At 69.6% G+C, this 461,373-nt stretch carries 377 protein-coding genes, 1 tRNA gene, 1 other RNA gene, 8 pseudogenes and 2 riboswitches (1 of these 389 only partly in view); of the genes and pseudogenes, 197 read left to right on the forward strand and 190 right to left on the reverse strand.

Annotation, left to right across the window (positions count from 1 at the left end):
- Positions 1–94: 94 nt before the first annotated feature.
- A complete protein-coding gene (locus OG588_RS12815; protein ID WP_405947382.1) occupies positions 95–634 on the reverse strand; it encodes an SAV_6107 family HEPN domain-containing protein in 540 nt (179 codons plus the stop codon).
- A 180-nt stretch (positions 635–814) separates the two neighbouring features.
- Between OG588_RS12815 and OG588_RS12820 the strand changes: the two genes are divergently transcribed.
- From OG588_RS12820 to OG588_RS12840, 5 genes are all read left to right on the forward strand, one after another.
- Complete coding sequence (locus tag OG588_RS12820; protein ID WP_405947383.1) at positions 815–1,507, forward strand: ATP-binding cassette domain-containing protein; 693 nt, start codon at positions 815–817, stop codon at positions 1,505–1,507.
- Positions 1,479–3,563: a YhgE/Pip family protein gene (locus OG588_RS12825; RefSeq protein WP_405947384.1), complete on the forward strand. Its 2,085-nt coding sequence runs from the start codon at positions 1,479–1,481 to the stop codon at positions 3,561–3,563. The genes OG588_RS12820 and OG588_RS12825 overlap by 29 nt, the downstream gene beginning before the upstream one ends.
- Positions 3,564–3,625: 62 nt before the next feature.
- On the forward strand, positions 3,626–4,255 hold the full coding sequence (locus OG588_RS12830) for a TetR/AcrR family transcriptional regulator (RefSeq protein WP_398849189.1): 630 nt from the start codon (positions 3,626–3,628) through the stop codon (positions 4,253–4,255).
- 379 nt (positions 4,256–4,634) lie between these two features.
- The gene (locus OG588_RS12835; protein ID WP_405947385.1) at positions 4,635–5,273 is read left to right on the forward strand and encodes a DUF4126 domain-containing protein; all 639 of its coding nucleotides are present in this window, start codon (positions 4,635–4,637) and stop codon (positions 5,271–5,273) included.
- Between the two features lie 45 nt (positions 5,274–5,318).
- Entirely contained in the window at positions 5,319–6,830 is a 1,512-nt protein-coding gene (locus OG588_RS12840) for a phytoene desaturase family protein (RefSeq protein WP_405947386.1), read from the forward strand.
- 31 nt (positions 6,831–6,861) lie between these two features.
- Here OG588_RS12840 and OG588_RS12845 read toward each other — a convergent pair whose 3' ends face one another.
- The 6 genes from OG588_RS12845 to OG588_RS12870 form a co-directional block, all read right to left on the reverse strand.
- Positions 6,862–7,869, reverse strand: coding sequence for a hypothetical protein (locus OG588_RS12845; protein WP_405947387.1), 1,008 nt, complete (start codon positions 7,867–7,869; stop codon positions 6,862–6,864).
- Between the two features lie 56 nt (positions 7,870–7,925).
- Positions 7,926–8,849, reverse strand: a complete 924-nt coding sequence (gene metF / locus OG588_RS12850) for a methylenetetrahydrofolate reductase [NAD(P)H] (RefSeq protein WP_405947388.1) — start codon at positions 8,847–8,849, stop codon at positions 7,926–7,928.
- 111 nt (positions 8,850–8,960) lie between these two features.
- Positions 8,961–9,620, reverse strand: a complete 660-nt coding sequence (gene thiE, locus OG588_RS12855; protein ID WP_405947389.1) for a thiamine phosphate synthase — start codon at positions 9,618–9,620, stop codon at positions 8,961–8,963.
- Positions 9,621–9,738: 118 nt separating this feature from the next.
- Positions 9,739–10,110 carry an Rv2175c family DNA-binding protein gene (locus OG588_RS12860; protein WP_405947390.1) on the reverse strand — a complete coding sequence of 124 codons (372 nt, stop codon included), beginning with the start codon at positions 10,108–10,110 and terminating at the stop codon, positions 9,739–9,741.
- A gap of 64 nt (positions 10,111–10,174) precedes the next feature.
- The gene (locus OG588_RS12865) at positions 10,175–11,404 is read right to left on the reverse strand and encodes an NAD(P)/FAD-dependent oxidoreductase (protein ID WP_405947391.1); all 1,230 of its coding nucleotides are present in this window, start codon (positions 11,402–11,404) and stop codon (positions 10,175–10,177) included.
- A gap of 44 nt (positions 11,405–11,448) precedes the next feature.
- Complete coding sequence (locus OG588_RS12870) at positions 11,449–11,787, reverse strand: hypothetical protein (protein WP_405947392.1); 339 nt, start codon at positions 11,785–11,787, stop codon at positions 11,449–11,451.
- Between the two features lie 52 nt (positions 11,788–11,839).
- Positions 11,840–11,951: riboswitch (TPP riboswitch) on the forward strand.
- On the opposite strand from OG588_RS12870, the gene thiO reads away from it, so the two are divergent.
- From thiO to OG588_RS12895, 5 genes are all read left to right on the forward strand, one after another.
- Positions 11,949–13,112, forward strand: coding sequence for a glycine oxidase ThiO (thiO, locus tag OG588_RS12875; RefSeq protein ID WP_405947393.1), 1,164 nt, complete (start codon positions 11,949–11,951; stop codon positions 13,110–13,112). (Overlaps the previous riboswitch by 3 nt.)
- Positions 13,109–13,309, forward strand: a complete 201-nt coding sequence (thiS, locus tag OG588_RS12880; RefSeq protein ID WP_019062350.1) for a sulfur carrier protein ThiS — start codon at positions 13,109–13,111, stop codon at positions 13,307–13,309. Before thiO ends, thiS begins: the two co-directional genes overlap by 4 nt.
- 3 nt (positions 13,310–13,312) lie before the next feature.
- Complete coding sequence (locus tag OG588_RS12885) at positions 13,313–14,107, forward strand: thiazole synthase (protein ID WP_405947394.1); 795 nt, start codon at positions 13,313–13,315, stop codon at positions 14,105–14,107.
- 200 nt (positions 14,108–14,307) lie between these two features.
- Positions 14,308–16,242 carry a Stk1 family PASTA domain-containing Ser/Thr kinase gene (gene pknB / locus OG588_RS12890; protein WP_405947395.1) on the forward strand — a complete coding sequence of 645 codons (1,935 nt, stop codon included), beginning with the start codon at positions 14,308–14,310 and terminating at the stop codon, positions 16,240–16,242.
- Between the two features lie 100 nt (positions 16,243–16,342).
- Positions 16,343–17,203: a deoxyribonuclease IV gene (locus tag OG588_RS12895; protein ID WP_405953109.1), complete on the forward strand. Its 861-nt coding sequence runs from the start codon at positions 16,343–16,345 to the stop codon at positions 17,201–17,203.
- Between the two features lie 11 nt (positions 17,204–17,214).
- Here OG588_RS12895 and OG588_RS12900 read toward each other — a convergent pair whose 3' ends face one another.
- On the reverse strand, positions 17,215–17,829 hold the full coding sequence (locus OG588_RS12900) for a sulfite oxidase-like oxidoreductase (protein WP_405947396.1): 615 nt from the start codon (positions 17,827–17,829) through the stop codon (positions 17,215–17,217).
- A gap of 159 nt (positions 17,830–17,988) precedes the next feature.
- Here OG588_RS12900 and bfr point away from each other — a divergent pair, with 159 nt between their 5' ends.
- Positions 17,989–18,465, forward strand: coding sequence for a bacterioferritin (bfr, locus tag OG588_RS12905; protein WP_019062355.1), 477 nt, complete (start codon positions 17,989–17,991; stop codon positions 18,463–18,465).
- Here bfr and OG588_RS12910 read toward each other — a convergent pair.
- Entirely contained in the window at positions 18,462–18,740 is a 279-nt protein-coding gene (locus OG588_RS12910) for a bacterioferritin-associated ferredoxin (protein ID WP_405947397.1), read from the reverse strand. The two genes, bfr and OG588_RS12910, sit on opposite strands and share 4 nt — an antisense overlap.
- Positions 18,741–18,892: 152 nt before the next feature.
- Entirely contained in the window at positions 18,893–20,245 is a 1,353-nt protein-coding gene (locus OG588_RS12915) for a class II 3-deoxy-7-phosphoheptulonate synthase (RefSeq protein WP_019062357.1), read from the reverse strand.
- 95 nt (positions 20,246–20,340) lie between these two features.
- Here OG588_RS12915 and OG588_RS12920 point away from each other — a divergent pair, with 95 nt between their 5' ends.
- Together OG588_RS12920 and OG588_RS12925 are read left to right on the forward strand one after the other, a co-directional pair.
- Positions 20,341–20,397, forward strand: coding sequence for a trp operon leader peptide (locus tag OG588_RS12920; RefSeq protein WP_073735655.1), 57 nt, complete (start codon positions 20,341–20,343; stop codon positions 20,395–20,397).
- A 96-nt stretch (positions 20,398–20,493) separates the two neighbouring features.
- Positions 20,494–22,374, forward strand: a complete 1,881-nt coding sequence (locus OG588_RS12925) for an anthranilate synthase family protein (RefSeq protein WP_405947398.1) — start codon at positions 20,494–20,496, stop codon at positions 22,372–22,374.
- 34 nt (positions 22,375–22,408) lie between these two features.
- Here the strand turns inward: OG588_RS12925 and OG588_RS12930 are convergent, their stop codons facing one another.
- The 4 genes from OG588_RS12930 to OG588_RS12945 all read right to left on the reverse strand — a co-directional run bounded on the left by OG588_RS12930 (position 22,409) and on the right by OG588_RS12945 (position 26,250).
- Positions 22,409–23,437: a 6-phosphofructokinase gene (locus OG588_RS12930; protein WP_405947399.1), complete on the reverse strand. Its 1,029-nt coding sequence runs from the start codon at positions 23,435–23,437 to the stop codon at positions 22,409–22,411.
- Between the two features lie 120 nt (positions 23,438–23,557).
- On the reverse strand, positions 23,558–24,235 hold the full coding sequence (locus OG588_RS12935; protein ID WP_405947400.1) for a response regulator: 678 nt from the start codon (positions 24,233–24,235) through the stop codon (positions 23,558–23,560).
- On the reverse strand, positions 24,232–25,452 hold the full coding sequence (gene macS, locus OG588_RS12940; RefSeq protein ID WP_366092062.1) for a MacS family sensor histidine kinase: 1,221 nt from the start codon (positions 25,450–25,452) through the stop codon (positions 24,232–24,234). The genes OG588_RS12935 and macS overlap by 4 nt, the downstream gene beginning before the upstream one ends.
- Before the next feature lie 39 nt (positions 25,453–25,491).
- Complete coding sequence (locus OG588_RS12945) at positions 25,492–26,250, reverse strand: lysophospholipid acyltransferase family protein (RefSeq protein WP_405953110.1); 759 nt, start codon at positions 26,248–26,250, stop codon at positions 25,492–25,494.
- Positions 26,251–26,442: 192 nt separating this feature from the next.
- Between OG588_RS12945 and OG588_RS12950 the strand changes: the two genes are divergently transcribed.
- Positions 26,443–27,255 carry an alpha/beta hydrolase gene (locus tag OG588_RS12950; RefSeq protein WP_405953111.1) on the forward strand — a complete coding sequence of 271 codons (813 nt, stop codon included), beginning with the start codon at positions 26,443–26,445 and terminating at the stop codon, positions 27,253–27,255.
- Positions 27,248–27,874: a hypothetical protein gene (locus OG588_RS12955; RefSeq protein WP_405947401.1), complete on the forward strand. Its 627-nt coding sequence runs from the start codon at positions 27,248–27,250 to the stop codon at positions 27,872–27,874. The genes OG588_RS12950 and OG588_RS12955 overlap by 8 nt, the downstream gene beginning before the upstream one ends.
- On the opposite strand, the gene OG588_RS12960 is transcribed toward OG588_RS12955, so the two are convergent.
- The 6 genes from OG588_RS12960 to OG588_RS12985 form a co-directional block, all read right to left on the reverse strand.
- Positions 27,871–28,617 carry an endonuclease/exonuclease/phosphatase family protein gene (locus OG588_RS12960; RefSeq protein ID WP_405947402.1) on the reverse strand — a complete coding sequence of 249 codons (747 nt, stop codon included), beginning with the start codon at positions 28,615–28,617 and terminating at the stop codon, positions 27,871–27,873. The two genes, OG588_RS12955 and OG588_RS12960, sit on opposite strands and share 4 nt — an antisense overlap.
- Positions 28,618–28,758: 141 nt before the next feature.
- Entirely contained in the window at positions 28,759–29,712 is a 954-nt protein-coding gene (locus OG588_RS12965) for an ROK family glucokinase (protein ID WP_393042656.1), read from the reverse strand.
- Between the two features lie 54 nt (positions 29,713–29,766).
- Complete coding sequence (locus tag OG588_RS12970; protein ID WP_019062367.1) at positions 29,767–30,252, reverse strand: DUF5304 domain-containing protein; 486 nt, start codon at positions 30,250–30,252, stop codon at positions 29,767–29,769.
- A 90-nt stretch (positions 30,253–30,342) separates the two neighbouring features.
- Entirely contained in the window at positions 30,343–31,512 is a 1,170-nt protein-coding gene (locus OG588_RS12975; RefSeq protein ID WP_405947403.1) for an ArsA family ATPase, read from the reverse strand.
- A gap of 224 nt (positions 31,513–31,736) precedes the next feature.
- Positions 31,737–32,201: an SRPBCC family protein gene (locus OG588_RS12980; protein WP_405947404.1), complete on the reverse strand. Its 465-nt coding sequence runs from the start codon at positions 32,199–32,201 to the stop codon at positions 31,737–31,739.
- Positions 32,202–32,348: 147 nt separating this feature from the next.
- A complete protein-coding gene (locus OG588_RS12985) occupies positions 32,349–33,104 on the reverse strand; it encodes a metallophosphoesterase (RefSeq protein ID WP_405953112.1) in 756 nt (251 codons plus the stop codon).
- Between the two features lie 338 nt (positions 33,105–33,442).
- Here OG588_RS12985 and OG588_RS12990 point away from each other — a divergent pair, with 338 nt between their 5' ends.
- Complete coding sequence (locus OG588_RS12990; RefSeq protein WP_405947405.1) at positions 33,443–35,239, forward strand: AMP-dependent synthetase/ligase; 1,797 nt, start codon at positions 33,443–33,445, stop codon at positions 35,237–35,239.
- Between the two features lie 28 nt (positions 35,240–35,267).
- Here the strand turns inward: OG588_RS12990 and OG588_RS12995 are convergent, their stop codons facing one another.
- Positions 35,268–36,848, reverse strand: a complete 1,581-nt coding sequence (locus OG588_RS12995) for a GMC oxidoreductase (RefSeq protein ID WP_405953113.1) — start codon at positions 36,846–36,848, stop codon at positions 35,268–35,270.
- Positions 36,849–37,474: 626 nt separating this feature from the next.
- A complete protein-coding gene (locus OG588_RS13000; protein ID WP_405947406.1) occupies positions 37,475–38,617 on the reverse strand; it encodes a glycosyltransferase family 4 protein in 1,143 nt (380 codons plus the stop codon).
- A 141-nt stretch (positions 38,618–38,758) separates the two neighbouring features.
- On the opposite strand from OG588_RS13000, the gene OG588_RS13005 reads away from it, so the two are divergent.
- Positions 38,759–39,994 (forward strand): glycosyltransferase 87 family protein, encoded by a 1,236-nt coding sequence (locus OG588_RS13005; RefSeq protein ID WP_405953114.1) that lies wholly within the window; start codon positions 38,759–38,761, stop codon positions 39,992–39,994.
- Between the two features lie 149 nt (positions 39,995–40,143).
- On the opposite strand, the gene OG588_RS13010 is transcribed toward OG588_RS13005, so the two are convergent.
- Positions 40,144–41,457 carry an MATE family efflux transporter gene (locus OG588_RS13010; RefSeq protein ID WP_405947407.1) on the reverse strand — a complete coding sequence of 438 codons (1,314 nt, stop codon included), beginning with the start codon at positions 41,455–41,457 and terminating at the stop codon, positions 40,144–40,146.
- Between the two features lie 94 nt (positions 41,458–41,551).
- Between OG588_RS13010 and OG588_RS13015 the strand changes: the two genes are divergently transcribed.
- Positions 41,552–42,082 carry a PadR family transcriptional regulator gene (locus OG588_RS13015; RefSeq protein ID WP_405947408.1) on the forward strand — a complete coding sequence of 177 codons (531 nt, stop codon included), beginning with the start codon at positions 41,552–41,554 and terminating at the stop codon, positions 42,080–42,082.
- Positions 42,083–42,121: 39 nt separating this feature from the next.
- On the opposite strand, the gene OG588_RS13020 is transcribed toward OG588_RS13015, so the two are convergent.
- The 5 genes from OG588_RS13020 to OG588_RS13040 all read right to left on the reverse strand — a co-directional run bounded on the left by OG588_RS13020 (position 42,122) and on the right by OG588_RS13040 (position 47,471).
- Positions 42,122–43,312 carry a hypothetical protein gene (locus tag OG588_RS13020; protein WP_405947409.1) on the reverse strand — a complete coding sequence of 397 codons (1,191 nt, stop codon included), beginning with the start codon at positions 43,310–43,312 and terminating at the stop codon, positions 42,122–42,124.
- A gap of 30 nt (positions 43,313–43,342) precedes the next feature.
- Positions 43,343–44,365, reverse strand: coding sequence for an NlpC/P60 family protein (locus OG588_RS13025; RefSeq protein ID WP_405947410.1), 1,023 nt, complete (start codon positions 44,363–44,365; stop codon positions 43,343–43,345).
- 242 nt (positions 44,366–44,607) lie between these two features.
- A complete protein-coding gene (locus OG588_RS13030) occupies positions 44,608–45,642 on the reverse strand; it encodes an NlpC/P60 family protein (protein WP_405947411.1) in 1,035 nt (344 codons plus the stop codon).
- Positions 45,643–45,852: 210 nt separating this feature from the next.
- Positions 45,853–47,196 (reverse strand): NYN domain-containing protein, encoded by a 1,344-nt coding sequence (locus OG588_RS13035; RefSeq protein WP_266878176.1) that lies wholly within the window; start codon positions 47,194–47,196, stop codon positions 45,853–45,855.
- Positions 47,197–47,231: 35 nt separating this feature from the next.
- Entirely contained in the window at positions 47,232–47,471 is a 240-nt protein-coding gene (locus OG588_RS13040) for a hypothetical protein (RefSeq protein WP_019062381.1), read from the reverse strand.
- 161 nt (positions 47,472–47,632) lie between these two features.
- Between OG588_RS13040 and OG588_RS13045 the strand changes: the two genes are divergently transcribed.
- A complete protein-coding gene (locus OG588_RS13045; RefSeq protein ID WP_405947412.1) occupies positions 47,633–48,418 on the forward strand; it encodes a rhomboid family intramembrane serine protease in 786 nt (261 codons plus the stop codon).
- Positions 48,415–48,696 (forward strand): Lrp/AsnC family transcriptional regulator, encoded by a 282-nt coding sequence (locus tag OG588_RS13050; RefSeq protein ID WP_019062383.1) that lies wholly within the window; start codon positions 48,415–48,417, stop codon positions 48,694–48,696. The genes OG588_RS13045 and OG588_RS13050 overlap by 4 nt, the downstream gene beginning before the upstream one ends.
- Here the strand turns inward: OG588_RS13050 and OG588_RS13055 are convergent.
- The 7 genes from OG588_RS13055 to OG588_RS13085 form a co-directional block, all read right to left on the reverse strand.
- The gene (locus tag OG588_RS13055) at positions 48,693–49,412 is read right to left on the reverse strand and encodes a hypothetical protein (RefSeq protein ID WP_405947413.1); all 720 of its coding nucleotides are present in this window, start codon (positions 49,410–49,412) and stop codon (positions 48,693–48,695) included. The genes OG588_RS13050 and OG588_RS13055 overlap by 4 nt on opposite strands.
- Positions 49,413–49,422: 10 nt before the next feature.
- Positions 49,423–50,784, reverse strand: a complete 1,362-nt coding sequence (locus OG588_RS13060) for an aminotransferase class V-fold PLP-dependent enzyme (RefSeq protein ID WP_405947414.1) — start codon at positions 50,782–50,784, stop codon at positions 49,423–49,425.
- A gap of 165 nt (positions 50,785–50,949) precedes the next feature.
- Positions 50,950–51,066, reverse strand: a riboswitch (SAM riboswitch).
- Between the two features lie 79 nt (positions 51,067–51,145).
- Positions 51,146–52,210 carry an anthranilate phosphoribosyltransferase gene (gene trpD / locus OG588_RS13065; protein WP_405947415.1) on the reverse strand — a complete coding sequence of 355 codons (1,065 nt, stop codon included), beginning with the start codon at positions 52,208–52,210 and terminating at the stop codon, positions 51,146–51,148.
- A 136-nt stretch (positions 52,211–52,346) separates the two neighbouring features.
- The gene (locus OG588_RS13070) at positions 52,347–53,996 is read right to left on the reverse strand and encodes a cytochrome bc complex cytochrome b subunit (protein ID WP_405947416.1); all 1,650 of its coding nucleotides are present in this window, start codon (positions 53,994–53,996) and stop codon (positions 52,347–52,349) included.
- A complete protein-coding gene (locus tag OG588_RS13075; protein ID WP_405947417.1) occupies positions 53,993–55,048 on the reverse strand; it encodes a Rieske 2Fe-2S domain-containing protein in 1,056 nt (351 codons plus the stop codon). Before OG588_RS13075 ends, OG588_RS13070 begins: the two co-directional genes overlap by 4 nt.
- Complete coding sequence (locus tag OG588_RS13080; protein ID WP_405947418.1) at positions 55,045–55,854, reverse strand: c-type cytochrome; 810 nt, start codon at positions 55,852–55,854, stop codon at positions 55,045–55,047. The genes OG588_RS13075 and OG588_RS13080 overlap by 4 nt, the downstream gene beginning before the upstream one ends.
- Positions 55,855–55,934: 80 nt before the next feature.
- Positions 55,935–56,555, reverse strand: a complete 621-nt coding sequence (locus OG588_RS13085) for a heme-copper oxidase subunit III (RefSeq protein WP_019067823.1) — start codon at positions 56,553–56,555, stop codon at positions 55,935–55,937.
- Between the two features lie 157 nt (positions 56,556–56,712).
- On the opposite strand from OG588_RS13085, the gene OG588_RS13090 reads away from it, so the two are divergent.
- Positions 56,713–57,114, forward strand: coding sequence for a hypothetical protein (locus OG588_RS13090; protein WP_405947419.1), 402 nt, complete (start codon positions 56,713–56,715; stop codon positions 57,112–57,114).
- A 77-nt stretch (positions 57,115–57,191) separates the two neighbouring features.
- On the opposite strand, the gene OG588_RS13095 is transcribed toward OG588_RS13090, so the two are convergent.
- The 4 genes from OG588_RS13095 to coxB all read right to left on the reverse strand — a co-directional run bounded on the left by OG588_RS13095 (position 57,192) and on the right by coxB (position 61,767).
- Complete coding sequence (locus OG588_RS13095; RefSeq protein WP_405947420.1) at positions 57,192–58,550, reverse strand: Ig-like domain-containing protein; 1,359 nt, start codon at positions 58,548–58,550, stop codon at positions 57,192–57,194.
- A gap of 129 nt (positions 58,551–58,679) precedes the next feature.
- On the reverse strand, positions 58,680–59,078 hold the full coding sequence (locus OG588_RS13100) for a cytochrome c oxidase subunit 4 (protein ID WP_019062392.1): 399 nt from the start codon (positions 59,076–59,078) through the stop codon (positions 58,680–58,682).
- On the reverse strand, positions 59,075–60,811 hold the full coding sequence (gene ctaD / locus OG588_RS13105; RefSeq protein ID WP_266878190.1) for a cytochrome c oxidase subunit I: 1,737 nt from the start codon (positions 60,809–60,811) through the stop codon (positions 59,075–59,077). Before ctaD ends, OG588_RS13100 begins: the two co-directional genes overlap by 4 nt.
- Positions 60,808–61,767: a cytochrome c oxidase subunit II gene (gene coxB / locus OG588_RS13110; RefSeq protein ID WP_393042637.1), complete on the reverse strand. Its 960-nt coding sequence runs from the start codon at positions 61,765–61,767 to the stop codon at positions 60,808–60,810. The genes ctaD and coxB overlap by 4 nt, the downstream gene beginning before the upstream one ends.
- A 287-nt stretch (positions 61,768–62,054) precedes the next feature.
- Between coxB and OG588_RS13115 the strand changes: the two genes are divergently transcribed.
- Positions 62,055–63,422, forward strand: coding sequence for a cysteine desulfurase/sulfurtransferase TusA family protein (locus OG588_RS13115; RefSeq protein ID WP_405947421.1), 1,368 nt, complete (start codon positions 62,055–62,057; stop codon positions 63,420–63,422).
- A gap of 62 nt (positions 63,423–63,484) precedes the next feature.
- Here OG588_RS13115 and OG588_RS13120 read toward each other — a convergent pair whose 3' ends face one another.
- Complete coding sequence (locus tag OG588_RS13120; RefSeq protein ID WP_366092084.1) at positions 63,485–64,459, reverse strand: carbohydrate kinase family protein; 975 nt, start codon at positions 64,457–64,459, stop codon at positions 63,485–63,487.
- Positions 64,460–64,590: 131 nt separating this feature from the next.
- Here OG588_RS13120 and OG588_RS13125 point away from each other — a divergent pair, with 131 nt between their 5' ends.
- A complete protein-coding gene (locus tag OG588_RS13125) occupies positions 64,591–64,824 on the forward strand; it encodes a hypothetical protein (protein WP_405947422.1) in 234 nt (77 codons plus the stop codon).
- Between the two features lie 168 nt (positions 64,825–64,992).
- The gene (locus OG588_RS13130; RefSeq protein ID WP_405947423.1) at positions 64,993–66,831 is read left to right on the forward strand and encodes a hypothetical protein; all 1,839 of its coding nucleotides are present in this window, start codon (positions 64,993–64,995) and stop codon (positions 66,829–66,831) included.
- 98 nt (positions 66,832–66,929) lie between these two features.
- Here the strand turns inward: OG588_RS13130 and OG588_RS13135 are convergent, their stop codons facing one another.
- Positions 66,930–67,286 carry an iron-sulfur cluster assembly accessory protein gene (locus OG588_RS13135; protein WP_019065032.1) on the reverse strand — a complete coding sequence of 119 codons (357 nt, stop codon included), beginning with the start codon at positions 67,284–67,286 and terminating at the stop codon, positions 66,930–66,932.
- A gap of 311 nt (positions 67,287–67,597) precedes the next feature.
- On the opposite strand from OG588_RS13135, the gene nadA reads away from it, so the two are divergent.
- Positions 67,598–68,782 carry a quinolinate synthase NadA gene (gene nadA / locus OG588_RS13140; RefSeq protein WP_405947424.1) on the forward strand — a complete coding sequence of 395 codons (1,185 nt, stop codon included), beginning with the start codon at positions 67,598–67,600 and terminating at the stop codon, positions 68,780–68,782.
- Between the two features lie 18 nt (positions 68,783–68,800).
- Here nadA and OG588_RS13145 read toward each other — a convergent pair whose 3' ends face one another.
- The 4 genes from OG588_RS13145 to OG588_RS13160 form a co-directional block, all read right to left on the reverse strand.
- The gene (locus OG588_RS13145) at positions 68,801–69,487 is read right to left on the reverse strand and encodes a response regulator (protein ID WP_405947425.1); all 687 of its coding nucleotides are present in this window, start codon (positions 69,485–69,487) and stop codon (positions 68,801–68,803) included.
- Complete coding sequence (locus tag OG588_RS13150) at positions 69,484–70,704, reverse strand: sensor histidine kinase (protein WP_405947426.1); 1,221 nt, start codon at positions 70,702–70,704, stop codon at positions 69,484–69,486. The genes OG588_RS13145 and OG588_RS13150 overlap by 4 nt, the downstream gene beginning before the upstream one ends.
- Positions 70,705–70,973: 269 nt before the next feature.
- Positions 70,974–71,252 carry a PspA-associated protein PspAA gene (locus OG588_RS13155; RefSeq protein ID WP_365988090.1) on the reverse strand — a complete coding sequence of 93 codons (279 nt, stop codon included), beginning with the start codon at positions 71,250–71,252 and terminating at the stop codon, positions 70,974–70,976.
- 22 nt (positions 71,253–71,274) lie between these two features.
- Positions 71,275–72,069 (reverse strand): PspA/IM30 family protein, encoded by a 795-nt coding sequence (locus OG588_RS13160; RefSeq protein ID WP_026151695.1) that lies wholly within the window; start codon positions 72,067–72,069, stop codon positions 71,275–71,277.
- A 179-nt stretch (positions 72,070–72,248) separates the two neighbouring features.
- Between OG588_RS13160 and OG588_RS13165 the strand changes: the two genes are divergently transcribed.
- The 3 genes from OG588_RS13165 (at position 72,249) to OG588_RS13175 (ending at position 74,911) form a co-directional block, all read left to right on the forward strand.
- The gene (locus OG588_RS13165; RefSeq protein WP_366092090.1) at positions 72,249–72,950 is read left to right on the forward strand and encodes a DUF3043 domain-containing protein; all 702 of its coding nucleotides are present in this window, start codon (positions 72,249–72,251) and stop codon (positions 72,948–72,950) included.
- A gap of 83 nt (positions 72,951–73,033) precedes the next feature.
- Positions 73,034–73,735: a methyltransferase domain-containing protein gene (locus OG588_RS13170; RefSeq protein ID WP_366092091.1), complete on the forward strand. Its 702-nt coding sequence runs from the start codon at positions 73,034–73,036 to the stop codon at positions 73,733–73,735.
- Between the two features lie 105 nt (positions 73,736–73,840).
- Positions 73,841–74,911: a S1C family serine protease gene (locus tag OG588_RS13175; protein WP_405947427.1), complete on the forward strand. Its 1,071-nt coding sequence runs from the start codon at positions 73,841–73,843 to the stop codon at positions 74,909–74,911.
- 81 nt (positions 74,912–74,992) lie between these two features.
- Here the strand turns inward: OG588_RS13175 and OG588_RS13180 are convergent, their stop codons facing one another.
- A complete protein-coding gene (locus OG588_RS13180; protein ID WP_019065041.1) occupies positions 74,993–75,205 on the reverse strand; it encodes a hypothetical protein in 213 nt (70 codons plus the stop codon).
- Between the two features lie 181 nt (positions 75,206–75,386).
- Here OG588_RS13180 and OG588_RS13185 point away from each other — a divergent pair, with 181 nt between their 5' ends.
- Entirely contained in the window at positions 75,387–76,589 is a 1,203-nt protein-coding gene (locus OG588_RS13185; RefSeq protein WP_405947428.1) for a bifunctional adenosylcobinamide kinase/adenosylcobinamide-phosphate guanylyltransferase, read from the forward strand.
- On the opposite strand, the gene OG588_RS13190 is transcribed toward OG588_RS13185, so the two are convergent.
- Entirely contained in the window at positions 76,586–77,119 is a 534-nt protein-coding gene (locus OG588_RS13190; RefSeq protein WP_405947429.1) for a methyltransferase domain-containing protein, read from the reverse strand. The two genes, OG588_RS13185 and OG588_RS13190, sit on opposite strands and share 4 nt — an antisense overlap.
- 151 nt (positions 77,120–77,270) lie before the next feature.
- On the opposite strand from OG588_RS13190, the pseudogene cobT reads away from it, so the two are divergent.
- The 3 genes and pseudogenes from cobT to OG588_RS13205 form a co-directional block, all read left to right on the forward strand.
- Positions 77,271–78,350 (forward strand): annotated as a pseudogene (gene cobT, locus OG588_RS13195) (nicotinate-nucleotide--dimethylbenzimidazole phosphoribosyltransferase); the annotation flags it as partial.
- 746 nt (positions 78,351–79,096) lie between these two features.
- Entirely contained in the window at positions 79,097–80,863 is a 1,767-nt protein-coding gene (locus OG588_RS13200) for a phosphatidylglycerol lysyltransferase domain-containing protein (RefSeq protein ID WP_405947430.1), read from the forward strand.
- Complete coding sequence (locus OG588_RS13205) at positions 80,860–81,546, forward strand: hypothetical protein (protein ID WP_405947431.1); 687 nt, start codon at positions 80,860–80,862, stop codon at positions 81,544–81,546. The genes OG588_RS13200 and OG588_RS13205 overlap by 4 nt, the downstream gene beginning before the upstream one ends.
- Positions 81,547–81,654: 108 nt before the next feature.
- Here OG588_RS13205 and OG588_RS13210 read toward each other — a convergent pair whose 3' ends face one another.
- Positions 81,655–82,422: a hypothetical protein gene (locus OG588_RS13210; RefSeq protein ID WP_405947432.1), complete on the reverse strand. Its 768-nt coding sequence runs from the start codon at positions 82,420–82,422 to the stop codon at positions 81,655–81,657.
- Positions 82,423–82,482: 60 nt separating this feature from the next.
- Between OG588_RS13210 and OG588_RS13215 the strand changes: the two genes are divergently transcribed.
- Positions 82,483–83,268, forward strand: coding sequence for an adenosylcobinamide-GDP ribazoletransferase (locus OG588_RS13215; RefSeq protein WP_405947433.1), 786 nt, complete (start codon positions 82,483–82,485; stop codon positions 83,266–83,268).
- A gap of 68 nt (positions 83,269–83,336) precedes the next feature.
- On the opposite strand, the gene OG588_RS13220 is transcribed toward OG588_RS13215, so the two are convergent.
- The 5 genes from OG588_RS13220 to OG588_RS13240 form a co-directional block, all read right to left on the reverse strand.
- Positions 83,337–84,134 carry an endo alpha-1,4 polygalactosaminidase gene (locus OG588_RS13220; RefSeq protein ID WP_405947434.1) on the reverse strand — a complete coding sequence of 266 codons (798 nt, stop codon included), beginning with the start codon at positions 84,132–84,134 and terminating at the stop codon, positions 83,337–83,339.
- Complete coding sequence (locus tag OG588_RS13225) at positions 84,131–84,781, reverse strand: spherulation-specific family 4 protein (protein WP_405947435.1); 651 nt, start codon at positions 84,779–84,781, stop codon at positions 84,131–84,133. The genes OG588_RS13220 and OG588_RS13225 overlap by 4 nt, the downstream gene beginning before the upstream one ends.
- A complete protein-coding gene (locus tag OG588_RS13230) occupies positions 84,778–86,271 on the reverse strand; it encodes a hypothetical protein (RefSeq protein WP_405947436.1) in 1,494 nt (497 codons plus the stop codon). The genes OG588_RS13225 and OG588_RS13230 overlap by 4 nt, the downstream gene beginning before the upstream one ends.
- The gene (gene pelF, locus OG588_RS13235; protein ID WP_405947437.1) at positions 86,268–87,794 is read right to left on the reverse strand and encodes a GT4 family glycosyltransferase PelF; all 1,527 of its coding nucleotides are present in this window, start codon (positions 87,792–87,794) and stop codon (positions 86,268–86,270) included. Before pelF ends, OG588_RS13230 begins: the two co-directional genes overlap by 4 nt.
- A gap of 105 nt (positions 87,795–87,899) precedes the next feature.
- Complete coding sequence (locus OG588_RS13240; RefSeq protein ID WP_405947438.1) at positions 87,900–89,927, reverse strand: hypothetical protein; 2,028 nt, start codon at positions 89,925–89,927, stop codon at positions 87,900–87,902.
- 332 nt (positions 89,928–90,259) lie between these two features.
- Between OG588_RS13240 and OG588_RS13245 the strand changes: the two genes are divergently transcribed.
- From OG588_RS13245 to OG588_RS13295, 11 genes are all read left to right on the forward strand, one after another.
- Positions 90,260–91,777, forward strand: coding sequence for a leucyl aminopeptidase (locus OG588_RS13245; RefSeq protein ID WP_033284176.1), 1,518 nt, complete (start codon positions 90,260–90,262; stop codon positions 91,775–91,777).
- Positions 91,778–92,080: 303 nt separating this feature from the next.
- A complete protein-coding gene (gene lpdA, locus OG588_RS13250) occupies positions 92,081–93,469 on the forward strand; it encodes a dihydrolipoyl dehydrogenase (protein ID WP_405947439.1) in 1,389 nt (462 codons plus the stop codon).
- Positions 93,470–93,526: 57 nt separating this feature from the next.
- On the forward strand, positions 93,527–95,350 hold the full coding sequence (gene sucB / locus OG588_RS13255) for a 2-oxoglutarate dehydrogenase, E2 component, dihydrolipoamide succinyltransferase (protein WP_405947440.1): 1,824 nt from the start codon (positions 93,527–93,529) through the stop codon (positions 95,348–95,350).
- Positions 95,351–95,884: 534 nt separating this feature from the next.
- On the forward strand, positions 95,885–96,508 hold the full coding sequence (locus OG588_RS13260) for a GntR family transcriptional regulator (RefSeq protein WP_019075869.1): 624 nt from the start codon (positions 95,885–95,887) through the stop codon (positions 96,506–96,508).
- A gap of 299 nt (positions 96,509–96,807) precedes the next feature.
- The gene (gene aceE / locus OG588_RS13265) at positions 96,808–99,510 is read left to right on the forward strand and encodes a pyruvate dehydrogenase (acetyl-transferring), homodimeric type (protein ID WP_405947441.1); all 2,703 of its coding nucleotides are present in this window, start codon (positions 96,808–96,810) and stop codon (positions 99,508–99,510) included.
- Positions 99,511–99,761: 251 nt separating this feature from the next.
- Complete coding sequence (locus OG588_RS13270; protein ID WP_405947442.1) at positions 99,762–100,745, forward strand: helix-turn-helix transcriptional regulator; 984 nt, start codon at positions 99,762–99,764, stop codon at positions 100,743–100,745.
- A gap of 78 nt (positions 100,746–100,823) precedes the next feature.
- The gene (locus tag OG588_RS13275) at positions 100,824–101,345 is read left to right on the forward strand and encodes a DUF4240 domain-containing protein (RefSeq protein ID WP_405953115.1); all 522 of its coding nucleotides are present in this window, start codon (positions 100,824–100,826) and stop codon (positions 101,343–101,345) included.
- Positions 101,346–101,358: 13 nt separating this feature from the next.
- Positions 101,359–101,955, forward strand: coding sequence for a carboxymuconolactone decarboxylase family protein (locus OG588_RS13280; protein ID WP_405947443.1), 597 nt, complete (start codon positions 101,359–101,361; stop codon positions 101,953–101,955).
- A gap of 71 nt (positions 101,956–102,026) precedes the next feature.
- Positions 102,027–102,800, forward strand: a complete 774-nt coding sequence (locus OG588_RS13285) for a maleylpyruvate isomerase N-terminal domain-containing protein (protein ID WP_405947444.1) — start codon at positions 102,027–102,029, stop codon at positions 102,798–102,800.
- 298 nt (positions 102,801–103,098) lie between these two features.
- Positions 103,099–103,578 carry a hypothetical protein gene (locus OG588_RS13290; RefSeq protein ID WP_405947445.1) on the forward strand — a complete coding sequence of 160 codons (480 nt, stop codon included), beginning with the start codon at positions 103,099–103,101 and terminating at the stop codon, positions 103,576–103,578.
- A 54-nt stretch (positions 103,579–103,632) separates the two neighbouring features.
- The gene (locus OG588_RS13295) at positions 103,633–104,454 is read left to right on the forward strand and encodes a S1 RNA-binding domain-containing protein (protein WP_405947446.1); all 822 of its coding nucleotides are present in this window, start codon (positions 103,633–103,635) and stop codon (positions 104,452–104,454) included.
- A gap of 46 nt (positions 104,455–104,500) precedes the next feature.
- Here the strand turns inward: OG588_RS13295 and OG588_RS13300 are convergent, their stop codons facing one another.
- The gene (locus OG588_RS13300) at positions 104,501–104,731 is read right to left on the reverse strand and encodes a hypothetical protein (RefSeq protein WP_405947447.1); all 231 of its coding nucleotides are present in this window, start codon (positions 104,729–104,731) and stop codon (positions 104,501–104,503) included.
- Between the two features lie 129 nt (positions 104,732–104,860).
- On the opposite strand from OG588_RS13300, the gene OG588_RS13305 reads away from it, so the two are divergent.
- Positions 104,861–105,196, forward strand: a complete 336-nt coding sequence (locus OG588_RS13305; RefSeq protein WP_405947448.1) for a hypothetical protein — start codon at positions 104,861–104,863, stop codon at positions 105,194–105,196.
- On the opposite strand, the gene OG588_RS13310 is transcribed toward OG588_RS13305, so the two are convergent.
- From OG588_RS13310 to OG588_RS13320, 3 genes are all read right to left on the reverse strand, one after another.
- Entirely contained in the window at positions 105,139–106,080 is a 942-nt protein-coding gene (locus OG588_RS13310; RefSeq protein WP_405947449.1) for a hypothetical protein, read from the reverse strand. The genes OG588_RS13305 and OG588_RS13310 overlap by 58 nt on opposite strands.
- Positions 106,081–106,351: 271 nt before the next feature.
- A complete protein-coding gene (locus tag OG588_RS13315) occupies positions 106,352–106,663 on the reverse strand; it encodes a DUF397 domain-containing protein (RefSeq protein WP_405947450.1) in 312 nt (103 codons plus the stop codon).
- Positions 106,660–107,442 carry a helix-turn-helix domain-containing protein gene (locus tag OG588_RS13320; RefSeq protein ID WP_405947451.1) on the reverse strand — a complete coding sequence of 261 codons (783 nt, stop codon included), beginning with the start codon at positions 107,440–107,442 and terminating at the stop codon, positions 106,660–106,662. Before OG588_RS13320 ends, OG588_RS13315 begins: the two co-directional genes overlap by 4 nt.
- Before the next feature lie 113 nt (positions 107,443–107,555).
- Here OG588_RS13320 and OG588_RS13325 point away from each other — a divergent pair, with 113 nt between their 5' ends.
- Both OG588_RS13325 and OG588_RS13330 read left to right on the forward strand, forming a co-directional pair.
- A complete protein-coding gene (locus OG588_RS13325; RefSeq protein WP_405947452.1) occupies positions 107,556–107,963 on the forward strand; it encodes an ATP-binding protein in 408 nt (135 codons plus the stop codon).
- Positions 107,964–108,018: 55 nt separating this feature from the next.
- Entirely contained in the window at positions 108,019–109,149 is a 1,131-nt protein-coding gene (locus OG588_RS13330) for a lipid II:glycine glycyltransferase FemX (RefSeq protein WP_405947453.1), read from the forward strand.
- Position 109,150: 1 nt separating this feature from the next.
- On the opposite strand, the pseudogene OG588_RS13335 reads toward OG588_RS13330, so the two are convergent.
- Positions 109,151–109,297, reverse strand: a pseudogene (locus OG588_RS13335) (cobyrinic acid a,c-diamide synthase); the annotation flags it as partial.
- Positions 109,272–110,093, reverse strand: coding sequence for a peptidoglycan recognition protein (locus OG588_RS13340; protein WP_405947454.1), 822 nt, complete (start codon positions 110,091–110,093; stop codon positions 109,272–109,274). The gene OG588_RS13340 and the pseudogene OG588_RS13335, both read right to left, overlap by 26 nt.
- A 188-nt stretch (positions 110,094–110,281) precedes the next feature.
- On the opposite strand from OG588_RS13340, the gene OG588_RS13345 reads away from it, so the two are divergent.
- Positions 110,282–111,466: a MarP family serine protease gene (locus tag OG588_RS13345; RefSeq protein ID WP_405947455.1), complete on the forward strand. Its 1,185-nt coding sequence runs from the start codon at positions 110,282–110,284 to the stop codon at positions 111,464–111,466.
- Between the two features lie 10 nt (positions 111,467–111,476).
- Here OG588_RS13345 and OG588_RS13350 read toward each other — a convergent pair whose 3' ends face one another.
- On the reverse strand, positions 111,477–111,965 hold the full coding sequence (locus tag OG588_RS13350) for a GNAT family N-acetyltransferase (RefSeq protein WP_405947456.1): 489 nt from the start codon (positions 111,963–111,965) through the stop codon (positions 111,477–111,479).
- Positions 111,966–112,038: 73 nt separating this feature from the next.
- On the opposite strand from OG588_RS13350, the gene OG588_RS13355 reads away from it, so the two are divergent.
- Complete coding sequence (locus OG588_RS13355) at positions 112,039–112,935, forward strand: TIGR01777 family oxidoreductase (protein WP_405947457.1); 897 nt, start codon at positions 112,039–112,041, stop codon at positions 112,933–112,935.
- Between the two features lie 245 nt (positions 112,936–113,180).
- Complete coding sequence (locus OG588_RS13360) at positions 113,181–114,887, forward strand: FAD-dependent oxidoreductase (protein ID WP_405947458.1); 1,707 nt, start codon at positions 113,181–113,183, stop codon at positions 114,885–114,887.
- A gap of 77 nt (positions 114,888–114,964) precedes the next feature.
- On the opposite strand, the gene OG588_RS13365 is transcribed toward OG588_RS13360, so the two are convergent.
- A complete protein-coding gene (locus OG588_RS13365) occupies positions 114,965–116,404 on the reverse strand; it encodes a regulator (RefSeq protein ID WP_405947459.1) in 1,440 nt (479 codons plus the stop codon).
- A gap of 283 nt (positions 116,405–116,687) precedes the next feature.
- Between OG588_RS13365 and lipB the strand changes: the two genes are divergently transcribed.
- The 4 genes from lipB (at position 116,688) to OG588_RS13385 (ending at position 119,775) form a co-directional block, all read left to right on the forward strand.
- On the forward strand, positions 116,688–117,485 hold the full coding sequence (lipB, locus tag OG588_RS13370; RefSeq protein ID WP_405947460.1) for a lipoyl(octanoyl) transferase LipB: 798 nt from the start codon (positions 116,688–116,690) through the stop codon (positions 117,483–117,485).
- Positions 117,486–117,590: 105 nt separating this feature from the next.
- On the forward strand, positions 117,591–118,556 hold the full coding sequence (lipA, locus tag OG588_RS13375) for a lipoyl synthase (RefSeq protein WP_020684297.1): 966 nt from the start codon (positions 117,591–117,593) through the stop codon (positions 118,554–118,556).
- A 253-nt stretch (positions 118,557–118,809) separates the two neighbouring features.
- Entirely contained in the window at positions 118,810–119,010 is a 201-nt protein-coding gene (locus OG588_RS13380; RefSeq protein WP_019064487.1) for a hypothetical protein, read from the forward strand.
- Positions 119,011–119,070: 60 nt separating this feature from the next.
- The gene (locus OG588_RS13385) at positions 119,071–119,775 is read left to right on the forward strand and encodes a DUF4191 domain-containing protein (protein WP_405947461.1); all 705 of its coding nucleotides are present in this window, start codon (positions 119,071–119,073) and stop codon (positions 119,773–119,775) included.
- Positions 119,776–119,860: 85 nt separating this feature from the next.
- Here OG588_RS13385 and OG588_RS13390 read toward each other — a convergent pair whose 3' ends face one another.
- The 3 genes from OG588_RS13390 to OG588_RS13400 form a co-directional block, all read right to left on the reverse strand.
- Positions 119,861–120,376, reverse strand: a complete 516-nt coding sequence (locus OG588_RS13390; RefSeq protein WP_405947462.1) for a flavin reductase family protein — start codon at positions 120,374–120,376, stop codon at positions 119,861–119,863.
- 389 nt (positions 120,377–120,765) lie between these two features.
- Positions 120,766–121,941, reverse strand: a complete 1,176-nt coding sequence (locus tag OG588_RS13395; RefSeq protein WP_405947463.1) for an acyl-CoA dehydrogenase family protein — start codon at positions 121,939–121,941, stop codon at positions 120,766–120,768.
- 203 nt (positions 121,942–122,144) lie between these two features.
- The gene (locus tag OG588_RS13400; protein WP_405947464.1) at positions 122,145–122,615 is read right to left on the reverse strand and encodes an RDD family protein; all 471 of its coding nucleotides are present in this window, start codon (positions 122,613–122,615) and stop codon (positions 122,145–122,147) included.
- Between the two features lie 198 nt (positions 122,616–122,813).
- On the opposite strand from OG588_RS13400, the gene glnA (OG588_RS13405) reads away from it, so the two are divergent.
- From glnA (OG588_RS13405) to OG588_RS13425, 5 genes are all read left to right on the forward strand, one after another.
- Positions 122,814–124,223, forward strand: coding sequence for a type I glutamate--ammonia ligase (glnA, locus tag OG588_RS13405; protein WP_019064482.1), 1,410 nt, complete (start codon positions 122,814–122,816; stop codon positions 124,221–124,223).
- 157 nt (positions 124,224–124,380) lie between these two features.
- Positions 124,381–124,638 (forward strand): hypothetical protein, encoded by a 258-nt coding sequence (locus OG588_RS13410; RefSeq protein WP_405947465.1) that lies wholly within the window; start codon positions 124,381–124,383, stop codon positions 124,636–124,638.
- Between the two features lie 2 nt (positions 124,639–124,640).
- Positions 124,641–125,963 (forward strand): hypothetical protein, encoded by a 1,323-nt coding sequence (locus OG588_RS13415; RefSeq protein ID WP_405947466.1) that lies wholly within the window; start codon positions 124,641–124,643, stop codon positions 125,961–125,963.
- Between the two features lie 164 nt (positions 125,964–126,127).
- Positions 126,128–127,051 (forward strand): zinc metalloprotease HtpX, encoded by a 924-nt coding sequence (htpX, locus tag OG588_RS13420; protein ID WP_405947467.1) that lies wholly within the window; start codon positions 126,128–126,130, stop codon positions 127,049–127,051.
- Positions 127,052–127,053: 2 nt separating this feature from the next.
- Complete coding sequence (locus OG588_RS13425) at positions 127,054–127,638, forward strand: PspA-associated protein PspAB (protein ID WP_019064478.1); 585 nt, start codon at positions 127,054–127,056, stop codon at positions 127,636–127,638.
- Between the two features lie 34 nt (positions 127,639–127,672).
- Here the strand turns inward: OG588_RS13425 and OG588_RS13430 are convergent, their stop codons facing one another.
- Together OG588_RS13430 and OG588_RS13435 are read right to left on the reverse strand one after the other, a co-directional pair.
- Entirely contained in the window at positions 127,673–127,978 is a 306-nt protein-coding gene (locus OG588_RS13430) for a hypothetical protein (protein WP_405947468.1), read from the reverse strand.
- Positions 127,979–128,228: 250 nt separating this feature from the next.
- Positions 128,229–129,569 (reverse strand): DUF2252 domain-containing protein, encoded by a 1,341-nt coding sequence (locus OG588_RS13435; RefSeq protein ID WP_365988678.1) that lies wholly within the window; start codon positions 129,567–129,569, stop codon positions 128,229–128,231.
- Between the two features lie 154 nt (positions 129,570–129,723).
- Between OG588_RS13435 and OG588_RS13440 the strand changes: the two genes are divergently transcribed.
- Entirely contained in the window at positions 129,724–130,908 is a 1,185-nt protein-coding gene (locus OG588_RS13440; protein ID WP_405947469.1) for a winged helix DNA-binding domain-containing protein, read from the forward strand.
- Between the two features lie 100 nt (positions 130,909–131,008).
- Here OG588_RS13440 and OG588_RS13445 read toward each other — a convergent pair whose 3' ends face one another.
- Positions 131,009–131,323, reverse strand: coding sequence for a hypothetical protein (locus OG588_RS13445; protein WP_026151613.1), 315 nt, complete (start codon positions 131,321–131,323; stop codon positions 131,009–131,011).
- A 165-nt stretch (positions 131,324–131,488) separates the two neighbouring features.
- Between OG588_RS13445 and OG588_RS13450 the strand changes: the two genes are divergently transcribed.
- The gene (locus OG588_RS13450; RefSeq protein WP_405947470.1) at positions 131,489–131,869 is read left to right on the forward strand and encodes an arsenate reductase family protein; all 381 of its coding nucleotides are present in this window, start codon (positions 131,489–131,491) and stop codon (positions 131,867–131,869) included.
- 326 nt (positions 131,870–132,195) lie between these two features.
- On the forward strand, positions 132,196–132,900 hold the full coding sequence (locus OG588_RS13455) for a hypothetical protein (protein ID WP_405947471.1): 705 nt from the start codon (positions 132,196–132,198) through the stop codon (positions 132,898–132,900).
- Here OG588_RS13455 and OG588_RS13460 read toward each other — a convergent pair.
- A pseudogene (locus tag OG588_RS13460) lies at positions 132,866–133,619 on the reverse strand (alpha/beta fold hydrolase); the annotation flags it as partial. The gene OG588_RS13455 and the pseudogene OG588_RS13460 overlap by 35 nt on opposite strands.
- A 275-nt stretch (positions 133,620–133,894) precedes the next feature.
- Here OG588_RS13460 and glnII point away from each other — a divergent pair.
- The 7 genes from glnII to OG588_RS13495 all read left to right on the forward strand — a co-directional run bounded on the left by glnII (position 133,895) and on the right by OG588_RS13495 (position 141,713).
- Positions 133,895–134,923 (forward strand): glutamine synthetase, encoded by a 1,029-nt coding sequence (glnII, locus tag OG588_RS13465; RefSeq protein WP_019064469.1) that lies wholly within the window; start codon positions 133,895–133,897, stop codon positions 134,921–134,923.
- 83 nt (positions 134,924–135,006) lie between these two features.
- Positions 135,007–135,930, forward strand: a complete 924-nt coding sequence (locus tag OG588_RS13470; protein ID WP_405947472.1) for a DUF6891 domain-containing protein — start codon at positions 135,007–135,009, stop codon at positions 135,928–135,930.
- 294 nt (positions 135,931–136,224) lie between these two features.
- The gene (locus OG588_RS13475; protein ID WP_405947473.1) at positions 136,225–136,806 is read left to right on the forward strand and encodes a winged helix-turn-helix domain-containing protein; all 582 of its coding nucleotides are present in this window, start codon (positions 136,225–136,227) and stop codon (positions 136,804–136,806) included.
- A gap of 99 nt (positions 136,807–136,905) precedes the next feature.
- A complete protein-coding gene (locus OG588_RS13480; protein WP_405947474.1) occupies positions 136,906–137,928 on the forward strand; it encodes an NAD-dependent epimerase/dehydratase family protein in 1,023 nt (340 codons plus the stop codon).
- Positions 137,929–138,069: 141 nt separating this feature from the next.
- The gene (locus OG588_RS13485; protein ID WP_405947475.1) at positions 138,070–139,338 is read left to right on the forward strand and encodes a sensor histidine kinase; all 1,269 of its coding nucleotides are present in this window, start codon (positions 138,070–138,072) and stop codon (positions 139,336–139,338) included.
- Positions 139,323–139,976 (forward strand): response regulator, encoded by a 654-nt coding sequence (locus OG588_RS13490; RefSeq protein ID WP_405947476.1) that lies wholly within the window; start codon positions 139,323–139,325, stop codon positions 139,974–139,976. The genes OG588_RS13485 and OG588_RS13490 overlap by 16 nt, the downstream gene beginning before the upstream one ends.
- Before the next feature lie 183 nt (positions 139,977–140,159).
- Positions 140,160–141,713 carry a DUF1996 domain-containing protein gene (locus OG588_RS13495; RefSeq protein WP_405947477.1) on the forward strand — a complete coding sequence of 518 codons (1,554 nt, stop codon included), beginning with the start codon at positions 140,160–140,162 and terminating at the stop codon, positions 141,711–141,713.
- 84 nt (positions 141,714–141,797) lie between these two features.
- Here the strand turns inward: OG588_RS13495 and OG588_RS13500 are convergent, their stop codons facing one another.
- Positions 141,798–142,199: a hypothetical protein gene (locus OG588_RS13500; protein ID WP_405947478.1), complete on the reverse strand. Its 402-nt coding sequence runs from the start codon at positions 142,197–142,199 to the stop codon at positions 141,798–141,800.
- Between the two features lie 139 nt (positions 142,200–142,338).
- Here OG588_RS13500 and OG588_RS13505 point away from each other — a divergent pair, with 139 nt between their 5' ends.
- The 5 genes from OG588_RS13505 (at position 142,339) to OG588_RS13525 (ending at position 147,710) form a co-directional block, all read left to right on the forward strand.
- Positions 142,339–142,860 carry a tetratricopeptide repeat protein gene (locus OG588_RS13505; protein ID WP_405947479.1) on the forward strand — a complete coding sequence of 174 codons (522 nt, stop codon included), beginning with the start codon at positions 142,339–142,341 and terminating at the stop codon, positions 142,858–142,860.
- A gap of 61 nt (positions 142,861–142,921) precedes the next feature.
- Entirely contained in the window at positions 142,922–144,847 is a 1,926-nt protein-coding gene (locus OG588_RS13510; RefSeq protein WP_405947480.1) for a hypothetical protein, read from the forward strand.
- Positions 144,848–145,056: 209 nt separating this feature from the next.
- Positions 145,057–145,923 carry a metal-dependent hydrolase gene (locus OG588_RS13515; protein ID WP_043259039.1) on the forward strand — a complete coding sequence of 289 codons (867 nt, stop codon included), beginning with the start codon at positions 145,057–145,059 and terminating at the stop codon, positions 145,921–145,923.
- The gene (locus tag OG588_RS13520; protein WP_405947481.1) at positions 145,923–146,951 is read left to right on the forward strand and encodes a PDR/VanB family oxidoreductase; all 1,029 of its coding nucleotides are present in this window, start codon (positions 145,923–145,925) and stop codon (positions 146,949–146,951) included. Before OG588_RS13515 ends, OG588_RS13520 begins: the two co-directional genes overlap by 1 nt.
- Before the next feature lie 69 nt (positions 146,952–147,020).
- Complete coding sequence (locus OG588_RS13525; protein ID WP_405947482.1) at positions 147,021–147,710, forward strand: TetR/AcrR family transcriptional regulator; 690 nt, start codon at positions 147,021–147,023, stop codon at positions 147,708–147,710.
- 18 nt (positions 147,711–147,728) lie between these two features.
- Here OG588_RS13525 and OG588_RS13530 read toward each other — a convergent pair whose 3' ends face one another.
- The 3 genes from OG588_RS13530 to pulA all read right to left on the reverse strand — a co-directional run bounded on the left by OG588_RS13530 (position 147,729) and on the right by pulA (position 155,218).
- Positions 147,729–148,085 (reverse strand): 5-carboxymethyl-2-hydroxymuconate Delta-isomerase, encoded by a 357-nt coding sequence (locus tag OG588_RS13530; RefSeq protein ID WP_019064456.1) that lies wholly within the window; start codon positions 148,083–148,085, stop codon positions 147,729–147,731.
- A 31-nt stretch (positions 148,086–148,116) separates the two neighbouring features.
- Complete coding sequence (locus tag OG588_RS13535; protein ID WP_405947483.1) at positions 148,117–149,736, reverse strand: SpoIIE family protein phosphatase; 1,620 nt, start codon at positions 149,734–149,736, stop codon at positions 148,117–148,119.
- A gap of 76 nt (positions 149,737–149,812) precedes the next feature.
- Positions 149,813–155,218, reverse strand: coding sequence for a pullulanase-type alpha-1,6-glucosidase (pulA, locus tag OG588_RS13540; RefSeq protein ID WP_405947484.1), 5,406 nt, complete (start codon positions 155,216–155,218; stop codon positions 149,813–149,815).
- A gap of 452 nt (positions 155,219–155,670) precedes the next feature.
- Here pulA and OG588_RS13545 point away from each other — a divergent pair, with 452 nt between their 5' ends.
- The 5 genes from OG588_RS13545 to OG588_RS13565 all read left to right on the forward strand — a co-directional run bounded on the left by OG588_RS13545 (position 155,671) and on the right by OG588_RS13565 (position 160,136).
- Complete coding sequence (locus OG588_RS13545; RefSeq protein WP_405947485.1) at positions 155,671–156,552, forward strand: hypothetical protein; 882 nt, start codon at positions 155,671–155,673, stop codon at positions 156,550–156,552.
- An 82-nt stretch (positions 156,553–156,634) separates the two neighbouring features.
- Complete coding sequence (locus tag OG588_RS13550) at positions 156,635–157,489, forward strand: hypothetical protein (protein ID WP_405947486.1); 855 nt, start codon at positions 156,635–156,637, stop codon at positions 157,487–157,489.
- Positions 157,490–157,752: 263 nt separating this feature from the next.
- Positions 157,753–158,244, forward strand: a complete 492-nt coding sequence (locus OG588_RS13555) for a hypothetical protein (RefSeq protein WP_405947487.1) — start codon at positions 157,753–157,755, stop codon at positions 158,242–158,244.
- Positions 158,245–158,333: 89 nt separating this feature from the next.
- The gene (locus OG588_RS13560) at positions 158,334–159,374 is read left to right on the forward strand and encodes an NAD(P)/FAD-dependent oxidoreductase (RefSeq protein WP_405947488.1); all 1,041 of its coding nucleotides are present in this window, start codon (positions 158,334–158,336) and stop codon (positions 159,372–159,374) included.
- 153 nt (positions 159,375–159,527) lie between these two features.
- On the forward strand, positions 159,528–160,136 hold the full coding sequence (locus tag OG588_RS13565) for a DUF4232 domain-containing protein (RefSeq protein WP_405947489.1): 609 nt from the start codon (positions 159,528–159,530) through the stop codon (positions 160,134–160,136).
- A gap of 552 nt (positions 160,137–160,688) precedes the next feature.
- Here OG588_RS13565 and OG588_RS13570 read toward each other — a convergent pair.
- Positions 160,689–161,078 (reverse strand): hypothetical protein, encoded by a 390-nt coding sequence (locus OG588_RS13570; RefSeq protein ID WP_405947490.1) that lies wholly within the window; start codon positions 161,076–161,078, stop codon positions 160,689–160,691.
- 190 nt (positions 161,079–161,268) lie between these two features.
- On the opposite strand from OG588_RS13570, the gene OG588_RS13575 reads away from it, so the two are divergent.
- Positions 161,269–162,495, forward strand: coding sequence for a helix-turn-helix transcriptional regulator (locus OG588_RS13575; protein ID WP_405947491.1), 1,227 nt, complete (start codon positions 161,269–161,271; stop codon positions 162,493–162,495).
- On the opposite strand, the gene OG588_RS13580 is transcribed toward OG588_RS13575, so the two are convergent.
- The 6 genes from OG588_RS13580 to OG588_RS13605 all read right to left on the reverse strand — a co-directional run bounded on the left by OG588_RS13580 (position 162,476) and on the right by OG588_RS13605 (position 169,945).
- On the reverse strand, positions 162,476–163,138 hold the full coding sequence (locus tag OG588_RS13580) for an HAD family hydrolase (protein ID WP_405947492.1): 663 nt from the start codon (positions 163,136–163,138) through the stop codon (positions 162,476–162,478). The genes OG588_RS13575 and OG588_RS13580 overlap by 20 nt on opposite strands.
- Positions 163,139–163,177: 39 nt before the next feature.
- Positions 163,178–164,554 carry an alpha-amylase family protein gene (locus OG588_RS13585; protein ID WP_405947493.1) on the reverse strand — a complete coding sequence of 459 codons (1,377 nt, stop codon included), beginning with the start codon at positions 164,552–164,554 and terminating at the stop codon, positions 163,178–163,180.
- Between the two features lie 151 nt (positions 164,555–164,705).
- Positions 164,706–166,451: a glycoside hydrolase family 13 protein gene (locus OG588_RS13590; RefSeq protein ID WP_405953116.1), complete on the reverse strand. Its 1,746-nt coding sequence runs from the start codon at positions 166,449–166,451 to the stop codon at positions 164,706–164,708.
- Positions 166,452–166,626: 175 nt separating this feature from the next.
- Positions 166,627–167,493 carry a sugar ABC transporter permease gene (locus tag OG588_RS13595; RefSeq protein WP_405947494.1) on the reverse strand — a complete coding sequence of 289 codons (867 nt, stop codon included), beginning with the start codon at positions 167,491–167,493 and terminating at the stop codon, positions 166,627–166,629.
- Positions 167,494–167,506: 13 nt separating this feature from the next.
- Positions 167,507–168,511, reverse strand: coding sequence for a carbohydrate ABC transporter permease (locus tag OG588_RS13600; protein ID WP_019064832.1), 1,005 nt, complete (start codon positions 168,509–168,511; stop codon positions 167,507–167,509).
- A 159-nt stretch (positions 168,512–168,670) separates the two neighbouring features.
- Entirely contained in the window at positions 168,671–169,945 is a 1,275-nt protein-coding gene (locus tag OG588_RS13605) for an extracellular solute-binding protein (protein ID WP_405947495.1), read from the reverse strand.
- Positions 169,946–170,307: 362 nt separating this feature from the next.
- Between OG588_RS13605 and OG588_RS13610 the strand changes: the two genes are divergently transcribed.
- Both OG588_RS13610 and OG588_RS13615 read left to right on the forward strand, forming a co-directional pair.
- Positions 170,308–171,342, forward strand: coding sequence for a LacI family DNA-binding transcriptional regulator (locus tag OG588_RS13610; RefSeq protein WP_405947496.1), 1,035 nt, complete (start codon positions 170,308–170,310; stop codon positions 171,340–171,342).
- A gap of 153 nt (positions 171,343–171,495) precedes the next feature.
- Positions 171,496–172,365: a phosphatase PAP2 family protein gene (locus OG588_RS13615; RefSeq protein WP_405947497.1), complete on the forward strand. Its 870-nt coding sequence runs from the start codon at positions 171,496–171,498 to the stop codon at positions 172,363–172,365.
- Between the two features lie 272 nt (positions 172,366–172,637).
- On the opposite strand, the gene OG588_RS13620 is transcribed toward OG588_RS13615, so the two are convergent.
- Positions 172,638–173,537, reverse strand: coding sequence for a LysR family transcriptional regulator (locus tag OG588_RS13620; protein ID WP_405947498.1), 900 nt, complete (start codon positions 173,535–173,537; stop codon positions 172,638–172,640).
- 72 nt (positions 173,538–173,609) lie between these two features.
- Between OG588_RS13620 and OG588_RS13625 the strand changes: the two genes are divergently transcribed.
- Entirely contained in the window at positions 173,610–174,488 is an 879-nt protein-coding gene (locus tag OG588_RS13625) for a DMT family transporter (RefSeq protein ID WP_405947499.1), read from the forward strand.
- Between the two features lie 52 nt (positions 174,489–174,540).
- On the opposite strand, the gene OG588_RS13630 is transcribed toward OG588_RS13625, so the two are convergent.
- Together OG588_RS13630 and OG588_RS13635 are read right to left on the reverse strand one after the other, a co-directional pair.
- Positions 174,541–175,065 (reverse strand): AAA family ATPase, encoded by a 525-nt coding sequence (locus OG588_RS13630; protein ID WP_405947500.1) that lies wholly within the window; start codon positions 175,063–175,065, stop codon positions 174,541–174,543.
- Positions 175,066–175,279: 214 nt separating this feature from the next.
- Positions 175,280–175,645: a hypothetical protein gene (locus tag OG588_RS13635; RefSeq protein ID WP_405947501.1), complete on the reverse strand. Its 366-nt coding sequence runs from the start codon at positions 175,643–175,645 to the stop codon at positions 175,280–175,282.
- Positions 175,646–176,196: 551 nt separating this feature from the next.
- Between OG588_RS13635 and OG588_RS13640 the strand changes: the two genes are divergently transcribed.
- Positions 176,197–176,493 carry a hypothetical protein gene (locus OG588_RS13640; protein WP_405947502.1) on the forward strand — a complete coding sequence of 99 codons (297 nt, stop codon included), beginning with the start codon at positions 176,197–176,199 and terminating at the stop codon, positions 176,491–176,493.
- A gap of 51 nt (positions 176,494–176,544) precedes the next feature.
- Here the strand turns inward: OG588_RS13640 and OG588_RS13645 are convergent, their stop codons facing one another.
- Both OG588_RS13645 and OG588_RS13650 read right to left on the reverse strand, forming a co-directional pair.
- Entirely contained in the window at positions 176,545–179,544 is a 3,000-nt protein-coding gene (locus tag OG588_RS13645) for a bifunctional [glutamine synthetase] adenylyltransferase/[glutamine synthetase]-adenylyl-L-tyrosine phosphorylase (RefSeq protein WP_405947503.1), read from the reverse strand.
- A gap of 84 nt (positions 179,545–179,628) precedes the next feature.
- Positions 179,629–180,507 (reverse strand): hypothetical protein, encoded by an 879-nt coding sequence (locus tag OG588_RS13650; protein ID WP_405947504.1) that lies wholly within the window; start codon positions 180,505–180,507, stop codon positions 179,629–179,631.
- A gap of 160 nt (positions 180,508–180,667) precedes the next feature.
- On the opposite strand from OG588_RS13650, the gene OG588_RS13655 reads away from it, so the two are divergent.
- The 7 genes from OG588_RS13655 to OG588_RS13685 all read left to right on the forward strand — a co-directional run bounded on the left by OG588_RS13655 (position 180,668) and on the right by OG588_RS13685 (position 187,263).
- Positions 180,668–181,435, forward strand: coding sequence for a LuxR C-terminal-related transcriptional regulator (locus OG588_RS13655; RefSeq protein ID WP_405947505.1), 768 nt, complete (start codon positions 180,668–180,670; stop codon positions 181,433–181,435).
- Between the two features lie 195 nt (positions 181,436–181,630).
- The gene (locus OG588_RS13660; protein WP_405947506.1) at positions 181,631–182,071 is read left to right on the forward strand and encodes a VOC family protein; all 441 of its coding nucleotides are present in this window, start codon (positions 181,631–181,633) and stop codon (positions 182,069–182,071) included.
- A gap of 219 nt (positions 182,072–182,290) precedes the next feature.
- Complete coding sequence (locus OG588_RS13665; protein ID WP_405947507.1) at positions 182,291–183,166, forward strand: alkaline phosphatase family protein; 876 nt, start codon at positions 182,291–182,293, stop codon at positions 183,164–183,166.
- 1 nt (position 183,167) lies between these two features.
- Positions 183,168–184,610, forward strand: coding sequence for an MFS transporter (locus OG588_RS13670; protein ID WP_405947508.1), 1,443 nt, complete (start codon positions 183,168–183,170; stop codon positions 184,608–184,610).
- Positions 184,607–185,626 carry a TolB family protein gene (locus OG588_RS13675; protein WP_405947509.1) on the forward strand — a complete coding sequence of 340 codons (1,020 nt, stop codon included), beginning with the start codon at positions 184,607–184,609 and terminating at the stop codon, positions 185,624–185,626. The genes OG588_RS13670 and OG588_RS13675 overlap by 4 nt, the downstream gene beginning before the upstream one ends.
- 171 nt (positions 185,627–185,797) lie before the next feature.
- Positions 185,798–186,490 carry a hypothetical protein gene (locus OG588_RS13680; RefSeq protein ID WP_405947510.1) on the forward strand — a complete coding sequence of 231 codons (693 nt, stop codon included), beginning with the start codon at positions 185,798–185,800 and terminating at the stop codon, positions 186,488–186,490.
- A gap of 137 nt (positions 186,491–186,627) precedes the next feature.
- Positions 186,628–187,263 (forward strand): hypothetical protein, encoded by a 636-nt coding sequence (locus OG588_RS13685; RefSeq protein ID WP_405947511.1) that lies wholly within the window; start codon positions 186,628–186,630, stop codon positions 187,261–187,263.
- An 11-nt stretch (positions 187,264–187,274) separates the two neighbouring features.
- Here the strand turns inward: OG588_RS13685 and OG588_RS13690 are convergent.
- The 3 genes and pseudogenes from OG588_RS13690 to OG588_RS13700 form a co-directional block, all read right to left on the reverse strand.
- A pseudogene (locus OG588_RS13690) lies at positions 187,275–187,361 on the reverse strand (glutamine synthetase); the annotation flags it as partial.
- 259 nt (positions 187,362–187,620) lie between these two features.
- Positions 187,621–188,112: a hypothetical protein gene (locus tag OG588_RS13695; protein WP_405947512.1), complete on the reverse strand. Its 492-nt coding sequence runs from the start codon at positions 188,110–188,112 to the stop codon at positions 187,621–187,623.
- A gap of 284 nt (positions 188,113–188,396) precedes the next feature.
- Positions 188,397–189,356, reverse strand: a complete 960-nt coding sequence (locus OG588_RS13700; RefSeq protein WP_405947513.1) for a helix-turn-helix domain-containing protein — start codon at positions 189,354–189,356, stop codon at positions 188,397–188,399.
- A 246-nt stretch (positions 189,357–189,602) separates the two neighbouring features.
- Between OG588_RS13700 and OG588_RS13705 the strand changes: the two genes are divergently transcribed.
- The 4 genes from OG588_RS13705 (at position 189,603) to OG588_RS13720 (ending at position 192,238) form a co-directional block, all read left to right on the forward strand.
- On the forward strand, positions 189,603–190,448 hold the full coding sequence (locus tag OG588_RS13705) for an SDR family oxidoreductase (RefSeq protein WP_405947514.1): 846 nt from the start codon (positions 189,603–189,605) through the stop codon (positions 190,446–190,448).
- A 180-nt stretch (positions 190,449–190,628) separates the two neighbouring features.
- The gene (locus OG588_RS13710; protein ID WP_405947515.1) at positions 190,629–191,609 is read left to right on the forward strand and encodes an aldo/keto reductase; all 981 of its coding nucleotides are present in this window, start codon (positions 190,629–190,631) and stop codon (positions 191,607–191,609) included.
- A 91-nt stretch (positions 191,610–191,700) separates the two neighbouring features.
- Complete coding sequence (locus tag OG588_RS13715) at positions 191,701–191,946, forward strand: NAD(P)H-dependent oxidoreductase (RefSeq protein WP_405947516.1); 246 nt, start codon at positions 191,701–191,703, stop codon at positions 191,944–191,946.
- A 37-nt stretch (positions 191,947–191,983) separates the two neighbouring features.
- Positions 191,984–192,238 (forward strand): hypothetical protein, encoded by a 255-nt coding sequence (locus tag OG588_RS13720; protein WP_366098538.1) that lies wholly within the window; start codon positions 191,984–191,986, stop codon positions 192,236–192,238.
- Positions 192,239–192,361: 123 nt separating this feature from the next.
- Here OG588_RS13720 and OG588_RS13725 read toward each other — a convergent pair whose 3' ends face one another.
- From OG588_RS13725 to OG588_RS13735, 3 genes are all read right to left on the reverse strand, one after another.
- Positions 192,362–192,802: an SRPBCC family protein gene (locus OG588_RS13725; protein ID WP_405947517.1), complete on the reverse strand. Its 441-nt coding sequence runs from the start codon at positions 192,800–192,802 to the stop codon at positions 192,362–192,364.
- Between the two features lie 112 nt (positions 192,803–192,914).
- Complete coding sequence (locus OG588_RS13730) at positions 192,915–193,535, reverse strand: TetR-like C-terminal domain-containing protein (RefSeq protein ID WP_366098540.1); 621 nt, start codon at positions 193,533–193,535, stop codon at positions 192,915–192,917.
- Positions 193,528–194,364, reverse strand: a complete 837-nt coding sequence (locus tag OG588_RS13735; protein WP_405947518.1) for an alpha/beta fold hydrolase — start codon at positions 194,362–194,364, stop codon at positions 193,528–193,530. The genes OG588_RS13730 and OG588_RS13735 overlap by 8 nt, the downstream gene beginning before the upstream one ends.
- A 183-nt stretch (positions 194,365–194,547) precedes the next feature.
- Here OG588_RS13735 and OG588_RS13740 point away from each other — a divergent pair, with 183 nt between their 5' ends.
- The 7 genes from OG588_RS13740 (at position 194,548) to OG588_RS13770 (ending at position 202,146) form a co-directional block, all read left to right on the forward strand.
- Positions 194,548–195,498 (forward strand): tyrosine-type recombinase/integrase, encoded by a 951-nt coding sequence (locus OG588_RS13740; RefSeq protein ID WP_405947519.1) that lies wholly within the window; start codon positions 194,548–194,550, stop codon positions 195,496–195,498.
- A 160-nt stretch (positions 195,499–195,658) separates the two neighbouring features.
- Entirely contained in the window at positions 195,659–196,486 is an 828-nt protein-coding gene (locus OG588_RS13745; protein ID WP_405947520.1) for an oxidoreductase, read from the forward strand.
- A gap of 121 nt (positions 196,487–196,607) precedes the next feature.
- Positions 196,608–197,690, forward strand: coding sequence for an SMP-30/gluconolactonase/LRE family protein (locus OG588_RS13750; protein ID WP_405947521.1), 1,083 nt, complete (start codon positions 196,608–196,610; stop codon positions 197,688–197,690).
- Positions 197,691–197,730: 40 nt separating this feature from the next.
- Positions 197,731–198,324, forward strand: coding sequence for a TetR/AcrR family transcriptional regulator (locus tag OG588_RS13755; RefSeq protein WP_366098548.1), 594 nt, complete (start codon positions 197,731–197,733; stop codon positions 198,322–198,324).
- Positions 198,325–198,824: 500 nt separating this feature from the next.
- Positions 198,825–199,742: an alpha/beta hydrolase gene (locus tag OG588_RS13760; RefSeq protein WP_405947522.1), complete on the forward strand. Its 918-nt coding sequence runs from the start codon at positions 198,825–198,827 to the stop codon at positions 199,740–199,742.
- Between the two features lie 317 nt (positions 199,743–200,059).
- Positions 200,060–200,632: a TetR/AcrR family transcriptional regulator gene (locus OG588_RS13765; RefSeq protein WP_405947523.1), complete on the forward strand. Its 573-nt coding sequence runs from the start codon at positions 200,060–200,062 to the stop codon at positions 200,630–200,632.
- 509 nt (positions 200,633–201,141) lie between these two features.
- On the forward strand, positions 201,142–202,146 hold the full coding sequence (locus OG588_RS13770; RefSeq protein WP_366098552.1) for an NADP-dependent oxidoreductase: 1,005 nt from the start codon (positions 201,142–201,144) through the stop codon (positions 202,144–202,146).
- A 669-nt stretch (positions 202,147–202,815) separates the two neighbouring features.
- Here OG588_RS13770 and OG588_RS13775 read toward each other — a convergent pair.
- Positions 202,816–203,400, reverse strand: a complete 585-nt coding sequence (locus OG588_RS13775; RefSeq protein WP_405947524.1) for a hypothetical protein — start codon at positions 203,398–203,400, stop codon at positions 202,816–202,818.
- A gap of 37 nt (positions 203,401–203,437) precedes the next feature.
- On the opposite strand from OG588_RS13775, the gene OG588_RS13780 reads away from it, so the two are divergent.
- From OG588_RS13780 to OG588_RS13790, 3 genes are all read left to right on the forward strand, one after another.
- A tRNA-Ser gene (locus tag OG588_RS13780) sits at positions 203,438–203,519 on the forward strand.
- 144 nt (positions 203,520–203,663) lie between these two features.
- Positions 203,664–204,080, forward strand: a complete 417-nt coding sequence (locus OG588_RS13785) for a hypothetical protein (RefSeq protein WP_405947525.1) — start codon at positions 203,664–203,666, stop codon at positions 204,078–204,080.
- Between the two features lie 314 nt (positions 204,081–204,394).
- The gene (locus OG588_RS13790; protein WP_405947526.1) at positions 204,395–204,970 is read left to right on the forward strand and encodes a hypothetical protein; all 576 of its coding nucleotides are present in this window, start codon (positions 204,395–204,397) and stop codon (positions 204,968–204,970) included.
- Between the two features lie 633 nt (positions 204,971–205,603).
- Here OG588_RS13790 and glnA (OG588_RS13795) read toward each other — a convergent pair.
- On the reverse strand, positions 205,604–206,965 hold the full coding sequence (gene glnA, locus OG588_RS13795; protein WP_019064820.1) for a type I glutamate--ammonia ligase: 1,362 nt from the start codon (positions 206,963–206,965) through the stop codon (positions 205,604–205,606).
- 361 nt (positions 206,966–207,326) lie between these two features.
- Here glnA (OG588_RS13795) and OG588_RS13800 point away from each other — a divergent pair, with 361 nt between their 5' ends.
- The 5 genes from OG588_RS13800 to OG588_RS13820 all read left to right on the forward strand — a co-directional run bounded on the left by OG588_RS13800 (position 207,327) and on the right by OG588_RS13820 (position 213,213).
- On the forward strand, positions 207,327–207,998 hold the full coding sequence (locus tag OG588_RS13800) for a DUF3105 domain-containing protein (RefSeq protein WP_405947527.1): 672 nt from the start codon (positions 207,327–207,329) through the stop codon (positions 207,996–207,998).
- Positions 207,995–208,624 carry a DUF305 domain-containing protein gene (locus OG588_RS13805; protein WP_405947528.1) on the forward strand — a complete coding sequence of 210 codons (630 nt, stop codon included), beginning with the start codon at positions 207,995–207,997 and terminating at the stop codon, positions 208,622–208,624. The genes OG588_RS13800 and OG588_RS13805 overlap by 4 nt, the downstream gene beginning before the upstream one ends.
- 227 nt (positions 208,625–208,851) lie before the next feature.
- Positions 208,852–210,804 (forward strand): protease pro-enzyme activation domain-containing protein, encoded by a 1,953-nt coding sequence (locus tag OG588_RS13810; protein ID WP_405947529.1) that lies wholly within the window; start codon positions 208,852–208,854, stop codon positions 210,802–210,804.
- A 112-nt stretch (positions 210,805–210,916) separates the two neighbouring features.
- A complete protein-coding gene (locus OG588_RS13815; RefSeq protein ID WP_405947530.1) occupies positions 210,917–212,953 on the forward strand; it encodes an NAD(+) synthase in 2,037 nt (678 codons plus the stop codon).
- 29 nt (positions 212,954–212,982) lie between these two features.
- Entirely contained in the window at positions 212,983–213,213 is a 231-nt protein-coding gene (locus tag OG588_RS13820) for a hypothetical protein (RefSeq protein ID WP_405947531.1), read from the forward strand.
- Positions 213,214–213,373: 160 nt separating this feature from the next.
- Here the strand turns inward: OG588_RS13820 and OG588_RS13825 are convergent.
- From OG588_RS13825 to OG588_RS13835, 3 genes and pseudogenes are all read right to left on the reverse strand, one after another.
- A pseudogene (locus OG588_RS13825) lies at positions 213,374–213,709 on the reverse strand (protein kinase); the annotation flags it as partial.
- A 37-nt stretch (positions 213,710–213,746) separates the two neighbouring features.
- A protein-coding gene (locus OG588_RS13830; RefSeq protein ID WP_405947532.1) for an IS3 family transposase occupies positions 213,747–214,909 on the reverse strand; the annotation gives its coding sequence in 2 pieces (ribosomal slippage) (positions 213,747–214,622 and positions 214,625–214,909; 1,161 coding nt in all).
- A 267-nt stretch (positions 214,910–215,176) separates the two neighbouring features.
- Positions 215,177–215,419, reverse strand: a complete 243-nt coding sequence (locus OG588_RS13835; RefSeq protein WP_405947533.1) for a hypothetical protein — start codon at positions 215,417–215,419, stop codon at positions 215,177–215,179.
- A 113-nt stretch (positions 215,420–215,532) separates the two neighbouring features.
- Here OG588_RS13835 and OG588_RS13840 point away from each other — a divergent pair.
- Positions 215,533–216,874: pseudogene (locus OG588_RS13840) on the forward strand (hypothetical protein).
- On the opposite strand, the gene OG588_RS13845 reads toward OG588_RS13840, so the two are convergent.
- Positions 216,852–217,385 carry an NUDIX hydrolase gene (locus OG588_RS13845; protein ID WP_266859130.1) on the reverse strand — a complete coding sequence of 178 codons (534 nt, stop codon included), beginning with the start codon at positions 217,383–217,385 and terminating at the stop codon, positions 216,852–216,854. The pseudogene OG588_RS13840 and the gene OG588_RS13845 overlap by 23 nt on opposite strands.
- Positions 217,386–219,115: 1,730 nt before the next feature.
- Here OG588_RS13845 and OG588_RS13850 point away from each other — a divergent pair.
- Positions 219,116–219,385 carry a hypothetical protein gene (locus OG588_RS13850; protein ID WP_405947534.1) on the forward strand — a complete coding sequence of 90 codons (270 nt, stop codon included), beginning with the start codon at positions 219,116–219,118 and terminating at the stop codon, positions 219,383–219,385.
- A 617-nt stretch (positions 219,386–220,002) separates the two neighbouring features.
- On the opposite strand, the gene OG588_RS13855 is transcribed toward OG588_RS13850, so the two are convergent.
- From OG588_RS13855 to OG588_RS13870, 4 genes are all read right to left on the reverse strand, one after another.
- Positions 220,003–221,217 carry an MFS transporter gene (locus OG588_RS13855; protein ID WP_405947535.1) on the reverse strand — a complete coding sequence of 405 codons (1,215 nt, stop codon included), beginning with the start codon at positions 221,215–221,217 and terminating at the stop codon, positions 220,003–220,005.
- A 98-nt stretch (positions 221,218–221,315) separates the two neighbouring features.
- Entirely contained in the window at positions 221,316–222,368 is a 1,053-nt protein-coding gene (locus OG588_RS13860) for an endonuclease/exonuclease/phosphatase family protein (RefSeq protein ID WP_405947536.1), read from the reverse strand.
- 189 nt (positions 222,369–222,557) lie between these two features.
- Positions 222,558–223,241 carry a TetR/AcrR family transcriptional regulator gene (locus OG588_RS13865; protein ID WP_405947537.1) on the reverse strand — a complete coding sequence of 228 codons (684 nt, stop codon included), beginning with the start codon at positions 223,239–223,241 and terminating at the stop codon, positions 222,558–222,560.
- Positions 223,242–223,297: 56 nt separating this feature from the next.
- The gene (locus OG588_RS13870; RefSeq protein ID WP_405947538.1) at positions 223,298–224,887 is read right to left on the reverse strand and encodes an MFS transporter; all 1,590 of its coding nucleotides are present in this window, start codon (positions 224,885–224,887) and stop codon (positions 223,298–223,300) included.
- 231 nt (positions 224,888–225,118) lie between these two features.
- On the opposite strand from OG588_RS13870, the gene panB reads away from it, so the two are divergent.
- The 3 genes from panB to OG588_RS13885 all read left to right on the forward strand — a co-directional run bounded on the left by panB (position 225,119) and on the right by OG588_RS13885 (position 228,285).
- Complete coding sequence (panB, locus tag OG588_RS13875; RefSeq protein WP_405947539.1) at positions 225,119–225,994, forward strand: 3-methyl-2-oxobutanoate hydroxymethyltransferase; 876 nt, start codon at positions 225,119–225,121, stop codon at positions 225,992–225,994.
- A gap of 450 nt (positions 225,995–226,444) precedes the next feature.
- Complete coding sequence (locus OG588_RS13880) at positions 226,445–227,464, forward strand: ATP-binding cassette domain-containing protein (RefSeq protein ID WP_405947540.1); 1,020 nt, start codon at positions 226,445–226,447, stop codon at positions 227,462–227,464.
- Positions 227,461–228,285 carry an ABC transporter permease gene (locus OG588_RS13885; RefSeq protein ID WP_366092211.1) on the forward strand — a complete coding sequence of 275 codons (825 nt, stop codon included), beginning with the start codon at positions 227,461–227,463 and terminating at the stop codon, positions 228,283–228,285. The genes OG588_RS13880 and OG588_RS13885 overlap by 4 nt, the downstream gene beginning before the upstream one ends.
- 39 nt (positions 228,286–228,324) lie before the next feature.
- Here the strand turns inward: OG588_RS13885 and OG588_RS13890 are convergent, their stop codons facing one another.
- Positions 228,325–231,606, reverse strand: a complete 3,282-nt coding sequence (locus tag OG588_RS13890) for a BTAD domain-containing putative transcriptional regulator (protein ID WP_405953117.1) — start codon at positions 231,604–231,606, stop codon at positions 228,325–228,327.
- A gap of 279 nt (positions 231,607–231,885) precedes the next feature.
- Between OG588_RS13890 and OG588_RS13895 the strand changes: the two genes are divergently transcribed.
- Entirely contained in the window at positions 231,886–232,686 is an 801-nt protein-coding gene (locus OG588_RS13895) for a site-2 protease family protein (RefSeq protein WP_393042510.1), read from the forward strand.
- Here the strand turns inward: OG588_RS13895 and OG588_RS13900 are convergent.
- The 3 genes from OG588_RS13900 to OG588_RS13910 form a co-directional block, all read right to left on the reverse strand.
- Positions 232,676–232,858 carry a hypothetical protein gene (locus OG588_RS13900; RefSeq protein WP_019064800.1) on the reverse strand — a complete coding sequence of 61 codons (183 nt, stop codon included), beginning with the start codon at positions 232,856–232,858 and terminating at the stop codon, positions 232,676–232,678. The two genes, OG588_RS13895 and OG588_RS13900, sit on opposite strands and share 11 nt — an antisense overlap.
- Before the next feature lie 71 nt (positions 232,859–232,929).
- Positions 232,930–233,646, reverse strand: a complete 717-nt coding sequence (gene npdG / locus OG588_RS13905; protein WP_266878435.1) for an NADPH-dependent F420 reductase — start codon at positions 233,644–233,646, stop codon at positions 232,930–232,932.
- A 37-nt stretch (positions 233,647–233,683) separates the two neighbouring features.
- Positions 233,684–234,766, reverse strand: coding sequence for an exo-alpha-sialidase (locus tag OG588_RS13910; protein WP_405947541.1), 1,083 nt, complete (start codon positions 234,764–234,766; stop codon positions 233,684–233,686).
- A 123-nt stretch (positions 234,767–234,889) separates the two neighbouring features.
- On the opposite strand from OG588_RS13910, the gene OG588_RS13915 reads away from it, so the two are divergent.
- Together OG588_RS13915 and OG588_RS13920 are read left to right on the forward strand one after the other, a co-directional pair.
- On the forward strand, positions 234,890–235,492 hold the full coding sequence (locus tag OG588_RS13915) for a hypothetical protein (RefSeq protein WP_405947542.1): 603 nt from the start codon (positions 234,890–234,892) through the stop codon (positions 235,490–235,492).
- 415 nt (positions 235,493–235,907) lie between these two features.
- On the forward strand, positions 235,908–237,251 hold the full coding sequence (locus OG588_RS13920; protein WP_405947543.1) for an MFS transporter: 1,344 nt from the start codon (positions 235,908–235,910) through the stop codon (positions 237,249–237,251).
- A gap of 36 nt (positions 237,252–237,287) precedes the next feature.
- On the opposite strand, the gene OG588_RS13925 is transcribed toward OG588_RS13920, so the two are convergent.
- A complete protein-coding gene (locus OG588_RS13925) occupies positions 237,288–237,515 on the reverse strand; it encodes a hypothetical protein (protein WP_405947544.1) in 228 nt (75 codons plus the stop codon).
- Between the two features lie 58 nt (positions 237,516–237,573).
- On the opposite strand from OG588_RS13925, the gene map reads away from it, so the two are divergent.
- Both map and OG588_RS13935 read left to right on the forward strand, forming a co-directional pair.
- Positions 237,574–238,431 (forward strand): type I methionyl aminopeptidase, encoded by an 858-nt coding sequence (gene map / locus OG588_RS13930; protein WP_043686979.1) that lies wholly within the window; start codon positions 237,574–237,576, stop codon positions 238,429–238,431.
- Positions 238,432–238,586: 155 nt separating this feature from the next.
- Positions 238,587–239,234 (forward strand): heme oxygenase (biliverdin-producing), encoded by a 648-nt coding sequence (locus tag OG588_RS13935; protein ID WP_405947545.1) that lies wholly within the window; start codon positions 238,587–238,589, stop codon positions 239,232–239,234.
- A gap of 5 nt (positions 239,235–239,239) precedes the next feature.
- On the opposite strand, the gene OG588_RS13940 is transcribed toward OG588_RS13935, so the two are convergent.
- From OG588_RS13940 to OG588_RS13955, 4 genes are read right to left on the reverse strand one after another with little or no spacing between them, the layout of a single operon-like run.
- The gene (locus tag OG588_RS13940) at positions 239,240–239,884 is read right to left on the reverse strand and encodes a PhzF family phenazine biosynthesis protein (RefSeq protein ID WP_405947546.1); all 645 of its coding nucleotides are present in this window, start codon (positions 239,882–239,884) and stop codon (positions 239,240–239,242) included.
- The gene (locus tag OG588_RS13945) at positions 239,877–240,788 is read right to left on the reverse strand and encodes a hypothetical protein (protein ID WP_405947547.1); all 912 of its coding nucleotides are present in this window, start codon (positions 240,786–240,788) and stop codon (positions 239,877–239,879) included. Before OG588_RS13945 ends, OG588_RS13940 begins: the two co-directional genes overlap by 8 nt.
- A gap of 11 nt (positions 240,789–240,799) precedes the next feature.
- Positions 240,800–242,305 (reverse strand): HtaA domain-containing protein, encoded by a 1,506-nt coding sequence (locus OG588_RS13950; protein WP_405947548.1) that lies wholly within the window; start codon positions 242,303–242,305, stop codon positions 240,800–240,802.
- Between the two features lie 60 nt (positions 242,306–242,365).
- Positions 242,366–243,814, reverse strand: a complete 1,449-nt coding sequence (locus OG588_RS13955; RefSeq protein ID WP_405947549.1) for an HtaA domain-containing protein — start codon at positions 243,812–243,814, stop codon at positions 242,366–242,368.
- A 99-nt stretch (positions 243,815–243,913) separates the two neighbouring features.
- Here OG588_RS13955 and OG588_RS13960 point away from each other — a divergent pair, with 99 nt between their 5' ends.
- The 7 genes from OG588_RS13960 to OG588_RS13990 all read left to right on the forward strand — a co-directional run bounded on the left by OG588_RS13960 (position 243,914) and on the right by OG588_RS13990 (position 251,463).
- Positions 243,914–244,942 carry a hemin ABC transporter substrate-binding protein gene (locus tag OG588_RS13960; RefSeq protein ID WP_405947550.1) on the forward strand — a complete coding sequence of 343 codons (1,029 nt, stop codon included), beginning with the start codon at positions 243,914–243,916 and terminating at the stop codon, positions 244,940–244,942.
- Positions 244,939–246,024 (forward strand): FecCD family ABC transporter permease, encoded by a 1,086-nt coding sequence (locus tag OG588_RS13965; protein WP_405947551.1) that lies wholly within the window; start codon positions 244,939–244,941, stop codon positions 246,022–246,024. Before OG588_RS13960 ends, OG588_RS13965 begins: the two co-directional genes overlap by 4 nt.
- Positions 246,025–246,226: 202 nt before the next feature.
- Entirely contained in the window at positions 246,227–247,045 is an 819-nt protein-coding gene (locus OG588_RS13970) for a heme ABC transporter ATP-binding protein (protein WP_405947552.1), read from the forward strand.
- A gap of 162 nt (positions 247,046–247,207) precedes the next feature.
- The gene (gene efeO / locus OG588_RS13975; protein ID WP_405947553.1) at positions 247,208–248,344 is read left to right on the forward strand and encodes an iron uptake system protein EfeO; all 1,137 of its coding nucleotides are present in this window, start codon (positions 247,208–247,210) and stop codon (positions 248,342–248,344) included.
- 7 nt (positions 248,345–248,351) lie between these two features.
- Positions 248,352–249,638 (forward strand): iron uptake transporter deferrochelatase/peroxidase subunit, encoded by a 1,287-nt coding sequence (gene efeB / locus OG588_RS13980; protein ID WP_405947554.1) that lies wholly within the window; start codon positions 248,352–248,354, stop codon positions 249,636–249,638.
- A 3-nt stretch (positions 249,639–249,641) separates the two neighbouring features.
- Complete coding sequence (gene efeU / locus OG588_RS13985) at positions 249,642–250,514, forward strand: iron uptake transporter permease EfeU (protein ID WP_405947555.1); 873 nt, start codon at positions 249,642–249,644, stop codon at positions 250,512–250,514.
- Entirely contained in the window at positions 250,474–251,463 is a 990-nt protein-coding gene (locus OG588_RS13990) for a hypothetical protein (protein WP_405947556.1), read from the forward strand. Before efeU ends, OG588_RS13990 begins: the two co-directional genes overlap by 41 nt.
- Before the next feature lie 10 nt (positions 251,464–251,473).
- Here OG588_RS13990 and OG588_RS13995 read toward each other — a convergent pair whose 3' ends face one another.
- From OG588_RS13995 to OG588_RS14010, 4 genes are all read right to left on the reverse strand, one after another.
- Positions 251,474–252,211 carry a bifunctional DNA primase/polymerase gene (locus tag OG588_RS13995; protein ID WP_366491215.1) on the reverse strand — a complete coding sequence of 246 codons (738 nt, stop codon included), beginning with the start codon at positions 252,209–252,211 and terminating at the stop codon, positions 251,474–251,476.
- Positions 252,212–252,402: 191 nt separating this feature from the next.
- A complete protein-coding gene (locus OG588_RS14000) occupies positions 252,403–253,389 on the reverse strand; it encodes a small ribosomal subunit Rsm22 family protein (protein WP_405947557.1) in 987 nt (328 codons plus the stop codon).
- A 153-nt stretch (positions 253,390–253,542) separates the two neighbouring features.
- Positions 253,543–254,715, reverse strand: coding sequence for a serine hydrolase domain-containing protein (locus tag OG588_RS14005; RefSeq protein WP_405947558.1), 1,173 nt, complete (start codon positions 254,713–254,715; stop codon positions 253,543–253,545).
- Positions 254,667–255,956 carry a multidrug effflux MFS transporter gene (locus tag OG588_RS14010; protein ID WP_405947559.1) on the reverse strand — a complete coding sequence of 430 codons (1,290 nt, stop codon included), beginning with the start codon at positions 255,954–255,956 and terminating at the stop codon, positions 254,667–254,669. The genes OG588_RS14005 and OG588_RS14010 overlap by 49 nt, the downstream gene beginning before the upstream one ends.
- A gap of 87 nt (positions 255,957–256,043) precedes the next feature.
- On the opposite strand from OG588_RS14010, the gene OG588_RS14015 reads away from it, so the two are divergent.
- Together OG588_RS14015 and OG588_RS14020 are read left to right on the forward strand one after the other, a co-directional pair.
- The gene (locus OG588_RS14015) at positions 256,044–257,042 is read left to right on the forward strand and encodes a Gfo/Idh/MocA family protein (RefSeq protein WP_405947560.1); all 999 of its coding nucleotides are present in this window, start codon (positions 256,044–256,046) and stop codon (positions 257,040–257,042) included.
- A gap of 16 nt (positions 257,043–257,058) precedes the next feature.
- Entirely contained in the window at positions 257,059–257,820 is a 762-nt protein-coding gene (locus OG588_RS14020) for an SDR family oxidoreductase (RefSeq protein WP_405947561.1), read from the forward strand.
- Between the two features lie 243 nt (positions 257,821–258,063).
- On the opposite strand, the gene OG588_RS14025 is transcribed toward OG588_RS14020, so the two are convergent.
- Positions 258,064–259,260: a D-alanyl-D-alanine carboxypeptidase family protein gene (locus OG588_RS14025; protein WP_405947562.1), complete on the reverse strand. Its 1,197-nt coding sequence runs from the start codon at positions 259,258–259,260 to the stop codon at positions 258,064–258,066.
- A gap of 274 nt (positions 259,261–259,534) precedes the next feature.
- Between OG588_RS14025 and OG588_RS14030 the strand changes: the two genes are divergently transcribed.
- Both OG588_RS14030 and OG588_RS14035 read left to right on the forward strand, forming a co-directional pair.
- Positions 259,535–261,022: an ABC transporter permease gene (locus OG588_RS14030; protein ID WP_405947563.1), complete on the forward strand. Its 1,488-nt coding sequence runs from the start codon at positions 259,535–259,537 to the stop codon at positions 261,020–261,022.
- A 151-nt stretch (positions 261,023–261,173) separates the two neighbouring features.
- Positions 261,174–261,908, forward strand: coding sequence for an ABC transporter ATP-binding protein (locus tag OG588_RS14035; protein ID WP_266878493.1), 735 nt, complete (start codon positions 261,174–261,176; stop codon positions 261,906–261,908).
- A 138-nt stretch (positions 261,909–262,046) separates the two neighbouring features.
- On the opposite strand, the gene OG588_RS14040 is transcribed toward OG588_RS14035, so the two are convergent.
- Positions 262,047–263,042 (reverse strand): aldo/keto reductase, encoded by a 996-nt coding sequence (locus OG588_RS14040; RefSeq protein WP_405947564.1) that lies wholly within the window; start codon positions 263,040–263,042, stop codon positions 262,047–262,049.
- A 102-nt stretch (positions 263,043–263,144) separates the two neighbouring features.
- Entirely contained in the window at positions 263,145–263,471 is a 327-nt protein-coding gene (locus OG588_RS14045) for a hypothetical protein (protein WP_026151585.1), read from the reverse strand.
- 122 nt (positions 263,472–263,593) lie between these two features.
- Between OG588_RS14045 and OG588_RS14050 the strand changes: the two genes are divergently transcribed.
- The 5 genes from OG588_RS14050 to OG588_RS14070 all read left to right on the forward strand — a co-directional run bounded on the left by OG588_RS14050 (position 263,594) and on the right by OG588_RS14070 (position 267,799).
- A complete protein-coding gene (locus OG588_RS14050; RefSeq protein WP_405947565.1) occupies positions 263,594–264,139 on the forward strand; it encodes a DoxX family protein in 546 nt (181 codons plus the stop codon).
- Positions 264,140–264,198: 59 nt separating this feature from the next.
- The gene (locus OG588_RS14055) at positions 264,199–264,591 is read left to right on the forward strand and encodes a MazG-like family protein (protein WP_366092240.1); all 393 of its coding nucleotides are present in this window, start codon (positions 264,199–264,201) and stop codon (positions 264,589–264,591) included.
- Positions 264,592–264,628: 37 nt separating this feature from the next.
- Positions 264,629–266,056 (forward strand): hypothetical protein, encoded by a 1,428-nt coding sequence (locus tag OG588_RS14060; RefSeq protein WP_405947566.1) that lies wholly within the window; start codon positions 264,629–264,631, stop codon positions 266,054–266,056.
- Between the two features lie 89 nt (positions 266,057–266,145).
- Entirely contained in the window at positions 266,146–267,051 is a 906-nt protein-coding gene (locus OG588_RS14065) for an NAD(P)-dependent oxidoreductase (protein ID WP_405947567.1), read from the forward strand.
- Positions 267,052–267,166: 115 nt separating this feature from the next.
- Positions 267,167–267,799 carry a DUF4232 domain-containing protein gene (locus tag OG588_RS14070; protein ID WP_405947568.1) on the forward strand — a complete coding sequence of 211 codons (633 nt, stop codon included), beginning with the start codon at positions 267,167–267,169 and terminating at the stop codon, positions 267,797–267,799.
- Positions 267,800–267,826: 27 nt separating this feature from the next.
- Here OG588_RS14070 and OG588_RS14075 read toward each other — a convergent pair whose 3' ends face one another.
- Positions 267,827–268,045 carry a hypothetical protein gene (locus OG588_RS14075; protein WP_405947569.1) on the reverse strand — a complete coding sequence of 73 codons (219 nt, stop codon included), beginning with the start codon at positions 268,043–268,045 and terminating at the stop codon, positions 267,827–267,829.
- 71 nt (positions 268,046–268,116) lie between these two features.
- Between OG588_RS14075 and OG588_RS14080 the strand changes: the two genes are divergently transcribed.
- On the forward strand, positions 268,117–269,259 hold the full coding sequence (locus OG588_RS14080) for an EcsC family protein (RefSeq protein WP_405947570.1): 1,143 nt from the start codon (positions 268,117–268,119) through the stop codon (positions 269,257–269,259).
- Between the two features lie 51 nt (positions 269,260–269,310).
- On the opposite strand, the gene OG588_RS14085 is transcribed toward OG588_RS14080, so the two are convergent.
- Both OG588_RS14085 and OG588_RS14090 read right to left on the reverse strand, forming a co-directional pair.
- Positions 269,311–269,499 (reverse strand): DUF397 domain-containing protein, encoded by a 189-nt coding sequence (locus OG588_RS14085; RefSeq protein WP_405947571.1) that lies wholly within the window; start codon positions 269,497–269,499, stop codon positions 269,311–269,313.
- The gene (locus OG588_RS14090) at positions 269,496–270,350 is read right to left on the reverse strand and encodes a Scr1 family TA system antitoxin-like transcriptional regulator (protein ID WP_405947572.1); all 855 of its coding nucleotides are present in this window, start codon (positions 270,348–270,350) and stop codon (positions 269,496–269,498) included. Before OG588_RS14090 ends, OG588_RS14085 begins: the two co-directional genes overlap by 4 nt.
- 724 nt (positions 270,351–271,074) lie before the next feature.
- On the opposite strand from OG588_RS14090, the gene OG588_RS14095 reads away from it, so the two are divergent.
- Entirely contained in the window at positions 271,075–272,367 is a 1,293-nt protein-coding gene (locus tag OG588_RS14095; RefSeq protein ID WP_405947573.1) for a PIN-like domain-containing protein, read from the forward strand.
- 41 nt (positions 272,368–272,408) lie between these two features.
- On the opposite strand, the gene OG588_RS14100 is transcribed toward OG588_RS14095, so the two are convergent.
- The 10 genes from OG588_RS14100 to OG588_RS14145 form a co-directional block, all read right to left on the reverse strand.
- Positions 272,409–272,954: a hypothetical protein gene (locus OG588_RS14100; RefSeq protein WP_405947574.1), complete on the reverse strand. Its 546-nt coding sequence runs from the start codon at positions 272,952–272,954 to the stop codon at positions 272,409–272,411.
- Complete coding sequence (locus OG588_RS14105) at positions 272,951–274,096, reverse strand: ImmA/IrrE family metallo-endopeptidase (RefSeq protein ID WP_405947575.1); 1,146 nt, start codon at positions 274,094–274,096, stop codon at positions 272,951–272,953. The genes OG588_RS14100 and OG588_RS14105 overlap by 4 nt, the downstream gene beginning before the upstream one ends.
- A gap of 106 nt (positions 274,097–274,202) precedes the next feature.
- Entirely contained in the window at positions 274,203–275,309 is a 1,107-nt protein-coding gene (locus tag OG588_RS14110) for a DUF2786 domain-containing protein (protein WP_405947576.1), read from the reverse strand.
- A 166-nt stretch (positions 275,310–275,475) separates the two neighbouring features.
- Positions 275,476–276,816: a TIGR02679 family protein gene (locus OG588_RS14115; RefSeq protein ID WP_405947577.1), complete on the reverse strand. Its 1,341-nt coding sequence runs from the start codon at positions 276,814–276,816 to the stop codon at positions 275,476–275,478.
- The gene (locus OG588_RS14120) at positions 276,813–281,018 is read right to left on the reverse strand and encodes a TIGR02680 family protein (protein ID WP_405947578.1); all 4,206 of its coding nucleotides are present in this window, start codon (positions 281,016–281,018) and stop codon (positions 276,813–276,815) included. The genes OG588_RS14115 and OG588_RS14120 overlap by 4 nt, the downstream gene beginning before the upstream one ends.
- Positions 281,015–282,379: a TIGR02678 family protein gene (locus OG588_RS14125; RefSeq protein ID WP_405947579.1), complete on the reverse strand. Its 1,365-nt coding sequence runs from the start codon at positions 282,377–282,379 to the stop codon at positions 281,015–281,017. Before OG588_RS14125 ends, OG588_RS14120 begins: the two co-directional genes overlap by 4 nt.
- Positions 282,379–284,085, reverse strand: a complete 1,707-nt coding sequence (locus tag OG588_RS14130) for a TIGR02677 family protein (protein WP_366092265.1) — start codon at positions 284,083–284,085, stop codon at positions 282,379–282,381. Before OG588_RS14130 ends, OG588_RS14125 begins: the two co-directional genes overlap by 1 nt.
- 149 nt (positions 284,086–284,234) lie before the next feature.
- The gene (locus OG588_RS14135) at positions 284,235–286,259 is read right to left on the reverse strand and encodes a helix-turn-helix transcriptional regulator (protein ID WP_366092266.1); all 2,025 of its coding nucleotides are present in this window, start codon (positions 286,257–286,259) and stop codon (positions 284,235–284,237) included.
- A gap of 139 nt (positions 286,260–286,398) precedes the next feature.
- Positions 286,399–286,854 (reverse strand): hypothetical protein, encoded by a 456-nt coding sequence (locus tag OG588_RS14140; RefSeq protein WP_366092267.1) that lies wholly within the window; start codon positions 286,852–286,854, stop codon positions 286,399–286,401.
- Between the two features lie 149 nt (positions 286,855–287,003).
- Positions 287,004–287,891 carry a hypothetical protein gene (locus OG588_RS14145; protein WP_366092268.1) on the reverse strand — a complete coding sequence of 296 codons (888 nt, stop codon included), beginning with the start codon at positions 287,889–287,891 and terminating at the stop codon, positions 287,004–287,006.
- 431 nt (positions 287,892–288,322) lie between these two features.
- On the opposite strand from OG588_RS14145, the gene OG588_RS14150 reads away from it, so the two are divergent.
- From OG588_RS14150 to OG588_RS14165, 4 genes are all read left to right on the forward strand, one after another.
- Entirely contained in the window at positions 288,323–291,409 is a 3,087-nt protein-coding gene (locus OG588_RS14150) for an AfsR/SARP family transcriptional regulator (RefSeq protein WP_405947580.1), read from the forward strand.
- Between the two features lie 91 nt (positions 291,410–291,500).
- The gene (locus OG588_RS14155) at positions 291,501–292,211 is read left to right on the forward strand and encodes a M15 family metallopeptidase (protein ID WP_405947581.1); all 711 of its coding nucleotides are present in this window, start codon (positions 291,501–291,503) and stop codon (positions 292,209–292,211) included.
- 109 nt (positions 292,212–292,320) lie between these two features.
- Positions 292,321–292,857 (forward strand): RNA polymerase sigma factor, encoded by a 537-nt coding sequence (locus OG588_RS14160; protein WP_405947582.1) that lies wholly within the window; start codon positions 292,321–292,323, stop codon positions 292,855–292,857.
- Between the two features lie 118 nt (positions 292,858–292,975).
- A complete protein-coding gene (locus OG588_RS14165) occupies positions 292,976–294,112 on the forward strand; it encodes a C40 family peptidase (RefSeq protein WP_405947583.1) in 1,137 nt (378 codons plus the stop codon).
- Positions 294,113–294,216: 104 nt separating this feature from the next.
- On the opposite strand, the gene OG588_RS14170 is transcribed toward OG588_RS14165, so the two are convergent.
- Positions 294,217–294,756 (reverse strand): hypothetical protein, encoded by a 540-nt coding sequence (locus OG588_RS14170; RefSeq protein ID WP_405947584.1) that lies wholly within the window; start codon positions 294,754–294,756, stop codon positions 294,217–294,219.
- 146 nt (positions 294,757–294,902) lie between these two features.
- A pseudogene (locus tag OG588_RS14175) lies at positions 294,903–295,523 on the reverse strand (SAM-dependent methyltransferase); the annotation flags it as partial.
- Between the two features lie 671 nt (positions 295,524–296,194).
- On the opposite strand from OG588_RS14175, the gene OG588_RS14180 reads away from it, so the two are divergent.
- Positions 296,195–296,875, forward strand: a complete 681-nt coding sequence (locus OG588_RS14180) for an LmbU family transcriptional regulator (RefSeq protein WP_405947585.1) — start codon at positions 296,195–296,197, stop codon at positions 296,873–296,875.
- 137 nt (positions 296,876–297,012) lie between these two features.
- Here OG588_RS14180 and OG588_RS14185 read toward each other — a convergent pair whose 3' ends face one another.
- The 4 genes from OG588_RS14185 to OG588_RS14200 all read right to left on the reverse strand — a co-directional run bounded on the left by OG588_RS14185 (position 297,013) and on the right by OG588_RS14200 (position 301,215).
- Positions 297,013–297,657, reverse strand: coding sequence for an FMN-binding negative transcriptional regulator (locus tag OG588_RS14185; RefSeq protein ID WP_405947586.1), 645 nt, complete (start codon positions 297,655–297,657; stop codon positions 297,013–297,015).
- Between the two features lie 72 nt (positions 297,658–297,729).
- Positions 297,730–299,076, reverse strand: coding sequence for a crotonyl-CoA carboxylase/reductase (gene ccrA, locus OG588_RS14190; RefSeq protein ID WP_405947587.1), 1,347 nt, complete (start codon positions 299,074–299,076; stop codon positions 297,730–297,732).
- Positions 299,077–299,086: 10 nt separating this feature from the next.
- Positions 299,087–299,635, reverse strand: a complete 549-nt coding sequence (locus OG588_RS14195; RefSeq protein WP_405947588.1) for a hypothetical protein — start codon at positions 299,633–299,635, stop codon at positions 299,087–299,089.
- Entirely contained in the window at positions 299,632–301,215 is a 1,584-nt protein-coding gene (locus tag OG588_RS14200) for an acyl-CoA carboxylase subunit beta (protein WP_405947589.1), read from the reverse strand. Before OG588_RS14200 ends, OG588_RS14195 begins: the two co-directional genes overlap by 4 nt.
- Positions 301,216–301,543: 328 nt before the next feature.
- Here OG588_RS14200 and OG588_RS14205 point away from each other — a divergent pair, with 328 nt between their 5' ends.
- From OG588_RS14205 to OG588_RS14220, 4 genes are all read left to right on the forward strand, one after another.
- Positions 301,544–302,074, forward strand: a complete 531-nt coding sequence (locus OG588_RS14205; RefSeq protein ID WP_405947590.1) for a hypothetical protein — start codon at positions 301,544–301,546, stop codon at positions 302,072–302,074.
- Positions 302,075–302,148: 74 nt separating this feature from the next.
- Complete coding sequence (locus OG588_RS14210) at positions 302,149–303,012, forward strand: DUF4097 family beta strand repeat-containing protein (protein ID WP_405947591.1); 864 nt, start codon at positions 302,149–302,151, stop codon at positions 303,010–303,012.
- A gap of 42 nt (positions 303,013–303,054) precedes the next feature.
- Entirely contained in the window at positions 303,055–304,008 is a 954-nt protein-coding gene (locus OG588_RS14215) for an ATP-binding cassette domain-containing protein (RefSeq protein WP_405947592.1), read from the forward strand.
- Entirely contained in the window at positions 304,005–304,793 is a 789-nt protein-coding gene (locus OG588_RS14220) for an ABC transporter permease (protein ID WP_405947593.1), read from the forward strand. The genes OG588_RS14215 and OG588_RS14220 overlap by 4 nt, the downstream gene beginning before the upstream one ends.
- A gap of 95 nt (positions 304,794–304,888) precedes the next feature.
- Here the strand turns inward: OG588_RS14220 and OG588_RS14225 are convergent, their stop codons facing one another.
- On the reverse strand, positions 304,889–306,250 hold the full coding sequence (locus OG588_RS14225) for an aspartate aminotransferase family protein (protein ID WP_405947594.1): 1,362 nt from the start codon (positions 306,248–306,250) through the stop codon (positions 304,889–304,891).
- Positions 306,251–306,424: 174 nt separating this feature from the next.
- Entirely contained in the window at positions 306,425–307,648 is a 1,224-nt protein-coding gene (locus OG588_RS14230; RefSeq protein ID WP_405947595.1) for a cytochrome P450, read from the reverse strand.
- A 409-nt stretch (positions 307,649–308,057) separates the two neighbouring features.
- Between OG588_RS14230 and OG588_RS14235 the strand changes: the two genes are divergently transcribed.
- The 5 genes from OG588_RS14235 to OG588_RS14255 are packed head-to-tail and all read left to right on the forward strand — an operon-like array spanning position 308,058 to position 312,440.
- The gene (locus tag OG588_RS14235; RefSeq protein ID WP_405947596.1) at positions 308,058–308,333 is read left to right on the forward strand and encodes a phosphopantetheine-binding protein; all 276 of its coding nucleotides are present in this window, start codon (positions 308,058–308,060) and stop codon (positions 308,331–308,333) included.
- A 21-nt stretch (positions 308,334–308,354) separates the two neighbouring features.
- On the forward strand, positions 308,355–309,320 hold the full coding sequence (locus OG588_RS14240; protein ID WP_405947597.1) for a chlorinating enzyme: 966 nt from the start codon (positions 308,355–308,357) through the stop codon (positions 309,318–309,320).
- A 55-nt stretch (positions 309,321–309,375) separates the two neighbouring features.
- Positions 309,376–310,035: a thioesterase II family protein gene (locus OG588_RS14245; RefSeq protein WP_405947598.1), complete on the forward strand. Its 660-nt coding sequence runs from the start codon at positions 309,376–309,378 to the stop codon at positions 310,033–310,035.
- Between the two features lie 48 nt (positions 310,036–310,083).
- The gene (locus tag OG588_RS14250) at positions 310,084–311,400 is read left to right on the forward strand and encodes a cation:proton antiporter (RefSeq protein ID WP_405947599.1); all 1,317 of its coding nucleotides are present in this window, start codon (positions 310,084–310,086) and stop codon (positions 311,398–311,400) included.
- Between the two features lie 53 nt (positions 311,401–311,453).
- Positions 311,454–312,440, forward strand: a complete 987-nt coding sequence (locus OG588_RS14255; RefSeq protein ID WP_405947600.1) for a trypsin-like serine peptidase — start codon at positions 311,454–311,456, stop codon at positions 312,438–312,440.
- Positions 312,441–313,846: 1,406 nt separating this feature from the next.
- Here the strand turns inward: OG588_RS14255 and OG588_RS14260 are convergent.
- The 6 genes from OG588_RS14260 to OG588_RS14285 form a co-directional block, all read right to left on the reverse strand.
- Complete coding sequence (locus tag OG588_RS14260) at positions 313,847–314,293, reverse strand: hypothetical protein (protein WP_405947601.1); 447 nt, start codon at positions 314,291–314,293, stop codon at positions 313,847–313,849.
- A 139-nt stretch (positions 314,294–314,432) separates the two neighbouring features.
- Positions 314,433–329,162 (reverse strand): amino acid adenylation domain-containing protein, encoded by a 14,730-nt coding sequence (locus OG588_RS14265; RefSeq protein ID WP_405947602.1) that lies wholly within the window; start codon positions 329,160–329,162, stop codon positions 314,433–314,435.
- Positions 329,159–344,620: an amino acid adenylation domain-containing protein gene (locus OG588_RS14270; protein ID WP_405947603.1), complete on the reverse strand. Its 15,462-nt coding sequence runs from the start codon at positions 344,618–344,620 to the stop codon at positions 329,159–329,161. The genes OG588_RS14265 and OG588_RS14270 overlap by 4 nt, the downstream gene beginning before the upstream one ends.
- Positions 344,617–363,165, reverse strand: coding sequence for an amino acid adenylation domain-containing protein (locus OG588_RS14275; RefSeq protein ID WP_405947604.1), 18,549 nt, complete (start codon positions 363,163–363,165; stop codon positions 344,617–344,619). The genes OG588_RS14270 and OG588_RS14275 overlap by 4 nt, the downstream gene beginning before the upstream one ends.
- A gap of 138 nt (positions 363,166–363,303) precedes the next feature.
- Positions 363,304–364,755, reverse strand: coding sequence for an aldehyde dehydrogenase family protein (locus OG588_RS14280; RefSeq protein ID WP_405947605.1), 1,452 nt, complete (start codon positions 364,753–364,755; stop codon positions 363,304–363,306).
- A gap of 334 nt (positions 364,756–365,089) precedes the next feature.
- Entirely contained in the window at positions 365,090–368,239 is a 3,150-nt protein-coding gene (locus OG588_RS14285; protein WP_405947606.1) for a non-ribosomal peptide synthetase, read from the reverse strand.
- A gap of 305 nt (positions 368,240–368,544) precedes the next feature.
- On the opposite strand from OG588_RS14285, the gene OG588_RS14290 reads away from it, so the two are divergent.
- From OG588_RS14290 to OG588_RS14310, 5 genes are all read left to right on the forward strand, one after another.
- Complete coding sequence (locus tag OG588_RS14290) at positions 368,545–368,742, forward strand: ferredoxin (protein WP_405947607.1); 198 nt, start codon at positions 368,545–368,547, stop codon at positions 368,740–368,742.
- 69 nt (positions 368,743–368,811) lie between these two features.
- Positions 368,812–370,389, forward strand: a complete 1,578-nt coding sequence (locus OG588_RS14295; RefSeq protein WP_405947608.1) for an amino acid adenylation domain-containing protein — start codon at positions 368,812–368,814, stop codon at positions 370,387–370,389.
- Positions 370,386–370,658: a phosphopantetheine-binding protein gene (locus OG588_RS14300; RefSeq protein ID WP_405947609.1), complete on the forward strand. Its 273-nt coding sequence runs from the start codon at positions 370,386–370,388 to the stop codon at positions 370,656–370,658. The genes OG588_RS14295 and OG588_RS14300 overlap by 4 nt, the downstream gene beginning before the upstream one ends.
- Before the next feature lie 5 nt (positions 370,659–370,663).
- On the forward strand, positions 370,664–371,620 hold the full coding sequence (locus OG588_RS14305) for a chlorinating enzyme (protein WP_405947610.1): 957 nt from the start codon (positions 370,664–370,666) through the stop codon (positions 371,618–371,620).
- Between the two features lie 85 nt (positions 371,621–371,705).
- Positions 371,706–372,422, forward strand: coding sequence for a thioesterase II family protein (locus tag OG588_RS14310; RefSeq protein WP_405947611.1), 717 nt, complete (start codon positions 371,706–371,708; stop codon positions 372,420–372,422).
- 68 nt (positions 372,423–372,490) lie between these two features.
- Here the strand turns inward: OG588_RS14310 and ileS are convergent, their stop codons facing one another.
- The 5 genes from ileS to argC all read right to left on the reverse strand — a co-directional run bounded on the left by ileS (position 372,491) and on the right by argC (position 380,026).
- The gene (gene ileS / locus OG588_RS14315) at positions 372,491–375,619 is read right to left on the reverse strand and encodes an isoleucine--tRNA ligase (RefSeq protein WP_405947612.1); all 3,129 of its coding nucleotides are present in this window, start codon (positions 375,617–375,619) and stop codon (positions 372,491–372,493) included.
- A 159-nt stretch (positions 375,620–375,778) separates the two neighbouring features.
- On the reverse strand, positions 375,779–376,978 hold the full coding sequence (locus tag OG588_RS14320) for an acetylornithine transaminase (RefSeq protein ID WP_405947613.1): 1,200 nt from the start codon (positions 376,976–376,978) through the stop codon (positions 375,779–375,781).
- Complete coding sequence (gene argB / locus OG588_RS14325; RefSeq protein ID WP_405947614.1) at positions 376,975–377,853, reverse strand: acetylglutamate kinase; 879 nt, start codon at positions 377,851–377,853, stop codon at positions 376,975–376,977. Before argB ends, OG588_RS14320 begins: the two co-directional genes overlap by 4 nt.
- Positions 377,850–379,001 carry a bifunctional glutamate N-acetyltransferase/amino-acid acetyltransferase ArgJ gene (gene argJ, locus OG588_RS14330; protein WP_405947615.1) on the reverse strand — a complete coding sequence of 384 codons (1,152 nt, stop codon included), beginning with the start codon at positions 378,999–379,001 and terminating at the stop codon, positions 377,850–377,852. Before argJ ends, argB begins: the two co-directional genes overlap by 4 nt.
- Positions 378,998–380,026, reverse strand: a complete 1,029-nt coding sequence (argC, locus tag OG588_RS14335; protein WP_405947616.1) for an N-acetyl-gamma-glutamyl-phosphate reductase — start codon at positions 380,024–380,026, stop codon at positions 378,998–379,000. The genes argJ and argC overlap by 4 nt, the downstream gene beginning before the upstream one ends.
- Positions 380,027–380,337: 311 nt before the next feature.
- On the opposite strand from argC, the gene OG588_RS14340 reads away from it, so the two are divergent.
- On the forward strand, positions 380,338–380,574 hold the full coding sequence (locus tag OG588_RS14340) for an MbtH family protein (protein ID WP_405947617.1): 237 nt from the start codon (positions 380,338–380,340) through the stop codon (positions 380,572–380,574).
- Between the two features lie 68 nt (positions 380,575–380,642).
- On the opposite strand, the gene OG588_RS14345 is transcribed toward OG588_RS14340, so the two are convergent.
- Positions 380,643–381,986: a lysine N(6)-hydroxylase/L-ornithine N(5)-oxygenase family protein gene (locus tag OG588_RS14345; protein WP_405947618.1), complete on the reverse strand. Its 1,344-nt coding sequence runs from the start codon at positions 381,984–381,986 to the stop codon at positions 380,643–380,645.
- 360 nt (positions 381,987–382,346) lie between these two features.
- Here OG588_RS14345 and OG588_RS14350 point away from each other — a divergent pair, with 360 nt between their 5' ends.
- A complete protein-coding gene (locus OG588_RS14350; RefSeq protein WP_405947619.1) occupies positions 382,347–383,168 on the forward strand; it encodes a thioesterase II family protein in 822 nt (273 codons plus the stop codon).
- A 164-nt stretch (positions 383,169–383,332) separates the two neighbouring features.
- On the opposite strand, the gene OG588_RS14355 is transcribed toward OG588_RS14350, so the two are convergent.
- Positions 383,333–384,409 (reverse strand): IS701 family transposase, encoded by a 1,077-nt coding sequence (locus OG588_RS14355; protein ID WP_405947620.1) that lies wholly within the window; start codon positions 384,407–384,409, stop codon positions 383,333–383,335.
- Positions 384,410–384,759: 350 nt separating this feature from the next.
- On the opposite strand from OG588_RS14355, the gene OG588_RS14360 reads away from it, so the two are divergent.
- On the forward strand, positions 384,760–385,359 hold the full coding sequence (locus OG588_RS14360; protein WP_405947621.1) for a TetR family transcriptional regulator: 600 nt from the start codon (positions 384,760–384,762) through the stop codon (positions 385,357–385,359).
- Positions 385,360–385,385: 26 nt separating this feature from the next.
- Here OG588_RS14360 and OG588_RS14365 read toward each other — a convergent pair whose 3' ends face one another.
- A complete protein-coding gene (locus OG588_RS14365; protein ID WP_405947622.1) occupies positions 385,386–386,333 on the reverse strand; it encodes an NAD-dependent epimerase/dehydratase family protein in 948 nt (315 codons plus the stop codon).
- 5 nt (positions 386,334–386,338) lie between these two features.
- The gene (locus OG588_RS14370; RefSeq protein ID WP_405947623.1) at positions 386,339–386,968 is read right to left on the reverse strand and encodes a ScbR family autoregulator-binding transcription factor; all 630 of its coding nucleotides are present in this window, start codon (positions 386,966–386,968) and stop codon (positions 386,339–386,341) included.
- A gap of 160 nt (positions 386,969–387,128) precedes the next feature.
- On the opposite strand from OG588_RS14370, the gene OG588_RS14375 reads away from it, so the two are divergent.
- Positions 387,129–388,013, forward strand: a complete 885-nt coding sequence (locus tag OG588_RS14375) for a ScbA/BarX family gamma-butyrolactone biosynthesis protein (protein WP_405947624.1) — start codon at positions 387,129–387,131, stop codon at positions 388,011–388,013.
- Positions 388,014–388,469: 456 nt separating this feature from the next.
- Entirely contained in the window at positions 388,470–388,820 is a 351-nt protein-coding gene (locus tag OG588_RS14380) for a hypothetical protein (RefSeq protein ID WP_405947625.1), read from the forward strand.
- 8 nt (positions 388,821–388,828) lie between these two features.
- On the opposite strand, the gene OG588_RS14385 is transcribed toward OG588_RS14380, so the two are convergent.
- The 5 genes and pseudogenes from OG588_RS14385 to OG588_RS14405 all read right to left on the reverse strand — a co-directional run bounded on the left by OG588_RS14385 (position 388,829) and on the right by OG588_RS14405 (position 392,112).
- Complete coding sequence (locus OG588_RS14385) at positions 388,829–389,143, reverse strand: DUF2637 domain-containing protein (RefSeq protein WP_405947626.1); 315 nt, start codon at positions 389,141–389,143, stop codon at positions 388,829–388,831.
- 100 nt (positions 389,144–389,243) lie between these two features.
- An RNA gene (gene rnpB, locus OG588_RS14390) (RNase P RNA component class A) lies at positions 389,244–389,655 on the reverse strand.
- A 124-nt stretch (positions 389,656–389,779) separates the two neighbouring features.
- A pseudogene (locus OG588_RS14395) lies at positions 389,780–390,562 on the reverse strand (DMT family transporter); the annotation flags it as partial.
- Between the two features lie 19 nt (positions 390,563–390,581).
- Positions 390,582–391,415, reverse strand: coding sequence for an AraC family transcriptional regulator (locus OG588_RS14400; protein WP_398851370.1), 834 nt, complete (start codon positions 391,413–391,415; stop codon positions 390,582–390,584).
- 49 nt (positions 391,416–391,464) lie between these two features.
- The gene (locus OG588_RS14405) at positions 391,465–392,112 is read right to left on the reverse strand and encodes a TetR/AcrR family transcriptional regulator (protein WP_405947627.1); all 648 of its coding nucleotides are present in this window, start codon (positions 392,110–392,112) and stop codon (positions 391,465–391,467) included.
- Between the two features lie 46 nt (positions 392,113–392,158).
- On the opposite strand from OG588_RS14405, the gene OG588_RS14410 reads away from it, so the two are divergent.
- A complete protein-coding gene (locus tag OG588_RS14410) occupies positions 392,159–393,808 on the forward strand; it encodes an FAD-dependent monooxygenase (RefSeq protein ID WP_405947628.1) in 1,650 nt (549 codons plus the stop codon).
- A 34-nt stretch (positions 393,809–393,842) separates the two neighbouring features.
- Positions 393,843–394,403 (forward strand): hypothetical protein, encoded by a 561-nt coding sequence (locus OG588_RS14415; protein ID WP_405947629.1) that lies wholly within the window; start codon positions 393,843–393,845, stop codon positions 394,401–394,403.
- Here the strand turns inward: OG588_RS14415 and OG588_RS14420 are convergent.
- Positions 394,354–395,802 carry an RNB domain-containing ribonuclease gene (locus OG588_RS14420; protein ID WP_405947630.1) on the reverse strand — a complete coding sequence of 483 codons (1,449 nt, stop codon included), beginning with the start codon at positions 395,800–395,802 and terminating at the stop codon, positions 394,354–394,356. The genes OG588_RS14415 and OG588_RS14420 overlap by 50 nt on opposite strands.
- A gap of 119 nt (positions 395,803–395,921) precedes the next feature.
- Here OG588_RS14420 and yaaA point away from each other — a divergent pair, with 119 nt between their 5' ends.
- On the forward strand, positions 395,922–396,704 hold the full coding sequence (yaaA, locus tag OG588_RS14425) for a peroxide stress protein YaaA (protein ID WP_405947631.1): 783 nt from the start codon (positions 395,922–395,924) through the stop codon (positions 396,702–396,704).
- Between the two features lie 108 nt (positions 396,705–396,812).
- A complete protein-coding gene (locus OG588_RS14430; RefSeq protein ID WP_405947632.1) occupies positions 396,813–397,454 on the forward strand; it encodes a bifunctional 4-hydroxy-2-oxoglutarate aldolase/2-dehydro-3-deoxy-phosphogluconate aldolase in 642 nt (213 codons plus the stop codon).
- 13 nt (positions 397,455–397,467) lie between these two features.
- Here OG588_RS14430 and OG588_RS14435 read toward each other — a convergent pair whose 3' ends face one another.
- The 3 genes from OG588_RS14435 to OG588_RS14445 are packed head-to-tail and all read right to left on the reverse strand — an operon-like array spanning position 397,468 to position 400,559.
- Positions 397,468–398,907, reverse strand: a complete 1,440-nt coding sequence (locus OG588_RS14435; protein ID WP_405947633.1) for a bifunctional RNase H/acid phosphatase — start codon at positions 398,905–398,907, stop codon at positions 397,468–397,470.
- Between the two features lie 12 nt (positions 398,908–398,919).
- Complete coding sequence (locus OG588_RS14440; protein ID WP_078623235.1) at positions 398,920–399,663, reverse strand: zinc ribbon domain-containing protein; 744 nt, start codon at positions 399,661–399,663, stop codon at positions 398,920–398,922.
- On the reverse strand, positions 399,660–400,559 hold the full coding sequence (locus tag OG588_RS14445; RefSeq protein WP_366092297.1) for a Nif3-like dinuclear metal center hexameric protein: 900 nt from the start codon (positions 400,557–400,559) through the stop codon (positions 399,660–399,662). Before OG588_RS14445 ends, OG588_RS14440 begins: the two co-directional genes overlap by 4 nt.
- Positions 400,560–400,757: 198 nt before the next feature.
- Here OG588_RS14445 and OG588_RS14450 point away from each other — a divergent pair, with 198 nt between their 5' ends.
- Positions 400,758–402,113, forward strand: a complete 1,356-nt coding sequence (locus tag OG588_RS14450; RefSeq protein ID WP_405947634.1) for a hypothetical protein — start codon at positions 400,758–400,760, stop codon at positions 402,111–402,113.
- Between the two features lie 125 nt (positions 402,114–402,238).
- On the forward strand, positions 402,239–402,406 hold the full coding sequence (locus OG588_RS14455) for a hypothetical protein (RefSeq protein ID WP_020684291.1): 168 nt from the start codon (positions 402,239–402,241) through the stop codon (positions 402,404–402,406).
- 72 nt (positions 402,407–402,478) lie between these two features.
- Here OG588_RS14455 and OG588_RS14460 read toward each other — a convergent pair whose 3' ends face one another.
- From OG588_RS14460 to OG588_RS14470, 3 genes are read right to left on the reverse strand one after another with little or no spacing between them, the layout of a single operon-like run.
- The gene (locus OG588_RS14460; protein WP_405947635.1) at positions 402,479–403,429 is read right to left on the reverse strand and encodes a 3-oxoacyl-ACP reductase; all 951 of its coding nucleotides are present in this window, start codon (positions 403,427–403,429) and stop codon (positions 402,479–402,481) included.
- A 56-nt stretch (positions 403,430–403,485) separates the two neighbouring features.
- Positions 403,486–404,562, reverse strand: a complete 1,077-nt coding sequence (locus OG588_RS14465; protein WP_366092301.1) for a Zn-dependent alcohol dehydrogenase — start codon at positions 404,560–404,562, stop codon at positions 403,486–403,488.
- Between the two features lie 39 nt (positions 404,563–404,601).
- Positions 404,602–405,501, reverse strand: a complete 900-nt coding sequence (locus tag OG588_RS14470) for a MaoC/PaaZ C-terminal domain-containing protein (protein ID WP_405947636.1) — start codon at positions 405,499–405,501, stop codon at positions 404,602–404,604.
- Between the two features lie 369 nt (positions 405,502–405,870).
- Between OG588_RS14470 and OG588_RS14475 the strand changes: the two genes are divergently transcribed.
- Genes OG588_RS14475 through OG588_RS14490 form a run of 4 tightly spaced genes read left to right on the forward strand, consistent with a single transcriptional unit; the run spans position 405,871 to position 408,933 of the window.
- Positions 405,871–406,764, forward strand: coding sequence for an ABC transporter ATP-binding protein (locus OG588_RS14475; RefSeq protein WP_405953118.1), 894 nt, complete (start codon positions 405,871–405,873; stop codon positions 406,762–406,764).
- On the forward strand, positions 406,764–406,907 hold the full coding sequence (locus OG588_RS14480) for a hypothetical protein (protein ID WP_405947637.1): 144 nt from the start codon (positions 406,764–406,766) through the stop codon (positions 406,905–406,907). Before OG588_RS14475 ends, OG588_RS14480 begins: the two co-directional genes overlap by 1 nt.
- On the forward strand, positions 406,904–407,620 hold the full coding sequence (locus tag OG588_RS14485) for an ABC transporter permease (protein WP_405947638.1): 717 nt from the start codon (positions 406,904–406,906) through the stop codon (positions 407,618–407,620). The genes OG588_RS14480 and OG588_RS14485 overlap by 4 nt, the downstream gene beginning before the upstream one ends.
- A 17-nt stretch (positions 407,621–407,637) precedes the next feature.
- Complete coding sequence (locus OG588_RS14490) at positions 407,638–408,933, forward strand: sensor histidine kinase (protein ID WP_405947639.1); 1,296 nt, start codon at positions 407,638–407,640, stop codon at positions 408,931–408,933.
- On the opposite strand, the gene OG588_RS14495 is transcribed toward OG588_RS14490, so the two are convergent.
- On the reverse strand, positions 408,911–410,473 hold the full coding sequence (locus tag OG588_RS14495; RefSeq protein WP_405947640.1) for an alpha-L-arabinofuranosidase B: 1,563 nt from the start codon (positions 410,471–410,473) through the stop codon (positions 408,911–408,913). The genes OG588_RS14490 and OG588_RS14495 overlap by 23 nt on opposite strands.
- 385 nt (positions 410,474–410,858) lie before the next feature.
- On the opposite strand from OG588_RS14495, the gene OG588_RS14500 reads away from it, so the two are divergent.
- Positions 410,859–411,491: a response regulator transcription factor gene (locus OG588_RS14500; protein ID WP_019064381.1), complete on the forward strand. Its 633-nt coding sequence runs from the start codon at positions 410,859–410,861 to the stop codon at positions 411,489–411,491.
- Positions 411,492–411,508: 17 nt separating this feature from the next.
- Here OG588_RS14500 and OG588_RS14505 read toward each other — a convergent pair whose 3' ends face one another.
- The 5 genes from OG588_RS14505 to OG588_RS14525 form a co-directional block, all read right to left on the reverse strand.
- Positions 411,509–412,348, reverse strand: coding sequence for a class I SAM-dependent methyltransferase (locus OG588_RS14505; protein ID WP_405947641.1), 840 nt, complete (start codon positions 412,346–412,348; stop codon positions 411,509–411,511).
- Positions 412,349–412,661: 313 nt separating this feature from the next.
- On the reverse strand, positions 412,662–413,465 hold the full coding sequence (locus OG588_RS14510) for a hypothetical protein (RefSeq protein WP_405947642.1): 804 nt from the start codon (positions 413,463–413,465) through the stop codon (positions 412,662–412,664).
- 29 nt (positions 413,466–413,494) lie between these two features.
- Positions 413,495–414,043: a SigE family RNA polymerase sigma factor gene (locus OG588_RS14515; protein WP_405947643.1), complete on the reverse strand. Its 549-nt coding sequence runs from the start codon at positions 414,041–414,043 to the stop codon at positions 413,495–413,497.
- Positions 414,044–414,094: 51 nt separating this feature from the next.
- Complete coding sequence (locus OG588_RS14520) at positions 414,095–415,612, reverse strand: MFS transporter (RefSeq protein ID WP_405947644.1); 1,518 nt, start codon at positions 415,610–415,612, stop codon at positions 414,095–414,097.
- Between the two features lie 64 nt (positions 415,613–415,676).
- Complete coding sequence (locus OG588_RS14525) at positions 415,677–416,906, reverse strand: lipid-transfer protein (protein WP_405947645.1); 1,230 nt, start codon at positions 416,904–416,906, stop codon at positions 415,677–415,679.
- A gap of 203 nt (positions 416,907–417,109) precedes the next feature.
- Here OG588_RS14525 and OG588_RS14530 point away from each other — a divergent pair, with 203 nt between their 5' ends.
- Together OG588_RS14530 and OG588_RS14535 are read left to right on the forward strand one after the other, a co-directional pair.
- Positions 417,110–418,843, forward strand: coding sequence for an MFS transporter (locus tag OG588_RS14530; RefSeq protein ID WP_405947646.1), 1,734 nt, complete (start codon positions 417,110–417,112; stop codon positions 418,841–418,843).
- 110 nt (positions 418,844–418,953) lie between these two features.
- A complete protein-coding gene (locus OG588_RS14535) occupies positions 418,954–419,604 on the forward strand; it encodes a class I SAM-dependent methyltransferase (protein ID WP_405947647.1) in 651 nt (216 codons plus the stop codon).
- Between the two features lie 2 nt (positions 419,605–419,606).
- Here OG588_RS14535 and OG588_RS14540 read toward each other — a convergent pair whose 3' ends face one another.
- Positions 419,607–420,584, reverse strand: coding sequence for an alpha/beta fold hydrolase (locus OG588_RS14540; protein WP_405947648.1), 978 nt, complete (start codon positions 420,582–420,584; stop codon positions 419,607–419,609).
- 113 nt (positions 420,585–420,697) lie between these two features.
- Here OG588_RS14540 and OG588_RS14545 point away from each other — a divergent pair, with 113 nt between their 5' ends.
- The 3 genes from OG588_RS14545 to OG588_RS14555 all read left to right on the forward strand — a co-directional run bounded on the left by OG588_RS14545 (position 420,698) and on the right by OG588_RS14555 (position 423,591).
- Positions 420,698–421,606 (forward strand): N-acetylmuramoyl-L-alanine amidase, encoded by a 909-nt coding sequence (locus tag OG588_RS14545; protein ID WP_405947649.1) that lies wholly within the window; start codon positions 420,698–420,700, stop codon positions 421,604–421,606.
- An 86-nt stretch (positions 421,607–421,692) separates the two neighbouring features.
- Entirely contained in the window at positions 421,693–422,466 is a 774-nt protein-coding gene (locus OG588_RS14550; protein ID WP_405947650.1) for a hypothetical protein, read from the forward strand.
- Positions 422,467–422,586: 120 nt separating this feature from the next.
- Positions 422,587–423,591, forward strand: a complete 1,005-nt coding sequence (locus OG588_RS14555) for an LLM class F420-dependent oxidoreductase (RefSeq protein ID WP_405947651.1) — start codon at positions 422,587–422,589, stop codon at positions 423,589–423,591.
- A gap of 32 nt (positions 423,592–423,623) precedes the next feature.
- Here the strand turns inward: OG588_RS14555 and OG588_RS14560 are convergent, their stop codons facing one another.
- Positions 423,624–424,199: a hypothetical protein gene (locus OG588_RS14560; protein WP_266855818.1), complete on the reverse strand. Its 576-nt coding sequence runs from the start codon at positions 424,197–424,199 to the stop codon at positions 423,624–423,626.
- A gap of 128 nt (positions 424,200–424,327) precedes the next feature.
- Here OG588_RS14560 and OG588_RS14565 point away from each other — a divergent pair, with 128 nt between their 5' ends.
- The gene (locus OG588_RS14565) at positions 424,328–424,615 is read left to right on the forward strand and encodes a hypothetical protein (protein WP_019060428.1); all 288 of its coding nucleotides are present in this window, start codon (positions 424,328–424,330) and stop codon (positions 424,613–424,615) included.
- Between the two features lie 114 nt (positions 424,616–424,729).
- Here OG588_RS14565 and OG588_RS14570 read toward each other — a convergent pair whose 3' ends face one another.
- Genes OG588_RS14570 through OG588_RS14580 form a run of 3 tightly spaced genes read right to left on the reverse strand, consistent with a single transcriptional unit; the run spans position 424,730 to position 427,931 of the window.
- The gene (locus OG588_RS14570) at positions 424,730–425,797 is read right to left on the reverse strand and encodes a prenyltransferase/squalene oxidase repeat-containing protein (RefSeq protein WP_405947652.1); all 1,068 of its coding nucleotides are present in this window, start codon (positions 425,795–425,797) and stop codon (positions 424,730–424,732) included.
- On the reverse strand, positions 425,794–426,528 hold the full coding sequence (locus OG588_RS14575; RefSeq protein WP_266855823.1) for a class I SAM-dependent methyltransferase: 735 nt from the start codon (positions 426,526–426,528) through the stop codon (positions 425,794–425,796). The genes OG588_RS14570 and OG588_RS14575 overlap by 4 nt, the downstream gene beginning before the upstream one ends.
- Positions 426,522–427,931, reverse strand: a complete 1,410-nt coding sequence (locus OG588_RS14580) for a glycosyltransferase family 4 protein (RefSeq protein WP_405947653.1) — start codon at positions 427,929–427,931, stop codon at positions 426,522–426,524. The genes OG588_RS14575 and OG588_RS14580 overlap by 7 nt, the downstream gene beginning before the upstream one ends.
- 222 nt (positions 427,932–428,153) lie before the next feature.
- Between OG588_RS14580 and OG588_RS14585 the strand changes: the two genes are divergently transcribed.
- On the forward strand, positions 428,154–428,786 hold the full coding sequence (locus OG588_RS14585) for a TetR family transcriptional regulator (RefSeq protein ID WP_026150934.1): 633 nt from the start codon (positions 428,154–428,156) through the stop codon (positions 428,784–428,786).
- Between the two features lie 7 nt (positions 428,787–428,793).
- On the forward strand, positions 428,794–429,417 hold the full coding sequence (locus OG588_RS14590; protein WP_405947654.1) for a maltokinase N-terminal cap-like domain-containing protein: 624 nt from the start codon (positions 428,794–428,796) through the stop codon (positions 429,415–429,417).
- A gap of 10 nt (positions 429,418–429,427) precedes the next feature.
- Here OG588_RS14590 and OG588_RS14595 read toward each other — a convergent pair whose 3' ends face one another.
- Both OG588_RS14595 and OG588_RS14600 read right to left on the reverse strand, forming a co-directional pair.
- On the reverse strand, positions 429,428–430,246 hold the full coding sequence (locus OG588_RS14595; protein WP_405947655.1) for a hypothetical protein: 819 nt from the start codon (positions 430,244–430,246) through the stop codon (positions 429,428–429,430).
- Positions 430,247–430,278: 32 nt separating this feature from the next.
- Positions 430,279–430,653, reverse strand: a complete 375-nt coding sequence (locus OG588_RS14600; RefSeq protein ID WP_405947656.1) for a peptidase inhibitor family I36 protein — start codon at positions 430,651–430,653, stop codon at positions 430,279–430,281.
- A gap of 235 nt (positions 430,654–430,888) precedes the next feature.
- Here OG588_RS14600 and OG588_RS14605 point away from each other — a divergent pair, with 235 nt between their 5' ends.
- Positions 430,889–433,153 (forward strand): BTAD domain-containing putative transcriptional regulator, encoded by a 2,265-nt coding sequence (locus OG588_RS14605; protein ID WP_405947657.1) that lies wholly within the window; start codon positions 430,889–430,891, stop codon positions 433,151–433,153.
- Positions 433,090–434,229, forward strand: coding sequence for a tetratricopeptide repeat protein (locus OG588_RS14610; protein WP_405947658.1), 1,140 nt, complete (start codon positions 433,090–433,092; stop codon positions 434,227–434,229). Before OG588_RS14605 ends, OG588_RS14610 begins: the two co-directional genes overlap by 64 nt.
- A gap of 11 nt (positions 434,230–434,240) precedes the next feature.
- On the opposite strand, the gene OG588_RS14615 is transcribed toward OG588_RS14610, so the two are convergent.
- Positions 434,241–434,474 carry a ferredoxin gene (locus OG588_RS14615; protein WP_317776063.1) on the reverse strand — a complete coding sequence of 78 codons (234 nt, stop codon included), beginning with the start codon at positions 434,472–434,474 and terminating at the stop codon, positions 434,241–434,243.
- Positions 434,475–434,481: 7 nt separating this feature from the next.
- Positions 434,482–435,939 (reverse strand): aldehyde dehydrogenase, encoded by a 1,458-nt coding sequence (locus OG588_RS14620; RefSeq protein WP_405947659.1) that lies wholly within the window; start codon positions 435,937–435,939, stop codon positions 434,482–434,484.
- A 125-nt stretch (positions 435,940–436,064) separates the two neighbouring features.
- On the opposite strand from OG588_RS14620, the gene OG588_RS14625 reads away from it, so the two are divergent.
- A complete protein-coding gene (locus tag OG588_RS14625) occupies positions 436,065–437,090 on the forward strand; it encodes an MBL fold metallo-hydrolase (protein WP_405953119.1) in 1,026 nt (341 codons plus the stop codon).
- Position 437,091: 1 nt separating this feature from the next.
- On the opposite strand, the gene OG588_RS14630 is transcribed toward OG588_RS14625, so the two are convergent.
- Entirely contained in the window at positions 437,092–437,655 is a 564-nt protein-coding gene (locus tag OG588_RS14630; protein ID WP_405947660.1) for a DinB family protein, read from the reverse strand.
- Positions 437,656–437,784: 129 nt separating this feature from the next.
- Here OG588_RS14630 and OG588_RS14635 point away from each other — a divergent pair, with 129 nt between their 5' ends.
- Positions 437,785–438,255, forward strand: coding sequence for a nuclear transport factor 2 family protein (locus tag OG588_RS14635; RefSeq protein WP_405947661.1), 471 nt, complete (start codon positions 437,785–437,787; stop codon positions 438,253–438,255).
- Here OG588_RS14635 and OG588_RS14640 read toward each other — a convergent pair.
- Entirely contained in the window at positions 438,225–440,387 is a 2,163-nt protein-coding gene (locus OG588_RS14640) for an ATP-binding protein (RefSeq protein ID WP_405947662.1), read from the reverse strand. The two genes, OG588_RS14635 and OG588_RS14640, sit on opposite strands and share 31 nt — an antisense overlap.
- Before the next feature lie 211 nt (positions 440,388–440,598).
- Here OG588_RS14640 and OG588_RS14645 point away from each other — a divergent pair, with 211 nt between their 5' ends.
- The gene (locus OG588_RS14645) at positions 440,599–441,702 is read left to right on the forward strand and encodes a PP2C family protein-serine/threonine phosphatase (protein WP_405953120.1); all 1,104 of its coding nucleotides are present in this window, start codon (positions 440,599–440,601) and stop codon (positions 441,700–441,702) included.
- A 16-nt stretch (positions 441,703–441,718) separates the two neighbouring features.
- On the opposite strand, the gene OG588_RS14650 is transcribed toward OG588_RS14645, so the two are convergent.
- Positions 441,719–442,444 (reverse strand): alpha/beta fold hydrolase, encoded by a 726-nt coding sequence (locus tag OG588_RS14650; protein ID WP_405947663.1) that lies wholly within the window; start codon positions 442,442–442,444, stop codon positions 441,719–441,721.
- 182 nt (positions 442,445–442,626) lie between these two features.
- On the opposite strand from OG588_RS14650, the gene OG588_RS14655 reads away from it, so the two are divergent.
- From OG588_RS14655 to OG588_RS14670, 4 genes are all read left to right on the forward strand, one after another.
- Entirely contained in the window at positions 442,627–443,493 is an 867-nt protein-coding gene (locus tag OG588_RS14655) for a helix-turn-helix domain-containing protein (protein ID WP_405947664.1), read from the forward strand.
- A 339-nt stretch (positions 443,494–443,832) separates the two neighbouring features.
- The gene (locus OG588_RS14660) at positions 443,833–444,249 is read left to right on the forward strand and encodes a transglycosylase SLT domain-containing protein (protein ID WP_019060410.1); all 417 of its coding nucleotides are present in this window, start codon (positions 443,833–443,835) and stop codon (positions 444,247–444,249) included.
- A gap of 71 nt (positions 444,250–444,320) precedes the next feature.
- A complete protein-coding gene (locus OG588_RS14665; RefSeq protein ID WP_405947665.1) occupies positions 444,321–445,013 on the forward strand; it encodes a YoaK family protein in 693 nt (230 codons plus the stop codon).
- A 67-nt stretch (positions 445,014–445,080) separates the two neighbouring features.
- Positions 445,081–445,665 (forward strand): TerD family protein, encoded by a 585-nt coding sequence (locus OG588_RS14670; RefSeq protein WP_393042322.1) that lies wholly within the window; start codon positions 445,081–445,083, stop codon positions 445,663–445,665.
- A gap of 111 nt (positions 445,666–445,776) precedes the next feature.
- Here OG588_RS14670 and OG588_RS14675 read toward each other — a convergent pair whose 3' ends face one another.
- Complete coding sequence (locus OG588_RS14675) at positions 445,777–447,012, reverse strand: cytochrome P450 (RefSeq protein ID WP_405947666.1); 1,236 nt, start codon at positions 447,010–447,012, stop codon at positions 445,777–445,779.
- Positions 447,013–447,243: 231 nt separating this feature from the next.
- Between OG588_RS14675 and OG588_RS14680 the strand changes: the two genes are divergently transcribed.
- Positions 447,244–448,413 carry a steroid 3-ketoacyl-CoA thiolase gene (locus OG588_RS14680; protein ID WP_393042318.1) on the forward strand — a complete coding sequence of 390 codons (1,170 nt, stop codon included), beginning with the start codon at positions 447,244–447,246 and terminating at the stop codon, positions 448,411–448,413.
- Here OG588_RS14680 and OG588_RS14685 read toward each other — a convergent pair.
- Positions 448,397–449,296 carry a LysR family transcriptional regulator gene (locus tag OG588_RS14685; protein WP_405947667.1) on the reverse strand — a complete coding sequence of 300 codons (900 nt, stop codon included), beginning with the start codon at positions 449,294–449,296 and terminating at the stop codon, positions 448,397–448,399. The two genes, OG588_RS14680 and OG588_RS14685, sit on opposite strands and share 17 nt — an antisense overlap.
- A gap of 155 nt (positions 449,297–449,451) precedes the next feature.
- Here OG588_RS14685 and OG588_RS14690 point away from each other — a divergent pair, with 155 nt between their 5' ends.
- Positions 449,452–450,339 (forward strand): SDR family oxidoreductase, encoded by an 888-nt coding sequence (locus OG588_RS14690; protein ID WP_405947668.1) that lies wholly within the window; start codon positions 449,452–449,454, stop codon positions 450,337–450,339.
- 4 nt (positions 450,340–450,343) lie between these two features.
- Here the strand turns inward: OG588_RS14690 and OG588_RS14695 are convergent, their stop codons facing one another.
- Positions 450,344–452,407, reverse strand: a complete 2,064-nt coding sequence (locus OG588_RS14695) for a bifunctional glycosyltransferase 87/phosphatase PAP2 family protein (RefSeq protein WP_405947669.1) — start codon at positions 452,405–452,407, stop codon at positions 450,344–450,346.
- Positions 452,408–452,669: 262 nt separating this feature from the next.
- Between OG588_RS14695 and OG588_RS14700 the strand changes: the two genes are divergently transcribed.
- Positions 452,670–453,350, forward strand: coding sequence for an O-methyltransferase (locus tag OG588_RS14700; protein ID WP_405947670.1), 681 nt, complete (start codon positions 452,670–452,672; stop codon positions 453,348–453,350).
- A 34-nt stretch (positions 453,351–453,384) separates the two neighbouring features.
- On the opposite strand, the gene OG588_RS14705 is transcribed toward OG588_RS14700, so the two are convergent.
- Positions 453,385–453,777, reverse strand: coding sequence for a hypothetical protein (locus OG588_RS14705; protein WP_019060401.1), 393 nt, complete (start codon positions 453,775–453,777; stop codon positions 453,385–453,387).
- Positions 453,778–453,860: 83 nt separating this feature from the next.
- Here OG588_RS14705 and OG588_RS14710 point away from each other — a divergent pair, with 83 nt between their 5' ends.
- On the forward strand, positions 453,861–454,319 hold the full coding sequence (locus OG588_RS14710) for a DUF1992 domain-containing protein (protein WP_405947671.1): 459 nt from the start codon (positions 453,861–453,863) through the stop codon (positions 454,317–454,319).
- On the opposite strand, the gene OG588_RS14715 is transcribed toward OG588_RS14710, so the two are convergent.
- Together OG588_RS14715 and OG588_RS14720 are read right to left on the reverse strand one after the other, a co-directional pair.
- Positions 454,308–455,138 (reverse strand): hypothetical protein, encoded by an 831-nt coding sequence (locus OG588_RS14715; protein ID WP_405947672.1) that lies wholly within the window; start codon positions 455,136–455,138, stop codon positions 454,308–454,310. The two genes, OG588_RS14710 and OG588_RS14715, sit on opposite strands and share 12 nt — an antisense overlap.
- A gap of 5 nt (positions 455,139–455,143) precedes the next feature.
- Entirely contained in the window at positions 455,144–455,791 is a 648-nt protein-coding gene (locus tag OG588_RS14720; protein ID WP_405947673.1) for a hypothetical protein, read from the reverse strand.
- A 177-nt stretch (positions 455,792–455,968) separates the two neighbouring features.
- Between OG588_RS14720 and OG588_RS14725 the strand changes: the two genes are divergently transcribed.
- Positions 455,969–456,598: a dihydrofolate reductase family protein gene (locus tag OG588_RS14725; RefSeq protein WP_405947674.1), complete on the forward strand. Its 630-nt coding sequence runs from the start codon at positions 455,969–455,971 to the stop codon at positions 456,596–456,598.
- Positions 456,599–456,608: 10 nt separating this feature from the next.
- The gene (locus OG588_RS14730; RefSeq protein WP_405947675.1) at positions 456,609–457,100 is read left to right on the forward strand and encodes a GNAT family N-acetyltransferase; all 492 of its coding nucleotides are present in this window, start codon (positions 456,609–456,611) and stop codon (positions 457,098–457,100) included.
- Between the two features lie 291 nt (positions 457,101–457,391).
- On the opposite strand, the gene OG588_RS14735 is transcribed toward OG588_RS14730, so the two are convergent.
- Positions 457,392–459,473 (reverse strand): DHA2 family efflux MFS transporter permease subunit, encoded by a 2,082-nt coding sequence (locus tag OG588_RS14735; protein ID WP_405947676.1) that lies wholly within the window; start codon positions 459,471–459,473, stop codon positions 457,392–457,394.
- 157 nt (positions 459,474–459,630) lie between these two features.
- Between OG588_RS14735 and OG588_RS14740 the strand changes: the two genes are divergently transcribed.
- The gene (locus OG588_RS14740) at positions 459,631–460,680 is read left to right on the forward strand and encodes a peptidoglycan-binding protein (RefSeq protein ID WP_405947677.1); all 1,050 of its coding nucleotides are present in this window, start codon (positions 459,631–459,633) and stop codon (positions 460,678–460,680) included.
- Positions 460,681–461,082: 402 nt separating this feature from the next.
- Here OG588_RS14740 and OG588_RS14745 read toward each other — a convergent pair whose 3' ends face one another.
- Positions 461,083–461,373 carry the 3' portion of an HAD family hydrolase gene (locus tag OG588_RS14745; RefSeq protein ID WP_405947678.1) on the reverse strand. It continues 369 nt past the right edge of the window, so only the last 291 of its 660 coding nucleotides appear in the window; its start codon lies beyond the right edge, outside the window; the stop codon is at positions 461,083–461,085.

Consider the following 461,373-nt stretch of genomic DNA (forward strand, 5'->3'; position numbering starts at 1 on the left):
CGGTGATGAACCTGCGGGCCGGTGGGGGCTGGTCGCGCCGTTCCTCGCGCCCCTTTGGGGCGCTGTGCCTCGGCGGAGTTCGCCCAGGCGCCGCTCATCCTGCTCGGTCCCCCGGCCGCTCAGGGTCCTGGCGTGGCTGGGGCAGGACCGGCTGGAGGACGAGCATCCGCTCGACCAGGCGCAGGAACATCGCCACGTCGCGTATGAGGTCGTCGGCGTCCCGGCGGGTCGCCGCGCCCTGGATGCCCGCCTCGGCCCGCGCGCGGCGCCGGGCGCCGGAGGCGAACAGGGCGCTCCACTCGGTGAGTTCGGGCGCGATCTCGGGGAGCACTTCCCAGGCGCTGCGGATACGGCCGCGACGCCGGGTCGTGGGCTCCGGCTGGACCCGCGCGGCGAGTACCGCGGCGGCGGTGCGCAGGGCGGCCAAGTGGGCTGTGGCATAGCGCTCGTTCGACGTTTCGAGGACTGCTGCCTCGTCCAGTCCCGCACGGGCCTGGGCTAGGAGATCCAGAGCGGCGGGCGGGGCCGTGGCCCGGCGGAGCACGGGGTGCACGTCGCTCGCCGGGCCGGTCAGTGAGGGGGCAGGGCCGGCGGCGCGGCGCCGGCGGGCGGCGGCTGCGGACGGGTGGGCCATGACGAACCTCCTGTCGTCGTGTGACGGCACGCCCAGTCAGGTAGTGCCGTATGTGCCCATCGTGAGGTATGGCACTGACAATCCGTTCTGACCTGCGCTTTTGCTTCGATCGAAGGTTCGGGTTACTTTTTGCACTGACCAGTCAGTTCAAAAGAACCCGGCAACAGGGGATGGGGAACCGTGGGTGGGGTCGGTGTCACCGCCGAGGACTTCGGGGTCAAGGGGCCGCGCGGCTGGGCGTTCCGGGGGATCTCCCTGGACGCCGGGCCCGGCTCACTGATCGCCGTCGAGGGGCCGTCCGGGTCCGGGCGTACGAGCCTGCTGCTCGCGCTCACCGGGCGGATGAAGGCGTCCGAAGGGACCGCCTCCGTGGGCGAGTTCACGCTGCCGAAGCAGTCGGCGGCGGTACGCCGGGTCAGTGCCCTGGCGAATGTCGCCGGGGTCACCGACCTCGAACCGGCGCTGACCGTGGGCGAGCATCTGCGCGAACGGGCGCTGCTGCAACGGCGGTTCGGGGATTCCGTGCGCGGGCTGCTGCGCCCCCGGTCCGAGCGGGCCGTCGAGGCGGGGCTGCGCATCGAGCGGGCGCTGACCGCGGCCGGCCTCGACCGCGAGGCGCTGCCCAAGGGGTCCCGGACCGCGGTACGGGACCTGGAACGACCGCAGGAGGTGCGGCTGTCCATCGCGCTGGCGCTCGTCGGGCGGCCCGCGCTGCTCGGTGTGGACGATGTCGACCTCAAGCTCTCGGATGCCGAACGGGCGGAGATCTGGGGCCTGTTGAGGTCCCTCGCCGATTCCGGAACGACTGTCGTAGCGGTGTCCACCGAGGGGACGGAGAAGGCCGATGCACGCGCCACGACTGGCCGCGCTTGAGCTCAGGCGCTTCGGCAGGGGGAAGCTGCCGCGCGCCGCGCTCGTCGCCCTCCTGCTGCTGCCGCTGCTGTACGGCGCCCTGTACCTGTGGTCCTTCTGGGATCCGTACGGCCGCCTGGACCGCATCCCCGTGGCGCTCGTCAACGACGACAAGGGAGCCACCGCCGACGGGAAGAAGCTCACCGCGGGCGCGAGCATCACCGAGGGGCTGCGGGACAGCAAGACGTTCGACTGGCACGAGGTGAGCGCGGCCACCGCGCGGAAGGGCGTCGAGGACGGCACGTACTACCTGTCGTTGACGATGCCGGCCGACTTCAGTACGCGGATCGCCTCCAGTGCGGGCGACTCCCCGGAGACGGGCGCGCTCCAGGTGCGGACGAACGACGCGAACAACTACATCGTCGGGCAGATCTCCCGGACGGTGTTCAGCGAGGTGCGGACGGCCGCGTCCACCAAGGCCTCGCGCAGTTTCCTGGACCGGATCTTCGTCTCGTTCTCCGACATCCACGGCCAGACCGTGAAGGCGGCCGACGGCGCCGACAAGCTGAAGGGCGGCATCGGGACGGCCGAGGAGGGCTCCAAGGATCTCGCCGACGGTCTGAAGGACGCCAAGAAGGGCAGCGGCAAGCTCTCCAAGGGCCTCAAGAAGCTCGACACGGGCGCGGGTGACCTGGCGGACGGATCGGCGCAGGTCGCGGCCGGGACGCAGACCCTCGCGGACACGGTCGACGGGGTCGCCGACAAGGTGGGGCCCTTCCTGAAGGACAACGAGAAGACCATCGGGGACACAGCCCAGTTGGTCGCCGACTCGACCAAGACCATCCGCGCCAACCTGGGCACCCTGGTGAAGACGGCTCCGGTCGCCGCCAAGGGCGCACACGCGGCCTCGGACACCCTGGACGAGGTCTACAAGGCGCGTTGCCAAAGTGTCGTGCTGAAGGATGACGCCTGCCCCGACCTGAAGAAGGCCGCTACGGCCGCCTCGGACGTCGCGAAGGTCGCCGACGACGTGAACAGCCTGGTCGCCGACCAGAACGGCGACCTGAAGAAGCTCGACGCCAACCTCGGCACGCTCCAGACACAGGCCCAGGCGCTCGCCGACCGCGCCCCACACCTCTCCGAGGACCTCGACGACGCGGTGGCCAGGATCGACAGGCTGAACGCCGGCGCCGGGAAGGTCGCCGCGGGCGCCAAGACCCTGCACACCGGACTCGGCACGGCCAAGACCGGTGCCGCCGACCTGGACACCGGCGTCGGCAAGCTGAAGACAGGTGCCGTGGACCTCAACGGCGGCCTGTACAAGCTCGTCGACGGCTCCGGGAAGCTCGCCGGCGGTCTGCACGACGGAGCGGCGCAGATCCCGGACTACGACAAGCAGGACCGCGACCAACGCACCGGCGTCATGGCCGACCCGGTCCAACTCGCCTCCCAGGACCTGCACAAGGCGCCCAACTACGGCACCGGATTCGCCCCGTACTTCATCCCGCTGTCCCTGTGGGTGGGCGCGATGGTGGCCTACATGCTGATCGCGCCCATGAACCGGCGCGCACTCGCCGCCGGTGCCTCTGCCTGGCGGATCGCGCTCGCGGGGTGGCTGCCGGTGGTCGCGGTCGGGGTGCTCCAGACGGTGGCCCTGATGGCCGTACTGCACTGGGCGATCGGCCTGGAGATGGCGCGGGCGGCCGGCACGATCGGCTTCCTGTTCCTGGTGACCGCGTGCTTCGCGGCCATCGTGCAGTGGCTGAACGCACGCTTCGGGGCGGCCGGCCGGATCCTCGTACTCGCCCTGCTGATGCTCCAGTTGACGTCGGCGGGCGGCACCTATCCCGTGCAGACCAGCCCGGGCTTCTTCAATGCGATCCACCCCTTCTTGCCGATGAGTTACGTCGTCGAGGCGCTACGGAGGCTCATCACCGGCGGTGGCCTCGGACCCGTGTGGCACGCGTGCGTGGTGCTCGTCGCCTTCACCGCGGGGGCGCTCGCGCTGACCGCGCTGTCGGCCCGCCGCCGCCAGGTGTGGACGCTGGACCGGCTGCACCCGGAGCTGAGCCTGTGACCGCGCCCAGGACCCGGGCACCCGTGCCCGCGGCGGAAGCCGGGCCTGTGACAATCAGGCCCATGGAAAGCAGCAGCACCCCGTCGGGCGGCAGCACACGCCGCGAGGCCACCCGGCAGAAGCTCTACGAGGCGGCCGTCACGCTCATCGCCGAACAGGGCTTCTCCGCCACCACGGTGGACGAGATCGCCGAGCGCGCCGGAGTGGCGAAGGGCACCGTCTACTACAACTTCGCCAGCAAGTCCGTCCTCTTCGAGGAGCTGCTGCGGCACGGCGTGGGCCTCCTCACCGCCTCCCTCAGAGAGGCCGCCGAGCAGACGGAGCGGGACGGCGGCAGCAAGGTCGACGCCCTGGACGCGATGATCCGCGCGGGCCTCGGCTTCATCGCCCGCTACCCGTCCTTCACCCAGCTGTACGTGGCCGAGCTGTATCGCACCAACCGAGCCTGGCAGTCCACGCTCATGGTGGTGCGGCAGCAGGTGAACGCGGCCATCGAGGACGTGCTGCACGCGGGCGTGGCGGGCGGCGAGTTCAGCCCTGAGATCGATGTCCGGCTGACCGCGGCGGCGCTGGTCGGGATGGTCCTGGTGGCCGCCCTGGACTGGCAGTCGTTCCAGCCGGAGCGCTCCCTGGACGACGTCCACTCGGCGCTGTCCCGGCTGCTCCAGGGCCGGGTGAGCGGAGACCGCTGACGGCAGCACACGAAACAGCGCACACGCAGAAGCGCCGGTCCGTTGTGGCCGCGTCCCCCGCGGGCCACCTCGAACCGGCGCTCCCTTGTGCTCCCCCGTACGTTCCCCCTGTCGGAACCCCCGTCGGTCAGTCCAGGGTTCCCCCGTGCCTCGCTTCCGCCGAAGGTTCGGCGGAAGGAGCGGCCAAGGGCGCGGGCCCCGTTCCGCCGCCCCGTGTCGGCGGTTCCGGAGCCGCGCCCCTTTCCGTGCCCCTACTCTCTCGTTCGCGCAGGTCGCACCCCATCCGCGCGCGTACTCATCTCACTCCCTAGGTACGGATACTCAGCCGTACGCACTCAGGCCCAGGACGCCGTGTTGCCGAGTGGTTACTATCGCCTCCGTGTCCGTACTCCCCCTGGTCTTCACCAGCGGCTGGGCCAGCGGCATCAACGCGTACGCGGTGGTGCTGCTGCTCGGGATCTTCGGCGCGACCGGAGTGACCGACGCGGTCCCCGAGTCGCTGCAACGCCCTGAGGTCCTCGTCACAGCGGGCGTCCTGTTCCTCTGCGAGGCGGTCGCCGACAAGATCCCCTACGTCGACTCGGTGTGGGACTCCGTGCACACGGTGATCCGGCCGGCCGCCGGGGCGTGGGTCGGGGCGGTGCTCGCCGGGCACAGCGGTTCGATGAACGATGTGGTGGCGGGCCTGATCGGCGGTTCGTCGGCGCTGGCCAGCCATACCGTCAAGGCCGGGACGCGAATGGCGATCAACACCTCGCCGGAGCCGTTCAGCAACGTGATCATGAGCTTCGCGGAGGATCTCGGGGTCGGCGGGATCGTCTCGTTCGCGATGTTCCATCCCCAGGCGGCGGCGATCATCGCGGCCGTGCTGCTGGTGGCCGGGCTCACGGTCCTGTTCTTCCTGATCTCGCGGATCCGGCGCTTCCTGCGCCGCCGGGCCCAGCGCCGGGAGGAGAAACGGCTCGCCGCGCAGGTGGGACACCCGCCCGGCCGGCCACCGGACCCGCCACCGTGGTGACCGCCCGCGACCGGACTGTCAGTGGCGGCCGATAAAGTCGCAGGCATGGCACGGATTGCGGTGATCGGCGCCGGCATGGGCGCGATGGCGGCCGCTGCCCGGCTGGCCGTCGCGGGCCACCGGGTGGCGGTGTACGAGCGTACGGAGACGTACGGCGGTGCGGTGCGCCGCTTCGAGCGGGACGGGTTCTCCTTCGACACCGGCCCCGGACTGCTGCCCGTGCCCGCGGTCCACCGCGACCTGTTCATCAAGACCGGCAAGGAGCCGCTGGAGGACCTGGTCGAGCTGGTCCAGGTCGACCCCTCCTCCCGGCACGTCTTCGCGGACGGCACCGAGGTCTCGTTGCCGAACGCCTCCCGCGCGGGCGTCGTCACGGCCCTGGACGAGGCCCTGGGCGGCGGCGCGGGCCAGCGCTGGGGTGACTTCCTGATCCGGGCCCGCGAGGCCTGGGACCGCACCCGCAGGCCCCTCCTGGAGGAGCCCCTGTGGCCCAACTGGTCGGTGCTGGCCGACCAGGAGCCGTATCCGGCGGTCCCGCACAAGAAGCTGCTGCGCACGCGCAGGGCGAGCACCCTCGCCGAGATCGGCGCCTGGGAGCTGCGCGACGAGCGCCTGACGGCCCTCCTGGAGAGCCACGCGCTCGCGTACGGCCTCCACCCCCGGACCGCTCCGGCGAGCGCGGCCGTGCTGCCGTACATGGAGCACGCCTTCGGCACCTGGTATGTGCGGGGCGGCATGCGGGAGTTGGCGCGCGCGGTGTACGAGCGGTGTGTGGCCCGGCGGGTCGAGTTCGTCTTCGGGGCCGAGGTCACCCGGGTCCTGGAGAAGGACGGGCGGGCGGCCGGGGTGGAGCTCGCCGACGGGACGGTGGTCGACGCGGACCATGTCGTGGCGGACGTCGACCCCGCGCGGCTACGGGCCCTGACGGACCGTCCGCTGGACGAGGACGGCGATGTGCGGGCCGATACGGACTCGCCCCGGCCGGTGCGGTTCACGCTCCTGCTGGCCCTGCGCGGCCCGCGTGAGGACGGAGCCGTTCACCGGACGGTGGTCCACGCCCCGGACCGCGAGGCCGAGTTGGACCTCCTGACCTCCCCCGGCGGCGACGAGCCCCGCTGCCCCACGGTGACGGTGCTGCGGCCCGATGACCCGGCGCTCACGCCCGCCGGCGAGCACGAGTCGGTGGTGGTGTCCGCCGTGCTGTCGAGCGAGGCGGGTTGGGAGGAGGAGCGCACGGTCCGGAGCCACACCGACTTCCTCCTCGGAGCCGCCGAGTCCGCCGTACCCGGGCTGCGGGAGCGCCTGTTGTGGCACGAGGTGCGTACGCCTGGCGACACGGAGGGCGAGACGGGTGCCCGCTCCGGAGCCGTGCCCGCGCCCTCGCTCGCCGCCGGGCGGGGCCGTTTCCTGCACCCGGCGAACACCACGCGCGTGCCCGGGCTCTACCGGGTCGGCGGCTGGTCGCACCCCGGCGGCGGGCTTGCGCACGCCGGGATGTCGGGGGCGCTGGTCGCCGGACTGATCGTGGAGGGACCCCAGTTCAGAGGGTCCCAGTAAGCAGGTCTCAGCGGGAGGGTCTCAGGAGGCTTCAGAAACGGTACTGCTCGTCGTAGCCGGGGCCCGACTGCGGCTGCTGCTGCGGCTGTTGCTGGCCGTCGCCCTGGTACGGGTACTGCTGCTCCGGTGGCATCTCGCCGCCGTAGGTCTCGTCGTTGCGCTGCTGCGGGACCCAGACCCCGCCGGCCGGGGTCTCGCCGCCGTAGCCGGCGTTGCCGTACTGGTCCTGCGTGTAGCCCTGTTGGGGATACTGCTGCTGGCCGTCGTAGCCCGTGTCGTAGCCGGTGCCGCCGTAGGTCTGCGTGCCGATGTACGGGTCCGAGTACGCGGCGTACTGCTGCTGGCCGGTCGTGTCGTAGCCGTACTGCTGCTGGTCGTAGCCCGTGTAGGTGTTGTCGTAGCCGTACTGCTGCTGGTCGGCCGCCGCGTAGGCCTGGTCCTGGGGCTGGCCCGCGGCCGCCGCGGCGTACGCCTGGTCGGTGCCCTCGTAGTTGGGGTCCGTGGCGTTCGCGTACGCGGTGGCGCTGTACACGCCGTAGGAACCGGTGTCGTCCGGGAGGGGCTGCGGCTCGTAGACCGAGGCGGTCTCGGCGGCCGTGGGGGCGACGGGGCGGTTCGGGGTGAACACGTCGTCGCGGTCGTAGTCGTCGTCCTGGCCGAAGGCGGCCTTGTTCTGGCCGTACTCCTGGAAGCCGGTCTCCGCGCCCTCGGGGCCGGAGGCGTCCAGGTTCGGGTCCTGCTCGTCCGGCTCGCCGCGGCGGCGCTTGAGGCCGCCCGCGCCCGGCCGGCCGGAGACCGCCCAGCCGGCTTCGAAGCCGCGGCGGAACGACAGCGTGACGTAGGTCTGGCCGACGGCGAAGGCCACCGCTCCCAGGCCGATCACGACGACGGAAGGAATCAGCACCCCGAGCACGACACCCAGGAACCCGACGAAAGCGAGCAGCCGCCAGCGCAGGCGTGCCTTGTACTGCAGCAGCACCTCACCGAGCAACCACAGTGCGACGACGCCGAACGCGATGTAGAGGACCGTCCAGCCCATGTACGCCCCTCTCCCAGTGGCCGCTACGCAGTGTGTCGTATTCCGGAGCGACCGGTCTAGGCCCGCGGTGGGTGGTGCAGGCCCAAGTTCTCGTAGATTTCAAGTGACGCCGTGGAGCTGTTGAGCGTGATGAAGTGAAGTCCGGGGACTCCCTCGGCCAGCAGCCGGGCGCAGAACTCGGTGGCGAACTCGATTCCGATCGAGCGTACAGCGGCCGGATCGTCTTTGGCTGTGAGGATTCGCTCTTTCAGGGCGGCCGGGATGTCGGCGTTGCTGAGCTGCGGCAACCGCTCCAGCATCCGCACGCTGGTCACCGGCATGACCTCGGGGATGACCGGGGTCGCGCAGCCCGCGGCCTCGACGCGGTCGCGCAACCGCAGGTACGACTCGGGTTCGAAGAACATTTGCGTGATCGCGTAGTCGGCGCCGGCCCGGCACTTGTCGACGAAGTGCGCGACGTCCGTGTCCCAGTCCGGGGAGCGCGGGTGCATCGCCGGGAAGGCGGCGACGCCGACGCAGAAATCGCCCGACTCCTTGATGAGCCGGACCAGTTCGGCCGCGTACGTCAGCCCCTGGGGATGTGCCACCCAGTCGGCCATGGGGTCGCCGGGCGGGTCGCCGCGCACCGCGAGGATGTTGCGGATCCCGGCGTCGGCGTACTGGCCGATGATGTTGCGCAGTTCGGCGACGGAGTGGTCGACCGCGGTGAGGTGGGCGACCGGGGTGAGCGTCGTGTCGGCGACGATCTGCTCGGTCTCCTTGACGGTGCCCGCGCGGGTCGAGCCGCCGGCACCGTAGGTCACGGAGACGAAGTCGGGGGCGACCGCCTCGACCCTCCGCAGCGCACTCCACAGGTTCCGCTCGCCTTTGGGGGTTTTCGGCGCGGAGAACTCGAACGAGTACGTCTCCTTGCCGGTCGCGAGCATGTCGCGCACGGTCCGTGCGCGATCAGTCCTGGTCGATGCGGTCCCGAAAGCCATACCCGCAGGTTAGTCAGGGGGCGGCGGTCACCCAACCGGAAGTGGGAATTTGCCCGGTTTGTCGCCCTCTTGTCCACCCATCGGACAACAGCGCGACTTCCCGGCCGCCCGTCAGAGCCCGCGCAGCCGCTTCGCGAACTCCGCCGCCGCCGCGCCCGGGTCGTCGGCCTCCGTGATCGCCCGTACGACGACGACGCGGCGGGCGCCCGCTTCGAGGACCTCGTCGAGGTTGCCGAGGTCGATGCCGCCGATGGCGAACCAGGGGCGGTCGGTGCCCAGGGCGGCCGTGTACCGGACCAGATCGAGGCCGGGGGCGTGGCGGCCGGGCTTGGTGGGGGTGGGCCAGCACGGGCCCGTGCAGAAGTAGTCCACGCCCTCCTGGACGGCGGCCGCCGCCGCTTCGGACTCGGCGTGCGTGGAGCGGCCGATCAGGACGTCCTCGCCGAGGATCGCGCGGGCCGCGGGGACCGGGAGGTCGCCCTGGCCCAGGTGCAGCACGTCGGCGCCGGCGGCGTGGGCTACATCCGCGCGGTCGTTGACCGCGAGGAGCCTCCCGTGCCGGGCGCAGGCGTCGGCGAACACCTGGAGGTGCTCCAGCTCCTCGGCGGCCTCCATGCCCTTGTCGCGCAGCTGCACGATGTCGACCCCGCCGGCCAGGACCGCGTCCAGGAACTCCGGGAGGTCGCCCTGGCGCCGGCGGGCGTCCGTGCAGAGGTAGACCCGGGCGTCGGAGAGTTCCGCGCGGGCGGCGGCTGCGGCGGTGTCGGGCATGGGTGTGTCCCCCGTTGTCCTGCTGGTCGGGTGGTGGTGTCGGGCACGGGCCGCGGGCGGGGCCTGTCCAGGCAGGCCCTCGCGTCGCCGCGGCCCGTGCACCGGTCGGCCGTACGGGTCAGACGGCGAGCGCCTGGGCGCGACGCTTCACCTCCGTGCCGCGGTTCTCGCTCAGGGCCTGCGCGGGGGTGCCGGGCAGGCTGGGGTCGGGGGTGAAGAGCCACTCCAGCATCTCTTCGTCGGAGAAGCCGTCGTCCCGCAGGAGCGTCAGGGTCCCTGTCAGGCCCTTGACGACCTTCTGCTCGGCCCCGTCGATGAAGGCGGCGGGGACGTGCAGCGCGCGGTTCTCACCACGGCGTACGGCGATGACTTGGCCGTCCTTGACCAGCTGCCGCACGCGTGTCACCTCGATATCGAGCATTTCTGCGATGTCGGGCAGCGTGAGCCAGGCGGGGACGAGAGCATCGATCTTTGCGTCAATCTCGGTCACGTAAACAGCGTGCCATCCCGGACTGACAGTCGGAAGTCGGGCCGGTCCGACCCGGGGGGACGAACTAGGCGATAGCCGCCTTCATCGGTAGAGAAGCGTCGGCCAGCAGCGCGGGATCCATGGGCGTGGCCGACTCGATCAGCCGGCGGCCCTGGGCCAGGTCACGGGGGCGGCCGACCGCCAGGAGGGCCACCAGACGGTCCCCGCGCAGCCAGCAGACGCTCCACGCCGGGGTGGCCGGGTCGCCCCGCCACAGGGTGGTGTCGGCGGACGCGTGGTGACCGGCGTACTGGACGAACCGGCCGAACTGCTCCGACCAGAAGTACGGCACCGGGTCGTAGACCGCCGGGGTCTCCCCCACGATGTTCGCGGCGACCGTGCGCGGCCCCTGGAGGGCGTTGTCCCAGTGGTGGACCAGAAGGCGCTCGCCATACCTTCCCGAAGGGAAGGAGGCGCAGTCGCCGACCGCGTACACGTCCGGCACCGAGGTGCGCAGCCCGTCGTCGGCGAGGACCTCGCGGTGTGCGCCCAGTTCGATGCCGGAGCCGGTCAGCCAGGCGGTGGCGGGGCGGGCGCCGATGCCGACCACGACGGCACCCGCGGGCAGCCGTGAGCCGTCGTCGAGGACCACCTCGCCGGGCTCGATGTGCTTCACGCGTGCGTGCGTCCGCAGTGTGGCTCCGGCCGCGGCGTACCAGGCGGCCATCGGCGCGGCCACCTCGGCGGGCAGCGCGCCCGCGAGCGGCCGGTCGGCGGCTTCCACGACGGTCACCGCGCAGCCCGCCTCGCGCGCGGCCGTGGCGAACTCGGCGCCGATCCAGCCCGCGCCGACCACCACGATGTCGTGCTGCCGCGCGAGCACCGGCCGCAGCCGCTCGGCGTCGTCCAGCGTGCGCAGCAGATGCACCCCGGGGATGCCGTCGGCGCCCGGCAGCCGGATCGGTTCGGCACCGGTGGCGAGCACGAGGACGTCGTAGGGCACCGGGCCCTCGGCGGTGTCCAGTTCGTGGTCGGCGGGGCGCACGCCCACCACCTCGCGCCCCAGCTGCACCTCGATGCCGAGCGCCTCGAAGTCGACGTCGAAGGCGGAGCCCTCGGCCTTGCCGAGCAGGACGGCCTTGGACAGCGGGGGCCGGTCGTACGGCTGATGGGGTTCCGCGCCGATCAGGGTGACGGTGCCGGTGAAGCCCTGCTCCCGCAGCGCGACCGCGGTCTGCACCCCGGCCATGCCCGCGCCGACGACGACCACGCGCCGCCCTGTCACCGTGCCCTGGTCCCGCGTCTGCTCGCTCACTCGATCACCATAGACACCTGACAATTTGTCAGGCAGTGGGCGCGTCAGGTGACCTGTTCCACAATGCTGGTCCCGTTTCCCGGCTGGGACTCCCACTCCCAGGTCTCATCCAGGCGCATGCGACCGTCGGGCAACTCGACCACTTCGGACACGCAGTGCCCGCTGGACGTCGTCCCGTCCGTCTTCAACTGCACGTACCGGAAGTCCAATCGGTCCCCCGCGCGCGTGCCGACGAGTTGCCCGCGCACGACATCGCCGCCCGCGTACTCGGCCCAGATCTCGCCGTCCTTCTCGTGGTACGCGAACCGGGTTCGGGTGCCGACCTGACCCGGTGCCTGGTCCGCGACGGGGGCGAACACGAGACCGTCGAGCGAGCGGGTCATGGACGGAGGCTCCCTTACTGGGACATGGGGTACGGGCTAGGGTGGCCAACGTACAAGCACTCGCGGGAGTCCGGACGCACCGGGCTGAGAGGGAGGCTGGCGGCCTCCGACCGTACGAACCTGATCCGGGTCATGCCGGCGAAGGGAGGGGCTGGACGCCCATGCCTACACGTACGTCAGACGTCCTCGTCGTCGGGGGCGGAATCATCGGCCTGGTCACGGCCTGGCGCGCGGCCCAACGCGGCTTCTCCACGGCCGTGTTGGACCCCGAGCCGGGCGGCGGCGCTGCCCAGGTGGCCGCCGGGATGCTGGCCGCCGTCACCGAACTCCACTACGGCGAACAGACCCTGCTCGCGCTCAACCTCGCCTCGGCGCACCGCTACCCGGACTTCGCGGCCGAGCTGACCGACCTCACCGGCCTCGACCTCGGCTACCGCCGTTGCGGAACGCTCGCCGTCGCCCTGGACGCCGACGACCGCGCCCATCTGCGCGAACTGCACGCCCTGCAGCACCAGTCGGGGCTCGACTCCGAGTGGCTGTCGGGGCGCGAGTGCCGGCGCCTGGAGCCGATGCTCGCGCCGGGTGTCCGCGGGGGGCTCAGGGTCGACGGGGACCACCAGGTCGACCCGAGGCGGCTGGCGGGCGCGCTGGTGGCCGCCTGCGAGCGGGCCGGGGTCGTCCTCCACCGGACGTGGGCCGAGCGGCTCACGGTCGAGCGGGACCGCGCCACGGGGGTCGTCACGCGCGAGGGCGAGGTGCTGGGCGCGGGCCAGGTCGTCCTCGCGTGCGGCAGCCTCAGCGGGCAGCTGAAGGGGGTCCCGGACGACGTCCTGCCGCCCGTACGACCCGTGAAGGGCCAGGTGCTGCGGCTGACCGTGCCGGAGCGTTACGCGCCGTTCCTGAACCGGACCGTGCGGGCCATGGTGCGCGGCAGCCACGTCTACCTGGTGCCACGCGAGAACGGCGAGCTCGTCGTCGGCGCGACCAGCGAGGAACTGGGCTGGGACACGACCGTGACGGCCGGCGGTGTCTACGAACTCCTCCGCGACGCCCACGAGTTGGTCCCCGGGATCACCGAACTCCCGCTCACCGAGACCCGGGCCGGACTGCGCCCCGGGTCCCCCGACAACGCGCCGCTGCTCGGCCCGACCGCACTGCCGGGACTGCTGCTGGCCACCGGGCACTACCGCAACGGCGTGCTGCTCACCCCGGTCACCGGCGATGCCCTGGCGCACGCGCTCAGCACCGGTGAACTCCCGGACGAGGCGCGCCCGTTCACGCCGAAGCGGTTCGGCGCCGGAGCACTCGTGGAGCAGTCCGCATGAACGTCTCCGTCAACGGGGAGCCCCGGGAGATCGCTCCCGGCACGGCTCTCGACACCCTGGTGCGTGCCCTGACCCCGGCCCCCTCCGGAGTGGCCGCCGCCCTCAACGAAACCGTCGTCCCGCGCGCGGAGTGGCCGTCGACGTCCCTCTCCGAGGGAGACCGCGTCGAGGTCCTCACCGCCGTCCAAGGAGGCTGACCCATGGCCGACGACCCCTTCGTCCTCGGTGGTACGTCCTTCACGTCCCGGCTGATCATGGGCACCGGTGGTGCGCCCAGCCTCGACGTCCTGGAGCGCGCGCTGGTGGCCTCCGGGACGGAACTCACGACGGTCGCGATGCGGCGCGTCAACGCTTCCGTGCACGGCTCTGTGCTGTCCGTCCTGGAACGGCTCGGTATCCGGGTGCTGCCCAACACCGCGGGCTGCTTCACGGCGGGCGAGGCGGTGCTGACGGCGCGGCTGGCACGGGAGGCCCTGGGGACCTCACTGGTCAAACTTGAAGTGATCGCGGACGAGCGCACGTTGCTGCCCGATCCGATCGAGCTGCTCGACGCCGCCGAGACCCTGGTCGACGACGGGTTCACCGTGCTGCCGTACACGAACGACGATCCTGTGCTGGCACGAAAGCTGGAGGACGTCGGGTGTGCGGCGATCATGCCGCTCGGGTCGCCGATCGGGTCCGGGCTCGGGATTCGCAACCCGCACAACTTCCAGCTGATCACCGAGCACGCGCGCGTGCCGGTGATTCTGGACGCGGGGGCCGGTACGGCGTCCGACGCGGCGTTCGCGATGGAGCTGGGGTGTGCCGGTGTGATGCTTGCCTCAGCGGTGACGCGGGCGCAGGAACCGGTGTTGATGGCGTCGGCGATGCGCAGCGCGGTGGAGGCGGGGAGGTTGGCGTTCCGGGCGGGGCGTATCCCCCGTAGGCACTTCGCCGAAGCGTCCTCTCCTGCGGAGGGTCTGGCGGTACTGGATCCTGAGCGGCCCGCTTTCTAGGCACCCTGCGCCGCACTTCCGTTTTGTCTCCCACCCGCGCACCACCCGTTTCCAGTCGGCCAAGAGGTGGCCCGACCTGTGGGGCTGCCTCGCCGTCGGCGGCCGACCGCTCGTGGGATCCGTCACAGGTCGGCTGCAGTACCGCCTCGAAACCGGGCGAAAAGGCCGTGCTTTCAGCCTTGGCTCGTACACTCACCTGCGTGGATACGACCCTTCATGACCCTCTCGTCGGGCAGTTGCTCGACGGCCGCTATCGCGTCGACGCGCGGATCGCCGTCGGCGGGATGGCCACGGTCTACCGGGCCGTGGACACCCGCCTGGACCGGGTTCTCGCGCTCAAGGTGATGCACCCGACGCTGGCGGCCGACGCCCACTTCGTGGACCGGTTCATCCGCGAGGCGAAGTCCGTGGCGCGGCTGGCGCATCCGAACGTGGTGCAGGTCTTCGACCAGGGCGCCGACCGGTCGTACGTCTATCTGGCCATGGAGTACGTCGCCGGCTGCACCCTGCGGGACGTGCTGCGCGAGCGCGGGGCGCTGCAGCCGCGGGCCGCCCTGGACATCATGGAGCCGGTGCTGGCCGCGCTGGGCGCCGCGCACCGGGCCGGGTTCGTGCACCGGGACATGAAGCCGGAGAACGTGCTCATAGGGGACGACGGCCGGGTCAAGGTCGCCGACTTCGGGCTGGTCAGGTCCGTGGACACGGTCACCAGCACCACCGGGTCCGTGCTCGGCACGGTGTCGTATCTCGCGCCGGAGCAGATCGAGGGCACCACCGCCGACCCCCGGGTCGACGTGTACGCGTGCGGTGTCGTCCTGTACGAGATGCTCACCGGCCAGAAGCCGCACGACGGGGACTCCGCGGCGATCGTGCTCTACAAGCACCTGCACGAGGACGTCCCGCCGCCCTCGGCGCTCGTGCCGGGGCTGGCGTACGAGCTGGACGAGCTGGTCGCCACCGCCACCGCGCGGACCCCGGACCTGCGGCCGTACGACGCGGTCGCGCTGTTCGGGATGGTCCGCGAGGCGCGGTCGAGGCTGAGTACCGAGCAGTTGGACGCGGTGCCGCCGCAGGCGCTGACCTCGGAGTATCCCAACGCCGAGAACCGTACGAGTGTGATCCCGCGCTCGCTGACCGTGCCGCGTCCGCTGCCGGTCAACGAGGACGACGAGCCCGGCGCCCCGTTCAACCGGACGAGCCGGTTCGAGAGCGGGCCGCCGCTGCCGCCCCGGCGGCGCGAGGCGCGGCGGCCCCGGCGCGGGTTGCTGGCGATCGTCGCCGCCCTGCTGTTGATCGTCGGGGTCGGGGCGGGCGTCTGGTACATCAACTCGGGCCAGTTCACCAAGGTCCCGCCGCTGCTGGCGAAGACCGAGGCACAGGCGAAGGAGCGGCTGAAGGACGCCGGTCTCGACGTCAAGAAGGTCGACCACGCGTACAGCGACACCGTGAAGCGCGGCACCGTCATCAGCACCGACCCGGTGTCCGGCGCCCGCATCCGGGACAACGACTCGGTGGCCCTGACCATCTCGGACGGCCCGGAGACCGTGAAGGTCCCCGACCTGACGGGCACCCGCCTGGCCAAGGCGCAGACCCTGCTGAAGCAGGACGGGCTGGCGGCCGGCATGGTCACCAGGGAGTTCAGCGACGACGTCGCCAAGGGCCTCGTGATCAGCACGGACCCGGAGGCGGGCACCGAGCGCCACGCGGGCTCGGCGATCGCCATGACCGTCAGCAAGGGCAGCGCGGTCGACGTGCCCGACGTGACCGGCGAGGACCTGGACGACGCGAAGTCGGACCTCCAGGAGGCCGGTCTCAAGGTCACGGTGTCGGACACCCAGATCACCTCGGAGTACGACGCGGGCCAGGTCGCCCAGCAGACCCCGGCCGGCGACAGCCAGGCCGCCGAGGGCGACACTGTGACGCTGACGGTGTCCAAGGGCCGGGAGATGGTCGAGGTCCCGAGCGTGGTCGGCGCGAGCGTCGACGCCGCGACGAAGCTCCTTGAGCAGTCCGGCTTCGAGGTCAAGGAGGACCGGGGCATCCTGGGCCTGTTCGGCGACACCGTGAAGAGCCAGTCCGTGGACGCGGGCGAGCAGGCTCCCAAGGGGTCGACGATCACGATCACCATCCGGTGACGGGGGCGGCACGCGCGCGTGACACCCTGGACGGGTGAGCAGCGAGCCCCCTTCCAGCACCCCCGGATCCCTTTCCAGCGCCCCCGAGTTCCCCTCCCGCATCCCTTCCCGCAACCCGGTCGGCGGCCATGTCCCGGTCGCCGGCGGTCTCCACTCCGTGGGGCTGTCCTACGCCCGTGAGCTGGCCGCCGAGACCGTGCAGGTCTTCGTCGCCAACCCGCGCGGCTGGGCCACACCGGTCGGGAACCCGCGCCAGGACGAGGAGTTCCGCGCGGTCTGCGAGGCCGAGTCGATCCCGGCGTACGTGCACGCCCCGTACCTGATCAACTTCGGCTCGCACACCGAGGCCACGGTGGAGAAGTCGGTGGAATCTCTCCGGCACTCACTGCGGCGCGGGCGGGAGATCGGCGCGCTCGGTGTCGTCGTGCACACCGGGAGCGCGACGGGCGGGCGGGAGCGGGCCGTGGCGCTGGCCCAGGTGCGGGAGCATCTGCTGCCGCTGCTGGACGAGTTGACCCACGACGACGACCCGTTCCTGCTGCTGGAGTCGACGGCCGGGCAGGGTTCCTCGCTCTGTTCGCGGACCTGGGACTTCGGGCCGTACTTCGAGGCGCTGGACGCCCATCCGAAGCTGGGCGTGTGCCTGGACACCTGCCACATCTTCGCCGCGGGGCACGACCTGACCGGCCCGAGCGGTATGCACCAGACGCTCGACCTGCTGGTGGACACGGTCGGCGAGGGACGGCTGAGACTGATCCACGCCAACGACTCCAAGGACGTCGTCGGCGCCCACAAGGACCGGCACGAGAACATCGGCTCCGGCCATATCGGCGAGGACCCGTTCCGCGCCCTGATGACCCACCCGGCGACCGCGGGCGTACCGCTGATCATCGAGACGCCCGGCGGCAGGGAAGGGCACGCGGCGGACGTGGAGCGGCTGAAGAAGCTCAGGGACGCGTAGCCCTCAGGGACTCACAGCTCGGGACCCTCGCCGGGCCCTTCCTGGTACGAATACCGCTGCTCCTGCCAGGGGTCCCCGACGTTGTGATACCCGCGTTCCTCCCAGAACCCCCGCCGGTCCGCCGTCATGTACTCGACGCCCCGGACCCACTTCGGGCCCTTCCAGGCGTACAGGTGGGGGACGACCAGGCGGAGCGGGAAGCCGTGTTCCGCGGTGAGGAGTTCGCCGTCCTTGTGGGTGGCGAAGATGGTGCCGTCGGCGGCGAAGTCGGCGAGGCGGAGGTTGGCGCTGAAGCCGTACTCCGCCCAGACCATGACATGGGTGACGGCGGGTGACGGCGGGGCGGTCTCCAGGATCGTGCGGGCGGGGATGCCGCCCCATTCGGCGCCGAGCATGCTGAACTTCGTGACGCAGTGCAGATCGGCCACGACCGAGTCGTAGGGCAAGGCAGTGAACTCGTCGTGGTTCCAGCAGTGCTTGTCGCCGTCGGCGGTGGCGCCGAAGACCCTGAACTCCCAGCGTTCGGGGCGGAACTTGGGCACCGGGCCGTAGTGCGTGACCGGCCAGCCGCGCTGGAGCCGCTGGCCCGGTGGCAGCTCGGACTGTTCGACCCCTCTCTGACCCATGACTCCATCCTGACAGACCGGGGGCGGTGCACATGACCGGCTCTGGGCGGATTCGGGCAACTCCTACTAAGCGTGCACTTACTGGACGACGTCTTCGCGCCGGTGCAATCATGCGGCGCAACCCGCCAGTTACCCCCGTTTTTGGAAGGAGCCTCTGCGATGCAGGGCGACCCCGAGGTCCTTGAATTCCTGAACGAGCAGCTCACCGGTGAGCTGACCGCGATCAACCAGTACTGGCTGCACTACCGCATCCAGGACAACAATGGTTGGACCAAGCTCGCCAAGTACACGCGTGAAGAGTCCATCGACGAGATGAAGCACGCGGACAAGATCACCGAGCGCATCCTGATGCTCGACGGTCTGCCGAACTACCAGCGGCTGTTCCACGTCCGGGTCGGCCAGACGGTCACCGAGATGTTCCAGGCGGACCGGCAGGTCGAGGTCGAGGCGATCGACCGCCTCAAGCGCGGGATCGAGGTGATGCGCACGAAGGGCGACATCACGTCGGCCAACATCTTCGAGGACATCCTTGAGGACGAGGAGCACCACATCGACTACCTCGACACGCAGCTCCAGCTGATCGAGCAGCTCGGCGAGGCGCTCTACATCGCGCAGCAGATCGAGCAGCCCAGCTAGGCAGCGTCTTCGAGTCCGGCCATCTCGCCCAGCTCGGCCAATTCGCTCAGCCCGGCCATCTCGGCGAGCATCGGCTTGCCCTGGTCGGACAGCTCGCGGCGCGGGCAGGCGCCCCGGCCCAGCAGGGCCTGGATACGGCGTACGCACGACCCGCAGTCGGTGCCCGCCTTGCAGGCCGACGCTATCTGCCGGGGGGTGCAGGCACCGCCTTCCGCGTGCTTCGCGACCTGCGCCTCGGTCACACCGAAGCAGTTGCAGACATACACGCGGGTCACCTCCCGGGCGGGATCGAAGGTCGTCGCGCCATCCCGATAATCGGTGAGGCTAACCTAACCTTACCCGCCGCGCAGGAGCTGTAAAAGTGCCGTGGGGCGGGGATCGTATGTGATCCCCGCCCCACGGCACACTGCTGTAACAGGTGAAACGGTTACTGGTCCCTGTACATCTCGGCGACGAGGAAGGCCAGGTCAAGCGACTGGCTGCGGTTGAGGCGCGGGTCGCAGGCCGTCTCGTAGCGCTGGTGCAGATCGTCGACGAAGATCTCGTCGCCGCCGCCCACGCACTCGGTGACATCGTCGCCCGTGAGCTCGACGTGGATGCCGCCCGGGTGGGTGCCGAGGCCCTTGTGGACCTCGAAGAAGCCTTTCACCTCGTCGAGCACGTCGTCGAAGCGGCGGGTCTTGTGGCCGGAGGCCGCCTCGTACGTGTTGCCGTGCATCGGGTCGGTGATCCACGCCACGGTCGCGCCGGACGCGGTGACCTTCTCGACCAGCTCGGGCAGCTTGTCGCGGACCTTGTCCGCGCCCATCCGCACGATGAAGGTGAGGCGGCCGGGCTCGCGGTCCGGGTCGAGGCGCTCGATGTACTGGAGCGCGTCCTCGGCGGTCGTCGTCGGGCCGAGCTTGATGCCGATCGGGTTGCGGATCCGGGAGGCGAACTCGATGTGCGCGCCGTCCAGTTGACGGGTGCGCTCGCCGATCCACACCATGTGCGCGGAGACGTCGTAGAGCCTGCCGGTGCGGGAGTCGACCCGGGTCAGGGCCGACTCGTAGTCCAGCAGCAGCGCCTCGTGCGAGGAGTAGAACTCGACGGTCTTGAACTCCTCCGGGTCCGTCCCGCAGGCCCGCATGAAGTTCAGCGCGCTGTCGATCTCGCGCGCGAGCTGCTCGTAGCGCTGGCCGGACGGGGACGACTTCACGAAGTCCTGGTTCCAGGCGTGCACCTGGCGCAGGTCGGCGTAACCGCCGGTGGTGAAGGCGCGGACCAGGTTGAGCGTGGAGGCGGACGCGTTGTACATCCGCTTCAGGCGCTCGGGGTCCGGGATGCGGGACTTCTCGTCGAAGGCGAAGCCGTTGACCGAGTCGCCGCGGTACGTCGGCAGGGTCACGCCGTCACGGGTCTCGGTGCCCTTGGAGCGCGGCTTGGAGTACTGGCCGGCGATACGGCCGACCTTCACCACCGGCACCGAGGCGGCGTACGTCAGCACGGCGCCCATCTGGAGCAGGGTCTTCAGCTTGTTGCGGATGTGGTCGGCGGACACCGCGTCGAAGGCCTCGGCGCAGTCGCCGCCTTGGAGGAGGAACGCCTCTCCCTTGGCGACGGCCGCCAACCGGGCGCGCAGCTGGTCGCACTCGCCCGCGAAGACGAGCGGCGGATACGACTCGAGGTCCGCGATCACTGCGCGCAGAGCCTCGGTGTCGGGGTACTCGGGCTGCTGCGCCGCGGGCAGGTCTCGCCAGGTGTTGCCAGCGCTGGCGCTGGTCTTAGCGTTCACGGTCACGCCCTCAACATTACGGTGTCGTGTCGAGCTATTTTCGCGCGGCTCGACAGGTGAGACATCCTCACGCTCCGTGCGCGTGGGGTATGGTGCCCTCCATGTTCGCGCATTCGACCCGTAACTGGTGGTGGACCGCTCATCCGGCGGCCCACTGACTGCGCGTACTCCCAGTACTCCGCGAAGGCCGCCCGAGGGGCGGCCTTCGGTGTGTCCGGGGTCCGTTCCTCTCCACGAGAAGGAACCAAGGACCCATGTATCTGGACGACCTGCTCCGCGATCCCCGCCCGTTCGCCCTGCTGCGCCGTCGCACCCCGGGCCACGACCACGACGTGATCGAGGTCATGCTCGGCCCGGTCGCCTCCTACGACCGCCTCGCCGACCTCCCGGCCGAGGGCCTGGCCCTGATCCCCTACCGCCAGATCCGCGAACGCGGCTTCGACGTCCGTGACGACGGCACCCCGCTGACCTTCCTCACCCCCGAGGAGTCGTACGAGATCCCACTCGCCGACGCCCTGGAACAGCTGCCCACGCACGAGGTCCGGGTCGAGGGCGGTGGCTTCGACGTCGACGACGAGGCCTACGGCGAGATCGTCGGGCGCGTGCTGCGGGAGGAGATCGGGCGGGGCGAGGGCGCCAACTTCGTCATCCGGCGGACGTACGAGGGCGAGATCCCGGGGTACGGCAGGGCCGAGGCGCTGGCGTTGTTCCGGCGGCTGCTGGTGGGTGAGCGAGGCGCGTACTGGACGTTCGTCGTGCACACGGGCGAGCGGACGCTCGTGGGCGCGAGCCCCGAAGTGCACGTCCGGATGTCCGGCGGGACCGTCGTGATGAACCCGATCAGCGGGACGTACCGCTATCCCGCCGAAGGGCCGACACCCGAACACCTCCTCACCTTCCTCGCGGACGGCAAGGAGATCGAGGAGCTGTCGATGGTCGTCGACGAGGAGCTCAAGATGATGTGCACGGTCGGCGACATGGGCGGGGTCGTCGTCGGGCCGCGGCTGAAGGAGATGGCCCATCTCGCGCACACCGAGTACGAGTTGCGCGGCCGTTCCTCGCTGGACGTGCGCGAGGTCCTGAAGGAGACGATGTTCGCGGCGACCGTCACCGGGTCGCCGGTGCAGAACGCCTGCCGGGTCATCGAACGGCACGAGGTCGGCGGGCGCGGCTACTACGCCGGTGCGCTGGCGCTGCTCGGCCGCGACTCCGGCGGTGCCCAGACCCTCGACTCCCCCATCCTCATCCGCACCGCCGACATCGACCCGGCCGGCCGGCTGCGGGTGCCGGTCGGCGCCACCCTGGTCCGCGGTTCGAACCCGGCGAGCGAGGTCGCGGAGACCCACGCGAAGGCGGCGGGGGTCCTGGCGGCTCTCGGCGTACGACCGTCCCGGCCGCGTGACGAGAGCACACGCCCCCGGCTGGCCGACGACCCGCGCGTGCGGGCCGCGCTCGACGGGCGCCGGTCCTCGCTCGCCCCGTTCTGGCTGCGGATGCAGGAGCGGTCCGAGGAACTGACCGGGCACGCGCTGGTCGTCGACGGGGAGGACACCTTCACGGCGATGCTGGCGCATGTGCTGCGGTCGAGCGGCCTTGAGGTGACCGTGCGTCGGTACGACGAGGAGGGGCTGCGGGAGGCGGTGCTCACGCACGAGGGCCCGGTGGTGCTGGGACCGGGGCCGGGCGACCCCTCCGACGCGGCCGACCCGAAGATGCGGTTCCTGCGGGCGCTGACCGCCGAGGTCGTCCGGGCGAACCGGCACGGTGTCCTCGGCGTGTGCCTCGGGCACGAGTTGATCGCGGCGGAGCTGGGGCTGGGGATCGTACGGAAGGAGGTTCCGTACCAGGGGGCGCAGACGGCGATCGATCTGTTCGGGCGGGCGGAGACCGTCGGCTTCTACAACAGCTTCGTGGCGCGGTGCGACGACGAGGCCGCCGCTGAACTGGCCGCCCGTGGTGTGGAGTTGAGCCGGAGCGCGAGTGGGGAGGTGCACGCACTGCGGGGGCCTGGCTTCGCGGGCGTCCAGTTCCACCCGGAGTCCGTGCTGACACTCAACGGGGCCGCTGTCGTACGGGAGTTGGTGGGGCAGTTGCGCGGGACGGGTGTGAGGTCGGTCGAGCGCCGGACGGGCTGAGATGCCCGGCCGACGCCCGGAGTGCGGCCACGGCTCAGCCGAAGAACACCCCGACCTCCTCGTACAACTTCGGGTCGACCGTCTTCAGTTGGGCCGTGGCCTCCGCGATCGGTACGCGGACGATGTCCGTGCCGCGCAGGGCGACCATCTTGCCGAAGTCGCCGTCGCGGACGGCCTCGATGGCGTGCAGGCCGAAGCGGGTGGCGAGCCAGCGGTCGAAGGCGCTGGGTGTGCCGCCGCGCTGGATGTGGCCGAGGACGGTGGTGCGGGCCTCCTTGCCGGTGCGCCTCTCCAGCTCCTTGGCCAGCCACTCCCCCACCCCGGACAGCCGGACGTGCCCGAAGGAGTCGAGGGTCCCGTCCTTCAGCACGACATCGCCGTCCTTCGGCATGGCCCCCTCCGCGACGACCACGATCGGGGCGTACGACGCCTTGAAACGGGAGGTGATCCAGGCGCACACCTGGTCGACGTCGAAACGCTGCTCGGGGATGAGGATGACGTTCGCGCCGCCCGCGAGGCCGGAGTGGATGGCGATCCAGCCGGTGTGCCGGCCCATCACCTCGCAGACCAGGATGCGCATGTGCGACTCGGCGGTGGTGTGCAGCCGGTCGATGGCCTCGGTGGCGATGCCGACGGCGGTGTCGAAGCCGAAGGTGTAGTCGGTGGCGGACAGGTCGTTGTCGATGGTCTTCGGTACGCCGACGCAGGGCACCCCGCTCTCGTCCCACAGTCGCGCGGCCACCCCGAGGGTGTCCTCGCCGCCGATCACGATGAGCGCGTCGACCTCCTGCGCGGCGAGGTTGGCCTTGATCCGGCTGATGCCGTTCTCCAGCTTCAGCGGGTTGGTGCGGGAGGAGCCGAGGATGGTGCCGCCGCGGGGCAGGATGCCGCGCACCGCGGGGATGTCGAGCCGGACGGTGTCGCCTTCGAGTGGGCCTCGCCAGCCGTCCCGGTAGCCGACGAAGTCGTAGCCGTACTCCTGTACGCCCTTGCGGACGATGCCCCGGATGACGGCGTTGAGTCCGGGGCAGTCGCCGCCTCCGGTCAGTACTCCGACGCGCATGGAAATATCCCTTCGCCGCGGTTTCCTGTGAGAGCCACGCTAATGGTGATCCAGGTCACAGAGGGATGGGCGGGAAGGTCAATTCGGCTGAATTATGCGGGAGTTGATCTACCGGGCCGGCTACGCGTCGTCGAGGCCGCGCTCTATCGCGTACCGGACCAGCTCCACCCGGTTGTGCAACTGGAGCTTGCCCAGGGTGTTTTGGACGTGGTTCTGGACCGTGCGGTGCGAGATGACCAGGCGTTCGGCGATCTGCTTGTAGCTCAGGCCCTTGGCGACCAGGCGCAGTACCTCGGTCTCCCTGTCGGTGAGTTGGGGCGCCTTGGGCTCGTCGCTGCCCGAGGACGGTGCCGGGTCGGAGGCCAGGCGGCGGTACTCACCGAGGACCAGTCCGGCGAGGCCGGGGGTGAACACCGGGTCGCCCACCGCCGTGCGCCGCACCGCGTCCAACAGCTCTTCCGTGGAAGCCGACTTGAGCAGATAGCCGGTCGCGCCGGACTTCACCGCTTCCAGTACGTCGGCGTGCTCGCCGCTCGCGGAGAGGACCAGGACGCGCAACGCCGGGTTGGCGCCCACCAGTTCCTTGCAGACCTGGACGCCGGGCAGCTGCGGCAGGTTCAGGTCCAGGACGAGGACGTCCGGAGCGACGGCCTTGGCCCGGCGTACCGCCTGCTCGCCGTCACTGGCGGTGGCGACCACGTCGAAGCCGGACTCGGCCAGGTCGCGGGCGACCGCGTCGCGCCACATCGGGTGGTCGTCGACCACCATGACCCTGATCGGGCCCCGCTGCTCACTCATCGTGTTCCCGCCTTCCCCCGCGCTTTCGGTACTTTCAACTCAACTTCCGTGCCCTGCCCGGGAATCGAGACCAGCTCCGCGCTGCCCCCGAGATCCCGCAACCGCCCCCGGATCGACAGCGCGACCCCGAGCCGCCCCTCCCCCTCGGCCTGCGCGAGCCGCCCCTCGGGGATCCCGGGCCCGTCGTCCCGCACGGTCACCACGACCTCCCGGGGTTCGTCCTCGACCAGGATCCACGCCCGCGCGTCCTCACCGGCATGCCTGCGCACATTGTCCAGGGCGGCACCGACAGCGGCGGCCAACTCCTTCGCGGCGGGCGCGGGCAACGGCACCGGAGCCCCCGGCTCGGCGAAACTCACCTTGGCGGCGGCATACGGCGCGAGCAACGCCCGCAGATCGACCGGCCCGTCGTCGGCTTCGTCCACTTCCACTTCTACGGCTCTCACGACCGCGCCCTCCGCCGCGTCCAGCGAGACCCGGGACACGGGCACCAGGGCGCCGGAGACCAGGGTGCGCAGCGCGATCTCCTGCTCGCCCGCCATCCGGCCCAGCTCGCCCGCCTCGCCGCCGAGCACGGCACCGCGCCGCTGCACCATCGCCAGCACCTGGAGGACACCGTCGTGGATGTCCCGGGCGAGCCGCTCCCGTTCCCGGGTGGTGGCCTCGATCTCCAGGGCGCGGGCAAGGGTGCGCTCGGAGGCGCGGGCGACCTCCACGACGTAGCCGATGGCGATGGAGGCGACCCAGACGAGGACCACGTTGTGGACGGTGTCGCGGGCCGGGGAACCGCGCTCGATCAGGTTGGCGGCGGCGACCGGTGTGGAGGCGAACGCGGCCCAGCGCCAGCCGCCCTTGATGGCGTAGGCGAGGACCGAACCGGCGGTCCATATCGACGGCAGGGTGGGGCCGCCGCCCGAGATGTGGTGGTCGTCGGCCGCGAGCGGGGTGAGGACGATGCCGGTCAGCGCGATCGCGAGGTCGACGGCGAGGAAGCGCTTGGTGCAGGCGACCGCGCTCTGTACCCGGGGCAGGGTGGCGAGCGTCCAGACGAACAGGACGACGTAGAAGGCGATGGCGATGCCCGGGCGGTCGAACTCGTCGTAGGCGGAGGCGAAGAGCCCGATCGCGTACAGCATGGTCAGCACGCGGTAGCCGCTCAGGGCACGCCACAGCGGCTGTTCCACGGACATTCTGACGACGCGCACCTGCTTGGCCACGTTTCCCCCACCCCCGACACGGACCGCCCCACCCAAGACCTAGGGGCTGGTCCGCTCCTTCTCCGTCTGTGCGAGTGCGGCCTTGGCCGCCTTCTCGGCTGTCTTCTCCGCTTCCTTGTCGGCCTTCGCCGCGTCCGCGATCTGCCGCTTGGCGGCGGTCGCGTAGATGTCGACGTACTCCTGGCCGGAGAGCTTCATGATCTCGTACATGACCTCGTCGGTCACCGCGCGGAGGACGAAACGGTCGTGCTCCATACCGTTGTACCGGCTGAAGTCGAGCGGCTTGCCGATCCGGATGCCGGGCCGCATCAGCTTCGGCATCACCTTCCCCGGCGGCTGGATCTTCTCCGTGTCGATCATCGCGACCGGGATCACCGGGGCGCCGGTGGCGAGCGCCACGCGCGCGAGGCCGCCGGGCTTGCCGCGGTAGAGGCGGCCGTCCGGGGAGCGCGTGCCCTCCGGATAGATACCGAACAGCTCACCGCGCTCCAGGACGTCGATCCCGGCCTTGATCGCGGCCTCGCCCGCCCCACGCGCACCGGAGCGGTCCACCGGAAGCTGGCCGGCGCCCTTGAAGAACGCGGCCGTCAGCTTGCCCTTCACCCCGGGAGTCGTGAAGTACTCGGCCTTCGCGATGAAGGTCACCTTGCGGTCCAGGACCGCGGGCAGGAAGAACGAGTCCGAGAACGAGAGGTGGTTGCTCGCCAGGATGGCGGCACCCTCGTCCGGAATGTTCTCCATGCCCTCCACCCAGGGTCGGAAGGCGACCTTCAGCGGTCCCCCGATGGCGACCTTCATCGTGCCGTACAACAACCGAGTGCCTCCCGTTTCCGTCGATCAGACCTTAACCCGGAGCACTGTCAAAGGACCCGACGACCCTGGTCGGTGTCAGTGCGGTCGCGTACGGTTAACCGCACCTGGACTTGTTCAGACCCCTCTCATGAACACGCGTCTCACCACCACGCCCTTCTCATGAACAGGAGACCGAAGGTGCCGGTCCTCCCCGGAGCCGAGCCGTACCGCCACGAGGGCGGGGAGGTCGGAGTGCTCCTCTGCCACGGCTTCACCGGTTCCCCGCAGTCGCTGCGCCCCTGGGCGGAGCATCTGGCCGAGCGCGGCCTCACCGTGTCGCTGCCGCTGCTGCCCGGGCACGGCACCCGCTGGGAGGACATGCAGCTCACCGGCTGGCAGGACTGGTACGCAGAGGTGGACCGCGAACTGCGCGCCCTGCGCGAGCGCTGCTCACAGATCTTCGTCGCGGGCCTGTCCATGGGCGGCGCGCTGGCGCTGCGGCTGGCCGCGAAGCACGGCGACGAGATCAGCGGTGTCGTGGTCGTCAACCCCGGTATCAAGGTGCACGGCCTCGCGGCGTACGCCCTTCCGGTGGCCCGCCACCTGGTGCGTACGGCGCCCGGTATCGCGAGCGACATCGCGAAGGAAGGCAGCGAGGAGGTCGGGTACGACAAGGTGCCGCTGCACTCCGCGCACTCCCTGCGTCATTTCTTCCGGCTGGCCGACCGCGAGCTGCCGCAGGTCACCCAGCCGCTCCTGCTGCTGCACAGCGCCCAGGACCATGTGGTTCCGCCGGCCGACTCGGCTCGTGTCCTCAGTCGGGTTTCCTCGACCGACGTGACGGAGATCCTGCTGGAACAGAGCTACCACGTCGCGACGTTGGACCACGACGCGGACCGGATTTTCGAGGAGAGCTTCACGTTCATCGGCCGGCTCGCACCCAGTGCCGGCAAGCAGGTGTCCGACACGGGCCGGGTGAGCGAGCAGGAAGGGACGGCGACAGGTGGCTGAGCACGACTCCGACCGCGAGGGCCTCGAACCGGACGAGCAGGGCGTCCCGTTCGACGAGGAGGCCGCGTGGGCCGCGATCGTCGCCGGGTACGGCGAGGAGCCCAAGGATCCGCCGGGCGCCAAGCCGTTCAAGTCGATCGAGGATCTCGCGCTGCTCGATCCCGAGAAGAACGACGAGCAGCCGAAGGCCAAGGATCCGGACAAGGGCGACAAGGCCAAGGAAAAAGGCGCGGCCAAGGACAAGGGCGCCGAGGAACCGCCGGCGCCCGCGAAGCCGTTGGGCAGTTCGGTGTCCTTCGCGCCCGGGGTCGGCGGTCCCCGTGACTACACCTCGCCGGACTCCTCCGAGGAGGACTTCGACGAGGACGACGAAGGCCACTTCGTACCGCCGGAGCCGCCGCCGCTGCCGGACGCCGACACGACCGCCAAGTTCGCCTGGCTCGGGGTGATCGGCGGGCCGATCCTGTTGCTGCTGGCGGTGCTGCTCAGCTGGGACATGACCTGGTGGCTGGCGACCATCGGGATCGGCGGGTTCCTGGGCGGGTTCGGCACGTTGGTGATGCGGATGCGGACGGACGAGGAGGACGGGGACGATCCCGGACGCGGGGCCGTCGTCTAGCTTGCGGGGATTCTGAGGGCGGCCAGGACCGGGAAGTGGTCCGTGGCCGCCCTCAAGTCCGGCTCCGTGACTCCTGGTTGGGCCGAGGGCACCCCGCAGCCCAGTACCTCGATGCCCCGCGTCGCGAAGATCGCGTCGATGCGCTGGAAGGGGTTGCCGGGGGTCCAGGTGTTCTCGTCGCCCCAGGGGGCGGTGGCCCAGCAGTCCTGGAGTTCCTTGGCCAGTCGCTCGAAAGTCCGGCCGTCGGGGCGGTCGTTGAGGTCGCCGCCCGCGATCACGTGGTCCACGCCCATTCCGGCCAGCCGGTCCAGCAGCATGCCGCCCTGTTCGTAGCGCTCGTCCTGGCGGAGGCTGAGGTGACAGCTGAGGACTCCCAGGCGGGCTCCTCCGAACCGTACGACCGCGGTGGCGAAGCCGCGTCGGTGTTGGCCGGGGGTCAGGGGCAGGAGTACGTCCTCCGTGCGCTCGACCGTTGCCCGGAGTGAGCACAACAGCGCCGGGCCCGCTGCGGTGCCTCCGCCGGAGAGGACCACCAGGCCTGAGGCCAAGGCGAGGCGGGCCAGCTTCTTGCGCCAGCGGAAGAAGAGGGGGGCCTCTTGGATCAGGACGAGGTCCGGAGCGCAGGCCCTGATGACGCGGGCCAGGGCGGCTGTGTCGTCGCGCATCGAGCGGATGTTGTAGCTCAGGACGCGGATGACTGCCGAACCGTCGGGTTCGGTGCGGGAGTTGGGGAGCGGCGCCATGTGGATCAATCTACGCCTGAGAGATCGGGGCGCGAGGTACGTGGGCGACTGCCGGTCGTGCGTGGCTGGTCGCGCAGTTCCCCGCGCCCCTAAAAGCAAAAAGCAGGGCGCGGGGAACTGGCGTCACTCAAGCAGTGAGGTCTACATGATCGGGTCCGGCTCCCTCGCCAGGTCCGCCGCGCCCACCATGCCCGCCTTGTTGCCCAGTTGGGCCGCGATCACGTCGGCGACCGGGCGCCAGTTGCCGCCCACCAGCCAGCGTTTGTAGGACTTGCGGATGGGGTCGAGGACCAGTTCGCCCTCGTCGGAGAGGCCGCCGCCGACGATGAAGGCGGAGGGGTCGAAGAGGGAGGCGAGGTCGGCGAGGCCGGCGCCGGCCCAGCGGGCCAGTTCGCGGTAGGAGTCGACGGCGACCGGGTCGCCCTGCCGGGCGGCCATGGAGATGTGCTTGCCCTCGATGCCCTCGGGGGTGCCGTCGCCGAGGGAGAGGAGCACCTCCGCGGCCTCGGGGGTGGCGTTCGCGCGCTGCTTGGCGTAGCGCACGAGGGCGCGGCCCGACGCGTACTGCTCCCAGCAGCCCTGTGAGCCGCAGCCGCACAGCAGGCCGTCCGGCACCATGCGGATGTGGCCGAACTCGGCGGCCACCCCGAAGTGTCCGCGGCGCAGCTTGTTGCCGATGATGATGCCGCCGCCGAGGCCGGTGCCGAGCGTGATGCAGATGACGTTGCGGTGGCCCTTGCCGGCGCCGAACTTGTACTCGCCCCAGGCCGCGGCGTTCGCGTCGTTCTCCACGACGACGGGGAGGCCCACGCGGGCCTCGACCTTCTCCTTCAGCGGCTCCTGGCGCCAGTCGATGTTCGGCGCGAAGTAGACCGTGGAGCGCTGGCGGTTGACGTATCCGGCGGCACCGATGCCCACGCCGACGATCTCGTGCCCGGCGCGTGCTCCGTCGACCGCGGCGGCGATGGCGTCCACGATGCCCTCGGCCGTGCCCGGGGTCGGCACCTTGTGGGTCGAGAGGATGTTGCCTTCCTCGTCGACAACCCCGGCCGCGATCTTGGTGCCGCCGATATCGACGCCGATGGTGAGTCCCATGAATCCCTCAGTTTCGGTCGAGCCCCGCTACGGCCCACCGTACCCGAGGGGCTTCTAGTCCAGGTCGATGCGCTCCCCCGGACCAGGGTCCTCGCCCCGGTCACGGCGGTCCTTCAACTCGGTGTCCCGGGCCGTCCAGCGTTGTTCCTGTGCCTGGACCGCTGAGCGGTACGCGGCGAGAAGTTCGTTTCCGGCCGCCGCGAGGTGGTCGAAGACGTCCGGGTTGCGTTCGATGACGGGCTCGACGGCTGCCTTGGCCTGCTGGACGACCTGCTTCACCACCTGCTGGGCGGCCGGTCCCGCGACCTGGCCGAGCAGCGGGGACTGAAGGCCGGACAGCTTGTCCGCGACGGTGTCGACGAGCTTGCGCAGTTCCTCGGCGGCCGAGCCCGGGGGCGGGCCGTACTGGGTGCGGCGGCGGGCCTTCTCCGCCGCGAGATCTTCGGCGGCCGCCGTCGCCCAGGCGTCGGCGTCGGTCGCCCGCACCTCGTCGAGCGCCTCTTCCTTGCCGGCCTCGGACGGGGGGAGCTCTTCGCTCATGACGGACTCCTGACTACGGTTCGTCTCTACGACGTTACCCGAATGGGCGTACGTGGTTCATCGTCTCCGCGTCCACAAATACCGACACGGTCACCTTCCCTGCGGCCACAGGTCCGGGTCGGGCGCGAACCGGATGCGCAGTTCGCCCTCGCGCAGGGCCGCGCCGGCCACGGTGCAGCGGCGCAGGGCCGAGGGCAGCGGCACGATACGGCGGAACCGGCCGACGGTGACGACGAGTTCGTCGCCCCGGCGGACCAGGTCCAGTTCGTCCCGTATCGCGCCGGGCAGGGCAATGCTCCAGACCAGGACGCCGTCCTCGGCGAGCCGGTCGGTGACGGGCCACTCCACCGTGGAACCCGCCGCGTTGACACCGGGCACCGCGAGCGCGGCGAGGTCGTCGGTGCCGCGCGGGTCGTGGCCGAGGTGCGGGACGTGCCGGACGTCGTACGTCCCCTGCCACTCGTCCAGGGTCTTGCGCTGCTGAGCGTTGAGGCCGGCCAGCCAGGTGTCCTCCACGGACTCGGGCAGCACCCGGTTGGCGACCAGCGCGTCGGGGCGCAGGCCGCGCAAGGCGAGCGCGAGGCCGGCCTCGCGAACGGCGTCGGCGCCGGCCGGTCCGGGCTCGGCGACCAGTCGTACGGAGGTGTGGCGGTCGGCGAGAACCGCTTCCACGGCGGCCAGTTCGACGTCCCAGCGGCCGGCCGTGTCGTAGAGCCACTCCGAGGGCATCGGGACGCCGGCGAGGCGGCCGAGGACCGGGCGAAGGGCGCGGGCCGCTTGCCGCTCGGCCGGGAGGAGGCGGCGTAGGTAGCGGCGGAGTTCTTCGGGGAGGGCGAGGAGGGCGAGCGCGTGGGGGGTGGGCGGGAGGTCCACGACGAGGAGGTCGTAGGCCTCGGACAGGGCCGCGTCCCTGAGGGCTCGGAGGAGGGCCAGTTCCTCGGCGCCGGGGAGGGGGGTCACCTCTTCCGCGTCCAGGCGGGCCGCGCCGAGGAGTTCGAGGGCGGTGGAGGCGCGGTCCTGGAAGGCGGTGAGGTCTGCGCGGAAGGACTCCGTGGCGTCGGGGCGCCATGCCGTGAGGTTCTCGGCGGCTTCGACGGGGGCCGCTCCCGTGACCACGCCCAGGGCGGCGCCGAGGGTGTCGCCGCGGTCGGCACCGAGGAGGAGGGTGCGGGTGCCGGTGCCTGCGGCGGCTTGTGCGGTGGCTGCGGCGATGGTGCTGCGGCCGCTGCCGCCTGGGCCGGTGATCAGGAGGGTGCGCATATGAGTGAACGGTAGTCGCTCGGTGGGGGTTGAGCGCCGTTGCCGGGGGCTCCGCCCCCGGACCCCCGTCGGCCCTGAAGGGGCCTCGTCCTCAAACGCCGGACGGGCTGAACAATGCCGGCCCTCGTTCGAAAGGCACCGGACGGGGTGGATGGTGCCGGCCCGTCTCAGAAACCCGCCGCAAGGACCGAGAGGGAATGCCCGCCGGCGCCGAAAAGGGCCGCCTACTTCTCGCCCGTCTCCACCGGCGGCTCCCCCGACTCCACCCGCTTCTTCAACCCCGCCAACGCCCGGTCGATGATGACCTTCTCGGCCTTGCGCTTGATCATGCCCAGCATCGGGATCTTGACGTCCACCGTGAGGAGGTAGGTGACCTCCGTGGCGCCCGCGCCCGAAGGCTTGAGGAGGTAGGAGCCGTCCAGGGAGCGCAGCATCTGGGACTTGACGAGGGTCCAGGAGACCTCGTTGTCGCCGGTCCAGGTGTACGCGAGGACCTGATCGTCCTTGATCGCGCCGGCGTCCATGACGAGCCGGACCTGTTCGGCGCGGCCCCGCTCGTCGGTCTTGAGGACGTCCGCCTCCTTCACCTCACCGGTCCAGTCCGGGTAGCGGGCGAAGTCGGCGATCACTTCCATCACTTCGGTCGGTGCCGCCTCGATCGTGATGCTCGAACTGGTGTGTTCCGCCATCGCTGTGGCTCCTCCAGATGCGGACCGGCAGGGCGTCGTCGTCGTGCGCTTGTGCGTGCAGCGTGAAGGCTACCTCCCCGCCAACCCCCTTACCGCACCCCCTACCTGCGGACATCAGGAGGAGGTCGGGAGGAAGTCAGGAGGAGGTCACCACTCCAGTACCCATGGCTTGCCGCTGCCCGCGAAGTGCCCCACGTTCACGCACTCGGTCGCGCCGATCCGCATCCGGCGCACCAGCGGCTGGTGGACGTGGCCGAACAGTGAATAGCGGGGTCTGGTGCGGCGGATGGCGTCCAGGAGGGCGCGGCTGCCGCGTTCGAAGCGGCGCGCGACGGTGTCGTAGACCAGCTCGGGGACCTCGGGTGGGATGTGGGTGCAGAGGACGTCGACCTCGCCCACCGCCTCGATCTTCGCGGCGTACTCCTCGTCGCTGATCTCGTACGGGGTGCGCATGGGGGTGCGGAGGCCGCCGCCGACGAAGCCGAACGTCCAGCCGCCGATCTCCACGCGTTCGCCGTCGAGCACGGTCGTTCCGGGGGCGGCGTACTCGGGCCACAGGGTCGGTATGTCGACGTTGCCGTAGGTGGCGTACGTCGGGGTGGGGAAGGCGGCGAACATCTCGGCGTACTGTTTGCGGACCGCCTTCTCGATCAGGGCCGCGCGGTCCCCGCCGGCGCCGGCCCACAGGTGGGCGCCCAGTTCACGGGCCTCCTCGAAGCGGCGGGCGGTGCGCAGCTCGACCAGGCGGTCGGCGTTCTCCTCGCCGAAGAGTTCGGGGAAGATCCCGCGCGCGTGGTCGGCGTAGTCGAGGAAGAGGACCAGGTCGCCCAGGCAGATCAGGGCGTCGGCACCCTCGGCGGATCTGGCCAGGTCACGGGCGTTGCCGTGCACGTCGCTGACCACATGGATGCGCGTCCCGGAGTTTCCGGCGGGTGTGAGTGCCATGACGATCAAGCGTAGGCGTGTGCGGCAAACGTGAACAGTGGCGGCGGACCTTGCGGTTACTGGCCAGTTAAGAAAGGCGTGGACTACTGTGCGCGAGGAAACACCAATCTGTGTGACGCAGCGAACATCTCGCCGGGACCCCCTGTCGTAGAAGCCATACCGGCGGGTAACGTCCGGGCAGTCCAGTCGTGCTCAGGATTTCAACCACCGGTTCCTGACGCACCTGCCCGAGTCTTGGACCGGACCGTCGCATCACACAACGTCGTGGCGCCGGCGCCCTATGAGGAGCAGCAGTCTTGCGCGAGTTCAGCCTTCCGGCTTTGTACGAGGTCCCTGCGGACGGCAACCTGACCGACATCGTCCGCAGAAACGCCGCGCAGCACCCAGATGTCGCCGTGATCGCCCGCAAGGCGAACGGCGGCTGGCAGGACGTGACCGCGACGGTCTTCCTCGCCGAGGTGCACGCCGCCGCCAAGGGGCTCATCGCCTCCGGTGTCCAGCCCGGCGACCGGGTCGGGCTGATGTCCCGCACGCGGTACGAGTGGACGCTGCTCGACTTCGCGATCTGGTGCGCGGGCGGGATCACCGTGCCGGTGTACGAGACCAGCTCGCCGGAGCAGGTGCAGTGGATCCTGAGCGACTCGGGGGCCACCGCCCTCATCGTGGAGCAGGACGGGCACGCCGCCGCCGTCGAGTCGGTGCGCGCGCAGCTGCCCGCGCTCAAGCACGTCTGGCAGATCGACGCCGGCGCGATCGACGAGCTGGACCGCGCGGGCAAGGACGTCACCGACGCGACCGTCGAGGAGCGCAGCTCGCAGGCGAAGGCCGACGACCCGGCGACCATCGTCTACACGAGCGGCACCACCGGCCGGCCCAAGGGCTGTGTGCTCACCCACCGCAGCTTCTTCGCCGAGTGCGGCAACATCGTCGAGCGGCTGCGCCCGCTGTTCCGCACCGGCGAGTGCTCGGTGCTGCTGTTCCTGCCGCTCGCGCACGTCTTCGGGCGGCTGGTGCAGATCGCGCCGATGATGGCGCCGATCAAGCTGGGCCTGGTCCCGGACATCAAGAACCTCACCGACGAACTCGCCTCGTTCCGGCCGACGTTGATCCTCGGCGTGCCGCGTGTCTTCGAGAAGGTCTACAACTCGGCGCGGGCCAAGGCGCAGGCGGACGGCAAGGGCAAGATCTTCGACAAGGCGGCCGACACCGCGATCCTGTACAGCCGCGCGCTGGACACCCCGGCGGGTCCGTCCCTCGGCCTGAAGATCAAGTACAAGACCTTCGACAAGCTCGTCTACAGCAAGCTGCGCGCGGTGCTCGGCGGCAAGGGCGAGTACGCGATCTCCGGCGGCGCCCCGCTGGGCGAGCGCCTGGGTCACTTCTTCCGCGGCATCGGCTTCACGGTGCTTGAGGGCTACGGGCTGACCGAGTCCTGTGCCGCCACCGCCTTCAACCCCTGGGACCGGACGAAGATCGGCACGGTCGGGCAGCCGCTGCCCGGCTCGGTCGTGCGCATCGCGGACGACGGCGAGGTGCTGCTGCACGGCGAGCACCTGTTCAAGGGCTACTGGAACAACGAGGCCGCTACGGCCGAGGCGCTGGCCGACGGCTGGTTCCACACCGGCGACATCGGCACCCTCGACGAGGACGGCTACCTCAGGATCACCGGTCGCAAGAAGGAGATCATCGTCACCGCGGGCGGCAAGAACGTCGCCCCGGCCGTGATCGAGGACCGCATCCGCGCACACGCGCTGGTCGCGGAGTGCATGGTCGTCGGCGACGGGCGGCCCTTCGTGGGCGCGCTGATCACGGTCGACGACGAGTTCCTGGGCCGCTGGGCCGCCGAGCACGGCAAGCCCGCGGGTGCCACCGCGGCGTCGCTGCGAGACGACCCGGATCTCTTGCAGGCGATCCAGGACGCGGTCGACGACGGCAACGCCGCGGTGTCGAAGGCGGAATCGGTGCGGAAGTTCCGCATTCTGTCCTCCCAGTTCACGGAGGAGTCGGGCCACCTGACGCCGTCCCTGAAGCTCAAGCGCAATGTGGTGGCGAAGGACTACGCGGACGAGATTGAGGCCATCTACCAGAAGTAGACGGGTAGTTGGGGCATCGGTTGACGGTTCAGAAGTCCTCGGCGAGGACCCGTTCCAGTGTGCGCTCGGCGAGCGCGGTGATGGTGACGAACGGGTTCACGCCGATGTTGCCCGGCACCAGTGAGCCGTCCGTGACGTACAGCTTCGAATACCCCTTCACCCGGCCGTAGTTGTCGGTCGCGCTGCCCAACACGCAGCCGCCCAGCGGGTGGTAGCAGAAGTCGTCCGCGAACACCTTGCTGGTCGAGCCGAACAGGTCGTACCGGTAGAGCGTCGCGTTGGCCGAGTTGATCCGGTCGAACAGCTTCTTGGCCATCGCGACCGAGACCGCGCTCTGGGCCGCGGTCCAGCCCAGCTTCACCGTGCCGCTCGCCGAGTCGTAGGTGAACGAGGCACGTTGGGGGTTCTTGGTGATCGCCAGATAGAGGCTCACCCAGGTCTCGAACCCGATGGGCAGCGGGGCGATCTCCGCGAAGACCGGGTTGTCGGTGTTGGCCCAGTCGTCGATGCCCATGACCGGCATGGTCGACTGGTTGGCGCCGGTGGTGTCCCAGATCTGGTTGGCGCGGCCCACCATGGTGTTGCCGTTGGGCCCCCAGCCCGCCCCGACCGAGGAGTTGAGCGCGGGCAGGGTGCCCGTGTCCCGGGCGCGGACGAGGAGTTCGGTGGTGCCGAGGCTGCCGCCGCCGAGGAACAGATAGGTGCAGCTGTACTGCTTGGTCTCGACGACCGTGCCGGTGTCGTCGATCCGGTCGACGGTCAGGACGTACGACCCGTCGCTCGCCCGCGTGACGGCCTTCACCTTCTCCATGGTGTGGATGGTGACCTTGCCGGTGCCGAGCGCCGAGGCGAGGTAGGTCTTGTCGAGGCTCTTCTTGCCGTAGTTGTTGCCGTAGATGACCTCCTGGGCGAGCGCGGACTTGGTGGCGGTGCCCGCCGCCTCCTTCTGCATGTAGCCGAAGTCGTAGACGTTGGGCACGAAGGTGGTCTTCAGGCCGGTGTTGGTGGCGGCCTTCCGTGAGGTGCGGGTGAACTGGTACCACTCCGTCGACTCGAACCAGGTCGGGTCGACGGTGTTGACGCCGAGCATCGTGCGGGCCCGCGGGAAGTACGTGCCGTACATCGAGGTGGCGTCCACGGTGGGGAACTGCTCGGCGAAGTACGACTGGAGCGGGGTGACCGCCATGCCGCCGTTGACCAGGGAACCTCCGCCGACACCGCGTCCGACGTACACGGACATGCTGTCGTAGTGCACGCGGTCCAGGGCCCCCGGGTACGCGGTGATGTCCTTGTTGACGACGTCCAGCCACATGAAGGTGGCGAGCGGTGCCTCGGTGCGGGTCTTGAACCACATGGAGCGCTTGTCCGGGGCGGCGGTGGAGCAGAAGACCTTGCCGTCCGCGCCCGGGGTGTTCCAGAGCCTGCCCATCTCCAGGACGAGGGTGGTGATGCCGGCCTGGCCGAGGCGGAGGGCGGCGACCGCACCGCCGTAGCCGGAGCCGACGACGATCGCGGGGGCGGTTTCGACGGCGGCGGGTTCGACGGCCTGCGCGGACTGCAGGCCGATACGGGTGAGACCGGCGGTGGCGGCGGTCTGGAGGGCGATCATGCCCAGGATTTGACGTCTCGTCAGCTGATGCTGCGTCAGTTTTGCTGTCATGCGCGCAGCATGTGCGGATTATTCGGTTCCGCCAAGGGGCTGCGGCGGTTTTGGGGCGGCATCGGGGGTGCGGGGTGGGGTGGTCGGGCGGGTGCGGGTTAGGGGGCTTGGGGCGCCATCCGGGGTGCCAAGTGAGCTATTCGGGCGAGTGCGGGCGCGTGGGGGCTGGTCGCGCCGTTCCCCGCGCCCCTAAAAACAGCGGGGTTGCGCCGAGAGGCCGTGCTCTCCTCGGGGCGCCGTCCGGGGTGCCAGTTGATCGATTCGGGCGGGTGCGGGTTGTGTGTAGCTGGGCGCGCCGTTCCCCGCGCCCCTAAAAACAGCGGGGTTGCGCCGAGAGGCCGTGCTCTCCTCGGGGCGCCGTCCGGGGTGCCAGTTGATCGATTCGGGCGGATGCGGGTTGTGCGTGGCTGGGCGCGCCGTTCCCCGCGCCCCTAGGGGCAGCGGGGTTGCCCGGGGCGCGGATCGATGCGGCCCTGGGTGAACCCCCCGTCTTCAGGGGCGCGGGGAACTGCGCGACCAGCCCCCACGCACCCGCACCCGCCCGACCACCTCACCCGGCACCCCGGATGGCGCCCCTACAACAACCCCCGCAACTTCTCCGCGAGGAGGTCCCAGCGCCAGCGCTCCTCGACCCACCGCCGACCCCGCTCCCCCATGTTCTGCCGCAACTCCGGGTCCGCGAGCAGCGCGACGATCCGGTCGGCGACCTCCTCCGGGGAACCGCCCCGCACGACCCACCCGGTCTCACCGTCGAGCACGGCGTCGGGCGCCCCGCCGGAGTCACCGGCGACCACGGGCAGCCCGGTGGCGGACGCCTCCAGGTAGACGATGCCGAGGCCTTCGACGTCGAGGCCGCCGCGCCGGGTGCGGCAGGGCATCGCGAAGACGTCGCCGGCGCCGTAGTGCGCGGGGAGTTCGGCCCAGGGCACGGCGCCCGTGAAGCGCACGGAGTCGGTGACCCCGGTCTCGCGCGCGAGCCGCCGCAGCTCCTTCTCGTACGGCCCGCCGCCCACGATCAGCAGCACGGCGTCGGGCTGCCGGGCCAGGATGCGCGGCATGGCGAGGATCAGCGTGTCCTGCCCCTTGCGCGGCACGAGCCGTGAGACACACACGACGACGGGCCGGTCGGTGAGCCCGAGCCGCTCCCGCACCTCGGCACCACCGGAACCGGGATGGAACACCTTCTCGTCGACGCCGGGCGGCAGTTGGACCATCCGCGCCGCCGCCTCCGGACTGACCGCACGGGCGATCCGCGACCGCGTGTACTCCCCGAGGTAGGTGATCGTGTCCGTCGACTCCCCGATCCTGCCCAGGAGTTGACGCGCGGCGGGCAGTTGCGCCCACCCGGCCTCGTGGCCGTGGGTCGTGGCCACCAGCCGTTCGGCGCCCGCCTTCCGCAGCGCCGGCGCCATCAGCCCGAGCGGCGCCGCCGCCCCGAACCACACCGCCGTACACCCGTGTTCCCGCAGCAGCCCGACGGCCCTGCGGGTCGCGGCGGGCGTCGGCAGCAGCATGGTCGTGGCGTCCCGTACGACGGTGAAGGGCTGCTCGGCGTCGAAGGCGGCCGTCGCCTCGGCGCCCTCCCGGCCGCGCTTCCAGGTGGAGGCGTAGACGACGAGCCGCTCGGGCTCCAGGCGCAGCGCCATGTTGTGCAGAAAAGCCTGGATGCCACCGGGCCGGGGCGGAAAGTCATTGGTCACGATCAGGGTCTTGCGCACGCGGCAGACCCTACCGGCCCTACCGGACGAGCCCGCACAGCCCGGCACGGCCGCGCTTCATGGCCATCGCACAGCAGATCGGGAGAACATGTGCCCCACATCGGCAGGCAGGGCACGGCACAGCACGGAACAGGGGCTCAGGTGGAGATCGCGGGCGCGGGACGGCGGCTGGCGCCGCTGCTGGGAACCTGGGGCCTGACCAGAGTCGTCCTCCTGCTGTTCGTCTTCAAGGTGCTCGTGTTCCCGGGCCCGGACGTCACCAGCGACGTGTCGGTGATCTACCAGGGCTGGTACGAGACGCTCCGCCACGGCGGCTTCCCGCTGGACGACGTCACCTGGCAGTACCCGCCCGCCGCCGCCCTGCCGATCCTCTCCCCCGCCCTGCTGGGCTTCCTGGACTACGCGTCGGCGTTCTTCGTCCTGGCCTTCCTGGCCGACCTGACCGTCCTGGCCCTGCTCCTCTACACGGGCCTGCGCCCCGGCCGCACCCTCCGCGGCGCCTGGGTCTGGATCGCGGGCGTCCCACTCCTCGGCCCGACCGTGTACGCGCGCTACGACGTGATGGTGACCGCGGTCGCCGTGGCCGCGCTGCTCGCGGGCTCCCGGCATCCGCGCGTGATGGGGGCGCTGGCGGGCTTCGGAGCACTCCTCAAGGTCTGGCCGGCACTGCTCCTCCTCGGCGCCGTCAAGCGCCGCGCATGGGGAGCGGCAGCGGTGACGGTCGCGGCGATCGCTGCCCTGTTCGCGGTGTCGATGCCGGGCGCGTTCGCCTTCCTGACCTTCCAGCGCGAGCGGGGCACGGAGGTGGAGTCGCTCGGCTCGCTCGTCTTCCACGTGGCCCGCCACTTCGGCTGGCAGGGCCAAGTGCTCCTGAACTACGGCTCGGTGGAGTTCGTCGGCCCCTACGTCAACTGGGTCAGCACGGCAGCCCTGGGCCTCACCGCGCTGGCCTTCGGCTGGCTCATGCTCTGGCGCCTGATGGCGGCCCGCTTCCTGCCCCACACCCTCGCGGACGCGGCCTTCGTGGCGGTCCTGATGTTCACGGTCACCAGCCGGGTCATCAGCCCCCAGTACGTCGTCTGGCTGATCGGCCTCGCGTCCGTCTGCTCCTGCTTCCGCGCCAGCCGCATGCGCCTCCCGGTCGGCCTGGTCCTGGCGGCGGCCTTCGTCACGGTCCTGGAATTCCCGATCTGGTTCGCCCACGTGGTCGCCGGCGACGCCCTGGGCATCACCCTGCTGCTGGTACGCAACGGCCTCCTGGTGGCCGCGGCGATCACCGGCGCACGGGAGTTGTGGCAAGCGTCGGTGACGTGGGCGGACGTGCCGCCGCTGCCGAGTCAGGCGACGCGGTCGAAGGCGCCTTCGACGTCCTCCTGAACCGCGCGTGCCCGCACCCCCCGACCGCGCCCACCGCATCCCGCACACCCCTCATGAGCACCGACTCCCCCAACAGCCCATACGCCGAACGGAGTTGGGCCACTGCGGCGAGGCTCGGTCACCCTGGCGGACGTACCGCCTCTCCCCACTCAGGCGACCCGCTCGAAAGCACCCTCGACCTCCTCCTGACACCGCGCACGCCGAAAGAGCACCGCAACGACCCCGCACTGCACCCCCATCGCGAGCGCCAACGCCAGGCACACCCCGGGCAGACCGAGCCCCGACAGGCCGTACGCCAACGGGAGTTGGACCGTCGTGCCGAGCAGCGTCACGCGGAGCAGTGCCGGTGCTCCGCCGCTGCCCTCGAAGACTCCGCCGAGGGCGATGAAGCAGGCCATCAGCAGGAGGTAGGGGCCGACGCAGCGGAGGAACAGGACGCCCTCGTGGGCGACTTGGGGGCCGGCGCCGAAGGCGGCCATGATCCAGGGGGCGGTGCCGGCGAGCAGGACGGCCGCCGTCGCGCCCACCGCGCCGGACACCAGCAGCGCCTCCCGGCCGACCGCGCGCCGCTCGTCCCGGCCCGCGCCGCGCAGTTGCGAGGTGTGGATGGCGGCGGCCTGGCGCACGGCGTAGAAGGCCATCGTCGCGACGTACAGGACCTTGTAGGCGATGGCGTACGCGGCCACCGCCGTCACCCCGAGCCGCGCCACGATCGCGACCAGCAGCAGCGTTCCGGTCTGCCGGACGGTGAAGTCGGCGGACATGGGCAGGCCGGTCGTGACGGTGCGGCGCAACGCGGCGGGGAGTGACTCGGCGGGGGCAACCTCCGTACGCAGCAAGGGATTTCGGCGCAGCGCCCGCAGCCCCACCCCCAACGCGACCACCCGGCACAGCACGGTGGAGACGGCGGCGCCCCGGACGCCGTAGAGGTGGATGAGGAACGGGTCGCAGGCCAGGATCAGGCCGTTGGCCAGGAGGGCCAGGCGCAGTGGGGTGCGGGTGTCGCCCGTGCCCTTGAGGATGCCGTCGACGAGTTGCTGGGCGTAGAAGACCGCGACACCCGGGAGGGAGATGGTGAAGTAGGCGACCGCCAGCGGGAGTTCGGGGCCCGCGGCGCCGAGGAGCAGGCGGGCCAATGGTTCCCGGAGCAGGAAGCCGGACGCGACGACCACCGGGGTGACCAGCGCGCACAGGGCCCAGCCGCCGCGGACCGCGGAGCGCAGCGCGGCCGGGTCGCTGGCGCCTCTCGCGTGGGCGACCAGCACCGTCGTACCGGAGGCGAAGACCAGGGCGACACCCAGGAGCACGTTCTCGGTGTTGGTCGCGACGGCCACGGCGGCGACGGCCGGGCCGCCGAGCCGGGAGACCCAGACGGTGTTGATGATCCCGGCGGCGACGGAGGCGAGGAGCGAGAGATAGACGGGGTGGGCGAGCGAGACGAGCTGCTTGCGGTGACTGTTCACGGCGATCGGATCCCCCTCGACGCGAGCTGAATACCTCTAATCGAGGTAGCTCGGTTAGAGGTATCATGGCCGCATCGAGCACGCAAGGAGAAACATGCTGGAGCTGTCGATCCTCGGCTTCCTGGCCGAACAGCCGCTGCACGGCTACGAGTTGAAGGAGCGCATCAAGGCACTGAGCGGCCATGTCCGCCCGGTCAGCGACGGCGCGCTCTACCCGGCGATCACCCGCCTGGTCACCGCCGGCAAACTCGACCAGCACACGGAGGAGGGCACGAGCGCGGCCCCGCGCCGGGTCCTGTCCCTCACCGAGAAGGGTCGCGAGGACCTCCTGGAGCGGCTCGGACACCCCAAGCCGGCCGAGATCACCGACCATGTCCGCTTCAACACGGTCCTGGCCTTCCTACGGCACCTGCCCGACCCCCACGAGCAGTCCGCCGTGCTGCGCCGCCGCCTGGACTTCCTCCAGACCCCGGCGAGTTTCTTCTACCGGGACGGCGAGCCCGTACGGGCGGAGGAGACCCAGGACCTGTTCCGGCAGGGCATGTTGCGGGTCGCGCGGGCCACGGGCGCGGCCGAGCGGGAGTGGCTGACCGAGGCCATCTCCCAACTGGACCAGCCGAGTTGAACCGGCGACCGGATCAGCCAGGATGAACCAGCTGCCGGATCAGGTGAGTTGAGCCCGAAGATAGTCCCGCCACTGCTCCGTGAACTCCTCCAGCGTCACCCCGAGAACGCTCTTCATCGCGCCCTCCACCGCCCCCGCCCGCTTCTGATGCGAGCCAACCGCCCTGTAGAACTTGCCCAGTTGGTCGACTCCCCACCGGTCCTGGATCATCCGGCAGGCCATCCACCCACCCTCGTACGCCCGCGCGAGCTCCGTCGCCTCGCTGCTGAAGCCGAAGTCCTTGTCGGTGGGTAGCCCGGTCGGGAGGTCGCCGTCCTGGACCGCGCGGGAGAGTTCCGGGGCGGCCTGGGTCGGGGTGCGGCCGGTGCCCCGGTAGCCGATCCAGTCGGCGTAGCCCTCCGAGAGCCACAGGGGGGTGGCGGCGGTGGTGTGGGCCCGGGTGGCCACGTGGGTCGTCTCGTGGGTCAGGACCACCTGCTTGCCCACCGAGCCCAACACCGCGTACGCGTCCGGGTTGACGATGATCCGGTCCGCCGGCGCGCTGCCCGAACCGCCCGCCTCCCCCGTCGTCACCGCGGCGATGCCCCGGTAGGAGGCCGCGGGTGAGCCCAGGAGCCCCGCCATGCCGTCCAGGGAGCCGGGGACGAGCACGACGACGTGCCGGGTCCAGTCCGTGCCCCAGGCGGCCGACACGGCCGGTACGGCGTGGTCCGCGAGGGCGCGGAAGTCGCGCAGGCTGTCGACGGACCGGCCGACCCCCATCACCAGGCTGTGCGCGCCCTTGACGACGCTCACCTTCCCCTGGTCCCACAGCTGTTGGCCGGACTTCTTCGCGGGCTTGTCGGAGGCGACGTACCACTGCCCGTCGGCGGTGAGGCGGAGGGTGAGCGCGCGGCCGACCGTGACGGGTGCGGTGTCGTAGCCCTTGACGCGGTAGCTCAGCTGGGCGTCGGCGGTCGCGGTGGCGCCGGTGCGGTGCAGCGAGGTGAGCCGGTAGGACCAGGACGCCAGCGGTACGGCGCTCAGGTTCTCGTACGCGGTGCGCGCGCCGGTCCGCGCGTACGCCGCCCCGTCGTGGTGCAGGACGGCCGCGGACTGCCGGTCGAGGAGGCTCTGGACCGCCGCCTTCGCGCTGTTCGCCGCCGGCTGTCCGCCGCACCCCACCAGCGAGCCGAGCAGCAGACACAGCGCGAGCACTCCGGAGCGCGACGCCCGCCTACGACCAGTCACTTCCCGATCGTACGACCCTTTCGCGCCGGTTCAGACCCTCGTGACCGACGAGATCGGCATCATGCCGACCGGGTCGTAGCGCACCGGCGCACCGGGGTAGGGGGCGTGGATGACCTGGCCGTTGCCGACGTACATGCCGACATGGCTGGCGTCGGAGCGGTAGGTGACCAGGTCGCCGGGCTGGGCCTGGGAGAGCGGGATCTGGTGGCCGGCGTAGCGCTGTTCCTGCGAGGTGCGCGGGAGGTGCACCCCCGCGTGGGCGTACGACCACTGCATGAGGCCGGAGCAGTCGAAGCCGCCGGGGCCGGTGGCGCCCCAGACGTACGGCTTGCCGAGGGCGGACTGGGCGGCGGCCACGGCGGCAGCGGCGCGGCCCGAGGAGGGGACGCCGGCGCCGAGGTCGGGGATGTCCACGCGGGAGGAGCGGGAGGCCCGGTCGAAGGAGGCGCGGTCGGCGAGCGGCATCCGGTTGAGCAGTTGCCTGGCCTTCGCCAGCTTCCGCTCGACGGTCTTCTTGTGGGTGGCGACGGCCTTGCGGCTGCGCTCCAGTTCGGCGAGGTGTCCGGAGGCCTCGGTGCGCTCCTGGGCGAGTTCGCGCATGGCCTCCTGGAGGTCCTTGAGCTGGCCCGCCTGCTGGGTGGTGATGCGGTCGAGGACGGAGGCCTTGTCGAGGTAGTCGGCCGGGTCGTCGGAGAACAGCAGCGCGACGGTGGGGTCGATGCCCCCGGAGCGGTACTGGGCGCCGGCGAGTGAACCCAGCGCGTCCCGCATGGTGTTGATGCGCTGCTGCTGCCGGGCGATCCGGTCCTGGGCGTCGCTCACCTGCCGGTGCAGCTCCCCGGCGTTCTCGTCGGCCTTGTCGTAGGCCTGGGTCGCCTGCTCGGCCTCCTGATAGAGCCGGTCCACCTCGGCCCGGGAGTCGTCGTGCGGCGCGGCGACGGCGGAAGTGGCCGGCATGGCGCCGAGGGCGGCTGCGGCGGCGGACAGGACACAGACCGCGGCGCTGGCGCCTCGGTCGAACCCGGACGGTGCAAGGCGACGACGGGATCCCACGGGAAGCCGCACTTCCTTCCGCTGGCGGACACGGACCGCTCCCCCGGTGCGGGGAAACGCGCCAGACAGTAGCTCTGTGAAGGGGTGCGGGCCAAAGACCGGCGCGGGCACACAACGTGACGCCCCGCCTATGACGCAGGTCATCGGCGGGGCGTGGAGTCAGCCTGGTGTGTCGTAATTCGCCCGTTCGGGCGGTGCGCAAGGGCCGGAGAACGACCGGAGAGGAACCGGACGAGCCCGGATCAGATCCGGACGCCGAACTGGAAGGGCATGTTGCCGATCGACTCGTAGCGCACGACGGCACCGGTGTGCGGGGCGTGCAGCACCTGGCCGTTGCCGGCGTAGAGGCCGACGTGGTGCCGGTCGCCGTAGAAGATGACCAGGTCGCCGACCTTCAGGTCGCTCTCGCTGGAGATGATCGTGCCCGCGCTGGCCTGGGCCTCGGACGTGCGGGGTATGGAGACACCCGCCTGCGCGTAGGCCCACGAGGTGAGGCCGGAGCAGTCGAAGGAGGACGGTCCGGAGGCGCCGTAGACGTACGGCGAGCCGATCACGGACTGGGCGGCGGCGAAGGCGGCGGCGGCACGGCTGGAGGCGGAGCCGGTGCTGCCGAGGTTCACGCGTGAGCTGGAGCGGTTGGCGGCCTGCGCCTGCTGCGCGTCGAGGGCCGCCTTCTCCTTGGCGGTAAGGGTGTTGAGCAGTTTCTGGGCCGCGGCCAGCTTGCTCTTGACCTCGTCCTTCTTCTTCTTGAGCTCGGTGCGGGTGGCGGAGAGGTCCTTGAGCTTGCTGCTCGCCTCCGCGCGCTCCTGGGCGAGTTCGCGCTGCTTGCCCTGGATCTTCGTGAGCGCCTCGACCTGCTGGGCGCTCAACTGGTCCATCGTGGACGCCTTGTCGAGATAGGTGTCCGGGTCCGAGGACAGGAACAGCTGGATCGACGGGTCGATGCCGCCGGTGCGGTACTGGGCGCTCGCCATCGTGCCGAGGCCGTCCCGGAGCTTGTTGAGCTCCTCCTGGCCGCGGGCGACGTTGTCCTGGATGGTGGAGATCTCCTTCTGGAGCTTCTCCTGCTTCTCCTGGGCCCCGTCGAGCTTCTCGGTGGCCTGCTCGGCCTGCTCGTAGAGGGCGTCGACCTTCGACTTGACCTCGTCCTTGCTGGGCTTCTCGCTCGGCGCGGCATTGGCGGCCTGAGCGCTGAAGGCAACGGCGGCAGCGGCTGCGGTGGTCAGCACAGTGACGCGCGTGCGGCTCGGCTGCTTCGGTCGACGATGGGACGCCACGGAGTCGAGCTCCTTCTATTGAGTGATCACCCGTTCGGAGGTTCGAGGCCTGACCCTAGTGACGTTCCTGTGATCAGTTCAAATCCTCACACGAAAAAATGCCGTCACTCAAAGCATTCTTTGCACATAACCAACATGCAGTGATGGTCGATTGACGCTACGTTGCGTGACGGTTCGGTCAATTCCGGCATTAAACCTGTACGTTGACCTTCACGACAGTCGCTTGAGGAGTACCGCAGAAGCGACGGGCCGGGCGCCCGCCTTCGCGATGCCGTCGGCCACCTCGCGGTCGGTCGACGCAACGATGACGGGCCTCCCCGGCGGCTCGGCGCGCACCAGCTGGCGGATCAACTCGTCGGCGGTGACGCCCGGTTTGGAGAACAGCACCCGCACTCCGCGCGGCGGCGCGAGCAGCACGGGCGCGGCCAGCTCGGCCCCGTCGAAGACACAGGTGACCTCGGCGCCGGTCTGCGCGGCGAGCTGCGAGAGCTGCCCGAGCAGCCTCAACCGCTGCTTCTCCAGGGGCATTTGGGGATAGCCGGTCTTGGTGACGTTGTAGCCGTCGACGACCAGGTGGGCCTGCGGCAGCGCGAGCAACTGGTCGAGGATCGCGGGGTCGTTCTCCGACAGCGCCCGCGCGGCGATGTCCTTCGGCGTCATCCGTCCCGGTTCGACCGCGTCGACGGTCTCGGCGGGCCGTACGGAAACAGGCGGCAGGGCCAGCTCTCTCCGCAGCCCCTGGGCCGACTCCAGCACGGTGTCGAGCAGCAGCCGTACCCGCATGTCCTCGACGCTGCGCCCCTCACGGGCGGCCTTGCGGGTGGCCTCAAGGGCCGCCTCCGCCTCACCCAGCCGGGCCTTGAGGCGGCGGCTCTCGCTCTCGGCGGCGGACACCTGGGTCTGCGCCTCGGCGCGCGCGGTGTCCGTCTCGGCGCGCAGCTTGCGCAGGGCGGCCTCGCCGCGCTTGACGTCGCTGTGGGCGGCACGCAGCTTGCGGTGCAGCGAGTCCGCTTCCTTCTTCGCCGCGTCCAGCTCGGTGCGCAGCCGCTCGGTGTCGGCCCGGGTCGCGTCCCGCGCCTGCGCCAACTCCTCGCGCAGCCGCTCCAGTTCGGCCCGGCTCTCCTCGTCCGCGCGCTCGGCGTCGGCGCGCAGCGCCTCCTCGCCGGCGGCGGTCACGAGCTTCACCCAGCCGGTGGGGCGCAGAACATAGGCCGCGGCCGCCACGTCGAGCGGATCCGCGGCCGGGGGCGGCGAGCCGGAGTCGAGAGCGCCGGCGAGCTCCGACTGGGCCTCCCTGAGCTTCTCCCCGATCCGCTGCCGGAACAGCGGATCGGTCTCCAGCGCGGCGGCCATGGCATTGCCCGCGAACTTGGCGCGCCGGTTGGGGGCGAAGCGGGCGTACTGTCGTAGCTGCGCGGGCAGTTCGGCGACAGTGAGGCCACCGAAGCTGTCCGACACGATCTGTACGACTCGTCTCCGCACGCCGTCGGGCAGCGGGCGGTCGAGCACCTCGGCGGCGCCGTCGCCCGGCCCCCCGCCTGAGTTCTCCACCATCCCTCACACCCCAATGCCTGTGCGGGGCCACTCCCTCAGGAGCCGGCGCCCGGCCTGTCCACGAGTTCCACCTGATCCACGGCGTTGCACCAGCGGCAGCGCACCGACTCGATGGTCTCACTGACCACCTCGCGCTCCTCCACGTTCGGCTCTCCGGCCAGGTCCAGGTGGAGGTACTCCACGACCTTCGACGAGCGCGTCACGTCGAAGCGCGTGAGGTTGCCGCAGAGGGTGCAGCGCCACCGTGTGGAGGCAGTCGGCAGGGGAACCGTCATCGTGGCTGTCCGCTTCCTTCTTGTTCCAGTTTCCGTGATCGCCGGTTTCCCCGGCGAGTGTGGCTCGTAACCCTACGGCCTGGCGGGTACTCGCCGCTCGGCCGTCCACAGCGGCGAGGCACTCTGTGCTGCTACGCCCCGTTACGTCATGCTCTGTAACCATGATCAGCAACTGGGGCCCGGCCCTCGTCAGGACGTTCCGCGGCACGTCGGCGCCCATGACGTACACCCTCATCGGCCTGTGCTGCCTGATCTTCGTCCTCGGCCCGGCCTCGGGTTTCGTCCCGTCCTACGGCACCGGGGACGCGCTGCTCGCCGCACAGCGGGCGTACTTCCACCGCTGGGGCGTGGTCCCGGCCGACCTGTTCGCGAGCCCCGCCCGCGAGGCCCTGACCCCGGTCACGGCCCTCTTCATCCACGGCAGCTGGGTCCATCTCCTCGGCAACATGCTCTTCCTCTACGTCTTCGGAACGATGACCGAGGAGCGTCTTGGCCGGGTCGAGTTCACCCTGTTCTACCTGGTCTGCGGCTACCTGGCGCTGCTGGGCTACGCGGTGGCCAACGCCGACTCCGCTCAGTCCCTGGTCGGCGCGTCCGGGGCGATCTCGGCGGTCCTCGGGGCGTTCCTGTACTTGTTCCCCCGGGCGCGCGTGACGAGCCTCCTCCCCTTCCTCTTCTTCCTGCCGCTGCGCTTCCCCGCGTGGGTCGTGCTGCCGTTCTGGGTGGCCCTTCAGTGGCTGGCGGCGGGCCAGGCAGCGCAGGGGCCCGGTGTGGCGTACCTCGCCCACCTGGTGGGCTTCACGCTGGGGTTCGGCTACGCGTGGGTGAGATTCAGGAAAAAGAAGGGCCCGAAGGGCGGCCTTGGAAGGGCGGTGGCGGGAGACGGGCGGGCGACTAGAGTTGGGCCCGCCCCAGTAACGGTCCCCGAGGGAGAGAACCAGCCGTGATCACCGCGATCGTCCTCATCAAGACCAGCGTGGACCGGATTCCCGAGATCGCCGAGTCGATCGCCGCGCTCGAATCCGTGAGCGAGGTCTTCTCCGTCACCGGGACGTATGACTTGATCGCGATGGTGCGGGTGCGGCAGCACGAGGATCTGGCCGAGGTGATTCCTGGGCGGATCAGCAAGATCCCCGGGGTGGAGGGGACGGATACGCACGTGGCGTTTCGGACTTACTCGCAGCATGACCTTGAGGCTGCGTTCGCTATTGGGCTGGACTCCTAGCGGGCGCGCAGCCGCTTCCACAGGGCGACCAGCGCACCCCAGTCCACGACCTCCCAGGCCGTTACCTCGGTGCGGTGCGGGTTGCCGTCTGTGTCCTTGCCCAGCAGCACAAGCCGGACGTCTCGTGGCCGCAGCCACCATGACGACGGCACGGGAAAGTCCGGCAGGTCGACGGCGGGATACGGCTCCCGCATCTCGGCCCAGCGGTACACCAGCAGCCCGCCCGGCACGAACACCCCGTGCGCGTCCGCCGTGAGCGGGCCGAAGGTGACCTGCCGGCCCTTCTCGATCCGGTCGAGCATCGCCGGTGCCTGAGCCTCGGCCACCCGCTTCCGGACGTGCTCGGCGGCGGACCGGATCCGCAGGTTCTCGAAGGGCTCGACGACCATCGGCCCCAGCTCGGTCCGCCGCTCGTCGAGCAGGAAGCCCTGTTCCGTCCCGTCGCCGAACCGCAGCAGGTGTCGATGGGCCAAGGTGTACCAAGCCCTGTCGTTCTGCTCGTTGCTGGTGACGATCACGTCGACGGTGGAGCGCCAGCGCGTCACGTCCGCCCAGCGACGGACCCGCACACCGGACCCGAGGACAAGTCCCTCCTCGTACAGGTGGACCCGCTTCCCGCCGAGGAGCCGCGGCGCACGCCGTACAACCGCCTCGCCCAGCGGCTCGCCCAGGCCTTCGGCCGCCGCCGCTCCGCTCACCCCAGGTGGTATCCCCACCCCTGGATGGTCACACGGCCGGCACGCAACGGCCGTCCTGCGTACGGTAGTTCCACTTCGCGCCGTCAGTCACGAGCTCCCGTACCGCCGTCACGAACCGCTCGACGTGCTCGTCCGGGGTGCCCGCGCCGAAGCTCACGCGGATCGCGTTCAGGGACTTCTCGCCCGGTGCGGCCTCCGGGGCGCCGCACTCACCCTGGGTCTGGGGGTCGGTGCCCAGGAGGGTGCGGAGCAAGGGGTGGGCGCAGAAGAGGCCGTCGCGGACGCCGATGCCGTACTCGGCGGAGAGGGCGGCGGCGAAATGGGAGCTGTTCCAGCCGTCGACGACGAAGGAGATCACGCCGACGCGCGGGGCGTCGTCGCCGAACAGCGACAGCACCTTGACCTCCGGGACCTCGGCCAGGCCCGCCCGTACCTTCTCGATCAGGTGCTGCTCGCGGGCGACCAGCGTGTCGAAGCCCGCCTCCGTCAGCGCCTTGCAGGCCGACGCGATGGAGTAGGCGCCGATGACGTTCGGGGAGCCGGCCTCGTGGCGGGCGGCGCTGTCGTGCCACTCCACGTCCACTCCCCCGTCCTCGCGCCGGGAGACCTTGCGGCTGGCGCCGCCGCCCGCGAGGTAGGGGTCGGCCGCCTGGAGCCAGTCGGCACGGCCGGCCAGGACGCCCGAGCCGAACGGGGCGTACAGCTTGTGGCCGGAGAAGGCGATCCAGTCGACGTCGAGGTCCTGGACGGACACCGGGTGGTGCGGGGCGAGTTGGGCGGCGTCCAGGACGATACGGGCGCCGTGGGCGTGCGCGGCGGCGGCCAGTTCACGGACCGGCCACAGCTCGCCGGTGACGTTCGAGGCGCCGGTGACGCAGACCAGGGCCGGGCCCTGCGGGTCACGGGCGGCGAGGGCCCGCTCCAAGGTCTCGACGGCCTGGGCCGGGGTGCGCGGGGCGTTGAGGTAGGTGACCCGGGCGTCCTTCCAGGGGAGCAGGGACGCGTGATGCTCGGTCTCGAAGACGAAGACCTGGCAGTCGGCGGGGAGCGCCGCGGCGAGGAGATTCAGGGAGTCCGTGGTCGAGCGGGTGAAGATCAGCTGGTCGTCGGGGCGGCAGTCCAGGAACTCCTCGACCGTCCTGCGGGCGTTCTCGAACAGGTCGGTGGAGAGCTGCGAGAGGTAGCCGGCGCCACGGTGCACGCTGCCGTAGTACGGGGCGTAGGCCGCCACGTCGTCCCAGACGCGCTGGAGGGCGGGGGCGCTGGCCGCGTAGTCGAGCGCCGCGTAGGTGACTTCGCCGCCCGTGACGAGCGGGACGGTGACATCCCGGCCGAGAACGGACAGCGGGGCACAAATGGTCCGGGCGGCGGCAACGGTGGAGACAGACATGGCGAACTCCCGTAAGAGGCAGGCGAATTCACTGCGCGAGCGGACATGGCTTCGGCGCAGGAAAGGGTGAAAAGGGGATGTGCGGAGTGGGGGCTTCGCGCCCTATCGCATTCGCTTGCTCACAGAGGGCTCCCTCGAGACCAGGACCCCTGGTGTCTTTCGAGGGGCCCGCGCTTGCCGCAGACCTCGCTGCCTACGGCCTGGTCTTCACCCGGGGCACCCCGCCACGGACGGAGGGTTGCCGGACAGTCGGCCGGGGCCTCATGACTGTCACTCATGACCTGGTCAGAAAACTTACGCGAGGTGATCGTCGTCCCGCAACCCGTGTCCGGATCGCGGGACGACAGCCACCTCGGACTCGCTACGCGTTACTGACCGCCGCCCAGCGCTCCAGCGTGCGCTTCGCGGCCCCCGAGTCGATCGACTCGGCCGCCTTCACCATCCCGGCCCTGATCCGGTCCGCCAGCGGCCCGTCCCCGGCCTCAAGGGCCACCAGCGCCGCCGCCGAGTTCAGGAGTACGGCGTCCCGCACCGGGCCCGTCTCGCCGTCCAGGAGGCGCCGGGCGACGTCGGCGTTGTACTCGGGGTCGGCGCCGCGCAGGGCCTCCACGGGGACCAGTTCGAGGCCTACGTCCCGCGGGTCGAAGGACTCCTCGGTGACCTTGCCGTCGCGGACGATCCACACCCGGGAAGTCGCCGTGGTCGTCAGCTCGTCGAGGCCGTCGTCGCCGCGGAACACCAGGGAGGAGTTCCCTCGCTCGGCGAAGACGCCCGCGATGATGGGCGCCATCCGCGGGTCCGCGACCCCGACCGCCTGCGCCCGCACCTTGGCGGGGTTGGTCAGCGGGCCCAGTGCGTTGAACACCGTACGGATGCCCAACTGGCCGCGCGCTGCGCCCGCGTGACGCAGCGCCGGGTGGAACTTGACCGCGAAGCAGAACGTGATCCCGGCCTCCTCGGCGACCTCGGCCACCCGCTTCGGGGTGAGCTCCAGGTTGACGCCGAGACGCTCCAGGACGTCGGAGGCGCCGGACGCGGAGGACGCGGCCCGGTTGCCGTGCTTGACGACCTTCGCGCCCGTGCCGGCGATCACGATCGAGGACATCGTGGAGATGTTCACCGTCTTGGCGCCGTCGCCGCCGGTGCCGACGATGTCCACCGTCTTCCCGGACACCTCGATCACGTTCGCGTGCTCGTACATCGCGCGCACGAGACCCGTGATCTCCTCGACGGTCTCGCCCTTGGCCCGCAACGCCACCACGAACCCGGCGATCTGCGCGTCCGTCGCCTCACCGCGCATGATCTGGTCCATCGCCCAGAACGTGGCGTCGGCGTCCTGGTCCTGGCCGTACAGCAGGGAGTTCAGTACCTCGGGCCAGGAACGGGCCGCCGCGGTGTCGCCTCCAGCGGGGGTCACAGCGCTCATACGGCCGCTCCTGAGTGTCGTAGAAACATGGTTGGAAATATGCGGTCCCCACCCTATCCAGCGCGGGACACGGCGAAGGGCCCCGTCCGGTGTTCGGACGGGGCCCTTCGACTGTGGCGTGGCGACGCCTCAGCGATCAGTGGTGGCCGTGGCCGCTCGTGATCTCCTTGTACTCCTCGACGGTGGGCTTGGGGATCTGGGACTCCTCGCCGTAGTACGCCTCGCTCAGCTTGGCGCGCAGCTTCTGGGAGCCCTTCACCTTGCGCTCGACACCGTTCGCGTCGACCGTCGCGCCGATCGCGGCCGGCTCGTACTGCTCGTGCGCGGTGAGCGTGTGCAGTGCGTCCTGGCTGAGCGGCTCGTGGATCTCGACGAACTCACCGTGCGGCAGGCGCTTGATGATGCCGGACTCGCGGCCGTGCAGCACCTTGTCCCGGTCGCGGCGCTGAAGGCCGAGGCAGACCCGCTTGGTGGCGATGAAGACCAGCACCGGCACCACGAAGAAGCCGACGCGCACCGCCCAGGTGATCGAGTTGATCGACAGGTGGAAGTGCGTGGCCCAGATGTCGTTGCCGCCACCGACGAGCAGGACGAAGTACCACGAGATCCACGCGGCACCGAAGGCCGTACGGGTCGGGACGTTGCGCGGGCGGTCCAGGATGTGGTGCTCGCGCTTGTCGCCGGTGACCCAGGACTCGATGAACGGGTAGACCGCGATCGCGACCAGGACCAGCGGGAAGATGATCAGCGGGATGAACACGCCCAGGACGAGCGTGTGGCCCCAGAAGTTGATCTCCCAGCCCGGCATGAAGCGGATCAGGCCCTCGGAGAAGCCCATGTACCAGTCGGGCTGGGCGCCCGTGGACACCATGTCCGGACGGTACGGACCCATGGCCCAGATCGGGTTGATCGAGGCGATCGCCGCGACGGCCGCGATGACACCGAAGACCAGGAAGAAGAAGCCTCCGGCCTTGGCCATGTAGACCGGCAGCAGCGGCATGCCGACGACGTTGTTGTTCGTCTTTCCGGGGCCCGCGAACTGCGTGTGCTTGTGGTAGAAGACCAGGATCAGGTGGCCGACCACCAGGCCGAGCATGATGCCCGGCAGCAGCAGGATGTGGATCGAGTAGAACCGCGCGACGAAGTCGCCGCCCGGGAACTCTCCGCCGAAGAGGAAGAACGACAGGTACGTGCCGACGATCGGCACGGACAGGACCGCGCCCTCCATGAAGCGGACACCGGTGCCGGAGAGCAGGTCGTCCGGGAGCGAGTAACCGGTGAAGCCGGTGAACATGCCCAGGACGAACAGCAGGAAGCCGAACAGCCAGTTGACCTCACGCGGCTTGCGGAACGCACCCGTGAAGAACACGCGCATCATGTGCACGAACATGGCGGCGAGGAAGATCAGCGCCGCCCAGTGGTGGATCTGCCGGATCAGCAGACCGCCGCGCACATCGAAGGAGATGTGCATCGTCGAGTTGAACGCCTCCGACATCAGCTGTCCCTGGAGCGGGACATAGCTGCCGTGGTACGTCACCTCGTTCATCGACGGGTGGAAGAACAGCGTCAGATACACACCCGTGAGGATGATGATGATGAAGCTGTAGAGGCAGACCTCACCCAACATGAACGACCAGTGGTCGGGGAAGATCTTGCGCATGTTGGACTTGGCCAGGGAGTAGATCCCGAGGCGTCCGTCCGCCCAGTCGGCGATCTTCTCGCCGGCCGGTGCTTTGTCGCGCCGCTCGCCCGCCGCGGCCGATGTGTGCGTCTCGTTGGTGCTCATCCGCGCTCCCAGAATGCAGGACCGACGGGCTCCTCGAAGTCGCCGAGCGCCTGGAGGTAGCCCTCGTCGCTCACGCCGATGCGCAGCTGCGGCAGGGCGTGACCGGCCGGGCCGAAGATCACTCGGGCACCGTCGGAGAGGTCGAAGGTGGACTGGTGGCACGGGCACAGCACGTGGTGCGTCTGCTGCTCGTACAGGGAGATCGGGCAACCCACGTGGGTGCAGATCTTCGAGAAGGCCACGATGCCCTCGTGCGCCCACTCCAGCTCGCGCTTGTCCTTGATGTTGTCCGGCTGGAGCCGGACGATCATCAGCGCCGCCTTGGCGATCTCGGTCTGGAACTCCTCGTCGGTCTCCTCCAGGCCCTCGGGCTTGGCGAAGGTGAGCGAGCCGACGGCCACGTCCGAGGGACGCAGCGGCAGGTTCGTGTTCATGTTGACGAGCAGCTTGCCCTTGGACCAGATGGTGTGGCGGAGCTTCGTCCCCGGCAGCGGGCCGAGGTCGCGCAGCAGCATGACGCCGGAGAGCGGGAACAGGGCCAGCGCGCCGAACATCGTGTTGCGGATCAGCTTGCGACGGCCGAGCGCCGACTCCTTGGCACCCTCCTTGAAGTCGGCCAGAACCTTGGCCTTGACCTCGGGGGGCGCCTCGATCGCGTGCCGCTCGTCGGCGACCTCCACGTCGGACATCAGGGTGCGGGCCCAGTGGACCGCGCCCGCGCCGATGGTGAAGAGCGCTCCACCGAGGGTCAGACCCAGCGCGAAGTTGAGCGCGTTGATGTGACCGATCGGGAAGACGAAGATCGCCTTGTCGTGCGGGATCGCCACGTACGAGGCGATGAAGCCGACCGTGAGGAGCATCGACAGCGTGAACAGGAAGGCCACGACGCGCTCGGACCGCTTGGCGGCCCGCTCGTCGATGTCCTGGACACGGTGCTCATGCGGCGGCAGTCCCGGGTCGGCGAACGGGTCCTGCTCGTCCGCGACCGACACCGCGCCGTGCGCGTCCTGCTCAGCGGGCAGGTTCTCTTCTGGAATGTCTTGGCTACTCATGACTTCTTGGCCTTTGCGGTCCGAGCGGCGACCCAGACGGCTACCGCGATCAGCGCGCCCAGACCGAAGATCCAGGCGAAGAGACCCTCACTGACCGGACCGAGACCGCCCAGCTCAAGGCCGCCGGGGCTCTCGGTGTCGTCACCGTTGACCGCGTTGAGGTACGCGATGATGTCCTTCTTGTTCTTCGACGACAGCGTGGTGTCGGGGAAGGAAGGCATGTTCTGCGGGCCGGTCTGCATGGCCTCGTAGATGTGCTTCGGGGCAACGCCCTCAAGGTCCGGCGCGAACTTGCCGTGCGTCAGCGCGCCGCCCTTGCCGGTGAAGTTGTGGCACTGGGCGCAGTTGGTGCGGAACAGCTCGCCACCCTTGGCGATGTCCGAACCGGCGGGCCCGTACTCGTTCTTCGTCGGGATGACCGGACCGGCGCCCAGCGAGGCGATGTACGCCGCGAGCTGGTCGATCTCGGCCTGGGAGTAGATGACCTTCTTGGCCGGGATCTGAGCGCCCGGCTGCTGGGCCGGCATCCGGCCGGTGCCGACCTGGAAGTCGACCGCCGCGGCGCCGACACCCACGAGGCTCGGCCCGTCGGAGGAGCCCTGACCGCCGGTGCCGTGGCAGCTGGCGCAACCGACGGCGAAGAGCTTCTTGCCCTCGTCGATGGAGAGGGACTGAGCCGACTCGTCGGCCTGCGCCTTGCTCGCGGGCGCGAGCAGGCTGAACGCCCCTCCGGCTGCCGCCAGCGCGAGGAGGAGTACGACGACCGCCGCCAGCGGATGGCGTCGTCGTGTGGAGAGCTTTTTCACGGATTACCCCGGTGTCAGGATCTTCTGCGTCGATGCTTCTGGAAAGTGCGCTTCTTGGCTGCGCGCGGGATCGGGCCCGACTACTTGATCAAGTAGATCGTGGCGAAGAGGCCGATCCAGACGACATCGACGAAGTGCCAGTAGTAGGACACGACGATGGCCGCGGTCGCCTGTTCGTGGGTGAACCTCTTTGCCGCGTAGGTGCGTCCGAGGACGAACAGGAAGGCGATGAGGCCGCCCGTCACGTGCATGCCGTGGAAGCCGGTGGTCAGGTAGAACACCGAGCCGTACGGGTCGGAGGACAGCGACAGGCCGTCCTTCTTCACCAGCTCCGTGTACTCGAAGATCTGACCGCCGATGAAGATCGCACCCATCACGAACGTGATGATGAACCAGCCCCTGAGCTTCTTCACGTCCCCGCGCTCGGCGGCGAAGACGCCGAGCTGGCAGGTGAGGGAGGAGAGCACCAGGATCGTGGTGTTGGTCGCGGAGAACGGAAGGTTGAGATGGCTCGCCATCTCCTTCCAGTGATCCGGACCGGTCACCGATCGCAGGGTGAAGTACATCGCGAAGAGGGCCGCGAAGAACATCAGCTCGGAACTCAGCCAGATGATGGTTCCGACGCTGGTGAGGTTCGGTCGGTTGACCGACGGGTGCGCGTGCCCGGTTTCTACTGTCGTTGCTGTCGCCACGACCGACATTATGTCGGTCGCTTATCCCGCCCTCACTCCGGGGGGTGCCGTTCGGAGTGTCCGCAGCGTGTGTACTGCCCGTATGGCCCATCGCAGGGGTGTTCCAACAGGTGTTGACGGGGTGTTCAGAGGAGTAGCATCCGCGCAACGGACCTTGGGAGGAAGAATGCAGGCGACCGCCACGGTGCTGGTCTACAGCGATGACTCCAACACCCGCGAGCAGGTGCGGTTGGCCACCGGCAAGCGGCCGGCTCCGGACGCGCCGTTGGTCGAGTTCCTGGAGTGCGCCACGCCCGCGGCGGTTCTGAAGGAACTGGACCGGGGTGGGATCGATGTCTGTGTGTTCGACGGGGAGTCCTCGCCGATGGGGGGCATGGGGTTGTGCCGCCAGGTGAAGGACGAGGTCTTCAACTGCCCGCCGGTGCTGGTGCTCATCGGGCGGCCTCAGGACGCGTGGCTCGCCACCTGGAGCCGTGCGGAGGCCGCGGTGACCCTTCCGGTGGATCCCGTTGAGTTCGCGGCCTCTCTTGCCTCTCTGTTGCGTGAGAAGCGGGCCTTGAGCGCCTAGTGGGGTGGGGCGCTGGGTTCTTGGCGACTGCGGGCCGTATGTGGCTGGTCGCGCAGTTCCCCGCGCCCCTACGTGGGTCACGCTGACTCTGGGCGCAAACGTGCCGCGTCTTCCGGCCTGGGACCATCCGGTGTTCCGCCTACCAGTGCGCTGCCGCCCCGCCACTTCTTCCAGCCGAGGTTCCAGTCGCCGAAGCCGTTGCCGAAGGGTTCCATCTCGTCGCCGTTGGAGTTGACGACCTTGACGACGTCACCCTCGTGGACCGTGTCGAAGAACCACTCGGCGTTGCTGGTGCTCATGCCGGTGCAGCCGTGGCTGACGTTCTCGGAGCCCTGGGAGCCCACCGACCAGGGAGCGGCGTGGACGTACTCGCCGCTCCAGGTGACGCGGGTCGCGTAGTAGACGGGGAGGTCGTACGAGTCCGAGGAGCCCTCGGAGATGCCGACGGTGGTACCGCGCATCCGTACGAAGTACTCCTTGCCCAGTACGACCTTGACGCCGTTTCGGGTCTCGAAGCCGGGCTTGCCGGTGGTGACGGGGATCTGGTTGATCTCCTCGCCGTTCTTGTAGACCGTCATCTCGTGGGACGAGGCGTCCGTCACAGCGACGATCTTGTCGCCCGTGGTGAGCTTGAGGCCCTTTGAACTGCCGCCCCACAGACGGTCGCTGATCTTCACGCCGTCGAGGTCGCTGCGGACCTGGATGGTGGCGTGGGCGGGCCAGTACTCCTTGGGGCGGTAGTGGAGTTCCTTGTCGTCCACCCAGTGCCAGGCGCCCTCGACGGCGGGCACGGAGTCCACCCTGAGGGCGCGTTCCACGATGGCCCGCTGCGCCTTGTCCTTGACGGGCATGTTCAGTTGGGCGGTGACCGGCTGGCCGACGCCGTACGCGCCCGCGTCCGGGCCGAACTTCACCGTCAGGCTCTTCTTGGCGGTCGGCTTGCTGGTGTCGAAGGTGAGGACCTTGCGGCCGGGGGCGCCGTCCTCGTCCTCCGTGCTCACCCGGACCGTGTAGTGGGCGCTGGCGGCCAGCGGGGAGGTGCTGTGCCAGCGAGTGCCGTCGGCGGCGAGTTCGCCCGTGACGTAGCGTCCCGTGGCGTCCATGGCGGTGACGTCCGTGATGCGCCCGTCGTCACCGGATGCGGTGACCTCCAGGGGCTTGTCCGGGTCGACCTTCTTGCCGTTGCCCGACGGGCCGTTGAAGGAGATCTGCCCCGCCGCGTCGTACGGCTTGGCCGACAGCGGGTTGCCGCCGTCGGACCCGCAGGCGGTGACGCCCGCACCGAGGGAGATCACCAGCAGGGTGCAGCTGACGACGGTGCGGGTGCGCGGGCGCGCCGGTGTCGAGAGGGTGAGCGCTCGGAGGCCCGAAGGGCTGAGCACGGTCGCCCTCTCGACACCGGCTTTTGCGCCCCGAAAGAACACTTTGTGGCTCATGAAGCGAGGCTATGAAGCTTCGTCAGTCCCGGCGCGGTGAGTAACCCGGACGAGGGACCGGCGTTGCGGCAAAAGCACGAGCCCGGACCTCCTGACGGAGTGTCCGGGCTCGTGCGGGCTCAGCGCGTGCTACTGGGTGCGGTCTTCACCGCGGTAGTACTCGAAGACCCAGCCGTACAGGCCGATCATGATGATCGGGGCGGAGAAGTACAGCAGCCACCAGCCGATCGCGATCGACAGGAAGGCCAGTGCGCCACCGACACCGAGGGCGAGGGGCTGCCAGCTGTGCGGGCTGAAGAAGCCCACCTCGCCGGCCTCGTCCGCGACGTCGGCCTCCTTGTTGTCCTGCGCGAGCGTGTCGATCCGCCGGGCCGTGAAGCCCAGGTAGAAGCCGACCATGATGCACAGGCCGAAGGCCATGAAGAGGGCCGTGGTACCGGCCGCCTCCTTGGACCAGACGCCGTAGACGATCGCCATGACCAGCACGAAGACGGCCAGCCACATGAACATCCTGCCCTGGACCTTCACTTGCCCGCCTCCTTGCCGCCGACGAGGGCCTTGTCAGCGTGATGCGCGTTCTCGAGCTGGTCGAGAGCGGCGATCTCCGGGTGGTGCAGGTCGAACGCCGGGGATTCGCTGCGGATACGCGGCAGGGTGAGGAAGTTGTGCCGCGGGGGCGGGCACGAGGTCGCCCACTCCAGCGAACGGCCGTAGCCCCACGGGTCGTCGACCTCGACCTTCTTGCCGTACTTGGCCGTCTTCCACACGTTGTAGAGGAACGGCAGGATCGACAGGCCGAGCAGGAAGGAGCTGATCGTCGAGATCGTGTTCAGGGCGGTGAAGCCGTCCTGCGCCAGATAGTCGGCGTAACGACGCGGCATGCCCTCGGCGCCCAGCCAGTGCTGGACGAGGAAGGTGCCGTGGAAGCCGATGAACAGCGTCCAGAAGGTGATCTTGCCGAGGCGCTCGTCGAGCATCTTGCCGGTCATCTTCGGCCACCAGAAGTGGAAGCCGGAGAACATCGCGAACACGACGGTGCCGAAGACCACGTAGTGGAAGTGGGCGACGACGAAGTACGAGTCCGAGACGTGGAAGTCCATCGGCGGCGAGGCCAGGATGACACCGGTCAGACCACCGAAGGTGAAGGTGATGAGGAAGCCGGTGGCCCAGAGCATCGGGGTCTCGAAGGACAGGGACCCCTTCCACATCGTTCCGATCCAGTTGAAGAACTTCACGCCTGTTGGCACGGCGATGAGGAACGTCATGAAGGAGAAGAACGGCAGGAGGACTCCGCCGGTGACGTACATGTGGTGGGCCCACACGGTCACGGAGAGGCCGGCGATGGAGATCGTCGCGGCGACCAGTCCCATGTAGCCGAACATCGGCTTGCGGGAGAAGACCGGGATGACCTCGGAGATGATGCCGAAGAACGGCAGCGCGATGATGTACACCTCTGGATGGCCGAAGAACCAGAAGAGGTGTTGCCACAGCAGCGCACCGCCGTTTGCGGCGTCGAAGACATGTGCCCCGAATTTCCGATCCGCCTCCAGCGCGAAGAGCGCGGCGGCGAGGACCGGGAAGGCCAGCAGAACGAGCACGGCGGTCAGCAGCACGTTCCACACGAAGATCGGCATGCGGAACATCGTCATGCCCGGTGCGCGCATGCAGATGATCGTGGTGATGAAGTTGACCGCACCGAGGATCGTGCCGAAGCCGGAGAAGGCCAGACCCATGATCCACATATCGGCGCCGATGCCCGGCGAGCGGACCGCGTCCGACAGCGGGCTGTAGGCGAACCAGCCGAAGTCGGCCGCGCCCTGCGGGGTGAGGAAGCCACCCACCGCGATGGTCGAGCCGAACAGGTAGAGCCAGTAGGCGAACATGTTCAGCCGCGGGAACGCCACGTCGGGCGCGCCGATCTGCAGCGGCATGATCCAGTTCGTGAAACCGGCGAACAGCGGCGTCGCGAACATCAGCAGCATGATCGTGCCGTGCATCGTGAACGCCTGGTTGAACTGCTCGTTCGACATGATCTGCAGACCCGGCCGAGCCAGCTCGGCGCGCATCAGCAGCGCCATGACGCCGCCGATCAGGAAGAACGCGAACGACGTGACCAGATACAGCGTGCCGATCGTCTTGTGGTCGGTGGTGGTGAGCCACTTGATCACGACGTTGCCGGGTTGCTTGCGCCTTACCGGCAGCTCATCCGCGTAGTGGGACTCTGCTGCCGGGGCACCCTGGGGTTCGTTGAGGATGCTCACAGGTTGTTCGTCTCCCGGTTCTTCTCGTGGCTCGTCTGCGCGATACCAGCGGGGATGTAACCGGTCTGCCCCTTCTTGACGAGGTCCTTGAGGTGCTGCTGGTAACGCTCCGGCGAGACGACCTTCACGTTGAACAGCATCCGGGAGTGGTCGACGCCGCAGAGCTCGGCGCACTTGCCGAGGTAGGTGCCCTCCTTGTTGGGAGTCACCTGGAAGGCGTTGGTGTGACCCGGGACGACGTCCATCTTCATCAGGAACGGCACCACCCAGAAGTCGTGGATGACGTCACGTGAGGTGAGGACGAAGCGGACCGTCTCGCCCTTGGGGAGCCAGAGGGTCGGCCCCGGGTTGCCGGTCTGCGGATTCTTCGTGGCGGGCGTACCGACGTCGTAGACTCCGCCGGCGTTCGCCGGGAACTCCTTCTTGAACCGGTCCGGAATGGCGGCCAGGTTCTTGTCGGTCGTCGCGTCACCACTGACACCGTCGACGTTCTCGATGTAGTTGAAGCCCCAACTCCACTGGAAACCCACGACGTTGATCGTCACGTCGGGCTTCTTGTCGAGGCTCAGGAGCTTCGTCTCGTCGCGGGCCGTGAAGTAGAACAGCACCGAGACGATGATGAGCGGAACAACCGTGTACAGCGCCTCGATGGGCATGTTGTACCGGGTCTGCGGGGGGATCTCGACCTTGGTGCGGCTGCGCCTGTGGAACACGACGCTCCACATGATCAGGGCCCACACCAGGACGCCGACGGCGAGCGCGGCAGCCCAGGATCCCTGCCACAGGGAGAGGATCCGCGGACCCTCTTCCGTGGTCGGGGTGGGGAAACCAAGGCGAGGAAAGTCCTTGGATGTGCAACCGGTCGCGGTCGCCAGGACCAGGCCCGCAGTCATTGCCTGCAGCAGCTTCCGCCGCATCGGGCGCCGCGGCGAGCGGTCGGAGCCGTTGGGACTCACGTAGCGCCTTCCCGAGAGTCTCGCCCGCGCGGATTGGCTGCGGCCTGCCTTCACGCGGGTCGGTCGCCGCCCTGCGTCGGGCAGGGGTTTGGATGTTTATGCGGACCAAACCCTAGCCGACGCCCTCCGGGGGTTCGCGGGGAGGGTGGCATACGCGCCGGGGGTTACTCCGGGCGCCTAATAGCTCGGGGGTTGAGGTGGTTTGGGCGGGTGCGGGGTGCGTTGTGGCTTGTCGCGCAGTTCCCCGCGCCCCTAACGAAAGCCCAGGTCCGCTTTACCGTTGCTGTGTGTCCTACTTTGATGCTGCCTCTTCCGCTCCTCTCCATCCTGTCGCGCGGCAGGCGCTGTTGGCGTCTCTGGACGAGGGGTGGGCGGATCCTGCTCGGTTGTATCGGGAGGGGCGGCGGGCACGGATGTTGTTGGATGCCGCGCGGGAAGCGGCTGCCGAAGCCGTCGGGTGCCGACCCGATGAATTGGTGTTCACCTCCTCCGGGACCCGGGCCGTACACACGGGGATCGCGGGGGCGTTGGCGGGGCGGCGGCGCGTCGGGCGTCACCTGATCGTGTCAGCGGTTGAACACTCTTCCGTGCTCCATTCGGCCGAGGCGCTGGTCGCGGAGGGCGGTTCGTCCACCGAGGTGCCGGTGGACCGTACCGGTGCGGTGAGCGTGGCGGCCTACGCCGATTCCCTCCGCTCGGACACCGCGCTGGCGTGTCTCCAGTCGGCCAACCACGAGGTGGGGACCGTGCAGCCGGTCGCCGAGGTGGCCGAGGCTTGCCGGGCGGTCGGGGTGCCGTTGCTGGTCGACGCGGCGCAGTCGCTGGGGTGGGGTCAGGTCGAGGGCGCGTGGTCGCTGCTCACGGCCAGCGCGCACAAGTGGGGCGGACCGGCCGGGGTCGGGCTGCTCGTCGTACGGAAAGGCGTGCGGTTCGCGGCCCAAGGGCCCGTCGACGAACGGGAGTCGGGTCGGGCGCCCGGCTTCGAGAACATCCCCGCCGTCGTGGCCGCGGCGGCCTCCCTCCGCGCGGTCCGCGCGGAGGCGGCCCAGGAGGCGCTACGGCTACGGGAGTTGACGGAGCGGATCCGGGCGCGGGTGCCGAAGCTGGTGCCGGGGGTGGATGTGGTCGGCGATCCGGTGCAGCGGCTGCCCGGGATCGTCACCTTCTCCTGTCTCTATGTCGATGGAGAGACCCTCCTCCACGAACTGGACCGCGCCGGTTTCTCCGTCTCGTCCGGCTCGTCCTGCACGAGCAGCACGCTGACGCCGAGCCATGTGCTCAAGGCGATGGGGGTGCTGAGTGAGGGAAATGTGCGGGTGTCGTTGCCACGGGGGGCGACGGAGGAGGACGTCGAGCGATTCCTCGCCGTGTTGCCCGGGGCGGTGGCGGGGGTACGGGAGAAGTTGGGAGCGCAGACGCCGGTGACTGTCGTAGAAGAGGAGTCGCTGGTCGTGGACGCCCTCGGGAAGCGCTGCCCGATCCCGGTGATCGAGCTGGCGAAGGTCATCGGCGATGTGCCGATCGGCGGCACGGTCAGAGTCCTGTCCGACGACGAGGCGGCGCGGCTGGACATCCCGGCGTGGTGCGAGATGCGGGGCCAGGAGTACGTGGGCGAGGAGGAAGGCCCGGCGTACGTGATCCGCCGGGCAACCTGAGCGCGCCCCTAAGGGGCGCGGGGAACTGCGCGACCAGCCCCCACGCACCCGCAGCCAACAACTCAGCCCAGATGCCCCCGCACCTCAGCCGCAGCATCATGCCCATAAGCCTTGGTGAACCGGTCCATGAAGTGAACCCGCCGCAACTGGTACTCCTGCGTGCCCACCGTCTCGATGACGAGAGTCGCCAGCATGCAACCGACCTGCGCCGCCCGCTCCAGCGAAACCCCCCACGCCAGCCCCGAGAGGAACCCCGCCCGGAACGCGTCGCCGACCCCCGTGGGATCGGCCTTGCGCTCCTCCTCCGCGCAGCCGACCTCGATCGGGTCCATACCGACCTTCTCGATACGAACGCCACGCGAGCCGAGCGTGGTGACGCGGTGGCCGACCTTGGCCAGGATCTCCTCGTCGCTCCAGCCCGTCTTGGACTCGATGAGCCCCTTCTCGTACTCGTTCGAGAAGAGGTACGCCGAGCCCTCCAGCAGGATGCGGATGTTGTCGCCGTCCATGCGCGCGATCTGCTGGGAGAAGTCCGCGGCGAACGGGATGGAACGGGTACGGCACTCCTCCGTGTGGCGGAGCATCGCCTCCGGGTCGTCCGCGCCGATCAGGACCAGGTCGAGGCCGCCCACGCGGTCGGCGACGGTCTTCAGCTCGATCTGCCGGGCCTCGCTCATGGCGCCGGTGTAGAAGGAGCCGATCTGGTTGTGGTCGGAGTCTGTGGTGCACACGAAACGCGCGGTGTGCAGCGTCTCCGAGATACGGACCGAGTCCGTGTCGACGCCGTGCCGGTCGAGCCAGTCGCGATACTCGGCGAAGTCGGAGCCCGCGGCGCCGACCAGGATCGGCTTGGTGCCGAGCTGGCCCATGCCGAAGGCGATGTTGGCGCCGACGCCTCCACGGCGTACGTCGAGGTTGTCGACCAGGAAGGAGAGCGACACCGTGTGCAACTGGTCCGCGACCAGCTGGTCGGCGAAGCGGCCGGGGAAGGTCATGAGGTGGTCGGTGGCGATGGAGCCGGTGACTGCGATGCGCACGGCGAGGACTCTCCTGAGGGAGGCTGCGTTGACAGTTCACGCTACCCGGTCCGCGCGGCGGCTCTGAAGCGGCCAAAACTACCCGATAGTAGATCTTTCTTCGCGAGGTAAAGCGTGCCTACGGTGCCGCTATGACGAACCTCAAGGTCGACGGCTCCCTTCCGGTCCGCGTTCCGGTCCACCTCGAAAGTGAAGGTGAGACGGATCTGGCGGCGCTGCGCGGCGACTGCGTGCGGATGGCTCCCCACTGGACGGTCCCCGACCGGATCGTTGCCCTTCCGGTGTCTCCGTCGCTCATTCACGGCGTGTCGGTGCCGTCGAAGTCCGCCCGGCTGCTGGACGGCATGTCGGAGTACGGCAACTGAGCTGAGTCATTCAGCAGGATCGGCGCGCTCGGTGGAACCGCGCGCTCCCCCGCTGCGTCCCATCGCTGTCCCCCGTAAAGGGGATGCGGGATACGACCCTTTCGCCCGGCGCTTTGACAGGGCCGGGTCAGGGTCAAGGGACAGTTGCGCAGCCGAAGGAGCGATGCGGTGAACACCGAGCGACCCGACAACGACGACACGACCGGCACGTCCGGTGACGTGCGGGGCGTGGGGGACGCCGCGAAGGGCTCCACGAAGGGGCCCGAGGTCGACGACACCGGGGTCGACACCGACACCGAGGTCGCCGGGGCCGGCAAGGACATGGCCGGCGAAGACATGGCTGATGGTGAGGCGTCCGGCGCCGAGACCGACCGTAGCGAAGAGGCCATTCCCACGGCGTCCGGCGCGGAGGCGGACCGGTCGGAAGTCACCGACCCCGCAGCCCCCGAGGCCGCCCACCCGGAGCGGCCCGTCACCACCACCGACACCGAGCTGCCTCGGCACGACCACTCCCCCTCCCCCGAGACCGATGACGACAGGCGCCCCGCGCGATCCCGGTCGCCGCTCGTCATCGCCTCCGTCGCCGCCGCCGTGCTGCTCATCGGGGGTGGCGGGGCGTATCTCGCGTCGTCCTCGTCCGGGTCCGGGGGGTCGGGGGAAGGGACGGGGTCCGCGGCGTCCGGCGCCGACGGGACTCCGCCGCCGCTCGCGCTCGACGGGTACTCCTCGGGCGGTACGAGTGGCATCGCGTCCGGGGAGCCGAATCCGTACGGCCAGACCTACAAGGCCGTCGGCAGCTTGCCCGGTGGGCCCGGTTCCGCCGCCGTCTACTCGCCGGAGGGTGAGGTCGGCAAGGACGACGTGGCCAGGCTCGCCAAGGCGCTCGGGGTCACCGGGAGGCCGATGGCCGAGGGGCAGTACTGGAAGGTGGGCGGGCAGGACGGGAGCGGGCCGAGCCTGGAGGTGAACAAGGCGGCGCCGGGCATGTGGACGTTCAGCCGCTACGCACCCGGCACCGACGACTGCACCGGCACCTCCAACTGCCGGAAGGACCCCGCGGCTCCCGCGAGCGACCCGGTGAGCGAGGCCGTCGCGAAGAAGGCCGCCGCCCCGATCCTCAAGGCCGTGGGACAGGACGACGCGAAGGTCGACGCGAGCCAACTCATGGGCGCACAGCGGGTGGTGAACGCCGAGCCGGTGATCGGGGGGCTGCCGACCCATGGGTGGACCACCGGGCTGACCGTCAGTGCCCAGGGTGAAGTGGTCGGCGGGAGTGGGCAGTTGGCGGCACCTATGAAGGGTGACGTCTATCCCGTGCTGAGCGCGCAGAAGACGCTGGACCTGATGAACGCGGCGCCGGGGACCGATCACCGTATGGGCATCGGCGGTTGCGCCAGTCCCGTACCGCTGAAGGACCGGCTGGAGGCGCCCTGCGGGCAGTCCACCGACGCCGCCTCCGCCTCCGCCACGCCCGCGCAGGCCTCGGCCGCCGTCGAGCACGCGGTGTTCGGGCTCGCCGTGCAGTCCGTGGACGGGAAGCAGGCGCTGGTGCCGTCCTGGCTGTTCGAGGTGCGGCAGTCGGGCGCGCAGGACAGTTTCACGGTGACGTATCCCGCGATCGACCCGAAGTATCTGGCCGCGGCCAACACGCCTACTCCTACGGCGAGTTCGACCGCCACCGCGAAGCCGCACGACGTCAAGGCGGACGGCTGGTCGGCCGACGGGAAGAGTCTCACCGTGGCCTTCACCGGCGGGGTGTGCGCCGACTACAAGGCGTCGGCCGTGGAGAGTTCGGGCGAGGTGACGGTCACGGTGACCGCGACTCCCTGGCCGGACAAGATCTGCGTCATGATCGCCAAGGTCTACCACCAGACCGTGCAGTTGAAGGCGCCGGTCGGTGACCGGAAGGTCGTGGGGCCGGACGGCGAGACGATCCCCGCAGAGAAGGCGGGGAAGGGCGCACAGCCGACGGCAGGGGCGGGCGTGGGACCCTCGCTGGCCCAGTAGCCGGCACTCCCGGGCACCGGAAAAGCCCGAAGGCGGCGGCCCTGTCGGAGGGGGCCGTCGCCTTCGTTCTGCTCGATTGCCCAACAGGGCAAGCGGGTTTAGCTGAACGAGTCGCCGCAGGCGCAGGAGCCCGTCGCGTTCGGGTTATCGATCGTGAAGCCCTGCTTCTCGATGGTGTCGACGAAGTCGATGGAGGCGCCGCCCAGGTACGGGGCGCTCATGCGGTCGGTGACGACCTTGACGCCGCCGAAGTCCTTGACGACATCGCCGTCGAGGGAGCGCTCGTCGAAGAAGAGCTGGTAACGCAGGCCGGAGCAGCCGCCAGGCTGGACGGCGACACGCAGAGCCAGATCCTCACGGCCTTCCTGGTCGAGCAGGGCCTTGACCTTCGCCGCGGCGGCGTCGGACAGAAGGATGCCGTCGGTGACGGTGCTGGTCTCGTCCGATACGGACATCTACATCTCTCCCGGGTTGTACGGAGACTGCTTGCCGACGATTTCAACCGCCGGGGCCGTGGATTCATTCCGGGCCATGCCCGGTGTCTTTCCGTCGGCACCTCTTTCCATGCTCGCACACCCCCGCAAGGTCCCTCGCTGTGTGCGTACGCGGGGGCGTAGGCGGCTGCCCACCGGGATTGATGTCACATCGACGTTATGGACATCGTCAAACTGACGTGAAGCAGTTATGATAGATAACGTCAATTCGACGAAAAGGGCCGTCCTCCCATCGGGACGGCCCAGCCCGCAGAACAGAAAGGGTGCGTGTCGTGACCACCGCCCAGACCCAGGAGCTCGACGTACAGCCGACGCCCCTCGCCCTGCTGCTCCTCGGCCGGGAGGCCGACCCGAAGAGCGAGCGTGGCGTGGAGTGTCCCGGTGACCTGCCCTCGCCGTCCGACCCGGACCTGGTCGAGCGGGCCCGCGCGGCCAAGGAGAAGCTCGGCGACAAGGTCTTCGTGCTCGGCCACCACTACCAGCGCGACGAGGTCATCCAGTTCGCCGACGTCACGGGCGACTCCTTCAAGCTGGCCCGGGACGCGGCCGCGCGCCCGGAGGCCGAGTACATCGTGTTCTGCGGTGTGCACTTCATGGCGGAGTCCGCCGACATCCTGACCGGCGACGACCAGAAGGTAGTCCTCCCCGATCTCGCGGCCGGCTGCTCGATGGCCGACATGGCCACCGCCGAGCAGGTCGCCGAGTGCTGGGACGTGCTGACCGAGGCCGGGATATCCGAGCAGGTCGTGCCCGTGTCGTACATGAACTCGTCCGCCGACATCAAGGCGTTCACGGGCAAGCACGGCGGCACGATCTGCACCTCCTCGAACGCCGAGCGCGCCCTGGAGTGGGCCTTCGAGCAGGGCGAGCAGGTGCTGTTCCTCCCCGACCAGCACCTCGGGCGCAACACGGCGGTCCGCGACCTGGGGATGAGCCTGGAGGACTGCGTCCTCTACAACCCGCACAAGCCCAACGGGGGCCTCACCGCCCAGCAGTTGAGGGCCGCGAAGATGATCCTGTGGCGCGGCCACTGCTCGGTGCACGGCCGCTTCTCGCTGGAGTCGGTGGAGGACGTACGGGCCCGGATCCCCGGCGTCAACGTCCTCGTCCACCCCGAGTGCAAGAACGAGGTCGTGAGCGCGGCGGACTACGTCGGCTCAACCGAGTACATCATCAAGGCACTTGAGGCGGCCCCAGCCGGTTCCAAGTGGGCCATCGGCACCGAGCTGAATCTCGTACGACGGCTCGCGAACCGTTTCGCGCCCGAGGGCAAGGAGATCGTCTTCCTCGACAAGACGGTCTGCTTCTGCTCGACCATGAACCGCATCGACCTCCCCCACCTGGTCTGGACCCTGGAGTCCCTCGCCGAGGGCAACCTGGTCAACCGCATCGAGGTGGACAAGGAGACGGAGGCGTTCGCCAAGCTGGCGCTGGAGCGGATGCTGGCGCTGCCGTAAGCCCGTACGTCCGGAGTGCTACTCCACCCGTGGCCGGACCAGACCCGACTCGTAGGCGATGACGACGAGTTGGGCCCGGTCGCGGGCGCCCAGTTTGGACATGGCCCTGTTGACGTGGGTCTTCACCGTCAGGGGGCTGACCTCCAGGCGTTCGGCGATCTCGTCGTTCGAGAGGCCGCCGGCGACCTGGACGAGGACCTCGCGTTCGCGCACGGTGAGGGCGTCGAGGCGTTCGGCGCGGGCGGGGTCGCGATCGTCGTCCAGGTCGCCGCCCTGAGCGAGGAAACGGGCGATCAGGCCCTTGGTCGCCACCGGCGACAGCAGGGCCTCTCCGGCCGCCGCGACCCTGATCGCGCTCAGGAGTTCGTCCGGCTCCGAGCCCTTGCCGAGGAAGCCGGACGCGCCCGCGCGCAGGGACTGCACCACGTAGTCGTCGACCTCGAAGGTCGTCAGTATGACCACGCGGACGTGGGCGAGGGACGGGTCGGCGCTGATCATGCGGGTCGCGGCGAGGCCGTCCGTGCCGGGCATCCGGATGTCCATCAGCACGACGTCGGCCCGCTCCTCCTTCGCCAGCAGTACGGCCTGTGCGCCGTCCGAGGCCTCTCCTACGACCTCCATGTCGGGCTCCGAGTCGACGAGTACGCGGAAGGCGCTGCGCAGCAGGGCCTGGTCGTCGGCGAGCAGGACACGGATCGTCGTCATACGGGGTCCCCCGAGGCGCGTGGGCGGGTCTTGACCGGCAGGATCGCATGGACGCGGAAGCCGCCTCCGTAGCGGGGACCGGTGGTGAGGGTGCCGCGCAGGGCGGTGACGCGCTCGCGCATGCCGAGCAGGCCGTGGCCGCCGCCGGAGTCGGGGTCGTGGTCCTCGCCGGAGCCGTTGTCGAGGACGGTGACCTCCACGTTCGGGCCCACCCGGACGACACTCACCTCGGCCTTCGCCTCCGTACCGGCGTGTTTCTGCACGTTGGTGAGGGCTTCCTGGATGACGCGGTAGGCGGCCAGGTCCACGGCGGCGGGGAGGGTGGTGCCGTTGTCCGCGCGGGCGACCTCGACCTGGAGGCCGGCGTTGCGGAAGGTGCCCGCGAGTTCTTCGAGGCGGTCGAGGCCCGGGGCCGGTTCGGTGGGGGCCTCGGGGTCGCCGGACTGGCGCAACAGGCCGACGGTGGCCCGGAGTTCGTTGAGCGCGGAGCGGCTCGCCTCGCGTACGTGGGCGAGGGCCTCCTTGGCCTGGTCGGGGCGCTTGTCCATGACGTGCGCGGCGACTCCGGCCTGCACATTGACCAGGGCGATGTGGTGCGCGACCACGTCGTGCAGGTCGCGGGCGATGCGGAGGCGCTCCTCGGCGACCCTTCGGCGGGCCTCCTCCTCGCGGGTGCGTTCGGCCCGTTCGGCGCGCTCGCGTATGGCGTGCACGAATTCCTTACGGCTGCGTACGGCGTCGCCGGCGGCGGCCGCCATGCCGGTCCAGGCGAAGATGCCGAGGTTCTCCTGGGCGTACCACGGGAGGGGGCCGCCGAGCATCGCCGCGCCGGTCAGCACGGTCATCGTGAGCAGGGCGACGCGCCAGGTGGTGGAGCGGTCGGTGGTGACGGCGACGGTGAACAGCGCGACCACCGCGCACATCGCGACCGGGGCGCGGGGGTCGCTGGTGACGCTCTCGATGAGGGAGGCGGTGGCGGTGACGGCGAGCACCAGCATGGGGGCGCGGCGGCGCTTGATCAGCGCGGCGGCGCCGACCGCCATGAGGATCAGGCTGAGGGGGTCGGGGGTGCGGATGCCCCAGCTGACGCCGTGCCCTCCGTGCGGGTCCACGAACGATCCGGCGACCATGCACACGAGCACCGCGGCGGCGAGGACCGTGTCCAGCGCGGAGGGGTGGGCCTCCAGGTGACGGCGCGCGCGGTCGAGGGTGCTCATTCTGGCAACGGTACGGCGTCCCTGCCGGGGGCGGAACGGGGGTCAGCTGTACGTTCCTTGTGCCTGTGCCGGGTGTTGGTGTGGGCGTCACCGGGGGCTGCGCCCCCGGACCCCCGCTTCGGCCTGAACGGCCTCGTCCTCAAACGCCGGACGGGCTGAAATTGCGGGCCTGCGCTGAAAAGGGGCCGCTCGTCCACAGGTGCCGGACCGGCCGGATTGTGCCGGCCCGCGCTCAAGAAAGTGCCGCCCCTCCCCGCACCGCCCCGGAACTATCCCGGGATCAAGCCGTCGTCGCTCAGCAGGTCCCGGACTTCCTCCAGGGTCGCGTCCTCGGCCGGGAGGATCAGTTCTGATGGTTCCAGGGAGTCGTCCGGCAAGGGATCTCCCAGCTCTCGGACCTTCGCCAGGAGGGCCTGGAGGGTTTGGCGGAAGGCTGGGACGTCGCCGTTCTGGACCTCCGTCAGGAGGATGTTGTCCAACTTGTTCAGCTCGGTGAGGTGGCTGTCGGCCAGCCTCACCTGCCCCTCCCCCATGATCCGTACGATCATGTCGCCCTCCTCAGGCGTGGGCCTACTGCTTGTCGAAACGCGGGGTGTCCTGTGGCTGCTGGGGCTGCGCCTTGTCGGTGCCGCCTTCGATCGCCTGCTGCGGAGTGGACGAACCGCCGGCCAGCTCCGCCTTCATGCGCTGGAGTTCCAGCTCTACATCCGTACCACCGGACAGGCGTTCCAGCTCGGCCTGGATGTCGTCCTTGGCCATGCCGGTCGGGTCGTCCAGGGCACCGGAGGCGAGGAGCTCGTCGATCGCGCCGGCGCGGGCCTGGAGCTGCTGGGTCTTGTCCTCGGCCCGCTGGATCGCCAGGCCCACGTCGCCCATCTCCTCGGAGATGCCGCTGAAGGCCTCGCCGATCCGGGTCTGCGCCTGGGCCGCCGTGTACGTGGCCTTGATGGTCTCCTTCTTCGTACGGAAGGCGTCCACCTTGGCCTGGAGGCGCTGGGCCGCGAGGGTGAGCTTCTCCTCCTCGCCCTGGAGCGTCGTGTGCTGCGTCTCCAGGTCCGTCACCTGCTGCTGGAGCGCGGCCCGGCGCGAGAGCGCCTCGCGGGCCAGGTCCTCGCGGCCGAGGGCGAGCGCCTTGCGGCCCTGGTCCTCCAGCTTCGAGGACTGCGACTGCAGCTGGTTGAGCTGGAGCTCCAGACGCTTGCGGGAGGTGGCGACGTCGGCCACTCCCCGGCGCACCTTCTGAAGCAGCTCCAGCTGCTTCTGGTACGAGTAATCGAGGGTTTCGCGCGGGTCCTCGGCCCGGTCAAGGGCCTTGTTCGCCTTCGCGCGGAAGATCATCCCCATACGCTTCATGACACCGCTCATGGGCTTCGCGCGCCCCCTTCTGACGGACTCCAGCTACAGCGATTACAACAGGACCAACAGTACGGGCCCTGCATCCATTACCGCACTGTTCGGGGACGGATGCGCTCATCCCCAAGGACGACTGACCGCGGTCCTGATCCAGCCTGAGGAGTAGGTGCTCCCCTGGCAGGACCCCGCTCATGACGTCCTTCTCTGTCCCCCTACAGACGAGCGGTGTTGCCGGATCGTTCCCCACAGGGCTGGGGTCCAACCCCATTCACCCCTTACCCTTGGGTTTTGTGTTCCGTAGCCGCGCCAAGGAAGAGAAGGCAGCGCCCACCGACAAGGTGTCGCTGACCGACTCCAAGATGCCCCGAGACCCTCAGGCCCCGAAGGGTCGGCCCACGCCCAAGCGCAGCGAGTCACAGACTCAGCGCCGCAGCGTCGCCAACACTTCGACGTCGCGCAAGGACGCCTCCAAGCGCCAGCGCGACGAGCGGCGTGCGCAGATGGACAGGCAGCGCCAGGCCCTGTCCGGCCGCGGCAACGAGCGGGATCTGCCCCTCCGTGACAGGGGCCCGATCCGCAAGTTCGGGCGGGACTACATCGACTCGCGCATCAACATCGCCGAGTTCTTCCTGCCGCTGGCCGTGGTGATCCTCGTGCTCAGCGTGGTGCAGATGCCCGCGCTGCAGAACATCGCGCTGCTGCTGTGGCTCGTGGTGATCGTGCTGATCGTGGTCGACTCCTTCTGGAGCGTCTTCCGGCTGCGCAAGCTGCTCGCCGAGCGCTTCCCGGGCCAGAACACGAAGGGCACCGTCTGGTACTCCATGATGCGCTCCCTCCAGATGCGTCGACTCCGGCTGCCGAAGCCGCAGGTCAAGCGCGGAGAGCGGCCCTGAGCACGGATTCCTTCACCGGGGGCGCGGCGGACGCCTGGCTGAGCAGGCTGGGCGGGCTGCGGAATGTCGTACGACAGGAGCTGGTGGCCCGGCAGCTCGACGAGCAGATAGCCGGCCGGTATCCCGTCGGACAGCGGCTGCGGGTGCTCGACGTCGGCATGGGCCAGGGCACGCAGGCGCTGCGGCTGGCCCGGGCCGGGCACCAGGTGACCGGGCTCGAACAGGAACCGAAGATGGTCGCCGCGGCCCGCGAAGCCTTGTCCCGTGAGCCCGAGGGCATCCGGGAGCGGGTCCGGATCATCGAGGGCGACGGCCGGGACACCGGCGTGCACTTCCTGCCGGGCAGTTTCGATGTCGTTCTGTGTCATGGCGTACTGATGTACGTGTCCGAGCCCGATCCGCTGCTCGCGGGGCTGGCGCGGATGCTGGCGCCGGGCGGGCTGCTGTCGCTGCTCGTGCGGAACGCCGACGCGCTGGCGATGCGGCCCGGGTTGTCCTGGGACTGGGCGGGCGCGCTGGGCGCGTTCGACTCGGCCGCGTACCGCAACCGGCTCGGCGTCGACGCGCGGGCGGACCGGCTGGGCACTCTGACGGCGACGCTGGCGGGGATCGGGGCGCCGCTGCAGTCCTGGTACGGCGTGCGGGTCTTCACCGACACGGCTCCGGAAGGGGCCGAGATCCCGGCGGACGTCGAGCCGCTGCTGGCCGCCGAGGAGCGGGCCGGGCGGACGGATCCGTACCGGGCGGTGGCCGCGTTGCTGCATCTGTGCGGTGTGCGGGGCTGAGGGCGCGGCCCTCCCCCTGGTCCCCGTGTTCCTCGTAGTCCCCCTAGGGGCCCGTTCGGGTCAGCAGTGCAAGCCAGACATTCACCCCAACGAGACACTCGGCGTATGGACTCTCCCCGTGCCCGCGCCCTTCGCCCCATGGTTCTCCTCGCCTGTTCGCTCGCGCTGGTCGCCGGGTGTGCGGGTGCCGGGTCCTCGTCGAAGAAGGGCACCTCGACCGCGCAGGCCGCGCAGGCCGCCGTACCGATGTCGAGTGACGACCTGCAGAGCGACTACCTGAAGGTGATCAAGGAGGTCCTGCCGTCGGTCGTGCAGATCCAGGCCAGCAGTGATCTGGGGTCGGGGGTCGTGTACGACGACCAGGGGCACATCGTCACCAACGCGCACGTGGTCGGGGACGAGAAGACCTTCAAGGTGACCACCGCGAACAGCGAGGACGTGCTCACCGCCAAGCTCGTCTACTCGTATCCCGAGCAGGACCTGGCCGTCGTCAAGCTGGACAAGGTGCCGGACGGGCTGAAGGCGGCCACCTTCGCCGACTCCGCCAAGGTCGAGGTGGGGCAGATCGTCCTCGCCATGGGCTCGCCGCTCGGACTGTCGTCCAGCGTGACGCAGGGCATCGTGTCGGCGACCGGACGGACCGTCAGCGAGGGCAGCAGCGGGGGCGGTACGGGCGCGACCATCGCCAACATGGTGCAGACCTCGGCCGCGATCAACCCCGGCAACAGCGGGGGTGCGCTGGTGAATCTGAACGGGCAGGTCATCGGTATCCCGACCCTCGCCGCGACCGATCCGAACCTCGGGGGCGGTGCCGCGCCCGGTATCGGGTTCGCGATCCCGTCCTCGATGGTCAAGACGGTCGCCGACCAGATCGTCAAGGACGGCAAGGTCACCGACTCGGGGCGGGCGGCCCTCGGCATCACCGGACGTACGGTCGTCGACGACAGTTACCGGGCCGCCGGGGTCGCCGTGGTCGAGGTGAAGGACGGCGGGGGCGCCGACAAGGCCGGTATCCGGGCGGGCGACATCATCACGAAGCTCGGTGACACGGGGATCACCACGATCACCTCGCTGTCGGAGGCCCTCGCCGCCGACAAGCCGGGGCAGCGGACGGCGGTGACGTACACGCGGAACGGGGCGTCGAAGAAGGTCGATGTGACGCTGGGCGAGCAGTAGACCGGCCCGGATCGCCTCGGGAACGAGGTGGGGGCGGCCGGTGTTTCTCCGGTCGCCCCCACCTCTTTGGCCTACGACGGGTTACGCGTTCTCGGCGTGCAGGCTCATCGGACCGTAGATCTGTGTGCCGTCCTCGAAGAGGAACACCTGGTCCGCGCCGCCCGCGACGAGTTCCTTCCAGATCTCGCCGAGCCAGGACTCCGCGTCGCCCTGTGTGGTGAACTCCTCCGGCGTGACCGCGGGTTCGACCTCGGTCCCGTCGGACTTCTCGAACCGCCAGATCCATGCCGCCATGTACGCCTCCCGAGGCTTAGCGTATGCAGACCTGCAGCGTATGCGCTCTGCTGGGTTAGTTGTGATCATGTTGCGGAAGTTTGTCGTCTGCCGGCCGGTGGGGGCTTGTCGCGCAGTTCCCCGCGCCCCTTAGGGGGTCCAGGGCGCGCATGTCTCCCAGTGACCGGTGAAAATCGAACCTGTGGAACTGACTCTTCTCGGCACCGGTGCCCCCGCTGGACTCCCGCGGCCTGACTGTCCCTGCGCGGCATGTGCCGTTTCGCTGGGGGTTGATGCTCGGGCGGCCACCGCTGTTCTCGTGGACGGGACGCTGCTGCTCGATCTGACGCCCGGAGCCGCCTTCGCCGCAGCCCGGGCCGGGCATTCGCTCGGTGGGGTGCGGCAGGTGTTGTTGTCGCATCCGCATGACGGGCCCGCGGTGGAGGTGCCGGCGGGGCTGCCGCAGCCGGGGCGGGTGCCGGACGGGCGGGAGCTGGCGTTGTTGACGGGGCATCGGGTGCGGGCGGTGGCGATGGACGCGCCCGGTACCGGGTACGCCGTCACGGGGCCCGATGGGCAGCGGGTGCTGTATCTGCCGCCGGGGGGTGCGCCGGCCGGGCTTGAGGAGGGGGCCGTTCCGTCGTACGACATGGTGCTCGCGGATGTTGTGGGGCGGCCGGATGCTCTTGCCAAGCTGCGGGCCGTCGGGGCGATGGGGCCCGCTACCGACGTCATCGCCGTCCATCTCGATCACGATGTGGCGCCGGGGGCCGAGTTGGCGCGGCGGCTGGCCGCCGTGGGGGCGCGGGCCGTGCCGGACGGGACGACCTTGACCGTGGGGGTGTACGAGGACGTGCCCGATGTGCCGCGGCGGACGCTGGTGCTGGGCGGGGCGCGGTCCGGGAAGTCCGTGGAGGCGGAGCGGCGGTTGGAAGCCTTCCCGGACGTGCTGTATGTCGCTACGGGCGGCTCGCGCAACGGGGACACCGAGTGGGCCTCCCGCGTCTCCACGCACCGGGAGCGGCGGCCGGGGTCGTGGCGTACGGCGGAGACCTGCGACCTGGTGCCGTTGCTCGCGGAGGACGGGCCGCCGTTGCTCATCGACTGTCTGTCGCTGTGGCTGACCGACGCCATGGACTCCGTGGGGGCGTGGGACGACACGGAGTGGGGGGACGGCGGGGAGCGGAAACTCCGGGAGCGGGTACGGGAGTTGACCGCTGCCGTGCGTTCGACCCGGCGGACCCTTGTTGCCGTGTCCAACGAAGTCGGCTCGGGGATCGTGCCGGCGACCGCGTCCGGGCGCCGGTACCGGGACGAGCTGGGGCGGTTGAACGCCGCGATCGCCGGTGAGTGCGAGCACGTGTTGCTGGTGGTCGCCGGGCAGGCGCTCGCCTTGCGGGGCTAGGGCTGCTGTTTTCTGCGGGCGATGACGCGTTGCGGGGGCGGGAAGCGGTCCGGGACGCGGCGGGCTTCCGTGACGAACTCGCAGTCGTGGGGCTCCAGTTGGGTGCGCAGGTCGTCCGGGCGGCCTTCCAGGAGGAGGAGGCCGCCGGGGCGCAGGACCGTGAGGGCGGCGCGGAGTTCGGCCTCGGCGTCGGGGGCGGGCGAGCGGTCGCGGAGGAGGGTGACGACGTCGTAGCGGGACTGGAGGGCGGTGGTGATGTGCGGGTCCGTGAGGTGGCCGGCGTAGGCCTCCTCGATGCGTTCGGCGGCGCGGGCGCGGACGACTCGGGGGGTGGGGTCGACGCCGTCGAAGGAGGTGTACGGGAAGAGGGCCTTCGCCGTGTCCGGGAAGTGGGCGTCGCCCGTGCCGACGTCGAGCCAGCTCTCCGGTTCGGGGAGGAGCCGCAGGATCGCGCGGGCCAGCGCGCGGTGGCGGCGGTGCGCGTCGAGGGTGCTGACGCGCGTGCTGACGCGGGTGCGCAGGCTGTTCATGGGCGGCTCCCGGAGACGTACGGCAAAACGGTGCAAAACGATACGTACGGGATCTAGATCTTGAGGGCAAGGACGTCCGGGGCGCGTGGTGCCCCTGTGGCGTGGCCATGTGGCGCTGTCGCGTTCGATCGCTGCCGGTACTGTTCGGCGAATGAGCTCGCTTAATCTCGACGACTTCACCGATCTGATCGAGCGCCCCGACGGCGGTGTGCGCCGTGACGCGGAGGCCCGCCGCGAACGTCAGATCGTGCCGCCCGGGTCGCTGGGGCGGCTCGACGACCTGGGTGAGTGGCTGGCGGCGGCGCAGGGCGCCGTGCCGGTGCGGCCGGTCGAACGGCCGCGTGTGGTGTTGTTCGCGGGCGACCACGGGATCGCCGCACTCGGTGTGTCGGCCCGACCGGCGGGCAGCGCCGGGGAGTTGGTGCGGTCGGTGCTGGAGGGCGGCAGCCCGGCGGCGGTGCTCGCGCGGCGGCTCGGGGTCCCGGTGCGGATCGTGGACATGGCCCTGGACTGCGACCCCGGCTCGCTGCCGGACGCGGTCGTGAAGCATCGCGTCCGGCGGGGCAGCGGGCGCATCGACATCGAGGACGCGCTGACCCTGGAGGAGGCGGAGGCCGCGTTCAACGCCGGTGTCGCCGTCGCGAACGAGGAGGCCGACTCCGGTACGGATCTGGTGGTCCTCGGCGATGTGAGCGTCGGCGGGACGACGCCGGCCTCCGTGCTGATCGCCGCGCTGTGCGGCACCGATGCCTCCGTGGTCACCGGGCGCGGCGGGCTCGCGATCGACGACCTGGCGTGGATGCGCAAGTGCGCGGCGATCCGGGACGCGCTGCGGCGGGCCCGGCCGGTGCTGGGCGACCAGTTGCAGCTCCTCGCGACGGTGGGCGGGGCCGACCTCGCCGCGATGACCGGGTTCCTGCTGCAGAGCGCCGTACGGAAGCTGCCGGTGATCCTGGACGGGGTCGTGGCCGCCGCGTGCGCGCTGGTCGGCCAGCGGGTCGCGTTCCGGGCACCGGACTGGTGGCTCGCCGGCCAGAACAGCGGCGAGCCCGGCCAGGCGAAGGCGCTGGACCGGATGGCCCTGGAGCCCCTCCTCGACCACGGCGTGACGGTGGGAGAAGGCGCGGGCGCGCTGCTCGCGCTGCCGCTGGTGCAGGCCGCGGCGGCGCTTGCGGCCGAACTCCCGCTGAAGCGGGACGAGTTGGCGGAATCGGAAGAGCTGGAGGCGCCTTCCCCTTCCGTGGAGCCGGTTGCGGCCGTGGAGACCGTCGCGGCGGTGGAGCCTGCGTCTGCTGCAGAGCCCGCAGCCGCCGTGGAGCCTGGAGCTGCCGCAGAGCCCGCAGCCGCTGCAGAACCCGAGAGTGCCGCGCGGACTGAGAGGGCTGCAGAGCCGGCGAGCGCCGCGAGGTCGGAACAGGCCGCGCGGCCGGAGGCGGCTGTGGGGCCGGAGGCCGCCGTGGCGCCTGAAACCGCCGTAAGTCCGGAAGCCGCCGTGGGCCCGGAGAAGGCCGACACCCCGGAAGCAGCCGCAGGCCCGAAGGAAACCCACGAGGCGACGCCCTCCGAAGAGTCCGTGACCGCCGCGGAGCCGGAGAAGCCCGCGCAGCCGGAATAGGTCGGGAGCGACCACAGGGTCGGAGAAGGCAGGCCGACGACCCGGCCGAGGCCGAGAAGCGGCCGGGGCGAACAAGTCGGCCGCCACGCAGAGGCCGACCCACCGACTTCGGCCGGCCCCCGTGCGGAAGCCGTCCGGCGTCCGGACCCTGGCCGGCGTGCGGACCCTGGCCGGCGTGCGGATCCTGGCCGACGCACGGATCCTGGCCGACGCACGGCAGTCGAGCGAGACGTCGGTCCCGGAATACGGGAGTCGGCCGGGGCCGGGAAGTCCGAGGAGTGGCCGGGGCGTGATCGGGGCGTGATCGTTGCGGCGGCGGATAAGAACCGTTCGTCGCGACAACGCCCATATGATCCTCCTTCATGGGAGATGTCCGGGTCGGGCCCGTTCAGGAACGTCATAGCTCAGGCGCCTCGCGGCGGGCCGCGGCCTTCGCCGTCTGGTATCTGCGGGCCGTCGCGTTCATCAACTTCCTCAGCGCGGCGTGGGTTTCGCTGGGGCAGGACGTACGACGGCACAACCAGGAGAACTTCTTCACGCCGTACCTGCTGACGGCAGGGTTCGCGTCCGGGGTGTTCACGGCGTTCCTCGCCATCACCATGCGGCGCCGCAAACGCGCCGCGTGGATCCTGAACCTGGTGGTCAGCGGGCTGTTTCTCGCGCTGTTCGGGTTCGCCATGTCGTTCCAGGAGATCCGCCGGTACCCGCAGAACTGGATCTCCCTGGTGCTGACCGCGGCCTTCGTCGGCGCACTCCTCGTGGGGCGGCGGGAGTTCTACGCGAAGGGTGACCGGTCCAACCCCCGGCTCGCCGCCGTCGTCGCCGTCGGCGGCACCCTGGCCGCCTCACTGCTCGCCGCGCTGCTGGTGACGGTCACCAACCAGGCGCACGACGCGTCCCGTTCGACCTTCGTGGAGCGCTGGCGCTACGGCGCGTTCCGGCTGGTGTCCATCGCCGCGCCGGAGAATCGCTTCCCCGGCATCTGGACCCCGAACTGGGTCAACGTCGTCATCAACGTCCTCAGTACGGTCCTGGTCCTCGCCGTGTTCTACGCCGCGTTCCGCTCCCGGCGCGCCGTCGACCCGCTCACCGAGGACGACGAGAAGAAGCTCCGCGCGCTCCTTGAACGGCAGGGCGAGCGGGACTCCCTCGGGTACTTCGCGCTGCGCCGGGAGAAGAGCGTGGTGTGGTCGCCGACCGGCAAGGCGGCCGTCGCGTACCGGGTCGTGGGCGGGGTGTCGCTGGCCTCCGGCGATCCGATCGGCGACCCGGAGGCGTGGCCGGGCGCGATCGAGCCGTGGCTGGCGGAAGCGCGGGTTCACGGATGGATTCCGGCCGTGATGGGGGCGAGCGAGGAGGCCGGCACCGTGTATGCGCGGCACGGGCTCGACGCCCTCGAACTCGGGGACGAGGCCCTCGTGGAGGTCGCCGAGTTCACCCTCGAAGGGCGTGCCATGCGGACCGTACGGCAGGCCTACAACCGGGTGAAGCGGGCCGGGTACACCGTGCGGATCCGGCGCCACGAGGACATCCCGGCCGAGGAGATGTCGTACCTGCTGAAGCGCGCGGACGACTGGCGCGACGGGGCCACCGAACGCGGGTTCAGCATGGCGCTCGGACGGCTCGGGGACCCCGATGACGGGCGGTGCGTGATGCTCGAATGCACCGACGGGGAGGGCGAGTTGAGGGCGGTGCTGTCCTTCGTTCCGTGGGGCCCGCACGGGCTGTCCCTGGACCTGATGCGCCGGGACCGCGACTCCGACAACGGGCTGATGGAGTTCATGGTGATCGAACTCCTCCGCCGTGCCCAGGAAATCGGAATCACCCAGGTTTCGCTCAACTTCGCCATGTTCCGCTCGGTCTTCGAAAGGGGGGCGCGGATCGGGGCCGGGCCGGTGCTGCGGCTGTGGAGGTCACTCCTCAGCTTCTTCTCGCGCTGGTGGCAGATTGAGTCGCTGTACCGCGCCAACGCCAAGTACCGGCCCATCTGGGAACCCCGGTTCCTGCTCTTCGAGAAGAGCGCGGACCTGCTGCGCATCGGCCTCGCGGCGGCGCGCGCGGAAGGGTTCCTGGAGGCACCGGGCCTGCCGAAGTGGCTGCACCGCAAGCACCTGGAGACGCACAGATGAACCGCCTCGCCCGCTGGGCCCGCGCCGAATGGGGACTGCTCTACGTCACCGTGCGCGAGCCGCTGCTGAAGCAGCGCCGGCGGGCGATTCCGATGACGATCGGCGCGGTGCTGCTGACGGCGGTCCTGCAATTCGTGCAGAACCAGTCGTGGGGCTACCAGTTCGTGCAGGACACGGGCGCGGTACGGGCGATTGACCCCCTGTGGCTGGCCCTCCTCCGCACCCCGCTCTCCCTCTTCGTCCCGGCGCTGGACCTCCCCGTGTGGGGCGCGCTGGCGCAGATCCTGTTCGTGTTCGGCATCGCGGAGATCTGCCTCGGCCGCTGGCGCACGCTCGTCATCGCCTACGCCGCGACCCTCGCCGGGACCTTGTACGCGCGCCTCGGCATCTGGCTCGGCTTCGACAACCCGTTCGGGTTGCCCAGCACGGACCGGCTGGTCGTGGACACGGGTCCCTCGGCCGCGGTGGTCGGCCTCGCGGTGTTCGTCGCGTGGCGCTACGGCGCGTATGCGACGGCGCTGGCGGTGACCGGGGCGATGGCGATCGAGGTGATGCTGAAGGGCAACCTCGCGGGCAAGGAGCATCTGGCGGCGATCATCGCGGTGGGGTTGCTTTGTCTGGCGTCAGCGGTACGGCATCGGCGGGGCGGCTTCGGGCCGGTGTCGGGTACGCGGTCACGATGAGGCCAGCCCGACTGCGCCGGGCACCCTTCTCGCCAAAAGTGTGACGGTTTCGCGGAAAGTGACACACTTTCCGCGAGAAGGGTCCCTCCCCCGACGATGCGCCCCTCCTCACCGCCGCCCAGGAATCCGTACCGGCTCCGGATCCGGCTTGCCCCCGATCCAGTCCTGGAAAGCGCGGCGGGGCCCCGCCCAGCGGCGGTCGTGGTGGTAGGCGCGGAGGGTCGAACGGGCTCGGGCCCGGTGGCGGCGCTTGCGGTAGAAGCGCTTGGCCCAGGGGGAACCCGGGCGGGCCAGGCGGATCGCGCCCACGACGGCGACCAGCGGGACCAGGACGCCGAAGACCGCCGTGCGGGCCTTGCCCTTGCTCAGGGCGATGAGCGCGAAGAGGAAGTTGACCCCGACGCTGACGATCACGCCGGCGCGGTCGTGGAGTTCGGCGGCGGTGAGGTCGTTGACGCCGAAGGGTGAGAAACCGGCGAGGACGAAGCCGACCAGGGCCGCCGTGAGCACCACCGCCTCGACGCTCTTGCGGCCGGCCTCGGTCCAGTACACGTCGTCGAGGTAGAGGATCAGCGCGAACTCGTCCAGTACCAGGCCCGCGCCGATCCCGAAGACGATCGCGAACAGGGCCGATCCGACGCCGTAGCGTGTGCTGGCCACCGCGCCGAAGCCGCCGAGCACGGTGAGGACCACGCCCGGGACGACGTGGTGGATGTGCACGTCGCCCGCCTTGATGTTGCCGAAGGGGCCCTTGCCCGCGCGGATCAGGCGGGTGATGACCCGGGTGATGACGAACGTCAGGACGAAGGCGGTGAGCGCGAGGAGCAGGGGGAGTTTGCCCGGCTCGACGATGTTGCGGTGCAGCCAATGTCCCATATGGGCACTTTAGCCACGGCCGCCGTGAGCGCCCTCCTGACCGCCGGGTAATCTGCGCCGGTGTCCAAGACCTCGTCCCTTGACGGCTTCCGCTTCGCGTTCGGCACGCTGACTGTTCTCCCGGTCAGGGTGACCCGCTGGGACCGGGAGGCCGCGCGCCGCGGAATGATGGCGGCCCCGACTGTCGGAGTGGTTGTCGGTGGGTGTGCGGCGGGGCTCGGGCTGCTGCTTCTGTATCTGGGGGCGGGGCCCCTGCTCGCCGCCGTCGGGAGCGTTGCCGTGCCTGCCGTTCTCACGCGGGGGCTGCATCTGGACGGGCTTGCGGACACCGCCGATGGGCTGGGGAGCGGGAAGCCGGCGGAGGATGCACTGCGGATCATGAAGCAGTCGGACATCGGGCCGTTCGGGGTGCTGGCTCTTGTCTTCGTGCTGCTGGCCCAGGTGGCTGCGCTCGCTCAGCTCTACGGCGACTCGTGGGGCCGGGGTGCGGCTGCGGCCATTGTCTCCGGGATCGTGGCTCGGCTGGCGCTGACGTGGGCTGCGCGGGTGGGGGTGCCTGCGGCTCGGCCGGAGGGGTTGGGGGCGGCGGTCGCGGGGGTGGTTCCGGTGGGGGGTGCGGTGGCTGTGACCGTGTCCAACGGCGTGATATCGGCGGCGTTTGGGCCGTTCTTCGGCGGGCGTGGGTATGTGCACGTGGTTGTCGCCGTCGTTGTGGCTCTGGTCGTTGCCGAGCTTCTTCTGTGGCACTGTCGGCGGCGGTTTGGTGGGGTCACCGGGGACGTGTTTGGGGGGCTTGCGGAGACTGCCGGTACGACTGCGCTCGTGGTGCTTGCGCTGGGTGGGTAGGTGCGGGTGCGTGGGGGCTGGTCGCGCAGTTCCCCGCGCCCCTTAGGTGGGCTGCTCTCAGGCCCTGTTCAACAGGACCGGCGCCACGCGCCCAACTCGTACTTCTTCTCCAGGGAACTCAGCTTCAGGCGGCGGGAGTCGGAGCAGAAGCGGCTCGTCGGGAGGTCGTACTCGACGTGGAACACCGCCTTGTTGGCCTTGATGAAAGGCTTCAGGGTGTCGCACTCGTCGTACTGGGCGCACTGTTCGTTGACCGCGAAGTCGAAGTCGGTTACCAGGGCGGGAATTTGGGCGAGGTCGTTCTTCAGGCCGACCGACATGCCCCGGGCGTGGGCCAGCTTGGCGATGAGGCGGTTGTAGCGGAGTTGGTCGGCGGCCTTGAGGGGGAAGCCGGTGTCGTTCTGGTAGCCGTCCATGTTGTCGGGCTCCACGGCGTCGAAGCCCTTCTCGCGGCACATGTCGAGGCGGGCCGCCATCAGGGATTCGAGGACGTCCGTGCGGCGGATGTCCAGCCAGCGTTCGCCCTTCCAGCCGTTGCCCTTGCCCAGCACCGACTTGGGGAACTTCTTGGCGTCCGGGCGGAAGTCCTCCCAGGCGCCGGTGGAGAGGTAGCAGATGACCTTGCGGCCCTTGTCGTGCAGCGCGGTCACCGTCGCCTTGGAGTGGTCGAAGCCGTCGATGTCGTAGACCGGGACGTCGATGGATGTGTCCAGGCGGCCGCTCAGCTGCCACTGCCAGGCCACTCCCGGGCGGGGCTGCCAGCGCTTCCCGGTGGTCTGTGTGGGGGTCGGCTTGTCGTCGGGGGTGGCGGTGCAGCCCGCGAGGAGCAGGAGGAGGAGCGCGAGCAGGGGGGTGAGGCGGATCATGGAACGGGCTCCAGGGTGTGGGGCAAGGTACCCCACGGATGATCTCCCACACCCGGTACCGCGCAGTGCACCGAGGCTCCCCGGGCGCGGGCCGCTGCTTCGAAGTCGACCTCGGGCGGGACGCCGTAGACGAGGTGGCCGAGGTGGGTTCCCTTGGTGCCGGGCCAGGGTTGGGGCGGTAGTTGGCGGTACGTCGTCCAGGGGCCCTCGAAGGTGATCAGGACGTCGGCTATGCGGGCGTACGACGGGTGGGGTGTCGTGCCGTGGTTCAGCACGAGCGTGCCGCAGCCGGTGGCCCAGGCTGCGCTCGCCAGGCGTTGGTAGTGCCTGAAGTCCTTTTGTGCGGTGGGGACTTGGTCGAAGAAGGCGCCGTTCGTGCCGTACCAGTCGTGGTAGCGGGTGAGGTCCTGGGCTATGTCTGCGTACGGGCGGCTGCCGTACGCCGTGTCCGTGTAGCCGAGCAACCGGACGTCTGTTGCCCGGAGTTGGGCCGCCAGATCGGCGAAGGCGGGGTCGGGGGCCTCGCCCGGGCCGCTGGCCGGGTTGAGGATCACGCCGTAGAGGCGGGGGGCCGCCGCCAGGATCGCGGCCCACTCGGCGGGGCGGACGGTCGGGTGTTCGTAGTAGGGGACGAGTAGTTGGCTCATCTGTGTGCCGTGACTCTGCTCAACAGGGCGCCGACCAGGACCACTTGGACCGTCGCCGCCGTGCCGTACACGTACACGGCGATCCAGTGCGGGTCGGCGGCGTGGGTGAGCAGGGCCACTGTCTGGGCCGCGGCTGCCGCGCAGCAGGTCGTTGCCGCGGCGAGGACCGCGCCGAAGGACTGGAGGAGCAGGCCTGTCCACAGGACCATGCCGAGGAGGAGCGGGCCGGTGAGGCTGACGGCGTTGATGTGGGGGGTGTGTGGCCAGAGGGCGGTGGCGAGGAGGGTGAGGGTGAGCAGGGCGGCGAGGTAGGCGGTCAGGCACAGGGTGAGGGTGAGGGCCGTTGTGCGCCAGAAGGCTTTGGGGGTGCGGCTGTTCCGTATGCCGGTGAGGCTGCCGCTGCGGAAGCGGTAGAGGAGCCACTCGGCTGGGCCCATGCTCAGGGTCAGGGCGACTGCGGCGACCGCGCTGCCGCTCAGGGCGGCGTAGAGGACGAGGGCGCCGCTGCCCAGGCCGAACAATGCGAAGGGGAGGGAGCTTGTCAGTCGGGGGGACATTGTTGATTTTTGGCTGCGGGTGCGTGGGGGCTGGTCGCGCCCACGCGGCGGTAGCCGCAAATCAAATACAGCCCCGCGCCCTTTAAGGGCGATCCCGTCAGGCCTTACTTCAAGTAGAGCGAGTGTCACTACCGCCAAAAGCGAGCCCAGGAGCAGGACCAGCCGCGCTGCATCTGGTACCTCGTGGACCATCGCCACCACCGCGACCGCCGTCATCGGCAACAGCGTTGCCAGCAAAGCCCGTTCGCGGCCCATGACCAAAAGGACGGTTGCCGCGCCCAGGTAGACGGACTGGCCCGCGGCGAAGATCACGGCTGTCGGGTGGGTGGTGCCCGCGACCGCCAGGGCGACCGCGGCGCCCAGGAGTGCGCCCAGGGGTGCCCCGACGAGGAGGCTGTGGCGGGCCGCCGGTTTGTCGCCCAACCCCAGCCAGGAGTACGCGCGGTGGGCCAGGCCCTGGTTCCAGGTCCAGCCGACCAGGGCGCCGGAGAGGAGGGGGAGGGTGCCTGCCGGGAGGCCGAAGGACTCGGGGTGGCCCGCGAGCAACGGTGCCCCCAGGACGTAGCCGAAGCCCGGGAGGGCGAAGACGACGCCTCGCAACAGGCAGCCGAGCAGGCCTATTTGCCAGGGGTCGTGGGCGGGGCCGTCGGGCTCCGGGAAGCGGCGGCCGACGCGTTCGTACAACTCCTCCGCCAGGGCGAAGGAGTTCTTGACGCCGTACCGCTCGCGTATCTGGTCGTCCGACATGCCGTCGGATTCGAGGAGCGCGGCGATCTCGTCGGGGTGCACGGCCGCGGCGACGAACTCGTCGAGGCGTTCGGCCAGTTCGTCGATCGGGTCGGGCTCCGCCCAGCTCGGTGAGCGGCGTTGCTTGGGGACGCCGGGGACGGTGTCCGAACTCGCCCCCGGCGGCAGCCAGATGGAACCGGTCACCAGTCGGTACCGTCCGTCGCGACGGCCTTGTACCACGGATCGCGCAGTTCGGCGGTCCAGTCGGCGACGGTCTCGACCGTGGGCTCGTACACCTCGGGGCGGCCCGCGAGCTCTTGGTAAATAGTCCGGAAATTGTCCACGGATCGACGCAACGTGAAGCGCTCGATAACCCTCTGCCGGGACAACTCGCCCAATTTCAGGCGGCGTTCGTCGTCGCGGAGGAGGGTGAGGACGGCGGCGGCCATCTTCTCCGGCTCACGCGGCGGGACGACGAGGCCGGTGTCGCCGACAGCCTCGCTGACTCCGCCGACGTCGGTCGAGACGGTCGTACGGCCGCAGGACATGGCCTCGATGATGGAGAAGGGGAAGCCTTCGGAGATCGAGGAGAGCATGACGACGTGTCCGGCCGCGTACGCGCGCCAGACCTCGGTGATGCGGCCCTCGAAGGTGACCCCGTCGGTGACGCCCAACTCGGCGGCGAGCTTTTCGAGTTTGGTGCGGTAGGCCTCGCCGCCGGCCGGTACCGGGCCGAACAACCGCAGCCTGGTTTCGGGCATTTCGGCGCGCACGGAGGCATACGCGCGTAGAAGTGTTTCGAGGTCCTTGATGGGGTCCACGCGGCCGCACCAGGAGAGGGTGGGGATCTCCGGTTCGGGCCCTGCGTGCGGGAAGGCGGCCGGGTCGACGCCGTTGTAGACCGTGCGGATCTTGTCGGCGTCGGCGCCGCCGCGCTCCTCCCAGCGGCGGTTGTACTGGTTGCACGGGGTGATCAGGTCGGCGGCCTTGTACCCGTGGGAGTTCAGCTCGCGGTAGAAGCCGAGCATGAACGCCTTCACGGGCCAGCGCTGGCCGTCGCGGCGGTAGCCGAGGTAGCGCTCGCGCAGGTAGATGCCGTGCTCGGTGAGGAGGAAGGGCACTCCGTCGAGCTTCTTGGCGGCGAGTGCGGGCAGGGTCGCGAGGCCGCTGCTGACGGCGTGGGCGACACAGTCCTCGGGGATACGGACGCCGAGCGGGCGAAGTGCGTGCTCCAGCAGGTCCGTTGCGGTGAGCGCGTCGTGAACTGTGGGGCGGGCGGCGGCCGTTGCCAGGTGCGGCATCGTCCATATCCACATCAGCGAGCGCAGCGCCGTCTCGGTGCGCAGGGCCGCCGGCAGGCGTCCTTGGCGGGCGAGTTGGGCCAGGTCGTAGAGGCTCTCGCCGAAGTCGCAGTGGGCCTCGGGGTCGAGGAAGGAGAGCAGGAACCGCTCGTAGGAGTCGACGAAGCGGCGGCGGGCGGCGCCGTACAGGCCGTGGTTGCGGCGGCCGGGGCGCGGGCCCCAGGTCGGGACGGAGGTGTGGCGGTAGGCGTTGGACGGCAGCTCCCAGGTCACGGGTTCGCGACCGCTGCCGGTGAGCGACAGGATGTGGAAGTCCACCTCCGGCATGCCCTTGACGAGTTGGTCGCACCAGGTGCTGACCCCGCCGTGGACGTGCGGATAGGTGCCTTCGGTGAGCATGGTGACATGACGGCCGGTACGCATCATGCGAGTTCCCCCCTGCGGAACTGTGGACGGCTCTGGCGCACACCCCGGCCGGTCGGTGGTGGCCGGGGTGCGCGCGATGGCTGGCTGCGCTGCGCTGTCGTGGGGTCAGGCGGGCAGGTTCAGCGTGAGAGCGGTCTGCGTAAGCTCCGGCGTGGTCCAGGCCGAGCGCTCTCCCGCGTACGGCGTCCCGAACGCGGCTGTGCCCAGAGGTAGTTGCTTGGTGGTCCCTTCGGGTGCTGTCAACGGGATCTGGATCCCTGTGGGGGCGTTGACGGTGACGGTGGTGCCGATCCGGTACGCCTCGACGTCGCCGTTCGTGACGGCGGTCTGCCAGGCGGCGCGGTTCTGGAGTTCGGTGCCGATCGCGCTCTCCCGCAGGTTCTCCAGCGGGGTGTTGTCGGCGAACAGCGCCTGGTAGTCGGCGAGCACCTGGTCCAGGACCGGGTAGAGGACGCGGTCCTCGGCCAGGTTGGACTGGTGCGCGTAGTGCGGGAGCGGGTCGTTGCTGATGGCGTGGCCGAGGTCGGTGGCCGCCTCCTGCGGGACGATGTAGTCGTCGTAGCCGGTGGCGGTGTCCAACGGGGCTGCCAGGCAAGTGGAGTTGGGGTTGTTCTCGCAGGCGCCGCTGCCGCCGTCGGCCGTGGAGGTGTAGATCCAGTTGTACTCGTCGGCCATCTCGGCCTTGGTGCCCGTGTTGTAGTACACGTTCATCGGGTAGCGGGGCACGGTGAGCGCGTCGCCGACGGCCCGCTGGTCGCTCTCGCGGGAGTGGTCGGAGCCCGTCCAGGTGATGCCGTTGTCGGCGAGGGCGCCGGCCAGGTTCGGGTTGTCGTCGGGCTGCTGCGGCAGCGTCTTGAGACCCGAGTGCTCACCGGTGACCAGCTCGTCCCGCTCGACCGGAAGGCCGTTCGCCAGAGCCCAGTTGTAGTTGTTGCCGATCTCTGCGGAGATGTCCGCCTGGCTCATGTACTGGGTCGAGCCGTCCGCGTTCTTCGCGCAGCTCCAGGGCACGGTCGTCAAGTCCTGGACGCAGCCGAGGAATTCGTGCGTGTACGTGTGGTTGATCCAGCGGAAGTCGGCCTTGTCGGCGAGGAGTTGGTCGGTGAGGGCGTCCGTGCCGCCGTTCTCGCTCTTCCAGTCCTCGCCCAGGCCCGCGTTGAAGGCCAGGTCGAAGGTGAAGCCGTGGTCCTGCTCCCACTGGGCCGCGTACGCCGCGTCGGCCTCGGTCATCCGGATCGGCGTGGCCGTCGAGCCCTCGCCCGCCGCGCAGTCGTAGTCGCCGGGCGTGCAGTTGAGCTCGGTGTCCCAGCGGTCGTCGGGCGCGAAGACGTCGTCGACATGCACCGAAAAATAGTTGCGCGCCTGACCCAGGTGCACGCCCTGAGTCAGCCATTCGACGATGCCGCGCGCCAACACCCGGAACTGCTCCTGGTATTGGTTGTACGCGAAGGTCAGCACCAGTTCGCGGCGCCCGTCGTGCGCGTACTCGCCGACCAGGCTGCCGCGCCCGGTGCCGCCCGGTACGGCGGTGTCGACGTAGCTCGTGAAACCGGTCCTGGGCGTGGCCACGAAGCCGTAACTCTCCTGCACGGACGAGGAGTTGTCCTCGAACGTGAGCGGTCCGTCGAGATAGCCGAAATAGCCCGCCTTGCCGTCGGCGGTGACATCTGCCTCATGCCCGTCGAGTGCCCCGGAGTAGGCGGCGTAGTCGAGACCGACCTCCGGGTGCGCCCAGGTGTAGGCGTCGACCTGCGGGATGCCGTACGTCGTCTCGTAGGCGTTCAGCGCGGTCTGTTCCGCCGAACTCGTCCCGAACGGCGCCTCGTTGGGCAGGACGACACCCTGGTACTTGGCGCGAGGTGTGCCGTCGACCGTGTCGCTGAGGAAGGCCGCGTCGATCGTGGGGCGGCCCGAGTCGTTCAGGTTCACAGTCGTGTACGGAATGCCCTCGCTCTTCAGCTGGGCGGCGATGGCCTCGACGGGACTGTCCCCGTTGTCCACCACCAGTACCTTGAGATCGATGCGCGGCTCGTCGGCGGCCGATGCGCCGGGTGCCTCCAGGCCCAGCACCAGCAGCCCTGCGGCCGCCAGTACGGCGGCCCCGGTTCTCCATCCGCGCGTTCCGTGCGCCATGTCGCCCCTCCCCCAAGCGATCCTCCCTGTGGTCGTCTCGCGGAGGATCCATGGAAATCATGCAAATCGATGAGCATGTCGCCCACATGAACCTCACGAGTGTGTCGCAGGACATCCAGGGTGAGGATCGAGAAGTGGCCACTCCGCTTCCGGTAGGTGAACCCCCCGCGGGAATGAGCCATCGAGCACACGCGCGTACGCTCGTCCTGGGCGCTCAGCTGCCCCCTATGCCCACCACCGCCGCAGGTCGGAAATAGGGTCGGCTGTCGGGCCCGGTCGACCCACCCCGTTCGGCCACGGAAACTTCACATCGGAAGCGAGAATTCACCACTGTGACTGCTCTCACTCTCAGCACCGCCGCGGCGCCCGGCCTGCGGGCCGACGCGATCGTGATCGGTGTCGGCAAGGGCGGCAAGGGCCCGGTCGTCGCACCGGGCGCCGACGCCGTGGACAAGGCGTACGACGGCAGGCTCGCCGGCGTCCTGGAGACCCTGGGCGCCTCCGGTGCCGAGGGCGAGATCACGAAGCTGCCCGCACCGGCCGGCTTCAAGGCACCGCTCGTGCTCGCGGTGGGACTCGGCGCGGAGCCCGAGGAGGGCGAGGAGTACGGCGCCGAGGCGCTGCGCCGGGCCGCCGGTGTCGCCGCCCGCGCGCTCACCGGCGCCAAGAAGGCCGCCTTCGCGCTCCCCCTCGCCGACGCCGCCGACGCCGGTGCGATCGCCGAGGGCGCGCTGCTCGGCGCGTACTCCTTCGACGCGTACAAGGGCGGCGCCAAGGACGCGAAGGGCAAGGCCCCGCTCGGCGAGGTCGCCCTGCTCGGCGGCAAGCCGCGCGACAAGGAGTACAAGGCGGCCGTAGAGCGTGCTCTGGCGGTCACCGAGGAGCTCAACCGCGCCCGCGACCTGATCAACACCCCGCCGAACGACCTCGACCCCGAGGCCTTCGCGGCCGTCGCGCAGACCGCGGCGAAGGAGCACGGCATCAAGGTCGAGGTGCTCGACGAGAAGGCCCTGGAGAAGGGCGGCTACGGCGGCATCCTCGGCGTCGGCGCCGGTTCCGCGGCCGGTCCGCGCCTGGTGAAGCTGTCGTACACGCACGCCGACGCGACCAAGCACCTCGCGTTCGTCGGCAAGGGGATCACGTACGACTCGGGCGGTATCTCGCTCAAGCCGGCCGGGCACAACGAGACGATGAAGTGCGACATGAGCGGTGCGGCCGCGGTGTTCGCGGCCGTCGTCGCCGCCGCGCGGCTGGGCCTCGCCGTCAATGTCACCGGCTGGCTGGCGCTCGCCGAGAACATGCCGTCCGGCTCCGCGACGCGTCCCGGTGACGTGCTGCGGATGTACAGCGGCAAGACCGTCGAGGTGCTCAACACGGACGCGGAGGGGCGGCTTGTCCTCGCGGACGCGCTGTGGGCCGCGTCTGCGGAGAAGCCGGACGCGATCGTGGACGTGGCGACGCTGACCGGGGCGATGGTTCTGGCTCTCGGGAGCCGGACGTTCGGTGTGATGGCGAACGACGACGCGTTCCGCTCCGCGATCGTGGATGCGGCGGAGGAAGTCGGCGAGCCGTCGTGGCCGATGCCGTTGCCTGAGCACCTGCGTAAGGGGATGGACTCTCCCACCGCCGACATCGCGAACATGGGTGAGCGGATGGGTGGCGGGCTCGTCGCCGGGCTGTTCCTGCGGGAGTTCGTGGGTGAGGGGATCACCTGGGCGCACGTCGACATCGCGGGGCCCGCGTTCAACGAGGGCGGGCCGTTCGGTTACACCCCCAAGGGTGGGACCGGGTCTGCGGTGCGGACGTTGGTGCGGCTGGCCGAGCTGACTGCGGCCGGGGATCTGGGCTGACGTTCTGCGCCTCATAGCTCGATGCCTTAGGGGCGTGGGCGACCGCGGACCGGCTGTGGCCGGTCGCGCAGTTCCCCGCGCCCCTGAGGGTCGCACCTAGGTGTCTCAGTAATTCAACGTCTCTCATGTGAGCGTGTGGCGTCTCACACCCGGGCCCGGCGTCTCGTTGGGCCCCGACAAGTGCGAAGATGGGCTCGGCAGGACAGGGCCCCCACCACAGGGCCGATGAAAGAGCGGCCGGACACCAGCCGCCGCGCGGTCACTGAAGACCGGCGTACGGCGCACATGCATGGAGGACGTGACGTGGCGAACGACGCCAGCACCGTTTTCGACCTAGTGATCCTCGGCGGTGGTAGTGGCGGGTACGCCGCGGCCCTGCGCGGGGCCCAGCTGGGTCTGGACGTCGCTCTGATCGAGAAGGACAAGGTCGGCGGCACCTGCCTGCACCGAGGATGCATCCCCACCAAGGCCCTGCTCCACGCGGGCGAGATCGCCGACCAGGCCCGCGAGAGCGAGCAGTTCGGTGTCAAGGCCACCTTCGAGGGCATCGACGTACCGGCTGTCCACAAGTACAAGGACGGCGTGGTCTCGGGCCTGTACAAGGGTCTTCAGGGTCTGATCGCATCCCGCAAGGTGCACTACATCGAGGGTGAGGGGCGGCTCTCCTCCCCCACCTCCGTCGAGGTCAACGGCCAGCGCATCCAGGGCCGCCACGTCCTGCTGGCGACCGGCTCCGTGCCGAAGTCGCTGCCGGGCCTGGAGATCGACGGCAACCGGATCATCTCCTCGGACCACGCCCTCGTCCTGGACCGCGTCCCGCAGTCCGCGATCATCCTGGGCGGCGGTGTCATCGGCGTGGAGTTCGCCTCCGCGTGGAAGTCCTTCGGCGCCGACGTGACGATCATCGAGGGCCTGAAGCACCTCGCTCCTCTTGAGGACGAGAACTCCTCCAAGCTTCTTGAGCGCGCATTCCGCAAGCGCGGCATCAAGTTCAACCTGGGCACCTTCTTCTCGAAGGCCGAGTACACCGAGAACGGTGTCAAGGTCACCCTCGCCGACGGCAAGGAGTTCGAGGCCGAGCTGCTGCTCGTCGCGGTGGGCCGCGGCCCGGTCTCCGCCGGTCTCGGCTACGAGGAGCAGGGCGTCGCGATCGACCGCGGCTACGTCACGGTCGACGAGTACATGCGGACGAACGTCCCGACCATCTCCGCCGTCGGCGACCTCGTCCCGACGCTCCAGCTCGCGCACGTCGGCTTCGCCGAGGGCATCCTGGTGGCGGAGCGTCTGGCCGGTCTGAAGACCGTTCCGATCGACTACGACGGTGTCCCCCGGGTGACGTACTGCCACCCCGAGGTCGCCTCCGTGGGCATCACCGAGGCCAAGGCCAAGGAGATCTACGGCGCGGACAAGGTCGTCGCTCTGAAGTACAACCTCGCGGGCAACGGCAAGAGCAAGATCCTCAACACCTCGGGCGAGATCAAGCTCGTCCAGGTGAAGGACGGTGCCGTGGTCGGCGTCCACATGGTCGGCGACCGCATGGGCGAGCAGGTCGGCGAAGCCCAGCTGATCTACAACTGGGAAGCGCTGCCCGCCGAGGTCGCCCAGCTGATCCACGCCCACCCGACGCAGAACGAGGCGCTCGGCGAGGCCCACCTGGCACTGGCGGGCAAGCCTCTCCACTCCCACGACTGACCCCCTCGGTCGGACGACGACACAGACTTCCGCAATTCGTAAGGAGCAACCGAAACCATGGCGGTTTCCGTAACCCTTCCGGCGCTCGGTGAAAGCGTCACCGAGGGCACTGTCACCCGCTGGCTGAAGGCCGAGGGCGAGCGAGTAGAGGCCGACGAGCCGCTGCTCGAGGTATCGACCGACAAAGTCGACACCGAGATCCCCTCCCCCGTCGCCGGTGTGCTGGCCTCCATCAAGGTGGCCGAGGACGAGACCGTCGAGGTCGGCGCAGAGCTGGCCGTGATCGACGACGGCACCGGCGCTCCCGCCGCCGCCCCGGCCCCGGCCGCAGAGCCCGAGGCGGCTCCGGCCCCCGCTGCCGCTCCGGCCCCGGTCGCCGAGGCCCCCGCGGCTGCGGCGCCCGCCCCCGCCGAGGCGCCCGCCGCCCCGGCAGCCGGCGCCTCCGGTACCGACGTCGTGCTGCCCGCACTGGGCGAGTCGGTCACCGAGGGCACCGTCACCCGCTGGCTGAAGGCGGTCGGCGAAGAGGTCGCCGAGGACGAACCCCTCCTGGAGGTCTCGACCGACAAGGTCGACACCGAGATCCCCTCCCCGGTCGCCGGCGTCCTGCTGGAGATCCTGGTCGGCGAGGACGAGACCGCCGAGGTCGGCGCCAAGCTCGCCGTCGTCGGCGCCCCGGGTGCCGCTCCGGCGGCTGCCCCGGCTCCGGCCGCCCCGGCGCCCGCCCCGGCGGCTGCCGCTCCGGCTCCGGCCCCCGCGCCGGTGGCCCCCGCGGCTCCGGTCGCGCCGCCCGCCCCGGCTCCGGCGCCCGCTCCGGTCGCCGCTGCTCCGGTGGCCGCTCCGGCTCCGGTCGCCCCCGCCGCCCCGGCCCCCGCGCCGGTCGCTGCTCCGGCTCCGGTCGCCCCGGCCGCTCCGGCGCCCGCCGCCGCACAGGCCACGGACGACGGCGCGTACGTCACCCCGCTGGTGCGCAAGCTCGCCTCCGAGAACGGCGTGGACCTGTCCACCGTCAAGGGCACCGGCGTCGGCGGCCGTATCCGCAAGCAGGACGTCATCGCCGCCGCCGAGGCCGCGAAGGCCGCTGCAGCCGCTCCGGCTCCCGCAGCCACCACCGCTGCTCCGGCCGCCGCGAAGAAGACGCCGACCCTGGAGGCCTCTCCCCTCCGCGGCCAGACCGTCAAGATGCCCCGCATCCGCAAGGTCATCGGCGACAACATGGTCAAGGCGCTGCACGAGCAGGCGCAGCTGTCCTCGGTCGTCGAGGTCGACATCACGCGCCTGATGAAGCTCCGCGGCCAGGCGAAGGACTCCTTCGCGGCCCGCGAGGGCGTCAAGCTCTCCCCGATGCCGTTCTTCGTGAAGGCGGCGGCCCAGGCGCTGAAGGCCCACCCGGCCATCAACGCCCGGATCAACGTCGAAGAGGGCACGATCACCTACTTCGACACCGAGAACGTCGGTATCGCGGTGGACTCCGAGAAGGGCCTGATGACCCCGGTCATCAAGCACGCGGGCGACCTGAACATCGCCGGTATCGCCAAGGCCACCGCCGAGCTCGCGGGCAAGGTCCGGGCGAACAAGATCACCCCGGACGAGCTGTCCGGCGCGACCTTCACGATCTCCAACACCGGTTCGCGCGGCGCCCTGTTCGACACGATCATCGTGCCCCCGAACCAGGTCGCGATCCTCGGCATCGGTGCCACGGTCAAGCGCCCGGCGGTCATCGAGACCGAGGAGGGCACGGTCATCGGCGTCCGCGACATGACGTACCTGACCCTCTCCTACGACCACCGCCTGGTGGACGGCGCGGATGCCGCCCGCTACTTGACGGCGGTCAAGGCGATCCTGGAGGCGGGCGAGTTCGAGGTCGAGCTCGGCCTGTAGCCGACTCACCGGCCGCCTGGCCTGTTGTTCGTACGGTGCCCCCGTTCCGGAATCTTCCGGGCGGGGGCACCGCGCGTTTCCCGGACGCGCGGCAGGTCGTATGCCGCTCGGCATCCCGGCGTACGATCCCGTCGTGTGCCGGTGCCGCAGCCGGTGCCGCCGCCGGGCCGGGCGCACAGCCGACCCCGGTCGACCCGGCCCAACTCCCGGGCGCCGTCCGGTCTCACGAAGACTCGGGCGCCGCCGGGGCGGGGTGTCGGCGATGATCCGTAGCCGCGCGGTGTCCGTCCGGCCGCACGCCGGAGTGAGCGCCGGTCGACAACCGGTCACCCTCGCCGCCATCAACCCGGGACCACGGCCCCACTTCGAACTCCCCAGTTCATCGCGCCCCCCCGACGCCCCGAAGGGCACCCGCGCACTCCGCCCACCAGCGTGTAAGTCTCGTCTCACCTGCATGAAAGCGCCCCCGTGCGCCCCTCCCGAGCGGGCGTGCGGCCTTATTGTCTAAACGTCAAACGCCCTTAAGGAGCTCTCATGACCGCGCCCGTCGTCCACTCGCTGCGCGAACAGATCCGCGAGCACATCGTGGAGGGGATCGTGAGCGGGCGCTGGAAGCCGGGCGAGCGGATCGTGGAGCGGCGGATCGCGACCGAGCTGGAGGTCAGCCAGACGCCGGTGCGGGAGGCGCTGCGCGAGCTGGAGTCGTTGCGGCTGATCGAGTCCGCGCCGAACAAGGGCGTACGGGTACGGAATCTGACCGCGGCCGACCTGGAGGAGAGCTACCCGGTGCGGGCCGGTCTTGAGGCGATCGCGGCCGAGCTGGCGGCCGAGAAGCTGGCCGAGGACTGCTCGGCGCTCGAACCGCATGTCGCCGCGCTGTACGAGGCGGACCGCGCCGCGGACGGGACCGGACAGGTGCGGCACACCGTCGGCTTCCACCGTGAGCTGGTCCGGGCCGCCGGCAACTCCGTACTGCTGCACACCTGGGAGGGCCTCGGCATCGAGGTGTTCACGGCGCTCTCGATCCGTTGGCTCGGGACCGTGCAGCAGTCGTACGCGGAGGAGCACGAGGAGTTGGTGGCCGCGTTCCGGCGCCGGGATCCGCGGATCGCGGAGCTGGTGAAGGCGCACGTTCTGGGCTGCGCCCCGCGTCCGTGACGCACCCGAGCACAGCCATGCTCACCTGCGAAAACTCCCCGGAAATCAGCCAAAAACACGGCACCCGGTGCCCTCGCAAAAGGCACGCCGTGCCGACTTTCTCGTAATCAAGATATTTTGCCCGGGAACCTTTGATCGATCATCGATCAGGGAGTTACAGTCACCGACGGGCCACGCGGCGGAAGCCGCACCGTGTCACAGCACAAGGGCCCGCCGCCCTGTCCTGCCAAAGACCAAGGGCACCCCCGAAATCCCCTTGCCGATGAGGGAACCCCCCTTCGACCGAGGAAGGCGGCGTTATGACCGACCCCTACGCCATCCAGCCGAGCGAGCTCGACCAGCTCCCGGACCGCGACCCCGAGGAGACCGCCGAATGGCAGGCCTCCCTGGACGCCGTCACGAAGGCTGCGGGCCCGCACCGTGCCGCGTACCTGATGCGCCGCACGCTGGAGCGCGCGGAGGGCAACGGCCTCGCGCTGCCCAAGCTGCTTGAGACGGACTACGTCAACACCATCCCGACCGCCGCCGAGCCGTCCGCACCCGGAGACGAGGCGCTGGAGCGCCGGATCACCGCGTGGAACCGCTGGAACGCGGCGGCGATGGTGACCCGCGGTGCGAAACACGGCGTCGGCGGCCACATCGCGACCTTCGCGTCCGCGGCCTGGCTGTACGAGACCGGCTTCAACCACTTCTTCAAGGGCAAGGAGGCCGACGGGTCGGGCGACCAGCTCTACATCCAGGGCCACGCCTCCCCCGGCATCTACGCCCGCGCCTTCCTCGACGGCCGCCTCACCGAGGCGCACCTCGACAACTTCCGCCAGGAGGCGGGCGGCAACGGCCTCCCGTCGTACCCGCACCCGCGGCGCCTGCCCTGGCTGTGGGAGTTCCCGACCGTTTCCATGGGCCTCGGTCCGCTGTCGGCGATCTACCAGGCCCGCTTCAACCGTTACCTCACCGCGCGCGGCATCAAGGACGTCTCCGAGTCGCACGTCTGGGCGTTCCTCGGCGACGGCGAGATGGACGAGCCCGAGTCGACGGCGGCCCTCGCACTGGCGAGCCGTGAGGGTCTGGACAATCTCACCTTCGTCATCAACTGCAACCTCCAGCGCCTCGACGGCCCGGTCCGCGCGAACTTCAAGATCGTGCAGGAGCTGGAGGCCCAGTTCCGCGGCGCCGGCTGGAACGTCATCAAGTCGCTGTGGGGCAACGCCTGGGACGAGCTGTTCCGGCTCGACACCACGGGCGCGCTGGTACGCCGCCTGCGCGAGGTACCGGACGCCCAGGTGCAGACGTACCAGACGCGTGGCGCCGCCTACATCCGCGAGGACTTCTTCGGCAAGGACCCGGCGCTCGTCGAGCTCGCGAAGCTGCTGAGCGACGACAAGATCCTCGAGTGTTTCCACCTCTCGCGCGGTGGTCACGAGGCGAGCAAGGTCTACGCCGCGTACAAGGCGGCCGTAGAGCACAAGGGCGGCCCGACGGTCATCCTGGCGCAGACGGTCAAGGGCCACACGCTCGGCGAGGGCTTCGCGTCGAAGAACGCCAACCACCAGATGAAGAAGCTCTCGACGGACGAGTTCAAGCAGATGCGTGACCTGCTCGAACTCCCCATCAAGGACAGCGACTTCATCGACGGAGTCGTTCCTTACGGCCACCCCGGCGCCGACTCCCCCGAGGTCCGTTACCTCCAGGAGCGCCGCGCGGCCCTCGGCGGCCCGGCCCCCGCTCGCCGCACGCACGCGATCGCTCCGCTGCCCTCCGCCGCCGACAAGACGTTCGCGTCCTTCGACAAGGGCTCGGGCAGCCAGAACGTCGCTACGACGATGGCGTTCGTACGGCTCGTCAAGGACCTGGTCCGCGACAAGGAGACCGGCAAGCGCTGGGTGCCGATCGTCCCCGACGAGGCGCGCACGTTCGGCATGGAGTCGCTCTTCCCGTCCCTCGGGATCTACTCCCCCAAGGGCCAGACGTACGAGCCCGTCGACCGCGACCAGCTCATGTACTACAAGGAAGCCAAGAACGGCCAGATCCTCAACGAGGGGATCACCGAGGCCGGTTCGATGGCGGACTTCATCGCCGCGTCGACGTCGTACGCGACGCACGGCGAAGCGATGATCCCCTTCTACATCTTCTACTCGATGTTCGGCTGGCAGCGCACGGCCGACCAGATGTGGCAGCTCGGCGACCAGCTCGGCCGCGGTTTCCTCGTCGGCGCGACGGCCGGCCGTACGACGCTGACGGGCGAGGGCCTTCAGCACGCCGACGGCCACTCCCCCGTGATCGCGGCGACGAACCCGGCCGCGCTGTCGTACGACCCGGCGTTCGCGTACGAGGTCGCGGCGATCGTCAAGGACGGCATCCGCCGCATGTACGGCGAGGCGGCCCCGGGCGAGGACTCGAACGTCTTCTACTACCTCACCGTCTACAACGAGCCGATCCCCCAGCCCGCCAAGCCGGCCGGCCTCGGCATCGACGAGGGCATCGTCAAGGGCCTGTACCGCTTCAACACGGCGGAATCGGCGGGACTTTCGCCGGCTGCCAACGCGGCGCGGATCCAGCTCCTGGGCTCCGGTACGGCGATCCACTGGGCGCTGAAGGCGCAGCGGCTGCTCGCGGAGGAGTGGGGTGTGGCGGCTGATGTGTGGTCTGCCACGTCCTGGACCGAGTTGCGGCGGGACGCGCTGGACGCGGACGCGGCGCTGCTGCGGGGCGAGGAGCGAATTCCGTACGTGCGGCAGGCGCTGCAGGGTGCCGAGGGTCCGGTGCTCGCGGTCTCCGACTACATGCGCCAGGTTCCCGACCAGATCGCGCAGTGGGTCGAGCAGGACTACTCGTCGCTGGGCGCTGACGGGTTCGGGCTGTCGGACACGCGGGATGCGGCGCGTCGGTACTTCGGCGTGGACGCGGAGTCGATCGTCGTGGCGGCGCTGGCGCAGTTGGCGCGGCGTGGGGAAGTGAAGGCTACGGCGGTTAAGGAGGCGCGGGAGCGCTACGGCTTGTAGGGGAGTTCTTCGCCCCCGCCGCCCCTACCCGTCCCATCCTTCTGGGGCTCCGCCCCAGACCCCGCCAGGAGGCTCTGCCCCCTGGACCCCCGCTCCTCAAACGCCGGAGAGGCTGAATTTCAGCCTCTCCGGCGTTTGAGGACGAGGCCGTTCAGGCCGAAGCGGGGGGTCGGGGGCTGGCCCCCGGGACCGGAGCCCCTGGGGATGGGACGGGTAGGGGCGGCGGGGGCGAGATCCCTCATCATGAAGGCATGCGCGCTGCCCGCCTGATCAAAATGGTGCTGCTGCTCCAGTCCCGCGCCTCCATGACCGCCGCCGAACTGGCACAGGAGCTGGAAGTCTCCGAGCGGACCATCACCCGGGACGCGCAGGCACTGTCCGAGGCGGGCGTCCCTGTGTACGCGGATCGAGGGCGGGCCGGCGGGTATCGGCTGGTCGGCGGGTACCGGACCCGGCTCACCGGGCTGGCCCGTGGCGAGGCCGAGGCGCTCTTCCTGAGCGGGGTGCCGGGGGCGTTGCGCGAGATGGGGTTGGAGGACGCCGCGTCGGCTGCGCGGTTGAAGGTGTCCGCAGCCTTGATGCCCTCCCTGTCGGATGCCTCGCGGGCGGCGGCCCAGCGGTTCCACCTCGACGCCCCCGGCTGGTTCACCGAGCCCAAGACACCCGAACTGCTCCCCGCCGCAGCGGACGCGGTGTGGGACGACCGGAGGATGGTCGCGCGGTACCGGCGCGACGACTCCGACGTCGAACGGGAACTGGAGCCGTACGGACTCGTCCTCAAGGCGGGGGTCTGGTACCTGTGCGCGCGGGTCACCGCCACCCTCGATTCCTATCGGGTGTACCGCATCGACCGGTTCACGGCGGTGGAGCCGAGCGCCGAACGCTTCGTACGGGACCCGGATTTCGACCTTCCGGCGTTCTGGGAGGAACGGGCGGAGCAGTTCGCGCGGTCGATCCTGCGGGCGGAGGTCGTGGTGCGGCTGTCGCCGGACGGTGCGCGGAGGCTGCCGTACGCCGTCGATCCGGCCGCCGCGAGGGAGGCGCTGGAGGTCGCGGGCGACCCGGAGAACGACGACGAGTGGGTGACGTTGACCCTGCCGGTGGAGTCCGAGGAGGTGGCCCACAGCCAGCTCGCGGGGCTCGGCCCGGACGTGGAGGTGCTGGCACCGGAGAGTCTGCGGGCACGCTTCACGGACGACGCGCTACGGCTGGCCGCGCTGTATCGCCGCCCATAACGATCTGCCCCGCTCCAGGTGACAATCCGCTGCACTCCGCGTGCGCGCACCCCCTCCAGGCCCGATGCTTGACCCGTGATGGACGAGACGGAGTTCTGGGAGTTGGTGGACGCCACCCGCGAGGCCGCCGAGGGCGACCCCGAGGAGCAGGCCGACCTGCTCGTCGACCGGCTTCTGCTGTTGGACCCGGAGCTGGTCCTGGACTTCGCCCGGCATTTCGAGGCCCGTTACAACCGCGCGTACACGTGGGACCTCTGGGGTGCCGCGTGGGTGCTGCTGGACGGCGCGAGCGACGACGCGTTCGACTTCTTCCGGTGCTGGCTGATCGGTCAGGGCCGTGAGGTGTACGAGGGTGCCGTGCACGACCCCGACTCGCTGGCCGAGCTCATCGACGACTTCGACGACGAGATCGACGGCGACGGTGAGGAACTGGGGTACGCGGCGGACGAGGCGTACGAGCAGTTGACCGGTACCGTCGCCCCCGACCTGGGGATTCCGCCGGCGCCCGCCGAGCCGCTCGGGGCGCCGCTCAATCTGGAGAACGAGGCCGTGCTCGCGGAACGTTTCCCGAAGCTGCGGGAGAGGTTCCGGCAGGAGTGAGAGGGGTACGGCGATGAGTGCCCACCCCTCGACCGAGTCGATGGGCTCGATCGACCGGATCCCGGATCCCAGTGAGGTCACCGTGGCTCGAATACCGTACCCGGAGCGTTCCGCCAAGGCCGTGGACGCGCTTCCCACCCCGTTGAACGCGTTCCGCATGTTCTCCCACGCCCCGGATCTGACGGGTCCGGCGATCGACCTTGGCATGGGCGTGCTCGGGTCGTCGATACCGGTGCGGTTGCGCGAGCTGGTGGTGATGTCGGTGGCGGCACGCACCGACTGCGCCTACGGGATCGTCCAGCACCGCCCGATAGCGCTCCACGCGGGGGTCACCACCGACCAGTTGGCGGCGGTCGTCGAACTCCGGCCCGAGGAGGGCGAGTTCGACGAGGTCGAGTCGGCGCTGCTGACGGCGACGGAGGAGCTGATGACCCAACACACGCTCACGGACACCACGTTGGGCACCCTGCGCAAACACCTGACCGACCGTCAGGTGGTCGAGCTGATCACGACGGTCGGGTACTACACGATGCTGGCCGGTCTCCTGAACGGGCTGGGCGTGGACATCGATCCGGCGGGCGAGAAGTACCTGGGCATGGGCCGCCAGTAGGGGCGGACACAGGCGCGTTCGTCCGACAAATTCGCTACCCGGCGGCCGGAGCACCGTGATACACAACCGTCGTGCACAACATCTTGGAGTTTCCCGAGGTCCTGCGGCTGATCGAAGACCGCTCGGCCGCGTTCCGCGCTGCGATAGCGTCCGCCCCCGACCTCGACGTCCAGGTCCCGACCTGCCCGGACTGGACGCTGCGCGAACTGGCGCAGCACCTCGGTGACGGCCGCCGCCGCCAGGCCGCCATCGTCGCGGCGGGACCGGGCGCCGAGCCCCCGGCGAGGACGGACCCGAAGGGCGCCCCGACCGCACCCCGTGACCACGAGGCCCTGGACGCCTGGCTCGCCGAGTCGACCGAGCTCATGCTCGACGCGCTGCGCGAGGCCGGCCCGGACCGCGGCTGCTGGACCTGGTGGGGCCGCTCGCAGGCCCCGGAGACCAGCGGAGCCGTGGCCCGGCACCAGATTCAGGAGATCGCCGTCCACACCTACGACGCCCAGCTCACCCAGGGCGCCGCACAGCCGCTGTCGACGGACGTCGCGGTCGAGGGCGTAGACGAGTTCCTGACGACCGTCTCGGCGACGACCGTCCCTTGGCCGTTCAAGCCGGCGACCATCGACCTGCACACGACCGAGGGCCGCTCCTGGCGCCTGACCCTGAACACCGACGGCGTCCACTGCGACGACCTCGCCGCCGACGCGGAGCCGGGCGACATGGCGATGCGAGGCGCAGCGAGCGAACTGGTCCTCTACTTCTACGCGCGCGTCCCGCTCGACGGCCTGGAGACCACCGGCGACACCGAGCCGATGGAGCAGCTCGCGGACTGGGACCCGAACGCGTAGAGCGCGCACTTGTGACGCAACTGTCGGTGGTGTGCGCGCTCCTGCGTGCACCACCGGGCCCGGGGTTGCGGACATCGCGCGGCTACGGGCAGGCTGCGGGCCCGGTCGCGACCAGATATGACGAACGCGCCCCTCCCGCATCTGTGACGTCGCGTCAACTCCTGTGTCACAAGGGCGTCTTGATGCGACTCCGTTCGGAACTTCCGTCTGACCGCGGGTCTCCTATGGGACAACAACGCCCGTTCACCCCGGGCGAGTTGACGGACAAGTGCCGCCCACAGTCACCCCCGGAGGGGTCATGTTCCCGATCGTTCGCCCGCGTTCGATGGTTCTGCTCGGTGCCGCCCTCGTCGTCGTACTGACCGGCGCGGCGGTCGGCACCATGCTGCTGGTCGGAGAACAGGCCGAGGGCAGGGAACTCAACGACCCGGACCCGACGGCCGTCAGCACGGTCACCGTCTGCTCGGACGTGAAGGTCCACGCCTGGGTCACGATGAACGTCGGGACGGTCGCCAAGCCCGACGACAAGCTCGTCGACTACGACGTCGACGCCACCCGGCACGACCACGACCCCTTCGGCCGCACCCTGGCCAAGGGCTGCAACAGCGCCGCCGGAGCCTTCGGCTCCCGGATGCAGTTCAAGGCCCCCGGCCTGAACAAGGGCCGCCCCCTCTATGTGACCGCTCCGGCCGACCGCCGACACGTCCTGGTCCTCCGCCTCACCCAGCACGCGGACGGCACGGTCACCAGCACACAGCAACTGGTCGCCGCCCGCTGACGACTGCGGCTGGATCAGGGTCGGCGCACGGCTCCCCATGAGAGGCTGGACGGCATGGGGGCAGCGCCGGACGATCAGGCTTCTCGGGACTTCCTGGCCGGGATCCACGTCGGCGACCTGTGCAGCGGGACGGTCGCAGAGGTCACGCGGTCGCACGGGGCGGCGGTGACCCTGGACGGGTTCCCCGCACGCCCGCTGGGGATCGTCTCGCAGGCAGACGTTTCCTGGCTCTGGCATGACGCCACGGCCCTGGAGGTCGGCCGGCGGATCACCGCCGAAGTGACGGCCGTCGACCCGGACGGGGGCCGGGTCCGGCTGGCGATGACCGCCACCGGGAACCCGGAGCTCTGGGCGTTCCTGGCATCGCGTCGGCGCGGTGAGATTCTCTCCGGGACGGTCGCGGCGATCGAGCGGTTCGGTGTGTTCGTGTCGCTGGACGACGGCCCTGACCACCCGGTCTTCCCCGGCGTCGGGTTCATCACGGTCGCCGAACTGTCGTGGCGGCATGTCGAGGCGATGTCGGACGTCGTGCACGTCGGACAGCACATCTCATGCGAGTTCCTCCAGTTCGACGACTGGAACGGAGAGGCGAGGCTGTCCCTGAAGGCGATGCAGCCGGACCCTTTCGCAGCGTTCGTCGAAGGGCTCGCGGTGGGCCAGAGGCTGCACGGACAGGTCACCAAGTTGGTCCCGTTCGGTGCCTTCGTCCGGGTCGCCGACAGCGTTGAGGGACTGGTTCATCTCCGAGAACTCGCCCCAATGCCTGTGGAGACTCCGGAGGACGTGGTCCAGGTCGGCGACGAGGTCACGGTCGTCGTCACCGAAATCGACCGACAGCGGCGCAGGTTGGCTCTCTCCCGACGCCAGGCCTCATAGAGGCGAGGCCTCGGCCCGAACCCGGTGAGCCCACACCGTCACAGCACTAGGCGGCGGTCCGGCGGCGGGTCGTGTCCGTCGAGATGTAGGCCTGCGTCTGGTCGGCCCGTACCGCGTGGTGCATCGGGGCCGCGTTGGCCTGGTCGAGCGCGGAGGCCGTGACGGCGGCCGGGCCGAGGATCACAGTCGCGACCGCGCAGACCACCGCCCAGGGGCCGCGGGCGGACTTGGCCCAACCGGCCGACTTCTCCGTGGTGTTGGAGTGACTGCTGTTCATTTTCCCCACCTCCAGTCAGTGCGTGTGCATGACGATAGGGAGCTTGTCTCGGGGGACTCGGTGAGTTGCCTGCGAGAAACCTGTGAGCGCCGGTCGGGGCCGATCGGGGGGTCGGATATCTTCACCGGCATGGAGCCGTTCGCGTGCGACCACAAGGTCTTCGAGCATGACCGCGTCCATCTGCGGGTCGATCACGGGATCTTCGAGCTGTTCCGGCGGAATCGCATCATCAGCTCGTACCGGGCCCCGTTGAGCTGGCTGAAGGTACGGGCCGAGGCGCGCAGGAACGGCTTGACCCGGCTGCACTTCGGCAACGTCGAGGAGCTCGACGAACCGATCTACGCGAGCACGACGAGTTCCAGGCACGGGCTCGTCACCGTCGAGATCCAGACCACCGACGAGCCGCTCTACCGCGCGTTCTTCACGGAACTGGCCCACCTGTCCGACCGCCCCATCGCCTCATGACACACCCCTGACAGCGCGGCCCTCACCAACGCGATCCCGTTGAGTGACACGGGAGTTGGAGCCGGTACGGATGGTGCCGGGACCAGTCCGGCGCAGCTGCGGCAGATGCCCGTACGCACACCTCGCGGCAACGGGTCGCGGCACTCCCCGCACTCGGCCAGCGTCTCAACCCGCTTGCGTGGAGCGGTGATTGCCGGAGTCCGGGCTTCCAGGCGGTACTGGACAAGGGCGGCCGCGGATCGCACGGGGTGGGGCAGGTCGGTGGTGAGGGCCTGGTACAGGTCGGCCTCCGTCGCCCCGAGCGCCTGCCAGCGGGCGACGTGGGGCACGAGCCGTTCGATCTCACTGGCGCCGAGGCGCAGGGCGGGGGTTCGGTCGCCGAGCCGGGCAAGGAAGTTCGCGGCGCCGGTCTCCAACTCACCTGGCGGCACTGGCTGGTTGGGGGTGTTTTCCTCGGTGTTCTCGCCCAAGGGGTATGCGCCGACGGCCTGGTCCGCCCCGCCCCCGACCGGCGGGTCCTGGTCACTCGGATCAGGATCGGAAGAGGGGCGTACGGTCCCGAACGCGGCGGCGATCTCCTCCGGGACGGTCAACGCCACGTTGGATACGAGCACTTGGGTGGACCACTGGCCGGTCTCGGGGTTCTGGCTGCGCCGGGTGTGGAGGTAGCCCTCTTCTTCCAGTTGCCGCCGGGCCTTGCGAACGGCGAGGCGGCCTTCCGGCATCTTCTCGCCGAGGGACTGCACGGTTTCCCTCGAACCCTCGGGGAGGGAGAGCGCCCACTGGAGGAGTCGAACGGCGGTCCCGTTGAGGCGGGGGTGCCGGATGATCTCATTGGGGGTCTGGGAGAAGAAGCGGGCAGGCGGGATAGCATGCTGGAGCATTGCGGTGGACCTGTTTTCCACTCGTCGGTGTAGGCCCTCAGGTTGGTGTTGGCGCACCGCTGAGGGCCGCTCCGTGTCGACACACGGAGGGTGAGAACGTGATTACTGTAGCGCCGACTTTGCAGCCAAGTTTACGAAACTCGACCATTCGTCCAGCGAGAACGCCCCTTGCCGAACCCCGCCAGAGGGGACCCTCCCCGCGAAAGTGTGACAGTTCGGCGCAGAGTGTCACACTTCTGGGGGGTACCTCCTGGAGGTGGGGGTCCGCGGACTACGCCCCGGCGGCGAAGCCCACGAACGCCGTCCACTCACCCAGCGGAAACGCCAGCGTGGAACCGGACTTGGCCTTCGAGTCACGGATGTGGACCGTGGGTTGGGCTGGTTCGAGGGCTACTTCGAGGCATTCGCCGCCGGCGTCACCGCTGTACGACGACTTCCGCCACTCCAGGGCGACTTCGAGGCAGTCACCGCCCGCGTCACCGCTGTACGACGACTTCCGCCATTCCAGGGCGACTTCGAGGCATTGCCCGCCGGCGTCCCCGCTGTAGCTGAACTTGAACCACGTCAGATCTGCGGTGCTCATAGCTCGCCCACCAACCCCTCGATCAGCTTCGCGGACTCCCCCGGCGGGAGCGCCTGAGACCGGATCATGCCAAACCGCTGGAACATCGCGCTGACTTCTTCGCGATCTTCGATCACCAGACCCCCGGCCTGACCTTCAACGTACGCGACCCATTCCCGCTTGGGCGTCTCCAGCAGCGTCCACCCACCGTTGAACCCGGCGTGCGCCTCAACGTCCGTCGGCATCACCTGAATCGAGATGTTCCGCTTCTCCCCGAGTTCCAGCAACCGCTCCAACTGCCCCTTGAGGACCGCTCGTCCACCGATCGGCCGCCTCAACACCCACTCCTCGATGACCAGCGCCAGCGACACGGGCGGCACGCGGGTGAGCAGCGACTGCCGTGCCAACCGGGCCTGCACACGGTGCTCGATCGTCTCGTCGTCCAACACCGGCACTCGCGCGCTCAGCACGGCCCGCGCGTAATCCTCCGTCTGCACAAGCCCCTTGATGACATGGGTGTCGTAGGACCAGAGACTGACCGCCTCCGCCTCCCGCTCCACATAGTCGTCGAACCACGACGGATACCGCCGCCGCTCCAGATGCTCCGCCGCCGCATCGATCGCAACCCGCGCGTGCAAGAACTCCCCTGCCCGTGCGATGAACTGCAGGCTCGGCATCCGCTCGCCGCGCTCCACCATCGCCACCTGCGACGCCGAGTACCCCACATGCGCCCCGAACTGCTCCCGCGTACTCCCTTGCGCTTCCCGCAGCGCACGCGACACCGCGCCGAACATCTTCATGCTCGACGACCCCTCGACACCGTCCTGCACAGCCAACCCCCTTGCCCGCACACTCCCTTGTGTGCCTCCGAAAGTCCTGTTCAGGCTAGCCACATATAACCCACCGTGAGCGCATGCACACACAATCGCCCCCAGAAGTCGTGCTCCAACTCCTCGCGGAACCAGAGGGGTTCGCCGCCGCACGCCAAGTCGTCCGGGAGCAGCTCACCGCCTGGGGGTACCCCGAGTTCGCCGACGCCGCAACGCTCTGCGTGACCGAGATGCTCGCCAACGTCCACCGCCACGTGAAGTCCCCGGAGTGCAAACTGCACCTCCGCGTGCTCCCAGAAGGCGGGGTTCGGGTGGCCGTCGCCGATCGTTCGCCCGAACTGCCCGTCTGGTACACCGAACCCGACTGGGATACGGAGAGCGGACGGGGCATTTTCCTGATCGCGTCCGTGGCCGGCCAGTGGGGTGTCACGCCCAGACAGGGCCGACGCGGCAAACAGGTGTGGGCGGAGTTCACAGCCGTGAAGTCTTGACCCGCCCGGTGAGCCCCGGCTTACGGTGGCCGCCGCCGAACAGGAGCCCGCGCCCATGACCAGCCCGTACGTGAAGGGGATCACCCGCGAGGAACACCTCGCCCATCTCCGGCTGCACCCGGACGCGAGCCATCTCCAGATCCCCGAGTGGGCGGACGTGAAGCCCGACTGGACGGCGGAGAGCGTGGGTTGGTTCGAGGGCGAGGCGATGATCGCCGTAGCACTCGTCCTGTATCGGGCGTTCCCCGGCACCGGTCGTTTCCTCGCCTACCTCCCCGACGGGCCGGCCATCGACTGGCACAGCCAGCGCCCGGAACGGTACCTGGATCCCCTGATCGCGCACCTGGAGAAGGAGGGCGCGTTCTCGGTCCGCATCGGCCCGCCGCTCGTCGTCCGGCACTGGGACGCGGCCACCGTCGCGGCGGGCGTCGCCGACCCCTCCGTACGGCATCTGCGCGACCTGCCCACGGACGGCATCGACGGCTACGCGCTGGACGCGGCGGAGCGGCTCAAGCGCCTCGGGTGGCGGCGCTGCAAGGAGGAGGACGGGAGCGGGTTCGGACTCGGACAGCCTCGCTACGGCTGCCAAATCCCGTTGGCCGGGCGGTCGGTGAACGAATTGCGGGCCGCGCTCTCCCCCAACTGGTTGCGGTCGCTGCAGACGGCTGAAGGCGGCGGGGTCGGGGTCTTCTGGGGTTCGGCCGACGATCTGCCCGCGTTCCACCGCCTGTACCGGGCGACGGCTGAGCGCGACGGCTTCAAGCCCCGCCCCCTGGACTACTTCCGGCGCATGTGGCAGGCGTTGAACGCCGAGGAGTCGGACCGGCTGCGGATCTACCTCGCCGAGTACGACGACGAGGTCCTGTCCTCCGCCCTGATGATCAGCACCGGCCCCCGCGTCTGGCACTCCTACCCCGCCTCCGGCCGCCGCGGCCGCGAACTCCGCCCCAGCAGCCTCCTGTTGTGGCGCATGCTCTGCGAGGCCCTGGACTCCGGCGCGGACACCTACGACCTCCGCTCCATCACCCCGTCCCTGATCGCCGAGGACCGCCTCGTCGGCCGCCTCCTCTTCAAGACGGGAGCGGGCGGCCGAGCAGTGGAGTACCTGGGTGAGTGGGAACGCCCGGTGGGAACCCAAGGGAAGGTCCTGCAACGGGCGTTGGGGGTCTATCTCGCCCGCAGGTAGACCCCCTAGGGGCGCGGGGAACTGCGCGACCAGCCCCCACGCACCCGCACCCAACATCCGACCGAGCGGGGTCCGGGGGCGCAGCCCCCGGGGATGGGACGGGTAGGGGCGGCGGGGGCGATTCAACGCCCTTGCAACCGCGCCGCCACCTCCCGAACCTCCGGAAGCCGAGCCAACAACGCCGCCCCCGGACAACTCGTCATGTACCCGTCCTTGTGCCCCGCCAGCGCAGGCAGCACCGCCGTCGCACCGCTGGCGTACCGGCTGAGGCTGTTGCTGGACACCAGCCGCGCCTTCGCCCGCGGGTCCACATCCGCGAGCCCCAACTTCCACGCAGCCAGCGCAGCGATCGCATCGGTCATCGCCTTCGGCACCGCCATCCCCGCCGTGAACGTCCCGATCGCCGCGATCCCCGCCGTACGGTGATTGAACCCCTGCGTGTGCGCCCCGGTGACCGCCCGGTCGACACCCCCCGCGCGCCCCTCGTAGATCGTCCCGCAGTGGTCGACGAGGAAGTTGTAGCCGATGTCGTCCCAGTCCCGGACCCCGGTCTGGCCGGCGTACAGGTACCGGATGATGCGGGGCGCGTCCGCGCAGTCGTAGCCGTTCGGCGAGTCCGTGTGGTGGACGAAGACGGCGACGACCTTGTCGTCGTAGCGCGGCGGCGGCTGCGCGTGCCGGGAGAGGGCGTCGAGCCAGGCCGAGCGCGGGACGATGTGCGGCTTGGGCGCGCCGTGCTGGAGGGTCGCCGGGCGGGCCGCGACCGGTCGGCGTACGGCTGTCGTGGCGTGGTGGCCGATGCCGTTCGCGCACAGGGCGAGCACCAGGACGGCGGCGAGGCCGGGCAGGCAGGCCAGCAGAACGACCGCCGCGCGGGGTATGCGGAGTATTCGGGCCCGCCGCCGTCGTCTTCGTGCACCCGGCGTTCTTCTCAGGACACGCATGGTGACACTCTCGGCCGGATTCGGTCCGTCCGCGATGTGTGCTGTGCCACCCGGTGGAACCATCGTCCTGGTCCGGCACGTTTCTGGGGGTACACGCACGCGTGGAGGGTTGACGGAGGCCACGCGCGCGTGACTGATCAGTGGGCCCGTTCCTCGCGTACTAAGGGTTCCGAGAGAAAGGCGGCTCCGTGGACCTGCTCGACCTGCTGTTGTTGCTGGTGATCCTCGCCTACGCGGCGTCGGGGTACCGGCGCGGCCTCGTCGCCGGATGTGTGTCGCTCGCCGGGTTCGTGGGCGGTGCGGTCATCGGCGTATGGGTGCTGCCGTGGGTGATGGACCTGGTGACTCCGGGGACGACGACGGCGACGGTGACCGCCGTGCTCACCGTGCTCACCCCGTCGGTGGTGGGGCACGAACTGGCGGGGCGGCTCGCGCTCAAGCTGCGCAAGGAGCTGGACCAGGGGCCGCTGCGGGTGGCCGACGGGATCGGCGGGGCCGCGGCGAACTCGGTGGCGGTGATGATCGTCGCGTGGGTGGCCGCGAGCGTGCTGGGCGCGTCCTCGTCCGCGACGGTCACGACGGCGATCCAGGACTCGACGCTGCTGGGCAGCGTGCAGAAGTTGATGCCGGAGACGACACCGACGTGGTTCTCGCGGGCCACCTCCGCGCTCACCGAGGCGGGCTTCCCGCAGGTCTTCAACCCGTTCGAGAACGAGTCGACGGCCGAGGTCGCCAAGCCCACCGGCGACAGCGTCACGGCCGCCGCGACGAACGCCTCCAAGCGGAGCACGGTCAAGATCGAGGGCTCCTCGGGCACCCAGGGCCGCGAAGGCAGCGGCTTCGTGTACGCCCCGCAGCACGTGATGACCAACGCGCACGTGGTGGCCGGCATCGACGACCCGACCGTCCGCATCGGCGGGGTCGGGCGGTCGTACGAGGCACGGGTGGTCCTCTTCGACCCGCAGAAGGACGTCGCCGTGCTGTACGTGCCGGGGCTGTCCGCGCCCGTGCTGAGCTTCGACGACAGCGCGGCGCGCGGCGACTCGGCCGTGGTGGCCGGCTATCCGCAGGACGGCGACCTGAACCTCCAGGCCGCGACCGTCGCCAACCGCGTGAACGCGACCGGCCAGAACATCTACAACGACGGGACGGTCACCCGCGAGATCTACTCGATCCGCTCCACGGTCCGCCCCGGCAACTCCGGCGGCCCCCTCCTGACCACCGGCGGCAAGGTCTACGGCGTCGTCTTCGCCCGCTCCACCTCGGACGACGAGACGGGGTACGTGCTGACGGCCGACGAGGTCTCCGGGGACGCACAGCGCGCGGCGACCGCCACCGCCGAGGTGGACACGGGCGACCTGGTCACCTCGTAGGCACAACAGGTCACAGCGCTCGGCCCATGAAGACGTCGTCGACGTACTTCCCGTCGAGCAGGAACTCCTCGGGCAGTACGCCCTCGACGACGAACCCCTCGGCCTCGTAGAGCCGCCGCGCCGGGGCGTTGTGCCCGAGCACGCGCAGCGTGAGCCGGCGTGCGCCCCGGCGCCGGGCCTCCGCCACGACCGCCCGGACCAGCGCCCGGCCGACCCCCTTGCCGCGCGCATCGTCGGCGACGGCGAGCCCCTGGATCTGCCGGACGTGCGCGTTGCAGGCGAGCTCCGTGGGGGCGCCCAGCCGGATGTAGCCGACGATCCGGCGGTCGAGCTCGGCGACCAGATGATCACCGGGCGCGTGCCGGGCGTCGAAGAAGGAGCCGTACGGCGGCTGCGGCAGCGGCATGACCGCGTGCAGGGTGGACCAGGTGGCGCGGTCCAGTGCGCCGAGTTCCTCGTCGTCGTCGGGCAGGGCGATGCGTATGTTCGGCTCGGACATGTGGGCCAGGGTACGGCGGGGTCGGCGCCGTCCTCATGGGGGTTTTACGGATCAACGAGGCAGGATGGACGTCATGGAACGCTCGCGAATCGCGGTGACCGGCGCCTCCGGTCTCATCGGCAGCGCACTGGTCCGGTCCCTGACCGCGGACGGGCACGAGGTGGTGCGCCTGGTGCGGCGCGGCGCCCGGGGCGCGGGCGAGGTGTGCTGGGACCCCGAGGGGCAGTACGTGGACGCGGCCGGCCTCGACGGCTGCGACGCCGTGGTCAACCTCGCCGGTGCCGGGGTCGGCGACCACCGCTGGACGGACGCCTACAAGAAGACGGTCCGCGACAGCCGCGTGCTCGGCACGGCGGCCCTCGCGGAGGCCGTCGCCACGCTGGACCGGCCGCCGCGCGTGTGGGTGAACGGCAGCGCGATCGGCTTCTACGGAGAGACGGGCGACCGTGCCGTGGATGAATCGGCACCCCCTGGGGACGGCTTCCTCCCCGCGCTGTGCACGGAGTGGGAGGAGGCGACGGCGCCCGTGCAGGAGGCGGGCGTGCGGACGGTGTTCGCGCGGACCGGGCTGGTCGTGGCGCGCGAGGGCGGGGCGTGGGCCAAGCTGTTCCCCCTCTACAAGGCGGGACTTGGGGGACGGTTCGGGAACGGACGGCAGTACTGGTCGTTCGTCGCGCTGCACGACGAGGTGGCGGCGATCCGGCATCTCATCGACACGGACGGGCTGTCCGGCCCCTTCAACCTCACCGCGCCGAACCCGGTGCCGAACCGTGAGATCGCGGCGGCGATGGGCCGCGTGCTGCACCGCCCGAACCTCTTCACGGTGCCGGCGCCCGCGCTGAAGCTGGTGCTCGGTGAGATGTCGGGTGATGTGCTGGGGAGTCAACGGGTGCTGCCGAAGCGGCTGTTGGAGTCGGGGTTCACGTTCGCGTTCCCGGAGATCGAGGGAGCGATCCGGGCCGCGCTGTAAAGGGCGGGCGAGGGCCGGGCACAGTACGAGCGAGGGCCGGGCGAAGGACAGGCGCGCGGCGATGACCGTTTGACGCCTGCCGATGACACTCGGCGACCGTATGCGACCGCTGTGCGACCGTGCCCTGCGTATGCGCGACTCCCCTTGACCGATCACGGCCCTAACCTCGACCCGAACTCGGGTATCCCTGAAGGCTGTTGGGGGCATGACGTCTCCACCGGCCGCTCAACGTCGAGGAGGGGCACGTGTTTGAGCCCGCGTACCAGGCGGACGTAGTCGTCGTGGGAGCCGGGGTCGCCGGACTCGCTGCGGCGCATCGGCTGATCAGCGCAGGAGTAACGACCGCGGTCCTGGAGGCCGCCCCTTACGTGGGGGGCCGTATGTCGACCGAGAAGGTCGACGGGTTCCGGCTCGACCGGATCGGACAGTTCCTGTCCACCTCGTACCCCGAACTACGCCTGACCCCGGGCCTCGACGCCCTGGTGCTGCGCCCCTTCGCACCGGGGGTCCTCCTCCACAGCGACGGCCGCCACCACCACGCGGGCACCCCGGCGCCCGGAGGGAGCGCAAGGGGCGCACTCCACGCGGTACGCGCCCTGGCGAGCGCCCCCAGGTCGGGGGCGGTACGGAGGGGCTCCTTGTGGGGCGGGCCGGTGGCAAGGGGACGCGGGGGTGCCTCCTGGGCCGCGGCGGCGCCAGAAGCCAGGGCGACACTTGGGGACCGTACGGAAGGTGCTTCCGGGTACGGGGCCGAACCCGACCAGGCCGCGACCCGGGACACGCTCAGGGGCCGGGCGGGTTCTTCCTGGGGCGGTCCGGCGCTCAGGGACCGAGCAGGCTCCACCTGGGGCGGTGCCGCGCCCAAGGACCGAACAGGCCCCTCCTGGGGCGCGCTGACGCCCCGGAACCGGGCGGACTCCTCCTGGGGCGGACCCGCGCTCAAGGAGCGCTCGGTGGACGCGCGAAGGTCCTCGACCGTACCCAGGCCCCGCTCCGGCGCCCCGCTCGGCGGCCCCGTCGACCAGGCCCGCCTCGGGACCGCGCTGACGCGCCTCGCGGGCACGCCGGTCGAACGCCTCCTGTCCCGGCCCGAGTTGGCCGCAGGGCAGGCACTCGCGGCTCGCGGGGTCCCCGCACGCACCGTCGACGGGTTCCTCCGTCCCCTGCTCGCCGCGCTGCTCTGCGACCCGGAGTTGACCACCTCCAGCCGGTGCGCGGATCTCGCGCTGCGCGCCTTCGCGAGCGGTCGGTTGTGTGTGCCGGAGGGCGGCGCGGAGATGCTGCCCGAGGTGCTCGCCGCGGCGCTGCCGCCGGGCACCGTGCACACCGGCGTGCGCGTGACGGCCGTATCGACGACATCGGTGACCACGGCCGAGCACGGCGAGATCCGCTGCCGGGCCGTGCTCGTCGCGACGGACGCGCGCGCGGCGGCCGAACTCCTGCCCGGCCTGCGCGTACCCGACTTCCACCCGGTGACGGTGGTCCACCACACGACCGACGCCCCGCCCACGACCGGAGCCGCCCTGCTCCTCGACTCCGACCGCGGCGGCCCGGTCGCGCACACGGCGATCGTCAGCGAGGTAGACCCCAGCCGCGCCCCCGCCGGCCGCGCCCTCGTCTCCTCGACGGTCCTGGGCCCTCCCCCGCCGGACATCGACACCGCCGTACGCATACACCTGTCCCGCCTCTACGGCACCTCGACCACCCGCTGGGAGACCCTCACCGTCCACCACACCCCCACGGCGGTCCCGGTCATGCGCCCACCGCACGATCTACGGCGCCCCGTACGCCTGTTGGCCGGCCTGTACGTGTGCGGCGACCACCGGGACACGAGCACGGTGCAGGGGGCTCTGCATTCGGGTCACCGGGCGTCGTCGGCGATCCTGGCGGACCTGGGCGCGGCGGCGTCGATGCACCGAACAGACCCGATCCCGACAACACAGGCGGCCTGAGATCTTTTAGGGGCGCGGGGAACTGCGCGACCAGCCACGACGGCGCCGCGCAGTCCCCACTCACAGCAACCCATGTCTCACCCGAACGCGGCGACCTTGTCGCGATACCCCCGCACCGGCGCCGCGTCCTTGTACGGCTCAAGCCGCCGCTCGAAGTCCCGCACATACTCGACCGCCCGAACCGACCGCATCTCCACGGCCTGCCCCGCCGCCTCCGCCCCCAACGCACACGCCTGGTCAAGCTCCCCGAGCCCGAGCCGCGCTGAGGCAAGAACAACCCGGCAGAACAACCGACTTCGGGCAAACGCGGGCGCCCGCAACTGCAACGACCGCTCCGCATGCTGCGCGGCCGCCCGGAACTGCTGCAGATCCCGATGCGCGTGTCCGAACTCGTCGGCAAGCTGCGCCTCGTCGAAGAACCGCGCCCAGTAAGGCACTTCGTCCCCCGCCCGCGCCGCCTCAAGGGCGCGTTCGGCCCGCACGAGCGCGGAGGTGCACGCCCGCACCTCCCCGAGCACCCCGTGCGCCCGCGCCTCCACGGAGTGCAGCAACGCCTGCACGACGGGCGGCGCACTGGTCCCGACCCCCTGCTGCGCCACCCGCGCGAGCTGGACGGCCTCCCGCCCGTGCCCGAGATAGACGGCCTGCCGACTCATGGTCATGAGCACGTACGAGCCGTAGGCCCGGTCCCCGGCGGCCTGCGAGAGCCGGAGCGCCTGCACGAAGTACCGCTGCGCGAGCCCGTGCGCGGCGATGTCGTACGACGTCCAGCCCGCGAGCCGGGTGAGGTCGGCCGCCGCCGCGAACAGGCGCCGGCCGGTCTGTTCGCCGTAGGTGCCGCGCAACATCGGCTCGGTCTCGTGCTCCAGATAGCGCACGAGGGCCTGCCGGGCGTGGCCGCCGCCGTAGGCGTTGTCGAGGGTGCGGAAGAGTTCGCCGACCGAGCGGAGCGCGGAGATGTCGCCGCCGGTGACCTTCTGGCCCGGCCCGCGCTCGGCGGCCTGGCCGCGCTGGCGGGGGACGGCGGGGCGGCCCTGCAGGGGCACCCGGTTCGCGGGTTCGGCGCGGCCGACCCGGTCGTCGGCGCGGCCGATCAGCCAGTCCCGGCTGGGCACCACGAGCCCGGCCGGGGTGAAGGCGATCTTGCGCAGCTCGGCGTGGCTGCCGGAGTCCTTGCGCCACAGCCCGCTGACGATGTCGACGGCCTCCTCGGGGGTCGCGGCGAACTCGAGCCCGGCGTACACCGGCGCGCACGCGTCGAGCCCGAGGTCCTGCGCGGTGAGCCGGCGCCCGAGTCGCCGGGTGAAGACCTCGGCGATGAGGGCGGGCGTGGTGCCTCTGGGCTGCTGGCCGCGCAGCCACCGGGTGACGGATGTCTTGTCGTATCTGAGATCGAGTCCGTGCTCCAGACCGAGCTGGTCCACGCGACGGGCGAGACCTGCGTTGGAGAACCCCGCTTCTGCGATGAGCGCGGCGAGCTGACGGTTGGGAGTGCGCTGCGCGGGTCGTTCCGTCATCTGCGGTGCGGTCTCCTGCCTTTCGGGCCTCACAGCGGCCGGTGCGGTCGCTGCCTGCCCGGATTGCCTGTGAGCAGCCCTTTTGGCCTCGTGAACGGCGCGAATGTAGCGGAGCGTAAGCATCCCGTCGCACATTCCGACGTGCATTCATCCGATCGTGTGAGGATTGGTCGTAGGGCTGACGGTTCCGACCGCCCGGTGGGCTGTCAGTGATCGGTCGTACAGTGGCGTAGGCATGTTTCGTGCCTTACGACTCATAGGTGCTGCTGAGGAGGCGCTTGCCGTGGGTGAGTTGCGGTTCGTCCGGATGGGCTTCGGCGCGGAGGCCGTCGAGTACCAGGAGGCGTGGGACGAGCAGCGCCGGGTGCACGCGGCCCGCTTCGCGGACGAGGTCCCCGACACCGTGCTGCTCCTGGAGCACCCGCCGGTCTACACGGCGGGCCGCCGCACGCAGGACAACGAGCGCCCGCTGGACGGCACTCCGGTGATCGACGTCGACCGCGGCGGCAAGATCACCTGGCACGGCCCCGGCCAGCTGGTCGGCTACCCGATCCAGCAGCTGCCCCGCCCGGTGGACGTCGTCGCGCACGTACGACGCCTGGAGGAGGCGCTGATCCAGGTGTGCGCGGAGTTCGGCGTGGAGACCAGCCGGGTCGAGGGGCGCAGCGGAGTGTGGGTGCTCGGAGATCCCGTCGAGCAGCGGCCGTCGATCGGCGGGCTGTCCCTCGATTTCGATCCCCGGCTCCAGGACGAGGAGTTCGACCCCCGGATGAACGGCCCGGAGTACGCGCCGTCCAACGCCGGTCAGCGCCGCGAGGACCGCAAGATCGCCGCGATCGGCATCCGCGTCGCCAAGGGCGTCACGATGCACGGCTTCGCGCTGAACGTGAACCCGGACAACCGCTGGTTCGACCGGATCATCCCGTGCGGGATCCGCGACGCGGGCGTCGCGTCGCTGGCGGCGGAGTTGGGCCGGGACCTGACGATCGCCGAGGTGCTGCCGGTGGTGGAACGCCACCTGAAGGACGTACTGGAGCACGCCGATCTGAAGCCGCGGGAGATCGAGAAGGCGACCGCCTGACCCGGGAATGTGACTTTCCGCTCTGCGGTTGGCCTCAAGGCGGGGGCCAGAAATCACGGGCGTACCCTGGTGTACGCCGAAGAATCGAAGCTACAGGGAGCCGATGTGTCCGCAGTCACCCCAGACGGACGCAAGATGCTGCGCCTGGAGGTCCGGAACGCCCAGACCCCCATCGAGCGCAAGCCCGAGTGGATCAAGACCCGGGCGAAAATGGGTCCCGAGTACACGAAGATGCAGGCGCTCGTGAAGAGCGAAGGCCTGCACACGGTCTGCCAGGAAGCCGGCTGCCCCAACATCTACGAGTGCTGGGAGGACCGCGAGGCGACCTTCCTCATCGGCGGCGACCAGTGCACCCGGCGCTGCGACTTCTGCCAGATCGACACCGGCAAGCCCGAGGCCCTGGACCGCGACGAACCGCGCCGGGTCGGCGAGTCCGTCGTCACCATGGACCTGAACTACGCCACGATCACCGGCGTCGCCCGCGACGACCTGGAGGACGGCGGCGCCTGGCTGTACGCCGAGACGGTCCGCCAGATCCACCAGCAGACGGAGTCCCGCGAGGCCGGCCGCACCAAGGTCGAACTCCTCGCCCCCGACTTCAACGCGGTCCCGGAGCAGCTCGCCGAGGTCTTCTCGTCCCGCCCCGAGGTCTTCGCGCACAACGTCGAGACGGTCCCGCGCATCTTCAAGCGCATCCGCCCCGGCTTCCGCTACGACCGCTCGCTCAAGGTCATCACCGAGGCCCGCGACTACGGCCTGGTCACCAAGTCGAACCTGATCCTCGGCATGGGCGAGACCCGCGAGGAGGTCAGCGAGGCGCTGCGCCAACTGCACGAGGCGGGCTGCGAGTTGGTCACCATCACGCAGTACCTGCGGCCGTCCGTGCGGCACCACCCGGTGGAGCGCTGGGTGAAGCCGCACGAGTTCGTGGAGCTGAAGGAGGAGGCCGACCAGATCGGCTTCTCCGGCGTCATGTCCGGCCCGCTGGTGCGCTCTTCGTACCGCGCCGGGCGCCTGTACCAGATGGCGATCGAGAAGCGAGGCGCGTACGTGGCCTCGCAGGCGGTGTGATCCTGACCTGCCCGCACCCTGTGTGAATTCGCGCACAAGTGACTACCGGCTGGTAACACCCTTCATAGACGCGGTCCTGACCGTCCTCGCAGTTGAGGGCGTCCATCAGGGCCGCGTCAGCGTTTCGGCCCAGCGCATCAAGGCTTCATTGGCGTTTGACCGGTCGGTCACGCCCTGGTAACACCAAACAGTGACACTGCATTTACAGCACGTAGACCCATACCCAGAGCCGTTCCGAGGGGGGACCTCCACGATGCAGGCCGCGCCCGTCCGTGCCACCGCCATCCCGTCCGTCACCGACGCCCTGCGCGCGGTCGAGTCGCTGCTGCTGAGCAGCGGCCAGCGCACCGCCCGCCGCAACGCGTGGACCTCCGTCCTGGAGGACCGCCGCCGCGCCAAGGACCGGGTCGAGGCGCAGCTCGTCATCGAGCAGGCCCTCACCTCGCACTCCTGATCCCCCGTCCTGCGGGCACCGCCGTCGTCGGCGCTCCCGCGGGCACGTAGACTTCCTCGCATGGCGAGGAAGGACACGACAGCGGAAAACGCTGCGAACCCCGGGCGACTCAAGCAGATCGCTCTGACGTACAAGATGACGCGCAAGGCCGACAAGACGATCGGTCTTGTACTCGCGGCTGTCGGAATTGCCACCTTCGGTGTCTTTCTCGCGATCGGCTTCTTGCTCGGTCACCCCATCTATCTGGGCATTCTCGGCCTGCTGCTCGCCTTCCTCGCGGCGGCGATCGTCTTCGGACGACGCGCCGAGCGCGCCGCCTTCGGGCAGATGGAGGGCCAGCCGGGCGCGGCCGCCGCGGTACTGGACAACGTCGGCCGGGGCTGGACGACGACTCCGGCGGTGGCGATGAACCGCAGCCAGGACGTGGTGCACCGCGCGGTCGGCAAGGCCGGCATCGTGCTGGTCGCCGAGGGCAACCCGAACCGGGTGAAGTCCCTGCTGGCCGCCGAGAAGAAGAAGATGAACCGCATCGTCGCGGACGTCCCGGTGCACGACGTGATGGTCGGCACGGGCGAGGGCCAGATCCCGCTCAAGAAGGTCCGCACGACGATGCTGAAGCTGCCGCGCGTACTGACCGGCCCCCAGGTCACGGCGACGAACGACCGCCTCCGGGCAATGGGCGACCTGATGAGCAACATGCCGCTCCCCAAGGGCCCGATGCCGAAGGGCATGAAACTCCCGAAGGGCGGCGGCAAGGCCCGCTGAGCCCACGTACACCGCTTGCACGGCTTCTACGACGATGGGGCGCCCGGATCTGATCCGGGCGCCCCATCGTCGTAAGCGATCTCCCTCAGGCCAAGGTCCTGAACGCCCGGTCGTAATACACCATCGGGGACCCCTCCCCCAGCCGCACACCCGTCACCCGGCCGATCAGGACCGTATGGTCCCCGGCCGGGTGTCGTGCGTGCGGGGTGCAGTCCAGTTCGGACAGGGCACGGTCGACCGTCGGGAGGCCGCCGGGGCTGGTGCACAGGCCGCCGGACGCGAACTTGTCGGTGCCCTTGGTGGCGAAGCGCAGGGCGAGCGGGCGGTGGTCTGGGGCCAGCACGCTCACGGCGAAGCGGTCGCAGTGGCCGAACGACTGTGCCGAGTCCGCCGAGTTCGCCAGGCAGACCAGGACCATCGGCGGCTCCAGCGAGACCGAGCAGAAGGAGCTGGCCGTGAATCCGCGGGGGGTTCCGTCCGCACCGCACGTGGTCACCACCACGACACCCGAGGGGAAGCGGGCCATCGCCGCCCGGAAATCCTCGGGCGGCACCGCCTGCCGTGCTGCTTCCAGTACTTCGACTTCCTGACGCTCCGGCATGACGGTGCACCACCTGTCGGGCCTCGCGGAGGCCACCGCGGGTTCAGCAGCCTCGGGGCAGCCTCGGACGCGGCTCACCGACAGTGATCGGAACCGTCACCCGGGTCCAGATCGACTATGCGGGCACCGCCCCGCACCGGCAACCGGGGCTGAGTCCGGGACCGGGATCAGCCCACCGCCAACCGCGGCGGATCGGCGCACCGGCAACCGGGGCCGGGGCCTAGGCCAGGACCGGGGCCGGGGGCAGGGCAGGGTCGGGGCCGGGGGCAGGGCCGGGGGCAGGGTCGGGGCCGGGATCGGGGCCAGCACCAGCACCAGCACCAGCACCAGCACCAAGGTCGGGATCGGGGCCCAGCCGGTCCAGCGCCAGCGCCAGGTCCACGGCAGGTTCAGCGCACAGCGCCCGCCCGCTGTTCCTCGCCGGACAGCGCCCAGGCACCGTAGGCCGCGCCCGTCGTCTCGAAGGAGAGGGCGACGTGTGAGGCGGCGCTGTTCACGTCGCGCCAGAAGCGCTGCACCGGGTCGGACGAGGACTGGCCGGACGTGCCGCTCGCGCGGAAGACCCGGTCGACCGCCGAGACCAGGAGTTCCACCGCGAGCGCGAGGTCCCGGGCGCCCCGGACCGCCGCCTCGCCCTCCGGCGGGCACTCTTGCGTGCCGTCGGCGATCGCCGCCGTACGCAGGATGAGCAGTTCGGCGGCGTCCACCTCGGCGGCCGAGCGGGCCAGCGCGACCTGGGTCGAGGGCTTCTCGCCCACGGCCTGGCCGCGGCGGTCGACGCGCGCACCGGTCCGCGCGATCCAGGCCCGCAGTGCGCCCCGGGCCGCGCCGATCAGCGGGGCGGCGAACGGCAGGGCGTTCACGGCATGCATGGGGACGAGGTGGCAGCGGGCGTCCGAGGCGGGCGCCCGGCCCGCGTGCACCACCGACCGCGCCAGGGTGCGGTGTTCGGGCACGAAGGCGTCGGCGAGGACCAGGGTGTCGCTGCCCGTGCCGCGCATCCCTACGGTGAACCAGCTGTCCTCGATCGAGAAGTCCGCCCGCGGTACGGCGAAGAACCGCACCTCGGGCCGCGCCCCGGGGTCCACCGGGCCCTCGGCGGGGACCGCCGCGCAGGCCAGCGCCCAGTCGGCGAAGTGAACCCCGCTGATGTACTTCCACTCACCGCTCAGCCGCCAGCCGCCGGCCACGGGTTCCGCCTTGCCGGACGGCATGAGCGCGCCGGCCAGCAGGATGTCCGGCCCTTCCGCCCAGATCTCCGCCTGGCCCTCGGCGGGGAGAAACGCCGCGTACCGCCCGGCGTACGCGGCGAGCGAGGCCGCCCAGGCCGCCGAGGTGCAGCCCTCCCCCACCAGGCCGACGGCGGAGGTCAGTTCGGTGAAACCACCGGCCGCGCCGCCGTGGGCCACCGGCACGAAGTGCCGTGCGAACCCGGCGTCCAGCACCGCACGCACCACCTCCGGCGAGAGCCGCCGCGCGGTCTCCGCCTCGTCCGTGTGCCGGGCCGCGATCTCGGCGACCCCCGGCGCACGGGTCACGATCGTCGACTTGTCGCCTGCTGGCATCCTGCCCACCACTTCCGTCGGGAACGGCGCCAGTGTCCCGGCCCCGGCCCGCCCGTTCCCGGACCCCGGGCCGCGACAGCCCCACCGTCACCCACCCGGCACGCCAAAGGGGGCGCCCGGAGACCACGCGGCGGTAGCCGCATATGCACAAGGTCCGGGCGCCCCCTCTGTCGCAGGGCTGCGGCTCTGTCGTAGGACTGCCGCTAGATCCGGACCTCCACCGTGCGCGCGAACCGGTCGTGCAGCCCGCGCCCGTCCCGGTCCCAGATCAGGGCCGGGATCGCGATGCACAGGAGGGCGGTGCGGAGCAGGGTGCGCAGGGGGTTGGGGCGGCCGGTGTCGAGGGCGTACACGCGGAGGCCGAAGAGGCGCTTGCCCGGGGTGAAGCCGATCGTGCCGACGGTGAGGGCGCTGAGGACGAAGAAGACGAGGAGCGCCCAGTTGCCGGTCGCGCCCGGCCTGTAGCCGTGGGTGAGCAGGCCGTATGCGATCAACAGGCACAGGGCCCAGTCGACGGCGAGGGCGCCGAGGCGGCGGCCGGGGCGGGCGATCGAGCCGGGGCCGTCCTCGGGCAGACCGAGCTGCTCGCCGCGGTATCCGAAGTCGACACCTGCTCGCTCCGCGGCCTCGCGGGGCCCGGAGAGCCATGAGCCGATTGCATCCCTGTTGTCCACCCGACCACGGTACTGCCCGCGTTCTGCCATGCGGACAGGAGGGGCCAGCGGGCCCAAGACCGGTTAACTTGGGCGAAACAAATGGGTCACGCTGGAGAAATCCCCCGTCCCTAAGGTCGGGTCCAGCGTGTGCCACCGCACTGGCCGCACGAACGAACTACCACCCCGGCACGGACGGTCGGGAGTAGGAGGAGCTGGATGTTCCAGAACGCCGACGAGGCCAAGAAGTTCATCGCGGACGAGGACGTCAAGTTCGTCGACGTCCGATTCTGCGATCTGCCGGGTGTGATGCAGCACTTCACACTGCCGGCGACGGCCTTCGACCCGGACGAGGAACTCGCCTTCGACGGCTCCTCGATCCGCGGCTTCCAAGCCATCCACGAGTCCGACATGGCGCTCCGCGCCGACCTGTCGACCGCGCGCGTGGACCCCTTCCGCCGTGACAAGACGGTCAACATCAACTTCTTCATCCACGACCCGATCACGGGCGAGCAGTACTCCCGTGACCCGCGCAACGTGGCGAAGAAGGCGGAGGCGTACCTCGCCTCCACCGGTATCGCCGACACCGCGTACTTCGGTCCCGAGGCCGAGTTCTACGTCTTCGACAGCGTGCGCTTCGAGACCAAGGCGAACGAGAGCTTCTACCACATCGACTCCGAGGCGGGCGCCTGGAACACCGGTGCGGTCGAGGACAACCGCGGTTACAAGGTCCGCTACAAGGGCGGTTACTTCCCGACCCCGCCGGTCGACCACTTCGCCGACCTGCGTGCGGAGATCTCCCTGGAGCTGGCCGCGTCCGGCCTCCAGGTCGAGCGCCAGCACCACGAGGTGGGCACCGCCGGCCAGGCCGAGATCAACTACAAGTTCAACACGCTGCTCGCCGCGGCCGACGACCTCCAGCTCTTCAAGTACATCGTGAAGAACGTGGCCTGGCGCAACGGCAAGACCGCGACCTTCATGCCGAAGCCGATCTTCGGTGACAACGGCTCGGGCATGCACGTCCACTCGTCGCTGTGGGCGGGCGGCACCCCGCTCTTCTACGACGAGGCCGGCTACGCGGGTCTGTCGGACCTCGCCCGCTACTACATCGGCGGCATCCTCAAGCACGCCCCGTCGCTGCTCGCGTTCACCAACCCGACGGTGAACTCGTACCACCGCCTGGTGCCGGGCTTCGAGGCGCCGGTCAACCTGGTGTACTCGCAGCGCAACCGCTCCGCCGCGATGCGTATCCCGATCACGGGCTCCAACCCGAAGGCCAAGCGCGTCGAGTTCCGCGCGCCCGACTCCTCCGGCAACCCGTACCTCGCCTTCTCCGCCCTGCTCCTGGCGGGCCTGGACGGCATCAAGAACAAGATCGAGCCGGCCGAGCCGATCGACAAGGACCTCTACGAGCTGGCCCCCGAGGAGCACGCGGGTGTCGCCCAGGTCCCGACCTCCCTCCCGGCCGTCCTCGACCGCCTCGAGGCCGACCACGAGTTCCTGCTCGCGGGCGACGTCTTCACGCCCGACCTGATCGAGACGTGGATCGACTTCAAGCGCACGAACGAGATCGCACCACTGCAGCTGCGTCCGCACCCGCACGAGTTCGAGCTCTACTTCGACGTGTGATCGAACCGGCCCAGTGCCCTCGGCGCCCCCGTCTCTCCTCGGAGAGGCGGGGGCGCTGTCGTCTGCCCGGAACCCACTCGCCCGGAACTCGCTTCACAGACCGGGTACAGCCAGGGATCATCGTCACTGACACGGTTGTTCGAGAAAGGTAACGGGGATGGCGCAACAGGGCGACGAGGAGCGGGAGTTCGACCTCAAGTGGGCCGACGGGGCCGAGCACAAGGAGCCGTCCGCTCGGGCTCGGATGCTTGCCGCGCGGTGGAAGGAGAATCCGCCGGAGCCGGTGCCGTTCCGGGGTGAGCCCGAGGGGGTGGGGCCTCGGCGGTCTTCGTGGATATCGACGGTGGTCGTGCTGGGGAGTGTCGCCGCGGTCATCGTGGTGTTGGGGTACGTCAAGTTCCGGGCGCCGTACTAGAGATGGACGAGAAGACGGACGGTCGGGATCCCCTGGCCTGGCTTCGGCTGGACGAGATGCTGCGGTGCGAACCGTATGCGCCTGCCTGGCTCGCCGACCCTGAACTCGCGGTCGCGCTGTGCCACCGCGACGGCCGGATCCGGGAGGCCGCGCTCCAACAGGCCGTCGGACACCCGGCGTTGCTGCCGTTGGTTGTCGTCCGGTGTGCCGACTGGGTCGGGCAAGTGCGGGAGCGGGCGCGGGAGTTGCTCCGTGCGTCCCTCGACGTGGAGACCGGTGTCGCGCTCGCGCCGCTGATTCTGCTCTTCGGGCGGCGGGGGCGGGGTGCCTTCGCCATCGAGCTGGTCGGCGGAGTGCTGCGGCCGGCGTCCCGTGAGCAGCTCGCGCCCCTCTTCGTCCACCCCGACCGTGCCGTACGCCGCTTCGTCCATCGCCTCGCCGTCGAGGAGGGGCTCCTCTCCCCCGGCGAACTCGCCCGCGCCGCCGCCCGGGACACCGATGCCGTCGTACAGAACCTGTGCGCGGAGGCCGCATTGGCCGCCGTGGCGAAGGGCGGGGAGAGCGAGGAGTACGAGCGGGTGCTCGGGCCGTTGCTCAGGGCGCGGAATCCGCGGGCCCGGGCGGCCGGGGTCACCGCGTTGCGGGCGGCGGGGCTGGCGGAGCGAGCCGAGGGGTTTCTCGCCGATCGGTCCGGTGTCGTGCGGGCCTGTGCGCGGTATGTCGTGCGGCAGGGTGGGGGTGATCCGTTGGCGTTGTACCGAGCGTGGTGCCTTGCGGCGGAACCCGCGCCGGGGGCCGTGATCGGGCTCGCCGAGTGTGGTGGGCGGGGTGATGCCGAGGTGTTGTGGGGGTTCGTCGGGCATCCGGCCGCCGCGGTGCGGGCGCGGGCCGTGGGTGGGTTGCGGCTGCTGGACGTCGTGGACGTACGGCGGATGCTGCCGTTGCTCGACGATCCGGCGCCCGGGGTCGTGCGGGAGGCGACGCTCGCGCTGTTGCCCTCGGCCGGGCTGGTGCCGGACGGGTGGCTCATGGAACGGCTCGGGGGCGGGTGGCCCCGGGCGTGGCCCCGGCACGTACGCGTCGGCGCGTTCCGGCTGTTGGACGCGCGGGGCGGGATCGTACGGCTGCGGGCCGCCGTGACCGTGCTCGACGATCCGGACGAGAAGGTGCGGGCCTGGGGTGCGCAGGTGCTGCAGCGGTGGCATCTGGAGGAGGGGATGACGCCCGGGGATCCCGAGGTGGGGGAGCTGCTCGGGCGGGCTCGGCATCTGTTCAGTGAGTACGTGCTGACGCGGCAGCTGTGGGAGGCCGGGCTCCCCGGCTGACCTGCGTCCTCGCCTTCGCCTTCGCACTCCCGCTCGCGCTCATCGGATTCTCAGGTGTTCCGCCGACCTTTTGCTCCGCCTAGGGCCGATCGGGACCACTTCATGGGAAGGGCCGGGTGCACACTGGGCGGTGGGACGAGTGCCTGACTGCGGGGTGATGGCAGATGCAGAGCCGCTTCCGGAGCGACCGGCGGTTGACCATACGTATGGGTCTGACGCTGTTCCTGCTCGGGCTGTTGTACGTGGCGTTCGTGGCCGCGCTGATCGTGTTGCTGAAGTCCTGGGTACTGGTCGTGGTGCTGGCCGGCGGGCTGCTCGTCGCGCAGTACTGGTTCTCCGACCGGATCGCGCTGTACGCGATGCACGGGCGGATCGTGGAGCGGGAGGAGTATCCCGAGCTGCACGGTGTGATCGACCGGCTGTGCGCCGTCGCCGATATGCCGAAACCTGTCGTCGCCGTGTCGGACATCGACATGCCCAACGCCTTCGCCACCGGGCGGAACGCCGACCACGCCGTCGTCTGCGTGACCACCGGTCTGCTACGGCGGCTGGAGCCCGCCGAGTTGGAGGGTGTGCTCGCGCACGAGCTGTCGCACGTGGCCCACAAGGACGTCGCCGTGATCACGGTGGCGTCGTTCCTCGGGGTGCTCGCCGGGCTGATGGTCCGGTTCGCGTTCTACTCGCAGATCTTCCGGGGACGGAAGGACCAGAACACACTGGCCGTGTTCGCGGGGATCATGGGGATCTCGGCCGCCGTGTACGCGATCAGCTTCCTGCTGATCCGGGCGCTGTCCCGGTACCGGGAGCTGGCGGCGGACCGGGCGGCGGCGCTGCTCACCGGCAAGCCCTCGGCGCTGGCGTCCGCGCTCACCAAGGTCGACGGCGACATCGCCCGCATCCCGACCAAGGACCTGCGGACCGCGCAGGCCTTCAACGCCTTCTACTTCAGCCCGGCGACCGGCGCCGAGCCCGGTATCGCGCGGTTCTTCTCGACCCACCCGAGCCTGGAGCAGCGGCTCGACCAACTGGGGCGGATCTCCGCCGAGTTGGGTGAGGCGGCGGTACCCGGGATCGGGAAGGCGGACTGAGGATGGGGCTGCTGGACATCCTGCTCGGCCGTACGAAACCGGTCGCTCCCGATCTCGACCAGCTGTTCGCGCTGCCCTCGGCGGCGGTGACGCTGGAGGCGGCGGCCGGGTTCCGGGCGACCGGGCGCGGTGCGGTGTGCTTCGCGACGGTGGAGGGCGGGGCGTTCGAGCAGACGCACCGGGAGGTGCAGGCGCTGCTGGACGCGGACGCCGAACGCACCGGTCCGCCCGTGGAGTTGACCCAGGATGCCTACGGCTACTCGTGGCTGGTCTCGCGCCGGACACCGGATCAGTTGTCGGCGCTGGTGAACGATCTGCACGCGGTGAACAGCGCGATGGAGGTCAACGGCTTCGGGCCTCAACTGCTGTGCTCGCTGGCCGGGTTCGAGGACGACGGGGGGCGGCGGCTCGCGCTCGTCTATCTGTACAAGCGCGGGTCGTTCTTCCCGTTCGCGCCGCTGGCCGGTGACGGTCAGCGGCGCGACAGCTCGCTGGAACTGCAGGTCAAGTCGATGCTCGGCAACGACCTGCGGATCGAGCAGGACCTGAGCCGGTGGTTCCCGGTGTGGGGCGCCCCCGGGTTGTGACGGGCGCCCCGGTCTCCTACCTGCGCTTCTTCTCCTACTTGGTCTTCTCGCGCGCCTGCCGGCGGGACTCCAGGGGGCGCTCGCGCTGGTAACGGCGCTCCCACTTGGCCTGCTTGTCACGGCGGTCGCGGTACGCGCGGTAGCTCGACGGGGTGCTTCCCGAGGAGGAACCGCCGGACGACGTGGATGACGTGGACGAGGTCGATGAGGTGGACGACGTCGAGTCCCTGCCGTACTGAACGTAGAGGAAGAGCACGGCGACGGCGGCGAGCCACCAGACGTGGTTTCCGAATCCCAGGACGACCAGGACGACGGTCCCGGATATGACGATGGTGCCCATGACGGGCCTCCGTGGGCGTGGGTGTGGTGTCTGAGCGGTGTGGACGTGTCCCGACAAGGCGCTGGGGTGGGCGGCCGACCGTCGGTGGGTTGGGTGCGACAGAGACTAGCGCCGACTCCGCAGGGTGACGCCGGCCCTGCGTGAAACGGTGGTGACCTGCTCCGCAATGCGTCTCCAGCGTAGGGAGTCGGTCACTCGGTGTGCATCTTCTTTTTCGTCGGCGCGCTGTACGCACGGGATCGTGCCGGTGTCAGATGCCCGGTGCCGCCGTGATCACGCCCGCCGCGACGGCCGCGCCCAGGGCCGCGTGGTCGGCGGTCGTCTGGCCGGCGTAGGACAGGGCGAAGTCCGCCACGGCGCGTTCGAAGGTGTCGGTGTTGCCCAGGTAGGCGGCGATGGCGACGCGGTCGCCGGAGCGGGCGTGGGCGCGGGCCAGGGCGTTGCCGCAGAGGCGGGCGTAGGCCGTGAGGGCCCCCGGGCCCATGCCGACGACGTCCGCGGAGCCCTTCATGTCGCGGAGTTGGCGCCAGTAGAAGGCGCGGCCCTGCGGTCCCGTCATCCAGCCGAGGAAGATGTCGCTGGCCGCCTGGAGCAGGCGCTGGCCCGCTACGACACGGTGGCCGGGGTGGACGTACGGGCCGTTCGGCAGGTGCTCCTCCAGTACGGACTTCCGCGCCTCCTTGATCTGGAGGAACAGCGGGTCGTCCTGGTCGCGCCCGGCGAGCAGCACGATGAAGCAGCGGGTGCCCACACTGCCGACGCCGACGACCTTGCGGGCCGCGTCGACGAAGCGGTAGCGGTCCAGGAGCAGACGGCGCTCCTCGGAGAGCGTGGAGCGGTAGTCGCTGAAGATCTTGCGCAGGGAGGCCATGTCGGCGGCGCCGGCCGGTTCCAGCAGGGGCGGGTCGTGGACGATACGGCGGCGGCCGTCGACGGTCTCGGTCAGTTTGCCCACGGCGTGCAGGCTGGTGCGGCGGCGGGCCCGGGTGAGGCTGGACTCGACCCGGCGGCGGTGGCGGGCCGAACGGACCAGCGGCAGCAGGCTGTCGGCGTCGATCCGCTCGTACCAGACGGCGAGTTCGCCCTTGCGGGCCAGGCCGCGAAGAGCCGTACGGTACGCGGCTGTCGCCTCCAGCGCGGCGCGGTGGGCCTTGGTGTCGCTGTGGCCGTTCTCGCGGGCGGCGACGGCCACGCTCGCGGCGAGACGCTTGACGTCCCACTCGAAGGGGCCCGGGAACGTCTCGTCGAAGTCGTTGAGGTCGAAGAGCAGGGCGCGTTCCGGGGAGGCGTAGAGGCCGAAGTTGAGGAGGTGCGCGTCGCCGCAGAGCTGGACGGTGAGGCCGGTGTGCGGTTGGGACGCCAGGTCCGTCGCCATCACGGCGGCGGAGCCGCGCAGGAAGGCGAAGGGGGAGGCGGCCATGCGGCCGTACCGGATGGGGAGGAGTTCGGGGAGTCTGTCCCGGCCCTGTCGTTCGAGTACGGCGACGGGGTCGGGGCGGTCCACGGCGGGGATCCAGCCGGCGTGGGCGGAACGGGCCACGCGTTTGCGCGCGGCGCGGCCCCGCTCCGCTCGGTCGGCCGGTGTCGTCATGTGCCGTGTCTTTGCATGCCGCCGCCTCCTGATGTCCCACCGCCTGTTGCTACGCAGTGAAACCGGGTGGGCGTGGGGGGTGCATTCCGGGGGCGGCGATCGGGTGAACGTCTACTGTCGGTCGAGAAGTGGACGTCTTCGAGCCGAGGCGGATATGACCAGCACTCCCCGTCACATCACCACCCCCGAGCGCCGTGCCCGCCTCGCCCTCCGCCACCGCCTCGCCCCCGGCACCCGCGCCGCGACCCCCGAAGCCGTCGCCGCCTCCCTCGTCGCCCTGCACGGCACGGACCCCGCGACGGTGTACCTCGCCGTGGGTGCCCGCCTCGCCGACTCCTCCACCACCGTCCCGGAGACCGCCCGCGCCCTGTACGAGGACCGCACCCTGCTCCGTATGCACGGCATGCGGCACACGGTGTTCGTGTTCCCCGCCGAGCTGACCGCGGTCGTGCACGCCTCGACGGGACTTGCCGTCGCCGCGCGTGAACGGGCCGCGCTGCTCAAGGACATGGCGAAGGCGGGGGCGCCGGACGCGGCCTGGCTGAAGGAGGTCGAGGGCTCGCTGCTGACCGCGCTGGCGCGGCGCGGTCAGGCGACGGCGGCCGAACTCGCCGTGGACGAACCGAGGTTGAGGGAACAGTTCGTGTACGCGGCCGGGAAGAACTACGAGGGCGTGCACACCGTCTCGACCCGGCTGCTGAAGGTGCTGGGCGTCGAGGGGAAGGTCGTACGCGGTCGTCCGCTCGGCGGCTGGACGTCGAGCCAGCTCCGCTGGGCGGTGGCCCCGGAACACCCCGAACTGGACGTCGTGGAGGCCCAGTCGACCTTGCTGCGCCACTGGCTCGCGGCGTGCGGCCCGGCCACCGAGGCCGACCTGAAGTGGTGGACGGGGTGGCGGGTGACCGACGTCCGCCGCGCGCTGACGACGATCGGCGCGGAGCCGGTGGCCCTGGACGAGGGGCCGGGTTACGTCGCCGCCGGCGACCTCGCTCCCCTGGCCGGCCCCGCCGAGCCCTGGGCGGCCCTGCTGCCGGCCCTCGATCCGACGGCGATGGGGTGGCAGGGGCGGGACTGGTACCTGGCAGCGGAGTTGCGCCCCGCGCTGTTCGACGGGAGCGGCAATGTGGGGCCGACGGTGTGGTGGGACGGCCGTGTGGTGGGGGGTTGGGCGCAGCGGCCCGACGGGGAGATCGTGTGGCGGATCCTCGACCGGGAGGGTGTCGGCCGGGAGGCGGAGACCGCGATCGGGGCGGCGGCGGAACGGTTGCGGGGGTGGGTGGGGACGACGCGGGTGACGCCGAGGTTCCGGACGCCTGTGGAGCGGGAGTTGGCGGGGTAGGGGGTGACGCGAGCATCGACGCCGGGCGCCCCGAAAACACGTCCGCGCATCGACGCCGGGCGCCCAAAAAACACAGGGCACCCGGCGCCACAGCTCAAGCTCAGCGCGCGTACCGCATCAGTGCCCGCACCATGTGACACGTCGTGTCCGACGGCGCGTGGACACCGATGAGTTCCGCGGTGCTCCGGATCGTCTCGTTGCGGGCCTGGTTCGGGACGTAGACGCCCGAGTCGAGCAGGGCGATGGCCAGCCGCATCGCCTTGAGGCGGCGGTTGTGCGTGACGTACCAGTCCCGCGGGCGCCCGGGCGGCAGCGGGCGCTTCTCCACGGGCACGTAGGGCAGGTCGAGTTGGACGGAACGCTTCGCGGTGGACTGGGTCGGCAGCGGCTTCGGCTTCAGTGCGGCAGCGGGCACGGACATCCTCCTGTCGCGGTCAGGGCGCCGTCCGGACCTCCCGGCGACACCCTCGAACACTGCTTCTATTCTACCGCCCCCCACTGACAATCGCCCCTGGCCACAAGGCCTTTCGGGGTCGCTGTGACGCAGGTGGAAGACGGGTTTTCGCGTACCGTGAGTGGCATGGAGATCTGGATCAACCCGGCCTGTTCCAAGTGCCGCAGCGCCGTGAATCTGCTCGACGCCGAAGGGGCCGAGTACACCGTCCGCCGCTATCTGGAGGACGTGCCGAGCGAGGGCGAGATCAGGGACGTACTGGCGCGGCTCGGGCTCGAACCGTGGGACATCGCGCGCACGCAGGAGGCCGTGGCGAAGGAGCTGAGGCTCAAGGAGTGGGCGCGGGACGCGAGTTCGCGGGAGCGGTGGGTGTCCGCGCTCGCCGCGCACCCCAAGCTGATCCAGCGGCCGATCATCACCGCGGAGGACGGCACCGCGGTGGTCGCCCGCAGTGACGAGGCCGTACGGGACGCGGTGTCGCGGCGGTCGGGGCCGGGGTCCGAGTAGATCAAGTGGCGCGTCCCGACTCCGGCCCGGTGAACGCCGGACAACCCGGCACTGCGGGTGGTCGCGAACGTCGACGGCAACCAGGTGTACGCCACGATGAACGGGCCGAACGAGTTCGTGATGACCGCCAACCTCGGTTCCTGGGAACGGACTTCGAAGCCGCGCTCCTGGCCGGCCGGGACCGGGCCGCGCACTGAACCGGCCGCACGCCGAGCCCAACCCCCTTGTGACGCAGGTCACTTATGTGACTCCTGTGTCCACTGAGTTACATCGTTCGGCATCCCGTACATAGCGGCGTACGCTCCCCTACCCCACAGGAGACGCGCATGTCGCGCAGGAGAACTGCCAGTACGAAGAAGAAGCTGGCGCTGCTGGTCACCGCCGCGGCGGTCGCGGGCGGCGGGGCCTTCGCTCTGGCCACCACGTCGAACGCGTCGCAGTCGACCGCACAGAACGCCAAGACGCTGTCGTCGGCCGCGGACTCGACGGTCTGCCAGGGGCTCGCCACCGCGCTCGGCAACAACCAGAAGTTCATCGACGGTCAACGCGCCGCGCCCGACGCCCAGTCGAACGCGCGGATCGCCAACCGCGAAGCGGTCATCGCGCAGATCAAGGTGCAGCAGAAGGCGTCGGGTTGTGCGGTTGGGGAGTCGGCTCAGGACTCCCAGGCCGCGCCGCCGGCGCAGTCGGCGCCCGCGGGTTCCCCCGCCACCTCGACCGCGACCACGCCGGCCGCGACCCCTCCGGCGGCGGGCAACAACGCCGGCGGCAACGCCGCCGCGGGCAGCCAGGTGTGCACCGGCTCGACCGTCACGCTCTCCGGCGAGGCCGGTGCGCCCGCCGCGTCGAGCAACCAGTTCCCGGCGGGTACGACGCTGAAGGTCACCAACTTGGACAACAACAAGTCCACGACGGTGAAGGTGACTTCGGTCTCCGGCAGCTGTGTCCTGCTGAACAACGCCGCATTCGAACAGGTCCGTGAGCCCGGCAAGTTCCTCATCCGCCGTGCTCTGATCCAGAAGGTGGGGTGACGCTCAGGATCCGAGAAAAACCGGTGAGGTGACGGCCCAGTCGCTCCGGCGCGGTACGCGGCAGCGTGTGGTGCGAGATGTCCGGGAGGATGTCCGTCCCGACGCGCGGCAGCAGACCGCCCGCCCGGGCCGCCACCAGGTGTGTGTCATAGGTCCTGCTGCTTCCGGCCAGAAGCAGCAGGACCGACGCGTTCAGCCCGCGCAGCGCCTCGGGCGCCGGGCGGGGACCGGTCACCGGCTTCGCGGACGGGAACCCCGCGCCCGCCTCCTGGAGGCGGAGCCAGTCGGGGTCCGGCGGCACTCCCCCGGTCTCCCACTCCAGCAACGCGCGGACGCGGCGCGGAGTGGGCCGTAGCAGCATCGGCAGTGCGTGCGGCAGATACGCCGTCTCGAACCCGGCGAAGCACTGGGTCGGGTCGAGGAGGACCAGACGGCGTACCCGGGCAGGCGCGCGCAGTGCGTGGTGCAGCGCGATCCAGCCGCCGTACGAATGGCCGCCGAGGTCCACGACCGACGCCCCGAGCCCGTCGAGCACCGCGTCCGGCCAGGCCGTCAGATCGGCCTCCGTGCGCGGCCGCCGGCCGACCACCGGAACGCCGCGGCCCGGGGCGCCGATCAGGTCCATGACGTAGAGGCGGTGGGTGCGGGCGCCCGTCGGCGGGCCCGCACACATTGACGTACGTCTCCCCGAACGGCGTCGGGACGGTCACCGCCTCCCGGTCGCGGTCAAGGGCTAACCCCATCGCATACGAGCCGGACAGGAACTCCCGTCTGCGACTGCGAACAGCGGGTTCACAGCGGTCTCCCGGTGTGCGGTGCGCAGCGCACGTGAATCGCGACACAGCGCCACCAGGTAACACGGGGTTCACGCTCGGGCAATGATCGGGAAATCGCATATTGACAGGCTGCCGGGCATGAATCGCGGCGCTCCAGTGCCGCTGCGCCGCAGCACCCGCAAGTGCGCCTAAAGACCCACCCCCGAAGGATGTGGCCCGTGACCTTCAAGGCTGAGTACATCTGGATCGACGGCACCCAGCCGACGGCCAAGCTCCGTTCCAAGACGAAGATTCTGGCCGACGACGCCAAGGGTGCGGAGCTCCCGATCTGGGGCTTCGACGGGTCGTCCACGAACCAGGCCGAGGGGCACTCCTCGGACCGCGTGCTCAAGCCGGTCGCCAGCTTCCCGGACCCGATCCGCGGCGGCGACGACATCCTCGTCATGTGTGAGGTCCTCGAGATCGACATGACGCCGCACGAGTCCAACACGCGTGCCGCGCTCGCCGAGGTCTCGGCCAAGTTCGCCGCTCAGGAGCCGATCTTCGGCATCGAGCAGGAGTACACCTTCTTCGACGGCGCCCGTCCGCTGGGCTTCCCCGAGGGCGGCTTCCCGGCCCCCCAGGGCGGCTACTACTGCGGTGTCGGCGCCGACGAGATCTTCGGCCGCGAGATCGTCGAGGCCCACCTGGACAACTGCCTCAAGGCCGGTCTCGCGATCTCCGGCATCAACGCCGAGGTCATGCCCGGCCAGTGGGAGTTCCAGGTCGGCCCGGTCTCCCCGCTGGAGGTCTCCGACCACCTGTGGATCGCCCGCTGGCTGCTCTACCGCACCGCCGAGGACTTCGGCATCTCCGCGACCCTCGACCCCAAGCCGGTCAAGGGCGACTGGAACGGCGCGGGCGCGCACACCAACTTCTCCACCAAGGCCATGCGCGAGGGCTACGACGCGATCATCACCGCGTGCGAGTCCCTCGGTGAGGGCTCCAAGCCCCTCGACCACGTCAAGCACTACGGCGCCGGCATCGACGACCGTCTGACGGGCCTGCACGAGACCGCCCCGTGGAACGAGTACTCCTACGGCGTCTCCAACCGCGGTGCCTCGGTCCGTATCCCGTGGCAGGTCGAGAAGGACGGCAAGGGCTACATCGAGGACCGCCGTCCGAACGCCAACGTGGACCCGTACCTCGTGACGCGCCTGATCGTCGACACGTGCTGCTCCGCCCTGGAGAAGGCCGGCCAGGTCTGATCCGCCCCTGCTTACACGAGAGGCGTCCACCGTCCTGGTGGGCGCCTCTCCGCGTTGTCAGTGGCGCGTGCCATCGTGGGGGCATGGAGATCGACGGGGGTCTCGACATCAAGGTCGAGACGGAGAACTGGCAGACGCACACGCGCATTTCGGCGCTACGGCTGCGGGAGCTGGTGGCGCGGATCGGGGGCGCCGGCGACCGTTTCCTGATCGTGCAGCGGATACCGGACCTCCCGGACGTGTTCGCGCAGGTGTGGCACGAGGAGGGCGGGGACTTCCGGCTGGAACACCGGCTGAGCGAGGCCGAGTTCTACGGTACGAACCTGGACGGCCCGGACCGGGTGGCGGATCTCCTGACCGCCTGGGCACGGCAGGCGGACTCCGGCTGGGACGCGGGCGTCGACTGGGAGCCGGTCGACCTGGGGCCCCGGGAGGAGGTGCCCGAACTGCCTTACGAGGTGCGGGAGAAGGTCGAGGAGCGGGTCCGGACGCGGCTGCGCTGCGGCTACGACAGCCGCAAGGTGCTGACCGAGATCGCCGAGGACTATCTCGTCGACGGTGACGAGCGGCCGGTGTCGCGCGCACAGGCCTCGCGACTGGTCGACCGGCTGTGGCTGGAGCGGTTGGCCGAGCAGGCGCTCTGGGAGGGCGTCAGCGACCCGGACCGGATGACCCGCGCCTTCGAGGCGCTGGACACGAGCGGCATCACCGCCCGGGAGAACTTCGCCTGCTGCCGGGGCTGCGGCCTCGCGGAGATAGGCGCGGAGCAGGAGGACGCCCGCGGTTTCGTCTTCTTCCACCAGCAGGTCACGGAGCAGGCCGCCGAAGGGTACGGACTCGCTCTGCACTACGGCGGGTTCGACGGCTCGGCCGAGACCACCGCGGCCGTCGGGCACGAGGTGCTGGCCGCGCTCCGCAGCGCCGGACTGTCCGCCGACTGGGACGGCGATCCGGACAAGGCGATCGACGTCAAGCCGCTGACCTGGCACAAACGACTGGTGGGATGAGGGGCCGGGCGTCGACTTCACGCCAAGGAAGCGTCCAAGCTGTGAGAGGAGGGTCCTGTCACGGGCGTGTTTCTGCTTCAATGGGCTCATGGCCAGCTACCAGAAGTGCAGCGCGACGGGTCGCCGTGACCTGGAGCCCTTCTGGCCTTCCCGTCAGCATCATGACTTCGACCGGGTGTGTTGTCGCGCGATGAACGCGCCGGCCCTCTAAAGCCGTAACACCTTCGGCCTTTGGCCCGCGCGACTCGATGTACGTCCCTCGACGAACCTCTCGCGCGAAAGAGCTGACCTCTCATGGCTATCATCCGTTCCCTCCCCGCTCTTCCCTCCTCCCCCGCCCCGCTCGACACCCCCGTGCCGACCGCTCCACGGCACCATCTGCGTGCCGTGGACCCGGACGAGGTGATCGACGTGGCGGAGTTCCTGCCGCCGGGCGCCACCTGGCTGCCCGCGCCCCCGCACACGCTGCCCACGCTGCCGGGGCAGCCGCCGATGGTCGGGTACCTCGTCCTCATCCCGGCCGACAGCCCGCACCTCACCCGGGCCGGCCTCCCGGTCACGCCCCTCCCCGACGAGACGGCCGAACCGCTCGTCCGCATCGACACCGTGCAGCGCACCGCCCAGCTGAACGGCGCGGAACTCGACCTGACGTACCTGGAGTTCGAGCTCCTCGCCCATCTCGTCGCGCACCCCAACCGGGTGCACACGCGCGACCAGTTGGTCACCACGGTGTGGGGCTACGGGCATGTGGGCGACGGCCGTACCGTCGACGTCCACATCGCCCGACTGCGCCGCAAGCTGGGCGTCGACCACCGCAAGGCGATCCAGACGGTGCGTCGGGTCGGGTACAAGTACACGCCGCCGACCGCCCGTTGATCATCGGCGGTTCGATGGCTCGATGGTTCGGTGGTCCGGTGATCTGCTGATGGCAGATCGGCGTTCCGTTCCGTGGGCCGCGCGGGCAGAGTCGTCGGTATGAGACTTCTGGTGCTGGGTGGTACGGAGTTCGCGGGACGGGCCGTCGTGGAGGCCGCCCTCGGCCGGGGCTGGGAAGTGACCGTCCTCAACCGGGGCCGACATGCTGTGCCTTTCCGGGGGACACCCCCCGGACCTCCGGGCCCGGCCGGGGTACGGGCGTTGCGAGGTGACCGCACCGCGCCCGGTGGGCTCGCCGCTCTGGCCTCGGGCGAGTGGGATGCCGTGGTCGACACCTGGTCGGCGGCGCCGCGTCCGGTGCACGACGCTGCGCGGCTGCTGGCCGACCGGGTGGGCCGGTACGTGTATGTGTCGAGCTGCTCTGTGTACGCGTGGGCGCCGCCCGCGGGGTACGGGGAAGACGCGCCGCTCGTCGAGGGTGCCGAGGCCGACGCCGACAAGACCGACTATGCGCGCGACAAGCTGGGCGGGGAGCTTGCCGCACTGGGGGCGTTCGGGGCGGAGCGGTCGGTGTTCGCTCGGGCCGGGTTGATCCTCGGGCCGTACGAGAACATCGGGCGGTTGCCGTGGTGGTTGGGGCGGGTTGCTCGGGGTGGGCCGGTGCTGGCGCCCGGGCCTCGGGATCTGGCGCTTCAGTATGTGGATGTGCGGGATCTCGCGGAGTGGTTGCTCGGGTCTGTGGAGCGGGAGTTGAGCGGGGCGTTCAATCTGATCTCGGCGCAGGGGCACGCGACGATGGGGTCGTTCTTGGACGCGTGTGTGGGGGTTACCGGCGGGGCGGCCGAGTTGCGGTGGACCGCGCCGGAGGATGTGCTCGCGGCTGGAATCGAGCCCTGGACTCAGTTGCCGGTGTGGATTCCGCCGGGGAGTGAGGGGTACGACGCGTTGCACAGTGCGGATGTCTCTCGGGCGCTGGGTACGGGGCTGACGTGTCGGTCCGTCGAGGAGACCGTGGCTGACACGTGGGAGTGGTTGCGGAGCGTGCCGGAGTATGCGGGGCGGGCGGGGGTGGGGCTTGACCCTGCTGTGGAGGCGAAGGTGCTGGGCACTCCGTTGGGATAGCGGTTCGTTTGTCTGCGAGCCGGTGGGGGCTGGGCGCGCAGTTCCCCGCGCCCCTGGAAACAACCGGTGTTGCCAGCGACACCCCCGCTACGGTGGGCGGGCCCCGTGACCTGGGCCTGCCTGTTCCGTGAGACTGGGGCCATGGACACGAAGAGCGAGAGTGGGCGGGCCCGGGGCGTTCTCGTGGCGGGGGTGCGTAGCCTTGTGCTCGCTCTCATCTCGCTCTACGGGTCGCTCGTTCTCCTCGTCCTCACCGTCGTGTCCCTCGTGCTTGTTCCGCTCGGCGTCGGGCTGGTCACGACCTCCTGGGTCCTCACCGGGGTGCGAGCGCACGCGGATCGGCGGCGGCTGTTCGCCTCGCAGTGGTGCGGGGTTCGGATTCCGCCGGCTTACCGGCCGGTGCCGCCAGGTGCGCGGCCCTGGACGCGCACCCTCCACCTCCTCCGTGACCCCGCCACCTGGCGGGATCTGCGCTGGCTGCCCGTCGACATGGTCGCCGGGTTCGTCACCGCGCTGGTGCCCGCGGCCCTGGTGTTCTATCCGCTGGAGGGGTTCGCGTTGGCGTTCGGGTTGTGGCGGGTGTTCACGGACGGGACGTATGTCGGGTGGTGGTACGGGTTCGTGCCGGTGAGTGGGCAGGGCAGTGCGCTGCTCGCGGGGCTGCTGGGCGTCGGGATTCTCGTCGCTTCCTACTTCCTCACCCCGGCCCTCCTCCGCGTCCACTTTCTGCTGACGCGTTCCCTGCTCACCCCGGGGCAGGGCGAACTCGCGGAGCGGGTGCGGGTGTTGACCGAGACGCGGCGGGATGCCGTGGACGGGTCGGCCGCCGAGTTGCGGCGGATCGAGCGCGATCTGCATGACGGTGCGCAGGCCCGGCTGGTGGCCATGGGGATGGATCTCGGCACCATCGAGGCGCTGTTGGAGAAGAACCCCGCCAAGGCCCGGGAACTGCTCGCCCGCGCCCGGCAGTCCTCGGCCGAGGCCCTCGACGAACTGCGGGATCTCGTGCGCGGTATTCATCCTCCAGTGCTGGCGGAGCGTGGACTCGGCGATGCCGTACGGGCGTTGGCGTTGCGGATGCCGGTGCCGACCGAGGTGAGCGCGGAGCTCGGGGGTGGGCGGGCCGACGCGCCCGTCGAGTCGGCCGCGTACTTCGCCGTCAGCGAGGTGCTCACCAATGCCGTGAAGCATTCCGGTGCCGATCGGATCTGGGTCGATATGCGGTATGCGGAGGGGGCGTTGCGGGTCTCCGTCACCGACAACGGTGGGGGTGGCGCGGTGGTCGGGGCGGGGTCGGGGCTCTCCGGGGTCGAGCGGCGGCTGGGTACATTCGACGGCGTCCTGGCCGTCAGCAGTCCCGCGGGCGGTCCCACCATGGTGACCATGGAGATCCCGTGCGAGTTGTCCTAGCCGAAGACCTGTTCCTGCTGCGGGACGGGCTGGTGCGGCTGTTGGAGGCCTACGACTTCGAGATCGTCGCGGCGGTGGAGAGCGGGCCCGAACTCACCAAGGCGCTGACCGAGTCGGCGCCCGACGTCGCCGTGGTCGACGTACGGCTGCCGCCCACGCACACCGACGAGGGGTTGCAGTGCGCGTTGCGGGCGCGACGGGAGCGGCCGGGGCTGCCGGTGCTGGTGCTGTCGCAGCACGTGGAGCAGTTGTACGCGCGGGAGTTGCTCGCCGACGGGACCGGCGGGGTGGGCTATCTGCTGAAGGACCGGGTGTTCGACGCGGAGCAGTTCGTGGATGCCGTGCGGAGGGTGGCGGGGGGTGGGACGGTGATGGATCCGCAGGTCATCCAGCAGTTGCTGGCGCGGCGGGCCGCCGACGACCGGCCGCTGGGGCGGTTGACGCCCCGGGAGATCGAGGTGCTCGAACTGATGGCGCAGGGGCGGTCGAACGCGGCGATCGCGGGGCAACTCGTCGTCACGGAACGGGCGATCGGGAAACACACGTCCAATATTTTCGCCAAACTGGGACTGGAAGTCTCGGACGATGACAATCGCCGCGTGCTGGCGGTATTGGCCTATTTGGACCAGGGACGCTGAGCACTACCTGTGAGCCGATCACAACTGCTGGTGTTTAAAGGGCAGTTGAGAGGGGACTTACCCAAGAATCTCTCATCAGTTTCTGAGACGGCTGAACACTCCTGGGACCCCCTGCGTATCAAAGGGCGCCGCTTCACTCCTGTCGGGCGCCTCGCTGCCCCGCAAGGAAGTCAGAGGAGTTCCATGGGACGCAATGATCGTAAACGCCGTACGCCGCTGGCCACCAAGGCCATTGCCGCATCGGCTGCCCTAGCGCTCGGTGGGGGCGGGCTGCTCTGGGCACAGATGAACGCTTCGGCGCACGAGTCCACCTCGTCGGGGCAGAACCAGACCAAGGCCGCGGCAGCCGCGGCACAGGTCGCCACGATCGCCTGCCCGGACGTCGGCCAGCAGCTGACGAACGTGCCGCAGAAGGCTCGTCAGGGTGTCGCCACCGAGCTGGCGAACCTGGACAAGCAGATCACCGAGGCCTACGCCCGGCTCGCCTCGACGCGTCAGGCCCAGGCGAATGACGCGAGCTTCGTGCAGAACGCGATCGTCGGCCCCCTCAAGGAGAAGCGGGCCGCGACGATCGACCGCATTCGCATCGACATCCAGCGAGTGGGCGGCACCGTCAACGCGACCGCGCTGAAGCAGCTCGCCGCCTGTACGACGCAGAACGCCACCAACACCACCACGGCGGGCGGCGGCAAGAACAACGGCGGGGGCAAGAACAACAACGGCGGCCAGAACAACGGCGGTCAGAACACCGCGGCGCCGAGCGCGAGTGCCAGCGCCTCCGCGGCGCCCCCCGCCAACAACGGTGGCCAGGCCGGCAACGGCCCGACGGCCGCCGACTTCGTGGACATCACGAAGGTGGCGAACAACGTGCTGGCGAAGCCGCAGAACAGCGGCCAGGCTTCGACCGGTTCGTTCACCACCAAGTGCGGTGTCAACGCGAACAAGAACCACAACACCGACAACGTCATCGTGGCGCCCGGCGTGACCAACGGCGCGCACCACGAGCACGACTACGTCGGCAACCAGAAGGTCAACGCGTTCTCCACGAACGACTCGCTGCTGGCCGCCCCCTCCAGCTGCCAGAACCAGAGTGACCTCTCGTCGTACTACTGGCCGGTCGTGCGTGTGCAGGACGGCTCGCAGGAGTTCGACGCCAACGCGGACGGCGGTGGCAAGGAAGGCAACGTCGGCAAGATCCTGACCGCGCAGTCGGCGCAGATCAAGTACGTCGGTTCGCCGGCCAGCAAGGTCGTCGCGATGCCGCAGTTCCTGCGCATCATCACCGGTGACGCCAAGACCCTCACCAACGGTCTGGCGAACGCCAACGCGCACTGGAGCTGCACCGGCTTCGAGGACAAGGTCCAGCTGACGGAGCAGTACCCGATCTGCCCGCAGGGCAGCAACGTGGTCCGCACCTTCGCGTTCCAGAGCTGCTGGGACGGCGTCAACATCGACAGCGCCAACCACCGTACGCACGTGGCCTTCGCGGACCCGGCGAGCGGTGTCTGCGGGAACGGCTTCAAGGCCATCCCGCAGCTGACGATGCGCCTCGTCTACAAGATCACGCCCCCCACCCTCCAGGCGGACGGCACCGTGAAGAACGCCTACGCGGTGGACGGATTCCCGGAGCAGCTGCACAAGCCGTCGACCGACCACGACGACTTCATCAGCGTCACCAAGAACAACCTGGCGGCGAAGATCGCCAACTGCGTCAACTCCGGCAAGAAGTGCCAGTGAGCGCAGTTAGCCGGTAGAACCCGGTAGTACGAAGCGGGCGGTGGGATTCTCCCACCGCCCGCTTTCGTGTGTCCGTACGGGAGTTCAGCTGGTGTGCTTCGAGTGGTCGACGCCGATCTCCTCGTTGCCGCCGAGCGTGGTCTGCAGCTTCTTGACGATCTTGTCGGTGCCCACGGCGACCCACTTGCGGCCGACGAGGTAGAAACCGCCGTAGTCCTTCGCGTCGTTGATCCACTCGCGCTGGCCGCGGTCGGTGGCGAAGGTCGCGAGGACGAACTTGCCGTAGCTCATCTTGCAGATGGCCTGACGGAGTTCGTCGGCGTCGGTCTGGATGTCGGGCGTGCACTTCACCTTGGCGGCCAGGCTCTCCAGGCTGCCACTGGCCTCCGTCGGCACGGTCGCGGCCTTGGTGTCGGCGCCACAGCCCGCCAGCGCCAGCGCCGCCGTGGCGCCGGCCACCGCGAGCATCGGTCGGGTCAACCTCATCTGTCGTTCCTCCGGTCGTCCGGTCAGCAGCATGCCGCAGTCGGCCCCGGCGAGGGGCCTTCTCATCCGATACGGCTCCGGAGCGCCCCACGCTCAAATCCATGGTCCCCGGCTGGACGCGTGTGCGAGGGTGACGCCCATGGATCAACATGTGGATCAAGGCTGGGAAGACCGCGTGACCGCCGCCTGGGCGACCTTCGACGACTATCCGGAGGCGAGGGCGGCCGACTTCCGTGCCCTGATCGACGCGCTCGTCGCCGAACTCCCGGACGGCAGCCCGCTGGGCCCCTTCGAGCAGGCCTGCGCCTGGGACTCGACCGGGCACTCGGACCGGGCCGTTCCGCTGTACCGGGAGGCACTCACGCTCGGACTGAGCGAGACGAGTGGCTACAAGGGGCGCCGGGCGAAGATCCAACTCTCCAGTTCGCTGCGGAACATCGGGCAGGCGGAGGAGGGCGTCAAGCTGCTCACGTCCGAACTCGACGCACCCTCGGACGAGTTGGACGACGCGGTCCGCGCGTGCCTCGCCCTGTGTCTGTCCAGCCTGGGCCGCGACCGCGAGGGCCTGTCCCTCGTGCTGGGCGCGCTGGCGCCCCATCTGCCGCGCTACCAGCGGTCGATGGCGAACTACGCGCGGGCGCTGGTCGAGCCCGCGGACTGACCGGAGCGCCGAGTCCCCCGGGCGGCGGTGACCAACTCACCATTCGCTCGTTTTGCTGAACGTGCAGTCACAGGATGTCGCCAAGCGCCCCGCAGCTTCACCCACCGACCCGGTCGTCGATGTCGAACAGGCCGAGGCCGCGCTCGTCGAGCACTATCCACGGCTCGTCCGGCTCGCCTATCTGGTGCTCCCCCCGAGCCTCGGCCGCAACCGGCGCGTCCTGACCGCGCACGCCCTCGTCCAACGCGCCCTGCCCAGAGGCCGCGCGTCCGCGTCGGTGATCCCGGCCCAGTCGACCGGCCGCGACGTGGACCCCGGTTACGCCTTCGTCCGCCTCAACGTCGTCCGTACGGCACTGGAGGCGGGCCTCCCGCTGTCGTTCCGCGCCTGGCCCAAGCGCTCCCAACTCCCGCCGCTGCTCCCCCAGGTGCGGGGTCTACGGCTCTTCCCGCGCTCGGGCGGCGCCGACGAACTCGCCCTGGACCAGCGACTGTCGGCCCTCTCCGGCCCGGCCCGCGCGGTGTACGTGCTGCGCGGCCTGGAGAAACTGCCCGACGGCGACGTACGCAGGGTGCTCGCGGCGGCCGGCGTGGACGCGGAGGAGACGGACGACGCGCTGAGCGAGGCCGACGAGGCGCCCGCGCAGTACGAACTCCTCGACTCCCCCGAGTTCGACCCCTGTTCGCTGCACGCGCGGCCCACCGACCTGATGCGCCGCCGCCAGCACGGCAAGGCCGCGCTCGCCGCCGCGGCGGCCGTCGCGGTGTGCGGCGCGCTGCTCGCGATGCCCGGCGGCGGCTGGGGCCCCGACGGCGCCGCCGCACCCGCGTACGCGCAGAACCCGGCCTCCCAAGCCGCTCTGGATCCAGGCAAGTTGACGAGAATCGCGCCCACCGCGTGGACGGTGTCCGCGCGCAAGGACTTCTCCGCCTGGCCCGCCCGCGGCGACCTCACGAAGGACACCGCCCTGCTGCGCCGCGCCCTCGCCGTCTGGGCCCGCCCCGGCGAGTCCGTCCAGGTCTCGGCCACCCCCGGCACCCCCTCCGGCGGCCCGGCCGGACCGCCCCAACTCCTCTACGCCGGCACGGTCGACAACGCGCGCGTGGTGATCCTCTACGACGGTTTGCGCATCGCCCGTTACGCCGAACCGAAGGACGGCACGAAGGGCGCCGCGCTGGACTTCGCGCGGGTCGACGGCGCGACCGGGTCCGAGGCGAACGCGGTGGTGCTGGACCGGGCCGACGGCAACGTCCGCTATCTGACCGCCCCTTGGGTGAAGAAGGCGGCCGAGCGCGACCTCCAGAAGCCGAACGCCGGCGCGCTGCCCATGACTCTCACCGACGGGATCACCTCGCCGCTGGCCAGCCCCGCGCAGTTGACCGGCGCGTGCACGTCGTGGAACGTGCTCCAGCTGACCGACGACACCGGCACCCGTCTGATGAGCGACCTCGGCGAACTGGTCCCGGCGCACCTCACCGTCGGCCGCCCCGGCTCGGCCCACGAGGTGTCCGGCGCGGCGGCCCAGCACGCGTGGGCACCCTTCGCCTGCTCCCTCGGCGCGATGCGCTCCCTGGGCGTACGGTCCGTGAACGCCTGGCAGTTCGCCGCGCAGCCGCTGCCCGACGCGAGCGGTGCGGCGGAGTGGGTGTGCACCCGGGCCGAGACCTGGCAGGGCGGCGGCGAGCGGGTGCTGGCGCAGTTCCGCACGCCGGGCGGGATCTACGGCGCGGTGGCCGCGAAGGCGCAGGGCGTGGCGGCGTGCGGGGTGCGTGATCCGCATGTGCTGGCCGGGGTGCTGTGGAAGTCGGCGGCGGGTAACTGGTTCCTGCTGGCGGCGGGCAGTAAGGGTACGAAGTCCGTCACGGCGACGGGCGGGGTGACCGGCTCGGCCCGGGGTGGCCTGCTCGCCGTGAAGACCAAGCAAGGTGTTCAGGCCGAGCTGAAAGGCGCCCTGGATGACGGGAGGACGATCACAGGCCTGCGCTGACAAGCGCTCCGCGGGGTGGGTGCGTCGTCGGGTGCGGGGCCGTGGTGGCTGGGCGCGCCCACGCGGCGGAGCCGCACATAGATACAGCCCCGCGCCCCTTCAGGGCGCTTGACCTCAGCCGTCGCTCCATCGCCCCCTAGCTGACACTCACGTCAACAAGTCCCCGCACAAGGCTTCCCCAGGGACTTACCCGTCAGTACATTGACGCCATGTCTAACACGCCGCTCAAGGCCCGAAAGGTGTCCTTCTCCTGGGAGGGCACCCCGCTGCACTGGGTGCCCGGCGATCCGTTCACCACGCACACGATCAACGTGCTGCATCTGCTGCTGCCCGCCGGTGAGCGGTGGTTCGTGCACGTCTACAAGCAGGTGCTGCCCCTCATCCGGGACGAACAACTGCGCGCGGACGTGATCGGGTTCATCGGCCAGGAGGCGATGCACTCCCAGGCCCACGACGAAGTGCTCCCGCACCTGCGGGAGTTGGGGCTCGACCCGACGCCGTACACCGCGCAGGTCGACTGGTTCTTCGAGAAGCTGCTCGGCGACCGCACCCTGCCGCCGGGCAAGGCCCGGAAGTGGTGGCTGCTGGAGCGGGTCGCGATCATCGCGGCGATCGAGCACTACACCGCGTTCCTCGGCAACTGGGTGCTGAACGCAGAGGAGTTGGACCGGCGCGGCGCCGATCCGACCATGCTGGACCTGCTGCGCTGGCACGGCGCCGAGGAGGTCGAGCACCGGTCCGTCGCCTTCGACCTCTTCATGCACGTCGACGGCAGCTACCGCCGCCGCGCCCGCACCTGGGCGACCGCGTTCGCCGCCCTGATGTTCCTCTGGCAGCGCGGCTCCCGCTTCTTCATGGCGAACGACCCGACCCTCGTCGACGCCCACGTGAGCTTCAAGGACTTCTACGTCGCCGGAAAGCGCGGCACCCTGCCCGCCACCGGGGACATGCTCAGGTCCATACCCCGCTACCTGAGCCGCGCCTACCACCCCTCGCAGGAGGGCAGCACCGAGCAGGCCGTCGCCTACCTGGCGTCCTCGCCCGCCGCGGTGGCCGCCGAAAAGAGGGCGGGGTGATGCCGAAGCCGCTCACCGTCGCCGTCCTGGCCGGTGCCGCCCTGCTGACCCGCCGTGCGCTACGGCGCCGGGTGCGGGCCTCGCCGCTGTGGCCGCTGCCCGCGCTGGACCCGCCGATCTCCGGCCGACCGCGCACACGGGCACTGAAGCTGCGGGTCGCCGCACGGGAGACGGTCGCCGACGGGGTCGTACAACTGCGGCTGGAAGGGCGGGACTTGCCGCGCTGGGAACCCGGGGCGCACATCGATCTGGTGCTGCCCTCGGGGCTGGTGCGGCAGTACTCGCTGTGCGGGGACCCGGCGGACAGCTCCTCGTACACGGTCGCGACGCGGCTCGTCGAGGACGGGCGGGGCGGGTCGCGCGAGGTGCACGAACAGGTGTCGGTGGGCGCGGAGTTGGAAGTGCGGGGGCCGCGCAATCGGTTCCCGCTCGTCGAGGCGCCGACGTACGTCTTCGTCGCCGGTGGGATCGGGATCACCCCGGTGCTGCCGATGCTGCGGGCGCTGCCCGAAAGCGCCAACTGGCGTCTCCTGTACGCCGGTCGGACGCGGGAGTCGATGCCGTTCCTGGATGAGATCGAGAACCTTGGCGCGGACCGGGTGACCGTCGTGGCCGGACTGCCCGATCTGGACGGGGAGTTGGCGGACCTGCCCGAGGGAGCCGTCGTCTACTGCTGCGGGCCGGAAGGGCTCATGGCGGCTGTAGCGGAGCGCTTCCCCGACGTACGCCTCGAACGCTTCGCGCCCCGGGCCCCGTTGGGCGGGAACGCCGCCTTCGAGGTCGAACTCCGGCGCAGCGGGCGGACGTTGACCGTGCCCGCCGACTCCACCGTGCTCGCCGCCGTCCGCGCGGAGTTGCCGAACACGCTCTACTCCTGCGAACAGGGATTCTGCGGAACCTGCCAACAGCGGGTCCTGGAAGGGGAAGTGGAGCATCGGGACGAGTTGCTGACCGATGCCGAGCGGGCCGACTCGATGTTGATCTGCGTGTCACGGGCCCGAAGTGAGCGTCTGGTGCTGGATTTGTGATGGGGTGATGTGAACAACCATGGTCGGTCCGGTCCGTTGGGGGCCGGATCGGATCGGTAAGGTGTTCGCATGAGTACCGGGGTTCGCCGCAGGATGGGAGTCGAGGAACGGCGACAGCAGTTGATCGGCGTCGCTCTCGACCTGTTCAGCCATCGCTCGCCCGACGAGGTCTCCATCGACGAGATAGCCGCGGCCGCGGGCATTTCCCGGCCGCTGGTCTACCACTACTTTCCGGGCAAACTCAGCCTGTACGAGGCCGCGTTGCAGCGCGCCTCGGACGATCTCGCCGGGCGGTTCGTGGTCGCCGAGGAGGGCTCGCTCGGGGGACGGTTGCTGCGGGTGATGGGCCGGTTCTTCGACTTCGTGGACGACCACGGGCCCGGTTTCGCGGCGCTGATGCGCGGCGGTCCGGCGGTCGGTTCGTCCACCACCAACGCCTTGGTCGACGGAGTGCGGCACGCCGCGTATCTCCAGATCCTGTCCCATATGAAGGTCCAAGACCCGCCCGCGCGGCTGGAGTTGATGATTCGCTCCTGGATCTCGCTGGTCGAGTCGACGGCCCTGATCTGGCTGGACGGCCGACGCATCCCGCGCGCCGATCTGGAACGCCAACTCGTGCACGACTTCGGGGCGTTGGCGGCGGTGAGCGCGGCGTACGACGACGAACTGGCCGCGCTGCTGCGGGAGTCGCTGCGGAACGAGCCGGGCGACGGGCCGTTCACCGACCTCGTCGTCCGGCTGATCGCGCTGGCGTCCTAGCGGCCGTAGAACAAGGTTCTAGCGCTCGAACTTCCGGTAGGACGCGTCCAGTTCGCGTACCTCCGCGGAGGCGTGCAGGACGGAGCCGTCCTCGTCGATGTACTCGCGGAGGAGTTCCAGGACCTTCTCGGTCAGCTTGGCCTTGGTCTCCTCGGTGCGTCCGGCGAGCAGGCCGAGGGTGACATGGATGACGGTGTGTCCCAGCTCGTCGAGGCCCTCGTACCCGAAGGCCGTGTACTCGCTCGGGCGGAACTGGGTCTTGCACGACTCCGGCTTCGCGGCCGCGATCTCGACGACCGCCTCGTGCAGCGCACGGGAGAAACCGTCCTGGTCGAAGGAGATCGTGTGGGAGTGGTCGACGGTGATCTGCGGCATGGGCTTCCCCTGTTCTAGGCCAACAACGGGCTCACCCTAGCCGCAGCGCCAGCATCGCGATGTCGTCGTCCCGGTCGACACCGAAGCAGTCGAGGAGCGTGTCACACAGGGCGTCCAGGCCGGGCAGCGCGCCGGAGGCGGCCGCGCGGAGGTGTTCCATCGACACGGAGATGTCCGTGCCCCGGGTCTCGATGAGGCCGTCGGTGATCATGAGGAGCCGGTCGGTGGGTTCGAGGAAGAGTTCGGTGGGCGGCGGATGGGGCAGGCCCACGCCCAGCAGCGGACCGGCCGCCTTGGCGTAGTCCGCGCTGCCGCTGTCCCGGATGATCAGCGGCGGGATGTGCCCCGAGTTGGAGATGAGGGTGCGCCCGGTGTCCGGGTCGACCAGGGCCAGGCAGACGGTGGCGGTGGTCTCCGGGTGGTAGTGCTGGAGCATCCGGTCCAGCCGCTCGGCCAGCACGCTCGGGTCCCGCTCGTCGACGCAGTAGGCGCGCAGGGCGTGCCGTATCTCCACCATGACGGTGGCCGCCTCCAGCGAGTGCCCGACGACGTCGCCGACGGCGAACAGCACTCCCCCGGCGACCTTCAGGACGGCGTAGAAGTCGCCGCCGATCTCGGTGTCCTGGGACGCGGGCACATACCGTACGACCGTGTCGACGCCCGGGAGTTCGGGCAGCCGGTCAGGACCCGGCAGGAAGCTGCGCTGGAGGGTCAGGGCGACATGGCGTTCGACCTGGTACATGAGGAGCGGTTCGGCGGCGAGCGCGGTGGCCTGGGCGAGCTGCGCGAGCAGCGCGCCGGCCTCGGGGCCCACCCGGCGCAGTCCGCGCGTGGGGGCGGCCAGGCAGACCGGGGCCCTGCCCTCCTGGGTGAGGACCAGCGCCAGCCGGGCGTCGTGTTCGACACCGGGCCGGAAGAACCCGGTGGGCCAGAGCGGCGCGGGCACGGTGGTGATCTGCACCCCGGACTGCCCCTGGGAGAGCCGCCGCAGCAGCCGGGCCACGGTCCGGTCGGCGTCCTCGCCGGGCAGCGCGACCGCGGTGCGCTCCCGGGGCAGGCCGCGGTACAGCTGGTCGTCCCGGTCGAGGACGAACACGGCGGCGGGGGTGCCGGTGAGCCGTGCGGTGCCGTCGGCGGCGACGTCGACGAGTTCCTGGAGGGAGCGCGCCGCCTGGATGGTGACGATCATCTCCGACAGCAGGGTCAGCCGTCGTACGAGCGCCTGGTCGTCGGCGCGCAGCCGGGCCGAGCGGACCGCGGACCGGACCGCCGCCTCGATCTCCTCGGGCTCCGCGGGCACGGTCAGAAAGGCCTCGTCGCCCGCGTCGAGCGCCTGGCAGCGGTCGCTCGGGGGCGCGGCGAGGGCCGAGATGTGCACGACCGGCAGGCCCGCCATGCGCGGCCGTTCCTTGAGCAGCCGGCAGAGTTCGAAGCCGCTCATGTCCGGCAGGTGCACGTCGATCAGGGCCACGTCGGGCAGGTTCCCCTTGCGCAGCCGTCCGTCGAGTTCGGTGAGCGCCTCTTCGCCGCTGCCGACCGCGAGGACCCGATGACCGGCGCGGCTCAGCACGCTCTCGAACGCGAACCGGTTCGCGGGCTCGTCGTCCACGACCAGCACGGTCGCATGCGTCAGTTTGCCGTTGACGTCCATTTTTCAGACCTGGCCCTTTGACACACCGGTGGGGCAGGCCGGTGTCCGCAGCCTGCCCCTCTACGGTAATGCGCTTTCAGGGTGTCCGGGTGAATACCGCCACAGTGCGTCCCGGAACGACGAAGGTGCCCGAAACCTTCGTGTACGAGGCCGACTTCACGGTGGCGTCCGCACCGGCCGCCTGCACCGGGTGCAGCCGGTATCCGGTCCCGGCCAACTCCCCGACCCGCTGGTCCTGTTCGGTGGGCGTCGCGTTGAACACCACGACGAGATCACCGAGTTCCATGGTGATCACGCCGGGCGTCTCGTCCTTTCCGGACAGCGGGAAGGCCATCTCCGACTGCACCTGCCCGGCCGTGTCGAGGGAGAAGGCGGGTTCCGTCGTACGGATCCTCAGCAGATCCTGGTACGCGGCGGAGGCCCCGTCGATCTGCCCGCAGCCGACCTTCACCGACGTCAACAGGCCTTTCGCGTACGGCCACTTGGACGCGTTGTCGGCGGCCATCGGCAGGCCCCGCCCGAAGCCGTTGCCGTCCGCGCAGTTCCAGTGGATCGCGTTGAACCAGTCACCGCTGTCGAACGAGTTGCGGTCCAGGGACTTGGAGCGCAACAGGTCGGTACCGGCCTGGGAGAGCGACGGTCCCTGCGAGAGCGTGGCGGTGGCCATCGCGAGGACCTGCATCCGGGCCCGGTCGGCGGCGCTCGTCGTGGCGGGCAACTTGTAGGTCAGCGCGTCGAACAGCGACTCGTTGTCGTGCGCGTCGACGTAGGCGAGGGCGTCGCCGGGCGCGTCCGCGTATCCGGCGGGGGCGCCGTTGTAGTCGATCTCGGCGCCGGTGACGTCCTTCCCGTCGGTGTCGGTGAAGTGATACTTCGCGAGGTTGCCGCTCAGGCCGACCTTGATGAGGTCCTGGTAGTGGAGGAGGCGGGCCTTCTGCTCGGCCGAAGTGCCGTTCGCCGTGGAGGAGTTGGGGTCGGTGTAGAGCCCGGACGCGAAGCCCTGGACGCCCGGGTCCTCGTCGAAGGGGCTGCCGCCGCGTACCGCGTCCCGGGCCCGGTCGGAGAAGGTCGCGATGCCCGTGCCGGCCATGTTCTTCTGCGTGGCCTGCACGAAACGGGCGTCGTCGGCGATCTCGCCGAAGTTCCAGCCCTCGCCGTACATGATGATCTTCTTGCCGTCGACGCCGTCCTTCGCGAGGGTCAGCGCGTCAAGTGCCTTGCGTACGGCGAGGATGTTGGCCTTCGGCTGGTGCCCCATGAGGTCGAAGCGGAAGCCGTCGACCTTGTACTCCTTGGCCCAGGTGACCACGGAGTCGACGACGAGCTTGCCCATCATGGCGTTCTCGGTCGCCGTGTTGGCACAGCAGGTGGAGGTGGCCACGCTGCCGTCGGCGAGGAGCCGCTGGTAGTAGCCGGGCACGATCTTGTCCAGGACCGAGTAGTCCGCCTGCCCGCTGGCCGCCGTGTGGTTGTAGACCACGTCCATGACGACCCGCAGGCCGTGCTCGTTCAGCGACTTGACCATCTTGCGGAACTCGACGGTACGGCCGGTGCCGTCCGGGTCGGTCGCGTACGAACCCTCGGGGACCGTGAAGTGGTAAGGGTCGTAACCCCAGTTGTAGGCGTCCTTCGCGGCGACGGCCGCCACGCACTCCTGCTGCTGTTCCGAGTCGGCGGCGTAGGAGGCGAGATCGCAGTCGGTGGTCGCCTGCTCGGACTTCTTCTCCGGGATGGTCGCGATGTCGAAGGCGGGCAGCAGATGCACGAACGACGTCCCGGACTCGGCCAGCTCGCGCAGATGCTTCGAGCCGTCGCTGTTCTTGTCGGTGAAGGCGAGATAGGTCCCCTGGTCCTTCGCCGGGACGGTCTTGTCCGCGACGGAGAAGTCCCGGATGTGCAGCTCCTGGATCTCCGCGTCCTTCAGCGCCACCGCCTTCGGCTTCCTCAGGCTCGACCAGCCGCTCGGGGCAAGGGACTCGGCGTCGAGGTCGACGACGAGGCTGCGCTTGGAGTCGGCGGTGAGGGCGACGGAGTAGGGGTCGGTGACCTCGTTGGTGACCAGCTTCTGGACGGTCGGCGCCCATACCTTCACGACGTACCGGTACGGCTTGTTCGTCCAGGAGGCCGGACCGGTGACGGACCAGACGCCGGTAGTGGCGTTCCGGCTCATCTTCTTCAGCGAGCCGTCGAGGTCGATGGACACGCTCTGCGCGGTCGGCGCCCAAACGGCCAGCGTGGGGCGGCCGTTGTGGAAGGTCGGGCCCAGATCGGCCTTGGTCGCGGCACCGTACACGTCGTCGAGCACTCCGGCGATCTGCACGCCGGTGGCCGCCAACACCGCGCCGTTCACGGCCCGTTGGGAGGCGACGAGTTGCCCGTTCAGGGCCTCCTTGACGCGGTCGCGGTCACGTGGATCGACCGACCAGGCCGAATAGTCCTTCAGATAGGGGAACTTGGCCTTCTGGGTGTCGGTGAGCGTGGTCTTGGACAGTCGCAGCCAGCGCTCGTCGTCGCTCGTCAGCGTGCCGTCCTTCACGGCGATCGAACCGTCGTGGGAGTAGAGGAGTTGGGTGGAGGCGGCAGCATCCGAGCCGTTCCAGGCGACCGTGTTCCGGTCGATCCAGACCGCCTTGGAGGTGGTCAGGTCGAGGGCCGCCGCGCTTCCGGCGGGCTGCGGCAGAAGGTACTTCTCCTGGCCGTTCAAGAGCCAGACCTCGTTGCCGTTGGTCTTGAGGTCGAGGGACTGATCGGCGGAGAGGTCCTTCTCGTCACCCTTGTGGAGGATGTAACTGAGGCTGGTGGCACCAGAGTTGAGCGGCACCTCGAAGACAGCGCCATAGGCGTCGGTCTTCACCGGCTGGAGCGGGCTCGACCAGTCCGTGGGGCTCGCGGCACCCGTCCAGACGTGCAGCCCCCAGCCGGTGTAGTCGCCGTCGGCGCGGTGGTAGTGGATGACGGCCTTGGTGGTGTCCTGCGCCGGGTAGTCGGGCCGCTGGGTCTGTACGGCCTCCTTGCCCTGCTCGATCCACACCTCGCCGGTCGCCGTGACGTCGATCGAACGGTCGGCGGTGACGTCCTTGTTGCCGTCCTTGTCGATCACCAGGAAGCTGACGTTGGAGGCGCCGGGCTTCAACTTGACGTAGGCGAAGGCGCCGTAGGCATCGCGGCCGACGAAGGGGTGGCTGGCCGGCCAGGTCGTCGCCTCGCCGTCGGCGAGGTCGCCCCAGGCGTACAGGCCCCAGTTGTCGTAGTCGCCGTCGGTGCGCTTGTAGTGGACGATCGCGTAGTCGCGCGAGGAGGCGGTGGGGATCTCCTCGGCGGGCGGGGTACCGGTGGTGGAGGCGGCCGTCGCGCTCGCCGTGTGCCCGGTCGAGTCGACGACAACTACCTTGTAGCGCAGGGCTGTTCCGGGTGCCACGTCCTTCCCGATGGCCTGGGTGACCTTGTACGGGGCGTGGTCGGCGGAGCCCAGGTTCCGCCACTTGCCGTTGCCGGTCTGGGCGGCGAAGGCGACCCGGTTGAGCTGGCCGCCGGTGATGTCGGCGCTCAGCTCGACGGTGCCGGTGGCGCCCGCGTCCGGGGCCTTGAGGATGATCGTGGGCTTGGTGACGGGCTTGGCGAGGGCGCCGGCCGCCTTGAGGACGATCGCGGCACCGGCCGGGACGGTGACGGTGACCTTGTTGTCGGCGCCGCTGGTCGCGGTGGCCGAAGTGCCGTAGATCCCGCGGTACTTCATGTCCGGCGAACCGGTCGCGAAGGTCACGGTCTTCGCCGTGTCGGAGTTGTTGAGGGCGACGACGTATTCAACACTCTTGGCGGTGCGGGTGAAGGCATAGACACCGGCGCCGTCGGCCGCGTAGCGCTCGGTCTGAACGCCGTCGGTGAGGGCGGGGTTGTCCTTGCGCAGCTTCGAGAGCGCGGCAATCTGCTTGTACAGCGGGGCAGTTGAGTCGTATGCGTCGCTGGCGGCCGTGCGGTCGGTGCCGATCTCGTCGTCGTCGAGATAGTCGGCGACCTTCGACGCGAACATCGTCTGGCGGGCGTCCTTGTCGCCGCCGGAGCCGGTGAAGCCCTGTTCGTCGCCGTAGTAGACGACGGGGTTGCCGCGGCTGAGGAACATCAGCTCGTTGGCGAGCTTGTCCTTGGCGAGGAGTTGGGCGTCGGTGGCCTTCGGGTTGTCCTGGTCGAGGAAGTAGCCGATGCGGCCCATGTCATGGTTGCCGAGGAAGGTGACCTGCTCGTACGCGTTCGCCTTGTCGGTCGTGTACTTGTAGTCGTCGCCGAAGACGCTCGCGAGCTTCTGCGCGCTGCCGCCCTGCGAGGCGTAGGCGCGGGCCGCGTCCTGGAAGGGGAAGTCGAGCGTGGCGTCCAGGCGGCCCTGGGTGACGTACGGCGAAGTGACCGACGTGTCGGCGGAGTAGACCTCGCCGAACATGAAGAAGTTCTTCCGGCCGTGCTGCGCCGCGTAGTTGTCGAGCGCGGTGGCCCACTGGGTCCAGAAGTCCATGTCGACGTGTTTCACGGTGTCGATGCGGAAGCCGTCGATGTCGAAGTCGCGGACCCACTTCTCGTAGATCTTCTCCATGCCGCTGACGACCTCGGGACGTTCGGTCCACAGGTCGTCGAGGCCGGAGAAGTCGCCGTAGGTGGCGTTCTCGCCGACGTAGGTCGAGTCGCCCCGGTTGTGGTACATCGTCGGGTCGTTGAGCCAGGACGGGACCTTCACGTTCGCCTTGTCGGCGGGGACGGTCGGGGTCTTCGGGAAGGAGGAGGTGGAGACGGTGGGGAAGGTCTTGGTGCCGTCCGCGTAGTCGGCGTCGTCGAAGGGCTGCCCGTCCTTGGTCAGGTAGGGGAAGGCGCCCTTGGAGAGGTAGTCGTAGGACTTGCCCTCGTAGTCGACGACGTCGGCGGTGTGGTTGGTGATGACGTCGAAGAAGACCTTCATGCCCTTGGCGTGGGCTTTGGAGATGAGGGTCGCGAGGTCCTTGTTGGTGCCGAAGTGCGGGTCGACCTGGGTGAAGTCCGTTATCCAGTAACCGTGGTAGCCGGCCGAGGCATCGGCGCCTGTCCCCTGCACGGGCTGGTTCTTGAAGATCGGGGCCATCCAGATGGCGGTGGTGCCGAGGCCCTTGATGTAGTCGAGCCTGTTCGTCAGACCCTTGAGGTCGCCGCCCTGGTAGAAGCCCTTGTCGGTGGGGTCGTAGCCGGTGCTGAAGCGTGAACCGGTCAGCCCGCCTTGGTCGTTGGCGATGTCGCCGTTGGCGAACCGGTCCGGCATCACGAAGTAGAACTGCTCGCGGGTGTCGTCGTGCCGGGCGGGCGTCGCCGCCAGCTTGGCGTCCGACGGGGGTGCGGGCGGGGTCGTGGCGTGGGCGGCGAGGGGTTGGACGAACGCCGCGAGGAGCGCGGCGGCGATGACGCCCGTGATCCTTCTCCGTCGCTCGGTGCGGCGCGTGCGGGGCGCCGGCCATCTCGGTATCACAGGCGTGAACTCCTTGCGATTACGGCTCAGTTCGGGTCCGACCCCGGCGAGACGGTATCGCCGACGCAAGGGTTGCAGCAAGAGTCATGAAAGGAGGAGAAAGAACTTTCAGCTTCTTCGTTGCCGGGCGCCTGCGGAAAGCGTGCAGTACTCACGGCAGTCGCCCGCAGCAAGGGTGCGGTGCCCGTGACGGTTTCCCACCGGAACGGTCTGGAACCGATCACTCCGGCAACCCGTCCTACAGGCCGTACCTGTTGCACATCGCGGAACACGGACCCGGGCCTCACCCCTCGGCACGGCCGTCACCCGCGACACACCTCCAGGTAGGACACGATCCGCTCCGGGCCGCCCAGTTCACCGCCCTCGGTCAATAGATTTACCTAGGCAACCAAGGGAACGCGAGAGGAAAGCCTCTGATGGAGACGCCGATGGTGCCGTCGATGGAGCCTTTGATGGAGTTAGCCCACCTGGTGGAGGCCCTGAGAACGGAGGGGCTGGACGCCGCCCTGACCGACGACGGCCAGATCGTCGTCAACCTGCCCGGCAGCAGGGACCAGTTGATCCTCGGGCCGAGCCGGGGCGGGAGCGAACCCAGGCTGTTCTGGCAGCGCCGTACCTTCCTCGGGACCCGTACGAACGAGTGCGGTTATCTGGAGTGGGCGGCCACCCCTGAGCCCGTGGTCGGGGCGATCCTCGGCTACGCCCGCGCCCCCGGGCTGACCGGGCCGCAGTACGGACCGGTCCTGGACGCGCTGCGGAGCAACGGCCTGGACGCGGCGATCGTGACCACCACCGGGGGCTGTCATCTGATCTGCGCCTACCTCGCCGACGGCACCCAACTCATCGTCGGTGCCCCCGAGTCGCTCCCTCCGCAGCTGTCGCAGGTCACCGGCTGGCTGGTCCGGCACAGGGGCCCCGGCGACAGATCTACGGTGGTCTACCACTCGGCTCCGAATCCGACTTCGGCGTCGGCTTCGGCTTCGCAGGACCACGACGCCGGGGCTGCGACCGGTGGGCCCGACATCCACTTGATGGCGAAGCACGTCGCCCGCTACGTCACCGAGGCGGGCCTGCGCCACGACGGCCACCGCCCGCTGACCACACCGGCACCCGAGCAGGAGGTCACCGCGAGGTCCCTGTCCCGGCTGGTCGGCGAACTGGCCCAACTACCGCGTCACCAAGAGGAGTTGGACAACCCCGGCGGCGCCCTCATCACCATCGCCGAGCGGGACGGCAGCAACACCAGGACCACGGAGGTCCCCGCCGAACTCGTGAGCCGGATGCACTCGGTCCTGTTCAGCATGCTCACCGTCATGCGGCCGTACGACGAGTAGGGGCTGCGGTAGCGGGCTGCCTGCCCGGCCTCAACGGGACCCCGCGCGGGTGCCGTTGAGGCCGGGCGGGACGATGAAGGGGATGACCACGACGCGAGAACAGTTCGAGCAACGGCTCGCCGCGCTGAGCGAACCCTGGCTCACCCGCAGGCAGTTGCGGGAGCTGGCCGGAGTCGCGGAGAAGACGGTCCGGAACTGGCTGGCCGAAGACCCCCTCGATTCCTCCCGCATCCGCAGCGGCCCGCACAACACCCAACTCATCGAGCGCGAGGCGGCGTTGGCCCTGGTCCGGCGGAACCTCTTCGAGCCCAAGGACGGGACCACCGTCCTACGGACCGGCCCGCGCCTCGCCGCGGAACCCCACCGCTTGAGCCATGCCCCCGGCGAGCAGTGGGGGTGGGCCGACATCGCGAGGCGACGCGGTGTGACGCCCGGCGCCGTCAGCAACTTGGCGAAGACCTACGAGAACCATCCGCTCAGGCCGTTCCCGCCGGCCGTGGAGCGCAAGCGGGACGCGGGAGCCGTAGCCGAGTGGTTCCTCTGGTACGACACCGAGCGTCCGGGGTACGCGGCGCGGCGCGCGGACGGACGTATCCCCGCAGTCGTCGCCCGGCTGGAGGCGGCGCTGGCCGGACCGGAAGACCTGACCACGACGCGACTCGCCTGGGAACTGGGGGTCGCCCACACCGTCGCACGGGCCTATCTCGCCGCGGCGGCAGGAGAGTTGATGCCCCGTCACGGGTTCGTCGCCCGCAGCGACATCGCGGGGCTCCTGGAACAGGCCGGCCACGGCGGGACGGCCGAGCGGCGACGCGAGCGGGTGAGGACCCTGTTGAGCCGGAAGGACGCCCCGCGTAAACACATCACGGTCGGCGGCACGGACTACTACCGGAAGGCCGCCGTCGACCGTCTTCTGTCACCGCCGCGCGACAGCTGAACGGGCGAGCCGAGACCAGCTGAACAGGCTGAACGGTCGTCTGGCTATCCAGGCGATCTGGGGCGGGCGCGGAGGTCGGGGTACCGGCAGGGTGTCGCCCAACGCGCTGTGCAACACGGTGTGTTGGGTGCGTCTGGGGCCTGGTGGTGGGCGTAGCACGGGTGGATCCTGGCCGGTTGCCGCCTTCACCCCTGTCCTTGCGGCTCGGGATGCTGGCTGGCGACCCTGCAATGACCACGCCAACCGGGGGAGCGATCCCGACCATGGTCCACTTACGTAGATTTGCTGCCGCCGCAGTCGCATGCGCCGCCCTGGCGCTCGGCATCGGGGGTACCGCGAACGCGGCCGCACCGGCCGCCGGCGCACCGGCCGCCCACCAGGCCGTCACCCGCACCGCACCCTCCGCGCCTGCGGGCGTCCAGAACCTCGGCCCCACGGCAACGTCGCCCTACACCTCGCCCGGGTCCACCGCGGGTCACGTCACCCCCGGCCAGACCTACACGTGCGAGTACTTGAACTTGTGCGAGCTGGTCTGGGACCCCACCACCGCGAACTGGGAACTGTTCAAGCAGGACCCCTGCAACCGGTACTACGTGTACTACTGGGATGGCGGCGGGTACTACATCAACAACCAGACGTCCGGCACCGTCTCCAGCTTCTACGGCAGCAGCGGCAACACGCTGTGGACGGACGCCTCACCGACCAGCCAGACGTACGCAGACTGGACCCCGGTGTACTCGCTCCGCAACTGCTGAACCCGTTCGGCGGTGCTCCCGCCCACGCAGACGGGCCCTTCCTGGCGACCACCAGGAAGGGCCCGTCTGTCTTTGTCGAAAGGGACCTCATGTCAGCCGTCGTCGTTGTCGGTGCCGGAATCGTCGGCTCTTCAGTGGCCTACCACCTGGCCCGTCGAGGCGTCCCGGTCACTCTCCTCGAACAAGGACCGGCACCGGCCGCCGGGGTCACCGGAGGTTCCTTCGCCTGGATCGGCAGCGCGGGCGGCGACTGGCCCGGCGGCGCACGAGATCTCCGCGAGCACGTCCTGGCGGACTACCGGCGTCTGGAGAACGAGCTGCCCCAGGTCACCGTCCGGAGGACCGGCTCGCTGTCCTGGGCCGACGTACCGGCCGGAGACTCACGACCGGAGCCGGGCCAGTTCCGTATCGGACGGAGCGACATCGCGACCCTGGAACCCAACCTCCGACACCCACCCGACCAGGCCATCCACACCCCGAGCGACGCGGGCGTCGACCCAACAGCCTTGGCCCGCGCACTCGTTGAAGCCGCCGACGCCCACGGAGCAACCGTGCTCCACGACACCGCGGTCACCTCCTTGCAGATCGCCAACGGGCACGTCACGGGAGTCCTGACACCGACCGGACTCCACCCCGCCACCACCGTCGTCCTCACGGCCGGAACCGCCATCCCCCAGCTGTGCGAGCGACTACCGGCCGACCTGGCCATCGCCGCCTCCCCAGCCACCCTCGCGAGGGTCACAGCACCCCCGGGCCTGGTCAAGACCATCGTGGCCAGCCCTGACTTCGAGGTCCGAGAGGTACGGGACGGCAACCTCCTGCTGGTCGTCCCGCGGGCCGAAGGCACAGCGGGAGGGAGCGAGCAGGCCGCCCAAGACGCGCTCCGGCACCTGAAGTCGGCCTTCCGAGGAAGCGCCGAATGCCGCCTGGTGGGCCACCGCACCAGCAGCCGCCCCATGCCCGCGCACGGGCCCCTCATCGGATACGTGACACACGATCGTTCCGTCTACGTCGCCGTCATGCACTCCGCCATCACCCTGGCGCCCACCACCGGACGCCTCGTCGCGGACGAACTCGTCACCGGCAGACCGGCTCCCGAGCTACGGCGGTGCCGACCGCACGTCCACTGACATCGCTTCGCGACGACATCGATCAACGAGAATTCTCTTACCTTCTCCCGCGAACAAATCCGCCGTACCGCGCATCGAACCTTGTGTACGGCACCAGAAGGACGGTGCGGGCCGCAGACCACGGCCCGCGAAGCAGGAGTGGGGACGATCACCGTGAACGAAGTACAGAACGCCACCGACCAGGCCGGTACCGCCAAGCACCGGCGCCGCACGGACCGCAAGGTCGGGCGCACGATGATCGGCCTGGGTGCCGTCGTCGGCCTGGCGCTCGCGGGCTGGGCGGGGACCGCCAACGCCGCGACCTCCAGTGCTACGGCCACCGCGAAGGCCACCCCGACCTGCTCCGCCGCCGCGCTCAAGGCGACCTACGGTCAGCAGCTCGCCGGTGGCATGAACCACGCGGGCATCGTCATCAGGTTGCGCAACCTCAGCGGCAAGACCTGCGCACTGCGCGGCTACCCGGGTCTGGGCCTGGAGAACTCCGCCCACAAGAAGCTCACGACCCACACCACCTGGGGCAACACCTGGTACGCGCACAACCCCGGCAAGAAGACCCTCACCCTCAAGGACGGCGAGAGCGCCGAGGCCGTCGTCGCCTGGACCCACGCCAACACCGGCACATCGGGCGCGGTACACGCCGCCTACCTGGAGATCACCCCGCCCGCCTCCACCCAGCACAAGACCCTGGCCCTCCCCCAGTGGGTCGACCACGGCGACCTCTCTGTGACGGCCCTCGCGAAGCACATCACCGTCACCTCCTGATCCCCCACGGGCCGGACGGCGGCGACGTGCCCCCTCGCGCCGCCGCCGTCCAACACCGGTATCAGCAGGCCGACTCAGTGGCGCAGGGATACCTGGGTCGTCCGGGTCGGCACCCTTTTGCAGCCCATCACGTGCAGGTAGATCGTCGTACCCGCAGCCGAGGCTGACGGTTTGTCGTGCTCCGTGTACTCGTCGTCGGGCCGAATCACGGTGTCGCAGCGTCCGCAGAATTTCACCGTCGGTAATCCCTGACCAGGCGGTACAGGCCTCTCCCAACAAGGCACGCAGCGGGATCGTCCCGGCACTTCTCACACGTCGAGCCATGTGTGAACAGCCCCTCGTGCGCACGCCCCGCCACGCACTTGCGGCATGCGCGAGGAAACCAACGCCCAGGGGCCAACTGCCAACCGAGGTCGACGGCCGTCTCCGTGACCACCCGTTCGCCGCACCAGACACAGGTCACACCGCGCGCTTGCTCGTCGGTGAGATCGTCGAACAACGGCAGCACCAGGACCTCAAGTACGCCAGGGGCCAAGCCCTGAGCAGCATCACTCACGCCGACCACTCCGATCCGCGCCGGGAGGGCAGACAGTCTTCAAGGGCAGATCGGAGGACGTGCGCATCGGTGAGCCAGTCGCCGCCCTCGGGGCAGGCCCGCCAGTGCGGGCCAGGTCCCTTCGCGCGTCGCACCGGCGGGATCGTGAGGGTGCCGCCCTTGCCGATCGCCTGGGTGCCTTCGACCGCCCACTCCGCAGCAGTGCCGCTGGCGACAAAGTAGTAGACGACCTCCTTCGGCGGGTACTCCAGTACGGCTCCACAGCGGGCGCCCAGAACAGCCATGGCGGCGATACCCAGTTGGCGCTGTACCCGGATCACATCCCAGTCCAGGCCCGCGTCCTGCAGGGTGCACCCCGCAGCGGTCGGCAATCGTGTGGGCGGCATTGCGGCTCCTCGAAGCGCGAACGATCAGGTGTGTCCCAGGCTGGCCCTCTCAGACACCAATAACGAGGACTTGAAGAGGTCTTTCAACTGCCGCGAATGGGACTTCTGTTGACCTAGCAGGGTGACAGCTAGCCAGATCGAGGACTTTGGGTGACACTGTCCGCAGCGCTCGACATGGAGGTACAGCACAGTGCCACGGCCCGCAGGCAACACCCGACTCAAGGCGGCCCGGCTGGCGGCCGGGTTCGGATCGCAACAGGCCCTCGCCGACGCCCTCGGGGTCGGAGTCCGCCAGGTGCGGCGCTGGGAGTCCGAGAATCCGCCGTCACCTCAGCCGGACCAGGCGCAGGCCCTCACGCGTGAACTCGGCCAGGATCTCGACTCGTTGGGCTTCAGCTCGTCGAACACCGCCCAACCCGACCGCGGCCGTCGCTCCGTTCTCGCGGCCACGGCCGCCGTCGTAGGGCTGGCCGCAGTCCCTACGACGGCCATCACCATGCAACCCGCCACCGTCGCAACGGACTTCCTGGCCGTCACCCGATCTCACCGGCGCCTGTACTGGTCCGTCGCGCCCGCCACACTGCACCCCGCCGCCCAGGCCCACGGCTCCCTCGGCTGTGCCCTGCTCACCGAAACCGCAGGCCAGACCCGGCGGGCCGTAGCCGCAGCCCTCGCGGAGTCCTACTTGCTCGCCGGACGCATCGAGTTCTTCGACATGCGTGACGCCGACCGGGCCAGGAACACCCTGCTGCTCGCGCTCCAGGCCGCAGGCGAGGCCGACGAGCCGCTGCTCGGCGCGGCCGTCCTGGCGCACACCGCCTTCATCCCCGCGTGGGAGGGCGAGCGGGACAAGGCAGCCGAGCGGATGGTCGCCGCGCGCACCTACGCCCGGCGGGGCGCCCCCTCGGCCGAGTTGCTCGCTTGGCTGGACGCGGTCGAGGCGGAGTGCGAGACCCGGTGCGGCGACACCCGCACGGCACTGCACCTCATCGGACACGCTGAAGACACGCTCGCCGCAGGCTCCGAGCAGCAAAGCCCGGACTGGTTGGACTGGTTCAGCCCTGTTCGGCTCGCGGCCTTCAAAGGCAACACGCAGTTGAAGGCCGGGCATCTGCCCCAGGCCAGGGAAACCCTCCTCGGGGTGCTCGATTCGCTCGACCCGAGTGAGGAGAAGCAGGCGACCGTCGTACTCGGAGACCTTGCCGCCGTCGAGGCAGCGGCCGGGCACCTGGACGAGGCCTGCCGTTATGCGCTGCGGGCGCTCGACCAACTGGAACGGACCTGGTACGCGATGGGAATGGACCGGGTGCGCGAGGTGCGGCGCACTCTGGCGCCGCACCAGCATGAGCGTTGTGTACGCGAACTCGACGACCGGCTGTACGGCTGGTCGACGACGGTCAGCGCGCTGAGTCGTTGAAGTTCGCGATCAGTGCGGGCAGTTCCGAGAGGCTCTCGACTCTGAACGTCGGGAGGTTCTCGGCTTCCTCGGTCCTCCATTGGATCGTCGCCCACGGTCCTCGGTGCACCAGGGCCGTGCGCATGCCCGCCGCTACGGCCGGCCGCAGATCGTTGTCGACGCGGTCGCCGACGTAGAGGATCTCGTCGGCTGCGAAAGGGACGGCCTCGGCCACGCGTCGGAAGAACTCAAGGTCCGGCTTGCTGGCGCCCCAGTCGTCCGACGTGCCGATGAGGTCGACATCCTCGGTGAACAGGCCCCGGAGGATCTTCCCGGCGCGGATCGTCTGGTTGCCCGCGATGCCCAACCACAGGCCGTCGGCGCGCAACCGCGCCAGCGCGGGCCGCACGTCCTCGTACAGGTCCTCCTCGTCGAAGGACTCCGGCTTGCCTGCGGCGGCCCGCTTCTCGCGCTCCTCGTACAGGTCGAAGCCGGGCCGGAACTCCTGGAAGACCTCGCGGTAGTCCCGGCCCTGCGCGATGACCGCGCCGAACATCGCGTGGAACGTGTGCCGGGGTACGCCGAGCCAATCGGCCCAAGTGCCGTACTCCCGGCTCTCGTCCACCAGGCACTCACCGACGTCGAACACCACCGCACGCATCATGGCGGCAGCGTAGCCGGACGCGAGAATGCCTCTCCCGGCTCAGCAGCTCGACTTGCCCGAATAGATCGCCAGCGCCGTGTTCGACCCCAGCGTGGCCGTGAACTGCCCACTCGAGTTCACGGTCACCGTCGTGTTGTTCTGGACGTTGCAGTACGTGCCCGCGGCCAGCGACGTCTGGTACGTCTGGGTCAGCGAGGACGACTCGTGGTTGATGGCGACGTAGCCCTTGCTGCCGCGGCCGAACGCGATCGCGTCGTTGCCGTCGTCCCACCAGTTGGTGAGGGACTGGCCGCTGGTCGCGTTGCGGAAGGCGACCATGGACTTGATCTCCGGCCAGGCGTGCTGGCACTTCCAGCCGTCCTGCCAACAGGCCGTCACCGAGCCGCCGTTGGGCGGCCCGGCGTCCGTGTCGGACCACTCGTAGCCGGAGTTGATGTCCGGGGCGCCGTAGGGGTAGGCGAGCATGAAGACGTTGGCCAGGGTGTAGTTGGCGCCGTCCTTGTAGTTGAGGGTCGATCCGTTGCGCTCTGTGTCGTGGTTGTCCACGAAGACTGCCGCCACCGAGCTGCTCATGTAGCCCCAGCCCTCGCCGTAGTTCTTCAGGTAGGCGAGGTTCTCGTTGTTGAAGACCCGCTTGAGGTCGTAGGCGTAGCGGAACTCCTGGACGTCGCCGTTGCCGGTGTACTCGGTGGGCTGGACGGCCTCGCCGGAGCCGTAGATGACCTCCTGCTTCCAGTACACGGAGGGGTTGCTCAGGCGGGACTTGATGTTCGCGAGGTCGGTCGCCGGGATGTGCTTGGCCGCGTCGATGCGGAAGCCGTCGGCGCCGTAGCCGAGGAGGGTGTTCATGTAGCCGGCGATGGTGGCGCGGACGTACTCCTCGCCCGTGTCCAGGTCGGCCAGGCCGACCAGTTCGCAGTTCTGGACGTTGGCGCGGTTCGTGTAGTCGCTGATCGTCGACGTGCAGTCGTCCATGTCGTACGAGGAGTACAGGCCGGGGTAGTTGTACTTCGTGTACGACGAACCGCCGGTGCCGGTGCCGCTGCCCGCCGACATGTGGTTGATGACCGTGTCGACGACGACCTTCACGCCCGCCGCGTGACACGTGTTGATCATGTTCTGGAAGGCGGTCGCGTCGCCGAGCCGCCCGGCGATCTTGTAGCTCACCGGCTGGTACGACGTCCACCACTGCGAGCCCTGTATGTGCTCGGCGGGCGGGGAGACCTGGACGTAGCCGTAACCGGCGGGGCCGAGCGTGTTGGTGCACTCCTTGGCGACCGAGGCGAAGTTCCACTCGAAGAGGACGGCGGTGACGTCCTTGGTGCCGGGCGGGGAGGCGTGCGCGGTGCCGGGCACCAGGAGGGCCGTCGCGGCGGCGAGGGCACAAGCTCCTGCAAGCGATCTGGTGTTGGCCATGTGGGGTTCCTTCTCCGTTGAAGGTTCTTGCTGAAACTTCATGGAAACCTTGCGGTCGCCCAGATGTTAAAGGCCCGCCGCCCAAAAGGGCAGCGGGCCGTGTGAAGTTGATGCAAGAACTTCCAGTGGCGGAGCGGGAGTTGAGGGGTGGTTACGGTGTGGTTGTCCACCATGTCGTCGTATCGGCGGGCAGCTTCGCCTCGCCGTCCGCCTCCGTCACCTCACCGCTCGCGAGCAGGAGACGACCGTACGCCGGTGTCGTCACCGACTCCCCGCTCGTGTTCGCGACACACACGAACTCCCCGCGCCGGAAGGCGAGTACGCCCTCGGGCGCCCGCAGCCACTCCACCGAGTCGCCCGCACCGAGGTCGGGTTGGGTACGGCGGGCGGCCAGCGCGGCCCGATACAGCTCCAGCGTCGAGCCGGCCGTGCCCGTCTGCGCCTCGATGCTCAACTCGCCCCAGCCGTCCGGCTGCGGCAGCCAACTCCCGCCGTTTCCGAAGCCGTACGACGATCCGTCGCGCGTCCACGGGATCGGCACCCGGCAGCCGTCACGGAAGCCGTCCTGGCCCGCGCCCCTGAAGTACGCGGGGTCCTGGCGGACTTCGTCCGGGAGGTCGACGACGTCGGGCAGGCCGAGTTCCTCGCCCTGGTAGATGTACGCCGAGCCGGGCAGCGCCAGCATCAGCAGCGAGGCGGCGCGGGCTCGGCGCAGGCCCAGGTCCCGGTCGCCCGCCGTGCGGATCTGGGTGCCGAGGCCGGGCGGGTTGGCGAAGCGGGTGGCGTGCCGGGTGACGTCGTGGTTCGAGAGGACCCAGGTGGCGGGGGCGCCGACGGGACGCATGGCCTCCAGGGTGCGGTCGATGACCGTACGGAGTTCCGCCGCGTCCCAATCGGTCGACAGGTACTGGAAGTTGAAGGCCTGGTGGAGTTCGTCCGGGCGGACGTAGTTCGCGGTGCGTTCGACGGTCGGGGTCCATGCCTCGGCGACGAAGATGCGCCCGCCCGTCTCCCGCCCCCGCCCTTCCAAGGAAGGCCCTTCGGGCCCCAACTCATTTCCCGCGTACTCGTCGAGGACCGTGCGCCACTGGCGGTACACGTCGTGCACGCCGTCCTGGTCGAAGAACGGCATGACATCGTTGCCCAGGAGTTTGAGCTGGTCGTGCGAGCCGAGGTCGGGCAGGCCCTCCGCCTTGACGAGGCCGTGGGCCACGTCGATGCGGAAGCCGTCCACTCCGATGTCCAGCCAGAAGCGGAGGATCGAGCGGAACTCGTCGCCCACCGCCGGGTGTTCCCAGTTGAAGTCCGGCTGCTCCGGCGCGAAGAGGTGCAGGTACCACTCCCCCGCCGAGCCGTCCGGTTCGGTGACCCGGGTCCAGGCCGGGCCGCCGAAGATGGACTCCCAGTCGTTGGGCGGGAGTTCGCCGTGCTCGCCCTTGCCGGGGCGGAAGTGGTAGCGCTCCCGCAGCGGCGAGCCGGGGCCCTCCCTCAACGCCCGCTTGAACCACTCGTGTTGGTCCGAGGAGTGGTTGGGGACGAGGTCGACGATGATGCGCAGGCCGAGTCCGTGAGCGTCCCGGATCAGCGCGTCCGCGTCGAGGAGGTTGCCGAACATCGGGTCCACGGCACGGTAGTCGGCGACGTCGTAGCCCGCGTCCGCCTGCGGGGAGGCGTAGAACGGGCTGAGCCAGACGGCGTCGATGCCGAGGTCGCGCAGGTACGGGAGGCGGGCGCGGACGCCCTCCAGGTCGCCCATGCCGTCGCCGTTGCTGTCGGCGAAGCTCCGCGGATAGACCTGGTAGATCACCGCGTCCCTCCACCAGTCGCCGCGCCGGTCGCTGCGCTTGGCTTGAGCGGGGTTCGGTGTCGGGGCGATGGCCGAGTGCTGCTGGGTCATGGCGTCCTTGGTGCGTAACTGGGGTTTGGTCATGGGGAGTTGGTGACGAGGCGGCCGTGATGTCAGCGGGGTCGGATGGACGTCACGGCCGCCTCGAGTTTTGGGTGCGGCTGAGTGGGGGCTGGTCGCGCCGTTCCCCGCGCCCCTTTCAGGGGCGCTGTTCGAACCGGCATTTTTAGCCCTTGGTTCCACCCGCCGTCAGGCCGGTGACCAGGTTCTTCTGGACTAGATAGAAGAACGCGGCCACCGGTATCGCGATCAACACCGCCGTCGCCGCCATCAGGTTCCGCTGCGCGTCGTGTTCGCTCACGAACGTCTGAAGCCCCACCGCGAACGTGTACTTCGTGTCGGACAGCATGAACGTCGAGGCGAACGCGACCTCGCCGAAGGCCGTGAGGAAGCTGTAGAACGCGGCGACCGCCAGGCCCGGCTTGGCGAGCGGCAGGATCAGTCGCAGGAACGTGCCGAAGGGGTTCAGCCCGTCGACGCGTCCGGCCTCGTCGATCTCGAACGGGATCGTGTCGAAGTAGCCCTTGAGCAGCCAGGCGCAGTAGGGCACGGCGGTCGAGCAGTAGACGAGGATGAGACCAAGGTAGCTGTCGATGAGCTGCAGGTCGGCCAGAATCTGGTACATCGGCACGATGAGTACCGCTATCGGGAACATCTGGGTGACCAGCAGCACCCACATGAACTTCCGGTAGCCGGGGAAGCGCATGCGCGACACCGCGTAGCCGGTGCTCGCGGCGATGGTCACGCCGATGACCGTGGTGCCGAACGAGACGATCAGCGAGCTCTTCAACCAGTCGAAGAATCCGGTGTGTTGGAGGACGAACGAGTAGTTGTCGAACGTCATCTTCTTCCAGATGCCGGCCGGGTGGAGATAGTCGTCCGAGTCCGGGCCGAGGGAGAGGAAGACCAGCCAGGCGATCGGGAAGAGCGCGATCAGGCTCGCGACGATCAGGATGCCGTGTGCGCCGAGGGTGCCGGCGCGGCTCAACTCGCCCCGGCGGCGGGTCCGTTGCGGTGGTGTCGTGGTGCTCATGGGGACTCCTGCCTCAGATCGCGAGCTGTTGGTCGTTGCGGTTGAGCCAGCGGCGGTAGAAGGAGGTGAAGACGATCAGGATGGCCAGCAGCAGGATGCCGTAGGCGGCCGACTGGGCGAATTCGCGCGGCTGTTGGCCGAAGCCGAGGAAGTACGACCAGGTGACCAGGATCTGGGCGTCGGGCGCGGTGTTGCCGAACAGCAGGAAGATCACCGCGAATTGGTTGAAGGTCCAGATCACACCGAGGAGGACGACGGTGGAGCTGACCGATCTGAGGCCCGGGAGAGTGACGTAGCGGAAGCGCTGCCAGGGGCTCGCGCCGTCCATCTCGGCGGCCTCGTAGAGCGAGGTGTCGATGGACTGGAGGCCGCCGAGCAGCGAGACCATCATGAACGGCACACCGCACCAGGTGTTGACCATGATGGCGGCGAACCGCTGCCAGAAGGTGTCCTCCAGCCAGTCCGGCTGGGGCAGATGCAGGCTGTGCAGCGCGGAGTTGATGATGCCGCTGTCGGCGAGCATGAAGCGCCAGCCGAAGACCGTGACGAAGGTGGGGACGGCCCACGGCAGGATCAGGATCAGGCGGTACAGGGTGCGGCCGCGCAGTTTCTGGTTCAGCAACAGCGCCAGCGCCAGGCCTACCGTGTAGTGGAGGGCGACACAGAGCGCGGTCCAGACGATCGTCCAGATGAAGTGCGACCAGAAGCGGTCGTACGACGTCGGGCCGAACAGGATGTCCTTGTAGTTGTCGAGCCCGATGAACTTGTAGGTGGCGTCGATGTGGTTGACGCCGATCGTGCGCGCGGTGTTGAGGCTGTTGGCGTCCGTGAGCGTCAAGTACAGGCCGTACGCCAGGGGGTAGAGCACGAGGACGCCGAGCACGACGACCACGGGGATGATCATCGCGTACGCGTACCAGTGCTTCTGGTAGGCGAACTTGAGGCGGCTGCCGGGGCCGGGTCGGGGGGCGCGGTCACCGTGGCGCTTGCCGGTCGCGCGGTCGATGGCGACTGTCATGGTTCGTTCGACACCTTCTGGAAGACCTTCTGGAGGTTCAAGCGGGTACGGCGAGTTCGAGGGCTACGGCAAGTGCGCGGGCTACGGCGGCGCGTGCCGATGGCCGCCGGATCCGTCCCCCCAGCTGTCCTGCCCGGCGGATCCGACGGCCACTCGGGGCTACTTGCTGAAGTCCGGGACCAGCTTGGCGATCGCCAACTCGGCGTTGCTCAGGCCCTTGTCGAGGGACTCCTTGCCACCGGCGATCTTGGGCAGTTCGGTGTCCAGCGGGTTCCAGAGGGAGCTGTACTCGGCGAGCGCCTGGCGCGGCTGGGCGGAGCCGAGCACGCTCTGGTAGCCGGCGATGCCCGGGTCGGCCTTGACCGCGGCGGTGTAGGCGTCGTCGCGGGTCGGCAGCGTCGAGTTCTTCAGGGCGATCGTCGTCTGGGACGCGGCCGAGGTCATGAAGTTCAGGAACTTCAGGGACGCCTTCTGGTGCGCCGCGTCCGAGCCGGCGTAGACCGAGAGGTTGTGACCGCCGGTCGGGGCACCGGACTTGCCGGTGGAACCGGCCGGGACCGTGGCGATGCCGAGGTTGGACTTGTCCTTGAAGGCCGAGCCCTTGTAGAAGTTCGTGATCTCCCACGGGCCCTGGATGATCGCGGCGACCTTGCCGGTGACGAACGCGTCCTGGATGTGGGCGTAGGCGTCCGCGGTGGTGTCGGCCTTGTGCAGGCCGGTGCCGGAGAAGAGGCTCAGCCAGGTGCCGTAGCCCTTCTTCGCGGCGGCGGAGTCCACGGTGATCTTCTTTGCGGAGGAGTCGACGGTGTCGGTGCCCTCGCCGTAGAGGAAGGTCTGCGCGTAGTAGGCCTGGGTGGAGCCCCAGTAGCCGTCGACCTTGGTCTTGGCCTTGACCTTCGCGGCGTCGGCCTTCAACTCGTCCCAGGTGGTGGGCGCTTGGGTGATGCCGGCCTGCTTGAAGAGGGCCTTGTTGTAGACGAGCGCGAGGGTGTCGGTGACCAGCGGCACGCCGTACGTCTTGCCCTCGTACTGGGCCTGCGTGATCAGGTTCGACTTGAACTTGGCCTGGTCGGCGAGGGCTTCGGTGCCGTCGAGCGGCAGGAAGTAGCCCTTCTTCGCGAAGGCGGGGGTCCAACCGACGTCGGAACGCAGCACGTCCGGGGCGCCCTTGGAGCCGGCGGCGGTGTCGAACTTGTTCTGCGCCTGGTCGAAGGGCACGTTGACGTACTTGACCTTGACGTTCTTGTTGGCCGCCTCGAACTTGGCGATCAGGGCCTTGTACGTGGGTGCCTCATTGGTGGCGTTCGAGGTGTCCCACCAGGTGATGGTGACGGGCCCGTCGGACTTGCCGCTGCCACTGTCACTGCCGCCGCAGGCCGTCGCCGCGAGGGCGATGGACGCCACCAGCGCGGTGGCCGCTATGCCACGCCGCATGAGTTCTCCTTGAGGGTGAAAGCCCGTGAGGTGCAGGGCGGCGGTCCCGTCCGCCACCCTGTCGACTTGCCGACTGCGCCGTTGCGTCCGCCGGGCGTCGCCGAACGTAACAGCGATGCAAGCGCGGCGAAAGTCCTTGCTGCAAAAAACTGCAAGACGGCCCGAGAGTTACCCGTCCGTGACCTCTCCTCGACCCCCGCGAAACCCAGTACTGGCGCGGCTGAGCGGGCAGGGGGACACTTGTGCAAGACTCTGCAAGCTCTTGCCGCACGCCGTACGCCGACCAGAAGCCGGCCAGAACACAAGGGATCGCGATGACGCAGCAACCCGCAGCGCGCCGACGGCCGGTACAGTCCACTCCCGTGACCACACGGCTTGCCGACATCGCCGCCCAGGCGGGGGTGAGCGAAGCGACCGTCAGCCGCGTCCTCAACGGCAAGCCTGGCGTCGCCGCCACCACCCGTCAGTCCGTCCTCGCCGCGCTCGACGTGCTCGGCTACGAACGTCCGGTACGGCTGCGACAGCGCAGCGAGGGCCTGGTGGGCCTGATAACACCGGAGTTGGAGAACCCGATATTCCCCGCCCTGGCGCAGGTCATCGGCCAGGCACTGACCCGGCAGGGCTACACGCCGGTGCTCGCCACCCAGACCCCGGGCGGGTCCACGGAGGACGAGCTGACCGAGATGCTCGTCGACCGCGGGGTCGCGGGCATCATCTTCGTCTCCGGACTGCACGCGGACACCTCCGCCGACATGCAGCGCTACGAGCAACTCCGGGCGCAGGGCGTGCCGTTCGTGCTCGTGGACGGCTTCTCGCCGAAGGTGCAGGCGCCGTTCATCTCCCCCGACGACCGCGCGGCGATGATCCTCGCCGTCACGCATCTCGTCTCGCTCGGCCACACCCGCATCGGACTGGCCCTCGGCCCCAAGCGGTTCGTACCCGTGCAACGCAAGATCGAGGGCTTCGTCCGCGCGATGCAGGACCAACTGGCCCTGACCGCCGACGATGTGGAGACCCGGCTGGTCCAGCACTCGCTGTACACGCTGGAGGGCGGGCAGGCCGCCGCCGCCGCGTTGATCGACCGCGAGTGCACGGCGGTGGTGTGCGCGAGCGACATGATGGCGCTCGGCGCGATCCGGGCGGCCCGGCAGCGGGGTCTCGACGTACCCAAGGACGTCTCCGTGGTCGGCTTCGACGACTCCCCCCTGATCGCGTTCACCGACCCGCCGCTGACGACGATCCGCAAGCCGGTGCCGGCGATGGGACAGGCGGCGGTGCGGACGCTGCTGGAGGAGATCGGCGGGACGCCCGCCCCGCACAGTGAGTTCGTGTTCATGCCGGAGCTGGTGGTGCGCGGGTCCACGGCTTCGGCGCCCGGGGACCGGAACCGTCCCTGACTCCTTCCTGAATCGTCCCTAAGGGGGAGGAAACGCGGCCGTGTCCAGTGCGCTGGTAGGAGTCCGAGGCCTCTTCTCGTCGTAGAACATGCGCGCCGGACCCGACCAAGGGATGATCGGTCGCGGAAGCCTTTTCTGGCAGACTTCGTGTCTATGGGTGAGACCACCGTGACGACATTGGAAGGCCGTGAAGAAGCCGTTCCGAGCCCCGTCGCGGACGCCGCGGGGCAGGGTTTCATGCGTCGATTGCGCCGGTTGCGCACTCCGCGCCGGCCCCGGCTGTGGTTCGAGATCCTGCTGATCGCGGTGAGTTACTGGACGTACTCACAGATCCGCAACGCGGTTCCGGAACAGCGGGGCCAGGCACTGCGCAACGCCGACTGGATCTGGCGCGTCGAGCACCATCTCGGCATCGCCGTCGAGCAGTCGGTCAACCACGCCGTGAATTCGGTGACTTGGCTGATCGTAGGCATGAACTACTACTACGCCACACTGCACTTCGTGGTCACGCTGGGTGTCCTGGTGTGGCTGTTCCGCAGTCATCCGGGCCGGTACGCGGCGTCCCGCCTCGTCCTCTTCGCGACCACGGCCGTGGCCCTGGTCGGCTACTACTTCTTCCCGCTGGCCCCGCCGCGCCTCATGAACGGCAGCCACTTCATCGACACGGTCATGGTCCACCAGACCTGGGGGTCGATGGCCTCCGGCGACCTGAAACACATGTCGAACCAGTACGCCGCGATGCCGTCCATGCACATCGGCTGGTCCCTGTGGTGCGGCCTGACGATCTTCACCCTGGCGAAACTCCCCTGGGTCCGCATCATGGGCCTGTTGTACCCGGCGGCGACACTCATGGTCATCGTCTCCACGGCCAACCACTTCTGGCTCGACGCGGTCGGCGGCATGCTCTGCCTGACCTTCGGCTTCACGGTCTCCCGCCTCTGGTACGGCGCGTTTCCGTACGCCCTGCCGAGGACGGTGGCGGTACGGGGGGCGAGGGGGGCCTGGCTGCCGACGAAGGCGTGAGCGCTCTACTGGGTGCGTGCGGCTCCGCCGGGGCCGCAATGGGTCGTCGTTCGGGTGCCGCGCCATCGTGGCTGGCCGCGCACTTCCCCGCGCCCCTTTGGGGCGCACTGCCGAACCCCAGCTGACTTCACCCGGCCCGTTCACCCCGCGGTCGCAGCGTCTCGCGGACGGCCGCGTGGATGGTCCGCACCGGCTCCGGATCCCGTACGACCCGTACAACCACGTCCGGACGGCGGCTGCCGAGCCCCAGCCGCTGACTTCACCCGACCCACTCAGCCCTCGTTCGCCGCGTCCCGCAGCGCCCGCAGAAACGCCCGTAGCGCCGGCTGTGGCGGTGCCGTCTCGCGGACGGCCGCGTGAATGGTCCGCACCGGCTCCGGATCCCGTACGACCCGTACGACTACGTCGGGATGGCGGCTGCCGAGCCCCAGGCGGGGAATCAGGGCAACCCCCAGGCCCGCCGCGACGAAACCCTGAGCTGTCACGTAGTCCTCGCTCTCGACCGCGAACCGGGGCCGGAACCCGGCCGCCTCGCACGCGTCGAGCTGGGCGTCGAGACACGGCCCCGGCCACTCGCTGCCGACCCACGGCTCCTCGGCCAGTTCCCCCAGCTCCACGCTCCGCCGCGCGGCCAGCCGGTGCCCCTTGGGCAGTACGGCGAGATACGGATCGTCGAGCAGCTTCACCAGCCGTACGCCCTCGTGGCCCCCGGATGCCCTGGACGCCCCGACCACGAGCGCGACGTCCGCCCGCCCCTCCTTCACCTCGGGCAGCGGATCCTCGGGGTCGGTGAGCTTCAACTCCAGCTGGACTCCGGGGTGTTCGGCGCGCAGCCGAGCCACGGCGGGGGCGACCAGGGCGGCACCGGCGGTGGCGAAGTAGCGGACCGCGAGCCGTCCCGTACGCCCTGCCACCAGGTCCGCCAGGGCCGTCTCCGCCTCGGCGACCTGCCGCCCGATCGCGTCCGCGTACCCGGTGAGCAGCAACCCGGCCGCCGTGGGCCGCACCCCGCGCCCGACCCGCTCAAGCAGCGCGGTCCCGGCCTCCTTCTCCAGCGCCCCGACCTGCTGGCTGACGGCGGAGGGCGTGTACCCGAGCCGGGCCGCCGCAGCGGTCACCGACCCACACCCGACCACAGCCCGTAGTACCTGCATGCGTCGCACATCAAGCATGTAGCGCAGGTTAACAGTCACTGTAGAATCATTCGCTTGTCCTGTACGGTCCAGCTGCCCGACCGTGGACCCATGCAGCCCGCCTCGACAGTCCGCATGGCCGTGCTCGCCCTCCTGTGGGGGTCGGGCTTCCTCTGGATCAAACTCGCCCTGAACCACGGCCTCTCCCCCGCTCAGATCACGATCACCCGCTGCGCCCTCGGCACCCTGGTACTACTGGCCCTGGCCCGCTCGGCCGGTCAGCGCCTGCCGCGCGACCGCGCGACCTGGGGCCGCCTCGCGGTGGCCGCCCTGTTCTGCAACGCCATCCCGTTCGCGTTGTTCAGCGTCGGCGAACAGACCGTCGACTCCGGCGTCGCGGGCGTCCTGAACGCCACAACTCCCCTGTGGTCCCTGCTGATCGGCATCGCGCTGGGCACCGACCGAGGCCTCGGCAGAACCCGCCTGACCGGACTCCTGCTCGGCTTCGCCGGTACGGTCCTGATCTTCGCCCCCTGGCACCGCTCGGGCCTCCTCACCTGGGGCGCCCTCGCCCTCTTGGGCGCCGCCGCGAGTTACGCCGTGGCCTTCGCGTACATGGCCCGCAAACTCACCACCGGCCAGGCCCCGTTGGCCGTCTCGGCGGCCCAACTGATGGCGGCGACGGCTTGGACCACCCTCGCCGTACCGGCCTCCGGCCCAGTGCACCCCGACCTCACGGCCCTGCTCGCGGTGACCGCCCTCGGCGTCCTCGGCACCGGCGTGACCTTCTACCTCAACTACCGCCTGATAGCGGACGAAGGCGCGACGAGCGCGGCAACGGTCGGATATCTACTGCCAGTTGTGTCGGTGACGCTGGGCGCGGTGCTGCTCGACGAGAGGGTGGGACTGCGGGTGATGGCAGGCATGGCGGTGGTCCTGGTGAGCGTCGCTTTTACAAGGCACCGCTCACCAGTGAAGGCTTTTGCTTAACGGTCGCGGGGCTGTGTCGATTTGTGGGGCCGCACCGAGGTCGGCCGGACAGTCACGCGAGTGATGGCCACCGATCGGCGGCCCAGTCCAGCCATCCCGCCCACCCAGGAGGCGGACCTCCTACCTCATGTCCGTCGAGTTCCGTGGCGTCGGGCTCCTCGAACAGCGTCCGCCAGTGCACGAGGTCCGCCTCGCTCATCGCGAAGGTCTGATCAGGGGTGGTCGACCGGCGGTGGGCGATCCGAGTGCGTTGGGTCTCAAGGTCCACCGGCACGTACACGAGTCGACAGGACGCGCCGACAGACATCGCCAACCAGCGGATCGCGGACCTCTCGTCACGAGACCAGCAGCCGAAATCCAGGATCACGTTCGTTCCCAGTCTCAGCGCCTCCAGCCCGACCCAGAGCAGCCGTCCTTCCAGCACATCGCGCTTCCCGGCCGGTTGCGGGTCACCGAACAGCGGGAGCATCCACTCATCCGGCGTCAGCCGCAGCGCGCTGCGCTCCTTGGCCAGTTGTCGAGCCCTCGTGGTCTTTCCGGCCCCGGGCAGGCCAACTGTCAGGAACAACGTCGTCACGCCCAGATCTTGTCACGCAGGCCAAGTGACCACGGCTTGAGCCAAAGGCTGATCGAAGGCCACGGTGACGGTGCCGCGGAAGACGCAGGCGCACGTGTCGAATCTCGTGGCCACGGCTCGGGAACTCACAACTCGGCTTCCATCGACTGGAGTCGGGCCTCAGCGTTGGCGACGCGACGGTGCGGGCGGCCTTCAGGGGCCCGGCCCGAGCCGCTCAGCGGCGCCTGGCGTGGCGCTCTCGTACCGCAACGATCCACCCGACCACCGGCAGCATCACCAGCCAGGCCGCCACCACCGCCACAGGTCCTCCCCAGCCGACGCCGACAAGACAGGCCGGCCACGCCACCAGCGCCGCGCCGACCGTGGTCCTGCCCAACGGGACCAGGGAAGCCGGCAAGCCGCGCTCGGCGGCACCGCGCGCTCCCAGCAGCGCGAAGCCACCGGCCCACAGCAGGTACGTTCCGCAGGCCAGCGCCCCCAGCGCCAGAGCAGTGTCGATGTCCGGGTCACCCACGGGGTTGTCGTTGGTCTCCTGGGTGAGACCGCCCAGGCTGACGGCAGTTGCATAGTGTCGCCACACGGTGACGCTCACCTGGTCCCCTGGGTGCAACCGCTTCAGAAGGGGGCCCGCAGAACCCATGTCGAGCGAGCCGGATGCCGGAGCGGGACCCGACAGCCTGAGCCGGTACGTATCCTCTCTCCCGGAGTGCTGGATCACTGTTCCCGTCACAGTGGCTCGTACGGTGTGCAGGCAATCCCCCGGGCCGGCGCCGGCTCCGGCCTCGGTGCACGGGACCGCGGAGAGAAATCCCCGTTCCTCCCCCACTGCCGCGGGTAGGGCAGTGAAACCACCGACCGCCCACAGCATTGCGACAGCGCCCAAGAGCACCGCGCTCAGCCCCCATGCACGATGCCACCATGGCCGACGCCGCAGGCCGCCCGGGCGCGGCGGACCGTATCGGGTCAGCGGGCGCGAGACGGACCGTGGCAAGGACATCTGCGCACCGTACAACTGCCCCGCCAGGAGCTGTCCGGCCGATCCCTGCTGTGCGTCCGGCCGCTTGTCGACGCGGCTGTGACAACGGTCTGAAGTCGATTGCACGGGTTTTGCCAGTGCGCGACCATCACCGGATGGATGCAGACGGGGGCCGGGAACTGGTGCGGGTTGTGCAGACGTGTTCCGCCTGCCCGTCGCAGTGGGATGCCTGGACAGCGGACGGCCAGTACTTGTATCTCCGGTTCCGGCACGGTGAAGGCTGCGTCGAGTGGCATCCTGACCCTGATACCGACACGCCGGACTCCTGGAACGAGGGCCTCTCGGGACTCCTGGTCGAATGGGACGACGGCACGGGCAGCGGTGTCATCAGCCTTGAGGACTTCCTCTCGGCAGCCGGTTTGGTATTGGCGCCTGGTGCATCGGTGAGTTGAGGTCGTGGCCGAAGAACTCATCGAACAGCACCAGCGCGGCGCGTCATCCGGCTAGGCCCCGTAGAACAACACGTCCACCACACCACGTGCCCGACGAGTAGTACGCCGATAGTCGTCCAGCATGTCCCCCACATGCCCCGGCCCGTACCCCAAGTACCGCCCCACGGCAGTCAGTTCACGCGGGTCGGACGGAAACGTGTCGCCCGCCCGCCCCCGCACCAGCATCACCGCGTTACGAACCCGCGTGGCCAACACCCAAGCCTCGTCCAGTATCGAGGCGTCCTCGACGGAAATCAGCTCGGCAGCACAAGCCGCAGCGAGCCCCGCCCGGGTACGCGTGGTCCGCAGCCCCGGCTCGCTCCACCCGTGCCGCAACTGCATGAGCTGCACGGTCCACTCGACGTCGGACAGCCCTCCACGCCCCAGCTTGGTGTGCAACGTCGGGTCAGCCCCGCGAGGCAACCGCTCCGACTCCATCCGAGCCTTCAGCCGCCGAATCTCACGTACCGCGTCATCCCCGAGCCCCTCCGCCGGATACCGCAGAGGATCGATCAGCTCGATGAACCGCCGCCCCAACTCCTCGTCCCCGGCAACAGGTTCGGCCCGCAACAACGCCTGCGACTCCCAGACCAGGGACCACCGGCGGTAGTACGCCTCGTAGGAGTTCAACGACCGTACGAGCGGGCCCGACTTGCCCTCCGGACGGAGATCCGCGTCGATCAGCAGCGGCGGGTCCGAGCTGGCGACCTGAAGCAGCCGCCGCATCTCGGAGACGACCTTGTTGGCGGCTTCGGATGCTTCCCGCTCGGGCACGCCCTCGCGGGGTTCGTGCACGAACAGGACGTCCGCGTCGGAGCCGTAGCCCAGTTCGTGGCCGCCGAAGCGGCCCATGCCGATGACGGCGAAGCGGGTGGGGAGGGTGTCGCCCCAGCCCGCGCGAACGACCGCGCGCAACGTGCCGGCGAGGGTCGCGGCGGTGAGGTCCGAGACGGCGCCGCCGACCCGGTCGACGAGGGCGCCCTGGTCGGCCTCGGCGGGCTGGGTCTCGGTGCCGTAGGAGCCGACGATGTCGAAGGCGGCCGTACGGAAGAGTTCGCGGCGGCGGACGCCCCGGGCGAAGGTGACGGCCTGGACGGCGTCGTCGGCGCGGCCGACCGCGGCCAGTATCTCCTGGTCCAGGTGGGCGCGTTCGCGGGGTTCGAGGCCGCTGCCGCCGTCTCCGTCGCCGAGGAGGGCGACCGCTTCGGGGGCGCGCATGAGGAGGTCGGGGGCGAGGCGGCCGGCCGAGAGGACGCGGGCGAGGTTCTCGGCGGCGGCGCCCTCGTCCCTCAACAGCCGTAGGTACCAAGGGGTTTTGCCGAGCGCGTCGGACACCTTGCGGAAGTTGAGGAGGCCCGCGTCCGGGTCTGCGGAGTCCGCGAACCAGCCCAACAGGACGGGCAGCAGGGTGCGTTGGATGGCGGCCTTGCGGGTGACGCCGGAGGCGAGGGCCTCGATGTGGCGGAGGGCCGCCGCGGGGTCGGTGTAGCCGAGGGCGACCAGCCGTTCGCGGGCCGCCTGGGGGCTCAACCTGGTCTCGCCGGGGGCGAGTTGGGCGACCGCGTCGAGCAGTGGACGGTAGAAGAGCTTCTCGTGCAGGCGTCGTACGACGGTCGCGTGGCGCTTCCACTCGCGGTTCAACTCGGCGACGGGGTCGGTGCGCAGGCCCATCGAGCGGCCGAGGCGGCGCTGGTCGGCCTCCTCGACGGGGACGAGGTGGGTGCGGCGCAACCGGTAGAGCTGGATGCGGTGTTCCATCGTGCGCAGGAAGCGGTAGGCGTCGTCGAGGCGGGCGGCGTCCTCGCGGCCGACATAACCGCCGGCGGCGAGGGCCTCAAGGGCGACGAGCGTGGTGCCGCTGCGCAGCGAGGTGTCGGCGCGGCCGTGCACCAACTGGAGGAGCTGGACGGCGAATTCGACGTCCCGCAGGCCGCCGGGGGCGAGTTTCAGTTCGCGGTCGATCTCGGCGGCGGGGATGTTCTCGACGACTCGGCGGCGCATCTTCTGCACGTCGGTGACGAAGTTCTCGCGCTCGGCCACCTTCCACACGAGGGGTTCGAGCGCGTCGACGTACTCCGCGCCGAGCGCGAGGTCGCCGGCCACCGGGCGGGCCTTGAGCAGGGCCTGGAACTCCCAGGTCTTGGCCCAGCGTTGGTAGTAGGCGAGGTGGCTGGCGAGGGTGCGGACCAGCGGGCCGTTGCGGCCCTCGGGGCGGAGATTGGCGTCGACGGGCCAGATGGACCCCTCGACGGTGGTCTCGGAGCAGATCCGCATCATGTGCGCGGCGAGCTTGGTGGCCGCGCGGACCGCCTTGCCCTCGTCCGCGCCCTCGGCGGCCTCGCCGACGAAGATGACGTCGACGTCGGAGACGTAATTCAGCTCGTGGCCACCGCACTTGCCCATCGCGATCACCGCGAGCCGGCACAGCGCGGCGTCGTCGGGCGCGGCGGCGCTCGCGATGGCGAGGGCGGCGCGGAGGGTGGCGGTGGCGAGGTCGGCGAGTTCGGCGGCGGTCTGGGCGAGGTCGGTGGTGCCGCACACGTCACGGGCGGCGATGGACAGCAGGCAGCGGCGGTAGGCGACGCGCAGGGCGACCGGGTCGGTGGCCTCGGCGAGCCCGCGCTCGAACTCCTCCACCCCGGGGTGGAGGTCACGCGGCTCGTACATCACGAGGGCGTGCCAGTCACGCGGATGCCGGGCGAGGTGATCCCCCAGGGCGGCGGAGGCGCCGAGCACCCCGAGCAGCCGGTCGCGCAAGGGCTTCGCCGCGATCAGGGTGTCCAGCAGCTCGCGGCGGGGAGTGTCCTCGGGCTGTGCCTCCAGCAGCCGTACCAGACCCTGAAGGGCCAGGTCGGGGTCGGCGGTGGCGCCCAGGGCCTCCAGCAGGACCGGGTCGTTCCTTATCGGCGCCAGCTCCGCGCTCTCCAAGAGCCGCTCGGCGGCCGAGGGATCGGTGAAACCGTGCCGCAGCAGTCGCGTGAACGTGCTGCTCCTGCGCCCCGGCGCCGTCATCCTCGGCCTCCCGTCCGATCAAGGTCGTATGGGCCCGAGCCTAACCGGAGACACTGACAGAAGCGCCGGGGCGGGAGCGTGCTTTCAGCGGGCCACCACCAGGGTGGCGGGGCGGGCGGGATCCACCAGCACCGTGTCCCCCGGCCCGTCGGCGCCGCCGTCCGACGGCAGCACCGCCGCGGAGTCCGGGCGTCCGGCAAGCGGAATCAGGGCGCGGGAGACCGTGCCGGGGCGCCCGGTGCCGGGCAGGGAGGCGTACTGGACGTCGAGGCACTGCTTCCGCAGCCTCGCCAGCGCTGTCCCGACCGGCGTGCCGGCCTCCACCGCCGGGAGGACCACGCTGCGGTCGGTCCGGCGGTCGAGCCGCGCGCAGGCCTCGTCGTCGGGCGGCGGCGTGGGCTGTCCGGGCCGACCCCCGTGCGGCCCGGACAGGGTGAGCCGGGCGAGGTCTCCGGCGGCGGTGTTCGTGGTGTCGATCCGGAGCGTGGCGTGGCGCAGCCACTGCAACGGATGTCCGTCGAGCTCGGCCCGCGCCCAGCCCTCGGTGTCGACGAGGAACCCGGTCTCGACCGCGGCCTCCTCCAGGGGCGGCATCCGGCGTGCCCGCCCGCGCGAGGCCCGCTCCGTACCGGTGTCCGGCCAGTGCCGCAGCACGACCAGCAGCGAGCCGACGGGCTGGGTGAAGAGGTGGGCGCGGCCCGCGGTGACCGGGTAGGACCCGGCCGGCGTGATCGCCGTACGGGAGGGTCCGGAGAGCTGGACGTCGCCGCGGGGGCCGAGTCGGAAGGCGACGGCGTCGAAGGTGGTGTCCTGCGCCGCCGTGGTGGCGGCCGGGCCGGAACAGCCGGTCGCGAGCAGGGTGGTGGTGAGGGCGGCGGCGCCCGCGACGAGGGCCGCGGCGCGATGGGGGCGTGGGTGGGCGCGTCCGTCATGGATGCGTGGATGGCGTGGATGGGAACGCATGAGCTGCCTCCGTGTCCTGCGCGGCCGGAGCGGCCGTCTGAGTCGACAGTGCGCGCATCAACGGGCGTAACCCATTCGGCATTTGACGAATCTCCGGCGCTCCGGGACAGGGCCGGGCGTAGATTCGCGGCAGGCGAGAACCGGCCATCTGGAGGCCGCCATGACCCCACCGTTCACGACAGCCGAGGTCCATCTGCGGCGGATGGCGGACCTCCTGGAGGAGGCCAGGCAGGGCGCCTCCGACGCCGTACCGCCGGAGTCCCTGCTGCTCGGTCTGCAGCGTCTGGTGCCCTGCGACTGCGCCTGCTTCTCCGAGCTGGACGTCCCGACCCGGATCCACGTCAACGAGCAGGAGACGCCGTACGACGACTGGGGCGACGTGGGCGGCGACGCGACGCTGGAGGGCTACTGGCGCTGGCGGCACCAGCATCTGCAGTGTGTGGAGGTCGCGCGGGTGCACACCAGCCCCCAGGTCACGCAGCTGACCGACTTCATGTCCCTGCGCGAGCTGATGCGCCTGCCGATCTACACGGAGCACCTGCGCCCGTTCAAGTGCATCGCCGCCGTCGCGCTGCCCACCGCCCCGGGCCGTACCCGCGTCTACCAGTTCTTCCGCAAGGACCCGAAGCCGTTCAACGACCACGAGATGACCACGCTCGGTCTGCTGGCCCCGCACCTGTACGCCCTCTACCAGGAAGCCGCCCTCCGACGCCGTTCCCCGGTGCGGCTGACCCGTCGCGAACTCGATGTCCTGCGCTGCGTCGCCCGCGGTATGAGCACCCCGCAGATCGCCGAGCAGCTCGTCGTGTCGACCAGCACCGTCCGCAAGCATCTGGAGAACGCCTTCGACCGGCTCGGCGTCTCCAGCCGCGTCGCCGCGGTGGCTCGCGTGTTCCCGGAGGCGGGGGCCGAAGCGGAGGCGGTCTGACCGGGCGACCGACGGGTTCCCGCGCCGGGCGCGCTCCCTGGCCGGCGATCCGCGTTTTCGTATCAGCTGTGGCGCCCCGGACCGTTTTCGGTTTCGGTAGGGGGGAGGCCGTTCAGCCGAACGCGATGGCGATGGCGATGGCGATCAGACGCGATGTCGATCCGAGTGACGTACTGACGACGAAGGAGTCGTTCCATGGACATGACCCTCGAAGTGATCCTGCTCCCGGTCTCCGACGTGGACCGGGCCAAGGAGTTCTACCAGGACAAAGTCGGTTTCCATGTGGATCTCGACGGCGAGGTGATGGAAGGCGTACGCATCGTGCAGCTCACGCCGCCCGGGTCCGGGTGTTCCATCGCCCTCGTGGACGGCTTGCAGATCCCGACCGGAACTCCGCAGCCAGGGACATACCACGGCATGCAGCTGTGCGTGCAGGACGCGAAGGCGGCCTACGACGAACTGACCGCGCGCGGTCTTGAGGTGAGCGAGCCGGTGCAGTTCGCGCCGCAGGACGGGGCGACGTTCATGTACTTCAAGGATCCGGACGGGAACGGCTGGGCGATCCAGGAGTACCGCAAGCGGGCCGCCGAGCCGTTGCACCAGGTGCTGGCCCAACTGGCGGCGCTGCAGGAGTAGTTCACCAGCTTCAGCAGCAGTGGTTCACCACCAGCAGTAGTTCACCACTTCTTCATCCGCCGGGTTGGGAGCGGTGGGGTGCGGGCATCTTGGCGTGTGCATGCTCAGTTCGCACCGTCACCCCCGTTCTCCCCCCACCCGGAGGTAGATGTGTCCGGCAGTGAAGAAGTGTCCGGCGGTCCCGGCAGTTCCGGTGGCCCCGCCAGTCCCGCCAGTTCCGTGTACCGCCGCAGTCGCGCCCTCGTGGCGTCCGCGCTCGCCTTCTCGGCAGCCGCCGTCGGGGTCTGGACCGGGTTCGGCACCGCTGCCACCGCCCATGCCGCGGCCGGGGTGCCGACCCCGGACCACGTCGTCGTGGTCGTGATGGAGAACCACGCCTACAGCCAGGTCATCGGCTCCTCCAGTGCCCCCTACATCAACTCGCTCGCGTCCGGCGGCGCCGCCCTCACCCAGTCGTACGGGATCACCCACCCGAGCCAGCCGAACTACTTCGCGCTGTTCTCCGGCTCCACCCAGGGCATCACCGGCGACAGTTGCTACACGGCGGGCTTCTCCTCGGCCGCGAACCTCGCCTCCGAGGTGACCGCTGCGGGCGGCACCTGGGCAAGCTACAACGAGACGCTGCCGAGCCAGGGTTCGACGACGTGCAGCAGCGGCAACTACGCGCGTAAGCACAACCCTTGGTTCGGGTTCTCCAACGTCGCGACGTCCACGGCGAAGACGTTCACGCAGTTCCCGACGGACTACACAGCCCTCCCCGACATCTCCTTCGTCACCCCCAACCTGTGCAGCGACATGCACGACTGCTCGGTGGCGACCGGTGACACCTGGCTGAAGAACAACCTTGGTGCGTACGCGACTTGGGCCAAGACCCACAACAGCCTGCTCGTCGTCACCTTCGACGAGGACAACCTGCTCAGCGGCAACCGCATCCCGACGGTCTTCTACGGCCAGCCGGTGACGGCCGGTTCGACGTCCTCGACCACGTACAACCACTACAACCTGCTGCGGACCCTGGAGGACTCCCAGGGCCTGACCACCCACGCGGGCAACGCGGCCTCGGCCGCGGACATCACCGGCATCTGGGCGTCCTGAGATGTACGTGGCGGACAGCCGCGCCGACGCCGACCCAAGTGCCGGGAGTACTACGGGCATTGCCGGAGGTACTACGGGTATTGCCCGTAGTACGGCGCGGGTGTCCGCCGTAGTCGCCCCCACCGTCTTCGCCCTCGGCGCGGTCAGCCTGATCACCGACGTGTCGTCCGAGATGGTGACCGCGGTCCTCCCCCTGTACCTGGTGACGGGCCTCGGCCTGTCCCCGCTGGGCTTCGGTCTCCTGGACGGCATCTACAACGGCTTCTCGGCACTCGTCCGGCTGGCCGGCGGCCACCTCGCCGACCGGGGCGGCGGCCGGCACAAGTGGGTCGCGGGCATCGGCTACGGCATCTCGGCGGCCTGCAAACCGCTCCTCCTCCTGGCCCACACCCTCACCCCCATCGGCCTGGTCCTCGCCGCCGACCGCACGGGCAAGGGCCTGCGCACGGCACCGCGCGACGCGCTGATCTCCCTCTCCTCCACCCCCGAGAACCGGGGTCGTGCCTTCGGGGTACACCGCGCGATGGACACGGCGGGCGCGCTGCTCGGCCCGCTGGTGGCGTTCCTGATCCTCCGGGCGACGGTCGACGGGTACGACGCGGTGTTCACGGTGAGCTTCTGCGTGGCGGTGGTCGGCGTCCTGGTGCTGGTGCTGTTCGTGCCGGGGTCGTCGCCAACTGCCGCGCCCCGCACGGAGAAAGCCGTACGGGAGAAGGTCGTGGGGGAACAGGCCGTAGGGGAACAGGCCGTACGGGAAAGGGCCGTAGGGGAACAGGCCGTGGGTGAGAAGGCCGTGGGTGAGAAGGCCGTGGGTGAGAAGGCCGTGGGTGAGAAGGCCGTACGCCCGACGCTCCGCGCCGCCTTCGCCCTCCTCGCCCGCCGCGACCTGCGCCGTATCACCGTCTGCGCGCTCCTCCTGGGCCTCGCGACGGTCAGCGACTCCTTCGTCTACCTGCTCCTGCAACGGCGACTCGGTGTACCCGACCGCTGGTTCGCGCTGCTGCCGCTGGGCACGGCGGCGGCGTTCCTGCTCCTGGCCGTACCGCTGGGCCGGCTCGCGGACCGTGTCGGCCGCTGGCGGGTGTTCCTGGCGGGCCACGGAGCCCTACTCCTGGCGTACGCCTTGTTGCTGACCTCCTGGCACGGCACGGCCCTCCCCTACGCCGTCCTCCTCCTGCACGGCGCCTTCTACGCGGCGACCGACGGCGTGCTGATGGCGGCGGCCTCGGACAGCGTGCCGGAGCAACTGCGTTCGTCGGGGCTCGCGTTGGTGCAGACGGGCCAGGCGGCGGCACGGTTCGTGTGCTCGCTGGGCTTCGGTGCGGCGTGGACGCTGTGGGGCGACCGTACGGCGCTCATGGCGTCGGCGGTGGCGCTGGCGGTCTGCGCGGTGTTTGCCCTGACGCTCCGCCCCGGCCGATCAGTTCTGGAGCCCGCCTCATGACCCTGCGCAACCGCGTCCTGGTCCTCGTCGCCGCCGTGGCCGCACTCGCCGTAGTGGCGGTGGCCTCGGTCCTGCACGCGTCGGCCCGCGCCGAGCGACGGAACGAGACCCAGCCCGGCGGCCCGAAGATCACCGCGGGCAGGATCACGCTCACCGCGCCCGGCACCATGGTGTTCCGCAACATGGCCTGGGGCCCCCACCGGGACGAACTCACCACGGTCCCCGCCGCCACCCCCGCCGGCCCCCGCACCGCCTCCGGCCTCAAGTGCCTCCGTTTCTACGCCAGTTCGGGCACCGGGGTCTGCCTCCAGGCGGTCCACGGCACGGTCACGGACACGTACCGCGCGCTGATCCTCGACGCCCACCTCAAGGAGACGGCCCGTTACGACGTCCCCGGCATCCCCTCCCGTGCCCGCGTCTCCCCCACAGGCCATTTCGCGGCCTGGACGGCATTCGTCGGCGGCGACTCATACGCGGGGACGAACTTCTCGACGCGAGCGGCGATCGTGGACACGAGGACGGGGAAGCTGATCCCGACGTTGGAGTCGTTCCGCATCCTCAAGGACGGCCACGCCTACCGGTCCGCCGACGTCAACTTCTGGGGCGTGACCTTCGCGGCGGACGACCGCACGTTCTACGCGACGCTGGCGACGAAGGGCAGCACGTATCTGGTGCGGGGCGACCTGCGCACGCGGACGGTGACCACCCTCCACACCAACGTCGAATGCCCGTCCCTCTCCCCCGACGGCACGCGCATCGCGTACAAGAAACGCGTGAAGGGCCTCCCGAAGGACGCCCCTTGGCATCTGTACGTCCTCAACCTCCGCACGATGCGCGAGACATCACTGGCGGAGCCGAGGAGCGTCGACGACCAGGCCGTCTGGCGCGACGACCACACGATCGTCTACGCCATGCCGGGTGACTACGGCGCCGATCTGTACAGCGTGCCGGCGGACGGCACGGGCGGGGCTCGGCGGATCAGCGGCGCGGCGGTGTCTCCGGCGTTCCTGAGGTAGCGCTCGACAGCTGTGCGACGGCGCTGTGACGGGCGGGTGAACTATGTCCCAGCCGCAGGTCAGGCAATTGATTGGCCCCGGGAGGCGGGTGTCCGAACAACTCCCCGGCGTCGAATCTCGATGTCAGACGCCCGGCGTACGACGCCGGCGCACGACGCAGAGGAGACAAGGGTGACGGTCAACGCCGGCACGCGCCGTAGTGGGGATTCCGTGGTCGCACGGAAGAAGACAAGCAAGAAGTGGATGGGGCTGGCGACGCTGGCGCTGGCACCGATGGTGCTGCTCGCGTCCCCCGGGGTCGCCTCGGCGGCGACCAACGTGTGCCTGCAGAACTCGGACGGTTCTCAGACCGACATCGCCGGCAACTCGTCGACTCCCGACAAGACGCAGTCGATCACCGTGCAGTCGGCGAAGAACACCTGGCAGGACTGGGTCTGGCGGGGCCCGACGTTCCAGTGCCCCACGAACGTGCCCAGCTGCACCTACGCCTGGCAGCAGGCGAAGACGACGGGCTGGCAGTGGTCTGTCGGCCTCAGCATCAAGCTCCCGATCCCCAAGGTCGGCAGCTGGCTCGACGAGATCACTCCCTCGTACGGGCGCAGCGGCTCCACCACCACCTCGTACACCTTCACGACCGCCCTGACTCCGGGCCAGTTCGCCCAGCCGATCCAGGTCGTGGAGCGTCGCTGGACGCAGGGCGTCTACCAGGGCATCTACCACTCCACCGGGAACTCCTGCCTGCCGAGCCCGACCAACCCGAACGGCAAGGCCTGGCGGTACAACTGGTCCAACGAGCGCTGGGGCAACTGGACGACCAACCTGAAGGTCAGCGACTACGGGACGTACCACGTCTGGACCTCGTGACCCTGCCCGGTCGTGACCGCCCTCGGGTCGCGACCGGTGAGCCGAAGGGCACCCCGCAAGCGGGCGGGGTGCCCTTCGCTCGAACACCTCCCGTATCGCCCCGCCCGGGCCCGCCCCGACCAACAGGACTTGATCCCATGATGGTGCGTCGTCTCTTCCGTGCCGCCGCCGGTTCGCTCACGGTGCTCGCCTGCGGCCTGCTGACCGCCTGCGGCACCTCCACCCACGCCACGCCCTCGGCCGCCGGTGCCAGCACCGCGTCGGTCGCCGCCGCCCCCGCTCCCGCCTCCTCGATGAAGACAGTGCCGCCGTCCGCGCTGTGCACCGTCCTGACCAAGAGCGTCGCCGAGCGGCTCATCACCGGCGCCCGGCTCCAGGCCCGGGTCAGCCCGGACAAGGGGCAGGCCCCGGACGTCTGTGGCTATACCGCCCCCGACGGACAGTCGACGCTGTCCCTCAACCCGACCTCCCGCGCCTACGCCGCCGAACTGTCCGCCGCCCACAACCTGGCCGCGAACCCGTCCTCGGCCGGCATGCGCGACGTACAGGTCGACACGGTGGGCGACCTGGGCAGACGGGGCTTCCGGGAAACGGCGTCCCAGACCCAGGTGCGGCAGCGGATCACCTTCGTCGTGTGGAACACGGGCGCCCGAAGCTGGGTACTGACCTTCGCGACCACCAAGGGCACCTCGACAGCGCCTACCACCGCGTCGCACGACACGGTGGTCCAGGTCGCCCGCTCCATCACCGCGAAACTGCCGACGGGCCGGTAAGCCCGCCCCGCTCACAGCACCGGCAGGTTCTTCCGCAGCTCGAACGCGGTCACCTCGGAGCGGTACTCCTCCCACTCCTGGCGCTTGTTGCGCAGGAAGTGACGTTGGCTCGGAGCGACCTTAGACGATCGACGTTGGCGCAGCGCTGGCCTGTGATTGGACGGCCGTCATCGGTCGCTGTTGGTCGCTGTGGGCCGCCCTTCGACGGCCCACAGACGGCCCAGCGACCCCTTCTTCCCGAAGCAACTTGGGTGGGGGCGCCGGCTTGGGCTCGCGCGCCACTCACCTGCACTGATGGTCCGTAGGCGTCCGCGCCCGTCCGCCGGTGTGCGTCGGCGTTGTCACGCAGTTAGACACTCATAGCGGTCCTGCCTGTGGCTCGCGTTTCGATGCCCGCGGGTCGGTGACTGGGGCTCTAACTGCGTGCTCCACGAGTTGGCCAGGGGTGCCCGTCGGGGGGGGCTGGTCCGAGGGCCGGCCCGCTCGGACGAAGTCGCCGTATTCGTCCTGGACGATGTTCTCGTTGACCCACCGTTCCCGCACTGCGCCCGTGGCCTCCTCGGCAGCGGCCAACGCGTTCGACGGGTCCTCGGCCACGGCAACGAGTCGGCCGAACTCTTCTTCGCTCGCGTCGGCGTCGAGAGGTGGAAACTCGCCCAGGTCGAAGAACGCCTCATGGCCGACGTCCTCAACGGCATGGACGTAGACCTCGTATGACGTATTCGCTGGGCGGACCTCGACGTAGCTGACGCCAAGTGGCCCCGGAGCACCGACCGGACCGAGGAACTGCTCCACCGGCCGACCCCGCTTCAGGACCCTGATAGTGAAGGCTTCTGTCAGGTAGCGCACCCTGCAAACCCTGCCCAGCGCATCAGACGAGGGGCGTGGGCGAAGCTCTCAGCTTGGGAAGCGACGGCGCTTGGGCGGGCCGGATGGCTCTGACCAGCATTAATGCCTGATTCTTGGGGTGTTCGTGTGGGTCGGAGCGGACCGCTGTTGTCCGTGGTTTTCCGTCCGTATGGGCACGCGGAGGGCACGGAACCCAGGGAGGGGAGAAGTCGGCCCCGCTTTCGGAGCGGATGCTGCCGCTGCTCCGCAAAGGTTGCCGTGGATTGACTCGCGTGGCTCGTCGGTCAGTCGGGTGTCTCGGCCGAGTCGGCGGGCTGGGAGTCGTCGGCCGGCGCGGACCGCTCGATGTCGTCGTTGGTCGCGGCCCAGCTCGCCAACAGGTTCAGGGCGTCGTGGGTGGGTGAGCGGGGCTCGGGGGTGTAGGTGAGGAGGAACTGGCTGGGGCTGTCGGGGAGCGGGAAGGTTTCGAAGGGCAGGTCGAGGTCGCCGACGACCGGGTGGTGGAGGAGTTTCACGCCGGTGGTGTGCATGCGGACGTTGTGGGCGGCCCAGCGGCGGCGGAATTCCTCGCTGCGGGTGGACAGTTCGCCGATGAGGTCTGTGAGCCGCCGGTCGTAGAGGTCGCGGCCGGCTTCGGCGCGGAGCATGGCGACGGTGTCGCCTGCGACTTCGTCCCAGTGGCGGAAGAACTCGGTCGCGTGGGGGCTGAGGAAGACGAACCGGGCGTTGTTCGGCGGCCGTGCCGGGTTGGCGTAGACGGGGGAGAACAGGGTGCGTCCGAGGTGGTTGGCGGCCAGGATGTCCCCGCGTCCGCTGAGGATGAACGCGGGTGTGCCGGCCATGGAGTCGAGGACGCGCTGCACTGCGGGCCGCACGCGCTGCTGGGCCGGGCGGCGGCGTGGCGGGCGGGTGGTGCCGGCGCCGCGCAGGAGGTCGAGCAGGTGGATGCGTTCGGCCTCGTCGAGCTGGAGTGCCTGTGCGATGCCGTCGATGACGCTCTCGGAGACGCCGGTGGCGTTGCCGCGTTCCAGCCGGGTGTAGTACTCGCTGGAGATGCCCGCGAGGAGGGCGACCTCCTCGCGGCGCAGTCCGGTGACCCGTCGGCGTTCTCCGCCGTAGACGGGCAGTCCGGCCTGTTCGGGGGTGACCCTGGCTCGTCGGGTGCCCAGGAATTCCCGGATCTCCGCACGGAAGTCGTCGCGGATGTCGCGGTTGGTGCCTTGTGGGTCGTTTCTGCCTGCCATGCGTTTCACTCTACGAGCGCTTCTGCCGGCTTGGGGGTCCCTGTCAGTGACCCCCTCAAGAGGGACTCCCACACTCCCGTGACAAGGGGTTTTGTTGGTGGTGCACCGCCCACGGCGGTGTGAACGGTCCGGACAGGGCGGCGCTCGTGCCGCCGGTCCCGACCCTCTCCGCGGCGCTGTGCGCGCTGCCTGCGTCACCCCCGCACACAGCGGGTGCCGATCACGGCGCCTGAAAGGAAATCCCCCATGAGCAAGGTCATTCTCGTCACCGGTGCCGGACGCGGTCTGGGCACGGACATCGCCCGCGAGGCCCTCGCCGCAGGCCACCAGGTCGTCGCCACCGGCCGCCGCCCCGAGGAGGTCGAGAAGACCCTGGGCGGGCCGCACGACAACCTGCTGGTCACCAAGCTGGATGTCACGAGCATCGAGGACGCCGAGGCAGCTGCGCAGGCCGCCGCCGACCACTTCGGCCGCATCGACGTCCTGATCAACAACGCCGGGAACCTCTTCACCGGCTACTTCGAGGAGATCTCGCCCGCGCAGATGCGCCGGCAGTTCGAGACCAACCTCTTCGGCCCGATGAACGTCACCCGCGCCGTCCTGCCGATCATGCGCAAGCAGCGCGCCGGCCACGTCATCACCATCACCTCCACCGCCGGGCTGGTCGGCATGGAGTTCACCTCCGCCTACGCCGCCTCCAAGTTCGCCGAAGAGGGCTGGATGGAGTCCCTGCGCTACGACGTGGAGCCGTACAACATCCACACCACGGTCGTGGAGACCGGCTATTTCCGCACCGAACTCCTCGTGGACGGCTCCACCAACTGGCCCGAGCTGTCCATCGACGACTACGCCCCGCGCACCGCCCCGCGGATCGAGGGCATGAAGAGCATGAACGGCAAGCAGCCCGGCGATCCCGCCAAGCTCGCTCGCGCCCTGCTCGCCATCGCCCGGCAGGAGAAGCCGCTGCTGCGTTTCGTCGCCGGCGCGGACGCCATCGAGGCCGCCGAGGCCAAGGCGAAGGAACTCCTCGCCCAGGCCGAGGCATCGCGCGAACTGGGCGACAGCCTGGCCTACGACGACACCCACGCCTGAGCACCATGCCCCGGCCCAGGCCGGCAACCGCCCGATGCACCTGGGGCGTTGAGCCGCTCCGCGGGCAACGGCGTCGCGCCAGCGTCGCGCGGACCACACCAGCATGGCCCGCCAACTGGTGGCACACCCCTGAGCATGACCGCCGACCGGCCTGACGGCCGTCACGACAAGGAGTACCTGATGAAGCACATATCACTGGGCGGGCTCGACGTCTCCCGCATCGGCCTGGGCGCCATGACCATGGCCGGCACCTACACCACGGGCGGGGGACTCGACGACGCCGAGTCGATCCGCACCATCCACCGGGCGCTGGACCTCGGAGTCACCCACCTCGACACCGCCGAGATCTACGGCCCCTTCCACAGCGAGGAACTCGTCGGCAAGGCCATCAAGGGCCGCCGCGACGACGTCGTCGTAGCGACGAAGTTCGGTCTCGTCTCCCACGCCGGCGACGGCCCCGGCGTCATCGACAGCAGCCCCGGAAACGTGAAGGCCGCGGTCGAAGGCTCGCTCCTGCGGCTCGGTACCGACCACATCGACCTCTACTACCAGCACCGCGTCGACCCCAACACCCCCATCGAGGAGACCATCGGCGCGCTGGCCGAGCTGGTCGCCGAGGGCAAGGTGCGCCACATCGGCCTCTCCGAGGCCGGTCCCGAGACGATCCGCCGGGCACACGCCGTGCATCCGGTGGCCGCGCTGCAGACCGAGTACTCGCTGTGGACCCGCGACGTCGAGACCGAAATCCTTCCGCTGCTGCGCGAGTTGGGCATCGGATTCGTTCCCTACTCCCCGCTCGGCCACGGCCTGCTGACCGGGCAGATCCGCACCGTCGACGACTTCACCGACGACGACTGGCGCAAGACCAACCCGCGCTTCACCGGCGAGAACTTCCAGCGCAACCTGCGCATCGTCGACGAAGTGCAGGCCATCGGCGCCGAGATCGGCGCCACCCCGGCCCAGACCGCACTGGCGTGGCTGCTGACCCGGGGCAACGACATCGCCCCCATCCCCGGCACCCGGCGGGTTACGCGCGTCGAGGAGAACACCGCCGCCGACGCCGTCGAACTCAGCGCCGCTCAGCTCGACCGCCTCAACAACCTCACACCGGCCGCGGGCGAACGCCACGACGAGGTCAACATGGCAAGCATCGACCGGTGATCTGACGCCCCCGCGACGTACTGACCCGTCGCACCCGACCAACCTGCATCCGTTCACTCATTTCACTGATCACTGAAGAGGCTTCCTCATCATGTCCAAGGTTCTCCTTGTCGGAGGTCACCCCCACCTGTCCCAGTCGACGGCCAACAAGGCCCTGGTGGACGCCGTTCGCGATCTGGCCCACGTCACCGTGCACGACCTCTACGCCACTTACCCCGACTTCCAGATCGACGCCGCCGCCGAGCAGACATTGCTCGCCGAACACGACGTGATCGTCTTCCAGCACCCGGTGTCGCTGGCTGTTGGCCCGACCTGCTGCGCATGGGCGGGTCGCTGAAGTTCGGGGAGGCAACCGCGTCGCTGATCGTCGGGAAGTGGTCGGCGGCTTCCCGGTAGAACACCCTGGCGGCCGCGCGTACTACGGGATGGGCATCGGGGAGCTACGCGGCCAGGGCCGCGAGGTTCCCGACGAGTTGCTGTCGTTCATCGCTCCGGGCCACCGCGAGAACATCAACCTCTTCGGGTTCATCGACGTCGAAGCCGAGCTCGCCAAGCTCATCGAGGGCCGGCGACCGCTGCGCGCCAGCACGGTCACCGAATCCGGGACCACGTTCATGTTGAGCCCTTGAGCGAGTTACCCGCCCGGGCGGCGTGGCGGGCCGGTTTCACCGCAGAGGTCAGCAGGACGAGCGCTGGGGCAGGGAATCGCGGCGGCCTTCCCGATCCCCGCGACCACTCCGGCCACCGGCACCTCACGCACCCGGCCCGAGCTCGGTGCGGTCTTCCACCCGCTGCTTGAGGCCGGTGTTGAACGCGGCGTACCCGTCTTTTTTGGGTGTTCTGAGGAAGGGCCGGATCAGGGTGACCAGGGCGCCGGAGAATTCCTCGTGGTTGGTCAGGCGGGTGGTGCCGTCGTGGTTGGGGGAAAGGACGAAGGAGTGCCGGCCGTGGAACAGCTGCTTGATGCCGAGCGTGCCGACCCACCGCAGTTCCTTGCCGGGCGTCGCGACGGTGACCGTGGGCCTGAAGGTCATGCCCGGCATGCGCATCGTGAGCCGGCTTCCCACTTGAGCGGTTCCCTCGGCTGCGGAGAAGGTGCTCCACTCGCCGTAGGCGGCGAAGTCGGTGAGGACGTCCCACACCGCTTGCGGGGTGGCGTCGATGTCAATCACGGCGGTGAGGACCGGCTTCATGGTGGTTTCCACTTCTGGCTGGTGCGGAAGGGAGGGGCGGGGGTTCGGCGAGCGGGTGGTCCACCGGTGCTCGGTGGGGCCGGGGACTGGCGTGGAGCGCAGTCCACGGCGGTCAGAGCGTCACGCCCGGCGCGGCCCTGCGGGAGGGGGCGCTGTGGGTGCTGGTGGCCGTGGTCTGGCGCAGGCCGTGGTCGATGAAGTCGATCATCCAGGTGAAGCTGTCGTCGATGTCGGTGGCGAACTGGAACCCGCCGGCTGCTTCCAGGGATGCGTATCCGTGCAGGACGGTGCGCAGCATCCGCAGCGCGTGGATCTGCTGGTCGGGGTCGATCCGGTAGCCGTGCAGCATGGCCGCCCAGGAGTCGACCACCCGGTTGAGGGCGTCGATGAGGGGGTCGTCGGGTCCGGTCGGGCGGGCGGCGTTGGCTGCGGCGTATCTGCCGTGGTGGTCCTTGACGAACGTCCGCATCGCCTGTGCGCCGCGGGCCAGGGCTTCGGTGCCGGACCGGCCCTGGATGGCGTCGCGGATGGCGTCGGCGCACTGGTTCATGGCCAGGATGGCGATCCGGTGGGCGAGGTCGGTCTGGCCGGTGACGTGCTTGTACAGCGAGGGGGTCTTGACCCCGAGCCGTTCGGCGACCAGGCCCATGCCGAGCTGGTCGAACCCGACCTCGTCGACCAGGGCGGCGGCGGCTTCGGTGACCGTCGCGGCGGTGAGTCCGGCCCTAGGCACGGCCGGCCGCCTTGGCCAGGAACGGCAGGGCCAGCGCGAGGACCTGGTCAGGGGTCTGGGCGTGCGGGTAGTGGCCCGCGCCGTCGATCACGGCGAGCTCGCCGAGGCCGGCGGGCAGGTCGGCGATGATCTTCGCCCCCTCGGCGCGGGGGTCGGCCCAGTCGGGGTCCAGGCTGCCTTCGACGATCAGGACCGGGCAGGTGACGTGGGCGAGCTGGGCGCCGGCGTCGGTGGGCTTGGACTTGCACATGTCCTGCAGGGCCTTCATCCGGCCGGGCTCACTCAACGTGGCCTCGATGCGGGCCAGTTCGCTGTCCCAGTCGGCGGGCTTGGCCGGGTAGGCCACGTCGAGGTACTTCTTCCAGTCCGCCAGGCGTCCCCGGACGATGACCTGCGCCATCCGCGTGTACCCGGTCCGGAAGCGCTTGACCCGGATCAGCCCGCCCAGGTCGAACGGCTGCGCACGGGTGAACGGAGCCAGCTCGATCACTCCGCTGATCACGTCGGGCGCGGTGGCGGCCGCGATGGTCGCGGCGCCGCCACTGATCGACTGCCCGATGATCACGGCCGGGCTGCCGAGGTGACGCACGACGGCGACCAGATCGCCGGCGATGTCGGTGCGGCTGTAACCGTCCCAGCCGAGGCTGGACTCACCGCACCCGCGGATGTCGACGTTCGCGACCCGGTATCCGGCGGCCACCAGGCCGGGAACGAGGAAGCGGTAGGAGTGCCGGCTGTCGCCGATACCGTGCGCCAGCACGACGAGGGGACCCTCCCCGGTCACGTCGAAGGCGATGGTGTTCGTGCCGATTCTCAGGTGCTCGGTCATGCCGTCCTCCACCAAAATGGCTAACGTGATTAGCCGTAGACTAGTCACGTTAGCCGCGAGGGTCAACGTCACACCCAGCCGCGCTCGATCGGGGGCCGGGCATCGGGAACGAAGAGTCCCCGCCGAACGCCTTCGGGCCTGGCTTCTCGGCGGGACTGCTGGTTCCCCGCCCCAGTCGACGTGGTGGTCGGTCCGTCAGCCCTGGCTCTGTTCTCCTCCCGCCGAGACCACTGGCGGCGAGACCGTCGCGGCCGCTACCTCGACTCCGTCCAGACCAGGACCACCCGCGACAGCTATGCCGAGACTCTCGCCCGGCTGACCGCGCTCGCCGGGGAGCGGCCCGCAGCCGCACTGGTGCCTGAGGACTACGCTGCGGTGATGGACCGCTGGGACGCCGCAGCGGCCGCGACCTGGAACCGGCACCTGTCCGCGCTGACCTCGTTCACAGCCTGGGCCGGACAGCAGGAGATCCTCGCCACCAATCCGGGACGTCGGCTGGAGCGGCGCAAACCCGCCCGCCGCGGCGACCGCTCGATCCCGCGCGCCCGGCTGGACAAGCTGTTCACCGACGACCGGCACGGCCTGCGCGAACGGGTCCTCTGGCGAACGCTCTACGAAACAGCGGCCAGAGCCGAGGAACTCCTGTCCTTGAAGCCTGAGGACTTGGACCTGGAGTTCCGGTGCGGCCGCGTAACCTCCAAGGGCGGTGCGACCCAGTACGTCCACTGGGCCACCGGCACCGACCGCCTCCTGCCCCGGCTGCTGCGCGGCCGCACCTCAGGGCCGCTCTTCCTCGCCGACCGGCGCGCACCCGCCGCCGGGCCGCTCGTCCCTGTGGTCGCCGACGTCTGCCCGGTCACCGGGCGGGGTCGGCTGTCCTACCCGCGCGCGGAGTACCCGTTCAAACAGGCCACCGCCGCCCTCGATCCGCATGACACCGGCTGGGACCTCCACCAGCTGCGGCATTCCGCGCTTCAGCATCTGGCCGTCGACGGCCGTACCGCCCCCGAGCTCCAGGTCAAGTCCCGACACCTGCACCTGGGCAGCCTCGGACGGTACGTCCAGCTCGGCGAACAGACCTCCGCCCAGGTCGCTGCCGACGCAGACCCCGCCGCGCGGCGCCGGACCCGCTGACCAACACCCCTGACAGCGCCGTATCACCGCAGGTCAGCGGTAGCTTGGTTGGATTTTCCGCGATTGCTACTGGGACCCCTACTTGCCATCGACCCACGACCACCGTATGGTCGTACGAACGTAAGGCATACGAACGTAAGGCAATCCAAGGGAGTCCGTGATGGCGACAACTCGGCCGGTGGCGCTCGTGACAGGCGCGTCATCGGGGATCGGCAAGGAGACGGCCCGCGCCTTCGTCGCGGCAGGTTTCGAGGTGATCGGAACCGGTCGCAAGACCTCCGGACTCACCCCGCCCGCCGGGGTGACATACCTCGATCTCGACGTGGCCAGCGACGACTCGGCCACCGCCGCGGTCGGAAAGGTGATCGACCGGTTCGGACGCATCGACGTCCTGGTCAACAACGCGGGCATCGGCTCGGCGGGCGCGGTCGAGGAGAATTCCGTCGCGCAGGCCCAGAACGTCCTGAACATCGACGTCCTTGGTGTCATCCGTATGACGAAGGCCGCCCTCCCGCACATGCGTGCCCAGGGCGGCGGACGCGTCATCAACATTTCGTCCGTCCTGGGCCTGATCCCCCAGCCCTACATGGCGCTCTACGCCGCCGCGAAACACGCCGTCGAGGGCTACTCCGAGTCCCTGGACCACGAAGTCCGCGAACACGGCATCCGCGTCCTCCTCGTCGAGCCCGCCTATACCAGGACCGGCTTCGACACCAACGCCGCACAGCCCGACACCCCGCTGCCTCTGTACGCGGAGCGACGGCGCGTCTTCGACGAGGTGATCGCGGATGCGATGAAGGCCGGCGACGATCCCGCGGTCGTCGCCAAGGTGATCGTCGCGGCGGCCACCGACAAGAAGCCGAAGCTTCGCTACGCGGCCGGCTCCCTCGCCACGCGCATGAGGATGCTGCGCCGCTTCGCCCCCGCCATCGCCTTCGCCTTCGCCTTCGACAAGGGCATTCGCAAATTCAACCGGATGCCCGCCTGACATCCCGGTCCGGCTTCAGGGGGCGTCGATTCCGCCTGGATGTCTCTGGCGTACCCGACATCACTGGTGTCTCCGAAGGTCCATTGATCAGTCACTCGTTGATTTGCCGAGGAGAGTCAACATGCAGCAGCAACGGCAGCGAACGGCCCGGCGCAGTGCATCGGGCGCAAGGCGTTCTCCGAAGAGGAACGTCGGCATCGCGCTGACGGTCACCGCGACGGCGGCCGTCCTGGTGTCGGCGCCGTCCGCGTCAGCGTGGACGGGACACCCGTACCGCGGATCCGTTGTCACCGACGTACGCACCGCGGCGAAGTTCGACTTCGCCGCCGGCGAGATCCCCGAGAACATCACCGTCAACCCCGACGGGTCGGTGACCCTGTCCTTGCTCGGCAGTTGCGCGGTGTGCGAGCGCACCCATGGGCCGGAGTTGATGCGTGTCTCCGCGTCCGGACAGCGCACGGTGCTCGCCACCGGGCAGGTGGGTGAGGCGATCAGCGGCAACACCCGTGGCAGTGACGGCACCGTCTACTACAGCGTGTGGGCCCCGGGCAACGCGGCCAGGAACGGCGTGTACAAGGTGCTTGCGGACGGTGCCCCTCAGCGCATCGCCGCCCTGCCCGCCGACGCGGGCCCCAACGGGCTGGCCGTCGACCCGGCCGGACGCACCCTCTACATCGCCGACAGCCTCAAGGGCATCATCTGGTCCGTCCCGGCCGCGGGTGGACCGGCGACCCCCTGGCTGACCGACGCCGCTCTCGCGCCGGTACCGACCGAAGCCCTGCCGATCGGTGCCAACGGGCTCAGGTTCCACAACGGCGCCCTGTGGATCAGCAACTTCAACAAGGGAACCCTGCTGCGGGTACCGGTCACCGGCACCGGAACGGCCGGCCCCATCCACCTCGTCACGGGCGGCCTGCCCAACATCGACGATCTCAGCTTCCTGACCCCCCGCTCCGACGTGGTGTTCGCGGCGCAGAACGGCTCCTCCTCGGACAACGGCCCGGACAGGGTCGTGGTGATCTACCCGAACGGCACCTACAAGGCCGTCCTGACCAGCGTGGACGGTCTCGCCTCGCCCTCCGCGACCGCGGTCCGCGGCGACCGGCTGTACATCACCGACGGCGGGGTCCCCGAGCCCCACGACCCGAAACTCCAGACAGCGAGGATCAACTTCGCTGCTCTCCTTGCCCACGCGGCACACTGACTCGGCCAGGGCGGTATCCGGAGGGCAAGCCCCGGCTGCGATGGAGGAACGCCTCGTGCGGTACACGAAAGAACACAAGCAGGAGACAAGGCGGCGGATCGTCGAGACGGCCGGTCGCCGGCTCAAGCGGGACGGCATCGACGGCTCCGGAGTCGCCACGCTCATGAAGGACGCGGGGCTGACCAACGGCACCTTCTACGCCTACTTCGCGTCCAAGGACGACCTCGTCGCCACCGCGGTCGCCGACCAGATGCGCGCACAGCACGAGAGCATCGTCGCGCAGGCGGCGCCCGGCCGTGCCGGACTCGAACAGTTGATTCGCTGGTACTTCTCCACCGAGCAGCGCGACAACGTCGAGGACGGCTGCCCCAACGCCGCCCTGCTCGACGAGATCGGACGCTCCACGGATCCCACCAGGCAGGCGTACACCGACGGCGCTCTGGTCCTCATCGACGGCTTCGCCGCCCGCCTGGCACCCCACGATCCGTCGTCGGCGCGTCTGAAGTCACTCAGCCTCCTCGGCATGATGGCCGGGACGCTTCAGCTCTCCCGCGCCCTGACCGACCGGCAACTCGCCGACCAACTCCTCGAACAGGGCATCCACAACGCCCTCGCACTACTGGATGCCGAGTAGCACGCCTGAGACGCCCTCTGCGTATCGATCACGGGGCCGGCCGGCTCGAACAGGGTTCGGCGGCTCTCTCGACAACCGCATCCGCTTCGCCGTCGCGATCGCCACCGCTCCGGCAGACGAGACCGGCGCCGACCGCACCGGCTTCCGGGGCCTTCCCGGAAACCCATTCAGCGACATCGCGGAGAGCGACACCCACGAGCTGCATCCGGCACTCGCGCGAGCCCTCACCCCGCCGACCTCGCCTACCCGCGCATCGGCCACGGCGGCGACGAACTCCCGCACACCCTCCGCAAGTTGTGGCCGAGCACCTTGGTTCTCAACCGGGCCGGCACCGACGTCGCCACCCGCGCGCAGGACATCGAAGACGGCCTGGCCGACATCGTCAACGTCGGCGTGACGGCCGTCGCCGCCCCGACCACCCCACCCACACCGCCTGACAAATCCTGGCGATACCGGTCCTTGCGGGCCGGTATGCCCAAACGGCCTCATGGAGGTACCACATGTCTGAGCACGCTGCAGTTGAACTGAGCCCGGAAGCAATCCAGTTCGCGGAATGGTTGGCCACCGGGGCGAATCCCCCGTCCGAGCTGGACGCGGCGCGCATCCAGGCGGAGCAGGTCCATCTCGCGGCCCGTGAGCCGGAAGGGGTCACCTATCGCGAGGTGGACGCGGGTGGCGTGCTGGGAATCTGGTGCGAACCCGTCGACGCCAACACCGACTACGTCCTCCTGCACACTCACGCCGGGGGCTCCGTGCTGGCGTCGGCACACGTCGACCGAAAGCTCGCCGGCCATATCGCCAAGGCTGCCGGGGCCCCCGTACTGGTGCTGGACTTCCGGCGGGCACCGGAACACAAGTACCCGGCTCAGGTGGACGACGCGGAGGCGGCCTTCAACTGGCTGCTCTCCGAAGGGTACGAGCCGGGAAACATCATCACGATCGGCCACTCGATCGGCGGGTTCATCGCCGTCGCCCTGGCGCTTCGCCTCCGCGAAAAGAAGCAGCCGCTGCCCGGCGCCATCGTGTCGATCTCCCCCTGGTGCGACCTCGAGATCGCCAACGAGACCATCACGGCCAACGCCGGGACGGACAAGATCCTCAGCAAGGAACTGCTGGAGTTCTTCCGGGAATCCTGGATCGGCGGCACGGGCATCGAGTTCACGGACACCCGGATCAATCTGAACCGGGCGGACCTGAGCGGGATGCCCCCGACCCTCGTCTCCTGGGGAACGTACGAGGTCCTGGCCGGGGAGGACGAGGAGTTCGCCGCCCGCGTCAAGGACGCCGGAATCGACACGGCGACCGTGGTGGTCCCCGGCGGCCAGCACTCCTACGTCTACGGTGCCGGCCGGATTCCGGAGACCGACGCAGCCATCGCACGGATCGGCGCGTGGGTCCGGGAGAAGACGAAGATCTGACCGAGCGGTACAGGCTCGGCCGGCGCAAGCTCCGCTCCGTCGAAACCGTGAGGGACGGCCTCGACAACACCCTGGACGCCTCTTCCTGATCAACAACGCGGGGTCGCCCCATGGCCGACCTGTTTGCAGCCGAACTGGACGACGTCCGCCTGGAGATGAACCCCCACTGCTTCGACGCCCTCTCGGCGGTCAGGAGCTTCGCGCCTCGGTGGCAGGACAGCTACCAATGCTCTGCCGACCGTAATATTATGTTCGTCAGGCCATCGCTTAGGATGGAGTGCGTCGCAATGGCCCCGCGAAGCGAATGGAGGAACCCTGTGGCGCGTTACGCCAAGGAGCACAAGCAGGTGACGCGGCAACGGATCATCGACACGGCCGGTCGTCGGTTCAAGCAGGACGGCATCGACGGTTCGGGCATCTCCACGCTGATGTCGGACGCCGGGCTCACCAACGGGGCTTTCTACGCTCACTTCGCATCCAAGGACGACCTCGTCGCCCATGTCGTGGCCGACGAGCTGCGCACGCAGGTCGCGAGGTACGGCACTCTGCGGCCCGGCCGCCCGGGACTCGAGGACCTCGTTCGCGAATATCTGTCGGCCGAGCACCGGGACCACCCCGGCGTCGGATGCCCCTCCGCCGCCCTGCTCGACGAGATCGGCCGCTGCGGAGACGGGGCCAAGCAGGCCTACACCGACGGCGCGCGGGACATCCTGGAAGAGGTTGCCGCCCGCCTGGCACCTGAGGATCCGCAGTCCGCCCGCGGCAAGGCCATCGGGCTCTTCACCATGTTGGTGGGGGCGTTGCAACTGTCCCGCGCCCTCTCCGACCGCAAGTTCGCCGATGAGGTCCTTGAGCGGGGAATCGAGAACGCCCTCGCCTTCATGCGCTGAGGGGAATGGCCGAACCGGCGTGCCCGCGGAACGCACCGGCCTGCACCGCGGGGCCCTTCTTACGCCCGGGCGGTGCACCAGTTGGCCCCATAGCGCGTCAACTCCTCGCCGCAAGCCGAGTGCCTCGGCGAGGCTTCGAGGGCGACAACTCTCCGACGGCCGGGCCTCGCCGACAGGTCCCGTGTCCGTCGCGAGTGCGCCGCCCTTGCGAGGGGCGGGTCCACTTGCGGTCCATCGGTCGACCACTTAGAATTACGAGCATAATTCAATTGGCGAGGTGTCGCCGGGAGGTTCTGCCGACGGAGGCAGACGTCGGGCGCTACGCCCGGCGCGCCCCGTGCCCGATCGTCACCCAGGGCGCTCGACCCTTCATCGGTGGTCGCGATCAAGAGTCCCCACTGAGCCCCGCCGCACCGAAGAGCGCATACCGCCAAAAATCACTAACCATCCAACTAAGTCCGGAATGAAGAGCACCACCGTCCGCTCGCGGGCGAGATGAGGAGCCGACGATGAGGGCCTTCACGGTAGAGCGCTACGGCGACAAGGCCGCCGTGCGTGTCGGCGATGTGCCGGACCCGGAGGTGGGCGCGGAGGACGTGCTGGTCCGGATCCACGCCGCGAGCATCAACCCGCTCGACCGCATGATCCGGGACGGGGAGATGAAGGCGATCCTGCCGTACAAGGTCCCGTTCGTCCTGGGCAACGACCTGGCCGGGGTGGTGGTCGAGGTGGGTGCGGCCGTTACGCGGTTCGCGGTGGGCGACGAGGTCTTCGCGCGGCCCGACAAGGACCGGATCGGCACGTTCGCCGAACTCATCGCGGTGCATCAGGACGACGTGGCGATCAAGCCGGCCACGCTGACCATGGAGGAGGCGGCGTCCCTTCCCCTGGTCGCTCTGACCTCGTGGCAGGTGCTGGTCGAGCGGGCACACATCCAGCCGGGCCAGAGGGTCCTCATCCACGCGGGTTCCGGCGGCCTGGGCACCATCGCCATCCAGCTGGCGAAGGAGCTGGGTGCGTACGTGGCGACCACCACGAGCACGGCCAACGTCGAGCTGGTGAAGCGTCTGGGCGCGGACGTCGTCGTCGACTACAAGAAGCAGGCGTTCGAGACGGTGCTGCACGACTATGACGTCGTCCTGGACTCGCTCGGCGGCGAGACGCTGAAGAAGTCCCTGGACGTACTCAAGCCCGGCGGGAAGGCCATCAGCGTCGCGGGCCCTCCCGACGCCGCATTCGCCAGGGAACTGGGAGCGAATCCGATCGTCCGGCTGGCGATGTCCGCGCTGAGTTTCCGGATCCGGCGAAGCGCCCGGCGCCGTAAGGTGACGTACTCCTTCCTGTTCATGAAGGCCAGCGGGGACCAGCTGCGCGAGCTCACCCATCTCATCGAGGCCGGCAGGATCCGACCTGTCGTCGACACGGTGTTCCCGTTCGAGTCGGCCCGAGAAGCGTTGGAGTACGTCGAAGCAGGGCGCGCGAAGGCCGGCAAGGTCGTCGTCAGGATGACGTGAGGGAACGGTATTGCCGACCGATCAAGGTCCTCCGCGAGCGTCGGAACGACGCCGTCTGCGGCAACGAGAAGTGCCCTGGCGGTCCTGAGCCTTCTCGTGCCTCGTAGCGCGTCCCGTGGCGGGATGGTGCTGAGATGGGCCTGCATTTCCACAGGTCTCGGGCTTGTGGTCGAATTTCCGGTTCAACGTCCAGCACCTGAACGCGCTGGACACCAGCTGGCGCATGCCGCCCCATCACTGCGGAGAACATCGCCCACGCCCACCGAGGCACGGGACTGCCGCTCAGCCGGGGCACGGGCCCGATCCACCGGTGGCCGGCCGTCGTCGGCTGAGGGAACTACGTTGGGTGCAACTACCCTTTTGCGTAAGCGACTTCGCACGCAGGCGAACACTCCGTGACGCAGGTTAGGGCACGCGGAGGGCACGTCACCCCCGAATTGGGCTGGACAACAAACAACCCCCAGGCCGCTGACCTGGGGGCGAATTCTGGAACGGGTGACGAGAATCGAACTCGCACTCTCAGCTTGGGAAGCTGCGGGCGTTTGGGGGTGGCTCGGGCGCTGACCTGGGCGAACGGAAGGCTTAGGGCCTCCTCCGGCTGTGTGGCTTTCCCCGTGATTCCCCGCTGTTCCCCGCCCCATCTGGTGCGCTTGTGGTGCGGTGAGCGGCTTACTGCGCATGAGGTAACCGACGGGAACGTGGGACAGGGGTTGTCGGCTCAGGATCATCGAGCACCTTGGCGGCCGCATCAAGGAATCCATCCGCTCCGGCCTGAAGCGCCTGGAGCTTTTCGTCTGCTTGTCGGATTGCATCCATTTCCGGAGATGGCCTTGACTGGAGGATGGCTACTTCGTCAAGGATGATGTGAGCTAACAGGTCAAGCTGGTGGGCTAGCCGGTACATGGAAGGCGGCCCTTCGATTTGCACTACGCCCCTTGCCCGCCTGATGGGTTCCATCACCTCACCTGCTGCTCTCCGGGTTTCGTGGAGCGGAGTGGGGACGTGAGCAGGAGTTAGCGCACCTTGCAGGGACATGTCTTCCATAACGTCCCAGTTCTTGTTGTATACGTCTTCTACCAGGGCGTGAAAGGCCAGATACGCGTCACGACGTACCTGGCGCCGCCATTGCGCGTGTTCGGCTCGCGCCTGAATCCTTGCCTGCTTGACTGCTGCCCCAAAAGCCAATCCAGCACCGGCAGCTGTTGCAGCCGCTCCGATAGCTGCTCCCACTAGAGCCGCAAGTCCCTCGTCCATGACAGATCAGAATATGTGCGGAGTGAGATTGATGGAGGGGCAGTTGGCAGGTCGGAACTGCGTCGATCTTGAAAACCGTCGTCGCAGCGATGTGACCGTGGGTTCAAATCCCACACCCACCGCAGGTGAACGGCTCCTGACCAGGTAAATCGGTCGGGGGCCGTTCTCGTGAGCATTGTCTGCCAGCGACCGCGGCTCCCCGCTGTTTCCCGACCGAACGGGCACGCCACCGGCCTGTTGGGCGGCTCGGCTAACCTGCGCGAGTGCGCGCCGAAGAGATTTCCACCTGGATCGCTGCCCGCGACGCCTTGATCAGTACAGTCGAGCTCGCTGCGGCGTTCGACGCCTATCTCTGCACCCTCCCCTGGGCCGGGCAAGGCATCGACTGGCGGGGGCTACCGTGCCGGTCCCTCGTGCTCGATGGCGTCTCAGACGACGAGGCAGTGCGTTGGGCGAGAGCGACGCCGATGGGAACCCATGACCACGTCCTGGTGATCGACTCTGCAACCGAGCCCGGTGTCATCTGTGCTTTCGACGATGCCGTGCGGGACTTCGAGCTGCTGTCGAATCGCCCAGAGCTCTACATGTGCGGCCTGGACCTGGCAGGCGAATCCCCCGAACCGACGTTTGAGCACTTCATCGAGCGTCGCTTTTTCATGACCCTCAACGCAAAGCTGTGAGTACCGAGGCGGGCCAGAGGCACTCCTGCGTCCGGCTGAGGCTCCTGGTCGGCCGCAGGACTTGAACCTGTGGCCTCATCTTTATCAGGTCGATCATGGCAGTCCGGGGCGCTGGCGTGATCGGCCTTCTGTACAGATGCCTTGGTCCGCTGACGTTCGGTTTCGACTGCCGTTGTTCGCCCCTGTTGGTGTCAGCTACTCGCGTCAGGCGTCAGTGAGGGACTGGACAGCATGATCCCGGAACAGTTCGGGAACTCTTCAACAGTTTGCGTGATCAGCACACCTGATCATCGACCAGGACCGAAGATGGCAAGGTGTTCGAAACTGTACTCACGATCCTTACCATCGTGTTTCAGGTTGTTGGCTTGATTCTAGCGGCAGTTGGCCTGCTCAATACATTCAAGGACTCCTCAGCTTCAGGCGATCGCTTCTTCGCCAGAGTGCTGGTGACTGAGCTTGGGGTAGTTCGACAACTTTGGGCTGGCCTCAAAAGCCTTTGCCGTCGTCTCTTCGGGCGCCCGCGATCGACAGTGACTCATGCTCTCGGTGCGGCCTTGGAAATCAGCGCTGCGGTAAGTGCTCAAGGCACCGTCCAGTTCGGGCCCTTGCCTGACCCTGCTCAGGACCCCGATGCCTTCAAGGCTGCGGTCGAGGACCGCCTGAACCGTGTCCACAACTTGGCCCAGGACGTGCAATACAACCTAGGACAGGAAGCGAAGGCCCGAGAGAAGGAAGATCAGAAGATCGGTAGTGATTTCCAATCTCGCATCGCTGCCCTCGATGAGGAATCAAAGCAGGCGACGATTCGTGGCCTGCATGAGCAGGTACTAGGCCTCTTCTGCGTTGCTGCTGGACTTGCAGTACAGAGCATCCTCGATCTGTACTTTTGACCCCTCACCGGCGCCTCTGCCTCAACCCACCACCTTCCCCAGCTTCCATCCCGTCCGCCGTCGACCCACACACCGTGGAGCGGGCGTGGTTCCTGGCGTCCAGGTGGAGCGCGCCACTGTAAGAACGACCTGGACGCCAGGGACCTCGTCTGCTCGGCTCTGCCTGGGTCGATGGTGGTCGGGATGGAAGCACCCCACGCGCACTCCTACGGGCCCGCGGTCGCGTACGGCGCCCCTCCATCCTGGTGCCGGCTGATCCCCCGCTGGAGGCATGTTCTGGCCGTGGCTACTGCGTGTCCAGGTCTCTACTCGGGGCCGTAACTTGCTGGCCCCAGGGCTTGGCCCCGGCGCCGCAGGCGCAGAGGGGCCGGAGCCCAGAGGCCAGCCCGCGCCTGCGCGGGCACTTGATCGTTGTAGGGAAAGTTGAGTGCCCTGCCGCCGTCGAGAACGCTATTCAGTTCACCGATACACCGAGCCAACCCTGATGAGGGGGGCCGAGGGCAGCTACAGCGCGTCGGGATTCGCTCTGACGGCCCAGAGACGGCCCAGGGCCCGCAAGACGCAGTGGGGCTGACGGTCTGCGACCGTCAGCCCCACTCGCCGAATCAGCAGGAAACCCGCTCTGACCTGCCCCTACAGCACCGGCAGGTTCTTCCGCAGCTCGAACGCCGTGACCTCGCTGCGGTACTCCTCCCACTCCTGCCGCTTGTTGCGCAGGAAGAAGTCGAAGACGTGCTCGCCCAGGGTCTCCGCGACCAGGTCGCTGCGCTCCATCAGGGTGAGGGCCTCGCCCAGGTTCTGCGGGAGCGGCTCGATGCCCATCGCGCGGCGTTCCGCGTCGGAGAGGGCCCAGACGTCGTCCTCGGCGCCCGGGGGGAGTTCGTAGCCCTCTTCGATGCCCTTGAGGCCGGAGGCGAGGAGGAGGGCGTAGGCCAGGTACGGGTTCGCGCCCGAGTCCAGGGAGCGGACCTCCACGCGCGCGGAGCCCGTCTTGCCGGGCTTGTACATCGGGACGCGGACCAGGGCGCTGCGGTTGTTGTGGCCCCAGCAGATGTACGAGGGGGCCTCGCCACCGGCGCCGGCGGTGCGCTCGGAGCCGCCCCAGATGCGCTTGTAGGAGTTGACCCACTGGTTGGTGATGGCGGAGATCTCGCCCGCGTGCTTCAGCAGGCCCGCGATGAAGGAGCGGCCGACCTTGGAGAGCTGGTACTCCGAGCCGGACTCGTAGAACGCGTTCCGGTCGCCCTCGAAGAGGGAGAGGTGGGTGTGCATTCCGCTGCCCGGGTGTTCCGAGAACGGCTTCGGCATGAACGTCGCCTGCACGCCCTGCTCCAGCGCCACCTGCTTCATGACCAGGCGGAACGTCATGATGTTGTCCGCCGTGGAGAGCGCGTCGGCGTAGCGGAGGTCGATCTCCTGCTGGCCGGGGGCGCCCTCGTGGTGGGAGAACTCGACCGAGATGCCCATCGACTCCAGCATGGTGATCGCCTGGCGGCGGAAGTCCATGCCCACGTTCTGCGGGGTGTGGTCGAAGTAGCCGGAGTTGTCGGCGGGGGTGGGGCGGGAGCCGTCCAGGGGGCGGTCCTTCAGGAGGAAGAACTCGATCTCCGGGTGGGTGTAGAAGGTGAAGCCCAGGTCGGAGGTCTTGGCGAGGGCTCGCTTCAGCACGTAGCGCGGGTCCGCGAAGGACGGGGAGCCGTCCGGCATGAGGATGTCGCAGAACATGCGGGCCGTGCCGGGGGCCTCCGCGCGCCACGGCAGGACCTGGAAGGTGGAGGGGTCCGGCTTGGCGATCATGTCGGACTCGTAGACCCGGGCGAAGCCCTCGATCGCGGAGCCGTCGAAACCGATGCCCTCGTCGAAGGCCTGTTCCAGCTCGGCGGGGGCCACGGCGACGGACTTGAGGAAGCCCAGCACGTCCGTGAACCACAGCCGTACGAACCGGATGTCGCGCTCCTCCAGTGTCCGGAGCACGAACTCCTGCTGCTTGTCCATCTTCCGCTTCCCCATCCTTGCTGGTCAGGCCGCCTGTCCTCGTACCGCAGGAGGCGGTCGGGCACCTGAGCATCCCACCACAACACCATTTCGTGCGCGTTGCCGACCTTGATCGGCAGGCCGTCCTCGGGCTGAACGGCTCGCGTACGGCGGGTGTCCTGCGCTGTTGCCCCTCTGGTGACCATATTGCCTGCTCGGACTGACATTCGTAATGCCTGGTCCGGGGGTGACCCTGGTGTTCCCCTGACTTTGCTGTGGGCGGCCTACGAGAACGTGTTCCTCCCCACTACGATCAGTAGGTCCCGACCGTCCCGTCCCCTCCCTCAAGTCCCGTCCCTTCCCCCAAAAGGACACACATCGCATGGGTTCCGCCAAGAACACCGGTACCGCGGCGCGCAAGGCCCGCATCGAGGAGATGCGGCGCGCCGAGCAGTCCCGCGAGCGACGCACCCGGATCGTGAAGATCGCGGCGAGCGCGGTGGTCGTCGCCGGTCTCGTCGTCGGCGGGGTCGCGGTCGTGCACGCGCAGTCCGGCAAGAAGGACAGTTCCGCGAGCGACTCGAAGAACTCCGCTTCGGGTCACTTCGTCGCGGGCACGGACGGGGTGAACACGTGGAAGGGCACCCTGGGCCGCACCCACGTCACCAGCACGGTGAACTACCCGATGCACCCGCCGGTCGGCGGCAACCACAACCCGGTCTGGCTGAACTGCAACGGCGACGTCTACACCAAGTCCGTCAAGGACGAGAACGCGGTGCACGCGCTGGAGCACGGCGCGGTCTGGGTGACGTACAACAAGAAGGCCTCGGCGGCCGACGTGAAGGCGCTCGCGACGAAGGTGAAGTCGACGCCGTACTCGCTGATGAGCCCGTACGACAGCCAGAAGGACCCGATCATGCTGTCCGCGTGGGGGCACCAGCGGACCGTGAAGAGCGCGAGCGACCCGGCCGTGAACTCGTTCTTCGAGAAGTTCGTGCAGGGCAGCCAGACACCGGAGCCGGGCGCCGCGTGCACGGGCGGGCTGTCGCAGTGAGGTCCGCGGCGCTGATCGCCGGGGCCGCGGCGACGGCGCTCGTCGCGGCCGGAGCGATCACGTACGCGGTCGCCGAGGACGGTGGCGGGTCGAGCAACTCCCCTACTCCTACGGCCGATTCGGCGGACGCCGGCTTCGCGCGGGACATGGCGGTCCATCACCAGCAGGCCGTCGAGATGTCGTACATCGTGCGGGACCGTACGAAGGACGTGGAAGTACGGCGCCTTGCATACGACATCGCGCAGACGCAGGCCAATCAACGGGGCATGTTGCTGGGCTGGTTGGACCTGTGGAACCTTCCGAAGGTGTCGGCCGACCCGCCGATGACCTGGATGGGCATGGGTGACATGGCGTCCGGCAAGGACGGCGCGCTGATGCCGGGGATGGCGACCAACACCGAGTTGAAGAAGCTGAACACGCTGAGCGGCAAGCCCGCCGAGGTGCTCTTCCTGCAGCTCATGACGGACCATCACAAGGGCGGTATCCACATGGCCGAGGGGTGTGTGGAGAAGTGCCGGGTGGGGGTGGAGAAGCGGCTGGCGCAGGGGATGGTGGACGCGCAGCAGTCGGAGATCCAGTTGATGGCCGACATGCTCAAGGACCGTGGCGCAAAAGCGCGTTCGTAAAGCATCCCCGGTCGTTCGTTACACGCCCGTAAGGAAAAAAGCCCCCAATTCGCCCTGGGTGACGGTTCCTTGGGCTTCTCTTGACTTTTGCGTTCCCCTGGCATGAACGGTTCATCGAAAGAGTGGCCCCCACGTGTGATCCATCCACGGACCTTCCCGCCGCGGGTTCCGTAGGGATCGACGACGACCAACCACTCCATGCGTCGAACCGCATAGCAGGGGGTTTTATGAGATCCAATCGCGCCACCATGCGCGCCGGCGTGAGCATGGCAGCGACACTGCCGATGATCGCCGGTGCACTGGCGCTCGGCATACCCGCGGCGCACGCCGCGGACAGCCCGGGCCGGGACACGCTCGCGGGCACCAAGCCCGCGTGGGCGACGGCCAAGGCGGACAAGGGAGCCACCTCCGACAGCTCCCAGGTCTCCGCCCGGGTCTACCTCGCCGGCCGGAACGCCTCCGGCCTCGCGGCGTACGCCAAGTCCGTCTCGGACCCGAGTTCGGCCCTGTACGGCAAGTACCTGAGCGCCGCTCAGGTGCAGCAGCGCTTCGGCGCCACGACGGCCCAGGTGACCGCCGTCAAGTCCTGGCTGAAGTCCGCCGGGCTGAAGGTCACCGGCACCACGCAGCACTACGTCACGGTCTCCGGTGACGTGGCCGCGGTCGAGAAGGCGTTCAGCACCTCGCTGCACAACTACTCGAAGGGCTCGAAGACCTACCGCGCCCCGTCGAAGACGGCCTCCGCGCCGGACAGCCTCAACGGTGCCGTCCTGACCGTCACCGGTCTGGACAACGCGCCGCACACGGCGAGCCACGACGACGCGCTGCCGGGTCCGGGGGCGGCGTTCGTGAACGCCGGGCCGTTCTCCTCGTACTACGGCTCGAACACCGCGACCACGCTGCCTTCCGCCTACGGCAAGAAGATCCCGTACGCGATCCAGGGCTACACCGGCAAGCAGCTGCGTGCGGCCTACGGTGCGGGCAAGTACACGGGCAAGGGCGTGCGCGTCGCCATCACCGACGCCTACGCCTCGCCGACGATCGCCTTCGACGCGGCCACCTACGCGAAGAACCACGGCGACAAGAAGTACTCGACCAGCCAGCTCAAGCAGGTGCTCCCCTCGGACTACACGCAGACCGAGGCCTGTGACGCGTCCGGCTGGTACGGCGAGGAGACCCTCGACGTCGAGGCCGTGCACGCGGTGGCGCCGGACGCGAACATCACGTACGTGGGTGCCGCGTCCTGCTTCGACGACGATCTGCTCGACTCGCTCAGCAAGGTCGTCGACAACCACCTGGCCGACATCGTCTCCAACTCGTGGGGCGACATCGAGGCCAACCAGACCCCGGACCTCGCGGCCGCCTACGACCAGGTGTTCCAGCTGGGCGCGGTCGAGGGCATCGGCTTCTACTTCTCCTCCGGTGACAACGGCGACGAGGTCGCCAACACCAATACGAAGCAGGTCGACACCCCGGCCAACTCGGCATGGGTGACGGCGGTCGGCGGTACCTCGCTGGCGGTCGGCAAGGGCGACAAGTACCTGTGGGAGACCGGCTGGGGCACCGAGAAGGCCTCGCTGTCCACGGACGGCAAGAGCTGGACCAGCTTCCCCGGCGCCTTCACCTCGGGCGCGGGCGGCGGCACCAGCAAGACGGTGGCCGAGCCCTTCTACCAGAAGGGTGTCGTCCCGGACTCGCTCGCCAAGGCCAACAGCGCCACCGGCAACCGCGTCGTCCCGGACATCTCGGCGATCGCCGACCCGAACACCGGTTTCAAGGTCGGCCAGACGCAGACCTTCCCCGACGGTTCGGTGCAGTACAGCGAGTACCGGATCGGCGGCACCTCGCTCGCCTCCCCGGTGATCGCGGCGGTCCAGGCCCTGGCCCAGGAGGCGCGCGGCGGCAAGGCGATCGGTTTCGCCAACCCGTCGATCTACTCCAAGTACGGCACGAAGGCCTACCACGACGTGACCGACAACCCGACGGGCTCCGGCCTGGCGGTGGCGCGCGTGGACTTCGCCAACAGCGTCGACGCCACAGACGGCCTGCTGACCTCGGTCCGCAGCCTCGGCAAGGACAGCTCGCTGTCCGCGGTGAAGGGCTACGACGACGTGACCGGCGTGGGCACGCCTGCGAACGGCTACGTCTCGTCGTTCAGCCGCTCGCAGGGTCACCACTGACCCCGTAGCGGCAACGAGTAGTCACCTGTGAATGGGGTGGCGTGGGGTGCACCACACCTCGCGCCACCCCATTGCGTCGCCCTGACGATTACAGGCGATTACAGTGGACCCCGTGCCTCCACTGAACTTCTGGTCGATCTATCAGCACGGCTTCGCCCGCGTCGCCGCCTGCACGGGCCACACCGTGATCGCGGACCCGCACGCCAACGCCGAGGCCGTCCTGCGCCACGCCCGCCGGTGCTCCGAGGAGGGCGTCGCGGTCGCCGTCTTCGCGGAGCTGGGCCTGTGCGGCTACTCCATCGAGGACCTGCTCCTCCAGGACGCGCTGCTCGACGAGGTGGCGACGGCCCTACGGGACGTGGTGACGGGCTCGGCGGACCTGCTCCCGGTGCTGGTCGTCGGCGCCCCGCTGCGACACCGCAACCGGATCTACAACTGCGCGGTGCTGGTGCACCGGGGCCGGATCCTGGGCGTCGTACCGAAGTCGTACCCCCCGAACTACCGGGAGTTCTACGAGCGCCGCCAGATCGCCGACGGCGCGGACGAGCGCGGCGGTTCGATCCAAGTGGGCGGCGAGAACGTGCCGTTCGGGGTGGATCTGCTGTTCGCGGCGCAGGACGTACCCTCCCTGGTCCTGCACGCGGAGATCTGCGAGGACATGTGGGTACCGGTGCCGCCGAGCGCGGAGGCGGCCCTCGCCGGCGCGACGGTCCTCGTGAACCTCTCCGGCAGCCCGATCACGGTAGGCCGCGCAGAGGACCGCAAACTCCTCTGCCGCTCGGCGTCCGCCCGCTGCCTGGCCGCGTACGTCTACGCGGCGGCCGGCCTAGGCGAGTCGACGACCGACCTGTCCTGGGACGGCCAGGCGATGATCTACGAGAACGGCGCACTGTTGGCCGAGACCGACCGCTTCCCGCTGGGCGACGAGTACGCGGTGGCCGACATCGACCTGGACCTGCTGCGGCAGGAACGGCAGCGGATGGGCACGTTCGACGACAACCGCCGTACGCACCGGGCGAGGACGGCCGACTTCCGCACGGTCTCCTTCGAACTCGCCCCGCCGCTCACGGACTTGGGACTCCGCCGCCGCCTGGAGCGCTTCCCCTTCGTACCGGCCGACGCGGAGCGCCTCGCGCAGGACTGCTACGAGGCGTACAACATCCAGGTCGAGGGGTTGCAACAACGCCTCGCCGCGATCGGCGGCCCGAAGGTCGTCATCGGGGTCTCCGGCGGCCTCGACTCCACGCACGCGCTGATCGTCGCCGCCCGCGCGATGGACCGCGCGGGGCGTCCGCGCAGCGACATCCTGGCGTGGACGCTGCCCGGTTTCGCGACCAGCGACCACACGAAGGACAACGCCCACGCGCTGATGCGGGCGATCGGCGTGACCGCGGCCGAGCTGGACATCACGCCGACGGCACGCCTGATGCTCAAGGAGATGGGCCACCCCTTCGCCTCCGGCGAGCCGGTGTACGACATCACCTTCGAGAACGTCCAAGCGGGCCTGCGCACCGACTACTTGTTCCGCCTGGCCAACCAGCGCAACGGCATCGTGCTCGGCACCGGCGACCTCTCGGAGCTGGCGCTCGGCTGGTCGACGTACGGCGTGGGTGACCAGATGAGCCACTACAACGTCAACTCCGGCGTCCCGAAGACCCTGATCCAGCACCTCATCCGCTGGGTCGTCAGCAGCGACCAGTTCGACGAGGAGACCGGCAAGATCCTCACCGCGATCCTCGACACGGAGATCAGCCCGGAGCTGGTGCCGGGCGAGGAGATGCAGTCGACGGAGTCGAAGATCGGGCCGTACGCGCTGCATGACTTCACGCTGTTCCATGTGCTGCGGTACGGGTTCCGGCCGTCGAAGATCGCGTTCTTGGCTTGGCACGCGTGGCACGACGCGGAGGGCGGGGCGTGGCCTCCGGGGTTCCCTGAGGCGAAACGGGTTGCGTATGACCTTCCCGAGATCCGGTCGTGGCTTGAGGTGTTCTGCCGGCGGTTCTTCGGGTTCGCGCAGTTCAAGCGGTCGGCCATGCCCAATGGGCCGAAGGTTTCGGCGGGGGGTTCGCTGTCGCCTCGGGGGGATTGGCGGGCGCCTTCGGATGGGTCGGCGGCGGTTTGGTTGCGGGATTTGGAGCGGTTCGACTAGGGGGCGAAGCTGTGGTCCAGGGAGACGCAGTGGTCAGGGCCCTGCTGACGGCGGTGGCGACCTTGGAGGACCTCGTCGAGGTGGGGCATGACTCGCATGCGGCGTTGAGCACCCTGGAAGAGATCGCCCATGAGCTCGGCGGGATGGATTCGGGTGAGCGTCGGCGGTTCAGCGAGGTGCTGGAGCGCATCGCCGGGGAGGAGCCGGAGCGGGCTGCCTGGATTCGGGGCGTTCCTCAGGCACTGGGGCTTGGTCGTTGAGGCACGAGGGCTGAAGATCACACGGCTTCAGGGGTGGGGAGCGTGCCATCCGGTACGGCCCGGTGAGGTGGGCAAGGGACCGAGGTCCTAGAAAGGAGAGCCCCTTCACCGGAAGGAGCTCTCGCTCATGTCTGCCAGGCTATGTCGCCGCGCTTCGGAATCAGTTCAGGGCTTTGCCCACCTCGTAGATAGTGGGTCGGTCTGCTGGTGCAGGGCTGAGCATCGCGTCGACCAACTCGCCCAGTTCGCCGCGTACTTTCACCGGCCGGCGCCGACCATTCGCCACGGCCTCCCTTTGCACCGAACGGGGAGCGTCGTCCGGGTACTCCATGGCTCGCCAGCCGGTGGCAGAGATGAGCAGGGAGGCGCCGAGCGCGTAGATGTCGGCTTCCTCGGTCGGCTCGGCTTCTCCGGTGGCGAGCACGCTGCGGGCGATCTCCGGTGCTTCGTAGTGGACGAGGCAGCCGCGGAACGGGAAGTCGTAGCCCTTGGGCACGTTGCGGGTCTGATGCAGGTTCAGGTGACAGGTTCGGTCACGCGGCCTGGAGGGCCGGTGTGGTCATGACGGTCTCGAATTCGACGGGGGTCAGCCGGCCGAGTGCGGCTTGTCTGCGGCGCCGGTGGTAGGTCCTCTCGATCCAGGTCACGATCGCGATGCGCAGTTCCTCGCGGGTGGCCCAGGACCGGCGGTCGAGGACGTTCTTCTGCAGCAGGCTGAAGAAGGACTCCATGGCCGCGTTGTCGCCCGCCGCGCCGACCCTCCCTATCGAGCCGGCCATCCGGTGGTGGTCGAGGGCCCGGACGAACTTCCGGGACCGGAACTGCGATCCGCGATCGCTGTGCAGAATGCACCCGTCGACGTGTCCACGCCGGGCAACAGCGTTGTTGAGGGCTGTGACGGCCAGGCGGGACTTCATCCGCGTGTCGATCGAGTAGCCGACGATCCTCCTGCTGAAGACGTCCTTGATCGCACAGAGATACAACTTGCCTTCGCCGGTGGCATGTTCGGTGATGTCGGTGAGCCACAGCCGGTTCGGTCCGGTCGCGGTGAAGTCACGGCGGACCAGGTCGTCGTGGACCGGCGGGCCGGCCTTCTTGGTACTGCCGCGCTTCTTGCCGAACACGCTCCACCAGTGGTTGTCCCGGCAGATCCGCCACGCGGTCCGGTCGGCCATGCCGGATCCCGCACTGCGGGCTTCGTCGGCCAGGAACCGGTAGCCGAACTCCGGATCCTCGTGGTGAGCGTCGAACAACGCGTTCGCGCGCGTGGCTTGCTCGAACTCGGCATCGGTCACCGGCCGCCCCAGCCAGCGGTAGTAGGGCTGGCGGGCAAGTTTCAGGACCCTGCACGCGACCGTGACGGGGATCCCGCCCGTGGCCAGCTCTTTCACGAGCGGGTAGATCCTTTTCCCGGCAGATGCGCCTGCGACAGATAGGCCGCGGCCCGGCGCAGGACCTCGTTCTCCTGCTCCAGCAACTTGATCCGCCGACGCGCTTCCCGTAGTTCCGCGTTGTCCTGGCTGGTCGATCCGGCCTTGGTCCCGTCGTCGATGTCCGCGCGACGCATCCACTTCCACAGCGTCATCGCATGCACTCCGAAGTCGGCGGCCACCTGCTCGACCGTCACGCCCGGGCCGCGGTTCCTCGCGACCCGTACGACGTCCTGACGGAACTCTTCCGGATAAGGCTTGGGCACAGCGACATCCTTCCCACCCGCCCCACAGGGCAAGCCAGTTCAGATGTCACCCGATCGTGCACCAGACCCTCACGAGTACTCCTTGTGTGTGACGGTGCGTGGGTTGGATAGCCGATCCCGAACGGGCAAGGGGGAACGGGGAGTTGGCGCCTGTCCGGGAGCCGTCGGTCCACTGGCTCATGGCGAGAGCCGTGCCGATCACCAGGTCGTACGAGCCACTGAACGTGGTGACGAACAGGACTCCCGCGTTTCGGCTGATCGCGCGCATCACAGTCCGTCCCGGCTGTTGGCGTTCTTGATGGCCAGGCGTGCGCTGAGCTCCTCTCGTGGACTCAGCGCGACCACGTTGTCCGGCATGACATCCCATTCCGTGCCGCCACCGATCGGCCTTATCTGCACTCGACCGCCAACGGCACCCATGACGACGCCGATCCGGTCTCGGGCGCTGTCCTTCGCCAGTTCACCGATGCCTGGTCTGGTCTGCTGGTTGCTCGCCATGTGAAGGAGCATCGCGATCCGGGAACCCGCGCCGAAAGGTCAGGCTGATTACCCAACTTGGGTAATATCGCGGTAAGTAGAGAATCAGCGACGTTGCGTAGCCCTCGCAGTGTGGGAGCTTGCCAATGCCCGACGCCGACCGGCCGCAGGAACTTCCTGCCAGGCTGCTCACCGATCCCGAGATGATCAGCGCCTGTCGGTCACGGGACTTCGCCAACGTCTTCCGACTGGTGAAGACGAAGGCAGGCATCTACCCGTCGATGATCGCCAGGCGCTGTGACCTGACGCCCAGTCGGGTCGGTGAAGTGATCGCAGGGCAGCGCCAGTTGCGGCACATGGACGTCGTCGAGCGCATCGCGGACGGCTTGCGCATTCCGGGGCACATGCTTGGGCTTGCGCGTCGCGAGTGGGAGACGCCTCAAGCCCTCGTGGTCACGGAGCGAGAACCTCCCCAAGCACCGGAGCCCGAGCAGCAAACCCCCGCGTCTCTACCCGGGCCTGATGTGGACAGCATCTTGGCGCTGGCCACGCGAACGAGCCTGAGCGCGGCCACACTTGAAGCTTTTCGCTCGTCGATCGAGGACTACTGGCGACGGGACGACCAGCACGGAGGCGAGGCTCTGAGGCCGGCCATCGTCGGCCAACTCCGGCATGTGGTCGGACTGTTGAGGGAGAACCGCCCGCCGTCCATCCAGCAGGGCCTGTACGGAATCGCGGCCGAGCTTGCCCGCCTCACCGGCTGGACCTACTTCGACGCCCGCCAGTACAACCAGGCCCGCGCGTACTTCACCGAGGCGCTGCAGCTGGCCAAGGAGATCGACGACCGCCAGTTCATGGCCAACGTCCTTGCCTGTATGAGCTTGCAGGGCACGTACCAGGACAAGCCTGCGGACTCTCTGGCCCTAGTGACCGCTGCTCAGGACCAAGCCCGCTCAGCACTCGACACCACCCCACGGGTCCAGTCCATGTTGTCGATGCGTGAAGCCTTCGCTCACGCCATGCTCGGCAACCGGGATTCCACTCACCGGGCGATCGGGGAAGCGCACCACCACTTCGAGCAGATCCAGGCGAGTAAGCCGGACCCGTCATGGGTGACGTACTTTCGACGAGACGAAGCTGATCGTGGATACGGGGATCGCTCACGGCCGACTCGGCGAAGCCGCGACTGCGGAACCGTTAATTGCGGACGCATTGCGGCGCGAGGCCCACACCAACCAACGCGGCCGGGCATTTCACTCGTTCTGGCTGGCTCGCACTCAGCTGGACCAGGGCAAGCTTGAACAGGCATGCCACACCGCCACACAAGCACTGGAGCCAGCGTCAGCAGTGGGCTCCGAACGAGTCTCCGGCCATCTCAGGGAGTTCTACGACCAGTTGGCCCCACACAGGCAGGAGCCCGTAGCCCTGGCCTTCGAGGCGCGGCTACGGGAACTCCTCCCGCCGGTCAGCGGATCGCTTCGTCCATGAGCAGGTAGAGCAGGCCGACGAGCGAGCCGCTGCTCACGACCTCCCGGCGGTCGATCATGCCGCGCACCTCGGAGAGGGGGATCCACTCGATGCGGTCGGATTCGTTCTTCTCCGTGGGCGGTCCGGCGTAAGTCGCCCCGTCCGCACGGAAGACGTGGTGCTGCGAGTCGGTGATGCCGTTGGCCGGCTCGGCGTAGATCAGGGGCTTGATGGGACCGGGACGCCAGCCCGTCTCCTCCAGGACTTCGCGGGCCGCCGCTTCCTCCGGAGTTTCGTTCTCCTCGACCAGGCCCATGGGCAACTCCCAGGCCCAGGAGTCCGTGATGAAGCGGTGCCGCCACATCATCAGGACCTCTTGGCGGTCGTTCACCACGGCGGCCACGGCCAAGTGCCGCAGACGAACGACGTGGTACTCCCACCTGCGCCCATCAGGCTGCTGGACGTCGACCAGACACAGATTCACCCACTTGTTCGTGTAGATCTGCCGCTCACCGTGAGTCTTCCACTCCATACCTGCGACCCCTCTCGATCGGTCTCTAGGATCTCAGACCGATCTGGAGGAGGACCCAAGGTCGGCTCTTTTCGCGTCAACTTGACGAGAGGTGCAAGGTCGAGGTCTCGGCAACGCATGGTTCCGTTGGTTGCTTGGGCATCTTCAGTGAGGTTGGCATAGTTCAGAGCCGCGCAACGGCAGCAGACCCGTCAGAATGCCTACCGTGGGACCTTCCCTGAATCCGAGGCATGTGCCGATTGAACCTCATCAAGCGCCGCCGCACCGACCGCAAGACTGGCAAGACCACCGTCAGACCCTCTACGCCGCCACCAGCCTGACCGCCGAGCAGGCCACTCCGTCCTAGCTCGCCCAACTCGTCCGAGACCACTGGAAGATCGAAACCCTCCACCACGTCCGCAGCACCACCTTCGCCCAGGACGCTTCATAAGTGCGCCTGAAACGCGCCCCACGCGACGCCACCTGGCGCAACCTCGCCCTCGGAATCCTCGGAGCCCTCGGGGTAACCGGAACGAAGAACATCGCGGCTGGCCTCCCCGGCGACGCCCACAACCCTCATAGTCCCCTTGCGCTCCTTGTCCTAGGATGATCACGAACCGGGCGTTACGCGACTACGCCGAAGCCTTGGTGTCCATCCTGGCCAGGGCTTCCCTGGCTGCTGAGGTATTCCCTTCGACTTGACGGTTGTATGCACATATGGAGCCATTCTTGCTTTTTGTGGAATTTTTGGGACCCTGGCTATAAATCCGATGCGCGCTACTCATTCACATGTTAAAATTCTCGCCAACTCGACTCTCAATCAAAGGACGTCAAAGGTGAAAAGAGTTTTGGGCGTCACCCTGGCAGCCGTCGCGCTCGCTTTCGGTGCGACGACAAATGCTTATGCTGCGGATCACACCATGCACACCAATGACGGTGATCCTGGTGGCAGAATAGAATTCACCGCAAATGGGGATGTCGTCCGGATCTGTGACATTGAAGCAGACGGTTGGGCCGCCACTGGTGGTGCCCAGCTGGTGGGTAGTAGCACTTGGCCCGTCTGGATGACGGCTGGTGGTAACGGGGAATGTGTGACCTCCCGAGCGAGTGACGGAGGTTCGCACGACTTGAAAGAGGGGGAGGTCTACCACTTTGAGATTTGCCTTCGGAAGTCAGGGCAAGCCGACTCCTATTGCGATGATCAATGGTGGGTCGCGTAAACACTAGAACAGTCCAGATGGGGGCCGTCTCGATCGAGGCGGCCCCCATCTGGACCCAGTTTTTTATCCCGCGACGGAGAGTGCATAGGGAGAGTTCATGAAGTGATTATGGGCGATCTTGCGTCTTTATTGCTTCTGTCGCGGGTAAGAATATTGTGCGAGCGAGGTGACGTGTACTTGCGGAGCCTTTCAGTTGGTAATGGACAGCGATGGGAAGGCGATCCTGGAATATCTGCCATGGGCACCTTTCCCGCTCCTTGCCTCGGTTGAAGCCTTGTTCTCAAGGAAAGTGGAGAAATTTCTTCCTAGTCCTGTACCTGTTGTCACTGGTGGATGGTCAATCGATGCTGCGAAGTTAAGAGCTTCGTCCAGATCCACCGGTTGATGTCCGGAAGTAACGTTGCTGGGAACGAGGAAGTTCCTCGCGGCCTGCAGTGTTGGGAGTTCCCTAGGATTCCAGCACGCACGACTGGCAGGGCACTCGTGAGATGTAATATTCCCACGCCGTGGTGAGGATCTCCACGCCGTTCGATGATCCGAGTCGAGTTGCGGGACGCCAGGCTGGAGCCACTGGTGCACTTGGCCGAGAGGTGCGAGTTGCTGGCTTCGAAGGCTTTCACCAACTCTTTCGTCGCCGTGAAGGCGATAGCGTTGATCGCGGGCATGGGCGCGGGCGCGGACAACATCGACGACATGGATCGCCTGAGGCGCCACGTGATGCGGTATCTGTTCACCGGGGTGCGTGCCCCGTCGACCTTCGGCGGCTTCCTGCGGTCATTTATCGATGGACACATCAAGTGACCGCACGCCGTCGCGCGTCGGTTCCTGCCCCGTCTGGCTGTCCACACTCTGCTGCTGCTCGGCGCGGGCCAGATCGCCTGCCTCGACCTGTAGGACACCATCAACCCGGTCCACGGCTATGCCAAGCAGGGCGTTGGTTAGGGATACAACTAGATCAAGGGCCTCAACGCGCCGATCGCGACGCTGTTCACCCCTTTGTCCGTCCCGGTGATCGCCGCCACCAGGCTGCGAGCTTCTACGTGTCGGCATGGTCTGGTGGCTTGGTACCTATTGGAACCGGTTGTCCGGAGGAACCGAGGATAGTCAGTGGACCCCGTACGGACCACGGACTCCGAGCGAGCCCCGATCCCGGTACGCTGTACCCGCTCCGCCCCTGGTGGGCGCGTGCGCAGGTGGGTTGCCCGAGCGGCCTAAGGGAACGGTCTTGAAAACCGTCGTCGGTGCGGAAGATACCGCTCGGAGTTGATGGCAGGCACGGCACGCGGACGTGCGTGAACACGACCTGAGTGCTCGGTCTCTGATGCCGTCGGCCAGTCCGCGCAGCGATGCGCCCGCCCCGTCGATCAAGAGGCGAACCTCTCAACCGACCGAGACGGGTGGGCGGGTGGGCGAAAAGGTCAGGAGTGCAGGGCCCTTGTCGGCTCCGGTACGTGTGCCGCGACCACGCGTTCCCGCCCCGGTACCGCCCGGCGCCGGTCCACCGTCGCCGCCGTAGCGGCAACTCCCAACCCCAGTACCGCCAACACCGCGCCGGCCACCGCAGGGGACGTAGCTCCAAAGCCCGCCGCCAGCGCCAGGCCGCCGATCCAAGCGCCGCCCGCGTTGGCCAAGTTGAAGGCTGCCTGGTTGGCCGAGGAGGCCAGGGACGGGCCCGCCGACGCCTTTTCCATCACCATCAGTTGGAGCGGGGAGCCTGTCACGAACGCGGCTACGCCGAGCAGGATCACGGCCAGTGCCGCCGTCCACTCCGTCGTCATGAGGAGCGGGAACAGGGCCAGGACCGCCGCCAGGGACAGCAGGCCGCCGAACAGGGTGCCCCGTAGGGAGTGGTCCGCCAGGCGGCCGCCCGCCAGGTTGCCTGCCGTCGCGCCCACGCCGAACAGGGCCAGCAGCAGCGTCACGCTGCCCTCCGCGAAGCCCGCCGCGTCCGTCAGCATCGGGGTGATGTAGCTGTACGCCGAGAAGAGTGCGCCGAAGCCGGCCACTGTGGTGCCGAGGGCCAGCCAGACCGGGAGGGAGCGGAGAGCCGCCAGTTCGCGACGCAGGCCCACGGCGGGGGCGTGTGCGTGGTCGTGCGGGATCAGCAGGGCCAGTGACGCTATCGCCACCAGGCCGATCGCGCTCACGCCGAGGAACGTGGCCCGCCAGCCCAGGTGTTGGCCCATGAGCGTGGCCGCCGGTACGCCCACGACGTTGGCGACCGTGAGGCCCAGGAACATCAGGGAGACGGAGCGCGCCTTGCGTTCGGGCGCGACCATCGTCGTAGCGACCACGGCTCCTACGCCGAAGAAGGCGCCGTGCGGCAGGCCGCTCAGGAAGCGGGCCGCGAGGAGGTAGTCGTAGTTCGCGGCGAAGGCCGAGAGGACGTTGCCCGCCACGAACAGGACCATCAGGCCGATCAGGACCGTGCGGCGGGACAGGCGGGCGGTGACCGCGGCGAGGAGCGGGGCGCCGATGACGACGCCCAGCGCGTACGCCGAGACCAGGTGGCCCGCCGTGGGGATGGAGACGTGCAGGTCGTCCGCGACCTCGGGCAGCAGGCCCATGATCACGAATTCGGTGGTGCCGATACCAAAAGCGCCGACGGCCAGAGCGAGCAGGGCCAGGGGCATGGAAGTGCCTGTGCCTTTCTAGGGAGAGCGGAGTTCCGTACTACCGAGCTTAAGTTCAGTTACGGAACAAAGACTCCCAGGCCCGCTATTCCATGCGGTTACGAGCTCGTGTCGAGGTTCACACGGGCCGCGATCGGGAGGTGGTCGCTGCCCGTCCTGGGCAGAGTCCACGAGGTGACCGGTTCCACGCCCTGGACCATGATCTGGTCGATCCGCGCCATCGGGAACGACGCCGGCCAGCTGAACCCGAAGCCGCTGCCCGCCGCGCCCTGCGTGGAGCGCATCTGGGCGGTGACGGCGTTCAGCGAGCGGTCGTTCATCGTGCCGTTGAGGTCGCCGAGGAGGATCTTCCGCTTCAGCGGCTCGGCGGCGATGGCCTCGCCCAGCGCGTCGGCGCTCTTGTCGCGCTGCCGGGCCGTGAACCCGGCCTCGATCTTCACCCGCACCGAGGGCAGGTGGGCGACGTAGACCGCGATCTGTCCCTCGGAGGTCGCGACGGTGGCGCGCATCGCGCGCGTCCAGCCCAGCTTTATGTCCACGGCCCTGATGCCGGTCATCGGGTACTTGCTCCACAGCCCGACCGTGCCCTCGACCGAGTGGTACTTGTACGTCGACGCGAGCGCCTTCTCGTACGTCGGGACCGCCGAGGCCGTCAGCTCCTCCAGGGCGACGATGTCCGCGCCGGACGCGGCCACGTCACGGGCCGTACCGGACGGGTCGGGATTGTCTGCGTTGACGTTGTGCGTGGCCACCGTCAGGTCGCCGCCGGTGCCGGTCTTGTCGCTGAGGAGCAGCCCGCCGAAGAGGTTCAGCCACACGATCGTCGGGAGGACGACGGCGATGAGCGCGGTCGCGGACTTACGGACCAGGCCGAGGATCAAGAGCACCGGGATCATCAGCCCGAACCACGGCAGGAACGTCTCCGTGAGGCTGCCGAGGTTGCCGATCCGGTTCGGGATGCGGGAGTGCAGCAGCATGACCAGGGCGAGGAGGATCGCGAGCGCGGCGAGGATCAGACCCCGGCGCCAGATCCTCGGGTCGCCGCGCCAGCCGTCGAGCAGTCTGCTCCACAGGCGCCGAAGCCGGGATCCGCGCGGCTGGTCCCCCGAGCCGCCGTCGTCCGTCTCCGCCACATACGCCTGCTGTGCCATACCGTCGCCTCACTACCTGCCGTGCACACCATCGTCCCCGCGCCTACGACCCTAGGGGATGATCGGTTCCGATCCGCCGTCCCATGACGGCCCGTACGGGCACGAGGACGAACAAGTCGGTGTCCGAAGTTCCGAACACGCGCGACGACAGCGGCTTCTGTGACGGAACGCGCACATTCGGACGCGTGCTCAGATCTCGGTCCTGACGGGCCGTAGGGCCACCAGCACGGTGTCGACGAGGAGTTCCGACAGGCCCTCGGGGAGGTCCGCGTCGGCGCGCATGACGGTGCGCAGGAGCATCGGTCCCACCAGCATGTCGTTCATCAGCTCGGCGTCGATGTCGGTGCGGAGTTCGCCGCTCTCCTGGCCGCGGCGCAGGATGTCCACCTGCTTGCGGCGCCGGGGTTCCACGACGGTCGCGTGGTAGGCGGCCCACACCTTCGGGGTGCTCTTCATCTGCGCGTACACGTTGTGCAGGAGTGCCGAGGACCGGGCCATCAGGCCGCGCTGGCGCAGCTGTTCCATCATGGCCACGAGGTCGTCGCGCAGCGAGATGCCGGGCAGTTCGGGGTCGTGCGGCTCGGCCTCGCGGACGACGTCGACGAACAGTTCCTCCTTGCCCGGCCAGCGGCGGTAGATGGTGGCCTTGCCGACTCCGGCGGTACGGGCGATGCGCTCGATGGAGAGTTCGGCCAGCGGCACGCCGTCCTCCAGGAGCTTCATCACGCCCTCCGTGATGGCTCGTTCGACGGCCTCGCTGCGCGGGCGTCCCCTGGTGGGCGCGCACGGCGGCCGAGTCCCGCTGTCGGTGCCATCGCCGGTGCCGTTGTCGGTACCGGTACCGGCGGCGGTGCCGTTGTCGGCAAGGCTCACTTCACTCCGTCCCTTCCCCTGTTCCCCCCGTCCCCGTCCTCGGGTGATTGTCCTCGCTATTCCCCTACGACGACCAACTCCGGTTCCTCCTTGCCCTCTTGAGGGACCGGAGACTTGCCGGGCAGGAAGAGGAACGCCACTACGGCGCCGATGAGCGCGACGCCCGTACCGCACAGCGCGGTGACGTGCATGGCGTGCAGGAACGCGTCGTTGGCCGGGGTGACCAGGGCCTTGCCCTGCGGGCCGAGCTTCGCGGCGACACCGAGGGTGGCCTCGATGGACTCGCCGGCGGTGTCGCGCAGGGCGGCGGGTACCGAGCCGAGCTTGCCCTCGATGCCGTTGCGGTACGCCGTGGACAGCACCGAGCCGAGGACGGCGATGCCGAGGGCGCCGCCGACCTGGCGGAAGGTGTTGCTCAGCGCGGACGCGGAGCCGGCCTTCTCGCGCGGCAGGGCCTGCATGATGACGACGCTGGTCGGGGTCATGACGTGGGCCATGCCGGTGCCCATGAGGAAGAAGATGACCTCCAGGATCCAGATCGGCGTGTCCGCGTCGAGGGTCGCGAAGGCGGCGAGCATCCCGGCGAGCAGCACGAGGCCGACCCCCGTCGTGACCTTGTGGCCGAACCGGTCGACGACCAGCCGGGCCCGCGGCGCGAAGATCATCTGCGCGGCGGCCAGCGGCAGCATCAACAGACCGGTCTGCAGCGGCGAGTAGCCGCGCACGCTCTGGGTGTAGAAGACCGAGAAGAAGGTCACGCCCATCAGCGCGAAGAAGACCAGCCCCATGGCGGCGATCGCGGCCGAGAACACCTTGTTCTTGAAGTACGTGACGTCGATGGAGGGGTGGTCGCTGCGCTTCTCGAACCACACGAACCCGGCGAGCACGACGACACCGGCGATGATCGTCGACAGCACCTTGGGCGCCGTGAAGTCGGCCAGTTCGCCGCCCTCGATGATGCCGTAGACCAGCAGGACGAGGCCTACGACGGACAGGACGACGCCGACCGGGTCGAGGCGGCCGGGCTTCGGGTCGCGGGAGTCGGGGACCAGCCAGATCATCAGGGCGAGGGCGATCAGCACGATCGGGACGTTGATCAGGAAGACCGAGCCCCACCAGAAGTGGTCGAGGAGCACGCCGCCGGTGATCGGGCCGATGGCGATGGCGAGGCCGACGCCGCCGGCCCAGATGCCGATGGCCTTGGGCTGCTCGTCGCGCTCGAAGACGTTCATGAGGACGGCGAGGGTGGCGGGCATCACGAACGCGGCGCCGAGCGCCATCAGGGCGCGGTAGCCGATGAGTTGGTCCGGTGAGCCGGACTCGGCGGCGAGCGCGGAGCCGATGCCGAACACGACGAGCCCGCCGAGCAGGACCTTCTTGCGGCCGATCCGGTCACCGAGCAGGCCCGCGGTGAACAGCAGGCCGGCGAAAACGAGGGTGTAGGCGTTGATCGCCCACTCCAGCTCGCTCTGTGTCGCGCCCAGGCCGGTCGGGGCCGGGGTGGAGATGGTCTTGATGGCGACGTTGAGGATCGAGTTGTCGAGCACCACGATCAGCAGGCTCAGCATCAGCACGCCAAGGATGGCCCAGCGGCGGCGGTGCACTGCTTCGGGTATCCGGGGGCCGGTGACGGGTGGAGTGGTCATGCGGTCCAGACTAGGGAACGCCGGGCGAATTCCGATACGAGACGTTGCCGTATCGTAAATATTTTACTCAGACCTTACGTACACCGCGGCACACCGCGTCGGGTGCGGGGCGTGAGCGGCGTGATGCGGGTGACAGGGGTCCCTCTGGCCCTCCGTGGCACGAGGTGCCACCATGGAGGGGATCTGGGGACGCCGTAAGGGTGCCTCAAGATGACTGAAGGAGCCGTTGCAATGACGCAGCTTTCGGCTGCCCAGGCTGGGAAGAACAGCTCCTCCGACGGCGGCAAGACGCTGTACGGAGGCAAGGGCACACGCCGTATCACCGTTCGCGACATCGCCCTCGCCAAGGATCGCGGCGAGAAGTGGCCCATGCTCACCGCCTACGACGCGATGACCGCGTCCGTCTTCGACGAGGCCGGTATCCCGGTCATGCTCGTCGGCGACTCGGCGGGCAACTGCCACCTCGGGTACGAGTCGACCGTGCCCGTCACGCTGGACGAGATGGCCATGCTGTCCGCGGCGGTCGTACGGGGCACGAGCCGCGCCCTGATCGTGGCCGACCTGCCCTTCGGGTCCTACCAGGAGGGTCCGGTGCAGGCGCTGCGCTCGGCGACCCGGCTGGTGAAGGAGGCCGGGGTGGGTGCCGTGAAGCTGGAGGGCGGCGAGCGGTCGCACGAACAGATCCGGCTGCTGGTCGAGTCGGGGATCCCGGTCATGGCGCACGTCGGTCTGACCCCGCAGTCCGTGAACTCGATGGGGTACCGGGTGCAGGGGCGTGGCGAGGAGGCGGCTCAGCAGTTGCTGCGGGACGCGAAGTCCGTGCAGGACGCGGGGGCGTTCGCGGTCGTACTGGAGCTGGTTCCGGCGGAGTTGGCAGCCGAGGTGACGCGCGTGCTGCACATTCCCACGGTCGGGATCGGGGCCGGTGCGGAGACCGACGCCCAGGTCCTGGTGTGGACCGACATGCTGGGGCTGACCGGCGGGAAGATACCGAAGTTCGTGAAGCAGTACGCCGATCTGCGTTCCGTCATGGGCGACGCGGCGAAGGCGTTCGCGGAGGATGTCGTCGGCGGAACGTTCCCGCTTGAGGAGCACTCGGTCCACTGACCGGCCCACTTACCGGGCTGGACCATCTGACCCACCTGAGCCACCTGAGCCATTGCGGCACCATGGCAGCCCGCCGATCTTCCCCCGTCGGCGGGCTGCCCCATTTCCGCCTGCCGCCCGCCCCTGAGGGCTCCGCCCCAGACCCCCATCGGCCCTGAAGGGGCCTCGTCCTCAGACGCCGGACGGGCTGGATATTGGCGGCCTGCGTTTCAAAGGTGCCGAAGACAGCTGGATGTTGGGCGGGCTGTGTTGAAAGGCGCTGGGCGGGCTGGGACGGGGCGTGCCTCCTGAGGGACCGCGTCAGGCGGGCAGGCGGGCAAGGGCTGGACTGAACGGGCCTCGCCGCCAAACCCCGGACGGGTTGGGGTGGGCAAGCGGTGTCGGTCGGTTGTCGGGGGCTGTCGGTGGGATGTAGGTGTTCTGTCGGCAGGCCCTGGCACTGTCATCGGCATGACGCGAATCGACATGAATTCCGGCGGCACGGCCGTGTCCGTGCGGGGGCTGGTCAAGCACTACGGCGAGACCAAGGCGCTGGACGGCGTCGACCTGGACGTCCGGGAGGGCACCGTGATGGGTGTGCTCGGGCCGAACGGTGCCGGTAAGACCACCCTCGTACGAATCCTGTCCACACTGCTCGCCCCGACCTCCGGCGAGGCCACCGTCGCCGGCTACGACGTCCTGCGCCAGCCTCGGCAGCTGCGCCGGGTGATAGGCCTCACCGGCCAGTACGCCTCCGTGGACGAGAAGCTCCCGGGCTGGGAGAACCTGTACATGATCGGGCGGCTGCTCGACCTGTCCCGCAAGGACTCCCGGGCCCGCGCCGACGAACTGCTGGAGCGGTTCTCGCTGACGGACGCGGCCAAGCGGCCCGCCAGCACCTACTCCGGCGGTATGCGGCGGCGGCTCGACCTGGCCGCCTCGATGATCGGGCATCCGCAGGTGCTGTTCCTGGACGAGCCGACCACCGGGCTCGACCCGCGCACCCGCATGGAGGTGTGGGACGAGGTGAAGTCCATGGTCGGCGGCGGCGTGACCGTGCTGCTCACCACCCAGTACATGGAGGAGGCCGAGGCGCTCGCCTCCGAGTTGACCGTCGTCGACCACGGCAAGGTCGTGGCGAGTGGCGCCATTGATGAGTTGAAGGCCAGGGTCGGAGGGCGGGCGTTGCGGATTCGGCCCGCCGATCCGTTGCAACTGCGGCCGCTGGCGCGGGCGTTGGACGATCTGGGGATCACCGGGCTCGCCACCGTCACCGTCGACGTGGAGAGCGGAACCGTCCTGGTGCCGATCCTCAGCGACGAACAACTGACCGCTGTCGTCGGCGCGGTGAGCGCGCGCGGCATCGTCATCGCCTCCATCACCACCGAACTCCCCAGCCTGGACGAGGTGTTCCTGTCCCTCACCGGACACCGCGCCGGCGCCCCGCAGGACTCCGTGCCCACCCACGACCGCGAGGAGGTCGCCGTATGAGCGCCGTCGCCGTGAGCCCCGCCGACGTGTCGGCGGCGGACCCCCGTATCCCGCTGCGTAACCATCTGCGCCACACCGGCGCCCTGATCCGCCGCAATCTGCTGTGGATCCGGCAGGACCCGGAGTCGATGTTCGACGCCATCCTGTTCCCGGTCATCTTCACGCTGCTGTTCGTGTACGTCTTCGGCGGCTCGATCGGGCAGTCGCTCGGCGGCGGGCAGGAAGCGTACGTGCAGTACGTCGTGCCCGGCCTGCTCGCCATGATGGGCATGAACATGGCCCAGGGAGTGGGCACCGGCTTCAACACCGACTTCCACACCGGGGTCATGGACCGGTTCCGGTCGCTGCCCATCGGGCGCGCCTCGGTGCTGATCGCCAAGATCTCGGTCGAGATGATGCGGATGCTCGTCGCGTCCGCCGTGCTGATGGTCGTCGGTGTTCTCGTCGGCTTCCACATCCACCACTGGCTCGGCATGTTCGCCGCGATCGGACTGTCCGCGGTGTTCGGCTCGGCCCTGATGTGGGTGTTCCTCACCCTCGGCGTGACCATGAAGAGCGCGCAGTCCGTGCAGGCCATGGGCTTCCTGGTGCTGATGCCGCTGCAGTTCGGCTCGTCGATCTTCGCGCCGACCGGGTCGATGCCGGGCTGGCTGCAGAACTTCACCGACTACAACCCGCTGTCCGCCCTGGCCGACGCGGCCCGCGGGCTGATGGTGGGCGGCCCGGTCGCCCACGGCACGCTGCTGACGCTGGCCTGGTCGGTGGGGCTCACCGCGGTGATGGCCCCGATCTCGATCTACAAGTTCCGCACCAAGACCTGACCCGGCCGTGCGTCCCGTCCCACCGGGTCCGTGCCGGCCTCACACCAGGGCGGCAGCCTCCTTCGCGGAGAGGCTGTCGCCTTCGGCGTACTCGGCCACGCACGACTCGTAGGCCGCGTCGCCGAGCACGGCGCGCGCCCGCTGCTCGGCCTGGCGGTACACCTCGCTCTCCACGGACGCCCTGACGTGCCCGGGCGGCAGCAGCGCCAGCGCCGCGACGAGGCAGCGGACGCCGTCCCGGACCCGGCTGCCGCCGTCGAGTTCGGCGAGGACGACCGCGGCGATCCCCAGGTACAGCGAGGACATGCTCGGGGCGATGGCCTCGGACAGGGGGTCACCGGCCCGCTCCAGCGCTTTGCGGACCTTGTCCAGGGACAACTGGTAGTTGCCGTCGACCGCTTCCACCCACGCCTCCGAGCCGAGGATGAACGCGTCGAAGACGACGAAGTGGGAGATCGGGAACTCCTCGCGCAGCAGCCGCATCTCCTCGCGTGCCTCCTCGACGCGGCCGGACATGGTGAGCCAACTCGCCAGGAACATCCGGGCGGCAGGCATCGCCTCGTTGCCCTGGCCGTGCTGCTGCTCGATCACCTCGCGCAGAATGCGCTCGCCCCGCTGCACCTCGCCGGCCTCGATGAGCGCGCTCCCCAGCCGGGCGCCGAGTACGGCCATCTGCCCGCGGGCGCCGAGCCGTTCGGCCTGTTCGATCGCGGCCTCGTAGTCGAGGGCGGCCAGTTGGTAGTCGCCGGTGCGTTCCCGTGCCTCGGCGCGGGCGGAGAGCGCCTCGGCGGAGCCCCAGGCGTCGCCGAGGCGGCGGAAGATCTCCAGCGACTCGTCGGCGTCCCGGGTCGCGTCGCCCGCCCAGTCAGTGCGGTTGGCGAGCATGTTGGCGCGCATCTGGAGGGTGGTGGCCAACTCCCACTCCATGCCGGGGTTGGTGCGGCAGGTGTGGACATCGGCGTCGAGGATCACGGGCAGCCGCTCCACGCTGCCGGTGAGCAACACGGCGAAGAACCAGAACATGCCGGGCGTACGGCAGGTCTGCGGCAGGCCCGGTTCGTAGACCTCGGCGATGACGCGCAGCTTCTCCTTCGCGGCCGGCACTTCCCACGCGTCCAACTCCGTGTCCATGCAGGCCAGATGCGCGAGATGAAGGCCGCGTCGCGCCTCGGCAAGGAGTTCGCCGGTGAGCGGGGGCGGGACGTCGGTGCAGCGCTGCCAGACGGGTTCGGCGCGCTGGACCGGGGCGGCGAAGGGGTCGGGGCCCAGGGCCATCACCTCGACGCACCAGTTGCGGGCCTCCATGCGGACGTCGCGCATGTGCCAGTACCAGGTCATCGACAGGACGAGGCAGATGGCCTCCTGCTCGTCGCGCTCGGCGACGGCGTGCCGCAGGGCGGTGCGGAGGTTCTCGTACTCCAGCTCCAGCCGTCCTACGGCGGCGAGTTGGTCGGGGCCGCGCAGCAACGGGTCGGTGGTGCGGGCGAGTTCGCGGTAGTACGTCAGATGGGCGCGCTCGGCGCGGGGGCGGCGGCCGGACTCGTCGAGCCGTTCGGCCGCGTACTCGGCGACGGTCTCCAGGAGCCGGTAGCGCATCTCCCCGTCACCCGAAGGGGCGGCCACCACAAGGGACTTGTCGACGAGGGAGCCGAGCGTCTCGAATGCGACGGGCCCGCACACGGCCTCGGCGGCGGCGAGGTCGCAGCCGCCGGCGAAGACGGACAGGGTGGTCAGCACCTCCCGTTCGTCCGCGTCGAGCAGGTCCCAGGACCAGTCGACGACGGCCCGCAGGGTCTGCTGGCGGGGCAGGAGCGTACGGCTGCCGGAGGTGAGGAGCCGGAAGCGGTCGTCGAGCCGGTCGGCGATCTGACGGGGCGTCAACATCCTCAGCCGGGCGGCGGCCAGCTCGATGGCGAGGGGCAGTCCGTCGAGGCGGCGGCAGATCTCGGCACAGGCCTCGGGGTCGTCCTCGACGCTGAACCCCGGCCGGGCGGCGGCCCCGCGGTCGGCGAGCAGCCTGAGCGCGACGGGGTCGGGCAGCGGCTCCACCGGACGCAGCAACTCCCCCGGTACGCCCAGGGGTTCGCGGCTGGTGGCGAGCACGGTGAGCTCGGGGCAGCGCTCCAGCAACGCCTCCACGAGGCGGGCGGCGGCGTCCACGACGTGCTCGCAGTTGTCGAGGACGATCAGCATCCGGCGTCTGCCGCAGTGCTCCGCGAGCCGGTCGAGCGGCTCGTTGTGCCGGTCTCCCCCGGCGGCCCGGATCGCCTCGGCGCCGGCGCCGTACATCACCGTCTCGCGCGCCCCGACGGCGGTGAGCACAGCCGTCGGTACGGCGTCCGGGTCGTCGACGGGGGCGAGTTCGGCCAGCCACACCCCGTCCCGCGCCACGTACCGCACCCCCTCGGCGACCTCCTGCGACAACCGTGTCTTCCCGGCCCCGCCGGGCCCGAGCAGCGTCACGAGGCGGGCGGAGGCGAGATCACCCCGGATGACGTCGATGTCGGCTTCTCGGCCGACGAAAGAGGTGAGACGGGCGCGGAGGTTGCCGGGGAGCGGGGCGTCCGCGGGGGTGGGGATGGGGAGGTCGGGGGTGACGGCGAGCAACTCCCCGTGCAGCGCCCGCAGTTCTGGCCCGGGGTCGGAACCCAGCCGGTCCGCCAGCAGTTGTCGTACGTCCTCGTAGGCGGCCAGTGCCTCCGCCGTGCGGCCCGTCGCGCGGAGGGCGCGTAGGCGGAGGGACTGGAGGGGTTCGTCGAGGGGGTGGGTGTCGCAGAGGGCGGTCAGTTCGGGGAGGGCGGTGTCCGCTTCGCCGAGGGCGAGGGACGCCGTCAGGCGGGCGCGGCGGGCGTCCAGCCGACGGGTCTCCCAACGGGCCGCGTCCGCCGTGCGGTCGGGGAGGTCGGCCAAAGCCGGGCCGACCCACAGGGCCAGCGCGTCGTCCAGCGCCTCGGCCGCCTTCGCGGGGTTGCCGTCGGCCAGCGCCCGCAGCCCCTCCCCCGTCAGCCGCTCGAAACGGTGCAGGTCGATGTCGTCGGGGGCGGCGGCGAGCCGGTACCCGCTCTCCGACGAGGTGATCGCGTCGGCGCCGAGCGCCCGGCGCAACCTGCCCACCAGCGCCTGGAGCGCGCCGGACGCGTCGGCCGGCGGGTCACCGGCCCAGACCTCGTCCACCAGCAGGCTCGCGGTCACGGCCCTGCCGGGGCGCAGGGCGAGCACGGTGAGCAGGGCGCGCAGCCGCGCCCCGCCGACCGGGACGGGCGTGCCGTCGGGGCGGAGTGCCTGGGTGGTGCCGAGAATGCGATAGCGCACGGGGTCCATTGTCTCCGGTGGCATGGAAAGCGGTCACGGGGTTGCGGCGGCGCGGCGCCGGACTACGGCGGCGCGGCGCCGGGCGCGGTACGACGCCCGCTCCGAGAAGTCACCCGAGGGGTGACGGGGTCGTAGAACGCGTGCCAGAGTCCCATGTCCCCACCTTCCCCCGTCCCCGGCCCCTTCCCCTACCTTCCCCGGAACCGATGGCCGCTCGCGAGACGTTTTCCCCTAGTGCCCGGTACCGTCGGGCTTCGCGTCCACCGACCCAACAGGGAGCCCGCCCCCATGACCGCCACCACCACCCGCCCCAGTGACCGGCGGATCAGTCCCGTCTTCCTCGGGATCCTGGCTGTCACGGCGGTGACCGGCTGGGCCACCTGGACCGGGTTCGCCGAGAAGCCGGGCATCGCCGTGTTCCTGTTCGTGACGGCGGCCTGGATCGTCTCCCTGTGCCTGCACGAGTACGCGCACGCGCGCACCGCCCTGCACAGCGGTGACATCTCGGTCGGCTCGAAGGGCTATCTCACCCTCAACCCGCTGAAGTACACGCACGCGCTGCTCAGCATCGTGCTCCCGGTGATCTTCGTCATCATGGGCGGCATCGGCCTCCCCGGCGGCGCGGTGTTCATCGAGCGCAACCGGATCCAGGGCCGCTGGAAGCACAGCCTGATCTCGGCGGCCGGTCCGCTGACGAACGTGCTGTTCGCGGCCGTCTGCACCGCGCCGTTCTGGCTGCACTCGCTGGACGGGGTGCCGCGGGACTTCCGGTTCGCGCTGGCGTTCCTCGCGCTGCTCCAGGTCACGGCCGCGCTGCTGAACTTCCTGCCGGTGCCGGGCCTCGACGGCTACGGCGTGATCGAGCCCTGGCTGTCGTACAACATCAAGCGCCAGGTGGAGCCGTTCGCGCCGTTCGGCCTGCTGTTCGTGTTCGCGCTGCTGTGGGTGCCGTCGATCAACACGTACTTCTTCGATGTGATCGACGCGATCCTGCGGGGCCTCGGCATCAGCGACCTGGAAACCTACTGCGGTCAGAACCTGTACCGGTTCTGGCAGGGCACCAACGAGTACTGCTCGATCAGCCAGTGACGGACTTGCGCTCCGCGCGCTCCCGACGCAGGTAGTACCAGCTCATGTTGGACGACAGGCCCACGACCATCACCCACACGATCCCGATCCAGTTGCCCTGGAGGAACGAGAGGACCGCTGCGGCCGTGGCCAGCACGCACGCGATGGCGGCGAGGAGGGAGAGGCGGGGCATGGGGTCGGCTCCTGTCGGGGGGACACTGCGCTTGTCTGCGTCGACCAGTGTCCCCCATCGACTTCCCCGGCTCACACGTCGGTGACGCGCAGCCCCGCGTGTGCCTTGTAACGGCGGTTGACGGAGATCAGGTTCGCGACCAGGGACTCCACCTGGTGCGCGTTGCGCAGCCGGCCGGCGAAGACACCGCGCATGCCGGGGATACGGCCGGCCAGCGCCTGCACGATCTCGACGTCGGCGCGCTCCTCGCCCAGCACCATCACGTCGGTGTCGATCTCGGCGATCTCCGTGTCCATGAGCAGCACGGCCGACAGGTGGTGGAAGGCGGCGGCGACGCGTGAGTCGGGCAGCAGGGCGGCGGCCTGTTCGGCGGCGCTGCCCTCCTCCGGCTTCAGCGCGTAGGCGCCCTTCTTGTCGAAGCCCAGCGGGTTGACGCAGTCGACCACGAGCTTGCCGGCCAGTTCCTCGCGCAACGACTCCAGGGTCTTGCCGTGGCCGTCCCAGGGCACGGCGACGATCACGACGTCGCTGCGGCGCGCGGTCTCCGCGTTGTCGGCGCCCTCGACCCCGTGGCCGAGTTCCTCGGCGGCGGCCTGCGCGCGGTCGGCGGCGCGGGAACCGATGATCACCTTCTGGCCGGCCTTGGCGAGCCGGTAGGCGAGGCCCTTGCCCTGCGGCCCGGTCCCGCCGAGCACGCCGACGACCAGTCCGGAGACGTCGGGGAGGTCCCACGGGTCCTTGGCGGGGGCCTTCGCGGGGGTCTGTGCAGCACTGTCAGTAGAGGTCATGGGCCGACTTTACGTCCGGCTCGGCACCCGGATCGGCTCAGGTGAGGTCCGTCACGGGGACCCTCCTGAACGTGATCGTCTCGTACGCCCCGAAGTCCCCTGTCTCGTAAAGGAGTCCGACCGTGTCGTCGTCGATCCGTACGAGGTCGGAGTAGGCGGCGGGCAGACCGTCGACCGTGTACGCCGGGCGCCAGGTGGTGCCGGCGTCGGTGGAGGCGCGCAGGGTCATCAGGGCGCGGGCGGCCGGGTCGCCGGGGCCGGAGTACAACAGCAGGTCGGGGTCGCGGAGTTGGAGGACGCTGCCCTCGCAGATCGGAGCGGTGAGGCCGGCCTGCGGGCGGAAGGCTTTGACGAGGGTCTGCCCGCCGTCCCGCGAGTAGGCGTCGGCGCGGTTGCCGGGGGACGTCGAGTCGTTGCGGGTGTTGAAGTAGACGCGTCCGTCCGGGAGTTCGGCGGCGGTGGTCTCGTTGCAGTTGATGTAGCCGTCCGGGTTCTCGTCGATGTATCCGAGGGACCAGGTCTCACCCTTGTCGTCGCTGAGCAGACAGTGCCCGCTGTTGTACTTCGCCTCGTTTCCTACGTCGGTGCCGGTCGGCGGGGTCGTGTGGTTGCCGGGGACGACGACACGGCCGGTGCTCAGCTGGATCGCGTGCCCGGGTGTGGTGGCGTACCAGCGCCACTCGGGCTTCTTCACCTGCTCGGTGATCTCCTTCGGGCTCGACCAGGTGACACCGTCGTCGTCGCTGTACCGCACCCACACCCGACGCCCGTCGGCCGGCTTCACCTTGCCGCGCAGGATGGCGTCCTCGGTGGCGGTCGCGGCCGAGCGGACGTGGACGAGCAGGACGCGGCCGGTGTCGAGGACGACGGGGGCGGGGTTGCCCGCGAGGTCGGTGCCGTTGTCGGCGGCGACGGTCTGCGGGCCCCAGGTGCGACCGCCGTCCGTGGAGCGGCGTAGGACGATGGCGATGTGGCCGTGGTCGCTCGCGGAGTCGACGCGGCCCTCGCAGAACGCGAGGAGGGTGCCGGCGGCGGTCACCACGACCGCGGGGATGCGGTAGCTGGCGTAGCCGCCTTGGCCGGCGACGAAGGGGGCGGTTACTTCTGTGGTTTCTGTCATGAGGTGACTCCTTGTGCGGCGTGCGGGACCGATGAGCCTGATGAGCCCGCACCATCCCCAAGTTGGGCGAATTCGTGGTGAACTCCACGTCACGAGTGGCCGGTTGGGGCAGGATGCTCGGCCATGGACGCCGTACGGGTCGCGCTGTTGCGTGAAGTGCTCGCCGGGACCGAGTGGTTGGGGGCCACGCGTCGGTTCGCGGGGGTGTTGCGCGGGTCGGTGGTGGCGCACGGGGGCGGGCTGCTGCTGGTGGGCACGCCCGCGTACGAGCCGTGGCATCTCGCGGCGCATCTGGTCGACGAGGCGGCGTGGTCCGGTACGCCGGAGCTGGCTCCGACTCTTGTACGGCATGACGCGCGTCCCTCGGATCCGGCGCATCTGGCGGTGGGGCTGGGGCGGATCGAGGCGGCCCGGCGTGGCGAGACGTTGCTGGTGGTGTCGCCGGAGGGCCCTGGCGACCCCCTCCTGGAGCGGGTTTCCGACGCGCGACGGGCCGGGGCGACCGTCCTCTCCCTCGGCTCCGAGAACCGTGAACTGGCGTCCCTGGCCCACGAGTCGCTCGCCGTACCGGAGGGGACTGACCTGGACCTGGACACCGTGCAGCACCTGGTGAGCGCGGCGGCCGGGGAGAATGTGTTGCCGGCGGCGCGGGGGCGACGGCGTTTCCGTGACCGGTTGTCGAGGCTGACGGAACAGTTGACGGCACCGCCGCCTGCCCGTTGGTAGTTTTCCCACCCACCCACCCGTCTCGGTTGGCCAAGAAGTGGCCGAGGAGGGCGGTGCCATCCCGTCGCCTCCAAGTGACCGCGGCGAGTCGTGACCGCCACCGCTTGCCCACCCACCCACCCGTCTCGGTCAGTTGAGAGGTGGACGAGAAGCCGTTCCAGACCGTCGCCTCCAGGTGACCGTGGCGGATTGCAACCACCAACTCCCCCACGCCGCCCGGCCATCGGCCGCCACCTACCCACCCGGCCACCGAACGCCCGCCGTCCGCCAGTTACTCACCCGCCCGCCCGTCGGCCACTGCCCGCCTGCCAGTTGCCCACCCACCAACACCCCGACGAAATCCAGTCACCCCGCCCGCAGCCCCCACGGGAAATCCGCTTGCCACCCCCACCCCCCACCCCGACCATTGCCCCTCGTGACCGACAGCGCCGATCCCCCCACCGAACCCCCCACCCGCCTCCGCGCCCTCCTCCCCGACCTCGCCCCCTGGCATGCCTCCGTCGACTTCCGCAGGCTCTGGATCGCGGGGCTGATCTCGAACTTCGGCAATTTCCTGACGTTCGTCGCGCTTCCGGTGCAGATCAAGGAACTCACCGGCTCCGCGGCGGCGGTGGGCGCGGTCGGGGCCGTGGAGCTGGTGCCGCTGATCGTGTTCGGGCTCTACGGAGGTGCCCTCGCAGACGCGTGGGACAAGCGGAAGTTGATCGTGTGGACCGAGGTCGGACTGGGGGTGCTGTGCGGGGCGCTGCTCTTCAACTCGCTGCTGCCGCGGCCCGCCGTATGGCCGCTCTATGTGATCGCCGCCCTGACCTCCACCCTCGGCGCGATCCAACGGCCCGCGCTGGACTCGCTGTGGCCGCGGATCGTGGCCCACGAGCACATGACGGCCGCGTCGGCGCTCAACTCCCTGCGCTGGACGGTCGGCGGGGTCACCGGGCCGGCACTGGCGGGGGTGGTCGTGGCGTTCGCGGGGCTGCCCTACGCGTTCGCGGCGGACACGGTGACGTTTGCGATCTCCGTCGTCCTGATCTTCCGTATCGCCGCCTCCCCGGGCGCCCACGAGGCGCAGAAGCCGTCGTTGAAGGCGATCGCCGAGGGCGCCCGGTACGCGTGGAGCCGTAAGGAACTCCTCGGTACGTACGCCATCGACCTCGCGGCGATGTTCCTCGCGATGCCGCTGGCCGTGCTGCCGTTCCTCGCCGATGATCTGCACGCCCCGTGGGCACTGGGGCTGATGTACTCGACCGTCCCGGCCGGTGCCCTGCTGGTGAGTGTGACCAGTGGCTGGACCTCGCGGATCCGGCGGCACGGGCGAATGGTGGTGCTGGCGGCGGCGCTGTGGGGCGCGGCGATCGCCTGCGCGGGCGCGGTCGGCAACGTATGGCTGGTGCTGCTGTTCCTCACCGTCGCGGGCGGCTGCGACATGGTCAGCGGGATCTTCCGCGGGGTGATGTGGAACCAGACGATCCCGGACGAGCTGCGCGGCCGCCTCGCCGGGATCGAGCTGCTGTCGTACTCGGTGGGGCCGCAGCTGGGCCAGGTCCGGTCGGGCGGCATGGCCGCGCTGGCCGGGGTGCGGACGTCGGTGTGGGCGGGCGGGCTGATGTGCGTGGGCGCGGTGGGGCTGCTGGCCGTAGGACTGCCGAGGCTGATGTCCTACGACGCGCGGACGGACGAGCACGCGCTACGGCTGAAGGAGCAGAGGGCTGCGGCGACTCCTAAGGCACCCACGGCCCCCGCAGCTCCGGCCGACGCCTGAGCGGTCGCCGCCGGTGAACTTCGTAGCGCCGCCCGGTCAGTCGTCGTCCGCGCCCTTGGCCGCGTCGTGCCACTTGGGGTCGGTCTCCCACTCCAGGTTGCGCTCGCGGGCCGTCTCCATCGCGTGTTCGGCCTCCGCGCGGGTGGCGTACGGCCCGAACCGGTCCTTGGCGGGGCACTCCGGCCCCTCCTCGACCTTCTTGTGTTCGAGGCAGTAGTACCACTCGCCGGGCTTCCCGACCGTGCGCTTCTTGAACAGGGCCATCAACGGCTCCTTTCCCTACGGCCATGTTCCCCCATGTCCGCTGGTTAGACTCGCTGGCATGTCTGGCCAGTCGCTGCTCGTACCAGGGGAGCTCTCTCCCATCCGTTCCGTGCCCGGAAACATCCGTCGCCCCGAGTACGTCGGCAAGCCCGCGCCGACCCCGTACACCGGGCCGGAGGTGCAGACCCCCGAGACGATCGAGGCGATGCGGATCGCCGGGCGGATCGCCGCGCGGGCGATGGCGGAGGCCGCGAAGATCATCTCGCCGGGGGTGACCACGGACGAGATCGACAAGGTGGCGCACGAGTACATGTGCGACCACGGCGCCTACCCGTCGACGCTCGGTTACCGCGGCTTCCCCAAGTCCCTGTGCACCTCGCTCAACGAGGTGATCTGCCACGGCATCCCGGACTCCACGGTGCTGCGCGACGGCGACATCATCAACCTCGACGTGACGGCGTACATCGGCGGGGTGCACGGCGACAACAACGCGACCTACCTGGTCGGGGACGTCGACGAGGAGTCACGGCTGCTGGTCGAGCGCACCCGCGAGTCCCTGGACCGCGCGATCAAGGCGGTCCGTCCCGGCCGTCAGATCAACATCATCGGCCGGGTCATCGAGTCGTACGCCAAGCGCTTCGGGTACGGCGTGGTCCGGGACTTCACCGGCCACGGCATCAACTCCTCCTTCCACTCCGGCCTGATCGTCCCGCACTACGACAGCCCGCACGCCACGACGGTGATCCAGCCCGGGATGACGTTCACGATCGAGCCGATGCTGACGCTGGGGACGTACGAGTACGACATGTGGGACGACGGGTGGACGGTCGTCACGAAGGACCGGAAGCGGACGGCGCAGTTCGAGCACACGTTGGTGGTGACGGAGACGGGGGCGGAGGTTCTCACCCTCCCGTAGGGATCACGGCGATCTCATGAGGATCGCCACGATCTCGTAAGGATCACGGCGGCTCGCTCTCTCGTGGAGCGGGCCGTTTTTCTTGTACGCTTTTACCGACAGGGTGTCGGCAAACCTGTTGACTTAGGTAAGCCTTACCTTAGAGGATAGGCCCCATGGACTCCTTCTCGACAGTCATCCGCACCGCGTCCCACGAACAGCACGTGGAGGCCGAGACCTCCACCTTCATGAGCGACCTGCTCGGCGGCCGGCTGGGCGTGGACGCGTACGCCCGGTACACCGAGCAACTGTGGTTCGTCTACGAGGCGTTGGAGACCGTGGCCGAGCGGCTGGCGTCCGATCCGGTGGCCGGGGCGTTCATCCAGGCCGAGTTGTTCCGGCTGCCCGCGCTGGAGCGGGACCTTGAGCATCTGCGGGGCGCGGACTGGCGGGCGGGGTTGACCGCGCTTCCCGCGACGCGGGCGTATGCCGAACGGGTGCGGGAGTGCGCCGAGTTGTGGCCTGCCGGGTACATCGCCCATCACTACACGCGGTACCTCGGGGATCTCTCCGGCGGGCAGATCATCCGGGACAAGGCGGAGCGGACGTGGGGGTTCTCGCGGAAGGGTGACGGGGTGCGGTTCTATGTGTTCGAGGGGATCGGTAACCCCGCCGCGTTCAAGCGGGGTTACCGCGAACTGCTGGACGGCATCCAGGTCGACGATCTGGAGAAGCAGCGGATCGTGGCGGAGTGCAAGCGGGCGTTCGCCCTGAACACCGGGGTGTTCCGGGACTTGGGTGACGAATTTCCCCTCAGCGCCTGACGCCGCTAGCGTTCCAGGAACACCCGTCCCCCGACCTCCACCCAACCCCCCGGCTGCGGCGCCGTAAGGATCTGAGACCCCGCGCCCTGCGTGATGTTGAGAGCGCGGCCCAACTGGTCGGTCAGCAGCAGCGCCGCCGCGCCCGTTGCCTCGTCCTCGTGGATGCCGTCGTCGCGGCCGGGGAACGCTCGGGCGCGGACGCGGCCCGCTGCCTCGTCCTCCCAGGCCCAGGCGTAGATCCACTCGCCGGGTGGGGGGACGGGGAGGGCGTCGACCTCGGGGGCGGTGGCGTACTGGCGGAGGGTGCGGGGCGGGGCCCACTCCGGGAGGGCCTCGATCCAGCTGAACTCGCCGTCGAGGCGGGCGCCCACGATGCCTGCGGGGATGACCAGTTCGGGTATGTCCAGGAGCCAGGCCGTGCCTACGCAGGGGTGGCCGGCGAAGGGCAGGCGGGTGGTCGGGGTGTAGATGTCGATGATTCCGCGCTCGGGGTCGTCGACGAACACCGTCTCGCTGAAGCCGAGTTTCCCGGCGAACACCTGCCGCTCGTCCGGGTCCGGCATCACGGAACCCTCGCGGACGACGCCGAGTTCGTTGCCGTATCCGCCGCTGGGGCCGCAGAAGACACGCAGCACGTCGTAGTCAGTCACGGGGGCATTCAAACATCGCCCGGGCCGCGAGGTCATCCCAGGCCGGGGCTCCGCCGGGGAGGGGCCAGGTGGGGGTGGGGGCGTCGTCGTAGGGCAGCGAGGCCAGCGTGTTCTCGTACGCCGTTTCCAGGACGGCCCGTCTGCGCTCGGTGTCGGTGTCAGTGGGGGTGTCGGTGCTGGTGGCACAGCCCGCGAGCAACAGTTCCGTGCGCTGTTCGTGGTCCTCGGTCAACTCGTCGGCCGTCCGCTGCCATGTCTCGTCGTCCGGTACGCGGTACAGGACGACGCACGGCGGGGTACGGCCCTCCGCGAGCGCCGCCACGGCCCGGTCGTGGCCGTCGAGGATCACCCAGCCGTCGAGCGGTGTGACCCGCCACAGGAGGACGGGGGCGAGTGTGTCCTCCCGTGCGTGCTTGCGGTATGCCTTCACCCGTGGCGCGTCCGTCGGCGAGAGCGGACGCAGCGGTACGACGCCCTCCCAGCCGCCCGCGCACCAGTCGAGGTGGCAGGCGGGCCAGTCGCGCATGAAGTCGCCCCACCACACGTACGCCGGGAACTTGTGCCGCTCGCGGAAGTGCCAGCGTGCGTCGTGCAGTGGGCCCTCCTTCGCCTCCTCCAGCCAACTCGCGTACTGGTGGACCCAGTTGCCGGGACTTCTCATCCGGTCCGACCGGATCCGGGGCAGCGGTGAGCGGAAGCCGTCGAGCCTGTGCACGAAGAGGCCCTCGTGCGAACAGCCGCCCTCTTCCTCCCGGCCCAACAGCAGGGGCCGCTCGCCCTGCCGGAGCAGCATCCGGCCACCGTCCGCCGTCTCGAAGCGCAACGGAGGCGGACCGGGCCGGCCTGTCACGGCCAGCACCAGTCCGCCCTCCGGCAGTGGTTCTCTGTGCCCCCTGGTCTCCATGGGGCACAGTCTTACGCCTCCGTACGCCGCCTGCGCATCGCGAACACCACGCCCGCGCCCGCCGCCACAGCCACCGCGGACGCCGTGCCCAGGGCCGCCGCCGGGATCTCGGAACCAGTCGAGGCGAGGGAGCCGTTCACGCTGCCTGTCGTGGAGCCGGTGACGCCGCCGCCCGAAGTCGAGCCCGTCGTACCGGAGTTGTCGGTGCTGCCGGAGCTTCCGGAAGAACCCGTGCCGGTCGTCGAGGACGAGCCGTCCGTGGGGAGGGTCGCGTCCGCCGTGAGAGCCACCGACAGGTCGAGCGGGTCGAGTTCGGCGCCCGTCTGATAGAAGCCGCCGAAGGCCTTCGCGCCGGCTGCCGTGAGAGTGGTGGTGACGTCGTCGAGGGTGATGACGTCGTTCTTCGCGGTGAGGTCGGTCGAACCGGCCTTCAGGTCGGCCAAGACCACGTCGTCGGACTTCTCGCCCAGGCTCGTCACGTCCGCCGTCAGTTTGCCGGTGCCCTTGTCGAGGGTCGCCTTCAGGTCGGTGAAGGTGAGGTCGAGGCCGTAAGTGCCGTTGTCCTCATGGCCCTTGAAGTTCACCGCGCCCTCGAAGGCGGCGGAGAGGGTGTCCGCGTCGGTGTCGTAGCTGCCGGTCGCGCCGGTGAAGGTGAAGACGCCGTTGCCCGTCGCCTGGGCCGCGCCTTCCGACGTGGTGATCTTGCCGTTGGCGACGCTGCCCACGACGTAGGAGCGGAAGGACTCCTTGACGCCCCAGTCGAGATTGCCGTCCGCGATCTCGCCCTGGGTGGCGGCCGGTTCGGAGGCGGTGTCCGAGGGGCTCGCGCTGCCGGGGGGCGTGGTGGTCGGGGTGGTCGTGGCCGGCGGGGTGGTCGTGGCGGGCGGGGACGTCGGCTGCGACGGCGTCGGCGATATGGGCGTGCTCGGGGTCGGGGACGTCGTCGACACCGGCTTGACCGCCGACAGCGGGTCGCCGGCCGCGTTCGCGTAGGTGTCGCTGCCGAGGAACGTGCCCGCGGCCGCGGTGAGGGTGGTGGCCAGGTCCTTCAGGTCCTGGCTGGTCGGTGCGGCGACCGTCGCGAGCGTCACGTCCTGCTGCTTGGTCCCGCCGTCCGCGACGAGGTCGGCGGTGAGGGTGCCCGCCGCGCTGTCGTACTGGAAGTCGGACATCTCGCGCACGAAGCCGTGCAGCGTCGACTTGGCGGTGATGGTGCCCTTGAACGTGAGGTGCACGGCGTGGCTGGTCGTGTCGTAGGTGCCCGCGCCGGCGGTGAAGGTGAAGGCGCCGTTGTTCGCGGCCTGCGAGGCGCCGTCGGTGGCGGTGAAGGAACCCTGCGCGTAGGTGCTCACGTACATGCGGTACGACTGCTTGATGCCCCAGGTCAACTCGTAGCCGCTGAGCGGGACTTCGGCCGCCGACGCGGTGGTCGTGGCGAGCGCCGTGGCACCGAACGCGGCGGCGGTCGCGACGGCCGCGGCGAGGGCGAAGGAAAGTCGAGGGCGTCTGACGGGCATGGCCGTGGTTCTCCTTGAGGTGGGTGGATGGTCCGCCGACGTGGGGACCGGGGAAGGGAGTCAGTCCGCTTCCGGACCGGTGGTCTCGGTGGCCGGACTGTTACGGCGCCTGCGGACGAGCAGCACGGACACCGCGGCTACGACGATCAGCAGGGCGCCGGACGCGAGGCCGATCGGCAGGGCGGCCGAAGTGCCGTTGCCGGAGCCGGAGTTGTCGGCGACCGGTTCGGCGGACACCGAGGGGTCGGCCGACTGTTCCTCCGGGGTCTCGCTCGCCGTGGGTGTGGTGCCGAGGTCGGGGAGCGCGGGCAGCTTCGCGTCGTCGGTGAGGGCTACGGCCAAGGACACCGGGTCCATGGCGGTGCCCGCCGGGTACATCCCGCCGAAGGCCCTCACACCCTGTGCGGTGAGTTTCGCGGGCGCCTCGGTGATCTTCGCCAGGCCCTTGACCGCCTTGAGGTTCTTGGCGGTGAAGGTCACCAGCGGGACCTTCTTGCCGGTGAAGTCGGCGCCCGCACCATCGGTGCCGGTGACATCGGCGTAGAGCGTGCCCTTGCCGTCCTCGACCGTTGCCCGGACACCGCTGAGCTTCAGATCGAGGCCCTCGGCGCCGGTGAAGCGCACCGCGCCCTTGAACGAGGCCGTCAACTCCCCGTTCTTGTACGTCCCTTCACCGCCCGGGAAACGGAAGAGCGCGCCGCCGTCCTCGGCTCCCGCCGACAAGGTCCACTTGCCCTTCGCGATGTCCCCGGTGACGTACTCCCGGAAGGTGCGGCGCACACCCCAGTCGACGGCGCCGTCCTCGATCGCGCCGCTCGAACTCTCCTTCTTCGCGGCGGACTTGGTGGCTGTCGGGGTGGGGGTCGCGGTCTTGGTGGCCGCCGCCTTCACGTCCGCCGAGAGGCTCACCGGGTCGAGGACCGTGCCGGCGGTGTAGTACCCGGCGAAGGACTTCGCGCCCTGTGCGGTGAGCGTGGCGGGCAGGTTGTTGAGGACGACCGCCGTGCCGCCGCCCTTCATGTCGATGCCGCCCAACGAGAGGGCGGCGAAGGGCACTTGAGAGGACGTCGTGACCGTCCCGGTGCCCTTCGCCTTGCTGGTGACGTCCAGGTAGAGCGTGCCGGTCGAGCCCGAGACACGGACCGTGGGGCGGCTCAGGGTGAGGTCGAGTTCGTAGCTGCCGTCGGTCTTCTTGTGGCCGACGAAGTGCACCCCGCCCGCGAAGGACGAGCGGAACGCGCCGGTCGAGCCGTCGTACGAACCCGTCGCCGAGGGGAAGCGGAACTGGCTGCTGCCCACGGTCGCCGCGCCGCCCGTGAGGGAGTAACTCCCGTTCGCGATGGGCCCGGTGACATAGCTCTGGAACGAGGACTTGATGCCCCAGTCGAGCCGGCCGCCCTGCACGGTACGGCTCTCCGCGTGGGCGAGGGCCGCCGGGAGCAGGGCACCGAGGACGGCCAGGACGGCCGTGCACACCACGGTGACCAGGGCTTTTGGGCGCGCGGGCATGAGTGGGTCCTCCGGTTGACGACTGCCGGTAGCGAACAAAGGTAAGGCTAACCTAAGCTTCCCTCGCCTGAAACGACAGTGCCCGAGAGATATCGAGAGATGCCGAGAGAGACGGACGGGACCGTGCCACGCTTGCGCACACGACTGGCGGGAGCACTGTTGTCCGTGCTCGCGCTCACGCTCACCGGATGCGGGGGCGCGGCCACGTCTTCGGCCACCGCGTCCGCGAAGGCCGCCGCACCGGCCAACCGCGTGGAGCCGCTCACCGACACCCCGGACCCCCAACTCCCGGTCACCGTAAGCTCCGCCGACGGCAAGAAGGTCACCGTCAGGAACGCGCGGCGCATCGTGCCGCTCTCCGGCAGCCTCAGCGAGATCGTGTTCACGCTCGGGCTCGGCGACCGGGTCGTGGCCCGGGACATCACCGCCACCTTCCAACAGGCCGCGAAACTCCCGCTGGTGACCCGCAACCACGACGTCTCGGCGGAGAGCGTGCTCTCCCTCAAGCCCGACCTCGTGCTCGCCGAGACGACCACCGGACCGTCCGAGGCCATGGGGCAGATCCGCGCCGCCGGCATCCCGGTCCTCGTCGTCGACCCGGCGAAGGGTCTCGCCGATGTCGGTCCGCGCATCCAGGCGGTGGCCGACGCGCTCGGTGTATCGGGTGCCGGCAAGGAACTGACCAAGCGCTCGGAGGACCGGATCGCCGCCGTGCGCAAGGCGATTCCGACGCACAAGGAGAAGCCTCGGGTCGCGTTCCTGTATCTGCGCGGGTCCGCGTCCGTGTATCTCATCGGGGGGAAGGGGTCGGGTGCGACCTCGCTCCTGGAGGCGGCCGGGGCGGTCGACGCGGGCGCGGAATCCGGCCTGAAGAAGGACTTCACCGCCATCACCACCGAGGCGCTCGCGCAGGCCGCGCCCGACGCGATTCTCGTCATGACCAAGGGACTTGAGTCGGTCGGCGGGATCGACGGGCTGGTGAAGATCCCCGGTGTCGCGCAGACCCCGGCCGGGATGAACCGGCGGGTCGTCTCGATCGAGGACGGGGTGCTCCTCAACTACGGGCCGCGCACCGACCAGGTACTCAAGTCGCTGGTGGACCAGTTGTACGGAGGCGGGGCCGAATGACCGTACTGGACAAGGGGGTTGAGGCGACCGTCACCTCAACTCCCCCGCGACGACGGCGCGGTAAAGGCTGGATACTCAGCGTGGGGCTGGTGATCGCCCTTCTCGTCCTGGTGCCGGTGGCCGCCGGGCTGGGCGCGTATCCGATACCGACCGGGGATGTGTTGGCCTCGGTGCAGCACCGACTCGGGCTCGGTGGCGGGGCGTTGGACCGCGTACCGGAGTCGGTGCTGTGGAACGTGCGGTTCCCGCGCATCGTGCTCGCGCTGCTCGTCGGGGCGTCGCTCGGGTGCGCGGGGGCGTTGATGCAGGGCGTGTTCGGGAATCCGCTCGCCGAGCCGGGGGTCATCGGGGTGTCCTCGGGGGCGGCGGTGGGCGCGGTCGCGGTGATCGCGTTCGGGCTCGACTTCCTCGGTACGTGGACGGTGTCGGCGGTGGCGTTCGTCTCCGGGCTCGCCACGGTTCTGCTGGTCTACGCGATGTCCCGCTCGGGCGGCCGTACGGAGGTCGTGACGCTGATCCTCACCGGGATCGCGCTGAACGCGTTCGCGGGGGCACTGATCGGCCTGTTCCTGTTCTTCGCTGACACCGCGGCCGTCAACCAGATCACCTTCTGGCAGCTCGGTTCGCTCTCCCAGGCGACCTGGCCGAAGGTCCTCGCGATCCTTCCGTGCGCGGTGATCGGCCTCACCCTCGCGCCGCTCCACGCACGGCGACTGGACCTCCTCGCCCTCGGTGAACGCCCCGCCCGTCACTTGGGAGTTGACGTCGAGCGGCTCCGGATCGTCCTGGTGCTGGTCATCGCCCTGCTCACGGCGGCGGCGGTCAGCGTCTCCGGGATCATCAGCTTCGTGGGGCTGGTCGTACCCCACCTGCTGCGTATGGCGGCGGGTCCTGGCCACCGCTTCCTGATCCCGGCCAGCGCGCTGCTCGGTGCGCTGGTTCTCCTGGCCGCGGATCTCACCGCCCGCACGATCGCGGCTCCGGCGGAACTCCCGCTCGGCGTCCTGACAGCACTGCTCGGCAGCCCGTTCTTTTTCTGGCTGCTGCGTAGGACGCGGCGCAGGCAAGGAGGTTGGGCATGAACCAGGTCTCCAGGTTGCCGGGAATCATCCACCGTTTCCCCTCCGAGGCTGCCACTGGATGCGGGTTGGGGGCTGCAGGCCGTGGGTGGCTGGTCGCGCAGTTCCCCGCGCCCCTTAAAAGGGGCGCTCAGGTTGCCCGGCGACTCATCTCCGCCGCAACGGCGCCCAGCCCCCTCGCCCCTCCCGCCCAAGGAGCCCGCGCATGAGACTCCTCCGCAGTCGCCCTACACCCCCCGCCCCCGCCGAACCGGGAGACGTCCTCGCCGAGGCCGTGGACCTTCACGTCCAACTCGGCGGGCGTACCGTCCTCCACGGTGTCTCCGTGCCCGTCCGTGCCGGTGAGGTGCTCGCGCTTGTCGGGCCCAACGGGGCAGGGAAATCAACCTTGTTGGGCGCACTCGCCGCAGACCTGTCGCCCGCCGCCGGAGTTGTCCGGATCTACGGTCGGCCCGCCGCCGAGTGGTCCGCGCCCGAACTCGCCCTGCGGCGCGCCGTACTTCCCCAATCGGCCGCGCTCTCCTTCCCGTTCACGGTCGAGGACGTCGTACGCATGGGGCGGGCGCCGCATGCCACCAGCCCCGCCGAGGACGAGATCGCCGTCGCGGAGGCGATGGCGCGGGCGGAGGTGACGGACTTCGCGCTACGGCCGTTCTCGGCGCTCAGTGGTGGGGAGCGGGCCCGGGTCGCGCTCGCGCGGGTGCTGGCTCAGCGGGCGCCGCTGCTGTTGCTCGACGAGCCGACCGCCGCGCTCGATCTGCGGCACCAGGAACTGGTCCTGCGGCTGTGCCGGGAAAGGGCGCACGCGGGGGACGCGGTGGTCGTGGTGCTGCACGATCTCGCGCTGGCCGCCGCCTACGCGCACCGGGTCGCGATTCTGCGCGCCGGTCGTGTCGCCGCCGACGGCCCGCCCGGGGTCGTATTCACCGAGGAGTTGCTGTCGGACGTCTATGACCAGCCAGTTGAAGTGTTTCCGCATCCGCGCACGGGGGCGGTCGTGGTGACGCCGAAGCGCCCCGCTTGACCCTCCCTTGACCTCCCCTTGCCATTCGTTTTCCGCCACCGAGATCAAGCCGTGTCTGTGATTTTTCTGTGGGCAGTGAATACCCACCCGGACGGGTATGACTGAGGTAAGCCTCAGGTAAGTTAGGGCAGCCTCACCAACATACTCCCGCTTGGAGCCTGCATGCGTGCCGTCCGACTTCCCGTCGCCACCGCCGTCGCCGCCGCGGCCGCCCTGACCGCCGTCACGGCGTGCACCGCGAAGAGCGACGCCAAGGACGGCGACGCGATCCAGGTGACCGCGGCCGACTCCAAGTGCACGACCTCGACCAAGTCGATCCCGGCCGGACAGGTCACGCTGAAGATCGAGAACACCGGCTCGAAGGCGACCGAGGTCGAGATCCTCTTCCCGGACGACCGGATCGTCTCCGAGAAGGAGAACATCGGGCCGGGGACGAAGTACACGCTCACCGCCGAGGTGAAGGCGGGGTCGTACGAGATCGCCTGCCGCCCGGGGATGAAGGGGCACGGTGTGCGGCAGAAGTTGACCGTCACCGGGGGCAGCGTCGCCAAGCGTGACCCGAAGCTGGACGCGGCCGTCGCCGCCTACCGCGAGTACGCGCAGGAGCAGGCCGACGCGACGATCCCGAAGGTGGAGACCTTCGCCAACGCCATCAAGGCGGGCGACCTCACCGCCGCCAAGAACGCCTACGCCCCCTCCCGCGTCGGCTGGGAGGCCACCGAGCCGATCGCCGAGTCGTTCGGGGACATCGACCCCAAGACCGACACCCGCGCCGACGGCCTGGAGAAGGGCCAGAAGTGGACCGGCTGGCACGCGCTGGAGAAGGCGCTGTGGCAGGACAAGAAGATCGGCGCCGAACAGAAGGTCCTCGCCGCCGAGTTGGTCACCGATCTGAAGGACTGGCAGAAGCGGGTCGGCAAGGCCGAGATCACCCCGACCTCCATGGCCAACGGCGCCAAGGAACTCCTCGACGAGGTCGCCACCGGCAAGATCACCGGCGAGGAGGACCGGTACTCGCACACCGACCTGAGCGACTTCAAGGCCAACGTCGACGGCGCCCAGAAGGCGTACGAGCTGCTGAAGCCGGTCGCGCAGAAGAACGACGCGGCCCTCACCACCGAACTCGACAAGCAGTTCGCCGCGTTGAACACGCTGCTCGACAAGTACCGCTCGACCTCGACCTCCGACGGCTTCGTGTCGTACGACAAGGTCACCAAGGACCAGCGCAAGGAGCTGTCGGACGGGGTCAACGCGCTTGCGGAGCCGCTGTCCAAGCTCGCCGCCGCCGTCGTGAAGTAGGCCTGAGATGACCGACGTTCAGGAGAGCGAAGTCCAGGAGAGCGGTTCGCCGTCCCGCCGTTCGCTGATCGGCTGGGGCGGTGCCGGGCTCGCGCTCGGCGCCGTCGCGGCCGGTGGTGCGGTGGCGATGACCCGTGTCGGCGACGATGTCGATCCGGCCGGTGCCGACACCGGTGCCGCGGTCGCCTTCCACGGCGCCAACCAGGCCGGTATCGCCACGCCCGTGCAGGACCGGCTGCACTTCGCCGCGTTCGACGTGAAGACCGACGACCGCGCCGAGTTCGTCCAGATGTTGAAGGACTGGACGGCCGCCGCGCGGCGGATGACCGGTGGGCACGCGGTCGGTGAGGGGGCCTACGGCGGGCTCGCCGAGGCGCCGCCGGACGACACCGGTGAGGCGCTGGGGCTGAAACCCTCGCGGCTGACGCTGACGATCGGCTTCGGGCCGTCGTTCTTCGACCACTTCGGGCTGAGCGGCAGTCGTCCCGACGCCCTCGTCGATCTGCCGCAGTTCCCCGGCGAGAACTTCGACAAGTCCCGTACGGGCGGGGACCTTTGTGTGCAGGCCTGTGCGGACGATCCGCAGGTCGCCGTGCACGCGATCCGCAACCTGGCCCGTATCGGGTTCGGCAAGGTCGCGATCCGCTGGTCCCAACTCGGGTTCGGGAAGACCTCGTCCACGACCCCGGGGGCTCAAACCCCGCGCAATCTCATGGGGTTCAAGGACGGCACCCGCAACATCGCGGGGACGGAGACGGACCGGCTGAAGAAGTTCGTGTGGGTGGGTGAGGGCGACAACGCCGCGAACTCGGCCTGGATGACCGGGGGTTCGTATCTCGTCGCCCGGCGGATCCGGATGAACATCGAGACCTGGGACCGGACCTCGCTCCAGGAGCAGGAGGACGTCTTCGGGCGGGACAAGGGCGAGGGCGCGGCGGTCGGCAAGGCGAAGGAGCACGACCCGCCGTTCCTGAAGGCGATGAAGCCCGACGCGCACGTCCGGCTCGCGCACCCCGACTCCAACAGCGGGGTCACGATCCTGCGCCGGGGCTACTCCTTCACCGACGGCACCGACGGCCTCGGCCGGCTCGACGCGGGCCTGTTCTTCCTGGCCTACCAGCGTGACGTACGCAAGGGATTCATCCCGCTCCAGCGCAAGCTGTCGGCGACCGACGCGCTCAACGAGTACATCCAGCACGTGGGTTCGGCGGTCTTCGCCGTCCCGCCGGGCGTCCGTGACAAGGACGACTGGTGGGGCAGCACGCTGTTCTCCAAGGACGCGAAGGAGTCGTAGACCGTGTTCTCGAACTATCTGATCGGTCTGCGCGAGGGCCTGGAAGCCAGTCTCGTCGTCTGCATCCTGATCGCCTATCTCGTCAAGACGGACCGGCGCGACGCGCTGAAGCCGATCTGGATCGGCATCGTCGTCGCCGTCCTCATCGCGATGGGCTTCGGGTGCGCGCTCGAATTCGGCTCGCAGGAGATGACGTTCCAGGCGCAGGAGGCGCTCGGCGGTTCGCTGTCGATCCTCGCGGTCGGTCTGGTGACGTGGATGGTGTTCTGGATGCGGCGCACCGCCCGGCATCTGAAGGCCGAACTGCACGGCAAGTTGGACGCGGCGCTCGCGATGGGCACGGGCGCGCTGGTCGCCACCGCGTTCCTCGCCGTCGGCCGCGAGGGGCTGGAGACCGCGCTGTTCGTGTGGGCGTCGGTGCACGCGGCGAGCGACGGCACCCCGCGCCCGCTGGTCGGCGTAGGACTGGGTCTGGCCACGGCGGTGTTGCTGGGTTGGCTGTTCTATCGCGGGGCGTTGAAGATCAACCTCGCGAAGTTCTTCACCTGGACCGGCGCGATGCTGGTCGTGGTCGCGGCGGGTGTACTGGCGTACGGCTTCCACGACTTGCAGGAGGCCGACTGGCTTCCGGGACTGACCAAGCCGGCGTTCGACATCAGTGACACGATCCCGCCGGACAGCTGGTACGGCACCCTCCTCAAGGGCGTCTTCAACTTCCAGCCGGACCCGACCGTCCTGCAGATCACGGTGTGGCTGCTGTACCTGGTCCCCACGCTCGCCCTGTTCTTCGCCCCGGTAGGGTTCGCCTCCGGGAAGGGGAAGGTGAAGACACCTGATGAGCAGGGATCGCAGCCCTCGAAGGCTCCGCAGGCTTGACCGGCGCGTACTGATAGCGGCCTCGGTGAGCGCTTTGTCGCTGACGGCGAGCGGTTGTGTGGTGGTCCACGGCGAGCGGGAGGTTCTCCCGGCCACCACCCGCGCCGAGGCCGCGACGGCGCTCCAGCAGTTCACGACCGCGTACAACGCCGCCGACAAGGCGTACGACAGTTCCCTGGACTCCGCTCATGTCACCGGCGCGCTCGGTGACATCGACGCGGCGCGGCTGAAGGCGGGGCACACCAACTCGCCGTCCGGGAACGCGAACTACTCGCCGCTGGAGCTGACGGACGCGAAGTTCACCATCCCGAAGAAGGCCGGCTGGCCGCGTTGGTTCGTCGCCGACGCCGCCGCCAACAAGGGTGGCGCGGCCCGGTGGTTGCTGGTCTTCACGCGCAACGACCTGTCCGAGCCGTGGCAGGTGGCGTATCTGACGCTGCTCGCGCCCACCGCCGTACCGAAGTTCAAGACCGACAAGGACGGCTGGGCCGAGGCCGTACCGGCGAACTCGGCCGAACTGGCCGTCGCGCCTGGCGAGTTGAGCCAGAGCTACACGACGTATCTGAAGAGCGGCGGGACGGCCTTCGCGGACGGCACGCACACCAGCGCGTGGCGTGCGGACCGGGAGAAGGCCACCAAGCCCGGTCTGGCCGTGCAGTTCCTCGACCAGCCGCTGACGAGCGGCGACTACGCGCCGCTGGCGCTGCGTACGGCGGACGGTGGGGCGTTGGTGTTCTTCACCACGCGGTACTTCCAGAAGGAGACCGCGGCGGAGGGCACGTCGGTGCCGACCCAGAACAAGGACGTACAGGCGCTGACGACTGGCGAGGTCGAGCAGTCCCTCACGCTCCAACTCGTGTCCAACCAGGTGGCGTTGGATCCGAAGCGGGGTGGGAAGGTGTCGGTGTTGGGGCGGATCGAGGGGCTGACCTCGGCGCAGGGCGGCTGACCTCAGAAGGTCAACGGCCCAGTGGCCAGGCCGAGTTCGCGTGGTCCGGCTCGGCTCCCGCGTGGCGGGCGCAGGCGTCCGTGAGGGTTTCGAGGAGGGTGAGCGGGTCGGGCAGGGGGTGCTCGGGGCCGCGTACCCAGTGAACGGACTGGTTCTCACCGGGGAGTTGGGCCGGGGGGACCAGGACGTAGGAGCCTCGGCAGTGCCAGCGCAGGCCGGGGTGTTCGTCCATCGTCTCGGGGTGGCAGTCCAGTTCGCAGGGCCACCACTCGTCCTCGTCCTCGGGGGTGCCGCGGGTGAGGGTGAAGAAGAGCAGCCGGCCGTCGTCGCTCGCGGCGACGGGTCCTACCTCGACACCGGCGGCGAGCAGCCGCTCCAGTGCCTCGTGGCCCGCTTCGAGGGGGACGTCGAGGACGTCGTTGACCATGCCGGTCGCGGTGATGAAGTTGGCCTGCGGCTGGTGGCGGGCCCAGCGCTCGATCTGGGCGCGGTCGGTGGTGGACTGCGTCTGCCAGGCGAACGACACGGGGTGGCGGGCCGGTGTGGGGCAGCCCACACGGTCGCACGAACATCGGTAGCCCGGGGCGGGGTGCGCGGCGGGCGCGATCGGCAGCCCGGCCTCGGCGGCGGCCAGCAGCAGCGCCTCGCGTCCGCTGCCGTCGTCGGGGGCCTCCTGCGGGCGGCGTCCGCGCAGCCACGAGGAGAGTTTGCCCTGCCGACCGGTCCGGCCACCGAACGTCGCGCTCATCTATCTCCTCGCCCTGCTGTTGTCGCCCTGCCGTCTTGCCCTGCTTGTTCTTGCCCTGCCGTGTGCGGAGAAGCCCTGCCGTTGTGCGGAGAACTTCCCCTATGGTCCCACCATCCTGCGCCCCGAGAGGCGGTACCCCACATCCGGGGTGGGTGGGACGAGACACACGTGTGACACTTTCGGCGCAAGTGTCACGCTTTTTCCGGCCAGGGGTCTCCCCAGCTCACGTCCCGTGCCGCCTTGTACAGGTCGCCGTGGCGCTTGGTGACCGTCGTCCGGCGCAGCTGTTCGTCGGTCTCGCAGAGGTCGAGGAGTACCTGGCCCTTGCGGATCTGCGGGCGGCGTACGACGCGGGCGGGGGCGGGTTCGACGGGGAAGCGGGCGGCGGCGACGTAGCTGAACTTCTCGTCCTCGTACGGCAGGGAGCCGCCCTTGACCTTGCGGTGCAGGGAGGAACGGCTGACCCGCGTCGAGAAGTGGCACCAGTCCTCGCCGGGGGCGATCGGGCAGGCGGCACTGTGCGGGCAGGGGGCGGCGATGTGGAAACCGGCGGCGACGAGTCTGTCCCGGGCCTCGATGACGCGGGCGTAACCGTCCGGGGTACCGGCTTCGACGATCACGACGGCCTGGGCCGCGGTGGCCGCCGCGTCCACGAGGGCGGCTCGGTCGGGGACGGTGAGTTCGTTGAGGACGTAGGAGACGGTGACGAGGTCGGTGGGGTCGAGGGTGAGCGCAGAGCCGATCCGTGCGCGGCGCCAACTGGTGTTGCGCAGTGCCGAGTTGGCGGCGGCGATCTCTTTCCCCAGGGCGAGTGCGGGTTCGGCCCAGTCGAGTACGGTCACCGGGCGGTCGCCGTCCCAGGTGGCGGCGACGGCCCAGGTCGCGGCGCCGGTGCCACCGCCGACGTCCACGTGTCCCTGCGGGGCCCACTCGGGTACGGCGTCCGCGAAGGCGTCCAGTGCGGAACGTACGGCCTCGAAAGTCGCCGGCATCCGATACGCCGCGTAGGCGACGACATCCGCGCGGTCTCTGAGGATCGGGGCGTCGGTCGGGGTGGCCCCGCGGTAGTTGCCGATCAGGCGTTCCACAGCCCCGGCGGCCTGCCTGGGCGAAAGCCCGTCGAGCAGGCGGGCCAGAGCGGTACGGAGGGTTTCGGCGGGCGCCACGGGGTCGTTCACCCGCCGATTCTAAGTGGCCCGGCACTCATGCCGAGGTCCCTGGGGGCTCCGCCCCCAGACCCCCGAGGCCCACGCCCACCCAGCACCTGTGTCGGGGCAATGGAAGAGCTCGGCTCAAAAACCCCGCCTCGCCCAGTCACCCGAGCCCACCCCTCAGCCCCGCACCGCCCGAGCCACCCGCGTCCCCGCCGCCGCCCGAGGCCCACTGTCCGCCCCCCGCCGCCGCGGATGCACCGTGTTGGCCAGGAGCACCAAGAACGTGTCCGTCGCCGGATCCAACACCACCGACGTCCCCGTGAACCCCGTGTGCCCCACCGCCCCCCGCCCCGCCAACTCCCCCATGAACCACGCCTGATCGACCCCGAAGCCCAACCCCGGCGGGGTCAGCAACAGCTCCACGAAGTCGGGTCCCAGGATGCGGGCCGGGCCGTAGGAACCCCCCGCCAGCAAGGTGCGGCAGAAGATCGCCAGGTCGCGCCCCGTCGAGAACAGGCCCGCGTGGCCGGCCACGCCACCCAGCGCCCACGCGTTCTCGTCGTGGACCACGCCCCGCAACATGCCCCGGTCCGCCTTGGCCCACGGGCGGCGTTGGTCCTCCGTGGCCGCCGCGCCGGGGCATGGGCCGAAGTCCGTGGACGTCATGCCCAGCGGGCGGGTGATGCCGTCGTGGATGAGGACGTCCAGCGTGCGGCCGCTGACGCGTTCCAGGACGAACTGGAGCAGGAGGAGGTTCAGGTCGGAGTAGACGTACTCCCCCGGCTCCGCCACCGGCGCCTCCGCCCGCAGCATCGCCATGCGTTCCGCGTCGTCCGCGCAGTCGTAGAGCGGGAGTTCGGGGCGTAGGCCCGAGGTGTGGGTGAGGAGTTGGCGGACGGTGATGCCGTGGCGGGCTGCCGCGCGGAAGTCGGGCAGGTACGCGCCCACCTTCGCGTCTATGCCCAGCGTGCCGCGCTCGATCTGCTGCATCGCCGCCACCGCCGTGAACAGCTTTGTGAGGGAGGCCAGGTCGAAGGGGGTGTCCACCGTCGTGGGGACGCGGGCGGCAGGGGGGAGTTCGATGCCGCAGTCCGTCTCCGGGTCGTAGGCCTCGTACCGTACGGCCCAGCCCGCCGCCTCCTCCACCGCGATCACCGGGCCGCGGCCGGCGACCACGACGGTGCCCGGCGCCCAGGGGCGGTCGCCGGTGGTGAGGGCGTGCACCTCACGGATCAGGTGGCGGAGCTCCTCGGGGTCGAGGCCGGCCCGTTCCGGGGTGTCGTTGCGCAGTCTCGGGGCGCTCAGCTCCCCACTCCCTCCGCGGTCGTACGTGTGTTCCAAGGACGGCACATTCCCACGAAGCAGGCCACCGCCACCAGTGCGGCCACCAGTTGGACGACCGCCATCGGAACGGCGGTGTGCTCGCCCGCGATACCGACCAGGGGGGACGCCACCGCGCCTATCAAGAAGGACGACGTGCCCAGCAGGGCGGAGGCCGAGCCCGCGGAGTGGCGGGTGCGCATCAACGCCAGGGTCTGGGCGTTCGGAAGCGTCACGCCCATCGCCGACATCAGGACGAAGAGCCCCGCCGCCACCGGGACCAGGCCCACTTCCCCGAACGTTCCCGTCGCCATCAGCAGCAGCGCCGTCGCCGCCAGCACCACCACCGCCAACCCCGTGCCCAGGACCTTGTCCATCGAGACCCTGCCCACCAGCAGCTTGCCGTTGATCTGGCCCACCGCGACCAGCCCGACCGAGTTGACGCCGAAGAGGAGGCTGAAGGTCTGTGGGGAGGCTCCGTAGATCTCCTGGACGACGAAGGGGGATGCCGAGATGTACGCGAACAACGCGGCGAAGGAGAAGCCTCCCGTCAGCATGTAGCCCGTGAAGGGGAGGTCCGCCAGCAGGGCGCGCATGCCGCGCAGGGCCTCCGCCGTGCCGCCCGCGTGGCGGTCCGCCGGGGCCAGGGTCTCGGGGAGGCGGGTCCAGACGAGGGCGGCCAGGGCCGCGCCGACGAAGGTCAGGATCACGAAGACGCCTCGCCAGTCCGTGACGCGGAGGATCTGGCCGCCGACCAGCGGCGCGACGATCGGGGCGACCCCGGAGACCAGCATCAGGGTGGAGAAGAAGCGGGCCATCGCCACGCCGTCGTAGAGGTCGCGTACGACCGCCCTCGCGATCACTATTCCGGCCGCGCCCGCCAGGCCCTGGAGCAGACGGAAGGCGACCAGGGATTCGACGTTCGGCGCGATCGCGCACAGGGCGGTCGCCACGATGTAGACGGCGAGGCCGGTCAGGAGTGGGCGCCTGCGGCCCCACTTGTCGCTCATCGGGCCGACCACCAGCTGCCCCAGCGCCATGCCGGCGAGGCAGGTGGTGAGGGTGAGCTGGACGGTCGCGGCGGGCGCGTGCAGGGAACGGGTGACCGCCGGGAGCGCGGGGAGGTACATGTCCATCGACAGCGGCGGGGTCGCGGTGAGGCCGCCGAGGATGAGGATGACGAGGAGGCCGGTCCGGCGGGACGCCTTGAGCGACGGTACGGCGGACTGCGGCACAGCCGGCGTCGGTGCCTTCGCTCTCTGCTCGGACATGTGGCCCTCCCTCTCCTGGTGATCCGCCACCTATGCTCTCAGCTCGTACAAGGTGCCGAGGGTCTGGTGAGCGAGGGTGGGGCCGCGATGACGGAACAGAGGGTGCGCTGGGGAGTCCTGGCCACTGGTGGGATCGCCGCCGCGTTCACGGCGGCGCTGGTCGATCTGCCGGACGCCGAGGTGGTCGCGGTGGCCTCGCGGACGGAGTCCTCGGCGAAGGCCTTCGCGGAACGGTTCGGGATCGAGCGGGCCTACGGCGACTGGGACGCGCTGGCGCAGGACGCGGACGTCGACATCGTCTACGTCGCCACCCCGCACTCGGCGCACCGCACGGCGGCCGGTCTCTGTCTGGAGGCCGGACGGAACGTGCTCGTCGAGAAGGCCTTCACCCTCAACTCCCGCGAGGCGACGGAACTTGTCGCGCTGGCGGGCGAGCGCGGCGGCTTCCTGATGGAGGCCATGTGGATGTACTGCAATCCGCTGGTACGGCGGCTCAAGGCTCTTGTCGACGACGGAGCGATCGGTGAAGTGCGCACCGTCCAGGCCGACTTCGGGCTCGCGGGGCCCTTCCCGCCCGCGCACCGGCTGCGTGATCCGGCGCAGGGTGGCGGCGCGCTGCTGGACCTCGGGGTGTACCCGGTGTCGTTCGCGCATCTGCTGCTCGGTGAGCCCGCCGACATCAAGGCTTCGGCCGTGCTCTCCCCCGAGGGCGCCGACCTTCAGACCGCTGCCCTGTTCTCGTGGGACAGCGGTGCGCTGGCCGCGCTGCACTGCTCGATCGTCGGCGGTACGGGGACCTCGGCGTCGGTGACCGGGTCGCTGGGCCGGATCGACATTCCGGACGGCTTCTTCCACCCGGAGCGGTTCGTGCTGCACCGGGACGGGCGTGACCCCGAGGAGTTCGTCCTCGACCCTGCCGACGGGCCGCGCAACACGCTGCGGCACGAGGCGGCGGAGGTGATGCGGGCGCTGCGGGCCGGTGAGACCGAGTCGCCGCTGGTGCCGTTGGAGGGCACCCTCGCGGTGATGCGCACGCTGGACGCGGTACGGGAGCGGATCGGGGTGCGGTACCCGCAGGAAGGGTGACTCGTAGGCTGCGGCCATGAACGCTGAGGAATCGTCGAGGATCGCCGTGGTGACCGGCGCGGGCTCAGGCATCGGCCGCGCGGTCGCCGTGGAACTGCTGCGCGCGGGCTGGTCGGTGGCGCTGGCCGGCCGCCGCGCCGGGACGCTGGAGGAGACGGCCGCGCTGGTGCCCGAGGGCGCCTCCCTCGCCGTAGCGACGGATGTGGCGCGGCCGGAGGACGTGGACGGGCTGTTCGACGCCGTCGTGGAGCGGTTCGGGCGGGTGGATCTGCTGTTCAACAACGCGGGGACCTTCGGGCCCGGTGGGGTGGCGGTGGAGGACCTGCCGTACGACGCTTGGCGGCACGTGGTGGACACCAATCTCAACGGGGCGTTCCTGTGTGCGCAGGCTGCCTACCGGCGGATGAAGGAGCAGGTGCCGCAGGGCGGGCGGATCATCAACAACGGGTCGATCTCCGCTCATACGCCTCGGCCGCATTCCGTGGCCTACACCGCGACCAAGCACGCGTTGACGGGGCTGACGAAGTCGCTGTCGTTGGACGGGCGGGCGTACTCGATCGCGGTCGGGCAGATCGACATCGGGAACGCGGCGACCGACATGACGGCGCGGATGGGGACCGGGGCGCTGCAGGCCAACGGGGTGGTCACCCCGGAACCGGTGATGGATGTCGCCGATGTGGCGCGCACCGTGCGGCACATGGCGGAGCTGCCCTTGGGGGCGAATGTGCAGTTCGCGACGGTGCTGGCGACCGCGATGCCGTATGTGGGGCGCGGCTAGGGCATGTTGCACAAACGGAATTTGACCATCCGCACCATTGCGCCCAGTTGCTGACTTATGCTCAACTCTTCTCCACCAAAGCTTCACACTTGGAGCACGGGGCTTCCGGGGCACCGGAGTCCCGTGTTCCGCAGGCCAATCCGAGGGGGGAGAGGCGACAGTCGTTCCACGGCCCGGGTGGGGGTGGAACCCGCGTGGGACCGCGGGTTACGCACCGGACCGTGGAGCGGCTGTCGCGTCACATCAACTCCCGTCGAGTTCCGGGGACTTGGCCGCTTCCTGAGACGTGGCCGCCGCCACGGCCGCCCGTCGCCTGCGCAGTGCGAACGCACCGCCCGCGAGCACCACGACCGCCCCCGCCGCGCCGCCCAGCATCGGCCAGGGCGAGGGACCGTCCGAGGACGAAGCGGCGGCCCCGGTGGCGCCCGGAGCGCCCTTGACGCCCTTCCCCGACGGTGTGGGGCTCGCGGTCGCGCCACCCTCGCTCAGCGGATCGACCAGGGTGCCCACGGCCGTGGCCGAACTCCCTTTGCCGAAGCCCCAGTCGAGGAGCGCGGCGGTCTCCTTGTAGACCTCGTTGCCGCCGTTCGCGGGGTGCATCACGGTGACCAGGAGGGTGCGGCCGTCGCGGGTGGCGGCGCCGGTGAAGGTGTTGCCGGCGTGGCTGGTGTAGCCGTTCTTCACGCCGATGATGCCCCGGTACGGGCGCAGGCCGTAGGCGCCGGACAGCAGGCGGTCGGTGTTCTGGATCTGGAAGGTCTTCTTGCCGCCGGCCGGGAAGTTCGCGGTCCGGGTCGAGCAGTAGGCGCTGAAGTCGTCGTCGTGCAGCCCGTGCCGGGCGAAGAGCGTGAGGTCGTACGCCGAGGAGACCTGCCCGGGGTGGTCGAAGCCGTCCGGGCTCACCACATGGGTGTCCAGGGCCTGGAGGTCCTTCGCCTTGGCCTGCATCTCGGCGACCGTCGCCGCGATCCCGCCGTTCATGTGGGCCAGCACATGCACGGCGTCGTTGCCGGAGCGCAGGAAGACGCCCTGCCACAACTGGTGGACGCTGTAGGTGATCCCGGGCTTGACGCCGACGAGGCTGGAGCCGGAGGGGACGTCGGCGAGGTCGGCGTCGGTGACCCGGTAGGTGCGGGCCCGCTCGAACTTCCCCAGCACGGTGTCGGCGAACAGCATCTTCAGCGTGGACGCGGGCGCGAGCCGCTGATGCGCGCGGTACGAGGCGAGCACCTCGCCGGTCTTGTGGTCGGCGATCAGCCAGGAGCGGGCGGTGAGCTTCTTGGGCAGCGTGGCGGCATCGCCCGCCTGGATCCCGGCGCGGGCCAGGCGCTCACCGCCTATCGCCGTCGCCGCCGACGCGGGAGTGGCCGCCGCCACGGGAAGGGCGGCGGCGGTCAGGCCGAGAGCGGCACGCCGGGTGAGCCGAGAGGAATCGCGCATCCCGGGACCGTACAAAATGAGGCCGCGCGCGTACACGGCGGGGTCCATGGCGGGGCGTCGAAAGGATGATCGACACCTCATGTCAGCAGGCCATTGAACAGGGGTTTCCTGGCAGGAGGCCCTTGGCAGCTTAGGAATGAGCTGTCTGACGCAATTCTGATTTCGGGCCTCTTTTTCTCAGGCCAGACACATCCTTTACTCAGGTCGACTCAAAGGTTCCTCCATAGCTTGTGGCCGCGCCCACAGCGGGCGCCAAGAACCTTTGGGGAATGGGATGTTTGGCATCTATCTCAAGCGCGAGCTGGGCCGGCGCAAGAAGGCCGCCCTGGTCATCGCGATGGGTCTGGCGCTCGGTATCGCGCTGGTCATCACCGTCAACTCGGTGTCGGCCGGCATGAATCAGGCTCAGGACAAGGTCCTCAAGTCTCTTTACGGTCTCGGAACTGACATGACCGTGACCAAGGCGCAGTCGGCCCCCAAGGCCGGCAGCTCGCAGGGTCCCAGCTTCAAGTTCGGCGCCACCTCCTCCAGCAGCACCTCGCAGAGCACGGACCGGGTGAACACGCAGGGCGGTCAGGCCCTCGCGTCCTCCCTGGTCACCAAGGTCGCCTCGCAGAAGGGCGTGTCCACCGCGGTCGGCGCGCTCACCCTGAACGTCACCAAGGTCGACGGCTCCTTCACCCAGGGCAAGGCCAAGTCCTCCACCACGTCCGGTTCCTCCTCCGGTTCGCAGCAGGGCGGCCCCGGCGGCGGTGGCGGAACCAGCAGCACCGGTGCACCCCAGGTCCAGGGCGGCGGCGCCAACTTCAACGTGAACTCTTACTCGGTCGCGGGTATCGACGTCACCAACCAGACGCTGGGCCCGCTGTCCACGTCGAAGATCACCACCGGCAAGACCTTCACGACCGCGCAGACCAACGCGAAGGTCGCCGTCGTCAGCAAGTCGTACGCCAAGACGAAGAAGTACAAGGTCGGTTCGACCTTCAAGATCTCCAGCACCAAGTTCACGGTCATCGGCATCGCGACGCCCAACAGCAGCGAGTCCACGATCGACGTGTACGTGCCGCTGAAGCAGGCGCAGACGCTGGGCGACTCGAAGAACAAGGTCACCACGATCTACGTCAAGGCGACCGACTCCAAGCAGATCTCGTCCGTCAAGACGACCATCCAGAAGAACATCTCGGGTACGACGGTCACCACCTCCGCCGACCTCGCGTCCACCGTCTCCGGTTCGCTGTCCACCGCCTCCAACCTCGCGACCAGCGTGGGCAAGTGGCTGTCCATCGCGGTCCTCATCGCCGCGTTCCTCGTCGCCGCGCTGCTCACCTCCTCGGCGGTCTCCCGCCGGGTGCGTGAGTTCGGCACGCTGAAGGCGCTCGGCTGGCCGAGCCGCAAGGTGACCCGGCAGGTCGTCGGCGAGTCCATGGTCAACGGTCTGATCGGCGGCGGTCTCGGTATCGCGCTGGGCCTCCTGGCGGCCTACACGGTCACCGCGATCAGCCCCAAGCTGACCGCGCAGCTCGGCTCCACCGGCGGCGGTGGCGGCGGCATGGGCGGCGGCCCCGGCGGTGGCGGCCAGGGCGGCCCCGGCCAGCAGGCCACCTCCAACACCTTGGAGATCGCCCTGAACGCGCCGGTCTCGCTGACCACAATCGCCCTCGCGGTGGGCCTGGCCGTCACCGGCGGGCTGATCGCCGGCGCGATGGGCGGCTGGCGTGCCTCGCGGATGCGTCCGGCGGACGCGCTGCGCAGCGTGTCGTAGCACGGCCGTGGTGGCGTGGTCCGGCGGAGGTGGCTCGTCACGCCGCCCGACGCCGCCCGCGCCGCACCCCCTGAACCGGGGCGCCGCCACCGTTCCCCCCGGGCGGCGGCGTCCCGACCCTCTTCTTCACAGACGTATCGACGGAGATCCCATGTACAAGCTCACCGGCGTCACCAAGCGCTACTCGCGGGGCAAGGAGACGGTCGAGGCGCTGCGCGGCGTCGACCTCACGATCGAGGACGGCGACCAGCTCGTCATCCAGGGCCCCACCGGCGGCGGCAAGTCGACGCTGCTGCAGATGATCGGCGGCCTGGACCGCCCCTCCGAGGGCAGTGTCGAGCTGGACGGCGTCAACCTCGCCACCATCAGCGAGGCAAAGCTGACCCGGCTGCGGGCCGAGAAGATCGGCATCATCTTCCAGTCCTTCAACCTCATCCCGACGCTCACCGCGCAGGAGAACGTCGAGACCGCCCTGGTGCCGCTCGGCGTCAAGCCGGCCGAGCGCCGCGAGCGGGCCGCCGAGGCGCTCTCGTCGGTCGGCCTCGGCGACCGCCTCAAGCACGCCCCGTCCGAACTCTCCGGCGGCCAGCAGCAGCGCGTCGCGATCGCCCGCGCGCTGGTGAAGAAGCCGAAGGTGCTCCTCGCCGACGAGCCCACCGGCAACCTCGACGAGGGCACCCGCGACGACATCATGGGCCTGCTCGAAGGCCTCTGGCACGAGTACGGGCTGACCTTCATCATGGTCACCCACGACTCGTCGATCGCCCGCCGCGCGCCCCGCCTGGCCACCATCAAGGCCGGCCAGATCACCCTGACCGAGCAGGGCCGGGGCGGTCAGTTCACCCCTCAGCAGCAGTACGCGGAACACGGCAACCAGGGTTACTGAGCCGGGCTGTCGCGCCAGCCAGCCAGGGCACCCTAGCTGAGAAAGTGTGACACTTTCGCCAGAAGTGTCACACTTTTCCGGATAGGGTGCCCCGGCCGCGCCGGACCCGCCCACAGCATCGCGGTCCGTCGGGGCCGTTCACCTCCCGAGCACCTGGTCGACCTCGACCAACTGCCCGGCGGTGAGCGGCCCCTTCGCGATCGCGCCCGCGTTCTGCTCGGCCTGCGCGACCGAGCGGAAGCCCGGGATCGGTACGGTGCGCGGACTGCGGGCCCACAGCCAGGCGAGGGCGCCCTGGGCGGGCGTACGGCCGTCGGAGGTGAGGATCTCGCGGAGGGCGTCCACGCGGGCGACCCAGTCCTCGTCGGCGCCGTCGCCCTGCTTGAAGCCCTGCATCCACGCCGGCGGCGTGTTGCGGATGTCGCCTGCCTCCAACTCCCGTCCCGGCGCCTGCTTTCCGGTGAGCAGACCCATCGCGAGCGGGCTGCGGTTGATGCTGGCCAGCCCCAACTCCTCGCACAGCGCGAACATTTCGGGGGCGTCCTGCAACACGTTCGCCGAGTGCTGTACGGCCGCGCAATGCTCCCCCTCGGCGAACACGGCGGCACGGGCGGGGTCGTCGGTGCTCCAGGCGTAGGCGCGGATCAGCCCCTCCCGCACGAACTCCTCGCACTGGTCCCGGAGTTGGGCGGCACGCTCCAAGTCGGCGTCGGACAGGTGGAGTTGGTACAGGTCGACGTGGTCGGTGCCGAGACGCTCCAGCGATGCGGTGAGCGCGCGGCGGGCGTACTCCGGGGAGTCGTCGGAACCGGTGAGGGTGCGGGTCTCCTCGTCGAAGACGTTGCCCCACTTGGTGGCGAGGACCACGTCGTCCCGGCGCTTGCCGAGCGCGCGGCCGAGGACGCGTTCGCTGTGCCCCGCGCCGTAGGTGTCGGCGGTGTCGAAGAACGTGACACCCAGATCGAGGGCGCGCCGGACCGCCCGTACGGTCTCCTCGTCGTCGACCTTGCCCCAGCCGAGCGGCTGCCCGCTCGCGTCCTGCCACTCCCCGCCGATGGCCCAGCAGCCGAAGCCGAGAGCGCTCACGTCGATACCGCTGCGGCCGAGGGTCCTGATGTTCGACTTCGTCTCCATGCCTGGGGACACTAGGAGTTGGAGCGCACTTCAGGGCAAGGGCTTTGCGGCTTTCCACGGCGGTTTTCTACGGGGGCTTTCTACGGGGGCTTTCTACGACGGTCAGGCCTGCCCGGTCTCGAAGCGGGCGATCCTGCCGTCGTCGCCGACCGTGAAACTCCACCGGGTGCGCATCTCGCCCCACGCGTCGTTGGAGTAGCGGGCGACGAGGGCACGGCCGCCCTGGGACTCGCGGTCGACCTCCATGTGGCCGTGGGAGGAGAAGATCTCCCGGTCGATCCACTCGGCGAGGTCACGGTCGGAGCCGTCGTCCGCCATCGTCGCGCCGGGGGCGAGAACCTCCAGGAAGGCGTCGCGGTCATGGGCGTTGACGGCGCTGACGAAGGCCCGGACGGCCGGATCGCTGAGTTTGGCTGGCTGAATCGTCATGCCGGTCAGACTCACACCGTTCACGGGGGCCCGCCACCCGAACGGCGGTCTGTGCAGGCCCGTCCCCCGTCCGGGGTGCGACGGTGGAGGAACCGTCCCCGCCGCCTGTTCAGGGAGTCACCGTGACCTGTTACGACCGACAAGATCTGGGCCTGCTGCTGCTCCGGCTGGGTACCGGTGGAGTGCTGGCCGCACACGGCGCGCAGAAGCTGTTCGGCTGGTTCGGCGGGGGCGGGATCGAGGGCACCGGCGCGGCGATGGAGGCGATGGGGTACGCGCCGGGGAAGCAGAGCGCCGTCATGGCGGGGCTCGCGGAGGCGGGCGGCGGTGCGCTGCTCGCGCTGGGCCTGGCGACCCCGGCGGCGGGCGCGGCGGCGGCCGGTGCGATGGCGGGAGCGGCCGCCGTGCACGCGCCCAACGGCTTCTTCGCGGCGGGCGGCGGTTACGAGTACGCGGCCTCCCTCGCCCTGACCGCGGCCGGGCTCGCGGTCACGGGCCCGGGGCGGCTCTCCCTGGACAACGCGCTCGGGCACGCGGTGAACCGGGGCTGGATGGTGCCGGCGGCGCTCGCGGTGACGGGGGCGGCGACGGCCGTGGTGGTGGGGCTGCGGAACAGGCGAGTGCGGGAGGCGTCGGAGTCCGGGCAGGAGACGTTGTTCGACGAGTAGGCACGGGTACGAGTAGGCACGGGTGGGGACGGGGGCGGCGGTGCTGGCAGGCTGGGTTCATGAGTGAGCAGAACGACCGGTCCGCCGATCTCTGGGCCGGCATCGACGACTTGTGGACCTGGCTGGAAGCCGACCAGCCCCTCGGCGGCCGTGAGGGCATGCTCCTGCGCATGCTGAAGCTGTCCGAGGAGGTCGGTGAGGTCGCCGAGGCGGTGATCGGGGCGACCGGGCAGAACCCGCGCAAGGGCGTCACCCACACGTGGGACGACGTGCAGGCCGAACTGTGCGACGTGGTGATCACCGCGCTGGTGGCGCTGCGCACGCTCACCCCCGATACGCGGCAGGTCTTCACCCGCCACCTGGCCCGGGTCATGGAACGTTCCCTCGGCCCGTCGGCAGTTGTTCACCCCCAGGACGTGCCCACACCCCGCGGAGTTGGTGAGGTCCGCTGAACCTTCTCGTCGACACCGAGCCGACGAAGGGGTCCCCGTGCAGGACTACGTTTTCTCCAGCGGAGTTTCCAACGGAGTTTTCTCCAGCGGGCGCAGGACGGTCGCCGTGGCGGGCACCTGCCTCGCCCTCGCGGCCCTGGGCCTCGGCATCAACGACCAGGCGCACGCGGCGAGTTACGGCACCCCGACCATCTCCCTCTCGGCAACGTACCTTTCGGGCGCGGTGGGCGCGGTCGGTGATCCGACGGTCCAGGTGACGGTCGCTCAGAGCGGCGCGAACGTCGGCGCGTTGACAGTGGCGGCGAGCAAGAGCAGCAAGACGTCCGTGGCACCGACGAGCGCGGTGACCGTGACGGGCACCGGCGCCACCCGCCAACTCGCCGTCGCGGCAGCCGCGCAGGGCTACACGGACCTGACGGTGAAGGTCACGGGCCTGGGCGGCAGGACAGCGACGAAGACCCTGCACTACGCGTCCTCGGCATCGGTCCAACAGCCCGCCGACACCCGTTACTTCACCGGCTCCAGCGACGCCTCCGCCGCGGTCGACGTGGGCGGCGGCTACATCGTCGTAGCGGACGACGAGTCCAACGTCCTTCGCCTGTACGACCGTTCGGCGTCCGGTGCCCCCGTCAAGACCTGGGACTTCAGCGACGACATCGACGTCTCCAAGGAGATCGACATCGAGGGCGCGGCCCACGTCGGCGACACGATCTACTGGACCGGCTCGCTGGGCAACAACAAGGACGGCGAGTACAAGGCGCCCCGCAACACGGTCTTCACCACGAAGGTGACCGGCAGTGGCGCCAACACGGCGCTCTCCTACGGCAGTTCGTACGGCAAGCTGCGCGACGACCTGGTGGCGTGGGACAAGGCGAACGGCAACCGGTACGGCTTCGCGGCGGGCACGGCGGACGGGCAAGTCCCCAAGCAGATCGACGGGTTCAACGTGGAGGGCCTGGAGTTCGCGCCGGGTTCGACGAGCACGGCGTACCTCGGTTTCCGCGCGCCGCTCGCCCCGGCGGTGGAGGGCGGCAAGGCGCTGCTGGTGCCGGTCACCAACATCGACAAGGTGGTCGCCAACGGCACCGCCGCGACCTTCGGCACACCGATCGAGCTGAACCTCGGCGGCCTCTCCGTGCGGGACATCCGCAAGAACGCGGCGAACCAGTACCTGATCGTCGCCGGTTCCTGGGCCGCCGACGACAACTCCGACCCGTACGCCCTCTACTCCTGGACCGGCAACCCCACCGACCAGCCGGTCAAACTGCGCGACCTGCCGACGTCCGACCCCGGCGCCTGGGAGGCGGTCGTGGACGTACCGGACCTGACGACCCCGGGCGCCCGCGCCCAGCTGATCACCGACGACGGCGCGGCCGACCTGTACGGCGACGACACCGAGGCGAAGGACCTCTCCCACGAGGAGTGGAAGAAGTCGCGGTCGACCTGGTTCACGATCACGGGTTGACGGGCATCGCGCGCCCTGCCGGGAGGCCGGGCGCGCGTCACCCTGGCACGCTGGTTCTCGACAACACCGTCGAGGACGAAAGCCGAGTCATGACCTCCGAAAAGCTCACCGTAGGCGTCCTGGGCACCGGCATCATGGGCGCCGCGATGGCCCGCAATCTCGCCCGCGCCGGGCACACCGTGCACGCCTGGAACCGGACCCGCGCCAAGGCCGAGCCCCTGTCCGCCGACGGCGCACACGTCAGCGACACGGTGGCCGACGCCGTACGTGACGCGGATGTGATCCTCACGATGCTCTACGACGGCGACGCCGTGCTGGATGTGATGCGCGAGGCCGCCCCCGTACTGCGACCCGGCGCCGCGTGGATCCAGTCGACAACCTCCAGCCTCGAATCGGTGGGCGAACTGGCCGAGTTCGCGAACCGGCACGACCTCGTCTTCTACGACGCCCCCGTCCTCGGCACCCGCCAGCCCGCCGAAGCCGGTCAACTGACCGTCCTGGCAGCGGGTCCGGAGAGTGGCCGCGCGACGGTGACCCCGGTGTTCGACGCGGTCGGCGCCCGCACGATGTGGGTCGGCGAGGAGGGCGCGGCGGCGACGGCGACCCGGCTGAAGCTGGTGGCCAACAGCTGGGTGCTGGCCGTGACGAACGCGGCGGGCGAGGCGCTGGCGTTGGCCAAGGGCCTGGGCGTGGACCCGCAGGACTTCCTCGGCCTCATCGCCGGCGGTCCCCTCGACATGGGGTACCTGCACGCCAAGTCGGCCGCCATCCTCAACGACCAGCTGACTCCGGCGAGTTTCGCGGTCACGACGGCCGAGAAGGACGCCCGGCTGATCGTGCAGGCGGGCGCGGCCAACGGCGTACGGCTGGACGTGGCCGCGGCGGGGGCGGAACGGTTCGCGCGGGCGGCGGCGCAGGGGCATGGGGACGAGGACATGGCGGCGGCGTATTTCGCGAGCTTCGAGGAGGGCGCCGGCGCGAAGGCGGGCGACTGAGCGTCACCGTTGCGTCACAGGTGGTGCACGGGCGGAACTCTGGGTGCGGCGGACCTGTCTCCCTCCGCGAGTGCCGGCGAAGTCCGGCCCGTGCACAGCCAGTTCGGGGGACGTCATGCAGAACAGCAGCATCCGTAGGGGCGCGATGGCGGTGGCCGCGGTGTCGGTGGCGGCGGCGGTGATGACGGGGTGTCAGCCAGGCGACACGGACACCGGGTCGGACGTGTCGTCGAAGGCGCCGACCGCGACCAACTCCCCCACTTCCTCCGGGTCCACGGGCACATCCGGGTCCACAGGTACGTCGGTGAAGACCTGCGCGCCGAACTCCCTGAAGGCAAGCGCCTATCAGGCCGCTGACCGCCCGGCCGGTACCGGAACCGGGGCCGCGATCGTCCAGTTCACCAACACCACCGCCAAGGCCTGCGTCCTCCAGGGCCACCCCACCGTCGCCGGCGCCTCGAACGGTTCCCCGGAGCTCAACGTCCCGCTCCAGGTCACCTCCGTCGGATCCGCCTCCCCCGTGAAACTCGCCCCCGGCACCCAGGCCTGGCTGAAGCTGACCTTCGTACAGGTGCAGGGCGAGGGCGACGGCTACTGCGAGTCCGGTTCGGCGCCCGTCGTCTACCCGACGATGGTGATCGGCCTGCCGAACTCCGGCGCACACCAAGTCGCCCTGGACGACGGCCAGTTCGCGGAGTGCGACGGCACGCTGACCGCGACTGCCGTGACGGCGAGGAAGCCCTCATGACCGTAATGACCGTACGGCTGAAGACAGTTACACCGGCTGGCGGTCTCCCGACGCCTCCGCCGCCAGCCCCCGCATGACGTGTTCGAGCAGCGCGAGCAGTACCGTCTTCACCGACTCCCGGTCGCGGGCGTCGCACAGCACGAGCGGTATGTCGGGGGCGAGATCGAGCGCGGCGCGGATCTCCTCGGGGTCCTCCTCGCAGACGCCGTTGAAGCAGTTGACGCCGACAGATCCTCCTCGGACCAACCGGCCTTCGCTCCCGCCCCTGCCGCCACTCCGCCTGACAACTCGCCCCAGAGACAGGAGCGCCACGGCCCATGAGTAATCCGGAGTGCCCGCAGCAGCCCGATCGGCTTCCGTCGGACTACGAGCTCGCGAAATGGCATGCCGTCCAGCAGTTCAAGAGCCGTCCGCTGTCGCAAGCGATGAGCAACGCCGGCGAGCAAGTGGCCAGCGGGGTGGCGAACTTGGGCAAGCGTGCCGCGAAGCAACTGGAGAAACATCCGCGGGCCGCGTCTGCAGTTTCACGTGGACAGGGGGTCGTCGCCAAGGGCGCTCAGAAGGTCGGCGCCGGTACGCGCAAAGCAGCCGACGCCCTGCCGGACTGGAGCGGCACTGCCGTTCAGTCCATTCAGAAGACACTGGGACGGGCCTCACGAGCAGGCCTGTCCCCCAAGCGCGTGGTGGCCCTCCACAAGAAGCGCGGGCACGATGTCACATCACTCTCCGACCTGCGCAACCTCGACCTCGAACAGGTCGACGCGGTCCGCGGACGGGCGGCGAGCTGGTATTTTCCGGCCATCGCAGCGCTCTCGGGAGCGGGTGCGGGACTTGTGATCTCTGGAGGAGAACTCGTCATCGCCGCCTCCGCCGGCGCCGCGGCGGCACCCTCGGGAGGAGCGATCACTGGTGCCTTCGTCACCGATGCGGCGGTCGTCCTCGGACTCGCGTCCCGCGCCGTAGGTCAGGTCTCGCTGTTCTACGGCTACGACCCCGAGGAGCCCGCCGAAAAGCTCTTCGTCATGTCCGTCGTCAACGTCGGTACGGCTAGCTCGGCCACTGCCAAGAACGCCGCGATGGCCGACATCTCGCGGCTCACCCAGGCACTCTTCCGCGGGAAGGCGTGGGAGGTCCTGAACGACACGGTTGTCGCCAAGGTCTCCCAGCAGTTCGCGAAGGCATTCAGTTTCCGTCTCACCAAGAAGGGGCTCGGCAAGGCCGTACCCGCAGTGGGGATCGTCGTCGGAAGCACCCTCAACTGGGCAACTCTGGAAGGAATCGTCGACGCCGCCGAGATGGCGTACCAACGGCGGTTCCTTCTGGAGAAGTACCCGCATCTCGCTACCGAGGAGGCGTTCGGATCGTTTCCCGACACCGGCCCGGACGTCGCGGACGACGCCGACGAAGAGATCAGTCTGCTCGATGAGATCGTCGAGGCAGGCGGACCCGACCTCCAGTGACTCCGTGTCCCGGCGGCGGACGTGACCACGCGACCGCCGGGACGACGCGGCTCAGGCTCCCGCCGCGAACCCCACGAACCGCGACCACTCCTCACGCCCGACAGCGAAGTGAGGTCGCGCCTCACCCTTGGAGTCCCGTACGCAGATGGCCAGTTCGGTGACAGCGACCTCAACACAGTCGTCGCCCTGGCTGCCGCTGTAGCTGGACTTGAACCAGGCGAGTTCCGTCGTCGTGCTCATAGCTCTCCTCGCAGTCGCTCCAACAGGGCCCGTGAGTCTTGGGGGTTCAGGGCCTGCGAGCGCAGTGTGTCATAGCGTTGTTGGAGGAGACTCACCTCTTTCACGTCGATGATCAGTCGCCCGTTCTGCTGACCCTCGGAGTAGGCGAACCGTCGGCCGTCTCGCGTCTCCAGGAGCCGCACGGGTCCATCCAGACACGCATGCAAGCCGCCCTCCAGCGGCGCAATTTGAAGCGTTACGTTGCGCGGCGCGCTCTGCTCCAGCACATGGTCGTACATCTCCCGCATCTGCTCCGCATCCCCGAAACGGCGCCGGAACACGTGCTCCTCGACGATGAAGCTGAAGGGAACCTTCTGCCGCTCAACCAACATCCGCTGCCGCTTCTGCCGCATCGCGAGCAGATCCTCCAACTCCTTGTCCGTGGCTACCGGAATGGTCCCCTCGAACACCGCCCGCGCGTACCCCTCCGACTGCAACAACCCCGGCACCAACCGGCATTCATACGTACACAGACTCACCGCGATCTTCTCCAGCCGAGCCCACCGCCGGAACCAGACGGCCAGCCCCGCCTCTCCCCGCGTCAGGAACTTCGCCGACCTCCGCAGCGCCCCCGTGTTTCCCGTCGCCCCCTCCCCCAGTTCCACGAAGGAGTCGTCCGGCATCCGGCGCCCCAACTCCACTGACTCCACAGTGTGTTTGGAGTACCGGACCTTCTCCCCGAACTCGACCCTGCTGAGCCCGGCGTGCTCGCGCAGCGCCTGGACGACGGCCCCGAAGGTTCGCAGGCTGTCGGAGGGGTCGGGCTCCCGCTCCTCCTCGTACTCCGCCAGCTCGTCGCTGCTGTCCGTCATGCGCGGCCTCCTCCAGGTGCGTACGTGCGCTGTTCCCCGCGATCGACTCACCCAGCGTGACCACAAGATCGACGTACCGTCCACACGCTGTCCCCGTACGCTGACGCACCGTACGGGGCGCGCTCCTGGAACGTGCCTCCGCACGCCCGCCACAGTTGTCCCGGGAACGCCCCCACGCCCCAAATCCCTGTTACCGTACAAACTTTCGCCCAGCGGGGGTCTTGCACTCGCCGCGAGGGCCACCTCTCCCAGCTGCTCGCAGTCGGGCGGCGTCAGGCCCGGCAGGCGTCACACGCTGTAGCCGTAGGTGCCGAACAGGCCGCCGCCGAACGCGACGTGGCTCGGTGACCGGCGCACGCGATGGGCAACTCCCGGGCCTGTTCGCCGACTTCGCGCCCTCGACAGACAGACCTTCTGTTGCGGGCGGCGCGCCAGGCCCCCCGCCACCAGAGAGGCAGCCCGCGAAAGTGTGACACTCAGGGCAGAAGTGTCACACTTTCGCGAGGAGGGTCCCCTCCGAGAGGCACTGGCAAAGCGCCGCACCGCCCACGTCCGAAGACCCGACAGACAACGAGTCGGCCTGAAGTCCGTTCTTCCACAGGGAAGTTGGGGCGCATTCCCCATTCCGCACCTCCCGCTCACCCTCGCCGCGATACGGTCCCGACCAGGGGACGCAAGGAGGCGCACAGACTCTTGCGCGGGCGCGACACAAGCGGGGGAACCAGTGGCGAGCAACTCAACGGACGGCGCGGACAACCGTGGCCTCTTCGACGACTTCGGAGCCTTCCGCACCCCGACGACCGACGACTTCACCGCCGTACTGACCAACGGTCTGGTCGCCCCCGACGCCAACGTGCTGCTGAATCTCTACCGGTACACCGAGCAGGCGCGCGGTGACCTGCTGCGCGCCCTCGGCGGGCTGGAGAACCGGCTGTGGGTTCCCCACCAGGCTCTGCTGGAGTTCTGGCGGAACCGCGAGAGCACGCTCAGCGACGCGCTGTCGTCCGGTGATCAGGCCGCCGAGGGCATGGCCGGTCATGCGGTGCAGGCGGAGCGGACCCTGCGCACCTGGGCCAATCGCGTCGCCCTGCCCGAGGAGGAGACCGACCGCCTCCGAGACCAGTTGAACGAGGTCTTCGACGACGTACGGAAGGCGATCGTCAAGGTCGGCCAGGGTGAGTGGCAGAACATCACGCAGGACACGAGCACCGATCCGGTCCTCGCGAAACTGGAGCCCGCCCTCGTCGGCCGAGTCGGCGCTCCGCTGGGCCGGGAGGACTACGACAAGGCGGTCGCGGAGGGAATGCGTCGCATCGACAAGCGGCTGCCTCCGGGCTACATGGACCAGGCGAAGGACGGTGTGGGGGCGGCCGGCGACTACCTTGTCTGGGAGCAGATCCTGCGGGAGGCCGCCCGCCGCCAGTGCGACGTGCTGTTCGTGACCGCGGACGGCAAGGAGGACTGGTGGCGCAAGGAACAGGGCTTCAACCGGGGTCCCCGACCGGAACTGACCGAAGAGTTGAGGACCCGTGGCGGCGGTCGGCTCTTCATGCTCACTCCGAAGCAGTTCCTCGAAGTGGCCGCGCCGATCCTTGAGTTCAGCCTCCAGGAGGGATCCGTCGAGGACATCGAACGTGTCGAACGGATCGAGACCGACGAGGAGACGTACGGAGGTTGGACAACCGCCGCCCTCGTGGAACTCTTCGACCGTCTGACCTACGAGGGCTACGGGGACCGCGTCGCCGTCATCAAGTACGCCGCCGAAACGGAGGGCGTGGCGGACGCCGCGAGCATCTACGACATCTGCGACTACCCCGAGGACCGCTCCCTCAGGGGCTTCACCAAGCCGGTCACCCGCCTCACGGACAAGCTGCGCGCTCTGGGGAAGATCCCGGACTCGGCCGTCCAGGTCCTGAAGGCCGAATACCTTTCGGGCCCGGGGCCCGCGTCCGGTTTCTCCGTCCACCCGCTTCTCGTACCGCTGATCAATGACCTGCCGGACGGGGACGAACGGTAGCTCCCCGCCTGACAGACTGGGGTAGCCACTACGCACCCCTCTCAGCGCAACAGGTCCTCCGGTCTGCGCGGAACGCCTCGGAGATGGCGTCCGGCGTGTTCCATCTCTATGAGGAGACGATGGCCAGCGTCGGCCAGGGCCAAGCCGTCCACGACCGCTTCGCGCATGATGTCGACGGTGTCCTTGACGCTGATGCCTTTGCGGCGCGCATAGTGGCCCGCTTCGCCGTCGTCGGTGATCCACACGGCGTCGGCGAATCCGTTGCGATGCTCGATGAGCACGAGTGTCTCGGCTTCACCCAGGTGTTGCAGGGGACGGGATGGAGAGCCCCCGAAGACCACGCGGCGAACCCGGTCCACCAAAGCGGTCTCGGCGGGGTCGTCGATCTCGATGGGCTCGCCGAGCCATCCACCGGCCGTCACCTGCCTCAGTTTCGGCAAGCAACGCATCGACTGCTCGGCCTCGGCCGCGACTGCTTCCGTCCAACGGCCGCGACCGTCAAGGACCTTCTCCAGCAGGCTCAAACGATCGACGGCGGCGAAATTGCACAGCACAGTGTTGTCGGGGAACCAACAGTGACGCGTCATGGCTGGTAGACCAGGTCCCCTTCGTCCGCGTCAGTGGCGGCCAACACGCCTTCCTGCGGCGCCGGTTCGGGTTCGAGCGCCTCGCGGATCGTGCCGACGTCCGTGCCTGTGTACGCGGCCAGCGGGCGCAGGGTGGTGTCGCCCGCGAGGTAGGCCTCGTACAGCAACTGGGCCGGGCGGAAGGGCAGTCGATTGGCTCGCGACCACGTGACGCGGGCCTCGAAGAGGTCGTTCTGCCCAATCAGCCAGTGAGAGCCTCGCGTCGTGAGCCCGCGCAGTCTGTCCGCCGTCTCCCGGGCGATGACGCCCAACTGCCCGAGTCGTGCCGCGAGAGCGCTGGGCGACGCCTGGAAGTGCACGACCAGTGCGGTGAGTTGCTCGTCCGTGACACCGTTCTCGCCTACCACCGCGCTGATTTCACTCCGGGGCATGAGGAAGTTGGCGGCGAACACATTGGCGCGTACCTCGGTCAGGTCTTTCTGACGTCCCGGGGACAAGTGGGTCTCTGTCAGCAGGTCTTGAGCGTCTCTGGCCAGAATGTGCCCGAGTTCGTGGGCGAGCGTGAATCGCTGGCGGGTCGGCAGCTCGGTTCGCGCGATCATGATGAGCCGGAATCCGTCCGCCTGCCATGCGGCACCGTCGATTCCGTCGGGCAACCGGATCTTCGCCACATCGACGCCGAAGGTGCGTTCCATGGCCTGGAGCAGATCGGCGGTGTCCAGGCCGCCGATCGCCGGCGTGCCCGCGGCGGCGAGGCGGGCGAGCGCCTCGTCCGCGAGGGCGACGCCTTGGTCGACGTAGCGCTTGAGGTCCGGGCGGACGGCGGGCAGCTCAGGCAGTTCGGGCGCCAGGCGCAGGAGATCCAGCACCTCATGTGCCGTGGTGAACCGTTCCACGAGGTCCTGGAGCCTGCCATGGCCGTGCTCGCCGACCGTCGACGCGCTGGTGCGGGCCGCGACGGCGGGGTGCAACGGCTCACGGCCGGTCAGCAGCCAATCGACCGTGGTGTTGCCGAGCTCCGCGATCCGGGCGAGATCGAGAGACGTGAACCTGCGGATGCCGTTGAGAGACTTCGACAGTTTGTCGGGAGCCAGCCCGATGGCCTCGGCGAACGCCCCTTGGTTGGCCGAGGCCTCACTCATTACCTTCCGTACACGCTCCGTCACATTTTCGCCCATGAATTCACCATACGAGCGAGATGCGAAAATCGCAACACGGGTCATCGCGTGCACGGCGCAGCTACGACGGTCAGGCGATGAGCTCGTCCAGCTCCCCGCTTTCGTCGCCCAGCGCGAGGCCACCGATATCGGCCTGCTGCCCGTCCACGTGCCCCTGGCGGTATCCGCTGCCGGTGAAGCGCGTACGGCGCACCTTCCCGACCTTCGCGTAGCCGGCGGCGACTTCGGCCTGGATCCGGGTGCTCCGATCGGCGAGGACGAGTGCCACACTGCGCCCCTGCACGGAGGGGTCGCCCGTGGCCGTCTCGGCGTGGTCGCGCTCACTGTCCTCCCGGGCCGTGCGCTCGGCCTCCGCGATCCGCAGGGCCACGGCCCGGATGAAGCCGAGCATCCAGGAGCGCTTGTAGGCACGCGGGAGTTCCCCCGGCGGCCGGTGCCGTACGTCCGCCCGCTCGGCACCCTGCAGCATCTGTAGGCGCAGGCTCGCGTACAGGACCTCGACGGAGTGCAGGTCCGAGGCGAAGCCGAAGATGTGGACCCGGTGACTGTTGGCCTTGCCGCCGGGATAGATGGGGTGACAGCGCATCGCGTAGGCGATGGAGGACAGGAGCAGCTTGCACTCGCGCATCCACGGCGCGACGACCTCGATCACCCGATCCGCCGGCTCCTCGCGGGTGGGGTCGTCGCCCCGGAGCATGGCCTGCTCGATGCCGTACTTGGCCATCAAGGCCGTTGCCTTCTGCAGGAAGGCCTCCGCCTCGTGCTGTGTCGCCGCCGGGTCCTCGGCCTGCCGCAGGATGGCCCTCACCTTGGCCAGTACGTCGGCAGGAAGTCGGCCCGGCCTGGGCGGCGCAGGCGCCTCGGGGGCGTCCGAGCCGCTCGCCGTGGTGGTGACCTCCGGCTGCTCCTGCTCGTCTTCCCCGTCTTCCCCGTCGTCTTCGTCGTCTTCGTCGTCTTCGTCGTCTTCGTCGTCTTCGTCCCACCACTCTTCCTCTTCGTCCTCCTGCTCGTCCACGGGTCCTTCGGACGCGATCGCGTCCGCCAGGTCGCCGGCGTTCGGCACCAGTTTCCGCAGGCCGTGCAGTGCGCCCTGGCGCCAGTCCTCGGCGTCGGCGACCGGGATCTCGGCGCGCAACGACCGGAGCGGTACGAACCTGCCGTCTGAGCCCCGGATCACGAACTCCAGGCGGGCGTGGCCGAGTTCGGCCAGAGCCAGGAGTTCGCACAGATCGGTGGCGCTGTGCCGGGAGTAGCGCAGCTCGATACCGGGTTCGGGGTACCAGTGAGGGGTGCCTCGGCGAAGCCGATCGTAGAGTTCCGTCCTGCCGTCGCGGTGTGGCCCCCTATGCCAGGTCCTCCAGCAGAAGATCCAGAGCCGCCTCCTCGTGCTGGGCGATTCCCAACGCGTCCATCGCCGGGGCCAGTTCCGGGTCCCAGGCGGCCTCGACGCGAGGGCCGGTGAGCAGGAGTTGCGGTGTGCCGTACATCTGTGTGCGGGTCGCGAGGTACTCGTAGTCCGCTGCCTTCATGCGCCATGACTCGGCCCGATAGCGGTGGATGACGCGATTCGCCAGCGCGATCCCCGGCCAGTCGAAGTCCCCGTGATAGGCGAAGACGCAACCGGTCGCGGCCAGCGCGTCCAGGAGGGCGAGGACGACCGTCGTCGCGCTGCCCGAGGTGCAGATCAACGGTGCGGTGCGGCCGGTGTCCGCCGCGGCCTCCACGACACGCGGGTTCTCGCAGACACGGATGCGGGTGCAGGGCGGCAACTCCAAGCTCAGGGTGCGGAGTTCACGCAGGGTCAGATGAGTCTCCAGGCTGTGGTCGGCCCGCTCACGCAAGGCCGTCTCCTGCCATGTCACGCCCGTCGGGCGCAGGCCGTAGGTCAGGACCGTGCTGGAGACCTCGTCCGGGGTGACGGAGGCCAGGTGCCACAGCGCGCGGCGGCCGGGGGCGTCGACCGGAACGTCGGCACCGCACGCCAGCGCGATGCCGCGCAGGACCAGACGTGCCAGCACGGTGCCGTCGTCCAGGCCGTGGGCCGAGCCGGTGGTCCGGGTGGCCAGTTCACCGCGACCCCAGGTGGCCGGGGTGGGATCGGGGCCCCGGCCGGGGAAGAGCACCATAAGGGTCTGGATCGCCTGAGTGGCGGTGGTGAGCGCCGTGTCCGTCGGCCGGCGGGTGAGCGTGCCGCTCCGTCGTAGCTCCTCCATCCAGGAGCGGGCCCAGGGCTGTGCGGCCAGCGAGGTGGCGGACAGGGCCGCTTCGGCCGCGGACCACACACGGGCTCGTTCGGCTGTCACCGCGTCCCGGGCCGCACGGCGGTCGGTCAACGGCGGCCCCAGTTCCGCCAGTGTCGCGGCCAGGCCACGGCCGACCGCGCTGGTGCGCAGGCGGGTGTCCAGGTCCGCCAGCCGGATCGAGGCGTCGGGCCCGGTGAGGGATTTCGCGAGGAGGAGGGACAGGGCCTCGCGCTCCTCCGCGTCCAGGTTCTGGAGCCGCACCGTGCCGATCGGCTGCAGGCCATTGCGCTCCAGGCGGGCGCGTACGGTCGTCCAGAGGCGAGTGAGACCCGGGCGGTTCAGGAATGAGAGGGCCTCGGCGGCGGGTGCCTGTTCCGCCGTGCTCTCCTGCACGGCCTCCCTCATATCCGCCTTCGTGCCCTCCTGCTTGTCCTCCCTCATACCGGCATCAGGCGTCTGTGCCGCCCGTTCCACATGTAGTGGAGCGTGGCAACGCCCCGGACATGCGGGTCGCGCAGGCACTCGTAGATGTGCAGGGACGGTACGTCGGGCCAGTTGCCGATCAGGCGTTCGCTGGTGAGGACGAAGTCGAGGTCCAGGTCGACCAGGATGCGGCCGAGGCGGGCGTGAGTGGGCTCATCGACCTTGGCGAACGCGTCGTCGAGGAGGATGAGTCGAGGCGCGTGCGGGGCCGAGTCCGCGAGGCTCGTGAAGTGCGCGGCGGCGGCCGCGAAGAGGACCAGGTACGACAGCACCCGCTGCTCACCCTGGCTCAGCCCGGTGCGGCCCGACAGCTTGCGTCTGCCGGTCGGGGCCGCGTCGTTCACCACCCAGGGGGTGAACGTGAACCAGTCCCGGTAGTCGAGGGCCGTGCGCAGATGGGCGGCGTAGCCCGCGGCCGGGTCGGCCCGTCGGGCGTCCTCGATCCGGCGCTGGAGGACGTCACGCAGCTGCTCGGACTCGTCCCGGGTGCGCAGACCTGAGGGACTGCGCAGCAGGTCGACGGCGGCCCTGACGTCCGCTTCGACACCGTCGGCCAGTTTCCAGTCGAGTGTGACACCCAGGCCGTGCGAGGTGCGGACCGTGGACAGGGTGGCGTTGAGGGCCGCCACCAGAGCGCCCGCGGCCAGGACCTGGGTCGAGAGGTGGTCGCCCAGTTCTCCCGTCAGGAAGCGCTGGAAGACCTCGCGCTCGCGTTCCGTCAGCCGGTCGCGGGCCTCGGCCGCCTGGACGGCGATGCGCTCGCCCACCGCGGCGATGTCGTGCGGGCCATGGTCGTCGACGAGTCGGCAGAGTTTGATGCCGTCGTGTTCCTCGATCGTCGCGTCGTAGCCTCCGGAGAGCTGGTCGCGCAGTTCGGTGTGGCGGTTGAGGAGCGTGGTGTCCGAGATGTCGCGGCGTTCGGCGTCCAGCCGGCCGCGTACGGCGTCGACAAGCAGGCGCAGCGCCTTCACGCGTTCCCGTACGTCCTCGTGGACGGGATCCGCCGATTTCAGGACCCCGTACCCGTCCCTGCCGTCCCTGTCCCCCTCGGCGTCGGAGTCAAGGCCCGCTCCTCCCAGCACACCTGGCAGCGACAAGGCTGTTCGCACCTGCCGGCCGCAGGTCAGGGCCTCGTCCTCCTGTTCGGCAAGGGCCTCGCGCCGTACCCTCTCGTCCTCCTCCGCGCGTACCCGCCTGTCGTGCACGTCGTCCATGTCCTGCCGTACGCGCGGGAGTTGGCGTACCACGGCGTCCAAGCGGCGCTGTCCGTCGGCCTCGCGCGCGAGGATCTCCTGCTCGGTGGCACCGAGCGCCTCCTCCATGCCCTGGACGGTACGGCGAGCGGCCTCAAGGCGGTCCAGCGGCTCCGTGTAATCGGACTCCGCATCCCTGCGGGCCGATGCGGCGCGCTCGTAGTCCGCGCGGCCTGCGCGATGGCCGTCGGCCGTGGACACGACCGCGCGCACCCGCCGCCGCAGCCCCGCGATGCCCTGGCCGAGGCGGTCCAGGGCGAGTCGGACCGTGTCGAGCGCGGCGGCATCCGCGGGCAGGCCGTGGGCGCTAGCCGTCGCCTCCGTCTCCCGTCTGGCCGTCACCGCGCGGGCCCGTGCCTGCTCCGCTTCACGCGTCGCCGCGGCCGCCTGCCCCACAAGGGTCTCGGCCGTGTGCTCGGCCTCGGCGGTACGCGCCCAGGCGTCGGTCAGCCGACGCGCGGGAGGTGGTCGGCGCAGAGTGTCCGCGACGCGGTCGCGGTGCTCGGTCAGCATGCGCAGGCTGTGCTCCTGCTGCGTCAACTTCTCCTGGGTTACTGCAAGTTGCTCGTCCAGTTCGGCCAGCGCCCGGCGGCGGGTCTCCGCGCGCACCTCGGCGCCGACGTACTCCGCGGCCCGTTTGGCGTGCCGGCCGCGGGTGATACCGAGCCGCCAGGAGCCGTCGGTCCCCACGACCGTGTCCCCCGGGCCGCCCGCCGCGTCCCCGGCCGCCAGGGCCACCGCCCCGAGCACGCGCTCCATCTGCTCCGCCGTCACCCCGCTGTCCGGCGCGGCGACCGGGCGCAGTGCCCTGGCAAGCGTCGTCCCGGCCACCGGCGCTCCCGGAACCAGCAGGGTGTCCCGCGTGGCCGGGTCCAGGACCGTGCCGTCGGCGCGGACCCAGGCGTCGAGCAATCCGCTCGCCTCCAGCGCGGCTTCCAGGCCCGCCCGGGCTTCCTGGGCCAGATCGTCCGCGAAGTCCACCAAGCGGTACAGCGGTGCTCCCGTGCCGGGTGAACGGGGAGCCGCGCGGTGCGGTGGAGGCGGCGGCTCGGGGTCGGTACGGCGCTCCCATTCCGCACGGTCGCGGCGGAGGCGGTCGCGTTCACCGGTGAGTTCACGGACCGTGACGGCAAGGGCATCGCGTTCTTCGCCCAGTTCCGCGAGCCATGGGTCGACGGCCGACCGGGCCGCGTCGGCCACCTCGTCGGGGGTCTGCGCGGGCAGCGGCCCGTCCGCCGGGTCGGGTGCTATCAGGGCGAGTACGGCGTCCAGGGGCACCCCGATAAGACCGCGCAGCCGCTCACTCCAGGCCGCGACCGCGTCGGCGTACGCCTCTCCTTCCCGCGCTGTTTCCTGTCGGCGCTGGTCGGCCTGGACGCGCGCGTGATCCGCCTGCTCCTCCAACCGTTCGCGGGCGGCATCGGCCTCCTGCGCCGCACGCCGGGCACGGTCCGACTCCTCGATGAGGGCGCGCAGTTCGGTCACCGTCCGGGAGCGGTTCCTGATCACCGGTTGCGCGGCGTCGAGCTGGGCGTCCCAGGCGGGCAGGGCGGTGGCGCAGACCTCGGTGTCGACCGCCAGCACCTCGGTGTGGCGTACGAGGTGGAAGTCTCTCTCCGGTGCGGTCAGTTCGGCCGTGGTGGCCGGTGCGACCGGCGCGGCGGTGGGCGCGACCGGGTCCCCCAGGTGCACGGGGGCGAGGCCGGCCCGCTCCGCCTCGCGCACCAACTCGCCGTGTGCCGTGCTCAGTTCGACGAGCTCTTCGCCGAGTCGGCCGGCCTCGGCGGTGAGCCGCCGCCCGGCCTCCTCCTGGTTGCCGTGCGCCTGGCGCAGGGACTTGAAGGCGGTGGCGGCCGCGTTGTGCAGGGCGGCGACGGTGGCACGCTTCTCCGCGAGTTCCTCGAGGCTGCGGTATCCGCTGCTGGCGTGCAGCGCGGCGAGGTCCGTCTCGGCGGCGGTCCGCTCGCCGACAAGGGTCTCGACGCGGGCGGCGACCTCCGCCTCGCGTCCGCGCAGCGCCTCCGCGTTCCGTGCCGCGTCGCCCGCGGACCTGCGGCACTCCGCGAGCCGGTCCAGTTCGGCACCCGCCCGATCGGCGCGTCGGCGCAAGGCACCCTGCAGATAACCCCGGTAGCCGGTGAGGAAAGTACGCAGCGCCTGGTCGGTCCGCTCCAGGCGCCCCAGGTCGGCCCGTACTGCGTCGAGGTCGTCAAGGTTGCGGGCCACCTTCTCCACGATCTCGTCGTCGAGAGCGGGCAGTGTCTCGGCGAGTACGGAGACCAGGCCGCCGGAGTCGATTCGGTCACCGATGGTCGGTCGGCGCAGCCGGTGAAGAAGGTGCAGCAGGTTGCGGTAGCGGGCCGGGTCGGTCAGGCCGAACAGTTCGCGGGCCACCCTCGCCCGGTGCTCCACGGCGCGGTCGGTGACGTTGTCCGCACCGACCTGCACCTTGAGCTGGTCCAGTGAAAGCGGCTGGCCGGCGGGGGCGAGGTGCAGGTCTTCGCCGACCCGGCGCGGGGTCACGAAGAAGAACGGCTTCGCTGTCCTGGTCGACCGGGACGCCCGGACGGCCGCACCGAGAGTGAGGTGGTGGTCGACGCCTTCTTCGTCGGTCCGCGCGAACTCCACCCAGAGATAGCCCAGCCGGTTGGTCTGCTCGTAGCCGTCCAGCATCAGCCAGAGGAGGGTGGTGCGCCCCGTGCCCGTGGCGTCCAGGGCGCGGGCGTCGCCGTCGAGAAGATACGGCAGCAGCATCTCCAGGGCCTTCGATTTGCCCGCACCGTTCTTGCCGCGCAGCAGGAGACGACCGTCGCCGAACGTGAACTCCTGCTCGTCGTACTGCCAGACGTTGCGGATGCCGGCACGGTGCAGGCGGTATCGGTGGCGGGAGGTCTCGGTGGGGGTCATCGGGGCGATTCCTCCATGACGGCGTCCGCGGAGGACCGCGACAACTGTGAGGGCAGTGAGGGCTGTGCGGCGGCACGGGGTGTGACCGCGACCGTCGTGGCGTACCTGGCCGCCGCGGCGAGGAGTACCCAGCCCGCCGCCCGGTGCGGGCCCCGGGCGCCCGAGACGTCCGCGACGGAGCGGCCGTCGGCCACCGTCTCCTCGTACCCCTCGGGCAGGCCGTGGCCGTCCGCGCGCACCGGTCCCGCGGGCGCCATCAGGCTCATCCTGACGAGGAGGTCCAGTACGGCGGCGAGGAATCCGTCCCGGTCCTCGACATGGCCGCGCTGCCAATTGCTGCGCCTGCCGTACTCGTCGACCAGTTCATCGAGCAGTTCGGGCAACAGGCCCTCCGGTACGGGGACGCCGATGACCAGTCGGCCGCCGATCGCGGGATGCCCCGGCTCCTGCGGGCGCAGCCGGTCGACGAGCCGCTCCACGAGCAATAGCGCGGCCTGGGCGACCGTGCCGGTGCCCGGCAGGTGCAGATCCGTGAGTTCGGCGTCCGGGTCGATGAGGGCGATGCCCTCGGCTCGGATCTCGGCCTCCAGACCGAGCAGTTCGGAGAACGCCTGTGCCTCGCGCCGCTGCCGCGTCCGCAGCCATTCGCGCTCGGCGTCGGTGAGGTCGTCGAGGTGCACGACCGGGGTTTCGACCAGACGCCTGCGAACGTAGGTACGCGGTCCGCCGAAGCCGGGGTCGGCGGCCCGGCGTACAAGGTCCGCGCCGTCGCGGCTCTGGGCGAGCGGGCCGGCGACCACGGCCCGCGCTATCTCGCGGTCCACGCTCAGCAGCGCCTCGCCGGCCTGTTCCTCGGCGACCGCCGACACATTGCCCTCGGTCTCCGCGAGGACGCCCCAGTCGACGAGCCGGCGCAGCGCGGCGGCGAGTGTCCGCCGCTCGGCCTGCCGTCCGGTGTCGGTGATCTCGATCCCGGCGTCGACGGCCGCGGCCCGCAGATCGGCGACGAGCTGCGAGAGCAGCATCTGTTCCGGCGCGGTGACGAGGACCGACAGGGCGAGGGCCAGATAGGCGTATGTCCGTGGAGTGAACGGCGTCCCGGTCGACGGCCGCTCCAGCCGGTGCCCCGAGCCCGGCCCGAGGCCCGACTTGAACAGCCGGGCGTAGGTCGCCTCCACCAACAGCCGATAGCCGAACACCTGCTGGAACCGCTGGGCGAGCCAGTCGGCGTGGCGGCGGACGAGCGGGAAGGTGTCACCGTGCGGTCCGGCGCTGGTGACCAGAGGGTGCGCCAGGAGCAGCCGGGCAGCGGCGCGGCGCTCGGCGGCGAGAGCGACATCGTGGGCGGAGGGCAGGGGCATCAGGCGCTCGCCTCCTCGGCGGCGGCCGAGACACTCCCGGAGGCGGGGGCCAGGGCACCCCCAGCGGCGGGAGCCGAGCCGCTCCCGACGACATGAGCCGGCACCATCCCGGCACCGGAAACCAAAGCACCCCCGCCGAGAGGAATCGACACACTCTCGACAGCCAGCGTGAGGTCGTCCGCCGTCAGGTCGCCGTCCACGGAACGCAGGAGCGTGTGCCGGCCCGGAGTGCGCCACGCCGTCAACCGGATGCCGAGGTCCGCGTCACTGGCCTGCGCTCCCTCGAGCTGGAAGTCTCCGGTGTCCATGTGCAGTTGGGCGTTCCCCAGCGCCGAGGTGAGCAACTCCAGGAGCAGCCGCATGGCCGCCGCGCCGAGCCTCACCCGGTCGAACCTGCCCGACGCGCTGCGGAGTTCATCGGCCGCCGCCCGCCGGGCCTCGGCTTCCTCTCGCGCCCGCTCCATGAGGCGGTGCTTCTGCTCGGCGTGGTCCTCGGCCGCCGCGGCACGTCCGCGCGGCGCCCGGCTGCCGCGCTCACGCAAGGCCACGGGTACGTCCACGACGGGTCCGGTCCACCAGCTCACGTACGCGGGAACGGGCCGGTCCGGGTCCGGTGCGACTCCCAGGTGTCGCGCCCCGTAGAGCCCGAAGGCGGCCACCCCCATGTCGTGCGCCTCCTCCGGCTCCGCGGTGTCGAACCAGGCCGCCAGCCGCAGCAGATCCTTCCGGCGGGACATCTCACCGGAGGCCGAGCGCAACATCCGCTTGGCATTGGCGAGCAGGGACTGCAGGGCGCGTAACGTGGCGTCCCGGAGCTGGTCCACCTGGCTGCCGTGTCCGTGCCCGCCGGTGTCGGTGAACCAGTCGCGCAGTCCCTCCCAGTCGGCGAGGTCCCGTCCACGGCTGCGCTGCACCCGCGTCTCGGGCAGCCCGTCGGCGAGCGCTCCGATACCCGACGTGTGGGCGTCGATACGGGTGAGGAGCGCGGGCAGATGGGGCCAGACGGCGTCCAGGTGCGCGGCGATACGCGGGGCCCGGAAGGAGACCTCCTCGGTGATGGCCTCCACGTAGTCGAGGAGCAGCTCCTTGAACCCCTGGTACTCGGCGCCGTCGAGGTCGTAGCGCGCCAGGACCTGGCCCAGATAGGCGTAGAAGTCCCGTACCGACTCGGCGAATTCGGCGAACTGCACGAAGAGCGTGCTGATCCGCTCCAGTGCCTGCCGCGGGTCCGCGCCGCCCGGTGCCGCGACGAGCGTCGCGATCTCGCCCAGGCCGCGGTCGACGAGCGCGAGCAGTTCGCTGCTCACCTCGCGGGCGGCGTCCGCACCGGCCAGCACCTCGTCCGCGTCCCGCTGAACGCACTCCCCGAGCTTGGACAACTGGTAGCGGGACCGGGAGCGCTGGTATTCGGCGATGGTCGTCGCCCGCACCGCGTGCGTGCTGCGCAGCAGGTTGCCCCAGCGCACGAGTTGTTCGAGCCGGGCGGTGAGCGTCTCCGCGTCCAGCGCCGCCCCCGGCCCGCCCGATCGCCTCAGCTTCACGAGCACGTCGGGCACGGCCAGATCCGCGAGCAGCGTGCCGCAGAACACCCGCATCACCGCGAGGTGTTCCAGGCGCTCCGGGGCACTGAGGTAGGCGTACGCGCTCAACCGCCGCCAGGCCTCCGCCCCGGGCTCCTCTTCTCCGTACGAATCGTTCCCCTCCATGTCGCCGAGGGTACGGACCACCACTGACACTCTGGCTCAAGTCGGCGAAATCAGGGACATCAGAGGATCACGGACATCGGCCTTCGGAGGACCGGGACCATCAGAGGGGCAGGGACAACAGGAGAGAAGGCTCCCACTCGGCCAGCCCCTCACCCCCTCCCCGGCGCCCCCAACAACCCTTCACTCTGCGCCCCCAGCCACGTCATCCCATACGTCTCCGCCCCCCGAGACGCCTCCCGCAGCAACCGCACCGCGTTCGGTTCGCTCCCCGGTCCGCCCACGCGGCGCACGGCGCGGGCCTGGGCCAGGCGGAGGCGGGCGAGTTCGGGCTGGGAGGAGCGGGCCGGGATCGCGGCCCGGCGGAAGTGTTCGAGGGCGGTCTCCGGTTCGCCCGCGGCCAGGGCGAGGACGCCGCAGGCGCGGGCGGTCGGGCCGACGAGGACGCTGGGCCAGCCGCCCAGGGCGATCTGCTCGCCGTCGTGCGGGGCCAGGCGTGCGCGGAGTACGGGCAGCACCTGTGCCAACTCCGTGTCGAATCCGCCCTGGAGGTCCAGCGCCGCGCAGACCTCCGCCAGCAGCACGAGCGCGGGTACCGCCCAGCCCGACGGCGGGAAGCGGTCGACGTCGGCGACGCAGCCGAGGAGCAGGTCCGCGCCCTCGGCGTCCTGCCCGGTCTCGCACAGGGCTAGGGCAAGACCCGCCCGCCAGACCGGGAAGTAGGCGTGGCGCTCGACGTCGCCGGCCAGGTCGGAGGTGAACAGCTCGGCCAGTCTGCCCTGTTGCCGCAGCAGCCAGTAAGCCTGGCCGAGGCGGGTCTGGGTGAGGTTGTCCGCGGGGACGGCGTAGTCGGCGCGGAGCAGTTCGATGAACTTCAGCGACTCCACGAAGATCCACTCGGCGGCGGCGTCGAACCGGCCGTGCCACAGGTCGAGCAGGGCGTCGAGGGTGTGCCGCTGCCAGAGGGCGAGGGCGCTGTGGGTGTCCGCGGCGTGCTTGCGGTACTGGTTCGCGGTGGCGAGGGCGCTGAAGATCCTGCCGTTGCGGAGTTGGTCGATGGCGACGGCCATCAGTGCCTCGCCGCGGAAGTACGGCGAGTCGTGCCGGGCGGCGGCTTCGCGCAGCCGCTCGGAGAGCGTCAGCGACTCGGGGGCCGGCATGAAGTCGTAGCGTGCCCAGCGACATTCGGTGAGGACTTCGCAGCGCACCTCGTCGTCGCCGTCGTCGGGTAATCGGCGCAGGGTGTCCTCGGCGAGCCGCGCTCCCTCGGCGGGCCCCGCGAGTCCGGCCGCGGTGTCCTGGCTGACCGCCAGTGCCATCTTCTTCGCGAGGTGGGCTTCGAGCCGTAGCCGCAGCCCCGCCGCCTCCGCGCCGCCGTCGCCGTCCAGCGCGGCCAGGCAGCCCCGGAGCGACTGCAACAGCTCACGGTCGACCTGCCCGGGATCGGACCAGCGCCGGGCCATCCTGATCACGGCCTCGGCCTGCGCCCGCGGATCGCCCTCGGCGCCGCGGTACGCGGCGGTGTAGTGCCGTTCGGCCTCCCGCATCTCGCCCGCGGTATGGCTGAGGTCACCGCGCCGCAGCAGCCGGCGGAACTCCGCGCGGTCCGGCCCGGCGGCCGAACGCCCGTCCCGCTCCGGCGACTTGACCGCCCCGGCGACCCGCTCACCGGCCCCGCCCCGGACCGCTTTCGGTACGGCGTCGGAGCCCGGCAGCGGTGCCAGCCCGACCAGCGCGCCCTTCGCACCCAGCACCTCGTCGCACAGCTGGGCCAACTCCAGGGACGCCCTGCGGCGCCCGTTCTCCACGCGGCTCAGGAAGCTGCGGCTGCAGTACACCTTGCCGGCCAGCTCACTCAGCGACATGCCTGCCGCGATGCGGCGCCGGCGTAACTCGGCGCCGAACCCGTCGTACTCGATGATCGTCCCCCCAACAACTGACCGCCCTCGCGGTGTTGCCAAATACCCGCTGGCAACACCCAACCCCTCCGGTCCGGCCCGATGACCGGGGAAGCTGTCTGTGCCGGAGCCTACGGGCACGGGGGCGCGCCCCATGGGGGAACGGGCGCACTGATCATGCCTTCGGACGAACCCGAGGCGCGTGCTGCGGTCGATATGCCGGGGGCACTCGACCGCAGCACATCCGGCGCCGACTCCCCCGTGTTCCACGTGTTCCATGGGGGCACCGAAGAGCTGAACGACGACGGGGGAATGGGGGGTCCACGGTCCGGGGCGCGCGGGGGGCGCTCCGGGCCCCGGATCCAGGACGCCCCGGTGCACCCGTGCGCAGGTGTACCGGGGCGAGTCCGTCGGGTCGTCAGCCCTGGCTGCAGTAGTCCACCCAGCGGTGCGAGGAGATGTTGTTGTTGACGCTCTTGCCGAACTGGTCCAGACCCGCGCCGTAGGTGAACTTGTAGTTGCCGGTCGTGGTGTCCCACCAGCGGTCGCCCTGGCTGATGCAGGCGTGCGCGCCGCCGCCGCTGGGCGCGGTGTACAGGTCTACGGCGTCCAGGCCGCCCGCGTAGCCGTTGTTCCAGATGTCGGAGGTCAGGTTGCGGCAGCTGCCCCAGTTGTCGGAGTTGCCGGACCACTTGCACTCGCGGCCGCCGCCGTAGGGCTGGGTGTAGACGTGGAGGTAGCCGTCCCCGGCGAGTTGCGCGGTCGCGGTCTTCTGGGTGCCCGCGTCCAGCGCGCTGGCGCTGGAGACCGGGGAGAAGAGCGCGGCGACGGCGGCGGCCGAGACCGCGACGGTGAGGAGACGCTTGACGGACATGGTTTCCCTCGTTTCGTTGTGAGTGGGGTGATACGCCCACGGTGAGGTGATGCGCCCACCGTGGGGGGATGCGCCCACGGCTCGACGGCCGTGGTGGTCTGTGTGTGTTGGGGTCTGTGTGAGTTGGAGGGGGGAGGAGGCGGGCCGGGTCAGTCGGCGTGCGCGACGATCTCGCGGGCCCGGGGCAGCGCCTCGCGCTTGAGGCGCGTGAGGTCGGCCGTCTCCCGGGGGTGGCTCCGCCGAAGCTCGTCCCGGTACTCGGCGTCCAGGGACTTGGCCACGGACGACAGGCCGCTGGAGACGGCACAGGCCGCCTCGGCCGAGGCAAGTGCTACCTCCTTGGCGTGCGGCCACGGAGTCTCCGGCCCGGTGGCCGCCGCACGGGCCCGGGCGGGGTCCGCGTAGGTGTACGTCCGCTCGCGCATGCAGCGCGCCCACGGTTTGACGGCCGCCCGGTAGCGCTTGTCGTCCGTGACGAGGCCGACGCGCATACCGGCCAGGCTGCCGGTGACCCGGGTGGCCCGGAACCAGGCCTGGAGATCGCCGTACAGCTGCCGTTGGGCGGTGGCCTGGCAGCCCTGGTCGCTGTGGGAGACGCGGATGCCGTTCGGGAGGCGGGCCGAAAGTCCCTGCGCCTGCGCCCCGTTGAGGTCGCTCACCAGGACGGCCCTGGTGCCGGCCGGCACGGAGTGGAAGTACCGCTGGTTGGGGTCGCTCCGGACCTCGGCCTCCCGCTGCCGCCGCAGATCGGTGCCGTAGCCGTGGGCCTTGGCCCATGCCGGGTCGTCCACGACGTAGGGGAACCGGACCGAGACGTCGTCGGGGGCGGCCGGCTCGACCCAGTACTTGTGTCCCTCCTTCTCCATGCACTTCTTGATGAGGAGCTGCTCGGCGAGCCGTAGCGTCTCGGCCGTGCTGCCCGCGGCCCGGGGTGTGGCGCTCCCGGTCGCCCCGGGGGTGGTCGTGGTGCCCGCGCATCCGGTGGCCGTCGTCGCCAGCAGACCGGCGGTCAGCAGGGCCAAGGTCCAGCGGTGCATGGGGCGGCTCCCGGGGATCTGGTCGAACGGGCGAATGGTCGAACGGGCGAGTGCTCGAACGGGGCGTTGCTTTCGAGCCGTTGACGCCCCGCGGGGCCCGTCCGTATGCCCCCGGATCACAAGGTTTTCTTCTTTCTCCGGCGGTCATACGAGGGCGGCCCGCGGACCGTCCCCCGTGCGCGCGACAGGCCTCGCCGACCGGCTGAAACCAGCCAACCGGCGGGAAGAGGGAGGAGCGCCGACCACTGGCCGAGGCGCGTACGACAGACGTCACCTGCCACGACGTTGCAGGTGAGGGACACCGGTCCGCCGAGTCGATCGAATCCGGTCACGGCGGTCCGGTCGTTGCTGTGCCTTAGCTATGTCGTGGGCATGTTCGCCGATATCTTTGCCGTGCTCCATGGGGTGCGTGGTGCGGCGATCGGGGAACGATGTTCGAAGTGCGGCTGCTCGGTCCGGTGGAAGTGTGGGCCGGCGACCGGCGGGCCCCGCTCGGTGGCGTCAGACCTCTCGCGGTCCTGTCGGCACTCGTCGTCCACCTCGGTGAGGTGCTCTCCACCGAGCGGCTCGTGGACTGTGTCTGGGACGAGGAGGCGCCGGCCACCGCGGGCGCCCTGGTCGCCACCCATGTCTCCGCCGTACGCCGGGCACTGGCCCAGGTCACGCAGGACACGGTGGTCCGGACGCGCCCGCCGGGCTATGTCGCCGACCTCGAACCGTCCCAGGTCGACGCCCGCCGGTTCGAGGACCTGCTCGCCGCGGGCCGGGCCGCCGCCGCGGCGGGTCGTCTGGAGGAGGCCGCCGAGTTGCTGCCCGAGGCACTGGCGCTGTGGCGCGGCCAGGAAGCGCTGGAAGGACTGGGCCAGAACTTCGCCCGGATCGAGGCGGCCCGGCTGGCCGAACTGCGGCTCGTCGCCCACGAGGACACCTTCGGACTGCATCTCGATCTGGGCCGCGCGGACCGGACGATCGCCCCGCTGCTCGCGCACGTCGCCGCCCACCCGCTGCGGGAACGGCCGCGCGGCCAGCTGATGACCGCGCTGGTCCGCACCGGCCGCGGCTCCGACGCCCTGCGCACCTACCGGGAGGGCCGCGCGATCCTGCGCGAGGAGCTGGGCATCGATCCCGGCCCGGAGCTGCAGGCACTGCACCAGGCGGTCCTGACCAACGACACACAGGTGGCGGGCACGGCACGCCCGGACCGGACCGGGCGGGAACCCGCGGGGCCCCCGAGGCCGCCGGCCGGCGACCGCTCCACTTCCACCCCCGCGCCGTCCCATCTCCCGCCGGACATCGCCGACTTCGTGGGCCGCTCCAAGCAGATCGCCTGGGCCGCCTCGCTGGTGGGCCGGGTCGACGAGGCGGGCCGTACCGCTCCGCCGATCGGGGTGATCTCCGGCCGGTCCGGCACGGGCAAGACCGCGCTCTCCGTGCACGTCGGCCACCGTACGGCCGAACTCTTCCCGGACGGCCGCCTGTTCGTGGACCTGCGGGCGGCCGACACCGCGCCGCTGCAACCCGCCGACGCCCTCGCCCGGCTGCTGCGCGCGATGGGCGCCGACCCCAAGACCCTGCCGACCTCGGTCGAGGAGCTGACCGGGCTGTACCGCACCCACATCGGCCACCGGCGCGTCCTGCTGATCCTGGACAACGCGGCGGGCGAGGCGCACGTACGGCCCCTGCTGCCGCCCGGCCCGGGCTGCGCCGTCCTCGTCACGAGCCGGCGCCGACTGGTGGCGCTGGAGGGCGCCGACCACCTGGACCTGGCCGTGCCCGGTCAGGCGGAGGCGCTCGAACTGCTGCGCCGCGTCGCCGGACCGGACCGTACGAGCGCCGAGCCGGAGCGGGCCGCGGAGATCGTCTCGCTGTGCGGACGGCTGCCGCTGGCGGTGCGTATCGCGGGCGCCCGGCTGGCGGCCCGCCCGCACTGGGCGCCCGGCCGGCTCGCCGACCGGCTGCGCGACGAACGCCGCCGGCTGAGCGAACTGCGCGCCGGGGACCTGGAGTTGCGCACCAGCCTCGAACTCGGCTACGCCGACCTGGAGTTGCCCGAGCGCCGCGCGCTGCGCCGACTGGCCCTGCTCGACCTGCCGGACTTCGCGGCCTGGATCGCCGCCCCGCTGCTGGACATCGGCACGGAGGAGGCCGAGGAGGCGGTGGAGCGGCTGGTGGACTGCCACTTCATCGACGTGATCGGCGTCGACGACACGGGCCGCAGCCGGTACCGCATCCATGACCTGGCGCGCGAACACGCCCGCGAGCGCTGCCTGTCCGAGGAGAGCCCCGAGGAACGTACGGCGGCCGTGCTGCGGCTGGTGGCCTCCTGGCTGGGTCTCGCCGAGAAGGCCGCCGCCCTCGGCCCGGGCGGAGCCGCCCGCCGCTTCCCCGAACCGGCCGCCGTACGGCCCCTCGACGCGGCGACCGAGGAGGAGCTGCTGGAGCGGCCCACGGCCTGGTTCGCCGCCGAACAGGCCTGTCTGCTCGCGGCAGTTGAGTACTGCGCCGACCACGGCATGGTCCGCGCCGCCCGCGATCTGGCCGGTGCGCTGATCGCGAGTTCGGCCGCGCTGTACAACCAGTTCGACGCCTGGTCCCGTTCGCACGCCGCGGCCATGGCCGCCGTACACCGTAGCGGGGACGGCGAGGGCGAGGCGTGGCTGCTCGCGGGTCTTGGCCAACTGCGCTACGAACAGGACGAGTTCGAGGATTCGTACACCTACTTCGGCAAGGCCCTGCGGCTCTTCGAGGCGCGCGGTGACGTGCCCGAGGGGGTGGCGCTCGCCCTCGCCGGGATGGGGACGGCCCGCCGCGAACAGGCCGGGTACGCCGAGGCGTTGGAGCTGTTGGACGCGGCGCTGGAGCGGTACGGGGAGTCCGCCGGGCGGGGCGCCCGGGCCCGGGTGCTGTACGGCATCGGATACGTGCACCGGGAACAGGGGCGCGGCGCGCCGGCCCGGGAGGCTCTCACGCGGGCACTGGACCTGTACCGCGCGGCGGGCGACCGGCACAACGAGGCGCTGACCCTGCGGTCGCTGGCCCTGTGCCACCGGGCCGAGGGCGCGCTCGCGGACGCCGAGCGCCAACTGCACGAGGCACTGCGGATCTTCGCGGCTCTGCGGGACACCTTCGGGGTGATGTACACCGAACAGTCGCTGGCCAAGACGGAGTTGCGGCTCGGCCGCCTCGACGAGGCACGGGCGCGGCTCGGCCGCTGCCTGACCGTGGCCCGTGAGCGCCAGGACCGCTTCGGCGAGGCGCTCGTCCTGCGCACCCTGGGCGAGTGGCACCTCGCCGCCGGCGATCCCGACAGCGCGCGGGAGCCGCTGGAACGGGCCCTGTCGACCTGGGAGACCCTGCGTCTTCCCCTGTGGCGGGCCCGCACACTCCGGGACCTGGCCGAGGTACGGGAGGCACACGGCGACGCGTCGGCGGCGCGCGCGGCCAGGGCCGAAGCACTCGGCGTCTTCCGGGAGTTGGACTGCCGCGAGGCGCAGGAGCAGGCGACGGACGCTGGCTAGTCCGTACCCGGCCACGCCTGTAGAAGCCCTGGTGGGCCGCCTACAGGCAACTTGCAGAGCAGTTGCAGCGGGGTCCGCGATGCTGATGCACGTGACAGAGATCATCACGCTCTCGGACGCCCGGGTCGCCGCCGTCGCGGAGGACGACTGCGGGGAAGCCCTGGTCGACCTGCGCGGCACGGGCAACCTGTGGATCGACCACCGGCAGGCCGACGACGACGGCAGCTACGCCCACCTCAGGGCCGGTGCGCTACGGCGGCTGGTGCGAGCCCAGCGGCTGCTGCCGGCCGGGGTCCGGTTCCTGGTGGTGGAGGGGTACCGGCCACCCGCTCTGCAACGCCGGTACTTCGAGGAGTACGCGCGGACCATGCGCCGGGCCCACCCGGACGCGTCGCCGGAACGGATCCGTGAACTGGCGAGCGCGTACATCTCCCCGCCGGAGGTCGCACCGCACGTCAGCGGCGGGGCCGTCGACCTGACGCTGTGCGACCAGGACGGCCGGGAACTGCCGCTGGGCACGGAGGTCAACGCGACCCCCGAGGAGAGCGAGGGCGCCTGCCGCACCGAGGCACCCAACATCAGCGCCGAGGCACGCGCCAACCGGGCCCTCATGAGCTGGGCCCTCGACGCGACCGGCTTCGTCAACTACCCGACCGAATGGTGGCACTGGTCGTACGGCGACCGGTACTGGGCGCTGCTGCGCCGGGCACCGGCCGCCCGCTACGGCCCCGCCAACCCACCCGGCTCACCCGGCTCACCCGGCCTACCCGGCCTACCCGGCCTACCCGGCTCGACGGCCTGACCAGCCACCGACCGGGACACCCAACAACCGCACCGTACGGCCGAGTTCACGACCGAGTTCACGGCCGGGCCGAGTTCACGACCGAGTTCACGACCCAGGGGGAAACAGCATGGAGACCAGAACCTGCGCCGTCCCGCCACCGCGACGCGAGGACGGCGACCGGATGAGTCCGAAGGACTTCGACGCGTCCTTCGCCGCCGACATGCCACGCCTGCGCCGCCGGCTGCTGGCCCTGACCGGCAACCCGCACGACGCCGACGACCTGCTGCAGGAGACCTACCTACGGCTCTCCCGACGCGCCCGCGCGCAGAACCTGACGCGGCAGCAGCACCCGTACGCCTACACCTGCACCGTCGCCCTGAACCTGCTGCGCGACGCGTGGCAGCACCCCTCCCGGCGCGAGCAGTCCACCGACCGGCTGCCCGAATCGGGCTGGGACGGCGGGCTGGCCTCCTACGAGGCGTCCCAGACCACGCTGGCGCTGCTGGCCATGCTCTCCGAGAAGGAGGCCGCGGCGGTGATCCTCGTGGACCTGGAGGGCCTCAGCCACGACACCGCGGGCGAACGGCTCGGCGCCCACCGCGGCACGGTCCAGCGCAACCGGATGCGCGGCCTGGCCAAGATGCGCGACGCGCTCGGCGACTAGCCCCACCCACGGGCCGCTCCCCCACGGGGGTGGGGAGCGGCCCGCACGTCCACACCGCCGTCCCCAACTGCCGTCCCCGGCCCGTCCGGTGACGTCGTCCCGACGAAGGAAGACTTCCTTGAACACCAGCAGCACGCGCCGCCGGACCAGCGGCGCGCTCCTGGGGGCCTCGGTCCTCGCCCTGTCCGCGTTCGTCTCCGCCCCGGCCCACGCCGCCGCCCAGGACGCCACCTGCGGTGTCCTGGCACCGGGCGCCTCGGCCACCGCGCAGGCCGCGGTGAACGCGGCCTGTTCGCAGATCGGCGTCTGGTACAGCTGGGGCGGCGGCCACGCGGCCACGCCGGGCGCCAGCTACGGCTACTACGACGGCTCGGACCCCGACAGCCTCCACGACAACGAGCGCAAGGGCTTCGATTGCTCCGGCCTGACGCGCTACGCCTACTACCAGGCCACCGGCAGGGACCTGCTCAACGGCACGGCGGACGACCAGTTCCACAGCTCGCAGGCCTCGGCCCGCTTCTCCGCTTCGCAGGGCTCCGCCCCGCTGCTGCCGGGCGACCTGATGTTCTGGGGCAGCGGGCACGTCCACCACGTCGCCATGTACCTGGGCAACGGGCAGATGGTCGAGGCGTACGAGTCGGGCACCCACATCCGGGTCGCCCCCGTCCGCACCGGCGGCGACTACGCCGGCGCGATCCGGATCAACGGCTCGGGCACACCAACTCCCCCGCCCGCGAACGGCGGTACGGTCTTCGAGACCTGGGGCACGGGGGTGCGCACCCGCTCCACGCCGAGCGTGCGCGGTGCCGTGGTGGACACCTTCGCCGGTCCGACCCAGGTCTCCGTCCAGTGCCAGCAGCACGCCGAGACCGTCACCGCCGAGGGCTACACCAACGACATCTGGTCCAAGCTGGCCGACGGTTCCTGGCTGACCAACATCTACATCAAGGGCCCGGCCTCACTGCCCGGCATCCCGGACTGCGGCGGCAGCAGCACCCCGCCGCCCTCGGGAGGCAGCAAGCCCTTCCAGACCTGGGGCACCGGCGTGCGCACCCACAGCCAGCCGAACGTCAACGCCGGCGTGGTCGACTACTTCGCCCAGCCCACCACGGTCAACGTGGTCTGCCAGGCACACGCCCAGGAGGTCACGGCCGAGGGCTACACCAACGACGCCTGGTCCAAGCTGACGGACGGTTCCTGGCTGACCAACATCTACATCAAGGGCGCGGCCTGGCTGGACGTACCTACCTGCTGACGGGGAGCCGATGCCGTCGGCCGCCGTACGCCTTGAGTGGCGTGCGGCGGCCGACGGTCGACGGTCGGAAGCGATGAACGGCGGACGAGCCGGGCCGTGCGGGGTCACCAGGTGTGAGCCACGTCCACCACGAGATGGTTGGCCGTCTGGAAGACCTGGAACGGCAGCCGAGCACGGACGCCCAGTCCGGCCTGGGTGTATCCCTCGGAGCCGCCGGTGACCTTGAACTCCCGGAAGGTCCGGTACCCGGTGACGTCGGCGGACGGAAGCGGCGGGTAGGGCTGTCCGGTCGCCGGGTCGTAGCGCGAGGAGAACAGCGAGATCTCCAGAATGGCTCCGCCCTTGATCGGAACCACGATGTCGCTCGGGTCCTGATGCAGTACGTCGACGTAGCGGACCGTGTAGCCGATCGGGTCGGCCGTCGTGCCCTGGGCGTCGAAGACCAGGCGGTCGAAGCACTCGTGCTGTCCGGTCCGCACGTCGGTCAGTCGCCTGGAGGCAACGGCGTCACCGGTCTTGTCCAGGCTTCCCCACGTCACGGCACAGTCCACGGCCGTCGGCGCGGCCACCGCCGGAACCGTGCCGGCCAACAGACCGCCGCCCGCCAGCACTGTTGCGGCCAGTGCAGTACCTATCCGTCGCATGACTACCCCCGGTAGCTCGCGTAGGTGTGTGTCCTTTCAGACCGGCGGCTTTCCGGAAGGTTGTGCGCCTCAGCTGTTCTTCCTGTCCTGTCGTCACGGCTCACGCGGTCGTTACGGCTACGCGGTCGTCACGGCCTACGCGGTCGTTACGGCTTACGCGCAAGTCCACCGTGCTCGGCGATGACCTCCGGGACGCCCGAACCGGGCTCCGGACGCCACTGGGTCACCGAGACGACACCGGGCTCGACAAGCTCCAGGCCGTCGAAGAACGCGGAGATCTCATCAATGGCGCGCAGGTTGTACGGAACGGCGCCGCTGGTGTTGTAAGCGTCCTGGGCCTGCTCGAAGACGGGGTCGATGCCGCGTGACCCGTCGTTGATGGAGAGGTAACTGCCCGAGGGCAGGGCTTCCATCAGCCGGGTGACGATGGAGCGGGCCTGATCGTGGTCGGCGACGTGACCCAGGATGTTGCTGAGGATGAGCGCGGTAGGACGACCGAAGTCCAGTGTCCTGGCGGCGACTTCGAGAATGCGGTCCGGGTCCGTCACGTCGGCGTCGATGTAGGCGGTCGCACCCTCCGCGGTGGAGTACAGCAGGGCGCGGGCGTGCGCGAGCACCATCGGATCGTTGTCGACGTAGACGATCCGCGCCTCGGGAGCGAGCCCCTGGGCGACCTGGTGGGTGTTCTGCGCGGTCGGAAGACCGGTACCGACGTCCAGGAACTGCCGGATGCCCACCTCGGAGACGAGATACGCGATGGTGCGACGCCGCTCTCCGAGTCACGCCTGCGGCTGAGGCCCACAACCGGGGGACCTTCGGTGAGGCGGTCGACGCGGTCCGCGTATTTCTGACGTGCCGCCTGACGCGAGACGCCAAGGCGTTCGCCGATCACCGTCCAGGAGTGCCCGGCTGCGCGCGCCTGCCGTACGACCTGGTCGACGGCCTCGTCCGCCGCCATCGGTCCGGGGCAGGGCCCCCAGCTCTCTTGCCGAGCCAGTGCCCGGTCGCATTCACCGTCGTAGGCGAATTCATCGCGTCGTGGATATGGCTCACATTGTCGCGAGTATTCGGAACCGTCGGTGGTTTCTGCCTCGCCGAGGCGATCCCTTCTCTCGCTCATTGTGGGTACACCGCTCACGGTCGGGTGTTTTAGATTCCTATGTCACGATTTAGACTGTCTCACATCACGCCATGCACCCGAATCGCTACCCTGAGACGTCAACCTCGGCAAGTTGCACACCGTGCCGATGGCCCCCTTGCCACAGAATCACCGTTCGGGTTTCACTCAGACTGAACACTTTGGAACGGGGGCCTTCGACACAAGGAGCCAAATCAGGTGCTGACACGTTAGAGAGAGCATCTTAACCACAGCACTCCTTCTCTCCATCCTCCCGTCTCTTGTTCGTCCGGCGATCTCTTTCTTGCGCGGAGGCAATTGATGAATTCATCGAGTTTTTCTTCCCTCTCTGCGGGTTCTGGACTCGCCCGGCCCGCAGAGCCGGGGCAGCCGCAAAGAAGGCCCGGCGCCGACGGTCGGCGCGGCGACGTTCTCACCACGCGCGTGGGGCTCCAGATGGCACCCAACCTGAGTTTCGACGCCTGGGAGCGGGCGGGCGGTCAGCTGGCGGGAGTGATCGACTCGTCATCTTGGTGGCTGGGCGACTGGCTCGTATACGGGAAGGACCACTATGCCGATCGCTACCAACTGGGCATCCGCACCGCCGGCCTGAAGTATCAGACACTACGTAACTACGCATGGGTGTCCAGAAGGTTCGAAATACCAAGACGCAGGGCCGGTCTGACATTTCAGCACCATGCCGAAGTCGCGTCCCTTCCCTTCGACAAGCAGGAGAAATGGCTCGACGATGCCGAGGCGAAGGGGTGGACGACCAAGCAGTTGCGGAACGCCGTCAAGGCGATCGACGCAGCGGAATCAGCAACGGAGCCCCGCCCGGACTCGCCGCGCCAGTTGGCACTCCCGGGCAACCGGATCGATCGATGGCACAAGGCCGCCGAACACTCCGGTGTCGACTTCGACAAGTGGGTACTGGTCACGCTCGACAGTGCTGCGGGCCAGATCCTGGAGCACAACGACACCATCACAGCGTTGAGTGCCTGACGCCTTGCTCTCCTGCCGTCCCCCGCGCAGCCGGGGGACGGCTTCGGTGGTTTCGGCAGCGGGTTCAAGTTCTCTGCCCGCGCGTCTCGATGCGTAGCGGCGCAGCCACCCGCCGCGCGTCAGCGTCTGCTGATCCCTCAGGGCAGTTGGGCGATGAGCTGCGCCGTTTCACGGTGCCGGCCGCAGGGACGCTGGGCGAACGAGTCGCGGACACGTTCGCGGACGTGCGGTTCCTGTTCCTGGCTGAGTTTGAACATGCCCTCGGCGCCGGTCACGGCAATACGGAAGGCGCCGACGCCGGGGAGGAGTTGGTGGAAATACCCCTCGGACTCCGCCATGTCCCAGCCTGTTCCCAGGTCGTCCTCGAAGGACCGCACCGTCGCTTTGACGACCTCGAGGGTGTCTTCCGCCGATACGATCTTCTCGATCGTTCCGTGAACGTGGACGGCAGTGAAGTCCCAGGTCGGCGCGGCAGGCGTCTTCTCGTAAACCGTCGGCGACACGTAGGCGTGCGGTCCCGTGAACACCAGGAGGACAGGGTCTCCGGTGCGCAGGGCCGCCCAGTGCGGGTTGTGCAGGTTCATGTGCCCGAGCAGGCTGCCACCTGACAGGTCCTCGGTCCAGTCCTGGCTCAGCCGAGGGTCCCGGATGACCGGCAGGTGCGTCGCGAACGGCCCCTCGTTCGCGTCACCGTTCGTGACGCACAGGGCGAGCGGGTTGCGGCGCATCAGATTCACCATCCATGAGCCGTTCGGCTCACGGTATTGGGGCGGCACAAACATAGGGGATTCCTTTCAGTGATGATCGCCAGTGATTCGACTCACCAAGTCAGTGGTGCTGATCAAGATGTCTCGTCAGCAGGACAGCGGGCTCCTGAATAGGCCGATTGATTTCCGGTAACGGTCTCTTACTTCTTCATCCTCGACGCCGTGACCTTCTTCAGGGGCAAGGCACAGCACTCCCACCTTGCCGCTGTGCTCATTTCGGTGGACAGCACGCGCGGCCTCGCCTGTTTCCGAAAGGGGAAACACGGTGGAGAGAGTGGGATGGACCATGCCGCGTGCAATCAGGCGGTTCGCTTCCCATGCTTCGCGGTAATTGGCGAAGTGAGTTCCCACAATACGCTTGAGGTTCATCCACAGGTAGCGGTTGTCGAATTGGTGCAGGTATCCCGACGTGGAGGCGCAGGTGACTACTGTTCCGCCGCGACGCGCAACGTAGACGCTGGCTCCGAAGGTCTCCTTGCCGGGGTGCTCGAGGACGATGTCGGGATCCTCACCGCCCGTGAGCTCTCTGATGCGGGCGCCGAGCCGGCGCCACTCGCCGGGGTCCTGCGTCGTCTCGTCCTTCCAGAACCGGTATCCCTCTTCGGCCCGGTTGATGACCAGTTCGGCCCCCATGGCCCTGACCAGGCGGGCCTTCTCTTCGCTGGAGACCACGCACACAGGCAGCGCGCCACCGTTGAGTGCCAGTTGGGTGGCGTAGGAACCGAGGCCGCCGCCGGCTCCCCAGATCAGCACGACATCGCCCTGTTTCATGCCGGCTCCGTTGCGGGAGACGAGTTGACGGTAGGCGGTCGAATTGACCAGGCCCGACGCGGCGGCCTCCTCCCACGTCAAGTGGGCCGGTTTGGGCATCAATTGGTTGGTCTTCACGAGGGCGAGCTCGGCGAGCCCGCCGTAGTTCGTCTCGAATCCCCAGATGCGCTGTGCGGGATCCAGCATCGTGTCGTCGTGGCCGTCAGGGGACTCGAGTTCGACCGACAGGCAGTGCGCGACGACCCGGTCTCCGGGCTTCCAGCCGCTGACGCCAGGTCCGGTACGAAGGACGACGCCGGACAGGTCGGATCCCAGCACGTGGAATGGCTGATCGTGCCGCTGCGCTCCAGGGACGGAACGGGCGTAGCGCTCCAGGAACTTGAAGGTGGGCAGCGGTTCGAACAGGGCGCTCCACACTGTGTTGTAGTTGATCGAGCTGGCCATGACCGCGACGAGTGCTTCACCGGGGCCGGGTTCGGGGGTCGGCACGTCCTGGATGTGTACCGACTTGCCTGGGTCCTTCTCGGATGTGGCCATGCCGGCGAACATGGTCGTCTCGTGCTTGAGCACGACCGCGCCGCGATAGGAGTCCGGTACCGGCAAGCCGGCGAAGTCCTTCGCTTGGGCGCTGTCGCAGAGCGCGGCACTGACTATCTCTTTCATCTTGGCTTCCTCAGGTCTTGGCGGTTCCTGGGTGGGCGGGTGAGTGCGGGACGAAGGGCTCGACCGAGATCCTGCCGTCTGTGTCCATGCCAGCGCGGCTGATGAGCTGTCGGAGTATCAGCTGCGTCGAGGTGCCATGCCGGTCGGCCCACAGCCGCAGCCGGTCAGCGGTCTCCGGTTCGAGAAGGGTGTCCGCGGACGGTGCGTACGCGTGCTTGTGGTCCGTCCGGGCCGCAGGAGGCGTGCCAGGGCCATCCAGCAGGGCGCAGCGCTGCTCCCGCCAGGCGACGAAGACCGGGTCGAGACGGTTGCGATACACGTCGTGGCTCCGGTCGCCCAGCAGGCGGGTGATGCGGAGCCACTCGTGCAGTTTGGCGGTGAGTTCGGTGTGGTGATCGGTCCGGTCGTCGGGGGGTGGGGAGTGGCTGCCGGCTTGGGCCAGGAGTCGTGCGGTCTCCTCGGTCTCGGCCTTGACCTGGTGGGCACTCCAGCCTTCGGCCATCCAGCACACGTAGCGGCGGGCCGCGTCCTTGGGGGTGTCGGGCGCAGGCCGGTTCACAGCGGCATGTTCCCTCGTTCCGTACGGGTCAGATCGCGTTTGCTTCTGAGCAGGCGCAGGGCGCGTGCCACGTGGCTGCGCGTCGACGAGGGCTGGATGACAGCATCGATGTAGCCGCGTTCGGCGGCGATGTAGGGGTTGCAGAGTCGGTCTTCGTAGTCGCGACGCAGTTCGTCGCGGAGGGCGTCGGCGTCGCCGCCGGCGGCGACGGCCGCGGCCAGCTTTTTGCGATGCACGATGTTCGTGGCGCCTTCGGAGCCCATCACGGCGATCTCGGCTGCGGGCCAGGCGAGGTTGACGTCGGCGCCCAGGTGCTTGGAGCCCAGGACGTCGTAGCCAGCTCCGTAGGCCTTGCGCGTGATCACTGTGACCAGAGGAACGGTGGCCTCGGCGTACGCGTAGATGAGTTTCGCGCCGCGTCGGATGATTCCCGTCCACTCCTGGTCGGTTCCGGGCAGGAAGCCGGGGACGTCGACGAGGGTCAGGACAGGAATGTTGAAGGCATTGCAGGTACGTACGAAGCGGGCCGCCTTCTCGGAGGCGTTGATGTCCAGACAACCGGCGAGGTGCAAGGGCTGGCTGGCGACGATGCCGATGGACGCGCCCTCGATCCGGCTGAAGCCGATGACGATGTTCGGTGCGTACGTCTCCTGGATCTCCACCAGTCCGATCTCGTCGACGATCTGCTCGATGACGTCACGCATGTCGTACGGCTGGGTCGGCGAGGTCGGCACGAGGGTGTCCAGCGCCGGCCGCCGTTCGGCCGGCGAGTCGACGGCGATGTCGACCAGACCGCTGGCCGGGTACTCCGGCGGGAAGGAGAGATTGTTGTCCGGGAGGAAGGAGAGAAGGTCTTTGACATAGTCGATGGCGCCCTCTTCGTCGGTGGCCAGGTAGTGGGCGTTTCCCGAGACGGAGCTGTGGGTGCGGGCACCGCCCAGTTCTTCTACGCCGATTTCTTCGCCGGTCACCGCTTTCACCACGTCGGGGCCCGTGATGAACATGTGTGACATCTGGTCGACCATAACCACAAAGTCGGTCAAGGCGGGGGAATAGGCGGCGCCACCCGCGCAGTATCCCATGATGAGGGAAATCTGGGGGATCACGCCCGACGCTTTAACATTGCGATGGAATATCTCGGCGTACAGCGCCTGCGAGACCACGCCTTCCTGGATCCGGGCGCCGGCACCGTCGTTGATGCCGATGATCGGCCGGCCGGTGCTGAGGGCCAGGTCCATGATCTTGAGGATGCGGCGGGCGTGCACCTCTCCGAGGGAGCCACCCATATAGGTGGCGTCCTGGCTGAAGACGCACACAGGGCGGCCGTCGACGGATCCGTAGCCGGTGATCACTCCGTCGCCGTAGTGCTCCTCCCGCACCTCGTCGACAGCGTCCGGCGCTCTGCTCAGCGCATCGAGTTCCACGAAGGATCCTGGGTCCAGGAGGAGGTTCACACGGCGGCGGGCACTGAGTTTGCCTTTAGCGCGCTGTTTCTCCGCGGATCGGCCCGCCTGCTCGATCACGACCCCTTGACGTCGCTGAAACTCCTTGACAGCGTTTTCTCGTTCACGCACAGCCATGAGATACCCGCCCTCGGCCAGAAATCCAAACTGCGAAGATCAGTAGTGTCGACACCAGGAGACTCTATTACTGCGGAATCCTGAAGACAGCCGGCTCCCGCTCTCCGAAATGAACGGACTATGAGAAATTGAATCCCCACGAACAGTTTCACGTAAAGAGGTCCGGGGCCTGTTCCTTCCTGTCCTGCTGCCAGGACACGGGCGGCGGCTCGGCGCGGGGCCGGCGGCAGCATCCGCCGTCGACCGACGTCACGAGTGACGTCATCGAATGTCGCCAGTGACGTCACATCGCTTGCGGTGACGTCATCGATGACGCTACGGTGACGTCATGGACCTCGCCCCGCACGTCACGAATCTCAGCAGGGCGCTCGCCGCGGCCGGAACGGCCGGGGGCAAGGAGGCCGAGGCCTTCCTCGAGCGCTTCGCGATCCCCTTGGAGTCGGCCATTCGGCTCGCCCTGTTGGAGGTGGTCTCAGAAGCCGCGGAGGAGATCAGCGCGAGCCTGCCCGCAGGCTCGGTGGATGTCCGACTGCGCGGCAGCAATCCAGACTTCACGGTCACGATGCCGTCGGAGCCGTCGGAGCCGTCACAAGACGACACGCAGGAGGCGGGTACGGACACCGACGACCCGTCCCTGGCGCCCCTGACGGCCGATGAGGGCCCCATCTCTCGCATCACCGTACGGATGCCGGAGCGGCTGAAACAGCACGTCGACGAGGCCGCAGGGCAGGATGGCATGTCAGCCAACGCCTGGCTCGTGCGGGCTGCCGCCGCCGCTGTCCAGACCGCTCGCCGCAACGGCCCGGGCAAGAACCGCGGCCTGCGCATCGGCCAGCACCACCAGGGCTGGATCCGCTGACCTCGAGCCGCGGCCGACGCCTGCTGTGCCTCCTTGACCACACACCAACACCCCCCACCCAGAAGGGTTCTGCCATGCCTGCCTTCGAGACTCCCGGCCCGATTTCCGTCACCCTCGAACTTGTCGCCGCCGACATTGAGATCACGAGCAGCGACCGCACCGATACGGTGGTCACCATTCGCCCCAGCAGCGACAGCGAGGCCAGCGCGCAGGCTGCCGAACAGACCTCGGTCGAGTACAAGAACGGCAAGCTGCTGGTCAAGGCGCCCAAGCCACGGCGCGGACTGTTCTCGCGGAGCCGCTCCGCCGAGGACGAGAAGGACTCGGCCATCCAGGTCGCGATCGAGCTGCCCGCCGGCTCGGATCTCTCCGGCGAGGCCGCCCTGGGCTACCTCACCGCTCGAGGCCGCCTGGGCGACTGCCGTTTCAAATCCGCCTGCGGCAGCATCCAGTTGGAGGAGACCGCCGGGCTGCGCGTCGAGGCGGCCCTCGGCGACATCCGCGTGGGCCGGGTATCCGGCACCGCGGACATCAACGCCGCCCACGGCAACCTCAAGATCGACTACATCGACGGCTCCGCACGCATCAAAAACCTCAGCGGAACGACGGCCATCGGTGACGTCACCGGTGAGCTGCGCCTCACGGCCACCAACGGGGAGGTCTCCGTCGGCCGGGCGCACAGCGGCGTAGAGGCGAAGAACACCAATGGCGACATCTACATCGGCGAGGTCGCACGCGGCGAGATCGTCCTGGAGACAACCCGCGGCTCGCTCGGCGTGGGTGTCCGCGAGGGCACCACGGCGCACCTCGACGCACGCAGCCTCATCGGCGGCGTGCACAACGCTCTGGACGACTCCGCTGCCCCTGGGGACCCGACGGCCACCGTGCAACTGCGTACCCGCACCGTCATCGGCGAGATCAACATCCACCGGGCCTGACCCACACCATCCATCGCGCAAGAAGTCACGGAAGGAGGGGGCGTGACGACTCCCCAATCGGCCATCACTGTCACCGGCCTGTGCAAGGCGTACGGCAACAAGGTAGTTCTCGACGGCATCGACCTGGAGGTGGCCGCGGGCACGATCTTCTCACTGCTCGGCCCCAACGGGGCAGGTAAGACCACGGCGGTGGAGATCCTGGCCACCCTGATCAAGGCGGACGCCGGCGACATTCGTGTGGCGGGCAAGGATGTGGTGAGGGACCCGGACGGCGTGCGCGGCGCCATCAGTGTCACGGGGCAGTTCGCCTCGGTGGACAACCTGCTCACCGGCAGGGAGAACCTCATCATGATGGCGGATCTGCATCATCTGGGACGACGCGAGGGACGACGCCGGGCCGACGAACTCCTCGAACAGTTCGACCTCGTGGACGCCCGCTCACAGCGCGCGCTGTCCTACTCCGGAGGCATGCGGCGGCGCCTCGACCTGGCGATGACCCTGGTGCGCAGGCCGAGCGTCATCTTCCTCGACGAGCCCACGACGGGGCTCGACCCGCGCAGTCGGCACGCCATGTGGGGAGTCATCCGCAATCTGGTCGCCGACGGCGTCACGATCTTCCTGACGACGCAATACCTGGAGGAGGCCGATCAGCTCGCGGACCTCATCGCGGTCCTCGATCAGGGGCGGCTGGTGGCGCAGGGCACGGCCGCCGAGCTCAAGCGGCGTGTCCCTGGAAGCTATGTGCGCCTGGAGTTCGGTGAACAGCACCAGCTGGACATGGCTCTCGGTGTGCTGGGCGAGGCCCGGCGCGACGCCGACGCCCTGGCGCTGCAGGTGCCGAACGACGGCAGCGTAGGCGCGCTGCGAGCGCTGCTCGAGCGCCTCGACGAGCATGCGGTCGACGTGGCCGAACTGACCGTCCACACGCCCGATCTCGACGACGTGTTCCTCGCCCTGACCACGCCTCCCCGCCGCCAGAAGGAGACCGTCCTGTGAGTTCCCTCAGCTACTCCGTGACCGATTCGATGACGATGCTGCGGCGTAGTCTGCGCCATGGCATCCGTTTCCCGGCCATGCTGATCTCCAGCTTGGTGACCCCAGTCGTGCTGCTGCTGATGTTCGTCTACATCTTCGGCGGAGCGCTGGGGGCGGGAGTCGGCGGGGCCGCGGACGGCCGTACCGGGTACCTGAACTACATCGCGCCTTCGATGGTCCTGCTCACCGTCTGCTACGGCGGTGGCAGCACAGCCGTGACGGTCAGTGTCGACCTGACCGAGGGGATCATCAAGCGGTTCCGTACGATGCCGATCTCGCGCGGCGCGGTGCTCACCGGCCATGTGCTCGGCGGCTTCCTGCGGACCATGGCGACGGTGACGCTCGTGCTGGCGGTCGCGCTGGCCATGGGATTCCGCCCCACGGCCACCCCCGTCGAGTGGGTGGCGGCCATCGGTGTGCTCGCACTGCTCAGCCTGTCGCTCACCTGGCTGATGATCGCCTTCGGCTCGGCGGCCAAGAACCCCGGCAGCGCCAACACCGCGGCCATGCCTCTGCAGATCCTGCCGCTGGTCAGCAGTGCCTTCGTTCCCACCTCCTCGATGCCGACCGGGGTGCGCTGGTTCGCCGAGTACCAGCCTTTCACCCCGGTCATCGACACCTTGCGCGGCCTGCTGATGGGTAGCGCCATCGGCAACAGCGCCTACATCGCGCTGGGTTGGCTCGTCGGCATCACCGTGGTGGGATTCGTCTGGGCCAGGGCCGCCTTCCACGCGCGGGGACGCTGACCCCTGTCCCCCGCTCGTACCGCACGACGGACACCGCTCCCCCGGCACATTCGGGGGAGCGGTGTCCGTCGTGCGGTACGAGCGGAGAGCTTCGATCACTCCGTATCGGTGTCGGCGAGGGCCAGTGCCTCGTCCAGGATCGCCAGGCCTTCCTTGGCCTCGGACTCGGTGAGTGTGCACGGCGGCACGACGTGCGTGCGGTTCATGTGCACGAAGGGCCACAGTCCGCCCGCGCGGCAGGCAGCCGTGAACCGTGCCATGGGAGCCGCGGCCTCGCCCGCGGCGTTGTAGGGGACGAGCGGCTCGCGCGTCTCCCGGTTGCGGACCAGTTCGAGCGCCCAGAAGACTCCGAGGCCGCGTACCTCACCCACGCAGGGGTGCCGTTCGGCCAGGGCGTGCAGCCCGGGCCCGATCACTTCAGCACCCATCCGACGGGCGCGCCCCACGATGTCTTCCGAGGCCATGACGTCGATGGTCGCGACCGCGGCAGCGCAGGCGAGGGGGTGCCCGGAATAGGTCAGGCCGCCCGGGTAGGGGCGACGGGCAAAGGTGGCGGCGATCTCCTCACTGATCGCAACGCCTCCCAGGGGCACGTACCCGGAGTTGACGCCCTTGGCGAAGGTCAGCAGGTCGGGCACGACGCCGAAGTGGTCCGCAGCGAACCAGGCGCCTGTGCGGCCGAAGCCGGACATGACCTCGTCGAGGATGAACACGATGCCGTGGCGGTCGCAGAGTTCGCGAACTCCGGCCAGGTATCCGGGCGGCGGCACCATGATGCCGGCGGTGCCCGGAACCGTCTCCAGGATGAGCGCCGCGATGGTGGAAGGTCCTTCGAAGACGATGGTGTCGTCCAGGTGCTGCAGCGCGCGCTCGCACTCCTGCTCGGCGTTCTGGCTGTGGAACGGTGAGCGGTACAGGAACGGAGCCCAGAAGCGCACGGCTCCTGCAGTTCCCTGGTCACTCGGCCAGCGCCGTGGGTCCCCCGTCAGGTTGATCGCGGTGCCGGTCGCACCGTGGTAGGAGCGGTATGCGGACAGGACCTTGTGGCGCCCGGTGTGCAGCCGTGCGAGTCGGACGGCGTTCTCCACGGCCTCGGCACCGCCGTTGGTGAACAGGATCCGGTCGAGGTCGCCCGGGGTCCGCTCGGCGATCAGCCGGGCTGCCTCCGATCGCGCCTCGACGGCGAATCCCGGTGCGAAGGTCGCCAGGTGGGCAGCCTGTTCCCGTATCGCCTCGACGACGGCCGGGTGTTGGTAGCCCAGGTTGGTGAAAACGAGGCCGCTGCTGAAGTCCAGGTAGCGGTTTCCGTCGTGATCCCAGAAGTACGCTCCGTCGGCGCCTGCCACGGCGAGGGGGGTGACGAGGTCCTGAGCCGACCAGGGGTGGAAGACGTGGGCGCGGTCGTGTGCCGTGATCCGCTCGGCGAGGGTTTCCAGCCGGGTCCGAGAAGTGACCATTTCCTTGTCCCATCAGTGGTGTTGATCGGGGTCGGGTGCGATCCGGGAGCCTTGGACATAGAGCGGCCCCGGAAATCGTTGACGGACGATTTCCGGGGCCGCTCGTGGGGACCGCGGGGAACTGACGGGGGATGTACTCGTCCCCCGCGGTCGGCTCGGGCAGGCGGTGGGCTGTTATCCCCGGTCCCAGGTGACCGGCAGGCTCCACAGACCGTAGAAGGCGATCTCGTCGCGCACCGGAACCTCTTCGGGGGCGACGGCGAGACGGAGGGTCGGGAAACGACGGGCCAGGGCGGGGAAGGCGACCTGCAGCTCGACCCGCGCGAGCTGCTGTGCGACGCACTGGTGGATACCGTGGCCGAAGGTCACGTGACCACGCGCCGACCGCGTGATGTCGAGGTCATCCGGTGCGGCGAACTTGCCGGCGTCGCGGTTGGCGGCCGCCGTGGAGATGGTGACCATCTCCCCGGCCTTGATGAGGTGACCGTCGACCTCGATGTCCTCAAACGCGCAGCGCTGCAGGAAGGGGAGCACGGCGGTGAACCGGAGCAACTCCTCGACGGCGCGCGACACCGCGTCGTCGTCCGTGGCCTTGGTGAGCAGCTCGTACTGGTCCGGATTGCGCAGCAGCGCGAAGGCGCCGAGGGAGAGGGTGCCGGCGACCGTGTCCAGGCCGGCGCCGAGCAGGGTGAGGCCGAGGTTGATGACCTCGTCGTCGGTGAATTCGCTGGTGACAAGCCCGCTGAACACGTCGTCCGTCGGCTGTTCGCGCTTGGCGATCATCAGCTCGCTCATGAAGCCGCGCACCGCGAGGAACGCCTTTGTCTGCTCTTCGACAGAGGCCTTGCCGCGTCCCAGGGCGTGCATGTGGTCGACGAGGTCGGTGAACTTCTGCCGGTCGTCGTAGCTGATGCCGAGCAGCTCCGCGATGACGACGCCGGGGATGAGGCGGGCAAAGGAGTCGACCAGGTCGACCGGCCCGTCCTGCTTCTCCATGGCATCGAGGCACTCTGTGGTGATCTCCTCGACGCGGTCGGTGAGCTGCCGCATCCGGCGGACTGTGAACTGGCCGGTGATCTGACGGCGGAAGCGGGTGTGGTCCGGCGGGTCCATGAGGGAGAGGAAGCCCGGCGGGACCGGCGGCGGGTTCTCCATGAAGGGGGCACCGTCGATGGGGGCGCGGTGGTGGTTGCTGCCGCTGCCGAAGCGCGCGTCGGCAAGGATCTGCCGTGCCAGAGCGTGGCTGGTCACCAGCCAGCCGTCGACGTCTCCCGAGTAGTGGATCCGGCTCAGCGGGGTCTTCTCGCGGATCTCGGAGAGCTGCTCGGGCGGGTCGTAGGGACAGCCACTGGAGCGTTCGCTGGGCAGCCAGATCGCATCCGGCAGTACCTCGGTCATGTGAATCTCCCTCACAAAGTACGCGTTTAAAAACGACTTGATATCCCGGGAGCGAAATGGCTCCAGCATTGTCGGGGTATTCCGATCACCCAGGGCTCCGTCTTGGATCGCTAGCCGGAGCGGCGGGTCAGTTCTCCTCGCAGCACCCGTACATGCCATATTTTTTGGCTTACCGCCATGGGGGAAATCGGAATACCCCGGGCCCTCTCGTGGAAGGGGGGTGGGTGCTCTGCCGACTATAGGAGGACGGGGTGGCAGGGGATAGGGCGAAGCTGATTCCGGCCCGCTCGGTGTCCCGGCGACAGGACACATCCTTGTTCAACCCGCTCTGAGCACAGGTATGTTCGACATCGGTTCGGTGCACCCAGTAATAGTCGGCACCTCTCAGAGATCGCAGAAGGATGGTTCCATGCCGTCTTCCACGTATGACGACGACGCAGCCCGGTCGCCCGAGATTACAGATCTGGAACACGCCACCATCGCTTGGCTGTGCGAGGAACTAGAGGATTCGGAGATCATCGCGTCGGACAATTTCCTTGATATCGGAGGCCATTCACTAGCCTTCGCCAGACTCAACAAATTCCTCGCGGATTCATTTGGCGTGAACCTCGACATGAAGGTCGCCTACGACGAGCCCCTCTCCATAGCCGTGGCCAAGGCACAGCCGGTCCGGTCACACGCGTAGCCGAAGCCAGGAAGGCACAGCATGGCAACGAGCATCGAGCAGAACCCCCTCTCCCTGTCCGACGAGGAACTCGCGTTCTTCCACAAGAACGGCTACATCGGTCCGCTCACCGTCTACACCCCCGAGGAGATGGACCGGCTGTGGAAGCAGGTCCACCGGGAGACCCTGGATCGCAGCCACGCCGCGTATCCGGAGGTCGACGCAAGCATCGGGGCACCGAACATCTTCAACTACGACCGGCACCTCGACATCGATCTGCTGGTGGAACACATCTGCAACCAGAAGATCGTGGACCGGGTCGCGTCGATCCTCGGCCCCGATCTGCTGTGCTGGCGCTCCGAGTTCTTCCCCAAGTACCCCGGTGACGAGGGCACCGACTGGCATCAGGCGGACACCTTCGCCAACGCCAGCGGCAAGCCTCAGCTGCTGTGGCCCGGCGAGTCGCAGGAGGACTTCGGGGCGGGCACCATCACCGTCTGGACCGCGTTCACGGACTCGACCCGTGAGAACGGCTGTCTGCAGATCATCCCCGGCACGCAGAACAAGATGAACTACGACGAGACGAAGCAGATGGAGTTCGACGAGGGGCGCATCAACGCCGAGGTCAAGGACGGCGTTCCCCGGGGCTTCTTCGGCTACGACTACCGGCAGCTCCAGGTCGACCCCGACTGGAAGCCCAACGAGGAGGACGCCTTCTCGCTGGTGATGGAGCGCGGCCAGTGCGTCATCTTCTGGTCGACGCTGATGCACGCCTCGCTGCCCAACATCAGTACGGGCAAGGACTACCGCATGGGATTCGCCACGCGTTACGTACCTACCAGGGTGCGGGTCTATCCGGACACGGACCACATCGAGGAGTACGGCGGCAGCATCTCCTTGGACAAGTGGGGCGCCGTACTGGCGCGCGGCGGCGACGACTACGGCCACAACAAGATCGCCACCGAGACGCTCCGGGGCACCCCGGTCCGCACGGTGGCGGCGCGTTGACACCCACGCCTTCTGCTCGACAGGGACCGGGGCGGTGAGAGGCGCGGTCGCTCTCGTGCCTCCCTCATGCTGCGGCGCGGGCTACTTCCGCAGGCTGCGCCGTGCACTGCCCGATGAGATCGGTGTCCTGGCGCTGGAACTGCCCGGCCATGGGCGCCGCTACGCGGAGCCGTATCTCACCAGCGCGCCGGCCGTAGTGGCCGATGCGCTGGCCCAGATCGACGGCCCGGTCGACGTCGTCTACGGGGAGAGCCTCGGCGCCTACATCGGGCTCGCCCTGGTGGCAGCACTGAGCGACAGGCGGCGGCCCGCACTGGTGGCGGCGTCCAACGTGCCGCCGTCTCAGCAGCGCAGGGTCACCTCGGAGGACATCGCCACGCTGGAATCGGCGGTCGCGACCCTCGCATCCATGGGCGGAGCGATCACCGACGAGGTACTGGACGATCCGCACCTGGCGGCCGGGGCGTTTGCGATGATCCGTGCCGATCTCCTCCTGGCGCGGTCCTTCGTCGAAACCGTCGGCACGACCACGACGCCGGGGAACGTGACCGTTCTGGCCGGCGATCGCGACACCTCGCTGTCCGAGCTGCCCGCCTGGGCCCGGCACACCACGGGTCGCTGCTCGTTCGAACTGTTGCCCGGCGGCCACCTGTTGGCCGAGAGCAATCCCTCCGGCGTCGCCGGCGTACTGCTGTCCGCCCTGACCGAAGTCTGAGGCGGCAGTGGCGTGCCGGCTCGCCCTCCCACCCTGGAAAGGAACACCGTGACACTCTCCGCAGGCCCGGTTCCTGGCCTGACCGATCATCAGATGCTGGTCTTCCTGCTGCAGTTGAGTCTGCTGATCTCGGTCGCCGCACTTCTGGGCAGGGCTGCCGCACGCTTCAACATGCCGCCCGTCGTGGGCGAGCTCGCCGCAGGCGTGGTGCTGGGCCCGTCCGTGTTCGGGAATGTGGCACCCGGCCTGTCCCACTGGCTGCTGCCGCGCGACCCCGAGCAGATGCATCTCCTGAACGCCGTGTCCCAGCTGGGTGTGCTCCTCCTCGTGGCCATCACCGGAGCACATATCGACCTGGGGCTGCTGCGGCGGAGGCGGCGTGCGATCGGACTCGTCAGCGCCGGCAGCGTGCTGCTGCCCCTGGCCCTCGGGGTCGCGCTGGGCACGCTGCTGCCCGACTCGCTGATGGGCGGGGCAGGCGGCCACGGAACCTTCGCTCTGTTCATCGGCGTGGCCGTGGCGGTGAGCGCCCTCCCGGTGATCGCCAAGACGCTGCTCGACATGGGGCTGCTGCACCGCAACGTAGGTCAGATGATCATCGGGGCCGCGGCGGTCAGCGACATCGTCGGATGGCTACTGCTGTCGATCGTCTCGGCGATGGCGACTCACGGCCTGCGCGCGGGCGTGGTGGCCACATCAGTCGGCTGTCTGCTCATCGTGCTGGCCGCCACGGTTCTTGTGCTGCGTCCGCTGGCGGCGCGGGTGCTGCGTCCCACGCGGCACGCACAGCAGCCCGGATTCAGCCTTTCCCTCATCGTCATCATGATCCTGCTGTCCGCCGCGGGCACGCACGCGCTGGGTATGGAGCCCATCCTCGGCGCCTTCCTGTGCGGCATCGTGGTCAGCTCTCTCGGCACGGCCAGCCGCGGGTCCCTCGACTCCGTGCGGACCTTCGTCATGGCGACGCTGGCACCGCTCTTCCTCGCCGCGGCCGGACTCCAGGTGGATCTCACCACGCTGGCACACCCTTCGGTGCTGCTCGCCGCCGTGATCACTCTGGCCGTGGCCATCGGCGCCAAGTTTGCCGGGGGCTATCTGGGCGCTCGTCTCGGCCGCCTCGACCGCACGGAATCCCTTGCGATCGGAGCAGGTCTCAACGCCCGAGGCCTGGTGGAGATCGTGCTCGCCTCCGTGGGGCTGCGCCTCGGTGTCCTGAACACCGCTTCGTACACCGTCGTCGTCCTGGTGGCGGTCGTGACCTCCGTGATGGCTCCGCCCATCCTGCGGCGCACCACGGGGCGCATCGCCAAGACCTCCGCCGAGGTCGAACGGGAGCGCGAGTTCACCGCTCAGCTCGTCGTCTGACCCCAGCAACAGCTTCCCGTCTTCTCCTCCACCAGTGAACGGAGTTCGCCCCGATGTCCCACCAGTCCCCGGCAACACGAAGCGATCCCCTCATCCGGCTCGGACGGGGCAGAGCGGCTCTGGTCGCCGTGTGTCTGGCCGTCGTCGCCGCGGTCGGTTCATCCGGCCCCGCCGTCGGTGCCGACCGCGCCGCGACCGAGCACCGGGCCATCGTCGACGTACCCGGTTCCCGCAGTACGTCCGAACAGGCTCGCCAGAGCGCGCTCCTGGCGTACTGGACCCCCGAGCGGATCGGCAAGGCCCTGACGAACGAGGCAGCCGGCGACTCCCGGTCGCTCCCTCGGGCACAGGCCGCTCCGGTCGACGGGCCGCACTCCACCGCGGTGGGCAAGCTCGTCTTCGAGCACGCCAACGGGAAGCCCGATGCCTGCACCGGCACCGTCATCAACAGTGACTCCGAAGTACTGGTCCTGACGGCGGCGCACTGCCTGCACGACGGTCCGGGCCTCGACTGGACCAAGAACCAGGTCTTCTACCCGGGCTTCCACGATGGCAGCGCGCCCTACGGAGGGTTCACCGCGTGGAACATCGCCACGTCGCCCGCCTGGAGCATCGGCTCAAAGCCCGACTACGAGCACGACTACGGCATGCTCGTAGTCAACGACAACGCCAGCGGTGAAACGGTCCTCGATGCGGCCGGCGGGTACCAGATCGCGCCGGACATGCGCACCGGCGAACAGGTCTCCCTCATCGGCTACTCCGGTCCGCCATACGACGGCAATCACCAGGAGTTCTGCCAGGACCTGGTGGAACCCACCGTCCCGCCCGTGAACATGTGGCAGGTGGAGTGTCCCAACATGACCCCGGGTTCCAGTGGCGGGCCCTGGCTCCTGGACTACGACTACGACACGGGCACCGGCTACATCGGCGGCCTCAACAGCATCAACGACACCGGGAACTTCATGGCCTCGCCACGCTTCGACAACGACATGAAGACGTTCTACGCACTGATGGAGCAGATCGGCGAAGCCCGACCCTAGGTCCTTGTTGTCGCATTCCCGCCCTCCGGAGGGCGGGAATGCGACAACAAGGACCTAGCATGGCCGCCCGAGCCGGAGCAGGAGGCGTGTGGACCCGTGATCTCCCGAGAACCGGCACCGCACAGCCGGCCGGCCACGCATCCCGACGGCGGCTGGGGGGCCCGGCACCCCTCGCTGCCCGCCCCACCGCTCGATCCCGGATCCGCGCAGTGTGACGAGGGTTCAACCCCCGTCACACTGCGCTCACTTGTGCTGTCCGACAGAAGAATCGAACCGGAGGAAGACGGGCTCCGTGCGGTGCGCGCGGGGTTGCTGTCACTGCTGGGGACTTGTCTGGCCACCGATCCGGCGGACCTCGCCCTCGACGACGGCCCTTGTCCGCACTGCGGTGGCCTCCACGCCCCCTCAGCCGTGTCACCCACGGGTCGCCGGGTGCATTTCGCCACGGTCCGGCACACGGGTCTCGTCGTCTACGCCGTCTGTCCCTTCCCCGTCGGGCTTGGGCTCGCCACTTTCGAAGAGGACGGCACCACGGCACTGGCACAGGCCCGCAAGGCGGCTCGGCTCTCAGCGCACCGGGGAGCCGTTGCCCGAGGCCGGTGTGTGCGTCCCCGCGACGGGTCGGTGCAGTACGTGGTGCGCTACGTCGAGACGGCGCCGGCTTTCGGATGTGTCGTCTCAGTGGTGTGGGAGGTGCCCTACGAGGCGGAGCCCGGGACTCCGTGACCAGGGCTCCGAGGAGTTGAAAGCCCGCCCCGGACGGACTTTGTCGGCGGATTCGGTCAGGCGGTCAGTTCGAGTCCGAGGCGGGCGAAGCGGCTGATGTGGGTGGTGCCGATGGAGTTTCGGTCCACCGGGCGCCGAGGCGGGTCTTGTGCGGCCCGCGGTAGGGGGTGGTGCGTGTCCGTGTCGCCCGGACGGCCTGGGAGATGGTGCCTTCCATTCCGGCGCGGGTGCCGTAGGCGGCCCGCTAGTCGCCGGTGTCCTGCTCGCGTCGGCGCTGGTCGAGGACCTGCTGCTGGGGCCGGGTGAGCAGGGTCAGCCTGCGGCCCCACTTGCTCTTGGCGCTGGTGCACGCTGCGCACCGGGCAGGCGTCGCAGTCGGCCTTGGCGAAGTGGACCCGGATGATCTCGGTGCTGATGGGTTTGCGCTGCTCGGACCAGCTGACGCTGCTCCGGTCTCGGGGCGGGTAACAGTGCGGGCCGGCCAGTTGACGGTGAAGGCGCCTTGTCCAAGGCCGTTTCCGGCGCAGCCCTGGGCGGTGGTGTCGGCGAAGGCCGGTCCCGTCGGTGGTGACCACGGTCGTGATCAGGCGCGGGGTATCCGGCTCGCAGGTCTCGGTGAAGTGGACCTTGTGGCCGTCCCCGCCCGCGCCGCGCTTGACGCTGTAGCGGGTGTCGGTGTCCTAAGGGCTGGACAGCCTCAGCCTGCCCGGCGGGAGATCTCTGCCCTCCCGCCGGCGCACCCCCTTCCCGTCCTCATCGCGGTGCAGGTGCTGCACCCACGCGAGTGCGTGGACGGCCTGAAGCAGCGCGAATCCGTCCTCTTCCACGGCCCGCGCCCACTGCCGCCAGGCGTCAGCTCCTTTGAGGACGGGGAAGGAGTCGATGCGCTTGCCGTAGCGTTCGAACCACTGCGGCGCGGCGACCTGTTGCATCCAGCCGGGAGCTGCGCCGGCGACCGCACCGGACCACCCCCGGCGCGGAAACGCCGAAGCGAACTGCGCGTCCTCGAACAGCGGACCGAACTCATCCCGGATCCGCATGGCTGGACAGCCCTTGCAGAACACAGCGCGAGCCACCCGCGCGGTGGCCTGCGGGACGGACGAAGCAGGCACAGGGCGCAGCGACATCACAGCCCCTCCTTGCCTCCCCGCACGATGGAACCGAACCTCCGTCAGACTGCGCGATCAATCAAGATCGCCAAGAGCGGTCACCGAATCCGCCGGCAACGTCCGGACGGGGTGGGCTTCCGGCTCCTCGTGTGTACGGTCAGACCTCCTGGAGCGCCCCGCCGATGATCTCCGCGATCGCGGCGGCCGGTTCCGGCAGGTGCATCGCGTGGTGGCTGCACTCGATCTCGTGTTCCTGAATGCCACCGAGGATGTACGGCTTCCAGTGCTCCGCGATGGCCTCGGGCGAGTCGACCGTGGCGCTGAAGAAGAGTGCCTTTCCTCGGTAGACCGGCGAAGTGAACTGGCGCATGAGGGCGAGGTGCTCGATCTGGATCTCGGTCATACGGTCCACGAGCGCCTCCTGGTCGGCCATCGCGACGTACGCCTCGAACATGCCGCGCACCTCGGCCTCGGGGGCGTCCTGGCTGGCCGCGAAGAACGTGCTGGGGGCGCAGTCCAGGAGGGCCAGCAGGTCGACCTGATGCCCGCGCCGTTCCAGTTCACCGGCGACCGCGTGAGCCAGGGTCCCGCCGAACGACCAGCCGGCCAGGAAGAAGGGCCCCTGTGGCTGCACGGCGAGCAGTTCCGCCACATAGTCCGCGACCATCTCCTCGATCGACTGGGGAATGGGGGCGGCCCCGTCCAGGCCCCTGGCCTGGATGCCGTAGCTCGGCCGGTCGTCGGGCAGGTGCGGGGCGAAGCCCATGTAGCACCAGCTCAGGCCACCGCCGGGGTGGAACCACCACAGTGGCGGCCGTTCCCCGCCCGACTTGAGCGGCAGCACCACGGCGTACGGGTCAGCCGACTGACCGGCGTCGGCGCCGGAGGCGAGCCGTCGCACCAGACCAGCGACCGTCGGGGTTTCGAAGACCGCGCGGATCGGCAGGCGCACGCCGAGCAGCATCAGGATCCTGTTGGTCAGCCTCGTGACGAGGAGCGAGTGTCCGCCGAGGTCGAAGAAGGAGTCGTCGACTCCGACCCGCTTCACACCGAGCGTCTGCGCGAACAGTCCGCACAGCACCTCCTCCTGCGGTGTGCGCGGGGCTCGGTAGGTGCTCGTGTCGAAGTCCGGTTCCGGCAACGCCGACCGGTCGAGCTTGCCGTTCGGAGTGAGTGGCATGCGGTCCAGGACGGCGAACGCGCTGGGCACCATGTAGTCGGGCAGGCGCCCGGCCAGTTCCTCACGCAGCCGGTCCGGGGTGACTTCGTCGTCCGAACTCTGCAGGGTGACGTACCCGACCAGGTGCCGCCCGGTGCCGGGGCTGTCGCGTGAGATGACGACGGCCTGGGACACTCCGACACACGCTGTCAGGGCGGCTTCGACCTCTCCGGGTTCGATGCGGAAACCGCGGATCTTGACCTGGTGGTCACTGCGTCCCGCGTACTCCAGCTGCCCGCCGGCGTTCCACCGGGCCAGGTCGCCGGTGCGGTACATGCGCGTGCCGGGCGCCCCGTGCGGATCCGCGACGAACCGTTCGGAGGTCAGGGCGGCCCTGCCGTGGTAGCCGCGCCCGAGGCACGCTCCGGAGACGTACAGTTCGCCGATCACACCCACCGGAACGGGTTGGAGACCGGAGTTGAGCACATAGGTGCGCACGTTTCCGAGCGGAGCTCCGATGGGGGCTCCTGCCCCGGCCTCCGCGCTGTCCGCCCAGAGCGTCGCGTAGAACGACTCGCTCTGTCCGTACGCGTTGACGATCCGGGCCTGCGGCAGCAGTTCACCGATCCGTTCCACGAGGGTTCCCGGCAGTGCTTCACCGGCGAAGACGAGCGTACGGGCGGCGATGTCGGTCTTCTGCTCCAGCAGTTCCGCGAAGACCGAGGGAACGGTGCTGATGATGTCCGCGTCCCGGCCCGCGCCCTCGGCCAGCACCAGGGCGTCGCGGACCAGGTCGACGCTGCCGCCCGTGGTCAGCGCGGTGAACATCTCGAACACCGAGACATCGAAGTTGACGGAGGTTCCGGCCAACATGCGCTGACCGGGGCCCACGTTCAGCGAGCCGGCGAGCTGTGCCACGCCGTTGGTGACGTTGCCGTGAGTGATGGCGACGCCCTTGGGCGTGCCCGTCGAACCCGACGTGTACATCACGTACGCCGTGTTGTCCGGGCGCAGCTCACTTGGGCGCACACCGCCGGTGGCCGCCGCCGTGCCCGTCGCCTCCTCGTCGAGGACGGCGTCGACGTACACGTGCGGAACGCCGCTCCGCGGCAGGACGGCCTCAGTCCCGGCATCGGTCAGCACCAGCTGCGGCCGCGCGTGCGACAGGACGTACGCCAGCCTGCCGCTGGGGTAGGCCGGATCGATGGGCAGGTACGCACCGCCCGCCTTGAGCACGCCGAGCAGCGCGGCCACGAGACGCGGTGTCCGGGGCAGGGCCACGGCCACGATCGTCTCGGCTCCCACACCTCTGCGCGCGAGACCGCGCGCCACGCGGTCCGCCATGGTGTCGAGCTCCCGGTACGTCAGCGTCGTACCGTCACAGACCAGAGCGATGTCGTCCGGGCGCGCCGCCACCTGTCGTTCGAAAGCGGCCGGGATCGTGGCCGGGACGAGATCGGTGGCCGTGTCGTTCCACCGGTCGAGTACCAGCAGCCGCTCCGCGGGCGCGAGGAGGTCCAGCCGACCGCTGCTGCTCTCCGGGTCCGCTGTCGCCTGCCGCAGGACCCGTGCGAGGCGCTGGGCGATGCCTTCCGCCTCGGACCGTTCGAAGAGTCCCTGCTGATAGTGGAGTGTCAGGCGTAGGTGGGGCTCGGTCACCGCGATGACCGTCAGCGGGTAGTGCGTGCCCGAGAACGGGCGGATGCCGGTCACCGCCAGGTCGGTCGTCGCTCCGGCGGCACCGAGACCTTCCTGGTCCACCGGGTACGACTCAAAGGCGATCATGGTGTCGAACAGGGCACTCAGCCCGGTGTCGCGGTGGATGGCAGTGAGCCCGTAGTGGTGGTGATCGAGCAGTGCGGCCTGTCGGCTCTGCAGCCCGGTGAACACCTCCGTGAGGCTCTGCGAGGGTGCGCAAGTGACACGCACCGGAAGGGTGTTGATGAACAGGCCGACCATCGAGTCGGCCCCGGGCAGCGTGGGCGGCCGACCGGAGACGGTGGCTCCGAAGACCACGTCCTGGCGTCCCGTCAGACCTGCCAGGACCAGGGCCCAGCTGCCCTGCACCAGCGTGTTGACGGTGACTCCCAGCTCGGCGGCCCGGCGCGCGAGCGTCTGAGCCTCTTCCGGTGACAGCGGCACCTCCAGGAGACCGATGCCGCTCTGGTCACCTCCGGACCGTCCCGCGGCCAGGAGGGTGGGCTCGTCGACGCCTTCCAGTTCGCGGGCCCAGGCCTGCGCGGAGGCGTCCTGGTCCTGCGCGGAAAGCCAGACCAGGAAATCACGGAAGCCACGGACCTGAGGCAATCCCGTCGCATCTCCGCGGGAGGAGTAGAGCCGCAGCAGGTCCTGCAGCAGGACGGGCAGGGACCAGCCGTCGAACAGGACGTGGTGGGCGGTCAGCACCAGGTGGCAGACCGTGTCGTCCGTCCGGACCAGGGTCATGCGCAGCAGCGGGGGCCGGGCCGGGTCGAAGTTGGTGCGCAGGTCGCGGGCGAGGAGTTCATCGAAGGCACTGTCCCGCTCGGCCGGGTCCGACAGAGTCCTGAAGTCGGCTTCCTGCCAGGGCAGTTCGACGTCGTCAACGATCAGCTGGACGTGCCCGCCGGTGGTGTCGGGGACGAACGCGGCCCTGAGGTTGGGATGGCGGTCGAGGAGCGCCTGTCCGGCGGCGCGGAGGCGATCGGGTTCGACCGGGCCGGTGAGTTCGAAGGCCAGCTGCATGTTGTACGCGTCGAACGTCGCGTCGGCGAGCATCGCGTGGAACAGCAGGCCGGACTGGAGCGGTGTCAGCGGCCACACGTCGGCGAGGCCGTGATGGGCCTTCTCCCACACCTCGAGCTCTAGCTGGCCGACCTCGACGAGGGGCAGGTCGGAGGGGGTGAGACCGCCGGCCCGCGCGTCGTTGCGCACATGGTGGGCGAGCGCGGCGAGTGCGTCGACCCACAGGTCGGCCAGCGCCTTGACGTCGGCCGTGGACAGGATCTCGGCCGGGAAGCTGAAGACCGCGCCCAGCTGGGTGCCCTGGTCCGTGTCGGAGGCCACCGCCGTGACATCCAGGACGGACATCGCAGGCATGTCGGCATCGAGGTCGGCGATCACCCCGCCCTCCGGGGCCTGGGTCCAGCCCAGGCCCCGAAGCTCCTCCGGCATGTCCGCCGAGGAGAAGCGGCCCAGGTAGTTGAAGCCGATCTGGCCCGTCTCGAAGACGGACAGATCGCGTGCGGTTTCCGCGTTGAGGTAGCGCAGCAGTCCGAAGCCCATGCCCTTGTCCGGGATCGCCCGCAGTTGCTCCTTCACCGCCTTGACCGCCCGGCCCGCGGCCGCGCCCCCGGCCAGTGCCTCGGCCAGGTCGCATCCGGTCACGTCCAGGCGCACCGGGAACATGCTCGTGAACCACCCGACGGTGCGGGACAGATCCGCACCGGGTACCAGATCCTCCTCGCGGCCGTGCCCCTCCATCCGGACGAGTGCCGAGTACTCGGCGACACCCCGCCGGGAGCGCCACTCGGCCAGCGCCAGAGCGAGGGCCGCGAGCAGCCCGTCGTTCGCCCCGCCGTGGAAGGCAGCCGGCAGCGTGGTCAGCACCGCCTCCGTCACGTCAGCCGGCACGGAGACCTGGACACGTTCCACGGTGGCCATGGTGTCGACGACCGGATCGATGCGCCGCTCACCCAGCAGCGGATCCGGGCCGTCCAGAATGCCCCGCCACAGCGGGAGTTCGGCGGTTCGCTCCGGCCGCGCGGCTTCCTCGGCGAGGGCATGCATCCAGCGCCGCGCGGACGTTCCCACCGGTGGCAGGGCAGGGGCGTGGCCCGCGCGCACCTGCTCCCAGGCCGTGGCCAGATCGGGCAGCAGGATGCGCCACGACACACCGTCGACCACCACATGGTGCAGCACTACCAGCAGCCGGCCGTCTCCCCCGCCGAGGGGATCGAACCACACCAGTTGTGCCATCTGGCCGGCGGCCGGATCCAGCCGGCCGGCCGCCGCGTCCAGCTCTGCGGCGAGCACCGCCCTCCAGTCCGCCGTCCGCCACTGCCCGTCACACGGCACCCGGTGGATCAGGCTGTGGGCCGATACCGTGCCCGGTGCCGATACCACCAACCCGTCCGGGCCATCGGCGCCGGTGATCATGCGTGAACGCAGCACATCATGGGTGTCCAGCACCGCTTGTACGGTCGCGGTCAGCCCCGCGGCGTCCATCCCCTCTGGCAGGGTCAACACCATCGACTGCTGGAACCGACCGTGTCCGCCGCCGAGTTCCAGCATGTACTGGCCGGCCGGCGGCAACGGGGACCAGCCCACGCCACCGCCCTCCAGCTCCGGCAGCGCCACAGGTTCGGTCCCCACGCCCAGCTCTCGTGCCACGTCGGCGAGTCGGGCCACGGTGCGATGCTCGAACACCTCCCGTGGGCTGACCTCGATCCCCCTCGCCCGGGCCCTGGCCACGACCTGGATGGAGCGAATGCTGTCGCCGCCGACGGTGAAGAAGTCGTCGTCGACGCCGATGCTCCCGACCCCCAGAACCTCGCCGAAGACCTCGCACAGGGCCTGCTCACGTCGAGTCGTGGCGGCCCGGAACGACGTGGTCTGCAGTGCGGGGGCAGGCAGCGCCCGCCGGTCGAGCTTTCCGTTGGGGTCGAGCGGGAAGCGGTCGAGGACCACGAAGGCCGAGGGCACCATGAACTCCGGCAGCCGACCGGCAACGAAGCGGCGCAGGTCCTCGACGTCCAGCCCGCGGGCCGACGGCTCCCCGGTGACTGGGCCATCCCCCGCTTCCACGGGGACGACGTAGCCGACCAGTCGGTCGCCGCCTTCGGCGCGCACGCGCCGGAGCTGGACCACCGCCTGGCGCACCCCGGGGTGCGCGACGAGTGCCGCCTCGATCTCACCGGGCTCGATACGGAATCCGCGGATCTTCATCTGTGTGTCGCCACGGCCCAGGTACTCCAGCTGTCCGTCGGCGGTCCAGCGCACCAGGTCGCCGGTGCGGTACATGCGCTCCCCGGCGGGACCGAAAGGGTCCGCGACGAAGCGCTCCGCCGTGATGTCCGGCCGGTTGTGGTAGCCACGGCCCACCGCTCCAGCCACGTAGAGCTCACCCGTCACTCCTATGGGGACGGGAACCAGCCCGGAACCCAGCACATAGGTACGCATGTTGCCGAGCGGGGCCCCGATGGGCACGTTGCCGGTGCCGGTCCAGTCCTCGGGGATCTCGAAGGTGGTGGCGTAGAAGTCCTCCGTCTGGCCGTACGCCTGGACGAGGCGCGCCTGGGGGATCGCGGTGCGCACCTTGTCCAGGAGCGTGGCGGGCAAGCTGTCGCCGCCCAGGACCACGGTGTCCACGTCCATCTTCCCGGCGACGGTATCGAGGATCTCCGAGAACACCGAGGGAACGGCCTGCAGCGAGCCGCCCGTCCAGCCGCCACGCTCGGCCAGCTCCAGGACGTCCCGGACGACTTCGACGGTCGCACCGCGGCTGAGCGCGGTGAACACCTCGAAGGCCGATACGTCGAAGTTGACCGACGTCGCGCCCAGCATGCGCGATCCCGCCCGCACGTCCACCACGTCGGCCAGGCGCAGCACGCCGTTGACGAGATTGGCGTGGTGGATGGCAACGCCCTTGGGGTTCCCGGTCGATCCGGACGTGTACATCACGTACGCCAAGTTGTCCGCCCCCCAGGAAGCCGGCCGTTCAGCCTCGTCGAGGGCGGAGCCGTCACCGGTTTCGAGGTCGAGCCGGTCGAGGTACAGGCAGGTGGCGTTGTTGTCCGGCAGCACCCTCGCGGTCCGGGTATCCGTGATGATCACCCCAGGACGCGCGTCGGCCAGCACGAAGTCCAGTCGCGCACTGGGATAGCGCGGGTCGATCGGCAGATACGCGGCGCCCGACTTGAGGATGCCCAGCATGCCGACCACCAGGTTCGCGTCACGGGGCAGGGCGAGACCGACAATCGCCTCGGGCCCCTGTCCGGCGCGCACCAGCTCCCGCGCGAGCCGGTTGGCTCGTTCGTCCAGCTCGCGGTACGTCCAGGACGCCCCGTCGCAGACCACCGCCACGGCGTCCGGAGTGCGGGCTGCCTGCTCCTCGAACAGCCCCGGAATCGTGAGGGCCGGAAGCGGCACCTGTGTGTCGTTCCACCCGGTCACCACCAAGTCCCGTTCCACGTCCGAGAGCAGGTCGACGCCGGCGACACCCCGGTCCGGACCGGTGGTCACCTGCTGGATCACCCGGACGAAGCGCTCCGCGAGGGCGATCGCCGTGTCCTGGTCGAAAAGGTCCGTCGCGTACTCCAGGCTGCCCTGGACACCGTGCTCCGCATCCGTGCCGTATTCGGCCAGGCCGAAGAACAGGTCGAACTTGGCGGAGTCGACACTCACCGGTTCGTAACCGAGGCGCAGCCCGTCGAGTTCGAAGTCGGGTCGGCTGATGTTCTGCCAGGCGAACATGACCTGGAAGAGGGGGTGGTAGGCGGTGGAACGGTCCGGGTTGAGAAGCTCCACCAGGCGCTCGAACGGCACGTCCTGACGGTCGTAGGCCGCCAGCGACTTGTCCCGCACTCGGTTCAGCACGTCGACGAACGACGGGTCGCCGGACAGGTCGGCGCGCAGCACCCAGGTGTTGGCGAAGAACCCGACGAGATCGGCCAGCGCCTCGTCGGTCCGGCCCGCGATCGGCGAGCCGATCGTGATGTCGTCTCCGGCGCCGAGCTGGCGGAGCAGGACCGCGAGCGCCGACTGCAGCACCATCGACACGGTCGCATCCTCGCGGCGCGCCAACTCCTGTACCTGGTGGAAGAGTTCCGGCTCGATCGTGAACGCGACGCGGTCACCGCGGTGGCCGGCCACCGGGGGGCGCGACCGGTCCGTGGGCAGCTGCAGCGGCTGGGGCGCACCCGCCAGCTCGGCGCGCCAGTAGGTGTACTGGTCGAAGGAACGGCTTGTGGGGTCGCTCTCGTCGCCGAGGAGCCGCTCCTGCCACAGGGTGTAGTCGACGTACTGCACCGGCAGGGGGCGCCAGTGCGGTGCCTCGCCCGTCAGGCGGGCGTGGTACGCGGAGACCAGGTCCCGGGACAGCGGTGCCATCGACTCGCCGTCGCCGGCGATGTGATGCACCACCAGGATCAGCACATGGTCGTCGGCGGCAACTTGGAGGATCGCGGCCCGCAGCGGGATTTCCGTGGCGAGGTGGAAGACGTGGGCGGCGGACTGCGCGACGCGCGCGGACACCTCGTCCGGTGCCACCGGCACCAGCGGAATCTCCAGCGCGAGGTCCTGCGCCGGCCGCACCTGCTGGAAGGGGACACCCGATTCGTCCGCGGACACGGTGGTCCGCAGGCTCTCGTGCCGGCCCACCACGTCCGTCACCGCGGCCCTCAGCGCGGCCACGTCGAGGGGGCCGGTGAGCCTGAGCACGACCGGGATGTTGTAGGTGTCGCTGGGGCCCGCGAACTGGTCGAGGAACCACAGGCGTCGCTGGGCGTACGACAACGGCAGCCGCTCCGGTCGAGCCTGGGGCTCCAGCGCCGGGCGCGCGCGGTCCGCGACGACCAGCCGCGCCGCCAGCCCCGCCACCGTCGGTGCCTCGAACACGGTGCGGACACCGAGCTCGGCTCCGAAATCCGTACGGATCTTCGCGATGAGCCTGGTAGCGAGGAGGGAGTGGCCGCCGAGGTCGAAGAAGGAGTCGTCGACTCCCATCGTTGCGGCAGCGACGCCGAGGACGTCCGCGAAGACCGTGCGCAGGTTCTCTTCGAGCGGGGTGCGCGGGGCGCGGGAGGCGGCTCGGTTGGTGAACTCCGGCTCCGGAAGGGCCTTGCGGTCGATCTTGCCGCTGGTGTTGAGCGGGAATCCGTCCAGCACCACGATCGCGGCGGGGACCATGTACTCCGGTAGCCGCTCGGCCGCGAACTCCCGTACACCGTCGGGTTGCGGAGCGGTTGTCGGGGCGACGGGGACGACGTAACCGACCAGCTGCTTGCTCCCATCGGGCGTCTCCCGGGCGGTGACGACGGCCCGGGAGACCTGCGGGTGGGCGACCAGGGCCGTCTCGATCTCGCCGAGTTCGATGCGGAATCCACGGACCTTGACCTGCTGGTCGGCCCGGCCGACGTAGTCCAGCTCGCCGTGCGCGTTCCATCGCACGAGGTCCCCGGTCCGGTAGAGCCGTTGCCCGGCGTCGAAGGGGTCGGCCACGAACCGGGCCGCGGTCAGCGCCGGCTGGTGCACATAGCCGCGGGCCAGGCCGGCCCCGGCGACATACAACTCACCCACCGTGCCCTGCGGCACCGGCCGCAGCGACGCGTCCAGCACCCGCACCCGGCTGTCCGCGACCGGGCGGCCGATCGGCGGCGCCTGCCCCGTCACTGCCAGCGGGCGGCTGAGCGTGGCGGCGATGGTCACCTCGGTGGGGCCATAGGCGTTGACCATCTGCCGACCCGGCGCCCACTGTGCCACCAGCTCCGGCGGGCACGCCTCCGCACCCACGACCGGCACGGTCAGGACATCGCTGGGAAGGTCGGGCACCGTTGCCAGGACGGCCGGCGGCACCAAGGCGTGCGACACACGCCCTGTCGTCAGTACTTCCGCGAGTTCCCGGCCCGCCAGTACACCCGGCGGAGCGATGACCAGCGCCGCACCGGAACTCCACGCCATCAGCAGTTCCATCACCGAAGCGTCGAAGCTTGGCGATGCCAGCTGCAACACCCGGCTGTCGCCGGTGAGTGCGAACCGCTCCGCCATCGAAGCGGCCAGCGCGCCCACACCGGCATGGGTGACCCCCACCCCCTTGGGCGCCCCGGTCGATCCCGACGTGAAGATCACGTACGCGAGCCGGCCGGGATCCGCGGCGACGGTCGGTACGAGCAGGGGCTCCTGGCCCACCGTTGCCGCTTCCGCTTCCGCGATCTCGGCGGCGTCCAGGACCAGTTGGGGCATGGCCTCATCGAGGATGTGCCGCACCCGCTGCTCGGGGTGGGCGGGGTCGACGGGCACCCATGCAGCGCCGAGCCGGGCGACGGCCAGCACGGCCACCACCAGCTCCACCGATCGGCCGAGCCGCAGCGCCACCACGTCCTCGACACCCACACCGCGGGAAGCCAGCCAGCCGGCGAGCCGCTGCACCCGCGCGTCCAACTCCGCGTACGACAGCTGCATTTCGCCGGAGTCCAACGCGACTGCGTCCGGTGTCCGGGCCACCCACTGCGCGAACAACTCGGGCACCGTGGCCGCCGTCATCTGCGCGGCCGTCCCGGCTGCGCTCCATCCGGTCAGTCGTTCACGCTCGCCCGGCAACCACACGTCAGTACCGCTGACCGGCACCGACGGGTCCGCCGCCACCGCTTCGAGCACCTGCACGAAGCGGCCGGCCAAAGCCTTGACGGTCGCCTCGTCGAAGAGGTCGACCGCGAACTCCAGCCCACCTGAGAGTCCACCGGGGCCCCCGTGGGCATCGGGCTCCTCGGCCAACTGCAGCGTCAGGTCGAACTTCGCGGAACTCAGTGCGATCGGCTCCACGGCTACGTCGAGACCCGGCAGCTCCAGCCTTCCTCGCGCGTTGTTCTGCAGCACGAGCATCACCTGGAACAACGCCTGACTCGCAGCCGACCGCTCAACTCCAAGAACATCGACCAGCCGGTCGAACGGAACATCCGCGTGAGCGTGCGCACCCAGATGAACCTCACGCACCCGATCCAACAACTCCACGAACGACGGATCACCCGACACATCCGTACGCAGCACCACCGTGTTCACGAAGAACCCGACCAGATCATCCAGACCCTCATCGGAACGACCCGCCACCGCCGCACCCACCGGCAGGTCCTCACCCGCACCCACCCGCGACAACACCACCAGCAACGCCGCATGCAACACCATGAACAACGACACCCCGCGCTCCCGCGCAAGGCACGTCAACCGCTCATGCACCTCAGCACCCACCGCGAACGGCACACTGCCACCCCGACGCGACGCCACCGCAGACCGCACCCGGTCGAACGGCAGCGCAATCTCCGCCGGAGAACCCTCCAACACCCCACGCCAATACGCCAGCTGACCCGACACCAGGCTGTCGGGGTCGTCCTCCGAACCCAGCACCCGCCGCTGCCACAACGCGTAATCCGCGTACTGCACCGGCAACGCATCCCAGCCCGGCACCCCACCCGACAACCGCGCCCCATACGCCCGCGACAGATCCCGCAACAACGGCGCCATCGACCAGCCATCCGCCGCAATGTGATGCAGAACCAGCAGCAGAACGTGTTCACCGGGCCCCACCTCGAACAACCGCGCCCGGACAGGAACCTGCACAGCCAGATCGAACGGCTGGGACGCCGCGGCTGACAGCGCTGCCGAGAGGTCACCGGATGCGACGGTCTCGACCATCAGCTCGACTGCCGATTCCGACAGCACACGTGGAACCGGCACGCCATCCACCACGTCAATGACCGTGCGCAACGTCTCATGCCGGCCCACCACATCAGCCAGCGCCCCACGCAACGCCACCACATCCAACACACCCGACAACCGCACCGCGACCGGCATGTTGTACGCCGCACCCGACCCATCAAACTGATCCAGGAACCACAACCGCCGCTGCCCATCCGCCAACAGCATCCGCTCGGTACGCGGCGCCGCGACCAGCGGCGGGCGTGCGTCGGTGCTCGTGCTCAGGTGGGTGGCGAGGCCGGCCGGTGTGGGGGTGTCGAAGACGGCTCGTACGCCCGGATCGGCGCCGAAGGTCGCTCGGATGCGCGCCACCAGACGGATCGCCAGGAGTGAGTGTCCGCCCAGTTCGAAGAAGGAGTCGTCCGCTCCCACCCGTTCCTTGTCGAGGACGTCCGCGAACAGGGCGCACAGGACTTCCTCTTCCTGGGTGCGCGGTGCGCGGTAGGCGCCGGTGGCGAACTCGGGTTCGGGCAGGGACTTGCGGTCGATCTTCCCGTTGGGCGTCAGTGGCATCGCTTCGAGCGGGACGACCGCCGCGGGAACCATGTACTCGGGTACCCGCTCGCCCACGAAGGCGCGCAGCGCCGCGGGTTCGGGACCGGTGGCCCCGGGTGCCGTGGTGACGTACGCGGCAAGGTGGCTGCTGCCTGCGCGGTCGGGGCGGGCGACGACGACGACCTGAGCGACGTCGGGGTGTGCGGTGAGCGCGGCCTCGATCTCGCCGAGTTCGATGCGGAAGCCGCGTATCTTGACTTGGTTGTCGGTGCGTCCGGCGTACTCCAGCTGTCCGTCGGCGTTCCAGCGGGCAAGGTCTCCGGTGCGGTACATGCGGCGGCCCCGGGAGAAGGGGTTGGCGACGAAGCGTTCCGCGGTCAGGTCGTGCCGGTGGAGGTAGCCGCGTGCGACGCCGTCACCGGCGATGTACAGGTCGCCGAGGGTTCCGGTCGGGACCGGGTTCAGCGCCGGATCGAGCACGTAGACCTGGGTGTTGGCGATCGGCCGGCCGATGGGCGGGGTTCCGGTGTCGCCCGGGAGCTCGGCGAGTGTGGACCAGATGGTCGTCTCGGTCGGCCCGTACATGTTGGTGACGCTCTCGGCGGTCGCGTGGAGGGTGCGAGCCAGGTCGGTCGGCAGGGCTTCCCCACCGACCAGGATGCGCAGGCCGCCCAGGCCTTCGGGGGCGTGTGTGACCAGCATCTGCCAGAACGAGGGGGTGGCCTGCGCGACGGTCACGCCGTGGCGCTCGATCAGGTCGAGGACGGCGGACGGCCGCAGCACCGTGTCCCGGTCGGCCACCACGACGCCCGCGCCGTTGAGGAGCGGGAGGAAGACCTCGAGTGCGGCGATGTCGAAGGCGATGGTGGTCACGGTGAGCAGCCGGTCGGACGGGCGCAACCGGAACGTGGCCTGCATCGAGGCAAGGAAGTTCTCGAGTGCTCCTCGGGAGACGACCACGCCCTTCGGCTTTCCGGTCGAGCCGGATGTGTAGATGGCGTAGGCGGCGTTCGCCGCGGAGCAGCGGGGTGCCGCCGGAGCCGTGTGGGGGTAGGAGCCGAGGTCGTGCGCCGGCATCTCGGCGTCAAGGACGAGCAGCGGGTCGGCGTCACTCAGGACGGACTCGTTGCGGGTGGCGGGGAAGTTCAGATCGATGGGCAGGTAGGCCGCTCCTGTCTTCAGGACGGCGAGGAGTGCGACGACCATGTCGGTGCCGCGGGGCAGCGCCACGGCGATCACTTTCTCAGGGCCGGCGCCGCGTTCGAGGAGCCAGTGCGCCAGGCGGTTGGCCCGGGTGTCGAGTTCGCGGTATGTCAGCGTCGTCGTGTCGTCCGTGACCGCCATCGCGTCAGGGGTTCGGTCGGCCTGCCGCTCGAACAGCCCCGTGATGCCCTCTGCGGGGGTGGGGCCGGCGGTGTCGTTCCACTTGACGAGCGTCCGTTCACGCTCGGCCGGCGAGAGCAGGTCCGCGCGGGAGATCCTCCGGGCTGGGGCTTCGACGAGCCGGCGCAGCAGGCGCAGCAGGCGGTCGGCCATGGTCTGCACAGTGGTGCGGTCGAAGAGGCCGACCGCGTACTCGATGCTGCCCTGCACGACCGGCCCGGCGGCGGAGGGCACCTCCCCCATGTTGAACGTCAGGTCGAACTTGGCGCTCTGGGCCCCGACCGGCTCGGGCGACACGTCGAGCCCCGGCAGTCCGAAGTCGGGGCGCGCCACGTTCTGCCAGATGAACATGGTCTGGAAGATCGGATGATAGGCGGTCGAGCGCTCGGGGTTGAGCAGTTCCACGAGCCGCTCGAAGGGGATGTCCTGGTGGTCGTATGCGGCCAGGGCCTTGTCCCGTACGCGGTCCAGAAGTTGGTCGAACGTGGGATCGCCCGACAGATCGGCGCGCAGCACCCAGGTGTTGGCGAAGAACCCGACGAGATCGGCCAGTGCCTCGTCGGTGCGGCCCGCGATCGGCGAGCCGATGGCGATGTCGTCACCGCCACCGAGTCGGCCAAGGAGTGCAGCCACCGCCGCCTGCATGACCATGGAGAGCGTGGCCCGGTGGCTGCCGGCGAGGCTCCCGAGCCGGGCGACGAGCTCGGGCTCGACGACGAAGGCGACCCGGTCGCCGTCGTGCCGGGTGCCGGAGGTGCGAGGCCGGTCCAAGGGCAGTGTGAGGGGCTGCGGAATGCCTGCCAGCTCGTTCTGCCAGTAGTCGCGTTGCGTGGACAGGCGGCTGCGCGGATCGTCCTCCGATCCCAGCAGCTCCTGCTGCCAGAGCGTGTAGTCGCCGTACTGCACCGGAAGCTCTTCCCAGGCCGGGGCGTGCCCGGAGGTACGGGCGGTGTACGCCGTGACGAGGTCCTTGGCCAGAGGCGCCATCGACTCGCCGTCGGCGGCGATGTGGTGCACCACCACGACCAGAAGATGCTCCTGGGGGGCGCGGCGGATCACGGCTGCGCGTATCGGTATCTGCGCCGCCAGGTCGAAGGTGCGTGCCGCACAGTGCGCCGCGATGTCCACGGCCTCGTCCGCCGTCGCGGGAACGACGGTGAACTCGAACTCGGCCGCCGACGGGTCCACTACGTGCTGATACGGCGTTCCCGACGCGTCGCTTGCGATGAGGGTGCGCAGGCTGTCGTGCCGGGCGATCACATCCAGCAGGGCTGCGCGCAGTGCCTCGGTGTCCAGGTCTCCGGTGAGGCGCAGCGCCATCGAGATGTTGTAGGTGCTGCTCGGGCCCTCCAGCTGGTCGAGGAACCAGAGGCGGCGCTGCGCGAAGGACAGGGGGATCACTTGGCATCTGCTCCTTGAGTCATCCGGCGCAGCCGAGGCCTGCTGGACCTGTTCATGCTCTGCCAGTGCGCTGACAGATCGGCAACCGTGGGGTATTCGAAGAGGGATCGGATCGGGATCTCGACCTCGAACCGGACGAGGATCTTGCGGGTGAGTCGAGTAGCGAGAAGGGAGTGGCCGCCGAGGTCGAAGAAAGAGTCGTCGATGCCGACCCTTTCCAGCCCGAGGACTTCGGCGAACAGTTCGCAGAGCGTCTCCTCCTGCGGGGTTCTGGGCGGCCGGGAGGTCGCGGTGGTGAACTCCGGTTCGGGCAACGCCGCGCGGTCGAGCTTTCCGTTGGGGGTCAACGGGAACCGGTCCAGCACGACGAAGGCGCTCGGCACCATGTACTCGGGCAGTCGTCCGGCGACGTGGGCTCGCAGTTTGTCGACGGCCGGTGCGCTGCCGTGCACGGCCGGGGTCACGTAGCCCACCAGGCGCGTGGCGCCGTCGGTCGCTCTGAGCGCGATGACCGCGGCGCGGCCGACGTCGGGGCCGGCGGTCAGAGCGGCCTCGATCTCCGCGGGTTCGATCCTGAAGCCACGCACCTTCACCTGGTGGTCGGTGCGGCCCACGTATTCCAGCTGCCCTTCGGCGTTCCAGCGCGCCAGGTCGCCTGTGCGGTACATGCGGGTGCCGGGCGCCCCGTGTGGGTCGGGGACGAACCTGTCGGCCGTCAGCGCGGGCCGTCCGTGGTAGCCGCGGCCCATGCAGGCGCCGGCGACGTACAGTTCGCCCACGGCGCCCGGCGGGACGAGTGCCAGGCCGGGACCGAGGACATAGGTACGGACTCCACCGAGCGGTGTGCCGATGGGAACGCCGCCGGTCCCTGTCCACGGCTGTCCCGCGGGCAGGGAGAAAGCCGTCGCGTAGAAGGTCTCGCTCTGGCCGTATCCGTTCACGATGCGGGCCTCGGGCCGTGCCTCGCGGATACGACGCACCAGGTCGCCCGTCAGCGCCTCGCCGGCGAACACCAGGGTGTCGGCCGGTATCCGGTCCGCGTCCTGTTCGAGGAGTTCGGTCAGCACAGACGGAACCGTGCTGACGACGTCGCCCCTCCAGCCTTCGCGTTCGCCGATGACCAACGCGTCGCGGACCAGATCGAGGGTCCCGCCCGTCGAAAGGGCGGTGAAGATCTCGAAGACCGAGACGTCGAAGTTCACCGACGTACTGGCCAGCATGCGCCGCCCCGGGGCCGCGCCGACGACCTCGGCCAGGTGGGCGATGCCGTTGGTGATGTTCCCGTGGGTGATCGTGACGCCCTTGGGGGCTCCGGTCGAGCCGGAGGTGTACATCACGTAGGCGGCGTGCTCGGGGCGCGCCGCGCCGCGCCGGTCCGCGTCGCGCAGGTCGGGTTCATCGGCGTCCACGGTCTTCTCGAGGTCGGCGAAGAGCAGCCGCTCCACCGAGCCGGCGGGCAGCATCGGCTCGGTCTCCGCGTCGGTGAGCAGCAGCCGGGGCCGGGCCTGCGTCAGGACGTATTCCAGGCGGCCGCTGGGGTAGGCCGGGTCGATGGGCAGGTAGGCGCCGCCGGCCTTGAGCACGGCCAGCAGGGCCACCACCAGGTTCGGGGTTCGGGGCAGCGCGATCGCGACCACCGTCTCGGGACCGACGCCTCGCCGGGCCAGTTCGCCGGCGACCCGGTCCGCTCGGTCATTGAGCTCCGCGTACGTCATGGAGATGTCACCGCAGACCAGAGCCACGGCGTCAGGTGTCAGGGCTGCCTGCCGCTCCACGGCTGCGGGGACGGTCGTCGGGGCGGCGGAGCCCGCGGCCTCGTTCACGTCGGACAGGGCCCACTGGCGCTCGGCCGGTGCGAGCAGATCCAGTTGTGCCACCCGCCCCCGGGGTTCTACGGCGATCCGGTGCAGGATCCGGCCGAACCGGTCGGCGAGAGTGCGGACCGCCGCGCCGTTGAGGGCGTCGCGCTGGTAGTGGAGCGTCAGTCTCAGCAGAGGATCCGCTGCCGCGATGACCGTGAGTGGATAGTGCGTGCCGGCGTAGGGCCGCGTGCCGGTGATCGCGATCTCCGTACCGCTGTTGGCCCCGCTCAGTCCGGCTTGGTCCACGGGGAACGACTCGAAGGCGATCATCGTGTCGAACAGGACGCTCAGTCCGGTCTGCCGATGCATCTCGGTGAGCCCGTAGTGGTGGTGGTCCAGCAGCGCGGCCTGCCGCTGCTGCAGCCCGGTCAGGACATCGGTGAGAGTTTCGCCCGGCGAGTAACTCACCCGCACGGGAAGTGTGTTGATGAACAGGCCGACCATGGAGTCGATACCGTCCAGCGCGGGCGGGCGTCCGGAAACCGTCGCTCCGAAGACGACGTCCTGACGATCGGTCACCGCACCGAGCAGCAGCCCCCATGCGCCCTGGACCAGGGTGTTGAGGGTGACGCCGAGTTCGGCCGCACGGCGGGCGAGCGCCTCGGCGTCACCGGCCGGCAGCGGCACCTCGGCCTGGTCGACCCCGGATGTCCCGGTTCCCTGGGGCAGTACCGCGGCCACCAGGGTGGGTTCGCGCACACCGTCCAGCTCCCGTGCCCAGGCGCGCGCGGAGAGTTCCTGGTCCTGCCCGGAGAGCCAGGACAGGAACTCCCGGAAGCCGCGGGCCCGAGGCAACTGGGCCGGGTCCCCATGGCTGGCGTAGAGCCGGAGCAGATCCTGTACGAGGACGGGCAGGGACCAGCCGTCGAAGAGCACATGGTGTGCGGTGAAGACGAGTTCGGACTGGGCGTCGCCGGTCCTGACCAGAGTCATGCGCAGCAGGGGCGGGCGGGCCGGGTCGAAGTTGGTGTGCAGGTCCTGCGCGAGCAGTTCCTCGTACGCCCGCTCGCGGTCGGACTGCGAGGCAAGGCGGCGCAGGTCGATCTCCTGCCAGGGCAGTTCGACGTCGTCGACGACAAGTTGGACCTGTCCGCCGGCGAGGTCGCCGACGAACGCGACGCGCAGGTTGGGGTAGCGGTCGAGGAGTGCCTGTCCGGCCGCCCGGAGGCGGGCGGTGTCGACCGGTCCGGTGAGCTGGAACGCGAACTGCATGTTGTAGTCGTCGAAGTCGGCGTCGGCGAGTTCCGCGTGGAAGAGCAGGCCGGACTGCAGCGGCGTCAGCGGCCACACGTCGGTCAGGCCGCGGTACTCGGCCTGCCAGGTGTCGATGTCCGCCTGGCCGACGTCGACCAGAGGCAGGTCGGAGGGTGTGAGACCGCCGGCTGTCCGGTCGGTGCGGACATGTCGGGCCAACGCGGAGAGCGCGTCGACCCACAGGCCCGCCAGCTCGTGCACGTCACCGGGATCGAGCAGGGTGGTGGGGAAGGAGAACACGGCGCCGAGCTGTGCGCCGGCCGGGCCCTCGGTGACGACAGCGTTGATGTCGAGGGCGGTCATGACCGGCATATCGGCGTCGAGGCCGGCGATCGCGCCGCCTTCGGGTGCCTGGGCCCAGCCGAGCCCGCGCAACTGTTCCGGCATGTCGGCGGAGGAGAACCGGCCGAGATAGTTGAAGCCGATCTGCCCGGTCCCGTACACGGACAGCTCCGGCGCCGTCGCCGTGTTGAGGTGGCGCAGCAGCCCGAAGCCCATGCCCTTGTCCGGGATCGCCCGCAGCTGCTCCTTCACGGCCTTGACCGCCCGGCCTGCCGCCGCGCCGCCGGCGAGGGCTTCGGCCAGGTCACAGCCCGCAACGTCGAGGCGGACCGGGAACATGCTGGTGAACCAGCCCACCGTGCGTGCCAGATCCGCGCCTGGCACCAGTTCCTCCTGGCGGCCGTGTCCCTCCAGCCGGATCAGCGCCGAGGACTCCGTGACGCCGCGTCGCGAGCGCCACTGGGCGAGGGCGAGCGCCAGGGCGGTCAGCAGACCGTCGTCGACTCCGCCGTGGAACGCGGTCGGCAGTGTGGTGAGCAGTGTCCGCGTCACGTCGGCAGGTACCGCGACGCGCACCCGCTCCATGGTGGTCATCGTGTCCACCGCGGGATCCACCGGCCGCATGCCGAGCAGCGGGTCGGGGCCGTCCAGGACGGTGCGCCAGTAGGGGAGTTCGGCCACGCGCTCCGAGCGGGACGCTTCCTCGACGAGTGCGTGCGCCCACCTGCGGGCCGATGTTCCGACCGCGGGCAGCACCGGGGCACGGCCCGCACGGACCTGTTCCCAGGCGGCGGCGAGGTCGGGCAGCAGGATGCGCCAGGACACTCCGTCCACGACGAGGTGATGAAGCACCATGAGCAATCGCCCGGCACCACCGCTGGCGGGCGCGAACCGGACGAGCTGCACCATGACGCCCGATGCCGGGTCGAGGCGGCCCGCCGCCTCGTCGAGTTCGCGGGTCAGGACGTCCCGCCACGCGTCGCCCTGCCAGTGTCCGTCGCACTCGACGTGGCGGATGACGGACTCGGCGGGCACCGACCCCGGCGCACCGGACTCCAGGCCGGCATCGCCCTCGGTCACCAGGCGCGAGCGCAGTACATCGTGCGTATCGAGCACGGTCTGCACGGTTGCCGTCAGGGCAGCCGTATCGATGTCCTCCGGCAGGGTGAGGACCATCGACTGCTGGAACCTGCCGTACCCGCCGCCGAGTTCGAGCAGATAGCGGCCGATCGGCGGCAGCGGGGACCAGCCCACTCCCCCGCCCTCCAGCTCAGCCAGCACCGGTACCGCGGTCATGCCCTGACGGCTGGTGGCGAGGTGGGCCAGGCCGGCGACCGTCCGGTGTTCGAACACCTCACGAGGGCTGATCTCCAGCCCGGCCGTGCGGGCCCGGGCGACGACCTGGATGGAACGGATGCTGTCACCGCCGACGGTGAAGAAGTCGTCGTCGACACCGACTCGGTCCAGGCCGAGCACGTCCGCGTAGACGGCGCAGAGCAGTTCCTCGAGTGCCGTGCGCGGCGCGCCGTAGGCGCGGCCGGAGGTGACCTCCGGCTCGGGCAGTGCGGTCCGGTCGAGCTTGCCGTTCGCGGTCAGAGGCAGCTGTTCCAGCCGCATGAACGCGGACGGGACCATGTAGGCCGGGAGCCGGCCGCCCACGAATGTCCGCAAGGCGTCCAGATCGATGTCGCGGTCCGCCGTGACCACGTACGCGATCAGCTGCTGGCCACCGGCGCCACGCCCGTCGCGCACGACCACCGCGGCCTGGGCCACCGAGGGGTCGGCCAGCAGTGCGGCCTCGATCTCTCCCGGCTCGATCCGGAAGCCCCTCAGCTGTACCTGGTCGTCGCTGCGGCCCAGGTGCTCCAGGCGCCCGTCGGCGAGCAGGCGGCCGATGTCGCCGGTGCGGTACATCCGCGTGCCGGCGGTGCCGTGGGGATCGGCGACGAAACGGCTCCCGGTCAGGTCCGGCCGATTGAGGTAGCCGCGCGACAATCCGGCGCCCGCCACGTACAGGTCACCGGGGACACCCGGCGGCTGCGGCCTGAGCCGCTCGTCGAGGACGTAGACGGCCAGGTCGGGGATCGGCACGCCGACCACCGATCCCGGGGCGGCGGCGGCCGTGGTCGCGTCGAACGCGACGTATGTGATGTGCACCGTGGTCTCGGTGGTGCCGTACATGTTCACCAGGACCGGCGCGTCTTCGGCGTGCCGCGCGTACCAGGACGTCAGGCGCCCCGGATCGAGTGCCTCGCCGCCGAACACCACGTGGCGCAGGGTGAGTCGGTCGCCGACAGCGGGGATCTCCGCGTCCGCCGCCATGAGCTGGTAGAAGGCCGACGGGGTCTGGCTGAGCACGGTGACGCGCTCGTCGGCGAGCAGGGCGAGGAAGTCGTGCGGGTTGCGGCTGGTCTCGTACGACACGACGACCACGCGGCCGCCGTAGAGCAGCGCGCCCCACAGTTCCCACACCGAGAAGTCGAAGGCGTACGAGTGGAACAGCGTCCACACGTCGTCGGGCCCGAAGCCGAACCAGCCGTCTGTGGCGTCCATCAGGCGCATCACGTTGCCGTGGTCGACGACCACGCCCTTGGGCCTGCCGGTGGAACCTGACGTGTAGATCACGTACGCCGGCTGCTGCGGCGACACGACGACGTCCAGGCCGTCGGCCGGGTAGGCGCGGCTCTCGGTGAGGACTTCGGGCGTGACTGTCGCCACCGGCCGGGAGTCTTCCAGCATGTACGCGATGCGGTCGGCCGGGTAGGCCGGGTCGACCGGCACGTATGCCGCTCCCGACTTCAGGATGCCGAGGATCGCGACCGCCAGTTCGTGCGTTCGCGGCACGCTCAGTGCGACGAATTGCTCCGCGCCCGCGCCACGCTGCCGCAGCAGGTGGGCCAACTGGTTGGACCGTGCGTCGAGTTGGCGGTAGGTCAGGACCGAGGGGCCGAACGAGACGGCGGGTGCGTCCGGAGTGGCCCGGGCCTGCCGCTCGAAGCGGGAGACGACCGTGTCGGTGACCGGGGCGGTGGTCGGCGGGGCCGTGAGCTCCCGGCGTTCCGCCTCCTGCAGCAGCGAGACCTCCGCGATCGGGGTGAGTGGCCGGTTCACCACCTCGTGCACCGTGCGCACGAACCAGGTCGTGAGCGCCTCGGCGGTAGCGCGGTCGAAGAGGTCGGCGGCGTACTCGACGCTGCCCAGTACCCGGCGTCCGTCCGGGCCGCTCGTCTCGCCCATGCCGAAGGTCAGGTCGAATTTGGCGGAGTCGACGGCCACCGGCTCGTACTCGACCCGCAGACCCGGCAGCTCGAAATCGGGCCTGCTGACGTTCTGCCAGATGAACATGGTCTGGAAGAAAGGGTGGTAGGCGGTCGAGCGCTCGGGATTGAGAAGCTCCACCAGCCGTTCGAACGGCACGTCCTGGTTGTCGTACGCCGCCAGCGCCTTCTCCCGTACCCGGGCGAGAACGTCGCGGAAGGTGGGCTCACCGGACAGGTCGGTGCGCAGCACCCACGTGTTGACGAAGAAGCCCACGAGGCCGGTGAGGGCCTGGTCCGTGCGGCCGGCGATCGGTGAGCCGATGGCGATGTCCCGACCGCCGCCGAGACGGTGCAACAGCACTGTCAAGGCCGCCTGCAGCACCATCGACACCGTCGCGCCCTCGCGACGGGCCAGATCTTCCAGAGACGCGTAGAGATCCGGCTCGATCACGAACTCGACGCGGTCGCCGCGGTGGCCGGCCACGGACGGGCGCGGCCGGTCCGTCGGCAGCTGCAGGGGCTGCGGGATGCCCGACAGCTGTGTTTTCCAGTAGGCGAGCTGTTCGGCGAGGCGGCTGTGCGGGTCGTGCTCGTCGCCGAGCAAAGTCTCCTGCCACAGGGCGTAGTCGGCGTACTGCACCGGCAGGGGCTCCCACTGGGGTGCCGCGCCCTCCAGGCGTGCCCGGTAGGCAGCCACCAGGTCACGGGACAACGGCGCCATCGACTCGCCGTCACCGGCGATGTGATGCACCACCAGCACCAGCACCTGCTCGTCCGCCGCGACCCGCAGGAGTGAAGCCCTCAGCGGGATCTCCGTGGCGAGGTCGAAGGCGTGCGCCGCCGCATGTGCGACCCGCGCGGATATCTCGGACCGCTCCACATCAGCCAGTTCGAGGTCCGGTACCGCGTCGTCCACTGCTCGGATGCGCTGGAACGGGACACCGGCCGCATCCGTCGACACGGACGTGCGCAGGCTCTCGTGCCGGGCCACGATGTCCGCCACTGCCGCCCGTAGCGCCGCCACGTTCACGGTGCCGTGCAGCCGCAGGGCGACCGTGATGTTGTAGGTGGCGCTGGGGCCCTCGAACTGGTCGAGGAACCACAGCCGGCGCTGGGCGTACGACAGCGGCAGCCGCTCCGGCCGGGTCTGCGGCTCCAGCGCCGGACGCTTTTCGTCGGCCACGACCAGGCGCGCCGCGAGTGCTGCCACGGTAGGGGCTTCGAACACGCTTCGTACCGTGACCTCGGCGTTCAGGACCGCCCGCATCCGCGATACGAGACGGGTCGCGAGGAGCGAGTGTCCGCCGAGGTCGAAGAAGGAGTCGTCGATGCCGACCTTGTCCAGCCCGAGGATCTCTGCGAACAGTCCGCACAGGACCTCTTCCTGGGGGGTACCGGGCGCCCTGGATTCACCGGCCGTGAAGGCCGGCTGCGGCAGGGCCCTGCGGTCCACCTTTCCGATGGGGGTGAGGGGGAGGGCGTCGAGCACCATGACCACGGCCGGAACCATGTACTCGGGCAGCCGTCCAGCCAGGAATCTGCGCAGTTCCGTCGGGTCGGGAGGTGTCGCCGCGGCAGCGGGGGTCGGTGCCGCGTAGCCGACAAGCTGTTTGCCCCGGCCGACACCCGGGATCTCGCGAGCCACCACGATCGCCTGCGCGACGTCGGGGTGGCCGGTCAGTGTTGCTCCGATCTCTCCGAGTTCGACGCGGAAACCGCGCACCTTGACCTGCTCGTCCACACGACCGACGAACATGATCTGTCCGTGCTCGTTCCACCGGACGAGGTCGCCGGTGCGGTACAGACGTTCGCCGGTTCCGAATGGGCTGGCCACGAACCGGCCCGCGGTGAGCGCGGCTTGGTTCAGGTAGCCACGTACTACACCGGATCCGGCAACGTAGAGTTCGCCTACGAGTCCCGGGGCGACGAGACGCAGTCCCGCGTCGAGCACGTACAGGCGCATGTTGTCCAGCGGGCCGCCGATCGGTACCTCGGTGGCGTCCGCGGGGACCGGGCCGATCCGGTTGTAGGTGGCGAACACGGTGACCTCGGTGGGCCCGTACATCACCACGACCTGGGTGTCCGGGCAGGCCTGCTGCACACGTCGGACGGCAACGGGCGACACGACGTCACCGCCGGGCCGCACCTCAAGGACCGCCGCGAAGCAGTCCGGGTACTCCTCGGCCATCACGGCGAAGAGGCCGGCCGTCAGGAACAGCCCCGTGACCTTGCTGGAGCGGATCAGGTCCGCGAGTTCCCGGGAGTCGACACGGCCGGGCGGAGCGATCAGGATGTGGCCGCCCTTGAACAGCGGCACCCAGACCTCGTACGTCGACGAGTCGAAGGAGTGGGGGGAGTGCATCAGGACACGCTGGGCCGCGCGGTCGGTGAAGCCGTTGTCGAGTGCGAGTTCCGTCGCGTCCCGGTGTGAGGACGGCACACCCTTGGGCTCACCCGTCGACCCCGACGTGAACATCACATACGCCAACTGATCCGGATGCACCAGCACGCCCGGGTCCGACACCGGGCCATCGACGGTGGCCGCGACGTCCTCGGCTGTGAGGACCACGGACACGCCCGCCTGCGCACACACCTTGTCGCGGTGGTCGGCGGACCAGTCGGGGAAGAGCGGTACGTAGGCCCCGCCGGCTTTGGCGATACCCAGCTCGGCCACGATGAGCTCGACCGACCGCTCCATCCACACCGCGACCAGCGACTCCGCACCCACCCCCCGGCCGATGAGGTGATGAGCGAGCTGATTCGCCCGCGCGTCCAACTCCGCATACGTCAGCCGAATGTCCGCGTACTCGACGGCGAGCGCATCCGGAGTACGGGCGACCTGCGAGGCGAACAGTTCGGGGAGTGTGGCGGTGGGCACGTCCGTGGCGGTGTCGTTCCAACTGTTGAGCGTGTCGCGTTCGCCGGGCAGCAGGGGGTCGAGTTGGGCCAGTGTGGTGTGGTCCGGGGTGGTGGTGAGGGTGTGGAGCAGGTGTTGGTAGCGGTGCAGGATCTGTTGTGCCTGCTCTGCGGTGAACGCGGCGGGCTGGTAGTCCAGCCGCAGCCGGATGCTCTCGCTGCTGGGTATCACCGCCAGGGCCAGCGGGTAGTGCGTCGCGTCCAGACCCTCGACGATGCGTACGTCCAGGTCGCGGGCATCGTCGCTCGTGGCCTGCGAGGTCTGTACGACCGGGTAGTTCTCGTAGACGGTGAGGGTGTCGAACAACTGCCCCGTACCGGTGAGTTGCTGGATTTCCGTCAGGCCCAGGTGGTGATGGGCCAGCAGACCCGCCTGTTCCTGCTGGACCCGGTCCATCAGGGCGGCGATCGTCTCCGCGGCGTCCAGCCGGACCCTCACCGGAAGGGTGTTGATGAACAGGCCGATCATGTTCTCCACGCCCGGCAGCTCCGCCGGACGACCGGAGACCACCGAGCCGAACACCACGTCCTCACGCCCGGTCAGCCCACCGACCAGCACACCCCACATCACCTGCACCAGCGTGTTCAGGGTCACGCCCCAGGACCGGGCCAGCCCCGACAGCTCCGCCACCAGCCCGGCATCCAGCTCGGCCCGCAACCGGACCGGAACCTCCGTCCGCGCCTGCACAAAACCCGGCGCCACCAGCGTCGGCTCCTCCACCCCGGCCAACGCCTCACGCCACGCCGACTCCGCCGCACCCCGATCCGCACCCGCCAACCACGACAAGTAGTCGCGGTAGGGCGGGGCGACGGAGATGCCGGGTCCGGGGGCCGCGGTGCCGCCGTTCGTCTGCCGGTAGTGAGCGAACATCTCGGTGAACAGGACGGGCATCGACCAGCCGTCCAGCAGGATGTGGTGGTTGGTCAGAATTAGCCGGTGCCGGTCGGCTTCGAGCCGCACGAGCGTCCAGCGCAGCAGGGGCGGCCGCAGCAGGTCGAAGGGCTGGGCGCGCTCGCGTGCCGCGATGGCCTGCGCTTCCGCTTCCGGGGCGTCGCACGTCGAGACGTCCAGAGTGCGGAACGGCGCCTCCACCCGTCCAGGCACCACCTGCGCCCATTGACCGTCGGAAGTCTGGCGGAATGCGGCCCGGAGGTTGGCGTGGCGGTCGAGTACAGCCTGTGCCGCCTCGCGTAGCCGGTCGGCGTCCAGCGCACCCGTCAGGTCGAGCGCGAGTTGGGAGGTGTAGACATCGAGGTCGTCATGGTCGTAGCCGGCGTGGAAGGCCAGTCCCTGCTGCAGGGGTGAGAGGGACAGCACGTCGTCGAGGGTGGTGCCGTCCGCTTCGTGTTCTGTTTCGAGGGCGTCGATGTGGTGCTGGGTGAGGGGGACGAGGGGGAAGTCGGACGGGGTATGCCCGCCCGCACGGTCCTCGGTGACCGCGTCCGCGATCGCGGTCAGCTCCGCGAACCACGCCAGCGCCAGCTCCTCCACCCGCTCCCGCTCCAGCAACCCGCCCGCCCACGACCACACCGCACGCAGCACCGGACCCTCACCGGCGTCCTCCACCAGCGAGTTCACCTCGACCACATGCGCCAACGGCATATCCGCATCCATACCGCCAGACAGACCGGCGGCTGCCCTCAGGACCGCGTCGGGACCAGAGTCCTTCCCCGCAGAACGGTCATCAGTGGCGAAACGGCCGAGGTAGTTGAAGCCGATCTGAGGCTCCGCACCCGCCAGCTCACCAGCCGTCTCCGCGTTGAGATAACGCAGCAGCCCATAACCGATGCCCTTGTCCGGCACCCGCCGCAACTGCTCCTTCACCCGCTTCACCGACGAAACAACATCCCCCTCCCCCGGCTCCAGACACACCGGATACACCGACGTGAACCAACCCACCGTCCGCGTCAGATCAACCCCCGCAAACTCCTCACGCCCATGACCCTCAACATCCACCACCACCGCACCCGCACCCGCACTGCCCGCACCGGCGGTGCGCCAGCGGCGCACCGCCCGCGCCAGACCCGCCAGCAGCACATCGTTGACCTCACCATGAAACGCCGCCGGCACCACACCCAGCAGACGCCGCGACACCCCAACAGGCAGCCGCACCTCCAACTGCCCCGCCGACGACGCCACATCACGAACCACATCCAACGCACGCGACCCCAACAACGGATCAGCAACCCCACAAACCCCACGCCAGAAACCGAGTTCACCGGTGCGCTCCCGCGCCTCCTCCACCAGCAGACGCGCCCACCGACGGAACGAAGTCGCCACCCCCGCCAGCTCCACCCCACGCCCCGCCACCAACGCCTCCAGCGCGGCACGCACATCCGGCACCAGAACCCGCCACGACACCCCGTCCACCACCAAGTGATGCACCACAAGAAGCAGCACACCCCCAGCCTCCCGGCCACGGTCCAACCACACCCCCTGCACCATCACACCCTCCGCAGGACACAACCTCCCCCGCGCACCACCACGCTCCTCAACCACCACCCGGGCCAACGCATCCGCATCCAGACCCGACACATCAACCCGACGCACCAACTCCCCCGCACGCACCTCACCGACCTCGGGAACCGACAAAAGCCACCGGCCCTCAGACGTCAACGACGCCCGCATCCGCAGCACGTCATGCCGCTCCACCACCGCCCGCACCGCACCCACCACATGCCCCAGCCCCGCACCCACCGGAACCGGCACACCCATCGACTGAAAGAAACCGTCCAGGACGCCGTTCCTTTCGGCGAACAGCGCGACGACGGGTGTCGCCGGGACTTCGCCGACCGCCTCACCCGCGGCCTCGACCTCGCCGGCAGCACTCTCGGCGGTCGCGGCCACGACCGCCAGCGCCTCGACCGTGCGCCACCGGAACACATCCCGCGCCGAGAACACCACACCCGCAGCACGCGCCCGCGCCACCAACTGAATCGCAACGATCGAATCCCCACCCAGATCGAAGAACGACTCATCAACACCCACCGACTCAAGACCCAGCACCCCCGCGAAGAGTCCGCAGAGCGTTTCCTCCCGCGGGGTGCGCGGCCGCGTCGACGCGCCACTGCTGTACTCGGGCTCCGGCAGCGCCTTGCGGTCGACCTTGCCGCTGGTGTTCAGCGGCAGCGTGTCCAGCACCACGACGGCCGCGGGGATCATGTACTCCGGAAGCCGCTCGGCAACGAACTCCCGCAGCACCGATGGATCGGGCCCGTTGCCAAGGTCGGCGGGAACGACATACCCGACCAGCTGCTTGTTCCCTGTCGCCGTCTCGCGGGCGATCACCACGCTCCGCGCGATCCCAGGATGCGCAGTCAACGCGGCCTCGATCTCACCGAGTTCGATACGGAACCCGCGGACCTTGACCTGATCGTCCGCCCGGCCGACATACACCAGCTGGCCGTCACGGCCCCAGCGAGCCAGATCTCCTGTCCGGTACAGCCGCTGTCCTGCGCCGAAGGGGCTGGCGACGAACCGGGACGCGGTCAGCGCGGACTGGCCCAGATAGCCGCGGGCCAGGCCCGCGCCCGCCACGTACGCTTCGCCGGTCACACCGAGGGGGACGGGACGCAACCGTGCGTCCAGGACATACACCTTGGTCCCTGTGACGGGACGGCCGATCGGGGGTATGTGCCCATCGGCGGCGAGCGGTTCACTGAGCGTCGCCGCGATGGTCACTTCGGTCGGGCCGTAGGCGTTGACCATCCGGCGTCCGGGCGCCCACCGCGCCACCAGCTCCGGCGGACACGCCTCCGCGCCGACCACCGGTGCTGACAGCACGCTCTCCGGCAGGTGCGGCACCGTCGCCAGCACGGCCGGTGGCACCAAGGCGTGTGTCACTCCACCCGCCGTCAGCACTCCGGCCAGCTCGTCCCCGACCACCACCCCGGGCGGGGCCACCACCAGCGCCGCGCCCGAGCCCCACGCCATCAGCAATTCCATCACCGACGCGTCGAAGCCGGGCGACGCCAGCTGCAGCACGCGGCTGGTCTCGTCGAGCGCGAACCGCTCGGTCATCGACGCCGCCAGCGCCTCCACACCCGCGTGCGTGACGGCCACACCCTTCGGGGTTCCCGAAGAGCCCGACGTGAAGATCACATACGCCAGGTGGTCAGACGCGGGGGTGACCGCGGGCAGCGGTTCCGGGCCGGCCGGCTCCTCTTCGGCGCGGGCCATCAGACCGGCGTCCACCACCAGGGCCGGTGCGGCCCGGTCCAGCATGTGTCGCACGCGCTGTTCGGGATAGGCAGGATCGATCGGCAGCCAGGCCGCGCCGAGGCGGGACACCGCCAGGACCGCGACCACCAGTTCGACCGAACGGCCGAGCCGCAGTCCGACCACGTCCTCGGCCCGCACGCCCCGACCTGCCAGCCACCGGGCGAAGCGGTCCGCCCGCGCGTCCACCTCCGCGAACGTCCAGCACTGCTCGCCGAACACCACCGCCGGCGCGTCGGGCGTCCTGTGCACCCACCGTCCGAACAGCTCGGCCGGGGAACGGCCTCGGTCCGCTCGGCCACCGTCGTTCCACGCGGCCAGCTCGTCACGTTCGCCGGGCAGCAGTACGTCCAGTTCGTCCACCCGCACCGACGCGTTCGCCGCGACAGCCGCCAGCACCCGCACGAACCGGCGAGCGAGCGTCCGTACCGTCTCCCGGTCGAAGACGTCGACCGCGAACTCCAGCGCACCGCGCAGTCCGTCGGGACCGCCGTCCGCGTCGGATTCCTCGGCCAGCTGCAGCGTCAGGTCGAACTTCGCGGAACCCAGCTCTACCGGCTCCACCGCGACGTCGAGCCCCGGCAGTTCCAACTGGCCCCGCACGTTGTTCTGCAGGACCACCATGACCTGGAACAGCGCCTGCCGTGCCGCTGAGCGTTCCACTCCCAGCGCGTCGACCAGGCGGTCGAACGGGACGTCCGCGTGAGCGTGCGCGCCCAGATGAACCTCACGCACCCGGTCCAACAACTCCACGAACGACGGATCACCCGACACATCCGTACGCAGCACCACCGTGTTCACGAAGAACCCGACCAGATCATCCAGACCCTCGTCCGAACGACCCGCCACCGCCGCGCCGACCGGCACGTCCTCGCCCGCACCCAGTCGGGAGAGGAGCACTACGAACGCTGCGTGCAGCACCATGAACAGGGTCACGCCTCGCTCGCGCGCCAGCTCCAGCAGCGCCTGGTGCACTTCGGCGTCGACCGAGAACGGCACGCTGCCGCCACGACGCGAGGCCACAGCCGGCCGCGGGCGGTCGAACGGCAACGCCAGTTCGCTCGGCGACCCTTCCAAAGTCGCGCGCCAGTACGCGAGTTGCTCGCTCACCACACTCGCCGGATCGTCCTCGGATCCCAGCACCTCACGCTGCCACACGGCGAAGTCGGCGTACTGGCCCGGGAGTTCATCGAACTCGGGGGCCGTGGCCCGGTGACGTGCGGCATAGGCGGTCGAGAGGTCCCTGAGAAGCGGGGCCATGGACCAGCCGTCGGCGGCTATGTGATGGAGCACGATCACCAGCACGTGGCTTTCGGGGGTGACCTCGAACAGCGAGACACGAACGGGGATTTCCTCGGCCAGGTCGAAGCAGTACGCCGCCGCCTGGGAAGTCGCCTCGGAAAGGTGGCCCTCCGTCACGCGCGCCCTGTGCAGTTCCGGGTGGACGATCTCCAGAATGCGCTGGCTGGGTTCGCCGTCCCGCACCGCGATGACCGTGCGGAGGCTTTCATGCCGCTCGACCACATCCGCCAGGGCGGCCCGCAGCGCAGGCACGTCGACCCCGCCGGTGAGCCGCAGGGACACGGCAATGTTGTACGCCGCGCTGGGTCCCTCTAGCTGGTCGAAGAACCAGATGCGACGCTGCGCATACGACAACGGGATCACGATGTGCCCCTCTCTCGCGACATACGGCGGAACTTGGGCCGCGCCGGACGTGCACTGGGAAGAAGTTCGGAAAGTTTTGCCACTGTCGGCGCCTGGAAGATGTCCCTGGCGGTGAAGTGCGCCTCAAGACGTCCGGCGATCCGCACGGCGAGTTTGCTGACGAGCAGTGAATGTCCGCCGAGGTCGAAGAACGAGTCGTCGACACCGACCGACTCCAGGCCGAGGACCTCGGCGAAGAGTCCGCAGAGTGTTTCCTCCTGCGGGGTGCGCGGTCGTGTGGCCGTGGTCCCGATGTACTCGGGCTCCGGAAGCGCCTTGCGGTCGACTTTGCCGTTCACGGTGAGGGGGAACGCGTCCAGCACCACCACCGCGGCGGGAACCATGTACTCCGGAAGCCGCTCGGCAACGAACTCCCGCAGTCCCTGTCCCTCAACTCCGCCGCCCGGACCGACGGAAACCACGTAACCGACGAGCTGCCTGCCCCCCGCGGGCAACCGACGGGCGACCACGATCGCCCGGTCGACCCGCGGATGGGCCTCCAGCGCGGTCTCGATCTCACCGAGTTCGATACGGAACCCGCGGACCTTGACCTGATCGTCCGCCCGCCCGACATAGACGAGCTCACCCTCGGCATTCCACCGCACCAGATCCCCCGTGCGATACAGACGTTGACCCGCATCGAAAGGACTGGCGACGAAACGCTCAGCCGTCAGCGCCGGCCGACCCACATACCCACGGGCCACACCCGCACCCGCGACATACAACTCACCAACCGCACCCGGCGCCACCAGACGCAACAACCCATCCAGAACAAACGCCCGCACCCCATCCAACGGCCGCCCCACCGGCACATCCGAAACACCCTCACCCAGCACATCCATCCGATGACACGCCGCGAACGTCGTCACCTCCGTCGGCCCATACCCATTCACCACCACCAGCCCCGGACACACCGCCTGCACCCGACGCACCGCCACCGCCGGCACCACATCCCCACCAGCCCACACCTGCACCACCGACCCGAAACACCCCGGGAACTCCTCAGCCATCACCGAGAACAACCCAGCCGTCAGCCACAACCCCGTGACCCCACTCGACTCAATCAACAACGCCAGCTCACCGGCATCCACCCGCCCCGGCGCAGCCACCACCACCTGACCACCGTTCAACAACGGCACCCACACCTCATACGTCGACGCATCAAACGAATGCGGCGAATGCACCAACACCCGACCATGCGCCCCACCCACAAACGCACCATCACCCGCCAGCGCCACCACATCCCGCTGCCGAACCCCCACACCCTTCGCCACACCCGTCGACCCCGACGTGAACATCACATACGCCAACTGATCCGGATGCACCAGCACGCCCGGGTCCGACACCGGGCCATCCACCGTGGCCGCCACATCCTCAGCCGTCAGGACCACGGACACACCCGCCTGCGCACACACCCTGTCGCGGTGGTCGGCGGACCAATCGGGGAAGAGCGGTACGTAGGCCCCGCCGGCCTTGGCGATACCCAGCTCGGCCACGATGAGCTCGACCGACCGCTCCATCCACACCGCCACCAACGACTCCGCACCCACCCCCCGACCGATCAGGTCATGAGCAAGCTGATTCGCCCGCGCATCCAACTCCCCATACGTCAGCCGGATATCCGCGAACTCCACAGCGAGCGCATCCGGAGTACGAGCAACCTGCACGGCAAACAACTCGGAAATCGAGCCGCCCTGCACACCGACCGCTCGACCATGCCAACCACCCAGCAACTCCCGCTCACCAGGCAGCAGAGCATCCAGCTGCCCGAGCGTGGTGTGGTCCGGGGTGGTGGTGAGGGTGTGGAGCAGGTGCTGGTAGCGGTGCAGGATCTGTTGTGCCTGCTCTGCGGTGAACGCGGCGGGCTGGTAGTCCAGCCGCAGCCGGATGCTCTCGCTGCTGGGTATCACCGCCAGGGCCAGCGGGTAGTGCGTCGCGTCCAGGCCCTCGACGATGCGTACGTCCAGGTCGCGGGCGTCGTCGCTCGTGGCCTGCGAGGTCTGTACGACCGGGTAGTTCTCGTAGACGGTGAGGGTGTCGAACAGCTGCCCCGTACCGGTGAGTTGCTGGATTTCCGTCAGGCCCAGGTGGTGATGGGCCAGCAGACCCGCCTGTTCCTGCTGGACCCGGTCCATCAGGGCGGCGATCGTCTCCGCGGCGTCCAGCCGGACCCTCACCGGAAGGGTGTTGATGAACAGGCCGATCATGTTCTCCACACCCGGCAGCTCCGCCGGACGACCGGAGACCACCGAGCCGAACACCACGTCCTCACGCCCGGTCAGCCCACCGACCAGCACACCCCACATCACCTGCACCAGCGTGTTCAGGGTCACGCCCCAGGACCGGGCCAGCCCCGACAGCTCCGCCACCAGCCCAGCATCCAGCTCGGCCCGCAACCGGACCGGAACCTCCGTCCGCGCCTGCACAAAACCCGGCGCCACCAGCGTCGGCTCCTCCACCCCGGCCAACGCCTCACGCCACGCCGACTCCGCCACACCCCGATCCGCACCCGCCAACCACGACAAGTACTCACCGAACGGACGCACCACCGGAAGGACATCAACACCCCGCCGATAGAGCTGGAACAACTCACCGAACAGGACGGGCATCGACCAACCGTCCAACAGGATGTGATGGTTGGTCAGAATTAGCCGGTGCCGCTCGGCTCCAAGCCGCACCAACACCCAACGCAGCAGCGGCGGCCGCAGCAGGTCGAACGGGCGACCACGCTCACGTTCCGCGATCGCGCGTGCTTCGGCTTCTGGCGACGGAGACGCTGTTGCGTCGACCACCTCGAACGGTACGACGAGGTTGCCGACCGAGACCTGGTACGGAGTCCCATCGGCCGTCCGGCGGAATGCGGCCCGGAGGTTGGCGTGGCGGTCGAGTACAGCCTGTGCCGCCCCGCGCAGTCGCTCGGCGTCCAAGGCACCCGTCAGGTCCAGTACGAACTGGGCCGTATACACGTCCGTGCTCTGCTCGTCATAGCCGGCGTGGAAGACCAGTCCCTGCTGCAGGGGTGAGAGGGACAGCACGTCGTCGAGGGTGGTGCCGTCCGCTTCGTGTTCTGTTTCGAGGGCGTCGATGTGGTGCTGGGTCAGGGCAACGAGGGGGAAGTCGGACGGAGTGTGCCCGCCCGCACGGTCCTCGGTGACCGCGTCCGCGATCGCGGTCAGCTCCGCGAACCACGCCAGCGCCAGCTCCTCCACCCGCTCCCGCTCCAGCAACCCGCCCGCCCACGACCACACCGCACGCAGCACCGGACCCTCACCGGCGTCCTCCACCAGCGAGTTCACCTCGACCACATGCGCCAACGGCATATCCGCATCCCGGCCACTGGCAAGACCCAGACCCGGCCCCTCCTCCCCCGACACGAAACGGCCGAGGTAGTTGAAGCCGATCTGAGGCTCCGCACCCGCCAACTCACCAGCCGTCTCCGCGTTGAGATAACGCAGCAGCCCATAACCGATGCCCTTGTCCGGCACCCGCCGCAACTGCTCCTTCACCCGCTTCACCGACGAAACAACATCCCCCTCCCCCGGCTCCAGACACACCGGATACACCGACGTGAACCAACCCACCGTCCGCGTCAGATCAACCCCCGCAAACTCCTCACGCCCATGACCCTCAACATCCACCACCACCGCACCCGCACCACCCGCACTGCCCGCACCGGCGGTGCGCCAGCGGCGCACCGCCCGCGCCAGACCCGCCAGCAGCACATCGTTGACCTCACCGTGAAACGCCGCCGGCACCACACCCAGCAGACGCCGCGACACCCCAACAGGCAGCCGCACCTCCAACTGCCCCGCCGACGACGCCACATCACGAACCACATCCAACGCACGCGACCCCAACAACGGATCAGCAACCCCACAAACCCCACGCCAGAAATCCAGCTCCCCCGACCGGGAACCCGCCTCCTCCACCAGCAGACGCGCCCACCGACGGAACGAAGTCGCCACCCCCGCCAGCTCCACCCCACGCCCCGCCACCAACGCCTCCAACGCGGCACGCACATCCGGCACCAGAACCCGCCACGACACCCCGTCCACCACCAAGTGATGCACCACAAGAAGCAGCACACCCCCAGCCTCCCGGCCACGGTCCAACCACACCCCCTGCACCATCACACCCTCCGCAGGACACAACCTCCCCCGCGCACCACCACGCTCCAACGCCACCAGATCGCGCAGCGCCCCGTCCGACAGACCCCGCACGTCAACCCGACGCACCAGCTCCGCAGCACGCACCGATCCCACAGCCGGCACCGACAACTGCCACACCCGGTCCGCCCCCGACAACGACGCCCGCATCCGCAGCACGTCATGCCGGTCCACCACCGCCTGCACCGCACCCACCACATGCCCCAGCCCCGCACCCACCGGAACCGGCACACCCATCGACTGGAAGAACCCGTCCAGACCACCACCACGCGCACCGAACAACGCCATCACCGGTGTCGCCGGAACCTCACCGACCGCCTCATCCGCAGCCTCGACCTCACCGGCAGCACTCTCGGCGGTCGCGGCCACCACCGCCAGCGCCTCGACCGTGCGCCACCGGAACACATCCCGCGCCGAGAACACCACACCCACACCACGCGCCCGCGCCACCAACTGAATCGCAACGATCGAATCCCCACCCAGATCGAAGAACGACTCATCAACACCCACCGACTCAAGACCCAGCACCCCAGCAAAGACCAGGCACAGTGCCACCTCGACCGGAGTACGCGGGCTGCGACTGCCTTCCCCAGTGGCGAAAACAGGCTCCGGAAGCGCCTTGCGGTCGACTTTGCCGTTCACCGTGAGGGGGAACGCGTCCAGCACCACCACCGCGGCGGGAACCATGTACTCCGGAAGCCGCTCGGCAACGAACTCCCGCAGCACCGATGGATCGGGCCCGTTGCCAAGGTCGGCGGGAACGACATACCCGACCAGCTGCTTGTTCCCTGTCGCCGTCTCGCGGGCGATCACCACGCTCCGCGCGACGTCGGGGTGGGCGGTCAACGCCAGCTCGATCTCACCGAGTTCGATACGGAACCCACGGACCTTGACCTGATCGTCCGCCCGCCCGACATAGACGAGCTCACCCTCGGCATTCCACCGCACCAGATCCCCCGTGCGATACAGACGTTGACCCGCATCGAAAGGACTGGCGACGAAACGCTCAGCCGTCAGCGCCGGCCGACCCACATACCCACGGGCCACACCCGCACCCGCGACATACAACTCACCAACCGCACCCGGCGCCACCAGACGCAACAACCCGTCCAGAACAAACGCCCGCACCCCATCCAACGGCCGCCCCACCGGCACATCCGAAACACCCTCACCCAGCACATCCATCCGATGACACGCCGCGAACGTCGTCACCTCCGTCGGCCCATACCCATTCACCACCACCAGCCCCGGACACACCGCCTGCACCCGACGCACCGCCACCGCCGGCACCACATCCCCACCAGCCCACACCTGCACCACCGACCCGAAACACCCCGGGAACTCCTCAGCCATCACCGAGAACAACCCAGCCGTCAGCCACAACCCCGTGACCCCACTCGACTCAATCAACAACGCCAGCTCACCGGCATCCACCCGCCCCGGCGCAGCCACCACCACCTGACCACCGTTCAACAACGGCACCCACACCTCATACGTCGACGCATCAAACGAATGCGGCGAATGCACCAACACCCGACCATGCGCCCCACCCACAAACGCACCATCACCCGCCAGCGCCACCACATCCCGCTGCCGAACCCCCACACCCTTCGCCACACCCGTCGACCCCGACGTGAACATCACATACGCCAACTGATCCGGATGCACCAGCACGCCCGGGTCCGACACCGGGCCATCGACGGTGGCCGCGACGTCCTCGGCTGTGAGGACCACGGACACACCCGCCTGCGCACACACCCTGTCGCGATGATCAGCAGACCAGTCCGGGAAGAGCGGGACGTAGGCCCCGCCGGCCTTGGCGATACCCAGCTCGGCCACGATGAGCTCGACCGACCGCTCCATCCACACCGCCACCAACGACTCCGCCCCCACCCCCCGACCGATCAGGTCATGAGCAAGCTGATTCGCCCGCGCATCCAATTCGGCATAGGTGAGCCGGGTGTCGGCGTATTCAACGGCGAGGGCGTTCGGGGTGCGGGCTACCTGCACAGCGAACAACTCGGAAATCGAGCCGCCCTCGACACCCGGCGCCGTGCTCTCCCACTTCTCCAGCGTTTCCCGCTCGCCCGGGAGCAACAGTTGCAGCGTGTTGATCTTGATGTCCGGGTCTGCGGTAGCCTCCCGCAGGACCTTGGAGAAGCGGTCTGCGAGACCACGGACGGTCTCCTCGTCAAAGAGGTCCACCGCGTAGACGATTCCGCCGGCCAGTCCGCCGCCGTAGCCGCCGACTTCATCCTGGTCTCGAACCTCTTCAGAAAAGTGGACGGTGAGGTCGAACTTCGCTGCGTCGGTGGTTACTTGTTCGGGTGTGGTGGTGAGTCCGGGGAGTTCGAGGCGGCCGTGCGCGTTGTTCTGCAGGACGAGCATCACCTGGAACAACGCCTGACTCGCAGCCGACCGCTCAACTCCAAGGACATCGACCAGCCGGTCGAACGGAACATCCGCGTGAGCGTGCGCACCCAGATGAACCTCACGCACCCGGTCCAACAACTCCACGAACGACGGATCACCCGACACATCCGTACGCAGCACCACCGTGTTCACGAAGAACCCGACCAGATCATCCAGACCCTCATCGGAACGGCCCGCCACCGCCGCACCCACCGGCAGGTCCTCACCCGCACCCACCCGCGACAACACCACCAGCAACGCCGCATGCAACACCATGAACAACGACACCCCGCGCTCCCGCGCAAGGCACGTCAACCGCTCATGCACCTCAGCACCCACCGCGAACGGCACACTGCCACCCCGACGCGACGCCACCGCAGGCCGCACCCGGTCGAACGGCAGCGCAATCTCCGCCGGAGAACCCTCCAACACCCCACGCCAATAAGCCAGCTGACCCGACACCAGGCTGTCGGGGTCGTCCTCCGAACCCAGCACCTCCCGCTGCCACAACGCGTAATCCGCGTACTGCACCGGCAACGCATCCCAGTCCGGCACCCCACCCGACAACCGCGCCCCATACGCCCGCGACAGATCCCGCAACAACGGCGCCATCGACCAGCCATCCGCCGCAATGTGATGCAGAACCAGCAGCAGAACGTGTTCACCAGCACCCGGTGACAGGCTGAAAAGCCTCGCCCGAACAGGCACGTCCTCCGCAAGATCGAACGGCTGGGACACCGCCGCCGTCAACGCTGCCGAGAGGTCACCGGATGCGACGGTCTCGACCCTCAGCTCGACCGCCGATTCCGACAGCACACGTGAGACCGGCACGCCATCCACCACGTCAATGACCGTGCGCAACGTCTCATGCCGGCCCACCACATCAGCCAGCGCCCCACGCAACGCCACCACATCCAACACACCCGACAACCGCACCGCGACCGGCATGTTGTACGCCGCACCCGACCCATCAAACTGATCCAGGAACCACAACCGCCGCTGCCCATCCGCCAACAGCATCCGCTCGGTACGCGGCGCCGCCGTCAACACAGGACGGACAGCGACCTCACCATCCATGCACCGCACAAGCCCCGCCACAGTCGGCGCATCGAACACCGCCCGCACCGACAACTCCACACCCAAAGCCCGACGGATCCGCGACACCAGACGCGTCGCCAACAGCGAATGACCCCCCAGATCAAAGAAAGAGTCATCCACACCCACAACCTCACGGCCCAACAACCCCGCGAACAGACCGCACAACACCTCCTCACGCACCGACCGCGGCGCCCGATACACCCCACCCACAAAAACCGGCGCCGGCAACGCACCACGATCCAGCTTCCCGTTCGCGTTCAACGGCAGCCCATCCAGCACCACCACCACCGCCGGCACCATGTACTCCGGCAACCGCCCCGCCACAAACCCCCGGAGGGACGAGGGGTCGAGGGCGGCGGCGTCGGTGCCGTCGGGCTCCGCGGGGACTACGTATCCCACCAGCTGGGTGCCGTGTCCGGATCCCTCTCCCTCACGGGCGATCACGACTGCCTCGACGACGGCGGGGTGCGCGGCCAGCGCGGCCTGTACCTCACCGAGCTCGATGCGGATGCCGCGGACCTTGACCTGGTCGTCGGCCCGGCCCGCGTAGGACAGCCGTCCGTCCGCACCCCACCGCGCCAGATCACCCGTGCGGTACAGACGCTCACCCACACCGAACGGGCTCGCCACGAACCGCTCGGCCGTCAGAGCGGGACGGTTGACATAGCCGCGTGCCAGACCGATCCCGGCGACGTAGAGCTCGCCCACGGCACCCGGCGGAACCGAACGCAACCCCGAATCCAGCACATAGACCTGCGTGTTCGCGATCGGCCTGCCGATCGGCAACGCACCCGCGGACACATCCTGCGGAACAATCTCCGTCCACACACTGTCCGCACTCGCCTCGGAGAACCCGTAGGAGTTGAGGAGACGTGCTTGCGGGAAGGCGTGCAGGAACCGTCTGGCGGTCGAGGGCGACAAGGCCTCGCCGCTGCTCGTCCACAGGGCTCGCCCGGCCATCGTGCCGAGCAGATTCTCTTCGAGCAGGGTGTTGAGCAGGCTCGGGACCAGAGTGATCCGGGTGACGCCGTGTCGCTCGACCAGATCAGCGAGATCGTGCGCGGTGCGCATCTGCTCCTGATCGGCGACAACGACAGTGGCACCATGCAGCAGCGGGCCGAGGATCTCACTTGTCGACTCGCCGAATGCCATGGAGGCCTTGGCGCATCCCACTTCCCCGACCTTCCAGGGGAATTGGGCATGGGCCGAGTTGAGCCGGTTCACCATGCCGGCGTGGGTGCCTACGACGCCCTTCGGCAAGCCTGTTGAGCCCGAGGTGTAGAAGACGTAGGCAGGACGGGCGGGCGTCAGCTTTGCGGTGCGTTCCGCGTCGGTGATCTGGTCGGGGGATTTCGCGGCGATCGTGTGCCTGGTGTCGGGGGCGTCGAGGACGACCGTCGGAACGTGAGTGTCGGGCAGCGTTCGAGACACCTCACTCGTAGTGAGGATCAGCACGGGCCGGGAGTCACCGAGCATGAAGGCTCCGCGCTCCGACGGGTAGGCGGGGTCGAGGCCGACATAGGCTCCGCCGGCCTTGGACACGGCCAGCAGAGCGACGACCATGTCCACCGACCGCGGCAGGTACAGCGCTGCGAACTGCTCGGGGCCGACTCCATGGGCGATCAGATGGCGGGCGAGTCGGTTGGCCAGCGCGTCCAGTTCCGCATACGTCAGATGGGTGTCGCCACACACCACCGCCACAGCGTTCGGGGTACGGGCGACCTGCGCGGCGAACAGTTCGGGGAGTGTGGCGGTGGGCACGTCCGTGGCGGTGTCGTTCCAGCTGTTGAGCGTGTCGCGTTCGCCGGGCAGCAGGGGGTCGAGTTGGGCCAGTGTGGTGTGGTCCGGGGTGGTGGTGAGGGTGTGGAGCAGGTGTTGGTAGCGGTGCAGGATCTGTTCTGCCTGCTCTGCGGTGAACGCGGCGGGCTGGTAGTCCAGCCGCAACCGGATGCTCTCGCTGCTGGGGATCACCGCCAGGGCCAGCGGGTAGTGCGTCGCGTCCAGACCGGAGACCACCGTGACGTTGACTTCGGTGTCGCCTTGCGTGTCGGAGACCTTGGCGGACACCCTCGGGTAGTTCTCGTAGACGGTGAGGGTGTCGAACAGCTGCCCCGTACCGGTGAGTTGCTGGATTTCCGTCAGGCCCAGGTGGTGATGGGCCAGCAGACCCGCCTGTTCCTGCTGGACCCGGTCCATCAGGGCGGCGATCGTCTCCGCGGCGTCCAGCCGGACCCTCACCGGAAGGGTGTTGATGAACAGGCCGATCATGTTCTCCACACCCGGCAGCTCCGCCGGACGACCGGAGACCACCGAGCCGAACACCACGTCCTCACGCCCGGTCAGCCCACCGACCAGCACACCCCACATCACCTGCACCAGCGTGTTCAGGGTCACGCCCCAGGACCGGGCCAGCCCCGACAGCTCCGCCACCAGCCCCGCATCCAACTCGGCCCGCAACCGGACCGGAACCTCCGTCCGCGCCTGCACAAAACCCGGCGCCACCAGCGTCGGCTCCTCCACCCCGGCCAACGCCTCACGCCACGCCGACTCCGCCACACCCCGATCCGCACCCGCCAACCACGACAAGTACTCACCGAACGGACGCACCACCGGAAGGACATCAACACCCCGCCGATAGAGCTGGAACAACTCACCGAACAGGACGGGCATCGACCAACCGTCCAACAGGATGTGATGGTTGGTCAGAATTAGCCGGTGCCGGTCGGCTTCGAGCCGCACCAACACCCAACGCAGCAGGGGCGGCCGCAGCAGGTCGAACGGGCGATCACGCTCCAGATCGGCCAGAACGTCGGCCTCCGCCTGCGGATCCGACTGCTTGGACACGTCCACGACACGGAACGGCGTCGTTACCTTGCCGGGTACCACCTGCACCCACTGACCGTCGCCAGTCTGACGGAATCCGGACCGGAGGTTGGCGTGGCGGTCCAGGAGTACCTGCGTCGCGTAATGCAGTCGCTCGGCGTCCAAGGCACCTGTCAGGTCCAGTACGAACTGGGCCGTATACACGTCCGTGCTCTGCTCGTCATAGCCGGCGTGGAAGACCAGTCCCTGCTGCAGGGGTGAGAGGGACAGCACGTCGTCGAGGGTGGTGCCGTCCGCTTCGTGTTCTGTTTCGAGGGCGTCGATGTGGTGCTGGGTCAGGGCAACGAGGGGGAAGTCGGACGGAGTGTGCCCGCCCGCACGGTCCTCGGTGACCGCGTCCGCGATCGCGGTCAGCTCCGCGAACCACGCCAGCGCCAGCTCCTCCACCCGCTCCCGCTCCAGCAACCCGCCCGCCCACGACCACACCGCACGCAGCACCGGACCCTCACCGGCGTCCTCCACCAGCGAGTTCACCTCGACCACATGCGCCAACGGCATATCCGCATCCCGGCCACTGGCAAGACCCAGACCCGGCCCCTCCTCCCCCGACACGAAACGGCCGAGGTAGTTGAAGCCGATCTGAGGCTCCGCACCCGCCAACTCACCAGCCGTCTCCGCGTTGAGATAACGCAGCAGCCCATAACCGATGCCCTTGTCCGGCACCCGCCGCAACTTCTCCTTCACCCGCTTCACCGACGAAACAACATCCCCCTCCCCCGGCTCCAGACACACCGGATACACCGACGTGAACCAACCCACCGTCCGCGTCAGATCAACCCCCGCAAACTCCTCACGCCCATGACCCTCAACATCCACCACCACCGCACCCGCACCCGCACTGCCCGCACCACCCGCACCCGCACCACCCGCACTGCCCGCACCGGCGGTGCGCCAGCGGCGCACCGCCCGCGCCAGACCCGCCAGCAGCACATCGTTGACCTCACCGTGAAACGCCGCCGGCACCACACCCAGCAGACGCCGCGACACCCCAACAGGCAGCCGCACCTCCAACTGCCCCGCCGACGACGCCACATCACGAACCACATCCAACGCACGCGACCCCAACAACGGATCAGCAACCCCACAAACCCCACGCCAGAAATCCAGCTCCCCCGACCGGGAACCCGCCTCCTCCACCAGCAGACGCGCCCACCGACGGAACGAAGTCGCCACCCCCGCCAGCTCCACCCCACGCCCCGCCACCAACGCCTCCAGCGCGGCACGCACATCCGGCACCAGAACCCGCCACGACACCCCGTCCACCACCAAGTGATGCACCACAAGAAGCAGCACACCCCCAGCCTCCCGGCCACGGTCCAACCACACCCCCTGCACCATCACACCCTCCGCAGGACACAACCTCCCCCGCGCACCACCACGCTCCTCAACCACCACCCGGGCCAACGCATCCGCATCCAGACCCGACACATCAACCCGACGCACCAACTCCCCCGCACGCACCTCACCGACCTCGGGAACCGACAAAAGCCACCGGCCCTCAGACGTCAACGACGCCCGCATCCGCAGCACGTCATGCCGCTCCACCACCGCCCGCACCGCACCCACGACATGCCCCAGCCCCGCACCCACCGGAACCGGCACACCCATCGACTGGAAGAACCCGTCCAGACCACCACCACGCGCACCGAACAACGCCATCACCGGTGTCGCCGGAACCTCACCGACCGCCTCACCCGCAGCCTCGACCTCACCGGCAGCACTCTCGGCGGTCGCGGCCACCACCGCCAGCGCCTCGACCGTGCGCCACCGGAACACATCCCGCGCCGAGAACACCACACCCACACCACGCGCCCGCGCCACCAACTGAATCGCAACGATCGAATCCCCACCCAGATCGAAGAACGACTCATCAACACCCACCGACTCAAGACCCAGCACCCCCGCGAAGACCAGGCACAGTGCCTCCTCGACCGGAGTACGGGGGCTGCGACTGCCTTCCCGAGTGGTGAAGACGGGTTGGGGCAGCGCCTTGCGGTCGATCTTGCCGTTCACGGTGAGGGGGAACGCGTCCAGGACCACGACCGCGGCGGGGACCATGTACTCCGGAAGCCGCTCGGCAACGAACTCCCGCAGTCCCTGTCCCTCAACTCCGCCGCCCGGACCAGCGGAAACCACGTAACCGACGAGCTGCCTGCCCCCCGCGGGCAACCGACGGGCGACCACGATCGCCCGGTCGACCCGCGGATGGGCCTCCAGCGCGGTCTCGACCTCACCGAGTTCGATACGGAACCCACGGACCTTGACCTGATCGTCCGCCCGCCCGACATACACCAGCCGGCCTTCACGGTCCCACCGCACCAGATCCCCCGTGCGATACAGACGTTGACCCGCATCGAAGGGACTGGCGACGAAACGCTCAGCCGTCAGCGCCGGCCGGCCGACATACCCACGGGCCACACCCGCACCCGCGACATACAACTCACCAACCGCACCCGGCGCCACCAGACGCAACAACCCATCCAGAACAAACGCCCGCACCCCATCCAACGGCCGCCCCACCGGCACATCCGAAACACCCTCACCCAGCACATCCATCCGATGACACGCCGCGAACGTCGTCACCTCCGTCGGCCCATACCCATTCACCACCACCAGCCCCGGACACACCGCCTGCACCCGACGCACCGCCACCGCCGGCACCACATCCCCACCAGCCCACACCTGCACCACCGACCCGAAACACCCCGGGAACTCCTCAGCCATCACCGAGAACAACCCAGCCGTCAGCCACAACCCCGTGACCCCACTCGACTCAATCAACAACGCCAGCTCACCGGCATCCACCCGCCCCGGCGCAGCCACCACCACCTGACCACCGTTCAACAACGGCACCCACACCTCATACGTCGACGCATCAAACGAATGCGGCGAATGCACCAACACCCGACCATGCGCCCCACCCACAAACGCACCATCACCCGCCAGCGCCACCACATCCCGCTGCCGAACCCCCACACCCTTCGCCACACCCGTCGACCCCGACGTGAACATCACATACGCCAACTGATCGGGGCGAACACTCACGCCCGGGTCCCACACCGGGCCATCCACCGTGGCCGCGACGTCCTCAGCCGTCAGGACCACGGACACACCCGCCTGAACACACACCCTGTCGCGATGATCAGCAGACCAGTCCGGGAACAACGGCACATACGCCCCGCCGGCTTTGGCGATACCCAGCTCGGCCACGATGAGCTCGACCGACCGCTCCATCCACACCGCCACCAACGACTCCGCACCCACCCCCCGACCGATCAGGTCATGAGCAAGCTGATTCGCCCGCGCATCCAACTCCCCATACGTCAGCCGAATGTCCGCGAACTCCACAGCGAGCGCATCCGGAGTACGAGCAACCTGCACGGCAAACAACTCGGAAATCGAGCCGCCCTGCACACCGACCGCTCGACCATGCCAACCACCCAGCAACTCCCGCTCACCAGGCAGCAGAGCATCCAGCTGCCCGAGCGTGGTGTGCGGAGTCTGGACGGCTTCATCGAGTACGCGGAGGAAGCGCTGGTGGAGTTTCTCCACGGTGTTCTGATCGAAGACGTCGGCCGAGTACTCGAAGGAGCCGACCAGTCGGCCCTCCGTCTCGATGGATTCGTCCGTGAGATGGACGGTGAGGTCGAACTTCGCTGCGTCGGTGGTTACTTGTTCGGGTGTGGTGGTGAGTCCGGGGAGTTCGAGGCGGCCGTGCGCGTTGTTCTGCAGGACGAGCATCACCTGGAACAACGCCTGACTCGCAGCCGACCGCTCAACTCCAAGGACATCGACCAGCCGGTCGAACGGAACATCCGCGTGAGCGTGCGCACCCAGATGAACCTCACGCACCCGGTCCAACAACTCCACGAACGACGGATCACCCGACACATCCGTACGCAGCACCACCGTGTTCACGAAGAACCCGACCAGATCATCCAGACCCTCATCGGAACGGCCCGCCACCGCCGCACCCACCGGCAGGTCCTCACCCGCACCCACCCGCGACAACACCACCAGCAACGCCGCATGCAACACCATGAACAGCGACACCCCGCGCTCCCGCGCAAGGTCCATCACCTGCCGGTACAACTCCGGGTCCACCGCGAACGGCACACTGCCACCCCGACGCGACGCCACCGCAGACCGCACCCGGTCGAACGGCAGCGCAATCTCCGCCGGAGAACCCTCCAACACCCCACGCCAGTAAGCCAGCTGACCCGACACCAGGCTGTCGGGGTCGTCCTCCGAACCCAGCACCTCCCGCTGCCACAACGCGTAGTCCGCGTACTGCACCGGCAACGCATCCCAGTCCGGCACCCCACCCGACAACCGCGCCCCATACGCCCGCGACAGATCCCGCAACAACGGCGCCATCGACCAGCCATCCGCCGCAATGTGATGCAGAACCAGCAGCAGAACGTGTTCACCAGCACCCGGTGACAGGCTGAAAAGCCTCGCCCGAACAGGCACGTCCTCCGCAAGATCGAACGGCTGGGACGCCGCCGCCGTCAACGCTGCCGAGAGGTCACCGGATGCGACGGTCTCGACCCTCAGCTCGACTGCCGATTCCGACAGCACACGTGAGACCGGCACGCCATCCACCACGTCAATGACCGTGCGCAACGTCTCATGCCGGCCCACCACATCAGCCAGCGCCCCACGCAACGCCACCACATCCAACACACCCGACAACCGCACCGCGACCGGCATGTTGTACGCCGCACCCGACCCATCGAACTGATCCAGGAACCACAACCGCCGCTGCCCATCCGCCAACGGAACCGGACCAGAACGCTCCACCGCCGTCAACACGGGACGGACAGCGACCTCACCATCCATGCACCGCACAAGCCCCGCCACAGTCGGCGCATCGAACACCGCCCGCACCGACAACTCCACACCCAAAGCCCGACGGATCCGCGACACCAGACGCGTCGCCAACAGCGAATGACCCCCCAGATCAAAGAAAGAGTCATCCACACCCACAACCTCACGGCCCAACAACCCCGCGAACAGACCGCACAACACCTCCTCACGCACCGACCGCGGCGCCCGATACACCCCACCCACAAAAACCGGCGCCGGCAACGCACCACGATCCAGCTTCCCGTTCGCGTTCAACGGCAGCCCATCCAGCACCACCACCACCGCCGGCACCATGTACTCCGGCAACCGCCCCGCCACAAACCCCCGGAGCTCGACGGCTTCCGGTGTGCCGGTCGTGTTCGCCACCACGTAGCCGACGAGACGCTTCTCTCCGTTGTCGTCGCCGCGGGCGATGACAACGGCCTGGGACACCGCGGGGTGCGCGGCCAGCGCGGCCTGTACCTCACCGAGCTCGATACGGAAGCCGCGTACCTTGACCTGGTCGTCGGCCCGGCCCGCGTAGGACAGCCGTCCGTCCGCACCCCACCGCGCCAGATCACCCGTGCGGTACAGACGCTCACCCACACCGAACGGGCTCGCCACGAACCGTCCGGCCGTCAGAGCGGGGCGACCGAGGTAGCCGCGCGTGATACCGGTGCCGGCGACGTAGAGCTCGCCGACGGCACCCGGCGGAACCGAACGCAACCCCGAATCCAGCACATAAACCTGCGTGTTCGCAATCGGCCTGCCGATCGGCAACGCACCCGCGGACACATCCTGCGGAACAATCTCCGTCCACACACTGTCCGCACTCGCCTCGGACGAGCCGTAGAAGTTGAGGAGACGGGCCTCGGGGAGCACGGAGTGGAAGCGCTCAGCGACGGCAGTGGGCAAGGCCTCCCCGCTGGTGATCCAAGTGGCGCGGCCTGCCGCGGGGCCGAGGAGGTCGCCTTCCAGCATCTCGGCGAGCAGGCTGGGGACCATGGTCATGCGCCGGACGTCATGGCGCTCGATCAGTTTGGCGAGTTCCGGGGCGCTGCGCGCCTGTTCCTGGTCGGCGACGATGACGCGGCCGCCGTGCAGGAGCGGTTCGAGGATCTCGCTCGTTCCGTCGAGGAAGCTGAGGGAGGTCTTCGCGCAGACGGTGTCCCCGGGCTGCCAGGGAAAGCGGGAATGGAACCACATGAAGCGGTTCCCCATGCCGGCGTGGGTCTCGATGACGCCCTTGGGCTCGCCGGTGGAGCCGGAGGTGTAGATGACCAGGGCGGGGCTGGTGCCGAGGACGGCGGTCGGGCCGTCGGGGGACGTGTCCGGCTCGCCGCTGAGCGTGTTCCTCACGTCGGGGGCGTCGAGCTCGATCGTGGGAACTCCGGTGTCGGGCAGTGCGTCGGCTGCCTTCTCGGTGGTGAGGATGAGACGCGGGCGGGCATCGCCGAGCATGTAGGCGACGCGGTCGGCCGGGTACGCCGGGTCTACGGGGATGTAGGCGGCTCCGGCCTTCAGGACCGCGAGAAGGGCGATCACCATGTCGGCCGACCGTGGCAGATAGAGCGCCACGAAGTCCTCGGTGCCGATCCCTTGAGCCATGAGGTGGTGGGCGAGCTGGTTGGCCCGCGCGTCCAACTGGGCGTATGTCAGGTGTACGTCGGCGCATTCCAGGGCCGGTGCGTGCGGTGTGCGGAGCACCTGGGCGGCGAACAGTTCCGGCAGGGTGCCGGCCGGTTGGGGCGCTGCCGTGTCGTTCCACTCCCGCAGGGCCTCATGTTCTCGGGGCAGCAGGATGTCCAGGTCCCCGATGGGAGCGTGGGCGTCCGCTTCCGCGAGGGCTGTGAGGTAGGAGACGAGGCGGGTGTTGTGGGCGTCGAGTTCCTCGACGGTGTAGAGGGCCTGGTTCGCCTTGAGTTCGATCTGCCAGCCGTCGCTGTCGGCGCGGTCGAGGAACTGGAAAGCGAGGTCTTGGGTGGGGCCGATGCCGTGGTAGGTGCCGCTGGCCGGGGCGGTGCCGAAGCGGAGGTCGTAGTCGAAGTTCATGACGTTGACGACCGGGCCCTCCAGCTGCTGCCGGGTGCCGACCAGGTTGAGGTCTCGACTGAGGTCTTCGTACCGGTACATCTGGTGGCGCAGCACGCGGCCGGTCTCTTCGGCGACGTACTGGAGGAAGCCCTCCAGTGTGGCGTCGGGGAGAATCTTGATGCGTAGGGGGACGACGTTGGAGGCGACGCCGGGGACGCTGCGAGCGACGGTGGTGCGCGCGGCGACCGGAAGGCCGAGGACAAGCTCCTGGACACCGGTCAAGCGGTGCAGGTAGGCGGCGGTCGCGGCGATGGCCAGCGTGGAGCCTCGCACTCCGGTGCGCTCGGCGAGCGTTCTCAGCCGGGTGGAGGCAGTGGTGGGGAGTTCGACGGAGCGGCGCAACAGGCGGTGGGGCAGGTGGGGCAGGCCGGTGGTCAGACGGGCGGCTTCAGGGGCGCCTGCCAGGTAGTTGCGCCAGAACTCGGCGTCGTGCGTGTAGGTGTCGGAGGCACGGTAGGCGACGTGTTCCCGCAGCAGGACGTGCAGCGGGTCGAAGGGGCTGTCGCCGGGGGCTTCGCCGGCGTGGAGCCGGGTGTAGACCTCGGCGAGTCTGCGTGCCGTCAGCCCCATGCTCCATCCGTCGATGGCCAGGTGATGGAAGCGGTGGCTGGAGAGGTAGTGGTCGTCTGCCAGTTTCAGCAGTTCGGGGGTGAACAGAGGTTCGCCCGTGGGGTCGATGGCTGTCGTGAATGCTGCGGTGAGATGCTCCTGTGCGGCTGCCTGGGGGTCTGGCTCAGCACTGAGGTCGACCACTTCGATGGGAACGGAGTCGGGGTCGAGGATGTGCTGGAACACCTCGTCGCCGTCGACCGCAATGCGGATGCGCAGTGTCTCTGCCTCGTGGACGACCTGGCGCATGGCCGCGGTGTACAGGGCGGGGTCGATCGTGCCGCGGATTTCCAGTACTTCGCCGACGGTCAGTACGGGGTTCGTCGGGTCGAGCTGGTGCAGGAGCCAGAGTCCGTGCTGTGGAGCGGTCAGTGACACACGATTGCGGGCAGACATAACTCGGCACTCCCCCAGCGCTACAGAACTCAGACAGGTGGCTGATCGGGCCCGGTGACAGGGCGGATCGTGATTTCGATCGAAGGACATGGCGGATCCGGACGCCTTTGGGCACGAGATCCGATTGCGCGAGGGTGCTTACAGCACGTTCTCGAGGTGTCGTTGCAGCGCCCGGTCGCCATAGGGGTCGTCGAGCGCGGCGGCTGCGTGTCGGCCGAAAAGGAGAGTCTCGTCCGCGTGCCGTTCGGCGATGGGGCAGGTGACGGTCGTCAGATTCACGTAGGAACGCCAGGTGACGTTTCCTGACACGCTGGTTCCGCCCCAGGTTCCGCTGGAGAGCGTGGCGGTGAAGGGCACTCCGCTGGTGAAACTGCCGCTGTTGGTCATGGTGGACTGGTTGACGACGATCCGGCAGGTGGGAATGCGGTCCGCGAGCTGGTCCACACGTTCCGGACTGCGGGTGTGTATTCCTGCGCTGTGCCCGCGTCCGCAATTTTCGAGGATGTCGTGGACGCGTTCGACGGCCGTTTCGAAGTGGTCATAGGTCAGCAGGGTGAGCACGGGCGCGAGTTTCTCGTTGAGAACCGGGCTGTCGGGGGCTTCACCGTCCCCGTCCAGGACGAGTGTGGTGGTTGTGCCGGGCGTGGTGAGGGTGATGCCGGCCGCCAGGGCGATCGCGTCGGCCGACCTGCCGATCAAGTCTCGGTCGAGGGTGCGTCCATCGGGCCACAGTGCCTTGCGTACGCGCTCGGTCTCGTCCTTCGTGCACACGTGACCGTGGGAGCGCAGGAGTTCGGCGCGGAACTCGGAGGCGACCGAGTGCTGTACGAAGACGTTGCTCTCCGAGGAGCACGAGGTGCCGTTGTTGTAGCCGGCCCCGGTCAGGATGCTTCGGGCGGCGGCTATGACGTCGCAGGTCTCGTCGACGACGACGGTCGAGTTGCCGACGCCGGCTCCAACGGCGGGCGTTCCGCTGGCGTAGGCGCGGCGGACGGTACCAGGTCCCCCCACGGCGACGACCAGGTCTGCGGCCGCCATCAGCTCTTCGGCGGCCTCGCGGCCGCTGACGTCGAGGCACTGGACGAGGTCGGCAGGGGCACCGACGTCCGCGAGGGCTTCGCGGATGACGTCGATGGTCTCCATCGCCGTCGCGCGGGCCCGGGGGTTGGGGGTGAAGACGACCGCGTTGCGCGTCTTCAGCATGGGCAGCGTGTTGCACACGATGCCCGGGCTGGGGGCGGTCGCGGGGCTGGCCGCGGCGATCACGCCTACCGGCTTGGCGATCTTGCGCAGGCCCAGATCGGGATGGTCCTCGACCGTCCCGACCGTCGTCTGGCCGTGGAGTTCGAAGAGCTGCCCCAGTACGCGCTTGCGCTGCAGTTCGTAGAGGTGTTCCGGGTGCCCCAAGCCGGTTTCGGTGTGGGAAAGGGTGGCGAGGCGACGGGCGTTGTCCTCGCGGTAGCAGCGCGAGGCGACGGCTGCCACCACGTCGTCAACGCGGTCCTGCGGCCAGCCTTCCGTGAGGGCCTGTGCCGCTCGCGCCCGCCGTACGGCGTCATGCACGGCTCTTTGTATGGACGGTGTAGTCACGCTGCACTCCCGGCTCGTGTTGGGGACGGAGCCTCGTGGGCGCGGCCATGCTCCGCAACGAAAGAGACTTCCGGGTCGGCTTTTTAGCCGATCGATATCGGCGTCTGCGGTTTCTCTTGTACTCCGCTGTGCACCGGAATTGATGATGCATTTGATTCACCGATGGCCCGGCATGCGCCTGGCCGAACACCAGAAAACAAGGCGCCAGAGTTCTTGGCAATAGCGGACAGCCCGTCGGGGGCCAGATCCCTGCCGAGTGCGCCAAGTGGCTGTGTCCTGGCAACGGGACACGGCTACTTCCACGTCACCTACCTGCGACTTCGGCGGAGGGGATTCAGTCCGTGCGCAGGCGGGGCGCCAGACAGTCGGCGACACCGGCCACCGAAGGGGCCCCAAGAAATTCTTGCATCGTCGGCCCAACTCCTTGCGTATCCTGAATTCTCTTTACCAGACGGACGGCGAGAAGCGGGTTGCCCCCGAGGTCGAAGAAGTCGTCGTCGATGCCGATCGGGGCGCGGTGCAGCGTTTCTGCGAACAACACTGCCAAGTCGCGTTCCAGTGAGGTCTCGGGCACCTGACGCTTCGTAACTTTATGTCCGGGTTCGGGGAGCTGGGAGCGATCCAGTTTGCCATTGGGGGTGAGTGGAAGACGGTCCAGCATGACGAACGCGGACGGAATCATGTGGGCCGGCAGGCGATCGGCCACATAGCGTCGCAGGCGCCGAGCTCTCAGCGCGTCCGTGTCTCCGGCCGCCGGATCGGCCCCCGGGACAAGGTAGGCCACGATCCGCGTGTGGTCGGGGCGCCCACCCGGCTGTACTGCGACAGCCACTTGAGCGATGCCCGGGTGAGTACCAAGGACCGCTTCGATCTCGCCGAGCTCGACGCGCATGCCGCGAACCTTCAGCTGGGTGTCCACCCGCCCCTGGTGCTCCAGTTCGCCCTCACTGTTCCAGCGGGCCAGGTCTCCGGTGCGGTACATGCGCTCGCCCGGCGCACCGAAGGGGTCCGCCACGAAGCGGTCGGCGGTCAACCCAGGTCTGGCGTGGTAGCCGCGTGCCACGGTTCCCCCCACGTACAACTCGCCTGTGACGGTGCGCGGAACCGGCAGGAGGCCCGGGCCCAGTACGTAGGTGCGCATATTGCCCAACGGCCTTCCGATCGGGACACCGCCGACGCCGCCCCCCTGCCTGGCGACCGTGTGCGTGGTGGCGTAGAAGCTCTCGGTCTGCCCATAGGCATTGATCAAGCGGGCGTCGGGGAGTTCCGCACGGACCCGGCGGACCAGGTCGGCCGGAAGCTGCTCGCCCGCGCAGATCACTGTGCGCGCCTTGAGAGCGTGGGAGACCTGATCGAGTACTTCGGCGAACGCGGAGGGCACAGTGTGCAGGACATCGCCCGTCCAGCCGCCCCGCTCCCCCACGACCAGCACGTCGCGGACGACGTCGATCCTGGCCCCGGTGCTGAGCGCCGTGAAGATCTCGAACACGGAGACGTCGAAGTTGACCGAGGTCCCGGCCAGCATGACCGCTCCGGGCTCCATGCCTACCAGCGGCGCCAGTTGGGATACTCCGTTGACCACGTTGCCGTGCGTGATGGCGACGCCCTTCGGCGTTCCGGTCGAGCCCGATGTGTACATCACATAGGCGAGGTTCTGCGGCCGGGGGCCGGGTGGCAGTGACGGGGTTTCGAGTTCGTCGCTGGGGTCCTGGGCCGCGGCGGACTCGACATGGCAGTGGGGCAGATCCTGGGCCGGCAGGGTGGGGGCGGTCTCCCGGTCGGTGAGGACGAGGCACGGCTCGGCATCGGTGAGCATGAAGGAGAGCCGCCCGCTCGGGTAGCGCGGATCGATGGGCAGATATGCGGCGCCGGATTTCAGGACGGCGAGCAGGGCGACCACGAGATCGGCGGTACGGGCGACGGCGAGTGCCACGACGGTCTCAGGCCGTGCGCCCGCGCGCCACAACCGCCGGGCGAGCCGGGACGACCGGTCATCGAGCTCGCGATAGGTCAGGGAGGTGGTTGCGTCCGTCACGGCGATCGCCTCGGGAGTGACACGTACCTGGCGCTGTACGAGCTCAGGGACGCTCAGCGGGGATACCGCCGTCCGGACTCCTGACGAGTGGACGAGCAACCCCTTCCGCTCCTGCTCGTCGAGCATGTCGATACGGCCCACTCGGCCACCGGGGTCCGCTGCCACGGCCCGGAGGATGGCTGTGAAACCGCCGGCCATGACCGCGAGCGTCGACCGGTCGAAGAGGTCGCGAGCGTAGGTGATGCGGACTTCCATGCCGTCGTGGGCGTCGGCCGGCCCGGCCCGCAGGCTGACGCGGAGGTCGTGCAGGGCATGTTGCGGCGCGGGCCGCTCCACCACTGTCGTCAGACCAGGCAGGCGCACGATCGGCGACGGCGTGCCCTCCGTCCCCTCGAACAGGATCTGCAAGAGCGGGTGGTCCGCCGCTGCACGGTAGGACACGGACTCGGAGACAAGGTGGGCGAAGGGGACGTCTGGATGCTCGGATGCCGCTCGCTCCCGTGCCGCGAGCCGGTCGACCAGTTCGAGGAATGAAGGGTTCCCGCTCAGGTCAGCGCGGAGCACCGTCAGATCGTGGAAGGGGCCTATCGCGCGCGTCCGGGGTTTGGGTGTCGTCATGACGATGTCCGTGCCCGTGCCCAACTGGTGCAGCAGCACCGCCAGAGCCGCTCGCACCAGGCAGTCGAGCGGAACACCCTTACTCCGCGCCAGTCGCCTCAGATCCCTGAGGAGATCGGCTTCCAACGGAAAGGACAGCGTGCCGGCCTGTCCGCTGGGCTTGGGCGGCCGCGGCCGGTCCGCCGGCAGCGACATCGGTGCGCGCAGCCCTGCCAGTTCCGTCCGCCAGTGCGCGAGCTGCCGTGCGGCCTCGGTTCCTGGCCGCGCCGAGTCCGCCAGAAAGGTCCGCTCGGCGGCGACGTGCCGGGTGCGGTCGAACGCAGCGTCCTCCCACTGGGGCACCCGGCCCTGAAGACGGGCGTCATAGGCAGAGCAGAGCTCGCCGAGCAGACGATTCAAGGAGGGTTCGTCCACCGCTATGTGATGGGCCGTCAATATCAACGTGCAGGAGGCGGTACCCGATCGCAACAGCGCGGCACGCAGAGGCAGTTCGCAGGCGAGATCGAAGGACTGACGTGCCGCGGCGATCAAGGCCGACGTGACCTCGGGCTCGGTCACGTCCACGACCGGCAGGCTCAGGACAGCACGCTCGGCCGCCACGGGCCGCGGCCGGGGCAGGCCGTCGGGCCCCTCGGGGAACAGGGTGCGCAGCGCCTCGTGCCGGGCGACAAGATCGCGCAGCGCTGTTTCCAGAACGTCGGTGTCGAGGCCGCCCGTCATCCGCAGGCCCACCGCAGTAGCCACTGCCGACGGCTTCTCACCGTATCGGTGAATGAACCACAATCGGCGCTGCGCAATGGACGCTGAGAACATGCGCGTCCCCCCGTTCATTCCACTCGTCTGAGTAAGCTTGTGAGAATCTGGCCGAATTTTCCGTACCGACCGTCCACGGTTGTATCACGCCCAATAGATTCATCGCCGTGCTGAACCAGCGCTACAAGAACGTCCTGTCGACAGGACAGCTCGACGCGAATGGTCGCCGATCAGGCACCGTTGGTACGGTGTGCTCTCCGGTGGCATTGGTTCGCACAGATCGCCACTCCTCGAAGAGGCCCTTCCCGAAATGCCATCAGGTCCAGCACCATGCTTTCGGATGCAGTATCCGCAAGCAACTCAGGTGAGCGAGGGGACTATTCATGCTGCCCAATATAGAAGTCGACACCGAAGTCTGCGTGGGGGCCGGCCAGTGCGTACTGGCCGCGCCGGGTGTATTCGATCAACGCGTCGAGGACGGAATCGTCCGGGTCGTGCAGAAGAGGCCGCCGAACGAAGAGCAGAGCGCTGTCCAGGAGGCCGTCCACCTGTGCCCGTCCGGCGCGATCACGTTCCGCTGACACAGCAGCGGGACCACAGCACGTCCCGCCGCGACGAAGCAACGAAAGGGGAGGGGAACGGTGCGACCGATGCGCGAAGAGGGGTGGGAGCAGGGCGGCCCCAAGGATTTGGTAAGCCGGTTCAATGCCTCCGTCAGCGCCTGGCCGGAGCGTATTGCCCTGTCCGAGGAGGAGAAGCGGTTCACCTACGCGGAGCTGGACACCTGGTCCGACTCCGTCGCGGGTCTCCTTCGCGCCCGCGGGGTGGCGCCGGGCTATCGGGTCGTGCTGCGCATGTCCCCGGGGGCAGCCTCCGTCGCGACCGTTCTCGGCATTCTCAAGTGCGGCGCCTCCTACGTGCCGCTCGACGTCCGCCACCCGGTGGCCCGCCGGGAGTTCATCGCGCGGGACAGCGCGGCGCGTGCGCTCGTGGGCTCGTGGGGCGAGGCGCTTCCCCCACGCCACATCGGCGCCCTCGTCACCGAAGAGGAGGTGGTCGCCGCCTGCCGGACCGGTGACACGGCAGGCCCGGCCGGACCAGGTCCAAGCGACGATGACACGGCCTACGTCATCTACACCTCGGGGACAACGGGCGAACCCAAGGGAGTTCCCGTACGGCACCACCATGTGCAGGCGCTTCTCGACGGCGCCGCCAGCGTCTTCGACTTCACCACCGACGACCGGTGGCTGTTGTTCCATTCGATCGCCTTCGACTTCTCCGTCTGGGAGATGTGGGGCGCGCTGGGCACGGGCGCGGAGCTGGTCGTGTTGCCGCAGTGGGCTGCGCGGTCCCCGGACAAAAGCCTGCGTCTGATCGCTGAGCGCGGCATCACGGTACTCAACCAGACGCCCACAGCTTTCGCGGCGCTGGCCGATGCGGCGGCCCGCTCCGGGACGGCTCTGCCCCAGCTTCGCTATGTCATTTTCGGAGGAGAGAAGCTGTCTCCGCCTTCGCTGCGCTCCTGGGCCAAGCAGTACGGAATGGCCCGCCCGCGGCTGGTCAACGGGTACGGGATCACCGAGACCACCGTCTTCACGACGTTCCACGAGGTCACCGAGGACGACCTGGCCGGCGACACGTCGATCATCGGGGATCCGCTACCGGGGTTTCGTATCCGAGTGGTCGACGAGCAGGGCCACGAGGTACTCGCGGGTGAGAAGGGCGAACTCTGGCTGGCCGGACCGCAGGTCACCGACGGCTATCTGAACCGGCCTGAACTCACCGCCGAGAAGTTCCCGGCCGCGGCCGACCCCGTGACGGGCGAAACGCTGCGCTACTACCGCTCCGGCGACCTAGTCAGTCGTGCACAGGACGGCGGCCTTGTCTACGACGGACGGGCTGACCTGCAGGTCAAGCTCCGCGGTTACCGCATCGAGTTGAGTGATGTCGAAGCAGCCGTGCGACGACATGCGGCAGTCCTGGACGCGGTCGTCACCCTCCACGAGTTCAAGGCCTCGGACACTCGTCTGGTCTGTGCCTACGTCACCGGCGACGACACTCCCGCCCTCGAACCGCAGCAGATACGGCAGCACATGAAGTCCTTGCTCCCGTCCTATATGCACCCTGCGCGTTATCTGCGACTGGCGGAATTGCCGCGCACGGTCAACGGAAAGGTGGATCGAGCCGCAATCGCTCGGTCATGGAAAGAGGAGACACAACACAGATGAGCCACATGGCATCACGGGACGTACATGACCCCGTAGCGGTAGAGCGCATGGTCGTCGAATGGGCAGCGCAAATCCTCGAGGAGCCCGCGTCCGCGCAGGACAACTTCCTCGATCTCGGCGGCCATTCAATGCTCGCCGCTGAGCTCAACCAACGCGTCTTCGACACGTTCGGAGCAGAGCTCGACCTGCAACTGCTCTTCGAGAAGAGCATCGGTGAAGCGGCGGGCAGCATAGTAAGCCACCTCAACTCCACTACGCAGAACGGCTGACACACATGACAACGAGTGAGATTCTCACTTATTCGCTCAGCGAGCGGGAACTGAATCAGTTCGAGCGCGACGGCTTCATCGGCCCCATCAAGATCTACGAAGTGGAGGATATGGAGAACCGCTGGAAGACCATCCAGCGGGAGTTGCGCGACCGCTCCCATGCGATCTACCCCGAAGGCTCCGGCAAGGCCAGCAGCATTTCCAACTACGACCGCCACCTGGACATCGACCTTCTGTCCGAGCACATCATGAAGCGGGAGATCGTGGACCGGGTCGCGTCGATCCTCGGTCCCGACCTCCTGTGCTGGCGTTCGGAGTTCTTCCCCAAGTTCCAGGGCGACGAAGGCACCGACTGGCACCAGGCGGCGACGTTCGCCCACGCCAGCGGCAGCCCGCAGATCGTCTGGCCGTCCGAGGACGGCCTGCCGGCGTTCGGCGGCACGATCACCGTGTGGACCGCGTTCACCCACTCCACCAAGGAGAACGGGTGTCTGCAGCTCATGCCGGGGACGCACAAGCACATGAACTACGACGAGTCCAAGGGCATGGCATACGAAGCCGACGCGTTCAACGCCCGGGAGAAGGACGGCGTCAAGCGCGGGTTCTTCGGCTACGACTACCGTCAGCTCCAGAAGGACCCTGACTGGAGCCCCGATGAGACGCAGGCCTTCCCGCTCGTGATGAAGCCCGGCGAGTGCGTCATCTTCTGGTCGACGCTCATGCATGCCTCCCTGCCGCACACCGGCGGCAAGAAGGACTACCGGATGGGATACGCGACACGGTTCGTGCCCGCACAGGTACAGGTCTACCCGGGCACCGACGCGGTCAACGAGTACGGCGGCGGCATCACCCTCGACAACTACGGCACCGTCCTCGTCTCGGGCACCGACGAGTACGGCCACAACCGCGTCGCGAAGGAGAGTCAGCGCGGCTTCTCGTTCGTACCGCACCAGCAGATGTAGCCAGGCGGAGGGGGAACGGTCCGCCCGTCTCCCCCCACGCTGCTCGATGTTCCGCCCGTCAGCCACGCCCGCAGGAGGCAGCCGCATGACACCGTTCCCCCTGATCCTGCTCCACCATGCGGGCGGGTCGGCGAAAGTGTTCGACGCCCTCATCGCCGCATTGCCGCCGCAGATCCAGCCCATCGCCCTGGACCTTCCCGGGCGCGGCCGTTCGTGGCGCGAGGCGCCGGTGACGACAGCCGACGACGCCGTGGACCACCTGGCGCGGCACATCGGCAGGATCGACGGTGAGTTCGCCGTCTTCGGGCACAGTCTGGGCGCCTACCTCGGCCTGGCCCTTGCCTCCCGACTCGAGGAGACGGAGGGCGGAGTCCGGTGCTCAACGCTGTTCGCGTCGGCCAACTCCGGGCCGGTCGGCGCCGTACTGCCCTTCGACGGGTCGGCTCTGCTGACCGACGACGAGGAGATCTTCCGCATCACGGCGGCGTCCGGTGGCGCCGTGCCCCGACAGATACTCGATCATCCGCAATTGCGGACGCGGGCGGCGAATCTGCTTCGGGCCGACTTCGCTCTGTCCGCGTCCTTCCTGCGCAAGCAGCGGCGCATCGTCACCGAGGCGGACATCGTGGTGTGCTGCGGTTCGGACGACGTCTTCAGCGCACAGCAGCTGGAGCAGTGGCGCCTGAATTCGACCTCCAGGACGGAGATTCATCGCTTCCCGGGCGGCCACTTCTATCTTCAGCAGGACGCCGGCGAGGTGGCAGCCGTCGTTGCCGACCATCTGGCAGCTGTGCGGCGCTGAGGCAGGCAGGAACGCGTATGGCCCGGCCCTCTCAGGGGCCGGGCCATACGTCTGGGAAGGGTTGGTGGCTATGCCTTGCGGAGGCGGAATACCAGGGATAGGCCTTCGTCGGTGAACGGGGTGCCGTAGGTGTTGTCGGCTTCGCCCTGGGTGAAGTCGGTGGCGAGGACTTCGTCGGCGATCAGGGTTGCGTGCTCGGACAGGGCCGCGATGACGGTGGGGTCGGTTGAGGTCCAGCGCAGGGCGATGCGGTCGGCGACGTCCAGGCCGCTGTTCTTGCGGGATTCCTGGATCAGGCGGATCGCGTCGCGGGCCAGGCCTGCCTGGCGGAGTTCCTCGGTGATTTCGAGGTCGAGGGCGACTGTCGCGCCCGAGTCGGAGGCCACGGACCAGCCTTCGCGCGGGGTCTCTGTGATGATCACCTCATCGGGGGCCAGGGTGATGGTCTCGCCGTCGACTTCGACGGTCGCGGTGCCTTCGCGCAGGGCCAGGGACAGGGCGGCGGCGTCCGTGTTCGCGACGGCCTTGGCGACGTCCTGGACGCGTTTGCCGAACCGTTTGCCCAGGGCGCGGAAGTTGGCTTTGGCCGTGGTGTCGACCAGTGAGCCGCCGACCTCGCTCAGCGAGGCGAGGCCCTCGACGTTCAGCTCCTCCGTGATCTGCGCGTGCAGTTCGCGGTCCAGGGCGGCGAAGCCCGTGGCCGCGATCAGCGCGCGGGACAGCGGCTGGCGCGTCTTGACGCCGGACTCCGCGCGCGTGGCGCGGCCCAGCTCCACCAGGCGCCGTACGAGGACCATCTGCTGGGACAGCTCGGGGTCGATGGCGGTCAGGTCCGCCTCCGGCCATGAGGACAGGTGGACCGACTCCGGGGCGCCCGGGGTCACCGGGACGATCAGGTCCTGCCAGACGCGTTCGGTGATGAACGGGGTGAGTGGGGCCATGAGTTGGGTGACCGTTTCGACGACTTCGTGCAGGGTGCGCAGTGCGGCTTTGTCGCCTTGCCAGAAGCGGCGGCGGGAGCGGCGGACGTACCAGTTGGAGAGGTCGTCGACGAACGCGGAGAGGAGTTTGCCGGCGCGCTGGGTGTCGTAGGACTCCAGGGCCTGGGTGACCTGGTCGGTGAGTGCGTGGAGTTCGGACAGGAGCCAGCGGTCCAGGACGGGGCGGTCGGCCGGGGCCGGGTCCGCCGTGCTGGGGGCCCAGTCGGAGGTGCGGGCGTACAGGGCCTGGAAGGCGACCGTGTTCCAGTACGTCAGGAGGGTCTTGCGGACGACCTCCTGGATGGTGCCGTGGCCCACCCGGCGGGCTGCCCAGGGGGAGCCGCCGGCGGCCATGAACCAGCGCACCGCGTCCGCGCCGTGGCGGTCCATCAGGGGGATCGGGTCCAGGGTGTTGCCCAGGTGTTTGGACATCTTGCGGCCGTCCTCGGCGAGGATGTGGCCGAGGCAGACGACGTTCTCGTACGAGGACTTGTCGAAGACGAGGGTGCCGATCGCCATCAGTGTGTAGAACCAGCCGCGGGTCTGGTCGATGGCCTCGGAGATGAACTGGGCGGGGTAGCGGGACTCGAAGAGTTCCTTGTTCTTGTGCGGGTAGCCCCACTGTGCGAACGGCATCGAGCCCGAGTCGTACCAGGCGTCGATGACCTCGGGCACGCGGGTGGCGGTCCCGGCGCACTGGGGGCAGGCGAAGGTGACCGCGTCGATGAACGGGCGGTGCGGGTCCAGGCCCGACTGGTCGGTGCCGGTCAGTTCGGTCAGTTCCGCGCGGGAGCCGACGACCGTGAGGTGGTCCTCCGTGCAGCGCCAGATCGGCAGCGGGGTGCCCCAGTAGCGGCTGCGGGACAGGGCCCAGTCGATGTTGTTGTTCAGCCAGTCGCCGTAGCGGCCGTGCTTGACGGTGTCCGGGAACCAGTTGGTGTTCTCGTTCTCCTGGAGGAGGCGGTCCTTGACGGCCGTGGTGCGGATGTACCAGGAGGGCTGCGCGTAGTACAGCAGCGCGGTGTGGCAGCGCCAGCAGTGCGGGTAACTGTGCTCGTACGGCACGTGCTTGAAGAGCAGACCGCGATCCTTGAGATCCTTGAGGACGGTGTCGTCCGCGTCCTTGAAGAACTGCCCGCCGACCAGGTCGAGTTCGGGTGCGAAGGTGCCGTCGGTGCGCACCGGGTTGACCAGGGGCAGCCCGTAGGCCTTGCAGACTTTGTAGTCCTCCTCGCCGAAGGCAGGGTTGGTGTGGACGAGGCCGGTTCCGGCCTCGGTGGTGACGTGGTCACCGTTGAGGACGATGTGGGCGCCGTCCATCGGCACAAGGTCGAAGGGCGGGCGGTAGCTCCACCGTTCCATCTCGGCGCCGGTGAAGGTCTCGCCGGTGCTCTCCCAGCCCTCGCCGAGGGCGGTCGCCAGGAGTGCTTCGGCCACGACGACCTTTTCCTTTCCGTCCGTGGCCACGACGTAGGTGATGTCCGCTCCGGCGGAGACGGCGGTGTTCGTGATGAGGGTCCATGGCGTGGTGGTCCAGGCCAGGAGGGAGGCGCGGCCGGCCAGCGGACCGGAGGTGAGCGGGAAACGGACGAACACGGAGGGGTCGACGACCGTCTCGTAACCCTGCGCCAGCTCGTGGTCCGAGAGGCCGGTGCCACAGCGTGGGCACCACGGGGCCACCCGGTGGTCCTGGACCAGCAGGCCCTTGTTGAAGATCTCCTTGAGGGACCACCAGACCGACTCCACGTACTCGGGGTCCATCGTGCGGTACGCGTCGTCCAGGTCGACCCAGTAGCCCATGCGGTTCGTGAGCGCCTCGAAGGCGTCGGTGTGCCGGGTCACGGACTCGCGGCACTTGGCGTTGAACTCGGCGATGCCGTACGCCTCGATGTCCTGCTTGCCCGTGAAGCCCAGCTCCTTCTCGACCGCCAGCTCCACCGGGAGACCGTGGCAGTCCCAGCCGGCCTTGCGGCCCACGTGGTAGCCGCGCATGGTCCGGAAGCGGGGGAAGACGTCCTTGAAGACGCGCGCCTCGATGTGGTGGGCGCCCGGCATGCCGTTGGCCGTGGGCGGGCCCTCGTAGAACACCCACTCGGGGCGCCCCTCGGACTGGTCCAGGGTCTTGGCGAAGATCTTCTGCTCGCGCCAGAAGTCGAGCACGGCGTGCTCGAGCGCGGGCAGGTCGACCTGGGCGGGCACCTGGCGGTACTGCGTCATCGATGTTCCTTCGGCGAGGTCTGTGCGGACGGGTAACTCTGCAACCAGGGAGAGCGCCGGCGAAGCAACTCCGGTGCTGGGAGGCCGACTTGGGGCTGTGGTCCGGTGTGAGTCTAAGATCCCTGGGACCTTGGGACTTCGCGGGGGACGGGTCCGGCCTCAGGTGATCCGCTGCTCGTCACGAGTGATCACCTTGTGCAGCACGGCGGGCAAGGTATGGAGAAAGGCGTCCACGTCCGCATCGGTGACGATGAGGGGCGGTGCCAGGCGAACCACGTCCGCAGCGATGGCGTTGACGAGGAATCCGGAGGTTTCCAGCAGCTCCTCGACGTTCTTCGCGTACGGCTGGGCGAGGACGATGCCTTGCAGGAGGCCGCTGCCCCTTACGTGATCGATCAGGGGATGCCGAAGCCTTTCGATGCCTGTCATGAGGCGTTCGCCCTGGCGCTTGGCAGCCTGAAGGAGCCCTTGGTCCCTGATGGTCTCCAGGACGGCCGAGGCCGCGGCGCAGGCCACCGGGTTTCCTCCGAAGGTGGACCCGTGGGTACCGGGTCCGAGCAGGTCGGCCGCTTCGCCAAAGGCAAGGACCGCGCCGAGGGGCAGGCCTCCTCCGAGCGCCTTGCCCAAGGTGACCACGTCGGGTTCGACGCCGTCGGCTTGATGTGCGAACCAGTGGCCGGTGCGGCCGATCCCGGTCTGCACTTCGTCGAAAGCGAGGAGGGTACCGGTACGGCGGGTGATGTCACGGGCGGCGGCCAGGTAACCGGGCGGCGGCACGATGACTCCGCCTTCGCCCTGGATGGGCTCCAGGAGGACCATGGCGGTCTGTTCGGTGACCGCTGCCGCGAGGGCGTCCGCATCTCCGAAGGGAACATGATGCACACCGCCGGGCAGGGGCTCGAACGCCTCTCGCTTCGCGGACTGGCCGGTCAGCGCCAGGGAGCCCAGGGTGCGTCCGTGGAAGGAGTCGGTAGCGGCGACGATGGTGGGGCGGCCGGTCAACCTGGCCATCTTGAACGCGGCTTCGTTGGCCTCCGTGCCCGAATTGCAGAGGAAGGCGCGTCCTTCGCGTCCGGTCAGCCCGAGCAGAGTCTCCGCGAGGCTCACCGGCGGTTCGGCGATGAACAGGTTGGAGACGTGTCCCAGCCTGCCGAGTTGTTCGGTGACGGCACGGGTGATGGCGGGGTGCGCGGAGCCGAGGACGTTGACGGCGATGCCGCCCAGGAAGTCGAGATACTTGTTGCCGTCGGCATCCCAGAAGGCGATGCCGGCTCCCCGGACGAGCGCCGTGCGGGGCGTCCCGTAGTTGGCCATCATCACGTTCTGCCACCGCGTGCTCAGGGAGGCGCTCTCGTTCATGTCATCCCTCCGGGGACATCCGGTACGACCGTGGTGCCCATGGGCTGGTCCGTCAGGACGGTGGTGCGGATTGCGTTGCGGACACGGCCGTCGATGACCCGTGCGCTGCGTACTCCGTTGCGGACCGCGTTCAGGCATCCCCTCATCTTGGGGAGCATGCCGGCGGAGAGTTCAGGCAGCAGATCTTCGAGCTCCTTGGCCGTGAGCCGTTCGTACACGTCATCCGTGTGCGGCCAGTCGGCATAGAGCCCGGCGACGTCGGTGACCAGGAGGAGTTGGCCGGCGCCCAGGGCGGTAGCCAGGGCAGCGGCAACGGTGTCGGCATTGACGTTGTACACGTCCTCGTCCTCCACGCTGCGTGCGATGGAGGAGACGACCGGGATGAGTCCGTCGGCCAGCAGGCTCTCCAGAAGCCGGGGGTCGACGCGGGTGATCTCGCCGACTCTGCCGATGTCGACGAGTTCGCCCTTGATCTCCGGGAGGTGCCTGGCTGCCGTGAAGGTATTGGCATCCTCGCCGGTCATACCGACGGCCAGGGGCCGGTGCTGGTTGATCAGGCCGACGAGTTCACGCTGCACCTGTCCGGCGAGCACCATGCGCACGACGTGCATCGCGGCGGGGGAGGTGACGCGCAGGCCGCTTTTGAATTCGGACGCGATGCCCTGGCGGGCGAGTTCGGAGCTGATCTGAGGTCCGCCGCCGTGGACGACGACGGGAAGCAGGCCCGCTTCGTGCAGGCGCACCACATCGTGGGCGAAGGCCCGCTTGAGGTCCTCGTCGATCGTGGTGCTGCCGCCGAGTTTGATGACGACGATGTCGCCCAGTCCGGTTGTCGCTCGGTCCTCGGGTGCCGGCGCGTAGGGAGATGTGCTCATGAGGAGTACGCGCTGTTCTCGTGGACGTAGGTCACGCTGAGGTCGTTGGTCCAGATCGTGGCTCGCTGCCGGCCCGCGGCCAGATCGGCGGTGACGACGACGTCGCGGCCGGTGAGGTCGACGTTGCCGCGGTCCTCTCCTGCGGCGCCGTCCTTGCAGACCCAGACACCGTTGATGGCGATGTTGAGCAGGTGCGGGTCGAACTGGGCATCGGTGGTGCCGATGGCGGACAGAACGCGGCCCCAGTTGGGGTCTTCGCCGTAGATGGCGCACTTGAACAGGTTGTTGCGCGCGATGGCACGGCCGACGTCCACGGCATCGTGTTCACTCGCGGCCCCGACGACGTCGATGCGTATCTCTTTGGTGGAGCCTTCGGCATCCGCGATCAGCTGACGGGCGAGGTCGGCGCAGACAGTGTGCACGGCGTCCGCGAACACTTCACGGGTCGGTGTCACGGTGCTGGCGCCCGAAGCGAGCAGGAGCACGGTGTCGTTCGTGGACATGCAGCCGTCCGAGTCGACCCGGTCGAACGTCACGGAGACCGCGTCGTGCAGCGTCTCGTCGAGTACGGCAGCGGAAACGTCGGCATCGGTGGTGAGGACGACGAGCATGGTCGCCAGGCCAGGCGCCAGCATCCCGGCTCCTTTGGCCATGCCGCCGACGGTCCATCCGTCCTGGTGCGCAACGGCTGTCTTGTGGACCGAGTCGGTGGTCTTGATGGCGATGGCCGCGGCCTGGCCGCCGTCCGGCGACAGGGCGGCGCAGGCCTGATCGATGCCGCTGAGTACGCGGTCCATGGGGAGCCGGATGCCGATGAGGCCGGTCGAGCAGACGGCGACGTCGTCGGGACGCACGTCAAGCACCTGGCTCGCCCTGTGCGCGGTTGCCGCGGTGTCCGCGCGGCCGTCGGGTCCGGTGCAGGCATTGGCGCCGCCGGAGTTGAGGACGACCGCGGTCAGTTCGCCGTCGGCGACGACTCGCTTCGTCCACTCGACGGGGGCCGCCGTGACGCGGTTGGAGGTGAACACGCCCGCTGCCGCTTTGCGCGGTCCGTTGTTGACCACCAGGGTGAGGTCAGGGCTGCCGTTCTGTTTGATACCGGCAGCTATGCCGGCCGCGGTGAAGCCCTGCGGTGCCGTGATGCTCATGGAGCGACTCCTAGGGTTGTCAGTCCGATGTGTTCGTGAAATCGGTGGACGAGGTTCATGCACTGCACGGCGTTGCCGGCGGTTCCCTTGGTGAGGTTGTCGATGGCGCCGACAGCGATCAGCCGCTGCCGGTGCGGGTCGGGCGCAGCTTGGAGGTGGGCGGTGTTGGAACCGACGACAGCGGCTGTGGTAGGCCATTGACCCGATGGAAGAAGGTGCACGAATCGCTCTCCGGCCGTTGCCTTCGTGTATGCCTCGCGCACGTCGTACTCGGATACGCCGTCCAGGAGTTGGGCGCCGCAGACCGCGAGGATGCCTCGCGTCATCGGGGCGAGGACCGGGGTGAAGGAAACCTCGACCGGGGCGCCGGCGAGGGCCGACAGGTTCTGCCGCAGTTCAGGGGTGTGGCGGTGCACCCCGGCCACGCCGTAGGGCGTGACGGAGCCCATGACCTCACTTCCGAGCAGGTGCGGCTTGAGTGTCCTTCCTGCTCCCGAGGTGCCGGTGACCGCCACGATGTCGACGACCGGGGTGAGCAGCCCCGCCTGGTAGGCGGGCCACAGGGCCAAGGTCGCCACGGTGGGAAAGCATCCCGGCAGGGCAATTCTGCGGGCGTCGCGCAACAGGGCCCTCTGGCCTGGGAGTTCAGGAAGCCCATAGGGCCAGGTGCCGGCGTGCTCGGTGCCGTAGAACTGGGCCCAGGCCGTCGCGTCGGTCAGACGGAAGTCAGCGCCACAGTCGATGATCAGCGGGATGTCGTCGAGTTCCCGGCTCAACTGGGCCGTGGTGCCGTGCGGCAGAGCCATGAACACTACGTCGTGATCGCTCAGCACCTCGGCGGTGGTGGGCTGCAGACGCCGGTCGGCGAGCTCGGGCAGGTGCGGGTGGAGTTGTCCAAGCGGCTGGCCGACGTTGGTGCCGGCGGTCAGAGCTCCGATGCGCACCCAGGGGTGATTGAGCAGGAGCCGCAGGAGTTCGCCGCCTGCATAACCGCTGGCACCGGCCACTGCTACGCGCAGGGTCATTCATCCCCCTCCCGCTGCCCGGCATCGCCGGTGCGCGGACTTAAGAACCGTGTTCTTTCTACGACTTGGATGATGAGGGACGCCGACGCAATTCGTCACCCAACGGTAGACATTCTTATGCTGATGCGTGTCGCAGCGGAATCCTGTCCTGTCCACCGGACATTCCTCTATTGCGCGGGCCGAGATGATCCTGCCAAGCTGGTGTGTGAGCCAGTATTTTGGGTCGCACATGTTCGCCACATGCTTCCCCACATCCTGCAGCGTCTCCGTTACGCGAAGCTCCCATTCTGCATCGAATTCCTGGAGGGACCATGAGCAGCAACCCTTTCGACAACGACGAGGGAAGGTTCTTCGTTCTGGTGAACGACGAGGAGCAGCACTCCCTGTGGCCGACCTTCGCCGACGTTCCAACCGGTTGGCGTGTTGTATTCGGCGAGTCGGGGCGGCAGGAGTGCCTTGACTACGTAGAGACGCATTGGACGGACCTGCGCCCCAAGAGTCTGCAGGACGCGATGGCCGCCGATTCCTCGGTCACGAGCGCTGCGTAGCAGGCCACAATCGTGCGGGCGGGTCCGGGCACTTCACGTGCCCGGACCCGCCCGTTCTCGTTTCGCGGTCAGCCGAGGTTGCCGACAGTCTCCGGTTCGGCCGCGGGCAGTTCGAGCTCCTCTTCGATGAGGCGGAACCCGAGGATGGAGTCAGCTATTTCGCCGCTGCGCACGGCCAGGTTCGACAGCAATGACGAGGTCAGTCCGTGGGTGTGCTCGGTGCCGCCCTGGAGGTACACACGTCCGGGGGTGTTCGGGGTGGCTGCGACGAGTCGGTAGTCGCGCGCCACCTGGTGGGCGCCTCGTGCGTCGCGTAGGAACTGCTCGTCGAAGTCGCCGAGAAGGCCGGCGGGGTCCATGGCGTGGTAGCCCGTGGCGAAGACGCAGGCGTCGACATCGAGTTCCTTGATGTCTCCGTGCGTCAGGGAGACCCGGGTGCGGGCGCCCGCGGGTTCCACGGCGCTGACCCGGGTCAGGTTGAGGAAGCGAAGCCTCGACGTTCCGTGCACGTCTTCCTCGTAGGTGCGGCGGTACAGGTCCCTGATGACGTCGTCGTCCACCACGGAGTAGTTGGTGTTCTTGTGGTAGTCCCAGAAGGCCTGCCGGGTGGTGTCGGTACCGAAGTAGTAGTCGTCCACGGCCGTCGGGTCGAAGACCTGGTTGGCGAAGGGGGTGTCGTCGGCCAGCGCGTAGCCGTACGAGGGGATGACGGCGTAGACCTGGGCGTGCGGCAGGGAGTCGTGGAAGAAGCGCGTGATCTCCGCGGCGCTCTGGCCGGCCCCGACCACGGCGACCGACTTGAGGCTCGCCTGATCCGCAGTGGCGAACCTCGTCAGGAACTCGGAGCTGTGCCAGACCCGTTCACCGCGGGCGATGCCGTCGGGCATGCGGGCGGCGAGGCCGGTGGAGACGACGACGTTTCGCGTGCGCACCACGCGCACGGAGCGGTCGGACAGCCTGCGGACCTCGACTTCCAGGTGGTCCATCGGGCCGGTGGCGCCGGCTGCGGGGCGAACGGAGACGACCTCGTGGGCGAAGTTGACCTGGTCGCGGAAGTTGGACGCCACCCACTCCAGGTACTGGTGGAACTCCTTGCGTGTCGGGAAGAAGTCCTGGTTATTCACGAAGCGCGCGAGGCGGCCCGCGCTGTGCAGGTAGGAGACGAAGCTGTACTTCGAGGTGGGGTTACGGAAAGTCGCCAGGTCCTTGAGGAACGAGATCTGCATCGTCGTCGACGGAAGCAGCATGTTGCGGTGCCAGCCGAAGGACTCCTGCCGCTCGAAGAAAACAGCGGATATCGGCTGTTCGGATCTCACCTGTCCCAGCTCCTCGAGAGCCACAGCGAGGGACAGGTTGGACGGACCGAATCCGATGCCAACCACGTCGTAGACTTCCGCCGAAACTGCATCCATGGAAACTTCTCCCGATTCGAGGACGTGAGAACGCCACACATCAGTCCGGTCAGGTTCGTTGACTCGATGGCGTATCAAGTCAGGGATGCTGCCAACTCGCGCCCGCACCGCTGGTCAACGCGAACTCAAAAGCCCAAAGCGGCTTCCCAAGTGAATTAGCCTTTCAGCCGCAGCACGCCTTAAGTCAAGCTAGAGATGCCACGTCAAGGTTTGCAAGGGTGCGCGTGGAAAACGGGCTTGTCCTGGCGACAGGACGACGAAGCCCCTGTCCGTCCTGGTTATTTCTGGGTAGATTCCGAAATGGCCGCTACTGTCGGCCAGTTATGGTCCGGTCAACAGGGCAGCGAAGGGCACACACTCATGCATAATCCCAGCGCCAGTGAATGGGTGAAGCGTCATCCGAGTTCGCGCACGCCGAGACTTCGGCTTCTGTGTCTGCCGCACGCCGGGGGGTCGGCAGCGTTCTTCCACGAGTGGCGCTCGGCCTTCGATGACGACATCGAGGTTCTGGTGGCTCGCTATCCGGGCCGTCATGAGCGGCTCAACGATCCACTCATGACCTCGATGGACGACCTCGCCGATGCCCTGACCTCCGCGGTGCTCAGGTTCACGGACACTCCGTTGGCCATCTTCGGCCACAGCATGGGGGCATCACTCGCGTACGAGGTAGCACTGCGCCTGCTCCAGGAGCACGGCGTGGCGTTGACTGCCCTCATGGTGTCCGGGCGCACCCCGCCCCATCTGGCGGACCGCGCGTTCCCGGACCCTGACGATGCCGACGCCGTTCTGGATGAGGTGCGTCGACTGGGTGGAACGGACGCGATGCTTCTGGAGGACCCTGAGCTCGCGGATCTGATCCTTCCTGCGATCTTCGCCGACTTCAAGGTGGTGGCCGGCTACCCGCCGCGAGCCAGCGTGCCTCTCCCGTTTCCTGTCGCCGCCTACCTGGGGGACTGCGACCCGGATGTTGATCCGGCGACGATGAGCGGCTGGGCCGATGCCGCCTCCACGAGCTTCGAGCTCAAGGTCTTCCCGGGCGATCACTTCTACCTCGTGGAGCAGCAGGCCGAACTGACCCGGGACATAGGCTCGCGACTTCGCGCGAGCCGGCCGGGTCCCAAGAGGGTGCCGTTCCCGGCAGGTTCGGCAGCGCCGGCCGCCAGTGGCGCCCAGGGGTTGTAGGGCTGTCGCCGAACTCTGCGCGTCCTCCTGACGGCAGCCCAAGTGGTCCACTCCACGGTTCTGAGCGGTCCGGTTGGTCTCGCCCGACATCCAGGGGCGGCACCTGGACGAGGCCGGTGCGACTCACGTCGACGTCGGGGGCGGGCAACAGCTGGGGCGTACCGCTAGGCAGGCTCGTACATGTGGCTCGTCTGGCTCCAGGCGTAGGCGGCGGAGACGAGGGTCACGTAGTGATGCCAGCCGTGGTACGACCTGCCTTCGAAGTCGGCCAGGCCGACCTGGCCTGCGAGGTGGCCGAGGAGACGTGCGGAGTCGTCCAGGCGGCCGGCCAGCTGGTACATGCGCCGCCTGTCGCGCACGTTGCTCAGCCAGAGTTGAGCGGTGCGACTCCCGCTGCTAGGCCTGACGGTCATTAGCTGGTATTCCGGGCTGATCATCTGGGGCAGCGGGAGGCGGACCGTGGCGGTTGCCATGGCCGGCGGTGTCGGCCGGTCGGCCGAGCGGTCCTGTCCCCACAGTTGACCCGCGGGGGCGGTGTTGCCGCGCTCTGTCTGCACCAGCGTGGTTGCGGGCACGGCGAGGACGAACTCGCGACTGCGCATGGTCAGTCCCATGACCAGAGAGGTGATCTCCTCCGCGCAGCTGAAGTTGCCCACTACCGGTAGCGCCGCGGTGAGGCCGTGGTCCTGTGCGTCGACGAGGTCGAGTGCCTGCCGGCCCGTGGTCTTGGACGTGAGGCAGTCAGGAATGCGGGTGCGTGAGCGGGCCGCCGGGTCATCGAGCCACCGGCCGGGCAGGTGCAGGGCCCAGTCGACAGGGGCGATATGGTCTCTGCCTGCCAACATGGCGGCGATACCGAGCTGGCACGATCCGACACCCTGGCCCGGAATGTAGCGGGTGTGTACTCCGCAGGACTGGCTGCCCCTCTTGGGGATGTAGGCCATGTCGAGCACGAGGCTGTCGGGGGCAGCGTGCTTGCTCATCCAGTGTGCAAGGCGGTCGCGGACCGGCTCCCACTGCCACGGGCTGGCGTTGACGAACTGGTGCAGGCTCTGTGACGCGGTGGGGGAGGCTCCAAGGATGTCCGCCATGCGCCGCAGCGTCTTCTTGCCGGGTGTCGTCAGGAGCCCTTCCAGGTAGGCGCCGGCCCAGCGCCGCTGGTCTGCCCGCGGTAGCTCGACGAACAGTTCCGCAATGAAGGCACGAAGCTGCTGCTGGCGCTGTGGCGTGAGCTCGTACACGAATCTCCCCCTTGTCCGCACCAGCCCCGCGCTGGCCCATCAGAAGAATAACGGGCGACCCTTTTCTTTACAGCATCGCACTCTCGCCATACTCAACTTCGCCAAGTCGACTCACAATTAGGTCACTTTCGCTAGATTCCGGTACTACCCGGCATAGCGCATGCAGAGCGCAGGTGACAGCGCCGTCGACCAGCAAACGAATTCAGCTTCGGCAACTTTCGGTTGCCTCGCGCTGAACAGGCGCCACACACTGCAGTCCTCGCGACGTGCAGCGGGAGTGAAGGCGGGACGCCCCGCCGCCAGACAGCCCTTGGCGGCCCCATCCGTCACGAATCGACACCGGAGACAGCATGGCCAGGCAGCAGGAGCGATCAGCGCGTACGCGAGCGAGTCTTATCGCGGCAGCAGCGCAACACTTTGACGACGCCGGCTACAACTCCACGTCCCTGGCGCAGGTTTGCGAAACGGCCCAGATGTCGGTGGGTGCCATCACGTTTCACTTCGCGAGCAAGGCGGACCTGGCCGACGCGGTGGAACACGAGGGCAAGACGCGAGCGAGGACCGTCCTGGAGTCCACGGGCACGGCTGCGGCGGCGCTGAAGGCAGTCGTGCAGCTGACCGTGGCGTTCGCCGAACTCCTCGAAAACGACGTCATGGTGCGGGCGGCTTTGCGATTGGCTCATGAGCGGACCACCACGGACCTGCTCACCGAAGTCTGGCTGCCGGCCGTCGCCTCACCTGTTGGGCAGGCCTACGCCCTCGGTCTGCTGGGAGCCGATGTGTCGGCGGGGGACGTGGTGGATCTCGCCGAATACCTGGCACGTGGCGCGGAGGCGCGCTGGCGTACCTCGCCGCCCCTGCCGCACCACAGTCGGCGGCTGGAGCGAGTGTGCGAACTGGCGCTCAGGGGTGTGCGGCTGGACGGTCACGATGTCACCGCCACCAGCTGACGCGGCCCTGGCCCGTTCGGGGCGCGCTAGCGCGTGAGGTCTTGGTACCAGCCGCGTGCGCCGGCCAACCGGAGGTGGGGGGCGGCTCCGGGATTCAGGGCCGCGCTCTTCCAGATGGCTTCGCTGATGTACCAATGGTCCTGGGCGAGGAGGTGGAACTGCCGCTCGCTGATGGATCCGGGTGAGGCGCGGAACGCCTGCAGGCAGCGCTCCCATCCCCATGGTTCGCCGACTCGCTTGAGCACCCCCAAGTCGGCCAGGGAGCCGAGAAGTTGCTCGGTCGTCACCGGCTGAGGGTGGCTGGCATGGAAGATACCCGGGGGCACCAGCTCGTCCCGCAGTGCCAGGGTCGCGATGAGTCCGGCCAGGCTGTGCACGTCGATGGCGGAGTGCTGCGCCCGGCCGCCGTCCCACAGGGCGGGCACGCGGTCGAGCAGCTCGGCCAGGGCAGGTACGACCCAGCGGTCGCCCTCCCCCAGGACGAGCCCGGGGCGCAGTACGGTGCCACCGGCGGCCAGCGCGTACCGCTCGGCGGCCAGGCGGGAAATACTGGCCGGCGAGACCGGATCCGGAGTGGTCTCGTTGACCTCCAGGCCGCGGTGGGGGCCCGGCCCGTAGACGGCTGCCGTGGAGAGATGAATGATCCGTCGCGTTCCGGCTCTTCGAGCCTCACGCATCAGGGCGGCGGTCCCTGCGACGTTGACGATGTGGCACACCTCGGGATCCCGGCTCAGCGTCCCGCCCAGATGCAGGAGGACGTCAGCGTGCCGGCAGGTGAAGGCGAGGGAGTCCGGCACGGCCAGGTCTGCGGTGCGCCACACGTCAGCTGACGCTCCGACCTGCGAGGAAGGGGACCTTCCCAACACCGTGAGGTGCACTCCCCCATGGTGCAGACCCGTGTCGCGAGCCGCCGTGAGGTGCCTCAGTACCGCGGAGCCGATGAAACCCGTGGCGCCGGTGATCACAATGCGCACGGAGGTCAGACCGTCGCTTCGTCAAGGGGCGGAGCAATGCGCAGGCGGTCGATGACTTCCTCATGCGCGAGTGCCGGCAGGAAGTAGCGCCACAGCGAGGCGACACGTTCGACCAGGTCCGCCCGGCCGGTGGAGATGTTGGAGAAGATCTGGACCCCCGAGTAAGAGGCCATCAGCACGGTGGCGAACTCCCTCTCATCCACACCGAACCGCAGCTCCTTCTGTGCCCGGGCGGCGACCAGCTGGCGATGGAACTGCTCGGCCCACTCCAGGTAGGCGGTGGCGTCGCGGCCGCCGAACTCCTCCTGTTCCACGGCCAGTCGGACGCTGGCGCGGAACCTTGCGTTGGTCTGAAGCTCGCGCGCGAGGTGGAAGCTGATGTTGATGAGGCGCTGCAGGCCGTCGGGTCCTTCCGGAAGGTGGACGAACTGCTGCTGACTGACGATGACGGCTTCGGCGATGCCCTGCTTGGACTTGAAGTGAAAGTACATGCCCCCCTGGGTGACCTGCGCACGCTCCATGATCAAGCGGATGCTGGCCTTGGAGTATCCGACCTCGTCGAAGACCTCCGCCGCCGCCTGCAGGATGGTTTCGCGCGTCCTGACGGCACGTTCTTGACGAATTCTTGACGTCACAGGTTCACCACTCTCTCGACACAGAAAACGAACACCCGTTATTTTACAACCTCAGCGACCGCCCAATCATCCTGGGCGTCCGCCTTCACAGGGGGTACAAGTGAACATGTTGGCTACAGCCGCGCGTTCAAAACAGCCTGGACCGACTCTCACCACGACCGTGGCCAGAGAGTACGTCCACCGGTCGGCGGTTGCAGAGGTCTTCCTCACGGGGTGGGAGCAGACAGACCCTGACACCTTCCGTGTCACGGCGCAGTGGCCCCGCTTCCACAGCTTCTACGCCGACGACACGGGCATCTACGACCCGATGCTCCTGTGCGAGACGATCCGACAGACCTTCCCGCTGCTGGCACACACCGCATACGGCGTGCCCATGGGGCACGCCCTCAGCTGGAGCCGCTTCCACTACTCGGCCAATCCCCAGGGACTGGAGATACGGCAGCGGCCGGCCGACATCGAGATCCGCGTCCGCTGCAGCGACATCAAGTACCAGCGCTCCGTGCCCGTCCGCATGTCGATGCACATCGAGGTCTTCCGCGACCAGCAGCTCATCGCCATGTCCGAGACACGCTTCGGCTGCCACTCCCCCAACGTCTACCAGCGCCTTCGAGGCGGACGTCACGACGCGACCGCGTTGATGAAGACCGCGACCGCCACCCTCGCACATGAGGCCGCCTCACCCGCACGGACCGGTCGCTCCCGCACCCGCGACGTCGTCCTCGGCCAGACCGACGAGGCCGGTACATGGCAGCTGCTCATCGACACCACGCACCCGATCTTGTTCGACCACCCCCTCGACCACGCCCCAGGCATGCTCATCCTCGAAGCGGTGCGTCAGTGCGCGCACGCCGCCGCCGACATCACGCCGTCGATCGTCACGGGGATGGACATCGCCTTCAACCAGTACGTCGAGTTCGACGCCCCGTGTCTGCTGCGCAGCTCTGCCGACGTGGCCACGGACCAGGCCAGCACGACCGTGTCCGTCGAGGCGCATCAGAACGACGCCACCGCCTTCACCGGGTTGGCCAACATCCTGCCGCTGTAGAGCACACGGCGGAGCCTTCGCGGCACTCACACGATGCCCAGGCAACCGGACGAGAAATAGTTGTCGTTCCGATCTTGAGGGGTGCGTCGAACGGGAGTCTCGATCGGGTGGTTGCCGTCGGCTGCGAGCATGAAGGCAGGGCCTCTTGGTAGCTCGGGGTTGCGAAACCGACCGAGATCCAGGAGACCCTGCTGGCGCAGTTGTACGTGCTCGCGCCGGTGAGTTCAATTCGGTTGCACCGACGTGTGGTTGCGTCCCTCACCGGTTGGGAAACGCGGCCGCTCACCCGGAACGTGTTCGGCGATATCCCTCGGACATGACGGACGCGAAGTGGACCGTGATCCGGCCGCTGCTGCCGGTGCCCGGCCGGTTGCGCGGCCGGGGTGGGCAGCCGGAGACGTACTGACACGGGGCGATGCTGGACGCGATCCGCTACCTCGTCGACAACGGCATCAAGTGGCCGGCGATGCCCGCCACTTGATGCCGTGGGACCGGGTCTATGCGTTCATCCGCCGCTGGCGCGACCACTCCCTGGTCAAGGAGGTCCACGATCGGCTGCGCGCAAGAATCCGCGAGAGGGAGGGGCGTGATACGGAGCCGACGGCAGGGGTGATCGACTCGCTGTCCGTCAAAGCGGATACTGCCGTCGGCTCCGACAGCCACGGCTTCAACGGCGGCGAACTGATCAACGGGCGCAAGCGGCGCGTCGTGGTCGACACGCCCATTCTGCTGCTGGGGGTGATGGTCACCGCCGCAGAAGGCGGAGATGTTCCCTACCGGCCGCTCATGAATCAGACGTTCGTCTGACCGATACCTCACGCCACAGACTGGCGGCCACCCCGCCACCAACATGGGCTTCCACTCCAACGCAGGAGCCGCCGCCACATTCGCCGCCAACGACACCGCGATCCCCAACACGAAAGCCGCCCACACCGCGCCCGGCGCGTGCGGGGCGCCATGGACCTCAGCAGCCCGGCCATGGCCACGAGCAGGAGCCCGTCCACGGACAGCGCCCACAACGAAGCACTGACCGGATCGGCCCCGCCCTGCAGCGCGAACTCCCGATGATGAACGTACGAGGCACTGGCCGCGACCCCGGCCACCACGAGCGCACACCAACGCGTGCACACTTCCGCAGGAACTCCGGGGAACTCGCAGGTAGAAGCGGGAAGCCCCAGACACGACAAAGGGCTCTGACCAGCCCATAAGGCCAGGTCAGAGCCCTGCCGACAGACGAGCCGGGCTGTACGCCGGGTTCTGTGTCCGGGAGGACCTCACGATCCCCCCGGCGACGGCCATCCATCTAGGACCGGTGTTGCCACCGGCCTCGTGCGGTCTACCCGCGGACTCGGGCGGGCAGCCCTCGAACGTCCGCGCAGAGCGCGCTTTTCACGGCGGCGCTCCTTTTGACCTTGCTCCGGGTGGGGTTTACCTAGCCGCCTGAGTCGCCTCAGGCGCTGGTGGTCTCTTACACCACCGTTTCACCCTTACCGAAGATCGAGATCTCCGGCGGTCTGTTTTCTGTGGCACTGTCCCGCGGGTCACCCCGGGTGGCCGTTAGCCATCACCCTGCCCTGTGGAGCCCGGACGTTCCTCGGGAAGTCCCCCTAGGGGCACTCCACGCGGCCGTCCGCCCGGCTCGTCTGCCGTGTCGACCATGCTACCGGGCGGGCGCCGCCCCGCGGACCGGCGCCCGACCCCGCCGTCGCCAGCACCGACCCCGCCAGGATCAGCGTGAACGCCACCACGATGCCCACCGTCAGGCTCTCCCCCAGGAACAGCGCGCCCGCCGCCACCGCCACCGCCGGGTTGACGTACGTGATCACCGTCGAACGGGTCGGGCCGACCTCCTTGATCAGCTCCAGGAAGGCCACGAACGCCACCGCCGTGCAGATCACCCCCAGACCGGCGAGGGAGGTCAGGACCTGGGGGGACGGAACCGAGGACGGCCAGGTCAGCGCCGCTGCGGGGGCGTAGACGATCGCCGCCAACGCCAGGCACGGGGCGGTCAGTTGGAGTGTCGGCACGTCCTTCAGGTAGCGGGCCGCTATCAGCGGCGCCGTCGCATAGCCGAGCACCGTCAGCAGCACCTCCGCCAGCGAGCGCGCGTCGCCGCCCGTCAGATGCGGGACCGTGAGGACCGTGACCCCGGCCAGGCCCAGCGTCAGGCCGGCCACCCGCCGGGCGCCCAATCGCTCCGTCTCGCCGAAGAAGCGCGCCATCAGCACGCCGACTATCGGGACGCCCGCGATCAGCAGACCCGCCGTAGAGCTGGACAGGTGCCGTTCCGCGTCCGTCAGCGTGAACCACGGGACGATGATCTCGATGCACGCGAAGGCCAGCATCGGGCGCCAGTGCGTCCGGAGTGTGCCGGCGAGGCCGCCTTGTCGTAGCGCGAAGGGCAGCAGGAGTACGGCGCCGAGGGCGCAGCGTGTGAAGACGACCATGGACGGGGACAGCGGGGCGTCCACCGCCACCTTGATCATCAGGTAGGGGATGCCCCACACCACTCCCATCAGGGAGAACAGGAACCAGCCGCGTGCAGTCATACGGCGAGTGTCGGACCGGTCAGCGCCCGCGGTCTTGAACGCTGTTGCGGTACGCCGCCGGTGTCACCCCCAGCACCCGCCGGAACCACCGCGTCAGATGCGCCTGGTCCGCGAACCCCACCTGTACCGCCACCTCGGCGGGCCGCCCGCCCGCCTCCAGCAGACCGCGCGCCCGGGTCACCCGGTACTGGGCGAGCCAGGCGTACGGCGGTATCCCCATCGTCGTACGGAAGGCGCGGAGCAGTTGGTAGCGGGACAGGCCGAAGTCCGCCGCCAAGGAGGACAGTGACGGTGGGGTCAGCAGTTCGTCGGCCAGGCGGTCCCGTACCGCGTGCGCCACCCAGGCCGCGCCCGGGATCTCGTCCGGTGCCGGGCTCGATGTGGAGTGGCGGCGGGCCAGGGCCGTGAGGAGCCATGGGAGGCGGGACTCCACCTCCAACGGGTCCGGGCAGACGCTGAGTTGGGTGTGCGCCGTGCGCAGGGCCACGGCGAGTTCGGCGTCGTCGAGGAGGGGTTCGCGGAAGTGCGGGAGGGCGGCGCCGAGGATGCCGTCGGTGAGGAGGGCCGGATCGGCGTAGAGGGCGCGGTAGGCGTAGCCCTCGGTGGTGGTGCCGGGGCCGCCCGTGTGCATTTCGTCGGGCGCGAGGACGACGATGGAGCCCGGGCCGAGACGGAGGCGTCCGCCGCGGTAGTCGATGACCTCGGAGCCGCCGACGCAGACGCCGATCGAGAACTCGGCGTGCTCGTGCGGGGCGAAGACGTGCCGGTCGAAACGGGCGGTCAGCAGGTCGAGCGGCGGGCCGCAGCGGCCCAGTCTCGCCCTCGTCCACAGTGCCTGCTCACGTGCGCTCACCGGCCGCACCCCCTCTCCTCCACAGGGTGCAACGCGCCGGGGCCGCGTGTCATGCCGGGGTGAGCGCCCGTTCCAGTGTGTCGAAGGCCGCGGCCATCCGTACGTGGTGGTCCTCGGCCGGCCCTTCCCCGCGTTCGCCCGCGAGCAGGCGGCGCGCGGTGGTGCCGTACACCGATCGGTACGCGGCGACGATCAGGGCCGCGGCCAGGGCGGGGTCGGGGATGTCCGGGGCGGTCTCGGCAAGGGCGTCGGACAGCGCGTCCTCGATCTCCTCCAGGCCTTCGCGGGCCCGGGCGCGCAGGGCCGGCGAGTCGATCACGACCTGCCAGAAGTCCGGGAAGGCGTCGTTGGGACCGGCCAACGGGTGGTGCTGGTCGCGGAGTTCGAGCGAGAGGCGGCGCAGCGCGGCGAGCGGGGTCTCGCCCGGGGCACGATGGCGTACCGCCCCGCTGAGCACCTCGACCGCCTCCGGGATGCGGTCGAGGAACAGGTCCTCCTTGCGCGGGAAGTAGTTGAAGACGGTCATCGTCGACACCTCGGCGGCGCGCGCGACCTCCGCCACCGACACCTGGTCGAAGCCCCGCGCCTTGAACAGGCCCGTGGCGACGTTCGAGATCCGCTGCCGGGTCGCCCGCTTCTTGCGCTCCCTCAGGGACAGCTCGACCGCGCCGTCACTGCCACTCGTGCTCTCACTCATGGGAATAGTGTAGCGAACATAATTTTTTAGTGACTACACTCAAGCCATGGACACTGACACGAACACCGACACGAACACCGACACGACCTCTGAGTCGACCTCTGAGTCGACCTCTGAGTCGACCTCTGACGCGCACTACGACGTCGTGGTCGCCGGAGCCGGTCCCGTGGGGCTGCTGCTGGCGGCCGAACTGCAACTCGGCGGAGCACGCGTGCTGGTCGTGGAGCGGCTGGCCGAGGTGAACGAGACGATCAAGGCGGGCGGCATCAACTCGACCACCGCCGTCGCCCTCTACCGCCGAGGACTGCTGCCCGCGCTGGCCGAGGTGCACGAGGAGGCGATGAGCCGCTTCAAGGAGTTCATGCGGACGCAGGGCGGTGGCGCTCACGGCGACGGCGATGCCGATCCCGTTCCGCCGCCGCGGTTCGCCGGGCACTTCTCCGGGATCATGCTGCGGGCCGATCTGCTCGACGACTCGGACCCCGCCTTCGCGGAGCTCGGCCCGGTCGAGCGCGTCGGACTCGTCCCGCAGGCCCCGCTGGAGCGGCTGCTCGGCCGGCACGCCGACGGACTCGGCGTCGAGGTGCGCAGGCAGGTCGAGTTGACCGGCTTCGACACCGACGAGGAGGGCGTGACGGTCCGCCTGACCCCTACGGACGGCTCCGCGCCGGGGACCGTCCGCGCCGGTTGGCTGGTCGGCTGCGACGGCGGGCGCAGCCTCGTGCGCAAGCTCGCCGGGTTTGAGTTCCCGGGCACCCCGCCGGAGATCACCGGTTACCAGGCGCTCGCCGACATGACCGGCACCGAGCCGCTGCGGGGCGGCTGGAACACCACCGACGTGGGGACGTACGCGTTCGGTCCGCTGCCGGGACGGATCCTCACCGTCGAGTTCGACGGGCCGCCTGCCGACCGTGAATCCGCCGTCACCGCCGAGGAGTTGCAGGCCAGTGTGCGCCGGGTGACCGGCGTCGACGTCACCGTGCACAAGGTCCACTCCTCGACCCGGTTCACCGACAACTGCCGCCAGGCGGAGACCTATCGCTCGGGCCGGGTGCTGCTCGCGGGCGACGCGGCGCATGTGCACTCGCCGTTCGGCGGGCAGGGCCTCAACCTCGGTGCCGGGGACGCGATGAACCTCGGCTGGAAGCTCGCCCTCGTGGTGAACGGCCGGGCGCCGGTGGAACTCCTGGACACCTACACGGCGGAACGGCATCCGATCGGCGCCTGGGTGCTGGACTGGACGCGCGCCCAGATCGCGGTGATGCGCCCCGAGCCGCACTCCCGTGCCCTGCGCGAGGTGGTCACCGACCTCACCGGGACGGTCGACGGCACCACGTATTTCGTCAAGCGGATCTCCGGTGTCTGGCAGCGCTACGACCTCCCCGGCGACCACCCACTGACCGGCCGCAGCGCCCCCGACCTCGAACTCGCCGACGGCACCCACCTCGCCGACCACCTCCACACCGGCCACGCCCTCCTCCTCGACCTCGCCGACGATCCCAAACTCCGGGCGCGCGCGGCCGGTTACGAGGGTCTGGTGGACGTCCTGACCACCACCTGCCCCCAACACCCGGAACTGGCCGGGCTGTTGGTGCGCCCCGACGGGATCACGGCATGGGCGGCCGACACGGACGGCACCGAGGACGACCCGACGGAGGCACTGCGACTGTGGTTCGGCGCGCCGCTTGGCGCTTGACCCTGCCGCCGCGTCAGCATCTGTACTGATCCCCATGAGGACCAACTGGGCGTGCGGCGGGCGGGTGTTCGGGTATGCGCGGGGGCGACGGGCCCTGGTGGCCGGGTCGGCGCTCGCCTGCGTGCTGGAGACGCTCACCATGTCGGTGCTGCTGCGGGACTGGCCACCGCTCGACCAAGTGGTGCCGGTCCTGGGCCTGTTCGCGGTCGCGTCCGTCGCCGCCCTGCACGCGTCCTCGGTCGCCCGCCCGCACCTGCTGGACACGGACACCCTTGCGCTACGGCTCCGGCGGGCCGCCCGCGCCGACGTGATCGTCCCGCTGGGTCATATCGCCGCCGCCGAGCGGGAGTTGCGGGTGGCCCGGCGCCGGTCCGACGGCGAACTCGACCTCCCCGTCGGCTTCCGCACCTCCATAACCCTCCAACTCGCCGAGCCGGTAACCCACTTCACGCTCCTCGGCCGACAACGAGAGGTGCACGCCGTCCACTTCCACGCCGACGACGCCGAACTCGTCGTAGCGACCCTTCAGGCCCAGCTGCGGGTGGTCAGGCGGGGGCGAAGCGTACCTTCGACGTCCCCGGGTCCGCCTGGGTGAGGCGGACGCGCAGCCGTTCCCCCAACGGCAGCGGAGTCGTGCCGCCTTCGAGGCGGGCGACGACGGCCGGGCTGTCCAACTGCACCTTCCCCACGGTGGGTTGGCGTTCGTCGACGTCCACCACACAGCCGTCGAAGAGGTCGCCCACGCGGTCCTTCAGCAGGGCCGCCTCGACGATGTCGACGCACTCGCGCTCGACGGTGCCCGCGAGCCGGGTGCCGTCGGCCATCTGTTTGGGGAGGGCGTCGAGACCGGCCAGGACCCAGGCGGGTGGGTTGCCGGGGGCGAGGCAGAGCTCGGAGGCGTAGCGGTCGACCAGGCGTCGCAGGGGTGCCGTGCAGTGGGCGTAGGGGGCGGCCACCGCCGCGTGGGTCGTGATGGCGGGAAGGTTGCCGTCACGGAAGACCGTGTAGCCGGCGCCGCGCAGCAGGGTCGTGCACTCCTGGAGGAAGGCCGCGTGGTGCGGGAGGTGCGGGTCGAGGGAGCGGATGAGCTGCGCGTACGGCATGTGGTGCGGCCAGTCGATGTGGAGCGCGTGCGCGGTGCGGTGCAGGCGGCCGACCGCGCCGTCCGGGGCCGTGGGCAGGGTGCGCAGGACGCCGGTGCCGTGCGTGAGCATCAGGTCGGCCGCGGCCATGCCGGTGAGGAGGGAGATCTGGGCGTTCCAGCCGTCGGCGGGGAGCGGGGCGCGGTAGGCGAGTTGGTAGGTGTGGTCGCGCTCGACGATCTCCTGCTCGGGCACGTTGAGGGAGATGCCGCCGCGCTCGACCTCCTGGCGTTCGCGTGCCTCACCGATGTCCTTCAGCAGGGCGAGCGGCTCCTCGGCGGTGCCCGCGTCGATCTGCCGCTGCGCGGTCGCGTAGTCGAGTTTGGCCCGGCTGCGGACGAGGGCGCGGCGGACGTCGACGGCGACCGTACGCCCGTCCGCGTCCAGGTCGATGGTCCACAGCACCGCCGGCCGGGTCACGTCCGGCAGCAGGCTCGCGGCGCCCTCGCTCAGCAGGGGCGGGTGCAGCGGGGTCTTCTCGTCGGGGAAGTAGAGGGTGGTCACGCGGCGGTGGGCCTCCGCGTCCAGCGCGCCGCCGGGGACCACGAAGGCGGCGACGTCGGCGATGGCGTACCGGACCCGGAAACCGGTCCCCCCGGTCCCCCTGGCCCCCCTACGGGACAGGTGCATCGCCTGGTCGAGGTCCATGGACGTGGGCGGGTCGATGGTGAAGAAGGGGATGTCGGTCGCGTCCTCGGCGGGCGGCACCGGGGACTTCGCCGCGCGTTCCGCCTCCGCGAGCACCTCCGGCGGGAAGGTCTCGGGTACGCCGAGTTCGGTACGGAGTGCGGCGAGGGCGGCGCGGAGCGGGGCTTCGGGGGTGCCGGTCACCCGGATACGGCGGCTGGGCATGACACGAGCGTAGGCACAATCCGCAGGCCCGCACCCTTTACGCTGGCGCAGGCCCCCCACATAAGCCAGAAGTTCCGCCCCGAAGTTCCCTCCAGAAGTCCCCTAAGGAGAAACCCGCCGTGCTCGTCCTGCTGCCGCCCTCCGAAGGCAAGGCCTCCTCCGGCCGCGGTGCCCCCCTCAAGCCGGAATCGCTCTCACTGCCGGGACTCGCCGACGCCCGCGCGGCCGTACTCGACGAACTCGTCGACCTGTGCGCGGCCGACGAGGACAAGGCACGCGAGGTGCTCGGGCTGAGCGAGGGCCTGCGCGGCGAGATCGCGAAGAACGTCGACCTGCGGACGGCGGGTGCGCGGCCCGCCGGGGAGATCTATACGGGGGTTCTCTACGACGCCCTCGACCTGGCCTCGCTCGAACCCGCCGCGAAGAAGCGGGCCGCGCGCTCGCTGCTCGTGTTCTCCGGGTTGTGGGGCGCGGTGCGGGTGACGGACCGGATTCCGTCGTACCGCTGCTCGATGGGGGTACGGCTGCCCGGGCTCGGCGCGCTGGGTGCGCACTGGCGGACCCCGATGGCGGCTGTGCTGCCGGAGGTCGCCGGGGACGGGCTGGTGCTGGATCTGCGGTCGTCGGCGTATGCGGGGGCGTGGAAGCCGAAGGGGGAGGTCGCGGGGCGGACGGCGACCGTACGGGTGCTGCATGCGCCGACGCGGAAGGTCGTCAGCCACTTCAACAAGGCGACCAAGGGGCGGATCGTGCGAAGCCTGTTGACCTCGGCGGGGGTGCCGGGGACGCCGGGTGAGCTGGTGGAGGCGTTGCGGGACCTGGGGTACGAGGTGGAGGCGGAGGCGCCCTCGCAGGCGGGGCGGGCCTGGGCACTGGATGTGCTGGTGGACGAGATCCACTAAGGGTTTTCGAGGGACACTTTCGAGGGACACTGAGGGTTTTCGAGTGCACGCGTTGCAGTGTGCGCAATGGGCTTTGCGCACACTGCATCGGCTCGGCAGGATGAGAGCATGCCTTCCTCGCCGTGGCCTTCCTCCGGCCTGCTCGATCTTGCTCCCGTACTGCCCGTCGTCGTCATCGAGGACGTCGCCGACGCGGTGCCGCTCGCGCGGGCGCTGGTGGCGGGTGGGTTGCCGGCGATCGAGGTGACCTTGCGGACTCCGGTCGCACTTGACGCCTTGCGGGCCATCGCGGGTGAGGTGCCGGGGGCCGTGGTCGGGGCCGGGACCGTGCTGACTCCGGGGCAGGTGAAGGAGTGCGTGGCGGCCGGGGCGCGGTTCCTGGTCAGTCCCGGGTGGACCGAGTTGCTGCTGGAGGCCATGCAGGGGTCCGGGGTGCCGTTCCTGCCGGGGGTGTCGACCACGTCGGAGGTGGTCGCGCTGTTGGAGCGCGGGGTGCGGGAGATGAAGTTCTTCCCGGCTCAGGCCTCGGGCGGCACGGCGTATCTCAGGGCGCTGGCGGGGCCGTTGCCACAGGCGCGGTTCTGTCCTACCGGGGGGATAGGGGTCAACTCCGCGCCGGAATACCTGGCGTTGCCCAACGTGGCCTGTGTGGGCGGGAGTTGGATGATTCCGGCGGATGCGGTGGCCGCGCGTGACTGGGGGCGGGTCGAGGTGCTGGCCCGGGAGGCGGCGGGGCTGCGCTCAGCGTAGGTGGGACGTGTCGTTAGCGTAGGTGGGACGTGTCGTTGAAGAGTCGTACGCTCGCGTTGCCGTCCGCGTAGTACGCCACGGCGGAGATCGAGGCCGCCGAGAGTTCCATGCGGAACAAGGACTCCGGTGGGGCGCCCAGGGCGAGTTGGACGAACGTCTTGATCGGGGTGACGTGGGTGACGAGGAGGACGGTGCGGCCCGCGTAGGCCGCGGTCAGCTTGTCCCGGGTGGCGGCGATGCGGGTTGCCGTGTCCGCGAAACTCTCGCCGCCGCCGGTGGGTTGGGCGGTGGGGTCGGCCAACCAGGTGGTCAGGTCTTCGGGGTAACGCTCGCGTACCTCGCCGAAGGTGAGACCCTCCCAGGCGCCGAAGTCCGTTTCTCGCAGGCCCTCTTCGATCGTCACGTCCAGGCCGAGGCGGTTCGCTACGGCTGCGGCGGTTTCTCTCGTGCGGGTGAGGGGGGAGGCGATGATGTGCTGGATCGTGCCTCGGGTTGCCAACGCGGTTGCGGCTCGCTCCGCCTGGTCGCGGCCGACGTTCGAGAGGGCGGGGTTGGTGCCGCCGCTGCCTGAGAAACGCTTTTGGGGGGTGAGGGGGGTTTCGCCGTGGCGTAGGAGGACGAAGGTTGCGGGGGCGCCCATGTCTGCGGGGGCCCAACCTGGGGTGGGGGTCGCTACGTTGCGGGCTGCGCGGGTGTCGGCTGTGGTTTTGTCGGTTGTCTTCAGAGTGCGGGTGAGTGGGGGCTGGTCGCGCAGTTCCCCGCGCCCCTTAGGTGTCTCGCCTGAGCCCGCACTGAAAGGCCCCGCATGTGTCCCGCGCCCCTTAAGGGCATCGCCTGAGCCCGTGCTGGAAAGCTGGGCGCGTCCGCCGTCCTGAAAAGCCTCAGCCGAGCCTGCGCTGGAAAGTCCCGCATGTGTCCCGCGCCCCTTAAGGGCATCGCCTGAGCCCGTGCTGGAAAGCTGGGCGCGTCCGCGGCCCTGAAAAGCCTCAGCTGAGCCTGTGCTGCGAAGTTCCGCCGTCGACTCTGACGCCGACCACTGCTCGCCCCGCTTCCCCGCGTCCATCGCCTCGTTGGCCAAGCGGTCCGCGTGTTTGTTCTGGGCTCTGGGGATCCACTCGTACGTCACCTGGTCCGGCGGGAAGACGGTGGCCGCCTCTGCCGCCAGGGGCTTCATGTCGGGGTGTTTGATCTTCCAGCGGCCCGACATCTGTTCCACGACCAGCTTGGAGTCCATGCGGACGTGGACGGAGGCCGAGGGGTCCAGGGCGTGGGCCGTGCGGAGGCCCGCCAACAAGCCCCGGTACTCGGCGACGTTGTTCGTGGCGACGCCGATGTACTCGGCCGCCTCCGCCAGCGTCTCTCCCGTCGTCGCGTCGATGACGACGCTGCCGTAGCCCGCGGGACCCGGGTTTCCCCGGGAACCGCCGTCCGCCTCGACGATGAACTCCCGCACGGCGCAAGCTCCTTACAGGCCGGAGTCGGACGTACGTACCAGGATGCGGCGGCAGTTCTCGCAGCGGACGACCGTGTCGGGGGCCGCCGCGCGGACCTCGTTGAAGTCGGTGATGGCGAGCTCCTGGCGGCAGCCCTGGCAGGTGCGCTGGTACAGCTTGGCCGCGCCGATGCCGCCCTGCTGCTGGCGGAGCTTGTCGTAGAGCTTGAGGAGGTCCGCGGGGATGGTGGCCGAGACGACCTCGCGCTCCTTCTCGGCCGTGGCCTCGTCGGCGTCGAGGGTCTCGTAGGCGGCGTCGCGGCGGGCGGTCGCGTCGTCGATCCTGCCCTGCACGGAACCGACCCGCTCGGTCAGTTCGGCGGTGCGCTCCTGCGCGGACTCACGGCGCTCCATGACCTCCAGGACGATGTCCTCCAGGTCGCCCTGGCGCTTGGCGAGGGAGACGATCTCGCGCTGGAGGTTCTCCAGGTCCTTGGGCGAGGTGACGGCGCCGGAGTCGAGGCGCTGCTGGTCGCGGGTGGCGCGCTGGCGCACCTGGTCCACGTCCTGCTCGGCCTTGGTCTGCTCGCGGGCGCAGTCGCTCTCCTCGGTCTGCACGGCCACGAGCAGGTCGCGCAGCTGGGTGAGGTCCTTGGTCAGCGAGTCGATCTCGGCGTGCTCGGGCAGGGAGTTGCGCTTGTGCGCGAGCTGCGACAGGCGTACGTCGAGGGCCTGGACGTCGAGAAGTCGGATCTGGTCGGCGGGCGCGGCGTTCAGTTGGGGGCTCCCATTGAGTCTGGTGTGGTGGTGGACGCCGCGTGGGCGGTCCAGGGGTCGGTGACCGTCTTGGAGACGTGGACCCTGAGGTCCCATCCCTCGCGGTCGGAGATCTCGTCGAGCTGGGCTGCGGCCAGCTCGCACCAGGGCCACTCGGTGGCCCAGTGCGCCGCGTCGAGCAGCGCGAGAGGGTTTTGAGAATTTTGGGGGTTCTGAGAGTTTTGGGCGCGAGCCTCGGAGACCGGGTGGTGGCGGAGGTCCGCTGTCAGGAACGCGTCCACGCCTGCCGCTCGTACGTCGTCGAAGAGGCCGTCGCCGGAGCCGCCGCTCACCGCGACCCGGTGGACCAGGGCCTCGGGGTCGCCCGCGACGCGGATGCCCTGCGCCGTGGCGGGCAGGCGCTCGGCGGCGCGGGCCGCGAGCTCGCGGACGGTCAGGGGGTGGTCCAGCTCGCAGATCCGGCCCAGGCCCCTGCGGCCCTCCGGATCGGTCGGGTCCGGTACGAGCGGTCCTACGACCCTGAGGTCCAGCGCGCCCGCGAGGGCGTCGGAGACTCCCGGGTCGGCGCGGTCGGCATTGGTGTGGGCGACGTGCAGCGCGATGTCGTGCTTGATCAGGGTGTGCACCACGCGGCCCTTGAAGGTGGAGGCCGCGACCGTGGTCGTACCGCGCAGGTAGAGGGGGTGGTGGGTGACCAGCAGGTCGGCGCCCAGCTTCACGGCCTCGTCGACGATGTCCTGCACCGGGTCGACGGCGAACAGCACGCGCGTGACGTCCTGGTCCGGGTCGCCCACGACGGTGCCGACCGCGTCCCAGGACTCGGCCCGCTCGGCGGGCCACAGGTTCTCCAGCGCGGCGATGACTTCGGACAGGCGGGGTACGGACTGACGGGGCACGGGGAAAGGCTACCTGGCCGGGCTGAGCGGCTGAACCGCTGAAGCAGCCGTATGCGGGCCTACGACCCCGTTCAGCACACCCGCCCCGGTTTCCTCAGGCGAATCGTTACTTGGCCACCCTTATTGGTGAAGCGGCTGCTCATCGGTCCCACGTCCGTACGTGCGAAAACTAGTTTCGTCGCCGGAGGTGATCGAACCATGACGGCCTGTGCGATCGAGCCCACGGCGGCGGACGAGGACGAGGACAGGGACGACCGCGGAGACGAGTGCGGGGACGAGCGCTGGGACGACTGCGGGGTCCCGCGGAACGGTGGCACCGTGTGTGCGATCACCGCGGACGGGGCGTACGCCGCCCGTCTCGCGCCGGCCGGCGACTGTCTGTTCCCGGAGCGGTGGACGCTGGACGGCCCCGAGCCGTACGCCGTGCCGCTGCCCGGCAACCAGCCCGAGGAGCCCGGCACCGAGGTGCAGCCGATGAGCGACGGGCGGGTGCTCATCCGGCGGCTGGTCGACGGGCGGCACGCGTTCTCGCTGCTCTACCCGACCGGCCCGGGCACCGGTGAGCTGCCGCTCGGCGCGGTCGAGTGCCCGGACCCGGACACCCGGCTGCGGCTGCTGCCGCCCGCACCGGGGGGCGAGAAGGCGTACGCCCTCGCCGTGGGCCGGCGTTCGACCGCCGTGTGGCTGGTGGCGGGCGGGGCGTTCGGTCCTGAGCATCTCGCGATGGTCCCGGGGCGGTGCTCGGGCGGGGTCTGGCTGGACCGGGCGGGGCGGATGCTGGCCCTGGACCGGGAGGTCGGCGGGCGGACCAAGGCGATCGTGGTGGACCTGGAGCGGGACGGGGAGGTGTCGCCGCTGCTGCAGATCGCCGCGGACAGCGACGACCGGCTGCTGGCCGCCGATCCCGACAGCGGGCTGCTCCTCATCAGCTCGGACGCGCCGTCGCCGGGGCGGGAGCAGCGGCTGGGCTGGGGAGTGATCGGCTCCACGCTGCCGGTGCGGTTCCCGGAGTGCCTGCGGCTGCCGGACTGCACGGTGACGCCGTTCGCGATCCAGCCGGGGCAGGTGCTGATGCCGGAGAACTGCGGGGTGGCGCTGCGCGTCGACGGCCCGGCCGGCACCTGGTTCGCCGTATGGCGGCCCGCGGAGCGGCAGTTGCTCCAACTCCCGGCGCCGGAGGGGTGGTTGGCGGGTGCCGGGCTGTGGACCGAGAGCGGGGTGCTGCAACTGCCGTACGCCACACGGGAAGTGCCGTGCGGTGTGGCGCGGTTCGCGGTGCCCAGGGGGGCGGGGGGAACGGGGGACGCGGGGAGCCCGGGGGTGGGGGCCCCTGTGGCTGCGGGGGGAACGGGGGGTTCCGGGGGTACGGGGGGTACGGGGGGTACGGGGGAAACACGCCCGGGGGATCCGGTTCGGGGTGGGACGGTGGGCGCGCCTGGGGAGGCCGCGCCGGTGCCGTCACCGCCCTCGGAACCGGATCCTCCGGTGCCGGTCGCGCCGCGTCCGGTGCCCTTGCGGGAAGCTCCACTCAACGGCCGGGTGGCCGTCGGGTAACAAAGTGGTGCGGCTCGGTAACGAACTCGTCCCGGACGGCAGGCCGTCTCGCTTCACCCCGGGCACGGCTGGATAAGATCGTCGGGCTGTATGAAGGATCATGTTGCTACGGGGTGAAGTTTCCGATGAACGACACGAACACCGCGCAGACCATGTCTGCCGACACACACGAGGCCTCCGGTCACGGCAAGCACCGGGGCCCGGTCTCGGCGCAGGACGGCGACGCCGCCGCCCACGGCCGGCACCGCAAGCCGTCCGAGCAGTCCACGCAGTCGAAGTACGCGGCTGTCTGACGACACGTCAGGCGCCTTGCACCAACTCGCACGACACGGCCCCGCTCGTCTCCGGACGGGCGGGGCCGTTTGTCATCCCGTGCCGGGTTCCCGCTTGAGTCCCAGCACCTCCGCCGCCGCGAAGGTCTCCCCCGGCGGTCGCTCCGCGTAGTGCGGAGTGAGTACGGCGTCCAGCTCGTCGTAGCTGAAGACGTCCTGCTTGCTGTCGAACTTAGCCTGGACGTGCGGGCGTTCGACGATCGCGACCATTCCGCCGTGGACGACGAGCAGCTGTCCGTTGACGCGTTCGGCGGCGGGTGAGGCCAAGTAGCCGACGAGCGGGGCGACATGCTCGGGGGCGAGGGGGTCGAGGCCGTCTTCGGGCTCCTGGAAACCGGCGAAGACGTCCTCGGTCATCCGGGTGCGGGCGCGTGGGCAGATGGCGTTCGCGGTGACGCCGTACTTGGCGAGAGCGAGGGCCGTGGAGGTGGTCAGGCCGACGATTCCGCCTTTCGCGGCAGCGTAGTTGGGCTGTCCGGCCGAACCCGCGAGGTAGGCCTCGGACGAGGTGTTCACGATCCGGCCGTACACCGGTGCGCCGGTCGCCTTGGAGCGCTCGCGCCAGTGCCGGGCCGCGAAGTGGGTCGTGTTGAAGTGGCCCTTGAGGTGGACCCGGATCACCGCGTCCCACTCGCCCTCCGTCATGGAGAAGACCATGCGGTCGCGCAGGATGCCCGCGTTGTTGACGAGGATGTCGAGCCCGCCGAACTCGGCGATCGCCACCTCGACCAGTTCGGCGGCCTGTTGGAAGTCGGCCACGTCCCCGGTGTGAGCGGTGGCGCGTCCGCCCGCCGCGCGGATCTCGGCGGCGACCTCTTCGGCGGGACCGGCGGACGCCTCCCCCGAACCGTCCCGGCCCGGCTGCCCGTAGTCGTTGACGACGACGGCCGCGCCGAGCCGGCCGAGTTCCAGCGCCTCCGCCCGGCCGAGGCCGCGTCCGGCGCCGGTGACGATCGCGGCGAGTCCTTCAAGTGGCAGCGTCATCAAGGTCCTTTCGGTGGAAGAGACGCCCGCAGATCGGCTCGGATCCCCCAGATCCCTCAGATCTCGATGCACGTGCGCAGGGCCGTCCCCTGGCGCATCTGGTCGAGGGCCTCGTTGATGTCGGCCAGCGGCACCCGGTGGGTGATCAGGCTCTCCAGGTCTACGCGGCCCGCCCGCCACAGGGCGATCGTGCGCTCGTAAGAACGCAGCACGTCTCCCCCGCCGTACATCGAGGGCAGGATGCGCTTCTCGTCGAAGAACAGCTCGAACATGCTGAGTTGGAGATAGTCGTCGAGGGCGCCCGCGCCGACGACGACGAGGGTGCCGCCGCGGCGGGTGTTCTCGTAGGCGGTGCGGGCGGTGGCGGAACGGCCGACGACCTCGAAGACGTAGTCGAACCCCTCGCCGCCGGTGACCTGTTGCTTGGCATCGGGCAGCTCGTCCGGCGAAATCGCCCTCGTGGCACCGAACTTGAGCGCGGCCTCGCGGCGGGAGGCGACCGGGTCGACGGCGACGATCTCGGCGGCACCCTTGAGCCGTGCACCCTGGATCGCGGAGATGCCGACGCCCCCGCAGCCGATCACGGCGACCGACGAACCGGCTTCCACGTCGGCGGTGTTGAGGGCGGCGCCGAGTCCGGTGGTGACGCCGCAGCCGATGAGGGCGGCGATGTCGAAGGGCACGTCGTCGGGGATCGGCACGGCGCAGCCCGCGTCGACGACGACCTCCTCGGCGAAGGTGCCAGTGCCCGCGAAGCCGAACACATCGCCGCTGGGGCGCTTGAAGTTGGGGGTGCCCGCGTTCATGAACCCGGCCAGGCACAGCTGGGTCTGGCCGCGCTTGCAGGCGGGACACACCCCGCAGGCCGGCAGCCAGCAGACGACGACCCGGTCACCCGGCTTCAAGTGGGTTACGCCCTCGCCGACTTCGAGGATCTCGCCCGCGCCCTCGTGTCCGGGGACGAAGGGTGCGGGCTGTGGCAGTACGCCCGCCATCGCGGACAGGTCCGAGTGGCACAGCCCCGTGGCGCGCACCCGGATCCTGACCCGGCCGGGCCCGAAGCCCGTCGCCTCGACGTCGTCGAGGACCTCCAGTTTGTCCTGGCCTATCTCGTGCAGTACGGCTGCGAGCATGGTGCGGCTCCCCTCAACTCGGGTCAACTCTGGCCTGGATCAGGCGTGTTCGACGATCGTGTCGGCGAGGACGGGTGCGTCGTCCCGTTCCACGGCGCTCACCGCGACCCGCACCACGCCGGCTCCGGCTCCGGCTCCGGCTCCGGCTCCGGCTCCGGCATCACCCTGCCGCCACATGCGGATGCGCAGCGTCTCGCCGGGGAACACCACTCCGGCGAACCGTGTGTCGTAGGCGCGCACCCGGCTCACATCGCCGTCGAGCAACGTGTCGACGACCGCCTTCAGCGTCATGCCGTAGGTGCACAGCCCGTGCAGGATGGGCCGGTCGAACCCGGCGAGCTTGGCGAACTCGGGGTCGGCGTGCAGGGGGTTCCAGTCGCCGGAGAGGCGGTAGAGGAGGGCCTGGTCCTCGCGGATCCCGCGTTCAACCACCTTGTCGGGGGCGCCTGTTGGTGGTTCGAGGCGGGTGGAGGGGCCGCGGTCGCCGCCCCAGCCGCCTTCCCCCCGTACGAAGATCTGCGCGTCGTTCGTCCACAACGGCCCGTCGGCGTCGGCGACTTCGGTGCGCATGACGAGGACGGCCGCCTTGCCCTTGTCGTAGACGGCGGCGATGTGGCCGGTGCTGGTCGCGGTGGACTCGGCCGGGATCGGGCGGTGCAGGCGCAGGGACTGGCCGCCGTGCAGGACGCGGGCGAGGTCGACCTCGATGCCGGGCATGGACAGGCCGCTGATCACGCCGGGTGAGCCGTTGCCCGCGACGGTGGCGAAACTCGGCAGGACGTGCAGCCGGGACTCCAAGGTGTAGCGCAGCTCGTCGGGGTCGGTCGCGGGGGTGCCCGCGCCGAGGCCGAGGTGGTAGAGCTGGACGTCCTTGGTGGTCCAGGAGATCTCGCCGGTCCGGGGTTCGGCCGCGAGGGCCTGGGCTGCGTCGATGGGCATGGGGCTCCTGATCGCCGGTGGTCGAAGACCTCGGTGCGGCCGTCCGCACCGTCGGCCGCACCGAGGTCGTCACGGGCCGACCTAGAACGCGTTCCAGTCCGGCGCCCTTCTGTATAGCCGAGCGCCCCGCACTTGTGAAGGCTCCTGACGGTGCGTCAGGTGGGTGTCGGTACCGGCGCCCGTACCGGCATCTGTTCCGGCATCCGTACCCGCGTCCGTTCCGGCACCCGTGACATTTGTCCTGCCCGAGTCCGTACATGCGCATCTGCCGGGCGAGGGGTACGGATCCGTAGCGTCGTAGCCATGACACAGACAGGTGGGGCGGCGGTCAGGACGGCAGGCGGGACGTCAGACCGGTCAGAGCGTGCCGTGTCCTTCGCGGGGGCGGTCAAGAACTTCGGCGCGGTGCGTGCCGTGGACGGTGTGGACCTGGAGATCGGGCGCGGCGAGACGGTCGCGCTGCTCGGCCGCAACGGTGCGGGCAAGTCGACGACGATCTCACTGCTGCTCGGGCTGAACGCGCCCGACTCCGGCACCGTCGAACTCTTCGGCGGGGCACCGGAGTCGGCCGTACGGAACGGCCTGGTCGGGGCGATGTTGCAGGAGTCGCGGGCGGTGCCCCGGGTCACCGTCGGCGAGCTGGTCGCGTTCGTCGCCCGGCGCTATCCGGCGCCGATGCCCGTCGCGCAGGCCCTGGAACTGGCCGGTATCGGCGAGCTGGCCGGGCGGCGGGTGGACCGGCTGTCGGGCGGGCAGACACAGCGCGTGCGGTTCGCCGTGGCGCTGGCCGGGAACCCGTCGCTGATCGTGCTCGACGAGCCGACCGCGGCGCTGGACGTGGAGGCGCGGCACGCGTTCTGGCAGTCGATGCGGACCTTCGCCCGGCGCGGGCACACCGTCCTGTTCTCCACGCACTACCTGGAGGAGGCCGACGCGCACGCCGACCGCATCGTCGTCATCGACCGCGGCCGGATCGTCGCGGACGGCACCGCCGAGCAGCTCAAGCGGGCGGCCGGCGGCAGCCTCGTCTCCTTCGACCTGGCGGGCCGCGCCACCGAGGGTCTCGCCCAGCTGCCCGGCGTACGGACCGTCGAAGTACGCGGCGACCGCGCCCTGCTCCGCACCGACGACTCGGACGCGACCGTGCGCGCACTGGCTGACCTGGACGCGATCCACGGCCTGGAGGTCACCCCGGCCTCCCTCGACGACGCGTTCCTGGCACTGACGGCACACGAACTCGAACCCGAACTGGAGACGGTGTGATGCGCGACTGCCTGCGGCTCGCAGGCCGCCGGACCACACGCGACCCCGGCCCGGTGACCGGCGGCACGGCCACGACCCGCCGCCGCAAAGCCACCCCCGCTTCCCCGAACAGCACCTTCCCCGAGACGGAGACCGTCCGATGATCGACTACCTGCGCCTCGAAGTACGCCGGACCCTGCGCGACGTCGGCTTCGTGATCGGCGGGATCGCGATGCCGGTGATGATGTACCTGCTGTTCACGAACCTCGGCGGTGACGACAGCGGCTACAAGGCCACGGCGATGGTCGGCATGGCCGCCTACGGCGCGGTCGGCTCCGCGCTCAACACCGGGGGCGGGGTCGCCGAGGACCGGGCGATCGGCTGGCTCAGGCAACTGCGGGTGACGCCGATGACCCCGCGTCAGGTCGTGCTGGGCCGGGCGCTGACCGGTTCGGTGACCGTGCTGCCCGCGATCGCCGCGGTGCTCGCGGCGGGCGGCCTGGTCAACGGCGTACGGATGGACGCCTGGCAGTGGGCGGCGATCGCGCTGCTGCTGTGGCTCGGCTCGATCCCCTTCACCCTGCTCGGCCTCGGCAACGGCTACGGGCTCACCTCCCAGACCACCGGCGTCGCGAACATGGCCTGCAACCTGGGGCTCTCGGTGATCGGTGGCCTGTGGTTCCCGATCAGCCTCTTCCCCGGCTGGCTGCGCGCGATCTCCCACTACACCCCGACCAACCGCTTCGCCGAACTCGGCACCTCCGTCGCGGACGGGCACGCCCCGGCACTCGGCGCGATCGTGGTCCTGACGGCTTGGCTGCTCGCGTTCGGTTCGTACGCTGTGCTGGCGTACCGCCGGACCGGGCGGACCGTGTGACCGGGGGAGCGAGAAAGATGTCCTGGATACAAGGGATCACCTGCCAGCTACGGCACTGGCGGGCGGCGCGGGCCCAATGGCGGGCCGACATGGCGGAGTTCAAGGCCGCGCAGAAGGACGGGCGCCGCAAGGGCGAGTGGCCCGAGAACCCGGGTCCGCCGCCGAACGGCTTCTCCCTGCTGCCGTGGCTGCTGATGGGGATGGGCTCCTTCTCCAACCTCCTCCAGGGCAAGACCCCCAACCCCTGGATCGGCGGCCTGGGCCTGCTGATCTTCAACTCCCTCTACATCAACGTCGTCTTCCGCTCCTTCGTGAAGGAGAAGCGCGAGGCGGTCTCGACCCGGCTGGCACTCCTCACGATGGGCCTGGTCACCTGCGGCCTCGCCCTCGGCTACGGCGGCAACTGGCTGTACTTCTTCCCGCTGCTCGGCCTCGCCACCGGCGCCTGCCTGCGCGGACCGCGGCTCGGCCAGGTCGGCATCGCCCTGGCCGTCCTGGCGGGTACCGTCTCCGGCATCCGGGCGGGCACGGCCGCCATCAACATCGCCTACGGCACGTTCCTGTCCACGATGGTGACCGCGGCGATCCTCTCCCTCTCCGAAGCCGTACGCGAACTGCGCGCCGCCCGCGAGGAGTTGGCGCGCCGCGCGGTCGAGAAGGAACGCATGCGGTTCTCCCGCGACCTGCACGACCTGCTCGGGCACACCCTCTCGGTGATCGTCGTGAAGTCGGAGGCGGCCCGGCGCCTCGCACCCCGCGACATGGACGCCGCGCTCGACCAGATCACCGACATCGAATCGGTCGGTCGGCAGGCGCTCACCGAGATCCGCGAGGCCGTCACCGGCTACCGCGAGGGCAGCCTCGCCACCGAACTGGACCGCGCCCGCTCCGCGTTGTCCGCCGCCGACATCGCCCCGGTCGTCCGCCAGTCGGGCCCACCCCTGACCCCGCAGAACGAGGCCCTGCTGAGCTGGGTGGTCCGCGAGGCGGTCACCAACGTCCTACGGCACAGCGGCGCGACCCGTTGCGAGATCACCCTCGACGGCGTCCTGGACCGCGTACGCCTGACGATCGCGGACGACGGCCCCGAGGACGGAGGGACGGCGGCGACCGGCCCCGCCGAGGGCATCGGCATCGGCGGAACCGGTCTGAAGGGCCTGACCGAACGCCTCGCGACGGCGGGCGGCTCCCTACGGGCCGGCCCGTCGCCACGCGGCGGCTTCACGGTCACCGCCGAACTCCCGGTGGAGGCAGCGGAGTTGACGTCCTCCGGCGTGGCTGCTTCCGGGTCTACGGCGCCCAGGGAGCCGTAACGACCCAACTCACGTCGTCCGTCCACGAGGTGGCACTGTCGAAGGCGTTCGAGCCGCCGTCGCTCGCGATGTAGACGTTGTAGTTGTAGTGCCGGAGATATCTGGTCGGGTAGTTGTACGACGCGAACGAGGTGCCCGTGCCGCTCTTGCCGGTCGAGGCGCAGAACGTGGCGTCCTGTCTGAACTGCGTTGTCCCGACCATGGGTTGGCGGTAGAGCTGGTAGTTGTAGTGCCGCAGGAAGTCGCCCGGGTAGTTCCGTGACTCGAACGAATAGCAGGAACTGTCGGCGAGTCCCCTGCGGACGATCCAGGTGGCATCGCCCTTGTCGAGCGTCGCACTGCTGGACGTGATGGCCGAGAGCACCGCCGCGTTGTTCTGGTGGCGGATGTAGTCGGCCGTGCAGCACGAGGTGGTCGCGCGCAGCGAGATCTCCGAACCGGCCGCCAGTGTCCCGGTGGTCCCGGTCGAGCCGCCGTAGCCGACGGACACGATGTTGGCCTGTACGGAGTTGTCGGCGGCGTCCGTCGGAATGCCGGCGGTCATGACGCCCTCGAAGAACGAGCCGATGGAGCCGTTGCTGTTGTCGCCGCCGGTGCCCAGGACGATGGCGCCCTCCTGGTGCATGGGCGAGTATCCACTCGTGGTGGGTTCACCCCCGGAATAGCTGGTCGTGAGACTCCCCGACTGCGCATTCCCGTATTTCAGCGCGAAATGGTCCTGACCGTTGTTTTTCAGCAAAGCGGTGACGAACGGTATCGCTCCGGTGCCGGTGTTCGCCGTGTTCTTGCTGTACCCGGAGTCCGACTGGAACAGCCCGTTCTCCAGGTCGGCCTGCACCCAGGGACCACTGCCGTAGCAGGGGGCGAACCAGCACTCCGTACCGAAGTTGATCGCGTCCATGTGACCGTTGCCGGTGTCCTGGTTGTTGGTCTCCGCGTTGCCGTAGTCGAAGCAGCAACTGCCGTTGACGTGGGTGCCCGAGGTCACCATGTACATCCCCTCGGCGGCGCCGTTCGTGGCCACGCCCGAGGTGGAGTTGTCGCGGTAGCCCATGCCGGCCGAGATCTCCAGGCCGTAGACCTGATGCCCGCCGGCGGTCACCGGCAGCGCGTCCGCGGGCGAGCCGACATCGGCGACACCGGCCCCGCCCGCGCCCTCGATCGTGAGGTCGTTGTGGCGCGCGGACTGGTCGTAGATCTTGGTGATGATGCACGTCGTACCGGCACAGAACGAGTCCTGCGCCGCCGCGTTGGCATACCCACCGGCCGCCAGCAGGCCGATGTTCGCGGTGGCGCTGTCGGAGGCCCGCTGCACCTGGTACAGCGAGCCGTTGTACGAGGAGTAGAGCGCCCTGACGAGACTGTGCGCGGCGACGCAGGGCGTGCCGGCGGTGGCGTAGATGTCGCACGGCAGCGAGGTGGCGGCCGACGCCTGCGGAACGCCGACGGCCAGCGCGACGACGGTCACGAGCGCGGACAGTGCGGCCAGGGTGGCGTTTCTCAGCCGGCGCGGCCGGGTGCGGAGGAATCTCAAGAACACGGTGCACCTCATTCTGTTTCTGTTCCTGGTAGGGCGGTGCGGGTGGTTGACGCAGGTGCGGGTGCGGGTGCGGGTGCGGGTGCGGGTGCGGGTGCGGGTGCGGGTGCGGGTGGAGCATCGGCGCCCGATCCATACGGTCGATATACCGAACGCCGTTCGATCGAAATGCCGAACCAATTCGCGATCGAAATGTCGAACTGTCGAGAGTCGGTCGAAAGTTTTCCGAAAGCGGCCCGGCGCCCGGAAATTCCAAGGTGATTGCAGAATGCCGAGGCGATTGTTTGCCCGCAGCCGGAGACCGTCAAGACTCGCGGACGCGAACAATGAAGAGTTTTTGATAACCGCCCCGGGTCTCCCCGGGCCTTACCCTTGCCCCGTGGATGAGATGCCCCGGGACCACCGGCCCGCCAAGTCCGTCAGAGTGCTGCTCGCCGAGGACCAGGGCATGATGCGCGGCGCCCTCGCCCTACTGCTCGGCATGGAGCCGGACCTGGAGGTCGTCGCCCAGGTCGGCAGGGGTGACACGATCGTGGACGCCGCCCTGACCCACCGCCCCGACGTGGCCCTCCTCGACATCGAACTCCCCGGCATGAGCGGCCTGGACGCCGCCGCCGAACTCCGCGAACAGGCCCCGGACTGCCGGGTGTTGATCCTCACGACCTTCGGCCGCCCCGGTTATCTGCGCCGGGCGATGGAGGCAGGCGCGGCGGGCTTCCTGGTGAAGGACGGCCCGGTGGAGGACCTGGCCGCCGCGATCCGCCGCGTCCTGACCGGTGAGACAGTCATCGACCCGGCGCTGGCCGCCGCCGCGTTGAGCGCGGGCCCGAATCCGCTCACCGCCCGCGAGTGCGACGTCCTCAAGGCCTCGGTGGACGGCGCGACGGTCTCCGACATCGCCACGAAGCTCCACCTCTCCGAGTCGACCGTCCGCAACTACCTCTCGTCGGCGATCGGCAAGACAGCCACCCGCAACCGCATGGAAGCGATGCGGGAGGCCCGCCAGCAGGGGTGGCTGTAGCCCCCTGTTCCCCCGCCCTACGCTCCGGTCCCCCTGCGGAACAACGCCGTCCAGAGGAAGTCCTCGCCGAAACACGGCGAGTCGTCCGGTTCGTCGCGCATCCGACGAATCTCGACCTCCTCCAGCTGCAATGCCGACTCCGACTCCGCGAATATCCAGCGCAGTTCATCAGGCCTGTAGGCCAACCCGCCCTGAAGCCCGGAGCCCCGGTAGAGCTCGGCATCGGGCAACTCGGACCCCATCCCACCCGCCGCGAAACAGGTCAACGCGAAGTGCCCACCGGGGGCGAGGACTTGGTCCAACAGGGCCAGGTAGCTGATGCGCCGGTGCGGGGGCAGGTGGTGGAAGCATCCGGAGTCGTAGACGAGGTCGTAGGGGCCGGGGAGTTGGGTGGGGGCGAGGGCGAATACGTCCCCACAGTGGAACCGGATCCGGGGGCCCTCCCCCTCCCCTCCCCCCACCCCCGTCTCCACCCGGCCCAGATCCCGCCCGAGATCCCGACCCCGCGCCCGCTCCTCCGCCCAAGCGACAGCCGTGGGCGACAGATCCACCCCGTCCACCTCGAAGCCCCACGCGGCCAGTTGAAGGGCATTGCGCCCCGGACCACACCCCAGGTCCAGTGCACGGCCGCCCCCGCCTATCAGCCCCCGGTCGACATACCTGACCAGGTTCTCGTCCGGCTTCGCCACGAAGAACGGCACCGGCCTGTCACGGTCGGCATAGAACCCGTCCCACCAAGAGGCACCCCTGGAACTCCAACGGTCCGCCTCCGGCGCGAACAGCCCGTCCAGAAGCCGAAGCACGTCGTCGACCGTGCGGATGCCCCGCCCGTGCTGGTACCGATCCGTCCGGTCCATCCAGACCTCCTCTCCGCTACACCGATCGTAGAAGCGGATGACCCGAAAGCCCAGGTCGGACCCCATTCGGGACGCTCACGCGAATCCCGTCAACTCCCCTGTACGAGGCGGGAGTCGACGCCGGAAGCACGTCACCCCAACGCCACGGTGAACCCCTGCCGACACCCCGCCCGAGCACCACCAGGACGGCATTCCCGGCGACGGCGACCGCACTTTCCGGAGTGCCGGCCCGGCGGGGACCAGCACGCCACGCCCCTCAGGCGAACGTGCCCTGCTGCGGCGCCAGTTCATCCCCGCCGCCACACTCCCCGCCCTACTTCGTCACCTCCGCCGACTCGTAAGCCGTCCGCGCCGGAGCCACGCACACGAACCAGTTGTCCAAAGACCCCGCCGCCGGCCGGATCGCCGCGTCGTCGCTGTTGATGTCGGCCCCCGCCTCCACCCTGTGGGCCACGGTGGACGAGCCGTCCTTCCAGGTGCAGGTGACTTCCTGTGCGGTCTTGGCGACCTGGCCGACCACCAGGCGCTGGGGGCCTTCGGTCTTCTTCGGGTCCAGGGTGGACGCGCCCGACTTGAGGTCCGTGCCCACCGTGGTGTCCTGGGGGGAGACCGAGTCGCCCATCAGGAGTTCCGGCTCGCCGCTCCCGACGGCCCGTTGCACGAAGTACGTGATCTTGCCGACCAGCGCGGAGGGGTTGTCCCTGTCCCAGGGTTCCTCGTGATGGCTGGACATGGACCGCAGCTGCGCCTCGGCCTCCGCCTCGGTGCGGGGGGCGCCCCACACGTCGACCGTGACGTACCACGTCTCGCCCTGTTCGGTGCCCGCCGCGAGCATGGTTTCCTGCGGCGTGTACACATGCCGTTCCTCCGGGGTCGACGGCTGTGTCGCCTTCTGGGTCACCGCGGGGGTGACCTCGCCCCCGTCCCCGCCGCGCAGTCCGGCCAGCGCGAGGCCGCCCGACGTGCCGACGATGACCAGTGCCGTCGCCGTCGCGAGCGCCCAGCGGCGGGCCCGGCGTCGGCGGCCGCCGCGGATCACCGCCTGGTAGGGGGCTATGCCGATCTCGACCTCGTCCGCGGCGTCGGCCAGCAGGAGGGCGATGTCTCTGTCGCTCATGGTCTGGTTCGTCTCCCGGTCCGCGCTCATCACTTCCGCCCTCCGTGCGTCACCATCTCGGCGAGTCCCGGTATGGCGCGGAGTTTCGCGATCCCCTTGGCCGCGTTGCTCTTCACCGCGCCGACCGAGCAGCCCATCGCCTGGGCCGTCTGTGTCTCGGTCAGGTCCTCCCAGTACCGCAGCACCACCGCCTCCCGCTGCCTCGGCGGCAGTTGGGCCAGTGCCTCCAGCAGGGCGCTGCGATCCTCGGCCTGGGCGATGCGGTCACCGGTGTCGGCGACCTCGCGCACCAGGCCCGAGTCGTCCTTGGGCGCCAGGAACTCCTTGAGCCGTCTGCGGTGTTTGCGTGCGTGCGCGTTGATCATCACGCGCCGTACGTACGCCTCCGGATCATCGGCCGAGCCGACCTTCCGCCAGGCCACAAAGGTCTGTTCGAGCGTCGACTGGACCAGGTCCTCCGCGGCGTGCTGCTCCCCCGTCAGAAGAAATGCCGTCCGCATCAACCGCGGCCAGCGGCCGATGACAAAGCTCTGGAACGCGTCATCGCGAGTCTCCCGAGCCTCTTTGCGATCCCCCATGGGCACCTCCTAGATATGTAAAGGAGTCCATGAGCCGCCCGAACCGTTGCCTCATCCCGTGGAACCCGTCGAAACCCTCCTGGGCGGCCACGGCAGCCACACCACCATCAGCACCACCGCGCCGAGCAGCACCCCCGCCCCCGTCCGGAACGCCAGCGCGTACCCCTCCGTCAGCGCCTCCGCCGTACCGCGACCACTCCCCGCCGTCCCCGCCGTCCCCCCGACGCTCGCCGTACGCGCCGCCGCGATCGTCGACATCACCGCGAGCCCCAGCGAACCGCCCATCGTGCGCGAGGTGTTGATCAGCCCGGAGACCAGCCCGGCCTCCCCCGGCGCCGCCCCGGACGTGGCGAGTGCGGCGAGTGGCGTGGCCGTCAGGCCCGCGCCCAGCATCATCAGGATCCCGGGGAACATGATCTCGGTCAGGTAGTCGCCCCGCACCGTCATCAGGGACTGCCAGCCGAAGCCCAGCGCGGCGATCACCGTCCCGAGCACGGCCACGTTGCGCACGCCGAGCACCGGCATGAAGCGGGGTGCCGACTTGGAGCCGATGAGGACGGCCAGGGAGCTGGGCACCAATGCGAGTCCCGCCTCCAGCGGTGTGTAGCCGAGGACGTTCTGCGCGTACAGGGTCATGAAGAACCACATGGAGAACATCGCCGAGCCGTTCACGAACATCGCCGCGTTCGCCGACGACACCGCCCGTGCCCGGAAGAGTCCCAGCGGCATCAGCGGAGCCGCCGTACGCGCTTCGACGACGAGGAAGAGGACGATCAGGGCGAGCCCGGCGGCCAGCGGAAGCAGGGTGGCGGTGGCCGTCCAGCCCTTGGCCTCGGTCTGCGAGATGCCGTACGCCAGGACTCCGAGGCCCGCCGTGACCAGGACGGCACCCGGCAGGTCGAGCCGTCGCCGGTCGCCCGCGCGGCTCTCCGGGAGCCAGCGCAGGGAACTGAGGAGCACGACCGCGCCGACGGGCACGTTGATCAGCAGCACCCACCGCCAGGACAGGGTGTCGACGAGCACTCCGCCGACGAGTCCGCCCGCGGCCCCGCCACCGGCGCCGACCGCCGTCCAGGTGGCGATGGCCCGGGCGCGGGCCGCGCCCTCCGAGACCGCCGAGGTGACGATCGTCAGCGTCGAGGGTGCCAGTACGGCGGCGCCGAGTCCCTGCGCGGCCCGGGCGAGGAGCAGTTGCCAGCCGTCCTGGGCGAGCCCGCCGCACAGCGAGGCCAGCGTGAACAGCGCGAGCCCGACCAGGAACATCCGCTTGCGGCCGTAGAGGTCACCGGCTCGTCCGCCCAGCAGCATGAACCCGGCGAAGGCGATGGCGTACGCGTTGACCACCCATTGCAGCCCGGACGCGCTCATCCCCAGGTCGGCCCGCATCGACGGCAATGCCACGTTGACGACGGACACGTCGAGGACGACGAGGAACTGCCCGGCACAGGCGAGCGCGACGACCAGCCAGGCGCCGGGCGGCGGCGAGCCCGGGCGGAACGGGCGGGATATTCGGGAGGAAGAGGAAGAGGAGGGGGAAGAGGCATCAGCGGCTCGGGGCATGGTCGTCATACTCTCAACCGGCCCGTGCCCCCTGCATCGGCATTTCGCCCCAGCCGTACCACCGCCGCAGGACCTACGCCGCCCGCAGCAACGTCACCACCGCCGCCCCGCCCAACCCGATGTTGTGCGCGAGCCCCACCTCGGCCCCCGGCACCTGCCGCTCCCCCGCCGTCCCCCTCAACTGCCACACCAACTCGGCGACTTGGGCGATCCCGGTGGCCCCCAGCGGATGCCCCTTGGAGATCAGCCCACCGGACGGATTGACCACCCACCGCCCGCCGTACGTCGTCCCACCGGACTCGACGAGCTTCCCGGACTCCCCCGGCTCGCACATACCGAGCGCCTCGTACGTCAGCAGCTCGTTGATCGAGAAGCAGTCGTGCAGTTCTACGACGTCCACGTCGTCGATGCCGAGTCCGGACCGTTCGTAGACCTGGCGGGCGGCGGCCCGGGACATGGGCTGTCCCACGACGTCGATGCACGAGCCCGACGCGAAGGAGTCCTGGGTGTCGGTGGTCATCGCCTGGGCGACGATCTCGACGAGCGAACCAGAGCCCGCACCCGCACCCGTCCCTATCCCCGTACCCGTACCCAACTCCCGTTCCTCCGCGAAGCGTTCGGAGACCACGACCGCCGCCGCGGCGCCGTCCGAGGTCGGTGAGCACTGGAGTTTCGTGAGGGGGTGGTGGACGACCCTCGCCGCGAGGATGTCGTCGACGTCGTACACGTCCTGGAACTGGGCGTACGGGTTGTGCGCGGAGTGCCGGTGGTTCTTGGCGGCGACGGCGGCGAGCTGGGCCTCGGTCGTGCCGTACTTCTCCATGTGTTCGCGGGCCGCGTCGCCGAAGATCTGGGCGGTGGGCGGGGTCATCTCGAAGCCGTGCCGGGCGGCCATGATGCCGTAGTGCCGGGCGACGGGGGACGTGGAGAAGTCGCCGCCGTCCGCTCCCCCACCCAACGCGCCCCTCTTCATCTTCTCGAAGCCCAGTGCCAGCACGCAGTCCGCCGCCCCGCCCTCCACCAGCTGCCGGGCCAGCATCAGCGCGGTCGAGCCGGTGGCGCAGTTGTTGTTGACGTTGTAGACGGGGATGCCGGTGAGACCTAGTTCATAGGCGGCTCGCTGGCCGGCGGCCGAGGGCTGGAAGCAGTAGCCGACGGGAACCTGTTCTACGTCGGCGTAGGAGATCCCGGCGTCCGCGAGGGCGGCGTTCCCGGCCTCGCGGACCATGTCCCAGTACTGCCATTCCCGGGTCTCGGGCTTCTCGAATCTCGTCATCCCGACGCCTGCGACATAGGCCTTCATGGCGGGCGAGATTAGAACACGTTCCAGTGAATGACCAGAGGTGACGGAGGGTCAGATATTCATGGGACGGTCAAGGATTCGTTAGTGCGCCGAAGCATCGGAATAGTTGCCCATGCATACGAGGTTTACCGTGCACTTATCTCACACGGATCAGTCCGCCCCGCACGGATCACGCCACACCTACGGCCTGGAGGCCCCACTCCATGACGCACACGTCGACCGACCAGCCCGCACGGAGGCCGTCCGGCGCCGTCGTGCCGGTGCTCGCCTTCGCGGGCATCGTTGTCGCGGTGATGCAGACCCTGCTCGTCCCGGTCATCAAGGACCTGCCGCAGCTGCTGAGCACCGAGCCCAGCAACGCCACCTGGGTCCTGACCTCGACTCTCCTGTCCGGAGCCGTCGCCACGCCGATCATGGGCCGCCTCGGCGACCTCTACGGCAAGCGCCGGATGCTGATCGTCAGCCTGTCCGTGATGGTCGTGGGAGCGCTGGTCAGCGCGCTCACCAGCGACCTGCTCACGATGATCGCGGGCCGTACGCTCCAGGGCTTCGCGATGGGCGCGATACCGCTGGGCATCGGCCTGATGCGCGACATGCTGCCCCGCGAGAAGCTCGGCTCGGCGATGGCCCTGATGAGTTCCTCGATCGGCGTCGGCGGCGGTCTCGCACTGCCCGCCGCGGCGCTCGTCGCCCAGCACGCCGACTGGCACGCCCTCTTCTACGGCGCCGCCGGCCTCGGTGTCCTCGCGATCGGCCTCACCCTCCTCGTCGTACCGGAGTCCCCGATGCGCGCGGAGGGCACGTTCGACGTGCTCGGCGCGATCGGTCTCTCCGCGGGCCTTGTCCTCTTCCTCCTGCCCATCACCAAGGGCAGTGACTGGGGCTGGACCTCCGGGACCACGCTCGGTCTGTTCGCGGCGGCGGTCGCCGTCCTGCTCCTCTGGGGCGTGATGGAGCTGCGTCTGAAGGCTCCGCTGGTCGACCTGCGCACCACGGCCCGCCCCGCGGTCCTCTTCACCAACCTCGCCTCGATCATGGTCGGCGTCTCCTTCTACGTCGTCTCCCTCGTCCTGCCCCAGCTCCTCCAGCTGCCCAAGGCGACCGGTTACGGTCTCGGGCAGTCGATGGTCACCGCCGGTCTGCTGGTGGCTCCGCTCGGCCTGACGATGATGTTCACCGCTCCCGTCTACGCCCGGCTCTCGGCGAAGTACGGTCCCAAGGTCACCCTGATCCTCGGCATGCTGATCATCGGTATCGGCTACGGCGCGGGGATCGGGCTCATGAGCGCGGCCTGGCAGTCCCTTGTCATCGCCGTCGTGCTCGGTGCGGGGATCGGGCTCGCGTACTCGTCGTTGCCCGCGTTGATCGTGGGGGCGGTGCCGGCGTCGGAGACCGGTGCGGCGAACGGGCTCAACACCCTTATGCGGTCCATCGGTACGTCCGTCTCCAGTGCGGTGATCGGGATGGTGCTGGCGAACACCGCGAACCATGTGGGCGGGGTTGCCGTTCCGACCATGCACGGGTTCCGGGTGTCGTTCCTGATCGCGACCGGTGCGGTTGCCGTTGGCCTGCTGATGGCGCTGTTCCTTCCGAAGCCGAATCGGGCGCCGCAGTTGAACTTCAGCAGCGAGGAGGAGGCGAACCTTGAGCGGGCCGAGGAGGTTCTGCGGGGGTTCCGGGGGCGGGTGCTGAGTGCCGACGGTGTTCCCGTCGCCCGGGCCAAGGTCACGCTGATCGACCGTCGTGGTCGGCAGGCCGGGGCCACCTTGTCCTCCGAGGACGGGAGTTACGTGCTCGCTGTGCCGTCTCAGGGGGCGTATGTGCTGGCGGCTCGGGCGAGTGGGCATGGGCCGCTTGCTTCGTCTGCGACGCACGGTGGGGACGGGGTCGCGGTTGACCTGGACCTTTCGTTGCCCGGTGAGACTGTCAGCGCGTAGTCGGTAGTTCGTTGTCTGTGGGTGCGTGGGGGCTGGTCGCGCAGTTCCCCGCGCCCCTAAAAGCCGTAGCCTGGCCGCGCCCACAAGTCGCCAGTACTGAAGGAACCGACATGCCCCTGGCACCCAAGCCCGAGATCCTCGCCGCGTTCGAGGCCGCCAAGGGATTCATGCCGGTGGATGAGGGACTGGCCCTCTACGCCGCAGCCGTAGAAGCCGGGCGCCTCGGCCTCCCCCTCCTCGAAGTAGGCACGTACTGCGGGCGCTCCACCCTCCTCCTCGCCGATGCCGCCCGCGAGGCCGGTGTCACCGTGCTCACGCTCGATCACCACCGGGGCAGCGAGGAGCAGCAGCCGGGCTGGGACTACCACGACCCGGAGACCGTCGACCCGGAGGTCGGGCTGATGGACACGTTGCCGACGTTCCGCAGGACCCTGCACCGGGCGGGTCTTGAGGAGCATGTGGTGGCCCTCGTCGGGCGGTCGCCGCAGGTCTCGCGGATCTGGGGGACCCTGCTCGGCCTCGTCTTCATCGACGGTGGGCACACCGACGAGCACGCGAACGGGGACTACGAGGGGTGGGCGCCCCATGTCGCCGAGGGCGGGCTGCTCGTCATCCATGACGTGTTCCCGGAACCGGAGGACGAGTTCACCGGGCAGGCGCCGTACCGGGTGTATCTCCGGGCGCTGGAGTCCGGCGCGTTCACGGAGGTCTCGGCGACCGACTCCCTGCGTGTCCTACGGCGTACCGCTACCGGTATCTGAGATCAACTGGGCAGCCCTGCCAGCCAGTTGAGCAGGTGCTGGTTGACCTCCGCCGGGCGCTCCTGCTGGATCCAGTGGCCGCAGCCCTCCAGGATGTGCGCGCCGCGCAGGCCGGGCAGGGTCGCCGGGTACGCGGCGATCGCGTCGGACAGCCAGGTGGTGGAGGCGTCCAGGGAGCCGCCCAAGAACAGGGACGGTTGGGGGATCGGTGCTCCGTCGTGGGCCACCAGGTCCTCCCAGTCCTGGTCCATGTTGCGGTAGCGGTTCAGGGCGGCGGTCAGGCCTGTGCGCTCGAACTCCCCCGCGTAGACGTCGAGTTCGGCCGCACCCAACCACGCAGGCGCTTCCGTCGGGAACCGCTCCCGCAGCGTCCCCTCACCCCGGCTCACGAAGTGCGGGTCGGGGGCGCCGGGTTGAGGCATCGTGTCGGCTGAGAACGCGGCGTAGAAACCGGAGAGCCAGCCGCGTACGTCCGGTTCGATCTCGGCCTCGGCGCGGCCCGGTTGCTGGAAGTAGGAGACGTAGAACTCCTCGTCCCCGCCCATTCCCGCGAAGATCTCGCTGGGGCGTGGGCCGCCGCGGGGCGTGTAAGGGACGCTCAGCAGCGCTACGGCTCGGAAGACGTCCGGCCTGAGGAGGGCGGAGTGGGCCGCGATGCCCGCGCCCCAGTCGTGGCCGACGATCACCGCCGACCGTTCGCCGAGTGCGTGCACGACCGCCACGGCGTCCTCGACCAGGTCGAGCATCCGGTACGCCGACACGTCCTCGGGGCGCGACGAGCGGCCGTAGCCACGGACGTCGACGGCGACCGCGCGGTGGCCGGCCGCGGCCAGCGCGGGGAGTTGGTGGCGCCAGGAGTACCAGGACTCCGGGAAGCCGTGGACGAGGAGGACCAGGGGGCCGGTGCCCTGTTCCACGAGGTGGATGCGGCCGGCGGGGGCGGGGACGAGTCGGTGCGTGACGTCCTTGACCATGGTCATGAGTCCTCCGGGACGGGGGCTGGTCCGACGATCCTGCGCCCCGGCGGCGCCACCCCACGACTCTTGTTGCCGCTTCAGCAAACCCACCCTGTGCGGCGGCTAGGGTGGCTCCCGTGTCGTACGTAGGTCCGGACTTCGATCCCCCGCAGCCCCGCCGTCCCCGCCGAGGACCCCTGACCGTGGCGCTGGCCGCGCTGGTCCCGGGGGCACTCATCGGATGGTTCGTCTATGAGGCGGTGGGCAGCCCGGGGGGCGGCTCCTCGGCCCACGCGTCGTCCGCGTCGGCAGGCGCGTCGGTGTCGCCGACGTCCACCGCGTCGAACGACGACAAGCCGCCGGGCCCAAGTCCCCTCAAGGGCAAGGTCGTCGTCATCGACCCGGGGCACAACGTCACCAACTTCCAGCACACCGCCGAGATCAACCGCAAGGTGGACATCGGCACGAACTGGAAGGAGTGCGACACGACGGGGACGTCGACCAACGCGGGTTATTCGGAAGCCCAGTTCACGATGGACGTGTCCCACCGGCTGAAGGCGCTGCTCGAAAAGCAGGGCGTCACGGTGAAGTTGACGCATGACACTGGCTCCCCGTCCTGGGGGCCGTGCGTGGACCAGCGGGCCAGGATCGGGAACGACGCGCACGCGGACGCCGCGCTCTCCATCCACGCGGACGGCGCACCGGCCGGCGACCACGGCTTCCATGTGATCCTGCCCGCCTCCGTGCACGCGGGCGGCGCCGACACCCGTGCCATCGTCGGCCCCTCGGCCGCCCTCGGGCGGGGCATCGCGAGCAACTACCGTCGCGTGACGGGCGAACCGTTCTCCAATTACGTCGGCGACGGCACCGGTCTCGACACACGTAAGGACCTGGGCGGTCTCAATCTGTCAACGGTTCCCAAGGTGTTCATCGAATGCGGCAACATGCGCGATAGCAATGATGCTGCACTGCTGACGAATGCCGCCTGGCGACAGAAGGCGGCGCAGGGGATCTCTGAGGGAATCGTGAGTTTCCTGCGCGGGTAGCGATCAGCGGGCTGATCCGGGCGGACACCCTGGCAGGGTGGACGATAGGGTCAACCGACGACGAGACGACCTACGAAGGACCTGAAGTGAATATCCGCTCCCTCACACGAGGCGACGGCGTGGTGATCGGAGCAGCGGTATTGCTCTTCATCGCGTCGTTTCTCAGCTTCTACACCGCTGCCGGTTACAGCAACGCCCCGACCGCCTGGGACTACCTCGGCGACGCTCTGGGCCTCTACGTGGGCGGGGTCATCGGTGCTGCCCTGATCGTCGTCAACCGCGCCCTGCCGCAGCCGCGCAAGATCGCGGGACTGGAGCTGGGCCAGGTAGGCGTCGCGTTCTCGGTCCTGGTGGTCTGGGCCCTGTTCTGGACCCTCGTGGACGTTCAGGACGGCCTCAACGCCGGTGCCGGTCTGATCCTCGGCTTCATCGCCGCCCTCGTCCTGGCCGGCGGCGCCATCGCCACCCCGCTGCTCCCGCCCCTCCAGGCCGCCCTCATCCCGGCCCCCAAGCCGGTCGCCCCGCAGCCCTACGGCGCCCAGCAGCCGCCCGGTGGTTACGGCTACCCGGGTGCCGGTCAGCCGCAGCCCTCGTACGGCACTCCGCCCCAACAGGCGCAGGCCGCGCAGCCGTTCGGGCAGCCCGCGCCGGCTCCGGCCGGGGACTTCTCGCCGTTCTGGTTCGCGGTGCCGGTGGCCCTGCCGCTGTTCGCGGAGGACGGTTCGCCGTCGCCGATCGCCGAACTGGCGCCGGGTACCTGGTACTTGGCCGTGGAGCAGCGTGGTCCGGCGCTCGTCGCGCAGACCCAGGACGGCCGTCGTGGCGTCCTGCAGGACACGTCGGGGATCCAGCGCGGCTGAGTCCCTCCCCCAACGTTCACCGCGGCCCCTCGCCCTTCCGGGTGGGGGGCCGTTGTCGTACAGTCGCAGCCGCCGGTCGGTTTACTGACGAACCGTCAGATCAGTTGTGGTGGAGGCGATATGCGGCTCGGTCTCGCACTCGGGTACTGGGGGCGCGGGCCCTCCGCCGACCATGTGCCGCTGGCTCAGGAGGCCGAGCGGCTCGGGTACGACTCCGTGTGGACGGCCGAGTCGTGGGGCTCCGACGCCTTCACTCCCCTCACCTGGATCGCCGCGCAGACCTCAACGATCAAGCTGGGCACGGCTGTTGCGCAGATGGCGGCCCGCTCCCCGACCACCACCGCCATGCACGCGCTCACCCTCGATCACCTCTCCGGCGGGCGGGTGCTGCTCGGGCTCGGGCTGTCGGGGCCGCAGGTGGTGGAGGGCTGGTACGGGCGGCCGTTCCCCAAGTCGCCGCTCACCGCGACCCGGGAGTACGTCGAGGTCGTACGGCAGGTGCTGCGGCGGGAGGCGCCGGTCGAGGTGGACGGGCGGTTCCACGCGCATCCGTACCGGGGCGCGGACGGTACGGGGCTCGGCAAGGCGCTCAAGTCCATTACCCACCCGCTCCGTTCGGACCTGCCGATCCTGCTGGGCGCCGAGGGGCCGAAGAACGTGGCGCAGACGGCGGCGATCGCGGACGGCTGGCTGCCGTTGTACTGGTCGCCGAGCCGACCGGAGGTGTACGGCACGACGGCCTTCCGCAACGGATTCCTCGTGGCGCCCATGGCCCAGGTGAAGGTCTGCGACGACGTGGCCGAAGGTCTCCTCCCCGTGAAGATGATGCTCGGCTTCTACATCGGCGGGATGGGGCACGCGGCCCGGAACTTCCACGCCGATCTGATGGCGCGCATGGGGTACGAGGAAGAGGCCCGGCGGATACAGGAGTTGTTCCTCGCGGGCCGCCGGGAGGAGGCCGTGCTCGCGGTACCGGACGCGTTCGCCGACGAGATCTCGCTGGTCGGCCCGCGTGAACGGATCGCGGAACGGCTGGAGTTGTGGCGCAAGGGCCCGGTGACGGACCTGCTGGCCCTTGCGCCCGACCCGCACACGCTACGGGTGCTGGCGGAGCTGAACTCCTAGGAGCCACTCAACTCCCGGACGCTGAAGGGCTTTTACCCTCCGGCGAGCTGCCCTGCCGACGGCACCTTGTCGGTCACCTCGGCACCCGCGCTCTTCCCGGCGTCCTTGACCTTGTTGATGATGTCGTCGAAGGAACCCGCCGTGGCGTCCGTCGAATCACCCTTGCGCAGCTTGGACGGCAGGTCCTTGAGGGAGTCGATGCCGGCGCTGAGCGGGGCGACCGCCTTGGAGAGCGTGGGGTCGCCCTTGGCGTTCTTGGTGGCCGCCTTGAGCCGGTTGTACGCGAACGCGCCCGCGAGACCCGCCTTGATGAGCGCGAACCTGCGTCCGCTCGCGCCCTTCTTGAACTTGCCCGCCTTCCAGGGCTTCACGATCCACTGGTAGGTGGCACCGGCGGCGAGGCCCGCGTTCGCGACGAAGCGGGTCTTGGCGAACTTCTGCCGTTCGGCGGAGGTGCTGGGGCTCGGGGTCGCGGCAGCGGCGGCGGCCACTACGGCCGCGGTGTCCTGCGTGGCGTCATCGGTGGCGCTGCCGCAGGCCGTGGCACCGGCGAGCAGGGCGCAGCACAGGGTGAGCGCCACGAAGAGGCGCCGTATCGGTACGGGCACGGGGTCCTCCGGGGTGTTCTCCCCGAGTGGGTGTCCTTACCCCGGCAGCCTGACCCGGCTCGGCCACTCGCGCCACCCGGACGGGACCGTACGGGTTTCATCGCGCCGGAAGCGGCAATCCGCTTGGCATGTCCCCCTACCGACGCGGTTCGAATTCGGTCGGCAATGTCATCGTGATCATCGCCGACATCATGGCCCTCATCCTGGCCCTCTGGATTCTGATGTACCTGCTGGACGCCAACCGCGCGAACGACCTCGTGCAGTTCGTCCACCGCTCGGCCAACTGGCTCGCCGGCTGGTCCCGCGACCTGTTCACCTTCGACGAGGCGTGGGCGCGGGTCATCTGCGGCTACGGCTTGGCGGCGGTGGTGTACCTGTTCATCGGCCACGCGATCGCCAACAAGGTTCACCGTTAAGCTTCGCCCGGTGGGGGCTGAGCGCGCAGTTCCCCGCGCCCCTAAAAGAAACGGCGGGCCCGGCGTTTTTAGGGGCGCGGGGAACGGCGCGACCAGCCCCCACCGGGCCCGCGCCTAACAACAATCCGGATCCAGCCCCAACGGCAAGTGCTCCGCACCGAACACCGCACAGGTCGCGTCATGGCCCCCCAACGCCGCCACCGCAAGCAGCAACGACCCCGCAGTCCACGTGGTCAGCTCACGAGGCCACACCGCATCGTCATCGAAGACGTACCCGGTCCAATACAGCCCGCTCTCCGCATCCCGCAGGTGCTGAATGGCCTGGAGAATCTCCAACGCACGGTCGGACTCCCCCAACACCCACAGCGCCAGGGCGAGTTCAGCCGACTCACCCCCCGTAACCCACGGGTTGGGAACAACACACCGCACCCCGAGCCCCGGCACGACGAACCGGCTCCAGCCCTCCTCCACCCGGGACTTGGCCTCCACACCGGTCAACGCACCGCCCAGCACCGGGTAGTACCAGTCCATCGAGTAACGGCCCTTGTCCAGGAACCGTTCAGGATGCCGCCGGATGGCGTGCCGTAGCGCCCCGACCGCCAACTCCCAGTCCGGCTGCGGCTCTTCACGCTGTTCGGCAATCGCAAGGGCGCACCGCAACGCCTGGTGGATCGAGGACGAACCGGTGAGCAGCGCGTCCGACGTGTCCGTACCGTCGTCCTCCCGCTTCCACCCGATCTGCCCACCCGGCTGCTGCAACCGCAGCACGAACTCAACGGCCGCGAACACCGTGGGCCACAACCGGTCAAGGAACGTGTCGTCGCCGGTCGCGAGGTAGTGGTGCCACACGCCTACGGCTATGTAGGCGACGAAGTTGGTCTCACGCCCCCGGTCCGTGACCTCGCCCGGATCCCCGTCCGCGTACGCCGCGAACCAGGACCCGTCCTCGTTCTGGTGCCGGGCAAGCCAGTTGTACGCCCGCTCCGCGGCCTCGTGCTCGCCCGCCGCGTCGAGCGCCATCGCGGCCTCGGTGTGGTCCCACGGGTCGAGGTGATGGCCCCGGAACCACGGGATCGCCCCGTCCTCCCGCTGCACGGCGAGAATGCCGGCGACGGTCGCGGCGGCCTGCTCCGCGGTGAGGACCCCGGGCAGGACGAGGTGTTCTGTCCGGGGAGTGGTCACTTGGCTTCCGCCACGGGGAGGTGCGGCTTGGTCGCGTAGGCCACGAAGCTCTTGCCGATCAGCGGGTTCAGCGCCTGTTCGGCGACCCGGGTGGCGAGGGGTTTCTTCATGATGTCCCAGACCAGGAGCTTGTGGTACGCCTGCACCGGCAGCGCCTTGTCGTTGTCCACGCCGAACGCGCACTTCAGCCACCAGTACGGCGAGTGCAGCCCGTGCGCGTGGTGGGTGCCGTACGGCTGGAGGCCCGCCTCGCGGATCTTGGTGAGGAGTTCGTCCGCCTTGTAGATGCGGATGTGGCCGCCCTCGACCTCGTGGTAGGCGTCGGACAGGGCCCAGCAGATCTTCTCGGGGCCGTAGCGCGGGACGGTGATGGCGATGCGGCCGCCGGGCTTCAGGACCCGGACCATCTCGGCGAGCACTCCCTTGTCGTCCGGGATGTGTTCCATGACCTCGGAGATGATCACGACGTCGAACGACTCGTCCGGGAAGGGGAGTTGGAGCGCGTCGCCCTCCATCGCGGTGGCGGTGGCTCCGGCGGGGGCCTCGCCGGCCTCCTTCATCGCCGCGAACCACTTGGCGACCTCGCGGATCTCCTCGGCGTTCTGGTCGAGGGCGACGACCTGTGCCCCTCGCCGGTAGCACTCGAACGCGTGCCGCCCGGCACCGCACCCGAGGTCCAGGACTCGGTCGCCAGGGGCGAGCGGGAACCGGGAGAAGTCGACGGTCAGCACGTGGCCCTGCTTTCGGGAGAGACGCCGGTAACACTGGTCGGAGAAGGGGAAGGAGACGGGGTTGCCGAGGGCGACAACGATGCCGAGGTCGCGCTGCCCGTCCGGCCGGGGGCGATCGCCTCGCGGTACCTGGCCGCCGTGCCCTCCGCGGCCTTCGCCCAGGTGAAGCGGGCCAGGACGCGTTCACGGCCCGCCGCACCGAGGCGGGCCCTCAGTGCCGGGTCGGCCAGGAGTCGACTCAGGGCGGTCGCCAGCGCCCCGGGGTCGCCCGGCGGTACCGCCAGGCAGGTCTCGCCGTCGCGCCCGGCGACCTCCGGGATGGCTCCGCCGGTCGTCGCGACGAGGGGCGTCTCCGTGGCCATCGCCTCCGCCGCCGGGAGCGAGAAGCCCTCGTACAGCGAGGGCACACAGGCGACCTCCGCCGAGCGGACCAGGTCGACGAGTTCGGCGTCCGTGATGCCCTTGACGAACTGGACGGCGCCTTCGAGGCCGTAGCGCTCGACGGCTTGCGCCACCGGGCCCTCGGTCGGGCGTTTGCCCACGACGATCAGGTGGGCGTCGGGGTGTTCGGTGCGGACCTTCGCGAGGGCCTCGACGAGGAAGACGAGGCCCTTGAGGGGGACGTCCGCGCTGGACGTCGTGACGATCCGGCCCGGTACCTGGGGTACGGCCGGGTTCGGGGAGAACTGGTCGGTGTCGGCGCCGATGTGGACGACGTGGATGCGGTCGTCGCGGACGCCGAGGTGGTCGATGATCTCCTGGCGCGAGGTGCCGGAGACGGTGAGGACGGAGGGGAGACGGCGGGCGACGCGCTTCTGCATCTGCGTGAACGCGTACCAGCGGCGCTTGGACATGCGCTGCCGCCAGTTCTCCGCCGCGTCCAGCTCCAACTGGCGGTCCACGGTGATGGGGTGATGGATCGTCGTCACCAGCGGGGCGCCGACGTCGCCCAACAGGCCGTAGCCCAGCGTCTGGTTGTCGTGCACGATGTCGAACTCGCCGCGCCTGGCGCGGAGATGGCGGCGGGCGCGGAGCGAGAACGTGAGGGGCTCGGGGAAGCCGCCGGTCCACATCGTCGCCACTTCGAGGGCGTCGATCCAGTCCCGGTACTCGTCGCGCTTCGGGGTGCGGAAGGGGTCCGGGGAGCGGTAGAGGTCGAGCGAGGGCAGCTCGGTCAGGGAGATGCCGTCGTAGCCCTCGTCGAGCACGGGGTAGGGCTGTGAGCCGATGACCTCGACGCGGTGCCCGAGGCGGGCCAACTCGCGGGAGAGGTGGCGGACGTAGACACCCTGGCCCCCGCAGAACGGGTTCCCCTTATAGGTGAGGAGTGCGATACGGAGCGGTCGCTCGCCGTCGGCTGCCAGGTCCTCCTGGGGACCCGCCTGACTGGCCTCAGCGGTCACTCTGAGCCCCCTTCTGCCTGCACTGTCCCGCGAGATTACGCCGGGACGCTAATCTAGAACAAGTTTCAGACTTGATCGTCCAGGAGGTTCTGAATCTACCGGCCGGTACGGGCGCTGTGAGAAGTGGATCAGGTGATTCACACCACGGCTGAGACCCTGCCATGATCGGTCCGATCACCCGCCCTCACCGACAGTCACGGGAACAGTCACGGAACGGGAGCCATGCCAGTGGAAGCCAAGCCCGAAGCCACTGCGCGGACCTCGCCGCCCCTCACCGAGCGGCAGGAGGCCCGGCGGCGGCGCATCCTGCACGCGAGCGCGCAGCTGGCGAGCCGGGGCGGTTTCGACGCGGTGCAGATGCGGGAGGTAGCGGAGTCCTCGCAGGTCGCGCTCGGCACGCTGTACCGGTACTTCCCGTCCAAGGTGCATCTCCTGGTCGCCACGATGCAGGACCAGTTGGAACACATGCACGGCACGCTCCGCAAGAAGCCGCCGAGCGGCGACAGCGCGGCCGAGCGGGTCGCGGAGACCCTGATGCGGGCCTTCCGCGCGCTCCAGCGCGAGCCGCATCTCGCCGACGCGATGGTCCGCGCGCTGACCTTCGCGGACCGCAGCGTCTCCCCCGAGGTCGACCAGGTGTCGCGGCAGACCACGGTGATCATCCTGGACGCGATGGGCCTCGAACACCCCACGCCGGAACAGCTGTCGGCGGTCCGGGTCATCGAGCACACCTGGCACTCGGCCTTGATCACCTGGCTCTCGGGCCGCGCGTCCATCGCGCAGGTGAAGATCGACATCGAGACGGTCTGCCGATTGATCGATCTCACCGAACCGGGCGGGGCCGGGGACCGATAATTCCCGCATGGCCTTCATCCACCACACCTACGTCAAGCCCACCAAGCTCGAACTCCTCACCACCTGGCTGCCCACCCGCACCTGGTATCACGGCCCCGCCGAACCGGAGTTGGCGAAGGCCGGCGGGTTCCGGCTCGACGACCCCGAGGGCGAGGTCGGCATCGAGTTCATGGTCGTCACCGACGGCTCGGACGCCTACCTCGTGCCGCTCACCTACCGGGCCGCCCCGCTCCCCGGCGCCGAACAGGCCCTCATCGGCACCATGGAGCACGGCGTGCTCGGTCCGCGCTGGGCCTACGACGGCTGCCACGACCCGGTGCTGACCGCCGGGTTGACGGCGTTCGTCGAGGGCCGGGTGGAGGCGCAGGCGCAGAGCGTCTCCCACACCCTGGACCGGGAGGTCGCCCGCTCCTGGACCGGGACGGCGCCCGTCCCCGCCCTGGGCGCCCCGACCGACACCGACGAGGCCACCGAGTTCGCCGTACCGGACGGCCCGACCCTGCGGCTGCACCGGGTGCTGACCCCCGGCTCCACGGCCCCCGAGGACGCGCTCGGCCAGGTCACCGGCGCCTGGGCACAGGCCGACGGCACCCGGGTCCGCGCGCTGTTCGCAACTCTCCAGCCCGGTTAGTCCCGGTGGCTCACGCGGTGGCGGAGGCCAGTGCCTTGCGCCGGTCCGTCACGTAACGCGCCACCGTCTTCTTGTCGGCCGCCGTCAACAGCCGCTTCTCGACCGCCTGTTGGACATCCCGGACGGCTTCGGACAGATCCGTGTCCAACTGACACTGCGCGTCGGCGCGGGCGGTGCGGAGTTCGTCGTTGCCGAGCGCGCGCAGGGCCGTCTCGTCCGAAGCGGCTTGCTGCAGACGGGAGTCGACGGCCTGCCGGGGGGCCTGGAGGTTGGTCGCCGGGTGCCCCGCCTTGGTCATGCAGGAGGACCAACGGCGCACGGCGGAAAGGTAGTTGGAGTCCTTCTCCACGGCGTTGAGCACCCGGTTCGCCAGTCCTACGGCGGTGGGCTCCACCGTGTTCCAGTCCGCCCCGTACAGCTCGGCGCGGGCCTTGGCGACGCAACCGTCGCTGGAGTACGCGAGGTTGACGCCGTCGGGCAGCCGCAGGGTCACCCGGTGGGCCGGGGTGCCGGTCAACGCCCGCTGCCAGGAAGCCTGGTGGGATTCGCTCGCGGGGACGGGCGTGGAGCGCCGGTAGAGGTACTCGCCGACGATGCCGTAGCCGTCCTGGGTCGCCTTCCGGACGGTGAGCAGGCCGTAGGGGTTGGTCTCCTCGCCGCGCGCGGACGCGGTGCGGGGCTGTGCCGTGTAGGTCTGGCCGCGGGCGCTCATGCAGGCCGCGACGGCGTGTTCCTCACGGTCGTAGAGGCGTACGGCGTCGGCGTGGGTGGACGCGGTGGCACCCGACAGGGGACGGACGTCGAGCGCCGCGGTCAGCACAAGGAGCACCGTGAGAAGTGTCCGCCGCGCCGTGGTTGTGCTCACACGCACCAGTCGTTGGAGGCGACGTTGTGCCAGTACACGGTGTTCGCCAGGGAGCCGTTGTAGTAGCCCTTGGCGAGGATGTAGCTGGAACCCGTGTAGCCCGTGCCCGAGTAGATCCGGACGTTGCAGCTGCTGCCGTTGTTGTACAGCGACTCGGCGTTGTTGAACTTGTTGTACTGGAGCAGGTTCGTGTTGTCGCCGTAGACCACGCCGGGGGTGCCCGAGCCGTTGACGCCGAGGTAGGCGCAGAGTCCTCCGGAGGGGCAGTCCGACAGTGCCGCGCTTGCGGGGGCGGCGGTGATGAACGCGCCGGTGGTGGCCAGCGCCACGGTTCCGAGGGCGAGGCCGGCCTTGGTCAGGATCCGCTTCATTCTCTGTGTTCCTCCATCGCTCGGGGTGCCGCCCGCAGACCCGAAGTCGTCCGCGGTACGGGCGAGTTGCCGTGCCCAAGGTGGCGGAGGGAGGTGGTCGGGGACCTTGCGCAAACCTTGTCCCGCAGGTGGGCAGGTGGTTGGGTGCGCGGTGGAGAACCTGTGAAGCACGTGGGGTGGGACGGTGGAGACGGGCGTGAGGGGATTTCGGCTGCTGGGGCCCGTGGAGTTATGGGTGGCGGGCCGTCCGGTCGATCTGGGGCCCGCCAAGCGGCGTACGGTCCTGGCGGCGTTGTTGGTGGACGCGGGCCGCTGGGTACCGGCCGAGACACTGATCGACCGGGTGTGGGGGGAGGATCCGCCGGCCCAGGTGCGGGGCACGCTGTATGCCCATATCGCGCGTATCCGCCGGGTACTTGTGGAGACGGGGCCGTGGCTCTCCGGCGACGTCGGAGTTCCCGAGGCTCGTGAAGTCCCCTCCCCGGCCCCGGAGTTGGTGCGCGGCCCCGCGGGCTACCGGCTCGACATCTCGCCGGACCTGGTCGACGTGCACCGCTTCCGGAACCTGGTCGCACGGGCCCGCCCGGCCGAAGGCTCCGACGCGGCACGGGTGTTGGCGCTGCGGGAGGCGATGGGCCTGTGGCAGGGGACGCCGTTGGCCGGGCTGCCCGGTGAGTGGGCGGCGCGGACCCGGGAGAGCTGGCTGCATCAGTACGTCGACGCCGTGCTCGGCTGGGCGGACGCCGAACTCCGGGTCGGCGGTCACCTCGTGGTGGTCGACGCGCTGTCCGTCCTCGTCGCCGAGCATCCGCTGGTCGAGCCGCTCGCCGTGGCGCTGATCCGGGCGCTGCACGCCGCCGGGCGCGCTCCCGAGGCACTCGCCTGCTACGCCGCCCTGCACAAGCGGCTGGCCGACGAACTCGGCACGACCCCGGGTTCGGAGGCCCAGCGCGCGCACCGGGCGATCCTGAGCGGGAAGGCCGCCCCGCGCCCTTCGTCGGGGGTCGGCGGCACCGGGCGCGTCAAGGTCGTACCCGCTCAACTGCCCCTGGACCCGGCGGGGTTCACCGGACGCGAGGAGGAACTGGCCCGGCTGGAGAAGGTGTTGGGAGCGAGTTCCGCGCGACCGACCGCGGTGGTGGTGTCGGCGGTGTCCGGGACGGCGGGCGTGGGCAAGACGGCGCTGGCGGTGCACTGGGCGCACCGGGCCCGGGACCGGTTCCCCGATGGCCAGTTGTATGTGAACCTGCGCGGCTACGACCCCGACCGGCCGCTGACCGCCCCGGACGCGCTGGTCCGGTTCCTGACCGCGCTCGGCGTGTCCGAACAGGACATCCCGCCGGAGCAGGACGACCGCGCGGCGCGCTACCGCACCGAGGTCGCGGACCGGCGGATGCTGATCGTGCTCGACAACGCGGCCACTGTCGAGCAGGTCCGTCCGCTACTGCCCGGCACCGGCTCCTGCGCGGTGCTGGTGACCAGCCGCGACAGCCTGGCCGGGCTGGTCGCGCGGGAGGGCGCCCAACGGCTCGACCTCGACCTGCTGCCCGCCGATGCGGCCCGCACCCTGCTGCGCCGGCTCATCGGCCCGCGTGCCGAGGCCGAGCCGGACGCCGTGGACGCCCTCGCCGCGCAGTGCGCCCGGCTGCCGCTGGCGCTGCGGGTCGCCGCGGAGCTCGCCGTCACCCGCCCGGGCACTCCGCTGACCGACCTCGTCGCCGAACTCGCCGACCAGCAGCGGCGGTTGTACCTGCTGGACGCGGAGGGCGACCCCCGGGCCGCCGTGGTCACGGTGTTCTCCTGGTCACTGCGGCAACTGCCCCCGGAGGCGGCGCGCACGTTCCGGCTGCTCGGCCTGCACCCCGGCCCCGACCTCGACGCGCACGCCGCCGCCGCACTGACCGGCAGCACGGTGCCGGACGCCCGCCGCGCCCTGGAGATCCTCGCCCGCGCCCATCTGGTGCAGCGCGCAGACACCACCCCCACACCGACCGGCACACCCACGCCGGACGCCCGCGATGCCCTCGACACCCCAACCCCCGCCCGCACCCACCCCGTCCAACGCGCAGACACCACCCCCGCACCGACCGGCACACCCGCCGCGCCCTCGACGCCTCTCCCCACACCCATCTGGTGCAGCGCGCAGACACCGCCCCCGCACCGACCGGCACCTCCACGCCGGACGCCGGCGAGGCCCTCGACGCCCCCACCCCCACCCACCCGATCCAGCGTGCGGACACCGCCCGGTACGGCATGCACGACCTGCTGCGCGCCTACGCCGCCCGGCTCGCCGTGGCGCAGGATCCGGCGGAGGCCCGCGAGGCGGCGCTGGACCGGCTCTTCGACCACTACCTCGCCACCGCGGCCACCGCCATGGACCGCCTCCACCCGGCCGAGGCGCACCGGCGCCCCGCCGCTCCCGCAACGTCAACTCCCGTGCCCGACCTGTCGGATGCGGACGCCGCACGCGCCTGGCTGGACACCGAGCGCACCTGTCTGACGGCGATGTCCGCGCACACCGCAGCCCATGGCCGGCCGGCCCACGCCATCCGGCTCTCCCTCACCCTGTACCGCCATCTCATCAGCGGCCACCACACCGACGGCCTCACGATCCACGGCCACGCGCGTGACGCCGCCCGTCTGCTCGCCGACCCGGCGAGCGAGGCCCTCGCACTGCTCGGCATCGGCACCGCCCACTACCAGCTGGCCCGGCACGAACCGGCCCGCCGGCAACTCCAGGAGGCGCTGACCCTGTTCCGGAAGGCCGGCGACCCCACCGGCGAGGCCCGCGCCCTGACCAACCTCGGCCTCGTCGACGAACGCCTGGGCCGCTTCCTGCCGGCCGTCGAGTACCTCGAACAGGCGCTGCTGCTGTACCGGAGCGTCGACGACACCTCGGGCGAGTCGATCGCGCTGAAGAATCTCGCCCATGTCGAGGGCCAGTTGGGCCGCTATGACCAGGCGGCCGACCACCTCCAGCAGTCCCTGACCCTGCTGCGCCGGACCGGCAACCGCTACCTGGAGGCGCACGCGCTCATGGACCTCGGCACGGTCGAGACCCGACTCGACCGGCTCGACGAGGCCGCCCACCACCAGGAACAGGCCCTGGCCCTGATCCGCGAGGTCGGCGACGGCTACGGCGAGGCCGGTGCGCTGCACGGCCTGGGCATCGTCCACTCACGGCGCGAACAGCACACACAGGCCGCCGAATGCCACCGCCAGGCCCTCGCCCTCTACTCCCGCAACGGCGACCGCGACGGCGAGACCCGAGCCCTCAACGGCCTCGGCGAGGCCGCCCGGGCCGCCGGCCGCACCGCCGACGCCCTCACCCACCACACCGACGCCCTCACCATCGCCGAGGACATCGGCAACCCGGGCCAACAGGCCCGCGCCCACGAGGGATTGGCCGAGGTCCACCACGCACGCGACGACACCGCCCTCGCCATCCACCACTACGAGCGCGCACTGGCCCTGTACACGGAACACGGCATGCCGGAGGCGGACACCATCAGGAAACGGCTGGCCGCGGTGTCCGATCCCGCCGGTGGTCACACTTCCGGAGCCATCAGCCGCTGAACCAGGGCGAGTTACTCCTCCGGCGGGAACACCGGCTCCCCGCTCCCCAACAGCGTGATCATGATGGCCTCCACCGGGCACCCCTCCGCCGCCGCGAGGATCTTCTCGTTGGCGTCGGTCTCCGGGGCGACCGGGTGGGACTGCATGGCCGCGTCGAGGTGGAAGCGGTCGGGGGCCTGGTGGGTGCACTGGGCCGAGCCGATGCAGATCGAGCGGTCGACCTCTACCTGCCAGCGGTCGCCCATCCTCCGTTCACCCCTCCCAGCCGGCCGGCAGGTGGATCATCTTGTGTTCGAGGAACTCGGAGAAGCCCTCGGGCCCGAACTCCCGTCCCAGGCCGCTGTTCTTGTAGCCGCCGAAGGGGCCGAGCATGTCGAGGCTGAAGGTGTTGACGTTGTAGGTGCCGGTGCGGACCCGGCGGGCGATGTCGATGCCGTGCGCCACGTCACCGGTCCAGACGCTGCCGCTGAGGCCGTAGTCGGAGTCGTTGGCGATCTTCACGGCCTCGGTCTCGTCGCCGTACGGCAGGAGGCAGATGACCGGGCCGAAGATCTCCTCGCGGGCGATGCGCATCGAGTTGTCGACGTCCCCGAAGAGGGTCGGCTCCACGTACCAGCCGCGGTCGAGGCCGGGTGGACGGCCGCCGCCGGTAAGGATCTTGGCGCCTTCCTCCTGGCCGATGCGGATGTAGTCGAGGTTTCGTTGTTGTTGGCGCTTGGCCACCAACGGGCCGACCTGGGTGGCCGGGTCGAGCGGGTCGCCGACCACGAGAGCGCTCGCCGCCTGGGCGAAGGCGTCCGCGAACTCGTCGTAGCGCGAGCGCGGTACGAGGATGCGGGTCTGGGCGACGCACGCCTGGCCGTTGTTCATCCAGGCGGCCGAGACGATGCCGGGTACGGCGGTCGTGAGATCGGCATCGGGCAGGACGATCGCCGCCGACTTGCCGCCCAACTCCAGTGTCACGCGCGTGAGATGGCGCGCGGCGACCTCCATCACGCGCTTGCCCGCCGGGACCGAACCGGTGAAGGAGACCTTGTCGATGCCGGGGTGTCCGACGAGGTACTCACTGACCTCGCGGTCGGCCGGGAGGATGGACAGGACGCCGTCCGGGAGTCCTGCCTCCTTCGCTATCTCGCCCAACAGGTAGGCGTCCAAGGGTGATTCGGGCGACGGCTTCAGGATCGCCGTGCAGCCGGTGAGCAGCGCGGGCGCGAGCTTCGCGGCGGCCACGAACTGCGGGACGTTCCACGGGACTACGGCCGCGACCACCCCAACTGGCTCCCGGCGTACGAGGATCTTCCCGAGGACTCCGTCCCGGTACTCCTCGTACGTGAAGCCCTTCGCGACGGTGATCGCCGCGTCCCAGACCATCATCGCGCCGAGCGCCTGCCCGAGGATGCTCCAGGAGTACGGTGACCCGTTCTCGGAGGAGATGACGCGGCCGATCTCCTCGTACCGGGCGGCGATCGCGTCCTTGATGCGGGTGACGACCGCGATCCGTTCGTCGAGCGTCATGCGCGGCCAGGGCCCCTCGTCGAAGGCCCGGCGGGCGACCGCGACCGCCCGGTCCACGTCCCCGGTCGACGCGTGCGGGACGCGTCCGATGACCTCTTCGGTGTGCGGGGAGATCACCTCGATGACGTCCTTGCCCAGGGGGTCGGTCAACTCCCCGCCGATGAACAGCTGTCGGTGTTCCACGAGCTCTGTCATGGCCGAACGCCTCCCCGGTACCGCTGTCTGACGATCCATCAGATACGAAGACTGAATACCAGTTCCGGTCGATGGAGTCCACGTATAGTGACCGGAAGGCGGCGATTGGGGAGTCCATGACGTCCATGGGACAGGTCCACGACCACGGCGGCGGCGTTCGCTCCATCGAAGTCCCCATCCCCGACAATCCGTTGGGGACCACGCTCGTCTACGTCGTCGACACCGACCGCGGACCGGTCCTGGTCGACACGGGCTGGGACGACCCGGCCTCCTGGGACACCCTGGTCGAGGGCCTGGCGGCCTGCGGTACGCCGGTCGACGAGGTCCACGGCGTGATCATCACCCACCACCACCCCGACCACCACGGCCTGTCCGGGCAGGTGCGCGAGACGTCCGGGGCGTGGCTCGCGATGCACGCGGCGGACACGGCGATCGTACGGCGGGCCCGTTCGACCGAACCGGGCCGCTGGCTGGCGTACATGACCGCGAAACTCACGGCGGCCGGTGCCCCCGAGGAGCACCTCGCGCCCCTGCGCGCGGCCCGCCCGCGCAGCGTCCCGGGACTCACGCCCGCGCTGCCCGACCGGGAGATCGTCCCCGGTGAACTCCTCGACCTAGCGGGCCGCCGCCTGCGCGCGATCTGGACGCCGGGCCACACCCCCGGGCACGTCTGCCTGCACCTGGAGGAGCACCACCCGGCCCAACTCCCGGGCCACGGGCGCCTGTTCTCCGGCGACCATCTGCTCCCGGAGATCACCCCGCACATCGGCCTGTACGAGGACCCGGACGACACGACGATCGCCGATCCGCTCGGCGACTACCTCGACTCCCTGGAGCGGATCGGCCGTCTCGCCCCCGCCGAGGTCCTCCCGGCCCACCAGCACACCTTCACCGACGCGACCGGCCGCGTAAGGGAGTTGCTCACCCACCACGAGGACCGGCTGACCGGACTGCTCGCCCTGCTCTCCGAACCGCTCACCGCCTGGCAGGTCGCGGAGCGGATGGAGTGGAACCGGCCCTGGGCCCACATCCCCTTCCAGTCAAGGAACATCGCGGTGTCCGAGGCCGAGGCGCATCTGCGGCGACTGGTGAAGCTGGGGCAGGCGGAGTCGGTGACGGGGAGCGAACCGGTGACGTACGTGGCGGTGTGATTCATACGCGGCGCGGAACGGCTCCGTCCTGCCGGAGGTAGAGGTCGCGCAGCAGGGAGATCTCGGCGCCGTGATGGATCAGCTCCCTGTTGACGTGCAGGATCCTGTTCTCCATGGGATACGGCTCGGGACCCACCGCGGGCGGATTCTCCAGGTCTGCGTCCGAGAGCCCGCGGACCCCCGCGTTCCATCTCCCGTACATCTCGTCGAGCTGTTTCAGCGCCTCGTCGGCGGTCCCCGCGTAGGCGAATGTCTCGGATTCGACGCCCTGGCCGCCGAAGTACCATCCGACCCGGTAGCCCAGGCAGTCGACGATGATGTGCGCCAGCCGCCAGGCGATCGTGGTCACCGGCGCCGGCTCCGGGCCGGAGGACGCGTGGTCCATCGTCCATTCCCCCGAACCCTCCGACATCGGTGCGGCCGACGTGCCCCGTGGGCGGATGCTCCAGCAGTCACGCACCGGCTCCCAGAAGTACTCCTCATCGGCAAGACCGTGGAGCCGCGGCCGCAGATTTTTGTGCCAGTACCAGTCCAGCTGGTCCGCGAGCCGCTCACTTCTTGCCATGTCCGCACACTACATAGACGGATAGACAGAACCGGAAGCGAGCCGGTGGCGTACATGGCGGTGCGGTCGGTTCCGTCGTGGGGGTAATTCGGTCGTGGTGCGAGGGGTGCGGCTGGTACCAACGACCGCATGGACCTGGACCCTTTGCAACGACTCCTCGCCGAACGCGCCTGTGAACGCGTCGTCCTGGACTTCGTCCGCCGACTCGATCTCGGTGAACCCTCCTCCGTCGCCGAGCTGTTCACCGAGGACGGCAGCTGGGAGTGGCCGGACGGCGATCGGCGCGTGGAGGGGCGGGAGGCGTTGCGGAAGTACTTCGGTTCCCGGCCCGCCGGGCGGCTCTCGCGGCGCCTGATGTCGAACGTCCTCGTCACCCTCACCTCCCCCGACACGGCGATCTCGACGGCGTACTTCACGACATACCGCGTCGACGGCCACCACGGCGGCCTGGTCACCGCCGGTCCCCCGGTCCAGGTCGGCCACTACGAGGACAACTTCCGCCAGGTGGACGGGAGTTGGCTGATCGACACCCGCACCCTGTTCCTGCCGTTCGGCGGTCCCACCCCGCGTCACCGACCGCCCGGCCGGCTCGTCGCGTAGGCGATTCCCTGGTCGTACGACATCGCCAGGCCCGCCCGGTATCCCGTCTCGTACGCGTCGTCGCCGAGGTGTTCGCGGACGCGGAGTTCGCAGGTGCGGCGGGTGGCGATGAGGTCCGGGGAGTCCATCTGGGCGCGGCCGGTGAGCTCCCAGAGGCGGGTGCCGATGCCCAGGAGGCGGGCGGCGCGGTGGGCGTCGCCGGTGGTGACGATCGCGGCGGCCAGCAGGTCGAGGGACATGGCGGCGCCGACGGTGTTGTGCAGCAGGGCGTGGCCCGAGATGGAGGTGCGGGCGCCGTTCACCGCGGCCGCCGTGTCGCCGTGGGCCAGGTCGGCCTGGGCGATGAGGTAGTCGGCGAAGGCCCCGCACCAGTACTCGCCCTGTTTCCGGCCGGCCGTACGCACCTCGCCGGCGACCTCGCGACCGCGCTCGTACTCGCCGCGCAGCACGTGCGCGAGGGAGAGCGCGAGCCGGACCTGGAGCTGGGCGGCTCCGAACGCGTCGTCCTGTATGGGGAGTTGGGGCGCGGCGGCGAGGACGTCGATCGCCTCGGCGAGGCGGCCGGTGAGGGCCAGTTGGCCGCCTCGCACGTACACGGCGGCGACCATGGCGACCGGGGAGCCCTGTTCGCGGGCCGCGTCGGCGCAGCGCACCGCCCAGTTGGCGGCCGCTTCCTGGTCGCCCTGGAGGATGGCGACCGCGCCGCGCGACCACAGGGCGAGGGTGCGGCCGTGGCCGGGCGGCGGGTCGGCGGCGAGTGCCTCGTCGAGGCAGGCCTGTGCCTCGCGGAGGTAGCCGCAGTGCCGCCACAGGAACCCGACATGGCCCGCCATCTCCACGGCCGCCGCACGGTCCGGTTCGGCGAGCGCGCTCTCGACCGCCGCCCGGAAGTTGGCGTGTTCGCTCAGCACCCGCTCGCACCAGGCGACCTGCCGGCCGGTGTTCCACTCGGCACAGCCCTGGTGGGCGAGGCGGGCGTAGTGCTCGCGGTGACGGCGTCGTACGGCGCGTTCCTCACCGAGCGCGTACAGCCAGTCGGTGCCGTACTCGCGCACGGTGTCGAGCATCCGGTAGCGGGCCGAGATGACGGGGTCGGGCAGCACGATGGACTGGGCGACGAGCCGGGCCAGCAGCCCGGCGATCCGCTCCGGGGCCAACGGGCCGCCCGCGCACACCTGTTGGACGGTCTCCGCGCAGAACCCGCCGGTGAAGACGGACAGCCGCGCCCACAGCAGCCGTTCGAGCGGGGCGCAGAGTTCGTGGCTCCAGCCGATGGCGGTGCGCAAGGTCTGGTGCCGGGGCGGGCGTTCACCGGGGGCGGAGGTCAACAGGTCCAGCGGGGAGGGGAGATCGGGGAGCGAGGGCAGGCGTTCGCCGAGCCTCGCGTGGAGTTGGTCGAGGGTGAGGTCGGCGAGGCGGGCGGCGGCGAGTTCGAGGGCCAGGGGGATGCCGTCGAGGCGACGGCAGACGGCGGCGGCGAGCGCGCGGCCGGCCATGTCGTCGTCGCTCAGCGGGCGTCCGGCGGCCGCGGCGCGCTCGGCGAACAGGGCCACGGCGTCACCGGCGGCCCCGGGGTCACCGGCATCGGCGCTGTCACCGATGCCGCCGTCCACGGGCAGCGGTTCGAGGTGGAGGACCTCCTCGCCGGGCAGCGCGAGGCGTTCCCGGCTGGTGACGAGGATGCGCAGGCCGGGCACACGGGACAGCAGCGCAGCGGCGACCTTCGCGCAGTCGGCGAGGAGATGTTCGCAGGAGTCGAGGACGATCAACAGCCGTCTGCCGTGGGCCCATTCGATGATGACGTCGGTCACCGGGCGGGTCGACCGGTCGGCGAGCCGGAGGGTCTCCATGACCGCGAGGTCCACGAGTCCGGCGGTGTGCAGCGGGGAGAGCTCGGTCAGCCAGACGCCGTCGGGGTAGGCGTCCCGGACCTCCGCCGCCGCGCGCAGGGCGAGCCGGGTCTTGCCGACCCCGCCGACACCGACGACGCTCACCAGCCGGGCAGCGGGGCCGACGCCCGGGTTCAACGCGGCCCGGAGCCGGGCGAGTTCGGTGCGCCGCCCGACGAAACTGTGCGTCTCGGGCGGCAGATTCCCGAGGTTCCCGGGGTTCGGGTGAGTCGTGTCCGGCACGAGGCCCAGTGTGTCCGTACGCAACCGACTCCATGCGCGGGTCACGTAACGCGGTCCACGGCTGCCCGGAACAGTCACGAACCCCCCGAAATGGCCATACTTTTCGATCACTTGCGGGCCTGTTGCGACGCTTAGTGATCGAGAGCTGCTCAACTCCCCGTTGGCGCAGGTGGAGAGAGGGAAATTCGGCGATCGTCGTGGCGTGAACACGATGGATCGGGGACGCGGATTCCGCACGGCAGGGACGGGTTCTGACAGGGCACCGGCCGGTTTTCTCGCGGGTCCGCTGGGTCTGCTGGTCGCGCCGGTCGGTTGTCTGCTCGCGGCCACGCCGGGGCTGCTGATCGGGCGGGTGCAGCCGATCCTGCCGCTGCTGGCGATCGGGCCGCTGATGGCCGCGACGTTCCTGGGCGCCCGCCGTACGTTCCTGGTCAGCTGCTGGACGGTTCTGCTCGCGCTCGCGGCGGGGCTCGGCGCCGGGACGCAGCTGAGCGCCGGGTTCGCCGTCCGCTGGGGCGGGCTGCTGCTGGGCTGCGCGTGCAGTGTCTACGCGGCGCGGCAGCGCGGCCGGCTGCGGGAACGGCTCGCGGAGGCGCGGGAGGTGGCTCGGATCACCCAGGAGGCGATCCTGCGGCCGGTGTCCCGCACCCTCTCCGGCACACATGTCAGCACCCGCTACCACTGCGCGAGCCGGGAGTCGTCGGTCGGCGGCGACCTGTACGACCTCGCGGTGACGCCGTACGGACTGCGTGTCCTGGTCGGCGACGCGCGCGGGCACGGGCTCGACGCGCTGCGGACGGCGTCCGACACGGTCACCGCGTTCCGTGAACTCGCTTACACGACACCGGACTTGACCGCCCTCGCGAGGAAACTGGACGTCCGCCTCGCGCCCCGCCTCGCACCCGAGGACTTCGTCACGGCGGTGCTCGCGGAGTTCGGGCCGGGTGAGGTACGGCTGGTCAACTGCGGTCACCCGGCGCCCCTGCGCTCCGGTCGGCGCCTGGAACTCCTCGAACCCCGGGTCCCCGCCCTGCCGTTGGGCCTGCACCCGGAGCCGCACCAGTACCGGGTCCGGCTCCAGCCCGGTGACCGGCTCCTCCTCTACACGGACGGCCTCACCGAGTCCCGCGCTCCCGACGGCACCCCGTTCGCCCTCCTCACCGAGTCCGCCACGGCCCTCGGCGAACCGACGCCGGACGCGGCGCTGCACGCCCTCTACGACCGCCTGCTCGCCCACACCGGCGGGCCGCCCACCGACGACCTGGCACTCGTCCTGTGCCAGCCGACGGGGGTGACGGCGCCGGTGCGGGTGTGAGGCCCGCCCGTCCGGTTCAGCCCAACTTGAGGAGCAGGTCGGCGAGTTCGGCCGGCTTGGTGATCATGCAGTCGTGGCCGGTCTCCAACTCCCACACCTGTGCCGGGGTGCCGTTGGGCTGGATCGCGGGGACGGGCCGGCGCTCGAAGCCTTCCGGTTCGCTGCCCACACAGTGGATGTGGGTGCGGGGGATCGCGTTCGCGGCAGGGTTGTCCAGGTGGACGGGCTGCTGGAGGCAGAGCGCCGACTGGTCGGAGACCATCGTGCGCAGCCAGGCCACGTCCGCCGGGTCGGTGACCCCGAACAGGCCACCGGGTGGCGGGAGTTCGGGCAGCGGCGGAATCCGCCAGGGGGCGTCGGACTGCGCGGCGAGGTCGATCAGGACCTGCGTCACGGGCAGGATGTCGGTCGCGCGCTCACCGTCCACCGGGACCATCGCGTCGAGGTGGACGAGCTGGGCGATCCGGTCCGGCACCCGGTTCGCGGCGGACGAGACGACCAGCCCGGCGTAGCTGTGCCCCACGAGGACCACGTCCGTGAGGTCCTCCTCGGTGATCAGCCCGACGACGTCGTCGACGTGGGTGTCGAGACCGACCTCGGGGCCGAGCAGCCCCGCCTTGTCGCCGTGGCCGGTGAGCGAGGGCGCGAGCACCCGGTGCCCGGCCTCGGTCAGCGGCGGGACCACACGGTCCCAGCACTGCCCGCTGTGCCAGGCGCCGTGAACCAGTAGATAGGTGGACATGACTGTGCTCCTTGGTGAGGTGACGAGGGTTACCGAGCCGTGGCGGCCGGCGCGTCGATCGGCACGCACTCGACCGGCCACCGACGACGCTGCCGCCCGCCCAACACCCCAGCCAGGGCCCCGCCGACCCTGGGGGTGACAGGACCAGGCACGCGCCCCGCCTGCCGCTTTACAGTGAGGAGATGGCCGACGAACCGAACCCGCTGGGCGAGTACGTGCGCGCCCGCCGCGAACTCGTCACCCCCGAACAGGCCGGCATCCCCGCCTTCGGGGTACGGCGCGTGCCGGGCCTGCGCCGCGAGGAGGTCGCGATGCTCGCCGGCATCAGCGCCGACTACTACCTGCGCCTGGAACAGGGCCGCGACCGCAACCCCTCCGTGCAGGTCCTGGAGTCCATAGCCCGGGTGCTACGGCTCGACGAGGACGCGACGGCCCACCTCCTGCGCCTCGGCGCCGCCACACCCCGCCGACACCGTGCACGCCCCCGCCCCCGCAAGGAAACCGTCCCCCCAGGCATTACCAAGCTGCTCACCACGCTCCCCCTCCCCGCACTGGTCGAGGGCCGCTACTTCGACGTCCTGGCCGCGAACGCCCTGGCGACCGCGCTCTCTCCCCGCTTCACGCCGGGCGCCAATCGCCTGCGGTCCCTGTTCCTCGACCCGGCCGAGCAGGCGCTGTACCCGTACTGGGAGAGCGCCGCCGGAGGCATGGTCGCCGGTTTCCGCGAGTCGGTCGGCACCGACACCGACGACCCCCGTTTCATCGAGCTGGTCGGTGAACTCTCCCTGGCCAGCCCCCTGTTCAGCCGCCTCTGGGCCCGCCACGACGTCCAGGCCTGCGAGGCCGCCCCCAAGCACCTCGCCCACCCCCAGGTCGGCGGCCTCCGGCTGAACCGCGAACGCCTGAGCATCGACGGCACCCCGGGCCAGACCCTCGTCATCTACCACCCGGACCCGGACACCGACGCGGCCGACAAACTCGCCCTCCTGGCCTCCGCGATCCAGCCCCGACCGGTACGCGAGGTGCCCAGAAATCCAACCCCTGCGTGAGGCGGCGCGCACCGACCGTGACAGAGGTGGTGAAGCGGCCCACATGACCCATGTCACGAACTACTGGGATTAGTAGTGTTTAGGCGTGTCATGTACGCGTCCCACACACCCTCTGACCTGGGGTTTGAGAGCCAGGTCACACAGTTCATCTTTCACCCACATGCGACCACAACTAGTAAAAGGGGTCTTTGCGGACACGGATCGAGAGTGTTTCTCTGGAGCAGTCGCACGGCGCCGACGAGTCCTCACGGGCCTCGGCGCCGACGCATTGCCACCGCCGCGCACCGCGTGACACCGGCAGGCGTACGACGCCTCTGTCCCCGAAGAAACAGGTTCTCCGTGTCCGTCTCCCGCATCGTCGCTCGCATCGCCTCCCCGAAGAAGGCCCTGACCGCCGCCGCTCTGGCCGCCGCCACCACCGGTCTCGTGCTGACCTCGGCTCCCGCCCAGGCCGCGACGACCTCCGCCTCCTCCGCTCAGTCGATCGCGCACAAGATGATCCCGAGCGCCGCGCAGTACAACGCGTTCAGCAAGATCGTCGAGCACGAGAGCGGCTGGAACGTCACCGCCACGAACTCCTCCTCCGGCGCCTACGGCCTGGTCCAGGCGCTGCCCGGTTCGAAGATGTCCTCGGCCGGCTCCGACTGGAAGACCAACGCCGCCACCCAGATCAAGTGGGGCCTGGACTACATGAACTCCCGCTACGGCAGCCCGACGGCCGCATGGAGCTTCTGGCAGTCCAACGGCTGGTACTGATCACCGGCTCCCCACACGCACCACACAGCGGCGGTCCCCGGCACACCGGGGGCCGCCGCTACATTGCGTTCATGGCCGAGAACACACCACCCCAGTCCTACGACCGGGAAGCGCGCGGAGTGCGGCTGGTGGCCGTGCTGCTGGGGCTGACCGTGGTCAGTGGGCTCATCGACGCCGTCAGCTATCTGGGCCTCGGGCATGTCTTCGTCGCGAACATGACCGGCAATGTGGTGGTGCTGGGCTTCGCCGCCGCCGGGGCGCCCGGGTTCTCGGTGCTCCACAACCTCACCTCGCTCGGCGCCTTCCTCGTGGGCGTGGTGGCCGGCGGCCGGATCTCGCTACGGATGGACACCGGGTCGCGGCGCACCTGGGCCCGGGTGAGTCTCGGCGCGGAGGCGGCGCTGGTGGGTGTGGCGGCCGTCATCGCCTTCGCCGCACCGGGGGACCATGCCACCACCTATCCCCTCATCGCCCTCACCGCCTTCGCGATGGGGCTGCGCAACGCGGCGGTCCGCACGCTCAAGGTCGCCGACATCTCGACCACCACGGTCCTGACGTCGACCCTGACCGCACTGGTCGCCGACTCGGTCGCGGGCAACGGCTGGGGCCCCGGTTCGCTCCGCCGCGGCCTGGCGGTCGTCGGCATGGTCGCGGGCGCGTTCCTGGGCGCCTGGCTCACGCTGCACCACGGCCTGCGCTACCCGCTCCTGCTCGCGGCCCTGGCCGCCGGAGTGTTCGCACTGACCGCATCCGGCCGGGAGTAGCCCAAAGGCCGGTCAAGAAGGCAGAATTCGTGCGTCCAAGTCCCACGATCAAGAGGATCGATCACGCATGATCACGCTCACGAAGGAAGACGGTCCGGCGGATCTGGACGGAGTGACCCATCTGGAGATCGGGGCGTCCTGGGACCCCACCGTCGGCAGCAGCGGCGGCTTCATCGGGAAGCTGCGCCAGAAGGCCGGTACGGACCTCGACCTCATCGCCATCGCGATGCAGGGCCAGGACCCGGTCCGGCTCGCGGGGCTCGACTCCACGGACCCGCTGGGCAACGGCTCGCTGGTGCACAGCGGTGACAACCAGACCGGCAAGGGCGAGGGCGACGACGAGACGGTGACCGTCGACCTCGCGCGCATACCCACCAACATCACGTCGATCGTCTTCGTCGCCGCCGCCTACAAGAAGGGCAGCTCCTTCCAGAAGGCCCGCAACATCGCCTTCAAGGTCTACGACGCGACGGGCGGCAGCACCCAGCAGGTCGCCGAGATCTGGCCCAACCTGCTCAGCGACCACAACAGCTGCGCGGTCGCCAAGGCGGTCCGGGAGGGCGGGAGTTGGAAGCTCCAGGTCATCAACGAGACCGGGAAGATCAAGCAGGGGGACGAGCGGGAGCTCATGAAGTTCGCCGTACGGAAGTAAGCCACGAGAACTGGCACAGCACTGACACGGGGGCGGATGCGCGCACGTGCTGAGACGGGCCGGCGGCGCCGGGATGCCGCCGGCCCGAGCTGTGCGTTCACCTGGGGCACCTCAACCGGCGGTCACCTGAAGCTCTTTGACGCCGTTGATCCACGCGGAGCGCAGCCGGCGCGGGTCGCCCGTCAGCGTCAGGTTCGGCATCGCGTCCGCTATCGCGTTGAAGATCAGGTCGATTTCGAGGACCGCGAGGGACTTGCCGAGGCAGTAGTGCGGGCCCCCGCCGCCGAAGCCCAGGTGCGGGTTCGGGTCGCGCATGACGTCGAACCGGTCCGGGTTCTCGAAGACTTCGGGGTCGTGGTTGGCGGAGGCGTAGAAGATGCCGACGCGGTCGCCCTTTTTGATCGACTTGCCGCCCAGCTCGGTGTCCTGGGTCGCCGTGCGCTGGAAGGCGTTGACCGGCGTGGCCCAGCGGACGATCTCCTCGGCGGCGGTCGACGGGCGCTCCCGCTTGTACAGCTCCCACTGCTCGGGGTGGGTGAGGAACGCGTGCATCCCGTGGGTGATGGCGTTGCGGGTCGTCTCGTTGCCGGCCACCGAGAGCATCAGCACGAAGAAGCCGAACTCGTCGGAGTTCAGGTTGCCCTCGTCCTCGGCGGCGACCAGCGTGCTGACGATGTCGTGGGCCGGGCACTGCTTGCGCTCGGCGGCCATTCCCATGGCGTAGGCGATGAGTTCGGCGGCGGACTCGGCGCCGATCTCCTCCGTGATGGCGTACTCGGGATCGTCGTACGCGATCATCTTGTTGGACCACTCGAAGATCTTGACGCGGTCCTCCTGCGGGATGCCGATGAGTTCGGCGATGGCCTGGAGGGGCAGTTCGCAGGCGACCTCGGTGACGAAGTCGAAGGGGCCGGAGTGGGCGCGGGCGGTCTCGACGATCGCGTGGGCGCGGTCGCGCAGGCGTTCCTCCAGGGCGCGGATCGCCCTCGGGGTGAAGCCTCGTTGGACGATCTGGCGGACGCGGGTGTGCTCGGGCGGGTCCATGTTGAGCAGGATCAACTGCTGGACGTCGAGCGCCTCGCGCGTCATGTGCTCGCCGAAGCGGATGATCGCCGTGTTGAGGGTCGAGGAGAAGATCTCCGGGTGGGTGGAGACGTACCGGACGTCGGCGTGCCGGGTCACGGCCCAGTAGCCCTCGTCCTGGAACCCCGCGATGTTGAGGGGCTGCGGTATCCAGCGCACCGGCTCGGCCGCGCGCAGTTCGGCGAACTCCGGTAGCGGGACGCGGTGGTGGAGCAGGTCCGGGTCGGTGAAGTCGAACCCGTCGGGCAGAGCTGGACAGGGCATGGGCACTCCAGCCGTTTTCTGACGGTCCATCAGAACAGGGGAATGCCCGTGAAGGTAATAACGGGTTCTACAAGTCGCAAGAGGCATGGCAAGCCGAATTCCCTGCACGACCCTTGCGGTTGTGGACGGCCTGTCAGCAGACTGCACACAGAACTAGAACGCGTACTAGTTCTGCGTGGCGGGTGGCCGGGACGCCCGCGCCGCGCGGTGTACGAGGAGAGGACGTGTCCCATGGTCGCGGAACCCGTCATCGTGGAAGCCGTACGCACTCCCATCGGCAAGCGCGGCGGCGCGCTCGCCAACCTCCATCCCGCCTATCTCCTGGGCGAGACCTACCGTGAACTCCTCGGCCGCACCGGCATCCACGCCGACTGCGTCGAGCAGGTCGTCGGCGGCACGGTGACCCACGCCGGCGAACAGTCCATGAACCCCGCGCGCACGGCCTGGCTGGCCATGGGTCTGCCGTACGAGACGGCGGCGACGACGGTCGACTGTCAGTGCGGCTCCTCGCAGCAGGCCTCGCACATGACGGCCAACATGATCGCGGCGGGCGTCATCGACGTCGGGATCAGCTGTGGCGTCGAGGCGATGTCACGGGTGCCGCTGGGGTCGGGGTCGAAGCACGGACCCGGGAAGCCGTTCCCGGACGAGTGGAACGTGGACCTGCCCAACCAGTTCGAGGCCGCCGAACGCATCGCCCGCAACCGGAAGTTGACCCGCGAGAACGTCGACTCGCTCGGCCTGATCTCGCAGGAGCGGGCGGCGATCGCCTGGTCCGAGGAACGCTTCAAGAAGGAGACGTTCGCCGTCCAGGTGCCGACGACGGAGGACGAACAGCGCGCCGGGCACGGCATGTGGCGGCTCGTCGACCGCGACGAGGGCCTGCGCGACACGTCGATGGAGGCGCTGGCGCGCCTGAAGCCCGTGATGCCGACCGCCGTGCATACGGCGGGCAACTCCTCCCAGATCAGCGACGGCGCCTCGGCGATCATGTGGGCGTCGAAGCGGATGGCGCGGGCGCTGAAGCTCAGGCCGAGGGCGAGGATCGTGGCCCAGGCGCTGGTCGGGGCCGATCCGCACTACCACCTCGACGGGCCGATCGACGCGACGCGGGCCGTGCTCGGCAAGGCGGGCATGACGCTCAAGGACATCGACCTCGTCGAGATCAACGAGGCGTTCGCGTCCGTGGTGTTGAGCTGGGCGCAGGTCTTCGGCCAGGACCTGGAGAAGGTCAACGTGAACGGCGGCGCGATCGCCCTCGGCCATCCGGTCGGGGCGACCGGCGCCCGTCTGATCACCACGGCCCTTCACGAACTGGAGCGCGCCGACAAGGAGTTCGCGCTGATCACGATGTGCGCGGGCGGGGCGCTGGCGACGGGGACGATCATCCAGCGTCTGTAGCAAGCCGGTTGGCGGGGTGCAGGTGCTCCTCGGCGCAGGCGCGGAAGGCCGCGAGGAGTGGGCGGCCCTCCTCGCCCGCGCGAACGGCCAGCACGACCGGGACCGGGGCCACGCCGTCGATCGGGACCGTCGTCAGATCGAGCCGCAGGCCCTTTCTGACGGCGCCCGCCGGAACGATCGCCACCGCCTCGCCCGCCGCGATGGCTTCGAGCTTGTCCTCCAACTCCCGGACGAACGGCCCGTCCGGAGCGGGGCGGCCGTCCGGGCGGGGGTCGACGCGCCAGAACGCGTTGAACTCCTCGTCGGGGAACCGGGGTACGGGCTCGTCGGCGATGTCGTCGATGCTGACGCGCTCCTTGCCGGCCAGCCGGTGACCGACCGGCATCAGCAGCACGCGGGGCTCCTCGCAGAGGACACTGACGCTCAACCCCTCGGTGGCGAACGGGAGTCGGCCCACCACCACGTCGACCCGGTGCTCCAGCAGGGCGGACGGCAGCTCGCCCCAGCCGAGGAAGCGGCTGTGCACATCGGCCTCGGGGTGGCCGGCGCGCAGGGCACGCACCGCCGGGGTGATGATGAGCCCGGTCATGAACCCGACGACGACCCGGCTGGGCTGCGCGACCTCCCGCACCACGGCCGCCGCCTCCGCCGCCGACCGCAGCAACGCCTGGGCCCGGGGCAGGAACGCCCGCCCCGCTTCGGTGAGTTGAGTGCCCTGCGCGGTCCGGTCGAAGAGCCGGACGCCCAACTCGCCCTCCAGGCGCCGGACATGACGACTGAGGGACGGCTGCGCGAGATGCAGGACGGCCGCCGCCCGGCCGAAGTGCAGTTCCTCGGCGACGACGGTGAAGCAGCGGACGAGGCGCAGGTCCAGGTCACTCATCCCTCGACTGTACGACGCCACAACCGCGCGAGCTGCACTGATACCGGAAATGAATCACGTCTTCCGGAGTCGGTCTTGGACGGGCGGGGTACGGCGGGCGCAGGCTGAAGACACACCGATTCTTCCGACCCGACTTAGATCAGGGTGATTTCGTCATGCGTGTTTTCGTCACCGGAGCGACCGGATTCGTGGGCAGCGCGGTCGTCCGCGAACTGCTCGCCAACGGTCACAAGGTGCTGGGCCTGGCGCGTTCCGACGCGTCGGCCGAACGGCTAGCGGCGACCGGGGCGGAGGTGCACCGGGGTTCGCTGGAGGACCTCGACGCGCTGCGCGCGGGTGCGTCGGCGTCCGACGGTGTGATCCACACCGGTTTCATCCACGACTTCTCGAACTACGGCGCGTCCGTCGCGATCGACCTGAGCGCGGTGAAGGCCCTCACCGAGACCCTCGCCGGTTCGGACCGCCCCCTCGTCATCAGCTCCGTGATGAGTCACGGCCCGAGCGAGGACGACGTACCCGACCCCTCCGCACACCCCGAGCTGAACCGCCTCCCGGCCGAGGTGACAACCCTGGCGTCGGCGGCGCGGGGCGTGCGCGCGTCGGCCGTCCGGCTTCCGCAGGTGCACGGCGAAGGCGATCACGCCTTCGTCCCCACCCTCATCGACATCGCCCGCGCCAAGGGCGTCTCGGCCTACCCCGGCGACGGCACCAACCGCTGGGCCGCCGTCCACCGCGACGACGCGGCGGTCCTCTTCCGGCTGGCCCTGGAGAACGCCCCGGCGGGCTCGGTCCTGCACGCCGTCGACGACGAGGGCATCCCCGTACGCGAGATCGCCGAGGTCATCGGCAGGCGGCTGGACATCCCGGTGACGAGCGTGCCGGTGGCCGAGGCCGGGACCCACTTCGGCTGGCTGGGCCACTTCGTCTCGTCCGACCTGGTGGGAACGAGCACGCTGACGCGGGAACGGCTGGGCTGGACACCGACCCGGATCGGCCTGCTCGCGGACCTCGACCATGACTACTACTTCAACGAGGCGCCGTAGCGGATCAGCTCCGGATACGGTCACCCGACGCCGGCTCCAACTCGGCGCTGATCTCCGCCTGTTGCGGCCGTAGCGACCGCGCCCGCGGCCCCTGGAAGACGTACGCCAGGCCGAAGCCCGCGGCGACGACCGCCGCGCCGCCGGCCGCGTCCAGGACCCAGTGGTTGCCGGTCGCGACGATCGCGGAGACGGTGAAGAAGGGGTGCAGCAGGCCCAGGGCCTTCATCCACCACTTGGGGGCCAGGGCGAAGATGACGACGCCGCACCACAGGGACCAGCCGAAGTGCAGCGAGGGCATCGCCGCGTACTGGTTGGTGAGGGCGGTGAGGGTGCCGTAGTCCGGCTTGGAGAAGTCCTGGACGCCGTGGACCGTGTCGATGATGCCGAGGCCTGGGAGCAGGCGGGGCGGGGCCAGCGGGTAGAGCCAGAAGCCGACCAGGGCGAGCAGAGTGGCGAAGCCCAGGGCCGAGCGGGCCCAGCGGTAGTCGACCGGGCGGCGCCAGTAGAGGACGGCCATGACCGTGAGCGGGACCACGAAGTGGAAGGACTCGTAGTAGAAGTTGAAGAAGTCCTTCAGGAAGTCGACCTTCACCACCCAGTGGTTGACCGCGTGCTCGATGTCGATGTGCAGGAAGCGCTCGATCGAGAGGATCTCGTGGCCGTGGTGTTCCGCCGTGGCCCGGCCGCCCGCGTTGGTGCCGCCGGTGGCCGCGAGGCGGACCTGCTGGTAGGCGGCGTAGGTGACGCGGATCAGGAGGAGTTCGAGGAGGAGGTTCGGGCGGGTCAGGACGCGGCGCAGGAACGGGAGCAGCGGGACGTGCTTCCAGCGCGTGGGGACCGGCTCGGCGTACTCCGTGGGGATCGGCCGGCGGTAGTACTCCGACGTACGGGACAGGAACGGCACGACGGTCGCGGCGGCCAGCGCCATGAGCAGGACGACGTTGTCACGGAGCGGATAGACGGCCGCCATGTTCGGCAGCATCATCTTCGCGGGCAGCGTGACGACGAGGACCACCGCGACCGGCCACACGTACCGGTCCGAGGTCCGCTTGCCGACCCGGCCGACCACCGCGAGCAGCACCCACAGCAGCTGGTGCTGCCAGGTCGTCGGCGACACGGCGATCGCCGCGCAGCCGGTGACCGCGACCGCGAGCAGCAGCTGCCCGTCGCGCGCGTACCGCACGGCCCGGCGCAGGCCCAGGTACGCGACGGCCGCGCCCAGCACCAGGAACACACCGATCTCCAGCGGCCCGGTGAGACCGAGCCGCAGCAGCGCGCCGTGCAGCGACTGGTTGCCGAGGCCGTCAGCCGCGCCGCCGAGGCCGGCCCCGGCGATGTGGTGCACCCAGTAGGTGTACGAGTCGTGCGGCATCGCGGCCCACGCGATCACCACGCTCGCGGCGAACGTGAGCGCGGAGGTGACAGCGGCCCGGCGCCGGCCGGTGAACCACAGCAGCGGCGCGAAGAGCAGCACGGTCGGCTGGAGCGCGGCGGCGAGGCCGATCAGCACTCCACTGGACCGCTCGCCGCGCACGGTGAAGCAGCCGAGCAGCACGAGCAGGACCGGGATGATGCTGGTCTGGCCGAGCCAGAGTGTGTTGCGCACCGGCAGCGACAGCATGAGCAGGCTGATCGCGACGGGCGCGGCGAGCAGCGAGCTACGGCGGGTGACGGGCTGTGGCAGGGCACGCGCGACGACCAGGCCGAGCGCGACGACCAGCAGCAGCGTGCCGAAGGTCCAGCCCCAGCCGAGGGCCTGTTCGGCCGCGCGGGTGAGCGGTTTGAGGACGAGCCCGCCGAAGGGGGTGCCGGTGAACTGCGTCGAGTCGTACAGCGAGCCCTTCACATGCAGCACGCCGTTCGGCCCCACCCAGGTCTCCAGGTCGGTCAGCCGGTCCCCCTGCGGGGTGCTGAGGACCACGGCCACCTGCCGTACGGCGAGGACCGCGGCGACCAGCCACAGACCCAGGCGCGCCACGCGCAGCCGTGCCCTGGCCGTCTGGGCGGCACTCGACCCGAATGCTCCCGCGGCTCCCGCCGGTCGCCCGCTGTGCTCCACGTTCGCCACGCCTCGTAGGCCTCCCGCCCCGCTCGTCCCACGCGTCGCTTGCGTGGCTGTTCCCTCTATGAACCCTATGAGGTTCGCACTCCCTGCGGGAGAGACGCAGGCAACCCCCCCTTCACCTGACGTCCGCCTCCTTTTGTCCGGATGACGATAGTCGGCCTCGGGTTGCCTGGGCACACCGAATAACGGCGCATCCGTACAGTGAGTGATTGCACACGAACGGGTTCGTATCAGTTCTCACCGGATTCACGAGAGGCACCGGCACATGAGCGAGTCGCAGTTGTGGGACGATGTCGACGACTACTTCATCAGCCAACTCGCCCCGGAGGACGAGGTGTTGGCGGCGACCCTGCGCGACAGCGAGGCCGCCGGGCTCCCGGAGATCGCGGTGTCCGCCGCCGCGGGCAAGCTGCTCCACCTCCTGGCGCAGATCCAGGGCGCCACCCGCGTCCTGGAGATCGGCACCCTCGGCGGTTACAGCACGATCTGGCTGGCCCGCGCGCTGCCCGCCGACGGCCGGCTGGTCACCCTGGAGTACAGCCCGAAGCACGCCGAGGTCGCCGGCCGCAACATCGCCCGCGCGGGCCTCGACAAGATCGTCGAGGTACGGGTGGGCCCGGCCCTGGAGTCACTGGCCGAGCTCGCCGACGAGGCCGCCGAGAACCCAGCCCCCTTCGACCTGGTCTTCATCGACGCCGACAAGGTCAACAACCCGCACTACGTGGAGTGGGCCCTCAAGCTCACCCGCCCCGGCAGCCTGATCATCATCGACAACGTGGTGCGCGGCGGCCGGGTGGCCGACCCGGACGACACGTCGCCGGACGTCCGGGGCACGCGCACGGCGATCGAGTTGATCGGCTCGCACGCGCGCCTGTCCGGTACGGCGATCCAGACGGTGGGCAAGAAGGGCTACGACGGGTTCGCGCTGGCGCGAGTGCTCGACTAGAGCTCCTGGCCCGGGGTTTCCCGCTGAGGGCTTCTCAACTCTCGTGATAGAAGCCGACGTTGACGCTGCGCGGCCCGGTGCGGTCCTTGATGACGATCTCGCCGCTGCCGCCCCGGGGCAACGGCACGCTGCCTCCGTAGCCGACGGTCTGGGCGTACTCACCGACGATCAGGCGTACTTCGGAGGACGGGTCGGGCTGGGAGCCGCGCAGCCAGCTCACCTGCCAGACGCCCTCGGGTCCGCACAGGAACTCCAGATGGACCCGCGAGATGAACAGCCAGTCGTCCGGTGTCACCAGCCGGCACACCGTCTCGTCGCGGCCCACCCGCAGCACCGCGCCCGGGTCACTGGGCGCGTCGGCCATCAACATGCCGGCGGTGGCGCCCTCGTCCGTCCCGGAGACCGAGGCCATGGTGAGTTCGAGCACGTGCGCTCCCCTGTGAAGTGTCCTTACAGCAGCGGGCGCATGATAAATCGCCCGGCGCCACCGCGTCCGGCACAATGGAAGTCATGACCGAGCGGAAGCCACCGGGTGTGTCCTTCGAGTCCTGGGTCGACAAGCAGATCCGGGACGCCGAGCAGGCCGGCGAGTTCGCCCAACTCCCGGGCGCGGGGAAGCCGTTGCCGTCCGGCGCCGACACGACGTACGACGAACTGTGGTGGATCAAGCAGAAGATGGCCCGGGAGGGCTTCTCCGTGCTGCCACCGACCCTGGCCCTGCGCAAAGAGGCCGAGGACGCCCTTGCTGCGGCGTACTCGGCCCCTTCGGAGCGGATCGCGCGGAAGATCGTCACCGAAGTCAACGTGAAGATCCGCGAGATGATGTTCAAGCCACCGCCCGGCCCCCCGCTGGGAATGAAGCCGTACGACGTCGAAGAGGTCGCGCGGGAGTGGCGGGAGCGCCGGGCGGTTGACGGAACGGACGGAACCGGCGGCGGAACAGCCGGAGCCGGCGGGTCAGATGTGTAGCAGCCGCTCCGTCAGTTCGCGGTAGTCCCGCAGGGCCAGGCGGAGTTGCTCGGTGTTCTCCGAGCCGTCCGAGCCCTTGGACTCCCAGGAACCGTGCAGGGTGGCGCGGCGCTTGGTGACGGCCTCCGTGAAGCGGGCGGCGACCTCTTCCAGTACGTGGTCGGCCTCCTCGACGGCGGACCGGGGCTCGTCGACGAACCCGGTGACCGCGTGCTGCAGCCGCAGGCTGAACTTGTCGCTCTCGTCGTGCGGCAGCAGGCTGCCGTTCTCGGCGTCCTGCGGAACGCGCCGCCCGTTGCCGGAGGCGGCACCGGAGCCGATGCCGGGGGCGGGCTCGGGGGCATGCACGGAGCGGGACGACTGCTGCTCGCTGCGGTCGGAGCGATCGGTGCGCTCACCGCGCTCGGTGCCGGTCGTGTCGCCGGTGCGCGGGCTCGGGATCGCCCGGTCGGCCTCACGCGAGGAGGTCGTCGATGACGCCGACGCCGACGTGGTCGTCGGGGTCGATGCCGTCGGCGTCCGGTCGGACGACCCGAGCGGTGTCACCTTCTCGGACCCACGCGGTGCCGACTTGTCGTCGGTGGCTGTGCCGTCGGTGGACCTGTCGTCGCCGGTCCTGCTGCCGAACGGCTTGGTGCCGGACCCGGACCCGGACTCGCGCGACGCCTTCTCGGCATCCCGCTGCTCGGCGGTCTTGTCGGCGGCCTTGTCGGCGGTCCTGTCCGCTGTCCTGTCGGTTTCCTTGCGGTCGGCGCGCTCCGCGTTCGTGTTCGTGCTCGCGTTCGTGTTGTCGCCGGTCGGCCGTATCGCGTCGGACATTAAGCTCAACTCCCCTTCAGTGCCTGCTTGTTGAATGAGCCGATCGAGTGACGGCCACCGCGCCCGTCGCCGTTGCCATGACGACTGCCACGGCTGTCGTCGCTCACCAGGTCGTCGAAGAGGGCGCGGGCTTCGAGCATCGCCTCACGCATCTCCTCGGTACCGGCCTGGCTCTCCGGCGTGCCGTTCGTACGCGTGGTGACGACACGGTGCACGCGCCGGTAGCCGTGGACGTGGTCCGCGTGGTGCACGGACAGCGCGTCGAACTGCTTGTCGTACTCGGCGACGTCGGGGAAGCCCCGGGCGCCGGCGACCTCGCCGAGCAGCTGGTCCACGTCGGACACGGCCTGGCGGGGCGAGTCGACGAAGAGCTCCTGGGCGGCGGCCCAACGGGCCTGGAACTGCTCGCGAGCCGCGGGCTCCAGCGGCTGCTCGTGCAGCGAACCGTGCTCCTGGACGCGCGCGCCGAGCTCCTGCTCGGCGGCCTTCGCGTCGCCGTCGTGCCGGGCCACGGTCCGGTCGTACTCCGGCCCGAAGCGGCGCTTCAGGCCCGAGCCGCCGGTCGCGCCTCGGGCACGCAGCGCCAGGGCGGCCGCGGCAGCGACCACGCCGACCACGATCACGATCAAAACGATGATCACGCCTGTGGACATGAGTGCCTTCCGGGTTCTTGGCCAACCGGCTCTCGTAGTCGGTCGGTTCCTCTACCGGGTTGCCTCAAAGGCCCTCTTCAAACGACGGCCACACCTCGGCGGAATTCGTGTTGCCGGTGTGTCGATTCCGCCCCGCCCCGTTCGACGCAGGGGCAAGGACCGATCGAGGAGGTTGTCATGGGTGAGGTCATCGCACGGCTGGCCATGTCGCTGGACGGGTACATCGCGGGCCCGGAGTCGGGGCGGGAGCATCCGCTCGGCATCGGTGGGGAGCGGCTGCACTCCTGGGTGTTCGGGCTGCGGAGCTTCCGCCGGATGCAGGGCATGAAGGGCGGGGCGGGCGGCCCGGACGACGAGTTGCTCGCCGAGTGGATCGAGCGACTGGGACCGGTGGTCATGGGGCACGGCATGTTCGTCAGCGGGGAGACCCCGTGGGGCGACGAACCGCCGTTCCACGCCCCCGTGTTCGTCGTCACCCACCACCCGCGGGAGTCGGTGGTGAAGAAGGGCGGCACGACCTACCACTTCGTCACCGAAGGCCCCGGCCGCGCACTGGAGTTGGCCCGCGAGGCGGCCGGCGACAAGGACATCTCCCTCGCGGGCGGCGCCGATCTGGTCCAACAGTTCATCCGCGCCGGGTGGTTGGACGAACTCCTCCTGCATGTCGTGCCGGTCCTCGCGTGCGGCGGACGACGCCTGTTCGACAACGTGGGCGACACGCACATCGAATGGAAGCAGACCCAGGTCCTGGACTCCTCCCCCGAGGTGACCCATATTCGCTTGCGCCGCACCCCCGCCATCTCCTGACAATGCCCGCATGACCTGGACGATCGCCCCGGAACCCTACGACTCCCCCGTCGCCGCCGCGCTCTGGCGGGCGTACTACACCGAGGTCAGCGACCGCTGGTACCTGCTGCACGAGAACCACCGCACGGACCCCGCCGAACTGGAACGCGAGATCGCCGCCTGCACCGGCTCCGAACTCGCCCCGCCCAGCGGTCTGTTGCTGGTCGCCCGGTACGGGGGCGAGCCGGCCGGCAGCGCGGGCGTACGGCTGCTCGACGCGACGACGGCCGAGTTGAAGAGGGTCTTCGTCCACGAGGGGATGCGCGGCCGGGGCGGCGCTCCGAGGCTCGTGACGGCCGCCGAGGACGCCGCCCGCGAGCTGGGCGCCAAGGTGATGATCCTCGACACCCGGAACGACCTGGTGGAGGCGCGAACCCTGTACACGAGGCTCGGCTACGAGGAGACCGACCGCCACAACGACGACCTGTACGCCGAGCACTGGTTCCGCAAACCCCTCAACTGACGTCAGCTGAACGCCTTTGGTGGGCCCTCAACCCCGGTTGCGGGCCCACCAAGTCCCACTGTCCCAACGCCGACGGCCGAGAGGGAGCCGTAGGGGCGCGCCGGTGTCGAGAGGTTGGGGGTCCCCCCTCTGGGGGAGCGCGGAGGCGCGCAGCGCCGAGCACGGTGGGGCTCTCGACACCGGCTCCCAGCGCCCCGAAGGCGACCGAACCAAAAGAGGTGCGCGCACGGTGCCTGGCCAGCACCGGCCCAGGCCCCCGGCACCACTCAAAGCACCGGTTCCGAAAGGACCTCAACTGAGCGTCGCAGCCGTCCCGTTGTGCGGCTGCTCCCGATCCGACCCGCACAACTCGCCATTCAGCTCCTTCACCAGCTGAACAAGATCCGTAGGCCGATCCGGCCCCCACCAGTCCCCCAGGGTCTCCGCGAGAGATTCCTCACGAGCCAGTGACAGCTTCTCGGCCACTTCCCGCCCCCGCTCGCTCAGTTGGAGGTCGAGACCCTCCCGTACGGCGAGCCCCCGCCCCTCGATCTGACGGACCGCGGCGAGGATGACGGGCAACGGCACGGTGCTGCGCTCGGCCAGCACACCCGGTTCCGCCCAGCCGTCCCGCTTGATGCGCAGCAGCAGCCAACTGGCCGCGGGCTGAAGGTCGTAGCCCGCTTTCGCGGTGATCGTCTTGTAGATCTCGCGGCGCCCCTCCCGTGTGCCGAGGACGGACAGCGCGCGGCACACCTCGTCGTAGGAGGACCGTTGGACGGGGTTGCTGGCGAGGGTCTCGGTGACGTCGGGGGCGGTGACCGAGCCGCGCAGTTTGTCCTCCTTGAGGAACCACGCCAGGACGAAGCCGACGAGGGCGACGGGAGCGGCGTACAGGAACACATCGGTGATCGAGGACGCATACGCGTGCAGGGCCTCCGGCCGTACCGCGACCGGCAGTTCGGAGATGCCACGCGGATCGGACTCCAGGCCGTCCGGTGTGACGCCCGGCGGCAGCGAGGTCCCCCGGAGAGCGTCCGTGAGCTTGTCGCCCAGTCGGCTCGCGAAGACCGTGCCGAAGATGGCGACGCCGAACGAGGCGCCGATGGAGCGGAAGAAGGTCGCGCCGGAGGTGGCGACGCCGAGATCCTCGTACGAGACGGCGTTCTGCACGATCAGCACCAACACCTGCATGACCAGGCCGAGTCCGAGCCCGAAGACGAAGAAGTAGGCGCTCATCTCGGCGGTGGAGCTGTTCTCGTCGAGCCGGTGGAGGAGCAGCAGGCCGAGGGCGGTGATGCCGGTGCCGGCGATGGGGAACACCTTCCAGCGGCCGGTGCGGCTGACGACCTGGCCGGAGCCGGTGGACGACAGGAGCATGCCGAACACCATCGGCAGCATGTGGACGCCGGACATGGTCGGGGTGATGCCCTGGACGACCTGGAGGAAGGTCGGCAGATAGGTCATCGCGCCGAACATCGCGAAGCCGACGATGAAGCTGATGACGGCGGCGAGCGTGAAGGTACGGACGCGGAACAGCTTCAGCGGGAGGACGGGTTCGGCGGCCCGCCGCTCCACGGCGACGAACGCGGCGATCAGCACCACACCCAGCACCGCGAGCCCGATGATCTGCGGTGAACCCCAGCCCCAGGTGGTGCCGCCGAGGGAGGCGACGAGGACCAGGCAGGTGGCGACCGCGGCGATGAGGAAGGTGCCGAGGTAGTCGATGACGTGCCGGGTCGACTTGCGCGGGATGTGCAGGGCGGTCGCGATGACGGCGAGGGCGACGACGCCGACGGGGAGGTTGATGTAGAAGACCCAGCGCCAGCTGAGATGCTCGGTGAACAGCCCGCCGAGCAGCGGCCCGAGGACACTGGTCGCGCCGAACACGGCACCGAACAGCCCCTGGTAGCGCCCGCGTTCACGTGGCGATACGACGTCACCCACGATCGCCATCGACAGCACGATCAGCCCACCGCCGCCGAGACCTTGGAGCGCCCGGAAGCCGATCAGCTGGGGCATGTTCTGCGCCGCGCCGCAGAGCGCGGACCCGATGAGGAAGATCACGATCGCGATCTGGAACAGCCGTTTCCGCCCGTACTGGTCGCCGAGCTTGCCCCACAGCGGGGTCGCGGCGGTCGAGGCGAGCAGATACGCGGTGACCACCCACGACAGATGCTCCAGCCCACCGAGATCACTGACGATCGTCGGCAGGGCGGTCGACACGATGGTCTGGTCGAGGGCGGCGAGCAGCAGCCCCAGGAGCAGCGCCCCGATCGAGACGAGGACGTTGCCCGACACGTGTTCCTGAGCGGAACTGCCCCGCTGCGGGGGCCCTTCCGGTGGCTGCGCGTCGTGCACATTCCCCGTCATACCGTGCGCATCGCCGGCCATGAAGACCTCCTGCGGCTCTCGTTACACATCCATGGTGATCGGTATGGCCGGTTACGGCCTGTTGAGTCCGAATGGAAGCCCGCATTCCGGGGGTCGGAGGAGACGGCGTGAAGGAGATCCGCATAACCTCTGGAGTCCGACGGGGAGGGACGAACACGTGAACGAGGCGAAGGGCCACATATGCCCGCAGTGCGGGGCACCTCGGGCAGCCGACGGTTCCCCGTCCTGCGCCTGCACCCAACGGGCGTCCGACGCGCTGCGTGACGCGCGCACGGCGGAGGCGGCAGCGGCGGAGGACTTCGACCCGCTGCGGATCAGACCGTATGTGGAACTGGACGGCACCCCGCAGGAGCGGACGCCTCCGGCGACACCGGTGGCTCCCGAGGGTGAGACACAGCGGCTGCCGGCGGTCGAGGAGACGATGCTGCTGCGCGCGGTGACGCCGTCGCCGCCCCCTGCGCAGGAGACGTCGGTCCTCCCCACCCTCCGGGCACCGTCGGACACCGCCCCGATCCGGACGGACCTGAGCCTGTTCGCGGAGGGCGGGAGTGGCAAGGGTGACGGGGCCGCCCCGGACCCGCTCACGGACGACGAAGTCTCCCCGCGCCGCCGCCACCGCCGTACCGTCCTCCTCGCCGCCGCGGGAGCCGTCGTAGCGGTGACCGCGGTCGCGGCGTTCGCGAGCGGCATGTTCTCGTACGAGACACCGTCACGGGACGAGGCGGCCCCTCAGGACGTACGGGCGAGCGTCCCGACGGCGTCGAAGAGCCCGGCGTCGGCAACACCGTCCACGAGCGGCTCCACGTCCGCACAGCCGACGTCGGCGTCCCCGGCCCCGTCGCTCAGCGAGCCCCCGTCACCGGCGGCGTCGTCGAGCCCGTCCGCCACGGCGTCGAGATCGGCGCCCGCCAGCCACACCCCGACGCCCACCGCCTCGACCTCAACCTCCTCCGCCACCGGCCGCCAGGGCAACAGCACCCCCACCACGGTCCTGCAACGCGGCGACGAAGGCCCCGAGGTCACCGAACTCCAACTCCGCCTGGCCGAGGCGAAGTTCTACTCCGGCCCCGACAACGGCATCTTCGACAAGCAGGTACAGACGTCGGTACGCGCCTACCAGGTGGCCCGCGGCATCACGTCCGACGAGCTGGGGGTATACGGGACGGCGACGCGAGCGAGGCTGGAGTCCGAGACGACTGAGCCGTGACGCTGCGCTGGCTGGGAGGCTTATCGGCGCCGAGGTTGGGGGGCCGAGGTTGCGGAGAGCGCCGGGGTTGACCGAGGGCGCCGGGGTTGCGGACGAGCGGAGCTGAAGGGCGCCGGGGATGACGGGGAGCGCCAGGGCTGAAGGCTGCCGGGTTGCGAGAGGCACCGAGACCGCCCCTGGCGCGCACCGGGTCGGCCGCCGCACCAGCACCGCCAACGCCCGCAGGCCACCCCCCCGAGGAACAGCGCCCCAAAGGGGCGCGGGGAACTGCGCGACCAGCCCCCACGGCGCAGCACCCGCAAAACAACCGAAGCGCCCCAAGGAGGCACAACCGACGCGCCACCCATCCCGCCCCACTGATCCCACCCCTAACCCGCACCCCCAACCTCCACCCCGCACCCCCTACCCCACGTGCAGCCGAATCCCCCCGCCCCCCAAATCCTCAACCCGAACCTCACGCAAATTCCGCACCACCACATCCGCCCGATGGAACCCGGCCTGCGGCCCAACCCCCACCACCCGCATCCCCGCGGAGCGCCCCGCCGCAATCCCCGCCCCGGAGTCCTCGAAGACAACACAATCCGCAGGCGCGACGCCCAGTTCCGCGGCGCCCTTCAGGAAGCCCTCCGGGTCAGGCTTGCTCGCGCCGACGGACTCGGCGGTGATCCGAACCTCCGGCAACTCCAGCCCGGC

Source organism: Streptomyces prunicolor (assembly GCF_045162825.1).
GTDB lineage: Bacteria > Actinomycetota > Actinomycetes > Streptomycetales > Streptomycetaceae > Streptomyces > Streptomyces prunicolor.

What these genes read in the sequence shown, in the direction of transcription:
- OG588_RS12815 (WP_405947382.1), bottom strand. Translation starts at nt 634, where the DNA reads ATGGCCCACCCGTCCGCAGCCGCCGCCCGCCGGCGCCGCGCCGCCGGC.
- OG588_RS12825 (WP_405947384.1), top strand. Translation starts at nt 1,479, where the DNA reads ATGCACGCGCCACGACTGGCCGCGCTTGAGCTCAGGCGCTTCGGCAGG.
- OG588_RS12830 (WP_398849189.1), top strand. Translation starts at nt 3,626, where the DNA reads ATGGAAAGCAGCAGCACCCCGTCGGGCGGCAGCACACGCCGCGAGGCC.
- OG588_RS12840 (WP_405947386.1), top strand. Translation starts at nt 5,319, where the DNA reads ATGGCACGGATTGCGGTGATCGGCGCCGGCATGGGCGCGATGGCGGCC.
- OG588_RS12845 (WP_405947387.1), bottom strand. Translation starts at nt 7,869, where the DNA reads ATGGGCTGGACGGTCCTCTACATCGCGTTCGGCGTCGTCGCACTGTGG.
- metF (WP_405947388.1), bottom strand. Translation starts at nt 8,849, where the DNA reads ATGGCTTTCGGGACCGCATCGACCAGGACTGATCGCGCACGGACCGTG.
- thiE (WP_405947389.1), bottom strand. Translation starts at nt 9,620, where the DNA reads ATGCCCGACACCGCCGCAGCCGCCGCCCGCGCGGAACTCTCCGACGCC.
- OG588_RS12870 (WP_405947392.1), bottom strand. Translation starts at nt 11,787, where the DNA reads ATGACCCGCTCGCTCGACGGTCTCGTGTTCGCCCCCGTCGCGGACCAG.
- thiO (WP_405947393.1), top strand. Translation starts at nt 11,949, where the DNA reads ATGCCTACACGTACGTCAGACGTCCTCGTCGTCGGGGGCGGAATCATC.
- thiS (WP_019062350.1), top strand. Translation starts at nt 13,109, where the DNA reads ATGAACGTCTCCGTCAACGGGGAGCCCCGGGAGATCGCTCCCGGCACG.
- OG588_RS12885 (WP_405947394.1), top strand. Translation starts at nt 13,313, where the DNA reads ATGGCCGACGACCCCTTCGTCCTCGGTGGTACGTCCTTCACGTCCCGG.
- OG588_RS12900 (WP_405947396.1), bottom strand. Translation starts at nt 17,829, where the DNA reads ATGGGTCAGAGAGGGGTCGAACAGTCCGAGCTGCCACCGGGCCAGCGG.
- bfr (WP_019062355.1), top strand. Translation starts at nt 17,989, where the DNA reads ATGCAGGGCGACCCCGAGGTCCTTGAATTCCTGAACGAGCAGCTCACC.
- OG588_RS12925 (WP_405947398.1), top strand. Translation starts at nt 20,494, where the DNA reads ATGTATCTGGACGACCTGCTCCGCGATCCCCGCCCGTTCGCCCTGCTG.
- OG588_RS12930 (WP_405947399.1), bottom strand. Translation starts at nt 23,437, where the DNA reads ATGCGCGTCGGAGTACTGACCGGAGGCGGCGACTGCCCCGGACTCAAC.
- OG588_RS12935 (WP_405947400.1), bottom strand. Translation starts at nt 24,235, where the DNA reads ATGAGTGAGCAGCGGGGCCCGATCAGGGTCATGGTGGTCGACGACCAC.
- OG588_RS12945 (WP_405953110.1), bottom strand. Translation starts at nt 26,250, where the DNA reads ATGAAGGTCGCCATCGGGGGACCGCTGAAGGTCGCCTTCCGACCCTGG.
- OG588_RS12960 (WP_405947402.1), bottom strand. Translation starts at nt 28,617, where the DNA reads ATGGCGCCGCTCCCCAACTCCCGCACCGAACCCGACGGTTCGGCAGTC.
- OG588_RS12965 (WP_393042656.1), bottom strand. Translation starts at nt 29,712, where the DNA reads ATGGGACTCACCATCGGCGTCGATATCGGCGGCACCAAGATCGCGGCC.
- OG588_RS12970 (WP_019062367.1), bottom strand. Translation starts at nt 30,252, where the DNA reads ATGAGCGAAGAGCTCCCCCCGTCCGAGGCCGGCAAGGAAGAGGCGCTC.
- OG588_RS12975 (WP_405947403.1), bottom strand. Translation starts at nt 31,512, where the DNA reads ATGCGCACCCTCCTGATCACCGGCCCAGGCGGCAGCGGCCGCAGCACC.
- OG588_RS12980 (WP_405947404.1), bottom strand. Translation starts at nt 32,201, where the DNA reads ATGGCGGAACACACCAGTTCGAGCATCACGATCGAGGCGGCACCGACC.
- OG588_RS12995 (WP_405953113.1), bottom strand. Translation starts at nt 36,848, where the DNA reads ATGATCGCCCTCCAGACCGCCGCCACCGCCGGTCTCACCCGTATCGGC.
- OG588_RS13015 (WP_405947408.1), top strand. Translation starts at nt 41,552, where the DNA reads ATGCTGGAGCTGTCGATCCTCGGCTTCCTGGCCGAACAGCCGCTGCAC.
- OG588_RS13035 (WP_266878176.1), bottom strand. Translation starts at nt 47,196, where the DNA reads ATGGTGGAGAACTCAGGCGGGGGGCCGGGCGACGGCGCCGCCGAGGTG.
- OG588_RS13040 (WP_019062381.1), bottom strand. Translation starts at nt 47,471, where the DNA reads ATGACGGTTCCCCTGCCGACTGCCTCCACACGGTGGCGCTGCACCCTC.
- OG588_RS13045 (WP_405947412.1), top strand. Translation starts at nt 47,633, where the DNA reads ATGATCAGCAACTGGGGCCCGGCCCTCGTCAGGACGTTCCGCGGCACG.
- OG588_RS13060 (WP_405947414.1), bottom strand. Translation starts at nt 50,784, where the DNA reads ATGTCTGTCTCCACCGTTGCCGCCGCCCGGACCATTTGTGCCCCGCTG.
- trpD (WP_405947415.1), bottom strand. Translation starts at nt 52,210, where the DNA reads ATGAGCGCTGTGACCCCCGCTGGAGGCGACACCGCGGCGGCCCGTTCC.
- OG588_RS13070 (WP_405947416.1), bottom strand. Translation starts at nt 53,996, where the DNA reads ATGAGCACCAACGAGACGCACACATCGGCCGCGGCGGGCGAGCGGCGC.
- OG588_RS13075 (WP_405947417.1), bottom strand. Translation starts at nt 55,048, where the DNA reads ATGAGTAGCCAAGACATTCCAGAAGAGAACCTGCCCGCTGAGCAGGAC.
- OG588_RS13085 (WP_019067823.1), bottom strand. Translation starts at nt 56,555, where the DNA reads ATGTCGGTCGTGGCGACAGCAACGACAGTAGAAACCGGGCACGCGCAC.
- OG588_RS13090 (WP_405947419.1), top strand. Translation starts at nt 56,713, where the DNA reads ATGCAGGCGACCGCCACGGTGCTGGTCTACAGCGATGACTCCAACACC.
- OG588_RS13095 (WP_405947420.1), bottom strand. Translation starts at nt 58,550, where the DNA reads ATGAGCCACAAAGTGTTCTTTCGGGGCGCAAAAGCCGGTGTCGAGAGG.
- OG588_RS13125 (WP_405947422.1), top strand. Translation starts at nt 64,591, where the DNA reads ATGACGAACCTCAAGGTCGACGGCTCCCTTCCGGTCCGCGTTCCGGTC.
- OG588_RS13135 (WP_019065032.1), bottom strand. Translation starts at nt 67,286, where the DNA reads ATGTCCGTATCGGACGAGACCAGCACCGTCACCGACGGCATCCTTCTG.
- OG588_RS13145 (WP_405947425.1), bottom strand. Translation starts at nt 69,487, where the DNA reads ATGACGACGATCCGTGTCCTGCTCGCCGACGACCAGGCCCTGCTGCGC.
- OG588_RS13150 (WP_405947426.1), bottom strand. Translation starts at nt 70,704, where the DNA reads ATGAGCACCCTCGACCGCGCGCGCCGTCACCTGGAGGCCCACCCCTCC.
- OG588_RS13155 (WP_365988090.1), bottom strand. Translation starts at nt 71,252, where the DNA reads ATGATCGTACGGATCATGGGGGAGGGGCAGGTGAGGCTGGCCGACAGC.
- OG588_RS13160 (WP_026151695.1), bottom strand. Translation starts at nt 72,069, where the DNA reads ATGAGCGGTGTCATGAAGCGTATGGGGATGATCTTCCGCGCGAAGGCG.
- OG588_RS13165 (WP_366092090.1), top strand. Translation starts at nt 72,249, where the DNA reads ATGACGTCCTTCTCTGTCCCCCTACAGACGAGCGGTGTTGCCGGATCG.
- OG588_RS13175 (WP_405947427.1), top strand. Translation starts at nt 73,841, where the DNA reads ATGGACTCTCCCCGTGCCCGCGCCCTTCGCCCCATGGTTCTCCTCGCC.
- OG588_RS13180 (WP_019065041.1), bottom strand. Translation starts at nt 75,205, where the DNA reads ATGGCGGCATGGATCTGGCGGTTCGAGAAGTCCGACGGGACCGAGGTC.
- OG588_RS13190 (WP_405947429.1), bottom strand. Translation starts at nt 77,119, where the DNA reads ATGAACAGCCTGCGCACCCGCGTCAGCACGCGCGTCAGCACCCTCGAC.
- OG588_RS13200 (WP_405947430.1), top strand. Translation starts at nt 79,097, where the DNA reads ATGGGAGATGTCCGGGTCGGGCCCGTTCAGGAACGTCATAGCTCAGGC.
- OG588_RS13205 (WP_405947431.1), top strand. Translation starts at nt 80,860, where the DNA reads ATGAACCGCCTCGCCCGCTGGGCCCGCGCCGAATGGGGACTGCTCTAC.
- OG588_RS13210 (WP_405947432.1), bottom strand. Translation starts at nt 82,422, where the DNA reads ATGGGACATTGGCTGCACCGCAACATCGTCGAGCCGGGCAAACTCCCC.
- OG588_RS13220 (WP_405947434.1), bottom strand. Translation starts at nt 84,134, where the DNA reads ATGATCCGCCTCACCCCCCTGCTCGCGCTCCTCCTCCTGCTCCTCGCG.
- OG588_RS13225 (WP_405947435.1), bottom strand. Translation starts at nt 84,781, where the DNA reads ATGAGCCAACTACTCGTCCCCTACTACGAACACCCGACCGTCCGCCCC.
- pelF (WP_405947437.1), bottom strand. Translation starts at nt 87,794, where the DNA reads ATGATGCGTACCGGCCGTCATGTCACCATGCTCACCGAAGGCACCTAT.
- OG588_RS13240 (WP_405947438.1), bottom strand. Translation starts at nt 89,927, where the DNA reads ATGGCGCACGGAACGCGCGGATGGAGAACCGGGGCCGCCGTACTGGCG.
- sucB (WP_405947440.1), top strand. Translation starts at nt 93,527, where the DNA reads ATGGCGGTTTCCGTAACCCTTCCGGCGCTCGGTGAAAGCGTCACCGAG.
- OG588_RS13260 (WP_019075869.1), top strand. Translation starts at nt 95,885, where the DNA reads ATGACCGCGCCCGTCGTCCACTCGCTGCGCGAACAGATCCGCGAGCAC.
- aceE (WP_405947441.1), top strand. Translation starts at nt 96,808, where the DNA reads ATGACCGACCCCTACGCCATCCAGCCGAGCGAGCTCGACCAGCTCCCG.
- OG588_RS13270 (WP_405947442.1), top strand. Translation starts at nt 99,762, where the DNA reads ATGCGCGCTGCCCGCCTGATCAAAATGGTGCTGCTGCTCCAGTCCCGC.
- OG588_RS13275 (WP_405953115.1), top strand. Translation starts at nt 100,824, where the DNA reads ATGGACGAGACGGAGTTCTGGGAGTTGGTGGACGCCACCCGCGAGGCC.
- OG588_RS13280 (WP_405947443.1), top strand. Translation starts at nt 101,359, where the DNA reads ATGAGTGCCCACCCCTCGACCGAGTCGATGGGCTCGATCGACCGGATC.
- OG588_RS13290 (WP_405947445.1), top strand. Translation starts at nt 103,099, where the DNA reads ATGTTCCCGATCGTTCGCCCGCGTTCGATGGTTCTGCTCGGTGCCGCC.
- OG588_RS13295 (WP_405947446.1), top strand. Translation starts at nt 103,633, where the DNA reads ATGGGGGCAGCGCCGGACGATCAGGCTTCTCGGGACTTCCTGGCCGGG.
- OG588_RS13300 (WP_405947447.1), bottom strand. Translation starts at nt 104,731, where the DNA reads ATGAACAGCAGTCACTCCAACACCACGGAGAAGTCGGCCGGTTGGGCC.
- OG588_RS13305 (WP_405947448.1), top strand. Translation starts at nt 104,861, where the DNA reads ATGGAGCCGTTCGCGTGCGACCACAAGGTCTTCGAGCATGACCGCGTC.
- OG588_RS13310 (WP_405947449.1), bottom strand. Translation starts at nt 106,080, where the DNA reads ATGCTCCAGCATGCTATCCCGCCTGCCCGCTTCTTCTCCCAGACCCCC.
- OG588_RS13315 (WP_405947450.1), bottom strand. Translation starts at nt 106,663, where the DNA reads ATGAGCACCGCAGATCTGACGTGGTTCAAGTTCAGCTACAGCGGGGAC.
- OG588_RS13320 (WP_405947451.1), bottom strand. Translation starts at nt 107,442, where the DNA reads ATGAAGATGTTCGGCGCGGTGTCGCGTGCGCTGCGGGAAGCGCAAGGG.
- OG588_RS13325 (WP_405947452.1), top strand. Translation starts at nt 107,556, where the DNA reads ATGCACACACAATCGCCCCCAGAAGTCGTGCTCCAACTCCTCGCGGAA.
- OG588_RS13330 (WP_405947453.1), top strand. Translation starts at nt 108,019, where the DNA reads ATGACCAGCCCGTACGTGAAGGGGATCACCCGCGAGGAACACCTCGCC.
- OG588_RS13340 (WP_405947454.1), bottom strand. Translation starts at nt 110,093, where the DNA reads ATGCGTGTCCTGAGAAGAACGCCGGGTGCACGAAGACGACGGCGGCGG.
- OG588_RS13350 (WP_405947456.1), bottom strand. Translation starts at nt 111,965, where the DNA reads ATGTCCGAGCCGAACATACGCATCGCCCTGCCCGACGACGACGAGGAA.
- OG588_RS13355 (WP_405947457.1), top strand. Translation starts at nt 112,039, where the DNA reads ATGGAACGCTCGCGAATCGCGGTGACCGGCGCCTCCGGTCTCATCGGC.
- OG588_RS13365 (WP_405947459.1), bottom strand. Translation starts at nt 116,404, where the DNA reads ATGACGGAACGACCCGCGCAGCGCACTCCCAACCGTCAGCTCGCCGCG.
- OG588_RS13380 (WP_019064487.1), top strand. Translation starts at nt 118,810, where the DNA reads ATGCAGGCCGCGCCCGTCCGTGCCACCGCCATCCCGTCCGTCACCGAC.
- OG588_RS13385 (WP_405947461.1), top strand. Translation starts at nt 119,071, where the DNA reads ATGGCGAGGAAGGACACGACAGCGGAAAACGCTGCGAACCCCGGGCGA.
- OG588_RS13390 (WP_405947462.1), bottom strand. Translation starts at nt 120,376, where the DNA reads ATGCCGGAGCGTCAGGAAGTCGAAGTACTGGAAGCAGCACGGCAGGCG.
- OG588_RS13395 (WP_405947463.1), bottom strand. Translation starts at nt 121,941, where the DNA reads ATGCCAGCAGGCGACAAGTCGACGATCGTGACCCGTGCGCCGGGGGTC.
- glnA (WP_019064482.1), top strand. Translation starts at nt 122,814, where the DNA reads ATGTTCCAGAACGCCGACGAGGCCAAGAAGTTCATCGCGGACGAGGAC.
- OG588_RS13410 (WP_405947465.1), top strand. Translation starts at nt 124,381, where the DNA reads ATGGCGCAACAGGGCGACGAGGAGCGGGAGTTCGACCTCAAGTGGGCC.
- OG588_RS13415 (WP_405947466.1), top strand. Translation starts at nt 124,641, where the DNA reads ATGGACGAGAAGACGGACGGTCGGGATCCCCTGGCCTGGCTTCGGCTG.
- htpX (WP_405947467.1), top strand. Translation starts at nt 126,128, where the DNA reads ATGCAGAGCCGCTTCCGGAGCGACCGGCGGTTGACCATACGTATGGGT.
- OG588_RS13425 (WP_019064478.1), top strand. Translation starts at nt 127,054, where the DNA reads ATGGGGCTGCTGGACATCCTGCTCGGCCGTACGAAACCGGTCGCTCCC.
- OG588_RS13430 (WP_405947468.1), bottom strand. Translation starts at nt 127,978, where the DNA reads ATGGGCACCATCGTCATATCCGGGACCGTCGTCCTGGTCGTCCTGGGA.
- OG588_RS13435 (WP_365988678.1), bottom strand. Translation starts at nt 129,569, where the DNA reads ATGACGACACCGGCCGACCGAGCGGAGCGGGGCCGCGCCGCGCGCAAA.
- OG588_RS13440 (WP_405947469.1), top strand. Translation starts at nt 129,724, where the DNA reads ATGACCAGCACTCCCCGTCACATCACCACCCCCGAGCGCCGTGCCCGC.
- OG588_RS13450 (WP_405947470.1), top strand. Translation starts at nt 131,489, where the DNA reads ATGGAGATCTGGATCAACCCGGCCTGTTCCAAGTGCCGCAGCGCCGTG.
- OG588_RS13455 (WP_405947471.1), top strand. Translation starts at nt 132,196, where the DNA reads ATGTCGCGCAGGAGAACTGCCAGTACGAAGAAGAAGCTGGCGCTGCTG.
- OG588_RS13470 (WP_405947472.1), top strand. Translation starts at nt 135,007, where the DNA reads ATGGAGATCGACGGGGGTCTCGACATCAAGGTCGAGACGGAGAACTGG.
- OG588_RS13475 (WP_405947473.1), top strand. Translation starts at nt 136,225, where the DNA reads ATGGCTATCATCCGTTCCCTCCCCGCTCTTCCCTCCTCCCCCGCCCCG.
- OG588_RS13480 (WP_405947474.1), top strand. Translation starts at nt 136,906, where the DNA reads ATGAGACTTCTGGTGCTGGGTGGTACGGAGTTCGCGGGACGGGCCGTC.
- OG588_RS13485 (WP_405947475.1), top strand. Translation starts at nt 138,070, where the DNA reads ATGGACACGAAGAGCGAGAGTGGGCGGGCCCGGGGCGTTCTCGTGGCG.
- OG588_RS13495 (WP_405947477.1), top strand. Translation starts at nt 140,160, where the DNA reads ATGGGACGCAATGATCGTAAACGCCGTACGCCGCTGGCCACCAAGGCC.
- OG588_RS13500 (WP_405947478.1), bottom strand. Translation starts at nt 142,199, where the DNA reads ATGAGGTTGACCCGACCGATGCTCGCGGTGGCCGGCGCCACGGCGGCG.
- OG588_RS13505 (WP_405947479.1), top strand. Translation starts at nt 142,339, where the DNA reads ATGGATCAACATGTGGATCAAGGCTGGGAAGACCGCGTGACCGCCGCC.
- OG588_RS13515 (WP_043259039.1), top strand. Translation starts at nt 145,057, where the DNA reads ATGTCTAACACGCCGCTCAAGGCCCGAAAGGTGTCCTTCTCCTGGGAG.
- OG588_RS13520 (WP_405947481.1), top strand. Translation starts at nt 145,923, where the DNA reads ATGCCGAAGCCGCTCACCGTCGCCGTCCTGGCCGGTGCCGCCCTGCTG.
- OG588_RS13525 (WP_405947482.1), top strand. Translation starts at nt 147,021, where the DNA reads ATGAGTACCGGGGTTCGCCGCAGGATGGGAGTCGAGGAACGGCGACAG.
- OG588_RS13530 (WP_019064456.1), bottom strand. Translation starts at nt 148,085, where the DNA reads ATGCCGCAGATCACCGTCGACCACTCCCACACGATCTCCTTCGACCAG.
- OG588_RS13535 (WP_405947483.1), bottom strand. Translation starts at nt 149,736, where the DNA reads ATGGACGTCAACGGCAAACTGACGCATGCGACCGTGCTGGTCGTGGAC.
- OG588_RS13545 (WP_405947485.1), top strand. Translation starts at nt 155,671, where the DNA reads ATGGAGTTAGCCCACCTGGTGGAGGCCCTGAGAACGGAGGGGCTGGAC.
- OG588_RS13550 (WP_405947486.1), top strand. Translation starts at nt 156,635, where the DNA reads ATGACCACGACGCGAGAACAGTTCGAGCAACGGCTCGCCGCGCTGAGC.
- OG588_RS13555 (WP_405947487.1), top strand. Translation starts at nt 157,753, where the DNA reads ATGGTCCACTTACGTAGATTTGCTGCCGCCGCAGTCGCATGCGCCGCC.
- OG588_RS13560 (WP_405947488.1), top strand. Translation starts at nt 158,334, where the DNA reads ATGTCAGCCGTCGTCGTTGTCGGTGCCGGAATCGTCGGCTCTTCAGTG.
- OG588_RS13570 (WP_405947490.1), bottom strand. Translation starts at nt 161,078, where the DNA reads ATGCCGCCCACACGATTGCCGACCGCTGCGGGGTGCACCCTGCAGGAC.
- OG588_RS13580 (WP_405947492.1), bottom strand. Translation starts at nt 163,138, where the DNA reads ATGATGCGTGCGGTGGTGTTCGACGTCGGTGAGTGCCTGGTGGACGAG.
- OG588_RS13585 (WP_405947493.1), bottom strand. Translation starts at nt 164,554, where the DNA reads ATGGCCAACACCAGATCGCTTGCAGGAGCTTGTGCCCTCGCCGCCGCG.
- OG588_RS13590 (WP_405953116.1), bottom strand. Translation starts at nt 166,451, where the DNA reads ATGACCCAGCAGCACTCGGCCATCGCCCCGACACCGAACCCCGCTCAA.
- OG588_RS13595 (WP_405947494.1), bottom strand. Translation starts at nt 167,493, where the DNA reads ATGAGCACCACGACACCACCGCAACGGACCCGCCGCCGGGGCGAGTTG.
- OG588_RS13600 (WP_019064832.1), bottom strand. Translation starts at nt 168,511, where the DNA reads ATGACAGTCGCCATCGACCGCGCGACCGGCAAGCGCCACGGTGACCGC.
- OG588_RS13605 (WP_405947495.1), bottom strand. Translation starts at nt 169,945, where the DNA reads ATGCGGCGTGGCATAGCGGCCACCGCGCTGGTGGCGTCCATCGCCCTC.
- OG588_RS13615 (WP_405947497.1), top strand. Translation starts at nt 171,496, where the DNA reads ATGGGTGAGACCACCGTGACGACATTGGAAGGCCGTGAAGAAGCCGTT.
- OG588_RS13620 (WP_405947498.1), bottom strand. Translation starts at nt 173,537, where the DNA reads ATGCTTGATGTGCGACGCATGCAGGTACTACGGGCTGTGGTCGGGTGT.
- OG588_RS13625 (WP_405947499.1), top strand. Translation starts at nt 173,610, where the DNA reads ATGCAGCCCGCCTCGACAGTCCGCATGGCCGTGCTCGCCCTCCTGTGG.
- OG588_RS13640 (WP_405947502.1), top strand. Translation starts at nt 176,197, where the DNA reads ATGGATGCAGACGGGGGCCGGGAACTGGTGCGGGTTGTGCAGACGTGT.
- OG588_RS13645 (WP_405947503.1), bottom strand. Translation starts at nt 179,544, where the DNA reads ATGACGGCGCCGGGGCGCAGGAGCAGCACGTTCACGCGACTGCTGCGG.
- OG588_RS13650 (WP_405947504.1), bottom strand. Translation starts at nt 180,507, where the DNA reads ATGCGTTCCCATCCACGCCATCCACGCATCCATGACGGACGCGCCCAC.
- OG588_RS13655 (WP_405947505.1), top strand. Translation starts at nt 180,668, where the DNA reads ATGACCCCACCGTTCACGACAGCCGAGGTCCATCTGCGGCGGATGGCG.
- OG588_RS13660 (WP_405947506.1), top strand. Translation starts at nt 181,631, where the DNA reads ATGGACATGACCCTCGAAGTGATCCTGCTCCCGGTCTCCGACGTGGAC.
- OG588_RS13670 (WP_405947508.1), top strand. Translation starts at nt 183,168, where the DNA reads ATGTACGTGGCGGACAGCCGCGCCGACGCCGACCCAAGTGCCGGGAGT.
- OG588_RS13675 (WP_405947509.1), top strand. Translation starts at nt 184,607, where the DNA reads ATGACCCTGCGCAACCGCGTCCTGGTCCTCGTCGCCGCCGTGGCCGCA.
- OG588_RS13685 (WP_405947511.1), top strand. Translation starts at nt 186,628, where the DNA reads ATGATGGTGCGTCGTCTCTTCCGTGCCGCCGCCGGTTCGCTCACGGTG.
- OG588_RS13700 (WP_405947513.1), bottom strand. Translation starts at nt 189,356, where the DNA reads ATGGCAGGCAGAAACGACCCACAAGGCACCAACCGCGACATCCGCGAC.
- OG588_RS13705 (WP_405947514.1), top strand. Translation starts at nt 189,603, where the DNA reads ATGAGCAAGGTCATTCTCGTCACCGGTGCCGGACGCGGTCTGGGCACG.
- OG588_RS13710 (WP_405947515.1), top strand. Translation starts at nt 190,629, where the DNA reads ATGAAGCACATATCACTGGGCGGGCTCGACGTCTCCCGCATCGGCCTG.
- OG588_RS13715 (WP_405947516.1), top strand. Translation starts at nt 191,701, where the DNA reads ATGTCCAAGGTTCTCCTTGTCGGAGGTCACCCCCACCTGTCCCAGTCG.
- OG588_RS13725 (WP_405947517.1), bottom strand. Translation starts at nt 192,802, where the DNA reads ATGAAGCCGGTCCTCACCGCCGTGATTGACATCGACGCCACCCCGCAA.
- OG588_RS13735 (WP_405947518.1), bottom strand. Translation starts at nt 194,364, where the DNA reads ATGACCGAGCACCTGAGAATCGGCACGAACACCATCGCCTTCGACGTG.
- OG588_RS13745 (WP_405947520.1), top strand. Translation starts at nt 195,659, where the DNA reads ATGGCGACAACTCGGCCGGTGGCGCTCGTGACAGGCGCGTCATCGGGG.
- OG588_RS13750 (WP_405947521.1), top strand. Translation starts at nt 196,608, where the DNA reads ATGCAGCAGCAACGGCAGCGAACGGCCCGGCGCAGTGCATCGGGCGCA.
- OG588_RS13755 (WP_366098548.1), top strand. Translation starts at nt 197,731, where the DNA reads ATGGAGGAACGCCTCGTGCGGTACACGAAAGAACACAAGCAGGAGACA.
- OG588_RS13760 (WP_405947522.1), top strand. Translation starts at nt 198,825, where the DNA reads ATGTCTGAGCACGCTGCAGTTGAACTGAGCCCGGAAGCAATCCAGTTC.
- OG588_RS13770 (WP_366098552.1), top strand. Translation starts at nt 201,142, where the DNA reads ATGAGGGCCTTCACGGTAGAGCGCTACGGCGACAAGGCCGCCGTGCGT.
- OG588_RS13775 (WP_405947524.1), bottom strand. Translation starts at nt 203,400, where the DNA reads ATGGACGAGGGACTTGCGGCTCTAGTGGGAGCAGCTATCGGAGCGGCT.
- glnA (WP_019064820.1), bottom strand. Translation starts at nt 206,965, where the DNA reads ATGGACAAGCAGCAGGAGTTCGTGCTCCGGACACTGGAGGAGCGCGAC.
- OG588_RS13800 (WP_405947527.1), top strand. Translation starts at nt 207,327, where the DNA reads ATGGGTTCCGCCAAGAACACCGGTACCGCGGCGCGCAAGGCCCGCATC.
- OG588_RS13810 (WP_405947529.1), top strand. Translation starts at nt 208,852, where the DNA reads ATGAGATCCAATCGCGCCACCATGCGCGCCGGCGTGAGCATGGCAGCG.
- OG588_RS13835 (WP_405947533.1), bottom strand. Translation starts at nt 215,419, where the DNA reads ATGCTCCTTCACATGGCGAGCAACCAGCAGACCAGACCAGGCATCGGT.
- OG588_RS13845 (WP_266859130.1), bottom strand. Translation starts at nt 217,385, where the DNA reads ATGGAGTGGAAGACTCACGGTGAGCGGCAGATCTACACGAACAAGTGG.
- OG588_RS13850 (WP_405947534.1), top strand. Translation starts at nt 219,116, where the DNA reads ATGATCCGAGTCGAGTTGCGGGACGCCAGGCTGGAGCCACTGGTGCAC.
- OG588_RS13855 (WP_405947535.1), bottom strand. Translation starts at nt 221,217, where the DNA reads ATGCCCCTGGCCCTGCTCGCTCTGGCCGTCGGCGCTTTTGGTATCGGC.
- OG588_RS13860 (WP_405947536.1), bottom strand. Translation starts at nt 222,368, where the DNA reads ATGGCACAGCAGGCGTATGTGGCGGAGACGGACGACGGCGGCTCGGGG.
- OG588_RS13870 (WP_405947538.1), bottom strand. Translation starts at nt 224,887, where the DNA reads ATGACCACTCCACCCGTCACCGGCCCCCGGATACCCGAAGCAGTGCAC.
- panB (WP_405947539.1), top strand. Translation starts at nt 225,119, where the DNA reads ATGACGCAGCTTTCGGCTGCCCAGGCTGGGAAGAACAGCTCCTCCGAC.
- OG588_RS13880 (WP_405947540.1), top strand. Translation starts at nt 226,445, where the DNA reads ATGACGCGAATCGACATGAATTCCGGCGGCACGGCCGTGTCCGTGCGG.
- OG588_RS13885 (WP_366092211.1), top strand. Translation starts at nt 227,461, where the DNA reads ATGAGCGCCGTCGCCGTGAGCCCCGCCGACGTGTCGGCGGCGGACCCC.
- OG588_RS13890 (WP_405953117.1), bottom strand. Translation starts at nt 231,606, where the DNA reads ATGGACCCCGTGCGCTATCGCATTCTCGGCACCACCCAGGCACTCCGC.
- OG588_RS13895 (WP_393042510.1), top strand. Translation starts at nt 231,886, where the DNA reads ATGACCGCCACCACCACCCGCCCCAGTGACCGGCGGATCAGTCCCGTC.
- OG588_RS13900 (WP_019064800.1), bottom strand. Translation starts at nt 232,858, where the DNA reads ATGCCCCGCCTCTCCCTCCTCGCCGCCATCGCGTGCGTGCTGGCCACG.
- npdG (WP_266878435.1), bottom strand. Translation starts at nt 233,646, where the DNA reads ATGACCTCTACTGACAGTGCTGCACAGACCCCCGCGAAGGCCCCCGCC.
- OG588_RS13910 (WP_405947541.1), bottom strand. Translation starts at nt 234,766, where the DNA reads ATGACAGAAACCACAGAAGTAACCGCCCCCTTCGTCGCCGGCCAAGGC.
- OG588_RS13915 (WP_405947542.1), top strand. Translation starts at nt 234,890, where the DNA reads ATGGACGCCGTACGGGTCGCGCTGTTGCGTGAAGTGCTCGCCGGGACC.
- OG588_RS13925 (WP_405947544.1), bottom strand. Translation starts at nt 237,515, where the DNA reads ATGGCCCTGTTCAAGAAGCGCACGGTCGGGAAGCCCGGCGAGTGGTAC.
- map (WP_043686979.1), top strand. Translation starts at nt 237,574, where the DNA reads ATGTCTGGCCAGTCGCTGCTCGTACCAGGGGAGCTCTCTCCCATCCGT.
- OG588_RS13935 (WP_405947545.1), top strand. Translation starts at nt 238,587, where the DNA reads ATGGACTCCTTCTCGACAGTCATCCGCACCGCGTCCCACGAACAGCAC.
- OG588_RS13945 (WP_405947547.1), bottom strand. Translation starts at nt 240,788, where the DNA reads ATGGAGACCAGGGGGCACAGAGAACCACTGCCGGAGGGCGGACTGGTG.
- OG588_RS13950 (WP_405947548.1), bottom strand. Translation starts at nt 242,305, where the DNA reads ATGCCCGTCAGACGCCCTCGACTTTCCTTCGCCCTCGCCGCGGCCGTC.
- OG588_RS13955 (WP_405947549.1), bottom strand. Translation starts at nt 243,814, where the DNA reads ATGCCCGCGCGCCCAAAAGCCCTGGTCACCGTGGTGTGCACGGCCGTC.
- OG588_RS13960 (WP_405947550.1), top strand. Translation starts at nt 243,914, where the DNA reads ATGCCGAGAGAGACGGACGGGACCGTGCCACGCTTGCGCACACGACTG.
- OG588_RS13965 (WP_405947551.1), top strand. Translation starts at nt 244,939, where the DNA reads ATGACCGTACTGGACAAGGGGGTTGAGGCGACCGTCACCTCAACTCCC.
- OG588_RS13970 (WP_405947552.1), top strand. Translation starts at nt 246,227, where the DNA reads ATGAGACTCCTCCGCAGTCGCCCTACACCCCCCGCCCCCGCCGAACCG.
- efeO (WP_405947553.1), top strand. Translation starts at nt 247,208, where the DNA reads ATGCGTGCCGTCCGACTTCCCGTCGCCACCGCCGTCGCCGCCGCGGCC.
- efeB (WP_405947554.1), top strand. Translation starts at nt 248,352, where the DNA reads ATGACCGACGTTCAGGAGAGCGAAGTCCAGGAGAGCGGTTCGCCGTCC.
- OG588_RS13990 (WP_405947556.1), top strand. Translation starts at nt 250,474, where the DNA reads ATGAGCAGGGATCGCAGCCCTCGAAGGCTCCGCAGGCTTGACCGGCGC.
- OG588_RS13995 (WP_366491215.1), bottom strand. Translation starts at nt 252,211, where the DNA reads ATGAGCGCGACGTTCGGTGGCCGGACCGGTCGGCAGGGCAAACTCTCC.
- OG588_RS14010 (WP_405947559.1), bottom strand. Translation starts at nt 255,956, where the DNA reads ATGTCCGAGCAGAGAGCGAAGGCACCGACGCCGGCTGTGCCGCAGTCC.
- OG588_RS14015 (WP_405947560.1), top strand. Translation starts at nt 256,044, where the DNA reads ATGACGGAACAGAGGGTGCGCTGGGGAGTCCTGGCCACTGGTGGGATC.
- OG588_RS14020 (WP_405947561.1), top strand. Translation starts at nt 257,059, where the DNA reads ATGAACGCTGAGGAATCGTCGAGGATCGCCGTGGTGACCGGCGCGGGC.
- OG588_RS14025 (WP_405947562.1), bottom strand. Translation starts at nt 259,260, where the DNA reads ATGCGCGATTCCTCTCGGCTCACCCGGCGTGCCGCTCTCGGCCTGACC.
- OG588_RS14030 (WP_405947563.1), top strand. Translation starts at nt 259,535, where the DNA reads ATGTTTGGCATCTATCTCAAGCGCGAGCTGGGCCGGCGCAAGAAGGCC.
- OG588_RS14035 (WP_266878493.1), top strand. Translation starts at nt 261,174, where the DNA reads ATGTACAAGCTCACCGGCGTCACCAAGCGCTACTCGCGGGGCAAGGAG.
- OG588_RS14040 (WP_405947564.1), bottom strand. Translation starts at nt 263,042, where the DNA reads ATGGAGACGAAGTCGAACATCAGGACCCTCGGCCGCAGCGGTATCGAC.
- OG588_RS14045 (WP_026151585.1), bottom strand. Translation starts at nt 263,471, where the DNA reads ATGACGATTCAGCCAGCCAAACTCAGCGATCCGGCCGTCCGGGCCTTC.
- OG588_RS14055 (WP_366092240.1), top strand. Translation starts at nt 264,199, where the DNA reads ATGAGTGAGCAGAACGACCGGTCCGCCGATCTCTGGGCCGGCATCGAC.
- OG588_RS14065 (WP_405947567.1), top strand. Translation starts at nt 266,146, where the DNA reads ATGACCTCCGAAAAGCTCACCGTAGGCGTCCTGGGCACCGGCATCATG.
- OG588_RS14070 (WP_405947568.1), top strand. Translation starts at nt 267,167, where the DNA reads ATGCAGAACAGCAGCATCCGTAGGGGCGCGATGGCGGTGGCCGCGGTG.
- OG588_RS14080 (WP_405947570.1), top strand. Translation starts at nt 268,117, where the DNA reads ATGAGTAATCCGGAGTGCCCGCAGCAGCCCGATCGGCTTCCGTCGGAC.
- OG588_RS14085 (WP_405947571.1), bottom strand. Translation starts at nt 269,499, where the DNA reads ATGAGCACGACGACGGAACTCGCCTGGTTCAAGTCCAGCTACAGCGGC.
- OG588_RS14090 (WP_405947572.1), bottom strand. Translation starts at nt 270,350, where the DNA reads ATGACGGACAGCAGCGACGAGCTGGCGGAGTACGAGGAGGAGCGGGAG.
- OG588_RS14100 (WP_405947574.1), bottom strand. Translation starts at nt 272,954, where the DNA reads ATGACGCGTCACTGTTGGTTCCCCGACAACACTGTGCTGTGCAATTTC.
- OG588_RS14105 (WP_405947575.1), bottom strand. Translation starts at nt 274,096, where the DNA reads ATGAGTGAGGCCTCGGCCAACCAAGGGGCGTTCGCCGAGGCCATCGGG.
- OG588_RS14115 (WP_405947577.1), bottom strand. Translation starts at nt 276,816, where the DNA reads ATGAGGGAGGACAAGCAGGAGGGCACGAAGGCGGATATGAGGGAGGCC.
- OG588_RS14120 (WP_405947578.1), bottom strand. Translation starts at nt 281,018, where the DNA reads ATGACCCCCACCGAGACCTCCCGCCACCGATACCGCCTGCACCGTGCC.
- OG588_RS14125 (WP_405947579.1), bottom strand. Translation starts at nt 282,379, where the DNA reads ATGCCCCTGCCCTCCGCCCACGATGTCGCTCTCGCCGCCGAGCGCCGC.
- OG588_RS14130 (WP_366092265.1), bottom strand. Translation starts at nt 284,085, where the DNA reads ATGGAGGGGAACGATTCGTACGGAGAAGAGGAGCCCGGGGCGGAGGCC.
- OG588_RS14135 (WP_366092266.1), bottom strand. Translation starts at nt 286,259, where the DNA reads ATGGAACACGTGGAACACGGGGGAGTCGGCGCCGGATGTGCTGCGGTC.
- OG588_RS14140 (WP_366092267.1), bottom strand. Translation starts at nt 286,854, where the DNA reads ATGTCCGTCAAGCGTCTCCTCACCGTCGCGGTCTCGGCCGCCGCCGTC.
- OG588_RS14145 (WP_366092268.1), bottom strand. Translation starts at nt 287,891, where the DNA reads ATGCACCGCTGGACCTTGGCCCTGCTGACCGCCGGTCTGCTGGCGACG.
- OG588_RS14150 (WP_405947580.1), top strand. Translation starts at nt 288,323, where the DNA reads ATGTTCGAAGTGCGGCTGCTCGGTCCGGTGGAAGTGTGGGCCGGCGAC.
- OG588_RS14160 (WP_405947582.1), top strand. Translation starts at nt 292,321, where the DNA reads ATGGAGACCAGAACCTGCGCCGTCCCGCCACCGCGACGCGAGGACGGC.
- OG588_RS14170 (WP_405947584.1), bottom strand. Translation starts at nt 294,756, where the DNA reads ATGCGACGGATAGGTACTGCACTGGCCGCAACAGTGCTGGCGGGCGGC.
- OG588_RS14180 (WP_405947585.1), top strand. Translation starts at nt 296,195, where the DNA reads ATGAATTCATCGAGTTTTTCTTCCCTCTCTGCGGGTTCTGGACTCGCC.
- OG588_RS14185 (WP_405947586.1), bottom strand. Translation starts at nt 297,657, where the DNA reads ATGTTTGTGCCGCCCCAATACCGTGAGCCGAACGGCTCATGGATGGTG.
- ccrA (WP_405947587.1), bottom strand. Translation starts at nt 299,076, where the DNA reads ATGAAAGAGATAGTCAGTGCCGCGCTCTGCGACAGCGCCCAAGCGAAG.
- OG588_RS14200 (WP_405947589.1), bottom strand. Translation starts at nt 301,215, where the DNA reads ATGGCTGTGCGTGAACGAGAAAACGCTGTCAAGGAGTTTCAGCGACGT.
- OG588_RS14205 (WP_405947590.1), top strand. Translation starts at nt 301,544, where the DNA reads ATGGACCTCGCCCCGCACGTCACGAATCTCAGCAGGGCGCTCGCCGCG.
- OG588_RS14210 (WP_405947591.1), top strand. Translation starts at nt 302,149, where the DNA reads ATGCCTGCCTTCGAGACTCCCGGCCCGATTTCCGTCACCCTCGAACTT.
- OG588_RS14225 (WP_405947594.1), bottom strand. Translation starts at nt 306,250, where the DNA reads ATGGTCACTTCTCGGACCCGGCTGGAAACCCTCGCCGAGCGGATCACG.
- OG588_RS14230 (WP_405947595.1), bottom strand. Translation starts at nt 307,648, where the DNA reads ATGACCGAGGTACTGCCGGATGCGATCTGGCTGCCCAGCGAACGCTCC.
- OG588_RS14235 (WP_405947596.1), top strand. Translation starts at nt 308,058, where the DNA reads ATGCCGTCTTCCACGTATGACGACGACGCAGCCCGGTCGCCCGAGATT.
- OG588_RS14240 (WP_405947597.1), top strand. Translation starts at nt 308,355, where the DNA reads ATGGCAACGAGCATCGAGCAGAACCCCCTCTCCCTGTCCGACGAGGAA.
- OG588_RS14255 (WP_405947600.1), top strand. Translation starts at nt 311,454, where the DNA reads ATGTCCCACCAGTCCCCGGCAACACGAAGCGATCCCCTCATCCGGCTC.
- OG588_RS14260 (WP_405947601.1), bottom strand. Translation starts at nt 314,293, where the DNA reads ATGTCGCTGCGCCCTGTGCCTGCTTCGTCCGTCCCGCAGGCCACCGCG.
- OG588_RS14275 (WP_405947604.1), bottom strand. Translation starts at nt 363,165, where the DNA reads ATGTCTGCCCGCAATCGTGTGTCACTGACCGCTCCACAGCACGGACTC.
- OG588_RS14285 (WP_405947606.1), bottom strand. Translation starts at nt 368,239, where the DNA reads ATGAACGGGGGGACGCGCATGTTCTCAGCGTCCATTGCGCAGCGCCGA.
- OG588_RS14290 (WP_405947607.1), top strand. Translation starts at nt 368,545, where the DNA reads ATGCTGCCCAATATAGAAGTCGACACCGAAGTCTGCGTGGGGGCCGGC.
- OG588_RS14295 (WP_405947608.1), top strand. Translation starts at nt 368,812, where the DNA reads ATGCGCGAAGAGGGGTGGGAGCAGGGCGGCCCCAAGGATTTGGTAAGC.
- OG588_RS14300 (WP_405947609.1), top strand. Translation starts at nt 370,386, where the DNA reads ATGAGCCACATGGCATCACGGGACGTACATGACCCCGTAGCGGTAGAG.
- OG588_RS14305 (WP_405947610.1), top strand. Translation starts at nt 370,664, where the DNA reads ATGACAACGAGTGAGATTCTCACTTATTCGCTCAGCGAGCGGGAACTG.
- OG588_RS14310 (WP_405947611.1), top strand. Translation starts at nt 371,706, where the DNA reads ATGACACCGTTCCCCCTGATCCTGCTCCACCATGCGGGCGGGTCGGCG.
- ileS (WP_405947612.1), bottom strand. Translation starts at nt 375,619, where the DNA reads ATGACGCAGTACCGCCAGGTGCCCGCCCAGGTCGACCTGCCCGCGCTC.
- OG588_RS14320 (WP_405947613.1), bottom strand. Translation starts at nt 376,978, where the DNA reads ATGAACGAGAGCGCCTCCCTGAGCACGCGGTGGCAGAACGTGATGATG.
- argB (WP_405947614.1), bottom strand. Translation starts at nt 377,853, where the DNA reads ATGAGCACATCTCCCTACGCGCCGGCACCCGAGGACCGAGCGACAACC.
- argJ (WP_405947615.1), bottom strand. Translation starts at nt 379,001, where the DNA reads ATGAGCATCACGGCACCGCAGGGCTTCACCGCGGCCGGCATAGCTGCC.
- argC (WP_405947616.1), bottom strand. Translation starts at nt 380,026, where the DNA reads ATGACCCTGCGCGTAGCAGTGGCCGGTGCCAGCGGTTATGCAGGCGGC.
- OG588_RS14340 (WP_405947617.1), top strand. Translation starts at nt 380,338, where the DNA reads ATGAGCAGCAACCCTTTCGACAACGACGAGGGAAGGTTCTTCGTTCTG.
- OG588_RS14345 (WP_405947618.1), bottom strand. Translation starts at nt 381,986, where the DNA reads ATGGATGCAGTTTCGGCGGAAGTCTACGACGTGGTTGGCATCGGATTC.
- OG588_RS14350 (WP_405947619.1), top strand. Translation starts at nt 382,347, where the DNA reads ATGCATAATCCCAGCGCCAGTGAATGGGTGAAGCGTCATCCGAGTTCG.
- OG588_RS14360 (WP_405947621.1), top strand. Translation starts at nt 384,760, where the DNA reads ATGGCCAGGCAGCAGGAGCGATCAGCGCGTACGCGAGCGAGTCTTATC.
- OG588_RS14405 (WP_405947627.1), bottom strand. Translation starts at nt 392,112, where the DNA reads ATGAGTGAGAGCACGAGTGGCAGTGACGGCGCGGTCGAGCTGTCCCTG.
- OG588_RS14410 (WP_405947628.1), top strand. Translation starts at nt 392,159, where the DNA reads ATGGACACTGACACGAACACCGACACGAACACCGACACGACCTCTGAG.
- OG588_RS14415 (WP_405947629.1), top strand. Translation starts at nt 393,843, where the DNA reads ATGAGGACCAACTGGGCGTGCGGCGGGCGGGTGTTCGGGTATGCGCGG.
- OG588_RS14420 (WP_405947630.1), bottom strand. Translation starts at nt 395,802, where the DNA reads ATGCCCAGCCGCCGTATCCGGGTGACCGGCACCCCCGAAGCCCCGCTC.
- OG588_RS14430 (WP_405947632.1), top strand. Translation starts at nt 396,813, where the DNA reads ATGCCTTCCTCGCCGTGGCCTTCCTCCGGCCTGCTCGATCTTGCTCCC.
- OG588_RS14450 (WP_405947634.1), top strand. Translation starts at nt 400,758, where the DNA reads ATGACGGCCTGTGCGATCGAGCCCACGGCGGCGGACGAGGACGAGGAC.
- OG588_RS14455 (WP_020684291.1), top strand. Translation starts at nt 402,239, where the DNA reads ATGAACGACACGAACACCGCGCAGACCATGTCTGCCGACACACACGAG.
- OG588_RS14460 (WP_405947635.1), bottom strand. Translation starts at nt 403,429, where the DNA reads ATGACGCTGCCACTTGAAGGACTCGCCGCGATCGTCACCGGCGCCGGA.
- OG588_RS14465 (WP_366092301.1), bottom strand. Translation starts at nt 404,562, where the DNA reads ATGCTCGCAGCCGTACTGCACGAGATAGGCCAGGACAAACTGGAGGTC.
- OG588_RS14470 (WP_405947636.1), bottom strand. Translation starts at nt 405,501, where the DNA reads ATGCCCATCGACGCAGCCCAGGCCCTCGCGGCCGAACCCCGGACCGGC.
- OG588_RS14480 (WP_405947637.1), top strand. Translation starts at nt 406,764, where the DNA reads ATGCGCGACTGCCTGCGGCTCGCAGGCCGCCGGACCACACGCGACCCC.
- OG588_RS14485 (WP_405947638.1), top strand. Translation starts at nt 406,904, where the DNA reads ATGATCGACTACCTGCGCCTCGAAGTACGCCGGACCCTGCGCGACGTC.
- OG588_RS14490 (WP_405947639.1), top strand. Translation starts at nt 407,638, where the DNA reads ATGTCCTGGATACAAGGGATCACCTGCCAGCTACGGCACTGGCGGGCG.
- OG588_RS14500 (WP_019064381.1), top strand. Translation starts at nt 410,859, where the DNA reads ATGCCCCGGGACCACCGGCCCGCCAAGTCCGTCAGAGTGCTGCTCGCC.
- OG588_RS14505 (WP_405947641.1), bottom strand. Translation starts at nt 412,348, where the DNA reads ATGGACCGGACGGATCGGTACCAGCACGGGCGGGGCATCCGCACGGTC.
- OG588_RS14510 (WP_405947642.1), bottom strand. Translation starts at nt 413,465, where the DNA reads ATGAGCGACAGAGACATCGCCCTCCTGCTGGCCGACGCCGCGGACGAG.
- OG588_RS14515 (WP_405947643.1), bottom strand. Translation starts at nt 414,043, where the DNA reads ATGGGGGATCGCAAAGAGGCTCGGGAGACTCGCGATGACGCGTTCCAG.
- OG588_RS14520 (WP_405947644.1), bottom strand. Translation starts at nt 415,612, where the DNA reads ATGACGACCATGCCCCGAGCCGCTGATGCCTCTTCCCCCTCCTCTTCC.
- OG588_RS14525 (WP_405947645.1), bottom strand. Translation starts at nt 416,906, where the DNA reads ATGAAGGCCTATGTCGCAGGCGTCGGGATGACGAGATTCGAGAAGCCC.
- OG588_RS14530 (WP_405947646.1), top strand. Translation starts at nt 417,110, where the DNA reads ATGACGCACACGTCGACCGACCAGCCCGCACGGAGGCCGTCCGGCGCC.
- OG588_RS14535 (WP_405947647.1), top strand. Translation starts at nt 418,954, where the DNA reads ATGCCCCTGGCACCCAAGCCCGAGATCCTCGCCGCGTTCGAGGCCGCC.
- OG588_RS14540 (WP_405947648.1), bottom strand. Translation starts at nt 420,584, where the DNA reads ATGACCATGGTCAAGGACGTCACGCACCGACTCGTCCCCGCCCCCGCC.
- OG588_RS14555 (WP_405947651.1), top strand. Translation starts at nt 422,587, where the DNA reads ATGCGGCTCGGTCTCGCACTCGGGTACTGGGGGCGCGGGCCCTCCGCC.
- OG588_RS14565 (WP_019060428.1), top strand. Translation starts at nt 424,328, where the DNA reads ATGTCCCCCTACCGACGCGGTTCGAATTCGGTCGGCAATGTCATCGTG.
- OG588_RS14585 (WP_026150934.1), top strand. Translation starts at nt 428,154, where the DNA reads ATGCCAGTGGAAGCCAAGCCCGAAGCCACTGCGCGGACCTCGCCGCCC.
- OG588_RS14590 (WP_405947654.1), top strand. Translation starts at nt 428,794, where the DNA reads ATGGCCTTCATCCACCACACCTACGTCAAGCCCACCAAGCTCGAACTC.
- OG588_RS14600 (WP_405947656.1), bottom strand. Translation starts at nt 430,653, where the DNA reads ATGAAGCGGATCCTGACCAAGGCCGGCCTCGCCCTCGGAACCGTGGCG.
- OG588_RS14615 (WP_317776063.1), bottom strand. Translation starts at nt 434,474, where the DNA reads ATGGGCGACCGCTGGCAGGTAGAGGTCGACCGCTCGATCTGCATCGGC.
- OG588_RS14620 (WP_405947659.1), bottom strand. Translation starts at nt 435,939, where the DNA reads ATGACAGAGCTCGTGGAACACCGACAGCTGTTCATCGGCGGGGAGTTG.
- OG588_RS14625 (WP_405953119.1), top strand. Translation starts at nt 436,065, where the DNA reads ATGGGACAGGTCCACGACCACGGCGGCGGCGTTCGCTCCATCGAAGTC.
- OG588_RS14630 (WP_405947660.1), bottom strand. Translation starts at nt 437,655, where the DNA reads ATGGCAAGAAGTGAGCGGCTCGCGGACCAGCTGGACTGGTACTGGCAC.
- OG588_RS14635 (WP_405947661.1), top strand. Translation starts at nt 437,785, where the DNA reads ATGGACCTGGACCCTTTGCAACGACTCCTCGCCGAACGCGCCTGTGAA.
- OG588_RS14645 (WP_405953120.1), top strand. Translation starts at nt 440,599, where the DNA reads ATGGATCGGGGACGCGGATTCCGCACGGCAGGGACGGGTTCTGACAGG.
- OG588_RS14650 (WP_405947663.1), bottom strand. Translation starts at nt 442,444, where the DNA reads ATGTCCACCTATCTACTGGTTCACGGCGCCTGGCACAGCGGGCAGTGC.
- OG588_RS14655 (WP_405947664.1), top strand. Translation starts at nt 442,627, where the DNA reads ATGGCCGACGAACCGAACCCGCTGGGCGAGTACGTGCGCGCCCGCCGC.
- OG588_RS14665 (WP_405947665.1), top strand. Translation starts at nt 444,321, where the DNA reads ATGGCCGAGAACACACCACCCCAGTCCTACGACCGGGAAGCGCGCGGA.
- OG588_RS14670 (WP_393042322.1), top strand. Translation starts at nt 445,081, where the DNA reads ATGATCACGCTCACGAAGGAAGACGGTCCGGCGGATCTGGACGGAGTG.
- OG588_RS14675 (WP_405947666.1), bottom strand. Translation starts at nt 447,012, where the DNA reads ATGCCCTGTCCAGCTCTGCCCGACGGGTTCGACTTCACCGACCCGGAC.
- OG588_RS14680 (WP_393042318.1), top strand. Translation starts at nt 447,244, where the DNA reads ATGGTCGCGGAACCCGTCATCGTGGAAGCCGTACGCACTCCCATCGGC.
- OG588_RS14685 (WP_405947667.1), bottom strand. Translation starts at nt 449,296, where the DNA reads ATGAGTGACCTGGACCTGCGCCTCGTCCGCTGCTTCACCGTCGTCGCC.
- OG588_RS14690 (WP_405947668.1), top strand. Translation starts at nt 449,452, where the DNA reads ATGCGTGTTTTCGTCACCGGAGCGACCGGATTCGTGGGCAGCGCGGTC.
- OG588_RS14700 (WP_405947670.1), top strand. Translation starts at nt 452,670, where the DNA reads ATGAGCGAGTCGCAGTTGTGGGACGATGTCGACGACTACTTCATCAGC.
- OG588_RS14710 (WP_405947671.1), top strand. Translation starts at nt 453,861, where the DNA reads ATGACCGAGCGGAAGCCACCGGGTGTGTCCTTCGAGTCCTGGGTCGAC.
- OG588_RS14715 (WP_405947672.1), bottom strand. Translation starts at nt 455,138, where the DNA reads ATGTCCGACGCGATACGGCCGACCGGCGACAACACGAACGCGAGCACG.
- OG588_RS14720 (WP_405947673.1), bottom strand. Translation starts at nt 455,791, where the DNA reads ATGTCCACAGGCGTGATCATCGTTTTGATCGTGATCGTGGTCGGCGTG.
- OG588_RS14725 (WP_405947674.1), top strand. Translation starts at nt 455,969, where the DNA reads ATGGGTGAGGTCATCGCACGGCTGGCCATGTCGCTGGACGGGTACATC.
- OG588_RS14730 (WP_405947675.1), top strand. Translation starts at nt 456,609, where the DNA reads ATGACCTGGACGATCGCCCCGGAACCCTACGACTCCCCCGTCGCCGCC.
- OG588_RS14735 (WP_405947676.1), bottom strand. Translation starts at nt 459,473, where the DNA reads ATGGCCGGCGATGCGCACGGTATGACGGGGAATGTGCACGACGCGCAG.